387 protein-coding genes, 1 tRNA gene, 3 rRNA genes, 8 pseudogenes and 1 riboswitch (2 of these 400 cut by a window edge) are annotated in these 461,373 nt (G+C 46.3%); of the genes and pseudogenes, 233 read left to right on the top strand and 166 right to left on the bottom strand.

Features of this window, described 5'->3' with window-relative positions:
• The 3 genes from DYH48_RS18525 to uvrA form a co-directional block, all read right to left on the bottom strand.
• Positions 1 to 64, bottom strand: the start of a protein-coding gene (locus DYH48_RS18525) for a DEAD/DEAH box helicase (RefSeq protein ID WP_011847889.1). It extends 1,859 nt beyond the left edge of the window; 64 of the gene's 1,923 nt are visible here — the first part of the coding sequence; it begins with the start codon at positions 62 to 64; its stop codon lies off the left edge, out of view.
• Positions 65 to 258: 194 nt separating this feature from the next.
• Positions 259 to 1,455 (bottom strand): M28 family peptidase, encoded by a 1,197-nt coding sequence (locus DYH48_RS18520; protein WP_115335582.1) that lies wholly within the window; start codon positions 1,453 to 1,455, stop codon positions 259 to 261.
• A 423-nt stretch (positions 1,456 to 1,878) separates the two neighbouring features.
• Positions 1,879 to 4,761 (bottom strand): excinuclease ABC subunit UvrA, encoded by a 2,883-nt coding sequence (gene uvrA, locus DYH48_RS18515; RefSeq protein WP_115335581.1) that lies wholly within the window; start codon positions 4,759 to 4,761, stop codon positions 1,879 to 1,881.
• Positions 4,762 to 5,176: 415 nt separating this feature from the next.
• Here uvrA and DYH48_RS18510 point away from each other — a divergent pair, with 415 nt between their 5' ends.
• Together DYH48_RS18510 and ssb are read left to right on the top strand one after the other, a co-directional pair.
• Positions 5,177 to 6,544: an MFS transporter gene (locus tag DYH48_RS18510; protein ID WP_006083193.1), complete on the top strand. Its 1,368-nt coding sequence runs from the start codon at positions 5,177 to 5,179 to the stop codon at positions 6,542 to 6,544.
• 109 nt (positions 6,545 to 6,653) lie between these two features.
• The gene (ssb, locus tag DYH48_RS18505; RefSeq protein ID WP_006083192.1) at positions 6,654 to 7,358 is read left to right on the top strand and encodes a single-stranded DNA-binding protein; all 705 of its coding nucleotides are present in this window, start codon (positions 6,654 to 6,656) and stop codon (positions 7,356 to 7,358) included.
• 207 nt (positions 7,359 to 7,565) lie between these two features.
• On the opposite strand, the gene DYH48_RS18500 is transcribed toward ssb, so the two are convergent.
• Complete coding sequence (locus tag DYH48_RS18500) at positions 7,566 to 8,489, bottom strand: IS5 family transposase (RefSeq protein WP_012088175.1); 924 nt, start codon at positions 8,487 to 8,489, stop codon at positions 7,566 to 7,568.
• A gap of 182 nt (positions 8,490 to 8,671) precedes the next feature.
• On the opposite strand from DYH48_RS18500, the gene DYH48_RS18490 reads away from it, so the two are divergent.
• The 6 genes and pseudogenes from DYH48_RS18490 to DYH48_RS18465 all read left to right on the top strand — a co-directional run.
• A complete protein-coding gene (locus DYH48_RS18490; protein ID WP_012088176.1) occupies positions 8,672 to 9,355 on the top strand; it encodes a response regulator transcription factor in 684 nt (227 codons plus the stop codon).
• A 243-nt stretch (positions 9,356 to 9,598) separates the two neighbouring features.
• A complete protein-coding gene (locus DYH48_RS18485) occupies positions 9,599 to 10,801 on the top strand; it encodes an ATP-binding protein (RefSeq protein WP_227257029.1) in 1,203 nt (400 codons plus the stop codon).
• 86 nt (positions 10,802 to 10,887) lie between these two features.
• Positions 10,888 to 11,694 (top strand): YbhB/YbcL family Raf kinase inhibitor-like protein, encoded by an 807-nt coding sequence (locus DYH48_RS18480; protein WP_012088178.1) that lies wholly within the window; start codon positions 10,888 to 10,890, stop codon positions 11,692 to 11,694.
• Between the two features lie 67 nt (positions 11,695 to 11,761).
• The gene (locus DYH48_RS18475) at positions 11,762 to 12,982 is read left to right on the top strand and encodes an efflux RND transporter periplasmic adaptor subunit (RefSeq protein WP_012196628.1); all 1,221 of its coding nucleotides are present in this window, start codon (positions 11,762 to 11,764) and stop codon (positions 12,980 to 12,982) included.
• A gap of 6 nt (positions 12,983 to 12,988) precedes the next feature.
• Positions 12,989 to 14,935, top strand: a complete 1,947-nt coding sequence (locus DYH48_RS18470) for a MacB family efflux pump subunit (protein WP_115335580.1) — start codon at positions 12,989 to 12,991, stop codon at positions 14,933 to 14,935.
• A gap of 540 nt (positions 14,936 to 15,475) precedes the next feature.
• A pseudogene (locus DYH48_RS18465) lies at positions 15,476 to 16,540 on the top strand (IS4 family transposase); the annotation flags it as partial.
• 21 nt (positions 16,541 to 16,561) lie between these two features.
• On the opposite strand, the gene DYH48_RS18460 reads toward DYH48_RS18465, so the two are convergent.
• From DYH48_RS18460 to aspA, 9 genes are all read right to left on the bottom strand, one after another.
• Positions 16,562 to 18,106 carry an IS66-like element ISSba7 family transposase gene (locus tag DYH48_RS18460; RefSeq protein WP_115334129.1) on the bottom strand — a complete coding sequence of 515 codons (1,545 nt, stop codon included), beginning with the start codon at positions 18,104 to 18,106 and terminating at the stop codon, positions 16,562 to 16,564.
• A gap of 84 nt (positions 18,107 to 18,190) precedes the next feature.
• A complete protein-coding gene (gene tnpB, locus DYH48_RS18455) occupies positions 18,191 to 18,535 on the bottom strand; it encodes an IS66 family insertion sequence element accessory protein TnpB (protein WP_012088183.1) in 345 nt (114 codons plus the stop codon).
• Positions 18,535 to 18,834: an IS66 family insertion sequence element accessory protein TnpA gene (gene tnpA, locus DYH48_RS18450; protein ID WP_115334130.1), complete on the bottom strand. Its 300-nt coding sequence runs from the start codon at positions 18,832 to 18,834 to the stop codon at positions 18,535 to 18,537. The genes tnpB and tnpA overlap by 1 nt, the downstream gene beginning before the upstream one ends.
• Before the next feature lie 1,022 nt (positions 18,835 to 19,856).
• Positions 19,857 to 20,924, bottom strand: a complete 1,068-nt coding sequence (locus DYH48_RS18440) for a porin (RefSeq protein ID WP_115335578.1) — start codon at positions 20,922 to 20,924, stop codon at positions 19,857 to 19,859.
• Between the two features lie 230 nt (positions 20,925 to 21,154).
• On the bottom strand, positions 21,155 to 21,880 hold the full coding sequence (locus DYH48_RS18435; RefSeq protein ID WP_006083150.1) for a fumarate reductase iron-sulfur subunit: 726 nt from the start codon (positions 21,878 to 21,880) through the stop codon (positions 21,155 to 21,157).
• A complete protein-coding gene (locus tag DYH48_RS18430; protein WP_006083149.1) occupies positions 21,877 to 23,886 on the bottom strand; it encodes a fumarate reductase flavoprotein subunit in 2,010 nt (669 codons plus the stop codon). Before DYH48_RS18430 ends, DYH48_RS18435 begins: the two co-directional genes overlap by 4 nt.
• Positions 23,887 to 24,037: 151 nt before the next feature.
• A complete protein-coding gene (locus DYH48_RS18425; RefSeq protein WP_006086136.1) occupies positions 24,038 to 24,763 on the bottom strand; it encodes a fumarate reductase cytochrome b subunit in 726 nt (241 codons plus the stop codon).
• A gap of 139 nt (positions 24,764 to 24,902) precedes the next feature.
• Complete coding sequence (locus DYH48_RS18420) at positions 24,903 to 26,204, bottom strand: anaerobic C4-dicarboxylate transporter (RefSeq protein WP_006083147.1); 1,302 nt, start codon at positions 26,202 to 26,204, stop codon at positions 24,903 to 24,905.
• A gap of 114 nt (positions 26,205 to 26,318) precedes the next feature.
• A complete protein-coding gene (aspA, locus tag DYH48_RS18415; protein WP_012196633.1) occupies positions 26,319 to 27,758 on the bottom strand; it encodes an aspartate ammonia-lyase in 1,440 nt (479 codons plus the stop codon).
• A 555-nt stretch (positions 27,759 to 28,313) separates the two neighbouring features.
• Here aspA and ansB point away from each other — a divergent pair.
• The 3 genes from ansB (at position 28,314) to DYH48_RS18400 (ending at position 33,777) form a co-directional block, all read left to right on the top strand.
• Positions 28,314 to 29,372, top strand: coding sequence for an L-asparaginase 2 (ansB, locus tag DYH48_RS18410; protein ID WP_115335577.1), 1,059 nt, complete (start codon positions 28,314 to 28,316; stop codon positions 29,370 to 29,372).
• Between the two features lie 655 nt (positions 29,373 to 30,027).
• A complete protein-coding gene (locus tag DYH48_RS18405; RefSeq protein ID WP_115335576.1) occupies positions 30,028 to 30,612 on the top strand; it encodes a hypothetical protein in 585 nt (194 codons plus the stop codon).
• Positions 30,613 to 30,969: 357 nt separating this feature from the next.
• Complete coding sequence (locus tag DYH48_RS18400) at positions 30,970 to 33,777, top strand: M16 family metallopeptidase (RefSeq protein ID WP_115336168.1); 2,808 nt, start codon at positions 30,970 to 30,972, stop codon at positions 33,775 to 33,777.
• 150 nt (positions 33,778 to 33,927) lie between these two features.
• On the opposite strand, the gene DYH48_RS18395 is transcribed toward DYH48_RS18400, so the two are convergent.
• Complete coding sequence (locus DYH48_RS18395) at positions 33,928 to 36,645, bottom strand: DEAD/DEAH box helicase (RefSeq protein WP_115335575.1); 2,718 nt, start codon at positions 36,643 to 36,645, stop codon at positions 33,928 to 33,930.
• Between the two features lie 376 nt (positions 36,646 to 37,021).
• Between DYH48_RS18395 and DYH48_RS18390 the strand changes: the two genes are divergently transcribed.
• Positions 37,022 to 38,404: a DUF4397 domain-containing protein gene (locus DYH48_RS18390; RefSeq protein ID WP_115335574.1), complete on the top strand. Its 1,383-nt coding sequence runs from the start codon at positions 37,022 to 37,024 to the stop codon at positions 38,402 to 38,404.
• Between the two features lie 220 nt (positions 38,405 to 38,624).
• Entirely contained in the window at positions 38,625 to 39,746 is a 1,122-nt protein-coding gene (locus DYH48_RS18385; protein WP_115336167.1) for a sterol desaturase family protein, read from the top strand.
• A 173-nt stretch (positions 39,747 to 39,919) separates the two neighbouring features.
• Here the strand turns inward: DYH48_RS18385 and DYH48_RS18380 are convergent, their stop codons facing one another.
• Positions 39,920 to 41,365: a LysM peptidoglycan-binding domain-containing protein gene (locus DYH48_RS18380; RefSeq protein ID WP_115335573.1), complete on the bottom strand. Its 1,446-nt coding sequence runs from the start codon at positions 41,363 to 41,365 to the stop codon at positions 39,920 to 39,922.
• A 220-nt stretch (positions 41,366 to 41,585) separates the two neighbouring features.
• Between DYH48_RS18380 and DYH48_RS18375 the strand changes: the two genes are divergently transcribed.
• The 4 genes from DYH48_RS18375 (at position 41,586) to DYH48_RS18360 (ending at position 49,555) form a co-directional block, all read left to right on the top strand.
• On the top strand, positions 41,586 to 42,941 hold the full coding sequence (locus DYH48_RS18375; protein WP_115335572.1) for a leucine-rich repeat-containing protein kinase family protein: 1,356 nt from the start codon (positions 41,586 to 41,588) through the stop codon (positions 42,939 to 42,941).
• Positions 42,942 to 43,235: 294 nt separating this feature from the next.
• The gene (locus DYH48_RS18370) at positions 43,236 to 44,468 is read left to right on the top strand and encodes an efflux RND transporter periplasmic adaptor subunit (RefSeq protein ID WP_115335571.1); all 1,233 of its coding nucleotides are present in this window, start codon (positions 43,236 to 43,238) and stop codon (positions 44,466 to 44,468) included.
• Entirely contained in the window at positions 44,468 to 47,545 is a 3,078-nt protein-coding gene (locus DYH48_RS18365) for an efflux RND transporter permease subunit (RefSeq protein ID WP_115335570.1), read from the top strand. Before DYH48_RS18370 ends, DYH48_RS18365 begins: the two co-directional genes overlap by 1 nt.
• A gap of 192 nt (positions 47,546 to 47,737) precedes the next feature.
• Positions 47,738 to 49,555 (top strand): SEL1-like repeat protein, encoded by a 1,818-nt coding sequence (locus tag DYH48_RS18360; RefSeq protein ID WP_115335569.1) that lies wholly within the window; start codon positions 47,738 to 47,740, stop codon positions 49,553 to 49,555.
• Between the two features lie 166 nt (positions 49,556 to 49,721).
• Here DYH48_RS18360 and DYH48_RS18355 read toward each other — a convergent pair whose 3' ends face one another.
• Complete coding sequence (locus DYH48_RS18355) at positions 49,722 to 52,847, bottom strand: M9 family metallopeptidase (protein ID WP_115335568.1); 3,126 nt, start codon at positions 52,845 to 52,847, stop codon at positions 49,722 to 49,724.
• 475 nt (positions 52,848 to 53,322) lie between these two features.
• On the opposite strand from DYH48_RS18355, the gene DYH48_RS18350 reads away from it, so the two are divergent.
• The gene (locus tag DYH48_RS18350) at positions 53,323 to 54,324 is read left to right on the top strand and encodes an NAD(P)H-quinone oxidoreductase (protein WP_115335567.1); all 1,002 of its coding nucleotides are present in this window, start codon (positions 53,323 to 53,325) and stop codon (positions 54,322 to 54,324) included.
• Between the two features lie 485 nt (positions 54,325 to 54,809).
• Positions 54,810 to 55,214 (top strand): hypothetical protein, encoded by a 405-nt coding sequence (locus tag DYH48_RS18345; RefSeq protein WP_006083132.1) that lies wholly within the window; start codon positions 54,810 to 54,812, stop codon positions 55,212 to 55,214.
• 169 nt (positions 55,215 to 55,383) lie between these two features.
• On the opposite strand, the gene DYH48_RS18340 is transcribed toward DYH48_RS18345, so the two are convergent.
• The 5 genes from DYH48_RS18340 to cutA form a co-directional block, all read right to left on the bottom strand.
• Positions 55,384 to 56,418 (bottom strand): aldose epimerase family protein, encoded by a 1,035-nt coding sequence (locus tag DYH48_RS18340; RefSeq protein ID WP_071938654.1) that lies wholly within the window; start codon positions 56,416 to 56,418, stop codon positions 55,384 to 55,386.
• A 160-nt stretch (positions 56,419 to 56,578) separates the two neighbouring features.
• Complete coding sequence (gene galK / locus DYH48_RS18335; RefSeq protein WP_006086123.1) at positions 56,579 to 57,724, bottom strand: galactokinase; 1,146 nt, start codon at positions 57,722 to 57,724, stop codon at positions 56,579 to 56,581.
• Between the two features lie 295 nt (positions 57,725 to 58,019).
• Complete coding sequence (locus tag DYH48_RS18330) at positions 58,020 to 59,675, bottom strand: cation:proton antiporter domain-containing protein (RefSeq protein WP_063883603.1); 1,656 nt, start codon at positions 59,673 to 59,675, stop codon at positions 58,020 to 58,022.
• Positions 59,676 to 59,856: 181 nt separating this feature from the next.
• Positions 59,857 to 61,716: a protein-disulfide reductase DsbD gene (locus tag DYH48_RS18325; protein ID WP_115335566.1), complete on the bottom strand. Its 1,860-nt coding sequence runs from the start codon at positions 61,714 to 61,716 to the stop codon at positions 59,857 to 59,859.
• Positions 61,713 to 62,036 (bottom strand): divalent-cation tolerance protein CutA, encoded by a 324-nt coding sequence (cutA, locus tag DYH48_RS18320; RefSeq protein ID WP_012088202.1) that lies wholly within the window; start codon positions 62,034 to 62,036, stop codon positions 61,713 to 61,715. The genes DYH48_RS18325 and cutA overlap by 4 nt, the downstream gene beginning before the upstream one ends.
• 251 nt (positions 62,037 to 62,287) lie before the next feature.
• On the opposite strand from cutA, the gene DYH48_RS18315 reads away from it, so the two are divergent.
• Positions 62,288 to 62,896: an FxsA family protein gene (locus tag DYH48_RS18315; RefSeq protein WP_115335565.1), complete on the top strand. Its 609-nt coding sequence runs from the start codon at positions 62,288 to 62,290 to the stop codon at positions 62,894 to 62,896.
• A 127-nt stretch (positions 62,897 to 63,023) separates the two neighbouring features.
• Here DYH48_RS18315 and DYH48_RS18310 read toward each other — a convergent pair whose 3' ends face one another.
• From DYH48_RS18310 to DYH48_RS18300, 3 genes and pseudogenes are all read right to left on the bottom strand, one after another.
• Positions 63,024 to 63,560, bottom strand: a complete 537-nt coding sequence (locus DYH48_RS18310; protein ID WP_012088204.1) for a hypothetical protein — start codon at positions 63,558 to 63,560, stop codon at positions 63,024 to 63,026.
• Between the two features lie 196 nt (positions 63,561 to 63,756).
• On the bottom strand, positions 63,757 to 66,846 hold the full coding sequence (locus tag DYH48_RS18305) for an efflux RND transporter permease subunit (protein ID WP_115335564.1): 3,090 nt from the start codon (positions 66,844 to 66,846) through the stop codon (positions 63,757 to 63,759).
• A gap of 3 nt (positions 66,847 to 66,849) precedes the next feature.
• Positions 66,850 to 67,933: pseudogene (locus DYH48_RS18300) on the bottom strand (efflux RND transporter periplasmic adaptor subunit).
• Between the two features lie 128 nt (positions 67,934 to 68,061).
• Here DYH48_RS18300 and DYH48_RS18295 point away from each other — a divergent pair.
• The gene (locus tag DYH48_RS18295) at positions 68,062 to 69,063 is read left to right on the top strand and encodes a LysR family transcriptional regulator (protein WP_106649375.1); all 1,002 of its coding nucleotides are present in this window, start codon (positions 68,062 to 68,064) and stop codon (positions 69,061 to 69,063) included.
• Here the strand turns inward: DYH48_RS18295 and DYH48_RS18290 are convergent.
• A complete protein-coding gene (locus DYH48_RS18290) occupies positions 69,060 to 70,421 on the bottom strand; it encodes an MATE family efflux transporter (protein ID WP_115335563.1) in 1,362 nt (453 codons plus the stop codon). The two genes, DYH48_RS18295 and DYH48_RS18290, sit on opposite strands and share 4 nt — an antisense overlap.
• Before the next feature lie 224 nt (positions 70,422 to 70,645).
• Between DYH48_RS18290 and DYH48_RS18285 the strand changes: the two genes are divergently transcribed.
• Positions 70,646 to 70,936, top strand: a complete 291-nt coding sequence (locus DYH48_RS18285) for a co-chaperone GroES (protein WP_006086113.1) — start codon at positions 70,646 to 70,648, stop codon at positions 70,934 to 70,936.
• Between the two features lie 57 nt (positions 70,937 to 70,993).
• Positions 70,994 to 72,640, top strand: coding sequence for a chaperonin GroEL (groL, locus tag DYH48_RS18280; protein ID WP_115335562.1), 1,647 nt, complete (start codon positions 70,994 to 70,996; stop codon positions 72,638 to 72,640).
• Between the two features lie 602 nt (positions 72,641 to 73,242).
• On the opposite strand, the gene DYH48_RS18275 is transcribed toward groL, so the two are convergent.
• Positions 73,243 to 75,888, bottom strand: coding sequence for an AAA family ATPase (locus DYH48_RS18275; protein WP_115335561.1), 2,646 nt, complete (start codon positions 75,886 to 75,888; stop codon positions 73,243 to 73,245).
• 1,218 nt (positions 75,889 to 77,106) lie between these two features.
• Here DYH48_RS18275 and DYH48_RS18270 point away from each other — a divergent pair.
• Together DYH48_RS18270 and DYH48_RS18265 are read left to right on the top strand one after the other, a co-directional pair.
• Positions 77,107 to 77,511, top strand: coding sequence for a hypothetical protein (locus DYH48_RS18270; protein WP_115335560.1), 405 nt, complete (start codon positions 77,107 to 77,109; stop codon positions 77,509 to 77,511).
• A gap of 13 nt (positions 77,512 to 77,524) precedes the next feature.
• The gene (locus tag DYH48_RS18265; RefSeq protein WP_115335559.1) at positions 77,525 to 77,818 is read left to right on the top strand and encodes an excalibur calcium-binding domain-containing protein; all 294 of its coding nucleotides are present in this window, start codon (positions 77,525 to 77,527) and stop codon (positions 77,816 to 77,818) included.
• A 73-nt stretch (positions 77,819 to 77,891) separates the two neighbouring features.
• Here DYH48_RS18265 and DYH48_RS18260 read toward each other — a convergent pair whose 3' ends face one another.
• The 3 genes from DYH48_RS18260 to DYH48_RS18250 all read right to left on the bottom strand — a co-directional run bounded on the left by DYH48_RS18260 (position 77,892) and on the right by DYH48_RS18250 (position 80,473).
• A complete protein-coding gene (locus tag DYH48_RS18260; protein ID WP_115336166.1) occupies positions 77,892 to 79,274 on the bottom strand; it encodes a sensor domain-containing diguanylate cyclase in 1,383 nt (460 codons plus the stop codon).
• A gap of 239 nt (positions 79,275 to 79,513) precedes the next feature.
• Positions 79,514 to 79,960: a hypothetical protein gene (locus DYH48_RS18255; protein WP_115335558.1), complete on the bottom strand. Its 447-nt coding sequence runs from the start codon at positions 79,958 to 79,960 to the stop codon at positions 79,514 to 79,516.
• A 261-nt stretch (positions 79,961 to 80,221) separates the two neighbouring features.
• Complete coding sequence (locus DYH48_RS18250) at positions 80,222 to 80,473, bottom strand: DUF2999 family protein (protein ID WP_006083102.1); 252 nt, start codon at positions 80,471 to 80,473, stop codon at positions 80,222 to 80,224.
• Between the two features lie 340 nt (positions 80,474 to 80,813).
• Between DYH48_RS18250 and DYH48_RS18245 the strand changes: the two genes are divergently transcribed.
• From DYH48_RS18245 to DYH48_RS18230, 4 genes are all read left to right on the top strand, one after another.
• Positions 80,814 to 82,310, top strand: a complete 1,497-nt coding sequence (locus DYH48_RS18245; protein ID WP_115335557.1) for an ATP-binding cassette domain-containing protein — start codon at positions 80,814 to 80,816, stop codon at positions 82,308 to 82,310.
• A gap of 385 nt (positions 82,311 to 82,695) precedes the next feature.
• On the top strand, positions 82,696 to 84,663 hold the full coding sequence (locus DYH48_RS18240; RefSeq protein ID WP_115335556.1) for a M1 family metallopeptidase: 1,968 nt from the start codon (positions 82,696 to 82,698) through the stop codon (positions 84,661 to 84,663).
• Between the two features lie 457 nt (positions 84,664 to 85,120).
• Positions 85,121 to 85,417, top strand: a complete 297-nt coding sequence (locus DYH48_RS18235) for a DUF134 domain-containing protein (RefSeq protein ID WP_115335555.1) — start codon at positions 85,121 to 85,123, stop codon at positions 85,415 to 85,417.
• Positions 85,414 to 85,929, top strand: coding sequence for a NifB/NifX family molybdenum-iron cluster-binding protein (locus DYH48_RS18230; RefSeq protein ID WP_115335554.1), 516 nt, complete (start codon positions 85,414 to 85,416; stop codon positions 85,927 to 85,929). Before DYH48_RS18235 ends, DYH48_RS18230 begins: the two co-directional genes overlap by 4 nt.
• Before the next feature lie 19 nt (positions 85,930 to 85,948).
• Here the strand turns inward: DYH48_RS18230 and DYH48_RS18225 are convergent, their stop codons facing one another.
• On the bottom strand, positions 85,949 to 86,296 hold the full coding sequence (locus DYH48_RS18225) for a thioredoxin family protein (protein ID WP_115335553.1): 348 nt from the start codon (positions 86,294 to 86,296) through the stop codon (positions 85,949 to 85,951).
• 51 nt (positions 86,297 to 86,347) lie between these two features.
• Positions 86,348 to 87,001 (bottom strand): excalibur calcium-binding domain-containing protein, encoded by a 654-nt coding sequence (locus DYH48_RS18220; protein ID WP_115335552.1) that lies wholly within the window; start codon positions 86,999 to 87,001, stop codon positions 86,348 to 86,350.
• Positions 87,002 to 87,412: 411 nt separating this feature from the next.
• Here DYH48_RS18220 and DYH48_RS18215 point away from each other — a divergent pair, with 411 nt between their 5' ends.
• Both DYH48_RS18215 and DYH48_RS18210 read left to right on the top strand, forming a co-directional pair.
• Positions 87,413 to 87,799: a PadR family transcriptional regulator gene (locus DYH48_RS18215; protein ID WP_063882325.1), complete on the top strand. Its 387-nt coding sequence runs from the start codon at positions 87,413 to 87,415 to the stop codon at positions 87,797 to 87,799.
• Between the two features lies 1 nt (position 87,800).
• The gene (locus tag DYH48_RS18210; RefSeq protein ID WP_115335551.1) at positions 87,801 to 88,763 is read left to right on the top strand and encodes a hypothetical protein; all 963 of its coding nucleotides are present in this window, start codon (positions 87,801 to 87,803) and stop codon (positions 88,761 to 88,763) included.
• A 3-nt stretch (positions 88,764 to 88,766) separates the two neighbouring features.
• Here the strand turns inward: DYH48_RS18210 and DYH48_RS18205 are convergent, their stop codons facing one another.
• Positions 88,767 to 90,761 (bottom strand): diguanylate cyclase domain-containing protein, encoded by a 1,995-nt coding sequence (locus tag DYH48_RS18205; protein ID WP_115335550.1) that lies wholly within the window; start codon positions 90,759 to 90,761, stop codon positions 88,767 to 88,769.
• Positions 90,762 to 91,092: 331 nt separating this feature from the next.
• Entirely contained in the window at positions 91,093 to 91,908 is an 816-nt protein-coding gene (locus DYH48_RS18200) for a transporter substrate-binding domain-containing protein (protein ID WP_115335549.1), read from the bottom strand.
• A gap of 297 nt (positions 91,909 to 92,205) precedes the next feature.
• Here DYH48_RS18200 and DYH48_RS18195 point away from each other — a divergent pair, with 297 nt between their 5' ends.
• The 7 genes from DYH48_RS18195 (at position 92,206) to DYH48_RS18160 (ending at position 100,135) form a co-directional block, all read left to right on the top strand.
• Positions 92,206 to 93,702 (top strand): alkaline phosphatase family protein, encoded by a 1,497-nt coding sequence (locus tag DYH48_RS18195; protein ID WP_011847836.1) that lies wholly within the window; start codon positions 92,206 to 92,208, stop codon positions 93,700 to 93,702.
• A 40-nt stretch (positions 93,703 to 93,742) separates the two neighbouring features.
• Positions 93,743 to 95,380: an alkaline phosphatase family protein gene (locus tag DYH48_RS18190; RefSeq protein ID WP_115335548.1), complete on the top strand. Its 1,638-nt coding sequence runs from the start codon at positions 93,743 to 93,745 to the stop codon at positions 95,378 to 95,380.
• A 171-nt stretch (positions 95,381 to 95,551) separates the two neighbouring features.
• Complete coding sequence (locus DYH48_RS18185) at positions 95,552 to 96,280, top strand: hypothetical protein (protein WP_115335547.1); 729 nt, start codon at positions 95,552 to 95,554, stop codon at positions 96,278 to 96,280.
• A gap of 266 nt (positions 96,281 to 96,546) precedes the next feature.
• The gene (locus DYH48_RS18180) at positions 96,547 to 97,389 is read left to right on the top strand and encodes an AraC family transcriptional regulator (RefSeq protein WP_115335546.1); all 843 of its coding nucleotides are present in this window, start codon (positions 96,547 to 96,549) and stop codon (positions 97,387 to 97,389) included.
• A 137-nt stretch (positions 97,390 to 97,526) separates the two neighbouring features.
• A complete protein-coding gene (locus tag DYH48_RS18175) occupies positions 97,527 to 98,234 on the top strand; it encodes a LysE family transporter (RefSeq protein ID WP_115335545.1) in 708 nt (235 codons plus the stop codon).
• A gap of 98 nt (positions 98,235 to 98,332) precedes the next feature.
• Positions 98,333 to 99,163, top strand: coding sequence for a hypothetical protein (locus tag DYH48_RS18170; protein ID WP_115335544.1), 831 nt, complete (start codon positions 98,333 to 98,335; stop codon positions 99,161 to 99,163).
• A 639-nt stretch (positions 99,164 to 99,802) separates the two neighbouring features.
• On the top strand, positions 99,803 to 100,135 hold the full coding sequence (locus DYH48_RS18160; RefSeq protein ID WP_115335543.1) for a hypothetical protein: 333 nt from the start codon (positions 99,803 to 99,805) through the stop codon (positions 100,133 to 100,135).
• A gap of 397 nt (positions 100,136 to 100,532) precedes the next feature.
• Here the strand turns inward: DYH48_RS18160 and DYH48_RS18155 are convergent, their stop codons facing one another.
• Entirely contained in the window at positions 100,533 to 102,473 is a 1,941-nt protein-coding gene (locus DYH48_RS18155) for a bifunctional diguanylate cyclase/phosphodiesterase (protein ID WP_115335542.1), read from the bottom strand.
• A gap of 224 nt (positions 102,474 to 102,697) precedes the next feature.
• Here DYH48_RS18155 and DYH48_RS18150 point away from each other — a divergent pair, with 224 nt between their 5' ends.
• Complete coding sequence (locus DYH48_RS18150; protein ID WP_115336165.1) at positions 102,698 to 103,459, top strand: phosphatase PAP2 family protein; 762 nt, start codon at positions 102,698 to 102,700, stop codon at positions 103,457 to 103,459.
• Between the two features lie 76 nt (positions 103,460 to 103,535).
• Here DYH48_RS18150 and DYH48_RS18145 read toward each other — a convergent pair whose 3' ends face one another.
• Positions 103,536 to 104,084, bottom strand: a complete 549-nt coding sequence (locus tag DYH48_RS18145; protein WP_115335541.1) for a DUF2799 domain-containing protein — start codon at positions 104,082 to 104,084, stop codon at positions 103,536 to 103,538.
• Positions 104,085 to 104,263: 179 nt separating this feature from the next.
• On the opposite strand from DYH48_RS18145, the gene DYH48_RS18140 reads away from it, so the two are divergent.
• Positions 104,264 to 104,581: a hypothetical protein gene (locus tag DYH48_RS18140; protein ID WP_006086079.1), complete on the top strand. Its 318-nt coding sequence runs from the start codon at positions 104,264 to 104,266 to the stop codon at positions 104,579 to 104,581.
• A 335-nt stretch (positions 104,582 to 104,916) separates the two neighbouring features.
• Complete coding sequence (locus tag DYH48_RS18135) at positions 104,917 to 105,777, top strand: PA4780 family RIO1-like protein kinase (protein ID WP_115335540.1); 861 nt, start codon at positions 104,917 to 104,919, stop codon at positions 105,775 to 105,777.
• Positions 105,778 to 106,535: 758 nt separating this feature from the next.
• Here the strand turns inward: DYH48_RS18135 and DYH48_RS18130 are convergent.
• Positions 106,536 to 106,769, bottom strand: coding sequence for a transposase (locus DYH48_RS18130; RefSeq protein WP_006083078.1), 234 nt, complete (start codon positions 106,767 to 106,769; stop codon positions 106,536 to 106,538).
• A 672-nt stretch (positions 106,770 to 107,441) separates the two neighbouring features.
• Between DYH48_RS18130 and DYH48_RS18125 the strand changes: the two genes are divergently transcribed.
• Both DYH48_RS18125 and DYH48_RS18120 read left to right on the top strand, forming a co-directional pair.
• Positions 107,442 to 108,131, top strand: coding sequence for a YiaD family glycine zipper/OmpA-like lipoprotein (locus DYH48_RS18125; protein ID WP_172481250.1), 690 nt, complete (start codon positions 107,442 to 107,444; stop codon positions 108,129 to 108,131).
• A gap of 261 nt (positions 108,132 to 108,392) precedes the next feature.
• Complete coding sequence (locus DYH48_RS18120; protein ID WP_115335538.1) at positions 108,393 to 109,229, top strand: molybdate ABC transporter substrate-binding protein; 837 nt, start codon at positions 108,393 to 108,395, stop codon at positions 109,227 to 109,229.
• Positions 109,230 to 109,348: 119 nt separating this feature from the next.
• Here the strand turns inward: DYH48_RS18120 and mgtE are convergent, their stop codons facing one another.
• The 11 genes from mgtE to DYH48_RS18065 all read right to left on the bottom strand — a co-directional run bounded on the left by mgtE (position 109,349) and on the right by DYH48_RS18065 (position 117,869).
• The gene (gene mgtE / locus DYH48_RS18115) at positions 109,349 to 110,713 is read right to left on the bottom strand and encodes a magnesium transporter (RefSeq protein ID WP_115335537.1); all 1,365 of its coding nucleotides are present in this window, start codon (positions 110,711 to 110,713) and stop codon (positions 109,349 to 109,351) included.
• Positions 110,714 to 111,053: 340 nt separating this feature from the next.
• Positions 111,054 to 111,329: an HPr family phosphocarrier protein gene (locus DYH48_RS18110; protein ID WP_006083073.1), complete on the bottom strand. Its 276-nt coding sequence runs from the start codon at positions 111,327 to 111,329 to the stop codon at positions 111,054 to 111,056.
• Positions 111,316 to 112,170, bottom strand: coding sequence for an RNase adapter RapZ (gene rapZ / locus DYH48_RS18105; protein WP_006083072.1), 855 nt, complete (start codon positions 112,168 to 112,170; stop codon positions 111,316 to 111,318). The genes DYH48_RS18110 and rapZ overlap by 14 nt, the downstream gene beginning before the upstream one ends.
• Positions 112,167 to 112,610: a PTS IIA-like nitrogen regulatory protein PtsN gene (ptsN, locus tag DYH48_RS18100; RefSeq protein WP_006083071.1), complete on the bottom strand. Its 444-nt coding sequence runs from the start codon at positions 112,608 to 112,610 to the stop codon at positions 112,167 to 112,169. Before ptsN ends, rapZ begins: the two co-directional genes overlap by 4 nt.
• A 2-nt stretch (positions 112,611 to 112,612) precedes the next feature.
• Positions 112,613 to 112,900, bottom strand: a complete 288-nt coding sequence (gene hpf / locus DYH48_RS18095; protein ID WP_006083070.1) for a ribosome hibernation promoting factor — start codon at positions 112,898 to 112,900, stop codon at positions 112,613 to 112,615.
• Positions 112,901 to 112,928: 28 nt separating this feature from the next.
• The gene (locus tag DYH48_RS18090; RefSeq protein WP_115335536.1) at positions 112,929 to 114,407 is read right to left on the bottom strand and encodes an RNA polymerase factor sigma-54; all 1,479 of its coding nucleotides are present in this window, start codon (positions 114,405 to 114,407) and stop codon (positions 112,929 to 112,931) included.
• A 107-nt stretch (positions 114,408 to 114,514) separates the two neighbouring features.
• The gene (gene lptB / locus DYH48_RS18085) at positions 114,515 to 115,246 is read right to left on the bottom strand and encodes an LPS export ABC transporter ATP-binding protein (RefSeq protein ID WP_006086073.1); all 732 of its coding nucleotides are present in this window, start codon (positions 115,244 to 115,246) and stop codon (positions 114,515 to 114,517) included.
• Entirely contained in the window at positions 115,243 to 115,797 is a 555-nt protein-coding gene (gene lptA, locus DYH48_RS18080; protein WP_006086072.1) for a lipopolysaccharide transport periplasmic protein LptA, read from the bottom strand. The genes lptB and lptA overlap by 4 nt, the downstream gene beginning before the upstream one ends.
• Positions 115,784 to 116,344: an LPS export ABC transporter periplasmic protein LptC gene (gene lptC / locus DYH48_RS18075; protein ID WP_006083066.1), complete on the bottom strand. Its 561-nt coding sequence runs from the start codon at positions 116,342 to 116,344 to the stop codon at positions 115,784 to 115,786. Before lptC ends, lptA begins: the two co-directional genes overlap by 14 nt.
• Positions 116,341 to 116,892, bottom strand: a complete 552-nt coding sequence (gene kdsC, locus DYH48_RS18070; RefSeq protein ID WP_006083065.1) for a 3-deoxy-manno-octulosonate-8-phosphatase KdsC — start codon at positions 116,890 to 116,892, stop codon at positions 116,341 to 116,343. Before kdsC ends, lptC begins: the two co-directional genes overlap by 4 nt.
• Positions 116,892 to 117,869, bottom strand: a complete 978-nt coding sequence (locus DYH48_RS18065; protein WP_006086070.1) for a KpsF/GutQ family sugar-phosphate isomerase — start codon at positions 117,867 to 117,869, stop codon at positions 116,892 to 116,894. The genes kdsC and DYH48_RS18065 overlap by 1 nt, the downstream gene beginning before the upstream one ends.
• 279 nt (positions 117,870 to 118,148) lie before the next feature.
• Here DYH48_RS18065 and DYH48_RS23755 point away from each other — a divergent pair, with 279 nt between their 5' ends.
• The 8 genes from DYH48_RS23755 (at position 118,149) to murA (ending at position 123,145) form a co-directional block, all read left to right on the top strand.
• Positions 118,149 to 118,307, top strand: coding sequence for a hypothetical protein (locus DYH48_RS23755; RefSeq protein ID WP_157600313.1), 159 nt, complete (start codon positions 118,149 to 118,151; stop codon positions 118,305 to 118,307).
• Positions 118,308 to 118,513: 206 nt separating this feature from the next.
• Positions 118,514 to 119,332, top strand: a complete 819-nt coding sequence (gene mlaF, locus DYH48_RS18060) for a phospholipid ABC transporter ATP-binding protein MlaF (protein ID WP_063882287.1) — start codon at positions 118,514 to 118,516, stop codon at positions 119,330 to 119,332.
• Positions 119,329 to 120,114: a lipid asymmetry maintenance ABC transporter permease subunit MlaE gene (mlaE, locus tag DYH48_RS18055; RefSeq protein ID WP_006083062.1), complete on the top strand. Its 786-nt coding sequence runs from the start codon at positions 119,329 to 119,331 to the stop codon at positions 120,112 to 120,114. The genes mlaF and mlaE overlap by 4 nt, the downstream gene beginning before the upstream one ends.
• A 56-nt stretch (positions 120,115 to 120,170) precedes the next feature.
• Positions 120,171 to 120,644 carry an outer membrane lipid asymmetry maintenance protein MlaD gene (gene mlaD / locus DYH48_RS18050; RefSeq protein WP_006083061.1) on the top strand — a complete coding sequence of 158 codons (474 nt, stop codon included), beginning with the start codon at positions 120,171 to 120,173 and terminating at the stop codon, positions 120,642 to 120,644.
• An 11-nt stretch (positions 120,645 to 120,655) separates the two neighbouring features.
• Complete coding sequence (locus DYH48_RS18045) at positions 120,656 to 121,318, top strand: MlaC/ttg2D family ABC transporter substrate-binding protein (protein WP_011847818.1); 663 nt, start codon at positions 120,656 to 120,658, stop codon at positions 121,316 to 121,318.
• Positions 121,315 to 121,599, top strand: coding sequence for an STAS domain-containing protein (locus DYH48_RS18040; RefSeq protein WP_006083059.1), 285 nt, complete (start codon positions 121,315 to 121,317; stop codon positions 121,597 to 121,599). The genes DYH48_RS18045 and DYH48_RS18040 overlap by 4 nt, the downstream gene beginning before the upstream one ends.
• 19 nt (positions 121,600 to 121,618) lie before the next feature.
• A complete protein-coding gene (locus DYH48_RS18035; protein WP_006086065.1) occupies positions 121,619 to 121,876 on the top strand; it encodes a BolA family protein in 258 nt (85 codons plus the stop codon).
• Positions 121,877 to 121,885: 9 nt separating this feature from the next.
• A complete protein-coding gene (murA, locus tag DYH48_RS18030; protein ID WP_006083057.1) occupies positions 121,886 to 123,145 on the top strand; it encodes a UDP-N-acetylglucosamine 1-carboxyvinyltransferase in 1,260 nt (419 codons plus the stop codon).
• 102 nt (positions 123,146 to 123,247) lie between these two features.
• On the opposite strand, the gene degS is transcribed toward murA, so the two are convergent.
• Both degS and degQ read right to left on the bottom strand, forming a co-directional pair.
• Positions 123,248 to 124,330, bottom strand: a complete 1,083-nt coding sequence (degS, locus tag DYH48_RS18025) for an outer membrane-stress sensor serine endopeptidase DegS (protein ID WP_006083056.1) — start codon at positions 124,328 to 124,330, stop codon at positions 123,248 to 123,250.
• Positions 124,331 to 124,446: 116 nt separating this feature from the next.
• Positions 124,447 to 125,799 carry a Do family serine endopeptidase DegQ gene (degQ, locus tag DYH48_RS18020; RefSeq protein ID WP_011847817.1) on the bottom strand — a complete coding sequence of 451 codons (1,353 nt, stop codon included), beginning with the start codon at positions 125,797 to 125,799 and terminating at the stop codon, positions 124,447 to 124,449.
• Positions 125,800 to 126,212: 413 nt separating this feature from the next.
• Between degQ and zapE (DYH48_RS18015) the strand changes: the two genes are divergently transcribed.
• The 8 genes from zapE (DYH48_RS18015) (at position 126,213) to rlmB (ending at position 134,135) form a co-directional block, all read left to right on the top strand.
• Positions 126,213 to 127,325, top strand: coding sequence for a cell division protein ZapE (zapE, locus tag DYH48_RS18015; RefSeq protein WP_115335535.1), 1,113 nt, complete (start codon positions 126,213 to 126,215; stop codon positions 127,323 to 127,325).
• A gap of 290 nt (positions 127,326 to 127,615) precedes the next feature.
• Positions 127,616 to 128,044: a 50S ribosomal protein L13 gene (rplM, locus tag DYH48_RS18010; RefSeq protein WP_006083053.1), complete on the top strand. Its 429-nt coding sequence runs from the start codon at positions 127,616 to 127,618 to the stop codon at positions 128,042 to 128,044.
• Between the two features lie 14 nt (positions 128,045 to 128,058).
• Positions 128,059 to 128,451 carry a 30S ribosomal protein S9 gene (rpsI, locus tag DYH48_RS18005; RefSeq protein WP_006083052.1) on the top strand — a complete coding sequence of 131 codons (393 nt, stop codon included), beginning with the start codon at positions 128,059 to 128,061 and terminating at the stop codon, positions 128,449 to 128,451.
• Positions 128,452 to 128,605: 154 nt separating this feature from the next.
• On the top strand, positions 128,606 to 128,794 hold the full coding sequence (locus DYH48_RS18000; protein ID WP_006083051.1) for a DUF2065 domain-containing protein: 189 nt from the start codon (positions 128,606 to 128,608) through the stop codon (positions 128,792 to 128,794).
• Between the two features lie 72 nt (positions 128,795 to 128,866).
• A complete protein-coding gene (locus DYH48_RS17995; RefSeq protein ID WP_006083050.1) occupies positions 128,867 to 130,162 on the top strand; it encodes an adenylosuccinate synthase in 1,296 nt (431 codons plus the stop codon).
• 112 nt (positions 130,163 to 130,274) lie between these two features.
• Positions 130,275 to 130,931: a flagellar protein MotX gene (gene motX / locus DYH48_RS17990; protein ID WP_011847814.1), complete on the top strand. Its 657-nt coding sequence runs from the start codon at positions 130,275 to 130,277 to the stop codon at positions 130,929 to 130,931.
• Between the two features lie 39 nt (positions 130,932 to 130,970).
• The gene (gene rnr / locus DYH48_RS17985) at positions 130,971 to 133,394 is read left to right on the top strand and encodes a ribonuclease R (RefSeq protein WP_006083048.1); all 2,424 of its coding nucleotides are present in this window, start codon (positions 130,971 to 130,973) and stop codon (positions 133,392 to 133,394) included.
• Positions 133,395 to 134,135: a 23S rRNA (guanosine(2251)-2'-O)-methyltransferase RlmB gene (gene rlmB, locus DYH48_RS17980; RefSeq protein WP_006083047.1), complete on the top strand. Its 741-nt coding sequence runs from the start codon at positions 133,395 to 133,397 to the stop codon at positions 134,133 to 134,135.
• A 145-nt stretch (positions 134,136 to 134,280) separates the two neighbouring features.
• Here rlmB and DYH48_RS17975 read toward each other — a convergent pair whose 3' ends face one another.
• Positions 134,281 to 135,723: an MFS transporter gene (locus DYH48_RS17975; protein WP_115335534.1), complete on the bottom strand. Its 1,443-nt coding sequence runs from the start codon at positions 135,721 to 135,723 to the stop codon at positions 134,281 to 134,283.
• 237 nt (positions 135,724 to 135,960) lie between these two features.
• The gene (locus DYH48_RS17970; protein WP_107402640.1) at positions 135,961 to 136,704 is read right to left on the bottom strand and encodes a DUF481 domain-containing protein; all 744 of its coding nucleotides are present in this window, start codon (positions 136,702 to 136,704) and stop codon (positions 135,961 to 135,963) included.
• Between the two features lie 213 nt (positions 136,705 to 136,917).
• Here DYH48_RS17970 and rpsF point away from each other — a divergent pair, with 213 nt between their 5' ends.
• From rpsF to rplI, 4 genes are read left to right on the top strand one after another with little or no spacing between them, the layout of a single operon-like run.
• Complete coding sequence (gene rpsF, locus DYH48_RS17965; RefSeq protein ID WP_006083044.1) at positions 136,918 to 137,313, top strand: 30S ribosomal protein S6; 396 nt, start codon at positions 136,918 to 136,920, stop codon at positions 137,311 to 137,313.
• An 8-nt stretch (positions 137,314 to 137,321) separates the two neighbouring features.
• Entirely contained in the window at positions 137,322 to 137,627 is a 306-nt protein-coding gene (gene priB / locus DYH48_RS17960) for a primosomal replication protein N (protein WP_006083043.1), read from the top strand.
• Between the two features lie 12 nt (positions 137,628 to 137,639).
• Positions 137,640 to 137,867: a 30S ribosomal protein S18 gene (rpsR, locus tag DYH48_RS17955; RefSeq protein WP_006083042.1), complete on the top strand. Its 228-nt coding sequence runs from the start codon at positions 137,640 to 137,642 to the stop codon at positions 137,865 to 137,867.
• Positions 137,868 to 137,903: 36 nt separating this feature from the next.
• Entirely contained in the window at positions 137,904 to 138,356 is a 453-nt protein-coding gene (gene rplI, locus DYH48_RS17950; RefSeq protein WP_006086059.1) for a 50S ribosomal protein L9, read from the top strand.
• Positions 138,357 to 138,623: 267 nt separating this feature from the next.
• Here the strand turns inward: rplI and DYH48_RS17945 are convergent, their stop codons facing one another.
• Complete coding sequence (locus tag DYH48_RS17945) at positions 138,624 to 140,822, bottom strand: S46 family peptidase (protein WP_115335533.1); 2,199 nt, start codon at positions 140,820 to 140,822, stop codon at positions 138,624 to 138,626.
• A gap of 125 nt (positions 140,823 to 140,947) precedes the next feature.
• On the opposite strand from DYH48_RS17945, the gene dnaB reads away from it, so the two are divergent.
• Positions 140,948 to 142,354 carry a replicative DNA helicase gene (gene dnaB, locus DYH48_RS17940; RefSeq protein WP_006083039.1) on the top strand — a complete coding sequence of 469 codons (1,407 nt, stop codon included), beginning with the start codon at positions 140,948 to 140,950 and terminating at the stop codon, positions 142,352 to 142,354.
• 103 nt (positions 142,355 to 142,457) lie between these two features.
• Positions 142,458 to 143,534 (top strand): alanine racemase, encoded by a 1,077-nt coding sequence (gene alr / locus DYH48_RS17935; RefSeq protein WP_115335532.1) that lies wholly within the window; start codon positions 142,458 to 142,460, stop codon positions 143,532 to 143,534.
• Between the two features lie 558 nt (positions 143,535 to 144,092).
• Here the strand turns inward: alr and DYH48_RS17930 are convergent.
• Positions 144,093 to 144,557: a chemotaxis protein CheX gene (locus DYH48_RS17930; RefSeq protein WP_006083037.1), complete on the bottom strand. Its 465-nt coding sequence runs from the start codon at positions 144,555 to 144,557 to the stop codon at positions 144,093 to 144,095.
• An 844-nt stretch (positions 144,558 to 145,401) separates the two neighbouring features.
• On the opposite strand from DYH48_RS17930, the gene DYH48_RS17925 reads away from it, so the two are divergent.
• The 9 genes from DYH48_RS17925 to DYH48_RS23750 all read left to right on the top strand — a co-directional run bounded on the left by DYH48_RS17925 (position 145,402) and on the right by DYH48_RS23750 (position 152,579).
• Positions 145,402 to 147,594, top strand: coding sequence for a TonB-dependent receptor (locus DYH48_RS17925; protein WP_115335531.1), 2,193 nt, complete (start codon positions 145,402 to 145,404; stop codon positions 147,592 to 147,594).
• Between the two features lie 100 nt (positions 147,595 to 147,694).
• Positions 147,695 to 148,369, top strand: a complete 675-nt coding sequence (locus DYH48_RS17920) for a Fe2+-dependent dioxygenase (protein WP_115335530.1) — start codon at positions 147,695 to 147,697, stop codon at positions 148,367 to 148,369.
• Between the two features lie 437 nt (positions 148,370 to 148,806).
• Entirely contained in the window at positions 148,807 to 149,292 is a 486-nt protein-coding gene (locus DYH48_RS17915; protein ID WP_115335529.1) for a hypothetical protein, read from the top strand.
• Positions 149,293 to 149,457: 165 nt separating this feature from the next.
• The gene (locus DYH48_RS17910) at positions 149,458 to 149,826 is read left to right on the top strand and encodes a PM1101 family membrane protein (protein ID WP_115335528.1); all 369 of its coding nucleotides are present in this window, start codon (positions 149,458 to 149,460) and stop codon (positions 149,824 to 149,826) included.
• A gap of 188 nt (positions 149,827 to 150,014) precedes the next feature.
• Complete coding sequence (locus DYH48_RS17905) at positions 150,015 to 150,284, top strand: type II toxin-antitoxin system TacA family antitoxin (RefSeq protein WP_012586779.1); 270 nt, start codon at positions 150,015 to 150,017, stop codon at positions 150,282 to 150,284.
• Positions 150,281 to 150,811: a GNAT family N-acetyltransferase gene (locus DYH48_RS17900; RefSeq protein WP_011847801.1), complete on the top strand. Its 531-nt coding sequence runs from the start codon at positions 150,281 to 150,283 to the stop codon at positions 150,809 to 150,811. Before DYH48_RS17905 ends, DYH48_RS17900 begins: the two co-directional genes overlap by 4 nt.
• Positions 150,812 to 151,136: 325 nt before the next feature.
• A complete protein-coding gene (locus DYH48_RS17895; RefSeq protein WP_115335527.1) occupies positions 151,137 to 151,946 on the top strand; it encodes a hypothetical protein in 810 nt (269 codons plus the stop codon).
• The gene (locus DYH48_RS17890; RefSeq protein WP_115335526.1) at positions 151,936 to 152,325 is read left to right on the top strand and encodes a HEPN domain-containing protein; all 390 of its coding nucleotides are present in this window, start codon (positions 151,936 to 151,938) and stop codon (positions 152,323 to 152,325) included. The genes DYH48_RS17895 and DYH48_RS17890 overlap by 11 nt, the downstream gene beginning before the upstream one ends.
• An 80-nt stretch (positions 152,326 to 152,405) precedes the next feature.
• Positions 152,406 to 152,579: a hypothetical protein gene (locus DYH48_RS23750; RefSeq protein ID WP_172481212.1), complete on the top strand. Its 174-nt coding sequence runs from the start codon at positions 152,406 to 152,408 to the stop codon at positions 152,577 to 152,579.
• A 65-nt stretch (positions 152,580 to 152,644) separates the two neighbouring features.
• On the opposite strand, the gene DYH48_RS17885 is transcribed toward DYH48_RS23750, so the two are convergent.
• From DYH48_RS17885 to DYH48_RS17845, 9 genes are read right to left on the bottom strand one after another with little or no spacing between them, the layout of a single operon-like run.
• The gene (locus DYH48_RS17885; protein WP_012196656.1) at positions 152,645 to 152,938 is read right to left on the bottom strand and encodes a hypothetical protein; all 294 of its coding nucleotides are present in this window, start codon (positions 152,936 to 152,938) and stop codon (positions 152,645 to 152,647) included.
• The gene (locus DYH48_RS17880; RefSeq protein WP_115335525.1) at positions 152,935 to 153,255 is read right to left on the bottom strand and encodes a hypothetical protein; all 321 of its coding nucleotides are present in this window, start codon (positions 153,253 to 153,255) and stop codon (positions 152,935 to 152,937) included. Before DYH48_RS17880 ends, DYH48_RS17885 begins: the two co-directional genes overlap by 4 nt.
• 8 nt (positions 153,256 to 153,263) lie before the next feature.
• Positions 153,264 to 154,814, bottom strand: a complete 1,551-nt coding sequence (locus DYH48_RS17875) for a DNA cytosine methyltransferase (RefSeq protein WP_115335524.1) — start codon at positions 154,812 to 154,814, stop codon at positions 153,264 to 153,266.
• Positions 154,802 to 155,041, bottom strand: a complete 240-nt coding sequence (locus DYH48_RS17870; protein ID WP_115335523.1) for a hypothetical protein — start codon at positions 155,039 to 155,041, stop codon at positions 154,802 to 154,804. Before DYH48_RS17870 ends, DYH48_RS17875 begins: the two co-directional genes overlap by 13 nt.
• Positions 155,038 to 155,316: a hypothetical protein gene (locus DYH48_RS17865; RefSeq protein ID WP_115334406.1), complete on the bottom strand. Its 279-nt coding sequence runs from the start codon at positions 155,314 to 155,316 to the stop codon at positions 155,038 to 155,040. The genes DYH48_RS17870 and DYH48_RS17865 overlap by 4 nt, the downstream gene beginning before the upstream one ends.
• Positions 155,317 to 155,610 carry a hypothetical protein gene (locus DYH48_RS17860; RefSeq protein WP_012197511.1) on the bottom strand — a complete coding sequence of 98 codons (294 nt, stop codon included), beginning with the start codon at positions 155,608 to 155,610 and terminating at the stop codon, positions 155,317 to 155,319.
• 30 nt (positions 155,611 to 155,640) lie between these two features.
• A complete protein-coding gene (locus DYH48_RS17855) occupies positions 155,641 to 155,988 on the bottom strand; it encodes a hypothetical protein (RefSeq protein ID WP_006082041.1) in 348 nt (115 codons plus the stop codon).
• 25 nt (positions 155,989 to 156,013) lie between these two features.
• Positions 156,014 to 156,274 carry a pyocin activator PrtN family protein gene (locus DYH48_RS17850; protein WP_006082040.1) on the bottom strand — a complete coding sequence of 87 codons (261 nt, stop codon included), beginning with the start codon at positions 156,272 to 156,274 and terminating at the stop codon, positions 156,014 to 156,016.
• Positions 156,271 to 156,624, bottom strand: a complete 354-nt coding sequence (locus DYH48_RS17845; protein ID WP_115335522.1) for a hypothetical protein — start codon at positions 156,622 to 156,624, stop codon at positions 156,271 to 156,273. Before DYH48_RS17845 ends, DYH48_RS17850 begins: the two co-directional genes overlap by 4 nt.
• Before the next feature lie 376 nt (positions 156,625 to 157,000).
• Between DYH48_RS17845 and DYH48_RS17840 the strand changes: the two genes are divergently transcribed.
• The 3 genes from DYH48_RS17840 to DYH48_RS17830 are packed head-to-tail and all read left to right on the top strand — an operon-like array spanning position 157,001 to position 159,911.
• A complete protein-coding gene (locus DYH48_RS17840; RefSeq protein ID WP_115335521.1) occupies positions 157,001 to 158,122 on the top strand; it encodes a DNA cytosine methyltransferase in 1,122 nt (373 codons plus the stop codon).
• Positions 158,123 to 158,124: 2 nt separating this feature from the next.
• Entirely contained in the window at positions 158,125 to 159,204 is a 1,080-nt protein-coding gene (locus DYH48_RS17835) for a DUF262 domain-containing protein (RefSeq protein ID WP_115335520.1), read from the top strand.
• 2 nt (positions 159,205 to 159,206) lie between these two features.
• Positions 159,207 to 159,911 (top strand): MAE_28990/MAE_18760 family HEPN-like nuclease, encoded by a 705-nt coding sequence (locus DYH48_RS17830; RefSeq protein WP_115335519.1) that lies wholly within the window; start codon positions 159,207 to 159,209, stop codon positions 159,909 to 159,911.
• Positions 159,912 to 159,982: 71 nt separating this feature from the next.
• Here the strand turns inward: DYH48_RS17830 and DYH48_RS17825 are convergent, their stop codons facing one another.
• A complete protein-coding gene (locus DYH48_RS17825) occupies positions 159,983 to 160,678 on the bottom strand; it encodes a S24 family peptidase (RefSeq protein ID WP_115336164.1) in 696 nt (231 codons plus the stop codon).
• A gap of 86 nt (positions 160,679 to 160,764) precedes the next feature.
• Here DYH48_RS17825 and DYH48_RS17820 point away from each other — a divergent pair, with 86 nt between their 5' ends.
• From DYH48_RS17820 to DYH48_RS17715, 23 genes are all read left to right on the top strand, one after another.
• Entirely contained in the window at positions 160,765 to 160,968 is a 204-nt protein-coding gene (locus DYH48_RS17820; RefSeq protein ID WP_106649455.1) for a Cro/CI family transcriptional regulator, read from the top strand.
• A gap of 31 nt (positions 160,969 to 160,999) precedes the next feature.
• Positions 161,000 to 161,623: a toxin YdaT family protein gene (locus tag DYH48_RS17815; RefSeq protein ID WP_115335518.1), complete on the top strand. Its 624-nt coding sequence runs from the start codon at positions 161,000 to 161,002 to the stop codon at positions 161,621 to 161,623.
• Between the two features lie 159 nt (positions 161,624 to 161,782).
• On the top strand, positions 161,783 to 162,388 hold the full coding sequence (locus tag DYH48_RS17810) for a hypothetical protein (protein ID WP_115335517.1): 606 nt from the start codon (positions 161,783 to 161,785) through the stop codon (positions 162,386 to 162,388).
• Positions 162,389 to 162,556: 168 nt separating this feature from the next.
• Positions 162,557 to 163,306, top strand: a complete 750-nt coding sequence (locus DYH48_RS17805; protein ID WP_115335516.1) for a helix-turn-helix domain-containing protein — start codon at positions 162,557 to 162,559, stop codon at positions 163,304 to 163,306.
• Complete coding sequence (locus DYH48_RS17800; protein ID WP_115335515.1) at positions 163,303 to 163,986, top strand: replication protein P; 684 nt, start codon at positions 163,303 to 163,305, stop codon at positions 163,984 to 163,986. Before DYH48_RS17805 ends, DYH48_RS17800 begins: the two co-directional genes overlap by 4 nt.
• A complete protein-coding gene (locus tag DYH48_RS17795; protein WP_115335514.1) occupies positions 163,976 to 165,232 on the top strand; it encodes a tyrosine-type recombinase/integrase in 1,257 nt (418 codons plus the stop codon). Before DYH48_RS17800 ends, DYH48_RS17795 begins: the two co-directional genes overlap by 11 nt.
• A gap of 55 nt (positions 165,233 to 165,287) precedes the next feature.
• Complete coding sequence (locus tag DYH48_RS17790; protein WP_115335513.1) at positions 165,288 to 165,506, top strand: helix-turn-helix transcriptional regulator; 219 nt, start codon at positions 165,288 to 165,290, stop codon at positions 165,504 to 165,506.
• Positions 165,493 to 165,870, top strand: coding sequence for a hypothetical protein (locus DYH48_RS17785; RefSeq protein WP_106649461.1), 378 nt, complete (start codon positions 165,493 to 165,495; stop codon positions 165,868 to 165,870). Before DYH48_RS17790 ends, DYH48_RS17785 begins: the two co-directional genes overlap by 14 nt.
• 8 nt (positions 165,871 to 165,878) lie before the next feature.
• Positions 165,879 to 166,493 (top strand): oligoribonuclease, encoded by a 615-nt coding sequence (gene orn / locus DYH48_RS17780; protein WP_115335512.1) that lies wholly within the window; start codon positions 165,879 to 165,881, stop codon positions 166,491 to 166,493.
• A gap of 920 nt (positions 166,494 to 167,413) precedes the next feature.
• Positions 167,414 to 167,947, top strand: a complete 534-nt coding sequence (locus DYH48_RS17775; protein ID WP_115335511.1) for a lysozyme — start codon at positions 167,414 to 167,416, stop codon at positions 167,945 to 167,947.
• Positions 167,928 to 168,431: a hypothetical protein gene (locus DYH48_RS24015; protein ID WP_115335510.1), complete on the top strand. Its 504-nt coding sequence runs from the start codon at positions 167,928 to 167,930 to the stop codon at positions 168,429 to 168,431. The genes DYH48_RS17775 and DYH48_RS24015 overlap by 20 nt, the downstream gene beginning before the upstream one ends.
• Complete coding sequence (lysC, locus tag DYH48_RS24130; protein ID WP_370452679.1) at positions 168,313 to 168,561, top strand: Rz1-like lysis system protein LysC; 249 nt, start codon at positions 168,313 to 168,315, stop codon at positions 168,559 to 168,561. Before DYH48_RS24015 ends, lysC begins: the two co-directional genes overlap by 119 nt.
• Positions 168,542 to 168,877, top strand: a complete 336-nt coding sequence (locus tag DYH48_RS17765) for an HP1 family phage holin (RefSeq protein ID WP_012586805.1) — start codon at positions 168,542 to 168,544, stop codon at positions 168,875 to 168,877. The genes lysC and DYH48_RS17765 overlap by 20 nt, the downstream gene beginning before the upstream one ends.
• Positions 168,831 to 169,364, top strand: coding sequence for a terminase small subunit (locus tag DYH48_RS17760; protein WP_012088279.1), 534 nt, complete (start codon positions 168,831 to 168,833; stop codon positions 169,362 to 169,364). The genes DYH48_RS17765 and DYH48_RS17760 overlap by 47 nt, the downstream gene beginning before the upstream one ends.
• Positions 169,339 to 171,336 (top strand): phage terminase large subunit family protein, encoded by a 1,998-nt coding sequence (locus tag DYH48_RS17755; RefSeq protein ID WP_115335509.1) that lies wholly within the window; start codon positions 169,339 to 169,341, stop codon positions 171,334 to 171,336. The genes DYH48_RS17760 and DYH48_RS17755 overlap by 26 nt, the downstream gene beginning before the upstream one ends.
• Positions 171,337 to 171,378: 42 nt before the next feature.
• A complete protein-coding gene (locus DYH48_RS17750; RefSeq protein WP_012196681.1) occupies positions 171,379 to 171,585 on the top strand; it encodes a DUF6148 family protein in 207 nt (68 codons plus the stop codon).
• Positions 171,586 to 171,634: 49 nt separating this feature from the next.
• The gene (locus DYH48_RS17745) at positions 171,635 to 173,209 is read left to right on the top strand and encodes a phage portal protein (RefSeq protein ID WP_115335508.1); all 1,575 of its coding nucleotides are present in this window, start codon (positions 171,635 to 171,637) and stop codon (positions 173,207 to 173,209) included.
• Positions 173,118 to 175,184 carry a ClpP-like prohead protease/major capsid protein fusion protein gene (locus DYH48_RS17740; protein WP_256613092.1) on the top strand — a complete coding sequence of 689 codons (2,067 nt, stop codon included), beginning with the start codon at positions 173,118 to 173,120 and terminating at the stop codon, positions 175,182 to 175,184. The genes DYH48_RS17745 and DYH48_RS17740 overlap by 92 nt, the downstream gene beginning before the upstream one ends.
• 80 nt (positions 175,185 to 175,264) lie before the next feature.
• On the top strand, positions 175,265 to 175,588 hold the full coding sequence (locus tag DYH48_RS17735) for a DUF2190 family protein (RefSeq protein ID WP_106649470.1): 324 nt from the start codon (positions 175,265 to 175,267) through the stop codon (positions 175,586 to 175,588).
• A complete protein-coding gene (locus tag DYH48_RS17730; RefSeq protein ID WP_115335507.1) occupies positions 175,581 to 175,925 on the top strand; it encodes a hypothetical protein in 345 nt (114 codons plus the stop codon). Before DYH48_RS17735 ends, DYH48_RS17730 begins: the two co-directional genes overlap by 8 nt.
• 2 nt (positions 175,926 to 175,927) lie before the next feature.
• Positions 175,928 to 176,497: a hypothetical protein gene (locus tag DYH48_RS17725; protein WP_115335506.1), complete on the top strand. Its 570-nt coding sequence runs from the start codon at positions 175,928 to 175,930 to the stop codon at positions 176,495 to 176,497.
• A gap of 15 nt (positions 176,498 to 176,512) precedes the next feature.
• The gene (locus tag DYH48_RS17720) at positions 176,513 to 176,938 is read left to right on the top strand and encodes a hypothetical protein (protein WP_105251452.1); all 426 of its coding nucleotides are present in this window, start codon (positions 176,513 to 176,515) and stop codon (positions 176,936 to 176,938) included.
• A complete protein-coding gene (locus DYH48_RS17715; protein WP_106649474.1) occupies positions 176,935 to 177,654 on the top strand; it encodes a phage tail tube protein in 720 nt (239 codons plus the stop codon). Before DYH48_RS17720 ends, DYH48_RS17715 begins: the two co-directional genes overlap by 4 nt.
• Before the next feature lie 91 nt (positions 177,655 to 177,745).
• On the opposite strand, the gene DYH48_RS17710 is transcribed toward DYH48_RS17715, so the two are convergent.
• Complete coding sequence (locus tag DYH48_RS17710) at positions 177,746 to 178,330, bottom strand: Rha family transcriptional regulator (protein ID WP_115335505.1); 585 nt, start codon at positions 178,328 to 178,330, stop codon at positions 177,746 to 177,748.
• Between the two features lie 477 nt (positions 178,331 to 178,807).
• On the opposite strand from DYH48_RS17710, the gene DYH48_RS17700 reads away from it, so the two are divergent.
• From DYH48_RS17700 to DYH48_RS17665, 9 genes are all read left to right on the top strand, one after another.
• Positions 178,808 to 183,088, top strand: a complete 4,281-nt coding sequence (locus DYH48_RS17700; RefSeq protein ID WP_115335504.1) for a phage tail tape measure protein — start codon at positions 178,808 to 178,810, stop codon at positions 183,086 to 183,088.
• Between the two features lie 38 nt (positions 183,089 to 183,126).
• Entirely contained in the window at positions 183,127 to 183,498 is a 372-nt protein-coding gene (locus DYH48_RS17695) for a hypothetical protein (RefSeq protein WP_106649478.1), read from the top strand.
• Between the two features lie 7 nt (positions 183,499 to 183,505).
• Positions 183,506 to 185,980, top strand: a complete 2,475-nt coding sequence (locus tag DYH48_RS17690; protein WP_115335503.1) for a hypothetical protein — start codon at positions 183,506 to 183,508, stop codon at positions 185,978 to 185,980.
• Between the two features lie 11 nt (positions 185,981 to 185,991).
• Positions 185,992 to 186,945 (top strand): hypothetical protein, encoded by a 954-nt coding sequence (locus DYH48_RS17685; RefSeq protein WP_115335502.1) that lies wholly within the window; start codon positions 185,992 to 185,994, stop codon positions 186,943 to 186,945.
• Positions 186,938 to 187,240, top strand: coding sequence for a hypothetical protein (locus DYH48_RS17680; protein ID WP_115335501.1), 303 nt, complete (start codon positions 186,938 to 186,940; stop codon positions 187,238 to 187,240). Before DYH48_RS17685 ends, DYH48_RS17680 begins: the two co-directional genes overlap by 8 nt.
• Complete coding sequence (locus DYH48_RS17675; protein ID WP_115335500.1) at positions 187,237 to 189,021, top strand: hypothetical protein; 1,785 nt, start codon at positions 187,237 to 187,239, stop codon at positions 189,019 to 189,021. The genes DYH48_RS17680 and DYH48_RS17675 overlap by 4 nt, the downstream gene beginning before the upstream one ends.
• Positions 189,022 to 189,046: 25 nt before the next feature.
• Complete coding sequence (locus DYH48_RS17670) at positions 189,047 to 189,259, top strand: hypothetical protein (protein ID WP_115335499.1); 213 nt, start codon at positions 189,047 to 189,049, stop codon at positions 189,257 to 189,259.
• A gap of 170 nt (positions 189,260 to 189,429) precedes the next feature.
• Positions 189,430 to 189,591, top strand: coding sequence for a hypothetical protein (locus DYH48_RS23745; RefSeq protein ID WP_172481210.1), 162 nt, complete (start codon positions 189,430 to 189,432; stop codon positions 189,589 to 189,591).
• Between the two features lie 14 nt (positions 189,592 to 189,605).
• Complete coding sequence (locus tag DYH48_RS17665) at positions 189,606 to 190,436, top strand: hypothetical protein (protein WP_115335498.1); 831 nt, start codon at positions 189,606 to 189,608, stop codon at positions 190,434 to 190,436.
• Here the strand turns inward: DYH48_RS17665 and DYH48_RS17660 are convergent.
• Positions 190,433 to 191,497: a tyrosine-type recombinase/integrase gene (locus tag DYH48_RS17660; RefSeq protein WP_115335497.1), complete on the bottom strand. Its 1,065-nt coding sequence runs from the start codon at positions 191,495 to 191,497 to the stop codon at positions 190,433 to 190,435. The two genes, DYH48_RS17665 and DYH48_RS17660, sit on opposite strands and share 4 nt — an antisense overlap.
• A 121-nt stretch (positions 191,498 to 191,618) precedes the next feature.
• Between DYH48_RS17660 and dusA the strand changes: the two genes are divergently transcribed.
• The 3 genes from dusA to DYH48_RS17640 all read left to right on the top strand — a co-directional run bounded on the left by dusA (position 191,619) and on the right by DYH48_RS17640 (position 193,483).
• Positions 191,619 to 192,638, top strand: coding sequence for a tRNA dihydrouridine(20/20a) synthase DusA (gene dusA, locus DYH48_RS17655; protein ID WP_115335496.1), 1,020 nt, complete (start codon positions 191,619 to 191,621; stop codon positions 192,636 to 192,638).
• Positions 192,639 to 192,847: 209 nt separating this feature from the next.
• Entirely contained in the window at positions 192,848 to 193,138 is a 291-nt protein-coding gene (locus tag DYH48_RS17650; protein ID WP_107402634.1) for a hypothetical protein, read from the top strand.
• Between the two features lie 144 nt (positions 193,139 to 193,282).
• Complete coding sequence (locus tag DYH48_RS17640) at positions 193,283 to 193,483, top strand: PspC domain-containing protein (RefSeq protein ID WP_011847757.1); 201 nt, start codon at positions 193,283 to 193,285, stop codon at positions 193,481 to 193,483.
• A gap of 128 nt (positions 193,484 to 193,611) precedes the next feature.
• On the opposite strand, the gene DYH48_RS17635 is transcribed toward DYH48_RS17640, so the two are convergent.
• Positions 193,612 to 194,349 (bottom strand): enoyl-CoA hydratase, encoded by a 738-nt coding sequence (locus DYH48_RS17635; protein ID WP_006083031.1) that lies wholly within the window; start codon positions 194,347 to 194,349, stop codon positions 193,612 to 193,614.
• Between the two features lie 33 nt (positions 194,350 to 194,382).
• Between DYH48_RS17635 and DYH48_RS17630 the strand changes: the two genes are divergently transcribed.
• The 3 genes from DYH48_RS17630 to DYH48_RS17620 are packed head-to-tail and all read left to right on the top strand — an operon-like array spanning position 194,383 to position 196,585.
• Entirely contained in the window at positions 194,383 to 194,865 is a 483-nt protein-coding gene (locus tag DYH48_RS17630; RefSeq protein WP_115335495.1) for a copper chaperone PCu(A)C, read from the top strand.
• Between the two features lie 11 nt (positions 194,866 to 194,876).
• Complete coding sequence (locus DYH48_RS17625) at positions 194,877 to 195,845, top strand: DUF2333 family protein (RefSeq protein ID WP_115335494.1); 969 nt, start codon at positions 194,877 to 194,879, stop codon at positions 195,843 to 195,845.
• Between the two features lie 2 nt (positions 195,846 to 195,847).
• Positions 195,848 to 196,585, top strand: coding sequence for a TIGR04219 family outer membrane beta-barrel protein (locus tag DYH48_RS17620; RefSeq protein ID WP_006086048.1), 738 nt, complete (start codon positions 195,848 to 195,850; stop codon positions 196,583 to 196,585).
• Positions 196,586 to 196,675: 90 nt separating this feature from the next.
• Here DYH48_RS17620 and tolC read toward each other — a convergent pair whose 3' ends face one another.
• On the bottom strand, positions 196,676 to 197,983 hold the full coding sequence (tolC, locus tag DYH48_RS17615) for an outer membrane channel protein TolC (RefSeq protein WP_006086047.1): 1,308 nt from the start codon (positions 197,981 to 197,983) through the stop codon (positions 196,676 to 196,678).
• A 244-nt stretch (positions 197,984 to 198,227) separates the two neighbouring features.
• On the opposite strand from tolC, the gene nudF reads away from it, so the two are divergent.
• The 7 genes from nudF to parC are packed head-to-tail and all read left to right on the top strand — an operon-like array spanning position 198,228 to position 206,173.
• Positions 198,228 to 198,830, top strand: a complete 603-nt coding sequence (gene nudF / locus DYH48_RS17610) for an ADP-ribose diphosphatase (protein WP_115335493.1) — start codon at positions 198,228 to 198,230, stop codon at positions 198,828 to 198,830.
• A 6-nt stretch (positions 198,831 to 198,836) separates the two neighbouring features.
• Positions 198,837 to 199,277 carry a DUF1249 domain-containing protein gene (locus tag DYH48_RS17605; RefSeq protein WP_006083025.1) on the top strand — a complete coding sequence of 147 codons (441 nt, stop codon included), beginning with the start codon at positions 198,837 to 198,839 and terminating at the stop codon, positions 199,275 to 199,277.
• A 15-nt stretch (positions 199,278 to 199,292) separates the two neighbouring features.
• A complete protein-coding gene (gene cpdA, locus DYH48_RS17600) occupies positions 199,293 to 200,132 on the top strand; it encodes a 3',5'-cyclic-AMP phosphodiesterase (protein WP_006083024.1) in 840 nt (279 codons plus the stop codon).
• A gap of 26 nt (positions 200,133 to 200,158) precedes the next feature.
• A complete protein-coding gene (locus tag DYH48_RS17595; protein ID WP_115335492.1) occupies positions 200,159 to 200,734 on the top strand; it encodes a YqiA/YcfP family alpha/beta fold hydrolase in 576 nt (191 codons plus the stop codon).
• 56 nt (positions 200,735 to 200,790) lie between these two features.
• On the top strand, positions 200,791 to 202,677 hold the full coding sequence (gene parE, locus DYH48_RS17590) for a DNA topoisomerase IV subunit B (RefSeq protein ID WP_006083022.1): 1,887 nt from the start codon (positions 200,791 to 200,793) through the stop codon (positions 202,675 to 202,677).
• Positions 202,678 to 202,731: 54 nt separating this feature from the next.
• Positions 202,732 to 203,904, top strand: coding sequence for a PQQ-dependent sugar dehydrogenase (locus DYH48_RS17585; RefSeq protein WP_115335491.1), 1,173 nt, complete (start codon positions 202,732 to 202,734; stop codon positions 203,902 to 203,904).
• Positions 203,897 to 206,173 carry a DNA topoisomerase IV subunit A gene (gene parC / locus DYH48_RS17580; protein ID WP_115335490.1) on the top strand — a complete coding sequence of 759 codons (2,277 nt, stop codon included), beginning with the start codon at positions 203,897 to 203,899 and terminating at the stop codon, positions 206,171 to 206,173. Before DYH48_RS17585 ends, parC begins: the two co-directional genes overlap by 8 nt.
• A 179-nt stretch (positions 206,174 to 206,352) precedes the next feature.
• Here the strand turns inward: parC and DYH48_RS17575 are convergent, their stop codons facing one another.
• Positions 206,353 to 207,456 (bottom strand): porin, encoded by a 1,104-nt coding sequence (locus DYH48_RS17575; RefSeq protein WP_115335489.1) that lies wholly within the window; start codon positions 207,454 to 207,456, stop codon positions 206,353 to 206,355.
• A gap of 435 nt (positions 207,457 to 207,891) precedes the next feature.
• Entirely contained in the window at positions 207,892 to 208,956 is a 1,065-nt protein-coding gene (locus DYH48_RS17570; protein WP_115335488.1) for a porin, read from the bottom strand.
• Between the two features lie 426 nt (positions 208,957 to 209,382).
• On the opposite strand from DYH48_RS17570, the gene tcdA reads away from it, so the two are divergent.
• Positions 209,383 to 210,192, top strand: a complete 810-nt coding sequence (tcdA, locus tag DYH48_RS17565) for a tRNA cyclic N6-threonylcarbamoyladenosine(37) synthase TcdA (RefSeq protein ID WP_006083017.1) — start codon at positions 209,383 to 209,385, stop codon at positions 210,190 to 210,192.
• A gap of 87 nt (positions 210,193 to 210,279) precedes the next feature.
• On the opposite strand, the gene DYH48_RS17560 is transcribed toward tcdA, so the two are convergent.
• Positions 210,280 to 211,911, bottom strand: coding sequence for an ATP-binding protein (locus DYH48_RS17560; protein ID WP_071938616.1), 1,632 nt, complete (start codon positions 211,909 to 211,911; stop codon positions 210,280 to 210,282).
• Positions 211,912 to 212,079: 168 nt separating this feature from the next.
• On the opposite strand from DYH48_RS17560, the gene DYH48_RS17555 reads away from it, so the two are divergent.
• The gene (locus DYH48_RS17555; RefSeq protein WP_006083015.1) at positions 212,080 to 212,691 is read left to right on the top strand and encodes a superinfection exclusion B family protein; all 612 of its coding nucleotides are present in this window, start codon (positions 212,080 to 212,082) and stop codon (positions 212,689 to 212,691) included.
• Positions 212,692 to 212,833: 142 nt separating this feature from the next.
• Here the strand turns inward: DYH48_RS17555 and DYH48_RS17550 are convergent, their stop codons facing one another.
• A complete protein-coding gene (locus DYH48_RS17550) occupies positions 212,834 to 212,965 on the bottom strand; it encodes a DUF3149 domain-containing protein (protein ID WP_006083014.1) in 132 nt (43 codons plus the stop codon).
• A gap of 314 nt (positions 212,966 to 213,279) precedes the next feature.
• On the opposite strand from DYH48_RS17550, the gene DYH48_RS17545 reads away from it, so the two are divergent.
• Positions 213,280 to 214,869, top strand: a complete 1,590-nt coding sequence (locus tag DYH48_RS17545; protein ID WP_115335487.1) for a bacteriohemerythrin — start codon at positions 213,280 to 213,282, stop codon at positions 214,867 to 214,869.
• A 289-nt stretch (positions 214,870 to 215,158) separates the two neighbouring features.
• Positions 215,159 to 215,245 (top strand) — tRNA-Leu (locus DYH48_RS17540).
• 129 nt (positions 215,246 to 215,374) lie between these two features.
• On the opposite strand, the gene DYH48_RS17535 is transcribed toward DYH48_RS17540, so the two are convergent.
• From DYH48_RS17535 to DYH48_RS17505, 7 genes and pseudogenes are all read right to left on the bottom strand, one after another.
• The gene (locus DYH48_RS17535) at positions 215,375 to 215,707 is read right to left on the bottom strand and encodes a YegP family protein (RefSeq protein ID WP_011847750.1); all 333 of its coding nucleotides are present in this window, start codon (positions 215,705 to 215,707) and stop codon (positions 215,375 to 215,377) included.
• 119 nt (positions 215,708 to 215,826) lie between these two features.
• Positions 215,827 to 216,231: a DUF2787 family protein gene (locus tag DYH48_RS17530; protein ID WP_115335486.1), complete on the bottom strand. Its 405-nt coding sequence runs from the start codon at positions 216,229 to 216,231 to the stop codon at positions 215,827 to 215,829.
• A gap of 19 nt (positions 216,232 to 216,250) precedes the next feature.
• Positions 216,251 to 216,694 (bottom strand): JAB domain-containing protein, encoded by a 444-nt coding sequence (locus DYH48_RS17525; protein WP_115335485.1) that lies wholly within the window; start codon positions 216,692 to 216,694, stop codon positions 216,251 to 216,253.
• 69 nt (positions 216,695 to 216,763) lie between these two features.
• Positions 216,764 to 217,291: pseudogene (locus DYH48_RS17520) on the bottom strand (hypothetical protein); the annotation flags it as partial.
• Between the two features lie 21 nt (positions 217,292 to 217,312).
• On the bottom strand, positions 217,313 to 219,346 hold the full coding sequence (locus DYH48_RS17515; protein WP_115335483.1) for an AAA family ATPase: 2,034 nt from the start codon (positions 219,344 to 219,346) through the stop codon (positions 217,313 to 217,315).
• On the bottom strand, positions 219,343 to 220,278 hold the full coding sequence (locus DYH48_RS17510) for a tyrosine-type recombinase/integrase (RefSeq protein WP_115335482.1): 936 nt from the start codon (positions 220,276 to 220,278) through the stop codon (positions 219,343 to 219,345). The genes DYH48_RS17515 and DYH48_RS17510 overlap by 4 nt, the downstream gene beginning before the upstream one ends.
• Positions 220,279 to 220,441: 163 nt before the next feature.
• Positions 220,442 to 221,161 (bottom strand): hypothetical protein, encoded by a 720-nt coding sequence (locus DYH48_RS17505; RefSeq protein ID WP_115335481.1) that lies wholly within the window; start codon positions 221,159 to 221,161, stop codon positions 220,442 to 220,444.
• A gap of 445 nt (positions 221,162 to 221,606) precedes the next feature.
• Here DYH48_RS17505 and DYH48_RS17500 point away from each other — a divergent pair, with 445 nt between their 5' ends.
• From DYH48_RS17500 to DYH48_RS17405, 19 genes and pseudogenes are all read left to right on the top strand, one after another.
• On the top strand, positions 221,607 to 224,381 hold the full coding sequence (locus DYH48_RS17500) for a UvrD-helicase domain-containing protein (protein WP_115335480.1): 2,775 nt from the start codon (positions 221,607 to 221,609) through the stop codon (positions 224,379 to 224,381).
• A gap of 243 nt (positions 224,382 to 224,624) precedes the next feature.
• Complete coding sequence (locus tag DYH48_RS17495; protein WP_115335479.1) at positions 224,625 to 225,095, top strand: hypothetical protein; 471 nt, start codon at positions 224,625 to 224,627, stop codon at positions 225,093 to 225,095.
• A 461-nt stretch (positions 225,096 to 225,556) separates the two neighbouring features.
• Positions 225,557 to 226,126, top strand: a complete 570-nt coding sequence (locus DYH48_RS17490) for a hypothetical protein (RefSeq protein WP_014609910.1) — start codon at positions 225,557 to 225,559, stop codon at positions 226,124 to 226,126.
• 34 nt (positions 226,127 to 226,160) lie between these two features.
• On the top strand, positions 226,161 to 226,484 hold the full coding sequence (yecR, locus tag DYH48_RS17485) for a YecR family lipoprotein (RefSeq protein WP_014609909.1): 324 nt from the start codon (positions 226,161 to 226,163) through the stop codon (positions 226,482 to 226,484).
• Positions 226,485 to 226,590: 106 nt separating this feature from the next.
• Entirely contained in the window at positions 226,591 to 226,821 is a 231-nt protein-coding gene (locus tag DYH48_RS17480) for a hypothetical protein (protein WP_014609908.1), read from the top strand.
• Between the two features lie 61 nt (positions 226,822 to 226,882).
• Positions 226,883 to 227,290 carry a LexA family protein gene (locus DYH48_RS17475; protein ID WP_115335478.1) on the top strand — a complete coding sequence of 136 codons (408 nt, stop codon included), beginning with the start codon at positions 226,883 to 226,885 and terminating at the stop codon, positions 227,288 to 227,290.
• The gene (locus DYH48_RS17470; RefSeq protein WP_115335477.1) at positions 227,291 to 228,547 is read left to right on the top strand and encodes a Y-family DNA polymerase; all 1,257 of its coding nucleotides are present in this window, start codon (positions 227,291 to 227,293) and stop codon (positions 228,545 to 228,547) included.
• A gap of 597 nt (positions 228,548 to 229,144) precedes the next feature.
• Positions 229,145 to 229,389, top strand: a pseudogene (locus tag DYH48_RS24180) (HTH-like domain-containing protein).
• Between the two features lie 21 nt (positions 229,390 to 229,410).
• Positions 229,411 to 231,237: an AAA family ATPase gene (locus tag DYH48_RS17455; RefSeq protein WP_115335476.1), complete on the top strand. Its 1,827-nt coding sequence runs from the start codon at positions 229,411 to 229,413 to the stop codon at positions 231,235 to 231,237.
• A 3-nt stretch (positions 231,238 to 231,240) separates the two neighbouring features.
• Positions 231,241 to 232,128 carry a sensor histidine kinase gene (locus tag DYH48_RS17450; protein ID WP_115335475.1) on the top strand — a complete coding sequence of 296 codons (888 nt, stop codon included), beginning with the start codon at positions 231,241 to 231,243 and terminating at the stop codon, positions 232,126 to 232,128.
• Entirely contained in the window at positions 232,125 to 233,534 is a 1,410-nt protein-coding gene (locus DYH48_RS17445) for a response regulator (protein WP_172481209.1), read from the top strand. Before DYH48_RS17450 ends, DYH48_RS17445 begins: the two co-directional genes overlap by 4 nt.
• Positions 233,535 to 233,857: 323 nt before the next feature.
• Complete coding sequence (locus DYH48_RS17440) at positions 233,858 to 234,358, top strand: hypothetical protein (protein WP_115335473.1); 501 nt, start codon at positions 233,858 to 233,860, stop codon at positions 234,356 to 234,358.
• A 27-nt stretch (positions 234,359 to 234,385) separates the two neighbouring features.
• Complete coding sequence (locus DYH48_RS17435; protein ID WP_115335472.1) at positions 234,386 to 234,718, top strand: hypothetical protein; 333 nt, start codon at positions 234,386 to 234,388, stop codon at positions 234,716 to 234,718.
• 543 nt (positions 234,719 to 235,261) lie between these two features.
• A complete protein-coding gene (locus DYH48_RS17430) occupies positions 235,262 to 239,542 on the top strand; it encodes an RHS repeat domain-containing protein (RefSeq protein ID WP_115335471.1) in 4,281 nt (1,426 codons plus the stop codon).
• A gap of 2 nt (positions 239,543 to 239,544) precedes the next feature.
• Complete coding sequence (locus tag DYH48_RS17425) at positions 239,545 to 240,423, top strand: RHS repeat domain-containing protein (RefSeq protein ID WP_256613090.1); 879 nt, start codon at positions 239,545 to 239,547, stop codon at positions 240,421 to 240,423.
• A 2-nt stretch (positions 240,424 to 240,425) separates the two neighbouring features.
• Positions 240,426 to 240,908 (top strand): hypothetical protein, encoded by a 483-nt coding sequence (locus DYH48_RS17420; protein ID WP_115335470.1) that lies wholly within the window; start codon positions 240,426 to 240,428, stop codon positions 240,906 to 240,908.
• A 3-nt stretch (positions 240,909 to 240,911) separates the two neighbouring features.
• Positions 240,912 to 241,697, top strand: coding sequence for a hypothetical protein (locus tag DYH48_RS17415; RefSeq protein WP_115335469.1), 786 nt, complete (start codon positions 240,912 to 240,914; stop codon positions 241,695 to 241,697).
• Between the two features lie 2 nt (positions 241,698 to 241,699).
• Complete coding sequence (locus tag DYH48_RS17410) at positions 241,700 to 242,599, top strand: RHS repeat-associated core domain-containing protein (RefSeq protein WP_256613089.1); 900 nt, start codon at positions 241,700 to 241,702, stop codon at positions 242,597 to 242,599.
• A 16-nt stretch (positions 242,600 to 242,615) separates the two neighbouring features.
• On the top strand, positions 242,616 to 242,939 hold the full coding sequence (locus tag DYH48_RS17405) for a hypothetical protein (protein ID WP_115335468.1): 324 nt from the start codon (positions 242,616 to 242,618) through the stop codon (positions 242,937 to 242,939).
• Between the two features lie 255 nt (positions 242,940 to 243,194).
• Here DYH48_RS17405 and DYH48_RS17400 read toward each other — a convergent pair whose 3' ends face one another.
• Positions 243,195 to 244,091: a hypothetical protein gene (locus tag DYH48_RS17400; RefSeq protein WP_115335467.1), complete on the bottom strand. Its 897-nt coding sequence runs from the start codon at positions 244,089 to 244,091 to the stop codon at positions 243,195 to 243,197.
• A gap of 229 nt (positions 244,092 to 244,320) precedes the next feature.
• Between DYH48_RS17400 and DYH48_RS17395 the strand changes: the two genes are divergently transcribed.
• The 11 genes and pseudogenes from DYH48_RS17395 to DYH48_RS17355 all read left to right on the top strand — a co-directional run bounded on the left by DYH48_RS17395 (position 244,321) and on the right by DYH48_RS17355 (position 257,946).
• Positions 244,321 to 244,590 carry a hypothetical protein gene (locus tag DYH48_RS17395; protein ID WP_014610896.1) on the top strand — a complete coding sequence of 90 codons (270 nt, stop codon included), beginning with the start codon at positions 244,321 to 244,323 and terminating at the stop codon, positions 244,588 to 244,590.
• On the top strand, positions 244,587 to 244,997 hold the full coding sequence (locus DYH48_RS24005; RefSeq protein WP_256613088.1) for an ImmA/IrrE family metallo-endopeptidase: 411 nt from the start codon (positions 244,587 to 244,589) through the stop codon (positions 244,995 to 244,997). Before DYH48_RS17395 ends, DYH48_RS24005 begins: the two co-directional genes overlap by 4 nt.
• Positions 244,994 to 245,380, top strand: a complete 387-nt coding sequence (locus DYH48_RS24000; protein ID WP_256613087.1) for a hypothetical protein — start codon at positions 244,994 to 244,996, stop codon at positions 245,378 to 245,380. Before DYH48_RS24005 ends, DYH48_RS24000 begins: the two co-directional genes overlap by 4 nt.
• Positions 245,381 to 245,719: 339 nt before the next feature.
• Positions 245,720 to 245,878: a hypothetical protein gene (locus DYH48_RS23740; RefSeq protein WP_172481208.1), complete on the top strand. Its 159-nt coding sequence runs from the start codon at positions 245,720 to 245,722 to the stop codon at positions 245,876 to 245,878.
• Between the two features lie 162 nt (positions 245,879 to 246,040).
• Positions 246,041 to 250,261 (top strand): RHS repeat domain-containing protein, encoded by a 4,221-nt coding sequence (locus tag DYH48_RS17385; protein ID WP_115335466.1) that lies wholly within the window; start codon positions 246,041 to 246,043, stop codon positions 250,259 to 250,261.
• A 238-nt stretch (positions 250,262 to 250,499) separates the two neighbouring features.
• Positions 250,500 to 251,345 carry an RHS repeat domain-containing protein gene (locus tag DYH48_RS23995; protein ID WP_256613086.1) on the top strand — a complete coding sequence of 282 codons (846 nt, stop codon included), beginning with the start codon at positions 250,500 to 250,502 and terminating at the stop codon, positions 251,343 to 251,345.
• Position 251,346: 1 nt separating this feature from the next.
• Positions 251,347 to 251,859, top strand: a complete 513-nt coding sequence (locus tag DYH48_RS17375) for a hypothetical protein (protein ID WP_115335465.1) — start codon at positions 251,347 to 251,349, stop codon at positions 251,857 to 251,859.
• 31 nt (positions 251,860 to 251,890) lie between these two features.
• Positions 251,891 to 252,151 (top strand): annotated as a pseudogene (locus DYH48_RS17370) (IS3 family transposase); the annotation flags it as partial.
• 244 nt (positions 252,152 to 252,395) lie between these two features.
• Complete coding sequence (locus DYH48_RS23620; RefSeq protein ID WP_147287777.1) at positions 252,396 to 256,562, top strand: RHS repeat domain-containing protein; 4,167 nt, start codon at positions 252,396 to 252,398, stop codon at positions 256,560 to 256,562.
• Positions 256,562 to 257,458 (top strand): RHS repeat-associated core domain-containing protein, encoded by an 897-nt coding sequence (locus DYH48_RS23990; RefSeq protein WP_256613085.1) that lies wholly within the window; start codon positions 256,562 to 256,564, stop codon positions 257,456 to 257,458. The genes DYH48_RS23620 and DYH48_RS23990 overlap by 1 nt, the downstream gene beginning before the upstream one ends.
• Positions 257,455 to 257,946 carry a hypothetical protein gene (locus DYH48_RS17355; protein WP_115335463.1) on the top strand — a complete coding sequence of 164 codons (492 nt, stop codon included), beginning with the start codon at positions 257,455 to 257,457 and terminating at the stop codon, positions 257,944 to 257,946. Before DYH48_RS23990 ends, DYH48_RS17355 begins: the two co-directional genes overlap by 4 nt.
• A 235-nt stretch (positions 257,947 to 258,181) precedes the next feature.
• On the opposite strand, the gene DYH48_RS17350 is transcribed toward DYH48_RS17355, so the two are convergent.
• The 3 genes from DYH48_RS17350 to DYH48_RS23735 all read right to left on the bottom strand — a co-directional run bounded on the left by DYH48_RS17350 (position 258,182) and on the right by DYH48_RS23735 (position 261,189).
• Positions 258,182 to 258,532 carry a hypothetical protein gene (locus DYH48_RS17350; protein WP_115335462.1) on the bottom strand — a complete coding sequence of 117 codons (351 nt, stop codon included), beginning with the start codon at positions 258,530 to 258,532 and terminating at the stop codon, positions 258,182 to 258,184.
• A 226-nt stretch (positions 258,533 to 258,758) separates the two neighbouring features.
• Entirely contained in the window at positions 258,759 to 259,835 is a 1,077-nt protein-coding gene (locus tag DYH48_RS17345) for an Lcl C-terminal domain-containing protein (RefSeq protein ID WP_115335461.1), read from the bottom strand.
• 52 nt (positions 259,836 to 259,887) lie between these two features.
• Positions 259,888 to 261,189: a DUF2628 domain-containing protein gene (locus tag DYH48_RS23735; RefSeq protein WP_172481207.1), complete on the bottom strand. Its 1,302-nt coding sequence runs from the start codon at positions 261,187 to 261,189 to the stop codon at positions 259,888 to 259,890.
• Between the two features lie 167 nt (positions 261,190 to 261,356).
• Here DYH48_RS23735 and DYH48_RS17335 point away from each other — a divergent pair, with 167 nt between their 5' ends.
• Positions 261,357 to 261,584 (top strand): helix-turn-helix domain-containing protein, encoded by a 228-nt coding sequence (locus DYH48_RS17335; protein WP_115335460.1) that lies wholly within the window; start codon positions 261,357 to 261,359, stop codon positions 261,582 to 261,584.
• Positions 261,585 to 261,598: 14 nt separating this feature from the next.
• Here the strand turns inward: DYH48_RS17335 and DYH48_RS17330 are convergent, their stop codons facing one another.
• From DYH48_RS17330 to modA, 4 genes are all read right to left on the bottom strand, one after another.
• Positions 261,599 to 262,882 (bottom strand): tyrosine-type recombinase/integrase, encoded by a 1,284-nt coding sequence (locus tag DYH48_RS17330; protein WP_063883991.1) that lies wholly within the window; start codon positions 262,880 to 262,882, stop codon positions 261,599 to 261,601.
• Positions 262,883 to 263,138: 256 nt separating this feature from the next.
• Entirely contained in the window at positions 263,139 to 264,224 is a 1,086-nt protein-coding gene (gene modC / locus DYH48_RS17325; protein WP_115335459.1) for a molybdenum ABC transporter ATP-binding protein ModC, read from the bottom strand.
• The gene (gene modB / locus DYH48_RS17320; RefSeq protein WP_115335458.1) at positions 264,218 to 264,931 is read right to left on the bottom strand and encodes a molybdate ABC transporter permease subunit; all 714 of its coding nucleotides are present in this window, start codon (positions 264,929 to 264,931) and stop codon (positions 264,218 to 264,220) included. The genes modC and modB overlap by 7 nt, the downstream gene beginning before the upstream one ends.
• On the bottom strand, positions 264,927 to 265,718 hold the full coding sequence (modA, locus tag DYH48_RS17315) for a molybdate ABC transporter substrate-binding protein (RefSeq protein ID WP_115335457.1): 792 nt from the start codon (positions 265,716 to 265,718) through the stop codon (positions 264,927 to 264,929). The genes modB and modA overlap by 5 nt, the downstream gene beginning before the upstream one ends.
• A 205-nt stretch (positions 265,719 to 265,923) precedes the next feature.
• Between modA and DYH48_RS17310 the strand changes: the two genes are divergently transcribed.
• The 4 genes from DYH48_RS17310 (at position 265,924) to DYH48_RS17295 (ending at position 271,839) form a co-directional block, all read left to right on the top strand.
• Positions 265,924 to 266,703 carry a TOBE domain-containing protein gene (locus DYH48_RS17310; protein ID WP_115335456.1) on the top strand — a complete coding sequence of 260 codons (780 nt, stop codon included), beginning with the start codon at positions 265,924 to 265,926 and terminating at the stop codon, positions 266,701 to 266,703.
• Between the two features lie 438 nt (positions 266,704 to 267,141).
• Entirely contained in the window at positions 267,142 to 268,374 is a 1,233-nt protein-coding gene (locus DYH48_RS17305) for an efflux RND transporter periplasmic adaptor subunit (RefSeq protein WP_115335455.1), read from the top strand.
• A gap of 2 nt (positions 268,375 to 268,376) precedes the next feature.
• Positions 268,377 to 270,380, top strand: coding sequence for a MacB family efflux pump subunit (locus DYH48_RS17300; protein ID WP_115335454.1), 2,004 nt, complete (start codon positions 268,377 to 268,379; stop codon positions 270,378 to 270,380).
• Between the two features lie 7 nt (positions 270,381 to 270,387).
• Positions 270,388 to 271,839 carry an efflux transporter outer membrane subunit gene (locus DYH48_RS17295; RefSeq protein WP_115335453.1) on the top strand — a complete coding sequence of 484 codons (1,452 nt, stop codon included), beginning with the start codon at positions 270,388 to 270,390 and terminating at the stop codon, positions 271,837 to 271,839.
• Between the two features lie 141 nt (positions 271,840 to 271,980).
• Here DYH48_RS17295 and DYH48_RS17290 read toward each other — a convergent pair whose 3' ends face one another.
• The 10 genes from DYH48_RS17290 to DYH48_RS17240 form a co-directional block, all read right to left on the bottom strand.
• Positions 271,981 to 273,123, bottom strand: a complete 1,143-nt coding sequence (locus tag DYH48_RS17290; RefSeq protein ID WP_006083005.1) for a site-2 protease family protein — start codon at positions 273,121 to 273,123, stop codon at positions 271,981 to 271,983.
• A gap of 224 nt (positions 273,124 to 273,347) precedes the next feature.
• Entirely contained in the window at positions 273,348 to 273,725 is a 378-nt protein-coding gene (locus DYH48_RS17280; RefSeq protein ID WP_006083004.1) for a DUF4144 family protein, read from the bottom strand.
• 229 nt (positions 273,726 to 273,954) lie between these two features.
• On the bottom strand, positions 273,955 to 275,643 hold the full coding sequence (locus DYH48_RS17275) for a flagellar assembly protein A (RefSeq protein WP_006083003.1): 1,689 nt from the start codon (positions 275,641 to 275,643) through the stop codon (positions 273,955 to 273,957).
• A 482-nt stretch (positions 275,644 to 276,125) separates the two neighbouring features.
• Entirely contained in the window at positions 276,126 to 277,169 is a 1,044-nt protein-coding gene (locus tag DYH48_RS17270) for a methyltransferase (RefSeq protein WP_115335452.1), read from the bottom strand.
• A gap of 184 nt (positions 277,170 to 277,353) precedes the next feature.
• Positions 277,354 to 278,673: an alkaline phosphatase gene (locus DYH48_RS17265; RefSeq protein WP_115335451.1), complete on the bottom strand. Its 1,320-nt coding sequence runs from the start codon at positions 278,671 to 278,673 to the stop codon at positions 277,354 to 277,356.
• Between the two features lie 74 nt (positions 278,674 to 278,747).
• On the bottom strand, positions 278,748 to 279,701 hold the full coding sequence (gshB, locus tag DYH48_RS17260) for a glutathione synthase (protein ID WP_063884004.1): 954 nt from the start codon (positions 279,699 to 279,701) through the stop codon (positions 278,748 to 278,750).
• Positions 279,702 to 279,792: 91 nt separating this feature from the next.
• Entirely contained in the window at positions 279,793 to 280,524 is a 732-nt protein-coding gene (rsmE, locus tag DYH48_RS17255) for a 16S rRNA (uracil(1498)-N(3))-methyltransferase (protein ID WP_115335450.1), read from the bottom strand.
• 6 nt (positions 280,525 to 280,530) lie between these two features.
• Positions 280,531 to 281,307: an endonuclease EndA gene (endA, locus tag DYH48_RS17250; protein ID WP_370452678.1), complete on the bottom strand. Its 777-nt coding sequence runs from the start codon at positions 281,305 to 281,307 to the stop codon at positions 280,531 to 280,533.
• Positions 281,308 to 281,480: 173 nt separating this feature from the next.
• Positions 281,481 to 282,140, bottom strand: coding sequence for a SprT family zinc-dependent metalloprotease (locus DYH48_RS17245; protein ID WP_115335448.1), 660 nt, complete (start codon positions 282,138 to 282,140; stop codon positions 281,481 to 281,483).
• A gap of 275 nt (positions 282,141 to 282,415) precedes the next feature.
• Positions 282,416 to 283,582 (bottom strand): PA0049 C-terminal domain-containing protein, encoded by a 1,167-nt coding sequence (locus tag DYH48_RS17240; protein WP_115335447.1) that lies wholly within the window; start codon positions 283,580 to 283,582, stop codon positions 282,416 to 282,418.
• 330 nt (positions 283,583 to 283,912) lie between these two features.
• Between DYH48_RS17240 and blaOXA the strand changes: the two genes are divergently transcribed.
• Positions 283,913 to 284,785, top strand: coding sequence for an OXA-548 family class D beta-lactamase (gene blaOXA / locus DYH48_RS17235; RefSeq protein WP_115335446.1), 873 nt, complete (start codon positions 283,913 to 283,915; stop codon positions 284,783 to 284,785).
• Positions 284,786 to 284,949: 164 nt separating this feature from the next.
• Here blaOXA and DYH48_RS17230 read toward each other — a convergent pair whose 3' ends face one another.
• Positions 284,950 to 285,861, bottom strand: a complete 912-nt coding sequence (locus DYH48_RS17230; protein ID WP_006082994.1) for a LysR family transcriptional regulator — start codon at positions 285,859 to 285,861, stop codon at positions 284,950 to 284,952.
• Between the two features lie 121 nt (positions 285,862 to 285,982).
• Here DYH48_RS17230 and DYH48_RS17225 point away from each other — a divergent pair, with 121 nt between their 5' ends.
• From DYH48_RS17225 to DYH48_RS17205, 5 genes and pseudogenes are all read left to right on the top strand, one after another.
• Positions 285,983 to 290,536, top strand: a complete 4,554-nt coding sequence (locus DYH48_RS17225) for an ATP-binding protein (RefSeq protein WP_115335445.1) — start codon at positions 285,983 to 285,985, stop codon at positions 290,534 to 290,536.
• Between the two features lie 946 nt (positions 290,537 to 291,482).
• Positions 291,483 to 293,027, top strand: a 16S ribosomal RNA gene (locus DYH48_RS17220).
• Positions 293,028 to 293,444: 417 nt separating this feature from the next.
• Positions 293,445 to 296,349: ribosomal RNA gene (locus DYH48_RS17215) — 23S ribosomal RNA — on the top strand.
• Positions 296,350 to 296,487: 138 nt separating this feature from the next.
• A 5S ribosomal RNA gene (gene rrf / locus DYH48_RS17210) occupies positions 296,488 to 296,603 on the top strand.
• The 16S, 23S and 5S rRNA genes sit together here, the layout of an rRNA operon.
• 155 nt (positions 296,604 to 296,758) lie before the next feature.
• Positions 296,759 to 297,785, top strand: a pseudogene (locus DYH48_RS17205) (IS630 family transposase).
• Positions 297,786 to 298,165: 380 nt separating this feature from the next.
• Here DYH48_RS17205 and DYH48_RS17200 read toward each other — a convergent pair.
• Positions 298,166 to 299,182, bottom strand: coding sequence for an IS110-like element ISSba19 family transposase (locus DYH48_RS17200; RefSeq protein WP_115333859.1), 1,017 nt, complete (start codon positions 299,180 to 299,182; stop codon positions 298,166 to 298,168).
• Between the two features lie 546 nt (positions 299,183 to 299,728).
• Between DYH48_RS17200 and DYH48_RS17195 the strand changes: the two genes are divergently transcribed.
• Together DYH48_RS17195 and fusA are read left to right on the top strand one after the other, a co-directional pair.
• A complete protein-coding gene (locus tag DYH48_RS17195) occupies positions 299,729 to 301,183 on the top strand; it encodes a diguanylate cyclase (RefSeq protein WP_172481206.1) in 1,455 nt (484 codons plus the stop codon).
• A gap of 440 nt (positions 301,184 to 301,623) precedes the next feature.
• Positions 301,624 to 303,717 (top strand): elongation factor G, encoded by a 2,094-nt coding sequence (gene fusA, locus DYH48_RS17190; RefSeq protein WP_006086012.1) that lies wholly within the window; start codon positions 301,624 to 301,626, stop codon positions 303,715 to 303,717.
• Between the two features lie 176 nt (positions 303,718 to 303,893).
• On the opposite strand, the gene DYH48_RS17185 is transcribed toward fusA, so the two are convergent.
• Positions 303,894 to 304,781 carry a LysR family transcriptional regulator gene (locus DYH48_RS17185; protein ID WP_006086011.1) on the bottom strand — a complete coding sequence of 296 codons (888 nt, stop codon included), beginning with the start codon at positions 304,779 to 304,781 and terminating at the stop codon, positions 303,894 to 303,896.
• Between the two features lie 93 nt (positions 304,782 to 304,874).
• Here DYH48_RS17185 and DYH48_RS17180 point away from each other — a divergent pair, with 93 nt between their 5' ends.
• Positions 304,875 to 305,027: a hypothetical protein gene (locus tag DYH48_RS17180; protein ID WP_006086010.1), complete on the top strand. Its 153-nt coding sequence runs from the start codon at positions 304,875 to 304,877 to the stop codon at positions 305,025 to 305,027.
• Positions 305,028 to 305,298: 271 nt separating this feature from the next.
• Here the strand turns inward: DYH48_RS17180 and napB are convergent, their stop codons facing one another.
• From napB to DYH48_RS17125, 11 genes are all read right to left on the bottom strand, one after another.
• Positions 305,299 to 305,730 (bottom strand): nitrate reductase cytochrome c-type subunit NapB, encoded by a 432-nt coding sequence (gene napB, locus DYH48_RS17175; protein WP_006086009.1) that lies wholly within the window; start codon positions 305,728 to 305,730, stop codon positions 305,299 to 305,301.
• The gene (napA, locus tag DYH48_RS17170; protein ID WP_115335443.1) at positions 305,727 to 308,222 is read right to left on the bottom strand and encodes a nitrate reductase catalytic subunit NapA; all 2,496 of its coding nucleotides are present in this window, start codon (positions 308,220 to 308,222) and stop codon (positions 305,727 to 305,729) included. The genes napB and napA overlap by 4 nt, the downstream gene beginning before the upstream one ends.
• The gene (locus tag DYH48_RS17165) at positions 308,219 to 308,488 is read right to left on the bottom strand and encodes a chaperone NapD (RefSeq protein ID WP_115335442.1); all 270 of its coding nucleotides are present in this window, start codon (positions 308,486 to 308,488) and stop codon (positions 308,219 to 308,221) included. Before DYH48_RS17165 ends, napA begins: the two co-directional genes overlap by 4 nt.
• 253 nt (positions 308,489 to 308,741) lie before the next feature.
• Positions 308,742 to 310,385, bottom strand: coding sequence for a DUF7305 domain-containing protein (locus tag DYH48_RS17160; protein WP_115335441.1), 1,644 nt, complete (start codon positions 310,383 to 310,385; stop codon positions 308,742 to 308,744).
• Positions 310,386 to 310,403: 18 nt separating this feature from the next.
• Positions 310,404 to 310,973 (bottom strand): PilW family protein, encoded by a 570-nt coding sequence (locus tag DYH48_RS17155; RefSeq protein WP_115335440.1) that lies wholly within the window; start codon positions 310,971 to 310,973, stop codon positions 310,404 to 310,406.
• 2 nt (positions 310,974 to 310,975) lie between these two features.
• On the bottom strand, positions 310,976 to 311,386 hold the full coding sequence (locus DYH48_RS17150; RefSeq protein ID WP_006086004.1) for a type IV pilus modification PilV family protein: 411 nt from the start codon (positions 311,384 to 311,386) through the stop codon (positions 310,976 to 310,978).
• Positions 311,383 to 311,820, bottom strand: a complete 438-nt coding sequence (locus tag DYH48_RS17145) for a GspH/FimT family pseudopilin (RefSeq protein WP_107946583.1) — start codon at positions 311,818 to 311,820, stop codon at positions 311,383 to 311,385. Before DYH48_RS17145 ends, DYH48_RS17150 begins: the two co-directional genes overlap by 4 nt.
• Complete coding sequence (locus DYH48_RS17140; RefSeq protein ID WP_006086002.1) at positions 311,821 to 312,201, bottom strand: type IV pilin protein; 381 nt, start codon at positions 312,199 to 312,201, stop codon at positions 311,821 to 311,823.
• Between the two features lie 317 nt (positions 312,202 to 312,518).
• Positions 312,519 to 313,706: a lipocalin-like domain-containing protein gene (locus DYH48_RS17135; protein ID WP_107946584.1), complete on the bottom strand. Its 1,188-nt coding sequence runs from the start codon at positions 313,704 to 313,706 to the stop codon at positions 312,519 to 312,521.
• Positions 313,703 to 316,327: an ABC transporter permease gene (locus DYH48_RS17130; RefSeq protein WP_115335439.1), complete on the bottom strand. Its 2,625-nt coding sequence runs from the start codon at positions 316,325 to 316,327 to the stop codon at positions 313,703 to 313,705. Before DYH48_RS17130 ends, DYH48_RS17135 begins: the two co-directional genes overlap by 4 nt.
• Positions 316,317 to 317,027 carry an ABC transporter ATP-binding protein gene (locus tag DYH48_RS17125; RefSeq protein ID WP_115335438.1) on the bottom strand — a complete coding sequence of 237 codons (711 nt, stop codon included), beginning with the start codon at positions 317,025 to 317,027 and terminating at the stop codon, positions 316,317 to 316,319. The genes DYH48_RS17130 and DYH48_RS17125 overlap by 11 nt, the downstream gene beginning before the upstream one ends.
• 463 nt (positions 317,028 to 317,490) lie before the next feature.
• A riboswitch (glycine riboswitch) is annotated at positions 317,491 to 317,621 on the top strand.
• A gap of 249 nt (positions 317,622 to 317,870) precedes the next feature.
• On the opposite strand from DYH48_RS17125, the gene DYH48_RS17120 reads away from it, so the two are divergent.
• The 4 genes from DYH48_RS17120 to DYH48_RS17110 all read left to right on the top strand — a co-directional run bounded on the left by DYH48_RS17120 (position 317,871) and on the right by DYH48_RS17110 (position 325,778).
• Positions 317,871 to 319,229: an alanine/glycine:cation symporter family protein gene (locus tag DYH48_RS17120; RefSeq protein ID WP_071940066.1), complete on the top strand. Its 1,359-nt coding sequence runs from the start codon at positions 317,871 to 317,873 to the stop codon at positions 319,227 to 319,229.
• Positions 319,230 to 319,358: 129 nt separating this feature from the next.
• Positions 319,359 to 322,235, top strand: coding sequence for a PAS domain S-box protein (locus DYH48_RS24120; protein ID WP_370452677.1), 2,877 nt, complete (start codon positions 319,359 to 319,361; stop codon positions 322,233 to 322,235).
• Positions 322,236 to 322,268: 33 nt separating this feature from the next.
• The gene (locus DYH48_RS24115; protein ID WP_370452676.1) at positions 322,269 to 324,713 is read left to right on the top strand and encodes a response regulator; all 2,445 of its coding nucleotides are present in this window, start codon (positions 322,269 to 322,271) and stop codon (positions 324,711 to 324,713) included.
• A gap of 48 nt (positions 324,714 to 324,761) precedes the next feature.
• Entirely contained in the window at positions 324,762 to 325,778 is a 1,017-nt protein-coding gene (locus DYH48_RS17110) for a response regulator (protein WP_006082980.1), read from the top strand.
• Positions 325,779 to 325,877: 99 nt separating this feature from the next.
• Here the strand turns inward: DYH48_RS17110 and ygfZ are convergent, their stop codons facing one another.
• Positions 325,878 to 326,840: a tRNA-modifying protein YgfZ gene (gene ygfZ, locus DYH48_RS17105; RefSeq protein ID WP_115335437.1), complete on the bottom strand. Its 963-nt coding sequence runs from the start codon at positions 326,838 to 326,840 to the stop codon at positions 325,878 to 325,880.
• 153 nt (positions 326,841 to 326,993) lie between these two features.
• Positions 326,994 to 328,223, bottom strand: coding sequence for a phosphoglycerate dehydrogenase (gene serA / locus DYH48_RS17100; protein ID WP_011847705.1), 1,230 nt, complete (start codon positions 328,221 to 328,223; stop codon positions 326,994 to 326,996).
• A 154-nt stretch (positions 328,224 to 328,377) separates the two neighbouring features.
• On the opposite strand from serA, the gene DYH48_RS17095 reads away from it, so the two are divergent.
• Complete coding sequence (locus DYH48_RS17095) at positions 328,378 to 328,986, top strand: DUF2238 domain-containing protein (RefSeq protein ID WP_006085994.1); 609 nt, start codon at positions 328,378 to 328,380, stop codon at positions 328,984 to 328,986.
• 386 nt (positions 328,987 to 329,372) lie between these two features.
• A complete protein-coding gene (locus DYH48_RS17090) occupies positions 329,373 to 330,038 on the top strand; it encodes a helix-turn-helix transcriptional regulator (RefSeq protein ID WP_006082976.1) in 666 nt (221 codons plus the stop codon).
• Positions 330,039 to 330,226: 188 nt separating this feature from the next.
• On the opposite strand, the gene DYH48_RS17085 is transcribed toward DYH48_RS17090, so the two are convergent.
• The 3 genes from DYH48_RS17085 to DYH48_RS17075 all read right to left on the bottom strand — a co-directional run bounded on the left by DYH48_RS17085 (position 330,227) and on the right by DYH48_RS17075 (position 333,240).
• Entirely contained in the window at positions 330,227 to 331,717 is a 1,491-nt protein-coding gene (locus tag DYH48_RS17085) for a curlin (protein ID WP_115335436.1), read from the bottom strand.
• Between the two features lie 14 nt (positions 331,718 to 331,731).
• Entirely contained in the window at positions 331,732 to 332,151 is a 420-nt protein-coding gene (locus DYH48_RS17080; protein ID WP_006082974.1) for a curlin, read from the bottom strand.
• Positions 332,152 to 332,727: 576 nt separating this feature from the next.
• On the bottom strand, positions 332,728 to 333,240 hold the full coding sequence (locus DYH48_RS17075) for a hypothetical protein (protein WP_006085991.1): 513 nt from the start codon (positions 333,238 to 333,240) through the stop codon (positions 332,728 to 332,730).
• A 231-nt stretch (positions 333,241 to 333,471) separates the two neighbouring features.
• Here DYH48_RS17075 and DYH48_RS23985 point away from each other — a divergent pair, with 231 nt between their 5' ends.
• Positions 333,472 to 333,675, top strand: a complete 204-nt coding sequence (locus DYH48_RS23985) for a hypothetical protein (protein ID WP_115335435.1) — start codon at positions 333,472 to 333,474, stop codon at positions 333,673 to 333,675.
• Positions 333,676 to 333,932: 257 nt separating this feature from the next.
• Here the strand turns inward: DYH48_RS23985 and panC are convergent, their stop codons facing one another.
• The 7 genes from panC to sfsA form a co-directional block, all read right to left on the bottom strand.
• A complete protein-coding gene (gene panC, locus DYH48_RS17065; RefSeq protein ID WP_115335434.1) occupies positions 333,933 to 334,778 on the bottom strand; it encodes a pantoate--beta-alanine ligase in 846 nt (281 codons plus the stop codon).
• Between the two features lie 27 nt (positions 334,779 to 334,805).
• Positions 334,806 to 335,600: a 3-methyl-2-oxobutanoate hydroxymethyltransferase gene (panB, locus tag DYH48_RS17060; protein ID WP_006082971.1), complete on the bottom strand. Its 795-nt coding sequence runs from the start codon at positions 335,598 to 335,600 to the stop codon at positions 334,806 to 334,808.
• A gap of 56 nt (positions 335,601 to 335,656) precedes the next feature.
• Positions 335,657 to 336,145, bottom strand: coding sequence for a 2-amino-4-hydroxy-6-hydroxymethyldihydropteridine diphosphokinase (gene folK / locus DYH48_RS17055; RefSeq protein WP_115335433.1), 489 nt, complete (start codon positions 336,143 to 336,145; stop codon positions 335,657 to 335,659).
• Positions 336,145 to 337,686: a polynucleotide adenylyltransferase PcnB gene (locus tag DYH48_RS17050; protein ID WP_172481205.1), complete on the bottom strand. Its 1,542-nt coding sequence runs from the start codon at positions 337,684 to 337,686 to the stop codon at positions 336,145 to 336,147. The genes folK and DYH48_RS17050 overlap by 1 nt, the downstream gene beginning before the upstream one ends.
• Before the next feature lie 19 nt (positions 337,687 to 337,705).
• Positions 337,706 to 338,620 carry a tRNA glutamyl-Q(34) synthetase GluQRS gene (gene gluQRS / locus DYH48_RS17045; RefSeq protein ID WP_115335432.1) on the bottom strand — a complete coding sequence of 305 codons (915 nt, stop codon included), beginning with the start codon at positions 338,618 to 338,620 and terminating at the stop codon, positions 337,706 to 337,708.
• A 163-nt stretch (positions 338,621 to 338,783) separates the two neighbouring features.
• Positions 338,784 to 339,227, bottom strand: coding sequence for an RNA polymerase-binding protein DksA (dksA, locus tag DYH48_RS17040; RefSeq protein ID WP_006082967.1), 444 nt, complete (start codon positions 339,225 to 339,227; stop codon positions 338,784 to 338,786).
• A 163-nt stretch (positions 339,228 to 339,390) separates the two neighbouring features.
• A complete protein-coding gene (sfsA, locus tag DYH48_RS17035) occupies positions 339,391 to 340,095 on the bottom strand; it encodes a DNA/RNA nuclease SfsA (protein ID WP_006085987.1) in 705 nt (234 codons plus the stop codon).
• Positions 340,096 to 340,272: 177 nt separating this feature from the next.
• Here sfsA and pepB point away from each other — a divergent pair, with 177 nt between their 5' ends.
• On the top strand, positions 340,273 to 341,565 hold the full coding sequence (gene pepB, locus DYH48_RS17030) for an aminopeptidase PepB (protein WP_115335431.1): 1,293 nt from the start codon (positions 340,273 to 340,275) through the stop codon (positions 341,563 to 341,565).
• 189 nt (positions 341,566 to 341,754) lie between these two features.
• The gene (locus DYH48_RS17025; protein ID WP_071940078.1) at positions 341,755 to 342,264 is read left to right on the top strand and encodes a GNAT family N-acetyltransferase; all 510 of its coding nucleotides are present in this window, start codon (positions 341,755 to 341,757) and stop codon (positions 342,262 to 342,264) included.
• A 617-nt stretch (positions 342,265 to 342,881) separates the two neighbouring features.
• Here the strand turns inward: DYH48_RS17025 and DYH48_RS17020 are convergent.
• From DYH48_RS17020 to DYH48_RS17010, 3 genes are all read right to left on the bottom strand, one after another.
• On the bottom strand, positions 342,882 to 343,769 hold the full coding sequence (locus DYH48_RS17020) for a phosphoribulokinase (RefSeq protein ID WP_006082963.1): 888 nt from the start codon (positions 343,767 to 343,769) through the stop codon (positions 342,882 to 342,884).
• Positions 343,770 to 343,859: 90 nt separating this feature from the next.
• On the bottom strand, positions 343,860 to 344,105 hold the full coding sequence (locus DYH48_RS17015) for a YheU family protein (RefSeq protein ID WP_006085983.1): 246 nt from the start codon (positions 344,103 to 344,105) through the stop codon (positions 343,860 to 343,862).
• On the bottom strand, positions 344,089 to 345,132 hold the full coding sequence (locus tag DYH48_RS17010) for a hydrolase (RefSeq protein ID WP_115335430.1): 1,044 nt from the start codon (positions 345,130 to 345,132) through the stop codon (positions 344,089 to 344,091). Before DYH48_RS17010 ends, DYH48_RS17015 begins: the two co-directional genes overlap by 17 nt.
• Before the next feature lie 188 nt (positions 345,133 to 345,320).
• Here DYH48_RS17010 and DYH48_RS17005 point away from each other — a divergent pair, with 188 nt between their 5' ends.
• Entirely contained in the window at positions 345,321 to 345,827 is a 507-nt protein-coding gene (locus DYH48_RS17005; RefSeq protein WP_006082960.1) for a hypothetical protein, read from the top strand.
• A 69-nt stretch (positions 345,828 to 345,896) separates the two neighbouring features.
• Positions 345,897 to 347,492, top strand: a complete 1,596-nt coding sequence (locus tag DYH48_RS17000; RefSeq protein ID WP_115335429.1) for a GMC family oxidoreductase — start codon at positions 345,897 to 345,899, stop codon at positions 347,490 to 347,492.
• Positions 347,493 to 347,573: 81 nt separating this feature from the next.
• Here the strand turns inward: DYH48_RS17000 and DYH48_RS16995 are convergent, their stop codons facing one another.
• A complete protein-coding gene (locus tag DYH48_RS16995) occupies positions 347,574 to 348,239 on the bottom strand; it encodes a cupin domain-containing protein (RefSeq protein ID WP_115335428.1) in 666 nt (221 codons plus the stop codon).
• A 136-nt stretch (positions 348,240 to 348,375) separates the two neighbouring features.
• Positions 348,376 to 349,158 (bottom strand): SDR family NAD(P)-dependent oxidoreductase, encoded by a 783-nt coding sequence (locus DYH48_RS16990; RefSeq protein ID WP_115335427.1) that lies wholly within the window; start codon positions 349,156 to 349,158, stop codon positions 348,376 to 348,378.
• Positions 349,159 to 349,260: 102 nt separating this feature from the next.
• Between DYH48_RS16990 and DYH48_RS16985 the strand changes: the two genes are divergently transcribed.
• Positions 349,261 to 349,596 (top strand): winged helix-turn-helix transcriptional regulator, encoded by a 336-nt coding sequence (locus tag DYH48_RS16985; RefSeq protein WP_115335426.1) that lies wholly within the window; start codon positions 349,261 to 349,263, stop codon positions 349,594 to 349,596.
• A gap of 113 nt (positions 349,597 to 349,709) precedes the next feature.
• Positions 349,710 to 350,120 carry a GFA family protein gene (locus DYH48_RS16980; protein ID WP_115335425.1) on the top strand — a complete coding sequence of 137 codons (411 nt, stop codon included), beginning with the start codon at positions 349,710 to 349,712 and terminating at the stop codon, positions 350,118 to 350,120.
• A gap of 84 nt (positions 350,121 to 350,204) precedes the next feature.
• Here DYH48_RS16980 and DYH48_RS16975 read toward each other — a convergent pair whose 3' ends face one another.
• Together DYH48_RS16975 and DYH48_RS16970 are read right to left on the bottom strand one after the other, a co-directional pair.
• Positions 350,205 to 350,666 carry a TIGR02444 family protein gene (locus tag DYH48_RS16975; protein WP_115335424.1) on the bottom strand — a complete coding sequence of 154 codons (462 nt, stop codon included), beginning with the start codon at positions 350,664 to 350,666 and terminating at the stop codon, positions 350,205 to 350,207.
• 54 nt (positions 350,667 to 350,720) lie between these two features.
• The gene (locus DYH48_RS16970) at positions 350,721 to 352,634 is read right to left on the bottom strand and encodes an ABC transporter ATP-binding protein (RefSeq protein WP_006085975.1); all 1,914 of its coding nucleotides are present in this window, start codon (positions 352,632 to 352,634) and stop codon (positions 350,721 to 350,723) included.
• Between the two features lie 253 nt (positions 352,635 to 352,887).
• Between DYH48_RS16970 and DYH48_RS16965 the strand changes: the two genes are divergently transcribed.
• The 7 genes from DYH48_RS16965 (at position 352,888) to DYH48_RS16935 (ending at position 360,206) form a co-directional block, all read left to right on the top strand.
• Entirely contained in the window at positions 352,888 to 353,091 is a 204-nt protein-coding gene (locus tag DYH48_RS16965) for a YheV family putative zinc ribbon protein (protein ID WP_012088350.1), read from the top strand.
• Between the two features lie 686 nt (positions 353,092 to 353,777).
• A complete protein-coding gene (locus DYH48_RS16960) occupies positions 353,778 to 353,966 on the top strand; it encodes a hypothetical protein (RefSeq protein ID WP_006085974.1) in 189 nt (62 codons plus the stop codon).
• A gap of 184 nt (positions 353,967 to 354,150) precedes the next feature.
• Complete coding sequence (locus DYH48_RS16955) at positions 354,151 to 354,915, top strand: SDR family oxidoreductase (protein WP_115335423.1); 765 nt, start codon at positions 354,151 to 354,153, stop codon at positions 354,913 to 354,915.
• Between the two features lie 11 nt (positions 354,916 to 354,926).
• The gene (locus tag DYH48_RS16950) at positions 354,927 to 355,769 is read left to right on the top strand and encodes a bifunctional transcriptional activator/DNA repair enzyme AdaA (RefSeq protein ID WP_115335422.1); all 843 of its coding nucleotides are present in this window, start codon (positions 354,927 to 354,929) and stop codon (positions 355,767 to 355,769) included.
• A gap of 506 nt (positions 355,770 to 356,275) precedes the next feature.
• Positions 356,276 to 357,133 (top strand): pirin family protein, encoded by an 858-nt coding sequence (locus DYH48_RS16945; protein ID WP_115335421.1) that lies wholly within the window; start codon positions 356,276 to 356,278, stop codon positions 357,131 to 357,133.
• Between the two features lie 327 nt (positions 357,134 to 357,460).
• A complete protein-coding gene (gene dbpA / locus DYH48_RS16940; protein ID WP_011847678.1) occupies positions 357,461 to 358,837 on the top strand; it encodes an ATP-dependent RNA helicase DbpA in 1,377 nt (458 codons plus the stop codon).
• A 283-nt stretch (positions 358,838 to 359,120) separates the two neighbouring features.
• The gene (locus DYH48_RS16935; RefSeq protein ID WP_115335420.1) at positions 359,121 to 360,206 is read left to right on the top strand and encodes a hypothetical protein; all 1,086 of its coding nucleotides are present in this window, start codon (positions 359,121 to 359,123) and stop codon (positions 360,204 to 360,206) included.
• A gap of 209 nt (positions 360,207 to 360,415) precedes the next feature.
• On the opposite strand, the gene DYH48_RS16930 is transcribed toward DYH48_RS16935, so the two are convergent.
• Positions 360,416 to 361,963 (bottom strand): DEAD/DEAH box helicase, encoded by a 1,548-nt coding sequence (locus tag DYH48_RS16930; RefSeq protein ID WP_006082943.1) that lies wholly within the window; start codon positions 361,961 to 361,963, stop codon positions 360,416 to 360,418.
• A gap of 584 nt (positions 361,964 to 362,547) precedes the next feature.
• Between DYH48_RS16930 and DYH48_RS16925 the strand changes: the two genes are divergently transcribed.
• Positions 362,548 to 363,594: a DUF3626 domain-containing protein gene (locus DYH48_RS16925; RefSeq protein WP_063883831.1), complete on the top strand. Its 1,047-nt coding sequence runs from the start codon at positions 362,548 to 362,550 to the stop codon at positions 363,592 to 363,594.
• A 113-nt stretch (positions 363,595 to 363,707) separates the two neighbouring features.
• On the opposite strand, the gene DYH48_RS16920 is transcribed toward DYH48_RS16925, so the two are convergent.
• Complete coding sequence (locus tag DYH48_RS16920) at positions 363,708 to 364,226, bottom strand: type II secretion system protein (protein WP_115335419.1); 519 nt, start codon at positions 364,224 to 364,226, stop codon at positions 363,708 to 363,710.
• A 279-nt stretch (positions 364,227 to 364,505) separates the two neighbouring features.
• On the opposite strand from DYH48_RS16920, the gene cydD reads away from it, so the two are divergent.
• The 3 genes from cydD to cyaB all read left to right on the top strand — a co-directional run bounded on the left by cydD (position 364,506) and on the right by cyaB (position 368,887).
• Complete coding sequence (gene cydD / locus DYH48_RS16915) at positions 364,506 to 366,458, top strand: heme ABC transporter permease/ATP-binding protein CydD (RefSeq protein WP_115335418.1); 1,953 nt, start codon at positions 364,506 to 364,508, stop codon at positions 366,456 to 366,458.
• A complete protein-coding gene (gene cydC, locus DYH48_RS16910) occupies positions 366,455 to 368,206 on the top strand; it encodes a heme ABC transporter ATP-binding protein/permease CydC (protein WP_115335417.1) in 1,752 nt (583 codons plus the stop codon). Before cydD ends, cydC begins: the two co-directional genes overlap by 4 nt.
• A 93-nt stretch (positions 368,207 to 368,299) precedes the next feature.
• Complete coding sequence (gene cyaB / locus DYH48_RS16905; RefSeq protein ID WP_115335416.1) at positions 368,300 to 368,887, top strand: class IV adenylate cyclase; 588 nt, start codon at positions 368,300 to 368,302, stop codon at positions 368,885 to 368,887.
• A 342-nt stretch (positions 368,888 to 369,229) separates the two neighbouring features.
• Here cyaB and DYH48_RS16900 read toward each other — a convergent pair whose 3' ends face one another.
• The 6 genes from DYH48_RS16900 to DYH48_RS16875 all read right to left on the bottom strand — a co-directional run bounded on the left by DYH48_RS16900 (position 369,230) and on the right by DYH48_RS16875 (position 376,741).
• Positions 369,230 to 369,406, bottom strand: coding sequence for a helix-turn-helix domain-containing protein (locus DYH48_RS16900; RefSeq protein WP_006082937.1), 177 nt, complete (start codon positions 369,404 to 369,406; stop codon positions 369,230 to 369,232).
• A 93-nt stretch (positions 369,407 to 369,499) separates the two neighbouring features.
• Positions 369,500 to 370,243, bottom strand: coding sequence for a DUF599 domain-containing protein (locus tag DYH48_RS16895; protein WP_006082936.1), 744 nt, complete (start codon positions 370,241 to 370,243; stop codon positions 369,500 to 369,502).
• Positions 370,244 to 370,517: 274 nt separating this feature from the next.
• Complete coding sequence (gene putA, locus DYH48_RS16890; RefSeq protein WP_172481204.1) at positions 370,518 to 373,712, bottom strand: bifunctional proline dehydrogenase/L-glutamate gamma-semialdehyde dehydrogenase PutA; 3,195 nt, start codon at positions 373,710 to 373,712, stop codon at positions 370,518 to 370,520.
• 257 nt (positions 373,713 to 373,969) lie between these two features.
• Positions 373,970 to 374,518, bottom strand: a complete 549-nt coding sequence (locus DYH48_RS16885) for a TIGR04211 family SH3 domain-containing protein (RefSeq protein ID WP_063883822.1) — start codon at positions 374,516 to 374,518, stop codon at positions 373,970 to 373,972.
• Between the two features lie 227 nt (positions 374,519 to 374,745).
• Positions 374,746 to 376,035, bottom strand: a complete 1,290-nt coding sequence (locus tag DYH48_RS16880) for an inorganic phosphate transporter (protein WP_006082932.1) — start codon at positions 376,033 to 376,035, stop codon at positions 374,746 to 374,748.
• Positions 376,036 to 376,060: 25 nt separating this feature from the next.
• On the bottom strand, positions 376,061 to 376,741 hold the full coding sequence (locus tag DYH48_RS16875) for a TIGR00153 family protein (protein WP_006082931.1): 681 nt from the start codon (positions 376,739 to 376,741) through the stop codon (positions 376,061 to 376,063).
• A gap of 231 nt (positions 376,742 to 376,972) precedes the next feature.
• Between DYH48_RS16875 and DYH48_RS16870 the strand changes: the two genes are divergently transcribed.
• Complete coding sequence (locus DYH48_RS16870; protein WP_115336158.1) at positions 376,973 to 378,469, top strand: CYTH domain-containing protein; 1,497 nt, start codon at positions 376,973 to 376,975, stop codon at positions 378,467 to 378,469.
• Between the two features lie 146 nt (positions 378,470 to 378,615).
• Here DYH48_RS16870 and DYH48_RS16865 read toward each other — a convergent pair whose 3' ends face one another.
• The 8 genes from DYH48_RS16865 to DYH48_RS16830 form a co-directional block, all read right to left on the bottom strand.
• Positions 378,616 to 379,440, bottom strand: coding sequence for an ion transporter (locus DYH48_RS16865; RefSeq protein WP_006082929.1), 825 nt, complete (start codon positions 379,438 to 379,440; stop codon positions 378,616 to 378,618).
• Positions 379,441 to 379,595: 155 nt separating this feature from the next.
• Complete coding sequence (locus tag DYH48_RS16860; protein ID WP_006082928.1) at positions 379,596 to 379,925, bottom strand: hypothetical protein; 330 nt, start codon at positions 379,923 to 379,925, stop codon at positions 379,596 to 379,598.
• Positions 379,926 to 380,026: 101 nt separating this feature from the next.
• Positions 380,027 to 380,680 (bottom strand): hypothetical protein, encoded by a 654-nt coding sequence (locus DYH48_RS16855; protein WP_115335415.1) that lies wholly within the window; start codon positions 380,678 to 380,680, stop codon positions 380,027 to 380,029.
• 162 nt (positions 380,681 to 380,842) lie between these two features.
• Positions 380,843 to 381,532: a PspA/IM30 family protein gene (locus tag DYH48_RS16850; RefSeq protein ID WP_006082926.1), complete on the bottom strand. Its 690-nt coding sequence runs from the start codon at positions 381,530 to 381,532 to the stop codon at positions 380,843 to 380,845.
• Positions 381,533 to 381,543: 11 nt separating this feature from the next.
• On the bottom strand, positions 381,544 to 381,957 hold the full coding sequence (locus DYH48_RS16845) for a YjfI family protein (protein ID WP_006082925.1): 414 nt from the start codon (positions 381,955 to 381,957) through the stop codon (positions 381,544 to 381,546).
• A gap of 78 nt (positions 381,958 to 382,035) precedes the next feature.
• The gene (locus DYH48_RS16840; protein ID WP_115335414.1) at positions 382,036 to 383,760 is read right to left on the bottom strand and encodes a polyamine aminopropyltransferase; all 1,725 of its coding nucleotides are present in this window, start codon (positions 383,758 to 383,760) and stop codon (positions 382,036 to 382,038) included.
• 4 nt (positions 383,761 to 383,764) lie between these two features.
• Positions 383,765 to 384,664 (bottom strand): DUF350 domain-containing protein, encoded by a 900-nt coding sequence (locus DYH48_RS16835; RefSeq protein ID WP_006085958.1) that lies wholly within the window; start codon positions 384,662 to 384,664, stop codon positions 383,765 to 383,767.
• 13 nt (positions 384,665 to 384,677) lie between these two features.
• A complete protein-coding gene (locus tag DYH48_RS16830) occupies positions 384,678 to 385,652 on the bottom strand; it encodes a hypothetical protein (protein ID WP_012088366.1) in 975 nt (324 codons plus the stop codon).
• Between the two features lie 238 nt (positions 385,653 to 385,890).
• Between DYH48_RS16830 and glnE the strand changes: the two genes are divergently transcribed.
• Both glnE and DYH48_RS16820 read left to right on the top strand, forming a co-directional pair.
• Entirely contained in the window at positions 385,891 to 388,746 is a 2,856-nt protein-coding gene (gene glnE, locus DYH48_RS16825; protein WP_115335413.1) for a bifunctional [glutamate--ammonia ligase]-adenylyl-L-tyrosine phosphorylase/[glutamate--ammonia-ligase] adenylyltransferase, read from the top strand.
• A gap of 117 nt (positions 388,747 to 388,863) precedes the next feature.
• A pseudogene (locus DYH48_RS16820) lies at positions 388,864 to 389,835 on the top strand (GGDEF domain-containing protein).
• A gap of 90 nt (positions 389,836 to 389,925) precedes the next feature.
• Here the strand turns inward: DYH48_RS16820 and DYH48_RS16815 are convergent.
• Complete coding sequence (locus DYH48_RS16815; RefSeq protein WP_115335412.1) at positions 389,926 to 390,885, bottom strand: sodium-dependent bicarbonate transport family permease; 960 nt, start codon at positions 390,883 to 390,885, stop codon at positions 389,926 to 389,928.
• 138 nt (positions 390,886 to 391,023) lie between these two features.
• On the opposite strand from DYH48_RS16815, the gene DYH48_RS16810 reads away from it, so the two are divergent.
• Entirely contained in the window at positions 391,024 to 392,022 is a 999-nt protein-coding gene (locus tag DYH48_RS16810) for a LysR family transcriptional regulator (RefSeq protein ID WP_115335411.1), read from the top strand.
• Between the two features lie 169 nt (positions 392,023 to 392,191).
• On the opposite strand, the gene DYH48_RS16805 is transcribed toward DYH48_RS16810, so the two are convergent.
• Both DYH48_RS16805 and zapE (DYH48_RS16800) read right to left on the bottom strand, forming a co-directional pair.
• On the bottom strand, positions 392,192 to 393,817 hold the full coding sequence (locus DYH48_RS16805) for a methyl-accepting chemotaxis protein (RefSeq protein WP_115335410.1): 1,626 nt from the start codon (positions 393,815 to 393,817) through the stop codon (positions 392,192 to 392,194).
• A gap of 672 nt (positions 393,818 to 394,489) precedes the next feature.
• Positions 394,490 to 395,815 carry a cell division protein ZapE gene (gene zapE / locus DYH48_RS16800; RefSeq protein ID WP_115335409.1) on the bottom strand — a complete coding sequence of 442 codons (1,326 nt, stop codon included), beginning with the start codon at positions 395,813 to 395,815 and terminating at the stop codon, positions 394,490 to 394,492.
• A 281-nt stretch (positions 395,816 to 396,096) separates the two neighbouring features.
• On the opposite strand from zapE (DYH48_RS16800), the gene DYH48_RS16795 reads away from it, so the two are divergent.
• From DYH48_RS16795 to DYH48_RS16765, 7 genes are all read left to right on the top strand, one after another.
• Positions 396,097 to 396,900, top strand: a complete 804-nt coding sequence (locus DYH48_RS16795; RefSeq protein WP_115335408.1) for a bactofilin family protein — start codon at positions 396,097 to 396,099, stop codon at positions 396,898 to 396,900.
• 582 nt (positions 396,901 to 397,482) lie between these two features.
• Positions 397,483 to 398,763, top strand: a complete 1,281-nt coding sequence (locus DYH48_RS16790) for an OprO/OprP family phosphate-selective porin (protein ID WP_115335407.1) — start codon at positions 397,483 to 397,485, stop codon at positions 398,761 to 398,763.
• Positions 398,764 to 398,775: 12 nt separating this feature from the next.
• The gene (locus DYH48_RS16785; protein ID WP_115335406.1) at positions 398,776 to 399,729 is read left to right on the top strand and encodes a tripartite tricarboxylate transporter substrate binding protein; all 954 of its coding nucleotides are present in this window, start codon (positions 398,776 to 398,778) and stop codon (positions 399,727 to 399,729) included.
• Between the two features lie 10 nt (positions 399,730 to 399,739).
• Positions 399,740 to 400,207, top strand: a complete 468-nt coding sequence (locus DYH48_RS16780) for a tripartite tricarboxylate transporter TctB family protein (protein WP_006082912.1) — start codon at positions 399,740 to 399,742, stop codon at positions 400,205 to 400,207.
• Positions 400,208 to 400,209: 2 nt separating this feature from the next.
• A complete protein-coding gene (locus DYH48_RS16775; RefSeq protein WP_011623841.1) occupies positions 400,210 to 401,730 on the top strand; it encodes a tripartite tricarboxylate transporter permease in 1,521 nt (506 codons plus the stop codon).
• A gap of 15 nt (positions 401,731 to 401,745) precedes the next feature.
• Positions 401,746 to 403,359: an ATP-binding protein gene (locus DYH48_RS16770; RefSeq protein ID WP_012088375.1), complete on the top strand. Its 1,614-nt coding sequence runs from the start codon at positions 401,746 to 401,748 to the stop codon at positions 403,357 to 403,359.
• A 100-nt stretch (positions 403,360 to 403,459) separates the two neighbouring features.
• Positions 403,460 to 404,140: a response regulator gene (locus DYH48_RS16765; RefSeq protein ID WP_115335405.1), complete on the top strand. Its 681-nt coding sequence runs from the start codon at positions 403,460 to 403,462 to the stop codon at positions 404,138 to 404,140.
• Between the two features lie 37 nt (positions 404,141 to 404,177).
• On the opposite strand, the gene DYH48_RS16760 is transcribed toward DYH48_RS16765, so the two are convergent.
• Positions 404,178 to 405,797, bottom strand: a complete 1,620-nt coding sequence (locus DYH48_RS16760) for a M16 family metallopeptidase (RefSeq protein WP_115335404.1) — start codon at positions 405,795 to 405,797, stop codon at positions 404,178 to 404,180.
• The gene (locus DYH48_RS16755; RefSeq protein WP_115335403.1) at positions 405,794 to 407,212 is read right to left on the bottom strand and encodes a M16 family metallopeptidase; all 1,419 of its coding nucleotides are present in this window, start codon (positions 407,210 to 407,212) and stop codon (positions 405,794 to 405,796) included. The genes DYH48_RS16760 and DYH48_RS16755 overlap by 4 nt, the downstream gene beginning before the upstream one ends.
• A 217-nt stretch (positions 407,213 to 407,429) precedes the next feature.
• Between DYH48_RS16755 and DYH48_RS16750 the strand changes: the two genes are divergently transcribed.
• Positions 407,430 to 408,257, top strand: coding sequence for an N-acetyl-ornithine deacetylase (locus tag DYH48_RS16750; RefSeq protein ID WP_106649586.1), 828 nt, complete (start codon positions 407,430 to 407,432; stop codon positions 408,255 to 408,257).
• Between the two features lie 94 nt (positions 408,258 to 408,351).
• Here DYH48_RS16750 and DYH48_RS16745 read toward each other — a convergent pair whose 3' ends face one another.
• Positions 408,352 to 409,266: a L,D-transpeptidase family protein gene (locus DYH48_RS16745; protein WP_006082904.1), complete on the bottom strand. Its 915-nt coding sequence runs from the start codon at positions 409,264 to 409,266 to the stop codon at positions 408,352 to 408,354.
• Positions 409,267 to 409,642: 376 nt separating this feature from the next.
• On the opposite strand from DYH48_RS16745, the gene DYH48_RS23980 reads away from it, so the two are divergent.
• Entirely contained in the window at positions 409,643 to 409,825 is a 183-nt protein-coding gene (locus DYH48_RS23980; protein WP_115335402.1) for a hypothetical protein, read from the top strand.
• Between the two features lie 643 nt (positions 409,826 to 410,468).
• Entirely contained in the window at positions 410,469 to 412,199 is a 1,731-nt protein-coding gene (locus tag DYH48_RS16735; RefSeq protein WP_006082903.1) for a potassium/proton antiporter, read from the top strand.
• A gap of 91 nt (positions 412,200 to 412,290) precedes the next feature.
• Here the strand turns inward: DYH48_RS16735 and DYH48_RS16730 are convergent, their stop codons facing one another.
• Positions 412,291 to 413,217, bottom strand: a complete 927-nt coding sequence (locus DYH48_RS16730; RefSeq protein WP_006085939.1) for an LpxL/LpxP family Kdo(2)-lipid IV(A) lauroyl/palmitoleoyl acyltransferase — start codon at positions 413,215 to 413,217, stop codon at positions 412,291 to 412,293.
• A 103-nt stretch (positions 413,218 to 413,320) separates the two neighbouring features.
• Here DYH48_RS16730 and hldE point away from each other — a divergent pair, with 103 nt between their 5' ends.
• From hldE to DYH48_RS16710, 4 genes are all read left to right on the top strand, one after another.
• A complete protein-coding gene (gene hldE, locus DYH48_RS16725) occupies positions 413,321 to 414,751 on the top strand; it encodes a bifunctional D-glycero-beta-D-manno-heptose-7-phosphate kinase/D-glycero-beta-D-manno-heptose 1-phosphate adenylyltransferase HldE (protein WP_006085938.1) in 1,431 nt (476 codons plus the stop codon).
• The gene (locus tag DYH48_RS16720; protein ID WP_115335401.1) at positions 414,748 to 415,575 is read left to right on the top strand and encodes a hypothetical protein; all 828 of its coding nucleotides are present in this window, start codon (positions 414,748 to 414,750) and stop codon (positions 415,573 to 415,575) included. The genes hldE and DYH48_RS16720 overlap by 4 nt, the downstream gene beginning before the upstream one ends.
• Before the next feature lie 151 nt (positions 415,576 to 415,726).
• On the top strand, positions 415,727 to 416,206 hold the full coding sequence (locus DYH48_RS16715) for a TetR family transcriptional regulator (protein WP_006082899.1): 480 nt from the start codon (positions 415,727 to 415,729) through the stop codon (positions 416,204 to 416,206).
• A gap of 156 nt (positions 416,207 to 416,362) precedes the next feature.
• Entirely contained in the window at positions 416,363 to 416,947 is a 585-nt protein-coding gene (locus DYH48_RS16710; protein ID WP_115335400.1) for a hypothetical protein, read from the top strand.
• An 87-nt stretch (positions 416,948 to 417,034) separates the two neighbouring features.
• On the opposite strand, the gene DYH48_RS16705 is transcribed toward DYH48_RS16710, so the two are convergent.
• The 4 genes from DYH48_RS16705 to DYH48_RS16690 all read right to left on the bottom strand — a co-directional run bounded on the left by DYH48_RS16705 (position 417,035) and on the right by DYH48_RS16690 (position 422,209).
• On the bottom strand, positions 417,035 to 418,357 hold the full coding sequence (locus DYH48_RS16705) for an alpha/beta hydrolase (protein ID WP_115335399.1): 1,323 nt from the start codon (positions 418,355 to 418,357) through the stop codon (positions 417,035 to 417,037).
• Between the two features lie 230 nt (positions 418,358 to 418,587).
• The gene (locus DYH48_RS16700) at positions 418,588 to 418,968 is read right to left on the bottom strand and encodes a hypothetical protein (protein ID WP_115335398.1); all 381 of its coding nucleotides are present in this window, start codon (positions 418,966 to 418,968) and stop codon (positions 418,588 to 418,590) included.
• Between the two features lie 218 nt (positions 418,969 to 419,186).
• The gene (gene pntB, locus DYH48_RS16695) at positions 419,187 to 420,671 is read right to left on the bottom strand and encodes a Re/Si-specific NAD(P)(+) transhydrogenase subunit beta (RefSeq protein ID WP_115335397.1); all 1,485 of its coding nucleotides are present in this window, start codon (positions 420,669 to 420,671) and stop codon (positions 419,187 to 419,189) included.
• 11 nt (positions 420,672 to 420,682) lie between these two features.
• Positions 420,683 to 422,209, bottom strand: a complete 1,527-nt coding sequence (locus tag DYH48_RS16690) for a Re/Si-specific NAD(P)(+) transhydrogenase subunit alpha (RefSeq protein WP_115335396.1) — start codon at positions 422,207 to 422,209, stop codon at positions 420,683 to 420,685.
• Between the two features lie 419 nt (positions 422,210 to 422,628).
• Between DYH48_RS16690 and DYH48_RS16685 the strand changes: the two genes are divergently transcribed.
• From DYH48_RS16685 to DYH48_RS16655, 6 genes are all read left to right on the top strand, one after another.
• Positions 422,629 to 424,428, top strand: coding sequence for an assimilatory sulfite reductase (NADPH) flavoprotein subunit (locus DYH48_RS16685; RefSeq protein ID WP_006085932.1), 1,800 nt, complete (start codon positions 422,629 to 422,631; stop codon positions 424,426 to 424,428).
• A 99-nt stretch (positions 424,429 to 424,527) separates the two neighbouring features.
• Complete coding sequence (gene cysI, locus DYH48_RS16680; protein ID WP_006085931.1) at positions 424,528 to 426,225, top strand: assimilatory sulfite reductase (NADPH) hemoprotein subunit; 1,698 nt, start codon at positions 424,528 to 424,530, stop codon at positions 426,223 to 426,225.
• Entirely contained in the window at positions 426,218 to 427,000 is a 783-nt protein-coding gene (locus tag DYH48_RS16675) for a phosphoadenylyl-sulfate reductase (RefSeq protein WP_006085930.1), read from the top strand. Before cysI ends, DYH48_RS16675 begins: the two co-directional genes overlap by 8 nt.
• A 755-nt stretch (positions 427,001 to 427,755) precedes the next feature.
• Entirely contained in the window at positions 427,756 to 428,541 is a 786-nt protein-coding gene (mtgA, locus tag DYH48_RS16665; RefSeq protein WP_006082890.1) for a monofunctional biosynthetic peptidoglycan transglycosylase, read from the top strand.
• A 95-nt stretch (positions 428,542 to 428,636) separates the two neighbouring features.
• The gene (locus DYH48_RS16660; RefSeq protein WP_115335394.1) at positions 428,637 to 429,350 is read left to right on the top strand and encodes a 2OG-Fe(II) oxygenase family protein; all 714 of its coding nucleotides are present in this window, start codon (positions 428,637 to 428,639) and stop codon (positions 429,348 to 429,350) included.
• A gap of 265 nt (positions 429,351 to 429,615) precedes the next feature.
• Entirely contained in the window at positions 429,616 to 431,352 is a 1,737-nt protein-coding gene (locus tag DYH48_RS16655) for a hypothetical protein (protein WP_115335393.1), read from the top strand.
• An 88-nt stretch (positions 431,353 to 431,440) separates the two neighbouring features.
• On the opposite strand, the gene DYH48_RS16650 is transcribed toward DYH48_RS16655, so the two are convergent.
• Positions 431,441 to 432,997, bottom strand: a complete 1,557-nt coding sequence (locus DYH48_RS16650; protein WP_115335392.1) for a S41 family peptidase — start codon at positions 432,995 to 432,997, stop codon at positions 431,441 to 431,443.
• Positions 432,998 to 433,190: 193 nt separating this feature from the next.
• Positions 433,191 to 434,075, bottom strand: coding sequence for a phospholipase A (locus tag DYH48_RS16645; protein WP_006082886.1), 885 nt, complete (start codon positions 434,073 to 434,075; stop codon positions 433,191 to 433,193).
• A gap of 445 nt (positions 434,076 to 434,520) precedes the next feature.
• Between DYH48_RS16645 and cobA the strand changes: the two genes are divergently transcribed.
• The 5 genes from cobA to cysC all read left to right on the top strand — a co-directional run bounded on the left by cobA (position 434,521) and on the right by cysC (position 440,345).
• On the top strand, positions 434,521 to 435,366 hold the full coding sequence (gene cobA / locus DYH48_RS16640; RefSeq protein ID WP_115335391.1) for a uroporphyrinogen-III C-methyltransferase: 846 nt from the start codon (positions 434,521 to 434,523) through the stop codon (positions 435,364 to 435,366).
• A 134-nt stretch (positions 435,367 to 435,500) separates the two neighbouring features.
• Positions 435,501 to 436,409, top strand: a complete 909-nt coding sequence (gene cysD / locus DYH48_RS16635) for a sulfate adenylyltransferase subunit CysD (RefSeq protein WP_012586925.1) — start codon at positions 435,501 to 435,503, stop codon at positions 436,407 to 436,409.
• An 83-nt stretch (positions 436,410 to 436,492) separates the two neighbouring features.
• The gene (gene cysN / locus DYH48_RS16630) at positions 436,493 to 437,935 is read left to right on the top strand and encodes a sulfate adenylyltransferase subunit CysN (RefSeq protein WP_115335390.1); all 1,443 of its coding nucleotides are present in this window, start codon (positions 436,493 to 436,495) and stop codon (positions 437,933 to 437,935) included.
• Positions 437,936 to 437,938: 3 nt separating this feature from the next.
• Positions 437,939 to 439,663, top strand: a complete 1,725-nt coding sequence (locus tag DYH48_RS16625; protein WP_011847640.1) for an SLC13 family permease — start codon at positions 437,939 to 437,941, stop codon at positions 439,661 to 439,663.
• 64 nt (positions 439,664 to 439,727) lie between these two features.
• On the top strand, positions 439,728 to 440,345 hold the full coding sequence (gene cysC / locus DYH48_RS16620) for an adenylyl-sulfate kinase (protein WP_006082881.1): 618 nt from the start codon (positions 439,728 to 439,730) through the stop codon (positions 440,343 to 440,345).
• Between the two features lie 259 nt (positions 440,346 to 440,604).
• Here cysC and DYH48_RS16615 read toward each other — a convergent pair whose 3' ends face one another.
• From DYH48_RS16615 to DYH48_RS16600, 4 genes are all read right to left on the bottom strand, one after another.
• Entirely contained in the window at positions 440,605 to 442,503 is a 1,899-nt protein-coding gene (locus tag DYH48_RS16615; RefSeq protein WP_115335389.1) for a sensor histidine kinase, read from the bottom strand.
• Positions 442,500 to 444,734: an EAL domain-containing protein gene (locus DYH48_RS16610; protein WP_115335388.1), complete on the bottom strand. Its 2,235-nt coding sequence runs from the start codon at positions 444,732 to 444,734 to the stop codon at positions 442,500 to 442,502. Before DYH48_RS16610 ends, DYH48_RS16615 begins: the two co-directional genes overlap by 4 nt.
• Positions 444,735 to 444,876: 142 nt before the next feature.
• Positions 444,877 to 445,716, bottom strand: coding sequence for a TIGR03899 family protein (locus DYH48_RS16605; RefSeq protein ID WP_011847636.1), 840 nt, complete (start codon positions 445,714 to 445,716; stop codon positions 444,877 to 444,879).
• Positions 445,717 to 445,940: 224 nt separating this feature from the next.
• The gene (locus DYH48_RS16600; protein WP_071940123.1) at positions 445,941 to 447,149 is read right to left on the bottom strand and encodes an MFS transporter; all 1,209 of its coding nucleotides are present in this window, start codon (positions 447,147 to 447,149) and stop codon (positions 445,941 to 445,943) included.
• 266 nt (positions 447,150 to 447,415) lie between these two features.
• Here DYH48_RS16600 and DYH48_RS16595 point away from each other — a divergent pair, with 266 nt between their 5' ends.
• The 5 genes from DYH48_RS16595 (at position 447,416) to DYH48_RS16575 (ending at position 453,381) form a co-directional block, all read left to right on the top strand.
• A complete protein-coding gene (locus tag DYH48_RS16595; protein WP_115335387.1) occupies positions 447,416 to 448,822 on the top strand; it encodes a porin family protein in 1,407 nt (468 codons plus the stop codon).
• Positions 448,823 to 448,863: 41 nt separating this feature from the next.
• A complete protein-coding gene (locus tag DYH48_RS16590) occupies positions 448,864 to 450,024 on the top strand; it encodes an imelysin family protein (protein WP_006085915.1) in 1,161 nt (386 codons plus the stop codon).
• Positions 450,025 to 450,179: 155 nt separating this feature from the next.
• Positions 450,180 to 451,805, top strand: a complete 1,626-nt coding sequence (locus DYH48_RS16585) for a di-heme oxidoredictase family protein (RefSeq protein ID WP_006085914.1) — start codon at positions 450,180 to 450,182, stop codon at positions 451,803 to 451,805.
• Positions 451,806 to 452,195: 390 nt separating this feature from the next.
• Positions 452,196 to 452,717 (top strand): menaquinone-dependent protoporphyrinogen IX dehydrogenase, encoded by a 522-nt coding sequence (hemG, locus tag DYH48_RS16580; RefSeq protein ID WP_006085913.1) that lies wholly within the window; start codon positions 452,196 to 452,198, stop codon positions 452,715 to 452,717.
• A gap of 136 nt (positions 452,718 to 452,853) precedes the next feature.
• The gene (locus DYH48_RS16575) at positions 452,854 to 453,381 is read left to right on the top strand and encodes a cytochrome b/b6 domain-containing protein (protein ID WP_006085912.1); all 528 of its coding nucleotides are present in this window, start codon (positions 452,854 to 452,856) and stop codon (positions 453,379 to 453,381) included.
• A gap of 157 nt (positions 453,382 to 453,538) precedes the next feature.
• On the opposite strand, the gene DYH48_RS16570 is transcribed toward DYH48_RS16575, so the two are convergent.
• The 3 genes from DYH48_RS16570 to nfsB all read right to left on the bottom strand — a co-directional run bounded on the left by DYH48_RS16570 (position 453,539) and on the right by nfsB (position 456,289).
• Positions 453,539 to 454,294: a DsbA family protein gene (locus DYH48_RS16570; protein WP_006085911.1), complete on the bottom strand. Its 756-nt coding sequence runs from the start codon at positions 454,292 to 454,294 to the stop codon at positions 453,539 to 453,541.
• Between the two features lie 352 nt (positions 454,295 to 454,646).
• Entirely contained in the window at positions 454,647 to 455,291 is a 645-nt protein-coding gene (locus DYH48_RS16565; protein WP_006082872.1) for a DNA-J related domain-containing protein, read from the bottom strand.
• A 344-nt stretch (positions 455,292 to 455,635) separates the two neighbouring features.
• Positions 455,636 to 456,289: an oxygen-insensitive NAD(P)H nitroreductase gene (nfsB, locus tag DYH48_RS16560; protein ID WP_011847631.1), complete on the bottom strand. Its 654-nt coding sequence runs from the start codon at positions 456,287 to 456,289 to the stop codon at positions 455,636 to 455,638.
• A 128-nt stretch (positions 456,290 to 456,417) separates the two neighbouring features.
• Here nfsB and rimJ point away from each other — a divergent pair, with 128 nt between their 5' ends.
• From rimJ to DYH48_RS16520, 5 genes and pseudogenes are all read left to right on the top strand, one after another.
• The gene (rimJ, locus tag DYH48_RS16555) at positions 456,418 to 456,957 is read left to right on the top strand and encodes a ribosomal protein S5-alanine N-acetyltransferase (protein ID WP_115335386.1); all 540 of its coding nucleotides are present in this window, start codon (positions 456,418 to 456,420) and stop codon (positions 456,955 to 456,957) included.
• Between the two features lie 44 nt (positions 456,958 to 457,001).
• Positions 457,002 to 457,480 (top strand): annotated as a pseudogene (locus DYH48_RS16545) (transposase); the annotation flags it as partial.
• A 291-nt stretch (positions 457,481 to 457,771) separates the two neighbouring features.
• The gene (locus DYH48_RS16540) at positions 457,772 to 458,104 is read left to right on the top strand and encodes an immunity protein Imm33 domain-containing protein (RefSeq protein ID WP_115335385.1); all 333 of its coding nucleotides are present in this window, start codon (positions 457,772 to 457,774) and stop codon (positions 458,102 to 458,104) included.
• 128 nt (positions 458,105 to 458,232) lie between these two features.
• Positions 458,233 to 458,541, top strand: a complete 309-nt coding sequence (locus DYH48_RS16535) for a hypothetical protein (RefSeq protein ID WP_115335384.1) — start codon at positions 458,233 to 458,235, stop codon at positions 458,539 to 458,541.
• A gap of 812 nt (positions 458,542 to 459,353) precedes the next feature.
• A complete protein-coding gene (locus DYH48_RS16520; protein WP_011845662.1) occupies positions 459,354 to 460,556 on the top strand; it encodes an IS4-like element ISShes5 family transposase in 1,203 nt (400 codons plus the stop codon).
• A gap of 430 nt (positions 460,557 to 460,986) precedes the next feature.
• Here DYH48_RS16520 and DYH48_RS16515 read toward each other — a convergent pair whose 3' ends face one another.
• A protein-coding gene (locus DYH48_RS16515; RefSeq protein WP_115335382.1) for an amino acid ABC transporter ATP-binding protein crosses the window boundary here: on the bottom strand, positions 460,987 to 461,373 show its 3' portion. It continues 339 nt past the right edge of the window; 387 of the gene's 726 nt are visible here — the last part of the coding sequence; the start codon falls outside the window, past its right edge; the stop codon is at positions 460,987 to 460,989.

The raw sequence follows: 461,373 nt of genomic DNA, 5'->3' as shown, positions 1-461,373 counted from the left end.
CAAGAGCACGCAACAAATTCTCGGATAGGCCGAGTTCACGGAAAGTTCTTTCATCGGATGACATTGGGTTGTAGCCTTGTGGATGCGCGCGCGAAATGGCGCTAAAGTTTCACAGACAGAAAATCAACCCCGTGTCGATTTCCCGCGAACGACGGATTATAGCAGCATGGACGGCACTTTACCAATCAGAGTCACGCTATTTAACCTGTTTTCTGCATTTTTTTCGCTAAAACTGAGCAAGAAACGCGCCACTTCCCATTAATTCTTTAAATATTCGGCATTTAATTGAAGTAACTCAAATGCTGACTCAGTCACGGCCGCCAGAAAAGTGATGTCGATTGTCGCGACGGTATCCTCAGGGGTGTGATATTGGGGATGGGTCGGCACGCCAAAATACAGCCAAGGGATATTGGCTTTGTGGAAGGGATAATGATCCGATGCCCGCAGCCAGTCGGTACTTTGTATGCTACGGCCAACGGGTTTTGGGTGCGTGAGTTTAATGCACAGTCGGTTCTGTTGATTAAGTAGAGGTTTAAATTGATTGAACTGAGTGAAGTTTCGACTGCCTTCAAGGTAAATTCCATAGGGCCTACCGGGATGACTCACCATATCGAGGTTAATCATTAATTCAAATGTCGCCTCCGGCAGGCGGGTTTTGAGTTGTTCAACCAAGGCGATACTGCCATAGAGTCCCGGTTCTTCGGCATCGGTTGCCACAAACATTAGATTCACCTTAGGCAAGGTATGGGGTTGCAGGGCAAATTGCTGCTGCCAATGTTTGGCAATGGCGAACATAGCGGCGACGCCGGAGGCGTTATCATCGGCGCCGTGGTAAATCTTGCTGCCGCTCATGCCTAAGTGATCATAGTGGGCGACGATAATGCGCCATCGATTCGTCTGCTCTGTCGCCATCGCGGTGGCGACCACATTGGCGCCGGTTTCTTGGGTGAAGAAGGTTTGGTATTCAAAGGGCACGATAAAGTCCGCTCCCCAAGGCTGTAAATTGAGACTCTCAAATTGCTGCTTTATATAGTCACGACTTTTTGCTGCACCTTGAGTTTGGGTTTTGCGGCCTTCAAATTCATCCGAGCTTAATATTGTCACTGTCGCTTGTAATTCTGCGGGCTCGGCCCAAGTGAGTTTAAGCTCAGTGCGCGCACAGGTTTCCAGTGAGTTAGCACAGCCACTAAGAGTGACTGCCATAAAGCAGGCCAGTGCGAATATGCCAAATCGTTGGGATTGATGTTTTATAGGACGTGGGATATGGAACTTAGCGAGCCGCTGACTAAGCCGTGTATGGCGGAATAAGGTCGATGGGCCTAGGTTTATACTGCTTAGGTTTATACCGCTTAGATTTATGCCGCTGAGGTTTTGGCTGCTTAAGATTAGGCAGAGTGACTGATACAGGCTCGGTAACAAACGGCGGGTAACAGGGAGCTGAGTACGATCACGCATGGATGTTCCTTGTCCTTATTACTGATGCCTTCGCCTGAAGATAACTGTCATCTTTGCTTAAAGCCGATCCGAATTCAACCTAAGTCGAGTTTTACCAGCGCCGTATTCAACGAGGGATGAATATAAGCCAAGGCGATATGCTGCGTGAGTCGATTGATCTTATGTCTGTGGCTGATGTGGCTGATTTAGATTGTGCCATTACAGAGAGTGGCTAGATGTTGCAAACTTAGGCTTTATTCGCCAGCTTGTCTTATATCGCAGCTTATATAGAAGCTTAAACCTATTGGAATACAGAATCGTTAGCATTGGAGCTTAAAACGAGCACTAGAATTAGCACTATGCACTTAACATGCTGAACTAAAAAAAGAAGCGCAGTGCTTATGCGACTGCGCTTCTACTGTACTCAGACCAAGGGCTCGAAACTTATGCCTTGGCTTTATTGGCCTTCGCCATTTCAATATCCCGTTTTAGCAGTGGCTTTAAGAAGCGTGCTGTGTGGGAGATTGGATGCTCGGCGACTTCTTCCGGCGTGCCTGTGGCTAAAATCATACCGCCGCCACCGCCGCCTTCTGGACCTAAATCGATAATCCAGTCAGCCGTTTTTATCACGTCCAGATTATGCTCAATCACCACAATGGTGTTGCCGTGGGATTTAAGACGATGCAATACATCGAGCAGCAATTGGATATCGGCAAAGTGTAAGCCCGTGGTCGGTTCATCCAAGATATACAAGGTTTGGCCCGTGTCACGCTTAGACAGCTCTTTGGCAAGTTTCACCCTTTGGGCTTCGCCGCCCGAAAGTGTGGTCGCACTTTGGCCGAGGCGCACATAGGACAAACCTACATCCATCAAAGTTTGCAGCTTACGGGCAATGGCAGGTACGGCATCGAAGAAAGTGCGCGCATCTTCCACTGTCATCTGCAGTACTTCGTGAATATTCTTGCCTTTATAGCGTACTTCTAAGGTTTCGCGGTTGTAGCGCTTACCTTTACAGGAATCGCAGGGCACATACACATCGGGTAGGAAGTGCATTTCGACCTTGATCAAGCCGTCGCCTTGGCAAGCCTCACAGCGGCCACCTTTAACGTTAAAGGAGAAGCGGCCGACTTGATAACCGCGAGTACGTGACTCTTGGGTTCCAGCAAAAATCTCGCGAATTGGAGTGAAGATGCCAGTATAAGTGGCAGGGTTAGAGCGTGGCGTACGGCCAATCGGGCTTTGGTCGATATCGACTACTTTGTCGCACAGCTCCATCCCTTCGATACGATCATAGGGTGATGGCTCATCCACAGTCGCGCCGTTGAGCATTCTATGGGCGATCTTGAAGAAGGTATCGTTGATTAAGGTTGATTTACCTGAACCCGATACGCCCGTCACACAAGTGAAGAGGCCAATCGGTATGGTTAAATCCACATTGCGCAGGTTGTTGCCGCGCGCGCCAAATAACTCAATCACTTGAGTTTTGTCGAAGGGAATACGCGGCGTATCGATATGAATGCAGCGCTTACCGGAAATATATTGTCCGGTAACTGACTCTTCACAGGCGATGATTTTCTCAATCGGGCCGTCGCAAATCACTTCGCCGCCGTGTACGCCAGCGCCAGGGCCGATGTCGATCACGTGATCCGCCATGCGGATCGCATCTTCATCGTGCTCAACCACAATTACTGTGTTGCCCAAATCCCGCAGGTGGATCAGGGTTTGCAGTAGACGTTCGTTATCCCTTTGATGCAGGCCGATTGAAGGTTCGTCGAGCACATACATCACGCCGACAAGTCCGGCACCAATTTGGCTGGCGAGTCGAATCCGTTGGGCTTCACCGCCCGAGAGGGTTTCCGCCGAGCGTGATAGGCTCAAATAATTGAGGCCCACGTTCACGAGGAAACCTAAGCGATCGCGGATTTCTTTTAAAATCTTCTCGGCGATCTGCGCTTTTTGGCCGCTAAACTCGACTTTCTCGAAGTAATCTAAGGCTTCGCCAATCGACCAAGTGGTGAGTTGCGGCAGATTGATATCGCCTAAAAACACGTTACGGGCTTCTTCGCGTAGACGCGAACCACCACAGCTTTGGCAGGCTTGGGTATTGATAAACTTGGCTAATTCGTCACGTACCGAGTTGCTTTCGGTTTCGCGATAGCGCCTGTCCATGTTGTTGAGAATGCCTTCGAAGGGGTGATTACGCACCACCACATCGCCGCGATCGTTGATGTACTTAAAGGCAATGCTATCTTTGCCTGAACCGTACAGGACGATTTTGCGGACTTTTTCGCTGAGCTGCTCATAGGGCACTTCGACGTCGAACTTATAGTGTTCGGCGAGTGAGCTGAGCATTTGGAAATAGTAGAAGTTGCGTCTATCCCAGCCGCGAATCGCGCCGCCAGCCAGTGAAAGCTCAGTGTTGCTGATCACGCGCTCAGGATCGAAAAATTGTTGTACTCCTAAACCATCACAGGTTTGGCACGCGCCGGCTGGATTGTTAAAGGAGAAGATCCTTGGCTCTAATTCCGCCATCGAATATCCGCAGTGCGGGCAGGCGAAGTTGGCCGAGAAGATCAGCTCTTCGCCTTTTGCTTTACCAGTACCTGTGTCGTCATCCATGGTGGCAACGGTCGCGATGCCGCCGGAGAGTTCTAGTGCGGTTTCAAAGGATTCCGCTAAGCGTTGCTTGATATCGTCACGCACTTTAAAACGGTCGACGACCACTTCAATCGTGTGCTTAACGTGTAAGTCTAAGGTTGGCGGATCGGTTAAATCACACACTTCACCGTCGATACGCGCACGGATATAACCCTGCGCCGATAGACCTTCGAGCAATTTAACGTGTTCACCCTTACGGGCGTTGACCACAGGCGCGAGTAGCATCAAGCGGCTGTCTTGGGGCATTTCTAACACTTTATCTACCATTTGGCTGACGGTTTGCGCCGCCAAGGGTTGATTGTGTGTCGGACAACGCGGCTCACCCACGCGGGCAAACATCAAACGCAGGTAATCGTAAATTTCGGTAATTGTGCCCACAGTTGAACGTGGGTTATGGGAGGTGGATTTTTGCTCTATGGATATCGCTGGGCTTAAGCCTTCGATATGGTCCACATCGGGCTTTTCCATCAAACTCAAAAATTGGCGAGCATAGGCTGACAGGGACTCGACGTAACGTCGCTGGCCCTCGGCATATAAAGTATCGAAAGCAAGGGAGGATTTGCCAGATCCCGATAAGCCCGTGATGACAATCAGTTTATCCCTTGGGATAGTCAGGTTGATATTCTTGAGATTGTGGGTGCGTGCGCCGCGTATTTCAATCTTATCCATCTATCGCTCTAATGCCATATGCTTAAAAAAATGAGCATAAGTATCGCACAGTTCCGCGGCTGAGTTTAGTTGATTCTGTGATCGGCACCAATCCTAGGGCTGGCACTGGCTTTTAATCACCTTGCTGACAGTGGCAGTTATGTACCGAGTGGATTAACTAAGATTAATGCGGTTGTTGCGTACTGACTCACAGGACAAATGTGAACACTATGTTAGACTCGTTTCCCTGTGCCTGAGCGTTAAATAGGGCAGAAAAATAAACATGTTAACCCGAGCACGGTCAATATAGGTCCGTGATAATCGGGATAAAAGTTAACTGTACAGGCAGTGGTTTAGGCCACTATTTCCTTTTGAGCAAATCCTTTTGGGTGTGGTAACATGCGCCCCTTAAAAGACTTCAATCCAGGGCAAAATCATGGGTAACAACGGACTTTCGGGTACTGAGAAAAAAGTCGCGTTTTCTTTAGCCAGTGTATTTGGTTTACGCATGATGGGCTTGTTTATGATCATGCCCGTCTTTGCACTTTATGGTCAGCACCTCGAAGGCTTCTCGCCGCTGTGGGTCGGTATTGCTATCGGCGCCTACGGTCTGACTCAAGCTGTGCTGCAAATCCCCATGGGGATTTTATCTGACAAATATGGTCGCAAGCCGATTATTCTTATCGGTCTGGTGCTGTTTGCCATTGGTAGCTTGATTGCCGCCAACGCTGATTCGATTTACGGCGTGGTGTTTGGTCGCGCAGTGCAGGGCATGGGCGCGATTGCCGCAGCCGTGTTGGCGCTGGCAGCGGATTTAACCCGCGATGAACAGCGTACTAAGGTCATGGCGATTATCGGCATGTGTATCGGCGGCTCTTTTGCGCTGTCCTTACTGGTCGGCCCGATTGTGGCACAACATGTGGGCTTATCAGGCCTATTTTTCCTCACGGCGATTCTCGCTGTGACGGGCATGTTGATCGTGCAATTTTTAGTACCGAATCCGATTTCCCACGCGCCTAAGGGTGACACGTTAGCCACGCCTGCCAGACTCAAGCGTATGTTGACCGATCCCCAGTTGTTTAGACTCGATGCGGGGATTTTTATTCTGCATTTAGTGTTAACTGCAGTATTCGTGGCCTTGCCGCTGGATCTGGTGGATGCGGGGCTCGTGAAAGAAAAACACTGGATGCTGTATTTCCCCGCTTTTGTGGGCGCGTTTTTCCTGATGGTGCCGTTAATCATCATTGGGGTTAAACGTAAGAATACTAAAGCTATGTTCCAAATCGCCTTAGTGATCATGATAGTGGCGCTGCTGGCGATGGCTTTATTCTCTAACAACTTATGGGTGTTGAGCTTTGCCGTGGTGCTGTTTTTCACTGGCTTTAACTATTTAGAAGCCTCATTGCCCAGTTTGATTGCCAAATTTTGCCCCGTCGGTGAAAAAGGTTCGGCCATGGGCGTGTATTCCACTAGCCAGTTTTTAGGGGCCTTTTGTGGTGGTATGCTGGGCGGTGGCGCCTTCCAATTAGTGGGCGCGGTCGGGGTGTTTATTGTTGCTGTGATCTTAATGTCTATTTGGTTATTCCTGACATTGGGCATGGAAAATCCCGTGCTGTTAAAGAGTTACACCTTAGAAGCCGAAGTCAAAGACAAGGCACAAGCGCGGGATATGGCGGCTCAGTTATCACAGCTGATGGGCGTCGTCGAAGCGATCGTCGTGTTGGACGAGAAAGTGGCTTACTTAAAGGTTGATGAGCATTTCGATTTAAGAGAAGCACGAGCTGTGTTAGGCTCTGCTCAATAATATCTGGGTCCGCCGTGTGGTATTTGGGGAAGCTGATTTTCCTCTATGGCGACACAGATAAACAACATACTGAATTAATAGATTATTTAAAGAATCGCAGGAGATTTCAATGGCCAGTCGTGGTGTTAACAAGGTAATTTTGGTTGGCAATTTGGGACAAGATCCAGAAGTGCGTTATATGCCAAACGGTAATGCAGTCGCTAACATCACAGTTGCGACCAGCGAATCGTGGAAAGACCAACAAGGTCAACAGCAAGAGCGTACTGAATGGCACCGTGTGGTTCTGTTCGGCAAATTAGCTGAAATTACAGGTGAATACCTGCGTAAAGGTTCACAGGTTTACCTTGAAGGTAAACTGCAAACCCGTAAGTGGAAAGACCAAAGCGGTCAAGACCGTTACAGCACTGAAGTGGTTATCGACCAAAGCGGTAGCATGCAAATGCTAGGTAGCCGTGGTCAAGGTGGCCAAGCACAAGGCGCGCCAATGGGCGGCGGCATGCCACAAAACGCAGGTTACCAATCTGCACCACAACAAGCGGCACCAGCGCAAAATCAATATGCGCCAGCGCCTCAAGCTGCACCTGCTTACCAAGCGCCAGCTCAGCAACAATATGCTGCGCCAGCACCTGCTCAGCAGCAATATGGACAGCAACAAGCTCAACCACAACAAGGTGGTTATGCGCCTAAGCCACAAGCCGCTCCAGCGCCTGCTTACCAAGCGCCAGCAGCACCGGCACAACGTCCAGCACCACAACCACAGCAAAACTTCACTCCAGATTTGGATGATGGCTGGGATGACGATATTCCGTTCTGAGGAATACATAAATAGTAAATGTTGATTAAAGCTAGAAGAGGTCTGTTTATACAGGCCTTTTTTGTTTTTATCATTAAAATGTGTTGACAAAAAATTAGCCTAGGAATTATACATAAATATGTGTAGATAATAGGTGCATCATATGTCGAAAATGGCTTTGTTTCCTAAATCGAGTCAGCGAACAAAACTCTCATCATTGTTCAAATATCAAGCTACATAGTGGGTTTCAGGCATACCTAGCCCAGTAAGCTTGTTCAAAGCCCTAATCATCGCGTAAGTTTCTCCCACCTGAGCGTTATAATTCCGCATGCTCAACGTGCCTCCTAGCAGTTGTTTTACCCTGTACATGGCGGTTTCTGAGATTGAACGGCGATGATAACCATACCGTTTTTTCCACTGCTTATTTGAGCCATGAAGCTGTTGCCAACTGACGGCTAAGTTTCGTGGATGCCCTTGTTCCCATAGCGCAGCACCTTCCCTAGGTGGAATGAGCACTAAAGCGCGTTTTCGACGAACGGCTTCGTGACAGGCTTTCGTGTCGTAAGCACCATCACCCGAGATATTACGGATTTTTCGATGGGTTTGCTTAAGTAAATTGGGCATCACTTCAGCGTCTGTGACACCTGATAAACTGAGTTCTGCGGCAATAATTTCATGGCTATGTGTATCTACGGCAATATGCAGTTTACGCCACACTCGGCGCTTTCCATCTGTACCATGTTTCTTCACTTTCCACTCACCTTCGCCATAGACCTTCAAGCCTGTTGAGTCGATAGCTAAGTGCTTAATGGCGCCGCGAGTCTTGGTTTTAAAAGCAATATTGACCGTTTTCGCGCGTTTACTGATGCAGGTGTAATGCGGGCAAGATAATGGGATGTCACCCAGTTTAAACACTGAATTGATGAAGCCTTGTAAGGCTCGCAGTGGCATAGAGAAAATACGCTTGACCATCAACGCAGTGGTAATGGCCAAGTCGCTAAACACTCGAGGGCGACCTTTCTTGGGCTGCTCGACTTTGGCTTTCCACTTAGCAATTGCATCCTCATCAATCCAGAAGGTAAGTGAACCGCGGTTGATTAAGGCTTGGTTGTATTGCTTCCAGTTGGTTGTTTTATAGTGAGGTTTTGACACGGTTGATGGGTAAGTTGATAGGCGATGCCGATCAGATCTGCGGCTACGGTTTTAGTTCAACCTATTTAGGAAACAAGGCCTATGACAAGTCTTAATTTCTTAAATGACAATGTTGTCATATAGGTTGTGGGTACGGTGCGTCAGGTGAGATACTTTTAAGTGTTTCCCAAGGATAAAACTCAATGAACGTATTGCTTGTCGAAGATGAACAAAAAATTGCAGATTTTATCTGTGAAGGTTTGCGTGCCAAACATTTCAACGTCACTCATTGTGCCGATGGCAATCAAGGTTATCAGGCGGCAAGTAATAATACTCATGATGTGATTATTCTCGACATTATGCTACCGGGCAGAGATGGTTTGGATATTCTTCGTTCGCTGCGTCAACAAGGTGTCGATACGCCCATTATTCTGCTTACGGCACGTAATGAATTGGGTGATCGCGTTCAAGGGTTAGACATGGGCGCTGATGATTACTTAGCAAAACCGTTTTATGTTGAAGAGTTGCATGCTCGGATTCAAGCCTTGCTTCGACGGCATGGCGGCACACAACAGCATGTCGTTGAGGTAGGCGCGTTGCAACTTGATTGTATTAATCGAAGCATTAATTGTCAGGGTCAATCAGTCGAACTCACTAGCCGAGAATTTAGCTTGCTTGAACACTTAATGCGTTCACCTAACCAAGTATTAACCCGGGGGCAGTTGTTGGAGCATGTTTGGGGATACGACTTTGATCCTTGTACCAATGTTGTTGATGTGTGCATTAAACGCATCCGCAGTAAAATGGCTTCATTAGAGAAGGCCGGAAAAATGGTCGGCGCCATTGAGTCGATCCGCGGCACAGGTTATCGCCTGAGCATTCGATAAGGTTTTAATATGTATTTTCGAACTCGTATTTTTGCCATATCTATTTTAACCGTGACAGCTGTGCTTACGTTGGTTATTAGCTTAAGTTGGTCGCGTATTATGACCGTAGAATTGACTAACCTTGATTCTCGCCTTTGTATGGAAGCAAAACGCTTAATACCCAAACGTACATTGCTTGATGTAAATAACTCCGCTGACAATATAAGTAATTTACGCGATACTTCGCTTTCTGGTAGCCGGTTAATGACTGATTTAACGGACAAGTTGCGAGTTAGTTCACCTAACCAATTAATGATCTCAGTAGGCTCTGTGGAGCAAGGGTTCATAACCGCGCCAACGGGGGGAGACGTACAAGATGTTATAAGTCGCTTACATTGGGTGAGCGCTGAGCCACTAGCGTTAACCGATAACAATAAAGCCAACGCTGTTTGTCAATTTGCCTTTTTTGAACATCAGCAAAACCAATGGCGAGCCAGTTTATTTCAAGCATCAAACCAACAAAGCTTTATCGCTGTGGATGTTGCTGCTACCACTAGCCAGTTAACGAGCACCTTGCAGGCAGCGCTGATTGTGGTTATTCCTTTTTCTCTACTGCTCAGTATTCTAGGGGCATGGTTTATCGCGACCAATACGATTAGACCAATAAATAGATTACATAAAGCAATGGATAAGGTGACCCAAAAAGATCTTAGTCACCGTTTACCTGAGCATAAAGAAGACAAAGAGTTCAAAATGTTGATTGATGCATACAATACGATGCTCGATCGCTTAGAGGACAGTTTTCGACAAGTTTCTCGTTTTACTGCGGATGCAGCTCATGAGCTAAAAACACCACTCACAGTGCTAAGAGGCAAGCTTGAACAAGCTGTATTGTCTGAAAACCCATCGCAATTAGATCTCAATGCCATTCTTGATGAAGTGGGGCATTTGTCAGCCATGACCCGTAAATTGTTGCTGCTATCACAGGCGGATTCTGGCTCTATGGCGTTGCATTTTGAGCCGATAAACATTACTGAATTAGTCGATGAGTTGATTGCCGATATGACCTTGTTGTCGGATGAACTGGAGCTTGATTGTGAGATTGAGAAAGATTTAATCACTAAAGGCGATATTGTGTTGTTGAAGCAGCTGTTAAATAATCTGCTCGTAAACGTAATGCGTTATAGCCTTACTCACAAAGTTGTGACTATTCACACCCGCCAAAACGAGTCTGTTATAGAGGTGGTGATTAGCAATTTTTGCCTTCCGATATTAAACGACGTTAGGGTCAAACTGTTTAATCGTTTTTACCGCGGAGAACCCGCTTATACCCAAGGGATATCCGGCAGTGGTTTAGGGTTAAGTTTAGCCAGAGAAATTGCTCGCGCACACGGTGGCGATCTTTCACTTGAGCCCAGCGAGAGTGAGGTTGTGACTATGCGGCTGTTGTTACCCATCGTTAAATGACAACATTGTCATCCATCAGCGAAGCCTAATCGATACAATTAAGTTAACTCATTAATCGTTAACTTAATTGCTATGGAGGTTAGGCCATGAAAACCCACATTATTGGCTCCATTTTATCTTTGACGCTGCTAGCCGCAACGGCCGTTTATGCCAAGCCGTCGCTTGAACTCACCAGCCCTGCATTTACAGATAATGGTACATTGCCAACTGAATTTACCTGTGAGGGAGAGGGGATCTCACCGCCATTAAGCTGGCAAGGAGTACCCGACGGAACCCAATCATTGGTGATGATAATGGATCACATGCCTGATCATCACCCAACCAACAATGAACAGGGCACACCAAAGCCTTACTTGAATGATAATAAAAACGACACCCCACCTCAAGTTGACTCTCTGGCTCCTAAACCAAACCAGCCTGAAGAACTCAAGTGGTATTGGACTGTCTATAATATTCCTGCGCAAGCTTCTGGCATTGATTCAGGTAGTAAAGCAAATCAATCTGTAGGCTCGTTTGGCAGCAATACAGTGAATGACCGTAATGAGTATGCACCGCCCTGTTCCAAAGGGCCCGGCCCCAAAATTTACACCTTTCATCTTTATGCACTATCCAAATCTTTAGAAATAGATCCGTCAGCCCCAGTTTCAGCCCCTGTGTCTGCAATAATGCTTCGACAAAGCATGCAAGACTTTGTACTAGACTCGGACTCTTTGACGGTGAGTTTTGAACGACACTGTCAAACGCCGCAACGGGCTCATTCACCACAAGCTCATCCGCAAGAATTTCATCCGGAACAAGCACAGCCACATAATGACAACATGGATCCGCTGTCAACATTGCCATTGTGTAAATCAACGTTGAATACGACTTCTGCTGTTATTGATCGCAAGTAAATGCAAAACCGTTATTACTAGATAATTGGCGCAAATTCAGTCACCGAAAAGACATCAAGAGATCCGTATGAAAAAGAACATTAAAAACACCTTGCTGCTTCTTATCCTTGGCGCAACGGTTGCTGTTGTAGGATACAAGTACACTCAAGTACAACAGGATCAACCTATCTTTACCACCGATGTGGTCCAACGCGGCAATATTGAAAAAGTGGTACTCACAAACGGCGTGCTTTATCCGTCTAAATTAGTCAGTGTCGGCGCTCAAGTGTCGGGGTTAATCGAAACAATGGACGTGAATGTTGGCCAAAACATAAAACAGGGCGACTTGATTGCTCAAATCGATAACTTAACTCAACAAAATGCCCTTAAAGAAGCCCAAGCATCATTGCAAAGTATTGATGCGCAATATCGGGCAAAGCAGGCTCAAATAAAAGTCGCACAGTCTGAATATGCTCGTAATAAAAAGATGCTAGTTAATGGCGCTGCGTCGGTATCAGACTTTGACTCGGCAGAATCGATATTGGCGGTTTATCTGGCTGAGCTAGATGAACTCAGTGCTGAAAAAGACAAAGCAATCATCAGTGTCGATAGCGCCAAGCTCAATTTAGGTTACACAACTATTCGTTCCCCCATTGATGGCACAGTGATTTACGTGTCGGTAGAAGAAGGGCAAACCGTTAATAACAATCAAGGTACCCCCAGTATTATTGAGCTAGCGCAATTGGATTTAATGACGATTAAGGCGCAGGTTTCTGAAGCTGACATTATCAATGTGAGTGCAGGGCAAGCTGTTTATTTCAGTATTTTGGGGGCGACAGCGAAAAAGTACCGGGGTGTATTACGCACCATTGAACCAGGGCCAACATTGCTTAGCGGGGACGACAGTTCGTTGTTGATTGGCGATGATGAGGCGATTTATTACAACGCTCTGTTTGATGTTGAAAACCCAGGCAATCAGTTGCGTTTTGGCATGACGGCACAGGTATCGATTATTTTAGCCAGTGCGCAAGATGCGTTGCTTGTCCCATCACAGATATTGATAACAAAAACGGGGCCAAGTGTTTCGTATCAAGTGCCAGTGATAGTAGACAACCACATTGAATATCGCGATGTTGAAGTGGGCATTAACAATAAAGTCTACGCTCAAATCCTCTCAGGGCTTAACGAAGGTGATCAAATCATGCTTGGTCAAACTTCAGCTAATGACGATGCGATTTCTATGACCGGCTTATCTAAGGGCAATATGCTCGGACAAAGTGTACCAGGTCTTGGTAAAGGAACGAGGTAATAACCCATGGGAGAAGTTCTGTTAAATATTGTGGATGTCAGCCGCTCTTTTATTGCCGGAGAGCAGGAGTTGACGGTACTAAAAAACATTAATCTGCAAATCTGTCGTGGTGAATTGATTGCCATTATTGGCGCTTCTGGTTCGGGTAAATCAACATTAATGAACATCCTTGGCTGTCTGGATAAACCCAGTGCAGGTAGTTATTTCATTAATGGTCAGGACACATCCCGTATGGATGACAATGAACTAGCCGCACTGCGACGTGAATACTTTGGGTTTATCTTTCAGCGCTATCATCTTTTAGGTGATTTAACTGCGCAGGGTAATGTAGAAGTACCGGCATTATATGCCAATGAGGGGGCGCAAACCCGACACGAAAAGGCAAAAAAACTACTGACTCGTCTGGGATTAAGCGATCGTTTAGATCATAAGCCAAGCCAGCTAAGTGGTGGCCAACAACAGCGTGTCAGTGTCGCCAGAGCTTTAATCAATGGCGGTGATATTATTCTGGCCGATGAGCCAACCGGCGCGCTTGATAGCAGTAGCGGCGAAGAAATGATGAAGCTCATTCAAGAACTCAATCGCGACGGTCACACCATTATTTTGGTGACACACGATCCGCATATTGCCGAATTTGCAGATCGCGTCATTGAGCTAAAAGATGGAGAAATCATTGCCGATAAACAAAAGCGTATCCCCGTAAAAGCAAACCAGCTAAGCACAGACCAACAAGATTCTAAAACGAGTAAGAAAATAAACTGGTCGCGTTATCTTGAAGCGTTAAAAATGGCATTAATTGCAATGTCCAATCACCGTTTGCGTACGTTTCTGACGATGCTCGGCATTATTATTGGCATTGCTTCAGTGGTGTCTGTTGTCGCGCTAGGTGCAGGTTCGCAGCAATCGATTTTGGACAATATTGCTTCAATGGGCACTAATACTATTGAAATAAAACCAGGCACAGGGCGTGGCGATCGCCGGTCTGAACGGGTTAGGTCGCTCACGGCAGACGATGCAAATGCGCTTAAAATATTGCCCTATGTGGACAGCGTAACCCCAACCGTTAGGACCAATGTTGCCATACGTTATGCAAGTGAAACCGTCACAGGCTCAATTCAAGGCGTGGGTACTGAGTATTTTCGCGTTCGTGGTTATGCGTTGGCCAAAGGACAATATTTTGCCGATGATAGTATTGATACGTTAGAGCAGGTTGCCGTCATTGACGCCAATACCGATCAGACTCTTTTCCCTGACGGCAATGCGTTGGGTAGCGTCATTTTTCTCGGTCGTCTACCTGTTCGTATTATTGGCGTAACAAAGCCAATTCAAAGTGTGTCCGACAATAGTGATGAACTGAATGTTTGGTTGCCGTACACCACGGTGTCCGGGCGTATTTTTAGGCAAAATTATGTTAACGATATTACCGTAAGGATAGATGCGAATGTATCTAGCGATGCGGCAGAACAAGGCATTATCAGCTTATTGACTATGCGCCATGGTACGGTTGATTTTTTCACTATAAATACAGATACGATACGAAAAAGCATCGAAAAAACATCTGAAACCATGACACTACTGATATCAGCTATTGCGTTTATCTCTTTGTTAGTTGGTGGGATTGGGGTAATGAATATCATGCTGGTATCGGTAACAGAGCGAACGCGCGAAATAGGTATTCGTATGGCTGTTGGCGCTAGACAAACCGATATTATGCGTCAGTTTTTGATTGAAGCAGTATTGGTGTGTTTTTGTGGTGGTGCATTGGGGATCGGACTTGCTTATTTTATCGGCATGATATTTACCTACACAGGCAGCAGTTTTCAGATGATCTATTCGAGTACGTCAATTGTTGCAGCTTTTGCTTGTTCGACGTTAATCGGGATTGTGTTTGGTTATCTGCCAGCTCGAAATGCGGCTAAATTGAATCCGGTAGATGCACTCTCAAGAGACTGACGCTAAGTAAATATGTCCCCCTGTTACTGGGACCTCGAGGACTGGATCGCACAGTCTAAAATATTTACAAGATCAAATAGAGTTAATCGCAAAGTGTCATACTTGGGTGTTAAACCTTAACCCCGCTATCCCCTTATACTGTTTGTGATAAAAGCAATATCCTGACACAGGGGGATGTTGAAGAAATCGAAATATGCGCTGAAGAAGGTATTTACGAATGCATTGAGCATTATCAAGGGTTAGATAGTCAAGAGGTCATCTTAGACGATATTTTTGAGAATTATTTTCCAAGTGTACAAAGACGATCCGCCTTACTAACATTGGTAGCAACCTATGAACATGAATTAGAGCATTTCTGTGATCTCTATTCAGAACAACATAATACACCAATTAAGTTAAATGAATTAAAGGGCCAAGGACTAGAAAGAGTACATAGACAGGATCTTTAGCGATAACGCTATATTTTAGGTAGAAAAAAGGCCTTATTTATGATCTGATAATTGTCGCCAAACAAACTACCATGAGCAATAAATAAAGCCGATGACGATTATCTCCTTAAAAAAGCAGTTTATGCAATTCTTCAATGCAAACATCCTTCAAAAAACGGCTAAGCGCACGGGGTTTATTCAACGAAATCGGTCTATTCTGCCGGAAATACTGATCCCAAGCTTGATATCTGCGTTGAGTAAAGGTAACTGTCATGCCATTGCAGACTTGCATCGTCAGTTCAATGGTATGTGTTTGACTGAAAATGATAATGTGGCTTACAAGCCCTTCCACAACCAGCTCCGTAAGGAAGCCTTTCCTCATTTTATGCAGCAACTAGTACAGTTGGCTATCACTCAATTTGCCCGCCAGCAATGTGCTCTGCTTCCGAAGAAGCTGTCTTGCTTTGATGATATTCTGCTTCAAGATGGCAGTTCATTTCATGTTCACAAGGCGTTAGCCGATATCTACCCAAGCCGCTTTAAACGCAATCCTGCTGCGATAGAGTGCCATATGACCATGTCATTACGAACCTTTAACCCGACGGCGATGACGATAACTGCTGATACGGCTTCAGAAAGAGCCTATCTTCCCAAGCCATTTAAGATGAAAAACAAGCTACTTCTGGCTGATGCGGGATACCCTGATTTCGAGTTTTTTGCTGATGTGGAGCACCATAATGGTTTCTATATTGTTCGGGGTGCAAAGTCACTCAATCCAAGGGTTGTAGAAGCTAAAAATGGCAAGGGCCGCATTCTTCCTAAGCTTGCAGGAATGAAGCTCAAAGACATAACGCGCCGTACCAACCGCGCTGAAATCCTTGACCTCAAAGTCCACAGAGGCAAACAGGAGTTTCGAGTTGTAAGACGTTGGTTCGCAGAAGAAAAGCGGTTTTGTATCTGGTTAACAAACCTACCGACAGAGGCCTACACAGCCGATGATATTATGGCGATTTATCGCTGCCGCTGGCAGGTTGAACTGCTGTTCAAAGAGTTGAAATCACATACAAACTGGCAGAGATTTGCTACCGCGCAAAAAGCGATAGTTGACGGCCTAGTCTGGGCCAGTCTGCTGGCAGTTATCATCAGGCGCAGTACCGCACTTCAGATAATGGTAAGCGGTAAATGAAGCAGTGAAGCGTTAATCGATATTGCTTAGATCAACATTCCACGGCATTAAATCGGTCAAATCGTCGGTAGGTAGACGCTTGGGCAACTCGGTAAACAAGTGCCTGAAGTAATAATATGGACTGATATCGTTCGCGCGACAGGTCATCACTAAACTGTATAAGTTCGCACTGGCATGCGCGCCGTTGACTGACGTTGAGAACATCCAGTTTTTGCGCCCCGTTGTAAACGGGCGAATATCTCGTTCGGTGACATTATTGTCGATGCTAATATCGCCATCATCAAGATAAGTTAATAATTTCGGCCATTGGTTTAGGGCGTAAGTAATGGCTTTACCTAGATATCCTTTGGGAAGTACCTGTTGTTTCTCCAACCAAGTTTTAAACTCCGCTAATATTGGTACCGCTTCTTGTTTTCTTAATTGTTGTCGCTCAAGAGCACTGAGTTGTTTGGAGCGTTTTTCAATGGCGTAGAGTTTGGCAATATAGCTCAGTGCAACTTCGGGCTTACCTGCTTTTTTTGACGCACTCGCTTTTTGTGCATCGGTGAACTTTCGACGCACATGTGCCATGCAGCCAGCATGGGTGACATCTTTTAATGTGCCATAAGCACCGTACCCATCTGTCAGCAAATACCCAGAGAAACCTGATAAGAACGCTTGCGCGCAACGGCCAGCACGGCTTGGATGATAGTCATAAATCACGATAGGCGATTGGACAAACTCACCACTGCGATACACCCACATATACGATTTAGTTTCGGCTTTTCTATCTTCTTCACGAAGCACTTGCACGGTGGTTTCATCAGCACAAATCAGCTTTTCATTGAGCAGTTGTGACTGCATTGCATCAATAATGGGCTGTACTTTCATGCCTAATTGCACACACCAATTGGCTAAGGTCGCTCGGCTGATATCAATACCTGAGCGGGTTAATATATCCACCTGGCGATAAAGTGGAAGTGCATCAACGTATTTTGCCGTCACAACGGCGGCAAATGCCTCGGCACTACCAATACTTTTAGGGATTAAACTGGGTGGCTTAGGGGTGGTGATAATGCGTGAACTTGTTTGTGTTTTTTCACACTGGCGACAGGCATATTTTACCCGTTCATGGCGGATAACCGTCACTTTTTGTGGAATAATTTTAAGTTCTTCACTGGTTTCGACGCCGCATTGGTGTAATGGAGACTGACAGCATTCACAACAAGGCGAGTCAATCTCATGTGTGATAACTTCACGCTCTAGCGCTTCAGGTAACGGTTTACGGCCTGTTTTCTTTGTTGTTTGCGTTGATGGCTCAGCAATATCTTGTTGCTCGGCCTCGTTGAAGGTGCCTTTGGCGACTTTTTCACTCTTAGAAGAAAACCGCTTAGATTGACTTAAATTTAATTGCTCAATTAACAACTGGATTTGTGTTTTAAGCTCGGTGATTTCTTCTTGAGCAACAAGCACTTCTTCCTTGGCTAATGACGCTTGTGCCTGTGCAATGTCAGCAGCTTGTTGCAGCTGCAGTACCATGGCCTTAAGTTGCTCAATATCATCAGGAAGTGTTGTCATTATTAGCGAAGTTTGTATTCATTTCTCCTTATTGTGACAGCGAAAAAGGATCGTTCAAGCATAAAAATGTGATCGCCTTTTTGATCACACTGTTAGGTTAGTTATTGGTCGATGTGCTCTGTGATGCTCGATAGATAACCCCGATAACAGCCAATTCAGCTGGGCCTTGCTGATATGTAGTGCGCCATCGTGTGTTGGCTTTGGCCACTTAAAGGTGCCTTTTTCTAACCGCCGATAATAAAGCCAAAAGCCATTAGTGTCCCAAAACAAGATTTTGAGTTTATCTCGATGACGATTACAAAAAATAAACCAGGATTCGCTAAACGGGTCCATTTCAAGATGTTGTGCAACGATAAGCGATAGGCCATCGATAGACTTACGCATATCTGTGACACCCGTGACGAGATAAACTTGAGCAGATGGTGTCATTATTGTAGGGCAGCAACCCAATGCTGGATTTGGCTAGCGCTTAAATGAATTGGCAACTGAGCACGCAAACCATTTGCAAGGGTTAGCGTGACAACGTTTTCACTCACGACGGATGTATCGGTCACAATGAGGGGTTGCAATTGTTGTGGCTCCGGCTGTGTTCGGAGTTTTTTGGCCCATGTATAAAAGGTTTGATAGCTTATGTTCTGCTCAGCGCAAAACTGAGTGATGCTAATGCCACTTTGTTTTTGCTGCTCGATTAATGAAGACCAATACTGGTGTTTTTCTTGTGATGACATAGTGCCTCCTTAAATTGGTGAGGTACTATGACAACTATTTTTATGATTGAGTATGTGGGGTTTATTTACCGCTTACCATAAAGCAAAAAAAACCATAATTATCTGGGCATTTTTTATACCTTCCTTAGGATTAGATTTATAGCCATATTCTCATGCATAGTATTTATCAAAGTCTAAATTGAGAATTATGGGTACACCATAATACTCAATAACACTAGAAAAATGGGTGTGCCATAATACTCAGATTATAACTTAAAATGGCGAATCGAACGTAGATACAACCTTTTCTCTAAATCCCCCTAAAAGCTCAAAAGACTGTGAAACAAAATCTATAATATTATTGGATGCAATTGTATCCAGAGAATTGGATTTAATGGAGTTTTGTAGATAGTTGTAGTGGTTCAGCAAATCTGGCCTACCATTTGTAGGTAATTGGGACACTAGAAGTTATCTGGAAACCAAACTTTGTTCGCTCTTTGTAACGCAGAAATGTCCAAAAATGCGTTTACAAATGATCAATTTTTTTATGGTCGTACAGCTGTTGATGATATATTGGATCATTAGCTTGCTACTGATCTTGTGGTTGAGAAGTCTTTTGGCTATGAATTCTACCAGATTCAAACGTTAACTAAGACTTTTAGTATTGGTATACAATCTGGCAAACTAGATTGGAGTAAAACTTGGCTTTTAGTTGAGTTAGAAATGTTGATTAAAGTCAATTAAAAGCTCTTACAATGCCTTTAATTAACAAAACTTAGTAATTGTGTATATTTATTTTGGATTTTCTTTGTTTAACTCGTTGTATTAAAATGTTTTTATGTCCACTCACTCACCCTGGTTGTTATTTATGTGTGCATTACCGTTTTAATTTAGGATTTATCGAAGTGTAAAGACGGTATCGTCTTAAATGAACAAAGCCACGCGAGTCGTGGCTTTGTTGTTTCTGGTCTTTATGTTTTTAGTCTTTATGCCGTGAAGCCGTTAAACCCTTCATTTACATGACTATACGCTTGAGATAAAACCTAGAACGTGTAATCGAAGTTATAACGCATGCCCAGCATGATCTGGTCATTGGTTTCGCGGTATTCAAAATCTGTCTTTTGATATTCGATGAAGGTGCTGAATTGCGGTGTTTTATGCCACTCCAGCGTAGTGTTATAGGCGTTGTATTTAGCAGAGGTGATGTCATTGCCACCATCGTCGTATCTGGACACGCCCAGCTTGATTTTATAGCTGTCAGTGATGGGATAGCACGCGACCACATCGAGTGTTGAGCCATCCAATGTGGTTCCATCGATATCGTCTTTTTCAATGTTTTGATAGGCTGCCGCGAGGTACAAGGCATTGAAACTTTTTGCTAGGGTGACACCGACAGTGTTCTCATCTTTGCCGTCGTCTAACTCTTTGTTATAAAAAGCTGCGGCTATATAGATTAGGTCGGTTTTATAACGGATACCCGCGTTAACGAAGTCACTGCCGCCACTGCCTTTATTGCCGTCGAATTGCGCATCGGCCGAAAACAACAGGTCGCCAAATTCTTTACGATAGGTCACTAGGTTATTGAGTCTGAAGGGGCTCGCACTGTCATAGGCGAGTGGGGTTCCTGAGCGGTTAAAGATGTCGACGGGATCGGAAATGATCTCCTGGGTGACGGCTTGTTTACCTATGGCTACGCTACCAAAAAATCCCTTTAATCCAACATAAGCTTTGCGCGCATCGCCAAAGTCGCCGTCATCTTTGATATCGACCTTAAATTCCCCTTTCGCAAACCCGACTAAACCATTGCCAAGTTGGTGTTCTGCGGCAAAGCCAATTCGCGAGTTCGCATCGCCCACATCCCACACATCGTCTGAGTTAGTGTGGGTTAGGCCGAAAGTCGGGCGTAAAGAACCATAAAAATTAAACTGAGTATCCGATAAAACCGACGCCTCTTTTTCTTGGGCTTCGAGCATGGCGAGTCTTTGCTGAATTTGTTGTAATTCAGTGCGTAACTCGTCATTGGTTGCAGCGGTATCATTGGCTTGAACAGCAAAGATAGGTGTGGCAAAGCTCAGCACAAGCAAGGCTGATGTTAGTTTGAACTGCTTCATTTATGTTTCCTTACATAACAACTACTAGCGTGCCGTTAATGGATTTTGTTGCCGATGGAACAGTACTGCTAGTAGTAAGGATCTGCACTTGTGATAGTGCTCAAGGAGGCGTCTCGCTCAGAGGCAAGGCGTCGCATATCTGCAGCGGGCAGATATGATTTGCCCGCTGATTTGGGAAAGGTGTTGCCCTAAAACCCCGCTAACGCAACGGGACTTTAGGTTAAGGAAAACTAGAGTATGCTTGCGGCCATTTTGCGGCGCAGGTAAGCAATTTGCTGCATGTGCGGCAAATCTTTAGGGCAGTTATCTTGGCAGCCGAGTAGCGTCATACAACCGAAGACGCCGTCTTGATTGCCAATCACATGGTAGAAATCATCCGCACTGCGGCTGTCTCTGCTATCCATTTCGAAGCGGGCAATTTTCATCATGCCAACCGCGCCGACAAAGGTGTCACGCATTTGTTTGGTGGCGCAGGCAGACACACAAACGCCACATTCGACGCAGCGTTCCAGCTCATAGATCCGCGCGGCTTCTTCAGGTGCCATTGGATTTTCGAGGCGATGAATGTCCTGATCATCGGGTTTAGGGTGCAGCCACAGTTTTAAGCGTTCGGCTAATTCGCGCATAAATTTGCCTGTGTTCACCGACAAATCGCCAATCAGTTCGAAGCCGGGCAGCGGCATTAGGGTGATTTCGCCATTGGGATAATTCGCCGTTAACGTGCGACAGGCCAATGTGGGGAAACCATTGATCACCATGGCGCAACTGCCACAGATGCCTGCGCGGCAGACAAAGTCAAACTGCAGTGAGGGATCTTGTTGTTCTCGCAGTTGATTCAAGGCGATAAACACTGTCATGCCCGGTGTTTCAGTCAACTGATAACGTTCCATCTTTGGCTTGTCTTGGCCATCTTGCGGATCGTAGCGGAAGATATTAAAGCTGATTTGACGGCTCATAGTGGTTTATTCCCTACCGGTTGGGCTGGAGTGATCGCTAAGGTATCGCTGAGGCGTCCATTGGGAGCCTGCAGATGACTTGGCAGCTCGTATGGCATCAGGGCTCGCTGCAGTGTGTTTCTATCGGGATCGTCACCTAAGCGCGCGAGCACTTGATTGATTTCTTGTACGCGTTTTTCGGTATCAGGATGGGCAATAGTGTTATCGTTGCCGTAGCCTCGGTATCCCGGTGGTAGCTCCATTTTCATCACATCTAACGCTTCATAACGCAGCACAGGTTCCAGTGACTCGGCATCTGGCCAAGTTGCCAGCGTGCGGTTAAGCCAATCTTTATCGTTGCGTTGTGGGTAATCTTCCCGTGAATGGGCGCCGCGACTTTCAGTGCGAGCCTCTGCGCCACAGGCGACGGTGAGGGCCACTTTCAACATACGAGTGACGCGTAGCGCTTCGACTAACTCAGGATTAGCGTGACGTTTTTTACATTTAAGACCAAGATTTTTTGCCCGCAGCAGTAAGTCTTTCAAGCCTTTGATGGCTTTATCTAACTCGGGTCCATTACGGAAAATCCCGACGTAGTTCATCATGATGCGTTGCATTTCTTTCTTTATTTGGAAGGGGTTTTCTGTGCCATTGCCTTCGACCAGCCCATCGATTTCTTGCTGTAACTTATCGATGAATTTTTGAGTCAGCGCGGTATCAATTTCTAAATCGTTATTCTCACAAAAATCAGCCACATATTTGCCGATGATCATGCCGCCGACCACAGTTTCTGCCACCGAATTACCGCCTAAACGGTTAAAGCCGTGCATGTCCCAACAGGCCGCTTCTCCGACGCTGAACAGCCCCTTGAGTTGTGGACTTTCGCCGGTGGCATTGGTGCGCACGCCGCCCATAGAGTAATGTTGGGTAGGGCGGACGGGGATCCAATCTTTGCAAGGATCGATACCAAGGAAGTAATCACAAATCTCTTTCACTTCGCGCAGGTTAGTTTCGATATGTTCACGGCCCAGCTGCGTAATATCCAGCCATAGATGCGGGCCATAAGGGCTTTCAACGCCATTGCCTTTGCGCATGTGTTCTGTCATGCGGCGTGAAACCACATCACGAGAGGCGAGTTCTTTTTTCTCGGGTTCGTAATCTGGCATAAAGCGATGGCCGTCTTTATCACGCAGAATACCGCCATCACCACGACACCCTTCAGTGGTGAGGATCCCCGCAGGCACTATGGCGGTGGGGTGAAACTGCACCGCTTCCATATTGCCTAAGGTGGCGACACCTGTGTCGAGTGCTAACGCTTGGCCTATGCCTTCGCAGATGGTGGCATTGGTCGATATTTCATAAATCTTGCCATAACCGCCGGTGGCGATGGTGGTGGATTTGGCTACATAAGCGCGCAGTTCACCTGTGACTAAACAGCGGGCAATCACCCCATGGCAACGTTTACCGTCATGGATAAGCGACAGGGCTTCAATCCGTTCGTGTACTGGAATGCCCATAGAAATGGCTTGGTTATCCACTGCATACAGTAAAGAGTGGCCAGTGCCGTCGGCGGTGTAACAGGTACGCCATTTTTTAGTGCCACCAAAATCGCGGGCATTGATCAGGCCGTGAGCTTCTTCGGCCTCATTGAGCGTTACCCTTTGCGCATTCATGATGACTTCACGTGGGCCGGCGGAAATCCTCGACCAAGGCACGCCCCAGTTGGTGAGTTCGCGGATCGCTTTCGGTGCAACGTGGGCAAACATGCGGGCGACGTCTTGATCGCAACCCCAGTCAGAACCTTTGACTGTGTCTTGAAAGTGAATGTCTTCGTTATCGCCCATGCCTTTAACGGTATTGCCTAGGCTGGCTTGCATTCCGCCCTGTGCGGCGGCCGAATGTGAACGTTTTGCGGGAATTAACGATAGCACTAAGGTATCTAGGCCTCGCTCTTTGGTGGCAATCGCGACTCTGAGGCCTGCCAATCCTGCGCCAATGACTAATGAGTCTGTATAAATGATTTTCAAATCAGATCCTTATCTAATAATTTAGATAACATTTCATGGATTTATCATTGCACTCCTCGGGCATAGATGCGCGGCAACTATGTATCAGAGGAGGATCCGTATGTTGTTTGTCTTGCTATACAGGCTAAGTGCGCCGATAGCGTCATGCCCATTACTGAGGAATAAACGGTTGTACTGGCAGAACTAATTCGATACCAATATTGATATAGGTCACTAGGCTTAATGTGCCTAAACACAATAAATAGACGATCAATACTTGCGCTATAGTGCGGATAAGTGGGCGGTTACTACTCACACCCCACTTTAATATCACTCGGTATAAACCAACGATGCCGTGGAATAACACGATAGGTAAAAACACCACGTATAAGAGCCAAGCGTTATCGTGGTAAACCCGTTCTGCCGAAAGATGAGGGCCAATATCAGGGTTTAAAATCATAGTAGCAAGATGGGCTGACACTAAGAAAAACAGTAAGAACCCGGTGATCATCTGCCAGAACCATGCTTGGGTATCTCTATGCTTGATACTCGACATGAAGCCACGCATCGCTCGCCATTGGCCTAATTGCACTGGAAAACGACGAAGTGCGGTGGCGGCATGTACAGCAACAATCACCAGCATAATGACTGAAATGATCTTGGTCACTATGGGGAAGCCATGACCCGTTGAGCTAAACATACTGCCTTCTAAGAATTGCACCATGTGAAAGAAGGTTTCTTTACCAAATAAAATGCTCGCCTCGAAATGCATATGAAATAACAGGAAAATACCCAATATAAGCCCTGTCGCACTTTGTAAGCAGTCTGCTTTAGCCGACCAGGCTTGGCCAAATGGTCCGCCGTTAATGGCGGTAGGAACACGCGTTTTCGCTGACATTAATTCACCTCTTACTAGGTTTGTTGTGGCGTGAATGTACCTGCATCACGCCAACACAAAGTCTTTAGATCCAGATTAAAAGAAGAGGGTTAATCCAATTATTAGCATTAGCCCTTAGAACACTTTGGGTAAAGTTGCGCTACAGCATCATGCCGCCAAACAGGAAGGCCAATGCCACGCTGGTGGCAATCGTCACTACGCCAGGGACCAGGAACGGATGGTTAAATACCGCCTTACCAATCCGAGTCGAGCCGGTATCATCCATTTCAACCGCAGCCAGTAGCGTAGGATAAGTGGGCAATACAAACAGCGCGCTGACGGCGGCGAAAGAGGCAACGGCAGTTAAAGGACTCACGCCAATGGCTAAGGCCGCAGGCATCAGCGCCTTAGTGGTTGCGCCTTGGGAGTAGAGCAACATGGAGGCAAAGAACAGGGTGACCGACAATAACCAAGGCTGACTTTGCAGTAAGGTGCCTGCTAAATCTTTGATTTCCTCGATATGATTCGACACTAAGGTATCGCCTAACCAAGCCACACCTAACACACAGACACAGGCTGACATGCCCGATTTAAAGGTGGCCGCATTGGAGATTTCACTTGCGTCTAACTTACAGAAAATCGTGATAGCCGCAGCTGCCGTTAGCATCAGCACCATAATGGCAGCATCGCGTGGCAGTACAGGGTCAACAATCAAGCCGACTTTGTCAGATATCGCAGTGGCGTAGGCCATCACTGCCGCAATCGCCAGTAAGAAAATCATCACAGAGCGTTTCGCGCCGGCTTTAATTTTGATCTCAGTTTTACCGCGTGTTTTGACTAAGCCCTTAGCTAAACGGTCTTGATAAATAGGATCATCAGCCAGCTCTTTACCCATTAAGTTAGCAACAACGGCGCCGACCATACAGGCTAAGAAAGTTGAAGGAATACATACGGCTAACAGTACTAAATAGTCCACGCCAAAGGGTTCTAGAATGCCTGAGAAGAACACGACAGCCGCCGAAATCGGTGAAGCGGTAATGGCGACTTGGGACGCGACAACGGCGATAGAAAGAGGACGAGAGGGACGAATACCTTGCTCTTTTGCGACTTCGGCAATAACAGGTAAGGTTGAGAATGCGGTGTGGCCTGTTCCTGCAAAGAGTGTCATGAAATAAGTGACTACAGGTGCCAGAAAAGTGATTTGTTTTGGATGCTTACGTAATAATTTTTCTGCCAGTGAGACTAAATAATCCATCCCTCCTGATACTTGCATGGCCGCAATCGCGGTGATAACCGACATAATGATGAGGATCACATCAATCGGAATATTGCCCGGTTTGAGTCCCATCCCTGCGGTTAGTATCAGTACCCCGACACCGCCCGCAAAGCCGACTCCCATGCTACCCATCCTTGCACCTAGGTAAATGGCCCCGAGTACGATAATTATCTCTAATATAATCATAGTGTTAACTCTATTTTGTTTTTAATTTCAATAGCCTGCGCATATTCACTATGCGCTGGCTTATTCTTGAATCATCGAGTTTTGGGCTGGGGAAGGCTCCCCAGCCCCACTGAGTTACACTTTGGCTTTGCTGCTGCGTTTAGCTTGATACTTAGGATTCATCAGGTTTTCAATCGAGAGAATGTCATCGAGTTCTTCAACCGTTAACAAACCGCGTTCGAGTACCACTTCACGGACATTTTTACCCGTTTGGGCGCAAATCTTGCCGATGATGTCACCCTCATGGTGGCCGATGATGGGGTTAAGGTAGGTCACGATCCCGATGGAGTTCATCACATGGGCCATGCAGATCTCTGGGTTTGCAGTGATTCCTTCAACGCATTTCTCACGTAGGGAGATACAGGCATTACCCATTAAACTGAGTGACTCAAACATCGCCTGACCAATCACAGGTTCCATGACGTTAAGCTGTAACTGGCCCGCTTCGGCGGCCATAGTGATAGTGATATCGTTGCCGACAATCTTAAAGGCAACCTGATTGACGACCTCAGGGATCACAGGGTTAACCTTAGCTGGCATGATAGAAGAACCCGCTTGTAATTCAGGCAGATTGATCTCTTTAAGACCTGTGCGTGGACCCGATGACAGTAAGCGTAGGTCATTACAAATCTTGGACATTTTAATCGCCATGCGCTTAATTGCACTGTGCAGCATGACGTAGGCGCCACAATCGGAGGTCGCTTCGATTAAATCTTCCGCTGGCACATAAGCACGGCCAGTGATTTCAGCCAGATGTTTAATGGCGAGTGAGGAATAACCCACTGGCGTGTTAAGGCCGGTTCCAATAGCCGTTGCGCCTAAGTTCACTTCTAACAACAACTCTTGGCAACGCTTGATGGATTTAATTTCTTCTCGCAGTGTGACAGCAAAGGCATGAAACTCTTGGCCTAAGGTCATAGGCACGGCATCTTGCAACTGAGTGCGGCCCATTTTTAAGACGGTTTTAAACTCTGCGGCTTTAGTGTCGAAGGCACTAATAAGGTCAGTTAATGCATCTAACAGAATATCGGTACTGTTGATGACCGCAATACGGAAGCCTGTTGGATAGGCATCGTTGGTCGATTGGCACTTGTTGACATGGTCATTAGGATTGATGACATCGTAACGGCCTTTTTCAAGCCCCATGATCTCCAGTGCAACGTTGGCTAATACCTCATTGGTATTCATGTTGACTGAAGTGCCTGCGCCTCCTTGATACACGTCGACTGGGAATTGATCCACAAATCGGCCCGTTGTGAGTATCAGATCGCACGCTTCAATAATCTTGTCAGCGATTTCAGGACTTACAGCGCCTAATTCGCTATTGGCCATGGCAGCTGCTTTCTTTGTTAGCATCATGCCACGGACTAATTCAGGTACATCGGAAATTTTTTGATTACTCAGCTTAAAGTTTTCGATGGCACGTAATGTATGTATGCCGTAATAAAATTCATTGGACACTTCTTTCGTTCCCAATAAATCTTCTTCGATCCGTACGCTATTAGTATCTTTCATTTCGATCCTATTAAATCCGGTTAATAGTAAGATATATCTCCGAGTATTGAGTTGTGGTGCGTACATAAGTATGCGTAACACTTCAAAAATAACTCATCGAAAACATGAAGGAGAATCGTCTCCTTGACTATCGACACAGATCTTAACGCTTTGGCAATAACAGGATTTAGATGGGGATCACTTAACTGTTTGAAATGGTAGATTTGTTTTGTTTATTAGATAAGCATCTCAACTCGGTTAGCTAGTGTGAGCTATTACTTTTTGATGCAAATTAGCTATAGATTTGTTATTCGTTAACCAATTGGCGACATATTTACTCAAGTGTTTTTGAATTTAAATAAACCGTACGCTATTTAATTTTCACTTTATCAATCGCGAATAATCATTGATTAGTTAAATCTACTCAATAATAAATGCATGGTGTTTTATTTAAGTTTTAAATAATCAATTAGATAACGCTAAATTTGTTATTTCATTTTAGTGAGAATTATCACGGTTAGAGTTAAATAATAGTGCACACTGTGGAGCGTTTATTATTAATAAAAGGATGTAAGCATGAATTTTTCAATGCGTAAGCTCTTGCTCTCGGTCACCTTAGGGTTAGTTCTCTCCTCTGCGGCGCAGGCGCTTCCACAGGTACGGATCATTGCCACGGGTGGCACCATTGCCGGAGTAGGGCAATCGGCCACTGAGTCTAACTATCAGGCTGGTGAAGTGGGCATTAGTAGCTTAATTGCGGCTGTGCCTGAAATGAAACAGCTTGCCGATATTCAAGGTGAGCAACTGGTTAAAATCGGTTCGCAGGACATGAATGATAAAGTTTGGCTAGCGTTAGCCAAGCGCATCAATCTGTTACTGGCCGATAAAGAGGTCGACGGTATCGTCATCACCCACGGCACCGACACCTTAGAAGAAACCGCTTATTTTCTAAACCTCACCATCAAGAGCGATAAACCTGTGGTATTGGTTGGCGCTATGCGTCCATCAACCGCCATGAGCGCCGATGGTCCAATGAATCTGTATAACGCCGTCGCAACCGCCGCGAACCTTGAATCTAAAGGTCGAGGTGTATTAGTGGTAATGAACGATACCGTATTGAACGCCCGCGACGTTACTAAGACGAATACCACAGGTGTGCATACCTTTGCCGCGCCTAACTTTGGCCCGCTTGGCGTGATCCATAACAGCAAGATTGAGTACATGGGTAATACTGAGCGTCAACATACTACGCAAACGCCTTTTGATGTCAGCAAACTCGACAAGTTACCGCAGGTAGGCATAGTGTATAGCTACGCCAATGCCAGTGATTTACCAGCCAAAGCCATGGTTGAAGCGGGTTTTGATGGCATAGTCAGTGCCGGTGTGGGTAACGGTAATATCTACCACTCTATATTCGATGTTTTAGCTAAAGCGAGTCAAAAAGGCACCTTAGTCGTTCGCTCTAGCCGAGTGCCCACAGGTGCAACGACGCTCGATGCTGAGATAGATGATGCTAAATACGGTTTTATTGCAGCAGGTAATCTTAACCCGCAAAAAGCCCGTATTTTGTTGATGCTATCGTTAACGAAAAGCAAAGATCCACAGCAGATCCAACGTTGGTTTCAACAGTTTTAGGATTTCAGTTGAGTGATAAAAAAAAAGCCCTGCGCATATTCGTAGGGCTTTTGCATTTTGTCATTGAGGAGCTATCCATGACGTTGTTTTTCCTAGATGCCATGAGTAAAGATATCTCGACTTGGTTGTGATTTTGAAAGCTAAAAATAGTGAGGGTTCAATTCAGAGCTTCAATCAAGAGGCGACCAAGGCGGACTGCCGATTCTTCTATTCACTAAACAGAACGACTTCCATGTAGGGTATTCAAATATTCCGAGTGTATGTGCTGCAACAAACTATTCGCCTTATCGAAATGACATGCATGACTTATGTTTATCGCGCTGATTTCACGTGTATTCAAAAATAGTTAATGTTTTCGATAATATTTCCTTTTCTATGAAAGTGATACAGACGTTCTGTCGGAGTGACACGCTATCTAATTAACATTCTTCACTCTCATTCTGCAGGCGCCTATCTCGTTTAGCAGCAACTAGGCTGTCGTTGTTCTGAGCAGTATTTTAGTTACTCATAACGCCAAGTACCACCTAAATTATGTTAACAAATTTTACATTGTGGATTAGAATGTTACTCGCGTCAGTTTTAGATTATGTAATTGAAAGCAATAGAGCTATTTAACATTGAGATAATTGAGAAAAATAAAGGAATTTCCCCCACCATGGAAGAAGTGATTAGTCAGGAAAACAGTTCGCTAGAAAGTAATGCTAGGTTAACAAAGGAAGAGGTTAAAACCCATGGGGTACCGCTGTTTCATGTATCACTGACCAAGTTAATTATCATGTTTATTGCGACCTTTGGTCTCTATCAAGTTTATTGGTTTTATAAACAGTGGCAGGCTTTAAAAAATTACTATGACTTAGATGCATGGCCAATAGCGCGTAGCTTTTTTTCTATCTTTTATACACATTCTCTATTTGTTTATATTAGTGAATACATTAAAGAAGATAATCGAGAGTATCGCTGGAATAGCTCAGCTATGGCGACATTTTATGTTGTATTGTTAGTCGTTGGCGGAATTCTTAATCAAATTGATACGTTGCCAATATCATTAGTTGTGGCATCAATATTTGTTCCATTAGCTGTTTTATATCCGCTGTATCAAGCTCAAAAAGCAGTTAATTTTGCGCTTGAATCTGTGGAATATCCTGATAATTCACGCTTAACTTGGTTGAATTGGATATGGATTTTTCTGTTTTGTTTCTATTGGGCGATGATTATTTATGCTCTCACCTTGTTAGTTTAAATTTCTGAATATGATAGCGGGATATATTTCTAATCACTTATATTCTGCTTTTTTAAAGTCACTGCCAACATCTGGGAACTAATACGGTTGGTATAAGCTAATTTTGTTAGCTTACTGAATACTATCCTTTTCCCTATCCCCTCTCGCGCTTATTTTTCAAGATATTCCTACTAGATATCAAGGCTATAAACTATTTTTAGTACGGCATAAGGTATTGATTTTGTGACTTAAAGTGCTTTAGGTACTATAGTGAAAGCTTATTTTATCTGAAACTTAGGTGTGCGCTTCCTAGGTTTCTTATTTGATTTTGGGGGGAAAGTGCGAATTTTAATGAACAATTTCAAGGTGATTAGTTTGATGCGCCAGTGGTTACTGCTGGCATTATTAAGTGTGGCGTTACCGCTAAAGGCGAGCGAAGAGCCGCAGTGGATGGGGACGGCTGACTTGCCCATGAGTGGGCGAATCCATACCGGTGAACTTGCCAATGGCATGCGCTATTTATTAGTGAGCAATAAGACGCCAGAGCAGGCTGTCATAGTACGCATGCGGGTGGACGTAGGCTCAGTGGTGGAGTCCGATACCGAGCAGGGGTTAGTGCATTTTCTTGAGCACATGGCCTTTAATGGCTCGACGGGTTTGGCTGCGGGGGAGATGATCCCGACATTGCAGCGTCTTGGTCTGAGTTTTGGCGCCGATACCAATGCTGTGACTGAGTTTCAGCAGACGGTTTATCAATTCAACTTGCCAAGTAATAGCCAAGATAAAGTCGATACCGCTTTGTTTTTAATGCGCGAAATTGGCAGTAATTTATTACTCGACCCGGCGCTTATCGAGCGTGAAAAAGCGGTGGTATTGGCTGAACTGCGTGAGCGTAGCGGTGCGGATCTGGAGAATTACCGCAATCAATTACAGTTTTTAATGCCAGATACACTGTTGTCAAAGAGCTTACCTGTGGGAGAGGCGAACAGCATCAAGAATGCTACTCGCGAGACGCTGCTGTCTTTATACCAAGGTTTTTACACGCCCTCACGCACCACCTTAATTGTGGTGGGTGATATCGAGGTAGCCGCAGTTGAACAAAAGATAAAACAACAGTTTGCCAGTTGGCAGGCCGCGCCTTTGGCGGCGAAGGTTAAGCCGCAAGCGCTAGGCACTGTCGCAGAGCGTCAACGCGTCGATGCGGCGGCATTTTTCGATCCTAGCCTATCGACCTCGATTTCACTCGGTATGCTCAAGCCTATGGCATACCCTGCCGACAGCCCTGCCGTGCGAGAGCAGGAAATACTGCTTGAACTCGCCCACGGCATCTTGTATCGCAGAATGGAGTCGCAGTTACTGCATAGCCAAGGTTTATCTGGCGTTAGCCTGCAGGTTGGGGATCAATTTGATATCGCCTATGGCACTCAAATGAGCTTAGGTACGCAGGAGAATAACTGGCAAGAGGGCATAGCAATATTGGAGCAAACCCTGCGCCAAGCACAAGAGTTTGGTTTTAGTCAGCAGGAAATTGACCAACAAATCAAACGTATGCACAAAGGGTATCAGCTCAGCGCAGCGGGTAGCACTACTATCCACAGTGTGAATATTGCCGAGGGGTTAGTGTATTCGGTCGCGGAAAATCGCGTGCCTGTAGAGCCTGAGTGGCAGCTGGCATTTTTTGAAAAAATACTGCCGACAGTGACGCCGCAAAAGCTAAAGCAAGTGTTTAATCAGACATGGAATGCTACGCCGTATCTGTATCTGACGAGCAATAAGCCCATCGAAAATGTTGAAAAACAGCTTATCGCTAGCTATGAGAAAAGCCGCAAACAAGCTGTGAGTGCGCCAGCAACTAAGGCGATTGACGAGTTTGCATACACTCAATTTGGCGATCAAGGCAAGTTAGTGGCCGATAGTCGCGATGCCGAAACGGGCATTCGCCAGCTACAGTTTGCCAATGGCGTACGCCTTAATCTTAAGCCTACTGACTTTAATAAAGGCACTACTTTGGTCAGCCTCAACATAGGCTTTGGTGAAGTGCCATTCCCTGAGTTAGATGGCTTATCTTATCTGTTTAACAGTGCGTTTGTGCAGGGTGGACTCAAGGCCCATGATTATGAAAGCCTGCAGGAGATTTTTGCTGGGCAAGATATTTCCATTAACCTAGGCGTGCGTGAGCAGAGTTTTGGCGGTGAGATTAGTACCAATGCTGCAGAACTGCGCACGCAGCTCGGTTTAATGACGGCCTTTTTGATTGAACCCGGCATGAATAAGCAGGCCGAGCAATTGTTCAGCGAGCAAGTGATTGCCGAGCAGCAAAGTCTCCATAGCAACCCGCAAACTGAGTTTTCTAATCAGTTTGACCGTATCTCCCACAGTGGTGATAAACGTTATGGTTATGGTGAACCGGAAGACATTTTAAAACGTCAGTTTGCAGAGCTGGCGCCGAGTTTCCATTCAGCCGTCGAGCAAGGAGCAATTGAAATCGCCATAGTGGGGGATTTCGACGAAGCCAGCGCCATTACTGCTGTGGCTGAAACTCTCGGAGCAATCAAACGCAGCCCCACTGAAAATGGCCAATCGCTAGTGCCTGTGTTCCCGAAAGTGCCGGCTAAGATGACGTTAACACACTATGGTCATCCAGATTCAGCGGCGCTGGCCATGGTGTGGCCAACAACGGATATGACTCACCTAAGCCAACACGCTGGACTGGGATTGTTGGAGCAAGTGCTCAGCATCCTATTAACGGAAAATGTGAGAGAAAAAGCGGGCGCGAGTTATTCGCCATCGGCCTTTTCTTACAATGATCTCAATGCCAGCGGATATGGTTATCTCGGTCTATTTAGCGTGACGACTCAAGCCATGTTGCCAACGGTTTCCGAGTATTTCACCGCTGCAGTTAACCAAGTGAAGCAGCCGCAGGGGATTAGCGAAGACTTACTTAACCGAGCCCGCCAACCTGTGCTTGAATGGATGCAAGCCGCGCCGCAGAGCAATGGTTTTTGGTTAGATTTGGCATCAAATGCCCAGAGTTATCCTGGACGCTTTGCCACCTTTAAACAAAGACAAGCGTTGGCACAGAAGATGACACCGGCAGAGCTCAGTAAACTGGCACAGCAATATTTGCCAGCTGATGGCAGTTTAACCATCCAAGTCCTTCCTGCACCACTTGAACCCCAGCAATGAGTGTTGGTGCATAGAATAGAAGATTGATCATTCACCGCCATATCCCCTGTGCTAGCCAGTGCAGGGGATATTTTGTTCTAACTCCAACGTTCCGTCTTGGCCTATTTCATCGGTCGTCAACGGGGATGTCATCCGTGAGATGCTTATTGTTTAATTCGATTGTTCTAGCTTAAATTGATTGCAGATTTGTTGGATACACAGTTCCCGCTGCTGACACCAAAGCCCATAGCTCACGGGGATAAGTTTAATGCCTGCGCGCTGCAAGAGTTTATACAGTTCAATATCGAAAAAGTCCGCCCAAGGTCCTGGGTAACCGATTAAATCTATCGCTAAATATTGGTCACCATAACGGCACAGAATATCCAGTTCCAGCCCCGCCATATGGTAGGCGCGCCATACTGTAATCCCTTTTTCTTCAATCGCGTGTGCCACCGACTGGCCAAAGGTATCGAGGGCATCGACATAATGATGTGCCGCTTGAAATTGGCCCGCCGATGCTAAGTAAGTTGCCAGTAAATTATTGTTGGGGAGTTCATGCTCTTGTACCGATAAAAATAGCCATTGCGCCTGTTTGGCTCGGGTAATCGCGACGTTGAACATATCGGCTCGATTTAAATACACCGCAGCTCGGCTGTCGTTGGCAGTAATGCTAAACGACAGCAGCATAATATCGCGTTCTTCCCCTTGAAAACCAAAGGGGGTGGCAATCCGTAATTGGTGACGTTCTATTTGCTGCGTGCTAAAGCGCGCGAGGATTTGCTGGGATAAATACTCAGTTTGATTGCGAAAACAGGAAAGCACACCAATGCTGGAAGGCACTAATACATTTTCTTGTTCATCAATTAGTTGAGCTAACTTTTCAATTAATGCCTCCGCTTCTATTACGTTAATTCCCTTATTATCACGGCTGCCAGTAATGTGGACTCGGTGTAAGTGCCCTGAACTCGTGCAAGGTCTGTGCTGCATAATTTTCAGCATGCCTTGATAAAACTGCTGATTACTAAATTGGATCAGCTCAGGTTTGCTACGGAAATGCTCATTTAAAAATACCACTTGGGACTGGCTCGTGAGGGATTGTGATACTAAGTCGAGCATGCTCGCATCACGGTAGCTCATTAACCCGCGACAATCCTGCGCGAGTCCTAACTGAGTGTGGATTTGGGTTTGCTTCGCGCGGGATAAAAACGAGAAATGTCGTAATTGTTTGTTATCACCAACAACCAGTGCCGCCTTTGCCCGCTGCAATGCAGGTAAGCATTCGGCAATATTGGCTTGAGTGGCTTCATCAATAATCACTAAATCAAACATTTGCTGCTCCATAGGGAGCACTTTATGTAAGCTGGCAAGGCTAGATAACCAAATAGGAAAGGTTTGTTTTAGGGCATCAAAATCCGTTTTGTAGAAACCTTCGACTTGCTTAGCGGACTGCCGAGCGCGAAGTGCACTGGCAAAACTCACCAGCGTACTGCGCTTATGTTTGAGTAATTGGTTTAATCGATAGTGAGTGGCCAATTGTAAGTATTTGAGACTTAAGCTTTCTTTTTGCGCTATCAGTGTCGTTAATTTATCAAGCACATTCCATTGCTGGGCAAATTGTTTGATCCCCGCATGGTATGCCCAATTATAAAATCCTAAGCGCCAGCGCGATTGTCCTTGTTGTAAGGTCGCCAGTTTTTGGCCGCGACGTATGGCATGGCGGCAATGGTGTATAAAACTGGCTTCCATTTTGGCTTGCTGACGGGCCACAGTATTAAGTTGCTGTTTTGCATTGAGTAGTAGGATATCTGAAATGGTTTCATCAGTCGCTGGGTGCTGACCATGGAGCATTTCATCTATCTGGTTTTTAAGGACTTTAATAAACTGCGGCGAGCCGGCTCGGATAAGACTGCTACCTAGCTGGAATTGTTGCTCTAACTTATCGGCAATCACATCAACAGCAACATCTGTGTGGGCGACGATGAGGACAGATTTCCCCCTTAATACCTGCTCCGCCGCCACTGTGGCTATGGTGTAACTTTTACCTGTTCCGGGTGGGCCTGAGATCTGCCCCAAAGTTTGATTGGCCGCTATCTTTAACGCCTGAATTTGGGCGCGGCTTAACAGCCCTGGAAGATAAGCCTCTTGCGTGTCTGCATTGTCGCTTGCTGATATTTTTTGTTGGGTTTCTGCGAATAGCGCTTTAAGCGGCGCAGAGTGTGAGGGCGCTGTTATTAGCTTGTCGAGTTCGTGCAAAATGCCCCGACTAGCGAGCGAACGCTCTGCAAGAATAATTTGGCTCCGACTGACCATAAACTGCCCACGTTTACGGCATAAGCTAGTGAATTCAGCTTCATCGATCAGTTTGGGAAAATGAAATAAATGACTGGTATCAACATCGGCTTGGCCCGCCCGCAGCCAAGCTATCCAGCCACTGACATCTGTTGGATTATCGCGTAACTCTTGACTTAAGCTGTGTCCTTCAATGACTAATTTTTCTAACAGGGCTTCATTGATGGTGAATGGCCCTTGACCAGAAAATGTGTCATTGCCCTGCAGGTAAATGTTATCGCCATCTGCCTGTAATTGGCATTCGCGGTAAAGGAGTGGTGTCACGACTTTACGTTTTTCGCCATTAAGTTCGACTGTGCCGCAGAAAAATAAACAACAGTGCAATAGTACTTTTTCACGTAGATACAAGGTACTACGCGCCATTAATGCAGAGGCTTGGGCAAATGGCACGGGTAAACGGGGTAGGAAGCCACTGCTTAACTCGTCTTCATGTTGGAGTAATAGCTTTTCTTGCTCAGCAAGCTTGTGGCTAGACCAGAGGTTGATTTCGGCACTATCGTGTTGAAAACATTGTTTGTAGTAGTTGAGAATCCCTTGCAAATCCTATCCATCCCAAAGGCTTAATTGGCGATGCGAGAGTAACCCAATCGCATAAGTCGAACAAGGTTTGTACCGTCTGTGGATGGTTTATCCATAGTCGCAATAAGCCTAAAAGAGAGCTGTTCGATAGACCAGCCATTTTCCACCGCAGTAGAAGCGTTTTTGAGATGTGAGCAAAAGTATCGGCAAATGCATTTGTATCAATTAAGAGGCCAAAAAGTGTGGTTTGTATCACTATTTACAGTGTTATTGAAATGCTTGTTAAGTGTTTGAGTTTGTGAAATATTTGTTTTTGTTTTTAAGGTAAAAAGGCATTGTTGTCATTGGATATCTGGGTAGACTGAACTGAATTTTATGTCAGTCAATGAGGGAAACAATGATAAAAAGTAAGCTAAAGGGATTCGCTGCGGTGACTGTTGCCTGTTTAGCGGTAACGGCATGTGGCTCAGACAGCAATAATGAAGATGGCACAGATCAGAATGCCACCTATGTGCAATTCTATAACGCTTCGGCCGGAAGCACAGCAACGGCACTAAAAGTCGCCGATAAAACCTATGAAAGCGTGATCTATGGGGACACTATGCCGCGCTTTACGTCGACGGCGGGCGTGAGTGCGATTGAAGTGATGGCTAAGGACGCCTCTGACAAAGATATCTCCATCTATAAAGAAGATATCGATTTGAAAGTCGCTACAGATCATTTCTTTGTATTGCATGGTGATTTTGCCGAACCTAAATTACTCAATATCAACTATTCCCGCACTGAACTCGATAAGCTCAATGAAGTGGCAGAAAACAGTAAAATGCAGCTTTTGATTGCGAATACTGCTGTGCATGCCCAAGCCTTTGATGCCTATGTGTCTAAGTCGACACAAACCTTTGCCGATGCCGTGATGTTAGGCAGTGTGGCCTACGGTGAAGCGTCGCAGCCGCAAGTGATGGATACGGGGGAATATAAGGTTTACCTCGCTCCTGCGGGAACGACCAATGTGTCTTACACGACTGCGAACATTAAATTCAGTGCTAAGGTGCCTTATAAGTTGATCATCCGTGAAGGTTTTGGCGCTTCGGATTCAAAAATCACCTTAGACAGCGTCGATTCAACCACCAATGTTCGCAACCATGTGGCGCTAGAAGCGAGTGTCGATTATCGCGTCTTTAACGGTTTAGGCTCGCACATTATCGATGTGAAAGTGGCCAGCAGTAAGCAAGATACCCTGTTTAGCGAAGTGCCATCTTTTGGGGTGACTAGCTATCAAGGCGCCGAGTTTAATGACTTTGGTGTGAGCGTGTTCGATCACGGTACGCAAAATAAATTACTCGACAATGTGCTGATCACCCTTAATCAAGATGATATTAAAACCATCTTCATTTACGAGCAGGCGACAGAGCAGGGCAGCCAAGTGAAGGCGATGGAGATGAAGCAAACTCAGACTCCAAGTCCCTATAGCTTTAAGTTTGACATTGTGAGTTTTGCCGATAAAAGCAATCTCACTGTATATTTCTTAAAAGCAAATGACACGATTGAAACTGCGGTAAATAAGATCACTGCGGTCAATCCTGCGAGCCCTCAGTCAGTGACTGTACCTGCAGGCGAATATTCTATTAAAGTCATCGCAGTCGAAAACGGCACTAAAACCGTTGTCTATGCCTCCGATTTAATGGATTTCAGCAATGAAGACAATGTCACTATGGTGCTGAATAAAGATCCTGCGACTAGCTTTGGTTATAACTTGATTAAGATCAAACCGCTAAGGTGAGTAAACTTAGCTAATACAAGAGCGCTACTTAGGTAGCGCTTTTTTTGGGCTGTTTTTTAGGTGTTGGTTTTAGAGAGGCTTAATAGATTCAGCATTATTCTCTTAGCGTGCGCTTTTTATTGATTGTGGTTGTGGGGTTAATGTAGGCTAATCGGCAAAATTAAGCTGAGTGGTGGTTGTGTGGATAACGCGAGCAGCATAGGAAAAGGAGTTCACTGTGATTAGCAAAGGATTTAAAGATGGCCATTTCCAAATTGGTGAAGGCAGTATTAGCGGCACCATAGCGTGCATGTTAGCCATATTATCGTTTTTAGGTGTATTGGCGTTTCATTTCCCTGAATACCTGACTACCCCCGAATTACGCCAAAGTTATAACGTCGATATTATTCGCAGTTTGATATTTGTCGCCTTAGTGGTGTCGGGCAGCTTAGGTTTATTAAATTTTATTCGAAATAAAAATAAACGATTTGGCTTTGTGGCTTGGGTATTTGTGAGCTTGGCGATTGCCTTTGGTGGTCATCAAGTCGAGGTCGAGCCTTTTGCCAATCATAAGGTCTCACTGGGGTTAGATTGGTTTATTTTAGACTTATTAGGCTCAACGTTAATTTTCATTTTTATCGAGAAATGGTTACCCCATAAACCAGAACAGGCAATATTGAGACCCGAGTGGCAAGGGGATTTAAATCATTTTCTGGTGAATCATTTAGCGATTGGATTTGTATTATTGGTGGCAAACCAATTTGTGCAGTCGAGCTTTTCTTGGGCCATTTCCAGCACAGTGCAAAGCTTTATCGCGGGTCTGCCCTTTGTGTTGCAGCTGCTGTTGATCCTATTGGTCGCCGATTTAATGCAATATGCGGCGCATCGCGCTTACCATGAGATCCCTTTCCTGTGGCGCTTCCATTCGGTGCACCATAGCGCGAAACATTTAGATTGGTTGGCGGGATCTCGGCAACATATGTTTGAGTTGATTGCTACCCGTTGTTTGGTGCTCACGCCGATTTTTATCTTGGGATTCTCTAAAGACATCATCAGTATTTATGTGATTATCGTTGGCGTGCAGGCGGTCTTTAATCATGCCAATGTCCAAGTTAACTTCGGTTGGCTACGTTACTTAATCGTCAGCCCGCAGTTCCACCATTGGCATCATGCTTCCGATAAGGCGGCTATCGATCGTAACTATGCTGCCCACTTTTCATTTTTAGATTACTTCTTTGGAACCGCCGTTCGAGGTCAGAAGGAGTGGCCTGAGCAATATGGTGTTGTCGGTGATTACATGCCCGTTGGCATGTTTAAGCAGCAATTGTATCCCCTTGGGTTAGCGAAGAAAGACACAAAATAGCAGCGTTGTATTTGAAGTGACTTATTTTAAAAGATGGGTTTGAAGTGACTCTTCGCAAGTCACAAGTCACAAGCCACAAGCCACTCTTCCTGTAAGCGTGGGACACAAAAAAGCCCAACACAGCGTTTTTAATTTGCGCTTTGCTGGGCTTTTTGCTGTTAACGCCGTAAGCGTTATTCGCTGATTTTCAGCTCTTGGCCTGGCTTAATAATGCTCTTGCCATTGAGCTGGTTCCACTTCATTAAATCAGCCAGTTTGACCTTATTCTTACGGGCGATTTTATCCAGCGAATCGCCGGATTTTACCTTGTAGGTTTTGGCTTTTACCGTTGGCTTATCGGCCGATTTTGAGCCGTTGGGCTTAGTGCCGTTGGCATTTGTTTTGGTCGATGACTTGGCTTTGCTATCGGCCTTAGTGTTGGCTTTAGCGGGTTCTGGCTCATTATCATTGGCTGCCATTGGCGTTAAGAGTGTGAGCTCTTGGCCGATTTTGAGGCGATCAGAGGTCAGGTTATTAGCCTGTTTTAATGCCTTGACTGATGTATCAAACTTAGCCGCGATTGTGCCTAGGCTGTCGCCGGATTTAACGATATAGCTTTGGCTGTCATAGCGTTTTTGGGCGTAGAGTTTGTCGTGATTTTCCTGATATTGGCCTATGTTTTCCAGCGGTAAGGCGATCTGATATTTGCCTTTGCTCGGGATCACGCCTTGGCGAAAGCCCGGGTTATAGGTTTTAAATTCTGCCTTGCTCAGCCCTGCCGCATTGGCGATTTGGCCGATATCCACGCCATTGGGCGCAGGGACTCTATCTAAGAAAGGGCGGTTAGCAATCGGTCGCACTTTTAGATTGTAATGATTGGGTGCGCGAATAATTTGAATAAAGGCCAGCCACTTAGGCACAGTCTGTACGCGCTTGGCGGGAATGCCCAACGACCAAAAGTCCGTCGGTTTGCCCTTGGCTTTGTTCTTGTCGATGGCGGCTTTAATCACCAATTCACCGGTATTGTAGGCGGCGACGGCGTTGATCCAGTCGTGATCTAAGGTGTCGTATAAATGCTGTAGATAGTCGAGCACGGCATCGGTTGAGGCCAGCGCATCTTTGCGACCGTCGTAGGCAGAGTTAACCGTTAAGCCAAAATTACGCCCTGTGGCGGGGATCATCTGCCACAGTCCAGCCGGGCCGTTTGCCTGTGCCAGTGGATTGTAACCACTCTCGACTATGGGTAATAACGCCAATTCTAATGGCATGTTACGGGCTTCTAGCTGGCTGACGATGTAATACAAAAAGGGCTCGGCGCGTTCGCCGACTTGGTTCATAAATTTCTGTTTATCATCGAAAAAGTTACGCTGTTTGCGCACTTCGGCATCGTCATGTACGTCAATGGTATTGGCGTGTTGGATCTTTTCCCAAACGTCGCTGTACTGCTCAACCACTGCGGGTGGTGTGTGCTGCTGGTGTTGTGGCGAGTGGTCGCTACCGTTACTCACATCATTTGCTGGGGCACTGAATTCTGTGGTCGATGAGCTTGCCGACGTGGTCGCGCAACCGCTCAATTGGGCCACGAACATGGCCAGCATTAGCACTGTAAAAGAGTGCGTTTGGCGAAAATGTTTCCGCATGATTGTCCTGTGATGAGTTAACTGGGCATTCCATATTGGTGCACATGCTAATCTGTTTTCGCGTTTCTGGATAGCTCCCCACGGTTTCCCCCTATTTGCAATGCCCGCTTAACGTCCGTTTAGCGCCGATCGCGCCGCCCTTTGGCTGTATATCTTGCGTTTAGCTTTAATCATTAATGCGCTACCATAGCGGCGATTTTTCATTGACTTGGGTAGCAAAGTGCAGACGTTAGCGCAGTTAAGATCAGGGCAGTTACAAGGGATCACGCGTTTACAATTGGTCGAGGAGTTAACCGAGTTTCCGCGGGAGATTTTTGACTTAGCCGATAGCCTCGAAATCCTCGATTTGTCGAATAATCAACTGAGTACTCTGCCCGAGGACTTGCACCGTTTATCGCGCTTAAGGATCCTCTTTGCTTCTAATAACCGCTTCGAACACTTACCCGAGGTATTAGGGCGCTGTGCGAATTTAGAGATGATTGGCTTTAAGGCGAATAAAATCCGCACTGTGACTGCCGCCGCGTTACCGCTACAAACCCGCTGGCTCATTCTTACCGATAACCAAATCGAAACCTTACCTGCGGCTATGGGCGATTTACCTCGTCTGCAAAAATTAGCATTAGCGGGCAACCGGTTAACGGCTTTGCCCGAGTCTATGGTCAATTGCCGTAACTTAGAATTAGTGCGTCTATCGGCCAATCAACTGCAAGCGCTGCCAGCTTGGCTATTGGGTTTGCCTAAGCTGACTTGGCTCGCTTTTGCGGGTAATCCATTCAGCCATACCTTAGTTGATCCCCATGCCGATGTGGCCACAGTGGCAAACGTGACTCTGCATGATATCAAGTTGGCTGAGAAGCTGGGCGAAGGGGCTTCTGGGGTGATTTACCGTGGCGATTGGTTGAATCAGGCCATGATAGCCGCGACGGGTTCATCGCAGATTGCAGTAAAACTCTTTAAGGGTGAAGTGACCAGCGATGGTTATCCCGCCGACGAGTTAGATTGCTGCCTCACAACGGGAGATCACCCGAGCCTTATTAAGGTGGTGGCGCACATCAGCCAGAAGGATCAATTGGGCTTAGTGATGGAGCTCATCCCGCCCGGGTTTAGCAATTTAGGTTTACCGCCCAGTTTGGCAACTTGCACCCGCGATACCTTTCATGCTGATACCCAGTTTAGCCTTGATGACGTGACTAAGATTGCACTCCAATTGGCCGATGCGATGGCGCACATGCACGCTAAGCAAGTGAGCCACGGCGATGTCTATGCCCATAACATTATGGTTAATCAACAGATGAACTTGTTGTTTGGTGATTTTGGCGCGGCATCCAATTTACGTAATCTATCGACGGTAGAGCGCTTGGCAATGGAGGCGATTGAAGTGCGCGCGCTGGGCTGCTTGATTGAGGATTTGTTGGCCTATGTGGATACATCGGCCTATGTGAGTGCCTCGATTGGCCCTGAACACTATAGAAAGTTGAGTGCGATTAAGGACGAATGTATGCAGTTAGATGTGACTCAGCGCCCCTGTTTTGCAGAGGTGAAAAAGGCCATCGGAGCGCTGCTAAAAGGCAAATAGTGGCTTGCTAACAGGTCGGCTTTACATCTGTTTCTAGTTTGTTGTGTTTTATATGTCTTTGTGTGATTTAAGTTTGCTCTAATAAGTTTATCGTTAACTCATTGTTTTGTTTGGTTGTGTAGCCGAGTTTTTACTGGCACTGACTGGGATTATGCCTATAGGCTGTATACCCAAATAACCTCAAATTGCTGAAACAGGCATTTGGGGGACTTGGTATTAGTCTTGGGTTCAATCCGGTTTGCTGTTGTCGGATAGGATGTCCGTTGAATAGTAAGAACGATAGGTTTGCATACTATGTTTACACGAACGCTGTTTACACAAACGCTGTTTATACAAAGAGTGACTGAACGAGCACGCAGTGCATGCGATATTTCATTAAAAAGCCCCCATCATCTCCCAAAGGCGCCCTTATTTGCGCCTTTGACGTTTCTATTGGCGAGTCTTTTCACCTTAACCCCTATAGCCGTATCTGCGGCGGACAAGGTCGACGTTATCCCTGTGACGGTCGAGGCCATTAAAGAAACCTCCTTTGCCGATGTCGTCAATGAAGTCGGTAAAATTAACGCCATCGATTCGGCGATACTCAACTTCAACGCCAGCGAAAAAATCAGCGCCATCCATTTTAGTAACGGCGACAAAGTGACGAAAGGCCAAGTGATTGCCGAGCAAGATAACACTAAGGCCAAGGCCGATTTAGACAAGGCTAAGAGCACCTTAGTACTGGCGAAAACTAAGCTTGAGCGTATTGAAGACCTGCTGATCAAAGAGCCTTTCGCACTCGCCAAGCAAGATGTGGATGAGCTGCGGGAAAATGTGAATCTGGCCGATGCCGATTTTCGCCAGAAACAAGCGACCATGAACGACTACTTGATCAAGGCGCCCTTCGACGGTCAGCTAACAAGCTTTAGTCAGTCCATCGGTAGCCAAATTGGCGCAGGTACAGCCTTAGTCACTCTCTATAGTTTAAATCCCGTCGAAGTCCGTTATGCCATTAGCCAGAACGATTTTGGTAAGGCGCAACAAGGCCAGAAGGTGAATGTGACGGTCGAAGCCTATGGCAATAAGGTGTTCAAAGGATTAGTTAACTATGTCGCTCCAGCGGTGGATGAAAGCTCAGGGCGAGTTGAAGTGCACGCTGCCCTCGACAACCCAGAGTTCAAACTAGCGCCCGGCATGTTCGCCAATATTAAGCAGTTCTATAGCCGTGGGATAAAACGCTTATTAGTGCCGCAAAATTCGATTATCGCCAATAACGACGAACGCTTTGTCTGGTTAGTGCGGGGCGATAGCGCCGTAAAACAAGTGGTTAAACTCGCGCAAAACACCAACGACGGTTATGCGGTCGTGACCGAAGGTTTAGCCGAAGGCGATCTCGTGGTTAAGACGGGCATGCAAAACCTCAAGTCCGATAGCAAGATCAAAGTCATTCAGGATAAAAACACGGCCGATAAAGCGGCAGCCTCCAGTTCCAACTCAGGTGCGGGTGCTACTCCAAGTCCTGAACCTAGCACTGAGGGGGCCGAATAATGCGTTTACCCGAAGTTTGTATTCGTCATCCTATCTTCGCCTCCGTACTCAGCATTATGGCTGTGTTACTGGGCTTGATTGCCTTTCAAAAACTCGATATTCAATATTTTCCTGAGCACACCACCCACTCGGCATCTGTGAATGCATCGATTGCAGGGGCGAGCGCCGATTTTATGTCGAGCAATGTGGCCGATAAGTTGATTGCTGCGGCTTCGGGCATAGACAAGGTCGATACTATGTCGACCGACTGTAGCGAGGGGCGCTGCTCGTTAACTATTAAATTCAATGACGATACCAGCGATATCGAATACACCAACTTAATGAATAAGTTGCGCAGCAGCGTCGAAGGGATTAACGATTTTCCCCAGAGCATGATAGATAAGCCAACGGTTACCGACGATACCTCGGCCACCGATTCTGCCAGTAATATCATTACCTTTGTGAACGCGGGCGGCATGGAAAAGCAGGCCATGTACGACTACATTAGCCAGCAGCTAGTGCCGCAGCTCAAGCAAGTGCAAGGCGTTGGCGCTGTGTGGGGGCCCTATGGCGGCTCACAAAAAGCGGTTAGAGTCTGGCTCAACCCCGAGCAGATGAAGGCGCTGAACATTAAGGCCGCCGATGTGGTGGGCACGTTAGGCTCCTACAATGCCAGCTTCACCTCGGGCGCGATTAAAGGTAAATCGCGGGATTTCTCGATTAACCCATTGAATCAAGTTGAAACACTCGAAGATGTGAAGGACTTAGTGATCAAGGTCAGCGAAGGCAAGATCATCCGAGTCGCCGATGTCGCCGATGTGGTGATGGGCGAAGAAAGTCTGTCGCCGAGTATCTTGTCTATTGGCGGCCATAGCGCTATGTCGTTGCAAATTTTACCTTTGAGTAACGCGAATCCTGTGACTGTGGCCTCGAACATTAAGGCCGAAATTGCGCGTATGCAGCAGCATTTGCCCCAAGGGTTAGAAATGACCTTGGCCTACAATCAGGCCGACTTTATTGAGGCTTCCATCGACGAAGGCTTTTCCGCGCTGATTGAGGCGGTGATCTTAGTGTCGCTGATTGTGGTGTTATTTTTGGGTAGCCTGCGGGCGGCATCGATTCCGATTATTACCATTCCCGTATGTGTGATTGGGGTGTTTGCCGTGATGTCGGCCCTCGGTTTTAGCATCAATGTGTTGACCATTCTAGCGATTATTTTGGCCATCGGTCTGGTTGTTGATGATGCTATTGTGGTGGTGGAGAACTGTTATCGCCACATCGAAAACGGTGAAACGCCTTTTAATGCAGCGATTAAAGGCTGTCAGGAAATCATCTTCCCGATCATTGCCATGACCTTAACGCTCGCGGCCGTGTATCTGCCGATAGGATTAATGTCGGGGTTAACCGCCGATCTGTTTAGACAATTCTCCTTCACCTTGGCCGCCGCCGTGATGATCTCTGGGGTGGTGGCGTTGACTTTGTCGCCTATGATGAGCGCCTATCTTATCAATACCACTGAGCAGCAGCCGAAATGGTTTAGCCGAGTCGAGCATGCGCTGCAGCAGTTAAACGATATGTATATCAAAGAGCTGGATAAGTGGTTTACCCGTAAGCGCTTAATGCTAGGCGCGGCAGTGGTGCTTATCGGTCTTGCGGGTATCGCCTACTGGCAGTTGCCGAAAATACTCTTGCCTGCGGAAGATTCAGGTTTTATCGATGTGGCGTCGAATGGCCCAACCGGTGTGGGGCGCCAGTATCATCTGAACCATAATGCTGAGCTTAATGGCGTGATGGATGAGCATCCCGCTGTTGGGGCGAACCTGTCTTACATCGAGGGCGAGCCAGTAAACCATGTGCTGCTTAAACCTTGGGGTGAGCGCAGCGAGGGCATAGATGAGGTGATCAGCGACTTGATGAGCAAATCAAAGGAAAGCGTTTCTGCCTATAACATGTCCTTTAGTATTCGCTCGGCGAATAATCTCAGTATTGCCAATAACCTGCGATTAGAATTGACGACCTTAGATCGTAACAAGGACGAGCTCAATGACACTGCCGCCAAAGTGCAAAAGTTACTCGAGGATTATCCTGGGCTGAACAACGTGGGTAACTCAGTGCTGAGGGATCAGCTGCGCTACGATCTGTCTATCGATCGCAACGCCATCATCCTCTCGGGCGTCAGCTATGGTGATGTGACGAATGCGCTGTCGACCTTCCTTGGCTCAGTTAAGGCGGCGGATTTACATGCCACCGATGGCTTTACTTATCCGATTCAAGTGCAAGTGAACTTAGATAAGCTCAGTGATTTCAAAGTATTGAATAAGCTGTACGTCACTTCAGAATCTGGGCAAGCCCTGCCGTTATCGCAGTTTGTGTCGATTAAGCAGACCACGGCAGAATCGAACATTAAGACCTTTATGGGCCTTGATAGCGCCGAGCTAACGGCGGACGTTATGCCCGGCTATTCCACCGATGAAATCAAAGCTTACTTAGACGAGCAACTGCCAACACTGCTCAACGATGCCCAAGGCTTTAAATACAATGGGGTAGTGAAAGATTTAATGGATTCACAAGCGGGCACTCAGTCGCTATTTTTGCTGGCACTGGTGTTTATCTATTTGATTTTGGCCGCGCAGTTTGAAAGCTTCGTCGATCCTTTGATCATCTTACTGACTGTACCTTTGTGTATTGTTGGCGCGCTGTTGACCTTAACCTTGTTTGGCCAGAGCGTGAACATCTACTCGCAGATAGGGTTATTAACTTTGGTGGGGTTAGTGACCAAACACGGTATCTTGCTGGTGGAGTTTGCGAACAAGCAACAAGACCAAGGTTTGAGTGCGATTGAGGCGGCGCGAAGCAGTGCTAAATCTCGCTTAAGACCGATTCTAATGACGTCTTTAACCATGATTTTAAGTGCCATTCCTTTAGCGCTGGCTTCTGGGCCTGGCTCATTAGGGTTAGCCAACATAGGGTTAGTCTTAGTCGGTGGCCTGTTAGCGGGGACCTTCTTCTCGTTATTTGTAGTGCCTGTGGCCTATGTCGCTATGGCCGAACTCAAAGCTAAGGATGTACTTGCAAGACTGCGCAGCGCCAAAGCTTAGTCGCCTGTTCGTTAGGGTTTATCGAGACTAGATCGACAGCATGGGTTCAACTTGCCCGCAAATACGTTATGATCAAAGCCAATAGCTAAGCGCGTTGGCTTAATTTTTTCGATAACTTAATGATCTTTTTTGTATTTAAGCGAGTGTTTTAGTGGAGTGGATTTGCCTCATCAGCGACGGAGAGCTGGCATTATGAGTTTGTTACAGTGCTTTCACAGGACGCCCCTGTATTTGGCTTGTTCGGCTGGGCTGATGTTTGCCTCTCCGGTCATGGCCTCTTTTTGGGAGTCCTTGTTTCGCAGTGAGTTGCCAGTCGATCAAGTGACGGCGCCGGCGGACAGCCAGCGTTTCGAGTTTGTCGGTGTGTTGCCCGCCAATACGCAATTAGAACTCGTCGGTTATTACGCCTCATCGATTTGTACCCGCAAGGAAATCCGTTTTCCCAGTGGCGATCTTGCCAATCCCTATCGCGCCATACTCGAAGAAACCTCAGTGCTAAGACAAGTCATCAGTAGCGGCAGTGAAGCGAGTGAGTTTTCGCTGCCCTTAGCCTTAAATGGTGGCGGTGATTGCCAGTGGCATCTCGAGGATTTAATGCTCGATGTGACAATACTGCCGAATCATCCGTTGTGGCAGAGAGCTAAAACGCTGCAACGGGATTACCTCGCCAAGTTGCAGGGCACCTCGGTAGATGCGGCTCAGCTTGCCAGCCAAACGGCGTTGCCGACTCAAGTGTCATCCCACGATGATTTTTATTTAAGTCATGAGCTTAATATCGATCCTATTTATGCAGGCAGCGAGGCAGATAACTCACTGCTGGCGACCACGCCGTTATCGTTAGCCCCAGTTTACTATCCGGTTTTTATTCATTATCCAGAGGAAGACAAGCCCTTCGAGGCACGGCTGAAGAGTAGCCTGCAGCGCACTTATAGCCTGTGGGCCAGCCCGTATACTCAAGCGGTTCGGCGCGGTGAGGAGGCGGTAATGCGGGTGAACTTTAATCCACAGATTGCCGAGCATTACGAGGTCGATGTTTGGTATCAGCCCGATACGGTTGAAGTGAAGTATCCCGACGGCACACAATATGCTTATGCCAACAGTGAAGTAAAACTGTATGCCTATGGCAAACCTGAATCACAAATCAAGACCTTAGCTCAAAGTGCCAAGGCCGAAGATAAGCGTTTATTGGCGCGTATCTATGAGTTGGGCCACGCCTTACCTAAGGACGAGGCTAAGGCACAAGAGTATTACCGTGAAGCCGCAGAGGCGGGCGATATTGAAGCCTTGCACTGGATGCTGGATCAAGCCGGTTACGCGGGGCGAATTGATGAAAAAACCTATTGGCTCGGGCGCGCCGCGAGTTTTGGTGACAAAGAGGCAAAGCTTGAGTTAATCCATTTGCCTTTGTCTGGCATCGAACGTGGCCTCGTTAATACGGGTGAGGATAAGGTCAGAGAAACGCAAGCGTGGCAGCAGTTAAATCAATTAGTTGACCAAGGATTGCCAGAGGCAAGCAGCCTTATGGCTTTCTATCAACTGTTACCTTATTCGCCGTATTTTGATGCTAACGCCGCGCTGGAAAATTATCGTCTGAGTGTGAAGGCTAAGCCTGAACTGGCCCATGCGGCGGCCAGCGATTATTACTATTTGGCAGATAATTTTGCTGCGGGTGAGGAATTTTGGCAGATTGCCGCCGAGCGGGATCTTTATGCCGCAGCCGAATTTGCCAATATCTTGTTATCGGAAACCCGTCGGGATGCGGTTAACGCGCGCTACTGGTTAGCAAGAGTGACGACGCTGGGTGCCAAGCAAGGTTTGCAGGCGGATATTTTAGGCAATGCATACTTCCAACTCGCAACCTTATTAGATAAAGGCGAGGGCGGCGCGGTCGATGCGAAAACAGCGTTAACGCTTTATCAGCAGAGCCTTGAAATTGCAGAGCGATTTTCAAATGACTATGAAGCAAAGGCCAAGGACAGAGTGCAAGTGCTTGAAGAGATGCGCTTATAACTTCATGTTTATATAAAAGAGTATTCGTTAGCATTTAGCCAATAAAAATCCCTGCCATGGCAGGGATTTTGCTATTTATTCAGCTGCTTGATTTAAGCCTCTAGTGTTAAGTGGCTAGAGTTAAATAAGCAGATTTAAACGTTCTGGCTTAAACAACGACAGCCAACTAGCGTAAATCAACCTGCAGTGCGACTCCTGAACTCTGGGGTTCACTCTGCACTGTGATGTAATACCAACCCAGGCTTGGTGCATCGACTGTGATACTTTCTTGAGTGTTAGCGGGCGTGACAGACGCTGCATCGAAGTGTTGAGCATTGGCCCACGTTGTCCCCGAAAACAGGCTAACATCACCACTGCCGTGGGCTGAGTTGATACTTAACTGACTCGTACCTTCTGGCACCCAAAGATAGTAATCGCTGCGGCCATCGGTGGTGCAGATGGCTTTGCCTGAACTCAGTTCACCATGACTCAAGGGCGATTGCGTTGCGCAGGCATTAGCGATTAGAGCTGGCGTAGGCGTATTGCTCGCGCCTGTATTGAGGGTGAGTGTGACACCGCTAAACTCAGTGGCAGTGTCCACTGTGATATAACGCCAGCCGCGATTGGCACTAAAACTTAGCGACTCTTGATTACCCACTTGAGTGCTCTTGGCATCGGCATTATCAGCGTCGGCCCACTCGCTGGCATTGAAGTAGAGATTGGCATCCCCAGAGCCGCCCTTAGTGGTGACGGTGAACTGAGTATTATCTTCCTCAACCCAGAAGTAGAAGCTGTTGCGTCCACCACTGATACACTCGTTTTTGCCCAGTGTGAGCTGGCCATAGTCTAAGGTTATTGCACCGCAATTTGCTGGTGGCTCAGGATCCACGCCGCCATCTCTCAGATCGGGATCAACATCAGCGAACAACTCAGTGGTGCTGACTTGCATATCGACGCCGCCAAAATCCCCCGACAAGGTAATGTAATGCCAATATTCGTCAGGGTTTAACTGCACTTTAATGACTTGATAGTTACCGTTGCCGATCCCCGCGCCTTGGTTTTGTTCTGGGCTTGCCCAACTTTTAGAATTGAAATAAATGTCGGCATCACCCCAACCGCCGCCAATCTTGATCCACAGATCTTGGGCCGAGCGATCGGTATTAGTAAAACTGAAACTGGCGCGGCCGAGTTTAGAATCAATACATTCCATCGGCACATTGATTTTAAGGCTGGCCGATTCTGTGTAACGGTAGGCTTCGTTCGTCACTTGGCAAGGCGAGTAATCCTTACTGATAGTGCCCGCAGGACCAGCCCAGTTACCTTCACGGCCACTGGGCTCGGCATCGACATCACTTGGGCCTTTATCGACAATGCCATCGTTAGCCGTGCTCAAGCCGCTGGCGAGCCAACCTTGCCACTCGTTGTCGTAACGTGTGCCAATACCATCCATAAAGGTTTGATATTCCGCGTATTGGTCGTTACGTAGGTAGGCGAGAATCTGTCTTACATCGTCCCTGTGATGCTCAAACATAAAGCGCACCGCCAGATAACCCCAACGGTAGATACGGTCTTGGCCCGATTCATAGTTGTTTTTGAATATGGTCGACAACATAAACTCACCGGTTTCGCCCATGGCAATCGCCGCGGTATTGGCGTCACGGTAAGAAATGTATTCCGCTAGGCCTTCAATCCACCAAATGGTATTGGCCGACGTGCCGCGACTAAAGTCACCAAACAGGTTGTAGCGCCCGTCGAGGTAGTGCACATATTCGTGTTGCAGGTTCCAGACATGGAAATCCGGCGTGCGCCATTCGGCTTCATAGGCGATAAAACGCGCCTGATTTTTGAGTCCGGCGGGCGAGCCTTCAAGGTACATGCCGCCGTTGTCGGTATTGATGCCAAAGATACTGTTCGCTAAGGATTTGTATTCAGACGAGCTGCCAAATATCACTAGCTCTAAATCATCGTTGTTATCTTGCCCTACAGGTTGCATGCCTGTTTCGAGCTTACTGTGGAAATAGCTTTCTTGGCTGGTCAGCACATCACAGGCCCACTTGGCTTGATCTTGATAGAGATCTTGGGCGCGGATCTTAAGGCTGTCGGAGCATTTCCAGTTGAAAGGTAGGGTATCGGCCTCTAGCTGCGCCTTAAAGCCACAGATATTGTAATCGTTACAATGGCTACGATCGTAATAGTCGGCCATTTCTGCCGCCGCGTACCAAAGCACTTTGCTCGGTTCGGTTTTGCTGGTGCTGCTGAGGATGTTTTTAACTAGCTGAGTCACTCGCGGGCGCATGGCATCAATGTAATACAGTCTAGATAACTCTTTGACTGAGTTGACTAACAGATACTCTGCATTGGTGCCTAACAAGTCACGATGTTCGAGTTGGAAGTTATTCAGCGCATCTAAAATGCCTTGGTCACGAGCGAATAGTGCCTGCATGCCATCATTCCACTGGGCGCGGAATAAGGTGGTAAACACTGAGTTGGCTGCGGCGTTCATGGCGAAACTGGCTTGCCAGTTAGCGTCGTAGTCCGTTAGCACTTTTATGGTGACATGATTAAAATCGGCGCCGAGCTCGGCAGAGTCAATCAGGATTAAGGCTTCTTTCAACACGCCAGCATTGTCATCGGAAACAGTCCAAATCGCAGCGTTCGCAAATAAAGCGTTGAGGGCCGATTTTAAGCTGGCCTTAGCGGCGCTGCTGTAAGCGGGTACATCATTTGGGCTGTAAAACTGCACATAGAGGGCAGCGCGGACAAAATAGATATGCGATTCAAGATGCTGAACATCGACCCCAGTGTAGTCCTTGGCTTTAGTGGCAATGGCGTTGGCGACACTGATCACATTGGCCTCGCTAAACAGCGCGGTCGCAGCACTGCCTTTGAGGCTATAGAGCTTACCGACGCACTCGGGTGTCGATTGGCTCAATTGATCCACTAGGGCTTGGCCCGATTTACCGACAAAGTCACTGCAGTCATTGCTCTGCAGTGCGGCGCTGCGACTCTGTAACTTAAGTGGCGGTTGCTCAGATACTTCTCGCTTCTTGCGTGAATGCATCTTAGGCGGTTCTGTCATTGTCTGTTCTGTCATAGTTGGCTCATTCGGGGATGCCATCAATGGCGTCTCCCGCAGTAGCGGTCTATGGGATTCTATTTGGCTAATGGGCGCCGAGGGTGGTCGTGGTGCCGGTTGCGCTTGTGGATTGCTGGGTGTGTTGCTGCCTAATGGGTGACTCGTATGAGTGTCATGGGCGAGAGCGGGAGTCGCAAAAGCTAAGCTAATAGCTGCGAAGAGCAGTGTGTTTTTCATTGTGTATCCGTAGTTATCTAGTCTGCAAAGCAGATCTTCCTTGGGCGTTATTTGATGCGTGGAACCAAAGCTTGCATCAAACCTCATTGGATTATTTGCGTGATAACAATAGCGCGACAAACATCGCAGCTAGCAAATAATGCGTTCAAATGATGGCTGTAAGTTTTTAATATATCTAGTATTTACCTGTAAATTTGTTTGATACATCTTTTCTGTTCAGCTTAGGTTCAGCTTATTGCTCAAAGGACTCGTGCCAGAAGCTGAGTCTGTGGGACTCCACGGCTTAGAAAGGCCAGATTGAATGCCTTATGAAATACCTGATTGAATACCTTGTGGAATAAGAGTGGCTATTTGGCTTGAATTCGCGCTAGCTTAGCCGCATTAAGGTTAGATGCACTTTTCCGCAGTTAGCACTCGACCCCTGAGATGCTAAGCCATCTGTGATGAGGTCGATGCCATTCCCAAAGGAGCTTTTATGTCAGCTTTACCAAGCGAATACACCCATATCCATGTTGAGCAACCCGGGGCGCCCGAGGTGATGCAGCTATCGCGCTCGCCTTTGCCTGTGCCAGCGGCTGGCCAAGTGTTGATCCGCGTGCATGCAGCAGGAGTGAATGGCCCCGATGTCAAACAAAGGGTAGGCGCTTATCCACCACCACCGGGTGCATCACCGATTATTGGGCTTGAAGTCGCGGGTGATATTTGTGCCCTCGGTGAAGGCGTGAGCCAATGGCAAATCGGCGACAAGGTTTGCGCCTTAGTTCCGGGCGGGGGTTATGGCGAGTATGCGCTCACCTATGCTGCCCACTGTTTGCCTATCCCAACGGGCTTTAGTTATGTGCAGGCCGCTGCATTGCCAGAAACCTTCTTCACCGTATGGGGCAATCTGTTTATGCGTGCGGGACTGAAAGCGGGCGAGACTGTGCTGATCCACGGCGGCTCGGGTGGTATCGGCAGTACGGCCATTCAACTTGCCAGCGCCTTAGGTTCAAAAGTCATTGCCACGACGGGGCAAGATGAGAAGCGCGATTATTGCTTGAGCCTTGGCGCCGCTGAAGTCATCAATTATCGCACCCAAAACTTTGTTGAGCCTGTCATGGCACTCACCCAAGATAAGGGCGTGAACGTGGTCTTTGATATCGCTGGTGGCGATTTTATTAACCTCGATTTACAAGCCTTAGCGATGGACGGCCGTATGGTGTCGGTGGCGATGCAGCGTGGCCCTAAGGCCGAGGTCGAGATTTTCCGTCTGATGGCAAAACGTATTATGTGGACAGGGTCGACTTTAAGGCCGCAAAGCGTGGAGGCTAAAGCCGCTATTGCCGCCGAATTATTTGAGAAAGTCTGGCCGCTGTTAAACGCCCATAAAATTGTGCCCAATATTTTTGCGACCTTCCCATTAGGCGAAGCCGCGAAAGCCCATGCGTTGATGGAGTCGGGTGAGCACAGGGGCAAGGTGGTACTGACGGTCATTTAGACTCGGCTGCGATGCATCGTTTAGGTCGCGGCTATTTGAGGCAAGTCTGAGAGCGTTCAGGCAAAAGAGTGGCTGAGTAACGTAGGGGTAAATAGTCGTTTGCGCTACTGTCGTTAAATCGTCATGGTTAAACCTGATGCTTAACCTTGCGGTAACCTCGAACGGCAACTTCGAATCGTAAAGTTTATGCCCATCGAACATAGTCGATATGATTGCTTTTTATTGGGAATAAAACTTGCCGCGTCGATTTTTTAGACTAAAGTCGTTAATGATTAAACTTTTTGGGTACTTTGGCAGAAATTAATACGTAATTAGTGAAAATTTCATGGTATGAGGCATTGATTATCGGAAATATTCTGTAAAAATACCCAGTTGAAAACGTCAGAGACTTTCCGGCGCTATTCGTGGATCAAAGCAAGCGATGCTTCGCTTATTCAGGCTAAAAAACTCATAGTGTATGTGTTGATTTAAGGGTATTAGCATATATGTATAACACAGCAAAGAAACAGGTTTGGTATGGTGAGCTGAGAACATCGAAAGGCAACGCGATTGTCGTCCATGACAACCAGCTGCCCGATGCCTCCCCAGGACGTATCTACCTATACAATTCCGATCGCGATGCGATCATTGAGTATGTGGAAGATATCGTCAAAGTGAACCTATACGACTTAGATGAGGCTGCGTTAAAAGCTGCTGAGGCTAAGTTTAGTGGTGCATGGAAGGCGGCTAGAGCTCAATTCATGAGTAAGCATCAAGCTCGTATTGACCTAAACAACGTGAAGGAAACTGCGCCTGTTCGTAAGGCGAAGCCTGAAGTTGAACCAGAAGTGGAATCCGATGCCGTAGGCGTCGATTTTGACGATGATTGGGTCGATGATTTTGATGATTAACACAGTGTCGGCTTAAGGGCTAACACTGTGAGTGTAAGGAATAAAATAGTGCTTATTTTATTCCTTATCGCTTTATTTCCTTCCGCGAAACCGCGCGTTAACCTCAATTCATCGCTATTTTATCGCGACTCGATTTACCCGTTAATATACCGCTAGTTTATAGCTAATGTTACGCATCGGCATCGAACTGATATCGGCTGATGTGGTGATAAACCTTGCCTGGCACTAACCAAACATCATCACCAAAGCGCTCGCCTTGATTCGGTGAGTCTGGCAGCATCTGCGGTTCTAAACACACGCCATGATGTTGATTTAATACCTGTTGATTGCGGCCCACAGTGCCATCTAAAAAGTTAGCGCAGTAGAGCTGCACGCTCGGTTGATTGGTATAAACCGTCATAGCGCGGCCACTTACTGGACTGCTTAAACAGCCGAAGCGGGCGAGTGAACCGTCGGGGTCATTCATCATATAACAGTGATCATAACCGCGCGTGCTCGCCAATTCTGCGGCATGCAGTTTGTCGCCTAAGCGTATCGGCTGACTCAAGTCGAAAATTGATCCTGTAGTCTCGGCAATCCCAGTGGGAACACTGACATCATTCATGGTGAGATAACGCTTGGCATCGATTTGCATCAAATGTTCGTGATTGGTCTCTGAACCATCGAGGTTGAAATAACTGTGCTGGGTTAAGCTCACGGGACAGGCTTTATCCACCGAGGCTAAGATCTCCACATAGAGATTATTGCCTGCGAGGCGATAATCCAGCTGAACCGTGCAATTACCGGGGAAACCCATGTCGCCGTCTGGACTCATTAAGGTCAAGCGCACACCATCGGGCAGTTGGCCTAAGTGCCAGTTTTTACGGTTAAACCCTTCACGGCCGCCGTGCAAACAGTTAGTCGCTTGGTTGACATCAAGTTGATAATCTTGGCCTTGATAGTGCATTTTGCCGTTAGCGATACGATTCGCAAAGCGGCCAGCAATGGCGCCTAAGTGAGCCGATTGCGTCAGGTAGTCTTCGGCGCTGTCGCAACCAAGGACGATATTGGCACGTTCGCCGTGTTTATCTGGGGTCCACAGAGCGCGGATAATTCCGCCTAAGCTGATGACTTCTAATGCGAGTATGCCATTGTCGATCCTCACCCGTTCGATTTCGCCGCCGCGGGGATCGGTCCAAGGATCCAAAACACTGAAACGTACCATTTAGCTTCCCTCTGTGTTGAATATGCTCACTGCTTATTGTGTTAAATGAGTATGTTAACCCTATTGTTTGCCATCAACACCATAAAGTTCAGCGATGAATTCGTATGTTATCGACGGCCTTGTCACTGTATTGGTTTTCTTTGTTTTAAGCCTGTTCTGGCTAATTGTCTATGCGGCCCGCGCCAGCGCTGGCGGAACATAAATAGACAGTGGCATCAATTGCGGTTTTGTCGAAAAACTCATGTTCAACGGCGGCCACGACAGCATCGGTCAGTTCATGATCAACTAAGGCCACCACGCAGCCGTCGGTCATGCGGATGCCGCCACGCTCGCCAATCACTTGGCTGACAATCTCAACTAAGGTATCAAATTCGGGCAGTGTCACTTCAAAATCATCCCGCAGTGAAGCATGGGATTCCGCCATTAAGCGGCTGAATTTTTGAATGTTATTTTGTTCTAAAGCGCGGGCTGCACTCTGGGTTCTTTGATTTTCTGTGACGACGTGTTTTGCTCTGCGATATAACACTTCATCTAAATCGGCTTTTGCGCTTTCTAATCGACGTAAATCGAGGTGACGCAGCGCATCTAAGCCAAAGTATTCGGCAGCTTGGGCGCATTCGTTGCGACGTTGTTGATTGGTGGCGGCTAAACGTTGTTTCTCAATATGGGCATCTATGATGATAAGGCTTAGGTTTTCTGGGATAGGAATGGCTTCGCTATCGAGATCTAAGCAGTCAATCAGCAGTGCGTGGTCTTGCTCACCCATGGCGCTGCACATTTGATCCATGATGCCACAGGCCGATTCGACATATCTGTGCTCACCACGTTGGGCCAGTTGCGCTACCGCCATTGGCGATAAATGCAATTGGCTGGTATCACTGATGGCAGTGCCGAAGGCGACAACGAGGGCGCCCGATGAGGATAACCCCGCTGCAAGTGGTACATCGCCCACAATGGCTAAGTCTAAACCCTTGGCTAATAAGCCCGTTTGCGCCATAGCCGCAGTAAAACCTTTGAGGTAATTCACCCAGCCATCTTGCGGGTCCATGTCGTTTTCTTGACCGAAGGTCCACTCTTTAATTTGTCCGGGAAAGGCATCGGCAACGGCACGAAACTTAGTGTCGTCACGGCGTTTTACCGCAATAACTGTATGAAAATTAATGGCTGCCGGGAGTACAAAACCGTCGTTGTAATCCGTGTATTCACCGATCAGATTGACGCGCCCAGGGGCTTGATATAAATCGTCGGCTTTAGTGCCAAAGGTTTGGACAAATAACTTTGTGGCGCGCTGCGCAGGGTTTGACATGCTGTAAAAAATTCCAAAAAAGCTGAGCTAATTTCGTTACCGTCATCGATTTATATCACGACTGAGTCGGTGATGTAACTGAGATTTTTTGCTGAAATGGCGATGGGCGGCAATGAGAAAATCGAGACTGTGATAGGAAGTCAAAATAACGTATTCAGTGCGTTATCTAGTCGATTGATTTGTAAAGATTAGTCAGTAGTTAGTTGGATGCCGCACAAACTTGCAGAGGAGGTTACTGCTCGTTTGTGCGGCCTATTATGGCGTGATTTTAATTCAATGCAGCATTAGCAGGCACTTAACTATTGGACTCTGCATTAATTTTAGGATCAGCCACTTGCGCTGTTTCTTCCGCTTGCGCGGCGTTTTTTTCTGAGTCTTGCAACAGCTCGTAAATCACATGATCCACAAAACCGGCACCCGCAGCTTCGTACAGGTTGTAAACACTGTGTACGCCCGATTCGCGAAGTGCTGCAGCATCGTCACTGTACTGCACAATCGCACTGATCTTGCCTTGGTAATTCAGTTTCTTAAGTTGCTCAACCGCAAACATATTTCCCGCGTGGTGCGGCATGGCCAGCAGCACTAATTCAAGATTAGGTGCTCTGTCGAGTTTCTCCCAAAAGTCGGTATCCGCGGCGTCACCTTGCACTACGTTGCGGCCCTTGGCTTTATGTAAATCGACTAAGTCTTGCTTGTGCTCAATGCCGAGGATTTCGCCGTCAAATTGTTCCCTGAGTTCATCGTAGGCGCCGCTACCAATGCGGCCCATACCTAAGATTAAGAAGCGTGGGTTGCCAATGGCTATCGGTCTGTCTTCTGGATGCAATGGGCGTTTTTCAAGCTTGATTAAACGCTGCTGGAATCGTTGATAGATGTTACCTACGGTAGCGTTAAGCGGCGCGGCGAGTAAAAAACTAAAGCTTAATGCTACGGCGATGATCACTAGCCACTCGGGAGGTAACCAGCCTTTATAGGTGGCGACGGCGGCGACAATCAAACCGAATTCACTGAAGTTACCTAGGTTGAACGAGCCCAACATAGAGGTACGTGAACGCAGCTTAAAGCGGGTAAGAATGTAAACAAACAGCAGGATTTTAAGTGGTACTAGCAGCACTAACAGTGCTGCGAGAACGATATCCGATACTGTAGGTAAACCGTTGAGACCAATCGTTAAGAAGAAGGCCACGAGGAAGAGTTCTTTAAAATAGAATAGGGATTTTGCCAGCTCTGAGGACTTTTTGTGGCCCGCCAACAAGATCCCTATGATCAGTGCGCCGAGATCGGGTTTCAGGCCAACAGATTCAAATAACCAAGCGCCAACCACAAGTGCCATCACTAGACCAAACAGGACTAACAGTTCACCGTGGCCGACACGGTCGAAGGCTTTATAAATGAGCGGCTTAGCCAGTGGCAGTAAGAGTAATGCGAAGGCCCATACCGAAGGTACATCGCCCTTAGAAATTGTTAAAAACAGTACGGCGAAGATATCCTGCATAATCAAGATACCAATGGCGACCCGGCCGTAGAGGGATTGGACATCGCCCTTATCTTCTAACACTTTGACCGCAAATACGGTACTGGAGAAGCTTAACGCGAAGGCGATTAACGTCAGTTGCTCAAGGTTAAGGCTCGTGAGTTGGCTTAAACCCAGTAAGCCGAAGAGTTTCAGAATCGGCACAAAAACCACGATTGAGAGAACTAAGTGCACACTCGAACCCGCCCACACTTCGGCCTTGAACAGGCTGCGAATATCGAGTTTTAAACCAATAGCAAACAGCAGCAAAGTCACGCCTAGGCTGGCGAGTTCTTGCAGCAATGGCAGGCTTTCTTTATCTATCCCGAGGACGAATAGTACAAAGCCCGCCACTAAGTAGCCGATGAGCGGTGGCAGTCCTATACGGCTGACGAGCATGCCGCAGATGAGTGTGATAATGAGGATACCGGGTTCCATGATGCTCCAATCTAAAAAGTCCAAAATTATGAGTGATTGTATAAGAAATCTATGACACTGGAACAAAAAAGCGGACTTTTAATGAAAAAAGTCCGCTTTCTATTGGTGTTGCGGCAAATACACTTGCTGGTTAAAACCGGCGCGAGTTAAATCGCTTTAGTGGTCTAAGTCTAAATCGTGACTATTTCACCAGATGATCTAAATGGGCGGCAAAATCTTTAGGACCCATAAAACCAGTCACTCGTAAATCTTCCCTTTGCTCACCTTGTTCGTTAAACATCAACAACGTAGGCAAACCGAGCACATTGTATTTTTCGAGTAAGGCGACATCGACCTTGTCACTCTTAGTCACATCGGCTTGCAGCAGCACGATTTTATTCATGCGGGCTAACACGTCGGCATCCTTAAAGGTGATGGCTTCGAACTCTTTACAGGCAACACACCAATCGGCGTAGAGATCCAGCATCACAGGCTTACCTTGGGCGGCAGCGGCGGCGATTTCTTGCTCAAGATCTTCAATGGATTTAATCCGTTTAAAGCCATGGGCTTCTTCGGTCGTCGCCGCAGTGCCTACGGGATTGTGATTAAAACCCAAGTGGCCCATCACAGCTTGGAATCCGTAGGAGAAACTCGCCAGTAGCGTCAGAGTTAATAGCACTGAACGGACAGTTTGTTTCCAGTTGAAGGGACTGAGTTTGTTCTGATGCATCAAGTAGCCTGTGAAGCTCACGCCCCACAGTGACCAAAGCACATCGGATACCACACCCGTCCAAATGCGACCGAGCATTACGATAGACACAGCGATCAACAGGAAGCCGAAGACAGTCTTGATGATGTCCATCCAAGCGCCCGCTCTAGGTAATAATTTACCGCCTGAGGTGCCGATAATCAGCAGAGGTAAACCCATGCCCATACTCAGCACATACAGAGCTAGGAAGCCTTGGAGTAAGTCGCCGGTTTGCGCCACATAAACGAGCGCACCCGATAGCGGCGCGGTAGTACAAGGTGATGCGACAAGGCCAGAAATCACGCCCATCAAGAATACGCCAACTAAGTTGCCGCCTTTTTGGTTGTTCGATACTGAGTTCATCTTCTCCTGCCAGCTCGATGGCAGTTTTAAATCGTACAGGCCAAACATAGATAAGCTGAGCACAAAGAACAGAATCGCCAGAACCACTAACACGGCGGGATGTTGCAACGCCGCTTGGTATTTCAGTCCTGCCGATGCGACCACTAACCCTAAGATAGAGTAAGTGATTGCCATGCCTTGCACGTAGGCCATAGACAAGGTAAAGGCTTTCGCGGTTGAGAGTTTTTGCCCTTGGCCAACAATAATGCCAGACAAAATCGGGTACATAGGGAACACGCAAGGCGTTAATGCCAGACCGACACCTAGACCAAAGAAGATCACTAAGGTCCAAATCAGGCTGTCGTTTGACAGCATTTGGCTCAGGGTATCTTGCTGAGTAATAGGTTGGGTATTGGCTTTGTCGGCCGTGCTCGGCTCATTGCTGGCTGACTCAGTGCTGGCAGGCTTTGCTGCGGCGGTCGATTCGCTCGCTTCGGCACCTGCGATCAAGCCATCGTTGGCGGCAATCGCTTTTAGCACGACGTCACGTTTGGTCGGTGGATAACACAACTTGCCTTCGGCACAGCCCATAAAAGTGACGGTAAGCGTGGCATTTTCATCTGCCTGTTTTAACGCAACGGGAATATCCACATAGGTGTAATAGACTTCTTGCTCGCCAAAATACTCATCTTCATGGGGCTTGCCCTTGGGCAGCGCCACTGTGCCTAGCTCGGCGCCATTGACAGTAAATTTAAGCTTGTCGCGGTACATGTAGTAACCGTCGGCAATCACCCAATTGAGTTTGACCTGATTACCTTCTTGCTTGAAATCGAAGGCAAATGCTTGATCGACAGGCATCAATTCCGGTTCACTCTTCATGAAGTCGAATTTGTTACCGAAAACCCCTTCACTGTGCGCTAAGGGCGTGAGGAGCAATAAAGACGTGAAAATAAGGCTGAGTAGTTTTTTCATGGCTGAGTGTTGTCTTTTATCCAATCTAAGTAGGCTGGTAGCCCGTGAGTCACAGGCACGGCAATAATTTCGGGTACTTGATAAGGGTGGAGTCTAAGCACAAGTTGTTCTAACTCTGAATATCGACTTTGTAAACATTTAATCTGTAAGCTAAATTCTTGTTCTTCGCAGATTTTCCCTTCCCAAGCATAAATTGAACGTATCGGGGCGGAGATATGAACACAAGCGGCAATACGCGACTCAACTAAAGCCCGAGCCAAGGTATTGGCTTGTACTTCATCGGGGCAGGTAGTGCTAACCATTAAATACTGATGCTGCATGGTATTAGGTATCGTCTCTTAAGAATCTTAAAGTTCGCTTAAGCCAACTGAGTTAGGCTACTTTACGTGTTTTAATGGTCTCATACATTAGCGCGTTAACAAAAGGGTGAGCTAAATATCAGTTGTTAAATCCGTTGCTCAATCAGAGGTTATTAGCCCTTTAGTCTGTCGCAATGCTTAGCCTGACTTGAATTAAGACCGGATAGTCCCCATTTAGTTTACACAGATAGTCAGATAAACCTGAGGTCGGTATGTTTTTCATTATATTTTTACTCTTTGTGCTGATCCCAGTAATAGAGCTGTCGGTGCTGATCCGTGTGGGTGAAGTGCTTGGCACTTGGACTACCATAGGTTTAGTGCTGTTTACCGCCGTGCTCGGGGTCTCCTTGGTTCGCAGCCAAGGTTTAAGCACTTTAATGCAAGTACAGCAAAAACTCGCTCGCGGTGAAGCGCCGGGGCAAGAAATCGTCGAAGGCATGATGTTAGCCATGGCGGGTATTTTACTGGTGATCCCCGGTTTTGTGACCGATGCCATTGGCCTATTATTGCTGACGCCATTCACCCGTCGTCCCATTGCTGCCTTGCTGTTCAAGCGCATGCAGTTGCGGGTTGTGGCGGGGTTACAGGGCGGAATGCACGGTGGCTTTCAAGCGGGCCAAAGTCCCTTTGGGCCTAAACCGCAGGACCCATTTGGCCAAGCGCCGTTTGATGATAGCGTGAAGAAAGACGGTAATGTGTTTGAGGGCGACTTCGAACATAAAGTCGATCCGAGTGATATCAAGCCCGCGAGCCATCAGCTGCCTGATAAAGATCAGAATAAAGAACAAGATAACGCGCAGGATAAAGATCCTAAGCCTTAATCTGTTTTATGGTTTAGCTAATTTGGTTTGCGCGTTTATTCGTTTGAGCTTCTACCCAAACCTCGCTTCAATACCTGCGGCCTTCAGAATCCTCTGAGCTGCGCCGCTGGTGCATTTCATCCACTCGTTATAAAAATTCTACTGAGTTGAGAAAGGCTTCTGCGGTGCGGCGGTTTTGGCCGTTGTCATCATAGCTGGCGGTTAAAATCAGCAGGTGATTATTGTAGGCATAGGCATGCTGCACTAAAGTGCCAAGATCTTTACCCATATCCATACTGATCTCATAACCCCGCTGCCCGCCGTGTTCGATATATCCGCGCGTCAATTTCAGCTCATCTGTTCCCTGCATCTCTTTAAACTTTTTCGCTAGCGTGTTGGTGTCATCGAAGGAAAGCTCGGTAATGTCTTCTTCGTCTATGGTTTCAAACTGGGAGCTGTAGGCGATAACGCTCAATACCAGCGGTTCTTGAGCTTGCTTTTGAGTGGTGATGGTTTCAACGCTGACTTGTCCCGAGTTTTTATGTAGCGCCTTGGGATTAGGTAACATGTGCACTTTTACGGGGACAGAAGTTAATACATGGGATTCGAGGGGTTTGACCGCATACCATTTTTGATACGCCATAAAAACGAGGCCGAGCAGCACAGCTAGCTTGATGAGCTTCATATAACTTCCTTATTTAATAATCACTTCCTTGAGCTTGTCGCTCGCCATCAAGTGTAAATGGCAAGTCAGATAAGCGCAACAGATCGCAATAGCTAGGGGTGGGACATGTATTAGAAATGACCAGCCAGCCACGAGTGACTGACCGGCCGCGCCGGGAAGCGTTTTTGGAACAATTGCGGAGCTAAAAAGTTGAGTGTTATTTGTTAGGTGACTCACCTCCTATCGCTGTCGCTTTAATATTGAATACTAGGCTGTACATCACTGGCAGTACTATGAGTGTTAGCAGTGAAGCAAAACCAAGACCGAAGATAATCGTAATCGCCATTGAACCGAAAAAGGCGTCTGAGATCAGCGGGATCATCCCGAGCATAGTGGTAATCGCCGCCATCATGACGGGGCGTACGCGGCTGACACAGGAATCGACCAAGGCGAAATAAGCGGGTTTACCTTCACTGAGTTCGAGGTTAATTTGATCGACCAAGACGATACCGTTTTTAATCACCATGCCCGACAAACTCAGCAGGCCGAGTAGTGCCATAAAGCTGAAAGGTGCGTCGAATAACAAGAGTCCCGCAGACACACCAATCAAGGCCAAGGGCACAGTAAACCAGATCACTAAGGGCTGACGCACTGAGTTGAACAGGAATACTGTGATTAAAAACATCGCCAGATAACCCATGGGAATCGAGCTGAATACCGCGGTTTGCGCTTCGCCTGCGGTTTCAAATTCACCGCCCCATTCCAAGTGATAACCTGCGGGTAGGCCGATCGCTTCGACCTTGTCTTTTACTTTACGCAGTACAGAGTCGGCGGTTTCATCACTGCCAAGCTTAGGATCGGCCATTACAGCGAGCATACGCATACGATCTCGGCGCATCACCAGCGGGTTTTCCCACTCAGTGTTAAAGCTACTCACCACTTGGGTGGCTGGCACAAAGGTGTTGTGTTCGCTACTCCAAATTTGCAACTTCCATAGGCTGTCGGCCTGCAAACGCTCTTCGGCGGGCGCTCTGGCGACGATGGGTAACAAGTGGCTGGTTTCTCGGTATAAACCAATTTGCTTACCGCTAAAGTTAACCAATAGGGCATTGTCGAGATCTTGCTTACTGATCCCCGTTTCCCGCGCTTGGGCATTTTCCAGTTGCGGACGGATCAAGGGCACTTGGTTGCGCCAGTTGTGGCGTATGCCATCCATGCTCGGTTCGGCGTGGAAAATGGCCTCGGCTTGGGCGCCTAAAGCGCGCAGCACTTCAGGATTGTCGCCGTAGAAGCGTGCCTCAATTTTGGCGGCGGGCGAAGGGCCGTTTTCCATGTTTTTTAAGCGATATTGTGCCTGTGGGAAACGTTGATTTAACAAGGTTTCTAACTCTGGCATATAAGCTTTAACGGCTGCCAAATCTTGCATTTCAACAATCAACTGGGCAAAGGCGGGATAGCCTTTTTCCGGTTGATAAGGCAGGACGAAACGCTGCGAGCCTTGGCCAATAACGGTTGTTAAGTGTTTTAGCCCTACGTCTTTTTGCTCGTTCAGCGAGAGCATTAACTTTTCGATATCAGCGGTAAAGCGTTCGGTCGCTTTAATATCTGTCCCTTCTGGCATCCAGATATCCACAAAGAAAATCGGCGTGTTAGAGGCAGGGAAGAACACATTTTTAATATGACCAAAGCCCACCACAGCGCTGAACAGCATGGCGACAACCAGCAGAATACTCACCAATCTAAAGCGCAGCGCTAGGGTTAAACTTGCGCGATATAAGCTGAAGAACCAGCCCTTGTAGGGGTCTTGGGCTTCTTCATCGCTCGGCGCATCCTTAAATAACAGATGGCAGAAGAACGGCGTTAAGGTGATGGCGGTTATCCAGCTGATAAACAGCGAAATCATCAACACTTGAAATAAAGAACGGCAGAATTCACCGGCGGCATTTTGCGATAAGCCAATGGGCGCAAAGGCAATAATGGCAATGACAGTCGCGCCCAATAGCGGCCACTGGGTTTGAGCCACAATTTGCTTGGCGGCTTCGAGGCGCGTTTTACCACGGCGCAGGCCAATTAAAATACCTTCGGTGACCACAATCGCGTTATCGACCAACATGCCAAGGGCAATAATGAGTGCGCCGAGGGAGATGAGTTGCAGCTCAATCCCCAGCACTTTCATCACGATAAAGGTACCTAGAATCGTCAGCAGTAAGATCAGGCCCATCAACATACCCGAGCGCAGCCCCATAAACAGCAGGAGCACGGTGATCACGATAGCAATGGATTCTAATAAGTTGATTAAGAAGCCGTTAACTGTCTCATCGACCGCCTGACTCTGGTTGTAAACCGTCGCTAAATTCATGCCGATAGGGCGTTGGGATTCAAGCTCTGCTAAACGGTCACTGACCTTTTGTCCAACTTCGACCACGTTCACGCCACTAGAGAAAGAAATCCCCAGTGATAACGCCGCTTCGCCCTTGTTGTGGTAAAGCACATTCGGGGTTTCGTCGTAATCCTTTTCGATATTGGCAATGTCGCCAAGGTAAATCAGCTCAGTGCTACCCGGTGGGCTGACAATCAAGCGCGCCAGATCCTGCACATTGCTAAATTCGCCCGTGGGATGAATGCGGATACGGTTATCGCCAATCACTAAACTGCCCGCGTTGGAGACCACGTTTTGATTGTTCACTAAACCATAGATATAGCTTTGATCTAATCCCAGTGCCGACAGCTTTTGCTGGGAGATTTCAATCACGACTTGCTCGGTGACGCTGCCTGCAACTGAAACTTTTTTCACCCCGGGCACGAGCACGAGTTCACGGCGCAGATAGTCGGCGTAATTGCTTAACTCGCGGTTGCTGTAATCAGGCCCAGAGAGATTAAATAAAATGCCATACACATCGCCAAAGTCGTCCATCACCTGCGGCGCAGTGGTGCCCGGAGGCAAGTTGCCCGCCGTGTCGTTGACCTTACGACGCACTTCATCCCAGACCTGTGGCAGGGTGGTTTTGTCGTAGCTTTCTTTAATCTCGATTTGGATTTGTGACAGGCCCGCACTGTTAATCGAGGTCACATGCTTAATGGCATCGAGTTGCTGGAGGGCATCTTCGAGCGGCAGTGTGACTTCTTCTTCAACTTGTTCAGGTGATGCGCCGGGGTAAGCCGTGATCACTAAAGCTTCTTTAATGGTAAATTCGGGGAATTCTAATTGCCCCAAACCGGTAAAACTCACGCCGCCACCCACGAGTAGCAGCAACACAAACATCCAACTGATGACTTTGTGGCGTATCGAATACTCTGCAATGTTCATCAATTACACTCCACGCTGCCAGCGTAGTGGTTTGACTTTCATGCCTGCGGATAATTGAGACACCCCAGCGCTGACGATAAGATCGCCCTTGTTGATACCCGTTAAAATCTCAACACCTTGGTTACTTACGCGTCCTAGCGTCACCATAGTGGGTTTGACTTCACCCGATTGGGTTTGATAAACCCATACTTGCACTTGGCCATCTTGATTGCGTTTATCGATGGCAGTCACGGGCACTATGCTGGATGCAAGGGCGCTTGGATCTTTAACTAAGGCTAAGGTTAACTTGGCGCTCATCCCCGGAAGTAATTGAATATCTTGAGGTTGAGGCAATGAAAACACTACTTCATAGGCTTGAGTACCTGGGGTGACTTGGGTGGAGTATTCTTTAAATTTGGCGTCGAAACTCTGCTCGGGAAAGGCGCTAAAACGCACTTTAGCTGCAAAGTGAGCTTGATCGGTATATTGCTTCAGCCCCGCTGCCATCGCCTCGGGCACTTGAATGCTCACATCGAGCAAGTTGTTGTTTTGCAGTGTTAACACCCCCTTGATTAGCCTGCACTATTTGGTGGTTATCCACTAAACGTTTAGCAATCGTGCCGCTAAAGGGCGCGGTTAAGCGAGTGTAACTCAGCTGATCGCGTGCTGCCGCAAGGGCGGCCTTGGCCGATTTGAGCTGCGCTTGTGTGCTATCAAACTCAGATTGTGAAATCAGCTTACGATTGAGCAGCTCGGCCTTACGTTTAAAGTCGGCGGCTAACAGTTCGTGCTCTGCCTCACGGGTCATTAAGTTATTTTTGGCATCCCTATCGTCAAGCTGGGCGAGCAGACTACCTTGAGCGACTCTTTGGCCTTCGACTAATGTCAGTTCGGTGAGTTGCCCAGAAATACGGAACGACAATTCGGCGCGGCTATTGGCGGCAACGCGGGCGGGAAAGGTTCTGAAATCTCCAGCTTCTACGTTGAGCACTTCAAACAGTTTAACCGGACGGACAGTGTCCACTTGCACTGAACTTTCCGCTGGCGAACAACCACTGAGCAGGGCTGGAAGCAGCATAGCCAGTGGCAAGAGTCGATATGATTTCATGGTAGCGATTTCCTAGTTAACAAGTTGTCAGCATTTCTGAGCGCGAAGATAACAGCTAAAGTAGTTGCAATAAACGGGATACTTTGGGATTATCAGTCCCACATAATGAGATTGAACTTAAGGCCAAAATGAAGACAGAGGACTTAGCGTTATTCCACCGAATTGCTGAAACCGGTAGTTTGATTGAAGCGGCTGATTTACTTAACTTACCCAAATCGACCGTGAGTCGACGTTTGCAAGCCTTGGAAGATGAGCTGAATATTAAATTGTTCCACCGCCAGAGCCGCTCCATGACGCTCACCTCTGCGGGCAGCCATTTCTACCAGCGCTCGCAAAACATTCTGGCCCAGCTCGATGAAACCCTATTTGAAATGACCAATGATGATGCTGAGATCAGTGGCCATCTGCGCATTCAAATGTTCCCCATCCATAGCATGAAAATCTTGATGCAAGCCATTTTCCGCTTTATGGATATGCACCCAAAACTCACCTTAGAAGTCATCAGTAGCTCAGAATCCGTCGATATGGTGAAACATAATCTCGATGTGGCTTTTGTGGTCGAGCCCGCGTTGGATACCTTAGATTTAGTGGTGCGGCCGATTTTTACCACTGACTTACGTTTTTACGCCAGTCCTAAATATTTAGCGGCGCACGGCACACCTAAAACACCACAACAAATTGAATCGCATAATGTTTCCTTGTTCCGATTATCCAACGGAAAAATTTTCAATGAGTTATGGATAGGATCAGAGCAAGAGGTGAGAGTCAGAGGCAATTTCTGCTCCAACAGTGTCGAAGTGGCAGTTGAGTTTGCGTTGCAAGGGCGCGGTATCGTGTATGCGCCCGTTGAAGTGGTAGAGGAATATGTCCAAAGCGGTGAGTTGGTGACGCTGTTACCTGAAATCCAGCCCCACCAAGGCGAGTGCTTCTTAGCTTATCCATCAAGACGTTATGTGAGTTTAGCCAGCCGACGCTTTATCGACTACATAATGCAAGAGTTAGTGCCAAATGGCGTGCCGACTAACATGAGCGAGCAAGGTACACGTCGCTCCTGCAAAGCCTCTTCAGAAGCGTTTTCAGATGATGTTTTGCCACTTTCTAGGCAAAAAATCGAACTCGTTTCCCTTTAGCTCATGGCGTTAGCGGTTGTGACCTTTGTCGGTTCACAGATCCGCTGCGCCAGCCAGTAACAGGCAATCCCCATCAAAATATTGGTCACAGGCAGCGCCAGCAGCAGGCCTTTCACGTCACCTATGTACGATCCCAAGGCCGCCAACGGTAGCATAAGTAGCACTAAGCGGCACAGGTTGATCACCAGTGAACTCATAGGTCTGTGGTAAGCATTGAGCGACGTTGCGACAATAATCACTATACCTAAAGGTCCGTAGGCGCAGGGCAGCACTAAGATATAAAAACTCAACCACTCGATCACCAGCGGATCGGTACTGAATAAGTGCGCAATAGGCTCAGCTAAAAAGATCAGCGGGATATAGAGTAAGGTTTGGAAAACAAAAATAAATTTTATCGATAATAGCAGGGCTTCTTTCGCTCTTTGTGGCTGTCCTGCCCCTAAGTTCTGCGCGATAAAGGGCATTAAGCTCGACGATAGTGCCATCACTACTATTAACAGCACTGACTCTAAGCGAGTTCCAGCCCCAAAGGCTGCCACTGCGCTGTGGTCGATATGTGCCAACATCGCCATGATAACGGCATTGGCTAATGGATTGATTAAATTCATTAGCGCTGCCGGCTGGGCGATATGGGCTAATTTAGTCCAGTTGGCGCGCATTCTGTCGATGTCAAAGGCCGCCCATTCGAGCATCTTGCGCCTAACAATCAACAAATAGCCCGACAAAGATAAGGCAATCAACCAAGCGAACAGGGTCGCAATCGCGGCGCCTTGGATTTCTAGGCGTGGAAACGGCCCAATACCGAAGATCAATAATGGGTCGAGGATCAGATTGATGACCGCCGCCAATGCCATAATCATCGCGGGCGAGCGAGTATCGCCGGTGGAACGTAAGCCCTGATTACCCACCATCAACAACACCAGCAGCGGCGCACCGACATACCAGTAAATCATATAGTCGTGGATCAGCGGCAAGCTGTCATCGTTTGCTCCGAGTAAGCGAAACAGTGGCTCGATAAAAATGCTACCCAGGGCGGCTAAACTGGCAATCAAGCCAAAGGTCAGTAATAAGGCATCATGCAAGAATACTTTGGCCTTGTGGGCATTACCCGAACCGATAAGCCGACCTAAATTGGTCGAGACTCCAGCGCCAATACCAATGGCGATGCTCGAGATCACTAAGGTCACCGGAAAGGTAAAACTGATGGCGGCTAAGGCTTCGGTGCCCAATTGGCTGATAAAAAAAGTGTCAGCGAGGCTGAAACCTAGAATGGTCATAATGCCAATTAAGTTGGGGAGGCTCATGTTGAGCAGTACACGACCAATTGGCGCTGTTAGCAGCCCGTGTCTGTCTTTCATGGAAAAATAGTGCCTTGTTAGCGAGCGGAGGCGAGATTCTAGCAGGATTGTGCCGACTTGAAAAAACCGACATCAAAAAATTGAAGTTTTTTTTGTAAATGCCCTTGGATCTCGACACTATCAGCCCCATATCTCAGACAGCAAAAGAGCAGACCGACGTGTCTGTTTTTTTAATCACAAATAGGCTCGATTGTAGGGCATCAAATCATTAGGAGAGTTCATAGATGAATATTCGTCCATTACATGACCGCGTAATCGTTAAGCGTCTAGAAGTTGAATCAACATCAGCGGGTGGCATAGTACTGACCGGTAGCGCCGCTGAAAAATCAACTCGCGGTGAAATCCTTGCTGTGGGCAATGGCCGTATTTTAGAAAATGGCACAGTTAAGCCACTGGATGTCAAAGTGGGTGACGTGGTGATCTTCAACGAAGGTTACGGCGTTAAGAAAGAAAAAATCGACGGTCAAGAAGTCTTGATCCTGTCGGAAGCTGACCTGATGGCAGTAGTGGGTTAATCCTCAGCATCAATTCGACATTCCAATTAATCATTAAAAATTTAAAGGATAATCAAGATGGCAGCTAAAGAAGTTGTATTTGGTAATGACGCTCGCGTAAGAATGCTGGCTGGCGTAAACATTCTCGCAAACGCAGTTAAAGTGACCTTAGGCCCTAAAGGCCGTAATGTGGTATTAGACAAGAGCTTCGGCTCACCACTGATCACTAAAGACGGTGTGTCTGTTGCCAAAGAAATCGAGTTAGAAGACAAATTCGAAAACATGGGCGCGCAAATGGTGAAAGAAGTTGCTTCTAAAGCCAACGACGCCGCCGGTGATGGTACTACTACTGCAACTGTACTGGCTCAAGCTATTGTAGTTGAAGGCTTAAAAGCCGTTGCAGCCGGTATGAACCCAATGGATCTGAAGCGCGGTATCGACAAAGCCGTTATCGCTGCTGTTGCTGAATTAAAAGCCTTATCACAACCTTGTGCAGATTCAAAAGCGATTGCCCAAGTTGCGACTATCTCTGCAAACTCTGACGAATCTATCGGCGAAATCATCGCAACTGCGATGGAAAAAGTCGGCAAAGAAGGCGTAATCACAGTTGAAGAAGGCCAAGCGTTAGAAAACGAATTGGACGTAGTAGAAGGTATGCAGTTTGATCGTGGCTACCTATCTCCATACTTCATCAACAAGCCAGAAACCGGCAGTGTTGAGTTAGACCACCCATTCGTACTGTTAGTCGACAAGAAAATCTCTAACATTCGCGAGCTGTTACCTATCCTTGAAGGTCTGGCAAAAACCGGTAAGCCATTGCTTATCGTTGCTGAAGATGTTGAAGGCGAAGCATTAGCAACTTTAGTTGTGAACAATATGCGCGGTATCGTGAAAGTGGCTGCCGTTAAAGCACCTGGCTTTGGCGATCGTCGTAAGGCAATGCTGCAAGACGTAGCAATCCTGACTGGCGGTACTGTTATTGCTGAAGAAATCGGCCTAGAGCTTGAAAAAGCAACCCTGGAAGATTTAGGTACAGCTAAGCGTGTTGTGATCACTAAAGACAACACTACCATCATCGATGGTAACGGCGAGCAAACACAAATTGCTGCTCGTGTAAGCCAAATCAAACAACAAGTTGAAGAATCAACTTCTGACTACGACAAAGAAAAACTGCAAGAGCGTATGGCTAAACTAGCTGGCGGCGTAGCAGTGATTAAAGTTGGCGCAGCGACTGAAGTTGAAATGAAAGAGAAAAAAGCCCGCGTTGAAGATGCTCTGCATGCAACTCGCGCTGCGGTAGAAGAAGGCGTGGTTCCTGGCGGCGGTGTGGCTCTGGTTCGCGTAGCTTCTAAGATCGCTGAAGTTGAAGTATTAAACGAAGACCAAAAACACGGTGTGGTTATCGCACTGCGTGCAATGGAAGCGCCACTGCGTCAAATCGCCACTAACGCGGGTGAAGAAGCGTCAGTTGTTGCTAACACAGTGAAGAACGGCAGCGGTAACTTCGGTTACAACGCTGGTAACGACACTTACGGAGACATGTTAGAAATGGGTATCCTTGACCCAACTAAAGTGACCCGTTGTGCATTGCAATTCGCTGCGTCAATCGCAGGTCTGATGATCACTACAGAAGCTATGGTTGCTGAGATCCCACAAAATGCTAGCCAAGATATGGGCGGTATGGGTGGCATGGGCGGAATGGGCGGAATGGGCGGTATGATGTAATTTTTGCTTTTTTGCTGGTTTAAATCGGTGATTACGGCGTTGCTGCTCGCTCACATACACACAACGTATGCTACGCTCACAGCGCCTTGTACTGAACGTTTTATCCTGCACAAAAACATCTGCGGTCTTTAGCTTAATCGCTTAAACCTAAATTCTTGTAAGAGAAAAATGAAAACCCCGACTCGGGTAACTGAGTCGGGGTTTTGTTTTTGGTCTGGTAATAGTGGTTCAGGTTGTCTCATCATTCTTGATTGCTTCTAAAAGCAAATCAAAGTCGTGGGGCTTCACCCCACACCCGACCAAGGAGGACTGCTCGTCCTATCCTCCTTGGATTCTCCAAGACGCCCCTAGCGAAGTTATATGCATTGGTTAGTGGCTTCGTGCTTATTCGAAAATCGCTAACGCTTCCGATGGTACATCCTGTACCCCGAAAGCTACGCAGACGTCCTGTCTGCGCTACGCGATTTTCTTCAACACCCTTCAGCAACTTCGCAGGGGATGGTGAACTTCTGTGGTCTCGGTGTTGCAGGTTAATTTCTAAAGGACAGAGAGCCACTAGCTCCATCTTTTCAATCTGCTTGTTGCATTTTCTTGTGAGTTTTTTAGGGATTACGTAGCCTCAAACTATTTATTGTCTCCATTAAAGCAACCAACTGTTCAACCACACCTTCATCAAAATCTTCTCGATCCTGCTCCTCATGTGTCCCTTTATTTAAATACTGCCATAGCAATGTCTGCTCAGGTATTCCGAGAATTTGATTAATTGCATCAAGTAAAGGCTGTTTATCAACATGTTCGAATGTGCGTGCACCATTCAGTCTTGCGCGAAGACCGTCGCACAAATTTCGTAGCGAGGGTTGATCTCCGATGCCTGCCAACTTGACACTAATTACGCCTTGGTTACACTGCCCGAGCCATCGCCATATCTTGTTAGCGAGCATTTCTAACGCCTGTCTACATGGTTGAAGAGCCCCACGATGGTCACCTCGGTCAATAGCAGCCCTAGCGTTTATAAGATAGGCTTGTGCAGGCAAATCCCGCAGAACACGCGGATGATGATCCCCAGTGTGATGACGGAACGTGTAAGATAACCACTGGGCACGATCAATATGATTCTGGATGTCTTTGATGAATTCATTGCTGTGGCAGGTCACGATGATCTGCGTATTGGCAAAGCGCTCGCTCTGGAACAATGCCTCCCGAATACCCTGACGATGCTCATGGTCGATAGCATTTATTGCATCATCGAAGATCACTGTAGGTGCCTTGATGTGAGAAGCTTTTGCTAATAGGATGGCCAACCCAAGGCATCTGACATGCCCTTCACTCAGAACCTGAAGAGCATCAACACGAGCTTCTGGAGAGCCTTGGAAGCTCAACTCAATACGACCGTCCCCAGTAACAGGGAGGTGTAGAGCTGCCAGCTTATCTTCTGCTGCATCACGGACATTGAATTCGTTGTACAGCTCCATAGCCAAGTCGTTCAAACCCGCCATCAACGTTCCAGGTAACTCCGAGCGGTAATGCCGTAGCAGACTCAATAATTTATTGTAGGCAACTTGAATTCTTACCTCCGCTGCAATGCGGGTCTCCTCCTCCACAACTGCAGTGATCAGTGCCGTATTTTGTGCTTCAAAAACATCGACGCGTTGACGAGCCTTTGCAATTGCTACACTAGCTTGTTTGCGTCGTTCAGCATGCTCAGCCAATGCGATACGCGCTTCGAAAAGACGATCTCGCTCAGTAATAAGTTGGGCACGTTGCTTAAGATTTTGCTGGATAGCGGTATCAGCCGCCTCTAACTGAAGTGCGTAGTTGACCGCCTGTTGTGATAGCGATACGCCTCCGGCAGTAGGGTTGTACCCGATCTTCCACCATGCAGTATCAGGTTGAAAACCTGGATTTGCCAGATAGCGGAGTAGCTCATGCTCACTATTGACAGTGGCTCCAACACGCTGGGAAAAATTAGCGAAGTACCTGCGCAAGTTATCTGAGGCGACTCGCCTTTGATCAATAGCTGCTTGGTATCGTTGTTTGAGCAGAGTCAGCTCCCGCAGATGTACCAGACCTTGTTCAGCCTTTATAAAAGGATTGGCATGAACGTGTAGTTCCCCAACAATTGTAGTATCGCATGCTGGGCAATGGTCAGGAGAAAGTGCCTGTAGTTCAAGAACTGCGCAGTAGAGGTTTTGGTATGCTGCACCATCTTGCTGTAATGCCAACTTGCCAACAAGCTCCTCAACGAGCTTTTGAGCCTCATCTGCAACACTAAATGCAGCAAGGAGGTCCTGATGCCGTATGCCGTAAAGGGCTGGCGCAGGTTGATTTAATATTTCTATCAAAGTCTGTAATCGACAGGGAACCTCGGCAGAACCCACCGCCTGTTGCAACTGCGCATATGTCAATCCTGTCTGGAAAGCATCTGCGTACTCTCGCTCAACCCGCTCGAATGCTGCGATAGAGGCTGCTTCACCAACAAGTAGTTCGGTGTCATGAGCAATTGCTTGGCGTCTTTGTGTTAGCTCCTGACCTTGAACAGGCTGAATCGAGAGCTGTGTATCAATCGATTCATTAAATTGCCCTACAAACTCATTGAAGTCGTCCATACCGAACAACGCTGCTATTAGCTCGGTTTTCTGGCCTGTAGGTTTTGCAGCAATCCTAGAGAAGGAGTCAATACGGTTTTTCTCAATGAAGCAAAAACGATATGCATCGGCATCCGCTTGAACGACAACTCGCTGACCTTGTGCGTCCAATGCCGCTAACTGAGGAGGTACAAACCGACCTTCATGGATATTGCTTAGGTACTGAGTTGCATCGATCCGTTTTTGTGCCCCCTCATCAACTGCTCCGAGCAGGGCAAACTCGAGCGCCTCGCAAAGACTTGTCTTGCCGCTGCCATTGGGGCCATAAAACAATACTATGCGTCGTGAGAGATCAAAGTCTTCAACATTCCTAAAGCCCCTGAATGGTCCAAGAGAGATATGGCACAATGTCTGCCAGCTCCATCCAGCCCCTACCGCAATGGCGTCCATCTGAGGTTGATCTGGATCTGTCGTGGTGAACCGTTGACGTGCTAGGTCAACCAAATGTACTGACCGTTGACTGCGATGACGGGTAGTTGCACAGACGCTTTCAAAGTTGTCCAGTACGAGCCGAGCAAAGCGGCGAACGTCCTCTGGCGTCTCTCTGTCAGGTTGATGAAGCCATTGAATAAAAAGCTGATAATCGTGTTCTGCTGATGCCATCCGAATCTCCTTTGTAACTGACATTGCTGTGTTCAGGCATAGCCTTTTTGACTTTGAAAGAGTCAGACATCTTCAACTCTATCTCTGCCATTAGTGACGGCTACCGTCCATGGTTTTGACTTTCAGACTGCAAGCTAGGGCCACATTATTACTCGCCTCATGCCTGAGACCATTTGCCACTTTCTGCAAATAAACGGGGCAGGCTAAATTTAATCCCGACTGATTTGTGACATGGAATTCTTGCTTCTACAGAGCATGCCAATTCCAACAAATATTTGTTAAAAGTCTTCTCAGCGTAAAACCAAAGTTACCAGTTTGCGATTAACATAACCTTAGATAAGCTCACAAATGATACAGAACAGCTAAAGGCTATTAGACAGGTGTATAAATCATTTAGTTGAGTAGGATAAGCTTCTTTAGGGTTGGATGGCGATAAATTGTAGAAAGCGAGGACAGGCAAAATGCAGAAAGTGGGGTAGGCATATCGTTTTTTGGCATCTATGTTTCGTTCATACCATTTGATTTAATGTCTCTTTGCGGAACCAATGGTGGAAGATAAGGATCAGTCTTCGACCTTAGTGCTTTGGTCGCTCGCTTTTTCTGCTTTTATCGAAGACGGGATGTGCACATTTTTTAGCAAATAGCAGGCAACACCAAAGCGACAGGAGTTCACCTTCCCCTGCGAAGTTGTCGAAATACGCAGATAAAAATGCCGTGGCGACATCATGGATGATGGCGCAGGCTCGGGGGGACAGGGATGTCCCATCTGAGCCGTTAGGCAATTTTTATTGGAGTATGAGACCAGTAACTAATGCATGTAACTTCGCTAGGGGCGTCTTGCAGCATCCAAGGAGGATAGGACGAGCAGTCCTCCTTGGTCGGGTGTGGGGTGAAGCACCACGATCTTGATTTACTTCGGCTGTTAAGCTGCAAACGAGCAGCAAAATAGTCTGTCAACCTTTGATAAGATCGAAAGCGAGGACAGACACATTTCTTTCTGAGAAAGAAACCGAGGACAGGCATATCTTTTTGGGCAGCCATGTCTCGCTCATGCCATTTCATCTAGTGCCTCTTGGCCGAGACAAAGGGGGAAGATAAGGATCAATTTTCGACCTCTGTGGTATCGTCGCTCTCTTTTTCTGCATTTATTGTTAGTATGCCGCTTTGGCTTTTTAAACTGTTTGTTTGAACCATTAAATTAGATAACAAGGTTACTCGATGTTGAAATGCTTGCTTGTGATATTGCTGATATTTAGTTCGGTGTATGGTTGTAATGCCCCAGATCCAAAAATCGGAGAGGTGAAAATTAAGGATGGGATTTGGCAAGAACGCATTGAGCGGCAACTTAAGTTTGATGACAGCTACGACATTTTCTTGCAGTGGTTACGTAATGAATTTGGTATCGAACCTTTACTCCTTGAATATAAACCAAATAAGCTACCTACTTTTATACAGTTGGAATCCATCGACAGTGATGCAAACTGCCAGTATTTAATCCATACAACACTAAAACTCAATGATGAACGACGTATTAACTCCGCAGGCACGTCAATCACAAGGGTCTGTAGCTATAGCAGTATTGAGCTAACTGGCTTAAGCTCGCATACTGAAAAACAAAAATAATGGGGGATGTCAGGTGAAACGGATATTGTTATTAGCGCTCATTGGCTACGGTGTTTGGCATTATTACGGCAAGGCGGAGTATGAGTCCTACGAGGCTGCACAAGAGCCGATTATCGATAGTCAGGCTATTGATAAAGCGAAGGAGGCTGCGGCGATAATGTCTCATAATTTCAGGTGTGATGGTCGTCAGTATTGCAGCCAAATGACCTCACGTGCAGAGGCGGAGTTTTTCGTTAAATACTGCCCCAATACAAAGATGGATGGCGACCATGATGGTGAGCCATGTGAAAATGATACCCGCTGGTAGTCACCTGCCTTTTATGCCTGAGCAACCATTTAATTAAGCGCGGTTAATCGAATGGCTGAGCTGATGAGCATGGCTATGGGGGAGTTATGTCTGGTTCGTCGACCGCGACTTTTACGCAATTTCGGCCAGCGGCTTTAGCTTGATATAAGGCGCTATCGGCTGCAATCAGTAAGCTTTGGGCGGTCTCTTCACTGTGCCGCAATACTGCACAACCTATACTGATTGTGACGCTAAGTAACTGACCTTGATATTCAATCTTTTCTGCGCTGACGTTTAGCCGCAATCGTTCTGCTATCTGCATGCCGTCTTTTGCATCGGTATGCGGCAATACCACGACAAACTCTTCACCACCATAACGGGCGATGAAATCCGCGGGTCTATATAAACTCTGCTCCAGTTGTTTTGCGACGGCCACTAGGCAGTCGTCCCCAGCCAAATGGCCATGCTGGTCGTTAAAAGCTTTAAAGTGATCGACATCGAGCACTAACAAGCACAGTGGCTCTTTATGCCTTTTCGCATGGTCTATGTGTATTGCTAGCTGAGATTCTAGATAACGGCGGTTAAATAAGCCTGTTAAGGTGTCTTTGACACTCTGCTGGTACAGCGACTCATTCGCCCTTTGGGTTGCGACATACAGTCTGTTGACTTCCCATAGTAAGGCGCAGAGTAAGACCATAGAGGAGACCGAACTGCTAATCCTTGCGGCGTACCAACCTAGACTAAAGCGGGCGCCAGCGAATAAGGTTAACGTGACATCAATCAGGCTGGCCAGCAGCGCCACACTCAGCCATGTATAGAGCACATTGTTGCTGCGGGCGCGCCGTATCATACAGAGTAAAGCCACTGCGTTTAGTCCCCATACGAGTAAGGCATAAGGGCTGTGTAATAACTGTTTATAGCTATTTTTAGCGATCAGGATTGGTAACCAGTGGCTACCCCATGTTGCAAACAAAGCCAGTGCTAAACTGCACAACACTGGGATTAATACAAAACCCCACAGCCAATATTTCAGTTGCATCGGTGCAACTTGCTGTGTTGTTAACTTCTGTTGAGCCATCAAAGCCAGCAGGATTAAGGTTGGAAACGATGCATGCCAGAAGACCCAGATCCAAACTGCACTTTGTGCTCCGGCATTGAGTAACCCCTTGGGGGCAAAGACTCCTGGAAACACTAAAAGCTGAACTGTGACTAAGGGGATAAGAAACAAATACGCACTGGCGACAAAACCTGCGAAAACTTGCCTATTACTGGCAAACTGTGACAGCAATAAATACGCTGTGATACTTTCGAGTAGCACTACTGTGGTGCCGTACACAGGTAAAAATGGGGCAATATCAGGTAAAGGTATTGAAATAAAAGGAGAGATCACAAGAGCTGATGTTAGCAGTAAGAGGGCGACAATCACCGCCGCATGTTTATGGGGGCGCTGCGATAAAAAAGGATAAATGTCTGGCACAACCACTCACTGCTTTATAATATTTATTTCTTGTCACTATAGAAAGTTATCGGCGTTTTGACCAGAGTAAACGCAGTGAAGCTGGGTCTATAAGCCTGTTTTTTGATTCTTTAACAAGGTTGTAAAAATGACCATGGCCGTATCTTTTACTGATGAGGGCACGTTATTCGTCATTATAGGAAAGGGCCTGTTGATAATAACAGCCCTAAACTTTTCAATTAATGAGGGATGAGAACCTTTTAAATCCGAGGGTCGCTTGCTTTACTATCGACTTGGCCGATAACGGTAATATCGCTTAGGCTCGATAGTGTCCCCCATTGCTGAATTGTCATCATGCCCTTTATTTCTTTTGCGTTAAAACTAAGGCGCAGTCCATCTTTTTTATATTCACTGGGCAGATTTTGTGGCAAGAGTTTTTGGCTGCTATCGGTAATTATGCCCCAAAAACCGCCTTCTAAATTCATATACCTAACCGTTCCTTGATACATAACTATCCCTTTTTTTATTGAAATACTGGGTTGAGCATCTACGACATTAGTCTCTGTTGTCTGGCCCAAGGGCGCAACAGGCACACTGGAGTCTGTTACTGGCTGCTCCGAGGGGGGCTGCGGCTGGGATTTATCATTACACCCCACGACAAACAGCGTAATAAGTAAGGATAAAAAGATGGCTGTAAAGGTGCGCATGCATAATTCCTTTTTGTATCAATGCAGAGTCACTACACTGTATCAGAATATTTCTGGCTTGGGCGACTCAGATCTCATGTACTCGCCTTACAATGGAGTTGCGTACTCTAAATGTTATGCTGCGAGTAAAGATATTAGGTTGGTTTGAGGATGAGGGCTTGAAATAGTGACGGAGAGTATATGTGGTTGAGTGCGTGGGAAGGGGCTGGCGAGGCAGTCACCCTTTCCACTAAAATAGCTACAAACTTGAAAAGTCTGCGCTTATTTTTGTAGCTGGGCTTTTGCGGCTTCTACTTTTGAGAAATCCAAACCGAGTTCAAGCACGGCTTCTTTGATCAAGGCCGGTTTCTGCATCACTAGCCCCAGCAGTTGTTGTAATTTTTCGGCTGGGATGCCTAATTGACCGAGCGTACCCATCGCCATTAATGGATTTTCGGTTAATGTTTGAAACAGTTCTTGGATTTTAGCGTCACTGACGTTGTGTTCTTTTAAGATGGCAATAATGGGATTCATTGCATTACCTTGTTGATATGAAAGTTAAACAGGTGCCGATTTTATCACAATTCTGCCAGAGTGGTTGCCCCACACATGGGTACTCGTTGGATTTTGCCACGCCTTGCCTATGCCATTAAGCGCATTAGATTTTATCCCCAATAAGCTTTACTCTGGTGACGTATTCCCCCAAATCTGCCGATAAAAACCTGAGCGACTGTCGTGCATTGTGCATCTTGAGCCGTTGCATTGGATGTTGGGGCTCTAGATATTTTGGCCGTGGATATTTGTTGCATTAGATAGTGCGGAGCTGCGCCATGCCGCTTTTATCATCCCTTAAAAATAGAAAGGAACTGTGGTTATGCTTGATGTTGTCGCGAACCAAGACAAAAGTATTGTGGTTAAACAGTTGCGATATGGGCGTGATAATGAGGTGCTAGTCGTCGATGAGTGGCAACTGCATCCTGCTGAACACTGGGCGATTTTCGCGACCGACAGTTATTGTGGTTCCTTGCTCGGGCGAATATTAACCGGTGATATTCAGCCCGATGAAGGGACGATTGCTGGCCTGCCGCAACGTATCGGCTGGGTGTCACTTGGCTTGCAACAAGCATTGCTGGAGCGCGAGTTAGAAAAAGACGAGTTGGATTACGGTTCGAGTGTCGAATCCTTAGTGTTGGAATGCTGCCAAGATGCCGCACAACTCGCGCCACTATTACAAAAGGTTGGGCTTGAGCCGCTGCGCCTGCGTGGTTTTCGGCAGTTATCTACGGGCGAAACGCGCCGAGTCATGTTGGCGCGTGCGCTGGCAATATTACCGCAATTGCTGATCTTAGATGACCCTTATGCTGGGCTCGATGTTGAACATCAGGCGAGCTTATCTGAGCTGCTGAGTGAAGTGGCTGAGCATACTCAGTTGCTGATCATCACTTCGCGCCAAGAAGAATTGCCGCCGTGTATCAGCCATGTGGCGCTGTTTAATGGCGAGATGCTCAAATCGGGGCAGAGTGTGCACAAACTCAGCCCGTCGATGTCGATTGAGCAATGGCACAATCATCCTGTGATGGCGCAGTTGAATGCGTTATCGGCGCAGCGTAGTGATGAACTCTTGGCCTTGATGGAGCGGCAAAGACACAACGCAGAGGCGTTTGATCCTCTGGTCGAGATTAAAAATGGCAAAGTGGAATATGTCAGTGGGCTGATTTTCAGTGGCGTGAATTGGCGCATCGAGGCGGGGCAACATTGGCAAGTTCGCGGCCCAAATGGCTGCGGCAAAAGCACTTTGCTAGGGCTGATTTTAGGCGACCATCCCCAATGCTATAGCAATGACATCACGCTCTTTGGCCGACCTCGCGGAAGCGGCGAGAGTATTTGGCAGATTAAACAACGGATTGGCATAGTATCGTCGGCGCTGCACTTACAGTATCGCGTCAGTTGCTCGGCATTAGATGTGCTGCTTTCAGGCTTTTTTGACTCTATTGGTCTATACCAGAAACCCACTAAACCTCAGCTAGATTTGGCGAAGGAATGGTTGGCTATTTTGCACATGACGGGGCTGGCGAGCACGAGCTTTAAGAAGCTCGATTATGGTCAGCAGCGATTATTGCTAATAGGTCGCGCCCTGATTAAACAGCCACTGTTGCTGATTTTAGATGAGCCGTATCAGGGCTTAGATTTTATCAATCGCACCTTAGTGATGCGGGCGTTGGAGATGATAGCCGAGCATCATCTGAGCCAATTGCTTTACGTGTCGCACCATAGGGAAGATGCGCTGCCCGCTATCCATCATTTCGTGGATTTTATTAAGCAGGGCGACGGTTATTCGGTGCAGGTGAGTGATAGCGAGTCCAAGGATTGAGCCCGTCTTAGCAAGCAAGCATCAGCAACCGCTGGCGAGTCACGGCTACTTAGCTGTTTGCTGAGCTTGTAATGTATATCGGTGTTGGAAGTGTTGTTATGCAAAGCTGGGATGGAAAGCCTAAGGCTTGCCATCCCATTGAGCTTTTATTACAAGCTATCTATCACCAGCTATCTGCCACCAGATCTATCTATCACAAGCTTACTATTTCACTCGATGTAACCCGTACAGCACACCCTTTGTAACAATTCCTCGGTGTTCAAAGGCATTTTAAGGGCTGCCTCATTTGGCTTGAGTTGATATCGTATAGCCCATGTTTAGCGTCAGTCTAAAGCGCTACTGCTGTTGTGTGCATCTATCTAAAAATAATAAAGGAATCTCCACTATGCCTCATTGGCTCAGGGCAACTGCCATCCTGTGGGCTGGCTGCTCGGCGCTTGCCGTTGCTGCGCCCAGCACCTCCGAACCTTCACACTTTGATCCACAAACCTTATTTGCGCCGCTGTCGTTACCCTATCCCGCGACAGCGCTACGTAATGGCGCGGGTAAACCGAGCAGCATGTTTTGGCAGAATCGCGTTGATTACAGTTTGCACGCCACTATCGATACGCAAAACGATAAGTTAAGCAGCAAAGAAGTCATCACTTACACCAATAACAGTCCAGATGCCTTACCAACGCTGTGGGTGCAGTTAGATCAAAACATGTACCGCAAGGACTCCCGCAGTACTGTGGCGTCCGAATGGCGTCGTGGTCAATTTACCGATGGATATCAATTCGATAAGGTCACAGTGTTGATTGGCGGTAAACGCTATGATGCTAAATTCTTAATCGATGATACCCGTATGCGGGTGGACTTGGCCGAGCCTCTAGCGGCGAACGGCGGCAAGCTACAACTGCAAATCGATTATAGCTATCAAGTTCCCGGCACTTGGGGCGGCCGTACTTCAGTCACGCCGTCGACTAATGGCAAGATTTTTGAAATCGCCCAGTGGTTTCCACGCATGGCGGTATATGACGATCTCCATGGCTGGAACAACAATCCCTACATAGGCTCTGAGTTTTACTTGGAATACGGCACCATAGATTACACGGTCACAGTGCCGGGTAACTATTGGGTGGTGGGTTCTGGCGAGTTAGTGAATCCTAAAGATGTGCTAACCAAAACCGAGCAGCAGAGATTCGCCGCGGCCAAGCAAAGCGATAAAACTGTGTATATCCGCACCTTAGAAGATCTTACCAAAACCGACAGTCGACCTAGCGCGAGCAAAACCTTAGATTGGCATTTCCGTATGGAGCACACCCGCGATGTGGCCTTTGCGGCATCGCCCGCGTTTGTAATTGATGCGGCGCGGATTAATCTACCCAATGGCAAAACGTCGCTGGCGATGTCCGCCTATCCCGCCGAAGGTGTGGGCTCGAATAAGTGGGATCGCGCCACTGAGTATGTGAAAGCCAATATCGAGCATTTTTCCCAATGGTATCCCTATCCTTGGCCTGCAGCGGTCAACCTCGGCGGTCAGGGCGCTGGCATGGAATATCCCGGCATAGTGTTTGATGGCATGGACGATAAGGACGATCTGCTGTTTTGGATCACCGCCCATGAACTCGGCCACAACTGGTTCCCTATGATTGTGGGCTCAGACGAGCGTCGCCACGCCTTTATGGACGAAGGGTTTAATACCTTTATCGATGTGTATGCCTCGGATGCTTTCAATCAAGGCGAGTTTGCACCTAAACGCGACAGCGAATATGCGCCTAAGGGCGGCAATCCTGTGGATGAAATCTTGTCTGTGTTGGCCGATGCAGAAGCGCCAACTCTGATGGCACCCTCGGAAGCGGTTGCTGAAACCTATCGCCATTCAGTTAGTTACTTTAAAGGTGCCTTAGGACTGGTCTTGCTGCGTGAGCAGATTTTAGGGCCTGATAGATTCGATCCCGCCTTTAAAGAATACATTGCTACTTGGGCGTTTAAGCATCCTACGCCATCGGACTTTTTCCGCTTTATGGAAAGCGCCGCTGGTGAAGATCTCGCATGGTGGTGGCGTGGCTGGTATCTCAATAATTGGCAGTTGGATATGGCGGTTACTGGCGTAAAAGCTGTGGATGATAAACATGGAAAAGGCACTGCTATCAGTTTGACCAGTAAACAAAAGTTGGTCATGCCTGCCACGCTGAGTTTGCAATATGTTGATGGAACGAGTGAAGATTTTCGTATTCCGGTTGAAACCTGGATGCACCGTGTTTCGCCAACGATTGTCTTACCCGTGACTAAACCTGTGAAGATGGCGACACTGGATCCCGAGCATAAATTACCCGACGCCGACCGCAGCAATAATAGCCTGATCTTGTAATCGGCTTTAGTGTTGAAAATACCGAAAGCGCCCTAGTGGCGCTTTTTTTATAGGCTTTTTGTGACGGGTTTTATGGCTGGGTTTTTATAACGGAATTTTTATTTGAATAATAGCTATAACAATGACTTAATCCATTTAATGCACAAGCAGTTGCTTGGGTTTGCACTCCGCTTAAGGCGTTGAATTAGCCATGCTTGATATAACTAACTGTGAGCTGTGTTGCAGTTTGTTATGCCACTGGCGTGAATAATAGTTTCTGGCCTAGGCCAGAAACTCGATGATTATTGTGGTTCATCAACTGAACTTAGCCATCAAGCTTGCGAATCGTTTATATCCATTTACTGCGTTGGCTAAGTGAGCCCGAGTTTCACTATGTGTGCATAAACGTGCACTAAGATCTAAAACACTATTTCAATAGATAAAGACTATTTAAAAATTAGTTAAAGATATAAACATTATGCCAAGACCCAAAAAATGCCGTCAATTATCGAGCTGTGTGCCCTGTAGCCTATTTAAGCCTAATGGGATCCCTGCGGTTGAATTAACCCATATTCAATTAGAAGCCGATGAGTTTGAGGCCCTCGAACTGGGTGATGTGAAAAGATTAAGCCAGATCGAAGCCGCAGCCTTGATGGGGATCTCTCGGCAAACCTTTGGTTACCTTCTCGCCAATGCCCGTAAAAAGGTGGCGACGGCCATTACTCAAGGTCAAGCCTTGAGACTGCCAACCCAAACAGACAAGGATTTATCATGATTATTGCCATGCCGATGAGCCGCGAACGCCTCGCCAGTCACTTTACTAAAGCCCTACAGATTGGTTTTTATAACGAACAGCTTCAGCTGATCAAGCTGGTCGATAACCCGGCAATTGAAGGTGACTGTAGTGCTAAAAAAGCCTTACTAGAGCTGATTATTCAACAGGGTACCAATATTGTACTTGTACAGAATATCGGTGAGCGCATGTTGGGAAAGTTGCTCGATGCGGGGATTAGCGTGAGTAAAGGCAGTGCCAGTCAAACAGTGGCGACTTTACTTGCACAAACAGCGGATTTGAATCTTAGGTTGACTGATGCATCCCAAGGTCGCGCTTCACTCAAACATGCCGCCAAGGGCGGATGTTGTCATTCTACAGGTGACGGCTGTGGTTGCAGCGGTAAAGCTAAAGCAGCACCTGGCTCAACACGTCTTATAAGCACGCCAGTAGTACAGGTTAAGCTCGATAAGTCAGTGCATTACGCTGGGTTTAGGCCGCTGGTAAACAAATAATATCATCGTTTAATTTGGATTATTCCGTCACGATTAAACCATAGGGGCGGGCAAGCGCCCCTCGAATATCCGCTAACGAAAACACCTTGGAAAAACGTCCAAAGGTTTTGCCATAAAACACACATTCCACCACAGGCAAGGCAAATACATTGCGGCTCGCCGCTATCTCACCTTGGGCTTGGCAATCAATATAGGCCATCCGCATCTGCGGGAACGCTTGCGCTAACATCTCAGCAATTCTTGGTTTGAGCGTTTGACACACACCGCAGTCCGGCGCGCCAAATAACAACAGCACCGCCGCATGCTCAGTTAACATGGACTCCAGTATCTCAGGTGAATCAATTTGCGTAATGATATCGGTGTACATGCGTTGCCATTTAGAAGTTGTTATGGGTATGAATTAATGGGTGTCGTATCGCTAACTGCACCACTGGCGCTCGCAGGGAATGCCATCATCGTCACCATCCATTTGAGTATTGGGGCAATGTTGGATATAGAAAGTCGCTTCAGTACAGGAACTCATGTGGCTGCAATGGGTTTTACCCGCTTCACATTGGAATCTTGGCGTTGCAGGTGTTTGAGTTATCACTTTAGTTTCATACATGGGCATTCTCTGAATGTCCTCATTAGTGAGGACTGGTACTTCATCGATTGCAGGAGCTTCATTGAACTCTTGGTATTGTTTAAAGCCAAAGATAACTATGGTCACGATTATTAGCAGCGGGATTATTGTATTAAATGAAGATTTTCGTGGGCTATGGTAATGGGCTTTGTTTTTGTTATTGAAGTTGAAGTTTTCATTGCGTGATTGGACATGAGAGTGGGAGCGCGGTGTAGCACTCGCTGCAATAACAGCGACGCCTTCAATCGAGGCGATAACCGCTTTTCTTTTGCCGTCATTTTGCACTTCAGTTTGAAACAGAATGCTGTCGCCCACTATGGGTTTTCTCGCCATCTTTTTCAGCACTGAAATGTGAATAAACACATCTTGGGCGGCGTTTTTTTCAGGCTGAATAAAGCCAAATCCCTTTTCATCGTTCCAGCGTACCAGCACGCCTCTATCCATGAGCATTTTCTATGTCCTTAATTTAACGGTTTAATATTTTAGTTATTGAATATCAACACTTACTTGAGTCGATCCGATTTATCCCCTTTGAGGAGTAAACCGTCCTTAGGTTGACTGGTCGATTATCCAGTGTTGGCTGCTAAGTTACTCAAGCATAGGAAGTTTTGCAATTTTTTATCCTGAATTTGCTTATGTGTGAGTCATTCGCTTTGAGCGTATGGAGTAGGGGATATGTGAGCATATAGCAGAAACGGTTGGCATTTTTCTAAATTCAATACAAACAATTGCTTGTGTTTATTTTGAACATAAAGAGCAAAAAGTGTGCAATGAGAACTTGCAATCTTACTGTGTGCTGCATAGTATTTGCTGTGTGGTGCACAGTGTGTGTGACACAGTGTTCAGGATAGGAATTCGACTATGACAAGTTCACAGCTAGTCAAAATGCGACTCGAGTTGCGCCGTGGGGTATTAGTGTTGGCGGTACTGGGATTATTAAAACAACCCCACTACGGTTATTCGCTCCGCAAACAGTTGCAGGAAGGCGGTATCGATATTGACGAGGGGACTCTGTATCCCTTAGTGCGCCGCCTAGCCGATCAAGGATTGTTGGATAGTGAGTGGCGACAGGCCGAAGGGCGTGAGCGTCGTTATTACCAATTGTCGTCATTGGGGGCTGAGTTACTCAGTCAACTTACCGATGAATGGCAGCAACTTAATGGCGCCTTGGCTTTTTTGCTGGAGCAAAGCGCTGACACTAATGGCTCTGATATTAACTGCTCAGACGAGAGCGCAGAGGAGATTTGATATGGAATTAGTCGATCGCTATATCGCCGCGGTGCAGCGTGAATTGCCCGAGAACAAACGTCAGGAAATTGGTCGTGAATTAAAAGCCAATATCTGCGACCAATTGGATGCCTTATCTGAACAAGGTGAATTGACCGAATCGCAAATTGCCGATGTATTAAAGCAAATGGGTCATCCCTGTAAGGTCGCGCAGCAATTTGTACCGGCAGTGCCTATTATTGCCTCTGAGGATATTCCGCTTTTTAAACATACACTTTTCATGGTGCTTGGTGTTTTATTTGTGCTGCAGGTGGTAGGCGGCACGACGCAATGGCTGGGCTCGGCAGAGGGAAATCTATTCGGATTTATCCATCATATTGCCAAAGGTTTTATCGGCGATGCTTGTCTTGCGTTTACTGCAATTGGCTTGTCTTTTTGGAGCTTTTCGGCTCAAGGAAAACCGCTATCTGGCAGTAATTGTCAAAAATGGCAGCCGCAGAATTTGCCAAAGGTCGGCCCCGGTTGGCAGCATATTAGTTTAAGCGATGTGTTTGCCGATCTGGCGACGTATCTCTTCCTCTTGCTCGTGATCTGGTGTTCTGTGTGGATGAGTAGCGAGCAATTAGCTACACGTACCGTGATTTTTAGCGCCAATACTCAGCAATTACTGCAATGGTTTAGCCCTATTATTTTGCTGTCTATGGGCAATAGTCTCTGGCAACTACGCCGCAGAGTGTGGACCAATGAATTGTTACTGGTGAATATGGGGATCAATCTTGCTTATGCCTCGTTCTTAGTCTTTCTGGCATTTAGTTCGCCACTATTACAAACCCAAGTACAGAACCAAGGACCTGAATTGCAGGGGATATTTACGTTACTGCAGCTAGATAAATGGCTCAGTTATAGTCTAGTGATTGCCGCTATGTTCCCTGGGTATGAGGTGATTCGTGATGGATTACGTTGGCGTAAACTCGCCAGCCAGTAAGGCTTAACCTAGGCTTTGCAGGTGAGTCTTATTGGTTTTTTTCATCGAATACATGGCCTGATCAGCATGATTGATCAGGCTTTTTGCATCTGTGCCGTTTTCTGGATAAATCGCCAAACCGACGCTGACACCGATATGGATTTGATGACCATTGATAGTGTAAGGCGCGCAAATAGCTTGGCTTATCTGAGGGATCAGTTGGCCGATTCTGTGTGTATTGGCAAGGTGTTCTAGCAGGATCACAAACTCATCGCCTCCGAGGCGAGTGATGGTATCCATTTGGCGAATCCCAGATGAAAGCCGTTTCGCGACTTCCTGTAATAGTTTATCTCCCACATCGTGACCAAACTGGTCATTCACTGGCTTAAAGTTATCTAAGTCTAAGAAAAGGATTGCAAAAATATCATCAGACCTTTGAGCGTGCACTATGGCTTGTTCAAGTTTAGTGTGGAATAACACACGATTAGGCAGGTTAGTCAGGGCGTCGTGATGGGCGATATGACGCAGATATTCCTCCTCTGCCTTACGTTCGGCAATGTCGGTAATCACAATGACAAAATGAGTCAGGCGGTCATGCTCATTGCGCACTGTATTGATGCGCACACTGAGCGGCAGTAAGTCGCCCGATTTAACTTGTTTGAGTAATTCCCCCTGCCATTGCTCGCCCTGTTGAAGCAGATTTAGCATGGCTTGGCGGGCGTCATCACTATTGTGCCCGTCATTGAGGAAGTGGTTGGCATCGCCGTGCAAATCCTGCTGGGTAAAGCCAGTAATATGAGTAAAGGCTTGATTGATAGAAATAATACTCAGCAGGGGATCGGTGATCATTATGCCGTCGGTGCTGGCATTAAACACGGTTGCCGCGAGCCTGAGTTTATCTTCGGCCTGTTTACTGGCGGTGAGATCCATAAAGTAGGCCACGCCTTCACATTTGCTGCCATTTAAAAAACTGGCCGCTAGCATCACAGGCACTAAGGCACCACTCTTGCTAATAAGTTGTTTTTCATATTGTTGGCAGTGACCAAACTGTTCTAACTCTGCAATCGCAATGGCATCTCGTGTTTCATATTCTGGTGGGGTAATTGAGCGCCAGTTGATTAAGCCTGAGGTCAAATCCGCGCGGTCAAAATTGAGCATATTGAGGAAATGATCATTGGCATCATGGAGGGTGCCATCGAGCTGCCAAGAAATAATCCCTATGGTGTCGGAGTTTTTCAGGCTAGTGAAGCGAGATTCACTGATCAGTAACTGCCGTTCAGACTTGGCGATGTTACGAATGATCTGCCGACTGGCGAAGATCCCAATACTGATAAACAGCAGTAGGGCGCCAAGGCTAATCAACCAGGTCATTTGCTTGACCCAGCGCGCGCCTTCACTGAGCACAGCGGAAAATTCAATTTCTAGGCTGAGTAATTCTTCATTTACATCAATCAATTGCTGGCGGTATTGCGCGAGGACTTCGGGTCTCCCACCCAGTTGATTGATTTCAATACGCATATTCTCGGCGAGTTGCATTACAAACTCGAAGCGTTGATCGGCTAAGCCCCACAGCTGAATCGCTTGCCGCATATAGGAATTGGATTGAAAGTGACGGAAGAACCAGATCAGTGAGTCGGTATCGCGTTCGTCATTGAGGCCCTGAATAAAACCCAGTTTGGCGGCTTGTTCATCAATGGGTGTGGCGAGTAGGGCTTGTCTAGCTCGATGATCGCCTTCCATGACGCTCGTCGCTGCACGATAACGCTGAAAGTCCACATCATTTTGGGTGTGTGAATAGTGGGTGAGATAAAGTACCGCATCTTTTTGCGCCTTGGCCCACAAGCCTTCACCGCGGACATAGGTGCGTACACCATCAAATATATTGCCTTGAATATACACAAGTGCGACGAGGGCGATGCAGATCCCGATAAACATGCTGATGATCAACAGAACCTTAGCAACGGTTGAGCGAGTTCGTTGCCGTAAAATAGCTAATGTGCGCGCGAACTGAGTCCCCATCCTTACGCTCCACAACCAATACAGTGGCGCCACTCTAGAGTGGGCAGCTTAGGGAGAAGGAGTGAATCAATTTGCCTGCTATTTTTGAAGGTTATTTTGTTGTTCATCTGTTCCTTAGATTGATTGTTCCACATGCTAAATCAAAGTACCGCTTGGTTGCGGGTCAGCCTCTTCGTTGGGCAATGCACTGTCAGTTAATTAATGTATTGCCAATTAAGTAATGTACTGTCAGTTAAGCCATATATGTCAGCGACATACTTTAGATAACACTAAAACGCTTTGAAATTAAGTCAATGAAATAATTTAAAAAAGATTGGCGATACTGATTGCGTTATTGTGGGGTATCGCCATTATTTATTACATCATTAAGCGATTTTCGCGCCTGCTGTTTATAGGTTTCAAATATGCCTTCTTGTTTCATCTGTTTTAGCTCCCGAGCAAGATTTACGGCGAGTGCCGCGTGACGTTTATTCAGGTAACCATAGCTAGTGAGTTCTTCTAGGGTGGCAATCGCGATGATCTCGCTACCTTGAAATTCTGGGGTTTGTAATAGATCCAATGAGCTTGCCTCTGTATCAATATAGATATCGATTCGGTCGCGGAGCATTTTACGAAAAGAGCTCACAGGGGATGAGGATTCCGTCAGGCGCTCCTCTGGAATGAGTCCCTTTAGCTTTTGTTCTGCGAGGAACACGCCTCGATAGTATTCGATCTTATATCGACTCTTTTGCAGTGCTTGCCAGTTGGTAATCTTGATTTTGGGATTGTGTGCGAAGGCAATTAAATGGGTATCGACAACCGGTTCCTCGATGCGAATGAGGTTGGTAAACTTCTCGCCATAACGAAATACGCGCCCCGGCTCACAATCCACTTTTCCTGAGTCCGCCATCTTACTGGCGCGGGCAGCGGGAACCACTTGATAGGAGAAGCCATACCCTAAGCGTTCAAAAGCTTGGGTGTAAATCAGTTCAGCCCATTTAAAGTAGAAGTTGTGTTTGGGGTCCTCATAAAACGCCATGGTAATGATAGGTTTATCAGCAAGTACCGCTGTAGTTTCTGCTGTGGATTTACTGGTCGCATGAACAGAGATACAAAAAAATAAGCCTATCAACACACTCCAAATGCGCATATTGCTCCGTCGCTGCATAACCTGTTCCTAGCCGTGTTGAGTTAACTAGAGTATAGCTAGCCTGATAAATGGGTTCATTTTTATTCAAGTTTAATCATCCGTTTCCATGAACTCGCATCACTAGGACATTAAAACGTGATCTGCTGGTGGTCAAACTTAACGTCTTGCATATTGTTAGTTGAAATAAATCTGACACTTAGCTGCAATAAAACCGCCATCCAAATCACGCCTATTCGTCACATAAATGCCTGAAAATCGGGTCGCCTCTACAGGGAATACCCTCATACACTCAATAATAAATCGGTGATGAACGTGATGAATATTAAACGGATCGCTGCAGCTATCTCCTGCAGCTTAATGACGGTTGTAGCTCATGCTGCAGTCCTGCCCGCAACACAAACAGACAGCCAGTGGTTTAAAGACAGTGCGGCAAACGTGGTGGCTAAAGCCCAAGTCGACACTAAAAAAACCGCTAAAAATGTGATTTTATTTGTCGGTGACGGCATGAGTATTTCGACGCTAACGGCAGCCCGTATTCTGCAAGGGCAGGATAAAGCTGACAATCAAGGCGGCGAAGAAAACTTCTTAAGTTTCGAACAGTTCCCCCACACGGCGTTAGTGAAAACCTATAACACTAACCAACAAACGCCAGATTCTGCGGGCACTATGACAGCCATGGCGACAGGCGTTAAAACCAAGGCGGGTATTATCTCTATTTCAGATACCAGCTTACGTGGTAACTGTTTGTCTTCAAAAGGCAATGAACTTGTTTCACTGGTCGACCTTGCTAATGCCAAAGGATTATCAACAGGCATAGTCACTACGGCGCGTTTAACCCACGCCACGCCAGCGGCAACCTATGCCAAAACCCCTGAGCGCGATTGGGAAGGCGATTTCAACTTACCTGCCGAAGCGGTTGCGAACGGTTGTACCGACATCGCAAGCCAATTAGTGATGCGTGATGAAGCCAATTCGTTAACTGTGGCATTAGGTGGCGGACGTAGCTACTTCCTACCCACAACAGTGAAAGATGGCGAGAACAAAGCCGGTAAACGTAAAGACGGTAAAGACTTAACTAAAGCTTGGGTCGATAATTTCAGCAAATCTGCTTACGTGTGGGACAAAAAAGGCTTCGACGCCATTGATGCTGCCAACACAGATCATTTACTCGGCCTATTCAATCCATCACACATGGAATACGAAGCAGACCGCGCTGATGACGTCGGTGGTGAGCCATCACTAACTGAAATGACCGCTAAATCCCTCGATATTTTGAAGAAGAACGACAAAGGCTACTTGCTGATCGTTGAATCTGGCCGTATCGACCATGGTCACCATGCGGGCAATGCGAGCCGCGCGTTGACCGATGCGGTTGAATTATCTAACGCAGTGAAAGCGGCAATGGATGCGACGAGCAGCGATGATACCTTGATCATGGTAACAGCGGATCACAGCCATGTGTTCACTATCGCAGGCTACCCAAAACGCGGTAACCCTATCTTAGGTTTAGTGCATAACGTCGATGGCACATTAGCGACGGCGAATGACAACAAGCCTTACACCACGCTGGCTTATACCAACGGCCCTGGTGCTGTGGTGGGTGTGCGTGACGACTTAACCTCAGTCGATACGCAAGATAAAGATTTTATGCAACAAGCGCTTATCCCAATGGAAAGTGAGACTCACGCCGGTGAAGACATCAGCTTACATGCCAGAGGTCCAGGTTCGAATCTGGTTCAGGGCGTGATTGAGCAGAACGTGATCTTCCACATTATCAACCAAGCGCAGCAGCTTGGCGGCACTAAGTACTAATCACGTATTAGTTACTGAGTCCTCACTTTTGGAGCAAAAAATGAATAAGAAATTACTAGTAGTCGCGATTTCAGCCATGCTGGGTTTAGCCGCATGCGGTAGCGATGGTGATAACGGTACCGCGGGAACACCGGGTAGCAATGGATCAAATGGGTCTAACGGTAGCAATGGCAAAGATTGGACTGCTGTGAATCAGTGGTATGTCGATGCACAAGCTCGCGTGACCAAAGCCGAAGGCTTAACTGTTAACAATGATGTTGGCGCCGCGAAAAACGTGATCCTGTTTGTGGGTGACGGTATGGGTGTATCGACCATTACTGCCGCACGTATTTTAGAAGGCCAGCTAAAAGGCAAAACGGGTGAAGAAAACTCGTTATCTTTCGAAACTCTGCCTTATGTGGGTCTTTCTAAAACCTATAACGTCGACGGCCAAACGCCGGATTCTGCAGGCACTATGTCAGCGATGATGACAGGTGTAAAAACCGACGTGGGCGTGATTTCACAAGCTGAAGGCGTAGTTCGTGCTAACTGTGCTTCGACTAAAGATCAAAATCTCGTGACATCATTAGAGCTTGCTGCAATGGCGGGAATGGCAACGGGTGTGGTAACGACTGCGCGTTTAACCCACGCAACCCCTGCGGCAACTTACGCCCATGTGCCAGAACGTGATTGGGAAGCCGATTCAAACCTGCCAGCAGAAGCTGTGACTAACGGCTGTAAAGATATCGCCGCGCAAATGCTCGACTTTAACTATGGCAGCGGTCTTAACGTGATGATGGGTGGCGGTCGCCGCGCCTTTATTCCTAAGACGACCGTTGATCCAGAAGGTAAAGCGGGTAAGCGTAACGATGGTCGCGACCTCACTGCTGAGTGGATGACCAAATACACTAACGCCGCTTACGTGCAAGACAGGGACGGTTTCCTCAGTGTGGATGCGGCAAGCACAGATCATTTGCTTGGCCTATTCAACTCATCGCACATGGAATACGACTACGATCGTAAAGAAGCCGGCGTGACTGGCGAGCCATCACTGGCGGAAATGACGGCTAAGTCGATTGATATTCTGAAGAAAAACTCAAAAGGCTTCGTGCTGATTGTTGAAGCTGGCCGTATCGACCACGCTCACCATGCAGGTAATGCGGCGCGTGCGCTTTATGACACAATGGCATTGTCTGAAGCGGTGCGTGTGGCGATGGAAAAAACCTCGGCAAACGATACCTTGTTAATGGTTACAGCGGATCACAGCCATGTGTTCACCATCGCAGGTTATCCAACTCGCGGTAACCCTATCCTAGGTTTAGTGAAGTCGAACGACGCCAACGGCGTTGCTGAAGTGACTAACTCTACCGATGCTAACGGTTTGCCATATACCACAGTCGGTTACGCTAACGGCATGGGCTATGCGTCATTAGCTACAGGTGGCGATGAGCGTTACAACTTCCCAGTGGACGCAGGCCGTAAGGACTTGAACTTTGTTGATACCCAAAGTGCAGGATTCCATCAAGAAGCCCTAGTGCCATTAAGCGATGAGACCCATGCAGGGGAAGACGTGGCGATTTTCGCCCGCGGCCCAAGTTCGGATCTTATCCAAGGTACGGTTGAGCAGAACCACATTTTCCACGTGATGAACCGCGCGGCAAATTTAGTGGCTAAAGCTGAAGCGGCTGCCGTTAAGTAAGACCCGCTTAGTCTCTGCATAGTGAAGTAAGACATAGTGCAGAAATAGTTAAGTAAAAGCAGTGCCGATGGATGGCATACGTCATCCATCGGCCTTTAGCCTAACGATTTAACATACCAAAGCGTTTACAAAAGCTTAAGTGTTTACCCTGTTCAGCAAGTGAGAAGTCTAATGAAAAACCGTCTATTGGCTCTAATGTTATCCAGCTTAGTTCTGCCCAATGTTGCTATGGCAGCGCAAGAGGCTCAGTGTCCAACGCTACAAGCCGAGCATTTAAAGGCTCAATATCAAGTGACCAATGGCAAGGGCCAGCAATGGCAAATGACCCTCATCCGTAATGGACAAGACTTTATTATTCAGCGTGATGGTTCAACATTTGAAGAATGGTCGAGCAATGGCGAGTACGTGCGTTATTTCCCCGCTGAAAAACGTTCTGTGACTTACCGCAAAGGTGATTTGCGCGCACTCAACATTCAGCACGATCGCGACCAGTTGTACCATGTAGTATCGCCAGCATTGCCGATCCACATGACCAAGACACAAGCTAAGCAAGAGGCGTGTTTTGCGACTCAAGGCTTTAAAGGCAAGGTTAACGGTTTAGAGAGTGAGCTGGTATGGATTGATGCTATCGGACTGCCCGCTGAGTTTATCTTAGGTCAATCTCAGCCGAATCTAGCTTACAAGCTTGTGGACGTAGAGCCATTTGATAGCGATGCTTTTGTGGTATTAACCCAAGATTATCAAGATATTGATTTTGCCGATGTTGGCGACAGTGAGTCCGATCCTTTTATCGCTAAGATGATCAACCAAGGCTTTATTGAACATGGCGGTAGCGGTTTTTACAATAGCGAAGGCCAATCGATTGAAGCTCAAGGCGGACACGGCAGCCATTCGCATTAATCGATTTAATTGATATTAAGTTTAAGTGATACTGACGAGCTTAGCGCTGAGTAAAACTTATAACGTAAGCCAGTCTGCATTTATAAGCGCCCACAGAGTTGGGCGTTTTTGTTTTTCTTCAGCGCGAATCTATGCGCACATTCCAGCAAACGATATGACTGCAATAATTTACTATTGCCGCGCTGACAATGAAGGCTAGAATGAACCTTAGTGGATTTGAGTTTTCCCAGTGTTAAAACTGATGTTATAGGTAATAGCCGCGAGCGATGAGTACAGCAACACCCATTGAAAACATTAACTATTGGCGCCATCCCAGCTTATCAGGCATAGAACTGAGTCAGGCGGAATTCACGCATTTTAGCTTCGATAAACATGTGCATCTGGATTACCACTTAGGTGTGGTCACCCAAGGTGCGCAGCAGTTTGTGAATAAGGGCAGCAGTTATCAACTCGGTCAGCACAGTCTATCGACCTTAAATCCCGACGAAACCCACGATGGCCAGAGCCGCGATGCCGACGGTTATCGGGTGAAAGTCATGTCGATCCCCGTGGAATACATGAATGAAGTCAGCCAAGAACTGGGGTTGAAGGAGCACTTTTTCAGCGCGCCCATGGTGGATGACCCAACGCTTTATCAATACTTTATTCAGCTACACGAGCTATTGATCCAAGGCCAATGCAGTGCGCTCGTGGGCGAGTCCCATTTACTGAACTTTATTCATCTGCTGCTGGATCGTTACCCCAGCGGCGTTTCATCTAGCATCACTAAGCCGAATCAACCGCAGGGGTTATCTAAGTTGCAGGTGAGCTTAGTCAAGCAGCGAATTCACGATGAGCCTTGGCATAATACTCAGCTTGAAACCTTAGCCAATGAAGTGAGCTTAAGTAAGTTTCAGTTTTTGCGGCAATTTAAACAGGCAACAGGGATGACACCCCATGCTTATCTCAAGCGGGTGCGTTTAGAGTTGGCGAAAAAATCCTTAAGTCATGGCGCTCTAGTGGCGGATGTGGCGCAGCAATTCGGATTTTTTGACCAGAGCCATTTAAATAAAGCCTTTAAGCAGGCATTCCTATTATCGCCGGTGCAATTTCAGCGACGTATGCTCTAGTTTTCCCCCGTCTTTCGACGATTGCTGATTCGAATAAAACAGAATCATGCAATTTATTACAATTCAGCCCGGCGACAAATGGCCATACTGGCAGCCTCAGTTATCGTTTATCACCTTTTTTGCGGAGCCGCATTTCTATGGATTTATCTTTATTACTCACCTTGGCCGTGATCCACTCGGTTGCCTTGATCAGCCCCGGACCCGATTTCGCTATTATGGTGAAGATTGCGACTCAGCAGTCGCGAAGCACGGCGATTGCCGCAGCCGTGGGGATTTCAATCGCCATTTTAGCCCACACGATTTTAAGTCTGACTGGCGTGAGTCTGCTTATTAAAAGTTCGCATACCCTGTATCTATTAGTGCAAATTGTGGGCGCTTCTTACTTAGCTTGGATGGGGTTTGGTGCCCTGCGTGCAGGCCTTGCGATACTGGCTAAACGTAAAGCGAGTGCCAGTACAAATGCTGGGACACATGTTGATGCTCTTTCTGCTGACGTTGAAGGCACTGCGTCTATTGCTGGTGGCTTAGGTGGCGCTATGTCGCGCAGGCAAGGTTTTTTGACTGGGCTTTATACCAATCTATTGAATCCCAAAGCATTGGTGTTTTTCTTAACGCTGTTTTCGGCCTTGATTACCCCAAGCGTCACCACTAGCACTAAAATTGCCTCCGCTGTCTTGTTGTTATCGCTGTCGCTGGCATGGTTTGGCTTTTTGGCTGTGATGTTATCTAAGGCGCAGGTGCAACTTAAATTGCAGCGACTGACACCGATTATCGATGCAATTATTGGTGTCATCTTTATGTCAGTCGCGCTGGCGATTTACGCTAACCTGTTGCTGACGGCTTAGTCAGGCATTGCGTCAATCAGCTTAGGTTTTAGTCCTGTGCATTTATGTTATTCTTTGCCTTTGGTCTCAGTAGAGACGTTTGGATGTAAGGGATAAAGATGTCACTCGCCTCACCACTAAAGGCAATAAAATTAGCAGTTTTCGGCCAAGCTAAACTAATGCAAATCGCGTGTTATGCCGCCTTGATATTTGGTGCTATGGGTTTGAGTAGCACAGTGAATGCCGCCGATGAGGCTTTGCCAAAGGAATATATTCCTCTGGTGCAAGGGCTTATCGATGCGGCTAAGGCGAACGATCCAGAAGCCATTGTTAAGCGATTGGCTTACCCACTTAAACGTGAATATCCGATCCCAGCGATTCAAAATACCCAGGAAATGGTCGCACGATTCGATCAAGTATTCGATTCGCAACTAATTGAACTGATTGCGAATTCTAAGATTGATGCTGATTGGCAGATTATGGGCTGGCGCGGCATTATGCTCGGCAGCGGTGTCGTATGGCTGGATTTTGATGGCAAGATCATAGCCATTAACTACCAAACACCCGCAGAGGCAAAATTGAAAGCTGAGCTGATCGCTAAGCAAAAAACGGGATTACATGCGAGCGTGAGTGAGTTTGTGAGCCCAGAATTAACTTGGGAAACCGCTAAGTTTACGATTCGTGTCGATAATATGGGGAATGATCAATACCGTTATGCCGCTTGGGCAAAGGGTAAGCCATTGAGCGAAAAGCCAGATCTAGTGCTGAATAAAGGCAAGCTCGTATTCGATGGTAGCGGTGGGAATCATTCATTCCAATTTCGCAGCGGCCCATACCAGTATCATTGTTATGTCACCGTCTTAGGCACCAGCGATAGCCCTCCAGGCGAGCTAGTGGTGTTTAAAAATGACCAAGAAATACTAAAACAAGCAGTCATCAAAGCAGACTAGTCTCGTTTCCATATCCCTATGAGTGAGATGTAAAGCAGCGACTATCCGTTGATGGTTGTTGCTTTAATAATCCTAACGACTCCTTTAGCTAGAAGCTGTTGCCCCAAAGTGTGTTTCGTAGTTTGAATGCTTTAATCAAAATCAAAGTCGTGGGGCTTCACCCCACACCCGACCAAGGAGGACAGCTCGTCCTATCCTCCTTGGATGCTCCAAGACGCCCCTAGCGGAGTTGAAAGCCCCTTGTGCTCATGGCCAAATTTGCTATCGCTTCCGAAGGATGCGTCCCTGCACCTGCGAAAGCTAGTCGGTCATCCATGACCGAACTCACGCAATTTGTCTATTCGCCCTGCGGCAACTCCGAGGGGAGGTGTATTCCTTGGAGTTTTGAGTCGTTAGATAGCGATTCATCAGCAAAAAATAAGCGCTAAAAATGAGAAAGCTAAAACGATATCAAGTGATTACCCATCAAACTGGATAAAAAACCGCTACCGCAAAAAAGTAAATTCCTATAGCATCATTTATACCAATTGACATGGATGTGGCAGCGGCCATATTTGAGATTTAGTGAACAAGCGATTTATGCCCTGCAAACAGCGCAGCGCATAAATACTAAGACGTTATGTTACCAAATGGAATTGCATGAAGTATCTAAAATTAATCATAATTAAGCCACTTGAGGGCTACCTACATTTAACAGCTTGGCTTATATTCGCTTGGTTGTATTTCCAAATAATTCTTTCGGCAACAGCATTATTTTGTATGCCCAGTTTATTTAGCTTTTATTTTTTCGAATTCAATACGGCATTGAACATTGTGTACGGAGCATCAGGTCTCGGTTTTATTGTGGGTATTTGGTGGGCTGAAACTATTAGAAAAACACATGGTATTATCACTTTTCACGCATATTTGCTCTCAACGCCTGAAATTGAAGGTTGGAGAGATAGATACGGTAACGTAATCAAGAAGCGGTAACATACAAGCTGTTCAACAGGGACAAATACTGTTTGGCTTTTATCTCTATGTTCCAAAATTATAGCCAAACACCATTTCCCTGTTAAAAGTTTGTTATACATAGATATTTAAATTCGAAACTCACTAATTCGAGCTAAAAGTCTAACTCGGAATTGTCCCAAAAGTGTGCTGCGTAAGGCTTTTAAATCTACAGGTTACGCTAATACCGTGGTAAACCTGTATGAGTTGACATCAGCAAACGCTAAACTGCTAACGACTAAAATTACTGGTCCCAAACATTAGTCTTCAACACATATCTATCCCAATGTAATTTATAACTGTCTGTGGAAATAACAATTCACGCAGCATTGTGCAGTCGATTTTTATTCGTAAGATAAAAAGAGCATTAAGGATGAACTTAATGCTCTTTTTTATGGATAAATTCCTGCTCAAACTCTTGTGCGGTGATGGGTTTACCGTAGAGGTAGCCTTGGCCTAAGTCGCATTCCTCGTGACGAATAAAGGCATCTTGTTCTAGGGTTTCCACGCCTTCGGCGATCACGACTAAGTTCAGTTTCTTGCCTATGGCAATAATCGCTTTAGTGAGCTCCCTATCTTGTTCGTTTTCTTCGAGTTTATTGATAAAACAGCGATCGATTTTTAAAGTATCGAAAGAGTATTTTTGTAGATAACTTAGGGATGAATAGCCAGTACCAAAGTCATCTAAGGAGATGCGGATCCCGAGTTCCTGCAGTTTTTGGATGGCGTTGTGGGCAATGTGCTCGTCCTGCATCAACATGCCTTCGGTGATTTCAAGCTCTAGGGCGGTCGGTGGCAATTGATAGAGGGTGAGTAAGTCAGCTATGTGCTCGCTAAAACGGGGATTGCGCATTTGCAAAGGGGAGATATTGATGGCGATTTTAAACTCCTGATCTAGCTCACGACACCATTTTGCCGCCTGAGCTAGGGCGGTATGCAATACAAAATTGCCAATATCTATAATCTGCCCATTACGTTCTGCTAAGGCGATAAATCTGTCTGGGGCGACATTGCCTAGAATCGGGTTGTGCCAGCGCAGCAGGGCTTCGGCGCCTATCACTTTTTGAGTTTTTAAGTTAATAAAGGGTTGGTAATGAAGGCTTAACTCGTTTTTGTTCAATGCATCGACTAAGTGAGATTCCAGTTGATAGCGTAGATTCAAAGCCGCTTGAGTATCTTGATTAAAGAAGCTGTGAGTTGAGCCATCGGCTTTGCTGATCGTCATCGCAGCCCCTGCTTTTTGCAGCAGAATGGCGGCATCTATGCCATCGATGGGCGCTTGAGCTATACCCATGCTCGACGGAATCGTGATCACAAAATCCGCCACGCCAAATGGGGTATTACAGCAGCTAAGCACTTTATTGATGAGTCTGTTGGTTTCGTTGTTCGAAGGTTTATGGGCTTGAATAATCACAAACTCGGCGCCGGCAATACGGGCGATGAAGGTATTTTCATCGGCATAGTGTTGTAAACGTTGGCTGAGAATGGTGAGGATTTTATCGCCAATCAGATAGCCATAACTGTCGTTGATGGACTTGAAATTACGCAGCCCCAGATAGAGTACTGAAATCTTTTCCTTGCGATTCACTTCTTCGAGCATAGTCGAAAGGCTATTAATCAAATTGATGCGATTCGGTAATCCCGTCAGTGGATCATAGCTTTTATGGTATTCCAGTGAGGTTTCGGTGGAGGTCCGATTTTCGATTTCTTTGATGAGTTTGCCACTGAGTTCGGCGAGTTCATGGGTGCGTTGTTGCACTTTTTGCTCTAACTCTTGGTTGTGCAGTTGCAGCTTTGCCTGTTGATAGAGGGTGACGAGGTTGGCTTCGATACCATTTTGAAAACGAGCGAGTAAGCTGCGAAACGATTGGCTGTAATTATGCTCTTTGTTATCGAGCATGCAGATAGTGCCAAAGGCGCTGTTATCGGGCCAGCGTAAAGGTAAGCCACAGTAGGCAATCATGCCGAGTTTTATATCAGGATTTTTATCCCAGTTTTTATCTTTTAGGGCATTCGGAATGTGGAGTTCCTTGCCTCCTTTTATCACTGTCTCGCAGTAAAGTCCGTGGCCTAAACTGTCTTTGTCGTGTTTTTTATAGGGATTCCCCTGAGTGCGGCTCGAGGTAAACACTTCTATATCGGTTTGATGAACACGCATGATTAAAGCCGCGGGAGTGTCGACCAATTCAGAGAGCAAATCTAAGGTTTGTTGCCAGTTATCAACCATTATTTGGGGAACCACGATTTTGTCTGTGTCGATAGCAATGTCGGCGAATAAACGATCTTTTTGAGACTGATTAATGGCGAGATTGTATGGCATGAATGCTCAGTCCTAGAGGCGCAATATTATTTATAAACTATAGTCTTTTTACTCATGTTGTGAGTTTTTTGAATAAATTTAGTTGTATTACGATGTAAATTTTGTGTTAGCGATGGCGCAATTGAATCTCTTAAGTTTTAGATAAGAATTCAGCGCTACGCTATCACCAAATGTTCTTGTCATTGGATTCATAAGTGAGTAACTATTTGAAAAATAATGTTAGGATGACATTTATCGATTTTGCCAAAGGGCATTTAATCGCGCCACTTTTAGTGTTTGCGGTGATCATCTTTGGGCTTGAATGGACTCACGCCGATATGAAAGTGGCGACCTTGTTATTTCATTGGCAGGGTGGCGTCGACTCTTGGCCATTAAGAGGCCATTGGCTGACCGAAAATGTATTGCACGTTGCTGGGCGTAACTTTGTTATCTTGCTGGCGGTGAGCGTTGTAGTCGGCATTGCCTTTAGTTTTCGAAGTGACAGGATTAAGCCGTACCGCAAAGGGTTGATTTATCTATTTTGTAGCGTATTGGCCAGTGTGTTGCTGGTACGCATTGGCAAGAGTTTTACCCATATGACTTGCCCGTGGGATGTGATTGAGTTTGGCGGCCGTATGCTGCATTCCTCCCTGTTTGCCCGTTTACCTGAAGGCGCTGAATTTGGCCAATGTTTCCCTGGCGGCCATGCCAGCGGAGGGTTTGCTTGGGTTGCCTTGTATTACGTTTTGCGTGAGTATCGTCCGCATTTAGCTAAGTTTGGTTTGATTTTCGGGGTGAGTTTAGGCCTAGTGTTCGGTATCGGCCAAGAGTTACGCGGTGCCCATTTCTTGAGCCATGATTTATGGAGTTTAGCTATTGCATGGACGTCGGCGAGTCTACTTTACTATGGTTTTTTCCTTCGCCCATCAGGGTTAAAAAAAGCTAAATTGGCCGATGTTAGCCAAAGAGTCAATGTTAAATCCACTGCTGGATTAACACAAAAATAGCGGACTGTGAAACTGACATAACCTATGTGATTAACCTAAACACTGAGTCCAATTGGGCTCAGTGTTTTTTTATGGCTTAGAATCTGAATTCGAAGCGCATATCGGGTCTGCGTAGGCGAGATCTTTCATCTAACAGTTGGTTCTTCTCATTGAGTAGGCTGTTTTTCTGTTTCAATAAGTCGGCCTTATCGGTGAGATTATTGATCTTGCCATCAAGACTGCTTATCTCTCTATCGATGGCATTTAAGCGATCGGCTATTTCAGATAAGCGTTTGTTAGTCAGATATTGTTGATGGCCTTGATTATAACGTTCAACGAAGGCGTTATTGCTGCAAACCCCATAATAGCTTTCTCCCGCTAAGCCCACGCGGTAGCCATTTTCGGGAAGACAGTAACTGGCTAACCCTTGCTGGTATCCTTGTTTCCATTGTCCGGTATCGACGCTGAGATTAAATTCTCGGCAATCTTTTTGATATTGATTCAATTGCCCTGCGCTAGTCCCACGGTTGCCATCGGCCATTCCTAGGGCAAACCAATCACTATTGGCGCATTCTTCAATCGATAAGCTGCTGCATTGAGTGAGTGATAGGACCGAAAGGGCGAGGAAAAGGCTAGGATAATGCATGGACAAGTTCTCTATATGCTGTGGCGTTTAGGATAAAGGCTCTTATGGGGGAGATCTAGTTTTATATACCGCCGTTTATACTGTCATAGATGCATTTTGTTGGGCAGAATCCATCACAGTTTAGTGGATGAATGCATGATAACAGGCTGATATTGTGTTAGTTTGCGATTAACACTTTAATGTCTGCTTTGGGGTTAGCTATGATTTCACCCGTTTCATCGGCGCATTCTGCTTCATTACCGACGGCCAAATCGGTTCATCAATCTAGTGATACGGCGGAGCCAAGTGGACTGAAATCCTTTACCTATGGCGCATTGGGCTTGGCGGCTCCCAAAGCTGAGCCCAGTTCCGATGTTGCTGCGATGAGCAAAACTGAGGCGCCTACTCCCGATACAGCCCCTAATGACGCGAATGATTCGAACGACACGTATTACAGCGCTGGCCAAATATTGAAAGCGGCGGCGACCGTGGGAAGTGTGATTGCCTTATTTGTGTGAGTTAAGTTTTTGCTAAATGTTAGCTAGGATACCTATTTGAGCGATCTTGAATTTGAATGTTCGCTGTAGGAGAGTGGCAGTGGTTTTACCTCTTGCTTTATACAGGTTGGCGGAAAAGAATATTCTTTTAGTTTAAGCTTCATTTTCAGTCTCTTTCTTTGCCAAAGTCCTCAGTAAATCTGGTATTGTGTTTAACACGCAAGTGCATTAGTTTTTACTTAAAATTCGTTTAACAATCCTGAACTATATTCATCAAACTTCCGCTGGAGACCGCTTTTGTATGAAGATTTGCCCGCAGTATTCCATATCATGCCTAAGTAAGGTATAAGGGCGCTATGAAAACTCCGAAACGAATCCAACCCCTGGTTGATGAAGGACTGGTCGATGAGGTCATTAGCCAGTTAATGAGCGGTAAAGAAGCCACTGTGTACGTTGTACGCAGTGGTGATGATATCCGCTGTGCCAAAGTCTATAAAGAAGCGGACAAGCGCAGTTTTAAGCAAGCTGTGTTGTATCAAGAAGGCCGAAAAGTCCGCAACAGCCGTCGTGCACGTGCGATGGAGAAAGGCTCTAAATTTGGTCGCGATCAGCAGGAAGAAGCTTGGCAAAATGCCGAGGTTGAAGCGCTTTATCGTTTAGCGAATGCGGGTGTGCGCGTGCCAACGCCCTATGGTTGTTTTGATGGCGTGTTGCTGATGGAGTTAGTGACGGATGCCGAGGGCAATGTCGCACCGAGATTGAACGATGTGAGTATGTCGGCAGAAAAAGCCCTGAACGATCATGCGTTGGTGATGACCTATGTCAAACGTATGCTCTGTGCAGGTTTAGTGCACGGTGACTTGTCTGAGTTTAACGTGTTAGTCGATAGTGAAGGGCCAGTGATTATCGACTTGCCTCAGGCCGTCGATGCCGCGGCGAATAACCATGCCAAATGGATGTTAGCGCGTGATGTGAATAACATGACCCAATACTATGGCTTGTATGCTCCTGAGCTGTTGAAAACACAATATGCCAAAGAGATTTGGGCCCTGTTTGAAGCGGGTGAATTGAAGCCTGAAACGCCATTAACCGGTGAGTTTACCGAAGTGTTGGTCGAAGCCGATGTCAGTGCCGTGTTCGAGGAAATTCAAGCGGCCTTTGAAGAGGCGCAAGAGCGTAAACAAAGGATCCAAGAGGCAAACGAAGAAGACTATTAATTGTCAGTCGTTTTTCGCCCATAAAAAAGACGCTCAAAGTAGCGTCTTTTTTATGCTAAAAATTAAGTGTCACTATTATTTTTATTGTTGATTTTATTACTGATTTTATTATTGTTATTTAATTTTTGGCGTTAGCCAACCCTTGGCTTAATCTCCGATTGGAGCTGGGTCCATCCTTGTTGCTATAAACAAGCTAGCAATCATCGAACAGTGTAATAAAAGGACAAGAGCTGAGAGAGAAATATGTTCATGACTTGGGGGAGCACAATTCACATATTTAATCTTTGGGGAAGACAACTCCCTCAATCCTTGCCGAAACCTTGGTAACTCTTCAGTCAATCTATAAAACAGCACACTAAATCACAGCCTTCCTTGGCGCGCCACACTCGTTATAGCGCTGGATCATCATTGATCCTGTGAATAAAATGACAAGACTAGAGAGAGAAATATGTTCATGACTTGGGGGAGCACAATTCACATATTTGATCTTGGGGGAGATAACTCCCTCCCCAGTCTTGCCGAAACTTTTGCATTGTCTTTGTTCGTTTGGTTTGTCGGTTTTAATACTATTTCCCAATCTTCGCTGGGTTCATCAATTTGGACGACAAGGCCGGACTAAAAAGGGCGCTGTTATTATTGTTGTTAGCACATCTTTTACATCGTTAGCGTTATCAGCAGGGCGATATGCAATCTCGTCCGGCCTTGTCTATTCGGGCACGTTTAACTTGTTGTACTGGCACTCAATTGCCATGCAGCGCTTAACCTATGGTGCGTAGCTCGTTATTGAGCTGTTTAATCCTTTTCTGCAGTTGGGCAATCTCGCTCATTAATGCGCATTCTCTTTGCTGGGGTTGCAGATCGCTTTCCCGCACCCATTGATAGACTGCCTTGGCAGATAAACCGTATTGACGTGCAACATCCGACAGTAAGCGACCTTGCACTTTAACCTCGGTGATAACATGTAGCTTGAGACTATTTTCTGCGATTCCCATGAGCGTTCCCTCTTTTACTGCTTTCTAACTAAAATATGACCGTTTGCGTTGCCTTTTATTGATGATATTGACGCTGTTCTAAATCCCACTGGCTCAGACCTAGGTGGCGCAGACAAATCCATTCGTGGCGACATAGTGCGATAAAGTTCATGACTGTTTTCATACTTCCTCCTTCATGGCCTTAAATTCTCGAGTTCATTTTCTGTCTCGATAGGTCCATTTAATTTGGATTAATCCTGTTGAAGTCGACTTGAGTTTTCGGCGATTTCTACCGCGTCTAACTGTCTACTCACTTAGTAGTATGTAAAATTCGTGCCAATATTCTAATTTTAATTTTAATGTTTAAAATCATTAGTTTGTATATTGAATTAAAACGGCGTGATTTTTTAGTGCTGACAAAAAAGGTGCAAGACGCACTATTTCGGTGCCATCGGCTTGATATGGAGCTGGGCGGTCTAAGCCAAGATTGAAGCCCGAAATCTGTATCTTTGCTGACTAAAATCTGGATTAGCAGAATTGAATATGGATAAAGGATTGTCTCGAGCGTAATTGCTTATATACTGCCTGCCTTGTGGCAATCCCTAGGTCATTCGTATTACTTAGTGTGAAGTGATATTTCTTGCCCTTTGAGCGGTATTCACAGTCATCAATCATATAAAGAGGTCATAAATGATGAAGTGTTTTCAGGCAGTGCAATCTAAACCATCCCTGTTAGCCATAGTGGTATTGACGACCGCGCTAGTTGCATCGGGTTGTACAACAATCAATCCCTATTCAAACGAACAACAAACCGCTAAAGCGACCAGTGGTGCATTGATTGGTGCCGTCGCAGGGGCTGCCATTGGCGTAGTCTCTTCGAGCAAAAGCGACCGCGGTAAAGGTGCTTTAATTGGTGCTGCATCAGGCGCGGCAGTCGGTGGTGGTATTGGTTATTACATGGATGTGCAAGAGACCAAATTACGCCAACAACTCGCCTCAACGGGCGTGAGTGTGACCCGTAGCGGCGATAACATCATTTTGAACATGCCTAATGAAGTCACCTTCGGCGTAGATCAAACCGAGTTAAGCGACGGCGCTAAACGCGTGCTGAACTCAATGGCGGTTGTGGCCAAGGAATACAGCAAAACGCAGCTTAACGTATTAGGTTATACCGACAGCAGTGGCTCAGACTCTTACAACTTACGTCTGTCACAAGTACGTGCGGGTGAAGTGGGTAATTACTTGATGAGCAAAGACGTCGCCTCTGCTCGTGTAAAATCAAAAGGCATGGGTGAAGCGAGTCCTATCGCATCAAATGCTAATGCCAATGGCCGCGCCCAAAACCGCCGCGTTGAGATTGTATTAACGCCGACGGGTCAATAGACATTAAGCATTCTAGTTTTACAAAAGTCGCCAGAGGGCGACTTTTTTGTTTCTGTAATAGGTATATTTAGCGATAAGTGCCCCGCAGATTTTAGCTAGACAATTTGTCCTCTCTAACCTGTGTTTTGGGTGATCTGCACCACAATCACATCACAGCAGTTTGCTTCGGGATGAGTTCAGCTTGATCCCTTTATCGATTTCACGTTCTGTATGGGGATAAGTCACAAGAATGACTTTTAGCGCCCAGAGGAGAATATGACTATGATAAGAAAACACGTGTTAGTTGCCTTGAGTTTAAGCCCTGTCATCATGGTGGCTGCTGTACAAGGAATGCCGATGAAAGCCGAAGTGACCACAGGAGCTGCGCCGATAGAGCTGCGCGCCGCAGGCAGTTTAAAGACTGCTATGAAAGATATTATTGCCGCTTATCAAGCCGAGTCGCAAACGAGTGTTGCGGCACAATATGCTCCATCTGGTTTACTGTTAAAACGCATTCAAGAGGGGGAAAAAGTCGATATTTTTGCCTCGGCGAATATGAAACATCCGCAGGCATTAGTGGATGCGGGTCAGGGGAAAGCGGTGCAAATGTTTGCCCGTAATCAACTCTGCGCAGTTGCTCAGGATAATGTTCAGGTGACGAGCGCAACGCTACTCGATACCTTATTAGATCCTAAGGTCAAAGTTGGCACCTCAACCCCGAAAGCCGATCCGGCGGGTGATTATGCCTGGGCCGTTTTTGCTAAGGCCGAAGCGGTAAAACCCAATGCGAAAGCCGCGTTAGAGACCAAGGCATTGCAACTGACGGGCGGCCCTGAAAGTGCTAAACCACCTAAAGATCGCAATCCTTATGGCTGGGTGATGGAAAACAAGCAAGCAGATATCTTTTTAACCTATTGCACCAATGCTGTGCTGGCTAAAAAAGAAGTGCCGAGTCTACAAATCATCGACTTACCGCAGGAACTCGCCGTGGGGGCCGACTATGGTTTGCTGGTTTTGCAGGGCGCTAATGCTGCCGCAACGCCGTTAGCTGAGTTTATTCTATCGGCAAAAGGCCAAGCTATACTGAGCAGTTATGGCTTTCAACCTCCGGCAAAATAGCCTTATTTAGTTTTTCAGCGAGATAAAAAACGGCACCCTTTCGGTGCCGTTTTTGTTATAAACTCAAATTGTTAAAGCGTTAAAGCGTTAAAGCGTTAAAGCGTTAAAACATTAGTGCGTTAGTGCATCAGATAGAGCGTCGCTAACCCGAGGAAGGCGAACAGGCCAACCACGTCAGTGACTGTGGTGAGCACCATGCCGCCAGCGAGGGCGGGATCGATTTTAAGGCGTTTTAAAATCAATGGAATACTCGCACCTGCAAGCCCAGCCACTGTCATGTTGATCAGCATGGCACTGCCAATTAATCCCGCCAGTGCCATATCATCCTTCCACAGCAACACGGCAACAAAGACTAAAATCGACCACATTAAGCCATTGAGAAAGCCAATCGATAATTCTTTACCGATAAGCCAACGGGCGTTGCTTTGGCCGATATGGCCTAAGGCAATACCGCGGATCACGAGCGCTAAGGTTTGATTACCAGCCACACCGCCCATGCTAGGGACAATTGTCATCAAGATAGCGATAGTGGCAAATTGCTCGATAGTGCCTTCAAACATATTGCTGACAGAGGAGGCGAGCAGTGCCGCGAACAAGTTAATCGTGAGCCAGAGTGAGCGACGTAGGGTACTTTTTAGCACAGGGCCAAAAGTATCCTCGTCATCGTCCATCCCCGCCATCCCCATCATGGAATGTTCGGCATCTTCGCGGATAACATCGACCACGTCATCGATTGTTATTCGTCCTAGCAGCTTGCCATCGCTATCAACAACGGGAGCTGATACCCAGTCATTGCGTTCGAATTTCTGCGCCACTTCACTGTCGGACATGCTCACAGGAATACTTTGGATATCGGGGTCCATGATGTTGCGAATTGTGGTGCTTGGCGCGCAAGTCAGTAGATCTGCCAGCCTGACACCGCCGAGCACTTTGTCCTGTTTATCGACGACATATAAGGTATCTGTGGTGTCTGGCAGGTTGCCCCTTTGGCGAAGATAGCGCAGCACCACATCGATATTTACATCGGGTCTTAAGGTGACGGTATCTGTGTTCATCAAGCTGCCGGCGGTTTCATCGGGATAGGATAAGGCCTGTTCTACCCGCTGGCGGTTTTGTTCCGTCATCGACTGCAGCACTTGCTTGTAAACGGCATCGGGAAGACTACGCAGAATATAGGCCAGATCATCGGTGTCCATGCTCGCCGTCGCTTTCGCAACTCGCTCAGGACTCATGCTGCGGATCAGCGGATCTTTGAGTTCCTCGCTTAACTCGTCGAGTATGTCGCCTATTTGTTCTTGATCGATAAGCTGCCACAGCACTTGTCTGGCGCTGGGTGGTGAGGATTCTAAGATCAGCGCGATATCTGAGGCGGCCATTTTTTGCAGCATGTTACGCACGTGCACAAACATGCCACTGCTAAGCGCTTGGTTTAACTGGTCGAGACTATGTCCGGTGTGATCGTTTTCTGAATTATCTACGGGCATTTGTCCTCCATAGTTGTCCGCCACTGTGCGGCAAATTGGTTCGAGAGTGCGCTGCTTGGCGCAGGGCTGAGACTTAGCGGTGACTTCGCGATAACTATGCTTCAGTCACAGATAGAGCGCTCTGGCATAGGTCATGCGTTTTACGCATAGATTAAGGCGGCTAAAACTAAGGTGAGTCAGCGGTAATGCTCGCTAGTGTAATCGCCTATGGTTCGTGCCGTCGAGCGACAAATATGTCGCCAAGCTTTTGAAACGAGATGTGAACTGCACAAATAAGCAGTGCTAAGTGTGATGTGTACTGATCTGAGTGCCTGTGTGGAACACTGAGTATGAAATCAAACTAACAGGCTTCGTCAAACTTAGCGTCGATTAAGGCACAAATGGCATCCAGAGCGGGCTCAGCATCTGGGCCTTCGGCGATAAGTTTAATGGTTTTACCCATGCCAGTCTCAAGCATCAATAAGCCGAGCACGCTGGCGGCAGATGCCTGTTTATCGCCTTGTATTAAGGTGATGGTCGCATCAAACTCGGATGCCAGTACCACCAACTTAGTGGCGGCACGGGCATGTAATCCCAGTTTGTTACAGATGGTGATCTGACGTTCAAGCTTTGGCATTATTCAGCTCTCGATGGCGGGCATAAACTTTATGTTTACCGTTACTAAAGCGTTTAGCCAATTGCTCTGCGACGTAAACCGATCTGTGTTGCCCACCCGTGCAGCCAATCGCCACAGTTAAATAACTGCGATTGTTGCGCTCGAGATGTGGCAGCCAAGTTTCCAGCAAATTTTCGATTTGCCAGATGAACTTATTCACAAGTGGTTGACGATTTAAGAACTCAGCCACGGGCTCATCTAAGCCTGTCAATGGACGCAGCGCCAGTTCCCAGTGTGGGTTAGGCAGAAAGCGTACATCAAACATAAAGTCGGCTTCAGTTGGCATTCCGTGCTTAAAGCCAAAGGACTCGAAGTTAATCACTAACTCTTTATCGACGCTGCCGAGCAGAATTTGTCTCACTTGATCGCTTAAATCATAGATATTCAAATTCGACGTATCTATGTAGTGATCGACCAGTTTTGACATAGGCTCGAGCAGTTTCCCTTCCAGCTTTATCGCTTCTTGCAAAGAGACTTGGCTCTTCGACAAAGGATGCAAACGGCGGGTTTCGCTGTAACGCTTGAGCAGAATTTTATCGCTGGAATTGAGGAAGAAGCTGGTTAACTCAGTATCAGGAGGCAGGCTCGCCAGTTGCTTCACTAAGACCTTGTCCTGCTCAGGCATGTTACGCACGTCGACACTGATGGCGACGAGATCGTTACTGCCTTTGAGTTGCTCAAGCAAAGTGCCGATTAAGGGCAAGGGAAGGTTATCGACACAATAATAGCCGAGATCTTCGAGTACCCTTAGGGCGACAGATTTGCCTGAGCCTGAGCGGCCCGACACTATGACCAGTTTCATCCAGTGATTACCTGATAGAGTTCCGTTTCATCATGCGTCTTGCGTAATTGCTTTAATATTTGCTTGTCGCTCAGCTTTTCGGCCATGCAAGACAAGGTACTTAAGTGTTGCTGACATTGGTCAGCAGGCACCAGTAGTGCAAATAAAATATCAACAGGTTGCTTATCGATAGCATCGAATGCTATCGGCTCTTCACACTTAATGAGTATGGCAATGGGCTGATCTATATCGGCTAGTCGACCATGTGGAATGGCGATGCCGTTACCTATACCTGTGCTCCCCATCTTTTCGCGCGCCACTAGGCTTTCGAATATCTCTTGAGATGAGAGGGTCGGGTACTGGGCAGCGACTAAGTCGCTGATGAGTTCCAGTACCTTTTTCTTGCTGCCCGGAGTGGCGCAGGTAGTGCACTCCGGCCGCAGTATGGTACAAAGTTCCATTATTAGTGTTTTGTTAACTTCTCTTTGTGTTTAATAACCTGACGATCAAGCTTGTCAATCAGGGCGTCTATAGCGGCATACATGTCAGCATGCTCTGAAGTAGCAAAAACTTCACCACCGATAAGATTTATTCTCGCTTCGGCAATCTGTTGCATTTTCTCGACATTGAGCACAACGTGCACATTATTGATCTGTTCGAAATGGCGTTCAAGTTTTGAAAACTTTTCTTCTACATATGCGCGTAACGATTCGGTAATTTCGACATGGTGTCCACTCAGGTTTATTTGCATAGAAACGTCCTCCGATATCCACTGTAGGTTATAAACTTTTACGCTGATTAGAAGGCGGAATGAGCATAGCCTCTCGGTACTTCGCAATGGTTCTGCGGGCTACGTTGATCCCTTGTTCTGCCAGAAGTTGCGCCATCTTACTGTCGCTCAATGGTTTTTTCTGGTTTTCCGCTGCAACCAGTTTCTTAATGAAGGCTCTGATTGCTGTGGATGAGCACTCCCCACCATCGTCAGTACCGACGTGGCTAGAGAAGAAGTATTTTAGTTCAAAAAGTCCCTTAGGGGTATGCATGTATTTCTGTGTCGTCACTCGTGAGATGGTCGACTCATGCATTTCTACCGCTTCGGCAATATCGTTAAGCACCATAGGTTTCATGGCTTCTTCACCGTATTCAAAGAAACCTTGCTGATATTGGACGATACAGTTCGCCACCTTCAACAGGGTATCATTACGGCTCTCTAAACTCTTGATAAACCATTTAGCCTCTTGCAGATGACCACGAATAAATTGGCTATCGGCTTGGCTTTTAGTGCTGCGCGCCATCGAGGCATAATGTTGGTTTACATTGATTTTTGGCATGCAGTCAGGATTCAGCTCAACCACCCAGCGGCCATTTTTCTTCGACACTGACACATCTGGGATGACGTATTCGTCATCGTTGGGCGTAATCAATAAACCTGGGCGGGGATTGAGGGTTTGGATAAGCGCGATGCCGTCTCTTAACTCATCCTCTTTTAATTTAGTCTTACGCATCAACAATCTAAAATCGCGGGTGGCGATCAGATCTAAATGATCTTTGATCAGCATGCGGGCGTTTTCTAGGTTGGGCGTGTCAGCGGCGAAATGCGACAGTTGGATCAACAGGCACTCGCTTAAATCGCGGGCGGCAACACCAATGGGATCAAAATGTTGAATGCGCTTGAGTACGGCTTCGACTTCGTCGAGCTCGACCTCCGAATTGCCCATGGCTTCGAGGATTTCGTCAGTGCTTTGGGTGAGATAGCCTTGATCGTCGATGGCATCAATAATGGCGGTGGCAATGGCTAAATCGGTTTCAGAAAACGGCGTGAGGTTTTTTTGCCATTCTAAGTGTTCATACAAGCCTTCACTGGTCTCACCTTGGAAGGGCATATCGTCTTCACGACTGCCGCCGGGGCCAGAATTGGGTGAGGCGGTGAACACTTCATCCCATGTGGTGTCCATGGGGAGTTCGTCGGGCATGGACTCTTTCGTGAGCGACTCTGCCGTGTCTATGGTGGAGCTGTCTTTTTCTGGCGGCAGGGTGCTAGATTCACTGAAATCCGTATCGGATAGCGTTTGGTTTACAGGGTCTTTAGTGGCGTCGAATTGATCCTCTTCCAGCTCGAGAAGGGGATTAGAATCTAAGGCTTGCTGGATCTCTTGCTGCAGTTCTAATGACGACAGTTGCAACAGACGTATGGCCTGTTGTAATTGTGGCGTCATGGTTAACTGTTGACCCAGTTTGAGCTGGAGTGACGCTTTCATGTTACCGCTGATCCCTACGTTATTATTGTTGGATGAGGTCGCTTGTTATCATCTTGAGTGGAGTCCAATGTTGGCATAAATTGCCTGCATTGGCTCCGCTTGATTAACTATAGCCTGAATTGTTCACCTAAGTACACAGCCCTAACTTGCTGATTGTCTAAGATCTCTGCGGGTGTTCCTTCGGCAATCAAGTTTCCGTGACTCACGATATAGGCATGTTCACACACATCTAATGTCTCACGGACATTGTGGTCTGTGATCAACACGCCAAGGCCACGACTTTTGAGCTGTTCGATAATCTTTTTAATGTCGATAACCGAAATCGGATCGACACCAGCAAAGGGTTCATCGAGCAAAATGAACTTAGGATTTGCTGCTAACGCCCGCGCAATTTCGACACGGCGACGTTCACCGCCCGACAATGACATGCCTTGGCTGTCACGGATATGGGTGATGTGGAACTCTTCAAGCAGATGTTCTAGCTCTTCTTCCCTTTGCTCTTTTTTCAGTTCTTTACGCGTTTGCAGCACGGCCATGATGTTGTCATGGACGGTCAGTTTACGGAAGATACTGGCTTCCTGCGGCAAGTAACCTATGCCTTTGCGGGCACGCAGGTGCATAGGATCTGCGGTTAAATCATCATCGTCGATAAAGATATGGCCTTTATCGCTTTTAACCAGACCAACGACCATGTAAAAGGTTGTGGTTTTACCCGCGCCGTTCGGGCCGAGTAGGCCAACGACTTGACCGGTTTTTACCGTCAGACTAACGTCTTTAACCACTTGGCGACTCTTGTAACTCTTCGCCAGATTTTGTGCTCTTAGGGTGATTTGGGTCATTTAGAGTCCTGCTTTTTCACAGGTTTATCTGCTGGCGCGTCTGGTTTGGCATCATCTTGATAGCTTTCTGGCTGAATAATCGTTATCACGCGATCGTCACCACTGCCGGTGCTCTCAGCAATCAATTTTTGCTGGATGATGTTGTAGCGGATCAAATTACCCGTCACTTGGCTGCCCGCTTGATCTAACGAGGCTTTGCCTTTAAGTGTCAGGGTGCGGCTCGCCATATCGTAACGAATTTCTTTCGCGCTCGCCGAGGCTGGACGGCCATCGTCTAATACTTGGCTGTACGTCGCAGGGTTGCCAGTGGCCACTAAAATTTTGCTATTTTCACCTTCGGCAGAAAATGCACGCAGTTGATCTGCATGGATTTTAATCGAACCTTGGGTGACTTCAACCGGACCAAAGAAGATGATCTGGTTGTTCTTGATATCTGCCGTTTGGCTCACAGCCTTGATTTTGACTTCCTGTTTCAGGTCGTCAACTTTAGCAAAGGCGCTCATGCTCATTATTAGCATTAGGCTGGCAAGTAATACGTTATTTTGCTTCATATGTTCCTACTACCTGACTGGTCAATTGCACTTCTTGCGCGTTGAGGTCGGCATAAAGGCCTTGGCCTTGAATATTAAAATCTTTCCCTGTGACGTAAATGGTGCGGTCAGAGGTCATTATCATCGTATTGAGATCGAGTTCCAGATAACTGGTGGACAAGGTCTGGATCGGTTCTTCTGGGCTAATGGCATCAATAATAACATTGTTTTCTAATACAACCTTGCCCGTTTCCTTGTTTAGCTTGCCCTGATCTGCTCTGAGTTGCCATTGTGCTTTACCTTGGTCTGGATAAACAAGATAAACAGGTTGAGTAAAGTAAGTTTGATTCGTTGAATCATAATGTTCCATGTGTTTCGCCGTCACACGGCTATTGACTAGCCCTTGTTCATTGAACTCAACACTGCGCAGATCTTCAACGATGAAATCTGGGGTATTTTGATCTTTTACTCTGTTATCGGTATCACCGCTGTGTTTGTTCTGCACTTGCCAATAAAGCACTAATGCAGTTCCAAAAAAAGCGATAATCGCGAGTGTCACACGACTCATATACTCATTCCATGGGCCGAAGTGAATTTATTTTGACTGAGTAGCAATAGATCTGTGAGTTCACGCAAGGCACCGTGGCCGCCATTGAGCGTAGTCACAAAGTGGGCGTGCTGACGAACATAGGGATGACCATCGGCTACGCTGACTGCTAAACCGACGACATTCATCACTGGCAGATCGACAATATCATCACCGATATACGCCACTTCTTCTGGGGTAACACCATAGAGTGCGAGCAATGCTTCATAGGGCTCGAACTTATTGTCTACGCCTTGGTAAATATGGGTTACGCCAAGCGCCGTCATACGGTTTTCAACGATTTTGGATTGACGTCCAGTGATAACGGCAAGATTAAAGCCGCTGGTGAGTATCGAGCGCACGCCATAGCCGTCGCGAGTGTGGAAGGCTTTTAGCTCTTCGCCGCTATTGCTTAGGTAAATACGACCATCTGAAAACACCCCGTCGACGTCACAGATCAACAGTTTAATCTTTTGCGCGCGTTGCCACACATCATCACTGATTGGGCCGTAAAATCCTTGCTGTGGCATTAAATGACTCCTGCTTTAACCATGTCTAGCATGTTAAGAGCGCCGATTGGATGGCGGTCTTTATCGATAACAATTAATCCGTTGATGTTTTTTGAGTCCATCACTTGCAGCGCTTGGGCGGCCAACACACCGTCTGTGATGGTCACGCAGTTACGGGTCATCACATCGGCGATGGGCGTAGTGCGTAGATTCACTTCGGCATCGATAACGCGGCGTAAATCACCATCGGTGAAGATACCAACCAGCTTGCGCTGATCATCGATAATCGCCGTCATGCCTAAGCCTTTTTTGGAGATTTCGTACAGGGCTTCTGTGATGCAAATATCGTGGTTAACGAGCGGTAAGTCATCACCGCTATGCATGACATCGCAGACTTTTAACAATAACTTACGCCCTAAAGCGCCGCCAGGATGGGACATAGCAAAGTCATCACGGGTAAAGCCTTTCGCTTGTAGTAGCGCAATGGCAATCGCATCGCCCATTACTAAGGTCGCGGTAGTACTTGACGTTGGCGCGAGTCCCAGTGGGCAAGCCTCTTCGGGTACTTCAATACATAAATGTACTTTAGATAAGCGCGCCATGTTCGATTCGGGTTTACCTGTTACCGCGATAACGGGCACGCCCATACGTTGGATGACGGGCATTAAGGTGAGTATTTCGCTCGACTCACCGGAATTTGAAATCGCTAAAATCACATCGTTATCGGCTAATACACCGAGATCGCCGTGGCTGGCCTCACCCGGATGCACAAAAAATGCGGGCGTTCCTGTGCTGGCGAGGGTGGCAGAAATCTTATTGCCGATATGGCCCGACTTGCCCATTCCCATGACAATCACTTTGCCTGTGCAGTTAAGGATCAACTCGCAAGCTTCTGCAAATTCGGCCGAATCAACATATTGATAAAGATTGTCTAGGGCTGACTTTTCAATGTCGATAACTTTACAGCCCCATTGGCGCAGTTGTGATTTGTCTACCATGTCTATCTCTCTTTTTGCATTGTCTTTGTCGCCCCATTGATGGGATTGGAATAGCACAATTTGGTACGCGATAAAGATGATATGTAATAGGCTTTCTGCCAAGTTTTAGTTTGTTTTCAGACGATTTAGCTTATGTCTTGTTGTGGTGAATTCCCTAAAGCAACAAAACAATTGCGGCAGGCTAGAGCGATTGATCCGACTCGTCAAGTTCAGCTGCGGCAGCTATTCATGCACAATAACCTGTTTAGCGGTCGAAGGTCTTGAGCAATATCATCGTCTTTGTCGTTTATTTCAATGGATTTATCCCGTATCGCGGCGGGTATTACCGCACGGGATGCCTCTATTTCACACTCGTATATCGACTCATCGCACCTAAAAGTGGACGAAGAGCGAGCTAAGTGCGAACGAATTAGCCAATATCGCCAATTCTGCAACTAGGTTGAAAACATTAAGTAACATTTTACCTGTGCAGAGTGAAAACTTAGGGCGCATTTTCGCTGTAAATGAGGCAAATTGAAAGTATCGCAGGGCGATAGTGTCGATTCGGTTGTAGGTTAAAGCGCAATTACGTACAATTTGCGGCTCTTCGATTGGTCAGTCTAGGAAGACTAGGATCACCTCTTTTGCAAATGTCGGAATCAAGCATGACTCAAGAACAAACGCCGTTGGTTGAGATCCGTAATTTGGGGTTTAGCCGCGGTCAGCGTGTGATATATGAAGATATTAGCCTGTCCATTCCAAGGGGCAAGGTGACGGCGATCATGGGGCCGAGCGGCATAGGCAAAACGACCCTGTTAAAGTTGATCGGCGGCCAGTTAACGCCTGACCACGGACAAGTGCTATTTGATGGCCACGATATCCATGGCGTGAGTCGCAATGAATTATTTAGTCTGCGTAAGCGGATGAGCATGCTGTTTCAAAGCGGCGCGCTGTTTACCGACATTAATGTGTTCGATAACGTGGCCTTTGCGCTGCGCGAACATTCAGGTCTGCCAGAAGACATTATTCGCACTATCGTGCTGATGAAGCTTGAAGCCGTAGGTTTACGTGGTGCCGCCCAGATGATGCCAAGTGAATTATCCGGTGGTATGCAGCGCCGCGCGGCATTGGCCAGAGCCATCGCGCTTGAGCCTGAAATGGTGATGTACGATGAACCTTTTGCCGGCCAAGATCCTATCTCTATGGGCGTGTTAGTGAAGCTGATCCGTGAGTTATCCGATGCGCTGAATCTGACTTCAATTGTAGTGTCCCACGATGTAGATGAAGTCCTCGGTATTGCCGATTATGTATATGTGGTGGCTGACAAAAAAGTCATCGCCCACGGTACCCCTGAAGAATTAAAGTACGCTGATAATCCACAGCTAAAACAGTTTATTCAAGGTGCTCCGGACGGCCCCGTGCCGTTCCATTATCCGGCAAATGATTACCAGCAAGAATTAATGGCAAAAGGAGTTGGCAAGTGAAGTTAATCGACAGTATTGCCGACTTAGGCCGCAGCGCGATTGAGCTAGTGCTCGGTTTTGGCCGTGCAGGCCTTATGCTGTGGGGCGCGATTTTTCGCTGGCCACGCGTGCGCAAAGGCTTTCCATTATTAGTACGCCAGATTTATGTGGTCGGCGTGCAATCTATGGTGATTATTTTAGTCTCAGGGCTTTTTATCGGCATGGTGTTGGCGCTGCAAGGCTACAACATCTTAGTTGGTTTTGGCACCGAAGAAAGCTTAGGCCCTATGGTGGCGCTCAGTTTACTGCGTGAGTTAGGGCCAGTGGTTACCGCACTTTTGTTTGCGGGACGTGCGGGTTCAGCCTTAACCGCTGAAATTGGTTTAATGAAAAGTACTGAGCAGCTATCGAGTTTAGAGATGATGGCTATCGACCCATTAAGGCAGATTATTGCACCGCGCTTTTGGGCTGGGGTGATCAGTATGCCATTGCTGGCGTTAATGTTTACCGCTGTGGGTATTTACGGTGGTCACATAGTCGGCGTGGAATGGAAGGGAATCGACAGCGGGGCGTTTTGGTCGATTCTGCAGGCGTCGGTCGAATGGCGTCAGGACATAGTTAACTGCTTGATCAAGAGTGGTGTGTTTGCCGTAGTGGTGACTTGGATTGCGTTATATCGCGGTTATCAAGTGATCCCAAATCCGGAAGGCATCAGCCGTGCAACGACTCAGACTGTGGTTCAGTCGAGCCTTGCTGTATTGGCATTAGATTTTTTACTGACAGCCCTGATGTTTGGCCGCTAACGGAACACTGCGGATTTCGACACAGGTAAGATGGATTAACAGAGTGGTAGCCGAACATGTTGACACGAAAAATTGAATTATTAGTGGGTGTGTTTCTTTTAACGGGATTGGCCGCTTTTTTGGTCTTAGTCTTTAACGTCGCCAATATTGAAGTTAAAAGCAGCGATAGCACTTATACCATAAAAGCCAATTTCACCAATATTGGTGGCTTGAAGGTACGTTCGCCCGTTAAGGTTGGCGGTGTTGTGGTTGGCCGCGTCAGTGGCATTGATTTAGATCCCGTTAAGTTAGTGGCTGTGGTCACCTTAGTGATGGATAAGCGTTACGATAAATTCCCAGAAACCAGTAGTTTAGCTATTTTGACTTCGGGTTTATTGGGCGAGCAATTCTTAGGGTTAACACCGGGTTTTGTCGACGATGATGTCAGTATGCTCAAAGATGGCGACAAGATTGATGACACGCGCTCGGCATTAGTGTTGGAGGAACTGATTGGTCAGTTCTTATATAGTATGGGTTCGAAGGATAAATAGGGGTTACCGCTATGTTTAAAAACTTATCTCGTTTTTTACTGCCGTTAGTGATGGTTTTAGGGACAACGAGCGCTGTTGCCGCCGATGTGGTGGTCGACACTAATGATCCGTATGCCATGGTGAAAGCCGTTGCCAATAAAACCTTTGATCGTTTTCATAAAGATAAAGCGTTAATCGATGCTGACTCAGATCATTTAAAGGTGATCGTTCGTGAAGAACTAATGCCTTATGTCGATTATAAATACGCATCTTACAAAGTCTTAGGCCAGTATCTTAAGGATTCAACCGAAGATCAGCGTAATCGTTTCGTCGATGCCTTTGAAGGTTATTTAGTGTCGACTTATGCCCAAGCTTTTACTGAATATACCAATCAAAAAGTGGAATTTTCACCTGGGGTTGATTTCAGCAAAGAGAAAATGGTGGATGTGAACGTGCAGATCATCGAAGCCGGCCGTCCGCCAATCAAACTGCTGTTTAAGGCACGCCGTTTGAAAGATGACTCATGGAAGGCATTCGACTTAGTCGCCGAAGGTGTGAGCTTATTGTCTTCTAAGCAGTCTGAAATCTCGAATCTGATTCGCCAGCAGGGTATCGATCCTGTGATTAAGATGCTCGAAGATCGCACCAAAGAAAAAGTGACCATCAAGGCTAAATCAGGGAAGTCGCAGTCGTGATTGAATTTGTGCAACAAGGCACAGTTTGTCATCTCAAAGGGCGCATAACCCAAGCCGATGTCATTACACTTTGGCCACGGCGGCAACAACTGCTGGGCGAGTCTACTCAGATATTGTCTTTATCTGGGCTTGAATACAGTGATAGCGCTGGCATGGCATTTTTGCTGGCGTTAGTGCGTGAACATGGCAGCCAACTTGAATTGAGTTCTGCCTCGCCACAACTTAAAAAACTCATCGATTTATATGATTTACATGCCTTCTTTACCGAAGAAGCGCATTGAGAATAGGGTAATAGATTTCATGGAATGCAGCTTAATCGAACAGATTTTACGTGATGCGTTAGGGCTTGAAGAAGTTCACGCTAGCTCGGATGGTAGCCATTATAAAGTGATCGCCGTAGGCGAATGCTTCGATGGTATGAGCCGAGTCAAACAGCAACAAGCCATTTATGCACCGTTGACGGCACACATTGCCAGCGGTGAATTACATGCATTAACGATCAAAACTTTCACGCCGACTCAATGGAAACGCGAAAAAGTTTTCAACATGCCTAGCTAGTGAGGAAAAGTGGATAAACTAACAATTCAGGCAAGCCCCCCGCTTGCCGGTGATGTGATCATTTCAGGTGCTAAAAATGCGGCTCTGCCTATTCTGATGGCAGGCGTATTGGCCGAAACCGATTTTGTGGTTTCTAACGTGCCGAATCTTCGCGATGTGACTACTAGCTGTAAATTATTACGCTGCCTCGGTGCTGAAGTGACTGAGCTTGGCGACGGACAGATCCGCATTTCAACCACTAATCTGAATGAGTTTTGCGCTCCCTACGATCTCGTGAAAACCATGCGCGCGTCTATCTTGATCTTAGGGCCGTTATTGGCGCGTTATGGTACCGCAGACGTGTCATTGCCAGGCGGCTGCGCCATTGGCGCAAGACCGGTGAACTTACACTTACATGGCCTCGAAATGATGGGGGCCAAGATTGAAGTGAAAGAAGGCTATATTAAAGCCCGTGTTGATGGTCGTCTTAAGGGCGCACACATTTTCATGGACATGGTGAGTGTCGGCGCAACTGAAAACTTACTGATGGCTGCGGCGTTAGCCGATGGCGAAACCGTTATTGAAAACGCGGCGCGCGAACCTGAAGTGATCGATTTGGCGAATTGCTTAATTGCCATGGGCGCAAAAATCACCGGCGTAGGCAGTGCAACCTTGCGTATTCAAGGGGTTGAGCGTTTACAGGGGTGTAATTACCGCGTGATGCCAGACCGTATCGAAACCGGTTCATTCTTGGTTGCTGCTGCGGTAACCCGTGGCCGTATTCGTTGCCTAAAAGCCGATCCTGCATCACTTGAGTCAGTTATCGCTAAGCTTGAAGATGCGGGCGCTAAGATTACGACCGGCGAAGATTGGATTGAACTCGATATGCAAGGTAAGCGTCCAAAGGCGGTCAATATCAAGACGGCACCTTATCCCGGTTTTCCAACGGATATGCAGGCGCAGTTCTGTGTGCTTAATGCCTTAGCGCAAGGTACGGCAACCATTACCGAGACCATCTTCGAAAACCGCTTTATGCACGTGCCAGAGCTTATTCGTATGGGCGCAACCATGGAGCTTGAAGGTAATACCTGCATCATCCAAGGGATTGAATCCTTAAGTGGTGCGCAGGTGATGGCGACGGATTTACGCGCATCAGCGAGTCTAGTGATTGCGGGTTTAGTGGCCGATGGCAAGACGATTGTCGATCGTATCTATCACTTAGACCGTGGTTACGAGCATATTGAGAATAAGTTCCAAGGTTTAGGCGCGCAGGTTGTGCGTACTCAGTAACGAGTTATTGAGTTAAGACAGAGGGATTAAATCTCGACCCAATAAAAAACCAGCTTAAAAGCTGGTTTTTTATTATCTGCGTTCGCAATGACGGGCATCGTTCTAGTTATCGACCACAACCTTCTCATCGATAATCACAGGTAACTCCTGTTGTTTACCTTGGCGTATCACAGTCATCATCACTTTCTTACCCGGTGTGGTTTCAGCGATGCGGTCCATCAGCATTTCAACACCTGGCACATCTTCACCATCGTATTTAATAATCACATCCCTTGGCATTAAGAGGGCTCGCGCCGCAGGGCCATTAGGATCGACACCTGTAACGAGCACACCTTTTAGGTCGGGTAGATTAAGGATCTGCGCCACCACAGGGTTAATTGGCTCGCCAGAAATCCCTAAGGCACCACGGATCACGCGGCCATTCTTAATCAACTTACCCATAATGCTGTGGGCCAATTTAATCGGGATAGCGAAGTTAATCCCATGGCCGCCGCCTTCTTCACCCACTTGGAATGCTGCGGTATTAATACCGATAAGGCTGCCGTTAGTGTCAATGAGGGCGCCGCCAGAGTTACCGGCATTAATCGCCGCATCGGTTTGCAAAAAGTCTAAGTATCCAGAACTTAAGCCGTTACGACCCGTGGCACTTATGATGCCTTGGGTAATGGTTTGGCCTAAATTGTAGGGATTACCAATGGCGAGTACGACATCACCAACTTGAGGCGGACTGTCGAGGTTAACGGGGACAATCGGTAAATTATCGCCTTCAATCTTGAGTACCGATAAATCGGTTTCAGGATCAAAACCTACCACTTCAGAGGTAAATTTGCGTCCATCTTGCAGGGCGACAACAATCTCGTCGGCCTTTTTAATGACATGATAATTCGTAAGAATATAGCCTTCTTTGCTCATTATCACCCCAGAACCTAGGCCCTGTAGCGAGCCCGAGTTAAGAGGGCGGTTCTGATCTATGCTGAGACTATAAATGTTTACAACGGCAGGGGCTGCGCGGCGGACCGCCTTGGCAAAGGAGAGCTCGACTGTGTTGTTGGCTCGGGTTTGTAGCAGGCTATTACCGAGGGATTGGTTATCGAAATAACGGGTTACCAATAAAAACATGGCCGCCATGATAAGACCGAAAAGGGTGGCTTTACCGAGATATAATAGTGTGTCTTTTATCGTCATGGCAGGATGGATCTTGAAAAAGGTGAGTTAGATTAACATGTTTAATCTATGTAAGCATAGGGAACCTAAGCTCCCTATGCTTATGTGTGGTAGAAAAAATGGCCTATATTAGTCGATTAACGTAGGACTAAATACAACATGCTCTTATCACGCATGATCTTCAGTGCCACCGCACCTTCTTGATCTTTTAGCTGTGCTTTAAGTGCCTTAAGATCTTTAATTGCAGTACGGTTAATACCGACAATCACATCTCCTTTTTGTAAGCCACTCATTGCCGCAGGTGAACCTTGGGCGACATCGGTAATTTCAATGCCCTTAGATGTGTTTTCTAAGGATGCACCTTGCAACATAGGATGCACGGCGCCAGCCGCAGATTCACTGGTTTGGCTTGCTTCACCTAAGGTCACCTTAACGGTTTTCTTATCTCCGTCACGGATGAGTCCTAACTCAACCTTAGCACCCGCACCCATAGTGGCGACTTTGGCTCGCAGTTCTTGGAAGGACTTAATACCACGGCCATCGACGCTGATAATGATATCACCCGCTTTAATACCGGCTTTTTCGGCGGCACTGTCTTTGGCTACTTCATTCACGAAGCCGCCGTGCTGGGTGTCTAAACCAAAGCCTTGGGCGAGTTGGCTATCAAGATCGCGTCCCGAAATCCCCAGTACTCCGCGGCGTACTTCACCGTGTTCGGCAATTTGCGCGACCAAGTTTTTCACCATATTGGCTGGGATCGCAAAGCCGATACCAACGTTACCACCCCCCGGCGCTACGATTGCGGTGTTAATCCCAATCAATTCCCCGTTTAAGTTAACGAGTGCACCACCCGAGTTACCACTGTTAATCGCGGCATCGGTTTGAATAAAGTTTTCCAGCATTTCTATGCCTAAACCGCTACGGCCTAAAGCACTGACAATACCTGAAGTCACGGTTTGCCCTAAACCGAAGGGGTTACCAATGGCAACGGCAAAGTCACCAACACGTAAGTCGTCAGAGTTTGATGACTTGATTGCGACAAGATTTTTTGCCTCAATTTGCAGCAATGCAATATCCGATTCTGAGTCAGTACCAATGAGTTTGGCCTTTACTTCACGACCGTCATGTAGACCAACTTGAATATCATCAGCACCATCAATCACGTGGTTATTGGTAACGATATAGCCCTTTTCGGCATCAATAATAACGCCTGAGCCTAAGCCTCTAAAAGGACGTTCCTGCACTTGCTCCTGTGGCGCATTGGGGCCAAAGAAGTAACGGAAAACATCAGGCACTCTTTGTTTTGAAACATGAGTCCCCGTAACGGCTACGGACACAACAGCAGGTGTCGTACGCTCAAGCATGGGCGCAAGACTTGGAATGGATTGTCCCTCAACCGTCTGTGGAATGGCGGCCTGTGAGACGACAGGCATCATAGTCAGGGTCGCGGCTAACATTGCGGCTGAAAGTACAGATAATTTTGTTTTCATCTATTCATAACTCCAAATAAGGGTTGAACGATCTGGATGTAATGCATCAGCTATTGTGCGAGTGCCAGATCAAATCTGTATCGGTACCGGCTATTTGCCTAGGTAACCATTCGGACACGCACCTAATTGAAAAAGTTCATCATATTAACAAATGTTAATTTTTTTGAGCCTATTTTATCGGCTGTTTCATACTCGTTACTGAGTGGGAAACTGTGGGCAAGATACTCATTTTTCAAGCCCTGATATCAGCAAGTTTTGCCGATTAAAATGACCTACAGCATAGAGGTTTATTCGCCGTTTGTATGCTGTTTAGCGTTGAGGCAAAAGTCGTATTCAGCATTAATATATCCTGCGTCACATTGGCCGTGCTAATATCATCGCAGTTTTAATAAAGGACATAAGAGAATTTAAAAGTGCCTCAGTTAAGCCCTTGGCAGCATTATCAAAAAGATCTTACCCGTGACGGTTTCTCCCATGATCCGGCCCAAGAAATTGCGGTCAAAGCATTACAACGTGTCTATGAAGACTTAACGGCGGCGGAAGAGCCGAGTTCTATCGTAGGGAAATTGTTTAGTGCATTAGGCTTAAAATCGGCGCCTGCTTCACCTAAAGGCCTGTATCTTTGGGGCGGTGTGGGGCGCGGTAAAACCTATCTGATGGATACTTTTTTTGATGCCTTGCCTGGCGATCAAAAGCTGCGGGCTCACTTCCATCGTTTCATGCATCAGTTACATTTAGATTTAGATGAGCTGAAAGGCGTGCGCGATCCCTTGCTGGTGATTGCGAAAAAGATGGCCGCGAAATATCGCGTTATCTGTTTCGATGAATTCTTTGTCTCCGATATTACCGATGCCATGTTGTTAGGTACGCTGTTTCAAGCGCTATTTAAAGAAGGCGTTGTGCTAGTCGCTACGTCTAACATCATCCCCGACGACTTATATAAAAATGGCTTACAGCGGGCACGTTTCTTACCCGCGATAGCCTTAATTAATCAACATTGTGAAGTACTCAATGTGGATTCTGGCATCGATTATCGACTACGCACCCTTGAGCAAGCGGAGATTTATCATCATCCGTTAGACGCACAAGCCGATGCCAATCTTATGCGTTATTTTAGCCAGTTAGCGCCTGAGTCAGAGGTGCTTACCGCCGACATCGAAATCGAAGGTCGTAGTATCAGTATTCGTCAGCAGGCGCAGGGCGTATTGTTGGCCGATTTTAGAGCGCTCTGTGATGGTCCGCGAAGTCAGCGTGACTACATGGAATTGGCGCGGATTTATCATACTGTACTGGTCAGCGGCATTGAGCAAATGGGTGCATTTCTGACCGGTGATGATATCGCCAGACGATTTTTAGCTATGGTCGATGAGTTTTACGAGCGCAATGTAAAGCTTATCGTATCGGCCCAAGTGCCACTCGAAGATATCTACGCCGATGGCTTGCTTAACTTCGAATTTAGACGTTGTCGCTCGCGTCTTATTGAGATGCAATCACACGATTATTTGAAAACAGAGCACCTGCCTTAACCCTGCGGCGCAAGAGTTTCGCTTTAACTCCCGTGTTAAATCACCACTGGCTTGTTAATCCTTCGGATGACAAGCCAGATTGGTCGATATTTTATAATTTTTATCAAAATATCAGGTGATTTTTAACTCAGCTTTGTCTATACTCCGCCACCTGCCCACGTTACTCCGCCAATTGGGCGGAAGTTGTAAGCCGAAGTCAGTGCTCGAAGGGGTGCTAAAAGGCAATTTTGTGTTGTTTGCAAATGCAGACAGCATGTGAGACAGAAAATTAACTTTGGGTTTTTGTAATAATGAAGACTTTTACTGCTACACCAGAAACCGTAACTCGTGACTGGTTCGTCGTTGATGCAGACGGCAAAACTTTAGGTCGTATCGCTACTGAAATTGCTACCCGTTTACGCGGTAAGCATAAGCCAGAATACACTCCACACGTTGATACCGGTGATTACATCATCGTTGTTAATGCTGAAAAAGTGACTGTTACTGGTAACAAAGCGAAAGGCAAAACGTACTACTCGCATTCAGGCTTCCCTGGTGGCATTAAGCAAATCAGCTTTGAAAAGCTGCAAGCGCAAAAGCCAGAAATGATCATCGAGAAAGCAGTTAAGGGTATGTTACCAAAAGGTCCTCTGGGCCGTGCCATGTTCCGTAAACTGAAAGTTTACGCTGGCGCAGAACATAACCACACTGCACAACAACCTCAAGTTCTTGATATCTAAACGGGATTAAGCAAATGGCTGCAACTCAGTACTACGGCACTGGCCGTCGCAAAACCTCTACAGCTCGCGTTTTCGCTAAAGCAGGTAGTGGCAACATCGTTGTAAATCAACGTCCTTTGGATCAGTATTTTGGTCGTGAAACTGCTCGTATGGTTGTTCGTCAACCTTTAGAGTTAGTTGAAATGACTGACAAGCTGGACATCTATGTAACTGTTAAAGGCGGTGGTATCACTGGCCAAGCAGGCGCAATCCGTCACGGTATTACCCGTGCTCTGATGCAATTAGATGAAGCACTGCGTCCATCACTACGTTCTGCTGGTTTCGTTACCCGTGACGCTCGTAAAGTTGAGCGTAAGAAAGTGGGTCTACGTAAAGCACGTCGTAAGCCACAATTCTCTAAGCGTTAATTCGTTTTTGGAATATCAAAAAACCCAGCCTATGCTGGGTTTTTTATTGGCTAAAATTTACGGTACTGGCGAATTCATTTAAATAAGAGACTCTGTTGTTGGGGTGTGCTGATATACAATCAATTTGTATTGAACGACTGAGTTTGAGGTGCGCATGACTTTTCAAGTTTTTATGCTGGCAGTAGCACTTGTGTTACTTTTAGAGGGAGTCGGCCCCTTACTCTTTCCGAACAAGTGGCGTCGTTATTTAAATGAACTCTCCCATCAAAATCAGCAGGTTATCCAGCGACTTGGTGGCGCGTTAGTCACGGCAGGAGTGGTGATCTTGGTGATTTTTGCGTAAAAAACAGCCTGCTTGCCCTTGCTTACTAAGATCTGTTAAAATTCTTTTTTAACCGCAACCTTGCAGCAAATAATGGGCAAAAACGTAGTTGTTCTCGGCACCCAATGGGGTGACGAAGGAAAAGGTAAGATTGTCGACCTTCTAACAGAACAGGCAAAATATGTAGTTCGCTATCAAGGCGGCCACAATGCTGGTCATACCTTGGTTATCGATGGTGATAAAACCGTTCTTCATCTGATCCCATCGGGTATCCTGCGCGATAATGTGAAATGCATTATTGGCAACGGTGTGGTGCTTGCACCTGACGCCCTGATGAAAGAGATCAACATGCTGAAAGATCGTGGTGTTCCTGTTGAGGAACGTCTGTTGATCTCTGAAGCGTGTCCGCTGATCCTACCATTCCATTGCGCCTTAGATATCGCCCGTGAAAAAGCACGTGGCAATAAAGCTATTGGTACAACTGGCCGCGGTATCGGACCTGCGTATGAAGACAAGATCTCCCGTCGCGGTCTGCGAGTAGGCGACTTGTTCAATGCTGAACTGTTTGCTGAAAAGCTGAAAGAAGTTATGAAATACCATAACTTTATGCTGACAGAGTACTATCAAGTCGAAGCTGTTGATTACGAGCAAACGCTAGCAGATGCTTTGGCTATGGCCGATTATCTGAAGAGCATGTGTGTTGACGTGACTGAACTGTTGGATACTGCGCGTAAAGCCGGTGAGCCAATCCTGTTCGAAGGCGCTCAAGGTACATTACTCGACATCGACCACGGAACTTATCCTTTTGTAACCTCTTCAAATACCACTGCCGGTGGTGTTGCGACGGGTAGCGGTTTTGGTCCACGTCACTTAGACTATGTCTTAGGTATCATGAAGGCCTACACCACTCGGGTGGGTGCAGGTCCATTCCCAACTGAACTGTTATGTGAAGTTGGTGATCATTTAGGTACTAAAGGTCATGAGTTTGGTGCGACAACGGGTCGTAAGCGTCGTCCAGGTTGGTTGGATGCTGTGGCAATGCGCCGCGCAGTTCAAATCAACAGTGTGAGTGGCTTCTGCTTGACTAAGTTAGATGTACTTGATGGTCTGAAAGAAGTGAAGATTTGTGTGGGTTATCAGAATCCTGATGGCACTATCTCTAAAGTGACCCCGCTTGCGGCTGAAGGTTATGAACTGGTTACGCCTGTTTATGAAACTATGCCAGGTTGGAGCGAGTCGACTTTTGGCGCGACATCCATTGAGCAACTGCCACCGGCAGCGATCAATTATATCAAGCGTCTTGAAGAGCTATTAGAAACACCAATCGACATTATCTCTACTGGTCCTGACCGTAACGAAACCATGATTTTGGTTAATCCGTTCAATTAAGACCTGTTAAGGCCGTGTTTCACGGCCTTTTTCTCTGCTTCTTTATGCCTTTCTCTGTTTAATTCTGCGGTTAGAAATTCAGCTCAAGCTCAAGAAATAGGTTATACTGCCGATGCAAGTATTCACCCTATTGTCATTGAGAGTCGTTATGCTACGTACAGCACTAGTTGCGCTACTGCCCTTAGTATCTTCAATGTGCTTTGCTGAAACGCAGGCGGTGGATATTTATAGCCAAGATCAATTGCTTGATTTGATCCGAAGCGATCAATATTTAGCGAAAGTGAAGCGTGATGATTGCCAGTTAGTCCAAGACATTGAGGCGCGAGCCCAAGTCTTAAAACAGCCTTTATATCAATTCCTGTGGGGCGAAATGCTCAATTATGGAACCTGTGTAAAGGCAAACCCTGTGAAGGGTATTGCTTTGTTACGTGACTCGGCCGAACAAGGTAGCTCAGAAGCGATGTTAAAGCTTGCCGAGTATTATCAGAGTGGGAAATTTGTCATCCGCAATAAAGACAGAGCAGTGCATTATTTACTGCCTGCGGCTGCAAGTGGTGATTTACCCGCTCGTATGATGTTAGTGCGTTTATTCGGTGAAGGTTATGGTAGTCCTAGGGATTACGAGATGGCCTATCACTGGTTATATAACGATGTATTTGCGGACGAGGCGACAAAGAAAAAAGCCTTGTCTTTACTGCAGGTGTTAGCAGCTAAAATGCCCCCCAGTGCAGTGGCGCGGGCCCAGCAAGAACAGTTGCGAACCCGTTAAGTGGTCTCTTAATCTAGAGACACATTATTTGGATATTGAATGATCAAAGACCCTCATTTTGAGCGTGAACAGGATAAGTACGAAAACCCTATCCCAAGCCGTGAGTATATTATCGATTACTTACGTTCTCAGAAATCACCTATCACTCGTGACAGTATTGCCGCGGCGTTAAACATCCAAGAGGAAGAACAACTTGAGGCCCTGCGCCGTCGCCTACGTGCGATGGAACGCGATGGCGAACTCGTGTTCACCCGTGGGCAGAGCTATGGCTTGCCCGAGAAAATGGATCTTATCCCCGGCACTGTACTCGGACACAGAGAAGGCTTCGGCTTTTTCAAACCCGATGAAGGCGGTGATGACTTATTTATTTCGAACCGCGATATGCTGATGTATTTCCACGGTGATAAAGTGCTGGCGCAAAAAGCGGGCACAGATCGTCGTGGTCGCCGCGAAGCGCGTTTGGTGCGTTTGATCCAGCCGCGCAGTGCCGCGATTGTTGGCCGTTATCATGTTGATAGCGGTATGGCATTTGTCATTGCCGATGATAAGCGTATTACCCAAGAAATCTTAGTCGCGAATGAAGATCGCAACGGCGCCCGTCAAGGCGATGTGGTTGTGGTTGAATTAACGCGTCGCCCAGGTCGTTTTGTTAAGGCTGCGGGTAAAGTGACTGAAGTGCTTGGTAAGCAAATGGCGCCGGGGATGGAAATCGAAATCGCCCTGCGTAACTACGACTTACCCCATACTTGGTCACCTGTGATCGAGAAGAAACTGCGCCGAATTCCCGATGAAGTGACCGACGCCGATAAAGTCGGCCGTGTAGATTTACGTCATCTGCCATTAGTGACTATCGACGGCGAAGACGCCCGCGATTTTGACGATGCCGTGTATGCGGAGAAAAAAGCCGGTGGCGGCTGGCGTTTATGGGTTGCGATTGCTGATGTTAGTTATTATGTTCGCACCGATTCAGCCTTAGATACTGAAGCGCGTGCCCGTGGTAACTCAGTGTATTTCCCATCGCAAGTGATCCCTATGCTGCCGGAGAAAATCTCCAACGGCCTATGTTCGCTTAATCCTCACGTCGACCGTTTATGTATGGTCGCCGAGATGACAGTGTCTGCCAAAGGCAAGTTGTCGGGTTATAAGTTTTATCCGGCGGTGATGTATTCCCATGCCCGTTTCACTTATACCCAAGTGGCGGAGATGTTAGAAGGCGGCCCGATTGCGCCTGAGCATGAAGCCTTGTTCCCGCATCTGCAGTGTTTACAGTCATTGTATTTAGCGCTAGATGAGCAAAGAGCCGAGCGTGGTGCGATTGCGTTTGAAACCATGGAAACGCAGTTCATTTTCAATGAGCAGCGCAAGATTGATAAAATCGTGCCGCGTGGCCGTAATCAAGCCCATAAAATCATTGAAGAATGCATGATTTTAGCCAACGTTTCTGCAGCTAAATTTGTGAAGAAACACAAAGGCGACGTGCTGTACCGAGTGCATGAAGCGCCATCTGAGCAAAAGTTGGCGAACTTTAAAGAGTTCCTTGCTGAGCGTGGTTTGACTATGCCTGGCGGACTTGAGCCAACGCCGTCAGATTACCAGAACGTGATGCTGCAAATTGCCGACCGTCCCGATGCTGAACTTATCCAAGTGATGTTACTGCGTTCTATGCGTCAGGCAATTTACACCCCAGATAATGAAGGTCACTTCGGTCTAGCCTTAGAAGAATATGCGCATTTTACCTCGCCCATTCGCCGTTATCCGGATTTAGTCTTACATCGTGTGATCCGTTATTTACTGGCGAAAGAAAGAGGCGAAGCCACAGAGAAGTGGACGCAGGATGGTGGCTACCACTATCAACTCGATGAACTCGACCAATTGGGCGAAGAGTGTTCGACTACAGAGCGTCGTGCCGATGAAGCGACTCGTGATGTTAGCGATTGGCTCAAGTGCGAGTTTATGCAAGATCACGTCGGCGATACCTTCGAAGCTGTGATTGCCTCAGTGACGAGCTTTGGTTTGTTCGTGCGCTTAAATGAGCTGTTTATCGATGGCTTAGTGCATATCTCAAGCCTAGGTAGCGATTACTACCAATTCGATCCTATGCGTCAACGCCTTATCGGTGAGCATACAGGCCAAGTCTATCAAGTGGGCGATCCTGTGACGGTTAAGGTCGCTGCTGTTAACTTAGATGACAGACAGATTGATTTAGTCATGCTGGGCGATGACGGCAAAGGTGGCAAGCGTAAAGCCTCTGCCAGCCGTGATAAGCCGATGACTGCCCGTGAGCGTGTTAATCGCGAAGGTGCTAAGCAAGGCAAAGCGGGTAAAACCGCAACCCCTAGCACTAAGGCTGAAGCTGGCAAAGCCAAACCTAAGGCTAAAGCGGGCACTAAAGCGAAAAAGACAGCAGTAAAAGATCCGGCTAAAAAGCCAAAAGCCGCTAAGCGGAGCACGAGAAAGAAATAAATGAAAAAACAAGATATTATTTTTGGGATCCACGCAGTTGAAGCCCTGTTAAAACACAGCCCTGAGCGCATTATCGAGTTATGGCTGTTACAAGGCCGTGACGATGAGCGCTTAACTGTGCTTGCCAATCAGGCCAAAGCCTTTGGCACTACGATTCAAGTCGCTTCTCGTAAAGCCTTGGATGACAAAGCGGAAAGTAGCCAGCATCAAGGTATAGTCGCGCGCGTTAAAGCGGCGAAAGTGTTGAATGAGCAAGATCTAGATGTGCTGCTTGCTAACACTGAGCAACCATTTCTGCTGATTTTGGATGGCGTGACGGATCCCCATAACTTAGGCGCTTGCCTACGTAATGCCGATGCGGCAGGCGTGCAAGGTATTATCGTGCCTAAAGACAACTCAGTCGGCTTAACTGCGACAGTGAGTAAAGTGGCATGTGGCGCGGCGGAAACAGTGCCTTTATTCCAAGTGACTAATCTTGCGCGCACTATGCGTCACCTGCAGGATAAAGGTGTATGGATTGTGGGTACGGCGGGCGAGGCAGATTGCGAGCTTTATCAAGCCGATCTTAAAGGGCCACTGGCGATTGCCATGGGGGCGGAAGATAAAGGTTTACGCCGTTTAAGCCGTGAGTCTTGCGATTCACTGATCTCTATCCCTATGGCCGGTAGTGTGTCTAGCTTGAACGTATCGGTTGCGACCGGTATTTGCTTATTTGAAGCTGTGCGTCAGCGCCGCAGCTAGTACGCTCATGCTTGCCTGATATCGCACATGCGGTCAGGCTTGCAGTAACGACTTGTTGCAGTAACTATTTGTTGTAGTTAGCACTTGCAGTAATAAAAAGACCGATTAACTTTAAACAGTTAATCGGTCTTTTTTGTTGGCCTTTTTATGTCAGTGCTTTGTCTAGGTTAACCTGATGGCTATCGGCTTCATCCGTTTGAACGGCTTCTGGCTCTGCTTGTTCGATATCGAAACTGAAGGCGAGTTGCTCCTCATCACTGTCATTTTCGTCGATAATATCGTCATCGACGCCATCAGCCCCTAAATCATGCTCAGATTCATCTAAGTTGGCGCTCGGCGTCATATGTTCTTGAATCGATTCAACATCAACCCTAGGGTCAAGCGCCGCCGCCAGTGGTGAAGAGACTAGGTCGCCCGTCGCCATTATGTAGTCTTGGGTGACATTGGTTTCGACTTTTTGCTGTGAATGCACGTAACGTAGCCGCACAAACAGGATGAAGGTACAGGCAGACATAAAGCCATATAACATGCTGTTGCCAAGCCATTGCATCAACGTTGAGGCGATAAGTGGGCCGATACTGGCCCCTAAGCCGAAGGTTAATAAGATGGTGGCAGATAAACCGACCCGCTCATTCTGTTCGACTCGTGAGTTAGCCAGTGCCGTAGCAAGTGGATAGAAGGTGAAACCTAAAATACCAAACAGGAAGGTCATCACCAGCGAAATCACTGGATGATAGGGCGTTAAGGCGATGGCTAAGGCTAAGATGCCAAGCAATATACAGTTGATACGAATAAGGCGACTGCGGGACATAATGTCGGACAGTTTCCCCATCGGCCATTGTGCCAGTAATCCTGCTAAAATTGTTGCAGTCATATAAGTGGCGACTTTTTCAGGCGGCAAACCTAAGTTACTAGCATAGGCGGGCGCGAGACCATAAAACGAACCCACTATCATGCTACCAATTGCGATGGTTGTGAGTGCCTGCGGCGCTTTTTTCCAGTAATGGGCAATTTTAAGTGGAGCTGGGACCAAAGGCGCAGGGTGAAGACGACGCGTGAGTGAAATCGGTACGATACAGAGTGAGAAACAAATCGCGATCAGCAGTAACGGCTCAAGGCCTAATTCGGGGAAGATACTGATCGCGCCTTGGCCCAAGATCAAGCCGAAGTAAGATACGATCATATAACTCGCAAACACTGTGCCCCTTTGGTTACTTTCGGCTTGTTCGTTAAGCCAACTTTCGAGCACCATGTATTGGCACATCATGCCCATGCCGACAACGAGCCTGAGGAGCAGCCAAACTGCTAGCTCATCCACGAGTGCATGACCCAATGCAGATGCGGCGACTATGCCTGCACTGGCAACGAAGGCGCGGATATGGCCCACTTGGGCGATAAGTCTATGACCAATCTTAGAGCCCGCCACAAGGCCAACATAATAGGCTGACATCATGCCACCTATCCATATTTGTGGCACGTTCATCACCGAGAGCCTGAGCCCAAGGTAAGTTGTGAGCAAACCGCCGGCCAGTACCATTAACAAGGTGGTGCTATATAAAGAGGCGAAAGTGCGCAGCGGATTAGTCATATACAACTCCGAAAACACAAACAAGATTGATAATAAACCGTGAGTATATCAGGGGTTGGTGTTTATGTTGTGTTGCAAATTGTTGGTAAATCTTGATTAATTGCGCATTTCTGCTCAAAAAATCCTTAGATTATGTCGAAGTGACTTGAGAGGGGGCGGAGGAACTTTAACATTGACGCCAGCCGAAGATGACATTGGCGTCGTGTTCTTGTATTGCTTCGGACTATCTAAAAGTGGTTATCTAAAGGTATAAAGCAGGTTAAAGGTGGTGATGGTATCTGTCTGTTGGCTACCCTCTGGTACCACTTCAGTGTATTTGATGTTCATGCCGATTTTAAAAGCCCAATCTTGGAACACCAGATTTTTGTAGTTCATGTCTAAGGTAAGGGTGTTGTTGTTCTCGCCCATTTCCGCAGTTAAATCGGCATTGAGACTGCTGTATTCCTGCAGTTTTTGAGAAAACTTTGCAGCGGTACGCAAAATGATATCTTTCTCAGCATCAGGATTGGGAATATCGACAGATTCGGCCGGTAAGTTATATCGATAACCGGGGCCGACTTCGAGACTGAGTTTGGTCTTGTAGCTACTGATGGCATTAAAACCGTAACCACTCGAAATAGTTGATATTTGCGTGTAACTACCGAATTGATCCCAAGTGAAATCACCGCGTCCGAAGATATAACCCTTAGTGAGTTTATAGTTCGACTGGAGTTGTAGTTCGTATTTTTCGGAAGTCGTTTTGCTTTTTTCTGAGGCAAAGTAGGCTTTGAGCGTGGCTTCTTGCTTGGTTTGCTTAGTGTCGTAAATCAGTTGGGTTCGACCGTTAAAACTGCTGGATTCGGTATTGCCTGTATTCAGTTGCAAACCCGCTTCGATTTCTGCGGTAAAATCGCTGGGCGGTTCCTGATAATCAGGTGGAACAAGCGCAAGCGCAGGAAATGAAAGGGAAAATAAAAAGATTGGCGCAATAACTTTTAGCATTATGTTTTATTCTTGGTTAGCTGATGTCAGACGTCCGAATATAGATGAAGCGCCATCATACCTGTATTGATTGGCGAGGCAAAGTTATTGCTTGAGTTTCTGGCTTGCTTTCTGTACTATCTCGCGCTCAAATCAGTCACTATTTTTCGTTCCTTGCCTCCATTTGGTTTGACTGAGCCAATACCGAGGCTACATAACCGTAAGGAGCAATAAATGCGTCATTACGAAATCGTATTTATGGTTCACCCAGATCAAAGTGAACAAGTACCAGGTATGATTGAGCGTTACACAGGTGTTATCACCGAAGCTAACGGCACAATCCACCGTTTAGAAGATTGGGGCCGTCGTCAACTGGCTTACCCAATCCTTGATCTGCATAAAGCTCACTACGTTCTGATGAACGTTGAAGCTAAAGCAGAGACGATTGAAGAGCTAGAAACAGCTTTCCGTTTCAACGACGCAGTTCTGCGTAACATGGTAATGCGTACTAAAGTTGCCGTTACTGAAGCATCTCCAATGGCTAAAGCTAGAGATGAGCGCGATTCACGTCGTGGCCCAGCTGGCGAACGCTCATACGATGAAGCTCACGCTGAAGAAATCGCTGAGTAAGGTAATCTGTGACCACCAATAACTTGGTGTTGTCAGGAACGATAACTCGTTCAAGACGCTTTAAAAGCCCAGCAGGTATTGCACACAGTGTGATAATGTTGGAACACAAATCGCAGCGTTATGAAGCAGATATGCTCCGCAACGTCTACGTACAAATTCAAGTCATTTTGAGTGGCCCACGCTTTGAAAGCGTCGCAGAAGATCTGAAAGCAGGTGTGGAAGTACAAGTGCAAGGCTTTATGACGCTTCAACAGGGGCGCAATGGTCAAAACCGCTTAGTTATCCATGCCGAAAATGTCGAATTGAAAACTTAGGAGACTGTCAACATGGCACGTTATTTCCGTCGTCGCAAGTTCTGCCGTTTCACCGCTGAAGGTGTTGCAGAAATTGATTACAAAGATATCGTTACTTTAAAGAACTACATCACTGAAAGCGGCAAGATTGTTCCTAGCCGTATCACTGGTACTAGTGCTAAATATCAGCGCCAACTAGCTCGCGCTATCAAGCGTGCTCGTTATCTTTCTCTACTGCCATATACTGATTTACATCAGTAATTGCAGTATTCCTAATCGAATATAGAGGATTTGATAATGAACGTTATTCTGCTTGATAAAATCGCTAACCTAGGCAACTTGGGTGACCAAGTATCAGTTAAGGCTGGTTACGCACGTAACTTCCTTTTGCCACAAGGTAAAGCTGTTGTTGCTAACGAAAGCAACGTTAAAGTATTTGAAGCTCGTCGCGCTGAATTAGAAGCTAAATTAGCTGCTGAATTAGCTGCTGCTAACCTACGTGCTGAGAAAATCACTGCACTGGAAGCTGTTGTAATCGCTTCTAAAGCTGGTGATGAAGGCAAACTGTTTGGTTCAGTTGGCAACCGTGACATCGCTGATGCAGTGACTGCTGCTGGTGTTGAGCTGGCTAAATCAGAAGTTCGTTTACCATTAGGCGCTCTGCGTACTACTGGCGACTTCGAAGTTGAAGTTCAGTTACACACTGAAGTTAAAGCTGTTGTTAAAGTATCTGTGGTTGCAGAAGCTTAATTACGACTCGCTTTAAATATAAAAAGACACCGCCTCGGCGGTGTTTTTTTATGGCTGAAATTTAGGATTTGAGTGTATTTAGGTTTGGATATCGGCTCTGCGATGGATTTAATACGATTGGTATAATTGCTAGGTGATATACGCCTACTCATTCAATCTCATCATCCCAAAGTGTATTCGCTGCTAAAATACGAGCCCAAATAAAAGCCGCTTACTGCATAACAGTGAGCGGCTTTTGGTTTAGAGCAACGGATTTAGCTCAAGGTATTAATTTCTGACTAAATCCAGTTCTTGGATTAGGTTATCTGCATGGTCGACTTCGTCCATCATCCACAGGATATAGCGGATATCCACGTGTACTGCGCGGGTGATGGTTGGGTTGAAGAACCAATCTTTAGTGATGGCTTCATAGGTGGAGTCGAAGTTAAGACCCACTAACTCACCTTTACCGTTGAAGACTGGTGAGCCGGAGTTGCCGCCTGTGGTGTCAACGCTCGATAAGAAGTTAACCGGTACTGAGTTAAATTCTTCGGGTTTGTCTAAGCAAGAGAAGAGTCTGCAGATCCAGCCGCGGGGATCTTGATAAACTGACTTCACTAAATGATTGCCGAAACGCTGCTCGGCAATCGCATCGAGGAGCTTTTTCGGTGCATTGTAGGGCTCTACGCCTGTGTGTTTCGCGACTATGCCATCTAGACGAGTAAACGGCTGTTTGTAGAGTGCATCACGTGATTGATAACCATCGACCATACCGTAGCTGATACGCAGCGTACCGTTGGCGTCAGGGTAGACTGGCCAGTTGTTGGCTTTATAGTATTCGATCACTGCGGCCATATAGTCTGGGCGAGCAGTGGATAACTTACCGTCTAAGATTTTTTCCGTTTTTTCCTGCGCCATATTAGTGTCGTAAAGTGCTACGGCTAAACGAATAAAGGGATCGGCACTGGTTTCGAAGGCGTTAATATCGGCATTCATCCACGCCAGACGTTGGGCTTGATCTGTGAGCGTAGTGAGTGAATACAAACCATCGAGTTTAGCTGCGAGATCTACGTCTTTACTGGTTACACTTAACATTTGATCGAGCGCCGCCACGCGATTCGATTGGCCTAGGTAAGCATTTAAATCCTGTAGCCACAATGTCTTATCGACTTTGACATCGAAACTTGAATCGATGCGTTTAAGGCGTGAACTCAGCATAGCCATATCACGCTCTTGATAGCCTTGTTCACGTTCGGCATCAGGCTTTTGTTTTTCTTTCGCAAGACGATACAAGCTGTTTGCTGCGGTTAGCAGGGTGCTCGATTGGGCATTGGTAAAGTAGTAATTACTTTGAAACGCCTGTTGTTGCTCTGCAAGTAGCACTTCTAACTCAGCGATGAGGTTTTGATTTAGCTTAGGATTTTTTTTAAGCCAAGCTAAAAAATTATCCTCACGGTTTTGTTTAATGCCCACGATATCCGTGGCTTTAAAACCCGCTAGCAGGCCATTGAGTTTCTTCATTCGGTTGGCCATTGAAGCCATATTGCCAGCGTACTTAATGGCGATATCGGCATCTTTTTGCCCCATAGCTTCGATAGTATCAATCTGTAATTGATAGCGTTTTGCTTGGGTGGGATACAGCCAGTCACTGGCAAACTTAAGTTCACTAGTAAGGTTATAGCGACTGGTTGAGCCCGGATAACCTGCGACAAACACGCCGTCACCGGCCTTTACGCCATCGGCGTTAATTTTAAGGTAACTCTTTGGCTTGTAAGGGATGTTATCGTCGCTATATGCAGCGGGTTGACCATCTTTACCTACATAAGCCCGTAAAAAGGCAAAATCACCCGAGTGGCGTGGATATTCATAGTTATCGATGTCGCCGCCGTAGGCACCGACACTTTCCGGTGGTGCATACACTAAGCGTACATCGCGGATCATCAATTGCTTGATTAAGTAATATTCTAGGCCGTTATGGAAACTGCGGACATTACAGCGATAGTTAGCATCTGCTTCACAGCTTTTGATCAATTCTTTGCTGTGATTTTGAATGTCTTCGTAACGGCTCAGCGGATCTTGGCTTAGGCCTTGATTGATTTGGGCGGTGACATCGGTTACTGCCTCTGTGATGTATAAACGTTCGTTAGGACCGGCAGAGGGTTCCTTGTCCATTGATGTCGCTAAAAAGCCTTGTTCGAGATAGTTATGTTCTTTCTTAGTGTTATATTGTATCGCCTTGAAGGCACAATGGTGGTTTGTCACAACTAGCCCTTGGGGGGAGACAAAACTGGCGGTACAATAGCCCAGCCCTACAACGGCGTTCATTGGATAACTTGTAAGATCGGCCAGTTTTTCTGCAGGAATATCGATTCCGCGTTCACTGAGTTTGTCTGCAATAGAAGGCATTTGATAAGGTTGCCATTGTCCTTCGTCGGCAGTTGCTATGCCGGATGTCATTACTAAGGCCGCAACCAATGCAATACGCATGTTCTTTCCTTATTGATTATTAGAGTGTCCGTTGGAATGAGATAACAGGCGAGTGTAAACATCCTGTTTGCTTGACGCGGGTTTTATATCATATTTTGTTAAGTTGTTGGAAATCGGGAGCGTTAATGTCACAACAAGGTGCTTTTAAGCCTAAAAGTAAGCCAAGAGATTTGCAGCTTGATGGACTCAAGCTGCCACCACATTCAATTGAGGCTGAACAATCGGTATTAGGCGGCTTGATGTTAGATGCCGAAGCGTGGGACAGGGTCGCTGAGGCCGTCGTAAAAGATGACTTTTACTCCCGCTCACACAAGATGATCTTCTCTGCCATGCACAGATTGGTCGATCTGGGGCAACCGATCGATTTGATCACGGTTTCTGAACAGCTCGAAGTTGAAAATCAATTAGAAGATGCCGGCGGTTTTGCCTATTTAGGTGAGATTGCGAAAAATACCCCAAGTGCGGGTAACATTTTATCATACGCCGAAATCGTCCGTGAACGCGCTGTAGTGCGTGACATGATCCGCGTAGCACATGAAATTGCCGATGCGGGTTATAACCCAGAAGGTCGCGATTCGAGTGAATTACTCGACCTTGCTGAGAGTAAAGTCTTTAAGATCGCTGAGATGCGCACCAATTCCAATGAAGGTCCTGAAGGCATTAAAACCATTCTGGAAAAGACCGTTGATAAGATTGAGCAGCTTTATAATAACCCCCATAACGGTGTGACTGGGGTTTCGAGCGGCTTTAACGATCTGGATAAAATGACAGCTGGCTTCCAGTCCGGTGACTTGATTATCGTTGCTGCGCGTCCTTCTATGGGTAAAACCACCTTCGCGATGAACTTGTGCGAACAAGCCGCGATGAATGAAGACAAGCCGGTGCTTATCTTTAGTCTCGAGATGCCGTCAGAACAGATTATGATGCGTATGTTGGCCTCCTTGGGCCGCGTCGATCAAACCAAAATTCGTACCGGTCAGCTCGATGACGAGGATTGGGCGCGGGTTTCATCGACCATGGGCATCATGCTCGAGCAAGGCAAAATGTATATCGATGATGGTTCGGGATTAACGCCGACCGAAGTTCGTAGCCGCGCGCGTCGTATCGCCCGTGAGTACGGTGGTTTATCTATGATCATGATAGATTACCTGCAGTTAATGCAGGTGCCCGCTTTGAAAGATAACCGTACCTTAGAGATTTCTGAGATTTCACGCTCCCTAAAGGCGTTAGCCAAAGAGCTAGAAATCCCGATTATTGCCCTGTCGCAGCTTAACCGCTCGCTTGAGCAAAGGGCCGATAAACGCCCGGTAAACTCGGATTTGCGTGAATCGGGCGCTATCGAGCAGGATGCGGATCTCATCATGTTTATTTATCGCGATGAAGTGTATAACAACGATTCTCAAGATAAAGGTACGGCCGAAATCATTATTGGTAAGCAACGTAACGGCCCGATTGGTCGGGTGCGACTCACCTTCCAAGGGCAGTTTTCGCGCTTCGATAATTATGCCGGACCTCAGTTTGAAGAAGACTAAATTCATGTTTGAAAATAGTAAATTTGCGTATGCAGAAGACGTGCTGTGCTGATGTATTTTTTATATCCGTGACTTTTTATTTCCTGAGTGAGCAAGGTAAATTTTGAACCCTTTTCCCCGTGCAGAAATTAGCAGTAGTGCACTGCAAACCAATCTCGCTGCGTTGCGTCAACAAGCACCAGCGAGTCGCGTAATGGCCGTCGTTAAAGCGAACGGTTATGGTCATGGATTATTAAATGTCGCCCATTGTTTAGTCAGTGCCGATGGTTTTGGCTTAGCGCGATTGGATGAAGCCTTAGAATTACGAGCGGGCGGCGTGACAGCGCGGTTGTTATTGCTGGAAGGTTTTTTCCGCGCCACCGATCTCCCATTACTCGTCGGGCATGATATCGACACTGTGGTGCATCATAGCTCTCAGCTTGAGATGTTAGAGCAAACTGTGTTGTCTAAACCTGTCACTGTATGGCTGAAAGTGGATTCAGGCATGCATCGCTTAGGCTTTACGCCCGAGCAATTCTCAGCGGTTTACGATCGATTAATGGCCTGTCCCAATGTGGCAAAACCGATTCATTTGATGACGCATTTTGCCTGTGCAGATGAGCCAGATAACACTTATACCTCAGTGCAGATGGCGGCTTTTAATAGCTTAACAGCTGGCTTGCCCGGATTTAGAACCTTAGCCAATTCCGCCGGTGCTTTGTATTGGCCGCAAAGCCAAGGCGATTGGATCCGTCCGGGAATCGCCCTCTATGGTGTGTCACCTGTCACGGGAGATTGCGGTGCGAATCACGGACTAGTACCTGCGATGGAACTGGTATCACAGTTGATTGCGGTGCGGGATCATAAAGCCAATCAGCCAGTGGGTTATGGTTGTTTCTGGACCGCGAAGCAAGATACCCGTTTGGGTGTTGTCGCAATTGGTTATGGTGATGGTTATCCCCGTAATGCACCGGAAGGTACACCTGTGTGGGTCAATGGTCGTCGCGTGCCCATAGTAGGTCGTGTCTCTATGGACATGTTGACTGTCGACTTAGGCCAAGATGCACAGGATAAGGTGGGCGACAGTGCTTTGCTGTGGGGTAAGGCATTACCCGTAGAAGAAGTCGCTGAACATATCGGTACTATCGCTTACGAATTAGTGACTAAGCTCACTCCAAGGGTTGCGGTTTGTCTAGCTTAACCTCATGAACTTCATCTCATGAACTTCATCTCGTGAGTTTACTCTCATGGGCTTAATCTCGTGGGCATAGTCTCATGAGACTAGCCTGATGAAATGAACCTCGTTAGCTTGAGCGAGTTAAGATGCAGAATCATAAAACGGTGTGTTAAACACCGTTTTTTATTTGTAGAAAGTATAAGATGAAGTCTCGTGGTGAATCATCAGCACTATATTTGCATCGTCTCATTGCTCCGAATAAAAGCGTTAAAGTTTGCTAATTTTTGCAGTGTGATGTGTGCTGAGCGAGTAGGGCTTAGATAAGCGCATTGCAGTTAAGTACTGATTTGATGTGCAGGCTGGGTGACTCGATATGTTTACGGGTAGAGCCGCGCGAATTGAAGTGGTAATTAGACACTAATGAGGCAGTAAAAAGAACGGTCAAAACATGTTCAGGTGCTGGTAATCCAGCCGTTCTGATCTTTGTTATATAGCTTTAAATAAGCAAATGAAACATAAGATCCAGAGCGACAGGAGCGTTAATGTAATTTGAGCAATGTTGGCTTGGTACATTTTAAGCTTTTAGTTTTCAAAGCATATTTCGATATAAGCTGTCCCATGTGGGCTGGTAAAAGGCATGATAATCTTAGTGCCATTGGCTTTATGGGAAATGGTATGGCCTTTTCCTGACACGACCATAGGGGTGGCCATTTCAAACTCATAGCCTTTCTGACCCAATAGATTTTTTGCGCCTCCAGTCACCATGTTGGTGATTTCACCCACTAGGTCAGTCACTTCCTCGTTAATTTTACCCGGGTTTTCGCCCAGCATATTCTGCATTATCTGCAAAACCAGCTTTTGTTCGAAGGTAATCGATAGTGATCCTTTTGTTTGGGGGCCAACGAGCCCAATGAGTCCAGACACATCCCCCTTCGCTAAGTTATCTGATTTGATTTGAGGTTTGCCCGGCGTCAAATCCATGCTCGCCATAGTCGAAATGACATTGAGCAGAGATTGGAGGAAAGGATTAATAAAATTAACGTTCATGCCTAAGTTTGTCCTCTTTTGAGCCTAAACCATGAAGTAATGGCATTGCTTAAGGCTATTAGAAAAGTTGCTTATCGACAGCAATCTTGATCACACTCTATCAGCTTAGATGAGACAGCTATAAATGTGAGGCTAATTTAAAGATATTCTTATCATTTATCCGAGATATATGCGGCTAAGGCCCAATATCACTGTGCCATTTATGGTTGCGATCGCTTTGCATCATAGTTTACAAGTGTTACTCAGGAAGACGTTGAACGTCAAATGGCGCTGTTTTACGCTACATAAATACAAAACATGATGCAATATCGACACTATTAGCCCCATTCATAGTGGCCCATGTGTGCCGATGCTGCAAAGTTTTTTAGCCTTTTTATGGAGTAACTCGACTTTTATCTATTCAACAACTGAGGGGAGAGCGGTTATTGCCCGGCTCTGTGGCATCTCGGTTAGTGCGATTCTGCGATACCATTCCATTCGCTATCGTCTGGTAGCTAACGAGATTTCTCAACAGCAACATTAAAATATCCCCCGTAGATAATTTCATTACAGTCGTCATTGCACAAACTGACTCGGCTCGCGTAATAACGTAATATTTTTATGTAGTTAGCTCGTCGCCGGTTTTTTTTAAACATCAAGACATTCTCATTTTTCCCACTACTCTCAATTTCAGCTGCAAGCAGTAAACCTGCATTGCTGGGTGAACAATCCTGCAATCAATGTTAATTAATAATGCAAATGATAATAGTTATTGATCAGTTTGTGTGATTTCCTTATATTAGCGGGCGATTAACAGGTGGGGGACATCTGTTACAGGGTTTAGTCCGCAACAGGAATGCTTTTAATGAAATTTGCAAAACGCCGCAATGGCCGAGTCGCACTCGGCGCCCATGTTTTAGGTTCATTAACTATAGGTATGGCTATATCAGCTACCCCTGCGATAGCAGCGGAGCAGGCACAAGTCGCTGGTAAGAAAGTCGAACATATTGAGGTTAACGGCGAATATTTGGGCTACAACACGCGCAAAGTACAATCCGGTAAATTTACTGATGATCTGCTCAATAGCGCTAAAACTGTCACTGTGATTAATCAAGATCTGATCAAAGACATGGGGGCACAAAGTTTTACTGATGCTCTGCGTGCAACACCTGGTATTACGCTTGGTACGGGTGAAGGTGGTAATCCCTATGGTGACAGGCCGTTTATTCGTGGTTATGACGCTCAATCTTCAACGTTTATTAACGGTATGCGGGATGTGGGCTCCCAGAGCCGTGAGACTTTTAACATCGAACAAATTGAGGTGCTAAAGGGGCCGAGTTCTGTTTACAACGGCCGTGGTGCTGTTGGCGGTAGTATCAATATCGTGACTAAAAAAGCGCAAGCCGAAGATTTTATTAATGCGGATGTGGCAATTGGTACTGATGCTTTAAAACGCGCCAGCCTTGACGTTAACCATGTGATTGCAGATGAAGCTGCCGTGCGGGTGAATCTAATGGCGCACGATGCCAATACGCCGGGTCGTGATGAAGTCTCTGGTAATCGCTGGGGCATTGCACCCTCAGTGACCTTTGGCTTGACGACACCCACTAAGGTGACGTTGGAATACTATCATTTTGAAAACCATGACATACCTGACTATGGGATCCCCTATGATCAAGCGACAGGTAGGCCTGCCGATGTTGATTCCAATAACTTCTATGGCTTATTGTCGCGGGATTTTCGCGATAATAATGACGACACAGCTTCAGTGCTGATAAGCCATGACTTTAACAATGACATGCAATTTACGTCGACCTCAGTGTATAGCCGTAATACCAATTATTACATTGTGACTAACCCCGATGACACGACAGGCAATGTCGCCAATGGTTATGTATGGCGTAACACTAAATCGCGTCACTCTGTCACTAAAACGCTCGCGACCCAATTACAATTGGCGGGTGAGGCTAAACTGGCTGGATTCACCAACCGCTTTGCGATTGGCACTGAATTTAGCAACGAGCGCACCAGTAACTTAAGTTATACGGTCGATACGGGTAATGGTCGTAATGCGGGTTGTAATGATGCACTACTGGCTAATTACAATTGTACTTTGTTATCGAAGCCTAATCCTCACGACCCTTGGGTCGGCAGCGTGACGCTAGGGACTGATGCCACTGTGACTGAAACGGACACTCGCTCAGTTTATGCCTTTAATACCATAGAGTTGAATGAGTCTTGGATGATTAACGGCGGCGTGCGCTGGGATGATTACCGCACTGCTGCACAGAACTCGACTTCGTCACTATCCAATGACGATGACTTTTTAAACTACCAATTATCAGTGCTGTATAAACCTGCGGTAAACGGCAGTATCTATGCGGCGTGGGGCACATCTTCGAATCCGCCAGGAACATCTAATGGCGATGGTTCAGATCGTCTTGGTAGTAACAATGAAGATTTAAAGCCTGAAGATACTGAAAGTTACGAGCTAGGTACTAAGTGGGATTTCTTCAGTGGCCGCTTATCGCTTAATGGTTCAGTATTCCAAATCGAGAAGAACAACGCTCGCGTTGCGACTTATGCCGATCGCAATTCACCGCAAGAAAACGTTGGTGAGCAGAAAGTGAAAGGCTTCGAAATTGGTTTTTCAGGTGATATCACTGAGCATTGGCATGGATTTGGTGGATACACCTATCTTGATGCTAGCCTAGAAAGTAACGGATTTAATGCCGCTTACGATGGTAATCGTTTCCCTAATACGGCCAAAAACAGCATCAGCCTGTTTACCACTTACGACATTACGGAACAGTTAAATGTCGGAACTGGCGCCTACTATATGGGGCAGGTTTATGGTAATACCGGCAATACGTTATCGATTCCTTCATACTGGCGTTTTGATGTGGTTTCATCTTACAAGATGAATGACTTTCTGACGCTGCGCTTGAATGTGCAAAACCTCACTGACGAGCGTTATTACGATAAAGCCTACACTGCGCATTTTGCTAACATGGCGCCCGGACGTTTGGTCATGCTCAGTGCCGATATGCATTTTTAATGTCAGTCATTAGCTAATGTTACGGCAGCCCTCGGGCTGCCTTTTATGTTTTATAAACGGTATACGTCATGCCGTGTTTTTTGCCCTATGGAACCCTGAGATGCTGATTGAAATTCCTAATGTTTTCTCAAAAAAAGAAATGAGTCAACTGCGCGACCAGTTAGATGCGCGTTGCTGGATAGACGGTAATCAAACCTCCGGCGCGATGGCGACAACTCGTAAGCGCAATCAGCAATTAGATAAGGACGACCCAGTAGCCGTCGCGCTAGGTCAGCAGATTATGGACAGGCTGTTGGCACACCCGCAATTTGTATCTGCCGCATTACCATTACAGTTTTATCCGCCTTTGTTTAATCGATATCAAGGCGGTGAAACCTTTGGGTATCACATAGATAATGCTATCCGCTCGACTCCTGATGGGATGATCCGTACCGATTTGTCAGCGACTTTATTTCTCAGTGAACCAGAAAACTATCAGGGCGGAGAATTAGTTATCCAAGATACCTACGGCCAACAAAGCATAAAATTATCAGCGGGTTCATTAGTGCTGTATCCATCGAGCAGCTTGCATCAGGTCACGCCAGTCCTGTCGGGCGAGCGTACCGCCGCCTTTATGTGGCTGCAAAGTATGGTTCGTGATGAAGGTCAGCGCCGCTTACTATTTCAACTTGATCAATCGATTCAAACACTCACAGCTCAGCAGGCTGCAGAACAAGAGTTATTTAATCTGACGGGGATTTACCATAACTTGCTCAGGCGTTGGAGCGAGCTATAGTTTTGGCTCAGAGACAGGCTTCAATACCAGCTTAATCTCCCCAAAGCGGGCTGTTTAGGATATAATCGCGCTAGCTCTGAGGGGCAATAAAACAGTAAACGTTAACTCGTTTACTGTTTTTCCATTTTTAAGCTTAAGGTTTATTGGTAATCTGCGGCTTAAATTAAGGTTCTTTATCCTTCTAAGCGATAACTTACTGGCAAATTTTAATTACTTGAGTCGATAGTAACGTGTTGAAAAATAATCTTAATGATGGCCTACCGCTCGACCGCACCTTTTCCATTGCGCCCATGCTGGATAGGTAAGATTTTAATTTAACCATTTGATTTATATAAGGTGGTTTAAAGTGTGGTTCACTATAGGATCACCGATTTTAAAAAGTTGTTTCATGGTTCCCCGCTGGTGATATGATTGCTCAATAAACATTGAGGTGATCTATGGATAGAAAATCTTTAATAATACTCGCGCTGGTGTTAACGGTCGGTCCTACTTTTTCGGCTAATGCTGAAGTCTATAAATGTGCTGATGGAAAGTATCAAGCCGATCCCTGTGATGAAAACAGTCAGCCAGTTGATTTAAGTGGCGTCGGTAGCTTTATTAAAAGCAGTGACAGCATTTCTCAATCAAGCGTGGGTTCAAACGCTACCTCTGATAAGAAAAAAGAAATCAGTACTTATATCGAGAAACAACGTATTGCCCGAGAGATCACTCGGCTTGAGGGTGATCGTAAGCGGGTGATTGCGGCGCGTGACCAGCGCTTACGTAATCTGCGTGAAAGTCGGCGGTATGCGAATAACAACCTAGCCGGTGCAACCTGGCAACAAAGCTTAGCGCAAGAACAGGTGGCCGCAGCTCAAGAGGCCGACACACTGGTTTCATCTATCGATCGGCAAATAGAACAGCTTAAAGACGAGTTAAAATAGTGCTGGCTCGTTTTAATGTCGTATGTCAGCCATATGACTTTGGTTGTCCTAAATCAAACTGTTATACATCTACAGCTTGATATAATATATTTGGAATTATTTAGCCAACAATTTATTGCCGTTTAGCAAGGCGTTAGCCAAATTAACATGGATAAGGAGTAAGACTTGGTTACAGTAAAGTCAAAACAATCATTCAAGGGCGCTATTCTCTCTGGTGAAGATGAAATAAAAGTTGATGATCCAGAACTAGCTAAGTGGATTATCGCCATACATGCGATCAAACAGTTGGCATGGTGTGCAGCTATAGTTGTAGTCGCAGCTGGGCTATACACTTTGATTGGAACTGGTGGTGTGGGAGCCCCGATTACAGCGGGGTTAACAGCATCTGCGGCTGGTATTGTTGGTCTTAGCGGTGCAACAGCAATGGTTAGTTTAGGTGTTACCATGGGAGGTATCACTGGCTTAAAAATGCTTCGTAATGACTATAAGATAACGGACAAAACTTCAAGTACAGTAACTCTGAAAAAAAAGTGACTTTTGGCTAACATATTGTTTAAGTTGGTATTCGGTCGCGTCGGTACTGTATTGTTCATACCTTAACAAACATTACCCCCACAAATCTAAAAATCGCATCCGTACTGTGTCCGTACAAGTTGCGCTGTGGTTGTTTAAACTTTATACTCCAATCCATTACGGATTAACTCCGTACGATAGGAGGTTTTATGGCGACTGCAAGACTTGATATCCGTTTGGATGAAGAGATCAAAGCTAAGGCTGAGAAAGCATCAGCTTTGCTTGGTTTAAAAAGCTTAACTGAATACGTTGTTCGCTTAATGGACGAAGATTCAACTCAGGTGATTGCTGAGCATGAAAGCATTACTGTTAAAGCTGATGTATTCGACCAATTCATAATGGCTTGTGATGAGGCTAAGGCCCCGAACAAGGCATTACGTGAAGCGGCTGCATTTACTAAACGTGGTGAGTTTAAGTGAGTTATTCCAAGACTTTCAAAGAATTGGATAAATCACAACACGATAGAGCATCATTTGACTGTGGCGAAGCAGAGTTAAACGATTTTATCCAAACTCAAGCAGCGAAACACATGCAAGCAGGTATTAGCCGTACAATGGTTTTACCTGCTGTTACGCCATTACCCAATCAAAAATATCCAATTTGCTCTTTCTATACTATCGCACCAAGTTCAATTTGCCGTGATACCTTGCCGCAAGCCATGGGTAAAAAGTTACCACGCTACCCCATTCCGGTCTTTCTGCTTGCTCAACTTGCTGTCCATAAAGAGTTTCATGGCAGTGGGTTAGGTAAAGCTAGTTTAATCAAAGCGCTAGAATACCTTTGGGAAATAAACGCTCACATGCGAGCTTATGCCATTGTGGTTGATTGTTTAACTGGCCAAGCTGAATCATTTTACGCTAAGTATGGTTTCGAGGTTCTTTGTGAAATCAACGGTCGTGTAAGAATGTTTATTCCAATGAAAACAGTCGGTCAGTTGTTTACTTAGATGCTTCATGCAGTCTTCTTGCTCTTCGGTGCGAGGAGCAGCACTTACGTAATCGGCGTGAAAGTCGCCGGTAAGCAAATAACAACTTAGCTGATGCAACTTGCCAGGGGACTTAAGAGTAGATGCAAGTTCTAGTGTGAACAAAACTTAGCATTTGCCAAGTTATTAATTTTGAACTATAAAAACTTATAAATGTTAGTATTCACTTTTCAAACTTGCAGTTTAATTGCACAAATTATGTAGATAAGTAATAATTCAACGCCCAGAGCAAATGCTGAAAATCTTCTGAACAGCTTAAATTTTAACGTGAGTAGGGAGTTTTTGATTGACTCAACCAGTTTCTAAAGCGTCAGGTTACTTTGACTTATTATGTAACTACATAACAAATAAACAAAAATTTAATGACCTCGAGTTCAGACGTTTTCTATTTGATGTTGAGAAGGTAGATTCTTTCGTCTCAAAAAATGAGTTAACAGGTTTTGCACACGCTATTCAAGGTAACAAAGAAGAAGCTCTTTCATGCTATAAGAATGCATTAGCTAGTAGTTTTGCTGGATTTAGTACGAAGAAAAATTATTACTCATTACTTCAGTTCTTTGGGTTATATAGAGAAGCAAATGAGTATGGAAACACCATTTCTGTTAACTGTGGTGATTATGAGTTTCTCAATATTATTTTCTTGGAAAATATCCTTACTCTCGATGTAGAAGTTGCTGAGAGAACTTTTGATCAACTATCTCGAATGAAGAAGTTAGATCAAAAAGCTGTCACCGTAGAGGCTACGAAAGAAATGGATTTGATGAAGACTGTTTGCGAGCATTTTATTGATAAAGCTCAGCTTTTGATGCTTAGTGAAGCCGCTTTAGAGGCTGCGGAAGAGCATGGTTGTAAACTTATTGGGAATAAAATTAGCCATAATAAGGAGAGCAATCACTTATCAGTTAGCTATATTCTTGATTGTGAAGAATATTCATCTGATGAGGCTTTTGATGTCAATATGTCGTTAATTGACAATTTAATCAGTAAGAATTTGGATAGGTTACCAGCTGTAGTCCAATTTGTTAGGCTAAGTAAGTCTCAAATATTTGGAAAGGACTTAGTTTTGAAAGCAGAGGAGGAAACTGATGCCAGTTAGTCGTGAGTGTTTTTTAACATCTGCACAAGATTCCATGGCAACAGGCTCTGAAATTGGTTATAGGAATTGCATTAGTAGATCCTATTATTCAATGTATCACTCTGTTTTAGCTATTCTGGAAAACGAAATTCCACATTATTCTGATGGCGGAGTCCACGCGAGTCTTTTAAAATATTTAGAATTTTCTGGTAGTTGCGAACCACACTGTTCACGGCAACTAAGGGCTCTCTCGTATATTTTAAAATCTGCCAGAGACATGCGATGTAAAGCCGATTATGACATCGAATCGGACCAAATATCTAAGCCTAGTGCTGAAGATGCGATTACACGAGCTAATCGTGTAATTGCAATGTGTGATACTTTAAAAGCTGCAGCTTAAAGACATGCTTCACGCATCATGATATTTCTTACATTTGCATTAGTATTTTTTTTCGTAATGTCGTTGTGAGGAGTATGGCTATGAAACAAAGCGAAGCCTTTGCTTTGAAAGCAACATTATCTGTCGATAAAGTCTATGGCCGTTTAGGTTTAGCTTTAAAAGGCTTATCGAAAGCTGCGCCTAAGTATTTAGATGATGCGAACAGATTCAAAGGTCCTGAGATACATGGACGTCGCAAAGCAAAAGCTGCGTAATCGCAGTAGTTAAAATTAAGGCACCGTTTAGGTGCCTTTTGTATTTATGGGGTTCAGAGATTCTCTCACATCACTAGATAATGGGGGTTATTGATATCCGACTCGGTGACCGCCCACTGAAGCCATTTCTCTTGGACCTCCTTGATTACTTTCCTACCTTTTAAATTGACCTCTACTACATTGCACTCAAACATATCAAAACCGTTAATCTGATATTTATTCATCAATTCAGCATTGATCGATGGTTTTGAGTAAGGCCCTTTGGTGCTTCGAACAATAAGGAAAAATCCCATTTTAATTGGTAGTAACACTGTCAGTTTATGAGTCGCGGCCATAGATAGCGCTTGTGGTAACTTCATGCCGCTTCCTTGCCCTTAGGTGCGAAGAACAGCGCGACGGGGCCATCTTCGGTGTCGTGGATACTCAGCAAGAATGAGCCGGCCTTGTCGCAAACGGGGTTCCAATCGCTGATATCGTTATCGCCCTCGTCAAAGTAGCGCTCGATCTGATCTTCAGGCGCATCGAGTTCAAACCAAATCGCCACAAACTCGCCGCCTTGGCGTGCCGCCCATGCTTCACACTCTGCGCGGGTCACACCTTCATCCCACTCGGGCAAATCGGGATGGGTCCAATAACCTTCTTCACGTTCTACAGTTGCTGCTTGTATCGGGTTCATAAAAACTCCTATGCCGCTTCGGCGGTGTGTATGCAAAGCTCTGGGAGATTTGCGCGGGTAAGTGCTTCGGCAAACGGGGGCGGAACGCTGTTGCCCACTCGGGCGACTTGCTGCTTTTTAGTCGATTTGCCGTTGTAGTTACTGATAATGTATTCAGGGTTAAAACCTTGGCAGGCGAACAGCTCATGGGGTTCGAGCATACGCATACCGATATCGATGATTTGATAGGGCTCACCCTTGATCATCACTAGGCCAAAGCGGTCATTGGTGGTGATGGTGTGCAATGGTTCGTTACATGCCACGCCGTCTTGCTCGTTGCCGTAGTATTTGATGAAGAACGCGCGCACTTCGCCGAGGTGTAAGCCGCCAGCGGTGATCGTGTGTGCGGGCTCGTCCATTGCAAAGCCGAGGTTAGTACCACGCAATTTAATCATGTGGCTGGTGATCAGCGCGTTGTGATCAACCGTTGTCACAGTCGGTAAGGGATTTTTTAGATCGTCACCTGGTCCCGAGTAATTGCCGCCGTAATGCTTGCAGATATTGGCTGCCGCTAGTACCGGTTGCACCACCGCAAAGTGACCGCCTTTTACCTCGGCGCATATCGTGCGCAAGGGTTCATCAACGGGCATATTGCGCTGATTACTGGCATTCGCGTGCTCAGTAATAAAAGGGGCTAACGTGACATTTTGCGGAACGATAAACGGCTCCTTGGCATCAAACACAAACTTTTGAATCCCTTTAGCAATGCGCTTCATGGTGTTTTCTGCCAACGGCTTTTTACGGCCGAAGATGGATTTGCAGGGCAGTGACCAGTCGATGCATTCAGCAGCCGTTCGCCAAGGTTGCAGCTTGCCCGATTTAACCGCTTCGCTATTGGGTGCGCCGTGGGTCGGCTCAGGCCAAACGATGGGCTGGCCATCACAACGGGCGATCATAAATAGGCGTTTGCGAATGGTCGGGGCGCCGAAGTCACAGGCACGTAGTTCGCGCCACTCCACCTTATAACCCAGCCCTTTCATCAGTTTAGCTGTATCGAGTAAGCCTAATGTTTCGACGCACTCAGCAAGTGCGGGGTGATCTGCATCTATGCCAGTGCTCAACATACTGACAAAGGCGTTAAAGGTTTCGCCTTTGCGCTCAGGGCAGGGGCGCATCGCCTCCGTGACTGGGCATTCGATAACTGGCCCCCACGTTTTAAATTCTTCAACATTCTCAAGCATCAACACGCGCGGCCGAACCATCATCGCCCAGCGAACCGTCACCCAAGCTAAGCCGCGGATCTCTTTACTCACGGGCTTGCTGCCTTTGGCTTTGCTGAAATGTTTACAGTCGGGTGAGAACCAAGCTAAATCAACCGGCTTACCTGCCGTCGCTTGCACGGGATCGATATCAAATACCGACTCGCAATAGTGCAACGTCTCTGGGTGATTTGCTGAATGCATCGCAATGGCGTCAGGGTCGTGGTTAATAGCGATATCCACACTGCGACCAATCGCCCACGCTATGCCCGTACTTGCACCGCCACCACCTGCAAAATTATCAACGATTAAGCCTCGCATGCTGCTTCTCCTTTTATCCTGAGTTTTGATTCTGCGTTGAGTGCGAATACTTCGGCGTCGGCTTGGCCGAAGTCGCTGCACTCGATGGCGTTAAAAGACTTACAAATGCCCCAGCCTTGATAGTTGTTTGGCGTGTACTTCACTTCGATTTGTTGCTGATCGCACATCAAGGTGGAGTAGGGCTTAGATAACGTGACCACGCCCGCTTTAGTGCTGAACTTATTCATGCCGCCTCCTTATTTTGGTTGTCGCTTGCTTGGCTGACAGGTTGGTGGCAGGGCAGACGCATTGGGTGATATCGGTACGAATACACTATGGTGCGGCTAATGCCCTTGGCTAAGTTGGTTAAACCGTTGCCCAATGCTTGCCAGTACAGACAATCTAACGCGCCGAGTGCTAGCGCGATTTTGATGCTGTCGCCCGTTTTGGCCTTGAGTAACAGGCTTAACTTATGGCTGCGGTAATGATTTAACAGATGGCGAAACGCCGCTGATTGAGTCATTTAGGCTACCTGCTTCGGTTGCAAAGGGTTTGATTGCAAAGGTTTTGATTGCAGCTTGGCCCAGTCGATGGCTTTAATGGCCTCGACCGTGGCGGCGATTTGTTCTAACTTCTTTTGCCCGCGCATAAAGTTTGATAGCTCAATACCGTGGCGAGCCGCCGCGCGTTCGGCGGGCAGGGCGCTGGTGTAATGCAGCGTTAACGCGGCAATCACCTCGGGCGAACTAATGCGGGTGAGCGATAGCAATAACGCAACACGCTCTTGTGATTCAAAGCCTGGGAGTAAATGGTTCATACGCTATTCCTTCCTTTTGAATCAGCAGGGCTAAGCTGCGGCTTCGCCGTTAAACACCACCAGATTGATGATGGGTTTCTTGGTTTTTGGGTTCACCTTGTCCGACAGCTTGTGATAGCGAATATGCACATCGCGGTGGGCTTCTTGGGTCATGGCTAAAACGATATATTGCTGGCACAGCGCGGGCGTCGATAACGAATGCGACAGGCGTTGTGGCTTCATGGTTTCAAACAAGTGCTGCGCCATATCATCCAACTTAGCTTGGTACTCATCGGGGCTCAGTTGACGGCGGTTAGGGTGCGCGCCTACTGAGGTGCTGCACTTTTTGGCCGCTTGATTTTTCGCTAAGGTCATGGACACGCCGTAAACAAAAAACATAGATACCTCCCCACTGAGCCGCTGATTACGCTAAGTTGATTTGATCTTGTTTGGCGGCGTCGCGTTGCTTGTCGAGGTATTCGGCAAGGTCGGTGACATTGACCATCCAAGGCGCTTTGTTGCTGTTACTGGTGCGAAAGGCGGCTAAGGGCAAGCGGCCGGCTTTGGCATAGTTGGCCGCGGTACGCGGTTCGAGGCCAAAATACTCTTTGCTGATTTGATCCAGTGGCACTATCACTTTGTTGAACTGGGCCATAAGCAAAAACGCGGTGTTGATGCCTTTCATGTTGGTTGCTCCGCTTGGGTGAGTTGCAGCGGATGCACGTTAGTGGCCGCCTGCTCGTTACGCCACACCATCACCTTGCCGTACAAGCCTTGTTGGGGCTCAGTGAAGCGCAGGCAGAAATTGAGCCCGAGTTCGCCCGTGTGGCGGATGAACTGGCGGTAAAACGCAGGGCTTGGGTGGTGATAGGCAAAATGCTTGACCAGTTCGGCGCAACGGGCTTGCGCCCGTGGGCAATCCATCGGGTCTGTGTGGCCCTTGGCCAGCGCCATCAAGCAGGCAAAACGTATTGCAACCAGTAGACGAAACTCATCGCGTTGCTTAGGTGTGGTGTGAACTTTCGCTAGAATCATTTCCTTGTCCTCGGTAGTGGGTACAAGGTAAAAGATAAGATAACTTATCTTTGTCGTCAATTGGAAAGTTAACTTATTTTTGAGTGTTTTTGTTTTGGTGATTTTTTGAACGAGTACTGAAGTGGGCTAAAATATTGAAATCAGATGAATTCATAATGGCTTAAACCATAATTAGCTCACTATTAGTTATGAATTGAGGTTCAAAGACCTGCACTTTTATCAGTTCACTTTAATTTTAATAAAAACTAAAACTTACATTGTTAGTGTTACTTATTTTCTTCCTTAATGTAGAGTAAAATACGCCAAATACAGAGTTAAATTAGTAAGTGTTGGATAATACTATCCGCAATATTTGTACATGTAGAGAAAGAGTGAAATGAATAGTAATGTCTGTGACAATCAATGGCTTAGGTGTTTTGAGCCTCCGAATTATAATCAATTCGTACATTCAATCAACATCGTAGATCTATTCGCGGGTTGTGGTGGGTTAACCCTTGGTGCTTTGGAAGCAGCGAAAAAACACGGATTGTCAAGCAACATCAAACTTGCAGTAGAGTTGAATACGCAAGCTGCAAATACCTATGAAAGCAATTTTTATAAAAGTTTGTCAGCTATTCATAAAGGTGACATTTCAGAGCTGATTTCGAATTATCCAGGTGATATTGTTTCTGCTACAGAGAGAGAGATTCAGCTAAATAATAGTAATATTGACGTACTTTTAGCTGGTCCTCCATGTCAAGGGCATTCTAGATTGAATAATCATACTAGATCTAAAGACCCTCGAAATAAATTATACTTAAAAGTAATTCGTTTTGTTGAATTGTGCAGACCGAAGTTTGTTGTTATTGAGAATGTATTAAATATTAAATACGATTCAGATAACATTTTGCAAGAAAGTGCTAACTTTCTGACGAAGTTAGGTTACACAGTTGAAAACTTAATAATTAAAACTGTTAGCTTTGGTATTGCACAAAATAGAGTTAGACATATTCAAGTCGCTTCAATAGAAAAAATTGATTTTAATCTAGATGCCTATCGTTCCAGCTCCGTCTTGTCTGATGTTATTGAAGACATTATTGATAATGGAGAAAATTCTGACTCTATATTTGATACTCCTTCCGTAACTGCGCATTCAGAACGCATTGATTACCTTTTTGATCATGAATTATATGATCTTCCAAATGAAATGCGACCTGATTGTCATAAGAATAAAAAGCATACTTATAAAACTTCCTACGGTCGCTTGAAATGGGATCAACCGTCATCAACAATCACAAGAGGTTTTAGCACCATGGGCCAAGGTCGATTTGTCCATCCATTGAGAAGACGAACTTTAACTCCTCATGAGGCCGCTCGTATCCAAGGTTTTCCTGACTTCTTTAGTTTTAAAGATTACAAAACTCGTGGCAATTTGCACTTGATGATAGCAAATGCAGTTCCTCCGAAAATTAGTGCAATGCTTGTTGATTTATATTTGTCTCAAAGTAAAAGGAATTAAATATGTTAGCTCAGTCTGATGAAAAAGTTGCAATTGAAAATCAAATAAAATTATGTATGCAGTCGTATGATTATGATACTACGGAATATCCCGTTGGTGTTATTATTGAAATGTACCAAAGAAGTTTAGATTTTCTTTTTCTAGAAGAGGAACAAAATACTGGTGATATTATTTATATACCAGATTATCAACGAGAATTTGTTTGGACCGATGAGCGTCAGTCTAAATTCATAGAATCAATGATAATAGGTGTTCCAATCCCTTATCTATTTCTAGCTGATATATCAGGTAATATGGAGGTTGTGGATGGTTCTCAACGGTTAAGAACACTGTATAGTTTCATAGTTGGAGACTTGAAACTTAAAGGACTTAAACAATTAACATTATTGAACGGTAAAAAGTTTAATGATCTACCTTTAGTTCGACAGAAAAGATTCCGTTCTAAATCAATTCGAGCAATATTATTAGGAGAGAAAACAACCTCTGAAGCAAGATATGATCTTTTTGAAAGGCTTAATACTGGTAGTGATGAGCTCAAACCAGCTGAAATTAGAAAGGGGGCTTTTGCAGGACCTTTTGCTGATTTTCTTTCTGAATGTGCAGAGGAAGAACTCTTCAAAAAACTTTGTCCAGTAAGTGTTAAAGTAGGTTTACGTCAAGAGAATACAGAAAGAGTCTTAAGATTTTTTGCTTATTCGGCAAGCGATCCAATAGTTGGCTATAGGGGAACAGTCAGTCCTTTCCTAGATACCTATATGAAGGGTATAACAAAAACTTGGAATGCTGATATCGAACGTGAGATGAAAGCTAAGTTTCTTGCTATGCTTAATTTTGTTGACCAAAACTTTCCTTATGGTTTTAGAAAATTTGAAGGAGCTAACTCAACTCCAAGAGTTAGATTCGAGGCAATATCGGTAGGTGTTGCAAATGCTATAGCTTTAAATCCAGATCTTAGCGTGAATAATGTTGAATGGATCGATTCAGATGAGTTCCATATTCAAACTCGTTCTGATGCTGCGAACAATAAATCAAAATTAGTTGGACGAATTGATTTTGTAAAAAATAAGTTGTTGGGGATTTAGAAATGGATTTAGAAATGGAGGATTTTGAGAGTAGAGTTAATGAAATTGAGCTTTATTTTCAATTTATGGAACAAATAACCGCAACTAATGCTTGTATTGGCGATCTTTACGATGTTGAATTTGAAAAAATTAAAATTGATTCAGAAGTTAAAAAGATTTTTAAGGCAAATTTATTTTTACTATTATATAACTTGATTGAATCTTCTTTTAAGAGTGCTTTGGTAAAGCTGATTCAAGATATTAATGGTTCTAATAGTAAATATGGAATGTTAATTCCTGAGATAAGGAAAATTTGGTTTCAAGATAAAACAAAGTTTTTTTCTGAAAAAACACCAAGAATTTCTGGTAAAACTGTAAATAAATTAGAGTATTATTTCCCTATTGTTGATGATATCTTCGAATTTGTTTTAAGTATTCCAGAGAAACCTGAGATATCTGGAAATTTAGATGGACAGAGTATTCGAAAGTTATTAGAAAAATATGGTATTTTGTCTGAAGAAATAAAAAGTCTAAAATCGGAAAAGTTAGTTAAAGTCAAATCCAATAGAAATGATTTAGCGCATGGTGATATTTCTTTTTCAAAATGTGGGCGAGATTTAAGTGTTCCAGAATTAAAAGAAATAAAAGATCAAGTGATTAATTATATGCGAGTAATATTAAATGAATTCAATAGAAAAATTGAGAATAAATATTATTTAATTAGTTAGTAGTAATTTAGAATTTGTTATAAGTTTTTATTTTTTCTATTGAAGTCAGCATTAGCTGAATTCAATAGATTTTAAATTAATACTGAATACCAAAACACTTTACCAATCACTTTAATGTTTTTAAGTTGTTCGTTATTGATGTGCTCGTCTGGCCACTCATCGGTGTTGTAGCTACGTAGGCGCAGGCCACCACCGGGGAGTTTGTAGAGCATTTTGACACGCATCATGCCATCGTGGTTAATGGCGTACATTTTACCGTCCACTATTTCGGTGGCTGAGGTATCTACACCGACAGTTGAACCGTGGGGTAATACTGGCTCCATGCTGTTGCCATTCACTTTGACACAGGCCGCATGATCTGTGTTTACACCTTGACGCTTAAGGCTACTTTTGGCAAAACGGAGCTTAGGGCCTTTATATTCAACACCTTCTGCAATGCCTTCACCCGCCGAGAGTTCGATATCCACGTAAAAGGGAATTTCGACTTCATCCTCACCCAGTGGACTATCGTTGTCCCATAGATCAAAGCCGCCAGCCCATTCAGCATTGGATTCAGGTTTCGCAGCGACTTGTCCATTTAGAAGCCAGCTGAGATCACATTTCAATGATTTCGCTAAAGCAAATAAATTTGCGCCCTTTGGGGCTGTCTCATCTTTTTCCCACTGAGTTACTGCAACAGCAGAAACCCCAACTAAAGCACCAAGTGCTTTTTGGGTGATACCTAATTCTTTACGCTTTTCGCGTATGCGCTGACCGAGTGTTTTCATGTAAGTGATCTTATCTTTTGTTGACATAAGTTTCCTTTCTTTCTATTGTGTAAGAAAACTTATTTATTCGGTGTGGAGATCAACCCATGACAAAAGATGATGCTGTCAAATTTTATGGTTCTCAAACCAAGCTAGCTCAGGTTTTGAACATCAAACCTTCTGCAATTAGCCAGTGGGGTGAAGACGTTCCCGAACTCCGTGCTTATCAAATTGAGCGCCTAAGCCATGGTGCACTCAAAGTTAACCCCGTCGTTGTTTTAGATAATCCTAAGCCCGCGAGTGTGGCTTAGGTTCACTTTAGGTTGAAGGAGGACAGTACACATGAAAACCCATTCACGTAAAAAAGATAGCCGTTTGAATTTGTTGATGAAAACGATTCATCGGGTGTTGGAGTTACCCAAGATGACGCGCTTTGCGTTGGCGATAGATTTTGTTGCGGCGGTTGAACGCCTTGGGCTGAGCGAGGTGTTAGCGGCGGAGGGCATTAGCTTTGCGAGCACTCAAGACGTACACAACGATGCGCGGATTAATGCCCAAAAGCTGTTCCGTTGGCTCGGCCAGTACGAGGGCCAGCATCCGCAGGTGGATCGCTTGTTTCATGTTGAGCAAGCATTGGTGGCGGCACTGCCCGAGCATTTGCGGGTGCAGTATCTCAACGATGTGTTTGGTTGCACTGGGGTGACGGTCATTGCAGACCGTATGAATGACGGCCATGTGTTGCATGTGGCCGATATGGCGGCATCGCTCACCAAAGAGAACGCCGAGGCGCAAGTGGCGGTGATCCATTTGGGTCCGGCGCCGAAGCGCGAGCAATTAGTGGCGGCGCACCGTGAGTTAAAAGAGTCGGCGGCAACCACGCAAGCGAGCATGGCGGCGTTAGAGCTGGCGTATCCGTATTTAGCGAGTCATGGCGGTAAGGCGGCGCAATACGTGGCCGAGAAGTGATTGGCATGTTGATTAGCGGTAAAGATAAGAAAGCCCGCTAGAGCTGTGGAGGCAGCGGGCTTAATACCTAAGTGAGGCAACAGCATGTTACGTAAGCATGGGCTTTGGGTCAATTGTCGGCCTTGATACCACGGCTTTAAGGCATGCAAGGGGGGCGATATGTTTGATCCTGAATGTTTAATCTGTTGTTTGGAGGGCGGCGCCGCGTGTTCGGTGCATGGCGATGTTGCGAATCGTGATGATGAACCTGTTACGCCAGCGTTTGCAGATTATATGCGGCGAGAGGATGAAGCGGTCGATTCAAAGGTCGCGTTATTGGTTGCTCAGGCTAACGTGCTGATGATGCAGGCGGCAGCCTTGAGTAAAAACACGTTACCCATGTGCCAAGTTGATTTACGGCGTGAGTTATCGACTTTTTACGGTTTTAGCACCTTGGATATTTTTAGCCGCTTGCAGGTTGGGCGCATTGTTGAGCTGTTGCGAACGCAACCCGAGTTAGAGGCGTTAGATAACGTCAGCTTAGTGGAGATCGCCAACAAAGTGGTGAGTCGGGTGATTTTAGGTGATGAAGGCACCTTGATGTTGCCGCGGGTGTGTGTGGATTGGTTTTTGGGTTACTTGCAGATGGAAGAAATGCGCGCCGAGCGTTCGATTGAGGTGACGCGTATTGACCCCGTTAATCAGGCCAAGCATATCAAGCGGCGCGATATTTATAGCCAGTTACGCACTAATTTGGCGCGGGATATTTATCACTTGGATGGCTGAGTATTGATGATGTGACAAAACATAAAGGGTTGAAGTTGAAATAAGAAAGCCCGCTGAAGTTTGGCGACTGAGCGCGGGCTTAATACCTATGTGAGGCGATTACATGTTACGTATACATGATGATTTCGTCAATTTTGTGCTGGCTGTCGCGCAGTTAGGCGGTGGTTTATGAGCATGGAATTGATGGTAAAAGCGATGAAGGCCAAGGTGGGTAATCCACTGCGTAAGCTGGTGTTGATTAAGCTGGCCGACAACGCGAACGATAATGGCGAGTGTTGGCCGAGCCATCAGCATATTGCTGACCAGTGCGAGATTGGTCATAGCACTGTGAGAAAGCATATTGCGGCCTTGGTTGATATGGGTTTTGTGACGATTAAAAATCGTAAGGGACCTAAGGGAAATTTAACCAATATTTACACGATTTCAATCTGCTACGAGGTAGCACCCCCTGTGCTAGCAGATAGCACCGAAGGGGTGCCACCAGATAGCATAGGTATGCCACCAGATAGCACACCCCCTGTGCCACCAGATAGCACCGGAATCTATCACTCTTTAGAACCTATCAATGAATCTTTAAAAGATAGTTGTCCAGCAACGAGTGCTAAGTCGGTTTTCAATGCGTTTTTTAAAGCCTATCCCGCCCATCGCAAAGGCGGGTCGGATTCGGCTGCGTGGAAAGCGTGGAAGGCCGAAAAGCTGACCGATGCCGATTGTGTGTTGGCGGTGACCTGGTTGAAGGACGCTGCGGCGCTGGATACCAGTTGGGGCTTTAGCGCGAACGGCCAGTTTGTGTTGGGTATTACCAAGTTTATCCGCGAACGCCATTGGCTAACGCCGTTGCCAAGACCGATGGCCACCGCTGTTGGGCAAGTGGATTGGCGCCATGCGGTGTATGACCCTGAGGATCCTTTGATATGACTGCCAACCAAAATGCGAGCATGAAATCACTGCAGACCTTAATCCGCCAGCCGCTGGTTGGGCAGGGGCGTGTGAGTCAACCTGAACCCACGGCAATGGACATGGCGATTGTGGACAGTGTGTTTAGCAAGTTGCGGGTGTTGTTTCCTGTGAGTGCGCCGCGGCCTGAGGACGAAGCGACCCACAAAGCCGAGTGGCTTAAAACCTTGGCGGCGCAGGGGATTGCAAGCCGCGAGCAAGTGCAAGCGGGATTAAATCGCGCCAGACGCGAGCAGGGTGATAGGCAGTTTTGGCCGACACCACGCCAGTTTGCTTTGTGGTGTCAACCTACGGCCTGTGATTTAGGGCTGCCTAAGTTAGAGGCGGCGTTTAAGGAGGCAACCCGCCATTACCATCATCCTGACAAGCATACGTGGAGCCATGATGTGGTGCGCTTAGCGGTGCGCGAGACAGGCAGTTGGATGTTTGCCACTGGGCTTGAAAAGGACGTGTTGATGACGTTTGAGCGCAATTACAAAGTGTTATGCAGACGCTTTAGCCGTGGCGAGTTGACCGATGTTGAGTTGCCAAAGGCATTACCTGAAACGGTGACGCGGCCCACTGAGGCGGCAAAGGCAAAATCGATTATTGCCAATTTACGAGCAAACCTAGGGCTTAAGGGGGCAAACGATGGCTGCTAGCGGGGTTGAGGTGGGTAAGTTGAACGATGCTGCGCTGCGCCGTTGGTTACGTAGCGGTTTGACGCGGGATTTTAGGGACCCGCAGTTTCCTGAGGTGCGTTTACGGGCAACGGCGGATAGGGCGAAGGCGAGTGTGCATTTGGTGATTAATGAGGGGGATAAGACGGTTTGGAAGAAGCAAGGCGTGTGGCCAAGTATGTGTATTAAGACGTTTTTAGCGGATTTACCTGTGATGCTGGCTAAGCGCAGTGCGGGCGCGGATGTGTTGCGCGGTGAGTTTGCGACTGTGACTGATTTGCTGTTGTGGTATGGGGATTATTTGGATGGTAATACGACGTTAAGCCCGAGCTGGCGCGATAACTGTAGGTCGATTATGCGTAAGCAGTTGTTGCCTAAGTTGGGGAATGTGGCCTTGGCTGAGTTGTCGTTTTTGGTGGTGGATAGTGCGTTGGTGAAGCTGATGCTGAATGAGGGTTATGCGCCGCATTATATTCGTTTGAGTGTGAATGTGCTTAAGCGGGCGTTGAGTTTGGCGGCGGATTTTAGGTTGTTATTGCTTAATCCTCTGATGGGGTATCGAGTGACGATGAGTTTAACCTTATCACCTAAGCCTGATACGCGGTTGATGGAGTCGGACTTAGGGCCGTTGTTTGTGGCGTTGCGGGATGCATTTATGCCGGTGGCGATGTTGTTTATGTTGATGCTGATGTTTGGGACGCGCATTGGTGAAACCCGATTGGCACGATGGGAGCATTTTGCGGGTGAGTATTGGTTTATCCCTGCGGCGAATGCGAAGAACCGCCAAGAGCACCGGCTACCGTTAACGCCTACGGCTAAGGCGTTGATCCAGCATTATTTACAGTGGCAGCTTAAAAATGTGGGTAAGCGGGCGTTTTTGTTTGCGGGTGATGTTGGCGCTATTAGCCAGCGCACTGCGCATTATTGGAGTGAGACGATTCGGTTTAAGGAGTTTACTTCGCATGATTTGCGTAAGCTTTGCCGCACGATTATCCAAGACATGGGCGTGGATACTATGGTGGGTGAGCGGTTGCTTAATCATGCCTTGCCTGTGCTTTTGCGTACCTATGTTCATTCGACTTTGGATAAGGGCATGTTGAGTGCGCTTGATGCGTATCATGCGCATTTAATTTCGCTCGGTTTTAGTGAGGTTGCGCCCGAGATAATCCCTAGATCGTCTGAGAATGTTGGGAGTACTCAAACCCTTGGTGCGAGTGGGTGGCTGTGATGATCGTTGCATCAGCCTTACAAGAGTATGCAATGGCACAAATTAAGGTGGTTTTATGAGCAATCGGTCAGCAATCATTCTAAAAACTGGGCGTGGTATTAGGGGCTTTAGTCAGCATGAAGTGGCTGAGATTTACGGAGTTGATCGCCGTACTTATCAGCGATGGGAGAGCGGCAAAAGCAATGTTCCTTCTAACCATTTTCTTGCCATCTTGGATGATGTATTTCATTTATCGATTGAGCAGATCACGGAGGTAGCGAATGAGGCCATCTAATTTAAGAGTGACATTGGTTGCTGATGGGCGTGATGACTTGGTCAACATGAAAGCCCTTCGTGCTGGGCTCAATGCCTGGGGGCGTTATTGGGCGTTCCAAGAACTCGGTAAAGGTTTCACTAATCGTAGTGCTTGCGATAAGTTAGGCGAGGTGCAGGTTTATGGATGTGCGTTGGTTAGGGAGTTGAGCGTTCCTAAGCATGTGGTCCAGTTCGATAGGATGATTGAGTGTTTATCGCCAAATTGTATTCGGGCGATTCGCACCTGTTACGTGTGCAAAGGCCAGTGGGCATTGATGGGGTTCGATAGCAAGAAGTCGTATGTGTATTGGTTGAGAAGGGCAGAGATTCAATTAGCAAAGTGAGGTGGGTGATGGAGCAATTCTTTTTGTTTGGAGATTTAGAAACGGGTGGACTGAACGGCCGCTTAGACAATGGGATGCTGGGTATGGAGTATTACCCTATCTTTGAGCTGGCCTTTATCGTGACTGATAGTGAGTTAAACCAAGTGGGTGAAGCGCTGCACGTTGTTGTGCATCAAGACGATGAACACATTGCAAGGTCACATGAGTGGGCGATAGATGTGCATACCAAGAGTGGGTTGTTAGCTGCTGTTCGTGCCTCATCAGTATCGTTAGCACATGCTGAGCAGATGGTTATCGAACACCTGAAAGCACTGGGAATACCTAAGCATGACCGTAAAGCTAAGACTGGTGTGGTGTTTGCTGGTAACTCAATCATGTTTGATCGTTCGTTTATCATGTGCCAAATGCCTGAGCTTCATGAGTACATGCATTACAGGCAGCTAGACATATCAGCAATAGGGCTCGCAGCTAGAGCTTGGGCGCCAGAGGTTGAGCGTAATGCGATTAAGGCTAAGCAGTATCAGCATGAAGCCTTAGCCGATATTCGGGAGTCGATAGCGGAACTCAAGTACTATCGCGACGAGTTGTTTGGTTGTGAAATATCATCTTTGTCAATAGGTTAGGCGCGGTCTGTTCAAATGAGAATGGCTATCATCAGAGCTAGATGCGACCTATTATCATCACGGGTCCTTCCGGCTCGATTCACTGCGGGGGCAGTGACGCGCAATGCTTCACTACATATGAGAATTTTGGGGAGGTTGGTTGTTGTTTTATGAGCCCCCTAAAATCTAAAGAAATTCAAGTAACAAAATGTTAACCTATCATTTTGATTTATCTTAATTTTATTAAGTGTGTGCCTAGTGATGTTTGATGGTCATTTTTGCCGCCGAATATAACAACTTTGTCAGATCGTTTTTTGATCCTTCGATCATCCAGTTTCCCCTTATCTGAATTTTTTACGTGATGACCATTTTCTTGGCGTTGGGAATATGGTTCTCATGGTTCGTGTTGCCTACCGCTGAAAATAGCTAAATCAGTTAAGTGATAAGTAAAATGTAAATTCAGCTAAATGCTTTTATCACTCAAATCACTTAAGCGATAAGTAAAACGATAAATCCTCTGTGATTAAGTTTTCACGTATCACATATTTACAAATTCCGAAACGGCACTTTTGTCGCTTTATGCGGCACATTTGCCGCTTTCAAGGCCCTTAAAATCGAGTACATTTGTATACGCTTGCTAAGGTTACATTTATTCAGTCGCACGTTATTTCTCTGCCAAGGGCTCCTTTTAGGGGCCCTTTTTATTTGGCGCTATTTCTTGTTCGCAAACATCCAAATAGCTGTTCGTTAGCTAACCCCCGCTGAAAAAAAGCGGTCGCTGCAATGGTGGTCGTGGTGGGTATGTGTTGCCGTGGTGTTTGACATTGCCGCTACGGACGTTGAAAGACACTAAAAACATCAGCTGTTAGAGGCGGCTACCTCACCGTTGATCTAACCGTTGGCCGCGCTAAGGCTAACCTAATTTTAAAGGAGACTGACCTATGTCATTAAAGCAAAAGCTCATGGCACTGGGGCTTTCTTCTGCTGTCGCACTGGCGGGGGCTAATTTGATTGCCCCCGCTGAAGCGCCGAACGGCGAGCCCATTCTGCACACCTATCTTGATCCGGTGGAAGTTATCACCGCTTGCTTTGGGCACACTGGCACCGAGCTTGAGCTAAACCAGTTTTTTAGCGAGCAGCAATGCATTGAAATGTTCGCCAAGGATTTAGGCAAAGCCGATCGGCAGCTGCGGCGGCTAACGTATCCGGTGCAACTTACCGAAGGTGAGCACGCTGCTTATCTCAGTCTGATTTACAACTTTGGTGCGGGTAACTTTCAAACCTCCACCTTGCGCAAGCTGTTACTGCGCGGAGAAAGGGTGGCCGCTTGTCACCAGCTCACCGAGGCATGCGGTAAACACGGCTGTAATGGTTTTGTCTATGCCGCTGATATCAAGTTGCCTGGCTTAGTCGAACGCCGCAAAAAAGAACGTAAAATCTGCTTAAAGGATTTATATGTGGAACAAAATCATTAATGCCACTGGCTCGCTGCACCTGTATTTAATCGCAGCGCTCATCATAGTGATAACGCTACTTGGCCTTAGCCTTACCGCTGTTAAAGCTGATCTCGCGTTAAAAAACTCGCAGATTGAAACGGCCGCCGTTAACCAGCGAATGCTGCAAGATGATCTCACGGTTGTTACCGATGAACTGCAAGCGCAGGCCAAAGAACGTGACAGGCTCGCTAAGGATTACGCCTTTGCCTTAGCGCTCAATGAACAAACCGCTAAAGCCAAGGCCGAGATTGATCGCCAGCTTGCTGATCAGCGAGAAGCCATTAAAAAACTAAGGACCTCAGCCAATGAACAAACCCGAAGTTGGGCTAATACTGCTGTGCCTGATGATGTTAAGCGGCTGCTCAAACACGCCGCCTATTGCGCGCACCGTAGTCACCAAGCAGACCCAATATGTGTTACCGCCGCAATCATTAATGAGCCAGTGCCTGCCAGCCGAATGTAGTTCAGATGCTAATGCCGATCTGCCCGATTGCATCATTCAACTCTTAGCCGTGATCGCCAAGTGTGATACCGATTGGCAGAAACTCGAAACATGGCGAATGGAAAAACAGCATGAACAATCCATACATTAATGATGTGACCACTCAAAAATCGCTGACTTTTAGCGCTTATGTATCGTCGCTCATGAGCACAATTGGAGGTGCGTTTACGTTGAATGAAATCGCCATTTTGCTCGGGATATTCTTCGCGCTCGTCACCCTATTAGCCAACGTTTTTTATCAGGAGTTGCGCCGCCGCCGTGAGCAACGTCAAACAGATAAGGACGAACTACGCGCCCAAGAGTTACACCGAGCGGAGATGCAGCTGAAAGCAGCACTGTTAAAACAGGTAGATGAACACCATGGCACGCATTCAACCATCACCACCCGAGCCTGTTCTACTGAGTAAAACCGACCTATGCAAAAGCCTTGAGATCAGCACCCAAGCGTTTGATAAGTGGGACGTGCCAGTGCACAGCAAGCTCGGTCGCGTGTGTTTATACAAAATGGCCGATGTGGTGGGTAACAGACTTGCCAACGAGCGTAAAAAAACCATCACTAAACCCGATGAAGATGATCCCGATAAGCCAGATATGGACTACGAACGCTGGCGCTTAATCCGAGCCCAAGCAGTTGGGCAGGAGATTAAAAACGAAAAAGACCTCAAAGAAGTGGTCGAAGTTAATTTTGCTACCTTTGTGCTAAATCGCATTGCTGCGCAAATTGCCCCAGTGCTCGATCAAATACACATACGGGTAAAACGCAAATTCCCCGACATTCCAGAACGCACAATCGACGCTATCAAAGCGGAGGTGATTAAAAGCCAAAACACCGCCGCCGATCTTGCGGAGGGCATTGAGGGTTTATTAGATGAGTATATCGGCCGCGCAGATTAAAAATCTGAAAGCTGCCGTTGCTGCTGGGCTGCGTTCGTTCTATCGCCCACCGATGCTCACCTGTTCTGAATATGCCGACGAGCACTTTTACATGTCGTCGGAGTCCTCTTACACCGAGGGTAAGTGGGAAAGTTTACCGTTTCAAATTGGCATTCTTAATGCCATGGGTAATGACCAAATCAGCACGCTTAACTTAATGAAGTCAGCGCGTGTCGGTTACACCAAAATGCTGATGGCTAACGCTGCTTACAAGATTGAACACAAAAAGCGCAACGTGTTGATCTATCAGCCTCGTGATGGTCAAGCCAAAACCTTCATGAAAAAGCACGTTGAAACGGCGATTCGTGATATCCCTGTGTGGCGATCGCTTGCGCCTTGGATGGGGCGCAAGCATAAAGACAGCACGCTAGAAGATAAGATTTTCACCAACGGCAAAACGCTGATGGTGCGCGGTGGTACCGCTGCAGCTAACTATCGCGAAATCTCCACCGATGATGTGATCTACGATGAGCTAGCGGGTTTTGATGAATCCATCGAGCACGAAGGTAACGCCACATCGCTTGGTGATACTCGTATCGAACTGTCGATGTTTCCTAAGTCGATCCGCGGTTCAACGCCTAAAGTGCTCGGTACCTGCCAGATTGAAAAAGCCTGCAGCGAATCACCGCACTATTTTAGGTTCAACTTACCTTGCCCACACTGCGACGAACTGCAGGATTTAAAGTGGGGCGGCCCCGAAGAAGCCTTTGGGATTAAGTGGCATAAAAATGCCAAGGGTGAGCACGATCCAAGCACAGCCTATTATCTGTGTGAGCACTGTGGTTGCTGTATCGAAAACAATCAGCTCGATGATATGGAGCTGCACCCAAGCGCAGTTTGGATATGCGAAAACACCGGCATCCACACTAAAGACTTTTTAGACTTTTATGATGCCGACGGAAACGACATCACCACGCCGCCCAATATCTCGATTCATATCTGGTCGGCCTATAACTCGCTCAACAGCTGGGCGAAACTGGTTACTGAGTTCTTTAAAGCCAAAGGCGATAAAGAAAAGCTGCAGACTTTCGTCAACACTAAGTTAGGCCAGCCATGGGATAACGACAACGGCGAGCGCTTAGAGTGGGAAGAATTAGCGAAGCGCCGCGAAATGTACCCGAGTGGCAAAGTGCCTAATTGGGTGGTGTATTTAACTTGCGGTATCGACACCCAAGATAACCGTTACGAAGGCCGTGTTTGGGGCTGGGGTGCGGGTAAAGAGGCGGCGCTAATTGACCGCTTTATTCTCCATGGTGATCCCGCTGATCAAGTTCTTAAAGACAAAGTGGCTGAGCGTATTGCGCAAAGCTATGCCCGTGCCGATGGTGTTGTGCTCAATATTGGCGTAGTGGGTTGGGACTCAGGCGGCCACTATACCGATGACGTTTACGCCATGAGTAAAAAGCTTGGACTAATGCGGGTTATACCCATTAGAGGTGCCAACGTTTACGGCAAGCCGATCGCCAACTTCCCCCGTAAGCGAACCGCCAAAGGCGTGTACTTAACGGAGGTCGGTACCGACAACGCCAAAGAGTTGTTGATGTCGATGTTGCGGATTGCCCCTGATGTGGATGTGCGCAAACCTGGTGCGATTCACTTTCCGCTCAACGAAGCGGTATGTGATGACGTTGAGCTGCAACAGCTCACCAGCGAACGCAAGGTGCCGGTGCGCCAAAACGGGCGGATCATCTATAAATGGGACAACCAAAAGCGCCGCAACGAGGCGTTAGATTGTTTCGTTTACGCCTTGGCCGCGTTGTATATCGCGATAGAGAAATTCGGCATTAACCTCGACAAACTTTCACAAGTTACCCCGATCGCCATATCAAGCGACCAACCCAAAGAACCAAAACCCAAAGCCGTAAAACAGGCCAATGCAAATGCTGCTTACCTAAACGGTGGCGGTGGTGGCAGTTCTGGCGGTTGGCTGTAGTTAATCGGCTGTCGTAAATAGCATAAAGCCAAGGATAACAGCATGACCCAAACCCAATGCCAACAGATGATCGATGCGTACTTTCAGGCCGAGCTTGATGTGTTAGCAGGCAAGCAAACCACGATCAACGGCAAAACAATGACCACCGAGGACCTAGGCGAAATTCGCAAAGGTCGGCTTGAGTGGGAGCGCCGATTAAGTGCCTTTAGCCGCCCACAGGGTGGCGTCAAGTTAGCCAGCTTTAACTAATCAAGCCGCATTAATAAGGCACTTCTAAAAATATAAGTCGGAGCAACACATGAGCATTATCAATGATGCGCTGGCGATATTTGCCCCGCGTTTAGCATTACAGCGTGAAGCGGCCGCAATGAGCTACCGCAACCTGAAAGGGTATGAAGCCGCCAGCCCAAGCCGCACGCATCGCGCTAAAAAGGAAAGTCGCGGGGCTAACCAAGCGGTATTTGCCGCAGGTAAAAGCCTGCGTGAGCAAGCGCGCTGGTTAGACGAAAATCATGATCTCAGTATCGGCATTCTCGACCGGATGGAAGAACGGGTGATCGGTGCCCAAGGGATTGTGGTTGAACCGCAGCCGCGCAGTATTAGCGGTGAAATCCTTGATGACTTAGCTAACGATATTCAACGCCGTTTCGGTGCATGGTCGCTTAAGTGTGATGTGACGGGCCGCTTTAGTCGCCCTGAATTAGAACGCTTGGTGTTACGTAGCGCCCTGCGTGATGGTGATGTGTTCGGCCAGCATGTGATGGGTAAAGTGTCGAAGTTCGGCCACCCAAATGAGCAAGGCACTCAATACAGTATTGAAGCGTTAGAAGCCGACTTTATCCCCTACGAGTTAAACGAACCAGCAAAGCGGGTACGCCAAGGGCTTGAGGTTAACGGCTGGGGCCAAGTGGTTAACTATCACGTATTGCTCGATCACCCTGCGGATCAAGTCGGCTTTCGCTACAAAACCAAAGTGATACCAGCATCGAGCATGATGCACTTAGGCTTATTTAAACGCCTGCACCAACTGCGCGGCGCTTCGTTATTCCACGGCATTTTAACCCGCCTTGGCGATATTAAAGACTATGAGGAATCTGAGCGAGTAGCGGCTCGGATTGCGGCCGCGCTGGCGTTTTACATCAAGCGCGGTGATGCCGCCATGTTTGTTCCTGACTCAAGTGGTGAATCGTCAAGCCGCGAAATCCCCATTGCACCTGGCATGACCTTCGATGATCTCAAGCCCGGTGAAGATGTGGGCATGATTGAATCAAACCGCCCTAATGTGCACTTAGTTGATTTTCGTAACGGTCAATTAAAAGCCGCCGCAGCTGGTACCCGTGGCAGCTATTCCAGCATTGCCCGTGACTACAAAGGCAGTTATTCAAGCCAGCGCCAAGAGCTAGTTGAGCAAGACGAATCCAACCGAATTATGCAGCAGTGGTTTTGTGCTGGCTGGTCGCGGCCTGTGTTCCGCAATTTTCTCAAAATGGAAATGCACAACAAGCAGGACCCATTAGTGCTACCGCCTGATCTCGACATGCGCACTTTATTTGATGCCGTGTACTACGGGCCCACCATGCCATGGATTGACCCACGCAAAGAGGCCGAAGGCTGGGAAATGATGATCGCTGCCAACGTCGCAACCGAGGCCGATTGGACTCGCGCCCGTGGCCGTAATCCTGCAGAAGTAAAACGCCAGCGTAAGCGTGAGGTGGATTACAACCGCGAAAACAACATGGTCACGGCCAATGACCCCGACCCCTCGCTAGGAGATCCTAACAGTGAAAAAGACCCCAATAGCATCAGCAATGCTAAGCGCAATGCTGCCAAGCGGAGCGCTGAGCGTGCCCGTCGCAACGCTGAACCAGAGTAATAAACCCGCCAATAGCTGGTATAGCCTCAAAGCCCAAAACGGTAATGCCGAGTTAATGATCTATGACGAGATTGGCGGCTGGGGCATTAGTGCGCAACAGTTCGCCCGTGATCTAAAGGCCCTAGGCAAAGTGGGCACCATTACCGCCCGTATTCATTCGCCAGGCGGCGATGTATTCGAAGGTATGGCGATTTACAACATGATCAAAGGCCATCCAGCGCACAAAGTTTGCTACATCGATGGCCTTGCTGCTTCGATGGCCAGTGTGATTGCCATGGCTTTTGATGAAGTCATCATGCCTGAAAACGCCATGATGATGGTGCATAAGCCTTGGGGTGGAACTCTCGGTGATGCTGAAGATATGCGCAAATACGCCGACTTGCTCGATAAGGTTGAAGGCAATTTAGTGGGCGCCTACCAACACAAAACAGGCTTGTCAGAAGATGAACTTCACGCCTTATTAGCCGCTGAAACTTGGTTAACAGGCCGCGAAGCAGTGGAAAAAGGTTTTGCCAACACCCTCACCGATCCGCTGCAAATGGCGGCATCACTTAATTCAAAACGTCTTAAGGATTTTACTAATATGCCTGAAGCTCTCAAAAACCTGTTTGCACCGCAGGGTAACAGTGCTCCCAACCCACTCGTGCCAGCACCAGCAGCACCTAATGCTCAGTTGCCTGCGCCTGCAGCAACACAACCTGATACCACAGCTATTCAAGCGGCTGCGATTGCGTTTAATACTGAGCGTATGAACGGTATCAATGCGGCATTTACTTTCTTTCCTGAGTTAGCAGAGTTACGTAATCAGTGTATTGCCGATGCCAACATCAATGCTGATAAAGCCAAAGACATGATCTTGGCAAAGTTGGGTGAGAACACTACACCGTGCGCTACGTTACCTCGCACGACTATTTATGCGGGTAACGGCAATATCGTTGGTGACTCGATTCGCGCTCAGTTAATGGCGCGTTCCGGCCATGCAAAAGCTGAAGCTAGCAACAACTATTCGAGCTACACCATGCTTGAGTTGGCGCGCGCCTCACTGTTAGATCGCGGTATCGGCTGCGCTGGATTCAACAAAATGGATATGGTCGGCTTAGCCTTTACACACAGCTCAAGCGACTTTGGCAATATCCTGTTAGATGTAGCTAATAAATCAGTGTTAATGGGCTGGGAAACCGCCGAAGAAACCTTCGAGCGTTGGACCAAAAAAGGTCAACTAGGCAACTTTAATATAGCCAAACGTATCGGCCTTGGTGACTTTAATAGCCTGCGCCAAGTACGTGAAGGTGCGGAATACAAGTACGTCACCGTTGGCGACCATGCACAACAAATCGCGCTGGCTACCTATGGCGAGTTGTTCAGCATTACTCGTCAGGCCATTATCAACGACGATATGAGTATGTTGACTGATATTCCAATGAAAATGGGCTTTGCCGCCAAAGGTACCATTGGCGATTTGGTATATGCGGTATTAACCAAAAACCCCGCAATGGCTGATGGCAAAACGCTGTTCCATAATGAACACGGCAACTTAGGTTCCGGTGCGCCAAGTGTGGCGGCTCTCGATGCCAATCGCATGTTAATGCGTAAGCAAAAATCGGGTAATCGCCACCTGAATATTCGCCCTGAGTTTGTACTGTGCCCTGTAGCGCTTGAAACCACGTTTAATCAGATCATTAAGTCCAGTTCTGTTAAAGGTGCCGATGTGAATTCAGGTATTGCTAACCCAATCCAAAACTTTGCCGAAGTGATTGCTGAGCCTCGTTTAGATGATAACAGCGCGGTTCAGTGGTTCCTTTCTGCGGGTCAAGGCCGCGACACCATTGAGGTGGCTTACCTTGATGGCATCGACACACCTTACATTGAGCAGCAACAGGGCTTCACTATCGACGGCGTCGCCACCAAAGTGCGTATCGACGCGGGTGTTGCACCGCTTGATTACCGTGGCTTGGTGAAATCAACAGGCGTGTAAACAGCGCTAAACCGACATAAATGGGCTATCAAACGATAGCCCTTTTTTATTCAGTTTTGTTTTTAAGCAGGAACACTCTCATGAAAAATTATGTGCAAGATGGCAAGACCATTAGCTTTACGCCCACCGCCGCAGTTGCCAGTGGTGAAGCGGTATTACTGGCCACATTGTTAGTTGTGGCGATTGGCGCCATTGCCGCAGATACCGAAGGTACAGGTGTAACTGAAGGCGTGTTTGAACTCCCTAAAAAATCCACAGATGTGGTCGCTTTAGGTGTTGATCTGTATTGGGACGACACCGAAAAAGAACTGACCACCACCGCCACCGACAATACCAAAGTCGGTAAGGCGTGGTTGGCAGCTGGCAATGGCGCCGAAACCGTCTGGGTGAAGATCAATGCCTAACGTTGGCAACCACTTTGCCGATCGCGTGCGGGGTAAAATGGTGCGGCTGTTTCAGCGTTTGGCTGACCCGTGCCTTTTTACCCCAAGCGATGGCTCCGCGCCATTTACTCGCCTGGTGAGTTTGGATGATAACGGTGCAGAAATTGCGGCCTCTTCTAATGAATATATTCCCGAGCTAATCAGTCGTGCTGAGTTTTTACAATCCGAAGGGGCGGTAAATTCTGGTGATGAGTTTGCGATAGGTGAGGGCACTAGCGTCCAGCAAGGACGGCTCACTCAAAGGGTAAGCATGGATTCGGTCAGCGTGGCCTTTATCTATATTCAGATTGAGGCCTAGCTATGGCACGCATAAAGATTGAAGGCATGGAGGCGGTAACAAAGGAACTTAACCGCATTCGTGATGCACAAGCGCCAGCGATTAATCGGGCGATTGAGGACTCGGTAAAGTTTGGTGAAAAAGCGGCGGTCGATGCGATCTTCAACAAGTATGGTTTCAATTCAAAAAGCTATGTAGAAAACTTGATTAGCTACAGTGTAGACCCTCGAAATTTAAAGGGTTTCGTTACAGCCCGTTACCGCTCGAGTTCCTTAACCCGCTTTGCTTCAGGCAAAAAACGGATAGGTAAAAATGGGAGGTCAAGAGCTGATGGTCACATCATCCGTTCGTTGCGCAATGAACCACACTGGTTTAAAGGCACTTTTACCTTTATAGGTAGAAATGGCAATTTTGTAATGTACGAGCGTCATCGAGGCGAAAAGTGGCGCACCTTTAAACAAGCAAAAGATAAAGGGATTAAGGCTAAATATGGCCCTTCTGTCTTACAAGCTTTCAGAGGCGTGGAAGAAGATATTGAGCCACCAATTATTAAGCATCTACGCGAACGCTACGGCCACCACGCTAGCCGTTAACTAAGAGACAAACTCATGATCCAAGCAATCTTAGACCGCCTCGGGCTGGTTGACGGCGCCACTGTACGTGAAGGTTTTTATGTGCAGTCCATTGCCAAAGAAAGCAAGTTCATCTTTTTGCAGCCTTATACCGATGCCTTTGACGCTAAAAATGGCATTGATAAATATAAGGATGATCTGGTGCTGCAAGTGGTTGCTGGCGTAAAACTCGCTAAAAATCCGCAACCAACCAGTGAGCTAATCAACCTCGTGCGCGCTATCCGAAGTGCATTCTATAAAGATGAACGCTTCCCTGAAAAACCTAGCTGGTTGCCCTCGGTGATCAGCTTTAAAGAGACAGAGCCCTGCAAGTACATCATGCCCGAAGCCCATGAAGAACACGGCCTAGCGGTGTTCACCTTATCCCTTGTTAATACCGTTAAATTTGGAGACTCACTATGAGTGAAATAGTAACCGAAAGTTACATCGGCTCAGCGATCGTCTATATCGATGGCCGTGACTGTGGCAACGTGAGCGGCGTAAAGCTCGCTATCGAACAAGAAACCAAATCCTTGCCCAACTACCGTGGTGGCGGAGGTTATGCCGATGAAGTCACGTTGATTAAATCTGTAAAATTAAGTGCGACCTTTTACGATTTTAACAACGAAAACTTAGCACTAGCTATGCGCGGTAAGATTGATGTATTAACTGCAACACCCGTCGCAGATGAAGAAATTATTGCTGTGCTCGATGGCTTAGCACAAACCGCAAAAATGATTGATACCAGTATCGCCCCAGTTGTTAAAAATGAAGCGGGTGATGTGACTTATGTACTTGATGAAGATTATGTTGTCAGTGCCGCAGGTATCCGCGCGTTATCGACTGGCGCCATTACAGCAGGCCAAACATTAACCATTGGCTACACCAGCCAAGCGGGTAATGCGTTGCAGGCATTAACGGAATCAGGCAAAACGGTCAGTGTGGTTGTTGACGGTATTAACGACTCAACCGGTAAACCGTGGATGCTGAAGTTTTATAAGTGGAAGCCCACACCCACATCAGGCTTAGACTTGATCGGTACTGATTACGGTAGCTTCGATATTGAAGGTGCTGTACTCGCTGACAGCTCAATCGTTGCCACGGGTAAGTCTAAGTTCTTCGTCCGTAGCGCAGCATAACCTGTCTCAAACAAAAGGCTCACAGCATTTATTCAATACTGTGGGCCTTTTTGCTAGGTTAAAAACCAAAGCAATAACAACGCTTTGCTTTTTAACTTAACCGTGCTTGCTCGCGGCCAATACGCGCGATACAGGCGATTTGTTGGTTAGCGGCTTCGCTAATTTCGATTAACTGCTCAAGGGATAAAAAGCGTGGTTCGCGGATATAGTTGACCAGCTTATCGCGCCGAGTGACAAACTGATCATCATCGATGGGCTGCGAGCTGACAATTTTACCGCCTTCCCATGTAAATAACATGCGTTGACGTTCAAACGGGCTTTGGGTGCGGGAGAGGCGGGCTTGGGCTTCGTTAAAGGCATTAATGAAGTTGATCTTCAGTTCGGCGGCTTTGGCCCCCGTAAAACCCATGACTAAAAACATAAACCCGTCTTTGGTCATTTGGTAACACTTTAAATCGCGCTGACTGGTTCCAACCTGTTGATTTTGCACGTTAGCCCAAAAATGGGCTGACGTAAATTCACTGGGAGCTTCGACAAGTATTTCGTCAATTTTGCGCAAAACATGGCTGTGCCGTTTGCCAAAATAATCGGCAACGATCAGCGAGCTAGTAATGGTTTGCAGGCCGTTAATAAATACCAGTTGTGCGGGGGTGTTTTTAGACTGTTGTAGGTTCATGGGTGACACTCCTGTGATCGAGATAAATCATCACCAGTCGGTCTCAATCTAGTGGTGATGAGCTGAACGGGGTTGAGACTACCGCATCACAGGAAGCGGCCAACCCGAAGGTTGCCCCGCCCAGCTCACCATAGAAGTGGTGCGCCGAGTCACGCAATAAAAAACCAGCACTAGGCTGGCGACATGATTGCGCCTGTGATATTGCGGGGTCTCAATCCCGGCACTGGATTTTGCCAATGCCGAAATAGTATCGCCCCGCTAAGGCGCGTTTGTCAATTTTACTTATCAGTTAACTGATTTAAAGCGGTGGGCTGAACAAGGTTGACCTTACCGCGTCACAGGAAGCGGCCACCATTATGTGCCTTATCCAACCCACCTAGTCCCTGAGTTTACAAACTAATTGGTTGTGGTCGAGACATTTCGATCACAGGCGTTTTCGTGCGCGTGTGTTTTATTTCTACGATATGAGGATAATAAATGAGCTTTAAAGACCAAGAAGTGAATTTAATTATTCAAGGCAAAGATCTGTTTTCTGCTGAGGCCAAAAAGTCTGAGCAAGCGTTGCAGGAGTTGGGGCGCGAAAGCGAAAAGCTCAATGAGCAACTTGATGATTTAAAACGCCAGCAAGAGGCTATTAAGGCGATTGATTCGCTTACTGAGTCTATCAATAAGGGCGAACGCGCCTATGTTGATAACGCCCAAGCGCTCGATAAGTTAAAGCAAGAGCAGAAGCAGGCTAATACTGAGGCAAAAAACCTTGAGAAATCGCAGCAAGATGCGGCTGCCTCAACGGCTAAGCTTGAAACTGAATACAGCCAAACTGCGGCGCAGTTGGCTAGCTATGATAGCCAACTTGCTTCCGCTCGCGCCGAAGTTGAGCGTTTAACCACGACTCAAAATAAAGGTGCACAGGCCAGCCAAGCACAAGCAAAGGCATTATCCGCGGCTAAAACCGATTTGCAGCAGCTTGAAGCGGCGCAAAAAAATACCGCCACCAGTGCGACCACGTTGGCAAACGAGCTTGAGCAAGAACGTAGCGAATTAACGCGCTTAGGTACCGAAGTTGAAAAGGCTGGCCGTAATAAAGCCGAATATGCACTTAAAGTTAAAACGGCCAGCAATGAACTAACTAACCTTGGCAGAAGCCTTGGCAGCAATAAAGCGCAATTAGATAAACAGCAAGCTGTGCTGAATAAAGCCGGCATTGATATGGGTAAGCTGGGCGATGCCAGCCAAGAATTAAAAACCAAACAAGCTGGCGCAGAAGCCGCGCTTAAAGGGGTTAACGATAAATTAGCGCAGCACGATAGGTTATTGGTTGAGTCTAAAAACTCGGCCAAGGTCGCCAACGCGCAAACTGACCTCACCACCAAGGCGGTGAGCACGCTGGCTAAGGCTTATGCGGTATTGCTGTCGGCACAGCAGGCGGTGCAAACGGTAAAAAGTGGCGTTGAAAACTACGGTGAGTTAGAAGCCGCGATTACTAAGGTTGAAAAAACCACCAACCTTGCCCGTGATACTGTGGTGAAAATGGCCGATGAGCTTAAAAACCTCAGCGAAAACGTCACCCCTACCAGCACGAATGAGCTGCTGCGCATGGCGGAAGTGGCGGGCCAGTTAGGCACTAAATCGACTGAAGATATTCTCAGCTTGGTGGCTGCGGCTGATGCGTTGGGGTTATCAACCAATTTAGCCGGCGATGAAGCGGCAACCATGCTGGCCAGAATTTTAGGGATGACTCAAGAAGGTATCCCTGAGATCCATAATTTATCCTCGGCTGTGGTAGCGCTTGGTAACGACTTTGCGATTACCGAAGCTGATATTGTGCAGATGACCAAGGAGATAGTTTCTGGTACCCGTGAAATTAACTTGGGTTCTGCTGCGGCTGCGGCGTTTGGTACTACGCTGGCAGAGTTAGGCCAACCAGCTGAACGTTCGCGAACGGCTATGCAACGCCTTGGCGCTGAGATTAACGAAGCGAGCAAAAAAGGCGGCGATTCACTTGAGCGATTAACTAAGATTACCGGGCTAACTGCTAAGCAGATTGAGCAAGATCTCGGTGATGCGCCTGAAAAGGTATTGGTTAAATTCCTTGAGGGCTTACAAAAGGTTAAGGCCGAAGGCGGATTAGTCTCTGATGCCCTTAAATCGATGGGCATTGATGGCACTGAGGCGACAGGCGTTCTCAGTGTATTAGCGGATGGTACAGATCGTCTAAAAGTTGCATTAGAGCTAAGTAATAAAGCCTATGCTGCTGGCGATTACCATATGAAGGAAGCGATTAAAGCTTATGCTGATCAAGAGTCTGCAATCGGTCGCTTACAAAACAAATTCCACGGTTTAACGAGTGAAATCGGCCAAGCATTCTCAGATGAAACTGATGCTGCTATTCGTGCCGCTGGCGCTGCTTTGGATGCAGTTGATCAGGAAGTGATAAAGCTTTTAGAACACTTACCAGAAATTGGGAAAGGCTTTGTTGAATTACTGGGTGACGTCAATAACTTTATTGCAGGCACCAGTAATAGCTTTGAAACGCTAGACTTAACAATGGGAATCTTTGCAAATGGTTTAAATGCTATTGGCGTAAGCGTTAATAGTATGACCCTAGAGTTAAGCAAACTAGATACTACCCAGAAAACTATCTTGGCTATTGCCAGTAAAATAATGGGTATTGAATATGTCACTGCAAAACAGGTCGAAGATAGCAAGCTACGTAGCAAAGAGATTCAAGAATCAATTACCCGTGATTTAGATGATATTACTAATCAAACTAAGCGGATGAAAGGGGAGTCATCCATTGCTTACGAGGGGTTAATTAAAACAGCTGTTAAATATCGTGGCTCAATTGACCAACTATCAATCGCCCAGCGCAATCAGTTAAACGATATCTTATTGTCGGGGAAATATAATGGTGACCTTGAAAAAACCTATCGTGAATTAACGGCTACATTAGTTCGTGCGAACCGCGAAACTGAAATCGAGGCTGAATTTAAAAATAAAGCTGCAGATGCAAGTAAGAAAAAAGCAGAAGAAGATAAGAAGGCTGCCGAAGCCGCCGATGCGCTTGCTGCTAGTCAGGGGGCGATAAATGATTCAACTAAGGCTTATGCACAAGCACTTAAAGATATTGAAGCTAAGCAAGCTACCCTAAACAGTTTATATGAACAGGGTAAATTGAGTGCTGATGATTTAGTTACAGCTTCAGCTAATCTGCATCAAACTATCAAAGCTTACAACGTCGAGGTGGATAACAGTAATGTTAAAGCCGTCACTCAAACGGAATTAACGTCGGCATTTATCACTAAGCGTAAAGAGCTCCAAGCGCAGTACGAAAAGGGTTTGCTGACCGAAAAAGAACTCAATATTTCACTGCAAGAGTTAGCTGCATCACACACTAAAGCCGTTGAGCAGTCGAACAAATCCATTGCTGCGACAGGGTTGTTGTCTGATGCCCAGCTAGACTTGCAAGAAAAAATATTAAGGACCGAGAAAGAGGTTCGTGATCTTGAAGCGGCTTTAAAAGATGACAGTAAGGCCTCGGCTGAACTGACTATCATCAAGGCTAAGTTGGCTAAGGAAGAAGCCAACTTAGCTGATCTGAAGCGCGAGTCTGTTGAGCTATCCAAGATAGAGAACGCGACCTATGTTGAACTGCTGATATTGCAGCGTGACTATGAAGCGCAGCTTGAAGCATTGGATCGAAATTTCAGGGCGGGTTTATTAACTAAGCAAGAGTACGATGCTCAATCACAAATACTCAAAGGGACGTTGAGTGAAGTCAATAAAGTGGTGGGTGAAAGCAGTAAAAAGACAGATGAAAATACCGAGGCAACGAAGGAAAACACTAAGGCCACTAAGGATAATACTGCCGCTGGTATTGAAAATGCTAAAGTTATCGCGGAACAATTAAGTACGATTGATGACTTTAGGGGAAGTGCTGCCGCTACTCGTGATGTGATTGTTTCGCTGAATACCGAATATGATTACTCAAATGCCACTATCCAAGCAATGACCGAAAGGTTAGCGCAATTGGATAATCAAATTGCGGGTGCTGACCAAAAACGCGAAAGGCGAGAAATCAATAATGCTATTCGGATGCGTGATTGGGTCACTCAAATCGAGAGTGGCTCACTCAGCTTGCAAGAGCTAGGTGAACTTGCTGATCTCGCTAATAACTCTGTTGTAAGGCTTTCTGACAATCAGCTTGTTCCGCTCAACAAAGCGATCGATGAAGCCCGTTCACGTTTTAGAGAATTGGCCGATGAAATTAATAAAACCACAATGGATATTCAAGACCGGCTCGATACCGCTTTGGGTAACCAGAAGGATATTGCTGAGCGTAAGTTTGCTAGTGAGCTAAAGGAAGTGAACGATTTAATCACCACAGCTCAAGCATACGGTGATAGTCAGCTCATCAATAAACTGCAAAAAAGTCTTAGTGATCTTAAGCAGGCACAAGACTTAGAACGTAAGGCCCTGCAGGCCCAGCAAGCCGCCGATAAGCAAAGTGCTGCCGAGGCGAAGAAGCAAGCCGACGCTAGTGCTGCGACCGCTAAGGCCGCGGCTCAAACTCAAGCAACCGCTACCGTTAACACGAAAGCCAACACCCAAACCAGCACGCAATCTGTGGCTAACACTTCAGATATGCAAGTGCTGCAACTGCAGGTGGGTAACAGCACGTTTAATGCCCAAATGAAGCGCAGCCTCGTCACTGAATTGATGAACGAGATCAAACGTCTGCAATCTGTTGGCGGTTAGCCAATCCTGTTATTCGCTCCAATTAATCAAAGGTCCCTATGACAACCATCGATAGCATCGATATCGCGGTGGATTTGCTGTGGCTAAACCGCGACAACACACCCCGCGTGGCGGCCAATATGAAGCGCGCCTTAAACGGTGCGCCATTGGTGCAGCAAACCATTATCCCAGCCGGTATTGCCATGGAGTTAGGCACCAAATCGGGATGGATGCTGCGCACTGAGTTTGAACAACTAAAAGCCCATGCCGCCATCACGTTAACCGCCTTCACGTTGGCCTATGAAGGCACCAGTTACAACGTGGTTTGGGATAACACTGCAGGCTCGCCCATAACGGGTGAGGATTTATTCGACGAAGTTGGCGGGTTTGAAAAGCTCACTAACGTGGTTCTTAAGTTTCTGACCTTATAGGCCATTTATGACTATTTCCCGTTTAGATTTAAAAGTATTTAAACCCGAGTTACTGGGTTCAAGTAATGAGGCTGGCGGCCAACGGACTAAGAACGCTGTGCAGTCAGGCTTGCTTAACGAGCTATTTTCAGCGATATCCGATATCGACCATGCCCAATCCAGTATCGACATTGTAAAAGCGTTCCCTGCGCTCGATACGCCAGACACCAGCACTTTGATTGATGCGCATGTGTTTATCAGTGAGCCACCCATAGACCCATTAGTTAACGTATTCATGATCGAGTCTGCCGCGCTGGATGATGAATCTCGCATGACGGATATGAAAGAGATCATTGAGTCGTCAGTCACTGCAGGGGAATTGATCCGTGAAGGTGGTCCCGGATTCCTTGTGAACCAAAACTCATTTTCCTCAGATTACCTGCAGTCGTCTTATCGCTTTAATGACCGCGACTATTGGAAAACGACTTATCTGCAGGTCGGCCAAGTGATCTGCATCACCGTGGAATATCCTGGTATTGAAAACGTGGCATGGCCACGCAAAACCCATTTTTGCAAAGTCACGCGCACTAGCATAGTGAACGGTGCTGTGGGTACCGTAGTATTCGACCCGCCGATCACCTTTGCAACACCGGAAGCAGGTTTGCAAATCAATGGCCAGAGTAAATGCACTCGCTTGCGATTATCTAACACTGCATCCCCATTGAAATTCCACGGGGTAACTAAGCTGACTGCAGCCGCCAGCGGGGTAAGTTTAGCTGTGGGCGCGACTCAATTGTCACTACTGCCTGCGATCACCACTTTAGCGCCAAAGCCAGGTAATACCATCACGGGTGGCAGTGATAACGGCGATGCCACTGTTAGCCAAGTGATCCGCAAAGTGATTAGCCAGCCAAGCGCAGAAGGGACGTACAGCTATACCTTCACCACAGCGGATTTACTGATAGATACTGATGTTGTCACTGCAGTTTCTACCGATCCTTATGGCGTTTTCTCCGCGAGTAATTCATTAGTTCAGTCGATTACTGTCGGAACGGGTAACGTGACCGTTACGCTGCGGCCTGATGTGCGCTTTGTCAATAATCCCACTGTCTCGCTCTATTATGTTTCTGCGTATAAATACAGCATTTACTCAAGTGCTAATGCATTCCCTGCCAATAAGCAGTTAACGGTCGGGAGTATCAAAGGCCGCGCTGTGTTTGCCGATAGTAACTATGTGCCTCAGGACGTATTTGAAAATGTGAATAGCGGTATCGGTAAGCTCTATGACGCCACTGAGTTGCTGGCGACCATTGATTATTTTACTGGGGTAGTGACTAAGCAAACTGTCAGCCGTGGTGATTTTGAATTGAGCTATTCAGGTTTAGTTGAATCAACCACTGCAGCGGCTGCCGGCGATACTACGGCTAAATTTGCCTTGAGTGTGGCTAATCCATTGTTAGAGAGCTTTTACGTGCAGGTTGAGCGGATATCCGATCACGCCATTATCAGCGCCTCATCTGACAATCAAGGCGTGATAACTGGCAGTGGCATTAGCGGCACTATCGTAGATGGTTTAGTTGAACTGTTATTTACCAATCCGGTGGATTTAACCACGCTGCGCTATGACATTACCGACCAATTGCGCCAGCTACCACCCGCTGAGATTTACGGGTTAAACCCACTGCGTATTCCCAATGATGGCATTGTCGATATGTTCAGACGCTGGGGCACTGTCGCGCTTTCTCATACTCAAGTGCAGCAAGTCACAGGCTCTGTCGGCACTGTGTTTACTATTCGTGACAATGCCCAGTTTGTTGATATTACCGATGCCAATGGCGCAAGCCTATGGACCCATAATAATGACCATTTCACCGTAAACAAGGTGGCAGGAACGGTCACGATTAACAGTGATTTTACTGGGTTTGCTGCGCCGTTTGTGCTGAGCGATACCATTATGGAACTCGGTCTAGTGTCATCGTTTTCAGGCAATAGCGTTGTGTTGGCCAAGCCCTTAGCCCGTGAATATCCTGCAGGTACTACTTTAGCCAGTGTGCAAATCCTTGGCGACCTGCAGGCGCGTGTTGGCAGAGTGCGGGATATGACCGCTTGGGCCAACAATTGGGACATCGATGGCGATCCAGCAACGGGCAACGTGAATGCGGTTGACTATCCGTTTGAAGTCAAAAACACCACTGCAGTGAATGAAGATTGGGTATTGATTATGATCTCAGCCACCGCCTTTCGCTGTGTTGGCCGCCGTCTTGGCCAAATCGCCTCAGGAGACATACTCAATGATTTTGCGCCTATCAACCCATTGACGAATGCCCCTTATTTCATTATTCGCTTAGGTGCATTTGGCGGTGGTTGGCAACCAGGCGAAGCGATTCGTTTCGCCACGTTCGCGGCCTCAAATCCGATAATGCTACTGCGCAATGTGCAGGTTGGTCACAGTCAAATCACTACAGATAAAGCCGTGTTGTCATTTTTCGGCAACGAGTCATAGGAGTAAATGCAATGGGCTTACCAGTTACTGTTTATCGTTATACCGATGCGGGCGCGCCGCAGTTAGTCAACAGCACACCCTCTGAGTGGATCAATATTCTCAAAAAGGTTTTAGTCGAAGGTTATGGGGATAAAGCCCCTTTAGGTTGGACAATCGAATTTGAAAACATCGGTGCATATAAAATTGTATTCCGTAATTCGTTATCAGCGGGTGGTACAGGGGGCTATTTCCAGTTTTCATCGGGTACGGGGGCAAATACTACTGCAGCCAACTGTCGTATAAAGACGGCATTAAGCATGACCGATATTGATGTATTTATTAAGGCGGCTGGTGCAAGAATGCTGCAATTAAACTCAAGCGCAAAAGGCTGGGAAATAATCGGTACATCAAGAGGTTTTTATTTAATACAACATCGTACCAATATTACAGTGATGCAGACGGGTTCAGTGACATATCAAAGCTGTTTTTTTATTGGCGACTTAGCGAGTTTTTATAGCAATGACCAGAGCATATTTACAACTGCATCTGGAGATAGCAGCAGTGGTGATACCTCTAGTATGCCCGCATCATCCACCATTGGTTGGTCAACGACGAATCATGCTGATATTTACGCATTAGATGGCAGCAACTCTAAGAGATTACATACGATGACGATGGGGTTTACCATGACAGTATCGAGTGCATTTACACTCGATGCTGAGGCTGCCAATATCCAGCATGTCATGGTAACGCCTACTTTTGACCTTGCGTATAACGCCACGGATGCAAACGGAACGTTAAGCAATGACAGTACCATTATGCCAGCTTGCCGAGCATACATGCCCGGTTATGTCATTTCATCATTCATGGGTTATATCAATAATAATTGGCCTGTAGATAGGGACATGAACGGTGTGGGGCATACTCTGTTACGAGGTGCATTGGCAAACAGAATGTGGATAAATACAGAGGTGTGGTATGACTAACTTTCTACACCCAAAGGCAATTCGACTTGCTTTTAATTACCAAGCTATGGTTGAAGTTACCGGAGATGATGCTGCTGAAAGAGTCGTTATTATGGATAGATCCTCTCTCGAAGTTTTTCACAATTTTGTCTTTCAAGGCTCAAGAACATTTAAGGCGATAGTCCCACTGAGATATGCCACATCACATGAATTATTGGTAGGGGTACTTGACGATAATCGCATGTTTAATACAGAGTTTGTTGATGGATTGGAAGCCGATTTAATTGATAGCAATCTTGTGAATGTCAGCGTATGACCGCCATTGTCATTAATTTTAAATCGCCTTGGCTAAATGCTAAATCCCCGATAACCATTCGCTTTAATGATGACCCCATACCCGAGTTACCCGATCCGCCTATTCGCATCGGCAGTATTGGTATGGCCTGTGGGCTTGCAATACTGACAGGCCAAAGTGTTGAGCAGCAACTCACTCTCAGCCATCGCAGTCAATCACATGCTGCCAATGCGGTGTTTGCATGGGATAGCTTTTTTAGCTTAAAGCAGCAAATTGTAATGGTATGGGATACGCCGCCATTAGCTGGCGAAATATTTGCTGTTGATTGGCAATGGAATACGTTGGTACCTTTTCAACTCGATATGAATTGGTTGGTACCAGAGGCTCATAGTCAGCAAGCCATGAGCAATTGGATAGTGCCAGAACTGCAGCAGATAATGATTGAAATGCAGTGGTCACAGGCCGCCGCCAAGAGTCAGCAAATTACCGTTAAATTGCATGTCGGCGAGCAACTAGCGACTGAGATAGCGCTTAGCTATACCAACATTCAAAGCCAAGGTGATAACAAGGTTGTGGCATGGGCTCCCCATGCGGCGCGTTGGGTATGTTCCAGTAAATACGTACCGCCAGTGGGTAAGGTCACGCTGCGCTTTAGTGAGCCTTGGATTAACTCAAGCAGCCCAACACGGCTTAGATTTACGGCCTCACCGAACGTGTGCTACTGGGACGATGGCGGCGGCCTTATTGATGCCAATCCACCATTACCCAATATCGATTTTAAAATCCCGATTGAACCACAAATCCGCAGGTACTACTTAATGCAGCCAACGATCACATGCGTGCGAGTATCAGACAGTTTACCGATTGTGATCACTAGTGTGAGCATTAGCCAAAGCCGTGGGCAGTGGGCGAGGTCGGTTAGCCTTGAGTTCTCAAGCCGTATCGATGCGCAGCGTGCCCACAATGAGCTATTGCTGATCACCATCAACGGTTATGAGTTTTATGCCATTGCCGAGCAGCCAAGCGCCAGTAAAGCCTTTGGGATTGAAACCCACAGCAGCACAGGCCGTTCGCGTGCCGCAGAGCTGTCATCGCCTTACCTTTTGCCAATCAGCTACACCAACACTGTTTTGCGTAGTCTTGGCGGTATTATCAGTGATCTGTTGCAAAACACAGGCTGGACTGCAGAGCTAAGTGGGATACCAGATTTTAGCGTCCCTGCAGGCGCGTTCAGTGTGGGTAACAAGTCACCGATCGACGCTATTAACGAAGCAGCAAGCCAATTGGGCTGCATGATCTTAGCGGATGATGCCACCCGTAAACTTACTATCATTCCCCGCTGGCCAACCGTGCCATGGGAAATGGCAACAGCGGTACCGGACCTGACAGTGCACGATGCCGTGATCACCAACTACAGCGAGTCAGTCTCCCGCAATCCGTTGTGTGATGTAGTGTGGCTGCGTGGTGAACAACAAGGGATTAGCGCTAAGGTGAAACGCACCGGCAGCGCTGGCAATATTCCTGCTGCGGATATTAGCGCTCAGCTGATCGTAGATAACCAAGCGGCGCGCATCGCTGGCACCAATGCGCTGGCAGATACAGGCGACAAGCTGAACGTCACGCTATCCTTGCCCGTTATGGTTGATTTGCCACCCGCAACGCCTGGCATGCTGATTGGTATTCGTGAAGGTGCCGAAGTCTTTAAAGGAACGTGTGACAGTTGGAGCATCCGCGCCAGCGTCAGTGATCGCGGTGATATCGATATCGAACAATCCATTACAGTGATCCGCTCAATCGCGTAACTCTGCTAACAGCCAGCGAGGCACCATGCTTAAACAACTTCAAACAGCGTTAGTATTGCCACGGATGATCATGACTGTAGCTGCAGTAAACGCCGATGGCACTGTGACAGCCAGCAGCGCCAGCGGCCACACTATCCGCGCCATTGGCTCAGGAACGGTTGGCGATCACATCTATGTACAAGACGGCAGGGTGCTAGGGACGGCACCCGACTTGCCATTTGTGGAGATAGAGATTTGAAATGATACTTCTTGCGCATATATTGCTATTTCTGTATAAAGAGCCCCACAAAATTATTGGTGTAAATAGCTGTGAGTATTTTTAATACCCATCAATATTTGTTGATAGTTGTCTATGCTTAGGTGTAAGTTGGGCCAAGCGGATGTAGTTTAATTTAAGGAGGGAATGACATGAGCACAAGAAAATCTACCCCTAAAAATGCACCATCCACAGACAAAGTCTATCGCTTAAGCGGTAATGGTGAATTCAGCTTAAACTTAAAAGATAAGCAAATTCGTCAGAAGGTCATGAATAAAATCAATCGTTTTAAAGACTTTCCAGTCACTGCTTAGCTAGCGAGGGTTGCATGGGAGCCTTCGCGGTAGCTTTTATCTTAATCTCCGGATACATCTACGTCTCAATTTCTACTTTTCAAAAGCATGTTACACGTCGCGAAGATGGGCATCGTTACTATTTTCGGTGCGGGGCCTATGGGATTCTTTTTTGTACAATTGGATGTATCATTGCCATCGTTTTAGATGGTTTTGATCTACCTTCTTTTCTCTTAAATTACTTTTTCGGCACCTCTTTAGAACAACTTCTAGGCATCACCAAATACACAAAAACCTTCCAAGAGTATTTAACGTTTAAATTGATGCTAGGTTCTGGTTTTGCAGTTTTATTAGCCCCTATAGGGGCTAAACTGGAAAATTGTTTACGTGATGAAGAAAATACACGTAAGTATATTCATCAAGTAAAAAGTCCTGCATTAGAAAAGTTTTTGTTTGAGTGTGGCGAGAATCTACAGACAGTGTTAATAACTCTTAAAAGCCGCAAAGTTTATGTTGGAATTGTGAATGATATACCTATTGAATCAGGTGAAGTAGAGCACTTTACTATTTTACCAATACTCAGTGGTTATAGAGAAAAAGACAAACTGACAGTCATATTTACGACCAATTATTATCAACATTATCAACATCATTTAGATGATCATGGGGAGCCGATCAATGGTAGTGGAGCATGTCTCGATGACTTTGTTGAGATGATCCCTGTTTCAGAAATTGCTCATATTGGTAGTTTTGATATTGATACCTACAAACAACTTATCAAGCCAATAGGTGATATACCTTGGATGGAGCCGCAGTCATATTCCATCAATAATGAAAACATAGTTTATCCTCAAGCCGATCTTTAAAAATCCTTATCATGCAACCGTTTAGGGAATAATTCGGTATACACTTGCCACAGTGTATTGATATTCCTATGGCCAGTCACCTGTGCCACTTCATCAATGCTATAGCCCTTCTCAAACAACCGGCTGGCACCTTCACGCCTTAGGTCATGATAGCGTAAATCTTCAATTCCCAATTCGTTGCGCACTCGCTGAAACCCTGCAGTAACGCTACGCTCGTTGTAGGGGAAAACCCGCGCATCATTCCTCGGCTGCTTTTGCAGTATCTCCCACGCCCCACCCAACAGTGGTACCAACATGTGGTTGCCTGCTTTTTTGCGAGGGTCCTTACGGTCACGAACGATCACGGCCTTTTGTGCCTCATCTACATCGTCCCATGTTATCCGGCATACCTCACCAATACGCATGCAACTCAGTATCGAGAAATCCAGCAAATCAATATAAGGGATGTGTGCAGCCCGTTGATCTGCTCTTGCAGCTAATCCAACTTTTAACCTCTCAATCTCATCCGTAGTCGGCCTGCGCGAACGCTTGCCCGATTTAGCGATCAAGTCTTGGCTATACAGTGCATCGTAAGCCTCAATAACCGAAATTTGTGAAACCTCATGCCCAAAATTTGATTTAGCGATTCGTAGCAGCCATCGGATCACGCTTACATCAACTGCAATAGTAGATGGCCCTGTGCCTGCGCTGCGTCGCAATTTACAGTGATCGATGATGTGGTGCGGCTTAATATCAGTCAGATTCAATTTAGCAATATCGCAATCCGATAACAGCCGTAAACAAAAGCGCTTCGAACGACCAATGCTGCTGTCGATGTTTTCATCTGTCAGGGCTTTGCTGATGATGCTGCCCAATGTAATAGGAGCCGTATCCTCAGTAGCAAACCCGTTTGACTCAATATCAATCACCCGATCTTTACCCCATGCCTCCGCAGCGGCATATTTGGTAAAGGTACGTTGCTCCGTGTATAATATTTTGCCGTTTTTCTTTACACGAACTAGGCAGCGATGCCGCACAGTACCGTCGGCTTTTTCGCGTTTTTGAATGCTATAAGATGCCATGTTTTTTGGTTCCCCGAACCCCTCAGTCCAATCCATTGTGGATCACTATAGGTTCCCCGAGCAATGCAAAACATGCGAAAACGTACAAAAATTAGCAAAAATATTAACTTTTCGGATTGTAATGAATTTAGATAAAACCCAGCAACACCAAGGTTTAGCGCCTAAAACCCTCGATAGAACCTTTTCCATTGCGCCCATGCTGGATTGGACTGATCGCCATTACCGTTATTTTGCGCGTTTGATGTCGGCTAATGCATTGTTGTATACGGAAATGGTGACGACTGGGGCGATATTGCATGGTCGTGGTGACTACTTGGCATATAACCAAGAAGAACATCCTTTGGCGTTGCAGTTAGGTGGCTCTAATCCTGTCGATTTAGCGCGTTGCGCTAAACTCGCGGCTGAGCGTGGCTACGATGAGGTGAACCTCAATGTGGGTTGTCCTTCCGATCGAGTGCAGAATGGTCGCTTTGGCGCGTGTTTGATGGCTGAACCTGAATTAGTGGCTGAGTGCGTTGATGCCATGAAGCAAGTGGTTGATATTCCTGTGACTGTTAAGACACGTATCGGGATTGATGAACAAGACAGTTATGCGTTTTTAACCCAGTTTATCGATGTGGTCAGTGCAAAAGGCTGTACGGATTTTACTATTCATGCCCGTAAGGCTTGGCTTCAAGGCTTGAGTCCGAAGGAGAATCGCGAGATCCCGCCGCTCGATTATGAGCGTGTATATCAACTCAAGCGCGATTATCCCACGCTCAATATTGGTATTAATGGCGGCGTCACCACACTTGGGCAAGCGCAACTCCATTTGGCGCAGCTTGATGGCGTGATGATGGGGCGTGAGGCCTATCAGAATCCTTATATTCTGGCGCAGGTAGATCAAATTCTATGTGGCAGCCAAAAGGCGGTGATCAGCCGTGAGGATGTGATTGAGGCTATGTTGCCTTATATCGAAGCACATTTGCTGTCGGGTGGGCGACTCAATCATATTACTCGCCATATGATAGGGTTATTCCAAGGCTTACCGGGTGCCCGTGCGTGGCGTCGTTATTTGAGCGAAAATGCCCATAAAAACGGCGCTGGGATAGAAGTGGTAAAGCAGGCCTTTCAGAATATTCAGGCTGAAGTTACAGAGTAATTCCACTCGACTTAAAAGATGGTGAAATTTACTAATTTGAGTAGTATTTTTCACCACTTGTTATTTTCCAATCCATCCCTATATCTCATCTTGTCCACATAAAATTTTTTAAAATGATTAAAATCATAATCTTAAAAATATTTTTATAAGTTGGCACGCAGTTTGTAATACTCCTTTCGTCAAGTTAATTAATCGAAAGGGATGCCATCATGTTTACGTTAACCATTAAAAAATCAGTACAAATGAGTGTGTTATTAGGTGCGTTAGTCGGTAGCGTTGCAGTACACGCAGAAGCCGCGCCAATATCGGATGTTGTCGGAACCATTGAGCAAACGCTAACTACCCAAACACAAGAAATGTTAGTCAGTGCTAAGCGTGAGTTTGTGATGTCATTGCAAGCACAACTTGCTGAAAGTATTTATGACTTCAACAGTCAACTTGGCTTAAGCGCTGAGAATGAAGGTGAGTCGGCAAGCGCCGATGAATATAGCGCTAAGTAGGGGATCTGCTTATGTGGTTTGTAGCACCTTTAATGACTTTGCTACTGTTACCTGTAATTAGTCTTGCGTTGTTTTCAGGCATTATTTGCTGGTTTCAGTGGCATAGTGATAAATAAATTACAATCAATTGAGTCGAGGTTTTAGATGAAACGAGTAAAAGCACGTATGGAGAGCCCAGAGCGATTAGTGTGTGGTGTTGCCGCTGGTATGGCATGGAAATTTGGTTGGTCTTGCTTTTGGACTCGAGTGTTGTGGGCTGGCGCGACGGTATTTATGCCTGGCGTGAGTTTGTTGATTTACTTTGTTTTAGCACTGTTAGTTGATCAATGGAAAAGACCCGTTTAAGTCCGCAGTGATGACTCATATTTGAGGCTTGTCTTGATTGAAAAATTGAAAGAATCATTAAAAAAAATAGGGTGTTAAACCTATCAACAAGAGGGCACTTTGACCCTCATGCGACATGTATGTGCAGACTACTTCTTCAAAAAAGCCTGAAATCTGCTCTTGGCTTCATCACTTTTTAGCCTAGCGCTAAATTGTTCTAATTCTTGATGCATTTGGTGTTGTACACGATTTTTATGCGGACGCATTAATTGACGTGTGATTTGTAGGGCTTGTGGCGGTTGATTTGCCAACTTTTTAGCCTGAGACAATGCATAACTGAGTAGGTCTTCATGGGCCACAATTTCGTTGATCATATTGAGTCTGTGGGCCGTCTCGGCATTAAAACTTTCGCCGAGTAGCAATAGCTCTGCCGCTTTTTGATAACCCACGAGTTCGGGTAACAGTAGGCTAGCCCCCGCTTCTGGCACCAGTGCCAAGTTGACGAAGGGCAGTTGAAACTTCGCCGTGTTATCGGCATATACCAGATCGCAGTGCAGTAGTACGGTTGTGCCAATGCCGACGGCGGCGCCAGAAACCGCGGCAACTAGCGGTTTTTTGAGTTCCAGCAGGCAAAATAAGAAACGTACAGCGGGGTGATTTGGCCCTAAGTCACTATTTTTCAAAAAGTCTGCAACATCATTGCCTGAGGTGAAGCAATTATCTTGGCCATGGAGCATAAAGGCACGAATGTCGTTGTCTGCTTCACCTTCGATCAGGTATTCTGTCAGTTGTTTATACATATTAAGATCAAGTGCATTGCGTTTATCGGGGCGATTAAAGCTGATAATACGCACGCCCTGATCATCCTGAACCTGTATATGACTCATGGGTTGTTTCCTTTACGACGACATTGGGTAGACATGGAGTTTAAGACATTGAAACCAATATTCAAACAGCTGTTTAATTGTCTAGTTTTATCTTGTGCATCATTTTCAGCGTTGGCGAGCGTGATAGTGACCGAAGGTCATGTACGCGCCATGCCTGAGACAGTACCAAATACTGCCGCCTACTTTACGCTTGAAAACCACACAGATAAAGCGGTTCGTCTTATCGGCGTCAGTACTACTGTGGCAAAGGATGCCCAATTACACACTATTATCGAAGACCAAGGCATGGTGAAGATGCGCCATGTTGAAGGTTTTGATATCCCATCCCATGGCACATTAACGTTAACGCCGTCAGGGGATCACGTCATGTTGCTAGGCTTAAAAGCGCCATTGGTGTTAGAGCAGCAAGTTGAACTGCAATTAGAGTTTGACGATGGCGAGAAAATGGCGATTACACTGCCTGTTAGTAAAGAAGCAGAAAACGCCGCAGAGCAAGAGCATCATCACCATCATTAAGGAGTCGCTTGATGCAAATTACATGGAAAAAAGTTACCGTTGTCGGTTTATTTTTAGTATTAATCGGTTATGGCCTGAGTGTGTGGTGGAGTATCGAGCCTGATCCTATCAATCCTCAACAATTGACGGCTACCGATAAAAATGTGGTCGGATACGCAACCACCACTTCGCTGATCCTCACGGTCGAAACATTACTGGATAAGCAAGGCGGTTGGTTATCAAACGATGTGATGCCACCTTCCATCTTTATGGATAACATGCCCGCATTTGAATACGGCGCATTAGAACAAGCCCGCGATTTAGCCTTGATTATGCGTAAAGAGTTTAGTCGCTCGCAGTCACAATCGGCAGCGGATAAAGATTTAGGCGAAGCCCAATCTAAGCTCAATATCGATCACACTAGCTGGTTAGTGCCAAGTGCCGAAAGCGAATACCGCGATGCCATTAAATTGCTGAAGCTGTATCGTGCTCGCATGATGGACCCTAACAATCAAGATGCACAGTTTTATGCCCGCGCCGACAACCTCAATGAATGGTTGAAAGAAGTGCAGAAGCGTCTGGGCAGCATGTCACAACGTTTATCGGCCAGTGTTGGCCAAGAGCGTTTAAATACCGATTTAGCCGGCGATAATGCGGCGCGTCAATCCACACCTAACTTGGCAAGCCATCAGGTGAAAACCAGCTGGTGGAAAATTGATGATGTTTTCTATGAGAGTCGTGGTGCTTCATGGGCCTTGCTGAACTTTATGCGCGCCGTTGAAGTTGATTTTGCCGACGTCTTAAAGAAGAAAAATGCTGAAGTGAGCCTAAGACAGATCATACGTGAACTGGAGGCGACTCAGCAAACTGTCTGGAGCCCTGTTGTGCTTAATGGCAGCGGTTTTGGCTTAGTCGCTAATCATTCATTGGTTATGGCTAACTATGTGTCGCGTGCGAATGCCGCGGTGATTGATTTAACGAACTTGCTATCTCAAGGTTAATTATGAAAAAAACTCTCCTCGCCAGTGCGGTATTAGGATTATGCATGGCCACATCAGCCCAAGCGGCCACTGTGGTCGGTTTCACAATTGGCGGTGACTACTGGCGCGCCGATACTAGCGGTACTTTTGCCGATAGAGGTCAACCACAGCAAACATTTGATTACAGTTCATCGGCTCAAGGTAGCTACTGGATTGCGGTTGAGCATCCATTGCCATTTGTCCCTAATATTAAAATCCGTGAAAATAGCTTAGATCAGAAAGGCAGCATGTCTGGTGCTGATTTCAACTTCAATGGTCATGATTTTAAAGGTAATGTGACTGCTTATACCGATCTGAGCAACACAGATTTCGTGCTGTATTACGAAATATTGGATAACGATATAGTGTCATTGGATCTCGGTGCTGCTTACAAGTTAATGAATGGCTCACTGCGCGTGCAAGACCCTGGTCACCCTGAAGAGAAAGATGTCGATAGCGGCATTGTGATGGGTTATGCCAGTACGCATGTGGGTATGCCTGGCTTAGGTTTATACGGTTTTGCTGATTTGATGCAGGGCGTAAATGAATCAAGCGTTCACGACTATGCGATTGGTTTAGGCTGGCAATTCGATGGTTTGGCCGTCGATACCCGTGTACGTGTAGGCTACCGTGAGTTTTTATTCGACGTGAGTAACTTCTCGGGTGTGAGTGCCGATACTAAATTTAAAGGTTACTTCGCAGGTGTTGAAATCAACTTCTAATCTGTTGATTTAGCGTTTGAGTATAAAAAAACCGCCTATCGGCGGTTTTTTTATCTGACAACTTTATATAGCTGAGAACCGAGAGTGAGATTACTCTGCAATTAAGCCATTGTTGATGGCAATCACGTCATCTTCATTCAATGTGCCCGCTGCTTGCTTCAAGGCAATGACCGAGTTGATGTAGCTATAACGTGCATCTGATAGCTTACGTTTTGAGTCGTACAAGTCACGAGTACGGTTCAATACGTCAACGATAGTACGCGTACCGACTTCGAAACCCGCTTGAGTGGCTTTCAGTGCACTTTCTGATGAAATAACCGATTGCTCATAGGCTTTGATTGAGCTGATAGATGCGCCTACGTTGTTGTAGTTATTACGGACGTTTTTCACTACACCGCGGTAAACTTGTTCAAGTTTTTCACTCGCTTCAACATATTGAAATTGCGCTTGATTAACTTGTGAGCTCACTTTAAAGCCTTCGAAAATCGGAATGCTTAAGTTGACACCGACACTGACGTTATCAAAGTCAGGCTCATTGATATTACCGGTTTTTTGCTCAAGACCTTTGTTGTAACCTGCATTCAAGCTTAAAGAAGGCATGTGGCCTGCTTGATAAAGCTTAATGGTTTCTTGAGCGATATCTTTACCGATACGTTGAGTCATCAAATCGACGCTATTGGTTTCTGCAATCTTTAACCATTCGTTTGACGACGTTGGCGCTGGCGTAACGGCCGAGAAACGGTTGGTATCTAACACGTTAATTGTCTTGTGATCGATGCCAGTGATTTCACGTAAGGCTTCATAGCTATTAGCGAGTGTGTTTTCAGCTAAAATTTCAGTGGCTGAGGCTAAGTCATATTGAGCTTGGGCTTCATGCACATCGGTAATTGCGGTTAAACCCACAGCAAAACGTTGTTTAGTTTGTTCAAGTTGACGTTCGATCGCGCGTTTTTCTGCACCTTGGAACTCGTAGTTGTCTTTCGCCGTTAATACGTTGAAATAGGCTGTAGTGATACGAGTAATCAGGTTTTGTAATGCTGAAGCATAGGCAGAATCAGCTTGAGAAGCGGCTTTCTCAGCAAGGCTTAAACCGACCCAAGCACTGTGATCATAGATAACTTGATTTAATTTCAGGCTACCTACTAGACCGCTTGAATCATCCTTCGGATCATTCCAAGCTTTGTCGTAACCGACGTTTGCACTAATGGTTGGCAACAGCGGAGCACGGTTTTGTTCGATTTGTTCAAACAAACCATTACGCTGGGCTTGGGCTTGCAATACGAGCGGGTCGCTGGTCAGTGCTTGTTGATAAATTTGCAACAAATCATCTGCTTGCACCGCTGAAGCGGAAGCCGCAAGTGTTAATGCTGCGCATAAATTATGGATCTTAAATTTCATTTGCTGTCCTTATTAGACAAAATCCCCCCACGGAGGAATATTTTAACTTCGTTTAGACTAAGTAATGCCTTTACCAAGGCGGTTTGCGCTTCCCGACGCTTCCCGATACAGCTAAAACTTAATGACCTAGAGTCTAAGAACTCTGACACTTTCAAGTCAAATTCGAAGTGTAACAGATTTTATTTTAAAAATGTGCTCAAATTGCCTTGATTATAAGCGCAAATTCAACTTTTAAGGATAGAGTATGAAACCCCCTGTTTTTTCGCAAACGGATATTGAGATCTTAGAAAAAAAATCCCTGTACCAAGGATTTTTCTCAATGGAGGAATACACTTTCAAACATAAATTATTCGCTGGCGGCTGGAGCAAACCTGTCACCCGAGAAGTGTTTGAACGGGGTCATGCCGTGGTCGTTCTGCCCTATGATGCCAGACAAGATAAAGTGGTACTCATCGAACAGGTACGTTTTCCTGCATTAGCAACCACTAAATCTCCTTGGCTTCTCGAGTTGGTCGCGGGTATGATTGCGCCCGAAGAAACGCCTATGGACGTTGCGCACCGCGAATTAATGGAAGAAACCGGCTTAGTTGCTAAGCAAATGCACAGCGTGAATAGTTATCTTGCCAGCCCGGGTGGCAGCACAGAACGCTTCTATTTCTATTGGGCCGATGTCGATTCGAACGACGCCCGTGGATTGCATGGATTAGCTGAAGAGCACGAAGATATTCGATTGCATGTCATGAGCCGCGAGCAAGCTTATAATAGTGTGGTTGCGGGCGAGATCGATAATGCGTCGACCGTCATTGGATTACAATGGTTACAATTAAACTATCAACAACTGGTTTAAGTTGGGATGAATTTGGCTACTTCGAGTCTAAAACAGCGCTATAAACCTAACGTCAGTGACTTTTTAGCACTGTGCGGGCGAAATTATGGTTACATGTTGAAATGGTTACCGTTAGAGATAGCTATCGGTGAGTCATGGCGACTCGAAGGTGAGTTTGGTATATTAGTAGTACGAATTTTAGAAAATACCAAATATACTCAATTAGTTGAGATATCTCGTCCCATCGCAATCAAGGAGTTTGTCAATACTCCCAAGGTGTTAGTGAGAATTTATCACGATGCTAAATTAGCAGAAGTGTTAACTGGTCAACAGATTTACCAATTACGCCCAGTGTATGATTATCCCAATGTCCGTATGTATCAAAGTGATGAAAAGTACCAGGTGAATGCATTCCTGGAAGAGTTATTAAAGATTGGTTACCACCATAGTGTCGTGTGCCAGTCTTAGAATTGGGTATTCAATGTGCTGAAAGAGGCTGTCTCTTACTCCATAGCTGAAGGGGAAAGCGTGCGTATCGTGCAAGTCACAGATCCGCATCTTTTTGCTGATCCTGAAGCTCAGCTATTAGGAGTCAATACTGGCAAGAGTTTTGATGCCGTATTAAATACAATTAGAGCTGTGGACTATCCCGCTCATTTGATGCTTGCCACGGGTGACTTAAGTCAAGACTACTCGGCTGAGTCCTATCAGCAATTCGTGAAAGCCGTCACGCCTGTTGGTTTACCTTGTCATTATCTTCCTGGAAATCATGATGATCCGCGGATCATGTATCTGCATATGCAGGGTGAACAGATTTTTGGACAGCAGCGTATTCTGGCGGGAAACTGGCAAATCCTCATGTTGGATTCAACCGTGCGGGGAAAGCCCGGCGGCAATATGGCCGAGACTCAGTTTGAATTAATTGATGAAGCCATTGCCGCACATCCCGAATGCCACACTTTATTGGTGATGCACCACAATCCCATCGTCGTGAATTGCACTTGGCTGGATCAGCATTGCATGGACAATGGCGCCGAGTTTATCGCGCGAGTGGCAAAGTATCCGCAGGTCAAAGGATTGCTCTGGGGCCATGTGCACCAATGTATCGATACCCACCACAACGGCCCCCATGGCAGCATGCAGCTGATGGCGACGCCTTCCACGTGTATTCAATTTAAGCCGTTATCGCCTTATTTTGCCTTGGATAGCGTCCAACCGGGTTATCGTTTGCTGGAGTTGAAAGCCGATGGTAGCATCAACACTAAAGTGTATCGCGTACCGGGTAACCATTTTTCCCCCGACAACAACTCTAGCGGTTATTAACGCGAATAACCGCAGCCTGAGGAAATATGCTGCTTTATATTCACGGATTTAATAGCTCACCCTTTTCAGATAAAGCTGTGATGACGGCTAAGTACATGGCGCAGCATCACCCGAGTGTGACCTTTCATCAGCCGCAATTGTCTAATACACCCAAGGCTGCCATGACGCTGTTAACCACTTATGTTGAGGCGGCTCTCGATGCCAAAGAGCCATTAGCTTACATAGGCTCATCGTTAGGCGGATATTTTGCCAGCTATTTAGCCGAAACTTATGGCGGCAAAGCTGTGTTAGTCAATCCAGCGGTAAAACCCTTTGAATTGTTTGATGAGTTTATGGGGCCGCAATTTAATCCCTATACTGAACAGCATTATCTTGTCATGCCCGAGCATAAGCGGGAAGTTGCTGAATTTAATACAGCTGTTATCCGCAATCCGGATCGTTTTTTGGTATTATTGCAGACGGGTGATGAAGTGCTTGATTATCGCGAAGCGGTCAATAAGTACCATCACTGCCAATTGCGAATTGAAGCGGGAGGCGATCACAGTTTTGTTGGCTACGAATCGCATCTGCAAACTGTAAGCCAATTTTTACACTTACCTTGACAAACAGACATGCCGAGCCGCAACATGGCCGGATATAACAACCTATAGCGTGCCCTATGACGAATCAATACACCTCTGACGCCATTGAAGTTCTCAACGGACTCGATCCTGTTAAACGCCGTCCAGGTATGTATACCGACACCTCCAGACCGAACCATTTGGGCCAAGAGGTCATAGACAACAGTGTCGATGAAGCATTAGCGGGCCACGCGACCAAAATTGAAGTTGTTCTACATACAGATAACTCCCTTGAAGTCACCGACGATGGCCGTGGTATGCCGGTGGATATCCACCCTGAAGAAGGCATTCCTGGGGTCGAGTTAATTCTGACCAAATTGCATGCCGGCGGTAAATTTTCGAATAAAAACTACCAGTTCTCTGGCGGTTTGCATGGTGTGGGGATTTCAGTCGTTAACGCTCTGTCGCGCCGTGTTGAAGTGACAGTTCGCCGTGATGGCCAAGTGTATGATATCGCATTTGAAAATGGCTTTAAGGTTGAAGAGTTACGCCCAACGGGAACTTGTGGTCGTCGCAATACTGGGACCCGAGTGCATTTTTGGCCCGACGCCAGCTATTTTGATTCTGCTAACTTTTCTAATTCAAAACTGATTTATCTGCTGCGGGCTAAAGCGGTACTGTGCCCTGGTTTACGGATCAAATTCACCAACAAACAGACAAATGAAGTCCATGAATGGTTCTATGAAAGCGGCCTAACTGATTATTTGAAGGCGGCGATTGGCGACAATTTAAGGTTGCCAGATGAGCCGTTTGTCGGCTGTTTTAAGGGCCAGCTAGAAGCCGCTGATTGGGCGATTACTTGGCTGCCAGAAGGCGGTGAATCCATTGGCGAGAGTTATGTTAACTTAATTCCGACTCCGCTCGGTGGTACCCATGTGAATGGTTTCCGCCAAGGCTTATTGGAGTCAATGCGCGAATTTTGTGAGTTCAGAAACTTAATTCCCCGCGGCATTAAACTTTCACCCGAAGACATTTGGGATCGCGCCGCATTTATTTTGTCGGTGAAGATGCAAGAACCGCAGTTTGCTGGCCAAACCAAGGAAAAGCTTTCGAGCCGTCAATGCGCCGCGTTTGTGTCTGGCGTAGTGCGTGATGCTTTTTCACTCTGGTTGAACTCAAATACTGAACTCGCTGAATCATTAGCCGAAATGTGCATTAATAATGCCCAGAGTCGGTTAAAGGCCGCTAAAAAAGTTGCTCGAAAAAAGGTGACTTCAGGGCCTGCACTGCCGGGTAAGCTAACGGACTGTAGTGGCCAAGATCCAATGCGCGGAGAGTTATTCCTCGTGGAAGGGGATTCTGCTGGCGGTAGCGCTAAACAGGCTCGCGATCGTGAGTTTCAAGCCATCATGCCGCTGCGTGGGAAAATCTTAAACACTTGGGAAGTTGATGCTTCCCAAGTATTAGCTTCGCAGGAAGTCCATGATATTTCGGTCGCAATTGGTTGCGATCCCGATAGTAGTGATATTTCAGAACTACGTTATGGCAAGATTTGTATCCTTGCGGATGCCGACTCGGACGGACTGCACATTGCTACCTTGTTATGCGCGCTATTTTTGAAGCATTACCGTATCCTGGTTGAACAGGGTCATGTGTATATTGCCATGCCGCCGTTGTTCCGTATCGATATCGGCAAAGAGGTGTATTACGCCTTAGATGAGGCCGAAAGAGCGGGGATTTTAGATCGCATTGCCGCTGAGAATAAAAAGGGCAAGGTACAAGTCACCCGCTTTAAAGGCTTGGGTGAGATGAACCCTTTACAACTTCGTGAAACAACGATGGATCCGAACACCCGTCGTTTAGTACAGTTGACCATAGATGATATCGAAGAGACTGATGCTTTGATGGATATGTTGCTCGCTAAGAAGCGTTCGCCGGACCGTAAAAACTGGCTTGAAGATAAGGGTGACATGGCTTTACTTTAATGTTGTGCACTATATTGCCGATAACAATAAAACATAGGCATAAAGAAAATTACAATGTTGTGTATTAAAACTAATAATTATAATTGCTTAAAGGTGTTTTCTGCCGGTTTTACGCTCCTAGCGAGTGTAACGTTATTGTTCTGCAATAGCGCCTTTGCGGGGTCCCAATCGATCATGATTACCGTTGCTAAGGGGTTTGGCTTATCGCTATATGCCTCGGATATTGGCGATGCTAAGCAAATGGCGATGGGTGCGAATGGCACTTTATTTGTCGGCTCCCATAAGAGCGGCACTATTCATGCCTTGGTCGATAGCAATCAAGATGGTCGTGTCGATAAGCGTTACGTGATAGCCAAAGGGCTTGAATTACCCGATGCGATTGCATTTCACAATGGCGACTTATATGTCGCCACTGAAAATCAGATCGTGCGCTTTGTTGATATTGAGCAAAGATTGCGCCGCCCGAGTCGACCCAAAGAAATCTACAGTGACTTGCCTTACTCTGAGAAGAAGAGTTCTCGGTCAATTAATTTTGGTCCAGATGGTCGCTTATACGTGTCTATTGGTGCGCCCTGTAACGTCTGTGAAGCGCCAGTGCCTTACAGCAGTATCATAGCGATCAATATCGATACTGGCGCGAGTGAGCAGATAGCGGCTGGTGTGCGTGATGCGAGTGGGTTTGATTGGTCGCCGCTTGACGAAAAATTATGGTTTGCCGATCAAGGCCGTGATTGGATGGGGGATAACTTGCCACCCGATGAGATTAACCGCGTCGATGTGATAGGGAGTCATTATGGCTTCCCTTACTTACATGCCAGTACTGTGGTTGAGCCTGCCTATGAAAAGCCAAAAAATCTAAAAATTACGCTGCCAGTATATGAACTGCCAGCCCATGTTGCACCCACGGGGCTCGCGTTTTATCGCGGCAGTCAATTTCCAAATATTTACCATAATCAGTTGTTTGTCGCCGAAAATGGCTCGTGGAATCGCTCGAGCAAAGTCGGTTATCAAGTGGTTATGCTTAAGATCGAAGATCAAAAAGTGGTGAGTCGTGAAACGGTTGTCAGTTTCCTTGACGGTGAATTTCCCGTCGCTCGTCCCTTTGCGCTGTTATCGGCAGCCGACGGTGCTATGTACATCTCAGATGATTTAAAAGGTAACGTGTATCGCTTGTTCTACAAGGGCGATAGTACTGAAGAACCACAGGAACTAGAAGAAAATGAGTGACGCTATCAAGTTAAGTCTCGATGGGGTAGAGCAAATGCCATTACGGCGCTTTACCGAAGAGGCTTATCTGAACTATTCCATGTACGTCATTATGGACCGAGCCCTGCCACACATTGGTGATGGGCTTAAACCGGTACAGCGTCGAATTATCTATGCGATGAGTGAGTTAGGTTTATCGGCTCAATCTAAGCATAAAAAGTCGGCACGTACGGTCGGTGACGTATTAGGTAAATACCATCCCCACGGCGATAGCGCCTGTTATGAGGCTATGGTATTGATGGCGCAGCCATTCTCCTATCGCTATCCGTTAGTCGATGGTCAAGGTAACTGGGGGGCGCCCGATGACCCTAAGTCATTTGCGGCCATGCGTTACACCGAAGCGCGTTTATCTAAATTCTCAGAAGTGTTGCTCAGCGAGCTGGGACAAGGCACGGTCGAGTGGGGCGCTAACTTTGATGGCACGTTAAAAGAGCCAAAAGTACTGCCGGCACGTTTACCGCATATTTTACTCAATGGCATTACCGGTATTGCCGTGGGCATGGCGACGGATATTCCGCCGCATAACGTCAGGGAATTAGTCTCGGCCTGCGTGGCATTGCTTGATGATCCTAAGCTTGAACTCGAGCAATTGATGGCCTTTGTACCTGGGCCTGATTATCCGACCGAAGCCGAGATCATTACCCCGTCTGCCGATATTGCAAAGATTTATGAATCGGGCCGTGGGTCATTAAGAGCGCGCGCGGTTTACACCGTCGATGGTGGTGAAATAATCATTACTGCGCTGCCGCATCAAGCCAGTAGCGGGAAAATTTTAGAGCAAATCGCCGGTCAAATGCAGGCGAAGAAATTGCCTATGGTGGCCGATTTACGCGATGAGTCGGATCATGAAAACCCTGTGCGGCTGGTGGTCGTGCCGCGCTCAAATCGTGTCGATTGCGATCAGTTAATGGCGCATTTGTTTGCTACCACGGATTTAGAAAAGAGCTTTAGAGTTAACTTAAACGTGTTGGGTCTTGATGGCCGTCCACGGGTTAAAGGGCTAAAAACCTTATTAACTGAGTGGTTAGAGTTCCGCGTTGATACGGTTAAACGTCGTTTGGAATACCGTTTAGATAAAGTCGTGTCGCGGTTACACATACTCGAAGCTTTGATGATCGCTTTCCTCAACATTGATGAAGTGATTGAGATTATTCGTTTTCACGATGAGCCTAAAGCCGAGTTAATGGCCCGTTTCTCACTCAGTGATAAACAAGCTGAATCGATCCTCGAGTTAAAGTTACGTCATTTAGCGAAGTTAGAAGAATTTAAGATCACGGCTGAGCAGAATGAGCTTGAAGCCGAGCGCGAGAAACTCGAGCAGTTATTGGGCTCAGAGCGTCGCTTGAAGACCTTGATCAAGAAAGAATTAATTCAAGATGCCGAAACCTACGGTGATGATCGTCGCTCTCCAATAGTGCTGCGCAACGAGTCTCGCGCCTTAACGGAACAAGAGTTAACGCCGACTGAGGCTGTGACAGTGGTCTTGTCTGAGAAAGGTTGGGTGCGTTGTGCTAAGGGCCATGATATCGATCCATTATCGCTCTCCTATAAGTCTGGCGACCAATATCTGTGTAGCGCCATCGGGCGTAGTAATCAGGCGGCGGTGTTTATTGATTCGTCTGGGCGGGCATTTGCGACCGACAGTCATACTTTACCATCGGCACGCAGCCAAGGTGAGCCTATCACGACTCGCTTCAATATGGCGCCTGGCGAAACCATGCAGCATGTATTGATGGGTGAGGAAGACCAATGTTACCTGTTGGCAACTGACGCGGGTTACGGTTTTATTTGCTCGTACAATGATATGGTGTCGCGCAATAAGGCGGGTAAGGCCTTGCTGAGTTTGCCGACAAACGCTAAGTCATTAACGCCTAAGTTGATTGATCGCACGAAGGAAATGTCGCTCTTAGCGATCACGAACGAAGGTCGGATGTTGCTGTTCTCCCTTGAAGCCTTGCCACAATTATCTAAAGGCAAAGGTAATAAGATTATCGGCATCCCAACTGAAAGAGCTAAGAGTCGAGAAGAGCTAATGACGCACTTACAGTTAGTGCCAAGTGACACGCCTGTCACCTTGTGGGCGGGTAAGCGCAAGCTTACACTTAAGCCTAGCGATCTTGAGCATTATCGTGGTGAACGTGGCCGTCGGGGTGCTAAGTTGCCTAGAGGTTTACAACGTGTCGATAGCGTCGAATTAGGTGACGGTAGCGAGTCATTAGCGATTATCTAATGTTTTGATGGATTAGTTATATACCGAAAGAATTTAATACTTTAACGAAAGTCATCTGAGTTTTTACTAAGGTGACTTTTTAGGACTCGAGCCTCAAGCACTTACTAGATTTAAGACATAAAAAAAACCTACTGTATCGCTACAGTAGGTTTTTTATTATCTCTTAGTTAATTAAGAGATTAGAAGTCGTAGCGTACGCCTACAGAGAATACATTGTCATCTTGTAGATCAATTTTAGTACCGCCATTTAGCTTATAATCACCTGTATACACGGCATATTGACCGTATACCATAGTTGATTTAGCTAAGCGATAATCTGCACCAATGTTCATGTTTTGTATGTTGATATCGGTATCAGTAACACCTGCAACTCCAGCAGCTGTTTTAAAGTTGATACCAGCAATGTTTCTAAAGTAGTTACCAAAACCTGCATTATCAACAACGTATTCGGCTTTCAGATTTACGCCGTTTAGGTCATACGATATGTTAAGTAAGTAAGTGTTACCTTCAACATCACTGTTTATGACGCTTTCAGCGTTTTGGAATAAACCGCCTACTTTGAACTGACCTAGTTTGACTTGTGCTACGCCACGGTATGCATCAACTGCATCAATTCCTTTGTTGTATGCAGCAGCAACATAGTAGTTTTGTTCTTTAAACGCTTTATCACCTAACGTTGCACTGAATGCGTATAAGCTTTCGGTAGTTTTAGCAGTAGTATCATTATCATCGAACAAATAAGTGGCGTTTAATGTTACTAGCTTAGCGATTTTTGGTGAGTAGTAAGAAACACCGTCAGCGCTACGAGTCTGCGCGTTTAGCAAGCGGTCCATATCGGCGTTAGTATTACCGAAAATATCTACACCGCCTTCAGATTGTTTGAATACAGTGTCATTACGACCAACTAACACAGTACCTGCGTTAGTTTTTAAACCTAAATAGGTGTTACGTGCTTTAAATACTTCATTGTTACTTGATACAGTATTTGAAGTGTTTTCTACTTGGAATTCCATTTGGTAGATAACTTCAAAGCCATTCGCGATTTTTTCTGAACCTTTGACACCTAATAGAGAAAAGTTGTTTTCTAAATAAGTACCTGCATTATTTTCATCGGCATAGTTTGATTCAACGCCGCTAGTTCCTGATTGTAGAGTGGCACCTGTATCAGTATGGGTTACAGCAAGCTCTAAACGACCATAGAAGTCTGGGCCTTCGGCTAGCGCACCGAATGAAGCTAATGCCAATACTGATGCAACTGATGCAGAGATGAATGTCTTTTTCATGTTTTGTGCTCCCTCGAACCTAAGTTCTTTTCCATTTTTCATGGTTTTTGTGTGATTTAACGCATTTATTACTGAGTTCAGTAATAAAGTTGCAGCCGATTTTTACAGTTTTACGACTCGTAGGCTGTGGTGCAGATCATGTTTTTGGCTCTCCTTGTCCGTATTCGGGCTATTTCTAGGATATTTCCTTATACCTTGACTGCAAATTTACCTGAAAGGTGCAAAACTGTATTTTTCACTTACTACTTAAGTGGTAGGTAAGGCGGATTGCCTTAGACAGTGGGTCGGCGAGGGTAACTGTAGCATATACTAATACTGTAGCAAGTCTGTCATATCGGCTATGGATATGTGTTTGGGGACGATATCTAAGCAGAAAAAGCGGCCGAAGCCGCTTTTTTATCAAGAAATAACCTTGTGGTTAGTTTATTAATCTATTTAAAAATCAACGCGTAAACCAACAGTAAAGATGTTGTCATTAAGGTCTTGCTTCATATCGGCCAACATAAGATCACCATCGAAGCGCGTGTAGTGACCATAGACCATAGTCTTAGTGCTCAGACGGTAATCCGCACCCACACTGAACTGTTGCAGGTCGACATCGCGAACCTGTTCCAAACCGCTGTTGTTTTGGTCACCGACATAACGGCTCACGTATTTACCTAAACCTGAGTCATCTTTGCCGTACATCATCTTCAATTTTAAGTCGCCAATTAAGTAAGCCGCGTTGACGAAGTAGGTATCACCTGAGAGATTGGCAAACTTATCATCCACATGTTCACTGTGTTGATATAAGGCACCTAAGATCACGTCACCGAATTTAGCTTGGGCAACACCACGGTAGGCTTCGACATTATCAATACCATCACTATAGGCGGCAGCGACGTAGTAGTTTTGTGCTTTAAAGGCTTTATCCCCTAAGGTGGCGCTCAGAGCATACATGTGATCTTTGCTGTACACCTCGTCGCCATTGCTATCCACTTGATCATAGTTATCGCTCATCAGATAGGTGGCATTAAGCGTCACCAGATCGGCAATTTTAGGTGAATAGTAAGAAATGCCATCGGCGGAGCGAGTTTGGCCTGCAACCAGCAAGTCGATATCGGCGTTGGTGTTGCCGAAGAGATCGAAGCTACCTTCAGCTGATTTAAATACTGTGTCGTTACGGCCCACTAAAGCAGTACCAGCCGCACTTCTGATACCAAGGAAAGTATTACGGGCATTGAACGTCTTGTTTGAGTTATCAAAGTTTTCGACGCCAAATTCCATTTGATAAATGATGTCAAAATAGGGGCTTACAGCTTCAGAACCTTTTACGCCTAACCATGAGAAGTTGTTTTCAAGAACAGTGCCGTCCTTTTGGTTCTGAGTTGCGTAACCTGTGTCTGAGTTGGTAATAGCAAGATCAGCATGACCATAGAATTCAGGGCCATCGGCGAGTGCTGTGAATGAATAGAGTGTGAGGCTAGAAATAATAGCCGTAGTCAGCAGAGTCTTTTTCATCTTCATTTTCCTGTGCTTATCGCTGTTATATGCATGGATAACTTAAGTATCTATGCATGCTGTTGAGCTTTTGTGTGGCAAAGTCTGCACAGACTGTCAGCAATAAAGTGTGATCTGGATCAAGTTCTATATAAAGAGTGGTTTATTCAACATATTGTTTTACAAGTGAAATACAGGTTTTCATTATGTTGATTACCGAGTTGTTCGGTCATGCATTATGAGTCTTTGCATTTATTACGCTTGCTTGGCAATCGTATCTCTTTGCATCTGGCGTTATGTGTCTGCGGATCTGATTTCGATTTATGTCCAGATCGTTTAGAATCCACCGCACATTTCTGGTGTTGCTACTAAGCTGCCCCTGTTGGCATCCATTCGATGCTAGGGCAAGCGCTCCTGCTGTTATTGGGTAATATAAGGTAAGTATTTATGACTGAGGCCTATCTAAATCGATTTGGCGGAATTGGCCGTTTGTATGGACAAAAGGCTCTGGCTAAATTTGCCACATCCCACGTGGTGGTGATTGGTATTGGTGGCGTAGGTACTTGGGCGGCAGAGGCCTTAGCGCGAAGCGGCATCGGACAGATAAGCTTGATGGATTTAGACGATATCTGTGTCACTAACACTAACCGTCAAATTCACGCGCTCAGTTCCACTATCGGCAGCTCTAAAGTCGCTGTGATGGCGCAGCGGATCCGTGAAATTAATCCTGATTGCCAAGTGAATGAAATTGAAGATTTTATTACATTGGATAATCTAGGCGAGTATTTGCTCGGGGCGAAAGAGGGTGGCAATATTGATTATGTTATTGACTGTATTGATGCCGTTAAGCAAAAGGCTGCGTTAATTGCCTGGTGTAAACGTCAGAAAATCAAAATTGTTACTGTCGGCGGTGCGGGTGGGCAGACAGATCCGACTCAAATTCAGTTAACTGATCTCGCTAAAACCTACCAAGATCCTTTGTTAGCCAAAGTGCGCAATATTTTGCGCCGCGAATATAACTTCTCTAAAAATGTGCAACGCCGATTTGCGATAGATGCGGTTTTTTCCAGTGAGCAGTTAGTTTATCCGCAAGCCGATGGCTCTGTTTGTGGTACTAAAGCGGCAGCTGATGGCAGCATGAGAATGGATTGTGCGTCAGGTTTTGGCGCTGTCACTATGGTCACTGGGACATTTGGCTTCGTGGCGGCAAGTCGAGTATTAGCGCGCTTAGCGCTGCAAGCTCAAGAAACGCTTTAAAGGGTTAACGTTTTTCTACTGATGATTTCACCGCTCGTATGAGCGGTGAGTATCACTGCAATATTGTGTCATTCCACTGCGTTATATCTAGATATAGAAATCTTGTTGGCCATTTAGGACCGTAGGCTCGCATTGAGTGTACGGAAATTTGATATCAAATTGCGGGCCGCCAAGTTTTGAGTCTGCGCGATAACTCATAGTGCCTTTCAACAGCGTCGCGGCATTAAAGGCCGCTGATAATCCTAAGCCCGTGCCGCCTTTATTCCGATTCGTAGTGAAAAATGGCTCGAACATGTGTTCTGCGACATCGGCTGGAATTTCTAAGCCATTATTTTGAATGCTAATTAAAATCGACTCTTCGTCCACAGTGGCGCTGATGTGGATGAGATTATCTTCACGTCCTTGGAAAGCATGGGTAAAGGCGTTCGACAGAATATTGCTGACGATTTGATTTAATAAACTGATATTGGTTTGAATATTGAGTGTGGGTTCTACGCTGATTTCAGTGACGGCGTTGACATGCGGATGCATAATTAATGTCGACTCTAAAATCTCGTGGAGTTGCTGACTTAAGTTACAAGGTTGGTGTTCTTCATGACTGCGATCGATGGCGATCGTTTTGAATTTTTGGATCAAACTACTAGCTTTGGTGATATTGCGGACAATGAGTTCACAGCTTTCTTGATACTCATTAAGGATCTCATTGATTTCATCTAAGGTGGCTTGGTCGCTGTGGATCAGGTCGATCAGTTCTTCAATATGGCTGAGCTGCGCACTCGCCGCCGTCAAACAAATGCCAATCGGGGTGTTTATCTCGTGGGCAACCCCTGACACCAGTCCACCCAAGGCCGCCATTTTTTCTTGCTCAACTAACACCTGCTGCGCCCGTTTTAGCGCACTAAGGGATTGCTCTAACTCTATGGTTCTTTCTTTAACTTGTCTGGCGAGTTCTTCTTTATAGCTACGTTCGAGCTTGAGTAGCCGCTCTCTGTCTTCCAGGGCCGTTTGCAGTTCAGTCTTAGATTTCTTTAAGGCGCCAAAGGAGCTTCTCAGTTGCACTTGCATGCTGTTGATGGAGTCGGCGACTTGTTTAAACTCATCAATTTTTTCTTGGCGGGCAAATTGCAGTGGCTCGTATTCTTGATCGAGGTCGATATTTTTACAGTATTGGCTGAGTTTATCTAAGTGTTTGGTGATATTGAACCATACTAAAAATAGAATAAATCCAGCAACTAAGAAGGTTTTTATTCCGTTAGAGAGCAAAATGATAATGGCTTTATCATACAAGCGCTGATAGATAGCATCGACATCGACTTGTATTTCGAGTGTGCCGACATTAATACTCTCGGTTGGGGATTTGTAGACTAAAGGAAAGGTTTTATCTAAGGAGTGTTCTTGCTTTTGCACGCCCGCATTCCACGCTTGGCCGCTGTCATCTTTAATCGAAATGTAGTTAATATCGGGCAGCTGAATTAAGCCATTGAGCTGAGTGTTAATGAGCCGCTCGTCAATCACCCAAATACTGGCGGCGAGCACATCTAAGTTCACCTTTTCCATATTGGAAAACACTCTGTCGATACGCACAACGTCATTGCGATAATCACTGATCAACTGATAGGCAGTGGTGATTAAGGTGATAACAGAGCTAAAAAGTACAATAGACAAGGTAAGGTGCCTGCCTATGGGACTTTTGATAAGTTGGCTAAAGAATGTCAGCATCTTAAATTTTCTTTATGCAATAGCGGCTTGAGATGCTTATAAGCATAGACCTACAGATCCAGAAAGTGCATTTTCTTGCGAATAAAATCAACGAAATATCTCTTCATTTATGGCATTAAATTTGCTTATTAGCCGATAAGTTCAATTTTTTGTCACTGGGATAGCACTATGTTTAAACTCAAGCTGGATTCAGTTAAGTTTGTTAGTCCAAAGAAAATGATGTTCAGAGTCATGCTGTGGCTAATGGTGAGTTGTACTGTCTTACTCCTTATTCCCCCGAACGTGTTGGCAGTGCTGGCGCTCGATAAATTTGTGCCGGAACATGCGCAGTTTGTTGGATTAGGCCTGATCATATCTATCGCCTATTTTTTGAGCCAGTTGATTAACTTAGGCTTAGATGAATCAATTCGTCATTTAAGTGATAAGCGCGTTATTGAGACGATTGAAGCTAAAGTGAACCTGCTTGATCCCGCAGAGCGAGCGTTAGTCAGAGAGTTCTTTCTTCAGGGCGCCACAATTTTGACTCTGCCGCAAAATGAAACCGCAGTGAAAAGTTTATTGAATGCCTGCATCTTAGAAAAGCTAGGTAACGAGCGCCATTATGCGATTCAGGGACCGACAGCCGATTATAAGATTGCCATGAAAGCCCGCATGTATCTCAACCGCGATGTGCTGCGTTTGCCTGCGGGTGAGCCGAGCCAAGAAGAGATGCAGTCGTTGATTAAAGCGCGTCCGCAATTTTTAAATGGTCTAGTACAAAACAGAAAACACGCTGCATAGGCGTGTTTTGTCTCGCTCGGATGAGTGCTGGCTTTAGATGAGTTGCAGTATTCTGAAAAGCGAGACAACAAAAAATGGGGGTGATAAAAACCCCCTAGATTTTGCATTTATACAAGAACATGAAGAACAACTGGAGCAAAAACTATTGTTTCGGTGCCGACTTCACAATGAACATCCAAGTGATATAAGACACTATCCCTATTGTGCTAAAGATAACGATCATTGAAAGTAAGCCTATGGGGTTACCAAACATTAGATCTAACCAAAATGCCATGACTGAAATCCTCTTTCCTGTGAAGTCCTCTCTAAATTAGCGGTATTCGATAGCTAAAATACTGATCTTGATCAATAAAGAATCGACATAGGAATACAAAGTCATAACCCTTAGTTAACTCTGTGATCTTGGTCATATTCCTGTGGGTCTTTAACTGGGATGAGTTCAAATAATTTAGCTTTGTTTGTTCTTCAGTTAGCGTCTAGGATTAATCTACTTAACCAGATCGATATTTTGTTATCGCACCATGCTATTTATTTGTTCTTGTTTTTTTAGATGAATGTTGTGATATCAGTTTTTTAAAGGAGTAAAAGATGGATTCTAATAAAAGTCGCAAGGATTCAATGGGATATAATTCTATCTTTGCGCCACTGCTGTTGCTGATTTATCCACTCTATTGTTTAGTGATCACAGGGCACTTTGTCGCCATCCTGTGTTTAAGCGCGCTCGCCGGCATTTTAATGTTCAACATCAATAAATTAATTCGCAATTTAAGACAGCTTGAACGTGCCGCCCATCATTTAGGCGAGGGAGATTTAAGCTATCAATTAGAAGAGAAAGATGCGGGCGTGTTCATTAAGGTCGTGCATAGTATCAACCGCATGGGCGAGGATGTCAGCCGCACGATTTTATCTTTGTCTGATACCTGCGAAGGGATGAAAAAAGTGGCCTCGGATATCAAGGTCATCAGTGAGCAGGCAAAACAAGGCGTGTTAGAGCAAGAACATCAAACGGAACTGGCCGCCAGTGCGATGACGCAAATGGTTTCAAGCGTGCAAGCAGTATCGCAAAATGCCGTGAGTGCGGCCAAGGCTGCCGATATTGCCCAAAGTTCTGCCAAGCATGGCGACCAAATCATGAATGGCATAGTGACTAAAATTGGCGCTATGTCAGCACAGATCCATGACACTCGAACTGTAATTGAACACTTGGCCGCCGACAGCAACAATATCAGTAGCATTATCGAAACGATTTCACAGGTGGCTGAGCAAACCAACTTGCTTGCCTTAAACGCCGCCATTGAAAGTGCGAGAGCCGGTGAACATGGCCGCGGCTTTGCCGTTGTCGCCGATGAAGTGCGTAATCTTGCGAAACGGACATCTGAAGCCACGGTTGAAATCCAACAACAAATCGCAGCATTACAAAAAGGTGCACAACATGGCGTTGAAGTCATGTTGAAAAACGTGGTCATTGCCGACGAAACCGCTGAGATGGTCAATCAAGCCCACAGCGCGCTCGGACAAATCGTCACGCAGGTAGAGACCATTACCGATATGTCCCATCAAATCGCCACGGCATCGGGGCAACAACACACTGTTGCTGAAGAAATTAATAAAAATATCACTGTGATGGCAGAGCTCGCCCTAAGTAATGCGTCCCACACCAACAACACTAACTTATCGAGTTTGAAAGTGTATAACATGTCGCAGGAAATCGGCTCCTTGCAGCACCGATTCCATGTGAATGCGGCATTCTTTAACTCGAGTCAGGCACAAAATAAACTGTTTGTGAAATGGGGGCCTGAGTTAGACATAGGAATGCCAGAGATCAATCGTCAACATCAACGATTAGTGTCGCTGATCAATGAACTGCATCGCACATTAAACGAAGAGTATGGACTCGAAGCCATCAAACGTATCGTGCAAGGGCTGGTGGATTACACCGCCAATCACTTTGCCTATGAAGAAGAGCTCTTTGCCCGTTTTGGCTACCCACAAACCGACAGTCATAAGGAAAAGCACGGCAAGTTAGTCGGGCAAGTACTTGATTTTCAAAAGCGGGTTGTAAAAGGGGAAGATGTTGCCGACGAATTAATGACTTTCTTGAAGGCTTGGTTGGTTAACCATATCCAAAAAAGTGATAAAGAATATACCGCCTTTTTGTTATCCCATGGCGCAGAATAACCCCAAGAGCATGATTTTTGAGCGGTTAAATGCAATTTGTATTAAAGTCGCGGCAAAAGACTTGCCATTGTCATGGGCAAAGGTATAATTCCCAGCACTTAGAGACAGCCAGTAGTTTTGATTGCTTCTAAGTGCATATTTGATATGCCAGTGTGGTGAAATCGGTAGACACACGGGATTCAAAAGTCACAGTGTCTACGGTTTAGTGTCACTAAGCTGATGATATAAATAGTTATTTTTAAAAAGTTCACTTGCAAAGATTTGCAAAGTTTTATAGATTGAAGATTATGCCAGTGTGGTGAAATCGGTAGACACACGGGATTCAAAATCCCGCGCCCTTAAAAGCGTGCCAGTTCGAGTCTGGCCACTGGTACCACTTCAAAGCCGACCTTAGTGTCGGTTTTTTTGTATCTAAAATTCAGTCATGTTAGATACTTACCAACTCGCTACTTTGCTAGAGTTCATCATTCACCTTCCAGCAAAGCACCACACTGGGCATGCTTGCCTAGGTCAAATCTTTAATGGTGGTTGTTTTTCCATTTTCCATCACCGACTTAATCCCGTTATCTCTCGCAGCAGTGCTCGAATACATTTGGCTAGTGCCAATGATTTGATGGTTGGCTGCTTTGAGGTTGAAATACGGCTTCTCGTTTTTTGCTACTTCTTTGGCATATCGGGCTTCGATTGGGGAGTTGGTTTGCACGGATTCAATACCGTTCAACGCACCACTCTTACCTGTGTAAAGTTCGCTGGTGAGAATGACTTCTCCATTTCCCGCCTTTAATACAAACTTAAATTGCTCATTACTGCTTTTACTTAATTCATACCATCCTGACATGGGGTTGCTCCTTATTCTTTAGCGCAAGCAAGGAAGACATTTCCTGCTTGAGCATCAGTGTAGTCGATTTCATTTTATTTGAGATGTGACTTTTGCGGTGGTTTTGAGTGTTTTGAGGGTTAATCTGCCGACACACTGACATTAAAAACGCCTAACTCTTGCCAGTAGCACAGGAAGTTTTGCTCCCATATCGGGTAAAACTCTATTGCTGCTTCAATGACTAATAGGCCGCTAATGCTTTGAAATACGCCGCTGCTAAAGTCAAAGTCCAGTTCTTTAACCAACTCCCATTGTCCCATTTGGCCGACATAGCAAAAGTCGGTGATGTAGCATAACTGCCATTGCTCGGCGTGTTTCTCTAGCCTTATCTCCACAGGATGAAAGCCACCCCGTTGGGGGCTGTAATCTGGATCACGAAAGTTAATCGTCACGGCATTGTCGGCTTGGTTAGTGATAAACGGGATTAATGCCAATAGCAGTCTGTCAGAGACAGGCAATGCCAACTCTTTGTTGATGGTATTCATTGTGTGTCCTTAGTCGGTGTTAGAACAAATCGCTGTGGGTTTCGCGAAGGCTGGTAAAGCGGTTAAGGCCAATAATCACATGGTCGAGGACATTGATATCCAGCACTTTGGCGCACTCAATGACTTTACGGGTGAATTGGATATCGCTAGTGCTTGGTGTTGGATCGCCTGAAGGATGGTTATGAACAAGGATAACGCTGGGCATATTGAGAATAACTGCCGTGCGTAACACTTCGACGGGTCGCATACTGATACCGTTCACTGAACCTGTCGCCACGACTTCTACGCAATTAATGGTGTGCTGGGTTGTCAGGTTTGCCACGATAAACATTTCTTTGGTTTCATGCTTTAGGTAGTCAAATACCTGCGCGGTATCTTCAGGCCGTGTGATGGCTTGCTCGGCTAAGGCGCACTGGGTTTCTTTGAACTGATATTTGACATTGATTTCACGGATAATCGCCATGGTCTATCCCTATTGGTGCTAAAGACTTAGGAGCGAAAGGGCTTCCTTCTGCTCCTGATAGTGTGTGCATTACTTGGTGGTTTTGGCTGGGGTATCGCTCTTAGCCTCACTCTTTGGTTCTGTGCTGGCCTCAGCACTAGCCTTAGCTTTCTTGGTCGGGAACTTGGCGGCCTTGAGGATGAACTCATCTAGTTCACCTTTCTCCACAGCATCGATAATCAGCTTGATGGTGTCAGGTAGCAGGGTTTTATCACCGACATCAATGGCGGGTTTATCCTTTACCAGTTCGATAGGCTTAATCCCGATACGGACTTCGAAGTAATAGTGACCTTCACTGTCGTAGTACCATGGGCGCACTGTGATACGGCGGCGCACCTTCTTACGCTCTCCCGTCTCTGGGTCTTTGACACTTTTCTCGCGGTAGGCTTCAAACTCGCTGCCTTGGATAAAGCATTCGGCCATATCCAATTGCTGCTTCAGCTTGTCAACCAAGCGGGTTCTTTTGCCGATGATAGGTGGCTTAACGGCGATTTCAGGGCGAGCGATAACCTTGAGCGAACTCAATAATGTTGTCATGGGGTGTTCCTTTTCGTGGTTTAGTGGGTTGTGTTGCTGGGGTTAGTTGATAAAGCCAATGCGGCGCGTGGCTTGTTTACGGTTGTTTTCTTGGGTTAACAGGGTAATAGCGGTGGCTCTGTGGTTGTGGTTAGGTTGAAATAACATGCGCCTTGCTACGATAGCGAAGTCACCGGGCGTTAATTGTTGTAGTGCGTGAAGTTGGTCTGCTTCGGTTTGGTTTAACTTAGTGATACCCAATACTTGCTTATACAAGGTCTGGCGCTGTTGCTCCGTTAGATAGTCACAGGTCAGTTTGAAGTCAAAGCGGCGCATCACTGCGCTATCGATTGCGCTGAGTGCGTTAGTCGCTGCAAAGACGGGCATGGTGTTGCATTCAAGCTGTGACAGCAGTTCGTTGATGAGCTGCACTTCATACTGCGCTTGAGCGCTCTCACGCTGACTGAGCAAGCTATCGACTTCATCAAAGAGCATTAGCTTCTTTGTTCTGTGCGCTTCTCTAAACAGCGCTGCAATGTTCTGCTCGCTCTCACCGACATACTTACTGAGTACATCAGAGCACTTGATGTGCATGATATCCATACCGTGGGTTTCAGCTAAGTGATGTACCCAGCCTGTTTTACCTGTACCTGGGGGGCCATTGAGTAACACTCTGACAGGGAGGCTGTTGGCTATCGCGGTGTCGATATCACTGATAATCGTATGTGCATCTTGTCCGTCGATGGCGTTAAGGTTCAAGCAACTCGGGTCAAAGCTGAGCTGGCCTTGATATTTAGCCGCTGGCGGCTCTTCACCACAGGCTTCAAGAGTGGCATCAATAACATCCAATACCACAACTTCAGCCTCATCCCCCGTTAAGGCTAAGGTACTTGCCACATGGGCGGCGTTCGCAATATAAGCCGGAGCAGCATTAGATTTACTGGCTAACACCAACCGAAACGCATCCGACACCTTAAGCGATTTGAGCATGGTTTTACTCATGGCAAAGCTAAAGGCTTCATCGGGCACAGGGATTTCCATCACTAACTTAAAGCGCCGTATGTAGCTTGGTTCCAGTTGCGATACATGGTTGGTAATCCAAATAGCAGGTACAGGATTGGTTTCCAGTAAGCGCATTAAGCCTTCTTTAGAGTAATGCTCATCGGCATGCTTAAACACGCTTTCGCATTCATCAACCAATAACAGGCTTTCATCTGAGCCATCGAGCAAGCTTTGCAGTAGATTAAGGTAGGTTAAGCGTTGGCTAGTCGGCTCTTTACTTAAGAACTCCTCAGTCACTTTACCATCCTCAAACTGCACACTTTGTACTTCCACTAAGCTGCGCCGCAGTGCCTTTGCCAAGGTGCGAGATAGCTCGGTCTTGCCTGTTCCCGCTGCCCCATAGAGTAAAATGTTAACGCCTTTAAGCCGCTGAGTCATGGCAGCCCTTAGATAGCGATACACTAAATCGGCATTCACATGCTCAAATTGTTTAAGCTTGAACTGTGCAGTAGGGCTGTGTTTGATAATCGGCGCGAGCAAGGATTCACGGCGAGTGAGCTTTTCAGTCACCAGCAATACCCTAAACGGCTCCGGTATTCTCAACAAATGCGGTAGGAGTAATGCTGCTCCCTCAATAAAGCGATTACGGGCTAAAGGTTCTAGCTGCTCATGGATATCATCACTGTTGAGTCCCGTTTCTTGCTCTAACCAATGAATGAGAATATCCGTATCATGGTCAGCTAGCAGGTTAAGCAACTCTTTGAGTCCCGCATTGGCATTGAGCACGATGATGAGCACCATCATGGGTTTCATCGCGGCATCTAGCTTAAACAGTTCACACAGAAACCGCGCATTGTGCTGCACCGTTTCTGCCATTACAGGGTAATTATCCTTTAGCGGAAACAGCGCTAGGGTGCTGTCGATATCATGGTTAATGCCATGTTGCAGCTTGATACCTACTAACGAGTTAATCGCATAGGACGGCATATATTCAAAGCCATAATTGACGGCTGACAGCAATAAGTCTTCGGCGATTTGAGTCGCAAGGCAATAACAATGCTTAGCGTGTTTAGCGATGGGTTTGACGTTTATCATCGACTGCCGCGCCCCCGTTTAATAGGCTTTTCAGGCGGAATGTAATCCAGCATCGCAGCGGCTTGCTTCATAAACGCATGGTCACGTTTATCGTAAATGGTAGTGGTACTGATATCGGCGTGTCCTGCCATTTGGCGCACGGTATTGATATCCACATTTTGCTCAAGCAAGCGAGTAATAAAGGTACGGCGTAAATCATGGGGTGATACGTTATCCACTCCTAGCTCATACAAGGTATCTTTAACTAACCGATATAAAGCCGTTGGGGTGGTTGGCTCGGTTAGCTTAAGCTTGCCTGTCAGTGTCGACTTACACACTAAATAACCCTGCTGGCGCTGACGTAACTTAAGCCATGCCAACAGATTTTTCTCTACCCATTCAGGTAAGAACAAGGTGCGACTCTTGTTACCTTTACCCACTGCTACCGTCAGGGTATGCAAGTTGGCATCATAGTCACTCAGCATCAACGCCGATAACTCACTGCGGCGCAATCCAGTACCCAAGAACAGGCTGAATATCACCAGATTACGGGTAGCAAAGGTGCCTTTTTGCGTTTTGCAGTAATCCAATACCGCGGTCACTTGCTCGGTGCTTAACGGCGTACCTTGATGCTCACCGTGCTTCACTTGATTTATGGTCTGCAAGTTAGCGACCTGCGATAAATCGGCTTTGTTCATCAAGGCTGCCACTTTGACGATATTCTTAATCGCTATCATGGCGCGGTTAATAGAACGCGCTGACCACTGCGCATGGGTCATCATTGCGCGTATTTGCAGCGCTTGTTGATAGTCAATCTGACACAGCTTGTCATCGAGACAGTCTTCTTGCCACTGCATGAGTCGCGCAATACTGCGCATTTGTGAGCTGATTGAACGCTGACTATTAATAGACAGGCGGCTCAAATACAGCGCATAAGGGGTCGCTGTAGTCATAGAGAACTCCAGTAAGTGTATTAAATTGAATTGTGTTTAGAGGGTTGAACTAGAAGGGAAAAGTGATACTAGAAACACGTTCATAATATCACTTTGAGGACTAAATTTCAGCCACTGTTTTTGACACGGTTGGGATATATAAAAGGGGCCGTTAAGTTTGTATCTATTTATCAAACTCAAGATCAAGTTCGATTTCATCATATCCTAGCTTGCTTTCAAGTTTTTTAATCTTATTCTTTAGTGATTCTATTTCAGATTTAAGTTCATCAATCTTTTCATTTCTGACATTTTTCTTTATTGACTGCAACTTTCCGAAGCTTGAGATTTTACGGTCGTCTAGCTCTTTCAATATAGCGTGTATGATTTTGCTGGTTTGACCTTGGTAACCATCATCTTTGTTAGTTAGTTTATCTTTTGAATTACGTTCTGATGTGGAAGAGTTGAACTTATCAAGCTGATTTAATATTGACTTCATCTCCGATTCATTATGAACCCCAAAAGAATATAAAAGTTTAAATATTCTATTGAAAACCTCGTTGTCACTTATGTTTCTTTGTTTTTTTGTTTCCTTGGTTAATTCAATGAATCTAAGTATTTTATTATATGTGTTATTTTCTATGTAAAATTTAGACCTATTTTCATCTTTAGATTTTTGCTTTATTTTTTTAGTCCACGCCAACCAGTGCTTGCCTAAGTTGTCTTTGTGTAAATTAAGGGTGTTTGTTAATTCTTGTTTAGTGGTATTTTTGGGTTCGCTTATTAACTTTGAAATTGTTGTTTCAATATTTTTATATGATTTGTGTTTCTTTCCAATTATATTTAATAGGTTTTCACCATAAAATGTCCATTCTTCTATTGTTCGATCTTGGCGTTTTCTACCCACAATGCAGCATCCTTATTTACTATTATGCTGAACCAGTATGGTAGTTATTTTAACCTAAAAGTATCATCTGTCCACCTGTAAATATTTTTCATGTCCACGCTTAAAAATATAGTCTGTCCACGCTAAATTATTGTCGTGCAAATGTTGCTGCTACTCGATTTTATAGCAAAAAAACGTGCAGTTTATCTAAAAGGCGAAGATATCATCTGTAAAACTAAAGGATTAATCAATCCTTAGTGTAGAACGATACTTAGGTAACATGGATGAGCTATCTTGCTCTAATCGTGTATGGCTCTCTTTCGTCATTATACATTTCTAATGTGCAGTGATAACCGCTTTGTAGTGAGATAAAAAGCAGTGGTTATCATGCTTAGATAGAGGTAGTATCGGTTAGATAAATGCTCTTAAATGTCAGATCAATATTCAATTATATAGGTATTAGAGAATGAGTAGTTCTAAGCTATCTAAGAGTAATTCTAAGTCACCTATTATCAAGTCCAAGGGTACTGCATTCTTTCGTAATATCGTTCCGAGTAAAATTTTTAATGTATCACGTAATGCTAAATACCCATTGGTTCAGCCAGAACTTAATCGTAAAATAGCTGAAAAAACTAATCCTAAAACTTTAAACTATACAACTAATATCGCTAAGATCATGAGTGTGCTGCGAGATAGAGAAATAGTTGAGTACCAACACAGTCTCATTAAAGCAGCAATCAATAACATCAGCGAAGATACAGTTGATGTTGACTATATACGCATAGGGTTATCTCTGACATCAACAGATATAGATAAACTTCTAGATAAAGATAGTGGTATAACTTGTGTTAAAACTATTGATAGAAACGCTAGATTAATAGTAAAAAATCATAAGGTTGGTAATGCGAATAAAGGCTTCAAACGAGGCGATAAACGCCCGTTTTTTACATCTAGATTTGAATTGTTTGCTGATAATGATGACTATAGATTTATTAATGTGTTTCTAGCTAATCCTGACCATGATCGTAATAATGAACGGGCTTTAGTTTATAACTGTGAAATAGAGTTTATTCCAACTCGTGTTAGTCTACCTTTAATATCATTCATGCTTTACCAATTTCAATCGGTATTAGGGCCCCGCCGTTATAAGCAATTACTTGATAATGCCTTGTTATTAGAACTTCATACAGGATATATCATGTATGGAGTATCTCAGTTATTCGCTTTTATGAAAACGAGTAATAATAGGGTATCTAAAGGTGAATGTTTCCCTAAGTATAAAAGTTGGGCTACAGAAACTACTTATATAGGTGACAGATATAGCCACCATCTGATTGGCTATGACAAGACACTTAAAGAAAACAAGAAGTTTATAGAGCTTGCAATTAAGGGGCTCGCAGGGTCATTTGAGCGCGCCGCAGGTGAGCTAGATGGCGTTGCTGAGTGGTTCCCTTCTCAGGCGTGTAGCTACCGTCTAGAGTCCCGTGAAAGGCTTGATACTAATCCTATTAGTAAACTAGGTACGTATTCCGTTAAGTCCTTACTCGGTAATGTTCGATTGTTAAATCCTCGGTATCTTGAAGAGTTAACGGATACAGAATTAAAGAGATTAGTTAAAGATAAATCGATAGATCCGTTATCGGCTAAATGGAGCGCTATATTTCGTAGGACAAAAGGTAAAAAACTTTATTATTCTTTTGATACCTCCCTACTCAATACAGCATTCAATGGACGCTGGCAGGCACTGTTAAAGGCTATTCAGAGCCCCACCAAGAAGCTTGAAGTTAAGCCTAAGAGGAACTATCAAAAATCGGTAACAAAAGCCCGTGAGAGACTTAAAAAAATTATTAAAAAGCAGCTATTGAACTGTGATTCTGTTAATAAAATAGTTAAGTCTAAGAAACCTGCTATCTACGTTGAGGGTTGCCCCGGAGCGGGCAAAACACGTCTGATTATTGAGCGCGTTAGACATTTGTTAGAAAAAGGAATCAAGCCTAGTGCTATTTGTGTACTTGCCTTTACTAATAAGGCAGCTGATGAGTTTAGATCCCGCCTAAATGCTCAAAAGCTGTATTCAGATGATATGGTTGTCAGCACGTTTAGCAGTTGGTGTAACAGTTCTCTAGACAAAGACAAAAAGCTCAAGGTTCTGAGTTCGGGTGAGGTGTTGAATGCGATAAAGTCACTTATTGACGAAAACAGTGAAATAGTCAAAAAATATGATGAGTACGAAATAGCTAGACGTTGTGTTTCAATCTTTAGCCACATGGCCGATTTCGATAACCCAGATATTGTACTTACTATTCAAAAGATAGCGTCAGATTTAATCGATTTCAGTGATGATCTTGCCAAAATCTATAAGGCATACAACAAGTATAAAGAAGGAAAGTATCGCGATTTTAATGACATGCTTTTACAAATGAAAAGCGCTTTAAACGATGCTAACTTTCTAGAGAAGATGACAAATCGATATGAGCATTTGATCGTCGATGAGATCCAAGACACTAACGCCGTTCAATGGCATATCATCAAAACTTTATATAACAACAATATTAAGTTCTTTTGTGTGGGAGATCCCGCTCAATCAATTTATGGTTTTCGTGGCGCGAACAGCCAGATAACTACTAAATTTAAGAAGAAGTTTGAGGGCGGGGGCAGGTACCAACTTACACGTAATTATAGAACGACTGAGCCTCTCGTTGAGCTAACAAATATTCTAAGATTTGATATAAATACCGATTATCTCGGCTCAATAAGCATGTTAAGGACAGATAAGCAAGATACTGGATTTGCTAGAGTTAAATACTGCGATAAGTTTAATGAAGCCGTTTCTTGGTTAATTAATGATTTAGAGGAAGATGATAGCTGTTATGAAAATAAACTCATTTTGTGTCGTTACAATAAACAAGTTGAGAGCATCAAAAATACACTACTAAAAGCGGGATTTGATACATCAGAAGGAAAACCCCTGCAAGTGTTGACTTTCCATAAATCGAAGGGATTAGAGGCTGAGCATTGCTATGTATTCGATCCTTTATTTAGTCAAAGCTTACTTTCAACATACAAAGAAGAGCTATGTAATACCTATGTCGCTTTTACTCGGGCTAAGAAAGCACTGACGATATTTGTTAACGAAACTGGTACTACGGTTTATGGATTGGGTCCTAAGCAAGTTAAACGTACAAAGGCTAAGAGCATCTTCCTTGATTTACCAGAGGAATGGTTAGAAGTTGTCGACTGACACAACCTATAGGCAAAGGAGCAACTATATGTGGGTGACCATATAGATGCGGGAGTCATTCTCATCAGATTACCTAATTTAATTATGAACAGCTTCAAGTTTGCTTTAGTCAGGACTTTGTTGCTCGTTCTACCTTGCTAACATATTGACGTTTGTGTGGAAAACGTGCTTTATACCAAGTTTAAAGTATCGTACTTTAATTACTATTAATGGAATTGTGGGCTTGTAGCAGAGGGAAAGTAAATGAGTAAATTGCTAGAATGGAAGTTTGACGTCATCAATGATTCTCTTGATAAACTATTTGTTTTGGTTAAGAAAAATGAACATCCGCGGATGCTGGATGACTTGAATGCTTTTGTTAAAAAGACGGGCAAGCTTGAACTAGAAGACAGTTCATTCATGTCTATAAATGATTGGTTTGATTATTTAAGCCCTGAAACCCTCAAAAGCTTTAAAAGGACAATGTACGAAAAACGTAGGAAGAAAATCCGCCTTAAACATGAGACTCAGGTGGCGCTTCAGACATTGAAGGAAGTACATAAACTCAAAAGTGTTAACGATGTGATTTTATATTTGTTGGATATATATAACGAAGGTTCAGAAATAGGTGGCCCAAGACCCTATGTGCATACTATGTCTGAATCATTGTACGATAAGTTTGATGAGCCAATTTTACCATTGTATCCCAGAGCTAGAGTGGCAATGTGCTCGTGATCGTTAAGGTGCTAGAGAAGCTTAACTAAAGGAATTTATGTCATGGGAAGACGCTACAGACGCAGAAGCCACGCCAACCAAATAATATCAGACTCGGTGTTTATCGTTAGTCGGTTGTCTTGGTATGGTGCTTTCCTATATGGCCTAATCACGTTCCTACTCTTCTACTATGCCGTTCCCTATTGGTTAAGCTCTGTGCATGCCACTCAGGTGGGAACTAGTATTAACCAAGGCCTAGAAGTCATTAATCACCGTTGGATACGCGTATTTCATTATGTGGGTATTGCTTGTGGCGTGGCAGGGTTGCTTTTCACTGTTCGCAATTATTTTGTATTGCCAACAGCCCAACGTAATGAGAGGAGCTTTGCAGGGCTTTTAGCGCGATTTTTAGGACATCATTGGGATTAGACTTACTAAGAAGATCCTATCACCCAATTTACTAACAAAACAAGGAGGTCCTAATGTTAGATCCACTTTCTATTGCAACAAGTTTCTCAACGATAGTTGGGTTACTCAGTAACTTTAAAAGTGAGCGTTCAGGTGGGCAACTATCCGAATTTATTACATGGTTAAAGGAAAAGCACCACGAAGATGTTGTTTCTGGCATTGAGCAGAATCAGATGTTGTCTCGTCAGCTTCAATCTCTTTTAGTCTTGAATCATCACGATTTAGTGACGCGACTAGATTCACTGGATATGATTTTGGCCTCAATTGCTACGAATATCGACACCTTTTCTAGCCTTGCTACAACCATTCGGCCTGATAGTATTTTTTCAGAACAAGCCATTTCAATTGTTAAGCAATTTGTAGTCTCAGGAGCTAGTGAGATTTGGGAATCTAGTGAATTAGGAACTAGAGAGCCTGCATTTATATTTCTAGGTGGCTCTGGCCGAGTAAATATTAATGAGCCGAGATTTGTAGAAGACGATCTCAAGACTCTAGTTGAGTTTGGAATTCTTCGGTTGGATTATGGGAGTAAAGGGACGAGAAAATTCATCATTACTCGCAAAGCGGTTCAGTTGGTTGCATAGTGCTCATAAAACTGTACAAAAGAGAAGGTGTATAATGCAATATCGTATGCGCTCAGTTTCACTCGCGTTATTGACACTAGTTATTGTCAGTGGCTGTTCTAGCGTGCCTATTGATTGGAATGCAATGGATGGCAGTAAATCAAATGGTACTGTAGAACTTGCATACGAATATCGCCCTATTTTAGATACTCCGCCAAGTGATGATCATGATGCAAATTTAATAGCAAATCAAAAATGTCAGGGGTGGGGGTATTTGAGCGCTGAAGCTTTCGGTGGTGCCACTAAATCCTGTGCTAAAACATATAATGGCGATTGTGTGAGGGTTAAAGTTACAAAGGTGTTTCAATGCCTCAAGTAGTTAAGTGAATAGCCCTTATCATCAACCTTACTTGCACTGAGAGGAATCTTTACTATCGTCATATTGATAAAGGTATTTCAATTCTCTGGCTAAGGATGGCTAATTCATGATTTTCCGACCTATACGGGTTCTAGTCACTTCAATCCTGTTAACCTTGTTCGGTTTTATAGCCATGTTTGTATACACGTTAATGCAGCCACAGTGTATTGATGACTTAGCAGAGATAAGCGAGATTGCATCCCTCCGAGCTGAACAAGGCTATACCGACCCAATGAACATTAACGTGACCTTCGATAAAGAGAAGAACCAATGGTGTTACATTGAGGTCGTTGAATAATTCTTGCTAGCTGCTATTCTACGACTATAATTACTGTATGTAATCACAGTGGTTTATTGCTATGCGTGTTATCCCTATTCCTGCCCGTGCAGGCATTACAGGTTTTGAGTCACCAGCTGCTGAATACACGCAGCTAGGTCTAAGCTTGGATGAGTTATTGATTGACCATCCAAGCTCGACTTTTCTCGCCTTTGCAGAAGGGGATTCGATGCAAGGTAAAGGTATATTTGATGGAGATATACTCATTATTGACCGCCATGAAACAGTGCGTAATGGCGATGTGATTGTTGCCAGTTTAAATAGGGAGTTTGTTTGCAAAATCATTGATATTCCCCGCCGTTTACTGCTTTCCTCCAATCCACAACACCAGCCTGTCATCATTCACGAATACGATGAATTTAGTATTGAAGGGGTTATTACTCGTTCTATCCGTTGCCACCGTAAAAGTCCCATATTGAGTGAAAAGTAGATGTTTGCGCTAGTCGATGCCAATAGCTTCTACTGTAGCGCGGAACAGGTGTTCCGGCCTGATTGGCGTGGTAAGCCTGTTGTTGTACTCAGTAATAACGATGGGATGATTGTTGCTGCCAATAGACAGGCCAAAGAAGCGGGTATTCAGAAGTTTGTGCCTTACTTTCAAGTCAAAGCACTCTGTGCTAAGCGTGGTGTTATTGTGTGTTCGTCTAACTATGAACTGTATGCTGACTTGTCGAGCAAGATGATGAATATCATCGGCCGATTTGCGCCTGAGCAGCATGTCTACAGTATCGATGAAACCTTCCTGTCATTTAAGAACTGCTACCCTGCAATAAAGTGCCTCCGTACCCAAGGGCAATTGATAAGACGCGCTGTATGGAAAGAAGCCCGTTTACCTGTTTGTGTGGGGATTGCTAAGACCCTGACGCTGGCGAAACTAGCTAACCATGCAGCTAAGAAAATAGAGGGCTATAAAGGTGTCTGTGTCATCGACAATGACCAAGACAGAACAGCTATTTTAAAGCAGCTTGCAGTGGGTGATGTTTGGGGGATAGGACGTAGGATTAGCACGAAGCTCGAACTGATGAATATCCGTACTGCGTTTGACCTCGCTAACATGCCTGCAGGATTAGCCCGTAAACAGTTCAGTATCGAAGTCGAGCGCACCGTACGAGAGCTTAACAGCCAAGTATGCAAGGTATGGGATGAAGCAAGGGCTGATAAAAAGCAGATATTCTCGACAAGGAGCATGGGTGAGCGCATCACTGATTTTGAGTCATTACTGCAAGCATTGAGTAAGCATGTTGGTATTGCCGCAGCAAAAGCACGTAAGCAAGGCTCAGTCTGCAAGACTATGCTGTTATTTGCTACTAACTCGCCCCATGATGAGCGCCCTGTTAGCTATAAAACAATGGTGCATTTTCCTTGTCCAACTAACTGTACGGTCGAGCTGACTAAGGCCATATGTGAAGCCGCACCCAAGCTATTTCGTGAAGGTGTACGCTATTACAAGATAGGCGTAGGTTTGATTGACTTAGCGAGCGAAAGACACAGCCAATTAGACTTGTTCAATCCGCCAACAGCAAAGCCAGCGCTAATGCTTACACTCGATCACATTAACCAACGCTATGGCAGTGATACTCTGTTTGTCGCTGCTCAAGGCATAGAGCAAAAATGGGCAATGCGGAGGGATTTGCTGACACCTCAATACACAACTAAATGGCGAAGTGTCCCCCGTATTAAGTGCTAACGAGGATATGCCCCGAAGTGCGTTTCGCAGTTCAAAAGGGAAATAGGCCAAGTAAAGCTTTGCCTATAGAAAAGTTAATGTGAAAGGGGCTCATACGACTTAGAAGTTATGCATGTCTCATCTTTTTTTGGGGGGCTTAACATAACTCACCATTTCGGGCAGTTATTTAAAGGCCCCATGGGCACTTTGCCAGAACTAACCTGTTACTGTGAACCTTGAAAAGCGACAACGGCACTATCACCATAGATGCCAGCACTTCATGGCAAGTTGAGCTATTTATAGATAGCCCACATTCAAAAACAGTCCAACGCCAAACTTCCCTCATCCACCGCAGTAGCAGGTCTGGCTTGAACTAAATCGCCCCCATTCCTTACTAATTATACGCTAATCAACAAATAACCAGCAAGAATCCCCTATCAACCTCAGCCACAATCCATTTGGTTAATGCAACTTAGGTGTTGTAGGTTATGTTCTGTATCATGGGTGGCTAAGAAAAATGGTACCAAAATAACCTTCATAAAAAAAATTAATATAAACCTTTGATTATTTACATAATTTAGATAGATTATATAAAATCAACCTATCCAGAGATCTGTAATGCAGCTTGAAGATATATTCGAAAACATTCGTATAGCGTTAAATGTTGCACCAAGAAATCAATTCACAGCAGAGTTACACCTACAGATGTTAAAGTATGCTGATGACCTTAAGAGTAAACAGTCAAGGAGTTCTGTGACGGTGTTGGTATTAAAAAAAGCATTGGAACTGAGTTTGGCAAGATGAGAAACTTGAAGTCTCGTCTTAAATCAGCTGGCTTAGATACTAATCTACTTGAAACCTAGTTTGCGTGGGGGCGAAACACATTGATTATAAAAAATTTAAAAGTAGAGGAAGGCTTCTTTAGCAATCTAGACTTATCATTCACTTCAGGACTCAATGTACTGATTGGAGGAAGAGGTGTTGGTAAAACCTCTATTATAGAGTTGCTGCGGTTCGGGCTCGCTTCAGGCAACCTATCAGTAAATTCCAATGACTCAAGTGGACATGCTATTTCTATTTTACAGTCTTCTGGTCGAGTTTCTATTGAACTTGAACACGAAGGTCGAGTTATCAACGTATCTCGTTCAGCGATGGATAAACAGCCAATCTTCTCGGAGCCGTTTATGTCTCCGATTGTATTTTCACAGACAGAAATTGAAACCATAGGACTGAATATAGAAGGAAAACTGAATTTAATAGATAGCTTTATCCCAGATATTCAAGATGAAATTGGACTAATAAATAATTTAAACAGAGAGTTAGCAAGTGGCAGTGCACAGTTAATACAATTACGAAGAGAACTTGCTGAACTAAAAGAAAAAACAGCTTTACTCGTCCCCCTAAGGCAAAGAGAGCAGCTTTTACAAGCTCAGCAAGCTAATTTCGAAAAACAAAACCAAGCAGTTGCAAACAGCCAAAGGAATTTGAATGAGGTACAAGGCCGCTTAGCAACCTTAATGGTCGATATTCAAAATTTAGACGCCATAAAAAGCATTTTGAAAACTAGAATTCATAAACTTTCAGGATTGATTACTGAGCCTGCTTTACCTGAACTTTATACTGTAGAAGCCTCTAATCTAAATACACTTCTGAAAGGTGTTTACGAGGGAGATAGGCAGGCTATCAACCAAGTTATCCATAACAACGTATCGACCTTAAGCGACATTGAATTCGTTTATCAACAGCTCATGAATCTTAGACTATCCCTTGATGTAACAGCACGAGAAAAGAGAACTGAAGTCGAAAGCTTCACTGAAGGTGCTGGTGCAGTGCTTAGCGAGCTAGGTCGAGTAAAGCAAGAGATCGCTCAACTAGAAAACTTAAATCAATCGGTGCTTAGCAAGGAGAATCAACAAGCGACAACCTACCAACAATGCCAGAGCTTGCTTGAAAAAATATACAGTGTCAAAAATGTAATATTTGAGAAGCGCAATGCTGTCGTGCAAAAACTTAATCTCAATCTATATCCAACAATTAAAACTTCGATATTACCTCAGGCAAACTTGGTTTTGTATGCCGAGGCTCTTGAAAACACTTTGCGAGGGTCAGGTTTAAAATATAAAGAACTTATTCCTGTAATTGTTAATAAAATTTCTCCAGCATGGTTACTTTATTATTCGCATGCTCTCAAATACGAGGATTTTGCCGCAGCAATAGGTGTTCCCGCAGATAGAGCAACACGTATCCTCGCGTACCTCAATGAGAAAGATATTGCAAATGTACTTGTCGCTAAAGTTGAGGATATTATTGAATTTACTCTTTTAGATAATGGTATTTATAAAAATATTTCAGAATTGTCAATCGGCCAGCGCTGCACTGTTGCTCTCTCTGTCATTCTTGAAAATCCTAATAGGGTACTTATCATAGATCAGCCTGAGGATCATTTAGACAATGAGTTTATTGCTCAAACTTTGATAAAAGCCATTCAACAAAGAGCTACTTTGTCTCAAACTATATTATCTAGCCACAACGCAAATATCCCTGTATTAGGTAACGCGAGTAATGTGGTGAACCTTGATTCGAATGGACGGCGTGGATTTATCAAGTGTATGGGGTCTACTGGAGATAAACATGTTAAAGATGTTATTGAGGCGATTATGGAAGGCGGAAGGGAAGCATTTAAAAAACGTTCAGAATTTTATAGCGTTTAAATTATGGATCTAAAACAGCTGTTAAGTGATTTACAAAGCCTAAGCCCTGAGAAGCAAATTGAGAGGCTAAGAGCATTTAAAGAATCAGCAACTCCTGAGCAAAAGAAGTGCTTGGAGCATGCAGCCGTTGAAACTGGGCAGCCGTGGATTCGAAGTGCGCTACTAGATATCGCTAACTCTGACAAAGTTGCGGTGGCTATAGAATCCCAGTCTCACGTATTGGAACAAGTTTTTGATATCGAAGCCGTAAAAAGTGAAGCGGTGTCTGATAGCATAGGTCAGGTACTCCATGAACTCGACCCGATAATAGGCTCCATTGCCGTTTTCGCTGCAAAGGAGATACCGGATTTTTTACATTCGGAAACCAGATATGAATTAGATAAATTAAATGAAGTACTTGAAATTTTTGAGGATTGGAGAAAAGTTGAACAGCCTCCGACGTATAAAGAGGTAAACGTTTTTAACGTTATCCAAACAGAAGTAGCTAGATTATCCCCGAAGTCTAAAGTTGAGATCCAAATAGACGTTCCTAGAGACCTCGCATATGTATTGTCTCCTGCTTTACTGAGAATAATCATATCTAATGCATTAAGAAATGCTGTCGAATCGAGCAATCAATCTACAATTCGAGAAAAACACCCAATTATTGTCCGAGGGAGTGCAACTGATGGCTTTATCTGGTTTTCCGTAATAGATGACGGATTGGGACTTCAATTTAAAACCGAAGTGCTGCTTAAAAGTCGACATACCACAAAACCAGGAAATAGAGGTTTAGGTTTAGCTATCGTTAACAAAGCAGTGAATTCTATGGGTGGACAATGGGATCTAAAAAACTCGACTCCATATGGAGCCGAATTTTATTTTGAAATACCGGAAAGGAAATTAAGTTGAACATATTGCAGGTCGAGGATGACAAAGATTGGTTTGAGCGAACAGTCAAACCCCTACTTATTGGAATTGGCGCGAATAATATATATCACGAACAGTACTATGACAGTGCTATACAGCTCCTAAACACTCATGACATTGATTACATTGTTCTTGATCTGGCAATTCCATTGAACCTCGAGAATCCTGTACCTGATGTTTCTATCGGGCTACGGCTAGCTTCTCACGTTCGAGAAAATTATTCCGGAACACCTTTGTTAATACTTACAGGGCAGCAAACAGAAGAAGCTGTAGATCAGTTCGTTGATGATCAAGAGCTTACAACTTTTTGGGATGGTACACGAAAGAGTCTTATCAAAGTGAAACCCAAAAGGTTAGTCAGTGCAGCGATAGCTCTGCTTTCTGAAGCAGCTAGAGAGTTAAACGCCATAGAAGCAATTGAAATATCAGAAACTGGTTGTGAATTAAGTGCGTTTGACAAAAGAGTTATTCGTATATTTTGTAAGGCTCATGCCGCAATTGCCGCGAAGGTAAAATCATTAAATGGTGGCCTTTCATCCGCAAAAGTTCTACAAGTAGAGTTAGTAAATACTCAAGGAGCACCCTTCCCTTGGTCATCACTACTTAAAATAGACGAAAAGCATAAAATTGATATTGAAAGCAATAACTTCCAGAGCCATGTGAATAAACTTCCGGTTGGTAGTTTCCCTAATGTAATTAGTGAATACGTTGCAGGTTGCGCTGGTAGAAAAGGCATTTGTTATTCATTTGCTAAAAATTATGAGAAAAACTACTTTAACTATTTATTATCTTGTGAAGAGAGCACGCTAATTATTCTGGAAAGGCTAAAAGACATTCTCAGTCACTGGAGCCAAACCAAGATTACTCAACAAATCTCTATTAGAGATATCAGACAAAATATATGCCCAGACCATAAATTTGAAAGTCTTATTGAAATTAGAAAACAGCTAGGTTTAGATGAGTTCGAGAGGAAAAATCTGAGTGCAAACTTCTGCATTCAACACGCAGATCTTCATGGCCTAAATATTCTAGTATCGAAAGATCTTCAGCCAATTTTGATAGATTATGGAGACATAAAATTGGCCCCATCTGTGTTAGACGTGGTTACACTCGAGTTAAGTCAATATTTTCATCCATCACTTAAAGATATTCAGACACCAAATATAGAACTGTTTGAAAATTGGTTTAATAACGACAAATTTTTTACACTGAGCAAGTTACCGCGTGTTGCCCAGTTTCTTCGGCAATGGAAATCTGAAAATGGCTTCCTAGAACGAGAATACATAGCAACAGTTTATTCATACGCCTTGCGACAATTAACGTACAAGGGAACGAATGTACAGATCGCAACTAAACTTATTGAAACGGCTATATCCTCTTATAAGTGAATACATTGGGAAGCTCATTCACTAAGCGTCCCAGACTTTCACAGTTTTAGAGCTAACTTCTCTGCATTTAGATGCGAGTAGCGTTTCAACATAGCTTAGTTTTTGTGACCAGTAATAGCTGAAACCTCCATAATTTGAAGTCCTTTTTCAACTCACGGAAAGCAGGGACTGAATCGCCACCGATTTCCTAGACACCTTTTAGTTAGATAAACTAACCCCCCCTGTAATATCGCAAATTAGCTCTGCACTGATTGACTAAACAAAAACAAGGAACAATAATCGGTAACGATATGTTTTACATTGATTTACAAGAGGGTTAACCATTGATAAAAGAACAAGATCCAATGACAGGATTCAAAACACTTGAGCAAGCTTTTGCCACAGGTTGGAGAATGAGGAGGGTATCATTTACTACAGATATTTTTGTAGAAAAAGATAAAGCACTTGGGGCAGATAGGTACACTTACGCAAAATTATTAAAGTTAAAAGTACAACAAACGGTTGTACTTAACGAAGTAGAGCCCCTAAACGATTTACCTTGCTTTCAGTTATTCTACGGAACACTAGAAAGTCTACGAGGACAAGGGTTAACTGTTCCTTTCATTACAAAAATACTAGCGCAGTTCAACAAAGATCTACCGAACAGATACAAGAAGTACTACCTTGAAGTATCAATTGATAAAACGAACTTAGCGTCTATTGCTGTAGCGAAAAGCTTATTTGGTGAACATACAACTGAGAGTGTAGACCGATTATCAGGAAATACCCCTATATTCGTTTGGCAAAAGTTAGTAGATAAAAAAACAAATACAATAATGAATTAACTCAATAATCGAAATGGAATTAATCGTATGGGAAAAGCGAAACCATTAACAATTTCAGGGCTACATTTTTTAAAGCAAGGTGAAGCACTAGAATATTTTATGTCAAAACGTCCAGAGTTGATGAATCAAAGTCAGATCACTCAAGGTGAGCTGTTTGAAGCTTTAAAAGATTTATATATTCGCTACTGTGAAAAATCACCAGGTTGGGAGCTAAATGGACGGTTAATCACAGCTTTTCTTGTCGATTTCGAGCCACGTAAAAATAATGGGGTTTGGGCCTCTTACCCATGCTATAAAGTCCACTTTTCAAACAATGAAACTCGGCCATTTTCAATAAAGAAAGCACTACAATCGCTATAAAAACACTGCGAGTAAACATAAACCTGCTTTCTTAAGATAGTCATTAGTAATAATAATGACTATCTTATAGTTTAGAGCTTAAGCACTAAGTTTATTTCTGTCCAAAAGTGAGCCCGTGAATCTGTCTCTCACAGACAGACTCACACATAAAGCTCAGCTATCTCGTGTTCGTTATATGCTGACGTGTTTCTGCACGCCTAAGCTAGTTAGAAGTAAGGTATGAGTCAAAATCTGAATGTTTATGCAATTTTGTGTGCATAAGTGAAGACTATCGACATAATCTAGCAATCTGCTTCGAAAACAGCTGAAATCTGCTCGAAAACACACGATTTTTGCATGTTAACAGTTATTAAAGTGCAAATGCTTCCAGGAATCACATACTTGTGTCGTTGATTACTTCTGTGACATTGTAAGTCAGTGCTTTATGAGGCTAACTGCTATCTAGTATATTAGTGGCGATTAAGTACGTTTTATCGCTATATACATTTGTGACGTTCTGGTATATAAAAATCATACTGCGCAATTGGCTATAAAGGGATAAGGATGTCGAAAATCGCAAGGCAAGCTTTCATTTGTAAATGTTTACTTTTATCCAGCTTTTTTCTCTCTCAAACGGTTCTGGCTGACATAGATGGCCTACCCAATGAATTTTATCTGGAACGAGCGGTTCCAACTCGCGATTTAGATGTGCTGTCTTCTAATTTTGCCGGCGATAAAATTTCATTAGCGACTGGAGCCATAGAGTTCAGTGTAAATGATATCAACATCCCGCTTTCGAGTGATTTGAGTGTCAACTTGTCTCGCTATTATGACAAGTTGACAGGGGTTAACGTCAAAAAGTCATTAGCTTTCGGAGATTGGGGCATTGATTTACCAAGGATCGAAAGTAATTACTTGTCGGGCGATACTCGTTATAGCAATAACTACACTTCGGCCACCGCATGTAGCATGTTGCTGGCACCCGGGGGGGTAATGGGTGCCCTAGGACAAAGCTTTGAACCGTGGGAATTCTATAATGGCGCTAATTTGATTATCCCTGGCGTAACCAAAGGACAAGTTACTCGCTACAACAATTCAAGAGCGAACTACATTGTCAATGAAAGCTATCTTGTTAGCTGTAAAACTGATATTTCGGGCAATGAATATTTTTATGTCGAAGCCCCTAGTGGATTGAAATATGAGCTAAAGGATAAGTCAAATATTGCTGGGTTTTCTGCTGTGAAGAACTTTAAGGCCGCGGGACGTGGTAAAGTCGTCTATTCAGTCAGTTCCGTTACCGATTTAGCTGGGAACAAAGTCACTTACACATATGATAATCAGAAACTCGTCAACGTGAATTTTAAGCCAGTTGGCGGCGCATCAGAATCTATTATGACTTTTCAGTACGACTCATCTAAGCGTGTCATTTCAGTGAGTACTACGAATAAGACGTGGACATACACCTATTCAAGCAATAATTTAAACAGAGTAACACTGCCAGACAACACATACTGGCAGTATTCTTTTCCCGAGTTTTCAGAATACACTCCTCGGGTTTTAATTCCAACAAGTAATTATGTGAACTATAATCGCGATTGTTACTACATTACAACGCTCCCCACTAATTCTCAGTTAACAGTCAAACATCCGAATGGTGCAAATTTAACCCTCGACGTCGGGCTTGTTATCCATGGCGCTACCGATATGCCTGCGGCAATCAATGGCACTAGTACTGTTTATAATGTCAATGCGTGTCGAGGCAGTATTGCTGTTACAGCTAAATCCATCTCAGGGCCAGGGCTTGAAAACAGTACATGGCATTATCAGTATAGTAACGATGGAATGCATTGGGTAAGTACCGGATTCACTGGTAGTACTTCTGCTGCGCGAATGAATACAGGTGCGCTTTTAGATAATGAGAAAGTCACACTATGTTCGTCAATTGCTGAATGTGCCGCTGTCCCATCTGACTTAGGATTTGAGCGCTTCGATTTACGCGTATTAAAGCTAATTTCACCTGATGGTTCTTTCACTAAGTATTATATCAGCAAGCGTTTTGATTATACGGAAGGGCAAATTGTCGGCGAGGAGGTTTACTCAAAAGAATTGTCTCTGTTAAGTAGGAAAATCAATAAGTTTTCTAAAGGTACAGCCCGAGGTGATAACGGCGTTTATACGGACATTACCATGTCAAACGTGGATGCGCAGATTTATCCATTAAGACAAATACAATCAAAAATTATCGAGAATTCGGACTGGTACATTACTGATTATAGTGATTTTAATGCATACGAGGTGCCTCAAAAAGAGCATTTCTACAATAGCGTTAATAGTTACCAATTATACCGAAAAACCACCTTCCTCCACGATACCACTAAATGGGCGATAAATTTGCCAACTGCAAAATATCTCTCGAATACGGATGCGTATGGCAGCGCTTACCAAGAGTTGAGCTATCATTCAACACTTGGTAAGCCATATCAACAAAAAGTGTTTGGCAGTCTACTCGTTACCTATTCTTATGACACTAAAGGTGAGCTATGGCAATCGACATATAATGGCTCTAGCCGTTATGAGAAATTTGAGAATTACTATCGAGGTAAACCTCAGAAAATAACTTTACCTTGCGCGCAAACAGATGGTTGTAATACAGCCAATGGCAGTACTTCGAACACCATTATTGCACTTCAAATAATGAACAGTGATGGTACTGTTCAAAGTATTACGGACTTTAATGGTAATAAAACATCATATAATTATAACCCTGTAGGTTGGTTAACTAAAATTGATTATGCTGATCCTAAATGGGTGGATAAGATTATAAGTTATTCGGCAGTAAGTACGAACGATGATGGTATTGCTGGTAGTGGTATTTCTGTTGGAAGTTTGCGGAAAACAATTTCGCAAGGTAATTACGAAAAACGTATTTATCATGATGGTTTATTGCGACCTATCTTTACCCGTGAACGTGATTCAGCTAACGCATCGACAGTTCGATATCAAACCATGGCATATGACCATGAAAACCGTCAGTCGCTATCGAGTTTTCCAAGTTCTGATGCAAGTAATCGTATAGGTATGGAGACCGAATATGATGTGCTGGGTCGTATTGTTAATCAGACTCGAACTAGTGATGGTAGTGTCAGCAGTTATGAATACCTAGCAGGTAACAAAGTTGCTGTAACTGATGGTGAGAATAATACAACAACTACAACTTATCTCGCTTATGGGGAACCTTCCTTTGATAAGCCGACGTTAATCGAAGCACCTGATAGTGATGACATTACGATTGAGTATAACCTTTTTGACCAAGTTACCAGTATTCGTCAAGGTAATGTCACTGAAACGCGTCTCTATGATGCTTATCAACAATTGTGTAAACAGGTACGCCCTGAAACAGGAATTGCCGCATTTGGCTATAATGGTCAACGTCAACAGATATGGCGAGCTCAAGGTACCATTGGTTCTACTACAAGCTGTGATGCGGGCGCAGTACCTGCCATTCATAAAACCTTGTTAGCTTATGACAATCTGGGGCAGCTGCGCAGCGAGAACTTCCCCGACAGCACCCCTGATAAAACCTACAGTTATGACGCCAATGGCAATTTAATATCTTTGCTTGCAGGGCCAGTGAGTTGGAGCTACCTGTACAACAGCCAAAATGTCATAGACAAGGAAACTCTGTCGCTGGATGGGCGTAATTTTGTCTTAGATTGGGAGTACAACAGTCTTGGTGACTTAAGTTCACTGAAATATCCTTCAGGCGCAGTGATTGATTTTGCACCGAATGCTTTAGGGCAGCCCACTAAAGTTGGCAGTTATGCAACAGGCGTGAGTTATCATCCTAACGGTCAAATTAAGCAGTTTACCTATGGCAATGGCATAGTGCGCAAGGTCGCACTGGATACTACGGGTCGAATAGATGCAATCACCGACAGCAAGAGTGGCGTACTCAGGAACAAGCTGGATCCCGGCTATGATGCCAATGACAATCTGGAAAGCCTGATCGACTGGGTGGACCGCAGCAACGACATCGACAACCTCAGCTATGATGGCGTCGACCGCTTGCTCAGCGCCGATGGCCGCTGGGGCACGGGTGACTACAGCTATGATGGTCTGGGTAATATCATGAGTCGCAACCTTAACGGCTCCAACATAGGTTACCACTACAACGGCCTCAACCGTCTCAACAACCTCAGCGGCGCCTACGCCTATGGTTATCAGTACGATGCCCGCGGCAATGTGACCCATAACGGTCGTTACAGCCTTGCCTATAACCTCGGTCAGCAGCTGACCGCGGCCAAGGGCATAGCCTATGTCTACGATGGCCACAATCGCCGGGTGCGCAAGACGGAGAATGGCACCAACAGTTACAGTGTCTACAGCCAAGGCGGTCAGCTGTTGCACCGCCGGGACGCCGATGGCAGCCAAACCGACAGCATCTACCTGGGCAAGACCCTGGTGGCTGAAGTCTACGGTGGCACGCCCCCGCCTCTGCCTCCGCCGACAAGCGATCCTCTGCCTCAGGTCAACCTGAGCCTGAAGACCCTGTCAAGCGGTGACGAGTGTCCGCCCAAGACGACCTGTGCCCAAGTGACCAATGGCAGCAGCCGGCACGTCTTGTCCTGGAGCAGCAGCTATGCCGACAGCTGCAGTGGGCTGGTGAACAAGAGCCTGAATGGCGTCAATAAAGGCACGATTCTCCTGACGGGCACCAGCAATTTTGGTATCAGCCTGGCGGCTGACGGCACCCTGTATTCAGTGTCTCTGACCTGCACGGGTGCAGGCGGGCAAACGACCAAACAGGCCAGTGCCAGTGGCACCGGCACCGGGATGGAGATGTAATCATGGATATCAGAACAATCAGCATGAAGTTTATGATGCGGCTAATACTGCTGGCAACGGCACTCATCGCCTTGTCGTCCTCTGCGGCCACGGTACGCTACCAGCACACAGACATGCTGGGTTCAGTAATTGCCGAGTCGGATAGTGCAGGCAATATCATCAGCCGCAGCCACTACGAGCCCTTCGGCAAGCGCATGGGCGGCGACAAACCCGGCATAGGCTACACGGGTCACCTGCAGGATGAAGATCTGGGGCTGACCTATATGCAGCAGCGCTACTATGATCCGCTGATAGGTCGGTTTTATTCGAATGATCCTTTAGCATTTAGGGATGTGCATAGTTTTAACCGGTATGCGTATGCCAACAATAATCCCTATAAGTATGTAGATCCGGATGGGAAGGCTGCGGAAAGTTATCTGAATCGACCCCAAGGTGTGTCAATATCTCAGCACCAAGCTGCTACGGGTAAGGCTGGAGGAGCAATAGTCAGAGGGCCCCTTGGGGCTGCTGTTCAAATTGCTGTTATAGTTGCCCAAGCGGCAAGTGATCTGCCATCTGGTGTTCCAGAGATACCAAAAGGCTTAGTTGGCGATCAAAGTGATCACAGGGCTGGCCCTAATAAAAGTGGCAACAAACACACATCAGGTGTTCTCACTCCAGAAAATGGTGGGACAGGGGATTATGAACAAGATCTTGGAACTTTGACCGGTGGGACTCGTCCTGCTGGACCGGGAGATTCAGCACCTCCAGGAAGTCAGATAGGTGAAAATGGGATCTTTGGAAGACCGGAAAATACTAGTGGAGGCTCGAGTATTGACATACCCGCTAATGGTGACAAGCCACATGAAACACTGCACTACCCACCAAAAGAGCAGGACTAGTCATGAAATACTTAAAATTTAGTACTGGTGATGTTTCACTGGACGTTATAAAGCATACACTTTTGAATAATAGAGTTATTGGGTATAGCGTCCCAACATCACAGAACTTGTCTTGTACTTGGATGTTTAACATTTATTTTGAAGGTCTTGATAAAACCCTCAGCTTCTCATCAGAAGTTGCGAGCTCTACAGGATGGAAGGAATATGGGTATTTAAGGGTGGATTTTAAACCAATTGAATACAATAAAGATGTACTTACATATACAGCTATTGAGCCAATAGATATTTCATCTTTAGATGTTCTAGTAAATGAAGAGGATGATGTAGTTGCTGAGTGCGGGCTTATCTTACTTGGTAAGAATAAAAGAGAGATCATTATATCAACTGCCCCAGCTCCTGGTGCAGTTTCTATTAGGTCAGACTTTAGCAGTTTAGGATATACGCCAGAAATATTATTTGAGCAGTGTAGCAAAAAGAGAATTTGACCAATGGGGTCGGAGTCATTGATTGGCCGCTGGGGCACGGGTGACTACAGCTATGATGGTCTGGGTAATATCATGAGTCGCAACCTTAACGGCTCCAACATAGGTTACCACTACAACGGCCTCAACCGTCTCAACAACCTCAGCGGCGCCTACGCCTATGGTTATCAGTACGATAGCCGCGGCAATGTGACCCATAACGGCCGTTATAGTCTTGCCTATAACCTCGGTCAGCAGCTGACTGCTGCCAAGGGCATAGCCTATGTCTATGACGGCCACAACCGCAGGGTGCGCAAGACGGAGAATGGCACCAACAGTTACAGTGTCTACAGCCAGGGCGGTCAACTGTTGCACCGCCGGGACGCCGATGGCAGCCAAACCGACAGCATCTACCTGGGCAAGACCCTGGTGGCTGAAGTCTACGGTGGCACGCCCCCGCCTATGCCTCCGCCGACAACCGCTCCTCTGCCTCAGGTCAACTTGAGCCTGACGACCCTGTCAAGCGGTGGCGAGTGTCCGCCCAAGATGATCTGCACCCAAGTGACCAATGGCAGCAGCCGGCACGTCTTGTCCTGGAGCAGCAGCTATGCCAGCAGCTGCAGTGGGCTGGTGAACAAGAGCCTGAATGGCGCCAATAAAGGCACGATTCTCCTGACGGGTACCAGCAACCCAGGCATCAGCCTGGCGGCGGACGGTACCCTGTATTCAGTGTCACTGACCTGCACGGGTGCAGGCGGGCAAACGACCAAAGAGGCCAGTTGCAGTGGCACCGGCGCCGGGATGGAGATGTAATCATGGATATCAGAACAATCAGCATGAAGTTTATGATGCGGCTAATACTGCTGGCAACGGCACTCATCGCCTTGTCGTCCTCTGCGGCCACGGTACGCTACCAGCACACAGACATGCTGGGTTCAGTAATTGCCGAGTCGGATAGTGCAGGCAATATCATCAGCCGCAGCCACTACGAGCCCTTCGGCAAGCGCATGGGCGGTGATAAGGAAGGAATTGGCTACACGGGCCATCTGCAAGATAAAGACTTAGGTCTGACTTATATGCAGGCACGATACTATGATCCACTCATAGGTCGTTTTTATTCGAATGACCCTATTGGATTCAGGGATGTGCATTCGTTTAATCGGTATGCTTATGGGAATAATAATCCCTATAAATATACTGATCCTGATGGTCAAAATCCCATAGATGCATTTGTGAAAGAGGGTGAGACAATTGCTAATATGTTTGGTTTTGATAGTGCAAGTCAGGCCACAGAACAAGGTCAAAGCGCAATTGATTCTACTGGAAATGTTGCAGAGGCTGTTTCTAATGAAATAGGCAGTCGTATGTCAGTTTCTGCCAGCGGTTCAGCTGGTTTGGGGCTAGGCGCTACAATATCAGCAGAAGTAGACTCCCAGACTCTACAAGGGGAAGGTGTTAAGTTAGACGGTGGATTGACAGGACCCGCTTATGGCGCTTCAGCTGGCGTTACTGGTAATCTGACAATAGTAAAGCCTGATTCAAATGCTAAAGGTCTTATCACTAGTACCACAGCCATGGCTGGGAATGGTTTAGGAGGCGGTGTGACTATTCAATGGACGCCCTCTATTGGAGTAACAATCCATGCAGGTCCTGTAGCAGGCGTAAGTGTTGAGTCAAAAGTCGCGGGTGTGGAAACACGCATTTTAGAAAACTAATTTGGAGCATCATTTAATGAAATTTCTTTGGACAATTAGTATCCTAAGCCTCTTTCCTATAACCTTTTGGTATTTTATTTCCTTAAAAGAAATGTCGTCACTGTTAGAAAGCAAGTATCCAGATACGTGGGAAACATTAGGCAAAATTGGTTTTGTTCGCAATAACAGTCTAACTAATTCAAACAAATTGATTATGTTCTTGCTAAAAAGAGAGTATCAAGAACTTAATGATGCAAATTTAGATAAAACGGCCTCTTTATGTCGAGCACTGCTGATTGTTGGAACTATACTCGCTGCACTCGCATTCATTATGCCAATATTAATTGGTAAGTACGGCTAAATTGAAAGAGGCTGGACATCCAAACCTTTCTGAAGTACTGATAAGTCGTAGGTAGGTTCGCGAAGTGTGGCCAGTTTTCAGCGGAACACTGGCCAACTTTTTTCGGAATGGTGGCCAACCTGTTTCGGAATCGTGGTGGCGTTAGGGCGGAATATACATGTGTATATTCCGTCTTTTTTGACCAGTTTTCCGATTTTGTTTGGCCACCATTCCGAAAAAAGTTGGCCACCATTCCGTTAATGATTGGCCACTTGCTTAGTGCCTTATGCTCACTTGTTGATGTTTGGCTAGGTGCTTGTTCATCGTTGCGATGAGCCAATTCAGCCCCGACTTAGACTCTGGTAGCACGTAATGGGGGTCATTGAAGGCCTGCGCTAACTCTTGGTTTATCAGTTGAGTATTCCCTTGTAATTTCCAATACAAAAAGAGCTGTTGGCTTTTAAAACTGCCGACAATACCTAAATCTTCTGCGGCTAGTAGAAAACTCAGCATGGCTTGCGCATAGCAAAAGGTCTGCTCAAACCCTCCTTGCCATAGATCCAAATCGCATTTTGATAAGCGTGAGTCTTCGACAATCACTTGCTCAAAGTACGTCCACAACAACATGGGGATATGGCTGAAATCACTGATAAGCAGATATTGAACGTATTTGTGCACGGCGAATGACAGACTTTGCTGTGCTTGAAAATCAACGGTAATGCTCTTATCCCGACAAAGTGCGATAAGGCAGGCAAAGGCGTCATGGTTCCATATTCTTAATAGCCCCTGCACGGTACTGTCTCTGATGATCTTCAATGATTTTGGCTGAGAACCACTGGTATTGCGTTTAAATATCAGTTGTTGAATGGAAAGCGGAAGCGATTGGTAAAAGCGTTGCCAATAGTCTGCATCGAGTGGGCCTTCTGCCAGCGCGACCCACATGGGATGCTCATAAAACACTTGCAAGGCTTTTGCCTGTGATGGACTCATGTGGCCATAAATCTTTCTCAAGGTTTGCGGTGATGGAGAGTGTGTACCGAGAAGATAACGATCCCATTTACAGGAACGCATGCGTGTGCCGTCGTCTTTGCGCGTGATGGTTCCGGGTTCAAATAAACGCTCACACTGGTAGCCTTTGACGGCAATTCCTGCATACGCACATACCTTCTCCATTAATACCCGAGTACGTAAGATCTCAACTCTATTTCTGGGCGGGCGTCCTCGACGTCCCGAATTTTCAATGGCCATTGCAAAAACGCATTAACAGCGCTTAGTAACGCATAATGACGTAATTTTAGCCCAAATGTGAGGATCGAAATGGTTTTAACCTTACTCATGTACGTTTTACTAGGTTAGTCCTATGGTTAAAACAGTTGTCACTAACCGTTAGCGCAAAACTCTGATGATCACTGAAACCACATTACCGAATGTCGTCCAGCTTGCTGAAAAACTGGAAGCATCACTGATGGTGCAATATGGGCCTGTCATTGGTGGCAGCAACTTACACAAAGCATTGGGGTATGTGTCATCGGGCGCTTTTCGGCAAGCGGTTTATAAGAAAACGCTCCCTATTGCGGTGTTTAGTATTGAAAATCGGCGCGGTAAGTTTGCGTTGACCAAAGACGTTGCTCTCTGGCTCGCCACGCAGCGTATGCAGTTACAGGTAGGATGACGAGTCTAAAAATTCAAAATGAAGTTTTTGAGCTTTATTATGAACTTGGTATTTCAGACCCGAGAGATATTGATCTAGAAGGGATAGCTTTTTACAAAAACGCTATCGTTAAAAGAAAACCACTATGTGGATGCGAGGCGAGAATCATAGGTGTTGATAGTAAAGCGATTATTACTGTCAATGAAACATCGTCAATAGAAAGACAGAATTTTTCTATTGGGCATGAGCTAGGCCACTGGTTCAAGGACAGAGGAAAAATTGGGAATTTATGTTCCAAAAGCGATTTAGGTGAAAACTGCCTACATAAGGTTAAACCGAGTGAAAAAATTGCCAACGATTTCGCCTCTGAACTCATAATTCCGCATTTTATGATCAAGCCTGTTATTACGGGTACGGATATGCTGTGAGATATGTAAAAAGCTTGTTCGCAGGAAGTTTCATGGCAACGCTGAGGCGGATTATCGCAATGAATCACCATATGGCGTTCTTCGCCTCTTACAACAAAGAAGGGATTAGAAATTATTTTAATCATTCACCTCAACTTCCTGGTGAGTTTTTTCCTCCTCAAAGGGTTCCAATAGGTTCCGCAATATACACTTTGATCAAAACAGGAAACGATTTAGGGCCTACAGTTGTAGATGGTGATATTTGGTGCAGAGAAGACCTTGCAAGTGGTGCTGTAGTGCATGAACACGCATTCCATTACCATAATGATGAGTTTCTAACATTAGTATGGTGGAAGGACGAAGAACCTATCTGGAGCTTATCTGAAATGAAAAACGGGTTCTAAAGGCTTTAGTAAAAAATCTTAGTTACATTATTCCCCACTTTTTTTAAATCGAGCCATGCATTACCTTTGATGTTCAGCCTTAGAGCTTTGAGTATAAGAATGAAGATAAATGACTATTTATGCCTAATCTGCTGCATAAACTGAGTTCGCACTAGTTTGTCACGATATCTTTCAAAGCTCATCGATTGAGCGTTAAAACTCGCTAAAACTGCACTTTAATGATAATTAAAGTGCAAATCCTAGAATTCAAATAATTACTGACACTGAAATTCGTATAGCTTCATTCAAGCTGGCCAATTGTCGTAGGCCACTATAAATACAGCAAGGTGGCAACTGTCATTGGGAGAAGGTAAAGAGTACACCCCGTATATCACCGCCAACAATGCCCTAGATGACATCTACAGCAACTCACTCAACAAGGCTATCGGCGAAATATTCACACCAGAAAACATCCTCCTCAATCAAGTAACCATCGCGGTCAACTTATCTTCTTTTTAGGAGAGCGTCTGATCATCACAACCAGAGATTACTTTATGCATTGACTAAACATAATTGTTTGTATTATGTTGTAAATCGTCTCTTAAGTAATATTTTTGTTTTTTTATTTCTATAAAACGATTTTATTTATTGCCGACATTACGGTATAAAAGGAATTTTAAAATGGATTTTGGAAAATCGAAACGCACTCAATTGTTAGTATTGATGCTTTTTTTCAATTCACAACATGCTTATTCATTCTCTGAGTCGTTTGATTTAAGTGAGAGTATCGCATTTTATGACATGCAAAGTGTACTTAAGTCTCAATCAACAACTATGTCAATCGCCCCTCCTGATGACGGTGGTATAGGGGATGTAGGTGGTGGTGAAATCTATCCTATAGGTACTAATTTCCAAGAACAATTTACCCTTGATTATACTCCTACACCTTTTACGCATGAACTATTCGGCGAAAATATTAGTTTAGAAAGTGGGGCAATTACTTTTATCCAGAATGATATTAACATTCCTGGAAACTCCTCGTTACCGATTAGCGTTATGAGAAAATTCATAGGATTGGAAGGTATAGAGAGTAACACTCGAGACTTTGGAACTTGGGGACTTGATATACCCCATATTCGGACTAATTTATTGGCTGATGCGAATAGTCCCACCCCTCTTTTTAAAGGTATTTGGGCTTCAGGAGCTCCTTGTAGTGGAGCATTGTTTGATCGAGGCAATTATTCTCCAGCAGTAGATAATACAAAGCTAAGTCCAGAAAAAGGGCAGAGCTTTTGGAATGGTGACAACATTTACATTCCGGGCTATGGAAGCGGTAAAATAATTCAAACTGAAACGAATGGTGTTCGAATAAAAAAGACGGCGGATAACTGGAGGATAACATGTACATTTGTAAATAATAAAGAAGCATTTTTGGTTACTACTCCAGATGGGACTAAATACACTTTTTCACAATTAAAGCTCATTAAAGGGAAAAAAATTAAACTTAAATTAGCAACAACCATAGGCTCTACTAATCGGACTAAAAACTATTTTATTTACAACACTTTTATGTTGCCTTCGAAGGTTGAAGATCGACATGGTAACTATATAGCATTTACATATGGTGCAGGTTCTAGAGTAGAGAATATAACTTCTAATGATGGGAGAAAACTTACTTTTAAATATAATATTCAAAACTTGATCTCCACCATCTACTCTCACTCTACATCAACTACGGCAGAAAGTGGAACTAAGTGGGAGTATACTTATAATGATTTAGGTACACACATTGATTATGGAAAAATTTGGGGCCTATCTCGGGTTACTAGACCAGATGGTAAAGCTTGGGTCTTTAGCCAGTATGCATTAAATGGAATATATGGGTCACATGCTAGAAGTTTTGATCCTCAGTTTGATGCCTGTGATATGATTGGGTTGGGGAATGGTGAGATTATAGCAATGACGCATCCAGAAGGTACTGTCGGTCATTTCTACTATTCCGAGATGCAACACAAGCGCTCATCGGTACCTAATCAACGAATTGGCCCAGAACCATGGGTACAACCGCCAACAAATAGTAGTCAATTAGAAGGTATGCAATGGGATGCTTATTCAACTTGTCCTTCTACATTTTCCATATCCAAAAAAGTAATAACTGCTCCAGGTAAAAAACCTAAAACATGGAACTATAAATATTATGGTAGAGTAGGCTATCTTGCTGGAGAATCAAGTTTGCATGATATCGATATTGATAAATATTTTAGCAAACTCGGGTTAACAGATATACCTTACTCGCTTGGTATCGGAGATTTAAAATCTACTGAAGTTTCATCTCCAGATGGTAGCAAAAAATCATATCTCTTTAGTTCGCGTTTTGGCTGGACGGAAAATAAGCTGCTATATATTTACCATTATAACAGTAGCGCTGGTGAATTATTGATGAGAGAGTCAAAATATTATTTGCCAAGCGAAAGAAGAGGCGCTAGTTTCGTTAGTGACGATACATTTAGTGGCTATGCCACTCGTACTTCAGAAGTTACCAATGAACTATACCACTCAGGAAATGTTACCCTACATTCAATTAAAAACATAACATTCAACGAATTTGATAAGCCTACTCTAGTCGAAAGTCGTAATGATAATATTGTTAAATATGTAAAAAATGAATATCAAAACGATACTAATAACTGGGTGCTAAACACGCCCACTAAAACTTACACTTCAATAAACCAAACATTTGCCACTCCATATAAGGAAGTGGTTTATGATAATAATCAACTACCTTACCAAGAAAAACTATTTGGGAATGTAATCAAAACATTTAGCTATCATCCGGATGGGAGTATATATCAGACGATTTATAACGATTCTAATCGGTACGAAAAATTCGAGAATTATTATCGTGGTAAAGCTCGTAAGATAACCCTTCCTTGTGCAACGACTAATGGCTGCAATACCGCGAATGGTAGCACGTCAAATACTATCGTTGCTTTACTGGAAATAAATTCAGATGGCACAACTAAAAGTGTCACGGATTTTAATGGCAATAAAACGTCGTACTCTTATAACCCCATCGGTTGGTTAACAAAGATTGATTATGCAGACCCTAAATGGGCAGATAAGGTCATTAGCTATGCTACTGTCAGCACGAACGATGACGGTATTAGTGGCAGTGGCATTGCAGTTGGGAGTTTACGCCAAACTATTTCGCAGGGAAATTACGAAAAGCGTGTCTATCATGATGCCCTGTTGCGACCTATCTTCAGCCGTGAGCGTGATGCGGCTAATACATCGACAATTCGATATCAAACCATGGCCTATGACCATGAAAATCGTCCGACGTTATCAAGCTTTCCGAGTGCTGATGCCAGTAATCGTATTGGTATGGAGACAGAGTATGATGCGCTGGGGCGCGTTGTTACGCAGACTCGAACCAGCGACAATGCCATCACTCACAACGCTTATCTTGCCGGTAACAAGATTGCAGTGACTGATCCGATGAACAATATCACCACTACAACTTATCTTGCTTATGGGGAGCCTTCCTTTGACAAGCCGACGTTAATTGAAGCACCTGATAGTGATGACATTGCGATTGAGTATAACCTTTTTGACCAAGTCACCAGTATTCGTCAAGGTAATGTCACTGAAACGCGTCTCTATGATGCCTATCAACAATTGTGTAAACAGGTACGCCCTGAAACGGGGATTACTGCATTTGGCTATAATGGTCAACGTCAACCAATATGGCGTGCTCAGGGCACCAGTGGTTCCACTACAAGCTGTGATGTAGGCGCAGTACCTGCCAGTCACAAAATATTGTTAGGATATGACAATCTAGGGCAGCTTCGTACCGAGAACTTCCCTGATAGCACGCCAGATAAAGCATACAGTTATGACGCTAATGGCAATTTGTTGTCTCTGCTTGCAGGACCCGCGAATTGGAGTTATCTGTACAATAGTCAGAGCGGCTTAGAGAAGGAAACCTTATCACTTGATGGGCGTAATTTTGTATTAGATTGGGAATACAATAATCTTGGCGCATTAAGTACTCTTAAGTACCCTTCTGGCGCTGTTGTTGACTTCGCGCCAAATGCGTTAGGTCAGCCCACTAAGGCAGGTCGTTATGCAACTAACGTAAGTTATCACCCTAACGGTCAAATTAAGCAATTCACGTATGGTAATGGGATTATCAGAAATGTTGCGTTAGACACGACAGGCCGTATTGATGCACTTACAGATATCAAAGCAGGCTCAGTCAAAAATAGTCTCGACCCAAGTTATGACTATAACGACAATCTAGCCCGTCTAATCGATTGGGTGGACCGCAACAATGATGTAGATAATCTCACTTATGACGGAGTCGATAGGCTGAAATCTGCTGATGGCAAGTGGGGGAGCGGTCGATATAACTATGATGGTCTGGGTAATGTGCTTAGCCGCAGTCTGAATAACTCAACCATTACCTACAATTACAATTCACTTAACCGCTTAAACAATCTAACGGGTGCCTATGCCTATGGTTACCAATACGATACTCGCGGTAATGTGACCAATAACGGACGCTATAGCCTTGCCTATAACTTAGGCCAACAAATGACCTCAGCTAAAGGGATTAGCTATGTCTATGACGGTCATAATCGAAGAGTTAAACAAACTAAAGCAGATGGTTCTCACTATTCTGTTTACAGCCAGGCAGGTCAGTTGTTGTATCGTGAGGCTGCAAATGGGACGAAAACAGATAGTGTATATCTTGGGAAACAGTTAGTTGCTGAGGTTGATAATGCCCTTGCAGGAAACCCACCTGGCGTCGGTGGTATCCCACCTACAGTCACACTAACAGTGGAACCAACTTTGATAGGGGGGGTTGTCCTCCAAAAATGGATTGTATTCACGTTGTGAATTCGCCAGCCCACTTAGTATCGTGGCGCAGCACAAATGCAACTTCTTGCACGGGTGTAGTTAATAAAAGTTTAAATGGGATATCTCAAAGCAGTAATTTAATTTCGGGAATTGGAGGTCGTAAAACTTATACAGCCAATGGTATTGTCTATCAAATCACATTGACATGCACTGGAGATGGAGGTCAAACGACGGTACAAACAACGGCAAGTGGAGCTGGTGGTGGGAGTGAGATGTGATGAATAGAAATAAAGGATTACTCATGAGAATATGGGCGCTTATAAGCTTTTTATCATTACTTTTTATCAGTGGTTCAATTCAAGCTGCTACAGTACGTTACCAGCACACGGATATGCTGGGTTCTGTGGTCGCAGAATCCGATGCCTCGGGCAATATTATCAGTCGCAGCCACTATGAACCTTTTGGTAAGCGTCTGGGCGGTGATAAAGAAGGCATTGGGTATACTGGACATCTGCAAGATAAAGACTTGGGCCTGACCTATATGCAGGCACGCTACTATGATCCACTTATAGGGCGGTTCTACTCGAATGATCCGGTTGGGTTTCGTGATCTACATAGTTTTAATCGGTATGCTTATGCCAATAATAATCCGTATAAGTATGTGGATCCCGATGGTAAATGGGCAATACCACTTATATTTGGTCTTGAAGAGCTAGGGAAAGCAGCTCTTGTCACTGCTGGAGTTATCGGAACGGGAGCGGGCATTGAGCAGACTATTATTGCGGTAAGTGAGAGTGGTAATAAGTCAGTGGATGATAGAATTAATGGTGTAAAAGAGGGTAAAGAACCAGCAGCTGGTGAAGCTGGAAAGAAAGGGCAATTAGAAGGTGCCGGTGGTAAAGAAGGCTCAAAAGCAGATCTCGACTCATTAGGTGTAGTAGAAGGCACTGAATGGTCGTCTAAAAATGGTAGCTCACAGGGTGGAACATTGGAGGATGGCTCGAAGGTTAATATTCATCCAAGTAGTGGTGGAGACTCTTATCCTAAAGGTACTCCCACATTGCAAATTGATAGGCCATCGGGTAAAGCTGATGTAAAAATACGTTACCCCGAGGATAAATAGTATGAATTTAGCTCAAATGAACAATTACACTGAAAGGTTGTATAGCGAGCTTTTTAATCCTGATAATTTCCCCATTGTCATTTCAAAAGAAAATGTCAATGGTTTGATAAATAAGCGGATAGATGAGCATTGGTTGACATATGATGATTTTTTAAAAACTATCCTTAGAGTTGCTTCTGCTAATGGCGACAATGAATTGATTGTGATGGAGGATTTTGAAAGGGTTTTTAAGTCGACTGGTAAAACGATTCGTCTTCATAAAACATTGCCTTTTGACTGGGACTTGCTTTCAAACCTTTTAGAAGTTAATGATATGATTTCATTCTTGATTTTTGATAAATCGTGTAGTTGGTGTGCATGGTTTAATGAAAACTATTGGTGCCTTTTTTGCGGGGATGAACAATATGAACTCATTGATGATGAATATAAAAGTCTTCAATCAGCTAAAGATGCCTTCCCCGAGTCAGATAGAGAATTTTTTGATTTCATTGAAAATTTATATGTTCGAAGATGAAGCTGTCACACTTCTGAAGCAATGACAATTCTTGAGTAGCCTTGTTCGACAGCTATTTAAGCAAAATCGAGGCAGCTTAGGAAATCGTGCAATGGTGAAAAAATTGCGCAAGGAAGGCTACCAGGTTGGTCGCTATCTCGTTCATAAAATTATGCACCGCCTTCGACTCAAAGCAACCCAACGACGCGCTTACAAGGTGACTACGCAGCGAAAACACTCAGATGCAGTGGCTGATAACCTGTTAAATATGAACTTTAATCCAGTATCGGCTAATGAGGTCTGGGCGGGTGACAAAGCCCTTTGAAAGTAAAAATATTATGAGCTTTCGATTTATGCACTGGCAAGGTTCCTGTTTTGGATAAACCTTATTGATATCAGTTTTTTATTGTTTTTCAGTTGAAAGCTCAGCAAACATTTTTAATTTTGTTTTTAACTTATGGGGTATCATACCGTATAAGATGATTGACAGTCTTATCATTTCTTAACGAGTATGTGGCATCATTGATTAAAGTATAAATTTTGTGTTGGAGTAGTTTATGAAATGGACTTGTTCTTTAATAATCCTCTTTACATCATTTTCTGCACTATCCTCTCAGTATGATGCCCTATCTTATGGTTCCCCTCCTGACTTTTTTAAGTTATACAGTACTAGTGAAAGTATAAGCTCAAGTCAAACATTAAGGGAAAGTTATGATTATTACTCTGGTAGTATTAATCTAGAGCTAGATCAGATTTCATTTCCGGGTAATATTGACATTAACCTTCCCGTAAAAGTTAGAAGTGTCGCATCTCCTCCATTGTTTAATCATTCATATGTTTATCTTGATTTGCCCTACATTGTTACAAGCACTGCTAGAATAGATCGTTCTAAATTTGACGGTATAGCTGCGTGGTACGATAATAGGGGATGTTCTCAAACGTCCGGGGACTCTTTTTACGATCCAGCATCTACCATGCACATCCCTGGTGGGAAATACTATTCAGGAAAGCATGTCTATTTCCCGAGTTCTGGAAAGGATTTGATCTATTTAGCTAGCCAAGATGTAAAGTCCATCACAGACTCATCTTTAAAGTTTATAAGCCGGAGTGGTGATAGGGTTTCATGTACAACTTCAAACTCTACATATCAACAAGGATTCATTGTTGATAGGAAAGATGGTTTAAAATATCATTTTAAGCAACCTATATATTCCAATCCTAATGATGAAAAGTATTTTACTGATAACATTGACTCACCATTGGAAGTTGTTGATGTTTATATGCTTCTAACTAAAGTAGAAGATCGCTTCGGAAACTATGTTACGTACAATTATCAGAACGGCAATCTCACGAATATATCTGCAAGTGATGGTCGTGTAATTAGTTTTTCATATAAACAAGATGGGTACAATATTATAGGAGCAGGTAAAACTTGGAGTGTTGACACCACAAAGCATAATGGATTGTATGATAAAGTAATATCTTACAAGAAACCAGGAGGCCTGAATTATGTAGTTACAACGGAGGCCCTTTGGTGGGATGCTAATGGATTCTATGTGGGTTATGATAAAAATTCACCGCTTTCAAGTGATAAGAATCTTTGTGATAATGCTATTTCAGAATTGAATTCAATAAGACGCAACGGCTATATAACTATTGAAACTCCATTCGGAGCTAATTATAGATATGACTTCAGCTCAACAATTCATGGTCGGAAAAATATCAAGCACATAATAGATCTGGATGGGCTACACTCGGCAAGGCTGCGATTTCTCACATGCTTTATTTCTAATTCATTAGTAAAGAAAACAATATCGTATAACAGTAAATCTGAAGTTTGGAATTATTCTTATTCTGAGGATCGTGGTGCATTTGAAGGTACCCCTCATCGAGACTTTAAAGAGTTAGTCATTACTAATCCTGATGGTTCTCGAGAAAAATCTAGATTTGGAATAAATGTTCAGTTGTTGTCAGAAGGAAATATCTTACAGAAAGAGATTTTCTCTAGTGAAAATACGCTGCTAGCAAGATATAACTATGACTATAACTCCTCAATCGTTTTAGGCAATTCCGGTGTCTACAATCCTAACTCATTAATATTGGAACGTGCTATTACGTCCAATAAGTTCGTTAGTAATTACCAAGGCGACACTTACATCGAAGAAAATACTGATATCAGTATTTTTGGTGATATCGCTTTTAGTAAAAAATCTAATGGAGTTAGTAGTTCCGTTTGCTACAAGAGGGAGTATTTGTTTAATTCGGCACACTGGATTTCTAGTATGCCATCCAAGATTTATTCATCTGACTGCTCTTCAAACTACAACATTGTCAATGAGTACATTTATAACTCAGCTTCGCAGTTGTCTCAAGATAAGTTATTTAATCGACTATTTAGAAGTTATACTTATCATGTAGATGGGAATTTAGCAAAAACAACTTACAACGGCTCTAATCGTTATGAGCAGTTTGAAGACTATTACCGCGGCAAGGCGCGCAAAATCACGCTGGCCTGCCCAACCACTAACGGTTGTAACACCGCTAACGGCAGTACCACCAATACCGTAGTCGCATTACTCGAAGTCAACGCCGATGGCACCACCAAGAGCGTGACTGATTTCAACGGTAATAAAACCAGTTACAGTTACAACCCCGTTGGCTGGCTGACCAAAATCGACTATGCCGACCCCAAGTGGGTTGATAAGGTCATCAGTTATGCCACTGTCGCAACTGCCGATGATGGTATTAGTGGCAGTGGCATTGCTGTTGGGAGTTTACGGCAAACTATTTCGCAGGGGAATTTCGAGAACATGGTTTACCATGATGGCTTGCTGCGCCCCGTGTTTACCCGCACTCGAGATAAGGCCGATACAGGTACCATCAGCTATCAGCGTAACGAATACGACCATGAAAACCGCGTCACCCTGGCCAGTTTCCCAAGCAGTGACCCAGCCAATCGCTTAGGAATGGCAACTGAGTACGATGCCCTTGGCAGAGTCGTGACTCAAACCCGGACCAGCGACAATGCCATCACTCACAACGCTTATCTTGCCGGTAACAAGATTGCAGTGACTGATCCGATGAACAATATCACCACTACAACTTATCTTGCTTATGGGGAGCCTTCCTTTGACAAGCCGACGTTAATTGAAGCACCTGATAGTGATGACATTGCGATTGAGTATAACCTTTTTGACCAAGTCACCAGTATTCGTCAAGGTAATGTCACTGAAACGCGTCTCTATGATGCCTATCAACAATTGTGTAAACAGGTACGCCCTGAAACGGGGATTACTGCATTTGGCTATAATGGTCAACGTCAACAGATATGGCGAGCTCAGGGGGCCAATGGTTCCACAACAAGCTGTGATGCGGGCGCTGTGCCTGCCAGTCACAAAATATTGTTAGGTTACGACAATTTAGGGCAGTTACGAACTGAGAACTTCCCCGATAGCACCCCTGATAAAACCTACAGTTATGACGCCAATGGCAATTTAATATCTTTGCTTGCAGGGCCAGTGAGTTGGAGCTACCTGTACAACAGCCAAAATGTCATAGACAAGGAAACTCTGTCGCTGGATGGGCGTAATTTTGTCTTAGATTGGGAGTACAACAGTCTTGGTGACTTAAGTTCACTGAAATATCCTTCAGGCGCAGTGATTGATTTTGCACCGAATGCTTTAGGGCAGCCCACTAAAGTTGGCAGTTATGCAACAGGCGTGAGTTATCATCCTAACGGTCAAATTAAGCAGTTTACCTATGGCAATGGCATAGTGCGCAAGGTCGCACTGGATACTACGGGTCGAATAGATGCAATCACGGATGTCAAGGCTAGCTCAGTTAAGAATAGTCTCGATCCAAGTTATGACTATAACGACAATTTAGCTCGTTTGATTGATTGGGTAGACCGCAATAACGATGTCGATAATCTGGTTTATGACGGTGCAGACCGCTTACTGTCTGCCGATGGTAAGTGGGGGAGCGGTCGGTATAACTATGATGGTCTGGGTAATGTTCTCAGCCGCAGTCTGAATAACTCCACGATTAACTACAAGTACAATGCGCTTAATCGGTTAAATAACCTCACTGGTGCCTATGCCTACGCTTACCAATATGACGCCAGAGGCAATGTGATTAATAACGGACGCTATAGCCTTGCCTATAACTTAGGTCAGCAAATGACAGCGGCTAAGGGCATCAACTATGTTTATGATGGTCATAATAGACGAGTAAAACAAACTAAAACAGATGGTAGTCATTACACTGTTTACAGCAATGGCGGCCAGTTATTACATCGTGAAGCTGCGAATGGCACTAAGACAGACAGTGTTTACTTAGGTAAGCAATTAGTGGCCGAAGTTGATAATGCTCTCGCCGGAAATCCCCCAAACACTGGCGGTACCCCACCAACTGTAGTGCTAAAAGTAGAAGCGACTTTAGTTGGAAGCGATTGCCCCCCTAAAATGGAATGTCCTGCAGTTGTGAGTTCACCCGCTCATTTAGTGACATGGAGCAGTACCAATGCCTCCTCTTGCTCTGGAATGGTCAACAAAAGTTTCAATGGTGCAACACAAGGAATTGATATTTTATCCGGCACGAATGGTCGTAAAACTTATACAGCCAATGGTATTGTCTATCAAATCACATTGACATGTACTGGTGACGGAGGTCAAACGACGAGGCAAGAAACGGCCAGTGGAGTTGGTGGCGGGAGTGACATGTAATGACTAACAATAAAGGATTAATGATGAAGTTATGGCAACAATTCACTTTGCTGTTAGTGGTACTAATGAGTATGCCCACCTATGCAGCAACAGTGCGCTACCAACACACAGATATGCTAGGCTCAGTGGTGTCCGAATCAGATGCATCAGGCAACATTATCAGCCGCAGCCACTATGAACCCTTCGGTAAACGCATCGGCGGTGACAAGGAAGGTATAGGCTACACAGGCCATCTGCAAGATAAAGACCTAGGTCTGACTTATATGCAGGCACGCTACTATGATCCACTGATAGGTCGGTTTTACTCTAATGATCCTGTTGATGCGCTAGGGCATATTGGTCGTGATAATCCAGTTCATGGTTTTAATCGATATGCGTACGCAAACAACAACCCTTATAAATACACCGATCCAGATGGGGAGTTTGCGTTTCTAATACCTTTAATCGGAGCAGTTATTGGAGGCTATTCAGGCTTCAAAATGGCAACTGACATGGGAGCTAGCAATCCCGAGGCGTTCATCGCCGGTGCTGCAGGTGCTCTCGCTGGTGCTCTTTCCGGCGGTATTGCTGGGACGACAGCTGGTTTTGGTGTTAAAGTTGCTGCTCAACAAGCCCTCACTCAGGGGGCCGCCAAAACTACTGCGCAAATAGTTGGTGCTGGAGTTTCTGGTTTCACTTCAGGGGCAACAACTCAGGCCGCAGGCGATGCTATTGGTGATATTTCTCGCGGACAAGTTCCAAGTGTTGATACAGACAAAGCTATTATCAAAGGAATAGAAGGAGCTGCAACTGGAATAGCTGCAAGTGTTCCTGCGATTGCGGCTGGTGCGTCGATAGCTACTGATATCGCTGGAGCTGCGATTGCAGTTACGATAGAGGAGGTAAAAACACAATGATGGAAACTTCAATTGCTAAAAACACCTATCGTATACTGGGCATGCTTTTGATAACTGTCACGGTATGTATTAGCGCTAATTTTATGTTTATAGTTAAATCTCCTGACTTTACTACGTTGGATAAGTATAGCGGTGTTATAGAACGTGTAGAAATTAATGGTAATCAGTTGGACATATCTATCGATAATTTAGATTTTACGTATAGCAGATGGAATGGGCGTGTTCCGGATGTTTTTTCAGACATAAAATCTCATCAAAATGGTGTGGCAGAACTATTAGTCTACAATGGGCCTAGTGGGAATGCCCAGATCTATGCGATATCGATTGATTCCGAAGTATTAGTGTCATTTGATTCAATAATTGAGCATCGTAACTCATTGATAAAATGGGTTTTGATAATCTCAATTATTTTTTGTTCTCTTGGATTTGTTGGTGTTTTTTGGGGAGGGCAGCTTGTTGAAATGAATAGAAAAATAACACAGAACTAGCTGCATAAAGATGGGATATCCAAACCTTTCTGATGCATTGACAAGTTTTGAGTAGGTATGCGAATGAGTGGCCAGTTTTCATCGGAACACTGGCCAATCTGTTTCGGAATCGTGGTGGCGTTAGGTCGGAATATACAGGTGTATATTCCGTCTTTTTTGACCAGCTTTCCGATTTTGTTTGGCCAGCAGTGTCAAAACAATCTGGCCAGCTTTCCGTGTATGATTGGCCACTTGGTTAGTGCCTTATGCTCACTTGTTGATGTTTGGCTAGGTGCTTGTTCATCGTTGCGATGAGCCAATTCAGCCCCAACTTAGTTTCTGGTAGCACGCAATGGGGATCATTGAAGGCCTGCGCTAACTCTTGGTTTATCAGTTGAGTATCCCCTTGTAATTTCCAATACAAAAAGAGCTGTTGGCTTTTAAGACTGCCGACAATACCTAAATCTTCTGAGGCTAGTAGAAAATTCAGCATGGCTTGCGCATAGCGAAAGGTCTGCTCAAACCCTCCTAACCATAGATCCAAATGGCATTGTGATAAGCGTGAGTCTTCGACAATCACTTGCTCAATGTACGTCCACAACAACATGTGTAGAGTGGCACACTAAATTTCGCTATTTAGTAAGAAATTTATATTTACTCATGACAATTTAAGAGCTCTACAAATTCAAAGCTGTTAAGTGATACTTTGTTCTGAGTTCAGTTTGAGATGACAGGATTAGGCAAAGGTATTCATTTCAACGGTAATCTTTAGACTAGAAGCGGTAGGCATTCGCTCTTTATCTGCAATGCCTACCTCATTTGCTTCTGTTTTTTTACTTGGTTCTTACCATCCTGACATGTAGATAAAGGACTGGTCCATTCCAGCGGCCATGACCATCATAGAATTGGATAAGCCACTTGCCGCCAAACTGGCTATTATCGCTGGCAGTTGAAGTCCAATAGCCAGCATAGTCAGGTGTCTGCGGAAATGCTGCTCGCGCTAATGTCGGGCTTTTATAGTTACCTTCACACACATTATCGTTTGGTTTCCAATAACTTGGTTTACCTGATGAACAATAAATCAGTGAACTTAATTCCTCTTTTGTGGGTAAGCGCCAGTCGGTGTGGTTACCATCAGAGATAGACATTCCCATTGCATATGGCCAGATAAAAGTAGTAGGACTGCCTTTACAGCTACCGTCTTGCCAAGTCTGTCCTACGCTACAGCGCATCCACATCAGCTTGGTTTGCGTGTCGGTGATGGTGCCATTGCCGTTATCAATATACCGCTCTGCAAGTGTACCATCGCCAATTTTGGTAAACGTGGCATTGATTTGGCAATCTGATGTCACTGTTCCTGTGGTGTACTCATTGTTATTGAGCGTGCCATTACAGCCTGTGACGGATTCAATTTGATAGCCGATGTCCGTTGAGACGTTAAAGCTGGCGTGGGTGTTGTAACTGACATCAATACTCTCGGGACTGATTTTGCCTCCGGTTGTTGCTTGCGTGGTGATTTTGTACGTGCTGAGTTTGAAAGATACGGTGACTGCACACTGGGCATTTATGACCGCTGTTGTATAGCTGTTTTGGGTTAATGCGCCACTGCAACCACTGATATCATCGATTTGATAGCCGGTATCGGGTGTTACTGTGAAGGTAGTTGCATGACCGGATTCAACCATGTTGATTGCTGGGCTGATTTTTCCGCCAAGGCTTGCCGTTGCTGGAATGCTGTAGACCGTTGGGGTGACTTGTCCGTTGTCATCGCTGCTGTCACCTTCCGAGCCGCCACAGCCAGCGAGTAATGTTGCTGCGACTATGCTCAAAAGCAGTGTATTTGCCTTTGATGGCGGTGTCTTTATTGACGTTATGGCGAGTTTGATGCTTGCGTGAATGCACTTATTCATAGGTGTTCCCTGTTATGTTGTCCTGATTAAAGCAGGCTGTTGGTCGTGATGATTACTTCGTTACTTGATTGAGGAGGATGTTTTCTGGTGTGAATATTTCGCCGATAGCCTTGTTGAGTGAGTTACTGTAGATGTCATCTAGGGCATTGTTGGCGGTGATATACGGGGTGTGCTCTTTACCTTCTCCCAATGACAGTTGCCACTTTGCAGTATTCACTTCAAAGGTATCGTCGAGATTGATGAGAAACTGAATCGTCAATGATGCGCGTGTGACCTGAGAGATAAAGGCTTCATCGACTTTTCCAGTTACCGCTTCAGAGGCTTGTTGACCCACTTGCTTAAAGTGTTTCAGCTTCATATTGCAGGTATACATAACCGTGGTAATGCCATTGCTGGCTTCTTGCTCTACCCAAGCCGTGCTGGCGCAAGGCGACCATTTATCAAACGCCTGACCTATGTTGGTTTGCTTGTAGTCTTCGAGGACACCCTCTTTTACATAGATAATATTTAATGGTTCACCGAAACGAATGCCGAGAATGATTAAGACGATAAGGAACGCGACAAACGTAACAACCGCGGAGGCTATGATACCTAACCAGCCCGTCATCCACTTTGGCATCCAAGGCCATATAGTTTCACCGAGCTTGTAATAGCGGTAATAGTCATAATTAGCCGTAAGACCAAAGACAATAGAATTGATGATAAAAGGAAGCTTGCTCAGGTTCTTGTCAGTAATGAGTGATGCAACTGCTATGATTATCAGGTTCAGCAGCATTAGCATGAGAAACAGATAAATGCCTTTCTTCCACATGCCCTTAGCGAAGTAGTACCCCGAGCCAAACACAAATGCGAGTGCATTCATGTTAACCACATTCTGCCCCTTTAATTGCTCCTTTTTAGGCCTTGAGGTATGTGCAGGACTTTTTGCTGAAGCAAAATAGCCCAACTTGTCAGCTTGTCTTAGGTCAAATTCAGCAAACACCTTTTGCCAGCCTTGGCTTAAATCATCATAGGATTTCACTGTAGGCTTGGTGGCCGTAGACGGCTTAGCTTCAATCGATGGCTTCGCTACTTGTTTTGGTGTAACAGGTGCGGTGGCTACAGGGGCTGACGTTACGGCTTGAGTTGCTACGGGCTTGATGTGGGTAATGATACCCACACCGTTCAACTTGGCTTTTAGTGCGTTAGCTTCACTTTCGCTCAGAGCTTTCTTAATGCATATCGGATTACCTGAGAACAACAGATGTGCTTTTTCCTCGGGGACTTTTAGAAACTTTGCCAGTGCCTGACTCAACTTATGGCGGTCTTTTCCTTCTGCTATCTCACCTTTAAAAATGACGTTGTAGGAGTTCATTACCTTTCCTTGTAATACGGGTTGAGCTATAGGCTTTACTAGGTCAAGTAGACCTATGTTTGCTCAAGGGTTTAAATGAGGATTATACGCACTAAATGCGGATTATAATCCGTGGTTAGTTGGTAAGCAAATTCCCATAGTGGTTGCCTTGTGACGAAGGAGACACTATGAAAACATTAGCGACTGAATTTGGTCATGCGATGCGCAAAATGAGAAAGCTCAGAGGCTTATCTCAAGATGAATTGGCGTTACGTGCAGAGATTGACCGCAGTTATATCGGCCGTATAGAACGAGCGGAGGCGAACATTACGCTCGATATGTTGTACAAGATTGCAGAGGTGCTCGACTGTGAGCCACATGAGTTGCTACCGAGTCGAACATCACTAAAAGGTTAGGCATTGTCTAAGGCTTAAATACAGCCACGCTGTTTGTAGCTGACTTGCCACTCTTTAAACAGCTCAGTCAATCTCGCTTCATTTTGCTTAACGCCAGACGTTCTTTTGGTTTTTACTTTGGACTTGGCTTTGCCTAGGTCAACACCCGACAGTTCTTTACTGTACATTTTCGGCGTCACGTGGCTGTAGTGCTGTTCAATCATGGCAATGCTAGTGCCACATTGTTTAGCCAACACTTCCATGCTGACGTTGCCTGACATCAGTTGCCACGTAATGTAGGTATGGCGTAATGAGTAAAGTGTTCTAACGCCATGGGGGGATGACTTTAAACCTGCTTCGGATATGGCTTTTTCAAAGGCTTTACCGAGTTCGTTGGTGATTGAACCATCTGCCAAGCGAAACAGTTTGTCTGAGGGCTTTCTGTTTGGGAAGCGCTCTCGTAACTCTTGAACGCTGGAGAAGATTTCATCTCGGCAAACCACTTCTCTGGTGCCAGTGTGCTTGACTGTTTTCCCCTTGGTCACAGTGATATAGAAGATAATGTTGTGCTCATTGGTATCGATGTGGATGTCACCCCAAGTCAGGCTTTCCATTTCCGTTCCTGGTCGAATACCCGTATTCACCGCAAACTCGATATAGTCCATCAGTAACTCACGAATTTGGCGGGTTTTCTCCTTACGGCTGTTTTGCTTAAGCTGGTATACGGTATCGAATGCTTTGTTGTATTCCTCGGGTGAAAAATGTGCTCGACGCTGTGACTCTGCCCCTTTGGTCGATAAAGAGGGCACTTGAGCCGCTAACATCCATTTATGGTCAACCGCTTCTTTAAACACTAGTTGCATAGCGGCATTGTGGTTTAACAGTGTCGATTTGGCTGGGACTCTATCAAATTGTTCAATACGCCATTTATCAAATTCACGCAGCTTCTCACTATCAATCGAGGTAATGTAAGTGCGGTCGAAAAAGGGGATATGGTACTTACGCAATACCTGAATATAGGTCTTGTAGTTAAGTGGGGCTGTCTCGTTATCGAGCGCTTCTTCCATAGCGCTAATGGCTTTTTCAGCCACATCACGAAAGCGTTTGGAACTCACCAGCAGATTACGGTCGGCCATGAACTGGAATTCCATTTGAATCCGATAGGCCATGCCAATGGCTTTCTCTTTTTCTTTCTGCTTGGTGGCTCTGGCGTGCCACTTACCCGCGACTTTAGTGCGAGCATACCAACGTTCGCTATTGTCTTGCAGGTAGATGTATAATTCGTCGGAAATATCGTGTCGTTCGACCTGTTTGCTCATAGTCAGTTTCTAATGTTGGTTTGCAAAGAATTTGCAAAGTGGTGCATTAGTTAAATCTAATGCAGATAGGTGCATGAAAAATAATAACAAAAAAAGTCAGATTTAGTAATAAATTTGACGCGCTTTATTCAAAATCCCGCGCCCTTAAAAGCGTGCCAGTTCGAGTCTGGCCACTGGTACCAAATCCTTCTTAATGAAGGAACTAAACCGACCTAGCGTCGGTTTTTTTGTACCTGAAATTTGGCAGTAGGTCGATTTAGTGGGATTCGGCGATATCCATTTGCGTCATAGTCACACCTTTGATTTGTGCATAAATCGCTTTGCCATGGGTGAGTTGCAGTTCATCGCAGGCCCAAGGGGTGATGTTGGCCCAAAGTTCATCGCGGCCTAGGGCGATTTTTAATTGGATTTGCTCACCATTATCGCTGGGGTATAAGTCTTTAATTTCTCCCTTCAATAGATTACGGATACTCGACCCTTTGGGGATTTCGGTGCAAACCGAGACATGGTTTGCCTGAATACGCACTTTGAGTTTCTTTGTCGTTTCAGCTAGATAACCGCTTACCCATAGATGGTTACCATCAGCCATCACGAGTCGCGTCATGGGGTAGTCGGGATGTCTGTCGGCAACCTTAGCACTGAGGAGTGAGCTGAGTTCCTGCAATGGCACCCAAGGGCGCATTTGCTCGCTATTCCACACTTCACTTAAGGCGCCTTGGGCGATCAATTTCCCCTGATGCAGCACCAGCATATAATCCGCCAGTTGTAAGATCTCATCTAGGCTGTGGCTCACATACACAATCGGCAGTTTTAGTTCCTGCGATAAGGTTTGCAGGTAGGGCAGTAACTCGCGTTTACGGGGTAAATCGAGTGACGCCAGCGGTTCATCCATCAACAGCATGTCGGGCGATGTCAGCAGAGCACGGCCAATGGCAACCCGTTGTTTTTCACCGCCCGATAGTGTGCAGGGATAACGACTGAGCAGTTTATCAATTCCCAGTAACCGCACAATTTTATCGAATAATACTGGGTTGGCTTTACGCACACCATAGTTGAGATTGCCCTTCACGCTATAGTGTGGAAACAGCCGTGCCTCTTGAAATACATAGCCAATATGGCGCTTTTCTGGGGGAAGGTTCACTTTGCCTTGCTGGTAAAGCAGTTTGTCACCGAGGCGGATTTCACCGCTATCTGGGGTCGAAAGCCCGCCGAGCAGGTTCACGAGCGAGGTTTTACCCGCACCCGAGCGGCCAAAAACGGCGGTCACGCCTTGCAATGGCAATTGGGTATCGACTTTTAGTTGCAGTTGTCCGAGCCGTTTTTCAATATTAATCCTTAGCATACGCTTGCTGTCCTCTGCAGGGCTTTTTTACTCAGCCATTGGGAAGCGAGTAAAGACGCGAGCGCGATCACTATCGAGATAATGCACAGGCGCATGGCCTGATATTCGGCCCCTGGGGTTTCAATAAAAGAGTACATGGCGAGCGGAATTGTACGAGTTTCACCGGGAATATTAGAAACGAAGGTAATGGTCGAGCCAAATTCTCCTAGGCTGCGGGCAAAGGCGATAATCATGCCCGACACTATCCCTGGAGAGGTAAGCGGCAGTGTGATGGTGAGAAATACCCGCCATCGACTGCTACCTAACGTGCGTGCGGCCTGCTCGAGTCGAATATCAACGGTTTCAAAGGATTGGCGTATGGCTCTGACCATCAGCGGGAAAGATACTATCGCCGCCGCGAGGGCCGCACCGCGCCAACTAAAGCTAAAACTGATGCCAAACCAATTATATAACCACTGGCCGATAAAACCTTGGCGGCCCATGCTGATCAGCAGGAGGTAACCCACTACCACGGGCGGTAACACCAGTGGTAGATGGAGCACACTGTCGAATATAGCCTTGCCAGGAAACTCGACTCTTGCCAGCACCCAAGCACATAAAATGCCCAAGGGTAAACTGGCGATAACGGCAACGGATGACACCTTTAAGCTGAGCAGCAGTGCGGCAATTTCATAGTCGCTTAGTAGAGAACCACTCAGCACCTTAATTCACTCCAAAGCCATATTTCTCAAACACATTTTTTGCGCTTGGGCCTTGCAGATACTCATTGAACGCTTTGGCGCTTGCCGTCGATTCTTGTTTAACTAAGGCGATAGGGTATTCAATTGGGCTGTAGCTCGTCTCTGGGAAGGTGGCCACGATTTTGATCTTCTGGGCGACTTTCGCATCGGTTGAATACACTATGCCTAGCGGCGCTTCGCCCTGTTCAACTAAGGCGAGGGCGGCGCGGACATTGTTAGCGCGGGCGAGTAATGGTTCAGCAACTTGCCACAGCTTGAGATTTTCGAGGGCTTGCTTGGCATATTGTCCTGCGGGCACATGATCAGGATCGCCAACGGCCATACGGCTGCCTTTTAATGCGGTTTTGATATCCCAATCGCCATTGAGCACCACCTCTGTGATGGGGCTATTTTTCTCGGCAATCAAGACTAAGGTGTTTTTTAGCAAGGTTTTACGGCTGTTAACATCGACCGCTTTGGCCTCGACCAGATAATCCATCCACTTTTGATTGGCCGAGACAAACAGATCGGCGGGCGCACCATTGGCCACTTGTTTTGCCAGTGTTGAAGAAGAGGCGAAGGAAAAGACCACCTTAGTATTGTGCTCTTTTTCATATTGCTGGCCGATTTCGTTAAGTGCATTGGTGAGTGATGCCGCAGCAAAAACAGTCACTTGCTCATTGTCTGCCGCAAAACTTGGGCTAGATGTCAGTGCCATTGTGAATAATGAAGCCGTGGTAAAAAGTAGCAATTGCTTAAGGTGAGTGAATTTCATTCTGTTCCTCCGTGATAAAAAGTGATCGTTATATACCAATCTATACATCGATCATTCAAGCCCTAAGCAATCAATTAGTGATCTGTGTGCGGTTTCTTGCGGATTAATGGCATTAATCCGCTGAAATATCTCGGCAATCTTATTGGTATCCTCAAGGTGATGAAGGACAATAGGGCTCAAGTCAGAGTTGGGTGCGGGATAAACGATGGATTTACATGCATTACTTACGCTTTCCCTCGGGGATAAGCCCTTCGCCAATCCTAGGCGGATAAGCCTGCTCGAGCAAGTCGCCAACACAGGCTCGATAAGCCAAGGCGCCAAGCTTGCGGGGATCAGTTATAAAGCGGCGTGGGACGCAATCAATGAGATGAACACCGCCATGCCAGAACCCGTAGTGTGCAGCGAAAAGGGCGGCAAAGGTGGTGGTGGCGCTAAACTCACCGAATTTGGCGAGCGGTTGCTCAAGGTGTATTCCATCACCTCCCAAGTACAAGAAATGGCCTTGGCCGCCTTGCTCGATGAGTCCGTCGACATGCACAGTTTATTAGATGTGATGGCGCATTTCTCCCTCAATACTAGCGCCCGCAATCAGTTAACGGGTCGTATCAATTGCATTGATTCATTTGGATTAAATGACGAAATCAGCGTGACCTTAGCGGGCGGGCAACAGATTCAGATTTCAGTGACCCATTCGAGCCGCGAACGCTTGCAGTTAGCCATGGATAAATCCGTATTGTTACTGTTTAAAGCCCCCGCGGTACTGGCGACGACTCATGCCTGCGAAGTGGATGGGCAAAATTGCCTCAGCGGCCGTTTGCTGAGCGTGACTGAACTTGGCGACAAGGCCGAATTAGCCATAGATATTGATGGTAAAGACATCATCTATTCAGTGATACCACTCACCCAAATGCAGAGTTTGGCTGTCGGCGAATCATGTTTCGCCTGTTTTGATGCCACGCAGGTGATCCTCGCCAGCATGAATTAGTCGAATTGAATGATTAATTCGATTAATCATTGGGTTATTCACTGGGGATGGCCTGTGACTTGGTGTTATTGTTTTCGCAATGGGTTGGTGGGGAATCTAATGGTTTCTTTCGTTTGCAAACACGACGTTGATTTTTATTGAAAAATAATTAAGCGAAGAATATCGAGTATTGCTTAAATTATACGACTGTAAAATATAGACCCCGACAATTTACCACCTAACGATTTGGTCTCGCACTAAATCGGCATCGCTGCCTAAGCACTACTCAGCCGTACTTGGCATGCAAATTTCTACACAGATATTTGCAAATCTTTACCTGTTAACGACACTTCCTTCGTCTACTGTCTTTGGCTAACTCTATATACTGTTGGAACAATTTCAGTTCCTTAGCAAGATGAATGCTTGCTGTCTTTAGCATTGATGGACACGACAATACCGATGAAAAAATCCTCAAAGCGTAAATTGCTGCTCGCGTTAAGCGGCTTAATACTCCTGGGTGGTGGTGCTTATTTTATGTGGCATAAGCCTGAAACGGCACCTACCTATGTGACTGAAGCGGTGCGCCGTGGCGATATCGAAAACTCAGTGCTGGCCAATGGCATGTTGCAGGCATCCAAACTGGTGAGTGTAGGTGCGCAGGTATCGGGGCAAATCTTAAGTTTGCCGCTGGCACTGGGTGATGAAGTAAAGAAAGGCGATTTGATTGCTCAAATTGATAGCCTAGCGCAGCAGAATAATTTGAAGGATGCCCTCGCATCACTCAAAAGTATCAATGCTCAGTTCCGTGCTAAACAGGCGCAGATCCGCCAAGCTAAATTGGAATTTAGCCGCCAGCAGCAAATGCTTGCCGATAAGGCCAGTTCTCGCGCCGATTATGAAGTGGCCGATGCTAATCTAACGGTTTATCAAGCCGAGCTTGAGCAATTAGAAGCGCAAAAACAACAGGCTGAGATTAACGTCGACAGTGCCAGAATCGATTTAGGTTATACCAAAATTATTGCGCCTATGGATGGCACTGTGGTGTATTCCGCGGTGGAAGTGGGACAAACCGTTAACGCTAATCAAACGACGCCGACAATCGTGGAAATGGCGCAGCTCGATACCATGACAGTTAAAGCGCAGATTTCAGAAGCCGATGTCGTCAATGTCCATCCGGGTCAAGCCGTATATTTCACGGTTCTTGGCAAACCAAATCATCCCTACCGTGGCATCTTAAGGGCGATTGAACCTGGACCGATTTCGATGGATGGCGACGATAGTAATATGAGCTCTAGCGACTCAGACGCCATTTATTACCATGGGTTATTTGATGTTGAAAATCCAGACCGCACCTTGCGTATCGGGATGACGGCGCAGGTGTCCATAGTGTTAGCTAAGGCCGATGATGCGCTATTAGTGCCTGCGCAGATATTGCGTATAAAGCCGAGGGAGAAATCCGCGGCGCCAGAGGCGAAGTCTGGCGAGCGTAAAGCCCGCAGTGGCCCGCAATATCAAGTGCCTGTGTTAGTTGATAACCAAGTGCAATATGTGGATGTCGCGGTTGGGATCAACAACAAAATCAATGCTGAAATCACCACTGGTTTGAAGGAGGGCGATCAGGTCGTGCTTGGCATGCCGTCCGCCGATGATGGCAGCAGCAAATTCCGTCGTCCACCTAGCGTGAGGTTTTAACAGTGACAACGGCATTACTTGAAATTTCAGGTTGTTATCGCACTTTTCAGGCGGGTGAGCAGCAACTTACTGTGCTGAAAGATGTGAACCTGTCGATTGGCCGTGGCGAGATGGTGGCGATAGTGGGCGCCTCTGGCTCGGGTAAATCGACCCTAATGAACATTCTTGGTTGTTTAGATAAACCGTCAAAGGGCGCGTATTTTATCAATGGCCAAGATACCTCAACGATGGACGTGGATGAGTTAGCCCAGCTGCGCCGCGAGCACTTTGGTTTTATCTTTCAGCGTTATCATTTACTGGGCGATTTGACCGCCATAGGCAACGTCGAAGTGCCCGCCGTGTATGCGGGTAAAGAACGCACGGTGCGTAAAGACAGAGCCGAGCATTTGTTGACGCGTTTAGGCCTTGGCGACAGGCTTGACCATAAACCCAATCAGCTCAGTGGTGGTCAACAGCAGCGGGTCAGTGTGGCGCGCGCCTTGATGAATGGCGGCGATGTGATCCTTGCCGATGAGCCGACTGGTGCGCTGGATAGTCACAGTGGTGAAGAAATGATGCAGTTGTTGCAGGAGCTGCACAGCGACGGTCATACCATCATTATCGTGACCCACGATATGCACGTGGCCCAATATGCCGACCGCATTATCGAAATCAAAGACGGCGTGATCATCAGCGATGAGCGCAGTCAGGATAAACAGACTGCTAAGCCGCAAAGCTCAACGTTACAAAATACGGCGTCACAAAAGCCTAACGGCGCAGTACTAGCGAAAGACTGCTCGCGTGCGCGGGTGGCTTCTTGGGACAGATATGTCGAGGCGCTTAAAATGGCGCTGGTGGCGATGTCGACCCACAGGTTACGTACTTTCTTGACTATGCTCGGGATTATTATAGGTATCGCCTCTGTGGTTTCTGTGGTGGCCTTAGGTGAAGGCTCACAGCAGGCCATTCTCAAAAGTATCAGTTCGATGGGAACCAATACGATTGATATTCGCCCAGGTTCAGGTTTTGGCGATCGACGCTCGGCACGGGTGCGTACCTTAACGGCGACCGATGCCAATGCCCTTAAAAATCTGCCCTATGTCGATAGCGTGACCCCAAGTATTGGCTCTAGCGCGACGGTACGTTTTGGCAATAAAGCGGTATCGGCCTCGGTGAATGGGGTGGGGCCAGAGTTCTTTCGCGTGAGAGGTTACGAGTTAGCACAGGGGCAGTTTTGGGATGATGCCAGCGTTGCAACACTCGCCCAAGATGCGGTGATTGATGACAACACCCGTAAGGAGCTCTTTCCTAGCAGTGCTGGCGATAATAACTCGGCCATCGGCCAAGTGATTTTCCTCGGGGATTTACCCGTGCGCATCATAGGTGTGACGCAGCCAAAAGAAAGTGCCTTTGGTAACAGCGATGCGCTCAATGTGTGGGTGCCTTACACCACAGTTTCTGGCCGTATGATAGGTAAAAACTATTTGGATGGCATCACAGTGCGACTCGATGAAACTGTGCCGAGTAACGCGGCGGAGCAGGGCATTATCGCGCTACTTAAAATGCGCCACGGCACTCAAGATTTCTTCACCATCAATACCGATACCATTAGGCAGAACATCGAAAAAACCACAGCAACCATGACCTTATTGATCTCGGCGATCGCGGTGATTTCCCTTGTCGTTGGCGGAATTGGGGTGATGAACATTATGTTAGTGTCTGTGACTGAGCGGACCCGTGAAATCGGGGTGCGTATGGCAGTGGGCGCGCGTCAGAGTGACATTTTGCGCCAGTTCCTTATCGAAGCCATCTTAGTGTGTTTGTGTGGCGGTACCTTAGGCATCGCCTTGTCCTACTTAATTGGCGTGGTGTTTGCGCAAACGGGAGGCAGTTTCCAAATGATTTATTCCACCACCTCCATCGTTGCCGCCTTTGCCTGTTCGACCTTAATTGGTGTGCTATTTGGTTTCTTACCCGCCCGCAATGCGGCGCAGTTAGATCCCGTTGACGCATTAGCCAGAGAGTAATAACACCATGAATACAAAAATATTTAATCGACACTTTTCGCCTCGTAGCTGCGCGATTGCTGTGGGCATGGCTTTGGGAATCACCTTGCTGAGTGGCTGTGGCAGTTTTATGCGTTCAGACTTTGAACCGCCCGCATTGGCGATTCCTGAACAGTGGCAAAACACCACAGTGAACGAGCAAGTAAAGGTCGATCCTTGGTGGCAGCAGTTTCATCAGCCCGAGCTCGATAAGCTGGTTAGCCAAGTATTGAGTACCAACAATGACTTAACGCTGGCGACCTTAACCCTGCGTAAAGCGCGCTTGCAGGCAGGGCTAACGCGGGACGATCTGTATCCGCAATTATCGGCCAATCTTGGCGCTTCCCGTAATCAGCCACTCGATGGTGGCGATGCGACTAAGAGTTATCAAGCCAACTTGTCTGTCAGTTATGAGGTGGACTTGTGGGGCAAAGTGTCAGCCAATATCGACCAAGCCCAATGGGCGGCGCTGGCGAGCGCCGAAGATAGGGAAAGCACCACCCAAAGTCTAGTGGCGACCACAGCATCCTTGTACTGGCAGATAGGTTATTTAAATCAACGGGTTGATTTGAGCCAAAAGAGCATAGCGTACAGCAAGCAAACGTTGGCTTTAACCCAAAGGCAGTATGATTCTGGCGCCGTTACGCAAGTGAATGTGCTCGAAGCGCAGCGCAGCATGGCGGGACAAGAGGCGGCCCATAGTCAGCTTATCCAGCAATTAACTGTGGCTAAAAATGCCCTCGCGATATTACTCAATCAGGCACCAGCTGCTGATCCTGCGCAGAGTTTAGCCTCAGGGGAGACTTGGGTTGAGATTAAGCAACTCCCCGATGTGGCAGTGCCGGACGTTAGCGTGGGTGTACCCGCAGATTTGTTAGTCAGACGCCCTGATGTGAAGGCTTCCTTGTATCAACTGCGCTCCGCCTTGGCGAGTAAAGACGCCACCTATGCGAGTTATTTTCCCAGCCTGAGTTTAACCGGCGGTATTGGAGAGTCGACCTCAGAGTTAAAAGAGTTGTTACGTAATCCCGTTGGCAGTTTAGGCGCAGGGCTTGTCTTGCCCTTTTTGCAGTGGAATCAAATGCAAATCAATAACGACATTGCCGATATCGATTATCAAACTGCGGTGGTTAATTATCGCAAGACGCTCTATTCCGCCTTTGAAGATGTCGATAATGCGATTTCGGCAAAGCAGCAATATCGCTATCAAGGGGAGAAGTTGGCGCAGCAATTCAGTGCGGCGGCAGCCGTTGAAGCCATTTATGAGAGTCAGTACCGCAATGGCGCTATCGGTATTCAGAATTGGATTGATGCCCAAGAGAATCGTCGCAGCGCCGAGGCGGCTTTGCTCGAGAATCGTTACAACCAACTCACCGCCCAAGCGACGCTTTATCAAGCCCTTGGCGGCAGCGATATCGCCCCGCCTTTGGCAAAGGAATAACGCATTGTTGTAAAAGCATCGCAGCACTATAGAAAAACAAAAACCGCTATTAATAGCGGTTTTTCGTTTTTATATAACTCAGGCAAGCGCAAGCCTCTAAGTTGCTAGTGCCTTTGCGCTGTGTTTAGCCGTTAAGCAGAATTAGCTGCGCAATATTTGCAGCGGCAGACTGAGCATATCATCGCCGGTTCCGGCTAAGTGCCAGATGATGCCGACTAAAGCGCCAACTGTGAGCAAGTACCAAATCACCGAGAAGATTTGTCCGTATCTGTCTAACGGCAGCAGGTGGCTTTGATGGCGTGTGCGCCACTCGAAAATGATTTCTAAGCTACCGATCAACAGCAAGAATCCCAATAAGGCTAAGCCTAAGGTGTAGCTGATATACACACCGAAAGCGGCACCGGCGGCGCAGGCGACCAAGCCCATGATGCTGTTCATCGAAAAGCTGATGCTCTTTAAAATATGGCCGCCATCGAGTGGTAAAATTGGCAATAAATTAAATAGGTTAAGCAGCGCATTAAAGGCGGCAAGGCCAGCAAAAAACACATTGCCCGTGGCGTGGTAAGCAATCAAGGACGCGATGGACATCAGGAGTCCAAAGGTTGGCCCCATGATGGAAATCACCACATCTTGCCAACGCGTATTAATTTTTTCATCGGAGAGCGCGAGCCCACCCATAAAGGGAATAAGGTAAATTCCTTTGGTTTTCATCCCAAAATATTTCATCGCGCGGATATGGCCGTATTCGTGGAATACCAAGCAGGCGATGAGCGCGAGGGCGAATTGGAAGGAGAATAGCCAAGAATAAGCCGCAACGCTGGCGCCCGCTAATACCACTTTTATGACTTTGGCGCTTTTTAACAGTTTAAAACCAAGGGAGGCGAGTCCAACCATGCTCAGTTTTTGCTGCTTAACGATGGGCGTTTCAGGAGTTTGGCGTTCGATATCTTTTTCGGTGCGTCGGCCTTGGTCGATAATTTTGTCATCCTGCAGCAAGCAGTAATCGAGGCGGAAAGGCTGCCAAACGAGATCGGTTTCGAGGCGAACTTGAATTTTATTTTCTGTCATGGCGATGGCTTGCTCGCCACTTTCTGTCGCCAATGGACTGCTGTGGTGGGTGAGCTCAAAGACATGAACCTTGAGGCCGCCATTGTCGACGGAAGCTTCTTTTTGTGAGACTAAGGTGTTGTCCCAGAAGAGTTGTTGCCAGCCCGCGAGTGAGCCTTCTAAGCGCAGTTGTTTGCCTAAGCAGTCAATCTTAAGTAGTTCCAATTTCGGTTCCATCTGTTTGTATATTTAGTGCCAACTTAAACGTCATCCCTTGAGTCGACGCAGAAAATGGTCATTTTGAAGTGTATTTTAGCCGCGCTTTGCCAGTGGACTCGGCGCTGCTACACAGCGGCAAATTATGCCTGTGAATTTACTATGAGGATATTAGCTTTTAAGGTCATAGTGTTTTTTATTGAGCAACTGAGTTATTGGCAGATGGTATCTCAGCTGCTTGCCGTTTATTCATCGAGGGTGCGTACAATTTCAATCCCTTGGGAAATCGTTGTGAAAGCCAGCTTAGCGACGCAGCATTGCCCCAGTGCTTGGGCATGGTTTTGAACCCACTTGATAAATTCATTGAGCGGCAAATCTTGTTTCTGGCGCAGTAATTGCGGCAGTTCGCCGACGGGGTCTTCATGGATTTTCTGCGGACAGGCACTGATTAGATAACGCTGGCCTTTTGAGTCGAGTAATTGATCGGTATCGATAAAATGATGCTGATAGAGACAGGCGAGTTCGAGCCAATCCCTTTGGTGTTCTAGGTAAAGTAATTCGTCACTTTGAGTCAGTTTTACAATGGCTGGCCATTCAATACTCGACATCTTAACGCTAGTCATTTCAGATCCTTAGGAAGTTTAAAATGGGCTCTGAGACAGTCTCTGAGAACAATCGGCGGCAGTAGACAAGGATTAGGATTATACAAGAAGATACTTGGCATGCTGCTGCGTGAGTTTATCTGACAGCAGTATGCCACGCTGAGGGAAGATTGATAGAGGCCAGAACAAGTTCACTGACTCTGGCTGAATGAGGAAGGCGTGACGGCTGAGTCATCACTCCTAGCCAAGATTATGCGGTCGGTGCGGCTTTAGCTTTGGCGTTATAGTCAAAGTTAATCTCTTGACTGACATTGGCAATGCAGCAAGTGCCGTGTTCACGGGCGGTGCGATGATTCGCTGGACCTATATGTAACTCAACGTTAAGGAATACGTGTTTAAGCACTTCGATACGGTATTTCTCGTAATAGCCTTCGACCTCTTGTTTGAAGGTATCGAACTCGAGTTCTTCGCGGGTGCGTTCATCCATAATGCGATTCTTCTCATCGAGCATCATTTTGATTTGCTCGATCATCGCCGCGTCGCCTTGCCATTCTGATTTAGGCGGTAGCTTATTGAGGCGAGCCTCGATATCTAAACTGGCGACGACCATAGCTTTAACGCTTTCATCGAGCAGCTTGAGATCTTGCTTGAGTTCGGCATGTTCCATCGCGCAATAAACGTCGGTTTTGGTTCCCGCCGTTGCCCCTATGACAACCGCCGTGATGCCTTTCTCAGCACGCGCGACACCGCCCACCAGATCGCCACGACGACCACTCGGATCGCTGACCGTTAAACTGCCGGCGGTTTTGGTATGGCTGTGTAGCAACTGTTTAGTGACTAAGATATTGCCCTTGGCTACCAAATTGGAATATTGCACAAACTGGGCGCTGATCTGCCCTTGAGAATGGATATTGGTAGAGTATTCATTGGCTTTGATTTGTCTGCCAATGATGCCTTTACTTACTGTGACATCACCCTCCGCCTCTAGGGTAGCGGAGTCCACAAAGCCTATCACGGTAATATCGCCCGAGCTTTTAACTACCATGCCCTCGTGGACATCGCCGGTGATTAAAATACTGCCCTTAAAGCTGATATGACCTGTGCCGATGTCGACATCTTTAAGCTGCAAAATATCATCGACATTCATACCAGTACGGGTTTCGACGGGTTGCCCTGGTACTGTGGCGATGAGTTTATTGGGATCTTTGGGATGAAAATCTGTACCTGTACCTGCTTGAAGCACGGCATCTTTACCCGGTTTTTGTTTAAGCACTTCGCCCTTGATGTTGTAACCCGGCGTGCCTTCGGTGGCGGGGTGCTTAACCATTAAGAGATCATTGGCTTTGACGACGATAAGCGAGCCGAGATTACGCATATCGACACTGCCATCTTCCCGCTCTTGTGGCTGGAGTAAGCGTTCGCGTGCGAGGAACACTTTGCGTTCTAATACCGCATTGAGTCCATTGACTGGCGCTTTACCTTGGGCGATGTCACTTTGGCAGACTTCGCCCGCCTTGAGGGTACCGAGTTGTTTCAGTAGCGCTTGAATTTTGAGTTTGCTCAACCCCATGCAGACGTTGTTCTTTTTGAGATGGGTAAGGATCTCTGGCAAATCTATCTGTTTACCGCCCCATGCTGCGGTCAGTTTGAGGCTGGCTTGCATTTTATCGGGACTAATTTCGATTGCTATGGTGCCATCGCGGCGTTCAGCTAAAACAGCAAACAGCTCAAATTTTCCATCATCCTGATTATAAAGAGAGTTGATTTTAGCGACGGTTTTAGCAATGGCAGGCTCTAGCGGAAACAGGGAGGAAAATTCAGGTAAAGATAGCAGGCGCATGATGTCATCTTGGCTCACAGGTCCATGGACATTAGGAATTAGGCGTAACTCAGCTTTGGTTTTATCGCTGCTTAGCTCAAGGAGTTCAGGGTCCAGCATAGGGGCATTCCTAGTAATTGCGTTTTATTATTGTTTAAGAAGCTGATTTGAGTATAACAGTAGAAACTTAGGGTAAAGAAGCCTTTTTGGCTGCAAAAACAGCAAATGTTGGCATTTTGTTGTTAATGGTCTATGGGGTGGTTTTTAAATAGTTTTTTATAAGAAATTGAATGGGATAAGCAGTGTTATCTCTGGTTTATTCGTACTAATAGCAGTGTAAGCCGCAACTTAATGCTAACTTTCGATTTACCCATTATTTTGATGTTTTAAATCAAATCCCTATGCTAGGAACGGCAGTTTGATGTAAATGAAAGCCTGTTTACCGGAATCGCTGACATGCGGCAGATCACAATATTGAGTTTTGTAACGCGAGGAAAGATAAGCTTTATCTGAAAAAAACAGGGATAGTGATACGAGTGAGTATGAGGCGTAGTCAATAACGCGCCTATAGCTGAAGCCTAAGCGCGTTCTCGATAGCGGTTTTACTTGTGCTGGAAGTAATACAACTTGTACTTGTTGTTATCGGCAACCACTTTTAATTGGCCAAATTCGGCGGCAATGATATCTGAATAGGGCAAGTGGCGGTTGGCGACGATTTGCCAAATACCATTATGTTGTAATTGCTTGGCACTATCAGTGACAAAGTTCTGCGCTATGCTGGTGGTGCTTGCAAGACCATCGTGGAACGGCGGATTAGAGATAATGCCGTTAAATTTCCCTGTGGTTTGCGCGAGTCCATCGGAAGGATAGACTTTGGCCGTCATGCCATTGGCGGCTAAGGTTAGTTCGCAGGAAGCCAAGGCCATCGCATTAATATCGACACACTCTAAGGATAAGCTCGGCTGGGCCTTGAGCAGGGCTGCGGCAATCACGCCGGCGCCGCAACCAAAATCGAGCACTCTGCCCGAGAGTGTCGGCAGGTGTGACAGTAACAATTCAGTGCCCAGATCTAAGCGTTTTTCGCTAAACACCCCAACTAAGTTACAGATACTGATCTCGCCCTGTGGCGTAGTCAGTTGATACTGACTGACCCAGTCGCTGAGTTTCATCGCCGGCGCGCTGCCTTCTAAGCTGCTGCCAAATAACAGGCAGTGGCGAGCGTTATCGAGCTTCATCCCTGTCGCAAAATACTCAGGCAACAGCTTCACTAAAGACTTAATCCCGCCTTTGTTTTCTCCAACGACTAACAGTTGGCCGTTAGGCACAAGATGATTGGCGGCGAGGTTAAACAAATAAGGTGCTAAGGGTTTGGCTTTGGGGAAATAAACAATAACCGTATCGTACTTTTCTCGTTCAAGCGGATCTTGGTGCGGCAGGTCATGGCCGAAATAGCAACGCAACTTTGAGTTGGCGTGCGGCGCTAAGTGCAAGTAATGGTGGTAATCCAAGGCGAGTGCATCGACCGATGCCGCGACATCGAGCAGGACTTTTGGCAGTAGATCGGCTTCATGATTGAGCACTAACACCTTATGTTGGCTTAGGCTGTCTTGATTACGAATAATGACTTGCGATGGATTGGTTAACACAGTTACAGGCACCTATAAACTTAAGTGTGGGCATTATACCCGTTATTCACGCTTGAGCCAGTTTGCATCGAATCCCTACTCAAAGACCTAATAAAATCCCTAATAAAAAGACCCAATAAAAAAGGCAACTGCATTATGCAGTTGCCTTATGTGCTTGCCTTTAATGAACGGAATCGATTAACGCTTAGCTTTTAGGTTTCTTCGGTTTAGGTAATAAGCTGAAAATCTTATTGGCGATATCGGTATTATCTTGATGGCCGTTAAACAGCTCAGATGCCGGACCTGCGGCAAAAACTTGTACGTCTGTGCCTGTGTGACCGTCGGTTGTCCAACCTGTATCAGTACGTTTATCAATAAGATGGCGAATCGCCACCGCCATGGTTTCTAATCCCTGCATTCTGGCGACGTTTAGTTTGGCGACTTCTTCTTCGCTAAGTTCAAAGCCTAAACCGCGGGCGAGATCGGCTTGCCATTGCTCACCAGTGATGGCGGCTAAGGCCAAAGTGTCTGTGCTGACCGAGATATTACGCAGGATTTCAGGGTTCCAGCTGTAATTGCCATCGACGCCAATCGATAGACCACCGGTATTGTGGTCGGCGGTGATCACCATTAGGGTATCTGGATGTTCACGCACAAATTGCTCAACCACTTCAATGGCATTGGAGAACTCATCCATCTCACCCATGGCAGTGGCGATATCGTTATTGTGGCCCGCCCAGTCGATGAGACTCCCTTCGACTAACAGCACAAAACCTTGGTCATTTTGCGACAGTAAGCTGAGTGCCTTTTGAGTTAAGGTGCTGAGTTTTCTTGCATCTTTCTCATCAATCGCCCAAGGCAATTGTACTTCGGCAAACAGGCCCAACACTTTTGGTTGGGTGATGCTGGCGAGATCCTCAAAACGGCTAATGTGTTGATAGCCCTTGGCTTTGAACTGCTCTAACAGCGCTGGGGGGAAATACTTTTGACCACCGCCTAAAAATACATCGGCGTTGGTTTCTAAATAGCTGAGTGCCAGAGCGTCGTAGTTTTTACGGCTCTCGTTGTGGGCCAAAAAGGCGGCTGGCGTGGCGTGGTTGATTTGCGACGTTACCGCGACACCTGTGCTAAGGCCAAGGGATTTGGCTTTTTCGAGTATGGTCGGCAGTGGTTGCTTTTGGGTATCGACCGAAATCGCCCCATTATAGGATTTTACCCCAGTGGCGAGTGCGGTTGCCGCGGCGGCTGAGTCAGTCACATAACCACTGACGCTCGCGGGATATGTGCTCGCCATGCCCACCAGTAAACGGTCGAATACGGTTTGTTCGACTTCTTCAGTGTCAGGATTATCTTTGTAATAGCGGTAGGCGCTAGTGTAAGACGGCCCCATACCATCACCTATCATGATGACGATATTTTTCGGTCGCGATGGCGCTTTCGTTGGACCCGTTTCATCTGCCCAAACTGGCGTAGATAACAGCAAACTGATGCCGAGTAACAAGAGTGGCGCTTTGGTGAAACTCATATCACATCCCTAGAAGTGGTTCGGCGCTCGCGATGTGCTCGCGCCTTACAATCAACAAACTCGTTGGTAAATTCTTATGCTTTGGCGTTAATGCGTGCTTCGATAGCATCCATTAACATGCCCGTGATGTCGACATCGAATGCCGCTTGGATTTCACGGATACAGGTTGGGCTCGTCACATTGATCTCAGTCAGCTTGTCACCAATCACGTCCAGCCCGACAAAAATCAGTCCACGTTTTTTAAGCTCAGGGCCAATAGCGCGGGCAATCGCCCAATCGCTGTCGGATAAAGGCTGCGCCACACCGCTACCGCCAGCGGCTAAGTTGCCACGGGTTTCGCCTTTCATTGGGATACGTGCCAACGCGTAAGGTACAGGCTCGCCATCGACCACTAAAATGCGTTTATCGCCTTTAGTAATTTCAGGGATAAAGGCTTGCGCCATCGCATATTGTTGGCCATAGCTGGTCAAGGTCTCGATGATCACCCCAAGGTTAGGGTCATCCTGCTTCACGCGGAAAATCGAGGTGCCGCCCATGCCATCTAAAGGCTTGAGAATGATATCGCCCTTAGCTTGGTGGAAAGCGCGGATACGTTTGGCATCACGGGTCACGATAGTTTCTGGGGTGAATTCGCTAAACCATGCGGTGAACAGCTTTTCGTTAGCATCGCGTAGGCTTTGCGGCTTGTTGACGATCAACACGCCTTGTTCTTCGGCGCGCTCAAGCATGTAAGTGGCGTAGATGAACTCAGTATCGAATGGCGGGTCTTTACGCATTAAGATCACGTCGAGTTCGCTCATTGGCGTGTCTTGAGATTCACCTAGCTCATACCATTTACTCGCATCATTGATGACAGTTAACGGACGCATATTGGCCATCGCCACGCCGTTGACCATGGCAAGATCGGCCATTTCCATATAAAACAGCTGATAACCTCTGTCCTGCGCGGCCATTAACATGGCAAAACTGGAGTCTTTCTTAATGTTGATCTCACTGATGGGGTCCATCACTATGCCGAGTTTTATCATTAATCTGTTCCTTATTTGTCGCCGTTTGCAGGCAAAAAAGCATTTATTGGATAATGGGGTCTGTTATGCCAGCGCAGCTTGCGGCTGCGGTTTAGCCTAAATCACCAAATCTGAGTTGCAGCGCTGTAATGGCCGTGAGCGAGGCGGTTTCAGTGCGAAGCACTCTAGGGCCAAGCAACACATCGGTAAATTGATAGGTTTCTGTCATGGCGATTTCTTCCGCTGACAAACCGCCTTCTGGGCCTATTAACAGGCGCACGCGTGTGTGCGCTAAATCTAAGCCATTGATACCGTGTGCGGCACGTGGATGTAAATTGAGTTTCAGCGCCGAGGTTGGCTCACTGCACCAATCGTGTAAGTCCATCGCTGGGCGAACCACAGGTACTTGGCTGCGGCCCGATTGTTCACAGGCGCTTACAACGATTTTCTGCCATTGTTGAATTTTTTTCTCTAGGCGTTCGCCATTAAGCTTTACACCGCAGCGATCGGAAAACAGCGGCGTAATGGTATTCACACCCAGCTCGACCGATTTTTGAATGGTGAATTCCATTCTATCGCCACGGGAAATCACTTGGCCTAAGTGCAAGTTGAGTGGCGACTCAGATAAATTGGCCTCACAGGAAAGCAGTTTTACTGTGACATGCTTTTTACCCGCATCGACAATTTCAGCAAGATAATCATGGCCATCGCCATTGAATAGGCTGATATGTTCGCCGTTACCCATGCGCAGCACTTTGCCGATATGGGCCGCGCCATCTTCGTCTAAGTTCAACTGTTGATTGATGACTAATGGCTGAGGTTGATAAATTCTTGGGACTCTCATTCGACCTTACTCGGCTAGTTGTTGACGCAGTGGTGGCGCTTTACAGGCATTTTGCACAAAGGGGTTATGGTTGCCTTGAGTTTGCGCTATGGCGTTATCGCGTTTGCACTCAATAGTATCAACTGGATAGGTTTTATCCCATGCCTTAAACAATTTTAATTGGCTCGACGCGATTTTAAGCCCATAGGTCTGCTGCATATAGAGGTAGGTTCTGGCTATCTTGCCGCGGGCGTTTACGGGCGGCTGCGCCTGACGATTCTTAAAATCGACCACCATAGTGCATTGACCATACTGGTCGGCTTTACCGTTCCATTGGCTAAAACGGAAGTTACTGCGATCGCCGTTCACTTCACCGATGGCGGGCACTAAGTTGTGCATGTCCGCTTCCATCTTATTAAATTCGTTACTGTTATCGGCGCAGTTTTTACGCCCGCCCTTTTGCCAGCATTGGAGCTGATGGCCGAATTCCCAGGCGGGCACTATGTGTTCCCACTCGATACGGTTGGCGCGGGTTTCCTGTTTACGGACTTGATAACCGCAGCTGGCGAGATCGGGTTTCCACGATTTGCCTTTGATCTGAATATCGCAGCCACAGTAAAAACTGGTGGCGGGTAGAGTGCCTTGGCGACTTCCGGCGTAGAGCGCCTGCGACTTGGTTTTCGCTTGGCTGAAACTGCTGGGGTGTGACACTGAGGCGCTAGCGGGCACAGATGAGGTTGCGGCCCAAGTGATTAGGCACAACAAAAGTCGCCGCGAATTAACGGTTAAAGAAGTTTTGTTCAAAATTTATCCCAAAATAACAAACACTACGCGAGCCTTTGGCTCGTCTTTTATGGCGTGATGGTAAGGGAAATGCCGCTGCTTATGCAAATTGCGTCGTACTTTTTACTCACGCAATTCCCAAATGCTGAAATTCGAATTGTGGAGTGGGTGTGAGGATTGTGCGCGAAGAGGGCTTAGTTCGCCGTTAAATGGGCCTTACAACGTTTACAGATGTAACGGCTTTCACCGCGTAGCACCTTGTTATGGCGGCGAATACTCAACCGAATCGGTCCACAGGCGCAGCGATACTCCACGTCGCGACCTGCCACAGAAGTGGTATTGAAGCTGTGGGTGGTACTCGGGTTAACCTTAAATACCGTTAACATCAAAGATTGCCATTCTTTACCGTGGGGCTTGGTTTTACCAAAAAGCTGAAAACACAGTAAATGACAAATTTCGTGCGGTACAACTTCAGTTAGAAAAGCTTCGCTGTTTTCGCGTAGTAACACAGGATTGAATCGCAAACGATTCTGCTGCAGATGAGCCGTACCCGCGCTCTTTCCCCTGAGACTAAATTGAGTTACTGGGCGTGGGAAAGCGCGCTTAAGCGATATCTCCGCTTCTTGATAACAAGCTTCAATTCGCTCTAGTACTTGTATTTGCAGTGACGAGAGTGGGCGTGATGAACCGGTGAAAATATGTGCCTGAGCCAGATCTTGTACTGCTGGACTCGTTATCAGCTGCGACTTATCTTGGCTTTGGCCCAAGGCTGCGTATGTCGATTTTGTCAGAGGGGCGAGTGCTTCACTGCTGCGACGACGTAAAGTATTGAGTAAGTCTGCAGGTTTCAACATAGGGTTAGCGTTGGATCTCGTCGGTTAAAGGTAAACATTGAGTGCTTAACACTCATTTGGTTATAAAAGCATCAGTTATGAAGCGTCAGTTTTGAAGCTAATCCTATGTATGGCGCTTGGCTTCTGCGTTCGAACGCTTGTTCTTGCAATCCGCTCTTATACTCAGCCTTCCAAATCAGCGATTGAAATTAGCGCTTGAAATAAGAGTCAGGCCAAGCGTTCGCATCATAGCGAACGCTATCTGACAATGCCAGTTTCAGCCAGTGTGACTTGGCTTATAAACTCGCCGCCGCTTGCATCACCATAGTGCGCACTTGTTCGACTATGGCTTGCTCTGTATCGGCATCATAGCCTTTGACTCTTGGGGTGTGAATGTGGCCGACTTTCGCACGGCTATTAAACTTTTGCTGCAACACTATGGCGCGATAGGAAATTTCATTAGAAAGATAACCGCCGCCAGAGCCTTCGACTGACGTTTCGTTTTGCAGCTCATTCAATGATGTTGCACTAAACTCACCGCGGGCAAGGGTCGTGACAGTGTGGTTATCGTTGACTTTCCATTGGCCATCTTTTACTTGCATGGCGGCAACAGGCAGCGAGAATTCGACAAATTGCGGGCCGATAAAATCTTTGCCATTGAGCTTGGGGGCAACCGGTGCGGTTTTAGTGCCGCCAGTGAGGACATTTTGGTTATCGGGCGCCGCTGCACTGCGATTGCGGGCAGGGAAGCGTTCAATATCAAAGTCAGTTCGGCCCATGCTGACGGTAAATACAAATTGGGTTTTAGGATCGCGGTATATCGGGCTCAGTAGTGATTCGATAAGTCCTTGGTCAAAATCTTCAAAACGCACTGGCACCATAGCGGTTTCGATTTGCGCCGTTTTGCCATTTACATCAAAGCGGAAACCATCCAAGGCGAGGGCAACTAAGCCAGAAGGATTACTCTGGGTGATATCTTTGTCGAGAAAGAAAGGATCGAAACCCGTGAGGAAGATTTTGATTTGAACATCATCTGCATATTGAATATCGCTAAATCCCCGTGAGGCCTTTTCAACCGCACTCATTAATATATCATTTTGCCAATCGGCCATTTTAAAGTTGGCGCTGGTGCTCTTAAGACTATTAAGCATGGCAAGGCGAGCCCAATATAAAGGTCGGTCGTCAACATGACCTGACTGCACATCGCGTACCGCCTGTTGCCATAATCTATGGCCTTGGCGCGCCGCTAATTGGGTGGCGTCAACTTCGTTTTTCTTTGAGCTTAGTTGAGCCAGACCATCCTCAAGTGCTTGATAGCGAGTCACGACTTCGCCCATGGTTTTTTCGGCTGTGGGTAGGCGGGAAACTTCAACATCACCCAATAGCTGCACAGCACTGGCCGTATTGATCAAGCTACTGGTGAGGACTAGCGTTAACACTGGCTTCAATACTGGCTTCAACATTTTTGATTTCCCTGTAGTGATTAGACCTTATTGATTGGAAATGATGTTCATCTCGTCCACTGGAAGGCTCTTATGCCAAAAAGTATGCACTACAAGCTGAGGGTAATAAAGTTATGCTCAGTGATCTTCGTCATCTTATGCCAATATCTTCTATCTCATCATCTTCTCTTTCAAAGGCGCTGAGCTGACATCAGTCCTTCTATGGCAGAACTTACTTGCCTCTTTTTTGCCACAATTTGTCAGCAGTTTGCTAGGGCATGCAAAAACGCTAAGTGATAGCCTTAATCACTTTTTAGTTCTTTGGATTTTTTGTTTCTACAAGGAGACTTTATGCGTTCGTTCGCCATATCGACTGTGTTGGTGATGTCCTCACTGTTAGCGTCGTCAATCATTGCCGCCCCGACTTTTGCCTCAACAGCGGTGAAGAAGGAGTGGCAAGAAACCCGCAGTTGGGATGCCATTTTTACTCAGCATCAAGCTGAACCGCAACAAGCTAAACTGCAAAAAACTAAGTCCCAACAAGCCTCGGGCGTGGTAGCACTATGGAACGAAAACAAGCAACAGGGATATACCAACAATCTTAAACGTGCCAATCAAGGTTTTTTACCTGCATCGACCTTTAAAATCCCTAACAGTTTGATTGCGCTAGATCTCGGTGTGGTGAAGGATGAACATCAAGTGTTTAAGTGGGATGGTAAAAGCCGTGATATTGCCACTTGGAATCGTGACCACAACTTGATTACCGGGATGAAGTATTCGGTGGTGCCAGTCTATCAAGAGTTTGCCCGCCAAATTGGTGAGGCGCGAATGTCGAAGATGATCGCCTCCTTCGATTATGGCAATGAGGATATCTCGGGTAACTTAGATAGCTTTTGGCTCGATGGCGGTATTCGGATTTCTGCCACTGAGCAAATCGATTTCCTGCGCCGACTTTATCACAACAAAATACACGCTTCAGAGCGCAGTCAACGAATCGTTAAGCTGGCCATGCTCACCGAGGCGAATTCTGACTATATTATCCGCGCAAAAACCGGCTATGCGGTCAGAGCTGAGCCAAGTATTGGCTGGTGGGTGGGTTGGGTTGAACTCGATGATAATGCGTGGTTTTTTGCAATGAACATGGATATTCCCGACGCCGCAGGTTTGCCATTGCGCCAAGCTATCACGAAGGAAGTCTTAAAACTGGAACACGTTATTCCTTAGGTCATGCTAGGTTGCGTAAGCATCGCGTATCTAAACCTTGCGAGAATTGCGTATGAAGCTGCCTACTTGGCTGACATGAATCGTGATACTAAAAGCCTAGACTCAGATCTAGGCTTTTTTATTAGTTTTTTTTGAAACAGGTTTCCTTGATGCGACGGGAAACTCTAACCCATGAGGGATTGCAGGCTTTCTTGGCTGCTGAAGCGCTTTACGAAGAAGTCTAAGAAGACGCTGATGTTGGTGGCCAGTTGACGTCGACTCGAATAAACCCCGTAAACCTTAAAGGGTTCAATCGGCCATTCCTGTAAAATCGGTACTAGCTGTCCATTGGCGAGTTCGGTCTTACAGGCCGAATTGGATAACATGGCGATGCCAAAATCATCCATGGCTAACTGTTTTACCATGATAGGGCTGTTGACCCGCACTTTACGCTGGAAGTTTGCCATGGTTTTACGCGAACCTTTACCCAGTGGCCAAATCGGCGCCGAGCGGGAAGTCCCCAATAAAATGCCACTGTGCAGGCTGAGTTCTTTTGGCGTTGCGGGCGTGCCTTTGAGTTTTAAGTAACCTGGGCTCGCGACTAAAATCGGTTGGCGTTCAAACAGTAATCGTGCGACTAAGTCCGATGATTGAAGTGGGCCATATTTGATGGCTATATCATATCCTTCGCCGACCAAACCAATATCGTTGTCGGTAAACTGGACATCCAATTCAACATTGGGATATAAACGCATAAATCCGCTACAGAGGTTAGCGATTAGTTCTTGGCTAAATGACACCGGGATCGCAATCCGTAATGATCCTGACACATCATCGTGAGTATTCTCGATAACAGCCTTGGCCGCTTCCACCTCATTGCGAATGGAATCACAGTGTTGGTAAAAGAGTGCCCCGACTTGGGTCAGACTCAAGTTACGGGTGTCGCGCTGTAATAATCGCACGCCAAGTTGTTCTTCAAGCTGCGCGATTTTGCGACTTATGGTGGATTTTGGGTGGCCGGTTTCACGTGCAGCTTGGGAGAATCCCTTAGCTCTAACTACGGCTGCAAATAGCATCATACCGTTTAAATCTGGCATGTTTTTCCCACTGTCTCATATTTGGAACATAGCGTCTTATGCAGTTTAATGGCATTTGACGGGATAACAAAGTTATATTTATTGGCTAAAAATTTTCAGAGGCTAAGCAGAGGATCTTTTGATGACCAGCAATAATCAGCCCACACACATGACTCAAGCCCAAACGCCCGATCCGCTTTTTTTACAAGCCGAGCATTTGGCAAAGGATTTTTCTCTGTTTCCTAAGCACAGCAAACAGAGTTTATCGGAAGAAATTAAAGGTCTTTTAAATGAGGATGCCATTCAGGCAAACTTGAAAGACTTGGCATCGTTAGATGTCGACGGTTACGTTACTAAAGTGATCCAGCCGACCCAAGATAAAGGTCGTCCTGGTGCAAAACGTATCATTGCCGATCTTAAAGGTCGCTTGATTACTGAAACTCACTTGGGCTCTTTTTACAGTGCTGAGGTCGAGCTGAACTTCGGTTCACGCACTCGTCGTATTGGCTTTATCGCCCAAGAACGCACTACCGCAAACGGTGCTTGGATGCCTGAGCATCATTACGCCGCCTGTAAAGCAATTCGTCACTTTGCCGAATTGTCTATGCCAATTATCTATTTAATTGATACTCCTGGGGCGGATGCTGGCGAAATCGCTAACAGCCAAAACCAAGCGCATTCAATTTCTAAAGCTATCGCAGAAAGCGCCAACGTTGACGTACCGACAGTCGGTATTGTGATCGGTGCCGGTTATTCTGGCGGTGCGATTCCATTAGCGGCGGCGAACATTCTGTTGTCGTTGCGTGACGGTATTTTCAACACGATCCAGCCACAAGGTCTGCAAAGTATTGCCCGTAAGTACAACTTATCTTGGCAAGAATGTGCGAAATCTGTGGGGGTATCACCAGAAGAGCTTTATACCTCAGGTTGTATCGACGGTATTATCGACTTTTCACCGGGCGACCGTGATGAGCGTCAGCATAATCTGCGCCGCGCTATTATTAGCAGCGTAGAAGCGGTTGAGCGTGCAGCGATGAATTTTGTGCGTGAATCTAAAGATTTACGTGAACATTATGATCGCAGCTTAACCCGTTTCCTTAATCCATCTAAAAACTTGATGGCTTTGGAACTGAACGCAGAATTGGCTGTGGCAACGAGCCCGACCAGTCACCACAACCTGTTCGGTAGCGCCTATCGTTATCTGCGTTATTTAACGCTGCGTAGCCGTATCCATTCGATTTCTCAAGAACAATATGGTCGTCTGTCACGTGCTAGCGTGCCAGAAGGTGATCTGTTGGCGCGTATCCAACAAGAACAAGACCGTGTGTTCCAAGCTTGGTTATCTAACCCAGATAAACTGGTTTATGACGAAGAATTGAACAAATTGTGGACCACCTTTGTCGCTAAGCGTGATGAAGTGTCAACCGAGCGTAACATGCTGACACGTTTGATTTTGGGTGAACCAAAAGAGAACTATAAGAAAGCACGTAAGGCGCTGTTATTTAACATCAGCTGGTCTTTGTATCACCGCTGGAAGAGCAATGCGGCTAACAACTTTAAAGGGCTTATTCAGCACTTAGAAAGTTTGCCAAAGTCTGTGACTCAAGCTAAATGGCCTGAGCTGAATCAGCTGACCGTACTCGATGTGGTTGTGAATGAAGAGCTGCGTGAAGACTTTATTTGGCAATGCCATAACATTCTGATCTTCAATGCCTTGTACGACAACGTTGTCGGCAGCTTAGCGTCAATCGCGAAAGAAGCCATGATGTCGAAGAGTTTGTCACGTAATTCAGTGAACAACCTGCTGCACAAGTCAATTGACCATGCAATGTCGACACAAGATACCTCGAACGACAAAGCTAAGTTCTACAAGTGGCTTAAATACTTCATGGGTCAATCGAACCGTGCAGATTTATTAGTCCGCGTAGAACAGTGGAAGAGTGTGGGTTTCCCGCAGCTTAACGACAGTCTATTCGTGGTACTGACTTACTTCTTCGAACGTTTACTGCCTGAGTATTTCGATAGCGAAAGCGATACCAGTAAGTACACTGGCGCGATCAACCCTGTGCGTATCGGTCGTCGTAAGGACTTCTGGAACCGCTTGACCATGGGTTATCAGGATCTATTGATCCAAAAAGTGCTGCGTGACGAAAAACGTAAAGGCAACATGACTTGGGAAAATGTGGTTAAGCAGTTCTTTACCCATTTCGAAGAGATCAATGGCGACAAAATGTCGGCTAACTTGCTCAACTTCCCTGGCTTCCGTTTATCGATTGAAGACGCGTTAGATAAAGGCATTCGCCCATGTGGTTTGATCACAGGTATTGCTGACTTCAAAGAGAAAGGTCAAAAAGTGCGTGTGGGTGTGGCTGTGTCTAACACGGCATTCCAAGCCGGTGCATTCGATATGGCCAGTGCCGAGAAATTCTCAGCGCTGTTGATCGAGTGTGCTAAGCGTAAATTACCTGTCGTGTGCTTTATCAGTTCTGGCGGTATGCAGACTAAAGAAGGTGCCGCGGCGCTATTCTCTATGGCTGTGGTGAACGACCGTATCACGCGCTTTGTTCGTGATAACGAATTGCCAGTATTGATGTTTGGTTTTGGTGACTGTACCGGTGGTGCGCAGGCGAGTTTTGTGACTCACCCATTAGTGCAAACTTACTACCTGTCTGGTACTAACATGCCGTTCGCGGGTCAAATGGTGGTGCCAGCTTACTTACCATCAACGGCAACGCTGTCTAACTACTTGTCAAAAGTACCTGGCGCAATGGCGGGCTTAGTCCATAACCCATTCAGCGACAATTTAGACACTCAGTTAGCGGGTATCGATCCTCTGATGCCAATGCCTTCGGCAAAAATTAACGACGTGATCATCAATGCACTATCGACCTTAGTGGTTGAAGCTGCTGTTGAAGAAGATGTGATCGTACAGAACGATCCACGTAAGTTAATGAAGCCAATTAACAAAGTATTGGTACATGCCCGTGGCTGTACTGCGGTGAAACTGATCCGTAAGGCTCACGACAATAATATCAATGTGGTATTAGTGGCGTCTGATCCTGATATGACTTCAGTACCAGCCGACATGTTGAAAGACACCGACAAGTTAGTTTGTTTAGGGGGTAATACCTCGGACGAAAGTTACTTGAACGCTTACTCAGTGCTGAAAGTAGCCGAGTATGAGCAAGTGGATGCATTGCACCCAGGTATCGGTTTCTTATCTGAAAGCCCGCAGTTTGCTGCCTTATGTGTGAATAACGGTGTTAACTTTGTTGGCCCTAGCGTGCATTCAATGACGACTATGGGTAACAAGTCGAATGCCATTAAGACATCACAAGCGCAAAATGTACCTGTAGTGCCTGGTTCTCATGGCATTCTGACCAATGCTGAGCAAGCCATAAACGTGGCGAGCGAAATCGGCTATCCAGTACTGCTTAAAGCGGTACAAGGTGGTGGCGGTAAAGGTATTCAGGTAGTGAAACGCCCTGAAGACATGATTGGTCTATTCCAAAAAACTGCGACTGAAGCGGCTGCAGCCTTTGGTAATGGTGACTTGTACCTAGAGAAATATGTGACATCGCTGCGTCACATCGAAGTGCAGTTACTGCGTGACAAGTTCGGCAACGCCAAAGTATTAGGTTTGCGTGACTGTTCGGTTCAACGTAACAACCAAAAAGTAGTCGAAGAGTCTGGTTCAACTATGTTGCCAGATGAGCTGAAGAAACAAGTACTGGCTTATACCCGTGCTTTAGGTGACGCGACCGATTACATGGGCGCTGGTACCGTTGAGTTCATCTATAACTTAGATGCGAACGAAGTCTACTTCATGGAAATGAACACGCGTCTGCAGGTTGAGCATCCAGTAACGGAAGCCACTTCAGGTATTGATATCGTTAGCGCGCAGTTTGATATTGCCGCTGGCCGTTCAATTGAAGCGTTAGAGCCGAAAGAAATTGGTTATGCGATGGAAGTACGTGTGACGGCTGAGAAAGCGGCGCTCGATAGCCATGGCATACTGCAGTTGATCCCAAATCCAGGCAAGATCACTGAATGTGTGTTCCCAGAACATCCAGATGTGGAAATCATTTCGATTGCTGCGCCAGGTAAAGAAGTATCGCCATACTACGATAGCTTGATTGCGCAAATCATCATGCGCGGTGAAAACCGTGAAGATGTGATTGCCAAACTGTACGAATACTTAGACAGCGTAGTGCTGAAAGGCATCGCGACTAACATTCCGTTACTCAAGCTGATCCTCAAAGACGGTACCTTCAACGAAGGTGTTTACGATACTAACTATCTGCCACGTTTAATGGCTGAGCTGGATATTCCTGCGTTGATCGCTGAAATGGAAGCCGCTGCTGAAACTGTGGAAGTGGACACTGAGTCACTGCGTGTTGGTGAAAGTAACGAACTGAAAGTGTTAGCCCAAGGCGCAGGTATCTTCTATACCTCTTCTGCGCCAGGTGAAGCGGATTTCGTGAAAGAAGGTGACATAGTCACAGTCGATCAAACGCTAGCACTCACAGAAGCGATGAAGATGTTCTCGCAAGTGACCTTAGCCGGCTTTAACCGTCAGAGTGCAATTCTGTACCCTGAGGATAAGAAGTATCGCATCGAGCGCATCCTGAACAGCAATGGTCAGCAAGTGTCTCAAGGTGACTTACTCTTCGTGGTCTCGCCAGTTGAAGAATAAGCTCAGCGTTTAACGCAATAGCTGAATGAGAAAATACCCGCTACTGGCGGGTATTTTTTTAGCATTGTTATTTGGCGCTACTAGCTACTATATGAAAGAAGGTTACCACTCTTAATATATGACGGTTTTAATGAACCAACTTAGAGCCAAGAGCTAAGTTGATAATATACAAGTTACCAGTATCAGCTTTGTGTAAGACCAGTATCTCTAATTAATTCGGCAAAGAGTCTCTTTAATCAGCCGTTTGCCTATTAAAACTGAACAGGCAGCACCAAGAACCTAGCTTTGACCTCGATAATCAACGAAAACCCCATGCCTTATCCTTAGTAATACAGGCTAATCCAACCTCATATTAAGCTGAAACTGACTCAAAATTGAGCCGGGTGTGGATAAGTTTGGGGGTAAGTGGTGAGTATCTTGTGGCTAGCTTGAAGAATATGAATTAACTGCAAATTTCCTTAAAATAGGGGTTGCACACTTTCTCAATCTCCCTATAATGCGCATCCACTGACACGGCAGACAGCGAAAGCAAGCTGACGAGTTAGCTTGAATTGAATGGCTTACTCTCTGTTGAGAATGGCACTTAATTCAATCGCAGCAAGAAGTTGAAAAAAACTCCTTGACGCGAAACGGGAAATGCGTAGAATACGCAGCCCTAGCCAGCTGGAAGCGTTCGGCGCTCAGTGTGGTACTCAAGTTCTCTTACGAATATTGAGTTGCTCTTTAACAAGATAAAACAAGAAATCTGTGTGGACACTCACAGGTGTTGAGTTAATCGAAACTGCTTAACCTTCGGGTTGGCAGTCAAAAATTTAAATCAATGTAACAATGAGTGTTCATAGCAATATGTACAGTTTGTTTCAGCCCTTCTTTTATAAGGAGTGCGAGAAACAAAAAATCAGAATTCATTGAGCCGCTGAAGTCGTAAGACGGAAGCAAAAAACTTTAATTGAAGAGTTTGATCATGGCTCAGATTGAACGCTGGCGGCAGGCCTAACACATGCAAGTCGAGCGGCAGCGGGAAGATAGTTTACTATCTTTGCCGGCGAGCGGCGGACGGGTGAGTAATGCCTAGGGATCTGCCCAGTCGAGGGGGATAACAGTTGGAAACGACTGCTAATACCGCATACGCCCTACGGGGGAAAGGAGGGGACCTTCGGGCCTTCGGCGATTGGATGAACCTAGGTGGGATTAGCTAGTTGGTGAGGTAATGGCTCACCAAGGCGACGATCCCTAGCTGTTCTGAGAGGATGATCAGCCACACTGGGACTGAGACACGGCCCAGACTCCTACGGGAGGCAGCAGTGGGGAATATTGCACAATGGGGGAAACCCTGATGCAGCCATGCCGCGTGTGTGAAGAAGGCCTTCGGGTTGTAAAGCACTTTCAGTAGGGAGGAAAGGTAATAGTTTAATACGCTATTACTGTGACGTTACCTACAGAAGAAGGACCGGCTAACTCCGTGCCAGCAGCCGCGGTAATACGGAGGGTCCGAGCGTTAATCGGAATTACTGGGCGTAAAGCGTGCGCAGGCGGTTTGTTAAGCGAGATGTGAAAGCCCCGGGCTCAACCTGGGAATTGCATTTCGAACTGGCGAACTAGAGTCTTGTAGAGGGGGGTAGAATTCCAGGTGTAGCGGTGAAATGCGTAGAGATCTGGAGGAATACCGGTGGCGAAGGCGGCCCCCTGGACAAAGACTGACGCTCAGGCACGAAAGCGTGGGGAGCAAACAGGATTAGATACCCTGGTAGTCCACGCCGTAAACGATGTCTACTCGGAGTTTGGTGTCTTGAACACTGGGCTCTCAAGCTAACGCATTAAGTAGACCGCCTGGGGAGTACGGCCGCAAGGTTAAAACTCAAATGAATTGACGGGGGCCCGCACAAGCGGTGGAGCATGTGGTTTAATTCGATGCAACGCGAAGAACCTTACCTACTCTTGACATCCACAGAAGCCAGTAGAGATACAGGTGTGCCTTCGGGAACTGTGAGACAGGTGCTGCATGGCTGTCGTCAGCTCGTGTTGTGAAATGTTGGGTTAAGTCCCGCAACGAGCGCAACCCCTATCCTTATTTGCCAGCACGTAATGGTGGGAACTCTAGGGAGACTGCCGGTGATAAACCGGAGGAAGGTGGGGACGACGTCAAGTCATCATGGCCCTTACGAGTAGGGCTACACACGTGCTACAATGGCGAGTACAGAGGGTTGCAAAGCCGCGAGGTGGAGCTAATCTCACAAAGCTCGTCGTAGTCCGGATTGGAGTCTGCAACTCGACTCCATGAAGTCGGAATCGCTAGTAATCGTGGATCAGAATGCCACGGTGAATACGTTCCCGGGCCTTGTACACACCGCCCGTCACACCATGGGAGTGGGCTGCAAAAGAAGTGGGTAGCTTAACCTTCGGGGGGGCGCTCACCACTTTGTGGTTCATGACTGGGGTGAAGTCGTAACAAGGTAGCCCTAGGGGAACCTGGGGCTGGATCACCTCCTTACCTATACGACTAACTTAATTCTTGGTCGAAAAATGCTCCTGCATTTTCGACATTCGGTACATCCGTGTACCTTTTGAGTGTTCACACAGATTGCTTGTTTATCTTCTCTTAGGAGAAGTCAGAGCTGAATGCGCCGCTAGCCGGTACGCATTGTTCTTTAACAATTTGGAAAGCTGATAGTATGTAACGTGATGATGTCTGTCGTCATGTTACTTACAAACCGATGTAAACGTGGAAACGTTTGCATCATGAGTTCTCAAACACTTTATTAAGTGTCTTGAATATTCAAAAAGTAAATTATTCTTAGTTGAATAGTTTACGTCTAAGGCGCGTCCACTTCTTTGGTCAGAAGTGAGACAAGTAAAACCAAGCTGGTCGCAATGCGACTCAGGTGAGTGAAACTCATTTGGGTTGTATGGTTAAGCGACTAAGCGTATACGGTGGATGCCTTGGCAGTCAGAGGCGATGAAGGACGTAGTAACTTGCGAAAAGCGTTGGCGAGCTAGTAACAAGCATTTGAGCTAACGATGTCCGAATGGGGGAACCCAGCAGCATAAGCTGTTATCGCAACATGAATACATAGTGTTGCGAGGCGAACCCGGGGAACTGAAACATCTAAGTACCCGGAGGAAAAGAAATCAACCGAGATTCCCCTAGTAGCGGCGAGCGAACGGGGATTAGCCCTTAAGTCAGTGGGGTGTTAGTGGAATGTGTTGGAAAGCACAGCGGCACAGGGTGATAGCCCCGTACATGAAAACTAACCATTGATGAAAACGAGTAAGGCGGGACACGTGACATCCTGTTTGAATATGGGGGGACCATCCTCCAAGGCTAAATACTCCTGACTGACCGATAGTGAACCAGTACCGTGAGGGAAAGGCGAAAAGAACCCCTGTGAGGGGAGTGAAATAGAACCTGAAACCGTATACGTACAAGCAGTGGGAGCGGTTCTTGAGACCGTGACTGCGTACCTTTTGTATAATGGGTCAGCGACTTACATTTTGTAGCGAGGTTAAGCGAATAGCGGAGCCGTAGGGAAACCGAGTGTTAACTGCGCGTTTAGTTGCAAGGTGTAGACCCGAAACCCGGTGATCTAGCCATGGGCAGGTTGAAGGTTGAGTAACATCAACTGGAGGACCGAACCGACTAATGTTGAAAAATTAGCGGATGACTTGTGGCTGGGGGTGAAAGGCCAATCAAACCGGGAGATATCTGGTTCTCCTCGAAAGCTATTTAGGTAGCGCCTCGAGCGAATACCATTGGGGGTAGAGCACTGTTAAGGCTAGGGGGTCATCCCGACTTACCAACCCTTTGCAAACTCCGAATACCAATGAGTACTACTCGGGAGACAGACGGCGGGTGCTAACGTCCGTCGTCAAAAGGGAAACAACCCAGACCGTCAGCTAAGGTCCCAAAGTACTAGCTAAGTGGGAAACGATGTGGGAAGGCTTAGACAGCTAGGATGTTGGCTTAGAAGCAGCCATCATTTAAAGAAAGCGTAATAGCTCACTAGTCGAGTCGGCCTGCGCGGAAGATGTAACGGGGCTAAGCTAGTCACCGAAGCTACGGGTGCATTTCATTAGAGATGCGCGGTAGAGGAGCGTTCTGTAAGCCGTTGAAGGTGAAGGGGTAACCCACGCTGGAGGTATCAGAAGTGCGAATGCTGACATGAGTAACGATAAAGGGGGTGAAAAACCCCCTCGCCGAAAGACCAAGGGTTCCTGTCCAACGTTAATCGGGGCAGGGTGAGTCGACCCCTAAGGTGAGGCCGAAAGGCGTAATCGATGGGAAACAGATTAATATTTCTGTACTTCCGCTAACTGCGATGGAGAGACGGAGAAGGCTAGGCTAGCGCGGCGTTGGTAGTCCGCGTTTAAGGTGGTAGGTTGATTTCTTAGGCAAATCCGGGGAATCGCACTTTAGTGTGCAGACTGAGAGCTGATGACGAGGTCCTAAGGGACTGAAGTAGTTGATGCCATGCTTCCAGGAAAATCTTCTAAGCTTCAGGTTAGTGGGAATCGTACCCCAAACCGACACAGGTGGTCGGGTAGAGAATACCAAGGCGCTTGAGAGAACTCGGCTGAAGGAACTAGGCAAAATGGTACCGTAACTTCGGGAGAAGGTACGCTCCTGTTGGTGATGAGACTTGCTCTCTAAGCTGACGGGAGTCGCAGATACCAGGTGGCTGCAACTGTTTATCAAAAACACAGCACTGTGCAAACTCGCAAGAGGAAGTATACGGTGTGACGCCTGCCCGGTGCCGGAAGGTTAATTGATTGGGTTATCGCAAGAGAAGCTCATGATCGAAGCCCCGGTAAACGGCGGCCGTAACTATAACGGTCCTAAGGTAGCGAAATTCCTTGTCGGGTAAGTTCCGACCTGCACGAATGGCGTAATGATGGCCACGCTGTCTCCAGCCGAGACTCAGTGAAGTTGAAATTGCGGTGAAGATGCCGTATACCCGCGGCTAGACGGAAAGACCCCGTGAACCTTTACTATAGCTTGGCACTGAACATTGAACCTACATGTGTAGGATAGGTGGGAGACTTTGAAGTTGTGACGCTAGTCATGATGGAGTCGTCCTTGAAATACCACCCTTGTAGTTTTGATGTTCTAACCTAGGTCCCTTATCGGGATTAGGGACAGTGCCTGGTGGGTAGTTTGACTGGGGCGGTCTCCTCCCAAAGAGTAACGGAGGAGCACGAAGGTTGGCTAAGTACGGTCGGACATCGTACGGTTAGTGCAATGGCATAAGCCAGCTTAACTGCGAGACATACACGTCGAGCAGGTACGAAAGTAGGTCATAGTGATCCGGTGGTTCTGAATGGAAGGGCCATCGCTCAACGGATAAAAGGTACTCCGGGGATAACAGGCTGATACCGCCCAAGAGTTCATATCGACGGCGGTGTTTGGCACCTCGATGTCGGCTCATCACATCCTGGGGCTGAAGTCGGTCCCAAGGGTATGGCTGTTCGCCATTTAAAGTGGTACGCGAGCTGGGTTCAGAACGTCGTGAGACAGTTCGGTCCCTATCTGCCGTGGGCGTTGGATGATTGAAGGGAGCTGCTCCTAGTACGAGAGGACCGGAGTGGACGAACCGCTGGTGTTCGGGTTGTCATGCCAATGGCATTGCCCGGTAGCTACGTTCGGAATCGATAACCGCTGAAAGCATCTAAGCGGGAAGCGAGCCCTAAGATGAGTCATCCCTAGGAATTTAATTCCTCTAAAGAGCCGTTCGAGACTAGGACGTTGATAGGCATGGTGTGTAAGCGTTGTGAGGCGTTGAGCTAACATGTACTAATGACTCGAGAGGCTTAACCATACAACCCAGATGGGTTTTACTGAAAGCCTTAGACAGAATATCGACACTTGATGAAGTGCGAACTCAAACAAAGCAAATCAGCTTTCCGAATTATTATTAACGTGGTCCAGAGATGGACACGGTAATAAACAGAATTTGCTTGGTGACAATAGCCTTGTGGAACCACCTGATCCCATCCCGAACTCAGAAGTGAAACGCAAACGCGCCGATGGTAGTGTGGGGTCTCCCCATGTGAGAGTAGGTCATCGCCAAGCGCCTAATTATCTCATTGAGATGTAACGAAGCCAGCTGAATAAGCTGGCTTTTTTGCGTCTGCAATTTGTCAATTTCAGCCTAGTTTGTCCTCAATTTATATCATATATATTAATTATGTGATCTAATTAGTTGTCACTTTTTAATCATACGAAATATGAATAATCCCAACATTGCAGCCTTAGTGAAATCAGAGAAAAGCGCACGCAAACGTATGCGCTATCTTGCCTTACTTAATTTCAGCGAAGGTCATTCTCGTACCGCTATCACAAGCATGCTCAGGGTCAGTAGAACCAGTGTGAATCGATGGATATCCACCTATTTAGCTCAAGGTTTAAGTGGTCTAGACGATACGCCTAATCCGGGCCGTCCTTCGATATTGTCCACCGCACAACAAGCTAAGCTCAAAATGTTCGTACAGCACCAAAGCTTACCAGAATAGGGTGGCAGGTTGATGGCCAAGGACGTCGGCCATTATATCCAGACTGAATTTGGCGTGACGTTCAAGCAAGCGAATATCTATCGTTTGCTACATCAACTCGGCTTTTCATGGATGACCACTCGCTCTCGCCACCCCAAACAATCCGAAGCGGCACAAGAGGCTTTTAAAAAACTTCCGGATGGCAACGATCCTTAACACGCCTGGGCATGTTGCGCTCGATCGCATTGACGTTTGGTTTCAAGATTAAGCCCGATTTGGCCAACAGAATACAACCACCTGTATTTGGGCTAAGAAAGGCACTCGTCCAAGGGCTGTCAGGCAGCAACAATTTAATCTGCTTATTTATATGGCGCTGTGTGCCCAACAACCGGCGCGACACAAGCCATTATTGCCCCACATGCCAATCGCGAATATATGTACGAACATTTAAAGCTGATCTCAACCGCAACACCATTCGGACGCCACGTGCTGGTTATTATGGGCGGAGCAGGCTGGCATCAACAGGATTTGACCGATGACTTTGATAATCTCACCCTCCTCAAGTTGCCTCCTTATTCACCGGAGTTGAATCCAATAGAGCAGGTATAGCAATGGCTGCGTCAGAATGTGTTAGCCAATCGTTGTTTTAGTGGCTATGACGACATTGTCGAGCAGTGTTCTAGCCGCATGGAATACCTTCATTGAGAAGAAAATAAGAGTGATAGAATTGTGTACTAGACAGTGGGCAACGCTGACCAGTTAATTAATGTAATTGGTATAGCAGCAATGTTAGGGCTTTCGTATCTGGAATTTATCTATTTCAATCGTCGCGGCCGTCCCGTCCAGCAGCATCCCTGCTTAACAGCCCAGCTCGGCATATATGGACCCATCCGGTTTGCAAGACATTCGATAGCGATTTTGAGAAGAGTTCATTGCACCCATATATTCGGCCTGTTATTGAGGTATGCCTCTGGCCCTGATGGATATCTGCTTCTACTGTCCTTATCATCCTTGCGGCTTCATTATGAGCCTATACCGAGCTAAGGTTTTCAGTAGATCAGTCTGACTGTCTCATCATCAATTCAAGTGTCTTAGCAACTTGCTGGTTGGTTAATTATTAACGTTTATTGAATCTATTCAGCACTATACTGGAAGTCGATATTCTTCGTCATGCGCCGCGATAACCCATGCCATTCTCGCGAGTTTATTGGCGACGGCTACACAGGCTCGGTTAAAACCTCGGCGTTCTGCTAACTGGATTGCCCAGCAACTAAATTTATCCTGTTTATGACAACTGTGCTGTAACACAGCTCTGGCGCCGTGGATGAACAGGGTACGTAAGTAAGCATTTCCCCGCTTGCTTATTCCAAGGAGGTTATCTTTACCTCCACTGCTGTGTTGCTTGGGAACCAAGCCACACCAAGCTGAAAAGTGTCTACCATTACTGAAATCTTTACCATCACCTGCGGCGGCATAAAAGGCGGTAGCGGTGACTGGACCAATACCTGGGATAGTTTCTAAACGCTGGCAAATCACATTGTTCTTAGTTTCAGTGAGCACTTGAACGTCACAACCCTTAAGCCGTTTTTCTATATCACTAAACTCTTCATATAACTGATAAAAAATGGCCCGACCTTTGGTAGTCAGCGCATTGGTTTCATCCGCTAAAATATCTGGAAACTGTACTTTAAAAGCCGATTTACTTTTGGTTATCACAATGCCGTATTCCGCTAACATCCCTCTGACTTGATTGATTAAGGCGGTTGATTGTTTAGTTAATCGTTCGCGCATGCGGTGGAGCAGTTGCACATCTTGCTGCTCAACGCTTTTGGGTTTTACAAACCGCATGTTGGGTCGCTGCGCAGCTTCAGCGATGGCTAGCGCATCGTTGTAGTCATTTTTATTACCTTGCCGAAAAGGCACCACAAATTGAGGTGCGATTAGCTTGACGTTATGGCCCAACAGCTCAAATTCTCTGGCCCAGTAATTTGCTCCACCACAGGCTTCCATCACAATCAGACACGGCTCAATTTGAGCAAGAAAGGAAAGTAAGTCCTTGCGTCTAAGCATTTTCTTTTTGATTAACTTGCCTGCTTTATCGACACCAACAGCATGAAAAACAGACTTTGCGATATCTAAACCAATTGTAGTAATCTTCATAAGTGGACCCGTCCTCTTTCTGATGAGTTTTAGCGACTACATCGTGGCCCACTGTGAGGCCGATTAAAAGTGGATGGGTCCATTCCATTATCCATGCCTCTCGTTCATGGGCTTATCGCTGCGCGATATTTCACCCGCCAACATAAAGATGAAGGCCTCTACAGCAATGTAGAGGCTTTTTTCGTTTCGGCATATTAGACAATATCACTTTTGCCAAAACGATTGCGGGTTTGCTTTATCTTTATAGACAGGTACATCCTCGATATCACTATCAATTCATTGCGTCCTGTTAGGCTCATTAAAGCTGAAAGCCCAAATCTGAAATCTGAAAAAAAGTGATACTAAGCTTCCTCACTCAAGAGGTTTTCTTTCCAGTCTATACACCCCTTATTGCGTCGCGCAGGCACATATTTCAGCGTTTTGAGCCGACTATTGATAAATAACCGCTACACACTCGTAATGATGGGAATTGGTATTATGCGGTTTTCACGTATACACTTTTTTTACATTCCCCATCGAGCGTCTGCTTTTAGGTTGAAACTATCAATGGAATTGCGTGGCTTATTGAGGTTATTGCCGCTATTGATTTGTACGCCATTACTGGCTCATGCCGACCGTTTAGCGATGGCGAATGCTAAGCTTGCTAGCCAAGACGTTAGCGTTAGCATAACTCAGATAGTCCGTTATTGTGTTGATCCTGACTGGTTACCCTATGAAGGAATCCGAGAGGGTAAACATCTGGGGATTTCATCAGATTATATTGATTATATCGAATCGCATTCCTCCCTTAAGTTTCAGCTGGTGTCGACTTCCTCTTGGACCGAGACCTTATCTTTTTTGCAAAGCGGGCAGTGTGATTTAACCCCTATGCTGAATAAAACCCTGATACGAGAGACTTATCTGCACTTCAGTGATGTCTATTTCCGCTCTCCTAATGTATTAGTGTCACTTAAAGATCAGCCTTTCTTGCAAGGATTTGAGAATATTGGCGCGCGTACTTTAGCCGTGCCAAAAGGTTATCGTTTAGCCGAATATATTCAGCATTATTATCCTCAAATTGAGACGCTTACTGTGGCCAGTGAGCCAGCAGGATTGCAGTCGGTGCTGGATAAACGTGCCGATCTGTTTGTGGGATCGATGTTTTCGGTTAACTCCTACATCCAACAAACTGGATTTAATCATTTGAAAATAGCTGGTTGGGGCGGACCAGAAGATGAGTTGCGGATGGGGGTTGCCTATGGTCAAGAGTCCTTGTTACCTGTGATAAATAAGGCCTTAAATGCTGTGAGTGAGCAGGAGCGGATCTTGATTTATCAGAAGTGGAATAATGTGACTGTAATAGATGAGACTAACTATTCGCTTGTTTATCAAGTTATCTGCGCGACGTGTTTGTTATTGCTAATGTTGGGGGCAAGAACTTACTTTATCAGCCAGTATAACCGTAGACTCACCGATAAGAATCAGCAGCTCGAAACCTTACGAAAGCAGCTCGAGGCTTCAAATGCCGAACTCGAGTTTTTATCTACCCATGATCCCCTGACCAAGTTGTATAACCGACATTACTTTAATCGCCTGTTTATTAATAATGAGCAGCATGATAAATCTGCTAAAGCAGGCATGTGCTTGGTGATGATTGATATCGATTACTTTAAAGAGATTAATGACACGCTAGGGCATAACGTCGGTGATCGGATCCTTGAGCAAGTGTCGCAGGTGCTACAGCACTGTGTGCGTGAATCTGATGTGGTTGCACGTTGGGGCGGCGAAGAGTTTGTGATCCTCTGTCAGCATTCATCTTTACCCTTAGTTGAAAGCTTGTGTGTGCGGATAGCTGAGAGGATCAAACATTATCAATTTACTGACAATGTGCAGTTAACTTGCAGTTTTGGCGTCGCTAAGCTTGCCGATAACGAACCTATGATGTTGTGCTTTGAACGTGCCGATCGCGCGCTTTATCGTGCTAAAGCGCAAGGGCGTAATCAAATGTGCACCGACAAATAAGCATTTCCGCAAGCGTGATTTGCCGTTATCTGAGCAAATGGCTTCCACTCAGTTGAATCAATGATGTCATCTTTATTTTAAAGAAAGGATCAGCATTATTGCGCCAGCAGTAATGCATGTCGGTTAATGTTCGATGTTTGTACTGACGATATGTTAGAAATCCCTTGAAAATCGCCTTATCCCATTAGAATGCGGTTTATTTAACGATTTTTATCGATTGGGCGAAAAATAAGCTAAAGTGTTTTACTCATTTGTTTTAGTTAGTATTTATGACAATTTCCTTAAATTATTACGCGACTTTATCGTGAAAAAGTAGTCTAGCCATTTGCGCCGAGAAGGGTTCCAATTTACAATATGCGCCTAAAATAATCTGATGTGCGGTGTGTCGGTGTTTGTCGCATACTCCGTCTACTTCTTAAACTACTCATTAAAGTTGAATCATGACCGAATTATCCAAATACAGAAACATTGGTATCTTCGCTCACGTTGACGCGGGTAAAACCACGACCACCGAGCGTATCCTTAAGCTAACCGGTAAAATCCATAAAATCGGTGAAGTTCACGATGGTGAATCTACCACTGACTTCATGGTACAGGAAGCTGAGCGCGGTATTACTATTCAGTCTGCTGCTGTAAGTTGCTTCTGGAAAGATCACCGTTTCAACGTTATCGACACCCCAGGACACGTTGACTTCACAGTTGAAGTTTATCGTTCTCTGAAAGTGCTTGATGGCGGTATCGGTGTATTCTGTGGTTCAGGCGGTGTTGAGCCTCAATCAGAAACTAACTGGCGCTATGCGAACGAATCTGAAGTTGCTCGTATCATCTTCGTAAACAAGTTAGACCGTATGGGTGCTGACTTCTTACGTGTTGTTAAGCAAACTAAAGACGTATTAGCTGCAACTCCACTGGTTATGGTTTTACCAATCGGTGTTGAAGATGAATTCACCGGTGTTGTTGACCTGTTAACTCGTAAAGCATACGTGTGGGATGATTCTGGTCTGCCAGAAAACTTCGAAGTATTAGACGTGCCTGCTGACATGGTTGACATGGTTGAAGAATACCGTGAAATGCTGATCGAAACAGCTGTTGAGCAAGACGATGCAGTGATGGAAGCGTACATGGAAGGCGAAGAGCCATCTATGGAAGACATCAAGCGTTGTATCCGTACTGGTACTCGTAAACTTGCATTCTTCCCAACATACTGTGGTTCTGCGTTCAAGAACAAAGGTATGCAACTGGTTCTCGATGCTGTTGTTGATTATTTACCAGCACCAGATGAAGTTGATCCACAACCACTGACTGACGAAGAAGGCAACGAAACTGGCGAATTCGCTATCGTTTCTGCTGATGAGCCATTGAAAGCGTTAGCGTTCAAAATCATGGATGACCGTTTCGGTGCCCTGACTTTCGTACGTATCTACTCTGGCCGTCTGAAGAAGGGTGATACCATCCTGAACAGCGCGACTGGCAAGACTGAACGTATCGGCCGTATGTGCGAAATGTACGCTGACGACCGTATCGAAATTGAATCAGCTCAAGCTGGCGACATTATCGCTATCGTGGGTATGAAGAACGTTCAAACTGGTCACACTCTGTGTGATGTTAAACACCCAGTTACGTTAGAAGCTATGGTGTTCCCAGAGCCAGTTATCTCTATCGCAGTAGCGCCAAAAGATAAAGGCGGTTCTGAGAAAATGGGTATCGCTATCGGTAAGATGATCGCTGAAGATCCATCATTCCGCGTAGAAACTGACGAAGATTCAGGTGAAACCATCCTTAAAGGTATGGGCGAGCTTCACTTAGATATCAAAGTAGACATTCTGAAGCGTACTTATGGCGTTGAATTGATCGTAGGTGAGCCACAAGTTGCTTACCGTGAAACCATTACTCAAATGGTTGAAGATCAATACACTCACAAGAAACAATCTGGTGGTTCTGGTCAATTCGGTAAGATCGAATATATCATTCGCCCAGGTGAGCCAAACACTGGTTTCGTGTTCAAATCTTCAGTAGTTGGTGGTAGCGTTCCGAAGGAATTCTGGCCAGCAGTTGAGAAAGGTTTCGCGAGCATGATGAACACAGGTACTATCGCTGGCTTCCCAGTGTTAGACGTTGAGTTCGAATTAACTGACGGTGCATTCCACGCAGTTGACTCATCAGCAATCGCGTTCGAAATCGCTGCTAAAGGCGCTTTCCGTCAGTCTATCGCTAAAGCTAAACCACAACTTCTTGAGCCAATCATGAAAGTTGACGTGTTCAGCCCAGATGACAACGTGGGTGACGTGATCGGTGACTTAAACCGTCGTCGCGGCATGATCAAAGACCAAGTTGCTGGTGTAACAGGTGTTCGCGTTAAAGCTGACGTACCGTTATCAGAAATGTTCGGTTATATCGGTACTTTACGTACAATGACTTCTGGTCGTGGTCAGTTCTCTATGGAGTTCTCACACTACAGCCAATGTCCAGCTAGCGTAGCTGAGAAAGTTGTTGCTCAAGTTAAAGAACGTAAAGCTGCTGAAGCTAAGAAGTAATTTTTAACTTAACTAAGCTAATATTTTATTAGCTTAGTTAGCTAATAAAAACCGCTGTCGGCCTCTAGGCTAGCAGCGGTTTTTTTATGGGTGAGATCCAACGGTCATTATCAGCTTCGGCTGACGAAGCTCCGTACCCCTTTGTTTAATAGAATGTCAGTTCTTGCTTTATCTTCTCAGCGTTCAGTCTTTTGTTTACTTAATTCGAGCAAGGCCTTGGCCGCGGGCGTTAAAGGTAAACTTTGTCGCCAAATAAGCGCCAGATCCCATGTCATTGCGGGTTGCATAGGTTTAAAGACCAGTTTGCTGGTGCTTAGTCTATTGCAAATCGGCTCAGGTAAAATGGCGACACCCATATCGGCTTCGACCATGGCGGCGAGAAAATCCCACTGGCCGCTGCGAAAGGCAATGTTGAGCTGAACACCTGCTTTGCGGCTGAGCCGATTGATCAACTTAGCGAGAGAGAAATCTTCGTTATAGAGGATAAAAGGATAGGGTTGGAAGTCCTGCCAGTTCAAGTGGTCTTTTTCTGCTAAGGGATGCCCCTCAGGCAGGCATGCAAGCAAAGGGTACTTAGTTAGGGGTTGATTGACGAGTTCTGTCTCATGGGTTGTGGGTAGCGCGGTAAAGGCGATATCGAGACTGTTATTGAGCAGGGCTTGCTCGCAGCCGAATCCGCCGTACTCATACATGTGTAGTTCAACCCCCGGATAACGTTTACGGTAGCTAGTGAGCAAGCCTATGATAAGGCTGCTCATCATAGGGCATACACCCAGTCGTAACCGCCCTGATTTGAGACCGCTGAGGTTACTCATGTCCTCCTGCAATCTATGCCATTGGCCGAGGATTTCTCGTGCACTGTGCTCAAATAGCTGCCCCGCCTGAGTGAGCTCAACTTTTTGGTTATTTCGGATCAGCAAGGTTTCCCCTAGGCTCTCCTCGAGTCTTTGGATGATTTTGCTCAGTGTCGGCTGAGTGATAAAACATTTCTGCGCGGCGCGGGTAAAGTTTTCAGTTTCCACTAGGGTCAGAAAACACTGTAAGGTCTTGATTGGGATGTTCATGCTCAAATGGAATCCATATTATGGAATTTATTCATTTTACTAATGATGGCCTAAGTATTACTTTGACCTTGTTAACAAAACAGGGGAATACCGATGAAATCAAGTTCAAGTCTGTGGGTAGGTGCTTTGTGGCAGGCGGCTATGCCTGTGGCAAAAGATGTGCAAAAAGCAAAAGCGGCGCAAGTAACTAAAACGGCTCCAGCGGGTGATTTGCATAAAGCAAAACAACAAGTAAACCCAGCCTAGGCTGGGTTTTTCTTTTCTGCGTTTTAGATTCTGCTCTTATCTTCATGTCCCTCGATTCTCATACAGCCTTTCTAAATTTTCCTCAATCTCTCCCTTAGTGAAAGTACCGTTCAGCAACGGACGCTTAGCCAGCGATAGACGTTTAGTCTTAGATTTTATTCACTTGAATGCTCACTATTGACTGCATGCTAACTCATTAGGATGGGATGCTTAAATAGCAAAAAGCCACCCTCATAAATTCGGGTGGCTTTGCTTTGCAGGGGAAGGTGATTTACTTGTCTGAGAACTGATTCTCCACGAGTGGTTGTTTGTTTTCGGCTTGAGCGACGTGGCATTGAGTACAGAAATAGTTATGCCCGTTAACTGTGCCTTTATCATCAATCACATGGGACTTAGCAACAGGCGTGGCTTTCATGCGTTTTGCTTTGTCCCAACTATGGCAGCTTAGACAGCCATTTTTATCTAAGGTGATCTTGTAATCGTCCTTATGTGGGATGAGCGGTGGTTGCTCGCTAAAGCTGCGCTCAATGGCGGTGCCGCGATTGGGATAAATCGCCATGGCATCGGCTGGGCGAATGTCGGTGATCGCCATGTTTCCTGCGAGGGATTGAATATTAACTGGCGCTGCATTGGTGTCGGTTTGCTGACCGGAACAGCCGGTAATGGCGACGAGTAACGCAGTTAAGGTGAGTATTTTTCTCATTGGTTATTCTCCGCCTTGAAGACTTTCACTGGGCATTTTTTAAAGTCAGTTTCTTTTGACAGGGGATCGGTCGCATCCAATATCAGTTTGTTGACTAACTGGCGTGCATCGAAGAAAGGCATAAATACCACGCCGCGTGGCGGTTTGTTACGGCCTTTGGTCTCGACACGAGTTTTTACTTCACCCCGTGGTGATGCCACTATGACTTCATCACCGCGTTGTACACCGCGGGCTTTGGCATCTTCTGGGTGCATAAAAATCTGCGCGTCGGGAAAGGCGCGGTAAAGCTCAGGTACGCGGGCTGTCATCGAGCCTGTGTGCCAATGTTCCAGCACGCGGCCAGTCGACATCCACAGATCGTATTCTTCATTCGGCTCTTCGGCGGCGGGCTCGTAAGGTAGGGCGAAGATCACCGCTTTACCATCGGGTTTGCCATAGAATTTAAAGCCTTCACCCGCTTTGACATAAGGGTCGCTACCTTCAACGAAACGGCGCAGGGTTTCTTTGCCATCAACGACTGGCCAGCGCAGGCCACGGGTTTCGTGGTAACGGTCAAAGTCGGCTAGATCATGGCCGTGGCCACGACCGAATGTGGCGTATTCTTCAAAAATGCCTTTTTGCAGATAGAAACCAAAGTGTTCGCTCTCATCGTTTAATTCGGCTTTGCAATCGGAAGTTGGGAACTTGTCGATCACGCCGTTGGCGAATAGCACTTCATATAAGGTTTTATCCGCATATTCTGGTTGCTTAGCGATCAACTCAGCTGGCCAGACTTCAGACACTTTAAAGCGTTTTGAAAACTCGACTAATTGCCACAGATCTGAGGTCGCGCCTTCGGGGGCTTTAACCTGTTGGTGCCACATGTGGGTGCGGCGCTCGGCGTTGCCGTAAGCCCCTTCTTTCTCAACCCACATAGCCGTTGGCAAAATTAAATCTGCCGCCATAGCTGTGATGGTTGGGTAAGGATCTGAAACCACGATAAAGTTTTCTGGGTTACGAAAGCCAGGGTAAATCTCATCGTTGATGTTGGGGCCTGCCTGCATATTATTGGTACACATGGTCCAGTAGCAGTTGAGCTTGCCATCTTTGAGCATGCGGCTCTGGAGTACGGCATGGTAGCCAGGTTTGGCTGGAATAGTCCCAGCAGGCACTTGCCACAGTTTTTCGGCAATAGCGCGGTGCTTGTCGTTGGTCACTTCCATATCGGCAGGTAAACGATGGGCGAAAGTCCCCACTTCACGGGCAGTCCCGCAAGCCGAAGGTTGACCGGTTAACGAGAATGGACTGTTACCCGGTGTAGCAATTTTGCCCGTGAGTAAGTGGATGTTGTAGAGCATGTTGTTTGCCCATACACCGCGAACATGTTGGTTAATGCCCATGGTCCACAGACTCATCACTTTAACGTTAGGATCGGCATAGGCCTTGGCTAAAGTTTCTAATTTCTCGGGCTCAACACCACTCATCTTAGCCGCGTATTCCAGCGTATATGTGCTGACAAACTTGGCATACTCGTTAAAGCTAATCGGTGTCGATTTACCATTGCCTGGATTTTTGGCTTTTTTCTCTAATGGATGATCTGGACGCAGGCCATAGCCGATATCGTCAACGCCTAAGGCAAACTTAGTGTGTTTAGTTACAAAGTCATTATTAACCGCGTTATTTTGAATAATGTAATTGGCAATAAAGTTGAGGATCACTAAGTCCGATTGCGGGCGGAACACCATAGGATTATCGGCTAAATCGAAGCTGCGATTTTCAAAGGTCGACAGCACATGCACGCGGCACGTTGGACTGCTTAAACGTCTATCGGATAAACGTGCCCACAGAATTGGGTGCATCTCGGCCATGTTCGCGCCCCAAAGCACAAACTGATCGGCGGCTTCTAAATCGTCATAACACCCCATGGGCTCATCGATACCGAAGGTGCGCATAAAGCCGCCAACGGCAGAGGCCATGCAGTGGCGCGCATTAGGGTCGATATTGTTCGTTAGAAAACCTGCTTTATGGAGTTTAGAGGCGGCGTAGCCTTCCCAAATGGTCCATTGGCCAGAGCCAAACATACCCACTGATGTCGGGCCCTTGGTGGCGAGACTGTGTTTCCATTTAGCCGCCATAGTATCAAAGGCCATATCCCAGCTGATTGGGGTGAACTCGCCTTCTTTATGGTATTTGCCGTCTTTCATCCGCAGTAATGGCGTGGTTAATCTGTCCTTGCCGTACATGATTTTCGATAAAAAATAGCCCTTGATACAGTTAAGGCCACGGTTGACTGGACTTTCAGGATCGCCCTTAGTAGCAACGACTTTACCCGCTTTGGTGCCGACTAATACGCTACAACCCACACCGCAAAAGCGGCAAGGGGCTTTATCCCATTTGATATTGTCTGGCTGTTCGGCGGCTTCAACCATTTTAATGGGAAGCGTGACACCAACGGCTGTTGCGGCGGCAACCGCTGCGTTGGCCTTGAGAAACTCGCGGCGGCTTATGCTCATAATCTTTCCTTACTCTCTTGTTCTAAAGGTGCGACTTGGTGGTAAATCAAACTGGCAGATAACACGCCGGACAGGGCATTAATGGCTTCAATATTGTCGAGTATCGCCCTTTGGCTACTCCCTTCGAGGGTGACAACCAATTTCCCTTCGGGCGTAACAGCATGAATATCGGCGCCCATTAATGAGCGGATATTGTCTTCAACCTGCTGTAAGACTTTAGGTGCGGCATGCACCACAAGGCTGGTGACGTGGTATTCCTGACTCATAAGGGCTGACCTGTAGTGGCGTTAACTCGGTTGCTTAATATTAAAAAGGAGAGCAACCGAGTACTGATACTGGTGAGTCTAGACCTGATGAAAAATGTGGGTATACCTCACAAGAGGTATTGCAAGCGATAGTCGATCCGGATCAAAGTTTTGCGAGTGATCTAACTCTCAGTTTGAAATTTAAGCGGTGAGTTTATTGCTGATGAGGTGTGTTGTACTTGGCCGTATATGGGATACGGCCAATAATTCAAGATTATAAATATTGCCAACCTTTAAGCACTATCGCAGGCGGAATGGCATTGTCACTGCCCAAATCGGCTTCGCCTAGGGCATTGTCATAATGGATCTTGCCATTGCCCGTGGCGGTAATGGATTTTCCTCTTACTGAACCGAAGATTTCGGGACCTCCGGGCAGATTGACTTTGGATTTAGGCGCATAAAGCGCGGCGTAAATCGGCACGCTTCCACTGACAGTCACATCTTTATTTGAACCCGAATAAATCGCTAACGGCGGTTTATTGCTGCTGGTTAGGGTTTGGCTTTTAATGTTATTACCGTTGTTGGTACCCGCCGTAAAGGAAATCTCACCATTCACAAATAGCGTTAGGCTTGAGCCCGGGGCGATATTGAGTTGGTTTGCGCCACTCATTTTAAAGTCACCATTGATAATCAGTGTGACATCCCCACCGCTGATGTTTAATACACCATCGCTACTCATGACTAAACTGTCGAGATTAAATACTGGGGTTTCAGAACCGAAGATGTTTTCGGAGCTTGAGGACAGTGCTGGAAATGCATTACTGTTGCCTGAACTCGCAGTCGAACCCGTTGGGGAAAGGGTAACATTCTGGGTTGATGCAATTGTTCTTGCGCCATTGTTGGGCATTTTAAACCCTCCCATTACGGCACCAATATCTAATGGATCACAGGACTTAGTGGGAACGGGAGGGACATTGGGTGCTAGATTCACCGTTTGGCCAATGCTGCTATTTTGATGAAAGGTCCCATCGCCGCCATATTGAAGTGTCCCATTCACTTTGGCACCGGGAGCCGTTGATGCGTTGTTATTGGCTTGCACTGAGCCTTCAACTGTCCCACTATTCTTTAGCTCGAAATTCTGACCCGCAGCGATATTTCCCCCGACAGTACCTGTGCCTAAGATGACATCTTTATTGCCTTGAATATTGCCAATTAGGGACGATGAGCCTGTTAGGGTGACATTTCCCGTTGCACTGACATCGCCGTAAATCGGCGAATTGCCCGACAAGGTTACATCGGCATTCGGTTCAACCGTCGTTACATTGCCTTTGCCATGCTTATTGAGTTGGTTGTTGCCTTGAGCATTGTTGAAGCTATCGCCGTAGGCGCCTTTACGTGAGTCGTAACCATCGATTGTGCTACTGCCGGTGAGATTGAGGCTCTCGCAGGAAACGATAGCATCGTTAAAAATGTTATTGCCCTTTGCGCCTTTTAGGGCGAAGAGTGCATTGAGTTTGGCCTGACCTTCTAAGTGTTGCCCTGTGCTGTTGACGCTGAGTTCGGCGCTCGGGGTCACGGTTTTTGTCAACGTATAAGCGCTGCTGTCGATACTGCCTGAGGCACTTTTTGGCAGGCTGTCATTTAAAGAGGCTGCCGTGCTTTGGGGCACTTTAATTAAAGTCGCTTTGAGGGTGTTATAGCTTTCATACATGCCTTGTTCGGCGGTGAGTTGTGCATTGACTTGTTTCTGGAAGTTCCCGCTCAGTCGCTCTTGTACTAAGTTATCTCGCAGTGATGTCACGACTAATAAACTGGCTAATAGGCTGAAGACTAAGACGATAAGTAACACTGCACCCTTTTGCTTATTGATACTGCCGCGAGGTGGCGAAGCGTGAGCAAATGAACGTTCCGTGTGCATGTCTGTGCTTCCTCGTGCCTATGGCACTTGTTGTGAATTAATGGCTTGTTGCCAAAGGGGTTTACGCAGTGCGACCTGCAAGCTAATACCCTGACCATATTGCGTCGGCGAAGCTAAGGGCTTCAGATTGATACTGACGAGTTCACCAGCTTGCGAGAAGTGAACCGCTTCTAGCCCGGTGAGGAGTGTTTGCGCTCCATCACCATCGTTGCAGGATAAGTTAGGTGCCATAAAGCTAAATGTTTCAATGTAATCAGCGGTTTTACTTTGGCCTAAGCAGCTAATACTCGGTTGGCTTGCAGAGGCGAGCGTGCTTAAGACGAGTTCGTTAGCCGATACATTTGCGACGTTATCAGCCTGTTTGATGCTTTTACTGAGCGTTAGCGTGGCGTATCTTAAGGCGTCAGCGGCATTTTCTAGACGTTTACTTTCCTCAACGGTGGCCTTAAGTGGCGCAAAGAAATTGATCACAGCGATCATGATGATCAGCCCTAATACCATGGCAATCATCAGTTCGGATAAGCTAAACCCCGATTGTCTTAAGGCGGGTTTAATGTGTCTCCATTGAGTGTGATGAGCTGAAATCACAGTTAGGCCTTACACAGATGGGGAAAACTGGCGTTAAGACTGACGCTATTATCGGTATCGACTCGACCATCTTGCCAAGTCACAGTAATTGCCATGTTGTCTTGATAAGTGGCGGGTAACACTAAGTCAAAGCCTACGGGGAAATCTTGGCTTAAACTGGCTCTAAAATTGATATCTTCGAAGCGGGCGGGTTGCTTTTGCACTTCGCATAACCTTGGCCAAATCTGTTCAATGACATTTTGCGCTTGCACTGTGGCAACTGTGTATTGAAAGCTATTGGTGGCATGTTGTAGCGATGATAGCTGCGCTTTTGCCAGTGCAAGCAATGAAGTGACTGATACCACGAGTGAGACTAAAACTTCTGTCATGGTAAAGCCAAGGTGTTTTTTACCTATGTGATTAAAGGCTTTCATGCACAATCCCCGCTCTGAAGCTGACTTTGGCCGCTCGGTAAAATGCATAAATTCATGTTTTCACCTTGACTGTTCGCCAATGAAATACTGGTTTTGGCTGTATTGCCCGTGGCACTGATACTGATACTAGCCAGTCCTGTTACAGCAACCCCACGTGTCGGGGGCGTAAAAACCTTCAATTCGTTATCGTCGCTATCTTTAATGACCCAAAGTCCCGCTTCTGTTGCCGTGAGGGTAATTGAAGTGCTGCGTTTTATCGCTTCGCTGCGGGCAAATTTATAGCTAGAGACCAATTCATTCGCGGCAGCGGTTAGCTGTTCACGTGCCATAACATCGCGGTACGAAGGGAGTGCTAAGCTGCCTAAAATACCGATAATCGCGACGGTAACCATAAGCTCAACTAAGGTAAATCCTTGATTCCACGTGTTCGACATTTAATTTGTCCAACAATTGGCAGCAGGAGTTCGCACGCCTTTCTGATTAATGCTTAAGGTGCCACAGCTATCCGATTGGCGGCTGGTTGGGACTGCCGAGAGGGAGAAACTTAACTTGTCGTCCGCCGGTGTGTAGCTAAAAGTGTAGTAAGGACTGTTGGTTAAGGTTTGCGCAGCAGGATACTTACCTTGACGGGAATAATTGCGTTCTAATGCTTGCACGCTCGTCATCAAATATTGCTGGGCATCGAAACGACGACCTTGCTTTAGGTATTCGGAAAAAGAAGGGATAGCGATAGCGGCGAGAATGCCGATGATGGCTACGACGATCATGAGTTCAATTAAGGTAAAACCTTTCTCTATGCGGATGATAGAACTCATTCACAACTCCATTTGTGCTGGTTGATGCGTATTGCAGTTACTCATTAACGTGAGAGTTAAACTGTTATCTGTACGTTATGACAACGTTGTCATTTCAATTTATGATAATGTATTTGGGTTGACATTAAAATGCAACAATTGGTTGATTATTAGTCTTGAACTCGATCGCAAATAGGGTGTTATTGTGGGCTTGGTCACGTATTGCGTGTTGCGATGTCTTTATACAACAGCAGCTTAAGATCATTCTCTGAATAACGATCTTGTTATGTTACTTCGCGCTGACTTAGCATTTCTGGTTATAAGAACTATGTTTGGGCTCAATAGCCCGTCAGTTCCATATAACCTGTACCAGTATGGCTGCCAGAGAGTTGCACTGGTCCTTCCCAGTAGGGCGTCGATAATGGCATAGCGCTATTAGGATTGAGCGGGGTGATGGTGAGATCGATATTCTCGCTGGGGATTTTTACCCGCCAGCTGACGGGATAGTCGCCATTGACTGTGTGTTGCCATTTCAGTGGCGTCATCTGTATGTCATTAGGATTGTCGGTGGAATTAATACTGCGCCCAGTGCCATCGGCAAACATTCTTCTGGCGCTATAAAATGCCGAGATAGGCGCATTCTTTGTATTCTCTGCTGGAGACTGATCCCGTAACTGAAACAACATCAGCGTCGAGCCATCGTTTAATCTGAGCGCGAACCAATCCCAGCCCTGTTGCGTTTTAGTGAGAAATTGCGAGCTCCATTCCCTGTCGAGCCAACCTTGGCCTGTGACTCGCTCCACTTTGCCATTGCGGTTGATTTCACCTGAAATTTCAATAAAGGGCTGGCTGTAGTAGTAAGAGGCCACTTGGCCATCGCGGCTTTTAAGGCTATAGCCGTTAACGCCTTGGTATTGCAGTGGCGCTTGGCTATTAAGCTGAAGTCGATAGCTAAAATCAGGATTCTCCACCGTTAAGGTCGCGGGAAAGAGTGCATTGGTTTCGCTCTGCCAGCGCCAGTTATCAAGGCGGATTTGATAGGGTTCCAATTTAACCTCGGCAAACTCGCTATGACGGCGTGACCATTTTTCATGGGCGAGGTGAGCATTACTCGAGGTTAATGCGCTATGGGCTAAGTAAAGCTGCTGAGTCACCCAAGTGGATTCACTTTGAGGAACCACATCTGTTGCTTGCGGTACTGTTGCTTGCAAATCTGTGGGTTTTAGGGCGACTCTAAACTGCGTCCACTGGGCGCCGAGTTGCTCACCTGTTTCTGTAGTTAAATTGGCGGTCAGATACCACCATTCCTGGCGAAAGTTATTGTGCGCCAAGTGATCTCGCGGAAATTCAAATCTATAGCCGGGAACGACAGGGGTAAAGGCCAAATCATCTTGATTAGTAGAGGTTTTCCCCACCACATTGGCAATGGATTTGGACTGAGTGTTTTGCGTCGATGGCGTTTTATCACAGCCGCCGATAAGCATTAACCCAACCACTGCCCATACAATACTGAGTGTTTTCATCATAGGGTCTCCTGCTGCAGACTGGCGACCAGTGGCTTGCGGGTTTGCCAATACAGCGGCAAGAGCACGGCTAAGGTGCAGGTGGTTAAGGCAATCAGTATTGCTTTGCCATAGGCTTGCCAATCCCAAATCATTTTTATCGTCCAGCCAAAGGCTTGCAAGGTGATCTTGTTGATGAGCAGGTAACCTAGCAGTGCACCCGTTGGCATAGCGAGCAGACAAGTGATCAGCACTACAATCAGCATCTGCATAAACACCATACCGCGCAGCGCATTACGACTCACGCCTAGGGAATACAGTCGTGCCAGTGGCGCTTGCCGTGCCTGAGTTAACATTAAACAGGCACTAAAGAGCCCAATCGCGGCGACAATCAGCGTCAAACTATTCAGCACTAAGGTAATTGAAAAAGTCCGCTTAAACATGGCGATAGCTTGGGTTTTAATCTTAGTTTGACTGTAGATTTGCGCTTGCGATAAGCCTAACTCGGCAGCCAGTTGGATTTGCAGTTCATCGAGATCCGTTTCACTGATCTTGCTGCCTCGCTCTTTACCGTAAAAATTCGCCGCCAAACTGATTGGCAGCACAGGTAATTGTGCCTTTTGCCATAATGGCTGGCTGATAATTACCTCGTTGCGGGTATTGCCGTGGTCATAATAAATGCCGCCGATAATGGCTTGGCTGTTACCGGTTTGCTTAAGCGCATCCAATGACACGCTATCGCCAAGCTGCAATTGGTATTTGATGGCTAAGGGCTCGCTCACTAAGATCACGGGGGCATTAAAGTAGGATTGCCACAGAGTCGGTAGGCTTTCTTTCAGGGCGCTGGTGTGGCGAATCGAATATTCATCACGGCTAAGTAGGCTAATTGGAATCGTCAACTCGCTCGAATTATCCGTCGATACTGGGAGTGAAAGCTGGGCTTCAATTTGCCATTGTTGATAAAGACCGCTGACTCTTGGATCGTGCATTAGTTGGGTTTGAATCGTGTCGATGCGCTGGCTCGGTGGACGGATATAGAGATCGGCATGCAAGCGGGTTTCTAGCCAAGTCCGCAGGGTTTGCTCGAAGCTACCCACTAGGGTGTTCATCGACACATTGGCACTGAGCGCCAGCAAGATTGCCATCATAGCCAAGGAAAGCGGTGCGATAAGCTCGCGGGTTTCGGCGAGCAAATATTGCCATAATCCGGGGCGCGCCAAGGGCATTAACGCACTGACGCCCCAATGTAATAATTGCGGCAACAACAAGGGGATCGCGATAGCGACGATACCGAGCAACACTAAGCTGATGTTATAGCTTTGACTGAAGGGAAATAGCAGCGCCGCTACGGTCAGTAAACCACAGGCTAAGGCAAATTGAATGCTATGGGTTTTGCGGTGTGCCTGCATTTGCTGATAACGATTCGCCCCTTGTGCCAATGCTTGGCGCGTAAGATCTAAATACAAGGGCAAGCAAGCGGCGAACGCAGCGCCTAAGGTGAGGGCAATTGCCTCGATAAGCCAAGTCCATTGCCAAATACCGGGGAGTAAGTGGGCGCCATACATTTGCTCTAAGGTCATGGCGACCATAGGTTGCAGCCAGTGGCTGAGTTGCAAGCCACTGATAAAGCCCAAACTTGAGCCTATGACAACCAACAAAATTAATTCTAACATCAGCGCCGTCATCAAGGCGCGGCGCTCGATTCCCTGTTGTAATAACTGCACTAACAGTTTTTGCCGTTTCATTAGGCTGTAGCGCACACCGTTGTAGGCGATAAAAAGGCCGACAACGAAGGCTAACATGCTCATGGCATTGAGATTAAGATGAAAACTGCGGGTCAGCGCTATCAGTGCTTGGCCTTGATCTTGCTGGCTAAAACTGGCCTTTTGCGGCGTAATCCCTAAAGCGTCGAGTTGGGATTTTAGTTGAGGTAAGTTTTCTCGCTCGCTGAACATGGCGATATAGCTTAATCGGCCTTGCATGTTCAGTAATTGCTGGGCGAGGGAAATATCGGCCAAGATGGCGCTGCCGAGGCCAAAATTATCATCAATTGCAATGACATCTAAGGTGTTATTTTCTAAAACAAGTTTACCGTCGGGCGCAACTTTGGCGGCTAGACTGCGGCTCATTATTACTGTGGGGGCGCCGTTGAGGAGATCGGCAAGCGGTAACTCATTCATCTGCGGCGAGGTCGTTGACTGCGTTTCAGTCGAGGCGTGACTTCTCGATTTTTGTAGCGTTAATGCGGCAATCAAATCGCTGCCTTCCAGTTGCCAAAACTGACCATTCTTACCGGAAATTTTGCCATTCACCACGGCGAGACCCTGACTTAATCCGGCTCGTCTTAAGGCGAAATAAACAGATTCATCTAAGGTGTTTTGTCCAAGGGGCGGAGTAAGTAGTACATCGGCACGCTGGCTCAAAAGCTCAGTCGCATCGCTATAACTGCGCACCGCATTGTCGTTGGTCGCTTTAACCCCAATCAGCAGAGTCACGGCCAAGGCGATACCGAGTAGAATCGCGCACGCCTGCAAGGGCGCATGACGATAATGGGCGATAAACACCTTTAGGCTGAGCCACGTCAGCCTCAGCCCAGTCTGCTGAAGTCCAGCAGATGTTGCTTTCGTGAGCGGTTTATTGTTCATAGATAGCGACTGCACCTTGGGATAAGTGCCAACGTTTTTGCATAAAGGCGGCGCACTCTTCGCTGTGGGTCACCATCAAGATACTGGTTTGGCTTTCCCGTGCCAGTTCACACAGTAATGCCATGACTTGCTTACCCGATACATCATCTAAGTTGCCTGTGGGTTCGTCGGCCAGCAGTAACGTCGGTTTGTGGGCTAAGGCGCGGGCGATGGCGACCCGCTGTTGTTGACCGCCGGACAGGGCTTCAACTTGGCGGTGAAGTAATGGCATCAGTCCAAGTTTTTCAACCAGATAGTCACACCAGGCTGACCACGGCTGCGCGGTTAAACTTAAGGAGAAGGCGATATTATCTTTCACGTTGAGTGGCGTAAGTAAGTTAAATTGCTGAAATACAACACCTAAGGAATTGCGCCTGAAACGGCTCCAATCTTTGTCTTGCCAATTTGAGGTGGACGCTTGTTCTAGCAAGATCTCGCCCGAGTCAGGCATTTCAAAACCGGCGATAAGGTTAAGTAAGGTGCTTTTGCCGCTGCCGCTGGGACCGGTGAGCGCTACGGTTTCGCCTCTATGGATCTGTAGATCTACTGCTTGCAGCACTTGATGATATTGCTCGCCATCGCGAAAGCACTTGCTGATTTGGTTAAGCTTGGCGACTGGGTGGAGCTTGTCGACAGGATTTGGTTTAGCGACGTCGGCCATTGAGCAACTCCTTTATATCCATTGGCGGCTTATGTGGTAAGCAGTGTTTCAAGCTGTGGCTCCAACATATCCTGGCTGCAATTTAGCATTGCAATCCCGTGTTCAAGATAAAGCATTTTCTATTCAGATAGATACTGATTTTTCCTGTAATGGGATCATAAACGGGATCACAAAACATAAATCGTCACTTGCCGTAAAAATAGTCAATTGAATTAAATCCTCGACGAACTGTGAGCAAACGGCTTGAGCTGAAGCCGCGTTTGTTGCATTCTGTGCGTCCTGTTAGCTTGGGAGTCAATCTCAATCTAACAATCCGTTCGGATGAAGGTAGCAGGAGAGTGGGGAATTGACCCCACACCGACGAGGCAACTTTGGTTTTATTTGAAGCGACGGTTTTATTGAATCGAATCTTCCCATAAAAACAAAGCACTCTTTCAGGTGCCGATAGGCGTGGACTGTTACTGGACGAGCCTCTGGAGAGACTGCCAATTGCACTTAATTTAAAGTGTGATCAGGTGGCGCCGAAGGCGAAAGTGTCGTGGTGTTATTGAACCGCGACGCGAAACGCTCAGGCAAAAGGACAGAGGAGAGGATGACTGCACAGTCCCTGTCGTTTGTCGTCGTGGGCTATTTTTACCCTTTGCTTGAGATAGCGCACTTTTGCATCTATTAAAAGCACTCGTTTGAGTCATCGCTTACTGCGCATTTCGCGTTCAGCTGGGGTGAATCTCAGTCGAGCACAGGCTAGAAATAGTTTGCAATAGCGTCCGACTGCGGCGCGTCACAGCCATTTCTTTTCCTCCTCCGTTTATTAATTTTGTTGTTTAATATTCGAGGAATATCATGAGTTTTCAAGCTTTTCTTGCCAGCATTAATGGCATCGTCTGGGGCCCAATCACCCTTTGTTTGCTGGTGGGCACGGGGATTTATCTCACTGCACGCCTCAAGCTTATCCAAGTTATCCGTCTGCCTATGGCGCTGGGATTATTATTCAAACCGGCAAAAGGTCATGGGGATTTATCTTCCTTCGCAGCGCTCTGTACTGCGCTGTCCGCCACTATCGGTACCGGTAATATTGTCGGTGTAGCGACAGCCATCAAAATGGGTGGACCAGGCGCATTATTTTGGATGTGGCTGGCGGCATTTTTTGGCATGGCGACTAAATATGCCGAGTGTATGTTGGCGGTAAAATATCGCACGACCGATGCGCGCGGGCAGATTGCGGGTGGCCCAATGTACTATATCGAGCGCGGACTTGGTCTGCCTTGGATGGCGAAATTGTTCGCTATCTTCGGGGTTGGTGTGGCCTTTTTCGGCATAGGTACTTTTGCACAAGTTAACGCTATCAGCGATGCGCTGACGATTGCCTTTGAGGTGCCGACTTGGTTGACCGCGACTGTGTTGACTGTGCTAGTTGCCGCCGTCACTTTAGGTGGGGTTAAGCGCATTTCGAATGTGGCGCAAAAGCTCGTGCCTGCCATGTCGATTGGTTATGTGCTGGCCTGCGTGTGGATTTTAGTGGGATTTTCTGAGCAAATTTTACCCGCCTTAGGTTTAGTGATTGAATCGGCCTTTACGCCACTCTCGGCAGCGGGAGGATTTTTAGGGGCGACAGTTGCGCAGGCGATTCAAATCGGTATTGCTCGCGGCGTGTTCTCCAATGAATCAGGCCTTGGTAGTGCGCCGATTGCAGCGGCTGCCGCTAAGACCAATGAACCCGTTGAGCAAGGTTTAGTCAGCATGACGGGCACCTTTTTCGATACCATCATTATTTGTACTATGACGGGCTTAGTGCTGATCATCACAGGAGTATGGAGTGGTGAAACTGCGGGCGCGGCGATGACGAGCGCGGCGTTCGCCCTCGGTGGCTCTGCGGTTGTGGGTCAGTATCTGGTGACCATTGCGCTGGTGTGTTTTGCATTTACGACGATTCTAGGCTGGCATTATTACGGTGAACGCTGTTGGTATTACTTGGTCGGCGAGCGCGGTTTACGCTTGTATCAAGTGGTGTTTTTAGTACTGATCGCCGGTGGCGCTTTTATCAAGCTCGATGTGATTTGGTTGTTGGCCGATACGGTTAATGGCTTGATGGCGATTCCAAACTTGATCGCGATTGTAGGCTTGAGGCATATCATTATCGCCGAAACCCAAAGCTATTTTGCCCGTATCTTGCCAAATCAAACCTTAGATACCGCTTATTAGTGTTTTTAAAACAATAAATTACTTCACATTATTTTAACTTTGACATTGTCGCCACTGGATTCTTCGTTTACTTTATATGCACTATTTAAAAAATAGTGCATATAAAATCGAGGACTTTAGGGCGACGCCATGGACAAAAGTAAACTTCGTACTTTTCGCAGCAGAATCTTATCCCACATAGCCTTGCCTCTCATTTTAATCATGGCGAGTGTTTATGCTGTTAATGCTTGGTTTAGTTATCTCTCCTCGGAGAAACGGCTCTACCATAGCCTTACGCAGGAGGCGAGTCACTCGGCTTCTCGTCTGCAATTGTTACTCGAGCACGCACAAGCCAATACCCAAGGCCTTGCTGATTTTATTGGTTTTTTGTCAAGCAAAGAAGATATGAATGACGCTGAGAGCGTTAAAAGTGTCTTGATGAATCGACTCAAACGTAATCCTGATTTCTTTGGCTCCGCAGTCGCGTTTAAACCCAACACCTTCCCCAATCGCAAACTCTTTTCTCCCTATGTTTACCGCGACACCAGTGGTAGCGACGATCTCCATTATCTCGATATTGGCGCCGAGGGTTACGATTATACCGATGGCACTTGGGATTGGTGGAACAATGCCATCAATCAAGCGGCGGGCTACTGGTCAAAGGCGTACTTTGATGAGGGGGCGGGCAATATTCTGATGGTGACTTATTCGGCTCCTTTTGGTGAGGCGGAGCATTATTTTGGTGTCGCGACGGTTGACTTAGCGCTAGATGGCTTGCCAAAGCAATTAGGAATTGCGCCTAATCGGCTGGTGGTTTTAGACGATCAAGGGCGACTTATTTATCATGTCGATAGGGAAAAAGTGTTGGCCACCACTTCAACACAGTGGCTCGATAAAAATAAATACAGGAATGCTGACTTTTGGGCCTTACAAGCGAAAGGACTTGATGGTCAGGCAAGGTTTGTTGACGATAAGGATGTGGTTTACCTCGCGAGTATTGCAACCGTTCCGCAGCTAAAATGGCGCGTCATAGTGCTAGCACCAGAGCAAGAATTATTCAGCTCACTGCTCGATGATGTGGCATCCATAATACTCAATTTGAGTTTGCTAACCCTCTTATTATTGTTGACTTGCTATCTGGCCGCTAAGCGGCTGACTCGGCCATTAGAGCTACTCGAGTCGGGTATCTTGTCTTTTGGACAGGGTAAAACCCAGCAGCTCATTGTACCTAAAGGTGCTGTGAGTGAGATTGTGACGCTGAGCAATACCTTCAATCAAATGGCGGAATTACTCGCCGAACGTGAGCAAGCCATTCTTGATTCCCGTGGCAACCGCTTTGCTCGTTTGATTGATGGTATGAGCGATAAGTCTTTCTATTGTTCCCTCGATCCCGACGGCCAACTAGCACAAGTGAGCGAGGGCGTGACTAAGGTGCTGGGGATCTCCCCTGATCTGCTCAAGCGCAAATATCAAAGACTGTTTTCGGCCAATCCCCTCAATGAGAAAAACTGGCAATACACTGATTTGGCTTTGAAAGGCCAAAATGTTCCTTCGCATCAAGTGGAAATGCTGGATGATCAAGGGCATTTAAGAAGGCTCGATGTGTTTATGCAGCCATTAATGTCTGACACAGGTGAGTTAATGTCGGTCGAGATGTTATTTACCGATGTGACAGAGCAGTTCTCAGCGGCGGTCTGGTCAAATGCGGTACTGGAAGCCGCGCCCGAGGCCATGTTGATTGTCGATGAGCTAGGGCAAATCGTGTTCACTAACAGTCGCTGTCTACAGCTCTTTGGATACGAAACGGGCGCTATGCTGGGGTTGCAGGTTGAGGCGTTATTGCCGCAAGAATTGGGAGAAAGGCATGTACTTGAACGGCAAACATTCCTGCGAGAAGGCCGTGATAGAAGCATGGCAAATGCCCGTCATGTGCGGGCGTTAAAAGCCGATGGTAATGAATTTATTGCGGAAATAGCGCTGAGTATTCTTCCCACCGCCTTTGATGGACAGAGGCAAGTGGCGGCTTCAATACGCGATATGACACAAAAACTGGCCGTTGAGCAGAAAATCCGTGATAGCGAACAGCGTTTTCGTGGGCTAGTGACGAATATTCCCGGCGCTGTTTATCGGACTCGCATCGGGGATGTATGGTTCATGGAATATATCAGTGACAATATTGCCGAGATTACGGGTTATGCAGCGAGTCAGTTTATTGAAAATCGCCAACGTACCTTTGCTTCGCTGATTTTAGAGGAGGATAGGCCTACATGTCATTTGCATATTGATAGAGCACTCGCGCAGCAAGAAACCTTTGAAGTGGAATATCGTATTCGCCACCGCGATGGCAGTATTCGCTGGGTACATGAGAAAGGTAAGGCGAGTTATACCGAAGAGGGCATTCCACTCTGGTTTGACGGCAGTATCGACGATATTACCGAGAGTAAACTCGCGCTGGTACAGTTAGAGCAATCGCGTCAACAGATGACCAATATTACTGAGTCTATTCCTTGCACTGTGTATCAATTGCAGTGGCACTCGCCTATAGACCGAAGATTTACCTTCCTCTCTGGTGCGGCAATGAAGATGCTTGGGCTGCATCGCGATGATCTGATGAGTAATTTTGACATCATAGCCGAGCGGATTTTTGATGAAGAAAGGCCCGATGTTGTGCGGGCCTTGTCGGGTCAGAGTGAAGACAGACTGCAATGGATACGCGAGTTTCGCTATCGCCACCCTAATGGCAGCATACGTTGGATGGAAGCGGGCGCGAGCGGTCATTTGGGTGAAGAGGGTGCCATCACGTGGAATGGTTATGTGATGGACATTACCCAACGCAAAACCATAGAGCAAGAGTTAGCCCTCAGTGAGGCGCACTTTAAGGCGCTGTTCGATGGGGCGACCATTGGCATAGTCAATGTTGATATTAAAGGCGTTATTTTAGATTGTAATGACCAATTCTGTGCCGATATGGCGCTGTCACGTAACCATTTACGTAATACTGCTATTTTTGAGGTTCTCAGTGAGTAAGATCAACCCATAGCTAAGGCGCAATTTCAGGAGTTGGTTGAAGGTAAGATTGACCATTATCGCGGCGAGCGCAGTTTTATTCGTCCTTCCGGTGCGCCTTTGTGGATGACAGTCAATGTGTCGGCACTGCTTGATGCCCAAGGACAATTTGAATCGGCCGTGATCAGCATGGTCGATATGACAGAGCTTAAATTGCTCTCAGATGAGCTGTTACTCGCCAAAGAGCAAGCCGATGCGGCCAGTAAAGCCAAGGGTGACTTCTTGGCGAATATGTCCCACGAAATCCGTACTCCAATGAATGCCATTATCGGCATGTCCCAGCTGTGCTTGCAGACCGAATTAGATAAAAAACAGAAGAATTATGTAGAGAAGATTGAGCGGGCATCGCAGTCTTTGCTGTCGATTATCAATGACATTCTGGATTTCTCTAAGATTGAAGCGGGTAAGCTAGACATAGATTCAGTACCCTTTCAGCTCGATACTATGTTGGAAGATCTCAGCGATATGTTTTCTGAGAAAGCTGCCCACAAACAGATTGAATTATTGTTCGCCGTTGCGCCCAATGTGCCTCGTTATCTGTTAGGGGATTCGCTGCGATTAGGCCAAGTGTTGATTAACCTGATGAATAACGCCATTAAGTTCACTGAACGCGGTGAGGTGCTACTGTCGCTCAGTTTAGTTGAGCAGCAAGATGATGATGTCGTGCTGCGTTTTAGCGTGCGTGACAGCGGCATCGGGTTAACTGAGCAGCAGCAAGCAAAATTGTTTAAATCTTTTACCCAAGCGGATACTTCAACCACCCGTAAATACGGTGGCACAGGTTTAGGTTTAGCTATCTGTAAGCAGCTAGTTGAACTCATGGGCGGGAAGATAGGGGTAGAAAGTCAGTTCGGTCATGGCAGCACTTTCTATTTCACGGTCAAGTTGCACATTTCCGATGGTCAGAAATTAGTACTCGAACAAGAGCTTGAAGGCATGTCTGTGCTGGTGGTCGATGATAACGCGACCGCCAGAGATATTATGCGTACTACGCTTGAAAGTATGGGCTTTAGGGTCGATACGGTTCGCTCGGGTGAAGAAGCGATAAGCCGCTGCTTATTGCAAGCCTATGAAGTGGCGTTAATTGATTGGAAAATGCCTAACATGGATGGGCTGGAAACCGCGCGTCAAATCCAATTGCAGGCTCAGTCGCAATCTCAATCACAATCACAACCTCAGTCTCAGCCCAAAATTTTAATGGTATCTGCCCATGCGGATCATGAGTTCCTCACTCAAATTGAGCAACTGGCTTTAGCGGGATACATCAGTAAACCCATCAGTGCCTCACGCTTACTCGACGGCATAATGAATGCGATTGGCCGCGAAGGCATTTTGCCAGTAAGGCGCCGTACCGAAGAGCTGGCACCACAGTTGTTATTGCCACTGCAAGGGAAGCGTATCCTGTTAGTGGAAGATAACGAGATGAATCTCGAAGTCGCCAGCGAGTTTTTAGAGCAAGTGGGGATTATTCTATCCATAGCGACCAATGGTCAAATCGCCTTAGACAAACTGTCGCAGCAGCATTTCGATCTAGTATTAATGGACTGCCAAATGCCGGTGATGGATGGCTATCAAGCCACTCAGGCGATAAGAAAAAGGCCTGAGTTGGCAAATTTACCTGTCGTCGCCATGACGGCTAATGCGATGGCGGGCGATAGGGACATGTGCATCAGGGCGGGCATGAACGACCATATCGCCAAACCGATAGAAGTGAATGTTCTTTATCAAACCCTGTTGAAATATCTCGCTCCCGCATCTGACACGGCTGCAGTAGATACCTTTACTCAATCGATATTGAGTAACACCAAGGGTGAGGCAGGCAATAGTGCAGAACAAACCGTATTGCTTAAGTGGCCAGAGCACCCAGAGCTGGATATCGATAGAGGTTTGCAACTGGTGCAACACTCGACGCGGCTTTATCAACGCATATTTGATCGTTTTGTGAGCAGTCAGCGTAATGTGGTGGAACAGGTTCGCAAAGCCATCGCGGCGAATCAAATCGAAGATTCGGTGCGTATTGCCCATACCCTTAAAGGCTTAGCGGGCAATTTAAGCTCGGCTAAATTGGTGGAGTTAGCGCGTTTACTTGAGTTGCATTTAACTGAAAATGCGCCTTGTGAAGATGAGTTAGTTCAAATTCAACCGCTAGTGGCTTCTATTTGCGATGCGATTGAATACGCCAAACCCGCAGCGGTGAATCAAGCCGAACCCCAAGCCGCTGATTTATTATCTGCTGAAGATTTAAGGGCGGCATTACAGGCCTTGCGGCAGAACTTAGATGATGCCGATGCCAGCGCAGTGGCAAAAATTGATGCCTTAAAGCCGCAGGTGAGCAGTGCAATGTGGCAAGCGTTAAGCCCTGCCTTGTCTATGATTAATCAGTACCAGTTTGATGAGGCGATCGACTTGATTGATGATGTCATTGCTCAGTTAGGTTAAAAAAGTAGCACACTGAATTCAAACGCATGACATGAAGTGGAGCTGTTAATGGAAAAGGCAACAATATTAGTCGTCGATGACACACCGGAGAATATCGATATTTTGATCGGTATTTTGGGTGATGACTATAAAGTCAAAGTGGCGATCGACGGGCCAAGGGCATTAGCCTTAGTGGCAAAGTCGCGGCCCGACTTAATTCTGCTTGATGTGATGATGCCGGGAATGAATGGCTATGAGGTATGCAAGCTGCTAAAGCAAGATCCGCTGACCAGTCATATTCCAATCATTTTTGTGACTGCTTTATCTGAATCCTCCGATGAAGCCCAAGGTTTTGCTTTGGGCGCAGTGGATTACATCACTAAGCCCGTGAGTGCGCCTGTGGTTAAGGCGCGAGTTAAAACCCATCTTGCGCTCTATGATCAAAAACGCCTACTCGAACAACAAGTTAAAATACGTACCCACGAATTAGAAGAAACCCGCTTCGAAATCATCCGCCGTCTTGGCCGCGCCGCCGAATATAAGGACAACGAGACAGGTTTACATGTGGTACGCATGAGCCACTACGCCCGAATATTGGCGATAAAGCTTGGGTTACCTAGTACTTTCTGCGACTTAATTTTTAATGCGGCGCCGATGCACGATATCGGTAAAATCGGCACCCCCGATGCTGTGCTGAAAAAACCGGGTAAGCTTGATGCCGAGGAGTGGCGCATCATGCAGCAACATGCCGCTATCGGCGCCGAAATTATCGGGGAACATAGCGATCCGTTATTGCAGATGGCCCGTCGCATCGCCTTAACTCACCATGAGAAGTGGGATGGTTCAGGTTACCCTAATGGCTTGGTGGGAGAGGATATTCCCCTTGAAGGGCGTATCACTGCGATTGCCGATGTGTTCGATGCCTTGACTTCGCAAAGGCCCTATAAACAGGCTTGGACGATCGAAGCGACGATGGAGTTATTTGACAATCAAGCGGGAAAACATTTTGATCCTAAGCTGGTGGAAATGTTTAAAGAAATCCTGCCTGAGGCGATCGCTATTCGAGATACTTATTTGGAAAACTGATGCTCGAATGCTCGAGGGCTTGAGTATAAGATAAGCTAAAGGCGCCATTGGCGCCTTTATTCTGTTTCAATCTCTATACCGTGTTATTAAATCAAAGCCTTATGCTTCGTCTAATGAGTAGGGCAGGGCTTGAATGGTTAAGCTTGATTGCTTATCGTCAGCAAAACGCAGTTTAGTATCGTTGCTGGTATCGTTGGCAAGCACCGCAGTTAACAACACTTGGTTGCCACGTTGTACAAACTCAATAATATGGCCGCCACGGCGGAAGCCATCTTCCATCGCGATTTCAAGGCCTGACTCTGGGCTGATTTGCAGGTTAGTATGACCATGCAAAATATACAGGGCGCGTTTATTGCCGCCACGATATTTCATCCGCGCTATGGTTTCTTGTCCCATGTAACAGCCCTTGTTGAAGCTGATACCGTTAACCGCTTGTAGATTGCACATCTGCGGTACGTATTGGCTGGCATGGCTGGCGGCAAGGTTGGGATAACCCGCGGTAATTTCTAACGCTTGCCAAGCACTGGCATCAAATACGCTCAGCTTTGATTTGGCCACTAAAGCTGCAGCAGCTTCTGGGGTTAACATTAAAATGAAACGGTCAGCGTCTTTTAAAATCGCGCCATGTTCAATTGGCGTGAATTTTTGATGAATGTCGCCAAAATGTTCGCTCACGAACTGGCTTGCTTGTTCACCGGCGACCCCGAGCAAAGTCCATTCAGCGGATGCATTGCTTAAGGTGGCTTTGCTAAACACGGCATATTTTTGTAACTGGGGTAAATCGACTTCGATGGCATCCTTTGGCATCAGCATAAAGAGCGCATCTTGGATGGCAAAGGTCCTGAAACTGGCCAGCATTTTACCTTTTGGATCGCAATGTGCACCCCAGCGCCATTGGTTATCGGCTAATGAGCTGATGTCAGTGGTCACTTGGCCATGGATGAAACTGCGGCCTTGTTCTCCAACCACTTTAATAAGGCCCATATGAGATAAGTTGGCAAGCATGAGTGGAGGCAAAGAAGCGTCCAGATCCCAATGGGGCGTAGAAACTGAAATAGTCATAGCGAGATCCTGAAAATGAAGGCGATGTGAGAGGCTAGATTGTAACGGAATTCCTGTTGGCTCAAAAGCATAAGGCGCACATATCTGTGAATGATATGTGCGCCTCAGTCTGTGTACTTTAGCCGAAACGCTTAATGCGATTCGGCTTAACTCTTAAAACAGCACGCGGGTACGCAGTGTGCCTTCAATTGCCTTTAACTCAACTAAGGCTTCTTCGGCTTGGTGAGTGTCGACTTCCATGACCACATAACCAATCTCAGCGGTAGTTTGCAGATATTGCGCGGCAATGTTGATGCCTTTTTCCGAGAAGGCTTGGTTGATCTTGATCAGCACGCCAGGACGGTTTTGGTGAATATGCAGTAAGCGTGAGGTGCCTTTATGCATAGGTAGCGATACTTCAGGGAAGTTAACTGCAGATACGGTCGAGCCGTTGTCTGAGTATTTAGCGAGCTTGCCCGCGACTTCGATACCAATGTTTTCTTGGGCTTCTGCAGTACTCCCACCCACATGCGGTGTCAGTAATACGTTATCAAGACCTCGAAGTGGGCTGATAAATTCATCGTCATTAGATTGCGGCTCAACTGGGAACACATCAATCGCCGCGCCAGCGAGGTGACGTTCTTTCAAGGCGACCGTTAAGGCCTCGATATCAACCACAGTACCGCGTGAGGCGTTGATAAAGATGCTGCCCTTTTTCATCGCCGCAAATTCAGCTGCGCCTATCATGTCTTTGGTTTGTGGGGTTTCTGGTACGTGTAAGCTCACTACGTCAGCTTGCGCCAGTAACTGTTCCATTGAATGAATTTGCTGTGCATTACCCAGTGGCAATTTGTCTTCGATATCGAAGAACACCACGCGCATGCCCAGCGTCTCAGCCAGAATGCCAAGCTGAGTACCGATATGACCGTAACCGATTACGCCTAAGGTTTTACCGCGCACTTCGTAGCTGCCTGCGGCGGTTTTCATCCAGCCACCACGGTGGGCGATGGCGTTACGCTCAGGGATACCGCGCATCAGCATAATGATTTCGCCAATCACGAGTTCGGCAACACTGCGAGTGTTGGAGAATGGCGCGTTAAATACTGGGATACCAAGGGATTCGGCGGTGGCAAGATCAACTTGATTGGTTCCGATACAGAAGCAACCGACCGCGATCAACTTCTCGGCGCGTTTTAGCACCTCGGCAGTTAATTGGGTACGTGAACGAAGTCCCACGAAATGTGCATCTTTGATGGATTCAATTAATGCTTCATTGCCTAATGAGGCTTTGTGGTATTCGATGTTGGTGTATCCCGCACGCTCAAGTACATCGACCGCAGATTGGTGGACGCCTTCCAACAGCAGGATCTTGATCTTATCCTTGTCCAGCGAATGTTTCGCCATGATATGGGTACCCTCTAATTAATAGAAATGTTTCTTATGATATGCTGACAACCTTCACCCACCAAAATAGCACTTTTTTTACTCAGTGTGGAGGGCTAGATGGCTAAAGTTAATATTCTAAATTAAGAACAATATCGCATAAGAGGAAGAAACATTGAATAACAAAATCGCGTGGTGTGCTATTTACCTCTTAGTGCTCGTGTGGTCGGTGATAAATCCCGCAGATCCTTTCACTTGGTGGCTCGAAGCGGTTCCCGCATTAGTGGCTGTGCCACTGCTATTTTTTACCCGCAAACGCTTCCCATTAACGCCGCTGGTGTATGTTTTAGTGTTAGCCCATTGCTGTGTGTTGTTTGTCGGCGCGCATTACACCTACGCCGAAGTGCCATTATTCGACACTATTGCCCATTGGATGGGCTCAGAACGTAATAATTACGACAAGTTAGGTCATTTTGCTCAAGGCTTTATCCCTGCCATGTTAGCGCGTGAAATTATGCTGCGTAATCAAGCGGTCAAACCCGGTGCTTGGTGTGCTTTTTTAGTCACGTGTTTTGTGCTCGCGTTTTCGGCGTTTTATGAACTCATCGAATGGTGGGTTGCCGTGGCAACAGGTGAAGGTGCCGAAGCCTTTTTGGGTACCCAAGGCTATGTATGGGACACTCAATCAGACATGTTGATGGCATTAATTGGCGCGGTTGTCGCACTCGTTTTATTGTCTCGTTTTCAAGATAAACAAATAGCGGCACTTAAACTCAGGAGCTAGTGGCAGTGAGCTGCTGATTGTTTCTACTCGAATCATTAGTTCATCCTTCCATAAAACATTTGGCGTGAGTGTGATGGCATTTAGCTGTCACACTATGGTGTTAGTTTTTTGTTGCAACTTTGGGGGTGATGTCTTCATAGTTTGAAAGTACTAGGTTTCGTGAGTCGGTTAAGCTCAATAGTATTTTCTACTGTTATTCCAATTGTCTTCGGTCAGTTAGTCGAACTTACTAGGATTAAAGAGGGAATAGTACATTTGGGTGATGTTTTTCAGTCTTTAACTAGTCAGAATCAACTAGGTTAATGGAATGTTTAAAAATCAAACTAAAGAGGCTGGTCAAACATACCATTTTGCTAATAGATAATACTTTTCAGGGAGGAGAGTCATTGAGCACAATTAATGAGTTAGTTTTTTTACACCAAATGGCGGCGCCATGTCATTTAGCGTTACTCGCTGAATCCATAGGTTTGAAAACTCGCGTCGTTAAACATGCGGCGGAATTGGATTTAGATAAAAGTCGTCGAAGTTTCTATTTGATCACCCAAAAAGGCTCTGCACTCGATAACAAGGGAATACCTTTACTGGCTTCGCGCTTAGTATCACATTTCCCCGTGGCGCTGTACCAAGTCGAGCGAGACTCTTTAGATCAAGAGTCGGCTATGTTACTCGGTATTCGTGGCCTGTTGTTTGCCGATCAACGTTTGGATTTGATGTTGACGGGTTTACGTAAAATGGTGGCAGAGGAGCTGTGGTACGATAGAACACTACTGAGTAAGGTGTTCCGTCGGGTAGTACAAAAGCTCGATGGCAATAATGAGATGCCCTCCGATTCAGTGGCTATGCTGCAGATGCTGACATCCCGTGAGCGCACTATTATTCAATTTGTGTCGAGTGGCGCAAGGAATAAAGAAATCGCCCACCGATTGTGCATCAGCGAACATACGGTGAAGGCACACATTTCCTCTATCTTCCGTAAAACCCAGTCCCGTAATCGTGTTGAATTGTTGCGTTGGGCGCAAACCTATCAGACCCACTTTGAGTTATGCAGCTAGTCAGTAAAAGGTTTTTGTAATGAGTCTTTTGTCGTTACTGTTGATTTTTTTTATGATTATTAGCTCATTTGGTGATTCATCAATATAAATAAAGCGGGAATGTTTAAATAAACATTCCCGCTTTATTTTTGATTGCCGTTTAAATGTCACAGCTAAAGAATTTAACTGTGACGACTTAACTGCACTCGTTAGTATTGTACTACAGTAGCAACGTTCATATTGCCTGATTGATTAACGCTGATGCTGTTGTTATTGCCAGCTTGAGAACCTAATACTAAGTTGTCATTACCCGTTTGAGTGATCAACAGGCTGTTATTATCACCGCTAACTGCGAATGAGCTACTTGCGTCACCACCGACCCAGTTACCGTTACCTGATTGAGCAATTTGTGCAGTGTTTTCATCACCTTCGATAATCAAATCGATAAGGTTAAGATCACCATCTTGCAGTGCCGTGACATCGGCATTATTGTTGCCAGCAATGGAAATGACGGCTTCGTTTTGAGCGCCATCTTGCTCAACATCAACTTCGTTATCGCTACCCACTGCATCGACATAGGCAAAGTTGATATCGCCTTCTTGGCTCACTTCAATGCTGTTGTCTTCACCTGATGCGAAGGCAACGATTTCGTTGTTATCGCCTTTAGAAGATAAATCGAAGTCGTTATCTGTGCCGTATGCGCCAAAGGTCGCGAAGTTAGCATCGCCTTTTTGTTTCAAGTCAACATCGTTGCTATCGCCCCATACTTGGAACTCTGCACCGTTGACATCGCCTTTTTGGGTGATAGTAATATCGTTATCATTACCTTGGATATCGGCCACTAAAGTATCACCGATAGTGTTGCCGCTGCCATTTTGGGTAATATCGACAGTGTTGTCATTACCCGTAGTCATAGCAAGATAAGCCGTGTTGCCGTTACCTTTTTGATCCATTGAAATATCGTTGTCGCTGCCTGCAAGTGCGTAAACGAAACCAACATGGTTATCACCCTTTTGGACCATGTCTACTGTGTTGTTGTCGCCTGCAATACCTTTAGCCGCGCCAAAGTTATTGTTACCCGCTTGATTAACAGAAACGTCGTTGTTGTTCCCTACGTTAGCGGTTAAGTCGAGAGCGATTAAACCCGCTTGGTTGTTGTCACCCACTTGGGTTATTTTCCCATCGTTGTTGCTGCCTTCAACGCGGAATACTGCAAAGTTAGCATCGCCTTCTTGCTCAACAAATACGCTGTTTTCAGCGCCAGTGATTTCAACTTGGCTTTCGTTGACTTCGCCTAATTGGTTAATGATTACCGTGTTATCGTTGCCAGTAACATCATTGCTGCTTTGGTTAAAGAAACCGTCTTGCGACACATTGACATTGTTGTTGTCACCTACAACATTTGCGCTTGCCACATGCCAGTCAACTTGTTGCGTTATTTGGACTTTGTTATCAACACCCGTCGAATTAATCGCGGCTTCATGCCACACACCGTCTTGGATAACGGTTGCGGTTTGATCTGTGCCCGTTTGCACAACCGCTGCAGCGTTAATGACACCCGTTTGTGAGACTAACGTGTCTTGGGCTTGACCCGCTTGCAATACGCTAATCTCGCTTACAGTACTGGCGGCAAAAGCTTGACCGCTTAAACCCGTTGCAATGGCTAAAGCAATAAGTGATTTTTTAGCTTGTGATTTCATGTGACGCTCCCTGTTTAATATTGAGTTATTGAGATTGCAGCACCGTCTGCAATCTGTTGAATCGAAAAATTGCCGCTTCCTAGTTGGTTCAGTTGCACTAGATTGTTGTTGCCAATTTGTGTCACTGAAGCCGTATTGCGACTGCCGACCTGCAGTAGTTGCACCTCATTGTTTGAACCAATCTGCGTGATTAGCGCATCGTTATCATTGCCCACTTGTGTCACATCGGCCTTGTTATCGTTGCCTGATTGGAACAGTAATCCTTGGTTAGCATTGCCTTGTTGCACCAGTTCGATAAGGTTATCGCGACCGGAACGTTCCATTAATGCCTGCAGGGTTACGGGTAACTCATTGACATTCAGCTCTTGTGCTGAGGTCATACAACTACAGAGCAAGATCAGCGGTACCAAAAAGCGTATAGAGGTATTTGGCACGGGTGACTCCTTGCATCAAATATCTTGGGGTGTCTAAAACAACAGACACTCCAAATTCAGCCCTGAAGATACGAGTCCCGTTAATATGCCGCAATTGGCCAAAAGGGTATTTATTACACAAAGGATTCACAGTAGATAAATGATGGATTTATTGTCATCCAATTGATTCAGTTATGTTTATCTGTTTTTTAGAGAGTATTTTTTTAGGTAGAGTAGTCTAGTTGGTCTAGTAGTTAAGTCGTACTCGTTGCTAAGTTATTCTTCAGTTTTTAAACAATGCTGCAACAAAATCAAGCAATGCATCGACTGTCACGTGATATTTTTCGGGGAAACAAATTATAGAAAATATGGTGGGAATACTGGTGTGTGGATTGACTCAATTCAAGGGCTATTTAGCGGTATTACAGCGTGTTCAAAGGCGAACTAGGAGGTTTTATCTACAGCAGTCCTTAAAGAGGATGAAGAGTCAATGAGCGGTTTGATGAGTAGAAAAATTCGACCATAGTGGTCGAATTCCTTGGTGAATGAGTGGCAAGCTGAGCATTAACCTTTTATATGAGATCAGTGTTTTTCTGGTTATTTTGATTCTTCAGGGGATACCTCAGTACTGATTTGGCTTTTACGATCTTTCAGTTGCTGCATCGCACTGTTATTGCTCACGGTTAACGCATTGAAGCGAGTATTGATATCGTCCATTTCGTTAATGTATTCAGGATCGCTTTTCTCTTTATTCTGCCAGTAACGCTTACGTTCTAGTTTTTGTAATTCACTGGCGCGCAGGATTTCAAAATAGCTGTTCTCCTGTTTAAGTCGATAGATCTCGCCATCGAGTAATTGCAATAATTTCTCTTTAGAAATGGTTTGGCGATTCAGTAGCGCTTGCAGGGGATCGACTGGAATGTCCCTTTTATCTGAGTCGACTTCTGTGGTGATCCCCAGCTGATATTCGATTTTATGTTGGCTAAATTCCTGCGGGCAAGCGGTTTGGCTAAAGACAATTTTGTCATCTTTACGGCATTTATAAATGGTATTTGCCTGTACTGCACTAGGCAACATAACACAAATTAGGGTGAGTATCAGTCTTGCCATTAGGCCACAAATCCTTTGTACACTAGCATAGCGATTATGATTTAGTTATTTGATTACAATTGATAAAAAGTCAGCTTATACCAATCACATTAAATATCTAATCAGTTCAGAGCCTCACAGGCATCTCAATCCAAGGCGCATTGACGCAGAAATGGTTATTCCCTTTTAAGTCAATGCAACACCGGAGTGGGGTGCCTGTGTGGCTCCCGAAGGGCGGCTGATGTTCACTACATGGCAACGCGCTTAATACTGCGTTTAAGGCTTTCGACAGAGCACCACTATGCCTTCAAGCCTTCGCCTTGTCTAAAGCGCGTTGAACTCCCGCTGAATGAACAGATATTTAATACGATTGGTATTAATGCTCGCGTTATTAAGTCTGTTCAACCAGTGATTTATGTCTCGTCCTGGTGGGACGCTGGGTTCTTGAGCCATTAAACCTAAGGCATTAAAGTATTAGCCATATATCAGTAAAGGGGCAAATTTACTGCGTTTATTGTTGCGGTCAGCTTTTTACTTAGCGTTAACATCTGCATCATACTATGGCGTAAGTTTAGGGATAAAACCAGTTTTTTGACGATTCAATTTTTTGGCGCTAGGGTTGATTCTAAACAAGAAAATTGAGGATGCTAGGGAGATTGAAAACATAAAAAAAGGAGCGAGCGCTCCTTTTTATTGATTGATAACGCTAAGTGTTAGCGATCGAACCTTAAGTTATCGATAAGCCGCGCTTTGCCTATATAGGCCGCGGCTAAAATCACTAAGGTTTGATCTTGATTTTGGGCTTGTTCAAGCGTGTGAGCGTGGCGAATTTCGAGGTAATCCGGCGTAAAACCTGCTGCGACTAAACTGGCTTTTGCTTGCTCAGTTACTTGCTCAAAGCTCTCACCCTGCTTGATCCCTGCGGCCATGGCATCTATGGCTTGTTTTAGTGCAGGCGCTGCGGCTTTTTCTGCGGCAGTGAGGTAACCATTGCGTGAACTCATGGCTAAACCTGAGTCCTCACGTATGGTATCTACACCGATAATTTCAATCGGTAATGACAAGTCTTCAACCATAGTTTTGATCGCGAATAGCTGTTGATAGTCTTTATTACCGAATAGCGCCACATCGGGCTGTACTATGTTAAACAGTTTACAAACGATAGTCGCAACGCCACGGAAATGCCCCGGACGGCTAGCACCACAAAGCACGTCGGAAATCCCTGGGACTTCGACATAGGTTTGTTGCTCTAGACCCTTGGGATACATCACGGCTGGCGTTGGGGTGAATAATAGCTCAGCGCCAGCGGCCGTGAGGGCTTCGCTGTCGGCAGCGAGTGTGCGTGGGTAAGCATCCAGATCTTCGTTCTGACCAAATTGCATTGGATTAACGAAAATAGAGGCCACCACATGGTCGCACTTGCTCGCGGCTTCTTTGACTAAAGTAATGTGTCCCTGATGGAGATTACCCATGGTAGGCACAAAGGCGACAGTTTCGCCCTTGGCACGCCATGCACGCACTTGGGTGCGAATATCATCAATATGGGCGCTAGTGATCATTGAGCCTTACCTTGCATAAATCGGTTATTAGTTAAAAGTGTGTTCTTCGCCAGGGAATGTTCCTTGGGCAACTTCGTCGATATAAGCACGCACGGCAGAACGAATTTCACCGGTTTGTTTTAGGTAGTTTTTCGAGAAACGTGGAATATAACCACTTGAAATACCTAACACATCATGCATAACCAAAATTTGGCCATCGGTCGATGCGCCCGCGCCAATCCCAATAACCGGAATCGTTAAGGCTTGAGTGATCGCCGCTGCGAGTGGCGCAGGAATGCATTCCACAACCAATAGTTGAGCACCGGCTGCTTCTAATGCTTTTGCTTCGTCGAGGATGCGTTGGGCATTTTCGGCGTCGCGGCCTTGCACTTTAAAACCACCAAACACATGGACTGACTGAGGCGTTAAGCCTAAATGAGCACACACGGGAATACCGCGTTCGGTTAGCTTAGTGACCGTTTCGAGTAACCAGTGGCCACCTTCGACTTTGACCATGTTCGCGCCAGCCTGCATCAACTCAGTGGCGTTAACCATAGCTTGTTCTGGTGTGGCGTAACTCATAAAGGGCATATCGGCGATCAGCAGGGCACGTTCGATACCGCGACGGACACAGCGAGTATGGTAAGCGATATCCGCCGTAGAGACGGGTAGGGTATCGTCATGGCCTTGGAGAACCATTCCTAGAGAATCGCCGACGAGCAGCACATCTACACCTTCGCTATCGAACGCGCTGGCAAAACTGGCATCATAGGCTGTCAGTGCCGTGAATTTTCTACCTTCCTGTTTGTATTTCAACAGGGTTGAGCTAGTAATTTTAGACATATGGATGATCTTCAAACCAAATAGAAGTGGTGTTATAAGCTAACTGGGGACGGACTTCAATGATCAATGCCCAGTTGTTGTAACTCGGCCAACATTTTTGTATCGATAAGACTGCCGATTGCAGTGTTGCACGGCAGAATAAGATTCGGTGCGATTGCGGCTAAAGGCACGAGCACAAAGCTGCGCTCTTTCATGCCGTAGTGGGGCACTTGGAGTCTGGGAATGTCAATGTTCTCATTGCCATACAAGAGTAAATCGAGATCTAAGGTTCTGGGTCCCCAACGCTCAAGGCGCACTCGACCTTGGGTGTTTTCGATATGCTGCAATGCATCGAGTAAGGCTAATGGCTCAAGATCAGTATCGAAACTGACCACCGCATTAACATAATCGGGTTGCACGACATCGCCCATAGGCGTCGAATGATAATAAGGAGAAACCAGTAGACTATTGCCTAAGGCTAATGCGGACAATGCCGTGACGGCATTGTCCAATTGCGCCTTGGGATCGTCGAGATTCGCGCCTAATGCGACGTAGACGCGAGGCATTATTCCGCCGCTTTCGCTTTTGGCGTGCCACTTGTTTTAGGTGCGCTCGTCGCAGCTGAACCATCGGCATTCGGCGCGCGAGGACGGCGACGACGTTGAGTGGCATTACGGTTGCGATTTGGCGATTTACTGCCGCTACGCGCAATGGCTAAGCGTTCCGTTTCATCGGCTTCAACAAACTGTTGCCACCAAGCGGCACTCTTAGCGACATTACCTGCTTCGACTTCGCCCCTGAGCAATAGCAAATCGTATGCGGCTCTAAACTTAGGGTGTTCCATTAGTTTAAAGGCACGAGTACCTTGGCTACGGTCAAAGCGTAACTGTAACTGCCAAATGTCTTTTGCTGGCGTACTAAAACGGCGTGGAATGCTAATGGTTTGACATTGCTGCTCCATCACATCGCCCATAGCAGCAAAGAAGGCATCGTATAACGTCAGGCCACTTTCAACGGCAATATCTTCGGCGCGTTGACGCAGTGGATACCAGAGAAGCGAAGCATAGAAGAATGAAGGCGTCACCGGCTTATCTTCGTTAACTCTTTGATCTGTGCTCTTCATGATGGCTTGCACCATTTTCATGGTCGTGCCTTTAGGATCATCTTTTAGCAGAGCGGCCACTTGCGGAAACAGCGGCGCAAATAGCTTGTATTCTTGCATCAGTTCGAAGTTGGCTAAGGCTTTGCCTGCAAAGAAGAGTTTCAGCACTTCTTCGTACATACGCGCAGCAGGAATATCTTTTAGCAGTGGCGCTAATTGTTTAATCGGCGCCGCAGTGACGGTTTCGATACCCATGTTGAGTTTAGTGGCGAAACGCACCGCCCTTAACATACGTACGGGATCTTCACGGTAACGGGTTTCTGGATCGCCAATGAGTCTCAGCGTGCCCGCTTTAAGATCTGTCATACCGCCGCCGTAGCTGCGGATCGAGTAATCGCTGATATCGTAATAGAGGGCATTGACGGTAAAGTCGCGGCGCTCAGCATCTTCGTCGATTTCGCCATAGACGTTATCACGTAGCAAACGCCCTTCGGCATTGGCTTTGGAAACTTTCTCATTGCTTTCGCCATGGTGACCACGAAAGGTCGCCACTTCGATAACATCGCGGCCGAAAACGATATGCGCCAGACGGAAACGACGACCGACGACTCGGCAGTTGCGGAATAGTTTTTTGATTTCTTCCGGTGTCGCATTGGTCACTACGTCGAAATCTTTCGGTTCAATCCCTAAGAGTAAATCGCGTACACCGCCGCCGACTAAATAGGCCTTAAAACCTGATTTATTCAGTCTGTATAATACCTTAAGGGCATTTTCGCTGATTTGTTTGCGCGAGATGGTATGGGCATCTCTCGGCACTAACTCTAAGCTTAACGCACCGGAACTTTGTTCAGGTGTTGTTGGTTCAATCTGAGCTTGAGTCGGAGCGGTCGTTTTAGGCGCGTCTTCAAATAGCTGTTTGCAGAATTGGCTGATACGGCGAAAAATGGGACACCTCGAAATATGATCTGTTATTTGATTAAAAATCTGGCGGCTATCATATACCAAATGCAGCCTAATGAGTATATCAGGGCTCGATCAGTATCTCAGATTGTTGCGGTATAGTGGATAATTGAAACTGATCCACGGCTTGAACGAGCATTTGTGCCACAGAACCTTGGATCTCAACAGGTTGTTGGCCTAAAAATGCCAGCGCCGCATTGAGGCTTGCCTGTGGATTAAGCGTATCAATCGCCTGCGCATGATTCTGTTTGGAAAGTTTAAATCCCTGACTTAAACAGGCGAGTGGCAAGTGCAACCATTGCGGTGCCGCCAAGCCAAAGTTTTGATACAAACTCAGTTGGCGACAACTGGCTTCGATTAAGTCACAACCTCGAACCACTTCAGTGATGCCTTGATAAGCATCGTCGAGCACCACGGCCAGTTGATAGGCGTACAGGCCATCGCTGCGTTTGATGATGAAATCCTCGGCGGCAAAATGGCTATCGACGCAAATATGCCCCATGAGGTTATCGTTAAATTGCTGCACTTGCGCGGTATTAACTATCCGCACCGCCCCAGACTTAACCACATTTGCAGCTTGGGTTTGTGGCAAGCTGTGACAGCGGCCATCGTAGACGCCGCCCATGGCTTGAATTTGCTTGCGACTACATTGGCAGAAATAGGCTTTATTTTCGGCGAGAAGCGAATCAATTTGTGCTTGATAGGCAGCAGTGCGCTGGCTCTGATACAGAGGCACATCATCCCACTCAAATCCATAGGCTTCTAAGGTGCGCAAGATATCATCGGCGGCGCCTTTGACTTCCCGTGGAGGATCGATGTCTTCAATGCGAATTAACCATTTACCCTGTTGCGAACGCGCACGCAGATAACTGCCAAGGGCGGCGATAAGCGAGCCAAAGTGCAAGGCACCCGAAGGCGAAGGCGCAAAACGTCCGACATAGGGGCGATAAATTGAAGTTGGGGAGGATAAAGTCGCCATATTACTGAGTTAGCAGCTAGTGTCAGTCAAAGTGGGCGTATTTTAGAGGGATACAAAGATAAAAGCGAATCGGGGTAAATTGGAGTGAGCTTGGCTTCAACTCTAAGAGTCAAGGTGTTGTTAGAAACAAATAGGCGGGGAAATCCCCGCCCAGTATGCTTGATTAACCAGCCATTTGTTTCTCTTTGATCTCTGCAAGCGTTTTACAGTCGATACATTGATCGGCTGTTGGACGCGCTTCGAGACGGCGGATGCCGATTTCGATACCGCAAGAATCACAGAAGCCGAAATCGTCTTCTTCAATTTTTTGCAGTGTTTTTTCGATTTTTTTGATCAGCTTACGTTCTCTATCGCGAGCACGAAGTTCGAGGCTGAACTCTTCTTCTTGTGCTGCACGGTCAACAGGATCGGGAAAGTTTGCGGCTTCGTCCTGCATGTGGCTAAGAGTACGGTCGACCTCTTCACGCAACTGATTGCGCCAAGCTTCAAGAATTGTCTTGAAGTGACCCAGTTGCTTAGCGTTCATATACTCCTCACCCGGTTTTTCCTGGTAAGGATTTACACCTGCGATAGCGAGTACGCCAAGTTTTTTGGTGCCTTCAGGCATAACGCATCTCCTGTAATCATTTGCGTTTGTAGGGCGTCCTTAAGAACGGCCGCTATCTATAGCAGAATCTTCACATCGAGGCAAACTTTTCATTCTGCTTTGATTGAATTTTTTGACTATGTTCGCTAATTCAAATGAAATCAAATTTAACTCAGCCTTAACATCATACTCGGACAACACAGGCTTGGGCTAGGTGAATCTCAGTCGGGGACATTTCGCAGCGATAGGCAAGGACTTCAACTCCAGCTAACACTGCTTTTTTCAGTAACTTAGCATATTCAGGGTCGATATGTGCTGCGGGGGCAACACTGAATATGTCACTGTGCTGCACCACAAACAGCAATACGGCTCTGTGGCCTTGACTGACCATGTGCATCAATTCACGTAAATGTTTTTGACCTCGTAGGCTCACCGCATCAGGAAAATAACCTTGGCCATCCTCAAGCAAAGTACAACTTTTGACTTCTATATAACAGGCGGGTTTTTGAGCACCCTGTAGCAGGATGTCGATGCGGCTATTTTCATCACCATATTTAACTTCACGGCTTAGGCTGTCATAACCTGTGAGCTCCTTGATGATACCTTTATTGATGGCTTCTTCGGCTAAGGTGTTCGCTTGACCCGAGTGGATACCGATTAGGCCAGCATCTGGCGTGGTCATCAGTTCCCATGTATGGGCGTACTTACGTTTAGGGTTATCAGAGGTAGAAAACCATACGGTTTCACCGGGATACAAGCAATTACGCATAGAACCTGTATTGGGGCAATGCAGAGTGATCTCACTGCCGTCGCTTAGCTGCACATCGGCCAGAAAACGTTTATAGCGGCGCAGTAAAATGCCCTGTTGTAGTGGCGGAGTAAATTCCATCGGTAGACCTATATCGGCTGTTCTAGGCCGCAAAGCCTAGCAAATTTCGCAAATGTTTACAGATTTTACCTGAGTAACTTTAGCCAATCGCTTTGCGTCATCGCCTGCTAGCAGTAAACTGCCGCCATAAAGTTTGTTCTGATTGTTCTAAAACGAATCGAAAAATAAGGATCCCTAATGAGTGAACTAAAAGTAACTGAATTAATGAAAGTGCAATTAACCAAAGAAGCGCCGGCCGCCCACTGGGGCAAAGCCGATGTGACTTATACCGCCGACGGTGCGCAAATTCATTTAGCGGGTGGCGATGAGCTGCGTCAAATTCAAATGGCGGCCCGTAAACTGCGCAGCCAAGGTATTAGCAGTGTGATGTTAGCTGGGCAGCTTTGGGATCTCAATAGTCAGTGGGTGTTTGCCCAAGGTTTCGCGACGGCAAAACCAGGTTATCAAATCCATTGGTGTGGTGATGAAGCTGTACAAGCTGAATTGCAACGTCGACTCGATGTGGCAACCTTTGCCCGTCAACTGATCAACGATACGCCTGAAAACCTATCGCCAGTGAAGCTTGCCCAACAAGCGGCGAAATGGTTGGCTGAAATCGGTGGCGATAAGGTGAGCTATCGGATTATCGAAGGCGAAGCGCTGCTCGAAGAACAGTGGATTGGTATCCATGCAGTGGGCCGCGGCAGTGAGCGTCCACCGGCAATGTTAGCGTTAGACTTCAACCCATTAGCCGCCGATGCACCCGTGTCTGTGGCGCTTGTGGGTAAAGGGATTACCTTTGATTCTGGCGGTTACAGCATCAAAGCCTCTGAAGGCATGTTAGGCATGAAATGCGACATGGGCGGCGCGGCGACTGTGACTGCAGCGCTTGGTTTAGCAATTAAATCTGGCCTAAACAAACGGGTTAAACTCTTCTTATGTTGCGCTGAAAACTTGATCAGCGGCCGCGCCTATAAGTTAGGTGATATTCTGACCTACAAAAATGGTATAACAGTTGAAGTGGTGAACACAGATGCGGAAGGGCGCTTAGTGTTGGCAGATGGTCTGCAAGCCGCTTCTGCGACAGGCGCTCCTTTTATTATCGATGCAGCGACCCTTACAGGCGCCGCTGTGATGGCAGTGGGTTCTAACTACAACGCGATTTTCTCGCCACAGACTGATGTGTTGCAACTGGCCCAGCAAAAAGCCACGAGTGTTGCCGAGCGTGTATGGCCGTTGCCATTGGATCCTTGGCACAAAGAAATGTGTCCATCTGCCTATGCTGACACAGCCAACAGCCGCGCAATGAAAGGCGGCGGTGCAGGTGGTGCTTCTAATGCGGCTGGTTTCCTATGGCGCTTTGTTTCACCAGAAGCTAAATGGTTGCACGTTGATTTAGCGGGCGCCTTTGAAGATTCAGCTTCTGCCATGTGGGGCGCGGGTGCAACGACCCACGGCGTATTGACCATTAGTGAATTGATCAAAGGCTAAGCCTAGATTTAAGTCTAGCGCTAAGACTCAGTTAGATAAGTCTGCGCAGATCCATTAAGGTTCTGCTGACTGGATTAAAACCGCCTACGGGCGGTTTTTTATTGGGTGAAATACTAGGCCGATAGTTTACTTGGTGTTTCAGCGGCTTCATGGCATGTTATGGCTGAGCGTTTTTAATCGGGAAACATTATGATAACTATACGAAAAGCAACGAAAGCAGATGCTCAGGCCTGCTGGGATATCCGCAATGCTGCTATCAATAAAGGCTGCGCCGGATTTTATGATGCGGGCGATCTGATTATTTGGACCGAAGGCGAACTGACTGAGCAATTTAGTCGTATCGTCGATGCGCATTTTTATGTGGCAGAACAATCCAATGACGAGCCGCCGCTTAAGAGAGTGGTCGGTATGGTTATGTTGGATGAACCCTACGCACAGTTAGAAGCGCTGTTTGTCTCCCCCGATACTATGGGGCTTGGGGTCGGTAAAGTGCTACTGCAATTTATTGAAACCATGGCTTTTAATCAAGGTATTGCCCAGCTGAGGTTAGAATCGACTTTGAATGCGGTGGATTTCTATCGCCACTGCGGTTTTGGTGGTGAAGGTTTAGAAGAGGAATCCATCTACTGCTCGCCCAGAGGCATAGCCTTAGAGTGCATGGTGATGTACAAGAATCTCGTACGTAGAAAATCAGTTTAAAATTCAGGCTGGATCAAGCACAGGTATGGAGTTAACTGTTTGTTAAGTGGTTGTTGGTAAACTTAAGGTGATCAATAGATCAAGTATTGGTGTGGAATTAACTCTGAAGACTTAAAGCTTAAGATGAGGTTGCTGACATACTCAAAGAAATCAACAGATCAAGCATGAATGCGGAAGTAACGCTGAAGACTTAAAGGTTGCTGACATATTCAAGGAAATCAACAGATCAAGTATGGATGTGGAATTAACTCTGAAAACTTAGAATTTAAGATAAGGTTGCGGACATACTTAAGGTAATCAACAGATCAAGCACGGATATGGAATTAACTTTGAAGACTTAACGTTACGTTAAAAGGTTGCTGACATACTCAAGGAAATCAACAGATCAAGCATGGATGTGGAATTAACTGTTCATAAGAGGTTGCTGACATACTCAAGGAAATCAACAGATCAAGATGGGGGAATTAACTCCCAAGAGTATGCCAACTATCGTTCTTTCGCCTGAAATCCCGATGCCGACAAGATTAGCGCTAATGGCTTAAATCAAACTTAATCTATTGCAAAAAAAGACTTTATTTCCTTAGCCTTTAGTCAAACCCGCCCCAATCCGCTAGGGTTTAGTTCGCTTCTGGAGTATTGAGTTGCTGGCGTTTTTCCATCAAATCTTTAATCAAAGGCGTGAGGATAAGCTCCATGGCTAGCGACATTTTACCGCCGGGCACCACTAAGGTGTTAACCCGTGACATAAATGATCCTTGGATCATATTAAGGTAATAGGGAAAATCGACATTATTGATGCCGCGAAAGCGGATCACCACAAAGCTCTCGTCTAGGCTCGGAATATCTTTGGCGCTAAAGGGGTTAGAGGTATCGACCGTTGGCACCCGCTGAAAGTTAATGTGAGTGCGGGAGAACTGTGGCGTCATGTGCTTAATATAGTCATCCATACTGCGCACAATCGAGCCCATGACTTTTTCACGGCTGTGGCCGCGCTCCGAAGTGTCACGGATAATTTTTTGGATCCACTCTAAGTTGACTATGGGCACCATGCCGATCAATAGATCGACATGCTGGGCGACATTGGCATCACCGGTAACCACGCCGCCATGCAGGCCTTCGTAGTAAAGCATGTCGGTATTTTCTGGCAAGGGTCGCCATTGGGTAAAAGTGCCGGGCATCTGGTTAAAAGGCACGGCCTCATCGAAGGTGTGTAAATAGCTGCGGGTTTCGCCTTGGCCTGTGGCGCTGTAATCTCGAAAGCATTGTTCCAAGCGGGCAAAGTTATTGGCCTCTGGACCAAAATAACTGAGGTTGCGGTTTTCAGCTTGGGATTTACGGATCATCACTTCCATTTCAGCGCGGGTAAAATGATGAAAGCTGTCGCCTTCGACAAAGGCGGCGTTAATCCCTAGTTGGCGAAAAATATGGCTAAAGGCGGTGGTCGTCGTAGTGGTTCCCGCGCCTGATGAGCCTGTAACTGCAATAATGGGATGTTTTGCTGACATTTTTTCTACCTAGCTAGGAACCAAAAGAGCCGCTTATGGGGAAGCGATAAAAACGCGAGTACTATTTATACGGTACAGAGGTAGGACTGGTCAATCTTGCTGCTGTGCTATTTGATCTGCCGAGCGTATCGCGAAGGACTCATCGTCCTCACTGTACTCTAATTTCAGCTTACCTTGTTTAAGTGCTTGTTGACATTGGACTATCGCCTGAGCCAGTTCCTGTTCATCGAGACTGGCAAAGCTGCCATCCTCCACTTGACCGAAGAGATATTCGCGGATCAAATTGGCGAGCGTTTCCTTCGGGAGTTGTAATAGGGTTTCATATGGAATGAGCATCGGTGCTTCCTTGGAGAATATTGCCGCTGGTGATGGGGTCTACGCTAAGTGGGTCAACACTTTGATCGCCGAGTAAAAAGTGTAAAATCCGTCGCTCAAGATAGAAGCGCGGTTTCCAAGGTGTACCGCCTTCGATAAAGCCAACATGACCGCCATAGGGATGCAGTTCGTATTCTACATAACCCGATAATTGGTTTGGCTGGGGGATCACTTCATCGGTCATAAAGGGATCGTCCTTGGCATGGATGATAAGCGTCGGTTTAGTAATGCGGCTGACAAAGGGTAAACCACTGGCACGCGTATAGTAATCGTCGACGCCGTCAAAGCCGTGCAATGGCGCTGTGACTTTATCGTCAAAATCATAGAAGGTATTTAAACGGTCGACCTGCAACTGGCTCAGCGGCATAGAGATGGCTAAGTCGGGATCGTTCAGCTTATGGCTGATTTTTTGCTGCAACTGTTTGATTAAATAGCTTTGATATACCTTCGAAAAACCATTTTCTAAACGTTTTGCGCAGGCGGACAATTGCAGCGGCGCCGAGACAACCACTGCGCGGGCTAATAAACTGTCATCCTGATATTCGCCCTGATACTTAGTCAGCACATTGCCGCCTAAGCTGTAACCTACGGCGAATAATGGCGATTGCGGATACGCGCTTTTCAGTGTCGATAGACTAAACTGTAAATCGTCCGTGTCACCACTGTGATAACTGCGCGCGAGGCGATTGGCCTCACCCGAGCAACTTCTGTGATGGTGCACGACGGCTGCGAGTTGCTGTTCTTTACAGGCTTGCAGTATCCGCCGCGCATAATGGGACTGAGCACTTCCTTCTAAGCCGTGGATGATCACCACTATCGGTTTGCCAGACTGCGGAAAATCCTGCCAATCTAAATCGACAAAATCGCCATCGGGCAACTCTAAGCGCTGCCGCTGTAATGCTGGTTTGGCCACCTTAGTGAATACGGGTAAAATCGTTTGTACATGGGGACTCTTGGCCCACCAAGGCGGCATAAAGGAATTTGGCATGGGTGTTTATCTTGGTATCGGCTATTGCTGAAAATTAAAACGTGTGTTTAATTTATATCCAAGCGACTTCAAAATGCTGAAATTCTTATTTTGAGGTCGCTTGGATATAAACGCGTGGGCAGTGTAGCACAATTGTTTTTTATGCTGATATTTAGGCCGACATTTAGATTGATATTTAGGAGATAGAGATGAAGCGACGAACCTTTTTGATGGGCGCGTTTGCCGGTACGGCGGCGTTAGCCTTAGGAGTCAATCTTTATTCTCCTGAGTTTAGTTTGCCCGAGGACAGCGAAGGCAAAGATTATCGTTTGTTGTTTAGCGTGCTTTTACCTGTGATGCTCGACGGCGCTTTGCCCGATGTGGCAACTCACAAGCTCGCGGCGCAAAATCGCACTTTAGATGCCATCAAACAGTCAATTTCTGTGCTACCCGAGGAGCAGCAAACCGAGTTATTTGAACTGCTCGATATGCTCGAAAATCGCCTCGGCTTACTCGTACTGACCTCAAGCATGACACCGTTATTGATGCGCTCTCCCGCCGAGTTAACTGAAATGCTAGAAACCTGGCGCCACAGTTATTTTGCGCTGTTACAAACCGCTTATCTCGGGTTGCGGGAATTAGTGATGGCCAGTTATTACGCTTGCCCTGAACATTGGAGCCGCCTGCATTATGCCAAACCTGAACTGTTCAAATAGCTCGCCCGTTTGTAACCGAATAAAACGTCCAATAATAAGCATCTTACCCGCGACAGTGGAGCACTCAAGTTGGCAGTCATAGATCCCATAGTGAATGGTTTAAACTCAGGTTGGTTACATACCGACGCGAGCCAATTGCAAGAAAACCAACAGTTTGAAGCCGATGTGATTATTGTCGGCACGGGTGCTGGTGGCGGTGTGGCGGCCGAAATCCTCACCCAAGCAGGGCTAAGCGTGATCATGATTGAGGCGGGGCCGCTAAAATCCTCCAGCGATTTTAATATGGAAGAGCGGGTCGCTTATCCCAACTTGTATCAACAAGCCGCTGCGATGAAAACCGCCGACAAGGCGATTGGGATTTTTCAAGGCCGCGCAGTCGGTGGCTCAACCACAGTTAACTGGACCACTTCTATTCGCACGCCGACCGAGGCGTTAGCTTTTTGGGCGCAACATAAGTCGGTTGCAGGGCTTAATCGCGAGAGCTTAGACCCTTGGTTTGAGCAAATGGAGCAGCGGCTCAATATCCATGAATGGAACTATGAGCCTAACCGTAATAATGCCGCCCTGAAGCAAGGTTGTATCAATCTTGGCTGGGAATACACAGTCATTAAACGCAATGTGGCGGGTTGCTGGAATACCGGCTATTGCGGCATGGGTTGTCCGGTTAATGCGAAGCAATCTATGTTAGTCACCACGATTCCCTCGGCACTTGAGAAAGGCGCGCAACTGATCAGCCGCGCTAAAGTGACTAAGATTGAGCACCATAATGGCCAAGTGTTTGCGTTAAAAGCGCAGGCGTTGGATGTGAATTTACGACCCACTGACGTTGAGCTGTTATTTAAGGCTAAACATTATATTTTGAGTGCGGGCGCTATCCATACGCCGACGATTTTGATGCGCTCGCAGGTGCCAGATCCCCACAAACTTTTGGGTAAACGCACTTTTTTACATCCGACTTTGTTATCCGGCGGCGTGTTTGCCGATTCGATAAACGGCCATAGTGGCGCGCCGCAATCTATCTATTCCGATGAGTTTGTGTGGAAGAATGACGCCGATGGGGAGCTCGGTTATAAACTCGAAGTGCCACCAGTGCATCCGATTTTAATCGCCTCTAAAACCTTAGGTTATGGCGCGAGTCATGCCGAGTTAATGGCGCAGTTCAATCAGTTGCAAGTGACGATTGCCTTAATCCGCGATGGTTATCATCCCGACAGTCAGGGCGGTGAAGTACACTTAACCCCTAAGGGATTTACCCTAGATTATCCGCTGACCGATGCCTTTTGGCGGGCCGCGAGACGCGCTTTTGCTAGTATGGCGGAGTTACAATTCTCGGCGGGCGCATTAAAAGTGTTGCCGATCAGCGATGGTATGCCTTACTTATCTTCGTGGAAGGACGCCAAAGAGAGCATTGCGCAGATGTCACTCGCGCCACTGCGTACTATCGTCGCATCGGCCCATGTGATGGGCGGTTGTCCCTTCGGCGAAGATGAAAAGCTTTCTATGGTCAACAGTTATGGCCAGTCGCACTATTTAGAAAATCTGTCTGTAATGGATGGGTCTATCTTCCCTACCAGCCTTGGCGCTAACCCGCAGCTGTCGATTTATGGCATCACAGCGCGTAATGCCACCGCACTTGCGCAAAAGCTCACCGAGGGCAAAGGGTGATTTTTTATTCTAGCCAATGATTCTGTTGCAGAGGGCTCAGCTGCAGAAATGTATGTAGCTTAAGACAATGCTCGCCGTGGCTTAGGGCTGAATGGTGCTAATGGGTAAATGTCCTGTTTTCACTAAGATAATGGTTTCCTCTTCGACAAAAGGAAAATGACCGCTCATGTGCGGACTGCGTATCCAAGTGTGGCGCGGATATTCCCCTTGATCATCTTGAAACTTGCCCGATAACACCAATATTTCTTCGCCGCCAAAATGCCGATGGGGTTGAAAGGTTTCACCCTTAGGCCATTTCACTAACGCGGTATGTTCATGCTCGAATTCATGTAGCGGCATCACTTGCAAGCCGCCTATGCCTTGTAACCAAGGAGTCTGCTGAGTATTAATCTTGACCACATCAAGATCTCGCGGATTGAATTGATTGAGTTTGACTAAGATAACGCAGCCTTCTTGGCTAAACGGCGCGTGTTGGCTCCCTGGCGGATGGCGAAGATAACTGCCCGCGGGGTAATCGCCGTTTTCATCGGAAAATACCCCTTCGAGTACAAAAATTTCCTCGCCTAGCGGATGCTTGTGAGTCGCAAACTGCGAACCCGCGTCGTATTTCACTATGCTGCTGGTGTGTCCAGACTCTTTAGCCTCCCGCTCGAGTGGTTTGCGCCAAACGCCTTGAGCAGGACTTGGCAGCCAGGGTTGCTGCTGTGTATCAATAACGACACGTTCGCTAAAGTTCATATTGAGCATAGTGTTAGACCTTATTTAACCTTAACTTAGAATAGTGATTGTTTACTGTGTTCGTTGCGTCTTGCTGCGCTAACAGTGTGCGAGCTGCGCTCTGCGATGTTAGCTGTGTATTAGCATACTTGCTGTGTCTGCAATATTAGTTGCGTCCAGCCATCACGCCGCCATCAACATCCCAAATCGCGCCGGTCACCCAGCTGGTGTCATTGGATAAAAGAAAACAAATGCTGTTCGCCACATCGCTCGGCGTGCCGACTCGACCAATCGGGTGAAAAGCGTTGAAGCTTTCAATCACTTGGTCTAGCTCTGCCTCTGGGATAAAAGCGTTATAGATGGGCGTATTAACCACGGCGGGTGAAACCGCGTTGACGCGAATATGCTTGTCCGCCAGTTCCATCGCTAAGTGCTGGGTTAATGCGTGTAATCCTGCTTTGGCCATGGAATACGCTGACGAAGGTGTGGCTTTAACCGCTTGTTTTGCCCACATAGAACCTATGTTCACTATACTACCACCGCCCGCATCAATCATCTTGTGGGTTACGGCTTGGGTGATTTTGAATAGGGCTTTATTTAACGCCATATAGAGATCGTAATCAGCCTCTGAGTGGTCGATAAAGGATTTGGGATTGAAATACCCCGCCGCATTGACGAGGTAGCCAACCTTTTGCTCAAGCTGGGTGATGTGTGCAATCAACCGATTAAGATCGGCAGCTTGGTAAAGGTTGGCTTGAAAACCGTCGACGCGTAACTCGGCTGCTGGATGGGCATGTTTGATCGCAGCAACGGCTGCGGTGAGTTTATCTTGCTGATTACTGACGATGAGTACTGATACGCCTTGTTCGGCCAGTTGTTTCGCCGTTTCGAAACCTATGCCGCTGCTACCACCGACAATAATGGCGAGATTTGAGGTATTAAATTGCATTTTCTACTCCTAAGTATTATCAAGGTGGTAATCTTAAGAACTCAATAACTGTCTGAACAGTAAGTACAAATAGGTAAGGCAGGTACTTTTTGGTACATCTTTATGAATAACAATGAAAAATTTATTTCACGCAAATCGCCCCCTGAGCGTTCAGCGCGTATGGTCGAGACGATTTATGGCTGTAAATGGTCATTAACGGTTTATCAGCTGTTGGCCAGTGGGGTACAAAGACCGGGGGAAATGGTGCGCTCCGTTGAGGGGCTCTCAACTAAGGTATTGAATCAATGTTTAAAAAAGAACATAGAATTTGGCATCTTAGATAAGGTCATTTATAACGAGCTGCCGCCGCGTGTCGAGTATCAAGTGACTGAGTTTGGCCAAAAATTTCTGCATATTTTGGATGAGCTGGAAAAGTTACAGCAAGAAATCGATGCTTAATTAACTTTCCTTTGTAGCGGTTCAATGTCGGTAAGGTAAATCGCAGCGGTTTATTTTATCGAGATGAAGCGCTACTCAAGGGAGCATGCGGGTAGTCGGAAATGGGAGTGTGTATGCCTAAAAATAGAGTACGTGAAGGTGGCTGCTTATGCGGCGCGATTCGTTATCAGATTGAAGGTGAACCCTTCGATGCGGATTATTGCCACTGCCGTTCGTGCCAAAAAAGCACGGGCTCTGCATTTGGGGCTTGGATGGATTTTAAAACAGGCCAAGTTAGATGGTTGAAAGGTCTGGTGACTGAGTTTGCATCGTCTGAGTTTATTCGCCGTGGATTTTGTGACCAATGCGGTACATCGTTAACCTACCGACATACTCAATATCCCGATTACTCGACCTTGAGCATAGCGAGTCTGGACGACGCTAACCAAGTTCAGCCTAGGTACCATATTTATACTGAGAGTCAGCTGAATTGGTTGGTGATCAAGGATGACTGTCAACGCTATCCACAAGGCCGCAGCTGTTAGCGGTTCAGATGATCATAGTGTTAATTTGATTCAGCTTGTTATTACTTGTATGTGATTGATTTGAATTTGTTTTTTTAGATTAGGTCAGGGCGCGGTGAGGCCGATTTCGTTGGCGTCCATGTCACTGAGTCCAAACAAGCTTAAGTAGCTCACCAGATTCGTTGCTTGGCCGCATGGGCTGAGTTCATTGAGTTTATTTGAGATGGTTCGCTGCGCTTTACGTTCCATCATCAGCTCAACGGCGAGCATCTGCTGATACTCTTGCTCATTCAAGCTGGACTTAGCGAGTTTACGTAATTTGCGGTAGGGCATGAGAAATCTTTCATCCCATTCACCCACGGCGCTCATCAGCGTTTGCCATTGGTCTGTACTGTATTGCTGCGGCCCAGACACATCCATAGTGATATCTAAATATTGTGCCAGTAGCAGTAGATTGACGTTCACCTGACAGCTATTTTGCAATTCGAGACAGAGCGCTTTGTTTTGCGCATAGCTCATATCACACCATTGCCAGAGTTGACTGTCGAACTGGGTTAAAACCGCCATACTATTTCCTTGTATTGCCGCTGCTACTGACTTTTATTTAAAAGAATGCTGGAGTTATTGTTGCTCCATGACCTCAAGTTCCATTGCATCTATCTCTTCTTGCAACTCGAGCCATTGCATTTCACTGTCTTCTAAGGTTTGCGTCAAGCTCGTTCGTTCGGTTAGTACCGAGGTTAGCTTGGCTTTGTTATCTTGATCATACAATTCGCTATCGGCCAGCAAGTGTTCAAGCTCGGCGAGGCGTTCGCTCAGCTTTTGCTGTTCGGTTTCTAACTTAGTTTGTTTGCGCTTGAGCGGCGATACCTTTTGGCGGATTTCGGCCTCGAGGCGTTTTTGCTGCTTTTTATCGGCGGCAGGTTTGATCTCGTCGCTGGTGCTGTTTTGATTCGAGTTGGCTTTCGCCGCATCGAGCAACCATTGGTGATAATCGTCTAAGTCACCGTCGAAGGCGCGCACTTCACCTTGATCGACCAGGTAGTAATCACTACAGGTTAAACGCAGTAAATGCCTATCATGCGAGACGACAACCATAGCGCCTTCAAAGGTTTGCAATGCCATCGTTAGAGCGTGGCGCATCTCTAAGTCTAAATGGTTGGTGGGTTCATCGAGCAGCAATAGGTTAGGGCGTTGCCAAACTAATAGCGCCAACACTAAACGGGCTTTCTCGCCGCCAGAAAAGGGGCGTACAGGTGAGAGAGCCATATCGCCGTTAAAACCAAAACCGCCTAAGAAGTTGCGTAGCTCTTGCTCTCTGGCATTGGGCGCCAGACGCACTAAATGCTGCATCGGCGTATCGTCGAGGCGCAAAAATTCGATTTGATGCTGGGCAAAGTAACCGATATTGACGCCAGGATTAGGTTCATACAAACCTGTCATTGGCGATAACTGACCCGATAACAGCTTGATTAATGTCGATTTACCTGCGCCGTTACGGCCAAGCAAACCAATACGCGCACCCGGTACTAAGTTTAAATGCACCTTGCTCAGGATTGGCTTATCGCTATAACCGATCGCGACTTGCTCCATCTTAATCAGCGGATTGGGCAGGGCTTCTGGAGCACGAAACTCCATATAAAAGGGGCTATCGGCTTGAGACGGCAACAACTCAGTCATGCGTTCTAGCGCTTTTAAGCGGCTCTGCGCTTGTTTGGCTTTACTCGCCTTATAACGGAAACGGTCAACGAAAGACTGCATGTGCGCACGTTCTTTTTGTTGGCGTTCGAAGGCAACCTGTTGCTGCGACATACGTTCGGCACGAATGCGCTCAAAGGCACTGTAATTGCCTTTGTAGAAATTGAGTTTTTGATTTTCAACGTGGACGATTTCATCAACGATTTCATCGATAAAGTCCCTATCATGGCTGATTAAAATCAGCGTGCCTTGATAGGACTTAATCCAACCTTCGAGCCAGTACATGGTATCTAAGTCTAAGTGGTTGGTGGGTTCGTCGAGGAGCAATAAGTCAGAGCGGCACAGTAACGCTTGGGCTAAGTTGAGGCGCATACGCCAGCCGCCCGAAAAGCTTTTCACTGGATTGCTTTGATCGGCTTCACTAAAGCCCAGACCCGCTAACAATGAACCCGCGCGCGAATGAATCGCATAACCACCGATAGCGTCGATTTTACCGTGTAAGAGTGCGATGGCATTGCCGTCGTTATCTTCTTGGGCCTTGTGTAATAGCGCTTCTAATTGACGATATTCGCTATCGCCATCGATCACATATTCCAGTGCCGAGACGTCGAGCGCAGGGGTTTCTTGGGCCACAGTGGCAATTTGCCAGCCAGAAGGCAGACTAAATTCACCTTTATCTAGGCTTAAGTGACCTAAAATTAATGCGAGCAGTGAAGATTTGCCTGTGCCGTTGGCACCGACTAAACCGACCTTATGGCCGGGATAAATCGTGAGAGAGGTCTCATCTAGCAGGGTTTTGCTGCCACGGATTAATTGCGCTTGGTTGATGCTGATCATTGACTACAACTTGGTTAGAACGTGAATTCGTCAGGGCACAGATAATAGCGTACAACCCAGTTTCAAACCACAGCCTGACCCGATAACTCGGACAATTATTCGACTTTTCAGGACGATCTTCAGCGAATTGCATCACATCGACCTAAGGCCTCATACTTTCAGGTAACGCTGGTATTCAATCATCAGTGTGGCAAAATAGCGGCAATTTCTTCGGCCGAGTCCCTTGGCCCTGCTATCTGGTCCTCTATCTATTATGACAAACACTAAAATCAAAAAGCGTTTCGTAGCCGGTGCTAAGTGCCCAAAATGCAGCGCCAAAGACAGCATTTTACTCTACAAGGAAAACGGCATCGAAACCGTTGAATGTACTGAGTGTGATTACCGTGAACAGCAAACCGATGAAAAGGTCACAGAAAAAGCCACCGGCGCTGTAATCGGCGTATTTAAACCGGATTAGGTTGAAGATTCAATTCAAGTGAGAATCTGAATGTGACCACTTTTAAGGTCACATTCTAAAGCTTGGCTAACCATTCAAGATAACGGTCTCGTCAGTTGTGCAGCATGAATTGTTATTGTTTCCCAGTGACTCGCCGCCTATTTCTTTTAAAAGAAGTATCCCTGAGGACTCAACTAGAGCATTCCTGTTTTAGAAGGTCACTGGTGCAACAATACCAATCTACACTAACCCTTTGGCTGTTCGTTCAGCTAAAAAGTTATTGCCCCAAAACGAGTTAACAAGTTGTCAGTAGAGCTATAACGAACGTACTTTCTGTCTTAGACATTTTCATCGTTACGCCTGTGTGATGTAATTCACTACTGCCCATCAAAAAACTGGATAATTATACAGTCGTATTCAAATCATAAGGATTTTGAACGATTTTTATCCTGCACTTGTGCGCGTCTTCTCATTTTTTCTCAAGTTAATTCTATCAAAATCAATGTCTTGCATATTTAATTAAGTGGGTGTTAGGTTTGAAAAACGCGCATGAGCGTTTTTCTAGGTGCGTATTTAAAGTAAAGCTGATAACTTCTTTGCAATACAATCAGTTAACTGTGCGCGTTTTCACCGGCCTAATGAGGTAAACAGCGCAGCGCATAAATACTAAGACGTTATATACCAATGAGATTAGGAGTACTTTTTAAATGGAAGTTAGTTTTGCAGAAAATGCCTACGCAACGGTTAGCTTGGTTCAATTCCTATTTGGTATTTTTTGCGCTCATTGGGCACAAAATACTAAACGAAGTGCTTGGTTATGGTTTTTTATGGGATGGTTTTTTGCGCCAATAACTGGCTTATTTTTATTGGCAAAAAATGGCAAATCAAAAGCCTGATAAGTTTTTACGCAAGGTATATAACAAACAAAGGCAACTGACGTGTACCGCGCAGCGGCTTTGGGCGTTATAGCGCAATTGAAATACAGCAAGATTCGGGTCGGCAGTAATTATTTCGCCTCCTAATATAGCTTCTGTTCGGGCAGATGCCCTTTTATAGCAAGCAGACCCTAGAGGAATAACGATGAACATACTTGCCAACAAAGTCGCTATTGTTACCGGTGCCAGTACCGGCATTGGTTACGCAGCCGCGAAGCTTTTTGCCAGAGAAGGTGCTGCCGTAGTGGTGGCTGCAAGGCGACAGAAGGAGCTTGATGACCTGGTGGACTTAATCATCACGGAAGGTGGGCAGGCACTGGCGCTTGCCGGTGATGTTAGCGAAGAAGCTTTTGCCAAGGCTTTGGTAGATAAGGCAGTAAGCCACTTTGGAGGCCTGGATATCGCTTTTAACAATGCTGCCATTCTGGGTGCTATGGGCCCTGTCCCGGAGATGTCGCTCACGGACTGGAATCAAGTTATTGCGATCAACTTAACCAGCGCATTTTTGGGCGCAAAGTACCAGTTGCCTGCCATGGCTGCCCGAAAAGGAGGTTCGTTAATTTTCACCTCTACCTTCGTTGGTTACACCGCAGGTATGCCAGGCATGGCAGCCTACGCAGCCAGTAAGGCGGGATTGATTGGACTTACTCAGGTGCTGGCATCCGAGCACGGCCCCCAGAATATCCGGGTCAATGCCCTTTTGCCCGGTGGTACTGATACGCCGGCAGGACGTGAGTTTGCCAATACGCCAGAAGCATTGGCATTTGTGCATAATCTGCATGCTCTTAAGCGTATGGCGACACCAGATGAAATTGCCCAATCTGCCTTGTACCTTGCCTCCGATGCCTCCAGCTTCACCACGGGATCTGCAATGCTGGTCGATGGCGGTGTATCTATAAATCGTGTTTGAGAGGCCGGCCCATGTCAGACTATGACCGAATCGCAAGCGCTATGGCCTATTTGGTTGAGCGGGCAATTGATCAGCCTAGCCTTGAAGAGATAGCCGCCCATGTGCATCTGAGTCCTTATCACTTTCAAAGGCTGTTTTGTCGTTGGGCAGGTACTACGCCGAAGCGCTTTTTACAGGTCCTGACATTGGAGCGGGGCAAAGGATTGCTGGATAATTCCCGCTCCTTGCTTGATGTCTCACATGAGCTTGGATTAAGCGGCAGTTCAAGGTTGCATGATCACTTTGTGCAGCTGGAAGCCGTCACACCTGGCGAGTATAAAAATCGAGGTAAGGACGTACAGATCGAGTATGGAGTCCATCCGACCCCACTGGGGCCCATGTTTGTGGCTGTAACCCTGCGTGGTGTTTGCCGGGCAGCGTTTATGGACTTCAATAGCATGGAAGAGTTACTGGATGACTTGCATAACGATTGGCCTCTTAGTTCGATCAGAGAAAATTTGGCATCTACGCGACACGCTATTGATGCCTTTTTTAGCAGTGACACAGCTTCCGGGCAAGGTCCGCTGTCGCTCCATGTGACAGGGACAAATTTCCAGATCGCCGTGTGGCGTGCTTTGTTGAAAATACCACCGGGCGCTGTGGCCAGCTATGCCGAAGTCGCCAGATCACTCGGCGCACCTAGGTCTGCAAGGGCTGTTGGTAACGCTATTGGAGCAAATCCAGTTGCTTTGCTGATCCCCTGTCACCGGGTTATCCAGCAAAGTGGCGCGCTGGGGGGGTATCGCTGGGGACCAACCAAGAAGCTGATGGTTCAAACATGGGAAAAAATGCGTGATGAACCGGTTGCGCTATAACAATGCCATGCAACCGACGCTCGTACATCGCTCGGCTGATGGCGAGCGTTACCCATAGAAATCTTAATCCGAAAGTTACATATTAGAGTATTCGCACTAAGAAGCTTTCGTCCAAAAAGTGTGTTGCGTATGTCTTTTAAATCTACAGGTTACGCTAAAGCCAAAACGGTGAGCCATGGTGATTAGCGAGGCGACCGCCCGATGGCCGCTCTTTGGCGTCCATGCCATCGCGGCATTTGTGAATCCTTTCACATCAGACAGGGCGGTCGAGCATCCAAGAACGGACAGTCTGTGAGTCGACGAGTCAATGCTATGGCCAACCTGTGTGAGTGGATATCAACTGCCTACCGTTCTATTTTATCGAATGTTTAGGCCGTGATTTCGCGTTATTCTTTTGTAAACTTCCTTGTTATTCTGCCTCCATCAGCAAAGCGTTTGCGTCTTGTCTTAGCCGTATGATCTTGGCTTTTCATGCACCGCTTTGCTCAACCGATAGGAGAGCAGCAATGAAAGTATTAAGTCAGTTTTCCGCTAAAGCCGCGATGGATGGTGATGGGGTCAATATTCGCCGTGTCGCCGATTTTGTGACGACTAAATTTGATCCTTTCTTGATGATCGACGAAATAAAATCCGATGATGAACAAGACTTTATTGGCGGTTTCCCTGCACATCCCCATCGCGGAATGGAGACGTTCACTTATATTCGTAAGGGCGGTTTTGAGCACCGTGACCAAATGGGCAATGTGAAGGCGATTCGTGCCGGCGATGTGCAGTGGATGAGTACGGGGTTCGGAGTAGTGCACTCTGAAATGCCGCTGGCCGATGCTGTCGATGGTCTGCATGGATTCCAAATTTGGGTCAACATGCCCGCCAAAGACAAGCTGCGTCCAGCGAAGTATCAAGATACTGCGGGTAGCGCGAGCGTTGAAGCGACCAATAACACTGGCGCTAGCTTAAAAGCCTTAGCGGGTGATTGGGGCTTTAAAGATCAACCACTGATTAGTGCGGCTATCCAAGGATTAGCGGGTGAGGCTGCCATTGCTGATTTGAGCCTAGCGCCAAACGCTGAGGCCACGCTTGATTTGTCTCAACATGAGTTTGTCGCCTTGTACTTGTACCAAGGTGACTTAAGCAAGGGTGAAGATTCACAGTGGTCATACCATGAGGGCGAGTTTTTAGTGGTCGATAGTCAAAGTGTGCTTAAGCTTAAAGCCGATGAGCGCGGCGCTGGGATGCTACTGTTTGCCGGTAAACCTATCCGTGAAAAAATCGTCCAGATGGGTCCATTTGTAATGAACACCCAAGCGGAAATTCAGCAGGCGATTCGCGATTATCAAGAAGGGCGTTTCGGCCAAATCGCGTAATTTGTTAAATCAGCCGCGCTGAGCTAATTCTAAACCCAAACCTAAATTAGCCCTAAGCCCTGTATTCCTACAGGGCTTTTTTGTTGCTGTTCACGCCCGCTATTTCTATTGCTTAAGGACTTGAGGCAAAAGCCGCGCTTTGTTGCTACAATAGCCATGCTTTTGGGTTGAGCGAGCCTAGCGCTTTATTCTTAACTCAAGCTAGCCTGAATCTTGATAGACCAGTTAAATCGATAAGTAACGCAATTTCAGTAACCTAGCAGCCGCTTCGTTACCCACCACAGGATATTCACCTTGAGCAACTCTGATACTAAGCCTAATCCATCAATGGCTTTTTCGACTCTTAAGCTAAAACCCGAACTGCTTGAGAACCTTTCTTCTATGGGCTACAACGAGATGACGCCAATTCAGGCGCAAAGTTTGCCACCCATTTTAGCGGGGCAGGATGTGATAGGTCAGGGTAAAACTGGCTCGGGTAAAACGGCCGCCTTCGGCTTAGGATTACTGAACAAGTTAGACGTTAAACGCTTTCGTATTCAAACTTTAGTATTATGCCCAACCCGCGAGTTGGCCGACCAAGTGGCGCAGGAAATCCGTACCCTTGCCCGTGGTATTCATAACGTTAAAGTACTGACACTTTGCGGCGGCGTGCCTATGGGGCCACAGGTTGGCTCTCTGGAACACGGCGCACACATTATTGTGGGTACGCCTGGTCGTATCGTCGATCACTTAGATCGCAATCGCTTAGATTTAAGCAATCTCAACATGTTAGTACTCGATGAAGCCGATCGCATGTTAGAAATGGGTTTCCAACCCGCCCTCGATGCGATCATCGAACAAGCGCCACGTGAGCGTCAGACGTTGCTATTCAGCGCGACGTTCCCGGAGCAAATTCAATCGATTGCTAAGCAAATCATGTATGACCCAAGCATGGTTAAAGTTGAAGGTAATCACGACAGCTTAAGCATCGCCCAACATTTTTATCACTTAGACGATGACAAGGCGCGCATGCAAGCGCTGCAATTATTGTTGTTAGAACATAAGCCTGAAAGCGCTGTGGTGTTCTGTAACACTAAACGCGAAACCCAAAAAGTGGCCGATGAGCTTGAAGGCTTAGGCTTCAGCGTATTGGCTTTGCACGGTGATTTAGAGCAAAGAGACAGGGACGAAACCCTGCTGCAATTTGCTAATAAGAGTGCCTGTGTATTAGTGGCGACCGACGTTGCCGCCCGTGGTTTAGATATCGATGCACTGGATGCCGTGTTTAACTATCACGTCGCCTACGACACCGAAGTGCACATTCACCGTATCGGTCGTACTGGCCGCGCGGGCAGTAAAGGCGCCGCTTATACCTTCTATAACGACCAAGACGGTTACAAAATTGCCTTGTTAGAAGAGTATTTAGAGCGCGAAATCACCAGCGAATCACTACCATCAGAAAGCCTGCTCGGCAACACGCCTGCAGCGCCAACCATGATCACTCTGCAGATCGATGGCGGTAAGAAGGAAAAACTGCGTCCAGGGGATATCTTAGGCGCGCTGACGGGCGAAAACGGTATCGAAGGCTCGCAGGTGGGTAAAATCCAAGTGACCGATTACCGCGCCTATGTGGCCGTTAATCGTAAGGTTGCCAAGAAAGCACTGAACAAAATTACTGGCGGCCGCATTAAAGGTAAATCTTACCGCGCTTGGCCAATGAAGTAAGCTTAGCTTGAGTTGAATCGTACCTCGATTTAATTCACTTCACCTTTAAAGGGAATGAACTCAGGTTTATTCCCTTTTTTATTGGGTGTGATTAATGCAATGACTGAGTCTTTTTGTTTTTTAAATGCTAATTAAGGTGGGCAGTTAAGTAACACTTTGTATTCGCCTGCTTAATTAATATGCCCCTCAGCTTGCCTGTGGTAGAAGTGATTCTGAGTAAAAAATAAATGAGCAGATTAACAGCTTTGTCAGGTGATAAGGCGTGCATCGGTTTGGAGTATTTATGTTTCGAAGGACTATTTTACTAAGTATCTTCTTGAGCGCAGCGAGCGGTGCATCAATTCAACCAGAGTTGCAACCAGAGCGGCAATTAGAGTCTCAGCCAGCGTCGCAACCGTTACAGCACTTCATCTACATTAACCATCGTGAGGCCAACGGAGAAAATATTCGTGCCGACAAGGCGCTGCGCGATCCCCGTTTTGGCGGTGCGCAGATTGTTTATACTTGGCGCAGTTTAGAGCCTAAGCAGGGCGAATATGATTTCAGCGCGATTAAGGCCGATATTGCGTATCTCGATTCGATAGGCAAAAAATTGTGGATCCAGCTGCAAGATAAATCTTTTACGCCGAGGTTTAACGTGCCTCAGTATTTACTCGATGATCCGATTTATCAAGGCGGTGTGTTGAAGCAAAGCATGCTGAGCGCGCCAGAGCGTGATCCCAATAAACCTGTGACGGATGACGAATATGGTTGGTCTGCCAAAATGTGGGAGCCTGCAGTACGTGCGCGTTATCAGCAATTGGTGCGCCAGCTAGGCCAAGAGTTTGATGGGAAAATCACTGGTATTAACTTTAGTGAAAGCTCAATTGAAGTGGGGACTGAAAACGCCGACGGAACAACCACGTTCCCCAGTGATTTTAATCCTAAAGACTATATCGATGCGATTGGCGAAAACATGCAGGTATTAGCTGAGTCATTTCAGCATTCAACCGCTATGGTGTATTTGAACTTTTTACCAGACGAATGGCTACCATGGAATGACAAAGGCTATATGCGAGGCTTATTTGCGCAAGCCAAAGCGCTCAATATGGGCGTAGGTGGCCCAGATTTAATGCCATATCGTAAAGGCCATATGGGACAGAGTTACGCCTTTATTAAAGAATATCCAGCGGCATTGGTGAAAGGTATGGCGGTGCAAGACGGTAATTTGCGGCAGATTAATCCCAAGACAGGTAAAAAGAATACTGTGCCTGATCTGCTGGATTTTGCACAAAACTACCTAGGGCTAGACTACATTTTTTGGGTTGAAGATGAACCCTATTTTACGGATGAAGTCCTGCAGCAGTTGCCAGATATTAAGGCGAATTAACTTAGCTTATTGTTTAGGCTGTTGTTTAAAGTGGTGATTGTTCAAGCGAGTTATTGGTCAAAGTGTGGATAACGCGCTAAACGTATTGTGCAGCTTGTTGAATATATAAACAAAGACAAACAAAAACGCCCAATTCCATGCGGAGTTGGGCGTTTCTTTTTAGGGCTTAATGCGGCTAAATCGCCAAGCGAGTTCGCTCAGCGTGTGCATTAATCCTGTGAATTTCTTGGACGACTCGCACCGTTATTTGGGCGACGGGTGTTTTTCTTTGGGCCATTGGCGTAAGGGTTCTCACCCGCTTGGCCACGATTTTCGCCAGCGCCTGAACGGCTTTCACTTGGACGACTAGCGCCTGCGCTATTCGCACGGCCATCGTTTGAACGTGCTGGACGTGGTTTGGCTGAATCAGCACGAGGTGCGCTACTGGCTTCACCGCTGTGTCTTGGATTCTTGTCGTTCGGCTTGTGGCCGCGCGCGACGTCACCGCTGCGTTGACCGTCTTTATGCTCGGCGCTTCTTGGGGCACCATCGCGTGAGCTAGGTTGGTTTGAGCTGCGGGTATTTCTACGGCTTGGTACTGATTTACCGCTGCTTTTTCCGCCGCCACCTAAACGTGACTCAGGCAATACATGGTTAAAGCCTTCAACCATTTCTCGGTCTAATACGCGATTGATCAAACGCTCGATATCGTTCAGCAGTTTGATTTCTTCGTTACTCACCAGTGACACGGCTTGACCCGATGCGCCAGCGCGGCCAGTACGGCCGATACGATGCACATAATCTTCTGGCACGTTCGGTAAGTCGAAGTTAACTACTTGTGGTAATTGGTCAATGTCCAAACCACGGGCAGCGATATCGGTTGCAACCAGTACGCGAGCTTGACCATTTTTAAAGTCGGCCAAGGCTTTAGTACGCGCTGTTTGGCTCTTGTTACCGTGGATAGCGGCGGCTTTAATACCCGCATCTTCAAGGCTTTTCGCCAGACGATTAGCGCCATGTTTAGTGCGCGAGAATACCAGCACTTGTTGCCAATCGTTTTGCTTGATGAGCTGGATCAACAGTGCCGATTTCTGGCTCTTATCGACTGGGCAAACCCATTGTTTTACTGTGGTCGCCGCCGCGTTACGTGGCGTAACCGAAATTTCGACCGGATTATTCACTAAGCCTTTTGCCAGTTCACGAATTTCATCGGAGAAGGTGGCTGAGAACATCAGGTTTTGGCGTTGCTTAGGTAAAATGGCCAGGATCTTACGGATGTCGCGGATAAAGCCCATGTCGAGCATGCGATCGGCTTCATCTAATACTAAGATTTCAAGCTGGCTGAATTTCACCGCTTTTTGATTGTACAGATCCATCAATCGACCTGGTGTGGCGACTAATACATCGACACCGTGGCGCAATTTCGCGATTTGTGGATTGATAGGCACGCCACCAAATATTACCGCTGAGCGCAGTGGTAAATTCTTACCATAGGTTTCAACACTTTCTGCAACCTGAGCCGCCAATTCGCGTGTCGGAGTTAACACTAATGCGCGCACTTGGCCTGCTTGGGCACGGTTACCTTTACTCAGGAGTTCGAGCATAGGTAGGGTGAAACCTGCTGTTTTACCTGTTCCTGTTTGGGCGGCCGCCATCACATCTTTGCCTTGAAGCACAGCGGGAATTGCTTGAGCTTGGATTGGCGAAGGTGTGTCGTAGCCTTGTTCGGCAACGGCTTTAAGTATCGGGGCCGATAAGCCCAGGGAGGTAAAACTCATAGATTGGTCTCTTGTGGCAACGCTTTGCTGCATTTATGGTCAATAGCCAGGTCTGCTGGCGGGCGTGCAGCTTACAGGATCAGGGCTTTAAGTGCCATCTAATAAAGACTTTTACATAGGGTTTCATTCATATTGGCACATAAATCGCTTGTCAGCGGCTTTCACTCGGTCTCGCTTATCTTTTAGGCGCAAGTTTCCTCAGCCGAATTTGAGCTTATTGAGGGCGAATCTGCGTCCTACGAAGTGCCCGTTTTGTATTGGTAGAGGCTTTGTGGGCGCACTTTTACTGTTATTTTGGGGTGCGGTTGAGCCTAATGGACTCACCAAATGTACAGTATGGCTATCAGGCTGATTCAATCAACTAAACAGGCCGGTTTAAAGTTAACTCGTCTGCTCTTTTTATCTAAAAATTAGAGTGAGTTAGCGGTAGATCACGCTAGATTAATTTGAGTGGTATAAACTCAAGGAGATAGGAGTAGAATTCATCAATATCTATTCTCTGCAAGCTTGCGATTACTCTCGTGTTTATTTTAGGATGAGCTAACGCGGGAAACGGTTAAACGCCTCTCATTTATAGGTGGATTATGACAGCGATACAGCATATTGAACGCCTTGCTCGAGGTCGCAGTGAACAGGCCGTCGCTGTGATTAAAAATGTGCAGCAGATGTCGAACATCCCCATGCATGAGATGCAACTCGCCCTCAAACAATTACTTAACTGCGGCCGAATTGCGCTGCATTTTCACCCCGATAGAATCGACAGCCGTGGTATGACAGTGGCCGAAGGTTTGCTGCGCGATGGTCAATACCGCAGTCAGTTTGAGACCCATATTTCCAACGGTCAGTTATCCCCTGAATTAGGCGGTCCACGGGATCACTGGGAAAATCAGCTATTTGGTGATGTATACAAGGGCACTAAATCTCGGCCTAAATATGGCGCACTCGATCTGGGCATGTGGCAGGACGGCCCCGCGCCGCGTTTTGGTAGCTGTTATTTGCTGACCCACGCCAGTGTGATGGCACGTTCAACCTTTTGTTATCTCGACTCGTACCGCAATCCGAAAGAGAAGGGCACGCTATCATGCTTCGATGATGTGTTAGCGGCGCTGCTGACCGAGAGTTTTGAGCGTCACTATGCCTTAGGCAAATCCGACTTTAAGCCACTGAATGTGATTCATTATTTGGGGCATCAGCTCAATGCTTCCTTGCTGTCACGTTTCGAGCGGCCGTTATCGAATAATCTCGATCATTATATCGAGGCGCAGATCCACGGTGATGTTTCCCTCGATGAAGATATCGCCATGCTGGTGGCCGATCCAAGTTTTAAAGGCACTGATATTGGCGCCAGCTTAAGCAATATTTGCGACAGATATGATATCGAGCTGCAATATCATGATGGCTTTAGCCTACATACGGCGCAGATCCCCAGCGATTTTCGCGGGCCGACTATGCCATCGCTGGCAAATCGAATTGCCATAGAAGACAGAGTCGATGCCTATGCCATAGGTGTGGCCGCGCGGGATTTATATCATTCACCCCAGCATTGGCGCGAACGCGGTAACCGTGCTCAAGTAGCCCACGAACTTAAGTTACTCTGGCATGTGTTAGTGAAATACGGCGCAGTGCAGTAAGGGTTACGTTTTTAAAAAAACGTTTGATTGTAAGATGTGGCGCTAACAAAAACAGCGAGATAACCTCAGGTTAGCTCGCTGTTTTTCTATTATATTTCAGCTTTAAGGTCGTTCTAGCAACCTGTGTCGACCTTGTTATAGGTGGGGATTCCCGTCGTTTCCCACTTGTAGTCGATATAGCAATTTGTCGCTTCGACTTGCGCCTGAGTCGGCGTGTCAAGGTTCAGTTTTTGCTTCGGTGTGGCAATGACTTGGTAGGTACCACCAGTAGTATGGATTCGATAGGACCATTCATCGACATTGAGCCCAGCAGCCTTAAAGATCTCTGGCGGCGTAGTATAAGCGGCGCTTGGTGCTGTACCGCTGGCACTGGCTGCCCAAGGTTGGTAGTTTTCGCCACGGATCCCATCGTAAACGACTCGATTGGTGGTGCCGCTGTTAGCAATTTCCGACTTAGCTTTGAATAGGGTGACGGCGGATTTCATCGAAGCCAGTGCACCAGATAGCTGACTCTTATAGGCATCTGATTGTATATTAATGAATTTAGGTGCAGCAACTACAGCTAATACTCCTAGAATAATAATGACCACAACGAGTTCAATCAGGGTAAAACCGGCATTTTTATTTGGCATAGGTAGGGGATAATTAATACAAAGATGTTCATGCTACCTAAGTTTCCCCAAACAGGCTAGTGCTAGGGAAAGTTCCGTTAACTCAGGGATTTGTTTATCTTTAGCTCGTTTTTGTGAGTCTGCTAGCAAAAGTCTGTAATAGGGTTTCATCTGCTTTAGATGCCTGCGATACTGCGTCCCTATCGGAACTTTTTAGCCGTTGCAAGCCCCCTTAAACTGAGTGTTATCGATAGCCGATCCCCGCTACGAGTCGCTTAATTGTTTTCTTGTTGGAGCACCATGGATAAGTCGTTAGAAAAATCCCTTCTTGTTTGGCTTAAAGCCCAGAAAAAAGCTTGTGGCTTGTTCCTTAAATTGTCGTTATGGCTTGGGATGATAAGTGCCGTCGCTATGGTGGCGCAGGCTTATATTATCGCGACGATTCTGGATGGCGTGATCATGGGGCAGCAAGTCGTACCGCTAACTGACAATGCCCAAATGGTCAGCTCCAGCGTGAGTATTGATACTTATATTCCTCATTTTATTGCGTTAATCGCCTTGATGTTACTGCGCGCCTTGCTGGCTTATGGACGTGAACGCGCCAGTTTTGAGGCGGGTAAGCGCCTTCGTGGTCATATCCGCGCGGCAGTGATGGACAAGTTGACTAAGCTAGGTCCGGCATTTATTAAAGGTAAACCCGCAGGCAGTTGGGCCAGCATAGTGTTAGAGCAAGTCGAAGATTTACAAGACTTTTATGCCAGATACCTCCCACAAATCAGCCTTGCTGGTTTTATTCCCATCCTCATCTTAGCGGCGGTTTTCCCAATTAACTGGGCGGCAGGCTTAATTCTGTTACTCACAGCGCCGTTAATCCCTATGTTTATGATCTTAGTTGGCATGGGCGCTGCCGATGCCAATCGCAAGAATTTCAGTGCGCTTGTAAGATTGAGCGGCCACTTTATGGATAGATTAAAAGGCTTAAGCACGTTGAAACTCTTCCACCGTGGTGATGCTGAGCTAAAGGTAATCGCCACTGCTTCGGAAGAGTTCCGTAGTCGCACTATGTCGGTACTGCGCATGGCTTTTTTAAGCTCGGCGGTATTAGAGTTTTTTGCGGCGGTTTCGATTGCTGTGCTGGCGGTTTATTTTGGTTTCAGTTACTTAGGTCACTTAGATTTTGGCCACTATGGCGCCCATGCCAATATCAGCTCAAGTACAGATCCTCAAATAGTCGGTATTCCATTTAGCCTGTTTACTGGGCTGTTTATTCTGATTTTAGCCCCTGAGTTTTATCAACCGCTGCGGGATATGGGCACTCATTACCACGCTAAGGCGCAGGCCATCGGCGCCGCGGAAGCCTTGATTACCTTGCTCGAACATCCTGAACCTGAGTTTGTCGGCCAAGTGCGTATCAATAGCATAGAAACCCTGAGTGCTGATCATCTTGAAGTGTTTAGTGTTAATGGCACGCGTTTACTCGGCCCGCTGAGTTTTGAATTAAAAGACAATCAACGTTTAGCCTTAGTTGGCCCAAGCGGTGCGGGGAAAACCAGTTTACTTAATGCCTTACTGGGATTTTTGCCCTATAAGGGTAATTTGCTGATTAATGGTCATGAGCTATCGGCATTAGATTTATCCCAGTGGCGACAACATTTAGCTTGGCTTGGACAAGAGCCGCAGTTATTCCACGGCACAGTACGGGATAACGTTGCCTTGGCAGATCCGACTATGTCTGACGATAAGATTTGGCACTTGCTGACCGCGGCGAATATTGCCGAGTTCTTTAAGTCGCAGCCTTTGGGCTTAGACTCGCCAGTCGGTGAGCAATCTTCCGGTCTATCCGTCGGTCAAGCCCAGCGTATTGCCTTGGCAAGGGCGCTTGGGCAAAAGGCGAGTTTGTTTGTCCTTGATGAACCTACGGCCAGCTTAGATAGCCAGAGTGAGCAGGCGGTGAGTTCTGCGTTAAATCGGGCCATGACGGGTAAGATGTGCATTATGGTAACCCACAGATTAGATCAGTTAGATCAAATGGATACTATTCTTGTGCTCGATAAAGGCTTGATAGTACAGCGGGGCGACTTTATCACTTTGTCTAACACGCACGGCTTATTCCAAACCTTGCTGCGTGAGAATATTGAGTCCGTGGCGGATATTGAACTTGTGCCTTTACCGACCAGCGCCAGTGATACGCCGCTTAACAGTGATGCTCCACTCGACAGTGCCGCAGAGCTTACTAAAGGAGAGGCCCAATGAAAGTGCTAATCCCCTTTATTCGATTGTTCTCGCGCCAATGGCTGATGATGTCCGTGGGCTTGCTGCTGACCATCATCACCTTGATGGCTGGTATAGGTTTACTGTCACTGTCGGGCTGGTTTCTTTCTGCTACCGCGGTCGCGGGTTTGACGATAGTCACGGCGCAGTCCTTTAACTTTTTCACTCCTGCGGGCGGCGTGCGTTTCTTATCAATTGCCCGTACTGCCAGTCGTTATGGCGAGCGTTTAGCGACCCATGAGGCAACCTTTAAGTTGCTGACTGAGCTTCGTGTTTGGGCGTGGCGTAAACTCTTGCCGCTCAGTGCTAAAAATCTGCAGGGGCTACGCCGTGGCGACATGCTTAATCGCTTAGTTGCCGATATCGATACCCTCGATCATCTATATCTGCGACTGCTCACGCCTATGGCGGCATCACTGCTGATGACTGGGCTCTTGTATCTATTTCTCGCTTGGTTCGATGCCAAACTTGCCCTCAGTCTTTGCCTATTTTTAGTCGCCGTTTGGCTGGTGATACCACTGCTATTTTATCGCCTTGGACACGCGCCGAGCCGGACTATGCTCGAAACCAAGCGCCATTATCGGGTGCAATTATTGGATATGTTGCAAGGCCAAGCCGAGCTCAGCCTATTTGGCGCCAACGACAGATTCAGGCAAAAACTGAATGATGCGCAGACAGAGCTGTTTCGCAGTCAAAGTGCGATGGCCAATATCACAGCGCTCAGCCAAGCCATGTTGATCCTCTCCACTGGCTCAGCCTTGATCATGATGCTGTATTTAGCCGCTCAAGGTGTGGGTGATGCGGTGCCGCCGGGCCCCATGTTTGCGCTTATGGTGTTTGCCACTATGGCCTGCGTTGAGATGATGATGCCGATTGCGGGCGCGTTTCAGCATTTGTCTGGCTGCGTATTGGCGGCGACACGGATTAATGAAATCACTGAACAAGAGGCCGATATTCAATTTGTTGCCGATACTGGCCTGAGGGCAAAATCTGGCGCATTGCAGATTGAAGATATCCACTTTGGTTATCGAGACGATCAACACGTGCTGCAAGGTTTGTCCCTTGAGATAAAAGCGGGGCAAAAAGTCGCGCTACTTGGGCCAACGGGTTGCGGTAAGTCGAGCTTACTGGCGCTGATTACCCGCGAATGGCAAGCCCAGCAAGGGCACATCAAGCTCGATGGTCTTCCTCTTTCAGATTACAGCGAGCGCGGCCTTAGGGATGCGATAACTGTGATTAGCCAACGCATCTATCTGTTTGCGGGCACCTTGCGGGAAAATTTAGTATTAGCGCTACCTGTTATCGAAGACGAGAAACGCACGGCCCACGACGCGCGCTTGATTGATGTGTTACAGCGGGTTGGACTTGGCGCTTTACTCACGGGTGATAAACCGCTGGATATGTGGATTGGTGAAGGTGGACGTCAGCTTTCGGGTGGCGAGCAGCGCCGAATTGGTGTTGCAAGAGCGCTGCTGCGTGATGCGCCGCTGCTATTGCTCGATGAGCCGACTGAAGGGCTAGATAAACGTACCGAGCGGGAAATTTTAAGTTTACTATTTGAATTTGCTCAGGATAAAACCTTGCTGATGATTAGCCATCGTTTAACTGCTATGGCGAAGATGGATCACATTCATCTACTCGGTCAGGGTAAGATTATTGCGTCTGGCACTCACCAGAGCTTAATTGAAGACAGTGCAGAGTATCAGGCCTTATACCAAAGACTCGCTTAAGCCTCCTGTATTCAAGCCTTTAACGCTCAAACCTTTGACGTTCAATATGATGAATAGCGATATATTTTACCCATTAAAAGCGGATATAAATCGATGAACCCTGCGATGCCAGAAGCATTAGCCCCACAAATCAATGCCCATTTTAATGGTAAATTTGAGGTCGAGCTTAAATATCGCTTATTGGATCGCCACGCTTTTCTCTCTGCCTTACAGATGAGAAATCCTGAGATCATGCTCGAAGATAATCTTGAGCATGACTGTTACTTTGATCTGCCATCACAATCACTTAAAGGCGAACACAAGAGCTTGTGTATCCGTGAGATGCAGCCATCGGGGATTATGCTGTGGATAGTGAAAGGGCCGGAAAAAGACCGCTGTGAAGCCGTTAATATCACTGAAGCGCCCAAGGCAAAAAGTATGCTGCATACCTTAGGTTATGAGTGCGTACTGGAAATTAAAAAGCGCCGCAGTATCTATTTTCTCGGTGAATTTCATCTAACAATCGATCATCTCGAAGGCTTAGGAGATTTTGCCGAGCTTGCGATTATGACTAACGATGAAACCTTGTTGCCTAAGTATGAAGCGCAATTACAACAACTCGCCGCCGATTTGGGTTTAAGTGAAACGCAGCGGGAGTTGTTATCCTATCGGCAGTTGCAGCAGGCTTTAAATGATCAGTGATGGTTCAATCTTGTTGGATTAAAAGCTTAAAGTTCATGGCTTAACGTTTAATAGCTTAAAGTTTAGCGGTGTAAGTTTAATGGCCGGATGCTAAATCCGGCTAAGCAATCTCTCGCAACAAACCGCTATGGCTAAGTTCAAATCCCTTTGAGCGTCACTGTCCATATCGCATTCAAGGTTTGTTTTAACTCGCTATCGACGACTTAAACTTAAGCCTTGTATTTAAACTTAAGCATCGCATTTACATTCAAGCCACTTTCACAAACTCAAACTCAAACTCAAAATCAAACGATTTAAGCAGCGGTTACCCCGCTTTATTTGCCGTTAATTGCCAAATGCGTTTTAGCCTAAGCGTTGTGAAAAGGCGAGATAGCGTTTCACTTCCGCTTCAGGAAATTTCAATTCGTCACCATCTTGAACACTCGAGAGTAAATTCTCCCGAGCGAAACGTTTGATGGTCGCAGGTGTTTTATCTAACATTTTGCACACTTCATCTAAGGTTAATAAGTTATCGCTCATAGCACTCTCCCAGTATTTCAATAGAAACATAACCCAAAGAGTATAGAACAATAATTTCAACCAAGATGATACCTGCGACCTAAACCGCTAAGGTTATGATTCTATTTTATGGTTGCGTGCCGTTTCCCGCACTTGACTCTCTATTTGCAGATGCCCTTTTGCCGCTGTGATCGCTAGTACTGCGCGGGACTTAAACTCGCGGCGATATAAGGTTGCGACCACAAATAAGCTCGCCGAGATAAAGAGTATCGGGTGTACAAACCAGCACAATACTGCCATCGAAAAGTAATAGGCGCGTAAGCCATAGTTATAGGAGTGCGCCGCTTGATCTTGTACCGTCGCCATCTGCCTTGCGTAGGCTTTGAGATTGTCGTTTGAGCCATCGCTGTCTAAAGGACCGGCGCCTATCATCACGTTCACAAAACCGTATTGGCGCATCGACCAAGTAAACTGGAAGAAGGCCATCACAAAAATACTGACTAGCAAAGCAAGTTTGACTTGCACCAGCGCATGATTCGGTGGTGTGGCGAAGGGAATCGTCGCAATAACACTTTCTAGTCGCTCAACTTGTGCAAATAAGGTCAGCACACCCGCGAGTACAAACAGCGTGGTCGAGGCAAAAAAGGCAATATTGCGCTCAAGGTTGGCCAGCAGCGCCGCATCACCCACACGCACGCCGCGGGTCATCACCTCAAGCATCCAGTAAATTCTATGCTTATGCAGACCTCGGGCAATACAGTCGGTATCTTTCGCCTTACGACGGGCAAAGGCGGTATAGCCAGCCCAAGAAACGATAAACCACACCAATGCAGAAATATCTAACAGCGAAAATGTCATAGCCACCTTATTTTAAAGTCAAAAGTAGAAGTCAAAACCATCAAGCTCAATTACTGTGTGATTATGAGGGCTTTTATCAGCCGTACGCAATCCCCCGCAAGTGCTTTGAAATCACAAGGATTAAAAATTTGAGCTAGCTCGCACTCGTTCGATATTAAAGGCTAGATATTTCATCCTGAGGTTTAGGAATACATCTTTGTAAGAGATAAACCGCAGCCAATAAAAAAGCCAGACTCAGTCTGGCTTTTTAGCAGGCATTATTAGGTGCGCGAGTTTATTCTTCGCCATCACCCAGTGATAACAACGTCGCGTTACCACCGATGGCGGTGATATTGTTAGTGCGAGTCTTTTCAGTCACAAAACGGGTTAAGTAGTGTGGGCCACCGGCTTTAGGGCCAGTACCAGACAGGCCTTGACCGCCGAAAGGCTGTACACCCACCACAGCGCCGATTTGGTTACGGTTGATGTAGACGTTACCCACATTCACTTTATCTGCAACTTCAAGGGCATGGCCTTCGTTACGGCTGTGGATGCCTAAGGTTAAGCCAAAGCCTGTGCTATTGATCTCGTTGATCACTTGGCTTAGCTCTGCAGCCTTGTAGCGAATAATGTGCAGGATTGGGCCAAAGTGTTCTTTCTCAAGCACTTTAATCGAATCGATTTCAACCGCAGTGGGCGAAACGAAGTGACCGTTCTCAGTGCCAGCAGGCAGCGGCATTTGCTTGATAAGCTTACCGACTTGCTTTATGTGGTCGATGTGCGCATCTAAGTTGGCTTTGGCGGTGGCGTCAATCACTGGGCCTACGTCAGTTTTCACTGAGCTTGGGTTGCCAATCACTAATTCATCCATCGCGCCTTGCAGCACTTCGATCACGCGATCGGCGATGTCTTCTTGTAGGAAGAGTACGCGCAATGCTGAACAGCGTTGACCCGCGCTGGTGAATGACGATGAAACCACATCGTTAACCACTTGCTCAGGTTGTGAGGTTGAGTCCACTACCATGGCATTTTGACCACCAGTTTCGGCGATTAAAGGAATAATCGCGCCATCACGGTTGGCCAGTGTACGGTTAATCAGTTTTGCAGTGCCAGTTGAACCGGTAAAGCATACGCCGCCGATACGTTCATCGGCTGTAATTGCGCTACCCACAGTCGCACCCGTACCTGGTAGGAATTGCAGAACCTCAACAGGAATACCTGCTTGGTGAGCAAGTTGTACTGCACGGTAACCAATAATCGAGGTTTGCTCCGCAGGTTTCGCGATCACTGTGTTACCTGCCGCTAATGCCGCAGACACTTGGCCGAGGAAGATGGCCAATGGGAAGTTCCACGGGCTAATACACACGAATACGCCGCGGCCTTGGAGGAACAGTTCGTTCAGCTCTCCTGTTGGGCCAGGAAGCAGTTCAGGCTTCGCCATCATTTTCTTGGCTTGTACTGCGTAGTAACGACAGAAATCAACGGCTTCACGTACTTCGTCGATACCGTCTTGAATGCTCTTGCCCGCTTCACGGGTACACAAGGCGATCAATTCTTCGCGGTTTTCTTCTAATAAGTCAGCGAGTTTTTGCAGCGCAGAGGCACGGGTTTCAACCGGCGTACGTGCCCATGAGGCAAACGCCGCTTCAGCAGACGCGAGTGCTTGTTCTATGGCCGCATCATCGGCAAAGGCTACTTGACCCACTGTTTGGGTGGTGTCGTATGGGCTGACTATGGTTTTGTGCTCACCGGTTAAGGTTTTGCCGTTAACCAGAGGGCCTGCTTGCCATTGGGTATTTTTAAACTGTTCTATTGCCGCGAAAAATGGCTCAGATTCGGAAATGATGTTCATATTGAGTCCCTTGGAATTTTTGCGATCACTACCGAAAATATCGGCAGGTAAAACGATTCTATTGTTAGCCAGGGTTTTATAGCCCGTCAGCGTTTTTAGCGGATGCACCACTAATGAGTCGATTGGGGTTTTAGGATCAACGAGCTTGTGGACGAACGAAGTGTTGGCCCCGTTTTCCAGCAGACGACGCACTAAGTAGGGCAGTAGATCCTTATGGGCACCGATGGGCGCATAAATACGTACCGATTTGGCGCCAGCTTCCGACAAAATCGTGTCGTACAGCTCTTGTCCCATGCCGTGTAAGCGTTGGAACTCATGGTGACGATCGCCCGCCATATCTGAAATCGCCGCAACGGTTTGCGCATTGTGGCTAGCAAATTGTGGGTAGATAGCGCCGCGAGTCGCATCCGATAACAAGTAGCGGGCGCAGGCGAGGTAAGAAACGTCAGTACCGGCTTTACGAGTGTAAAGTGGGTAAGCGGCTTCGCCAGCTTGTTGGGCCCATTTCAGTTCGCTATCCCAATAGGCGCCTTTTACCAGACGTAAGGGGATTTCATCTCCTTGCTCTTTCGCAAGGCGAGTTAACCAAACCAGTACGGGCAGGGCACGCTTAGAGTAAGCTTGAACCACAATACCGAGTAATCCCCAGCCTTTTGCCGCTTCTGAATTAAACAGTTTTTGGAACAGTTTCAGTGACAACTCGAGGCGATCGACTTCTTCAGCATCGATAGAAATACCGATATTTAAGCCGCGAGCCAGTGTAATCAGGCGGATAACTGTGTCGTACAGTTCAGTTAAAACGCGGTCTTCATTGGCCACTTCGTAACGTGGGTGCAATGCCGATAGCTTGATTGAAATCGTTGGGCGCGGTGATTCATTTTCGTTATAGCTTTGAGCACCGAGCTCAGTGATCGCATTGGCGTAATCGGTATAGTATTTCTCTGCATCTTTGCGAGTTAACGCCGCTTCGCCCAGCATATCGTATGAATGGGTATAGCCTAACTTACGCTTGTCTTCGCTGTTTTTCAGGGCTTCTTTCATGTTGCGGCCCAGCACGAACTGCTTACCCATGATCTTCATCGCGGCCATCATGGCTTGGCGGATCACTGGCTCGCCGAGACGATTAACTAAGCGGCTCAGTAAGTTGCTTGGGGTGCCATCGATTTTTTTATCGAGCTTAACAATTTTACCCGTGAGCATAAGGCCCCAGGTCGATGCGTTAACGAGTACAGAGTCACTCTTACTCATGTGCTCATCCCACTTAGCGCCTGAAAGCTTATCTTCAATCAGTGCATCGGCAGTGGCCGCATCGGGAATACGCAGCAGCGCTTCGGCTAAACACATCAGGATAATGCCTTCCTGTGTTTCTAAGCTGTACTGTTGCAGGAAGGCATCTATGCCAACCATCAAACCTTTTTTATCGAATTGACGAACCTTGTTAACCAGTTCGTGGGCACGACGAGTGACGCGCTCTATGGCTTCATCACTTGAGGGAACTAGTTGGATCAACTCTGACAAGTATTGTTCTTCATCGACAATGTAGTTGTCGCTGATCGCTTTGAACAGTTCGTCGAGATTGGCAGAATCGTAGCGGCCTGCCAGCACTTCACTCGCTTTGAACATAGTTATCGCTTCCATCTTGGCCGTTATTGGGGCGCTATTGTTGAAACAAATTGGGAGGCGCCAAACGCATTTGATATTTTGTATACAATATGAAGGTTTGCGCGCGCCGATTATACAACCAAAATGTGACGGACAACACTATAGCGTGAAAGATTGTGAAGCTTGTTTGATTGGCTTGTTAATAAGTAGATGTAACGCTTGATTGACAAAAAAGCCAGTGTTTGAAAACACTGGCTTTTGGAAGGTAAATGAAGACTTTTTGTGTGTCAGACTCACATCCAACGTTTTTTACTGCGACGTTGTGGTCTGGGTAAATACACTAAAATAATGCCTAGGATTAAACCCAAACCTGCGATTAACCCGCCTTGACGCCAAAGTTCAAAACGCTCGTCTTGGGCGGTGCGATCTACAGCATTCTTCAGTTGATCACGCTCTTGAGTGGTTTTGGCTAGGTTTGTTTCTAACTCGCTTAGCTTAGCCTTCAGTTCGGCAACTTCGTCGGCGTGGTTATCTGTCGAACTTAATACTTCCGCTAGCTTAGCTTTAGCTTGTGTAAGCTCAGTGGTTAACGCTGGCACTTGTTCGCGGAAACTCTGAGTCGAGCTGATTAAGTTAGTTTGTACCCAACCTTCACGGCCTTTATGGTCGATGATTTTAGAGTAATCACCTTGGGTTTCGTTGAGCAGTGTCACAGGTTGACCGGCTTCAATCGAGCCAAGAATTCGAAACTCAGTACCAGGGCCACCTAAAAGATAAAGAAACACGTTATCCGAGATGTAACGGGATTGGCCTTCGGCCAGCAGGTTGGAAGACAGTAACATCATTCCTACCAGAGTCAGGAGTCTAAACACTTTTGTATTCTCATCAACGAAATAGTCTGCACATGCTAGGGATTTGAGGCCTGTAATGCAAGAGGGAAGTCATAGACTTCCCTCAACTTTACTGCATCCATGCTATGACCATTCCCTTTTCACTCAATCTTTCCTATGACCTTCTAGTCCTAGGTGCTAATGCTACTTAACTTCAGCAACTTATTTAGCGAAACTTCTTAATTAAAGATACCTTTAATCATGTAGAAGAAGATGATTGATAGGCCTGCGCCGGCAGGTAGGGTCACAACCCAAGACACAACGATATTACGCACTACACCGATGTTAATCGCTGCGATACCACGGGCCATACCCACACCTAATACCGCACCGACTAAGGTTTGTGTGGTAGAGATAGGTAAGCCTGTGCCCGATGCGATAACCACTGTCGAAGCCGCTGCTAATTCAGCCGCAAAACCACGACTTGGCGTCAGGTGAGTGATGTTTTTACCGATGGTTTGCATAACGCGCTGACCAAAAATCGCCAGACCCATCACAATACCTACGGCACCTAAAGGTAAAATCCACCAGACTAATGGTGATTTTGATGCAATTTCACCGCCGCTGTTAACGACAGAAACAACCGCCGCTAAAGGACCAATCGCGTTGGCAACGTCGTTTGAACCATGGGCGAAAGCCATACAACAGGCTGTCAGTACCATCAGGATCGCAAACACTTTTTCAACGTTTTTGAACTGAGTTTGACGGTCAGTTTTGTCGCTCATTTTTAAACGTGAAATCGCCACTTTACCCACTAGACCAACCACAACCGCGATTGCGCCCGCTAACATATAAGCTTCAGCGCCGCTTAAGTGAATACCCACGTGGGATAAGCCCTTAAGGATGGTCACTAAAGACATCATAAAGCCAGCAAATGCCATGTAGAAAGGCACATAACGCTTAGCATTGCTTAATGGATCATCAGTGTTGAAGATAAGCTTCTGTACGCTTTGGAATATGATAAATGCCATAAAGCCTGAGATTGCAGGGGTAATCACCCATGAACCTACGATACCGCCCACTTTACCCCATTCAACCGAATCAGTGCCTACACCGACTGCAGCGAAACCAATAATGGCGCCGACAATAGAGTGTGTAGTCGATACTGGCCAACCTAAAGCAGACGCGACGACTAACCAAATACCTGCCGCTAATAGCGAACCTATCATGCCGTAAACCAGCAATTCAGGTGTATTAGTGAAGTAACTGGGGTCAATAATCCCATTACGGATTGTACTGGTGACTTCGCCACCCGCTAAAAACGCGCCCGCAAACTCAAAGATCATCGCGATAATAATCGCTTGTTTGATCGTAATTGCGTTTGAACCTACAGAGGTTCCCATCGCATTGGCAACGTCATTCGCGCCAATACCCCATGCCATGAGAAAACCAAATGCAGCCGCAACGGCAATAAGCCACGGGCCATTGGTGACTAAGACGTTAGCCACCTCAATACCTGCATCAACCATATTGATACCTTGATAACCTTATTTGTTAAACGCGAGCCAGCATAAGCTCAAGACGTGAACCGACGCGTTCGGCGAGATCTGCAAGACCACCGACCCACTCAATCGTTTTGTATAGGAACATCACATCGACAGGATTCAATTCAGATTCCATGGCGAATAACTGACGGCGTAACTGAATTTGTAGATCGTCAGTATCTTCTTCGATGATATCGAGTTCGTTGATCATTTTTGCCACTAAGTCGACTTCACGACCACGGAAACCTGTTTCTAACAGATCTTCGAGTTCATTAATGACTTGTTTTGCTAGTGCTACCGCATCAATACAGCGTTGTAGATAAGCAATAAAAGGGACTTGCATAACCTGAGGGATTAACAGCTGACGGCCGATAACACGACCAGAAATATCTTTTGCTTTGTTGGCAATCTTGTCTTGTTGAGTTAAAAGTTCCAATAAATCTGTACGTTCTACTGGCATAAACAAACCGCTTGGCAGAGTAAGGCGAATTTCACGCTTTAGTGAATCTGCTTGCTTCTCGGCTAAACTAATTTGCTTACGTAATTGAACCGCACTGTCCCAGTTACCTGTGATAGTGGCTTCGAAAAAGGCGACGAGTAACGATGCACAATCGTGTACTTTGTCCATGTGCTCTTGAAGAGGCTTAATTGGCGATTTTGCAAACACGCCCAAAATAGAGTTTACTGGCATTGCCGTTTACCTATTTAGATTGTTCCATTATTGGAAAAAGCGGGCGCATGTTAACCTATGCGTCCGCGTATTGAAACTGTGTTTTTTCAGAAAAAACGACAGGTTTATTCTAACGGGTTATATACCAACTGCAAAACCAAATCCTACGGGATTTTTATGACACATTTGTGACATTATGAACTAAAGATGACGCATTAATGAATGTTTGATGACAAAATGAGCGGTAACGCAATGAATGCTGAGATTGAATTAAAACTGTTTTTCCTGCCGATATATCAAGAATCCCTGATAAATAAGTTAGATAGTCTCGATAATGCCGTACCTCAAGGTAAACGTCGTTTGGCGAATGGTTATTTCGACACCCCTGACTTACAACTGCGTCAGTGGGACATGGGGTTGCGGGTGCGCGGTTACGATGGGCACAGGGAGCAGACCATAAAAACCGCAGGACAAGTCGTGGGCGGGATTCATTCGCGGCCTGAATATAACGTGACTATCCAAGCCGATAGCCCAGATTTAAGTCTATTCCCAGCCAGTATCTGGCCAGTCGATGCCGATTTAGCGGCCACTCAAGCCCAGTTGACTTGTATATTTCATACCGATTTTTATCGCCGCGCTTGGCATGTTCAGATTGATAATAGCGTGGTCGAAGTGGCGTTGGATATAGGTGAAATCACCGCCAATGGTCAGCAAGAAGCTTTATGTGAACTAGAGTTTGAACTCCTCAGTGGCGATACCGAAGCGCTACTTAAACTGGCAACGCAAGTGGCGAGTGTGGTGCCCGTGCGTTTAGGCAAAGCCAGTAAGGCGCAGCGCGGCTATCGATTGGCGGGTAAAGCTAAGCCGCTCGATTTAAACGCATTGGAATTTTTGCCACTGACAGAGTCACATGATTCTTCTTCACAGGATTTAAGTGCAAACTGCCAAATCCTGCTTGAAACCGCGCTTGAGCGTTGGCAATTATTAGAAAGCATGATTGCAGAGGAAAGCAAACCCGAAGCCTGTGTGGCACTGTGGTGGCGGATGCGCGCCTGTATTCGTCTACTGCGGATGACCTTAAGTCAGTTCGAATTATTGAATGTGACACTGTCGAGTCAATTCATGTCGATTGAAAAACAGCTCGATTTTATCGAGCAAGCACAGGCGCTAACCGCCTTGCTTGGGAGCCAAAGGGGCTTATTCGCAAAACTTGGCCAACATGCCCAAGTTAAAGCGCGACTCATGGCGCAGCTGAGTGAAATACATCTAACAGAACGTTTACTCTCCTTGTGGCAGCAAACTGAATATGGTCAATTACAGCTGGCGATTGTCGAGATTTTACTTAAGGTCAGTGCCGGTGAAGTGGATATCAGCAATCAGCCTAGCTTACGCCAGCATGCTGACCGCGCCCAGCAAGCTTCTTGGATGGCGATCGTTGAGGTAATGCCACTCAATACTGTCATGACTAGCGCAAATTACCTACAAGTGGCTGCAGTGCTTGATGAGAGCATCTTAGTCGGTCACGCCTATGGCAGTTTATATGAGGCGAAATCACGGGATGCATTTCGCGCACCTTGGCAAGATTTAGTGCTTGGGATTAAAACCTTAGCCTGTTACCGCGCGGTGCAGGATGCGAGCCGAGAGTTGGATATTGATTTAAATGAATGGCTGGAAGATAAACAGCAGAGTTTGTTATTTGCCATGGAGTCGACGCGTCGTAATGCGATGCAGCAACAGGCCTATTGGTAGGGTTATGTTTATAACGTTAAACTAATTCTAAGTCTATTGACTGGCGCAGCACTTATTTCTAGCTCGGTACTGAAAAATACTAAGGGCTCAATCCATATTGGATTGAGCCCTTTCTTTTGCAGATTGTTAGCCAATTCTTCGCTAAATCAGTTATTTCTGGTTTCGATAACCTGTTTAAGCTCTGCAATTTTTGCGAGCATTTGCGCTTGGTTTTGTTCCATTTTCTGCTGGTTTTCTTCCATTCTCGCTAAGGCTAATTCAAGCTCTGACTTTATTTCGGCTTTATGGGCCTCTTGGCGTTCTTGACGCTCAGTTTCATCGGGTGCGACAAATACCGACGCCATATAACCTGAGATCACCCCAAAAAAGCTCACGCCGCTGACAATCACAATACCGCCTATGATATGGCCAGCTGTCGTCACCGGATAATAATCGCCGTAACCGACAGTCGAGATAGTGACTAACGCCCACCAAATGGCTTGTTCTGCGGTTTGGATATTAGCGCCTTCGGTGCCGCTTTCGACGATCAAAATGATCACTGAGGCCAAGGTCAGAATCGTCACCATGGCGACGAGCAAACTGGCTAAGGTGGCTTGTTTACGTTGTTTGATCAGCGGAAGCAGCAGTGAACGACTCATACGGATCAGGCGTATTACCCGCAGTATTTGAAACAGCCGCGCCATGCGCAGGGCTTCAATTGCCGGAATACTGGCAATAAAATCAATCCAATGATGCCGAATGAAAAAACGCTTATCGCGAGCACGGACCAACCCAATAAAGAAGTTGATCATGAAGATCATACAAATGCTGGTATCGACGAAAAAGAGTAAGCGGTAGGTTTCGCTATCGAGGCGACCGAAGGTCATGACGAGCACTATGATCACCGACAGCAAGGATAACAGCATCATCGCCATTTCGAATGGAGAAGGGGTGCCAAGGGTGCGAAGTGACCATGGGGTTTTATCTGTCATGCCAAACATGATCCCTGTTAAGTGCGGCGAATATCTCAACTAAAGTAAAAGACTTTAGGCTATGAGTAAATTGTCTTAGTCAATAAAAGGGCTATTTGTCGATTAATCACGCCAGCCATTTACATAAAGGGCTGACGCGTGAAGTGATTGCGGCGTTAGGTTTCATCCACAAAGTGAACTAAATCGTCGAGTACACGGCGTTTAATTTCTAGCTGCGAATCGGCGCTTAACCCATATTTTTCTGCCAGTTGCACATAATCATCGGCATTGAGTGACACGGTAAGGCGCGGACGCGATGGCCGCTTCGATACGCTCAAGCCCAAAATAGTGCGAATTTGATCCGAAGGGCTCACGCCTGCATCTAACGCGGCTTTACGAATTGAGTATTGAAATTTTTCATCGAGATCGAAAGCCACTTGCGTTGCTTTTGCGGCCTGTTGGTTCTTCAACCATTGCTCGGGGAGAGGGTGTTTGGTTTTACTCATGGCGTATTACCTATTGCTATCAACCGTTTCTAGCGCTTATCTGTGAGATTGTATTGGGATTATCGATAAAGTGCGAGCACGCACTTTATCTTATTTTTGGGTTATTTCGCTGGCCAGTAATCTCGAATATCCGTCAGTGGACGATACAGGGTCAAGACAACATCTGTGTCGCCACCTTCGTAGACTTCCACTTCGACGGCGCAGTTTTCGTCGTCATCGAGCAGTAAATAGTACTCGAAGGGCTCACCCGTGGCGCCATTGGCGTCTTGTGGTGGTTTTTGACCGCGGTAATCCTGACGATGGAAATAGCCAAAAGCGGCAAACGTCACTTGGTGATATTGCTTTCCAAGCCATTGTTCCAGTTGTTCCGCTAAGTCGGCCGGTAATATTTGAGTGGTTAACTCGGTATGACCCGGCTCATCGAACAGGGCGCTGAACTGCTCAAGATCGAATAACTGTTCCACTTGGGCGCGGGAAATCTTAATCGAAAAGGCGAGATAGGTTTCGTCGTCTTCTTCGATACTTAAAAAGAGTGTGTCGCTGCCATGACCTTTGAGTAACCATTCGGTTTGCTGTTTACGTTCAGACTCGTAGGTATGTACGGCTTCGACCCTCAATTGTTGACCACGAAGTTGTGGCGGCAGGGCAAAACTGTCATCAATTGAGATCATATCGCCCACTTTGAGCTGGGATGGGTGATTGAGCTCGCGCTGTGGCGCTGCTTTCTTACCAAAAATACTATTGAAAAATCCCATAGTGACTCCTGCTGACTATGCTCGCGTGCGGCTTCAAATCGATTGGCTGCGGATCGTAACGGGCAATAGTGGTCAATTATTTTATGCGGATGAAACAAAAAAATGCCGAGGTCAGTAGGGGGTGATGATCCCACTGAGACTCGGCATTCGGTCAATCATTGCTTAGCTTTTACGTGCTTTGATTCGGTCTAGCACAGCATTTGCATTCGACTTCTGCTCACCAATACCGGCTTCGGCTAGCTTAGATTGCAGTGACTTGTCACTGTTTTCATCGGCTAAGGTTTCTGCCGCTTTCAGGCGGTCGTCAAACTGTTGCTGACGAGCCTTGATGCGCTCGAGTGAATCTTTAGCGTTCAGCAGCTTAGAGTTGCTAGACGCAAACGAGTCAGTAATGGTAGCCGTGGCTTTTTGCACGCTTTCAGTGGTTTTAACCATGCTCAGCTGACGTTGATAATCAGACAGTTGGCGCTCGGTTTTCTTCACTAAGTCTTTCAAACGTGCAGCATGGGCGCTAAAGCTATCGTTGGCGCTTTGTTGCTCAGACAGCTCTTGATCTAACTCGGCAATCTTCTCTGCAATTTCAATTGCTAAGGCTTCATTACCTTTGTCCAATGCTTGAGTCGCATAACCTTCGTGTTCGGCAATCGAACGTTTCAGGCGGTCGATTTCACGGCTGGCTTGCATTTCTTTCGCCATAACATCGGTCAGTTCACGTTTAGCATTGGTTAAATGCTTTTCTGCGTCACGGATTTCCTGTTCGAAAATACGGGTTGAGTTTGCGTCAACGATGCCTTGACCCACTTCGGTAGCACCACCACGAAACGCTGTTAAAATTTTATTCAGAATGCCCATTTTGTGGCTCCTTATTTCAGATAATCGACCATTTCATCGATAACTTCTAAACAGTTATCGGATAAAACTGATAATTCTTGCTCGATTTCGAGCATGCTAGATTGTAGTGATAGCGCACCATAAACTACGTATTTGTCATCAATTTTTGCAAAGGATGACAGAGGCATTGGAATGTTGAGCTCTAGCATGGTTTCAAACATTTCACTGCGACGATCTTGGTTTACTTCGTTCTCGCCCCACAGGTAGCTGATGCAGAGCACTTGGTTGTCCGTCACCGATACAAATACCGGGATTTCTTCACGGCCAACCACATTCACTTGCAACACTTCGACTTCACCATCGATTGGATAACAATCAAATTGAAAGCCAGTTTGGCTGGTGTTGCCAAGACTGTTGAGGTGATTGGCAATGGTATGGATATTCATATTTGTCCTTATTGACATATTATGTCTGTGTTCAAAGATAGCACTGAGACATAATATGTCAAGCACTATCTCATCCTATTAAAAAAGATTCAGTCCCTGATTCTCGGACCAATCTTGCAAATGGTAGTGATACAGCTGCAACGAACCCAATTCATTGGGTTTTATTTTGGCGGCATCTTTATAAAAATTTGCTGGAAACTCAAAGGCGCCATCCACTAAACCTAAGGTGAGCCAGTCATCTTTGATGGGCAGCTCAGTTAACTTAGCTAATCTGTGTTGTGCATCGAGTCCGCCTGCGGTGGCGATACTCCAGCCCCATTCGCCAAAACTGGGCACATTATGGTGGTACTGTTTGACGTCAAATCCTGCCAATGCCAAGGTTTTTGCTACCGAAATAAAGGCCTTAGGGGCATGGTAAGGCGATGTTGACTGTACAGTCAGAGCGCCATCACTGCTCATAAGTTCCTTTAATTTACGGTAGAAATAATCCGAATACAGCTTATTAAGATCGGGATGGCTCGGATCGGGCAAGTCCACGATAATCGCATCGTATTTCACGCCTGTGGCAATCAGCTTATCGACGCCATTAAATGCATCGTCGTTGATCACAGTGACACGGGGATCGTTTAGCGCATTACCGTTGAGCGTCAACATAGCGCGGCTCAAACGCTCGGGCATATCCGTATCGGGCGACTTAAACAATTGCACTAGGCCGACATCGAGATCGAGCAGCGTCACTTGCTCAGGCTCCCAGCGCAGCACTTGCTTAAGACCGAGTCCATCGCCACCGCCAATGATCAACACCTTGTTATGACGGGCACTGGCTGCGAGTGTGGGATGCACGAGAAACGCATGGTAGATGTGTTCGTCTATGCTAGAAAACTGTAAGCGACCATTGATGTATAACGCATAAACGGGCGGCAGACCGTTACCGCGCAGGCGCTCGGTGAAGGTCAGCTGTTGGAAACGTGTCGCTTTGGCGTAAACCACTTTGTCTTTATAGAGCAAATTATTAAATTCTTGTTCCCAGCGTGGGCCGTGGATGGCTAACACGAGTAAAATGCCTGTCACGATAAAGTGCCCAGTCAAAAGCAGTTTAGGGCGGCGGATTTTAGGCCAGAAGCGCCAGATAAACACAAAACCCGCCAACAGGTTAAAGCTGGCAGTTAAGGCGGCGGCAAGTTGGATATCAATGGCAAGCATAAAGCCCACCCAAATGGCGGCACCTATGCCAGCACCTATGTAATCGGCACCGTAAATTGTCCCCGCATTGTGCAGTAAATGCTCGTCAGAAAGAGACTGGCGCACCCTGGCGATCAGTGGGATTTCCATACCTATCATCAGGCCCAGTAACACGCCCCACACATAGGGTAAGTATTCGCTGAGTTTTTGAAGCGAGCCTATCATGCCGCCTTCGGGTAGTTGATCTGGTGGTAAACCTAAGGTGTTGGCAATCATTAAGGGCAGTTGTTGGCCAAAACCAATCACCGCCGCTGTGATTAAAATGGCGAGTGAGCCACAGAGTGCGACTGTGAGTTCTAAGATCACAAAACCGGTAAAGGCATCACGGATCTTACGAGCGGCGAAGGCACCTAGCCCCATGGAGACTATCATCAAGCCAATCATGGTGTAGATGGCGGCTTCTAATGCGCCTAAAATGCGCCCCGCATAGTGGGATAAAAGATATTCGTAAATCAGGCCGCAGCCTGCTAATACGGCCATGATGCCCAATAATAGGACATCGTCGAACCAACCTAGGCGGCTAGGTTTAGCCGCCGAGGGGGTTAAGCTGGTTTCTTGCATTCGATTAGGCCATCAGTGCCGTGAGGATAAGTGCGATAGCGATACTGATCGCCATTTCAACGGCGGCGATGCCGATATTGTGTTGTCTTTCTACTTCATCGGCTAAATCGATACGGGCTAATACCAGTTTCTTCACGACGAACAGCAGTAAGGAAAGCGCGATCAGCATGATGACTGAGAACACTAACCAACCGATCACGTTAGTCACATAAGCCGTTGGATTGAATATAATAAAGTGGCTGGCAGCGTTAAAGCTCAGCGCCATTGCGATCATATAACCCGCATGACGCAGTGCTAATGCCGTATGACCTTGTACTAAGGCTTGCTGCATTGACGAGTCTTGATTGCGGCTCGCAAAACGGTTTTCACGCCAGCGCGTCAGTAGCACTAACATCAACTGCGAAATCGCAAAGGCGCTGAAGATAGCGATAAAGGTATCTAGGGTTAAGTCTTCTGCCCATAACAACACGGCGCGGATGATAATCGCAGTGGCGATGGCGGCACTGGCATCGACAATCGCGACAGACACATTGCCTTTGATGATTTGCTCGTTCTTATCGAACTCGTTTAACGCAATCTTATCGTGGAGGAAACGACCCAGTTTAATCAGCACTAAGCCGAATAAACCGTAGGCGCTCATGCCAATGGCTTCATTAAGATAAGAGTGCGCGGCAGCACCAGTGATAGCGCCCGTTAGCACTATACCCAATGCGGCAACGGCGCCCGCGGTACTGATACCGAAGGCAAAGTTATCACGCTCCGCCAGTTCTTTACTGCTGTTAACCTTTACGCTCCAACCTTGCAAATAACGCATCAGCGTTAGCAAAATCACGGCTATGGTGAGATCGATAGCCAGAATGATGGCTAGCTCTGGTGTGATACCGAAATCCTGAAATAGTGTCATTGGAAATCCTTAGTTACTTGCCCCGGCGCACACTGCGGGTCGTGCGATTACTGGAATTACGGAAACTGCTGTCTTTAGCATAGTTAGAGCGGAACTTACTACTCGAACTCTTGCTTGCGCTCGTGGTGTTGCTGGCCTTGGGCGTGCTGGTGCTTTCACGGGATAACGCCGTGCCACCGGTACGCGGTTTGGCATAAGGGCTGTCGAAGCGCTTACCTTGAGAATCGAAACGTTTTTTCGTTTGTTCGAAGGTCTTATTTTGCGCATCCGCTTGTTTGGGTGAGGTATAGCGATAACGACCTACGTCATTGTAATAGCTATAACCTCGGTTACCCGACCAACGATCGTAGGAAACAGGGCGATTGAAGACATTCGAAAACATCGAATACATGCCATACCAAGCCCAAAACGAAGTGCCGCTCGAGTCGGTTTGCCAGTTACCGTAAGACGGATTACCAACTAGCTGACTGCCTGGACCAAAATCTTCGCCGCCATTGGCTAATGTTGCTGCCTCACGGCTAATCGCATTCACGCGGGCAAGTTTGCCGTCGGACATATCGGCAACCACGTTGACAGGGTCGGACAACATATCGTTAAACAAACTGGGATCAGCGGCTTGATAAAGATTTTCCGCTTCGGCCAGCTGTTGATCGAGATCGGCAAAGTTACTCGCCACTTTCGACTCATCTAATCGACGTTTCAGCGAGGTATACATGGGACCTTGGGTGCCAGAATCCTTTGCTAATTCATCAAGTAATGGGGCTAAATCAGGTTTCTGCTGCTTTAACAGTGTGGTGTATTGTTTTAAGAGGTTAGCGTTACGCAACTGCCCGTCATCGATCATCGTCGTGAGCGTTGCGAGGCGTTGCTGCGTGAGTTGTTGATACTTCGCGATTTTATCCGGTCTCTCATCGCCACAACCCGTCAGCGACAGCATAACGGCTAAAAAGAGGATCGATGTGAGAACACGGGTTAGCATTCCTGCCATGTTTTCTCCAAATGGTAATGAAATAAAACTCAAATACTTGCAGGCAATAATAATCTGCTTGCCCAATATGCCTGCTGCGCAGGTTATAGTACCCTTAAATGCCACAGATAAAAGGGGATACCTTTATTTGTGTGCTACATCAGGTAGCTGCAAGTCTCGTCGAACATAACATGATGTGGCGTCAATCTATATCATTTACGACATAATATGTCGATAGCTAAATTTGTTAGGGATTATTATGACCATGCAAAAAGACAGTAATAAGTCATTGTCTATTCTCGTTAATCAAACCGCTGAGCACAACTGGCTGCGGTTAGAGGAAGTATGGTCCGAAGGACTCGCGCAATTAACACCTGCCCAGCAGCAAGAACTCAAAAAGGTTCTAGGGCTCAGTGATTACGTGGCGGCCCAGTTATGCCGACATCCCGAGTGGATTAATAGGCTGTTTGCCGGCGAGTTAAGCCTGATTGAGCGTAAAAACTTCGATCTTGAGTTACACGAAGTGCTGAGTAGCGCCACAACTGAAGAGATGGCAAAAGCTAGCCTGCGACGGTTTCGTAACTACCAAATGGTGCGCTTAGCCTGGCGTGACTTTTTAGACTACGCCAGTTTAGAGGAATCTCTGCTGGATCTGTCGGCGCTTGCCGAAGCGTTAGTGATTTGCGCCCGCGACTGGCTCTATAAAGATATGTGCGCCCAATACGGCACGCCGATGGACAAAGAAGGTAATGCACAGCCATTGCTGATTTTAGGCATGGGCAAGTTAGGCGGCCGCGAGCTCAATTTCTCCTCCGATATCGACTTGATTTTCACTTTCCCTGAACATGGTGAAACCGTCGGTGGTCGTCGCAGTTTAGACAATCAACAATTTTTTATCCGCATGGGACAAAGGTTAGTGAACTTGCTAGACCAAGTTACCGTCGATGGTTTCGTGTTCCGCGTGGATATGCGTTTGCGCCCCTACGGTGAAAGTGGGCCGCTGGTGGTGAGTTTTAGTGGTCTTGAGGATTATTACCAAGAACAGGGCCGAGATTGGGAACGCTATGCCATGGTCAAGGCGCGTGCGCTCGGACCTTGGAGCCATTTCTCCGATGAATTACACAGCCTGCTCAGACCCTTTGTGTATCGCCGCTATATCGACTTCTCAGCGATTGAATCCCTGCGAAAAATGAAGCAACTCATCGCCCAAGAAGTGCGTCGCCGTCATTTGACCGACAATATTAAACTCGGCGCGGGCGGTATTCGTGAGGTCGAGTTCGTGGTGCAGAGTTTCCAATTAATTCGTGGTGGCCGCGAGCCTGCGCTGCGTCAGCAGAGTTTATTCGGCGCTATCGATACGCTCTACAGCTTAGGGCAGTTTGAATATTTGGCGGTCGATGAGCTTAAACACAGCTATTTACTGCTGCGCCGAGTCGAGAATTTACTGCAAGCCATAGACGATAAACAAACCCAAACCTTGCCGAATAATCCACTCGATTGGGCGCGATTGTGTCATGTGCTCGATATGGCCAACGAGGTCGATTTACGTACCCATATTGAAGCGGCGATGAGCAAAATTCATCGTCATTTTAAAGCGACTGTGGGCGGTGAAGAAGGCGAAGAAAAGGCTGAGCATTGGACAACGCAGCTGTGGCATGTGCAAGATATTGATGATGCCGTCGCGTTATTGGCCGAACAGCAAATCGACGATGACAAGCTGTGCCCTATGCTCAGTAGCTGGCGTGAGACTGTCACTAAGCGTTCCATTGGTCCACGCGGGCGGGAAACCTTAGATAAATTAATGCCAAGATTATTGGAAGAGTTGATTAATCAACAGAGTCCATCGGCTGCCTTTGAGCCCGTGTCTAAGGTGCTGGAGCAGATTTTAACTCGCACCACTTACCTTGAGCTTTTATGTGAAAACCCTGGCGCACGGCAACAGTTAGTGAGCCTTTGCTGCGCCAGCCCTTGGATTGCCGCGCAGTTGGCTAAGTTTCCCATGCTGCTCGATGAGCTTATCGATCCATCGCAGCTTTATGACACAACCTCCATCGATGATTATCCTAGCGAGCTGCGCCAGTACATGTTGCGGGTGCCCGAGGATGATATGGAGCAGCAGATGGAAGCGCTGCGACAATTTAAGCTGTCACAACAACTTAAAATCGCCGCCGCCGATGTCACTGGGGTTTTACCTGTGATGCAAGTGAGCGATCACTTAACCTTTTTAGCCGAAGCCATCATAGAACAAGTGGTGATGCAGGCGTGGCAACAGGTTTCAGTGCGCCATGGCGTGCCCGCTCACCTTGAGGGCAATGACACAGGTTTTGCCGTTGTTGGTTATGGCAAGCTCGGCGGGATAGAGTTGGGTTACGGCTCCGATCTCGATTTAGTCTTCCTGTGTGAAAACAAAGCAGATAACAGCCAGACCAATGGTGAACGCCCGATTGAAGTCGGCCATTTCTACCTCAAACTCGCCCAGCGTATTCTGCATTTGTTCTCGACTCGTACCACTTCGGGTGAGTTGTATGAAGTGGATATGCGTTTGCGTCCTTCTGGCGCCTCGGGTTTGATGGTCAGTGAGATTGAACGCTTTGGCGAATACCAAGCTAACGAGGCGTGGACGTGGGAACATCAAGCCTTAGTGCGCTCGCGTTTTGTTTTCGGCGACAATAGTTTAGCGGTCAAATTTAGCCGAATTCGTGCTGCGATATTGGAAAAGCCACGGGATAAAGCTGAGCTGCAAAAAGCAGTACGTGAGATGCGTCAGAAGATGCGTGATCACTTGCTCAAAGCCAGCGATGGCATGTTTGATCTAAAACAGAGTCCCGGCGGTATTGCAGATATCGAGTTTATCGCCCAGTACTTAGTGCTGGCTAATGCCCATGAGTATCCTGAGCTGACGATTTGGTCTGACAATGTGCGGATTTTTGGGGTGTTGGCTGAGCTTGAACTCTTACCTATGATGAGTGCCCAGCATTTAACCCAAACCTATTGCTTACTCAGGGATGAAAATCATCGCCTGACTCTGCAACAAAAGGCGGGGCAGTTACCTGTGTTAGAGGTTGAGGAACATGCCGAGCGAGTGCTCAATATCTACCGCGCTGTGCTGGAATAGTACAGTCATCTCTACAGTCATTTAAAGGGAGTAAGGCTGAAACGAATATCAGCCTTAACACCGCAAGAATGCACAATTTAGGCTAGAGTTTAATGAGAGCAGTTAGCAGAGAGCACCATGCAATTACCTACTATCCCTGAAAACGAGCTGCAACGTTTGGCCACGTTACGCGCACTCAATGTGCTCGACACCGATGCCGAAGAACGTTTCGATCGTATCACTCGGCTCACGCGCAGAATTTTCTCTTTGCCGATTTGTGTTGTGACCTTAGTGGATGCCGAGCGGCAGTGGTTTAAATCTCGCCAAGGATTGGAGGTGACTGAAACACCACGGGAAATCTCATTTTGTGGCCATGCGATCAATCAAGACGATATTTTTATCGTAAACGACGCCCTCAAAGATCCGCGCTTTAGTGACAATCCACTGGTGACCGAGCAGCCGCATATTCGCTTTTACGCTGGCTATCCCTTAACCATTCACAGGTAATATCGAGTAGGGACCTTGTGTTTAATCGGCACTGAACCGCGAGAGTTTACAGCTGAAGATATTGAAACCTTGACGGATTTAGGTGAAATGGTAGAGGCGGAATTACTCTCTATCGCGCAAAACACCTTAGATCCTTTGACTACGATTTCGAATCGGCGTGGATTTGAGTTACTGGCCCATCAGGCGCTAGCGAGTTGTCGACGTACCGAATCTGAGGCGGCCTTACTCTTCTTCGATCTCGATTTCTTTAAGGAAGTGAATGACAACTTTGGTCACCTCAAGGGCGACCAAGTGTTATACGATTTTGCCCATATCTTGATGACCGCTTTTAGGGAGTCTGATGTAATCGCAAGGCTTGGCGGTGATGAGTTTGTGGTGCTACTAAGTTTTGTGCATAGAGATACAGTCGATCTAGTGATTGAGCGTTTTAAGCAATTACTTGAGCAATATAATCAACAGCATCCTAAGCAACATAGCTTAGCGATCAGTATTGGTATCGCCCATTGGACGCCAGATTCTGATGTGAGCTTAGAGGATCTGTTAGATTCCGCCGATAAAGCCATGTATCAGGATAAAGCCGCGCACCACAGTGATGCGCCTTAAATGATGTGTGCTTAAGCAAGATGAAAAGGGAGACAATTATGTCTCCCTTTTCATTGATTTTATTCGGCGAAGAAGTACTAAGCTACGCCATTAAGCCGTAATGAGTATCACCCAGTGTTGGTATAAAGGTAAGCCAATTAACACATTAACCGGAAACGTAATGCCGAGTGAGGCCAGCATAGCCAGTCCAATATTGGCTTCGGGTATTGCGGCTCGAATGGCCGCAGGCGCTGCGATATAAGATGCACTGGCACTTAATGCCGCTAGCACTAAAATACTGCCAGAAGGTAAGTCCAGCCATAATCCTACGGCAATACCGCACCAAGCCAATACAAAGGGCGTTACGGCGGCGAACACCAATAAGCGCCATTGTTTTAGTGGTAGCGGCAAACACACTTTGGCTGTCACTAAGCCCATTTCCAGTAAAAATAATGCCAGTAAAGTTTTGAATCCGCCTAGTAGCACAGGTGTGAGCGGCGCAAGCCCCGTTGGGCCGTAAAGCCAACCAATCACTACGCCGCCAACGAGTAAGACAACGCCGCGGCTGGTTAACGCTTCGTGCAATACGCTCGATTGAGTTTCATTCTTGGGTGATGTTTCAATTGCTTTTTTGGCGCTTAAGTATCTATGTAGCCAGAGCATCACTACGATCGCCGGCAGTTCTAGCAGCACGAGATACAGGGTGGTTTCGGGTCTTAATATCAACCCTGATTTTTCCACCATAGCCATCACCACCGCAAAGGTTCCCGCGCTAACGGAGCCGTAATGTGCGGCAATGCTAATAGCATCTGTGTGACCAATGCGAACCAGCCGAGTTAACACTGGGTATAGGGCCAAGGGGATAATAAAGCCTAAAGCAACAACCGCTAACAGCTCAGTGATCACTAAGTTTTGGGTGTGACCGTGGAGCGCCATTCCGCCCTTTAAGCCCAAAGTGAGCATTAACAGTATGGATAGGGTTTCGTAGATCGCGGGGGGGACTTTAAGATCTGACTTCACTAGGCCAGCTAACAAGCCTAAGGCGAAAAAGGCAATGACAATATCGGGCATAAGTATCTCATTAAGTTTGATTTTTAAGCCGTGCAGAACAGGCTTAAATGTCGGATGGTCCTGATGGCTGGTGATTTTGGACCTAATTGGTTATATTGAAAAATAAATTGTTTACCACTTAGGTATAGATAATCGTCTATGGATAAGCGTTCGTCATCGACTCAGCTTAAATTGCGGCACTTGAGTTTCCGTTTGCTGCAGGTGTATGTACAAGTGGTGCGGTTAGGCAATATTTCCGCAGCGGCGAGGGCCTTGCATTTAACCCAGCCCACAGTGTCATTACAGCTTAAAAAGCTAGCCGATGTGTTAGGTGAGCCGTTACTCGAGAGTCGTGATGGCCGTATGTTACCGACCTTGATTGGCAATGAACTCTACCGCGCCGCCTGCGATACCTTGAGTCGTTTTGAGGATTTCGATGCCTTTATGCAGCAGGCCAAAGGTGGCAGCGTTGGGCATATTAATATCGGTATCGTCACTACCGCCAAATACGTGTTACCACGGATTTTAGGGGCTTTTTATCGGCAGTTTCCACAGGTTAAAGTGACCTTAAACATAGGTAACCGTGCCCATGTATTAGGCCGATTTGAGCGCCAAGAAGATGATTTATATTTGTTTAGTCATCCACCTAGTGGCGATAACGTGCTATCTGCGCGGATCATTAAAAACCCGCTGCAATTGATTGCGCCAAAGGATCATTGGGCGGTGGGCCGTGAACAAGTAAATTTTAACGATCTTAAAAATGAGCGTTTTATCGTGCGCGAGCCCGGTTCTGCCACCCGCTTGATGTTTGAGTCTTGGTGCAGCGGTCAAGGCATCACGCTTAGTGACACTATGCAAATTGAGAGCAATGAGGCGATACGCTTAAGCGTCGCGTCTGGCTTAGGCTTGTCTGTGATTTCGGCGCACACGCTGCAAGAAGGGCGCGAAAAACCGGCTATTTTGCCGGTAACGGGTTTTCCGCTCGAAAGTAACTGGTATCTAGTGGGCCGCAAAGATCGCCGCTTGCCCTATGCCGCCATGCAGCTGGTGGACTTTATGGCGGCGCATTTGGCCGAGTGTATCGAGCCAGAATGGGTTGCCGCCGATATCAGTGAACTGGCTATGCACTTTAATCAGGCGCCGCAAACTCGGTCTTAGCTGAGTTCATGTTTTGATACTGAATGATTTTATTAAGTTAAAGATGTGATTATACATTGAGGGTAGCGTTTTTTCGCACACCTTGTGCAGTTACCCTCTGGTTCCCTTGTAAAACGAGATTTGACCTCAAATCGAAAAGCGAGGCTTTTGACCTTAAATCGAGACGACTTTACACCTTAAAGCGCGTCAGTAGGTTGTTCAGTTCAACTGCTAACCTTGATAGTTCATGTGCCGATGCACTGGTTTGCTGGGCTCCCGCGGCGCTTTGGCTGGCGAGATCGCTAATGTTAACAATGTTTTTATCGACTTCACGGGCGACTTTCGCTTGTTCTTCGGCTGCGCTTGCGATGACCATATTGCTGTTATTCATCGTACTGATTTGAGCGTTAATCGTGTTTAATGCATCCCCAGCGAGCCTTGCGACAGCGAGTGCTTGCTCCGCTTTTTGACCACTGTGCTGCATCGATAGCACAGCGGTTTCGGTGCCGTGCTGGATCTTGTTGATCATGTCTTCAATTTCGCGGGTCGAAGACTGAGTGCGATGGGCTAGCGCGCGCACTTCATCGGCCACGACCGCAAAACCACGGCCAGTATCGCCCGCTCGCGCCGCTTCAATGGCTGCGTTGAGGGCCAGTAGATTCGTTTGCTCGGCAATTGCGCGGATTACATCTAAAACTTTACCAATATCGACAGCTTGCATGGCTAAGGTTTGGACAATTTGCGAACTTTGCGTCACATCCTGATTCATGTCGATAATGGCGGCGACGGTTTGATCTACCTGTTTTTTACCTAGTTCAGTATTGCGGGCGGTTTCTTCTGAGGCCTCCGAAGCGAGGACTGCGGTATTAGCGACTTCATCCACCGCCGAACTCATCTCGGTAATTGCGGTTGCAGCCTGTTGTATTTCATCATTTTGTTGCTGTATACCGCGGGAAGCATCTTCAGTCACAGAATTGAGCTCTTCTGCGGCGGAGGCGAGCTGGTTAGAGGAGTTTGCGATGTGGGATAAGGTATCGCGCAGGTTCTGCTGCATCCCTGCTAATGACTGCATCAGCTGACTGGTTTCATCATTGCCATCTGTACGGATTTTCTGCGTTAAATCACCGCTTGCGACCGTCACTGAAATATCTACCGCTTCTTTCATCGGCTGCACAATACTGCGGGTTAAGAGTGTGGCCACAACAAATGCGGCAATCAAGGAGGCTATTATCACCACGCTGTTGAGTAGCTTACTTTCCTCGTAGGCTTGTGCGGTGATTTCGCCTTGTTTGCTTGCATATTTGGTATTTAAATCGCCGATGCTAATGAGCATTTTTGTCATTTTATCGGCTTGGACTGTCATGACTTCATCCATGATCCGTTTGGCTTCAGTAGCATCATTGGCCTGTAGTTTACGGATCATTTCATCTTGATCTTTTAGATAGGATTCAAGGCTATGGCTGAATTCCTGATAGAGGGCTTGCTCACCAGGCAAACTAATTAAAGGCTCGTAGGCCTTTTGATCCGTTTTAATGTTCTCGCGAATTTGCCTTAAGGTTTCGAGCCCTTTGTCGCGCTCAGCCGCCGAATCGGCGAGTAATAGACGAAATGTAAATACCCTAGCGCGCATCACGTTAAGATTGATGCTCGACAGCGTGACGAGCGTTGGTAGGGTATTTTTTTCAATTTCTTCTGAGGAGACTCGCATGGATGACATCGTTTGTAATGACATCAGTCCCTGAAGTAACAATACTAGACCGAGTAAGCCAAACGCAGTAATGAGTCGTGAGCCAATCTTAATTTGTCGTAACCACATAAGCGAATCGTCCCTGTATTTAAATTAGTTCCGTCTAAGGTCGTTCTTACTGCTTTTTAGTTAATACTTTCGAGCTACTGCTGTCGAGCCATAAAGTTCGAGTAAATAAAGTTAAACTTATGCTTCCTAACTTTAAAACTAAGCGTTATTGCGCAGAGTCGGAACTATGAGTCTTTGGTTTAATACACTATAGATTATATTTTTAAAATTTCTTGCCGTAGAGTGTAAATTTAATTGATTTAAACCTATAGGGCGTAAATTAGCATAATTGAAACTAAGTTATACCGTACCTTAAATATCTAGGTTAGCAAACCGTATTGCTGAATTGAGTGGAGTAATGCTTCCGTTTTTATTCAGATTATCTTTGGGGATAAAGGAGCTAACTGTGATTATTATTTTGATTTTAAATGGTTAAAGTGAAATTTTGTGCTGATTTGATAAGGTTTTAGATTGGCAATCTAGGTCTTTAGGCTCATGTGTCATGTCTGTCGTTTTAAAGGTGTTATTCAAGCTTTTACTATTCTGATTGTATAAGTTACTTCGTAATCTACTGTTCCTTTGGACGTTTTTATTTTTTTGCTAATGATTGTCCAATAATAGTTTGAGCAAAATTTTGGAACTTATTTTTTGTCTCTTTCTTTGTCTCTGCAAAACGATAAATAATCAATTGTTTTACGCTAATTCATGTCGGCTCATTTCTATTAATCGGCTGTAGGTGCGGCGGAATTCAAAACTGAGTGCGCCACCTTGGTAGAGTTCGCTCAGTGGCACGTCGCAGCTGAGATAAAGGCTGACATTTTGATCGTACAACTCATCAATTAAGCTGATAAAACGGCGCGCTGGGTCATCGTTGGCGGCGTAGGAGAGTTTGCGCTCGCCCGTGGTTGCGGCTTGGTTTTCACCTGTACCGTCCTCCGTGCCGCGGGCACGGATCCAGCCTTTCACTTCGCCGCCTAATTTAGGAACGCCACTCACCATTAAGATCTTAAATCGACTGGCGATTTCGATGTAATCGAGTTGGGATCTCGGGCCGTCACACAGGGCATAAAAGTCGAACCAAGCAACAGCTTTGTCTATGGGCTCTAAAGCTGCGCGGATCACTGGGATTTCACGGTTGCAGATGGTGAGGCTAGCATTACTCATTTTGCTATCACTCATGCTAGAACCGCTAATGCCAGTATCAATAATACCAGAATCGCTAATGCCAATAGCACTCATACTGAGCGCATTTGGCGTTAACCCATTCACTAGCTTGTCAAAAATCTGCTCAAAATCGAGTGTTCCGGTAATGCCGATATTGCGGGAAATCGAGGCACTCATTTCAGCGCTATCAATGCCAATCTCGTTGTTTAATAAAGTATTGATGGCGTGCATCCTGTGGTCTTGGTTGCCATCGAGATGCAGCATTTGCGTGTGCGCTTGCAGCAGTTGGATACAAGGTAAAAATCTGTGTCTGGCTAAGCCGTTTTCATATAAGCGCTCAATAGGAATATTAGAGGTCGCGACCAGCACCACACCTTGTTCGAATAGGCACTCAAATAGCCCTGCGAGTATCATGGCATCGCCAATGTCTGAGACAAAAAACTCATCGAAACACAGCACCTTGCATTCTTTCGCGAGATTTTTTGCTATAAGCGTTAACGGATCGCGTTTACCCGAATGCTCGCGTAATGCTTGGTGTATCCGCGCCATAAAACGGTGGAAATGCAGTCTTAATTTGCCTTCACTTGGCAAACAATCGAAAAACAAATCCATCAGAAAGGTTTTACCCCGACCTACATCGCCCCACAGATACAAGCCTTTGATGGATTGTGAATGGGAGTGGCGTGCTGAATAGGGTTGTGGCATCAAGTGTTTAAATAACATATCGAGCGCCAACACCGCCTGTTGTTGCGCCGGATCGTCAACTAGATTTTCGCTCACTTTGGCGCGATACACTTCCAGTGGCGTCATCATTGGCGTTATCGATTGCGAGCTAGCGGAGTTTGAATAAGCCATGTCGGGGTCTCGTTGGCGGTTGTTTTAGGTGTTTACTGCAGTCAGTGTGTGCTTTAGCTTTGATTAAGTGCGATATCAGCGCTCGCCTTTTGAGGCATCATGCTACTCATACTTAGGTACTCGGGAGCCATATTGCACTAGCGCAGGGTAACATAGTCGCTGGCGTGACTTAAATCCCGCTCTGAGGTTTAGGTCAAATACTAAACGAAACCAGTGCTTTATTCTCGGGGACTTTTACCTTAACATCTTTGTCACAAAAATAATGATATGGAATGAATCCTATGGCTAGCAAAGGCAATGGCATTACTTTTATCAGTGCACAAACCTCGATTGAGGGTGACATCCAGTTAGAGAGCACGGCATTAATTGCGGGTAAATTGCAGGGCAAGATTGGTTCAGCGGGACAAATTAAGATCGAACTTGGCGGCGAGATCTCCGGTGAAGTCAGCTGTGATGAGTTGCGGGTGTGCGGCGTATTTAGTGGTCGAGTCTGTTGTAATAAGTTGATTATTACCAGTTCTGGTGTGGTTGACGGCGAAGTTGCAAGCCATCAGATGGAGATCTACGAAGGCGGCCAGTTTATTGGTCAGCGGATTAAAGGCCCTGAGCTTGATGCCTTGCCTGATATGCTAAAAGCGATCGCCCCAGCGGCTCAACGCTCGGATGCGCACCTATATGCCAGTGAGAGCGGTTCATTAAGAGGCGATAATCGGGCGATTCGCCCTTGGTTGTATGTTGCTGCTGCAACTGTCGTCATCGCCTTGGGCTTTAGTTTTGGACCCGAGCCATTGCGTGAGTGGTTACCGAATGTGAGTGATAGTCCGCTCAATACTGAAGTGTCCCCTGTGACTCAGGAGCTAGATGCTGCAAAGGCCGCCAATCCATTACTGACTGAACAAATGACTGCGCCAGATACCGCGAATGCCGACAATACGGTGGCGGTATCCGCAGATCCCGATCCGCTGGCTTTATCGCAGGATTCTGCGATGGAAGATTTACAGCAAATGGAACAAGGTCATGCACAGATGGCGCAGGGTGATAATGGCACCGCGCCCACCAGCGAGAATGCAGGCAATAAGCTCTGATTGCTAAGCGAAAGCTCGAATTTATTAGCTTGAATCAATTAGCTCGAACAAATAAGTGCTCGCATCCTTGGGTCGAGCATTTGGTGTTTTTTGTTCGACCACAGTTATTTGCTCATCGTTGCTAATGCTTATCGCCCAATATCCTACTCAATCTCTCTTCAAGTATTGTTGCTAGTTCCCTCAGAAGCGCTTAACGGCGCTTTGCTTTTATGGATGGCTTCTAGCTTAATTTAACGTTTTAAGGGTAGAACCGTCGTATTTTTATGCTATTCCACTCATCTGTTAACATTCAGCGCCAGCTAATATTCCTGTCATATTTTCATTGAGTTATCTCTCATTCTTACCCGTTTTGTGCACTTCAAGCCGTTTCCCTTGAGTTAAGTTCATTTTGTTCATGAACTTTATGATTTTTAGTCACCTTAAGTCCCTTAATGAAGATTAAGTGCGTTAAATATCTTTAACGAAATGTTAACGATACATTTCATCCTCTGGGCGAGGAAGTAGTCCGTCACAGACCTGACACAATTCTAATAACACAGGCATTCCCACAGGGAATGGCAGACTGCAATACAGGAGGCATTGATGCCTAGATTGACCTTACTTGCTGCGGCAACCGCTGTGGCTTTTACTGGTTTTGCGAATGCGCAAGACTTAACGCCACAAGAGCTTCAAGCACAACTCACCCAATTGACTCAAGAAGTTAACCAGCTAAAACAACAGCAGGCAGCGAATGCCATTGCGACTCCATCTAAGCCTAGCGCGCCAGCTTTTGAGATAGGTGGTCGCATTCAACTCGATTACAACCTCTTCAATGGTGCCTATAACGCCGAACATAACGGCAGTAGCGCGCAGGATATTTTCCCTCGCCGAGTCCGTACCTTTGTTGAAGGCGAATTACAGGATTGGGATTACAAGCTGTTGCTTGAATTTGCTGAAAATACCGCTGAAATCGTCATGGCTCGGATGCGTTATTCGGGTTTTGAGAATGGCCCTAAACTGCAATTTGGTAAGTTGCGTGAGGATATCAGCCTCGATGCGCTTACCAGCAGTAATCACATTGCGCTGATTGAACGTTCTAGCCTCGCCGATACTATGTCGCCGTACTTCCGCTGGGGTGTTTCTGCCTATCAATATTTCCCAAGCACAGGTTTACGTTACGCCTTGGGTGTTTATAAAAACGATGCCTTTGGTAGCGATGGCAAAGATGAAACTGATGATTTGAACTATGCCCTGAGCTCGCGAGTGACTTGGTCACAGGCCAAAGAACCGGGCCAAGTGTTACATGCGGGCTTGTGGTACTCAGCGCGTCAAATGGGCGGCGATGACTTGTCTGCCAGCTTTGCTCGCGGCGAACTGCGCGAGACTAATACTCGCCTGATTAACTATGTCGCCGGTGGTGAAACCGCAGCGATTGATAATCTAAACCAAGCGGGTTTAGAGCTGGCATTTCAACATAATGCCTTGTTGTTGCAGGGCGAATACGCCCAGCGCAGTTTAAACACCCAAGATCCTCAGTCAGTGCTCGATGGTGAGCGTTATCAGGCGTATTACCTGCAGGCGAGTTATTTCTTAACGGGCGAACAGCGTAGCTATTCCAAGGGCAGCGCGGTGTTTTCTCAGCCTAAGGGCGTAACCGATGCATGGGAATTGGCGGCACGTTTTTCTAGCGTGGATGCGAGCTCCGACTTCCAAGGTACTAAAGCTCAGATCTATACCTTAGGCGTGTCTTACTACTTCAATCCAAAAATCAAAGTGATGGCTAACTACATCCATTCTTCCGTCGATGGCGCAGGCACGATTGCCTTAGTCGGCAATGAAGATGTGGGTGATGCCTTTGCTGCCCGTTTGCAATACGTGTTTTAGGAGTAATGAATCATGTTGAAAATGAAATCTTTAGTCATGAGTGCGCTGTTACTCGGTGCCTCTGGCATGGCGAGTGCTGATATCCACTTTATCATTCCTGGCGGTCCAGGCGGTGGTTGGGATACTACTGCGCGTGGCGTCGGTGAAGCCTTAGTGAAGTCGAAAATTGATGGTAATGCCTCTTTTGAGAACCTCTCGGGCGGCGGTGGCGGCCGTGCAATAGCCTCTATGATCAAATCGAAAAACAAACAGGGCGATATTTTACTGGTTAACTCGACTCCGATTGTGCTCCGTGCACTTTCTGGGCAAATCCCGTTTAGTTATCGTGATTTAACGCCGGTTGCAGGCATAGTCGCCGATTACGGTGCCTTTGTGGTACGTAACGATTCACCGTTGAAAAACTGGGACGATGTGTTGGCGGCCTTTAAGGCGGATCCACAAAGATTCAATATCGCTGGCGGCTCGGCGCGCGGCAGTATGGATCACTTAGTTGCGGCGCAAGCGATTGCGGCGGCGGGTTTAGATGGCGGTCGTTTACGTTATGTTCCCTACGATGCGGGTGGTCAAGCTAAGGCTGGCTTACTCTCGGGCGAAGTCGATTTACTGTCGACGGGATTCAGTGAAGCGTTAGAAATTGCAGGCAGTGGTCAAGGTCGGATCCTTGCGATGACGGCGCCAGAAATCGTTGCCGAGCATCCAGAGGTTCCGACGATTAAATCACTCGGTTATGACATGACGTTTACTAACTGGCGCGGCTTTTTCGCGGCACCGGATACGCCTAAAGCCAAAGTTGATGAGTATGTGGCCAAGTTTGCGGCACTGATTAAAACGCCAGAATGGGAACAAGTGCGTGCCCGTAATGGTTGGATCAATCTGTTTGAACCCCAAGCCGATTTTGTTAAGTCATTGGAAGCACAGGAGCAACAGCTTAAAGCCACTATGTTGCAACTGGGCTTTATTAAGTAAGGAGTGACAGATGTTGAATCGTGATCTGATTGGTTCCTTGCTATTTGTCGCCGTGTTTACTGGATATGGCGTGCTGGCATGGCAAATTCCCTTATTGCCGTTTGAAGAATTTGAAGTCGTGACATCTTCCACTATGCCGAAGATTTATGCTGCCATGGGATTGATGTTTAGTCTGTTCTCTCTGGTTGCCGTCTTGCTAAAAGGAAACACGGTTCAACAGCGGGGGGCGCTGCTGACTAAAGCCGCCTTACAACAAACCGCGGCGCTGATTGTGCTGATGGTCTTGTATGCCGCCGGACTCGAACCGTTGGGGTTTGTTGTCGCTACCTTATTGTTTTTGGTCGCTGGATTTTGGTTGATGGGAGAGCGCCGCTTTAAGATTTTGCTGCTCGCCTCTGTGCCCGTGGTGTTGGTGTTCTGGGTGTTGATGACGCAAGTCTTAGGTATCTACTTGGCCTCAGGTTCTCTTTGGAGTTAACTATGTTCGATGCAATGTTTATTGGTCTATCGACCGCGTTTGAATTGCAAAACCTCATGTATGTGGTCTTAGGCTGCTTGGTCGGCACAGTGATCGGTATGCTGCCGGGATTAGGGCCGATCACAGCGATCGCTCTGATGATCCCTGTGACTTACAGCATTGGCCCCAGTTCAGGGATGATCTTAATGGCGGGCGTTTACTACGGCGCTATTTTTGGTGGGTCGACATCATCAATTCTGATCAACGCCCCGGGCGTGGCAGGAACGGTTGCGACGTCATTCGATGGTTATCCGATGGCGCAAAAAGGCATGGCGGGCAAAGCATTAGCGATTGCGGCCTATGCTTCGTTTACCGGCGGCACTATCGGCGCCATTATGTTGATGGTCGCGGCGCCATTATTAGCGCAAGTATCTCTGAGCTTTCAATCGGGCGATTATGTGGTCTTGATGTTCCTCGGTTTGACGGCCATTGCGGCGTTTTCGAATCGTGGCGATTTCCTCAAGGCCATGATGATGACTCACTTAGGTTTGTTGCTCTCGTCAGTGGGGATCGATCCTTTCTCGGGGATGGAACGCTTCACCTTCGGTCAGCCAGATTTACTCGATGGCATCAGTTTTCTGTTAATCGCCATGGCGACTTTTGCCCTGTCGGAAGCGTTAATGAATGTGATTAAGCCGCCTAAGTCGACCGAAAACATCAACTTTTCAGCGCAGCCGATTGGTAGCACTCGCTTAACCAAAGAGGAAGTGAAAGAGATAGCACCTGTGATTGGTCGCTCGTCGATTTTCGGTTTTTTGATTGGGGTATTACCGGGCGCAGGTGCAACGATTGCCAGCTTTATGGCCTACGGCACTGAGCGTAATTTATCCCGCGGCGCGAAACGCGATGAGTTTGGTAAGGGCTCGATTCGCGGTGTTGCGGCGCCTGAGTCGGCTAACAATGCGGCCTGTACTGGCTCATTTGTCCCGTTATTGACCTTAGGTATTCCGGGGTCGGGTACCACGGCCATCATGCTCGGTGCATTGATCGCTTATGGTATTCAACCTGGCCCTATGTTGATGCAAGAGCGTCCAGACGTGTTTTGGTCTGTGATTATCTCTATGTATTTCGGCAATATTATTCTGCTGGTGCTGAATTTACCGCTGATCCCTTATTTTGCCAAAGTGCTGGCTTTACCTAAGTCGATTCTGACTGTGATGATCCTGTTCTTCAGTTTGATTGGGGTGTATTTAGTCTCGTTTAATACTTTCGATCTGTTCTTGATGATAGGTTTTGCGATTGTCGCTGTGGTGTTGCGTTTGCTGGCATTTCCGATGGCGCCGCTGCTACTGGGCTTCATCCTCGGTGATATGATTGAGCGTAACTTCCGCCGTGCTATGATCGCTTCCGATGGTTCTTTGAGCTTCCTGTGGGAACGCCCGCTGACGCTGACTATCTTGATTGTGGCAATTGCGATGCTGGCTGTGCCATTGATCGGTTTTATTCGTAGTCATCGTAGTGATAAATTGGCGAAAGCCTCTTAATGTAAAGGTACGCTAATGAGACGCCCTAAGCGCTTAGAAACGTGGTTAATCAGTGGGGTGACTTGCCTGAGTTTGTTGCTGTGCGCCTTATTTGGCGGCATCAGCTATCAAATTTTGAGTCGCAGTATTACTGAGCAATCGGGCGCTAAGGCATTAGGGCTGGCCCATGCGGTCGCGACACGGGCCGATGTGATTACCGCTTTGCAGACTGGGCATTCGAGCCCACAATTGCTGGCTGCGATAGAGGGAATACGTCTAGCGTCTAAGGCCGATTTTATCGTGGTGGGCGATACCCATAAATACCGTATCGTGCACCCAGATTCAGATAAAATTGGCAAGAAGATGGAGGGCGGTGACAGCCAAGCGGCATTAGAAGGGGAGTCTTATATCTCCGAGGCGCAGGGCAGTTTAGGTCGCTCTATTCGCGGCAAAGTGCCAGTGCTTGACGAGCAAGGTCAAATTATCGGCTTGGTTTCCGTGGGCTTTTTGAGCCAGTCCGTGGGCGCGTTAATCGATAAGCGTATTCCTGAAATCATCATGACAGTCCTAGGGGTGTTATTGATGGGCGTGCTGGTGGCTTTTTGGATGGGACGGCAAGTACGGGAAATGTTGTTCGGCTTGCAACCTGCGGAAATAGGCCGTTTATTCGTCGAGCAGGACGCGATTCTTAACACAGTGCGAATGGGCGTGGTGGCATTGGATGCCGATGGCCGTATCCGCAAGTTGAATCAAAGGGCGCGGGAGATCTTAGCCTTATCTCCGACCTGCCAACCTAATACTCTGATGTTGAGTGATTTATTGCCGCAGCACGCCGATTTTCTACTGACGAACCAAAACAAAACCATCAGGGGATTCGAGTTATTTGCCAATGAGCAATGGCTGGTGATGTCGCGGGTGCCGTTTCAGGTACGGGATCAAAATGATGGCTTACTACTGACGATGCGCCCCGCCGATGAAATTGAGCGCTTGAGCCAACAACTGGCAAAAGTACAAGAGTTTGCCGAAATGCTCAGAGTGCAAACCCATGATTACTCGAATAAACTCCATACCCTAGGCGCATTATTACAGCTCAAAGCCTACGACAAAGCGGTCGAATTTATCGGTCAAGAAAGCCAAGGTTGGCAGGCTCAAATCCATTTATTACTGTCGCAAATCCATGAGCCGACGATCGCGGGATTACTCTTGGGTAAGTATCACAAGGCGAAAGAGCTCAATATTGAGTTTCAAATCAGCCCAGATAGTCAACTCAGCGATGTTCAAGACGCCATTATGCTAGAGCGGATGGTGTCGATTATGGGCAATCTTATCGATAATGCCATTGAGGCCGTGCACAGGGCGAACAATCATAAGCCCCGCCGCGTGGTCGTGACCTTAGATGAAACCGCCTCTAACCTGATTTTTGATGTGGAAGACAGTGGCGATGGGATTTCTAAAACCGAGTACAGCACGATATTCGATCCAGATTACAGCTCTAAGCAAGGGGCGCAGCACGGTGTGGGCATGTATATCGTCAATACCTACCTGTGTGCCTGCCATGGCAGCTTAGAGTTTGCCGACTCAGATTTAGGTGGCGCGCGTTTTTCTGTGTATATTCCCACTAAACCTTTACCTGAAGTAGGTACCGTTTAATGCATACCGTCATGATTGTTGCGGACCAAGTTGCGCGTGTTGCTGAGTTAACCGCACCGTATTTGTTTCCTGAACTTCTGCCTGAAATAGGTATTGTTTAATGCATACAGTGATCATCGTCGAGGATGAAGTCGAAGTCGCCCATTTGGTTGCGCAATATTTGTTCTCGACCAATCGTTATAAAGTGATTGGCATGGCGAGCGATATCTGCACGGCGCGGTCTTTACTGGGTGCTATCACGCCGGACCTCTTACTGTTAGACGTGTATTTACCCGACGGTAATGGTTTGAATTTACTGGCAGAATTACGCAGCCAAGGGATCCGTAGCGAAGTGGTATTGCTCACTGCAGCCAAAGAAGTGCAGATTTTAGAAAAAGCCATGCAGCTCGGCGTGTTCGATTTTCTGGTAAAACCTGTACTCTTGAGTCGGTTAGACCAAGCCTTGAGTCGATTCGAGAGCCGCCAGCTCAAACTTTCTGCCACCGAAGAGCTGACTCAATCCGTGGTCGATGCCTTTATGGAAGTGCCGACAGGGACGACCAAGGCTGCTGCTCGTTTGCCAAAGGGGGTCGATCAATTGACACTACAGAAAATCCGTGAAGTGTTTGATGCTAAGCCGCAGGATAAACTCACAGCGCAAATGGTGGGTGAAAAGCTAGGTGTTAGCCGTTCTACCGCGCGGCGTTATTTAGAGTTTTTGTTGGAATGCAATGAGCTGGCGGCGGATCAGAGTTATGGTTCTATCGGCCGCCCCGAACGTTGCTACCACAGAGTGCGCTAGTCTTACTATTCAGCTTTTACTTGTTTGCATTCAGTATTTAGTCCACCTTGACCCTTTCAAGCTGCCACTCTGGCAGCTTAGAGGTTAAGTCTGGGATTATTCGATCGACATCACCCCGCAAGATAATCAATGGCTCACCGCTAAACGCCCCGTTGGCTAACTGCAGCAGCCTTTTTGGCGTTAGCGCCTGCAACTCTGCATTCAGCTTTTGCACATCAACTTGTGTTAATCCTGTCGCAATTTGTTGGAGATATTGGTTTTCACGCTGAATGCTGTTGTCTTGGCTGAGTAAATCCTCACCTATCAAATAGGTTTTAAGTGCATTTATTTCGCCTTGGCTGGCACTTTGGGTTTTAACGAGCACGAGGTGATCGAGTATGCCCACCACAAACGCGCCCGTATGTTCTATGGCTGTACTGCCGTAAAACTTGATGCTACTGGACAGCGGCGCATTGGCGCACTGGCCGTAAATGCCATAGGTGAGACCGCGTTTTTCTCGCAAATCATAATAGAGTCTGCCCGAAAAACTTCGTCCCATCAGCGCGGATAAACTGCGACAGCTTAAGGCGACTTCCTGTGAACTGAGTTGACTCTTTTCTGACATATCGCCTAACTCACTATCAACGGTATGACCTATGGCATGATTTATGGAATGATCTATGCGATAGCCTAGGCGGACTTGGGTCTGCACGCTGCCAGGCGCATCGATAAGGAAAATCTTTTGGGTTTGCTTAGATGTGGTTGTTTCTAGCTTATCCGCGTGCGATGACGATTTAGACAAGGATTTAGGCAAGGATGTCGTCAACAGAGGCCACAGTTTGATGCTGGCTTGAAGATTAAATTCGGCGTTTTTAGCCTGCGAGTTGGGTAGAAACAGATGCCACTGTGCTTGCATTGCCGCCTGCTGTTGGATCTGTTGCAGTTGATTCAGGTTAAGTGAATCGAACAGCTCATCATTATTGAGTACTTTATTGTAGGGATGTTCAGGTCCGAGTAGCTTTTCGCGCCACACTTTATCTATCTCTGCGCCACTAAAGGCATTCAAGTGCTTATTGAGCTTGAGTTGGCGGCGAATATTGTCAATATCGACGGGGGCGGTTGTCGCATCAACAAAGGTATTTGGCTGCCAAAATTGCACTAGCAAACCGTAGATATGGTTAACATCGTCGGGGCAGGTGAGGCTTAGATTTATGCTATGCAAGCTGACGCGAATACTGAAGGTCTCAAGGCAGGGATCTGCGAGGCTAATCGCCAGTGCGCGGGCTTTCTCTTGCAAGGCAATCTGTAAAATATCGGGATTATTGAAGGGAGCCTGCGGACTCACCGCGGCTAAACTGACCCTGTTGCTTAGACTGTTACTGCTTAGATCATAAGTGCTTTGCACTGAAGCAAGTCTATGTAACTGATAGGGTAAATCCAACTCGGTATGAACTTCATCGCTAAACATTGGATCCGTTGCGGGGATGATGACACCGCTTTCGGGTAAATGATTGTCTAGTGGATAGGGTATTTCAAAGCTGGCTAAGCTTGGCGGTTCAGTCGGCGTAAAGACGATTTGTGTTTGCTGGCAGGCGCTCAGTAATAACGCCATAACGCAGCACATTAAGCTTTGTAGTTGCTTAGGTCGTCCGTGAGTTACAGGAGTTAGATTCATCATAATACCGCATCCTCTAGGCTGTCGCTCATATCACCAGGCAGCCATTCCAGCAGTGTTTTTCCCCAGCGAATATACCAAGGTGGCAGTAGGTCGACCCGCACATAGTCTTGAGTAAAATACTGTTTTGCGACTCTTTGGATATCGCCTGCCGTGACAGCATTGATCCGCTGCCACTGCGCGCTAAAGGGATGGTCTTTATCTTGAACTGAGGTCGCCGAAAGCTGCGTGGCTAATGTTTGAGTATCACTGAGTTGTTGTAATCGATTGTTTAACCACACTTGTTTAAGTGCGCACAGGCTGGTTTCATCCAGAGTCTCTTGCTGTGTTTGTGCGACAAGTCCGAGTATTTTTTCCACTAAAGCATCGAGTGAAGTGCGAGCGCGTGGAACTAAGACAATATTGGCAATCCCATGATTTTCTAGCTCAAAGGGCAGGGAATAGCTGAGCATCTGCGCGGGATTATGCTGGCTGAGTTTCGCGATTGCACTGGCGGTATTTTGAAATAAATAGCCTTCTAGCAGTTGAATCGCTGCCGCATCGGGATGATTTTTACCTACGGTATGCCAAGCGAGCAGTAATCCAGGCCAAGGTCCGCGCTCATCGACTAACTCAGCATGCACTTGTTTAGGCTGGATGTTCAGCTCAGTGAATCTAGGCTTAGTCGTCGCTGGTTTAGGCCAAGTCGCCAAATCTTGCTCAATCCATTGCAGGGTTTGTGGGCTTAACTTGCCGACAAGGGAAAGCTGCATCGCGTCGGGGCGATAATAAGCACGGTGAAAGGCGGTGAGACTTTCAGGTGTGGCTTGCAAGATATCTTCGCGACTACCAATAATACCGTGGCCATAGGGCGTGCCTTGCACTTGATCTAGTAAGAACGCCATCGCGCTGCGGACATAGGGCTGATTATCTATGGTTTGCGCCATTTCCTGCAGTACGGTTTCCTGCTGATTTTTAACGGTAGTGGCATTAAGGCTTGGACGGATAAAGCGGTCGGCTTCGAGATACAACCCCAGTTCTAATGCTGGGCTTGGCAGCGTCACATAGTAATTGGTGTAGTCAAAATGTGTGCTGGCATTAAAACGTGCACCTAAGGCACTGAGCTGCTGGGCATAGGTATCGCCGGGGGCATTTTCGCTGCCCTTAAATAACATGTGCTCAAACAGATGGGCATAACCGCTTTGGCCCTCAGCTTCGTTGCGGGCGCCTAAATTAAATTGGCTGGCGATTGTGACTGTCTGTTTATCAGCCATGGGCAGTAACCGCACCGTCAAGCCATTTTCGAGTGTGTAGGTTTTTAGGTTCGCTTCGAGCGCGTATAAGGCTTGTGCATCATACTCGGCGTTGCATTGTGCCAGCAGCGTATTGCTAAAAGCACTGGTCGCAAGGGCGATAAAAAAGGCGATGTGAGTTTTCATAAGTGCATCCTGCCGAGCATATTTTTTGAATTCGTTAAATAACTCATCGAAGCTGAATGCCGTTACCAAGTTGCGATTAACCCATCAACAGGTATCGATACCGATTGCGATGTGGTTAGCGACTGCTCGGATTTCATCGAAATCAGTTGAATAGCATTCAGTTTTTAAAAAGAACTGCTATGATGGCACAGTTCTTTTTCTGGCATAAGTACAAGATATGGTAAGCAGATCCCCGTTCGAATCCTTTCAGTGGAAAAGCGATATTTTTAACTGTGAAAGCACTGATATTGATAATTTTTATCTGCTGCTTGAGCAGGAAATGACCCGTTTGGGCATGGTTGAGAAGAATTTGGGTGAAGTTGGTAAATACAAGGTTAGCTTGTATCAGTCTCCCGCCGCTAAGTCAGGCTTACCTTCTTTATTGATCAGCGCAGGATTTCATGGCGAAGAATCTGCTGGCCCTTGGGGTTTGCTGCATTTTTTGAGTGAAGCTTCAGCAGACCTATTTGAACGGGTGAACTTGAGTTTATTGCCCCTCGTTAATCCAACCGGATTCAGCCGCGGCCATAGATTTAACAAATACGGCGAAAATCCAAATCGCGGTTTTGTATTTGAGAACGGTAAACCTAAAGCCAACGAACATACGTCGGTGGAAGGTAAGTTGTTGTTAGATCATGCACAGTTACTGCTTGCTGCGAGTCGTGACGGTATTTTAACTTGCCACGAAGATGTCTTGAGCCGTGAAGCCTATGTGTATTCTTTTGAGCCAAGCCAAGTGCCAGGACGCTTTAGCCTCGATTTGCGCGATACCTTAGGCGGTTATTTCCCGATTGCTGTGGATGGCGAGATTGATGCGTGTCCTGTGAAGGATGGCTTGATCTTCAATCACTTCGATACGTCGTTTGAAGCGTGTTTAGTGCGAAGCGGTGCCCGTGTCGGGGCTTGTACCGAAACACCTGCGCTGCAAAACTTCGATCAACGCGTATTGGCAAACAGTGCTGCTATGACTCACTTCTTGGCCCTATGTGCACCTTTATGTGATTGATCTTGTTATTCTATTAGGTGTTTAATCATCTAAGAAATGACAAAAAAATACCCGCTGATAGCGGGTATTTTTTTAGGTGATATTTGCCAGTGAATTATTGATTAATTCGCATCGGCACACCAGTACGTTCATCGAGCAGCTTTTTGATCACAGAAGAATTAGTGTCAGCTTTAGCGATAAACTTGGCGATATCTCTTGGTAATGAAATCGCGACTGGCTCATTGGATTCAAACTCAGCCACAGTGCGAGACAGAGGTTGATGCACTGCTAAGTAGCGCTTACCGTCTGGCTCTTCGGTTGCTTTAATCGGCTGGTTCACGAATTGTACGCGGGTGCCCACTGGGACATTCTTGAACAAGTGCTCGATATCTTCATGGCGTAAACGCACACAACCTTGACTCACACGTAAACCGATACCGAAACTCGCGTTAGTACCGTGAATCGCATACAAGTTGCCTATATACAGTGCATACAGTCCCATAGGGTTGTCTGGACCCGCTGGCCATACTGCTGGCAGGATTTCACCCTTAGCAGCATATTCTTTACGAATGCGTGGCGTCGGTGTCCAAGTTGGATTGGCACGCTTACGTTGTACTGAGGTCACCCAGTTTTCTGGCGTGTCTTTACCAATCTGGCCAATACCAATAGGCAGGACTTCAACTGTCTTTTTGCCTTTTGGATAGTAGTACAAACGCATTTCGGCCACGTTGATCACTATGCCTTCACGGGGAGCGTTAGGCAGGATCAGTTGTAATGGAATTAACAGTTGGCTACCTGGCTTTGGCAGAAATGGATCTACACCTGGGTTAGCTTCGAGTAAGTTACTGAGACCGAGCTGGTATTTGGCAGCAATATCTTCGAGAGTGTGTTTACCCTCTGGAACCGTATAATACTGGTTCTCGCCAATTAGCCTGCTTTGGGCGGCTGGTAAAGGATATTCCGTTGCTAAAGCGGACAGACTAGGGAAAACCAAAGTCAATAATAAAGCTGTGGTGCGAAGCATACTCATAAGCGGATACTACGATTCCTGTTAATAAAAAAGCGTGTTTAACGCAGCTTTCTCTCTTAAAACGAGAGCGGCAATTTGACGAGCAAAATGCACTGGCGCGCGAAGCTCGCATCCTTCCTTATTTTGGACATTATTTCAACTGAAATATGATCCGTACAGCGTATTTATCGCTTAATTTTTGTTTTAACGGTTTTCCTCGGCGACTGAGATTGTCAGTATTTCGGCTTATCATTATACCAATCACATTAAATATCTAATCAGTTCAGAGCCTCACAGGCATCTCAATCCAAGGCGCATTGACGCAGAAATGGTCATTCCCTTTTAAGTCAATGCAACACGGGAGTGGGATGCCTGTGTGGCTCCCGAAGGGCGGCTGATGTTAACGGCATGGCAACGCAGCTTTATACTGCGTTTAAGGCTTTCGACAGAGCACCACTATGCCTTCAAGCCTTCGCCTTGTCTAAAGCGCGTTGAACTCCCGCTGAATGAACAGATATTTAATACGATTGGTATTAAACCCTGTGCCTGCTTTATTGTTCTATGTGCTGCAAATCCCTGATCTAAGCTGCTGTGTTGCAACGCTTCTATGGTGATCGCTCAGTCTAAAATATTGGCGTTATGCATAGTGTCTTCTTTGATGGCGAATTAAGGGGGTCTGAATTGATTGGTTTTGCGAAAACAGCGTTTGCGAGACTTTTTTAAAGTACTTTTCTAACGGGGTGATGCTCAACCTGACAAAGTCCGCCTAGCTGAGCCGATTGTCGGATAAATGGAGTGAAAACAATTGGCTTGAGGGTGATGTTCGAATATTCGCCGTTTCAGTCGACATTGTTTTGTCTGGTGCTGAATTCACTATGATAACCCTAGTTTATACAGGTTTATGAGCTTAATTTTGCTTGAATGATTTAAGTTTACGTTTAGTTTGTTATTTTTAACTGCCTGATATTTATTTATTTTAATTTTTATAAGTCGTGTGAAAATGTTCTGCGGTTCTTTAGGTTTTACGTTAGCCTTTATCTCAAGGTTAATGCAAAGTTACATTTATGGCATTTTCTATGTAGATGATTGAAATTTAATATTTAACGCTCCAATAATTCGCTATTTTTGTGCTAATATAAAATCATAAAATTGTAAGTTGAGTCATTTTTAACCTCGGTGATTTGTCTATCGTTTAACTAAACAACCTGTATAAGGAGGCGTTTGTGGATGCAAATTCCATCAATAGTTTTTTTCTGATTGGCGCCTTGCTAACTGCAGTGAGTGTTTTACTCAGTCCCATGTCTTCCCGTTTGGGTATCCCGATTCTTTTGATCTTCCTCGCCGTGGGTATTTTGGCCGGTGAAGATGGCCCTGGCGGAATATTGTTTGATGATTATTCCACCGCTTATTTAGTCAGTAACTTAGCGCTAGCTATCATCTTACTCGATGGTGGTATGCGTACCCGTGTCGCCAGTTTTAGGGTGGCACTGTGGCCTGCATTATCGCTAGCGACCTTTGGCGTCGCTATCACAACCAGTATTACTGGTATGATGGCCGCATGGCTGTTTGACTTGCATTGGTTGCAAGGTTTGCTGGTGGGCGCGATTGTGGGCTCGACCGATGCCGCCGCGGTATTCTCCTTATTGAAAGGGCGCAGTCTTAACGAGCGGGTTGGGGCAACCTTAGAAATCGAGTCCGGTAGTAACGACCCTATGGCGGTGTTTTTAACCGTGACGTTGATTGCGATTCTCGCCAATGTGGACACTGAGATGTCCTTCAGCTTTATGTTTATCAGCTTTATTAAGCAATTTGGTCTGGGTATTTGCTTAGGTTTAGGCGGCGGCTGGATGCTGTGGAAGCTGGTTAATTTGAGCAAATTAGCCGACGGCCTGTACTCTATTTTAGTCTTAAGCGGTGGTCTGATTATTTATGCTGCGTCTAACAAACTCGGCGGCAGTGGCATTTTATCGATTTACTTAGTCGGGCTTTTCCTCGGCAATAAACCGACCCGTGGCCGTCATGCAATTTTGAACGTACTTGATGGCATGACTTGGGTCAGCCAAATCGGCATGTTCTTGGTATTAGGGTTATTGCTTACTCCTTCTGATTTAGTCGATATCCTGATCCCAGGTTTTGCACTGGCATTTGGGATGATTCTATTCGCTCGTCCTGTCGCTGTGTGGATCAGTCTATTGCCCTTTAAGAGCTTCAGCAGTCGCGACCGCTGGTTTATTTCGTGGGTAGGACTACGCGGTGCTGTACCTATCATCTTAGCGGTATTCCCCATGATGGCCGGCTTGCCGGGTGCTCAGTTGTACTTCAACTTAGCCTTCTTCGTCGTATTAGTATCGTTACTGGTTCAAGGTGCGTCTTTGACCACTGCGGCGCGTTTAGCTAAGGTGGAACTGCCCCCAAAGCCGTTGCCCGTTTCGCGTTCGGGAGTTGAAATTTACCCGAGCAGCGAATGGGAAGTGTTTGTCTATCGTTTGAGTGAAAGTAAGTGGTGTATTGGTGAGCCGCTAAAACGCTTAGCTATGCCTGATGGAACACGGATTGCGGCGGTATTTAGGAATGACACTTTACTGCATCCGTCGGGCAGTACTCGCCTCGAAGCGGGAGATATACTCTGTGTGCTGGGTCAGGAGAAAAGTTTAGAAGCCTTGAGTAACCTCTTTAGCCAAGCGCCTGAAAATAAAGAAGTGCAACGCTTCTTCGGTGATTTCTTTATTGAAACAGACGTTAAGCTTGCGGATCTCGCACCAATTTATGGCTTGAGCTTAGATAATCTCGCCGATGATATGACAGTCGCCGATCTGGTAGTGTCACAGCTTGGCGCTAATCCTGTGCTGGGCGATCAGTTCCAATGGCAATCGCTGCATTGGGTGGTGGCGGGGCTGTATGAAGGCAAAGTCACTAACGTGGGTATTCGTTTACCGACCGAGCATTCGCTGTAATCTCATGCGCTAGATGCTTCTTGCCATCGAAAGTCACCATAAAAAATGCCAGCTTATTTGCTGGCATTTTTGTACTCAAAGCTAATTGAGTTTATTGATATAACGACTTGTCCGTTGGATCTGGACGGGTTTTAAAGCGGCGATGCAACCACATATATTGGGCGCGGTTTTTATCTATGATGGATTCGATAATCTTGTTACCGCGAATGGCATCGGCTAATTCATCTTCGCCGGGGAAATTATCCAGCGGTGGCATCACTTCAATTCGATAGCCCTCATCACCTTCGGTACGTTCTACAAAAAAGGGTAAGACTTTGGCTTTGCCGAGTTTGGCTAACGTGGTGGCACCCGTAATCGTTGCCGCATCTGGCATGGCATAAAATGGGATAAATACCGCGCTGGAGCGGCCAAAGTCTTGATCTGCCGTGTACCAAATGACATCGGGATTACGTAGGCAGCGCACCATTTGGCGCAAGTCGCGTTTAGAAACGAGACCTTTATTCGAGCGTAAACGGCCTTTAACTTGGAGGTATTCCATCACAGGATTGTTGTGTGGGCGATAAACCCCCACGCCGGGTTGGAATTGGCCGAAGATACGTGCGCCCATTTCCAGCGGTAAACAATGCACGGCAAAGAGGATAACGCCGTGGCCAGCATCGAGGGTGTCTTGCACGTGTTCTTTGCCTGTGATGCTCATGTGCTGCTGCACTTTTTCATCGGACCACCACCATGCATTGATGGTATCGAAAATGGCTTTGCCCGTTTCTTCAAAGTTACGCGTGAGTAGTGCTTCTCGCTGTGCTTCTGACATTTCAGGGAAACAGAGGCTCAAGTTACGGCGCGCCGTATGAGTGCGACTGCCAGCAAATTTCATCACTAAGCGACCTAAACCTTTACCCAGTTTCATCTGCCAAGAGAGCGGTAGAAGCTGAGTTAAGCGCATTAAAAATACGCCAAACCACATGGGCCAATGCTTAGGATGATATAAAGAAGATGAAAACTCGGCTTTCTCGACCACAAAAATACTCACTACTTTTGAAAATTACTGCTTATTCTAACTCAATTTTTACTGAAAATTAGGTACAATCACGGTTTAATTTCTGCATAAAGATAAGAGCACTATGAAGGTTTCTCTGCCAGCATTTGAAAAAGCCAGAGTGTTAGTCGTCGGCGATGTGATGTTAGACCGCTATTGGGTTGGCCCAACGGGACGTATTTCCCCTGAAGCCCCCGTACCTGTGGTGAAGATTAATCAAGTCGAAGACAGACCCGGCGGCGCGGCCAACGTGGCGCTCAATATCGCGACCTTAGGTGGTCAAGTCCAACTTGCTGGGCTCGTCGGTCAAGACGATACCGCCCATGCCTTAACGCTTGGCGTGCAAACCTTAGGGGTTGAACCCCAATGGTTAACCATTGCAGACAAGCCAACCATCACTAAGTTGCGGGTGTTATCACGCAACCAGCAATTGATCCGACTCGATTTCGAAGAAGCCTTCGACAAGGCCGATAGTGTGCGTTTGCTCAAGCAATCAGAGGCCTTACTCGATTCCGTCGATGTGGTGGTGTTGTCAGACTATGCAAAGGGCGCTATCGATCAGCCGCGTGATTTCATTGCGCTTGCCCGCGCAAAAGGTGTGATGGTGTTAGTCGATCCTAAGGGCAGTGACTTTGGCCGTTATCAGGGCGCGTCGTTGATCACCCCGAATATGAGCGAGTTTGAAGCCGTTGTTGGCACTGTGACCTCAGAAGCTGATCTGCTGGAAAAAGCCCGTGGCTTACTCAAGCAACATCATTTTGATGCCATCTTAGTCACCCGCTCAGAAAAGGGCATGACCTTAGTGACCGCCAATGCGCCCGAGCTGCATATTCCTACCGTTGCCCGTGAAGTCTATGACGTGACGGGTGCTGGCGATACTGTGATTTCTGCCTTAGCAACCTCATTAGCCGCGGGCGCCGATTTACCGCAGGCTTGCGCAATTGCGAACACCGCCGCTGGCGTGGTGGTCGGTAAACTTGGCACTTCTACCGTGAGCCGCATTGAACTTATCGAAGCTCTAGCTTTGCATCATGGAGAATCGGGTTTTGGGGTGGTGAGTGAAGATCAACTCGCCTATGCCTTAGAGCAGGCCAAACTGCGCGGTGAGCGTGTGGTAATGACCAATGGTTGCTTTGATATTTTGCATGCGGGCCACGTGAGTTACCTCAAACAAGCCAAAGCCTTAGGCGATCGTTTGATTGTTGCAGTAAACGATGATGCCTCGGTTAAACGCCTCAAGGGTGATGGTCGTCCGGTCAATCAGGTTGATCGCCGTATGGCCGTGCTTGCTGGCTTAGCCTCTGTCGATTGGGTGGTGCCTTTTAGTGAAGATACGCCGCAGCGCATTATCACTCGACTGCTGCCAAATCTACTGGTTAAAGGCGGCGACTATAAGCTTGAAGATATCGCAGGCGGCGCTGAAGTGATTGCCGCCGGAGGTCAAGTACAAGTGCTGGGCTTTGAGGATGGTATTTCAACCACGGCGATTATTCAAAATATCATGGCGAATCAGTGAGCTTAGTTGCTCTGGTATTCGCATCTAGCTTGTCTTGGACGCCCATTGCCGATAAGCAGGCTTTGATTTGCCCTTTACCAGAGCTTGGCACTTGCTTGGCATTATTGCCTAAGCAAGTGTTGGCGCAGCTGCCCGCCACGTTAGATCAATTTAAGCGCGATTTAGGCCAGCGAGGCGCCATGGTCATGCCCGTCGATGACAATAAGATTGCAGGCCTAGTCTTAGTCAATGAGTTGCAGACGCCGCAAGTGCAGTTAGCCAGTGTCGATCTCGTGACCTATCAATTACCTTTGCTCGAACAGCCGCAATTAACCCTATGGCATGAGCTCGGTCATTTGGAGAACCTTGCCCTGCAAGGCACAGTGTTACCGATTCAATTGAGTGCATATCAGCATGAATGGCTAGCCGATATCTATCTGGTTTGGCGTATTGCGCGGGAGCGAGGGGATTTTGCCTTGGCGTGGCAGCAATACCATAGACGCAACCTTGATGCGTTAACAAGCCCGCAATACTTGTCGCATTGGAGCTCTCCCATGATGATACAAGTGTTGCGTCACTACGAGGTGGCTCAAGTGGCGAGATTCGCCGATTATCGGGATTTTCTGGCGGATTTTTATCCTAACGCTGAGCAATTAGAGCCGAGGTTATTAGGCGAGTATTCGAGCTTAATGCAACGGACTTTTGGCGCGAGTGTGTTGCAACCCCTTCCTGAATATCTATTTTGGCGAAAAGCCGATCTTGGACACTATCTACAACCTACCTTCGTTTTACTCATGGGTGAGGAAAAAGCGCATAACTGGTTGGTACAAAATTCAATGTTATGATGGTGTTAACGGAATCGGCGTCTAGGCCTGTTTTAAACTGAACCCTAGCTGAACAAAAGCGAAATACGCTGGTTGCAGCCGAGTGAACAGCAGTAATCCCTGAGCGGCTTTGGTAAGCTTTCCCCCTAAAAAAAAGAGGGGAGACTTTACTATGGCTAAGCGCTCGCGAGTACAAACTGAGCAAACCATAAATCAGATTATGGATGAAGCGTTAAGACAAATTTTGACTATCGGCTTTGAGACTATGTCTTATACCACGTTATCTGAAGCAACGGGTATTAGCCGCACAGGTATTAGTCACCATTTTCCACGCAAGAGCGATTTTCTCGTTCGTTTAGATAGCCGTATCGGCAATCTATTTGTTGCGGCTCTGGATTTTTCTAGCCAAGAGGCTTTAGAAACATCGTGGATGCAGGCAATGCAGGAAGAACATTACCGCGCAGTATTGAGACTGTTCTTTAGTCTTTGTGGTGGTGCCAACAATGAAATCACCCTCTTCAGAGCGGTGAGCACAGCACGTCAGCAAGCGATTGCTGAGTTAGGTTTAGCGGGCGATCGCACGATCAACCACTTATTAGGCCGTACTGCTGTGATGTTATTGTCCAATTTCGATGTGGCAAAAGCAGCATAATAGACTGACCAATTAATATAAAAATGGAGCCTGATGGCTCCTTTTTTATAGGTAAAAATCGTGATTTTTACTGAGGAAACTCATTCTTTAGTCGTGTAAGATATGCCCTTTATTGCGTTATACCGCCTTTTACTCTTGATTTAACAGGATAAACATATGGACATGACACCCAGCTCTAATGCCGCCGAGGCTCCCAAACGTAACATCAAGCTCGATAATACAGAGCTCATCAAAACCAGTTTTTGGGTGAGTCAGATCTTTATGATCATTGCGACGGTTGTCGGGGTGTATTTGGCCGCACAGGAAGGTTTATCGCAGGCGATTAAGTTCGATAACTTAAGTAATATGCAAAACAACTATCATCTGCGCCATGCGCTCTATGATGAAGTGAGTGACAACGTGGCGACTTTGAGCCGTTATGTCGACACGGTTGAAACAGTGAGCGGTAATAGTTTAGTGAAAATGCACCCGCAAATGGGACTGTTTGTTTGGGAGAATATGCGTTATTCAGCCAATGCCCTAGAGACGCCGAGCCACATCTTGTCCGATATTCGTCGTTTTTATTTAGAGTCTGAGCAGATCATTAGCGATATTGAAACTCGCCACTACAGTGTTTCCTACGGTAAGGGCCTGCTGCAAAATGTACTGAGTAAGATCCAAGAAGATACTTTGCCGAAGCTTAAAACGAATTATGAAACCCTGTCAAAAGAGCTTAACGATAACGACATTGCTGTAGATTAATCCATTTATAAAGTCGATGTTGGCCTTAGCTAAGCACTGTTAAAGGACACGTTTGCCCTTTAACAGTGCTTGAAGTATTTGCATGCGCTAAGGTGCCAGTTCCCACCATTCCCAACTTTCTAAACCTTGTGATTTCGCGAGGAAGAGTGCGCGTTGATGTGCTTTTAGAGCAGCATCTTTATTACCGAGTGCGGCATAGCTTAGGCTCATCTGTTGCTGCCAATCGGCGCTTAGCTCACCTTCTGTTTTTGCACTGAGTAATATTTGCTGCGCTTTATCAGCCTGTTGTTTATAAATAAAGACTTTCGCGAGCCCAATACATAATTCGGTATAAGATACTGGTAATTGCTGTTTGGCATCTTTTAGGAGTTGATCAATTTGCCCTTCTTGTTTTGAAATAAACACATATTTAGCGAAGGTATAAGCCTGTAACCATTCGAGTTGAAATCCTGCCCAAGTTTGTTGTTTAGCGGCAAATAAATCGAATACATCGGCGTACTTTGGCAATTTCACTAGCTCATCAAGGTCGATAAAATACTGAGGTGAAAGAAAAGCCAGAGCATCCAATAGTGCAGGCATCGCTGTAGTGTAGTGGTTTTCATCCGGAAACTGTTGGAACTGCCAACGCCACTGTTGATTTGCAACTAACTCGCTTGCTATGGGGTTAATCGCATCGACCATCTCCACCACGCCCATACCTTGTTCGTTGGCTACAGATAAAAACAAGGGCGGCAGCTTAGATTTGTCCTGCTGTTTTTGTTTGAGATATTGAGTGAATAGGGCGTTGCTGCTGTAGTTGTCGAACCAAACGCTTGGGCTCATGGCAAGATAGGCGTTAAAGGGCGTATTCTGCTGCATCATGCTATACAAGGTGAATAAGCCCCCAAGAGAATATCCTGCCAAGGCATTGTTACCTGAAGTGCGAAATTGCTGATTGATTAAAGGAATGAGCTCCTGAGCTAAATAACTCTGCAACAAAGCTGCACCACCATATTCTGGATTATCCTCTGCCGCCCACGTGGTGCTTTTTATATAATCCGCTTGGCCTTGTAATGCGATTCCGACCACTATCATTGGTGGGATTTTACCGACGCGGGCGAGATTGTTGACCGCTGCTGATACGTGACGAAATTGAAAATCTCCATCGATGATATAGAGCACCGGATACTGACGTTGGGTCGCATGATAGCGTTCAGGCAGCGCCACCATATAGCGACGTTCGGCGTTATATAGATTGGAGTTATGGGTAAAACTTTGACCGTAAACTAAGTTGCTTCTCTCGGATACTGGCATTGTGTGAGTCGGACTATTCTCAGCCTGAACTGGCGAGATAAGGAAAATGCACGCTAACAAGGCGATGCGATTAATCTGGTGTCTAAGGGCTAAATATAATCTCAGTTTGCAGTCCATTGAGGTGATCCTTGTGATTCTGAGGTGCCTATCGAGAATCTTCTACGTTATGGTTAGGGGATGTTTAGAGACTTGCAGGGAAATTATCGATTCCCTTGAATGGTTTTAACTGATCCAGCGTAAATAGAAAAGATAAGTCTGCGTGCACAGGCAGCATAAATTGTAAGTAAAAATAGAACAGAGTGAACGGGTTAACTGTGGCTTAAATGGCATTTAGGTCATTTAGCGCCTTACCTAAGTTGCTGCGGGTAAGGCGTTTTTATTTTTTGTTGCTGTAGATAAATACCAATAGCAATAAAAGTTAATACGGCAGCAATAGTGGCGCTGATGATGTGGTGAAACACTAAGTGACTTATCAGAAATGTGGGCAAGTCTTCTAAGCTGTCGATAAGGAAAAGCTTAGTGATTAAGCCGATATAGACCAGAAGATGCAGAGCCGCAGCTGTGATGAAAAGGCGTCTAAATTTCCCAATCAGTTTGATATCCAAATTGAAATGAAACCAGCGACAAAATAGATACCCACTGAGGCCGATGGCAATCGATATCCAGCCAAGCCCGAGTAATGAGGTTTTGATTAATACGCCAGACAGGATAAACAGTCCAAGTAGCATTCACTCTTTCCTTCAAATAGCGTTAGATTCTACTTCGTATTTTTGCCGGCGAAAACGATGGGGATTGTGGGAAAAAACCTCACATCCTATGGGTTCGGAGACTAGCTTAAAAGGCTTAAAAAAATGTGAAATGAAAAGGGAGCCAGCGGCTCCCTTTTTATCATTGAAACAGTGTGTTTCGCCTAAACGATTGCCACTCTGTAAAGGTTACATCAGACTCAAAGCGCTTTTAAAATCGCTTCGACACTGGCCTTCGCATCCCCAAATAGCATTTGGGTATTATCTTTGAAGAACAGTGGGTTTTGCACGCCGGCATAACCTGTGTTCATCGAGCGTTTAAAGCCGATAACGTTTTGCGCTTTCCACACTTCGAGCACTGGCATGCCTGCGATTGGGCTACCTGGATCTTCCATTGCCGCAGGGTTAACCGTGTCGTTCGCACCAATGACTAGTACTACGTCAGTGTCGTTAAAGTCGTCGTTGATTTCGTCCATTTCAAGCACGATATCGTAGGGGACTTTCGCTTCCGCTAGCAGTACGTTCATATGACCGGGTAAACGGCCTGCAACTGGGTGGATGCCGAAACGGACTTTCACGCCAAGATCGCGCAGTCTTTTGGTGATTTCAGCGACAGGATATTGCGCCTGTGCCACAGCCATGCCGTAACCTGGGGTGATGATGACAGAGGTGGCATTTTTCAGCATATCCGCCACATCTTCAGCGTTGGTTTCACGGTATTCGCCCATTTCTTCATCGGCAGTCGAGGCCACACCATCTGTGCCAAAGCCACCAGCTATTACAGAAATAAACGAGCGATTCATCGCCTTACACATTATGTAAGACAGAATTGCACCCGATGAACCCACTAATGCGCCAACGACAATCAAGAGGTCGTTTGACAACATAAAGCCCGCTGCCGCCGCTGCCCAACCTGAGTAGGAGTTAAGCATAGACACCACCACTGGCATATCCGCGCCGCCAATCGATGCGACTAAATGCCAGCCAAAGGCGAAGGCAATCAAGGTCATCAATAGCAGTGCTGGCATAGTGCCGCCAGTTTGGACGAAGTACACTAACAGGGCAAAAGACACGAGCACTGCCACTAGGTTTAACTTGTGGCGATGCGGCAGCATCAAAGGTTTAGATGAAATCATGCCGCGTAACTTGCAAAAGGCCACGATAGAACCTGTGAAGGTGACCGCACCGATGAAGATCCCGAGGAAAACTTCGACCAAGTGAATGTTAAGCATGGCGCCAGTGAGATGTTCTTTGCTGGCGGCTTTGGCCGCTTCACTTAGAGCATCGTGCACTGCGGCGAGGGTCGTATTAATATCGCCACCGACAGCTACGACAACTTGCGACACTTCTTGTGGGTGTAAGTCGATAAAGCTGTTAAAGCCAACCAATACCGCGGCCATACCAACAAAACTGTGCAAGATGGCAACCAGTTCAGGCATTTCAGTCATTTCGACTTTTAATGCTAAACGGATACCAATCGCGCCGCCAATCACCATGGCGATTAAGATCCACGCAATACCGTTAGTATCAGGGTTGAAAATGGTAGCCAGTAGGGCGATTGCCATACCTAAGATACCGAATAAATTGCCGTGTTTTGCCGTCTCTTGCTTCGACAGTCCCGCGAGACTGAAGATGAAGAGAATGGCGGCAATAATGTAAGCAGCTGTTACCAGTCCTTGAGACACGTTAAACCCCCTTAATCCTTACGGAACATCTTCAGCATGCGCTGAGTGACGGTAAAGCCACCGAAGATGTTAATACTGGCGATCAGCACGGCGATAAACGCCAGTACAGTGACCAACGTTGAACCCTGACCGATTTGCAGTAGCGCGCCGACCACGATAATGCCTGAAATCGCGTTAGTGACTGACATCAAAGGCGTATGCAGTGAGTGGGATACGTTCCACACCACATAATAACCCACGACGCAGGACAGCAAGAATACCGTGAAATGGGACAGGAACTCTGGCGGTGCAACCGATGCCACGGCTGCAAATCCAGCAACGCCTAAGGCGGCGAGCACGTATTTGAGCTTAGATGGCGCTTTCGGTGTAGTGTTTTTAGGTTCTATTTTCGCAGCAGGTTTTGCTGGCGCCGCAGAAACCGAAATCGGTGGTGGCGGGAAGGTCACTTCACCTTCTTTAATCACAGTCATGTTACGCATGACCACATCATCGAAGTTGATGCTGGCAGTGCCGTCTTTCTCTTTGCACATTAACTTCATCAGGTTGACTAAGTTAGTGCCGTAAAGCTGTGACGATTGCGCCGGCAGACGACCGGGTAGGTCGGTATAACCAATCACTTTTACGCCGTTCGGAGTGACAAACAGCTCGCCCGATTGCGTGTATTCGCAGTTACCGCCAGTTGCAGCGGCTAAATCGACGATCACTGAGCCGCTCTTCATGCTATCGACCATAGCTTTAGTGATGAGCTTAGGCGCAGGACGGCCGGGGATCAGCGCCGTAGTGATGATGATATCGACTTCTTTGGCTTGCTCAGCAAACAGCGCCATTTCGGCAGCAATAAATTCATCCGACATGGTTTTAGCATAACCATCGGATGAGCCACCTTCTTCGTTACCAAAATCCAGTTTAAGGAACTGGCCGCCCATGGATTCGATTTGCTCCGCCACTTCTAAGCGCGTATCGAAGGCGCGCACTATGGCGCCAAGCGAACCAGCAGTACCAATGGCAGCAAGACCTGCAACACCGGCACCAATCACTAGCACTTTAGCGGGCGGCACTTTACCGGCAGCGGTAATTTGACCGGTAAAGAAACGGCCAAATTGATGCGCGGCTTCAACAACGGCACGATAACCGCCAATGTTGGCCATAGAGGAAAGGGCATCGAGTGACTGGGCACGGGAGATGCGTGGCACCATGTCCATCGCCATCACGTTGATTTTGCGTTTAGCTAACTTCGCAACCAGCTCAGGGTTTTGTGCGGGCCAAATAAAGCTGACGACAGTTGCTCCGTCTTTGATTTGTTCGATTTCGGCGTCGCTTGGCGCATTGACCTTAAAAATCAGATCGGCTTGCCAAACGTCAGTTGTCACTTTCGCGCCTGCAGCTTCAAAGGCTGCATCATCGAAACTTGACAGTTGACCCGCATTGGCCTCAATAACAACTTCAAAGCCGAGTTTTTTAAGCTGCTCGACGGTGGCTGGAGTCGCGGCGACCCTAGTTTCACCGGCGAGACTTTCTCTCGGTATTCCAATCTGCATGACTACTCCCTGATGGTTTATATAATCGTTCCGCCTGCTGTGCTTCCTTCATCGTACTCAACTGCAAAATCTGTCATCGCCAGCGATTACTCGGCTGGTGATTCGAGTCAGTTCGGGCATTCAATCTAGGATGGACACTTTTTGTTTTAAAAACAAACTATTCTGTGGGCAACAGAAATTTCTGTTCGACAGGCTCATGACCATTGTGGCAATACTTTAGCTTGGCACAAGTGCATATTTCTCAAGCAGGCCGTTTCTGCACTGGTCGGATCAAAAACTTTTAACCAGTGCACACTTTTGTAGCTTAAATTTTGCACTTTGTATATTCCAAAATGGAATTAAAAATCCGATTTTATTCTTTTTTGCTTTTCTTAAACCGCGATAAGCTTGTGGACATTACACTGTCATAGGGCCGTCTCATGTTGTTAAAAGAACTTTCATCGCTGGCTTCGCCATTGTCTCAAGGACAAGTCGAGAAGCTAAAACAACTCACTTCTGAGTTAAGTGCTGTGCAACTGGCTTGGGTGAGTGGCTATCTTGCTGCCACCGCCAATGCTGGCCAACTAGCTCCCGCCACCGAAGCGCAAACTGCTCAAACAGTGACGATTCTTTATGGCAGTCAAACGGGTAATGGCCGTGGTGTCGCCAAAGCGCTCGCCGATAAAGCACAGGCGCAAGGTTATGCGGTCAATCTGGCTTCAATGGGCGAATACAATGTTCGCCAACTGAAACAAGAAACTGTGCTCTTGCTGGTTGTCAGCACCCATGGTGAAGGTGAAGCGCCGGATGACGCGATTGAATTACATAAGTTTTTAGCATCGAAACGTGCGCCTAAGTTAGACAATCTACATTACTCAGTACTTGCGCTGGGGGATTCAAGTTATGAATTCTTCTGCCAAACCGGTAAAGACTTTAGTACTCGTTTAGCGCTACTGGGTGCTAAGTCATTGTTACCTTTGGTTGAATGTGATGTGGACTATGAAGCTGCCGCCGGTCAGTGGCACGCCGATGTATTAGAGGCCGTTAAGCCGCTTATCGAAACCTCGTCCGCCAGTGTGGTATCTATCGGTACCGCTAAAACGATTGGCGAAAGCGAGTTTACTAAGCAAAACCCCTATAGCGCTGAAGTGCTAGCGAGCCAAAAAATTACCGGCCGCGGTTCAGACCGAGATGTGCGCCACGTTGAAATTGACCTTGGCGACTCAGGCTTAAGCTATCAAGCGGGCGATGCCCTCGGTGTGTGGTTTAGCAATAATGAAGTGTTAGTCGATGAAGTCCTCGTGGGTCTGTCGTTGGCCGCCGATGAGTTAGTGACCCTAGGCACAGAATCTTTGACCCTTAAGCAAGCTTTGCTTGAGAAGAAAGAGCTGACTCAGTTGTATCCTGGATTAGTCAAAGCGTGGGCCGAACTGAGCGGCAGCGCTAAACTGCTGGCATTGAGCGAAGATAAAGAACAAGTGCGTCACTTTATCCTTAAGCATCAATTTGCGGATTTAGTCGCCCAGTATCCGTTAACAAATAGCGCTGTCACGTTAAGCGCGGCAAGATTGCTTGAGTTACTGCGCCCATTAACCCCAAGACTTTACTCTATCGCCTCAAGCCAAAGTGAAGTGGAAACCGAAGTCCATTTAACCGTGGCGTTAGTGGAAGATGAGCGTCACGGCGCGGCCCGTTTTGGCGGAGCGTCACACTTCTTAGCCTCTGCGCAGGAAGGCACTCAGGTTAAGGTTTATGTTGAGTCGAATAAGCATTTCCGTTTACCTGATAATCCAGACACGCCAGTGATTATGGTTGGCCCAGGCACAGGTGTTGCGCCATTCCGTGCCTTTATGCAGGAGCGCGTGGCCCAAGGTATTCAAGGTGATAGCTGGTTATTCTTCGGCAATCCACACTTTGAGCAGGATTTCTTGTATCAAACTGAGTGGCAACAGTATTTGAAAAATGGCGATTTAAGCCGTATCGACGTGGCGTTCTCGCGCGATCAAGCCCATAAAGTTTATGTGCAGCACCGTATTAAAGAACAAGGCCAAGCCCTGTGGCAATGGTTGCAAAACGGCGCGCATCTGTACATTTGTGGTGATGCTGAACGTATGGCCAAAGATGTTCACCAAGCCTTGATTGAGGTGGCTGTCGAAGTCGGTGGTTTGAATAACGAAGCGGCTGAAGCCTACTTTGAAACACTGCGCAGCGATAAACGTTACCAAAAAGACGTGTATTAATCTCAACCGTTGCGCATATAAGAAACGCATAAAAATAGCCAAAGCTGCACACGTGATGACCTGTGCAGTCAGCGAACCGAATTTGAAGAGGCAGTTGCCATGAGTGAGCAAAAGTTAGCGTTAAACGAATACCTAAAGACCGACAGTGATTACCTGCGCGGTACGATTAAAGAAGGCTTAGATTCTGCGGTAACCGGCAGTTTCAGTGACGGCGATCAGCAGTTGATCAAATTCCACGGCTTCTATCAACAGGATGATCGCGATTTACGTAACGAACGTAAAGAGCAAAAACTTGAGCCTCTATATAGCTTTATGTTGCGTGCTCGTGTGCCTGGTGGTATCTGTTCTCCACAGCAATGGTTAGGTGTAGATAAAATTGCGTCGACCTTAACCAGCTCAAACAGCATACGTTTAACGACCCGTCAAACCTTCCAATACCACGGTATTCCTAAGCGTAACTTGAAGACCATTATTCAAGACTTAGATCGTGAAGCGCTGGATTCGATTGCCGCTTGTGGTGACGTTAACCGTAACGTGATGTGTAATCCTAATCCGGTGGAATCGAAACTGCACGAGCAAGCCTATGCGGTGGCGAAACAACTGTCTGATCATCTGCTGCCACATACGCGTGCTTATGCCGAAATTTGGTTAGATGAAGAAAAGTTACTCTCAACCGAAGATGAAACCGTTGAACCTGTATATGGCAAAACTTATCTGCCACGTAAGTTCAAAATGGCGGTTGCGGTTCCTCCCGATAACGATGTTGACGTTTACACTAACGATTTAGGCTTTATCGCGGTTGCTGAAAACGGCGAGTTGGTTGGCTTTAACTTAACGGCGGGCGGCGGCATGGGCTCGACCCATGGCGAGGTGGAGACTTTCCCACGTCTTGCAGATGACTTTGGTTTTATCAAAACTGAAGACGTGATGAAGTTTGCCGAAGCTGTCATGACAGTGCAACGCGACTGGGGTAATCGTGTTAACCGTAAACGTTCACGCCTTAAATACACTATCGTCGACCATGGCTATGAGAAATTTAAAGCCGAAGTCGAACTGCGCGCTGGGGTGAAGTTTGAGCCTAAGCGTGATGTAGTGATTGGCGATCGCGGCGATCGTTATGGCTGGGTCGAAGGCGTTGACGGTAAATGGCATTTAACCTTATTTATCGAAAGCGGCCGCATTAAAGATTTACCGGGTCAAACCCTGCAAACGGGACTGCGTGAAATAGCTAAGATCCACAAAGGCGATTTCCGCATGACCTCGAATCAAAACATGATCATCGCAGGTGTCGCGGCAGAAGATAAAGCCACGATTGAAGGCTTAGCCCGCAAACATGGTTTACTGGGCCAAGTGTTGACGCAAACCCGCGGTCATTCGATTGCCTGTGTGGCTTTGCCGACGTGTCCATTAGCGATGGCGGAAGCCGAGCGTTACTTCCCTGAGTTTATCGATCACATCGATGCGCTGCAGGCAAAACACGGCATCAGTGAGCAAGCGATTGTGGTGCGGATGACGGGTTGTCCAAACGGTTGTGCACGTCCATTTGCCGCTGAAATTGGGCTTGTGGGTAAAGCGCCAGGTCGTTACAACTTGTACTTAGGCGCAAGCTTTGAAGGGACTCGTCTGAACAAGATGCACAGAGAAAATATCCAAGAGGCGGAAATTCTCGCCGAATTGGATACCCTGTTTGGCCGCTACGCCGTCGAGCGTGATGCAGGCGAAACCTTTGGTAACTTCACCGTCCGCGTGGGCGTTGTGAAGGCGGTTATTGATGCCGCTAAGGATTTTCATGGTTGATCATCAACAAGAAAACAGTGATACAGTGCCGACTGTGGTCAGCACGGCCGAGTTAACGGCGCTATTGAGTGCGCCCAAGGCCGAGCAAACGATAGAGCTTGAGCGCATAAATCAGTTCTTAGCCGGATTGAGCGCACAAGAGCGAGTGTTATGGGGCTTAACTTATTTGCCCGGTAATCATGCGCTGTCGTCAAGTTTTGGTATTCAAGCCGCAGTGATGCTGTATATGGTGAGCCAGGCACAGGCGAATATTCCGGTTATCCTCACGGATACAGGGTATTTGTTCCCTGAAACCTATCAGTTTATCGATGAGCTGACACAGCGTTTATCACTGAATGTAAAAGTATATCAAGCGCCGATGACAGCCGCATGGCAAGAGGCACGCTTTGGTAAGTTGTGGGAACAAGGGTTAGACGGGTTAGAGCAATACAACCGTTTAAACAAAGTTGAGCCTATGCAACGCGCCTTAGCCGAGCTTGACGTTGGTACTTGGTTTGCAGGGCTGAGACGTAGCCAAGCCACCACCCGTGAGGCGCTGCCGATACTGGCGATTCATGGCACTCGCTTTAAGTTACTGCCGATTATCGAGTGGTCGAATAAAGATGTGCACCTATATTTGACTCAATTTGACTTGCCGTACCACCCACTTTGGGACCAAGGCTATGTTTCTGTTGGTGATACCCATTCGAGTAAACCACTTGAATTAGGCATGACAGAGGAAGAAACTCGCTTTAATGGGCTGAAACGTGAGTGTGGTCTGCATTACGATATCTAGTTATCTTATTGATTTAAAGTATTAAACGCCTCAATTGCCATTGGGCGTTTTTTATCTCGGTAAGAAAGGTCTTATCTTTGGTTGAATTTAATACTCTGGATTGACGAGAAAGCGAAGCTATGTCATTTAAGCGTCATTTCACTGAGATATATTGATATTCATAGGGTTAGGGTTAGTGGCTCTTTAAAGGATAAAAATATTGTACATTTTTACTCACAGAGTTATGCACATTGGTTGAGCCTGAACTATATTTTGAAGTTCCCGTAGATGGTTTTGAGGGATTTTACTGTGAAATTGACATGATTCATGTCTTTTCCGAGGTTAAGTGGTTGTATATCGGTATTTATGGGCTGGGTTTGCTGTGTATTGATATCATTCGACTGGATGCAGTGAAAGCGTTGAAAACCTGACTCGCAGCTGCGAGTATCAAGCAGTTTGATTGACTTGCTAGCCCTCGTTAATCAGCCATCATTACCTCGGTCAGCTGTCGTCAAAGCTGCCGAGGTCAAGTTAAGTCAAGTCCTCGCCATCTTCAATAGTGATTTGTTATTGTGGTTATTTCTCTGCCTATCTTTGATTCTCGAGTAAGATATCCTTGGTGTTTCCTCCAATGTCGTAGCATGATCGACCCGCAACTCCCTTAAGGCTTTAGGCGGTTTTCTAATAAGCCTTGGGTGTTGTAAAGAATGCCTAATGGATTGGCTTGACTGGATATCATAAATGAGAGATGAGAGTGCGCGGATGAGATGGTGTAAATGACGGCTCCTTTATATGCGATGCGAGATCATGTCAGGCGTCCTAGTGCCAATAAGTCGAGTAGTCCTGCTCCTCAGAGGCGTAAGCGTGGCTTTCGTCGTTTATTGTCTTGGCTATTCAAGGGATTAGTATGGGCATTAATTTGCTCAATCTTATTGGTTATTCTACTCAGATTCGTTAATCCACCCATGTGGACCTGGCGGATTGAGCGCGCCTTATTTCCACCTGCACCTATGGGGGAAGTCATGCATCAGTGGCGCGATTTAGCGCACATTTCTCCTGAGTTACAATTGGCGGTGATCGCCGCAGAAGATCAACGTTTTGCCGAGCATACGGGATTCGATTTAGCCGCGATAAGTTCGGCGCTGAAATACAATCAGAAAGGCACTAAAGTTCGCGGAGCCAGTACCTTAAGTCAGCAGGCGGCGAAAAACCTGTTTATGTGGTCTAGCCGCAGTTTCTTTCGTAAGGGACTAGAAGCTTGGTTTACCTTAATGATGGAACTGACTTGGGATAAGTCGCGCATCCTTGAAGTGTATTTAAATATCGTTGAATTTGGCCCAGGTATTTATGGCGCCGAAGCGGCATCAAAGCATTATTTTGGAAAGTCTGCGGCAAAACTAACCCAATATGAGGCTTCATTACTCGCAGCTATCTTACCCAATCCTTGGCGTTATAAAGTGTCACCTCCGTCGTCCTATGTGCAGCAGCGTTCCGCTTGGATCCGCAAACAAATGCGCCAGTTAGGTGACGTCACGCTTAAAAAAGTCCACGAAGCGGGATGAAATTACGATTGTGATTTTGTTGTTAAATTGTAATGATGGCATATTTGATTCGTAGCTTGAAAAGTAGAGTGTTTGAATAGTTCAAGGAATAAATGATGTTTGAGTTTAATTTTGAGCGGGATATGGCTTTATTACGTGAAGAATATGCCAGAGACGCAAAAATCAACATTCAACAAGTTTGGAAGAATGATACTGCTGCAATAATTGCCAAAACACTCGCGAGTGAAGTGATGTTTGATAACGCAATGTTTGTTGAAAATAAGCCGATGAGAGTTTCAGATCAACAAATACGCCAATTGCCTGTCTCCACCCAAAAGGATTTACAGCAAAAAATATTACAAAATGCTTCAAATGGTATTGGGTTTCTATATGGTAGTCATCTAGTCGGTGGCCTTGACGGAAAAGCATCGCCTGAGTTACTTACTTCGTTACATCGTTTTATTAACCGCCCTGAAATGTTTAACTTTATCCAAGCGATTACTGGTATTGAAGGTATTTGCTATGCCTCACTACATGCCAGTCGCTATATACAGGGAAATTTCTTAACGAGACATAATGATGTAGTGGAAAGCGAAGGACGTAAAGTCGCTTTTGTTTTTGGTTTTACACCAGAGTGGCATCCTGATTGGGGAGGTTTACTGCAATTTTTTACACCTCAAGGAGTTCTTACTGACACTTGGGTTCCCACTTTTAATAATTTGGCATTATTTGACGTGCACCATCCACATTCAGTTTCTTATGTTGCGCCTTTTGCGAGGCATTCAAGATTTTCAGTCACGGGATGGTTTCGTACTATAGGGCCTCAATAAGGTTAGTGAAGATTAGATTTCGATACTGTCGTAATTAGCATCAGAGGCGTTTTAATGCTAAATTATCGCCAAATTTTCTGGGCGATTAGCCCTTGTTAGCCTTGGTCGTTACTTCGTCTTCATGACCAAACTAAAAGTAATAAGGTTCTGATTTTGCATTATCTGCGTAAGGGATATGTAAGAGCGGATAAATATTCAAATACCTAGGGATTACTTTAGGTATTGATTTCATAAAATTGAATTGTCATTAAATGGAGTTTCTTAAATGAAAAAGATTGTGATTGCCGCGGCAATTATTGCAGCTGGTGCGGGTGGTTATTGGTATACGCAGAATGGTACTGGCTCTAGTGCCTCTGCAAATCCTTTGCTCGACTATGTGCCTGCCGATACGCCGATATTTTCGGGTCAGCTAAAACCCTTCCCGTTAAAAGCGTATTTACAGTCTATTTCTGGAAATTACCAGCAATATCCAAGTAACGCGCTTGCCGAATTTGGTGAGCTGGATAGCCCTATGGGTAAGTTCTTCGTCAGCATTTATCAGCAGTATATGGATGGCATTAAAGAGCCTGCCTTACTGTTGAAAACCTTTGGTTTTCCAGATGAAGTTAAGCCTTATATCTACACGTTAGGCGCTTTGCCTGTATTAAAGATTGACGTTAATCAAGTCGATGCTTTTTGGGCTGTATTAGATAAAGCCGAAAAAGACAGTGGTGTGACCCACGAAATGCGTAAAGTGGGTGATGTTGATTATCGCGCTTATGCATTATCGGATGAGACTTCAACTGAGAAAGCTGAACTGTTATTTGCCCAGAAAGATGGCATATTAACGATTACTTTCAGCACCTCAATTACCGAGCCTGAGTTATTAGAAATGGCATTCGGTATTAAGAAGGCACCGCACTCATTGGCCGCTTCTGGCATATTAGACGATATTATTAAGACCCATGGTTTTAAAGATGACAGCATCAGCTTTATCAACCATGTGGAAATTGTAAAGGCGTTGACTTCAGCCGATAGCAATATGTTATCCAAGCAATTGACAAAGTTTTTTGCTAATGAAAGCGTTGGCGAAGATCCATTAGCTCAAATTAGAACACCAGAATGTCGCACCGAATTAACCGCTATTGCGGCTAATTGGCCGCGCACGGTTGCGGGTTTAACCGCGTTTTCTGTGACAGAAAAAGAAAGCCATATGGCGGCCTCATTTGTGGTTGAAACTAAGAATCAACCAATTCTTGCGGCAATGCAAAAGATGCGTGGCTTTATTCCTGCACATCTGGCGGATATCGACAGCACTATTTTCTCTATGGGCATAGGCTTAGATGTCAACGAAGTTGCACCTTCATTAACGGCTATTTGGGATGATCTGCAAAAGCCGCAATTGACCTGTGCGCCACTGGCCGAGTTGCAAGCTGAGTTGAGCCAACAGAGCCCAGCTATGCTAGGCATGTTCACTGGTATGGCGAACGGTGTGAAAGGCATGAGCGTTTCATTGCTCGACTTTAAAATGAGCACACAAGATCAAGAGCCTAAGTTAGAAAGCTTAGATGCGTTAGTGAGCCTCAGCGCCGAAAACCCGTCTATGTTGTTCAATATGGTGAAACCTTTCGCCCCTATGTTGGCCGAAGTGCAATTAGCCGATAACGGCGATGCCACTGACTTATCACCCATATTGATGTTGCCTCCTGAGTTAGGTGTTAAGCCTATGCTCGCGATTAAAGGTCAGCATTTAGTGGTGTATAGCGGTGATAAAGGTCTGGCGTTGGCAAACAAATTAGCGGGCGAGAAACTGTCTGCGAATGGCATGTATAGCTTATCTGCCGATTACGGCAAGATGTTCACTCCAATGCTGACGTTGTTAGAAATGAGCGGCGAGCCAATCCCTGAAGAAATGAAAATGCTTAAAGATTACAACATGCGAGTTCAAATGAGCTTCGATGTGAATAAGCAAGGTTTGGTTATAGGTTCAGTTGCCAATTCTAAAGCGACTGAAAAGAAATAATTCTAGAATCCATTTTTTAGCTAACTGATATCAGTTAACGAATCAATGTTTGAAATGAGCCAGCAGATTGCTGGCTCTTTTTTTAGCTTTAATTCAGCTTAGCTTGAGCCAACTTAGTGGGTTGTGATGTTTGAATGAGCTGAGTTTTTGGCTTAGCGGAACGTACTAAACTCACCAGTCCTTGCCATTGAATATCACTGTTTTGGGGGAGCCAAATATCGGGCTCAGTCCCAGCACCTGACAAGAGTTTTCCCTGGGCGTCATAGGTTAACGAACTACTGAATCTTATGTCTAACCCACTGTTTGGCAGTTTGAAATGGTACTGACGTGCAAAATCGCCCGAGGTTTTTTCACCAATTAAATTCGCCCTAGACCAAGATTTAGTGCGATAGGCAATCCACTCACATTCTTGGCGGCATTTGGGACTCACGAGCAGCGCTAAGCGATTTCGCCCTTCAGGAGTCACCGCAGGTTTAGTGCGAATATACCAAGGGCTGAATTTATCTTCATCGACTGAGGGTAAGTTGCGGGTGAGGGATTTTAGTCGAGGCACACTGTATTCGAGCGCAGCTAAAGGCTTAAAGTTGAGTGGCTGCAGATAGTCATTTCTCAGTTCCGGTGAGCGGCGATAGTGTGCAAATCCCATCACGTTCGGCGCTAAAGTGTTATTTAAATCAGCATCTTGATATCGCGATAATAGGGTCAATAACTTTGGGCTAAAACCACTAGCATCACGTAAGTCAATGATCAGTAGGGGATGCGTCATGCCCTTGAGCAGTTCTTGCTGTAGATCTCTATTTAATTCAAAGGCGTACAGATCACTGATTTTCAGTTTGACCGTAGTATTGTTAACCGTCTCTAATTGATATGGAACGTCTTGAAATTCGGAGCGCTCAAACTGAGACAACTGATTAATGAATTCTAAAACACTCATATCTTGTGTCTTATCTTCTTGATTACTTGCCGCTAATTGCGCCTGCGGTTCGTGGCTTGGCAGGGCGAGAGTCACCTGCTGGTTTTGCAGATCATCATTAATCAGCGTAACGAGCACATAGGGCTTGATGCTGAGCCCTAAGTCTTCACGCAGCAGGTTCAGTTTTTTCAGCCAAGGTAACTGCATTTCTTGGCTCTGTTTTGCAGGTTCAGATAAATAGGCTTGGCTGGCTGCTACCCATTTACTCATAGGTAAACCGTCGATATGAGTCACAAAGGGAAAGTCGTTGTTGATTGGACTATTACTGCTATCCAAAGCTAACCACTGGTCGTTAAGTGGTCGTAAGGTTAACGGGAGATCGCCACTTTGATCATCGAAGTCATGCACTTGAGCGCCGGGATCTTTGAGGCTATTGAGCAGTTTAGTGATTTCAGCGGCAAAGCGGTCATTGGGAGTCATATCTTGATACTGCTCGACAATCAGGCTCGCCATATATTTGAGTTGCGGACTGGCTTTATCGGGCGTTAACGCATAAAACGCTGAGTGTTGCTCGATTTGATCTAATAAGGCATAGAGATCTTGGCGTACCTCTTGCGCATTAAGCATAGGTGCAGTGTTATCTTTTGGCACAGCGAAAAACGCGAGCTTAAGTAAGCTCGCGAAAATAATGACACTGAGTAGCATGACTATGCTGCGGTAGCTAAAACTCATATTCCTCCATGATGTTAAGGCGTGGCTTCAGGGCACAAAAAGGTGTGCGACTATCGGCTTAAACGCCATTCGGATCAATGTAAATCGTCCCGCTGAGCCATAAACTCAGGTCCATCTGAGCAATTTAGCAGCAGGTTTTGTAGATTAGCAGCAAATTATGGCTGATTTTTGTACTCTGTCACTTTTATATTTGCTACAGAATATCGTTGAGCGAAATCCCGATACCAATACGTTGGTTGTGATAGTTGTAATCGATTAGGCTCTCGCCATAGCCATTAAAGTATTGAGTGTAAAGGCGTAAGTTACCGACGATAGGATAACTCCACGTCAGTTCTGCTGAGCCTCTGTCGATATCTTCTAGGTTTGTTTTAAGGGTTAAGGTGAATCTATGTTCATCGATACCATAGACACCAATAAACTCAGCTCTTCCTATGTAGTCATCAATATTGGGATTATCGTCACCGCGGGCTTGATGTGGATCTGTTTTTTCATCCTCAGGAATACGCCACCAGACTTTAGTTGAGAAGGCGAGTGGACCGGCATCAAAAATCATAGTGGCATAGAGTCGATTCCAGCTGCGAGAAAGCGGTCCTGATTTACCATTCGATTGATGCACAGCACCAACGCCCCAAAAGGAATTGGTCACACTGCCGATTTTCCAATCGTTATTAAACAGCATAAAGACTTCAGGCTCGTGATTGGTCTCACGGAACGGAGATGAGGTGTCTTTGTTATAAACCTGCCAATAGGATTGATTGGTATAGGCAAAGAATAAATGACCATTATCACCAAAGACATTGTACCAAATAGGGAATTTAAAACTGATTTGAAACTTAGCCTCGAACTCATCCAAAGTGTAGGGATTGATGAGGGCATCTTCAGCGAACGGTGCCATGTTGGGATCTGGGCTATAGGTCGCAGGTAAAATGTAATTCACTTTATGGGGTGTAATCACAAAAGGCAGTTCTGCCGTGGCAAGTTCATCTTTGACTCTTCCTTCTACTAATGATTCTTCGGCATTTATACTCGTACAAGCTAATAGCCCAGCCATTGCAATACCTGAATAAAGTCGTTTCATCGGCCCTCCTTGATGTGCTTATTTGTGTATTTGTCAGTCGTACTCAACAAAGATAGTTATGCCCAGCTTACCATTAGAAAGTGAATTTATGGTTATGTAAAAATTCTGCGTCATTTGGTGACAATTTATCTTGTTAGTGAGGTTTTCACCCTGTTGGGGCAGGTTTGGGTAGAATTTTTGGCAATAACATAGTGCCAGAATCACACACTTAGCTGAGCGGTGTTCGTTTTATACAACAGATGAATCCATATTAAGTTATTTAAATTCAACTGGTTATTGGTGTTTTGTGGCGTTTTTGATTTTGAAACTCAATATTTTTCCACTTTAAATCGACGTCAGTGATTTCTTTTATATCTAAATGATATAAAAACTAATAATTATCTATTTATTATGGAATATAAGACGCGCTATATTTCTACAGACTAAAGTGATCTTGGGGATGCTGATGGAAATTTTATCTTTACCGGGCCAAGCGGCCAAAGGCAAAGTCTGGCTGGTGGGTGCAGGTCCTGGTGACGTTGAGTTATTGACGTTAAAGGCATGGCGCATCCTTAAAACCGCAGATGCTGTGCTATACGACGCTTTAGTCAGTCAAGATATCCTCGATCTTATTCCAAAAGACGCTGAAAAGATTGCCGTAGGTAAACGTGCGGGTAAGCATAGCGCCGCACAGGACGAGATTAATCAGTTACTCGTTACTAAAGCCTACACCCGTAAAAATGTGGTGCGTCTTAAGGGCGGCGATCCTTTTATTTTCGGTCGCGGTGGCGAAGAGTTACAAACCTTAGTCGAAGCGGGGGTTGAGTTTGAAGTCGTCCCCGGCATCACCGCCGCCAGCGGCACATCGGCCTATGCGGGAATTCCCCTGACCCACAGAGACCATGCCCAAGGTGTCACTTTTATCACTGGCCATTGTCAGTTAGAGAGTCGCCCTATGGACTGGCAAGGTTATGCAAATCCTAACAATACCTTAGTCGTGTATATGGGGATTCTTAACGCCGGCATTATTCGCCAAGGTTTAGTCGATGCGGGCCGAAGCCCTGACACTCCCGTTGCGATAGTGTCAAAGGCGACCACTAAAGAACAACGTCGTTTTATCGGCCGTTTAGGTGAGCTCGAACAGCTTGCCGCCGATCCTGAATTACAAATGCCAGCCTTGATGATCATAGGTGAAGTGGTTGCGCTGAGTGACACTTTGCATTGGTTCAACCCTGAAGCGGTTGAATCGAGTCATGCCAGTGATGAGCAGACTCAATCGGTTAGAGTCTCGGCCGCCGCGTCGATAAGCTAAGCCACAAACAGTTAAAGATACTTAGCAGTTAAAGATGCTAAGCGTTAAAGATGTTAAGTAGTTAAAGATATTAAGAAAATTAAGCTAACCCATGCTGTGGCAACACGGCGAATTTAAGGTAAACGGAGAATAGTATGGCCGGGCGTGAATTAAGCCACTTACAACAACTGGAAGCCGAGAGCATCCAGATCATTCGTGAAGTTGCAGCCGAATTCGATAATCCTGTGATGTTGTATTCCATCGGGAAAGATTCTTCCGTTATGTTGCACTTAGCGCGTAAAGCCTTTTATCCGGGCAAGATCCCATTCCCGTTGCTGCATGTCGACACGGGTTGGAAATTCAAAGAGATGATCGCGTTTCGTGATGCGCAGGCAAAGAAATTTGGCTTCGAGTTACTGACGCACATCAACCCAGAAGGGTTGGCGCAGGGGATTAACCCTTTCGACCATGGCAGTGCGAAACACACTGACATCATGAAAACCCAAGGTTTAAAGCAAGCACTTAACCAATACGGTTTTGATGCCGCTTTCGGTGGGGCTCGCCGCGATGAAGAAAAATCTCGCGCCAAAGAACGTGTGTATTCGTTCCGCGACCGTCACCACCGATGGGATCCTAAAAACCAACGTCCAGAATTATGGCGCACCTATAACGGCGCGGTGAACAAGGGCGAAAGTATTCGCGTGTTCCCGTTATCTAACTGGACTGAGCTGGATATTTGGCAATATATTTATCAAGAAAACATTGAGTTAGTGCCTTTGTATTTTGCGGCTAAACGTCAAGTGGTTGAGCGCGGCGGTCAGTTAATCATGGCCGATGACGAGCGGATGAAGTTAGCCGAAGGCGAGCAGTTTAAAGAAGAATTGGTGCGTTTTAGAACCTTAGGTTGCTACCCACTTACGGCCGCCATGCATTCTGAGGCCGACAGCCTAGAGAAGATTATTGAAGAAATGCTGTTAACCCGTTCAAGCGAGCGTCAGGGACGATTGATTGACTCAGATCAAAGTGCCTCGATGGAGCAGAAGAAGCGTCAAGGCTACTTCTAATCTCGGCAAGGTTAACCCTATTTCGCGAAGGTGGCGCAAGTAAAGCGCAACCTTCAGCCAAGCAGATCAAGAGTGAGAATAAGATGGACAAAGCGGTCAATAAAACCAATCTCATGGCGGCAGAAATTACCCTCCATGGTGTGAAAGAATATCTAGCCCTGCAGCAGCACAAAGGCTTACTGCGCTTTTTAACCTGTGGCAGTGTGGATGACGGCAAGAGTACCTTAATCGGCCGCCTGTTACACGACAGCGCCCAGATCTATGAAGATCAATTGGCGAGCCTAAAGAGCGACAGCGCTAAGATGGGCACCACAGGTGAAGCTATCGACTTAGCCTTGCTGGTGGATGGTCTGCAAGCCGAGCGCGAGCAGGGCATCACTATCGATGTGGCTTACCGTTACTTTTCAAGTGATAAGCGTAAGTTCATCATCGCCGATACGCCAGGGCATGAGCAGTACACGCGCAACATGGCAACGGGTGCATCGACCTGTGATTTGGCGGTGATCTTAGTCGATGCCCGCTACGGCGTGCAGACTCAGACTAAACGCCATGCGTTTATCGCGTCATTACTGGGGATTCGTCACTTCGTTGTTGCCGTGAACAAGATGGATTTGCTTGGGTTTGACGAGCAAGTATTCAATCGTATTCGTGCTGACTTTACCGATTTCGTTAAAGATTTCGGTAACCTCGATATCCACTTTGTGCCGTTATCGGCACTTAATGGTGACAACGTGGTTGAGCGCAGTACTCAAAGCGACTGGTATCAAGGTGGTACTCTGCTGGAACTGCTAGAAACCATTGATACTCAACGTGAACTCAGCTCATTGCCAGTGCGTTTCCCTGTGCAATATGTGTCGCGTCCTAACTTAGATTTTCGCGGTTTTGCAGGCACTTTAGCCTCTGGCATTATCAATGTCGGCGACGAGTTAGTCGCTTTGCCATCGGGCAAACGCAGCAAGGTTGAACGCATTGTTACCTTCGATGGTGACATACAAGAAGCGGTTGCTGGCCAAGCTGTGACCATCACGCTGGAAGATGAAATTGATATTTCCCGTGGCGATTTACTGGCAAGACCGGATTCTGCACCTGCCGTCGCTAACGTGATCAGCGCTGACATAGTGTGGATGGATGAAAAGCCATTGCAACTCGGCCAGTTATACGACATCAAAGTGGCCGGTAAGAAGACGCAAGCCTCTGTGACTGGCATCGATTATGTGGTTGATGTTAATACTTTAGCGCGCAGCGCGACGGACACGCTTGGGTTAAACGCGATTGCTCGCGTGACCTTAGAGCTGACCGAAGACATAGTGTTCGATGCGTATTCGTTAGTACGCGATACCGGCGGAATGATCCTAATCGATCGCCTGAGCAATGCGACGGTTGCCGCAGTGATGGTGGTGTCGGGTCAGCATGTTAACAAACAAATAGCATCACAATTTAGTGCCTTTGAAGTTGAGTTTAATGCCTTAGTGCGTAAACACTACCCACATTGGCAAGCGATAGATATCTCTAAGCTTGGAGCTTAATTTGTGAGTGACTTGTGGCTGTTAGCGATTATTTTGTTAGGTCTTGTGGCTGGCTTAATTAGCGGCCGTATCAATCCAGCGGTATTGTTTTTATTTGCATTTTTGCTCTGTTATTTGCTTGGCATGGTTGCGCTCGATACCGCATTAACAAGCTTTACAAATATTGGCTTAGTCACACTCGTCCTATTGGTGTTGGCCGCGACGGCGTTAGAAAAAACCTCCCTGCTGGGAAAGTTGAGTCAAGTCATAGGCAATAGTTCTTTGCCTATGACAATGGCAAAGCTTGGGCTATCGACCGCCTTGCTGTCGTCCTTTACCAATAACACTGCGGTCGTGGCGTCGCTTATCGGGGTTGTGCGTCGCAATCAAGCACACGCACCCGCTAAGTTATTATTGCCGTTAAATTATGCGGCAATTTTAGGTGGCACACTGACCCTGATTGGTACCTCGACCAACTTGATTGTGAACTCCTTTGTGGAAAACGCCGGCTTACCCGCCTTAGGTTTCTTCGAGTTCACGCCGGTCGCTGTTGTGATCGTCGTCGCTGGCATCTTGTTATTGATCTTACTAGCGAACATTCTGCCCGACAGACGGGAAGAGTCGGGTGAAGAGGCGCTGCCTTACTTGCTCGAAGCCCATGTGGCAAAAGGCTCATCCTTAGTGGGTCGCAGTGTGGTGGATAACAAACTCAGGGCGCTGAAGAAGTTATATCTGGTTGAACTAGAACGCAGCGGCATTTGTATTTGCCCTGTGCCGCCCCAGTTAGTGCTGCAAGCGGACGACGTGCTGCGCTTCAGTGGTGCAGTCGAATCGGTTGAGTTATTGCATCAATTCGATGGTTTAGATTGGTTTGGTAAGCATCAAGCTAAGGGACAAAATTTAGTTGAAGCAGTGCTCGCGCCATCATCCAGTTTAGTCGGCAGTTCGTTGAAAGAATCGCGTTTTCGTGAGCAGTTCGATGCGGCCGTGATGGCGATCCGCCGCGGAAATCATCCGCTGAAGGGCGGGCTTGGCGACATTATTCTGCAACCCGGTGATGTGTTGTTATTGACGCCAGGCGATGGTTTCAGCAATAGCGCAAAATTGAGTTCAGAATTTGCGGCGATCAGCGGCTTAGATTTGAATGTGCGCTTAGACAGTCGCCGTGGTCGTTGGGTATTGCTAGGCTTTGCGGTCACGATCGTTTTGAGTGTCACCGGTGTATTGCCATTGGCTAAAGGTTTAGTGCTCCTGCTGCTGAGTTATTTTGTTATTGGCGCTGTTACTTTGGCAGAGCTTAAACGCCGTTTTCCATTGGAACTAGTGGTGATAGTGGGGAGTGCGTTAGGGCTCGCTAACTTGATGATGAGCACTGGCCTTGCGGACAGTTTAGCCCAAGGATTACTCTCGGTTATCAATGGTTATGGGGTGTTTGGCGCTTTTGTCGGTGTGTATTTTATGACCTTGTTGTTGACTGAATTAGTTACCAATAATGCTGCCGCAGCGCTGGCTTTCCCTATCGCCTACGCGATTGCGCTTAATTACGGTGTCGATGCAAGACCCTTTATTATGGCCGTGGTTTTTGGTGCCAGCGCGAGCTTTATTTCACCCTACGGCTATCAAACCAATTTGATGGTGTTTAATGCGGGTAATTATCGCTTCAGTGACTTCGTCCGCCTAGGATTGCCGTTATCTGTGCTGTATTCCCTGATAGTGATATTTATGGTGCCGATCATCTTTCCTTTTTAGTGATTAGCTTGAGTTTATTGCCCTTATGTTAGCCGTTTAACAACATGGGGATTGAGGAGTTTTTATGACAAATATCGTGTGGCATCAACATCCTGTAGATCAAGCCGCCAGAGCCGAACAGAAAGGCCAAAATCCAGTATTACTCTGGTTTACCGGACTGTCTGGCGCGGGCAAGTCGACACTGGCTGGTGCATTAGAGCGGGCGTTATTTGAGGCGGGATTCCACACTTATTTGCTCGATGGCGACAATGTACGCCATGGACTGTGTAAAGACTTAGGGTTTACGGTTGAAGACCGTGACGAAAACCTGCGCCGTGTCGGCGAAGTGGCTAAATTGATGGTGGATGCGGGGCTTGTGGTGTTATCGGCCTTTATCTCCCCGACCCGTGAGGAGCGCGATAGCATTCGTGCCCGTTTCCCTGCCAGTCAGTTCATTGAAGTGCATGTGTCGACGCCATTAAGTGTGTGCGAGCAGCGTGATCCTAAGGGGTTATATGTGAAAGCACGCAGTGGTGAAATCAGTAATTTCACTGGTATTTCATCACCCTATGAAGCGCCATTAGCGGCAGAATTGACCATAGATACCAGCAAAGGCGATTTAGCGACTCAAGTCCGCGCCTTAATCGATTATCTAACGGCAATCAATGTTATCAATGCCGATAAGGCTAAAGCGCTCGCCTAGTGTTATGACTAGTTATACCTAGCCATATCAAGCCAAGTTATGCCTTAGCAAGTGATTGAATGGTCATAAAAAACAGGAGCCTTGGACTCCTGTTTTGTTTTGGGCGCAATGCGTCCGCTATGTTCAATGCTGATATTCAAGCAACATGGTTTAAGCGCCGTGTTCAAACACCATAGTTCAAGCATCATGTTTAGACATCAAGTTTTAGCATCATATTCGGCCAGCATATTGGCCATCTATCGCCGTTGCGTATAACCGGTTAATTCAGATTCAGCTCGGCGGCTTCTGGGGCTGTTACTGGGATTGTTAGACTAAAAACGCTGCCTTTACCTAACGTACTGCTGACCGTAATTTTCCCGCCAAGAAGTTGGCTGACAAGTTGATAGGTTAAGTGTAAACCCAGCCCAGTTCCGCCATTTCCCCTACGAGTGGTAAAGAAGGGATCGAAGATTTGTTTCATTGTTTCCTCGCTCATTCCTATGCCATTGTCTGAGACTGTGATTTCGACTATTTGCTCTTCTATCATCTTTGCCGAGATTTTGATTTGACCATTAACTCGCCCTTCAAAAGCGTGAGTTATCGCATTGGTGACGATGTTTTCAAGGGATTGTCCGAGTGCGCCTGGGTAGCTGTTCAGTTCGATATTGGCATCAACGTCGATTTCGAGCTCATGGGATTGCTTCTTCATCCGCAGCCATGAGGTATGTAGCATGTCCTGAACGAGGCTCGTGAGCTTAAAACTACGGCGCTCTTCCCTTGTTCTATCGACGGCTAAGCGTTTGAAACTACTGACTAAGGTTGCGGCTCTGCTTAAGTTGGCTTGCACTATCTCCGCGCCTTCATGGAAGTGAATAAAGTAAGTATCAACATCAGATCGCTTAAGACCCGTTTCGAAGGCGGTTTGCAACTTAGTGCATTCATTTTTCATGCTCGATAACGTGACCTGTGCTGCGCCGACTGGGGTATTGAGTTCATGGGCGACGCCAGCCACCATCATGCCTAAGGATGAGAGTTTTCCCGTCTCGATTAGTTGTTGCTGAGTGTCGTGTAAGTGCTGTAACGATTCGGCTAACGCGGCATTGGATTGGGTGAGTTTTTGCTGTTGCTCGGTTAACTCTTGATTCAATTTGTCCCGTTCTCGCATGGACTTTGCAGCGCGCCAACAGATCCCACCGCCGAGTAACAGTAATAAAATCCCTAGACTGAGCGCTTCCAGCAGGCTGCGTTGATTAATCTTTGAGAGTTGATCATTGGGAACCCGTATCACGAGTTTCCAATCTTGGTCAGAAGTGTTGGTCGCATCTTGTACATTTTCATAATCCCAGAGCCCTTCGGGGGTGATAAAGGCGCCTTCGCTATCTTGGATAATCTGTTGCCAAGCATCGGGATTGAGCTTAGCTAAGGTTAATTCGGGGCGATTAAACATAAATGCCCAGGTGAGTTCGGGATTGGATGAGAGTAGCCAGTAACCCTCTTTATTCAGCAGTGAAAGCTCAACATTGCTGTTAGCTGTAATTTTGGCAATGGCGTCTAACATGGATTGGGCGAGAAAATTGAGGGCAATAAAGCCTTGGCGCTCGCCTGAAGGTAAAAACACGGGAGTGGTGACTCTTAATACGGGCTTGATTGGGTTTTCTATTTCTCCCTTTTCGACATTCAAATCTAAGGGCGAAAAGTAAAAGCTATTAGGGGCTAAGCTTAAACTCTGGATGGCGTAATATCGCTTAGCCTTCAATTGCAATAATGGTTTAGCAACTATGTGTGGGAGATTCTGGACAAGATTGACTCTGACTTTTTCTAAGGCGTTATTATCGAGCCAACGTACTTGATCGTAGTTTTGTGATGCGGCACTAAAGCTTTCGAAGAAATGTTCGACCTGAGTGAGATCTTGCTCATTTCCCGCCGCCGCATCGAGGAGTGTTTGATATTTAGCAAGAAATAGGGCGTCGCGCTTAATATTACCAATATGGTAGGCAATGGTTTTAGCTGCATCACCTAAAAGGGTGTTCGCCTCTTGGTATAAGGGCACCATGGCATCTTCATGGCGCTTTTGATAAAGCAAAGTGGTGAGTATCGGCACCAACAATAACCACGGCAGCATGAATCTGAGCCAGTAGCCCCAGAAGGTAGGCTGAGTCAATTGCGATGGCGCTGTCATAGTGGTGTTTTTTGGTAGTTTTTAAGCCAAGTTAATAACTCCGGTAGTGGCATGGGCTTAGCATAAAAGTAGCCTTGGGCATCGTGGCAGCCGCGGTCGCTTAGCCATTTTGCTTGCTCTTTAGTCTCAACGCCTTCGGCAATCACATTCATGTGGAAGCGTTGTCCTAACAAGATAATGCTATCGACTATCGCAGCGGCGCCATCATCTGAGGTGACATTGTCGATGAAGGATTTATCAATCTTAATGCGGTCGAAGGTCAGTTTACTGAGATAAGCTAACGAGGAAAATCCGGTACCAAAATCGTCAATTGCGATTCTAATGCCTTTTGAGCGTAACTCATTTAATTGCTTGCGGATGATCTCAAAATTTTGCATCGCAATCGATTCGGTGACTTCGATTTCTATCTGCTTGGGCGGGACTTTAGCGTCGGCAATGTGCTGCTTTAAAATATCAACGATGTTTTCCTGCTCAAATTGCATGGCCGATAAATTCACTCCCATACACAAATTGGTATAACCCGCTTCATTGAGTGCGCAGAGTGCTTGGCAAGATTGCACGAATAGTTGCTCACCGAGTTGGGTGATCAAACCTGTCGCTTCGGCAATGGGGATAAAATCCAACGGCGGCACATTTTGACCATTAGGTAAGGTCCAGCGAGCCAGCGCTTCAACCCCGACGACTTCACCTGTTTTAATACAGACTTGCGGCTGCAGTGCAATATGGATGTCATTACAGGTAATACTGTGTTGCAGCGATTGTAAGAGTTCGAAGTGATAGGCCACATTATCGTCATTGGCTTGTTGGTAAGTCACGTGCTGCCGAATACCCAGTTTTTTTACGGTTTTGAGGGCGGTATTCACCTGAGTGATGGCATCAACCGCAGTGCCATCGGCTAATTCTAGCGGCAGTGTGACTGTGCTGATATTGACCGTGATCTTCGATTTCCCCTGTTGATAGGGTTGAATAAAGAGTCGGCTAATAATGTCGGCGGTGACTAAGGTTTTAGGGCCGAGCACGGCAAATTTATCATCCTTGAGGCGGGCGACTAATACACAAGCATCAAAGTGTTCACGTAAACAACAGGCGACATGTTTGAGCATCTCGTTGCCTTGGGACGAGCCAAATACGCGATTAAAATCGGAAAACTTATCGATATCTATGAGCAATAAGTTGAATTTTTCGCGAATGTCTTCCGCCAGCACGCCTTCTAAGGTGCGGAGTAATACGTTGAGATTAGGGATTTTGACGAGCGGATCTTCAAAAGCAATCTTGTCTAGTTGGCTCATGAGCGACACGCTATGCAGGCCACCACAAATGTTCATGCTAAACACACGGATCAGTTCAGTTTCCGTGATATCCAGTGGTCTACCCGTCGCTAAATAGACAGCATAGTCGGCGCCAGCGAGTTCGTCGGGGAAGAAGAGGCAAGTAAAGTCATTTTCAATACGAGACTGCCTGCGGCTCAGGCAAAGTTCAAGTTGTGCTCGTATGTGTTGCTGCTCAAGCTGTTGTAACGAATGGCCAAAATACGGTTCAAACTCACACGATGCGGCAATGATTTGGTGGGAAATACCCTGTTCGGTTAATTCATTTGTCGATTTCACGCACACAATGCCGCCATGGGGCAGGTTCAATAAGGTCGATAACTGGCGCAACATCTTGCCGGAAAGCTCTTTGATATTGCGTGAGGTGTAGAGTGCGCCGCTGGACTCGGCAATCAGTTGCAAGCCACGCTTAGCATTGGCAATACTGCTAATTTGTTGATATGAACGCAGACTCGTAGTGAGGATAGTTTGCAGCCTATCGGCCGATAACTCAGATTTAGTCCAATAGTCGTTGATGTCGTAATCACGCATCACGTCGAAAATAGGGGCCATGCCGGGCTGACCTGTAAGCAGAATAATGCGGATTTTTTCGTTGCCGAGCACTTCCCTAATACCACGCACCAAACGTAGCCCTGCATCTTCGGTTTCCATCACCACATCGACTAAGGCGATCGCAAAATCATTTTCCTTCGCTAATACTTGGCAAGCTTCTGCATAACTAAATGCTTGGGTGAGCTCAATTTTGCAGCCGAGAACGGTGAGGGTAGATAACGCAAAGGCGGTTGAACGTTGGAAGTTTGAGTCATCGTCCACCGCGAGTATTTTGACTGTTTTTTGATTTTCGAGGTGTTGTGGTGAAGACTGTTCGTCTAAAAAAAAGACATCTTGTTCTTGGCTAATCATTCTCTCCATCCTTGAGATGCCATTCGCATCCTTATTCACTCAGCAAATAAAACGAGCATTTTTTATACATAGAGTATTTGCGACAGATGGGGTTTATTCAAGCAAATATTTTTATTAGTCAATAATATAAGCGATTATGTCGCTACTCGATCTTAAAATCCTTAGCGAACAAGAGTTGCAGGGCCTTGAGGTATTCTTGATCCGGCTTAGGTTGCACGAGTTGGGCGAGTTCATCACCAATCGGCGTGAAGCGATAATAGCTAAAAAGCAGATTGCCACTCTTAGGCGTGAGCTTCATTTGTATGCCTTGCAGGGCAAATTGAATCGGCGTTTTGTTGTTAAGCAAGCCGGTTTCGAACTCGCTGCTGTGCAGTATCCCCGCATCGACTAAGGTCAGAATGCTGGAGTAGGGTAGGCCAAACTGGGATAAGCCTAAATTGACTGAGGTCGTTTTACGAAAATACTGGCCAATACCACCGGATAAGCGATAGCCGCTGATGAGTTTTAGGCGCTGTTCGCTATTGACCTTAGCCGCCATTCCGAGGGCTTTTTCAAGGATTTGCGCTTCCCTGTGGGTCAGCTGCTTAAGTAGCGCTAAGGTGCGCAGACTGAAGTTGCCGGGATTAACTATCTCGCTCGATAATATCCGTGCCCACAAGTCTTGCATCCTACGGTTATGGATTTGCTCCGCCATCAAAAAGAATTGATGACTCCAATCGGGATCGAGATCGACTCCAGTCACATCCGATGGCGTATAACTGAGGGCTAAGGCAAAAATGGTTTCTACATTGGCTTGATACTGGCTCGATAACTTGCGGGCTCTATGTTGGGCGCGTTCGGCGATGGAAGCATTCGCAGGGCGATATTCTTGCTCACTGGCTAAGCCTAATTGACGGCCGAGTAGCAGGGCTTTTTTGCGAGCAGATGCCTCGGATGTTGACTCGCCTTCTTCTGCCAACATTAAAATATCTGAATCCTTCATCGCGTTAATCCTTGAGCCTGCATTGGTGGGGAGGTGAGAGCAAAGCGCTCACCTTTATCTGTCTAACTTGTTTGCCTAGCTTTAGCATTTAACTTGAATATCTTGTTTGAATAGCTCGCTTGAGTGCCTAGCTTAGATGGCGATCGCTTTAGCGTTCGTTCTAGACTCAACATTGAGCTTAGCTTATTCCTGAGACCGTTATTATGCCGCTTTATTCGATCGCTTTATTCGATCGCTTTAGCGATGGATTTCGCTTTTTTGCTCGTCCAAGACCATAAGGTTTCATTACCCGGTTCAGGATGGCGCGGTACATTGAGCGCCAGAATTAACGAACATACGGCAAAGCCTGCGCCTATGTAAAATACCAAGGCGGGATCGGTTAACCATAATAAGCCCAAAAGCACAGGAATAATCACTGCGGCAATGTGATTAATGGTGAAACTGACCGACATAGTGGCGGCAATATCTTTGCTGTCGGCAATTTTTTGAAAATAGGTTTTCATCGCGATAGCCATCGCAAACAGTAAATGGTCGATCACATACAGCGCTGCCGCCATGTGTGCTTGCTCGACTAAGGCGTAACTGATGAAGACTATGATGAGTCCAACGTATTCCACTGTCAGCGCATTACGCTCACCAATTCGGCCAATAAACCGCCCAATTGCAGGCGCAAACAACAGATTAACGACATAGTTTATTAAGAACAGCGCAGTAATTTCACTCACGCTATAACCAAACTTTTCGACCATCATAAAGCCCGCAAACACCATAAAAATTTGCCGTCTCGCACCCGAGAAAAAGGTCAGCAGGTAATAGAGCCAATAGCGCTTACGCAGAATGATTTTCTTATGTTGGACTTCCGTAGTCTCAAATTTGGGGTAATACCAAGTCATGGTTAGCACCATGACCAGACCTAACGCGCCAATAATCAGATACATGTGTTGATAGTCTAACTTCAACCAGGTCATCACTAACCAAATACTGGCATAACCCACTAAGGCTGCGGCCGAGCGCCACGCCAGTGCTTTACCCATAAAACCCGCCGCATCTTTTTTATCGACCCACTGCAGCGTCAGTGATTGGTTGATGGTTTCAAAATAGTGAAACCCGACGGACATCAATACCGTCGTCAGATACAAGCCGATGACTTGAGGAAAGAAACCTGTCACCGCCACGCCGATACAAAGCAAGGCCAGCGAGAGCAGGGCGAAGGCTTGTTCTCGAATGAGTAAAAGCACAAAAATGGCGGTGAAAGCCAAGAAACCTGGGATCTCGCGCAGGCTTTGTAACATGCCGATTTCAGCACCGGTGAACTGGGCTTTTTCAATCACGAAGTTATTGAGCAGTGCCTGCCAAACGGCAAACACAAGCGACATCACAAAGGTCATCCACAGCAAGAGTGCTTTAGGATCTTTGGTTTGAATGGATTTCATGGATATGGACTCAGGCGATAAGTGTGCAAATGCTAATGCTTTTTTGGCTAATAGGCTAGATCACTTAACGCTTAAAGAGTGTGTGGTTTATGAATCAATATAGCGATTTCTTTGAATAAAAATACGGGCATCAGATCCGGTATACAATCAGATACTAATGTAATTTGTTTGTAAATTTAATTGTAAATTCTAATGCAAATCATTCTCAATTGATCTATTTTGTTCGCGCATTTACGGGGAAGCTGTTACACAGCGCGGAGAAAGAAATGAGAGCAGAGTTAAAGTTGAGTTCACTGGCCATCTTGGTCACTGCGTTCATAGGTGGGGTTAATTGCACTGCACAGGCAGCGACGGACCCTGCGATTTTAGAGCAGGCTATCGCAAGGCAAGAGGCTCAATTACAAGAATTAAAGCAGCAGTTATCAGAATTAGCTGCGCAACAGAAACAGCAGCAAGTTCAGCAGACAGACTATCAAACTAAGACCAGTGTCGCGGTAGATCGTGTTGAAACCGCCGCCGATAAACTTAGCAAGTTTTCATTTGAATCCTACGGTACCGCCGTTTATACCAGTGATGAGTACTTTGATAACGTCCAAGACACCACACCAGAGCGCCGTAATCGTTTCGATTTAGAACGTGTTGTAACTGAGTTCGGCTATCAATTTACCGATGCTTGGAGCATGGAAGTCGAAATAGAGTATGAGCATGGCGGCACAGGCGTCGCTTTAGAATACGATGGTTTTGATGAGTTCGGTGAATTTGAAACAGAAGTCGAAGCTGGCGGAGAGGTGATGATCGAAAAGGCTGAGCTGCGTTATCGTCCGTCTAAAGCCTTTGGTATTAAATTTGGTAATATCCATGTTCCTATTGGCTTGACCAGTATGCTGCACAAACCAAATCAATATCTTACCGTGATGCGTCATCGAAGCGAAGCCGCCATGATCCCCGCCGTTTGGAATGAAAACGGTATCGGTATATATGGTGAAATGGCTGATTTCCACTATCAGGCCCAAATTATCAGTGGTCTCAATTCAGAATATTTTAGAACCTATGATTGGGCAGCGTCGGGTCATCAAAAACGATTCGAGCATGTTAATGGCGACGATTTAGCATTTGCAGGACGTTTAGATTACGGCAACTTTAAGAAAGGTTCCGCCGTTGGTGTCGCTTACTACTATGGCAATACCAGTGGTAATCGTCACAAGAGTAATAAAATCAATGTGGATGGCACAGTTAGCATAGTGTCCGTCGCAGCGGCTTATGTTGAAGGTCCTTGGATCTTACGCGGTCAGTATCTCTACGGTACCTTGAGCGACAGCGATGCCATTACTCAAGCAAATAAAACAACGCCAGGCTTAAGGCCCGGTAACTTCGCACAGTTAGGATCGCAGTCACAGGCTTTCTTTGTTGAAGCTGGCATCGATTTGAATCATTTCACCTCTCTTCCGTTAACCGTATTTGCCAACATAGATTATTCCAATCCTTTGATGGAAGTCGAAACTGGCACAGCGACTCAGCGTTTTGAAAATACTTGGACCAGTGTCGGTATTAACTATTTCCCTATCCCACAGATAGTGATTAAAGCGGAAGCAGGCTTACAACAAGTGGCTGTCGCGAGCATTCCAGATACTAATTTCTTCGCCCTTGGCGTGGGTTATCAATTTTCGCTCTAGTCACATTCACTTTTGATGGAACAAATAGGACATTAAGCACTATGACATTACGTAAAACGGCAATAGCCATCGCCCTTATGAGTACCTTAGCTGCCTGTGGTGGTTCTGGATCGGATGATTCAACGCCCACAACACCAACTACACCGGATAATCGCTTTAGTTACGCCGCCACTGAGATGATCATTAACTTGACCGATGACGTTATCGTGGCTGGTTATGCGGACTTAGCCGCGAAAGCGGAAGCACTTTTACTGGCGACTCAGAAGCTAACTAACTCAACAGCACAAGCGGATTTAGACGCAGCTCAAGCTGCGTGGAAAGCGGCACGTTTACCTTGGGAACAAGGTGAATCACATATTTTTGGCCCAGTTGACTCACTTAGCATCGATCCACATCTTGATAGCTGGCCACTCAATACGACCGATCTACAAACACAGCTAAATACTAACTCAGGTTTTGATGCTGAGACGATTAAGGGCTGGAACGATGATGTACAAGGTTTTCATACCATTGAATTTTTATTATTCGGCGATGGTGTGAATGGTAATACTAAACCTATCAGTCAGTTAACAGCAAAAGAACGTGAGTATCTCATTGCACTGGCCGAAGTGTTCCGTGATTACACTAAGCAGCTCGACGATGCTTGGCAGATAAACCACAATCCGCAAGATGCTGCCGCTAAACCCTACGCTGAGTTGCTGAAGAATCCCGGTGTAGCAGGCAATACTATTTACTCATCGCAATTGGCTGTAGTTGAAGAGTTGATCAATGGCATGATTGCGATTGTCGATGAGGTCGGTAACGGTAAGATTGCTGATCCCTTTGGTGATTCCCTTGCCACCGCCGATACTTCAAAGGTGGAGTCGCAATATTCTTGGAACTCATTAGATGACTTTGCCAATAACATCATTGGTGTACGAAATGTATATCAAGGAGAGTTTACCGGTAACAGTGATCGTCAGGGCATCATTAACTTCGTGGCCGCTGCCGATGCGAACTTAGCGACACGTGTTAGCAGTGAAATCGATGATGCCATTATCAAGATCCGCGCTATTGCCGGCAGCAATCAACAGCCTTTCCGCCAAGCGATTAAAGATGATGCGGGAAGAGCGCGAATTCAAGTGGCTGTGGATGCCTTGACTAAGCTGAAAACCACACTTGAGTCTGATGTCATACCATTACTTTCTCGTTGGAAATCTTAATTTCATATTCAGAGCAATGCTAAGGCAATAGAGGTTCTTGGCATTGTCATGAAATGACGCTAAACGACGGAACCCGTTTGGTGAGTTATGTCTTAAGCAGCAAGGATGCAATTGCATAGTTGCTGCTTTGTCATTTTATTTGTGTGAGATTTTTGATGAATAACAGACACGTTTTATTACCTGCATTTTTCATTGGCTGTTTACAGCTGAGCGCCTGTGGTGGCAGTGGCGATGCACAAGATGTTGATACACCCATACCTGAACCTATTGTTTATCCTGAATATACGGATATCACTGCCAGCGGCGGCGCAACGACAACCTTTGATGCAGGCAATTCAGGACATGGTTTCTCTACACCATCGGTAAATCTAACAGCGACAGAACTTGCGCTGCACATGGCGGGCGATAAGTTTTTTGAGACTTCTTTTACCACGGCGCCAAACGCTGAACACCCTGAGTTAGATGGTTTAGGCCCCGTATTTAATAACGCTAACTGCAATGCATGCCATCAACGTGATGGACGCAACTCGACTCCACAAGTCAGCGCAGGTCAGGCACGAGTCAAACTGGGATCAGATGCGGGCATCTTTTTGCGGATAAGTAAGGCTGCCAATGACGTCTGTATTAAAGGCGATGTGAGTAATGATTATTGTGCACCCATTCCAGTACCTGATTTCGGCGGACAACTGTTTCATCGAGGCGTACTGCAAGCACGTGGTGATTGGCAACAGAATCAGTTTATTGGGCAAGCGGATGTTTACTTATCTTATGAGACAAAATCAGTGACTTACCCAGACAGTACTGAAGTCTTATTGAAGAAGCCGCTATTTGAAGTGGAAAACCCCTATGATGCGCCAGGAGAAACTAAGCAAAGCCCCAATTTGACCTCAAATCTTTTGCAAGACGATGTGTTAATGGGATGGCGTAATGGAATGCCAGTATTTGGCTTAGGTTTGCTCGAAGCGATTGCGCAGGAGGATATTTTGCAACATGTCGATGAAAATGATGCAAATCATGATGGGATTTCTGCAAGGGCAAACTATGTTTTTGATGCTGTGAAGGCACAAGCGGGTGATCAGGAACCTGTGTCTTTAGGCCGTTTTGGTTGGAAGGCGAATACCCCAAGTGTGCGTGTACAATCCCTAGGTGCACTGCGTGGCGATATTGGCATAACCAATCCTTTATTCCCCAATGAAAGTATCAAAGGTACGGCGCTACATGATGCTTATCTCACTCGAACAGGTTTTATTGATACAGGGGAAGATGAAAATGGTGCGCCTGAAGTCGGAGCTGAGTTCAGTGATGCTGTTGTTTTTTATGCTGAAACCTTGGCCGTTCCTGCAAGGCGGAATGTCGCTCAACCGAATGTAAGAGAGGGGGCGAGATTATTCACTCAACTTAATTGTACTGCTTGTCATGTGCCCTCTTATACCACTAAAACGAGTGGCGACATTGGTGGACGAGCCATGAGTGATAGCTTAAAAGGACAGAAGATATATCCCTTCACTGATTTATTATTACACGATATGGGCGAAGGGCTCGCCGATGGCCGACCAGACTTTTTAGCCTCGGGAAGCGAATGGCGTACAAGGCCACTATGGGGTATAGGTTTAACTCAGACGGTTAATCCTCAAGCCGGTTTCTTACATGATGGACGAGCCGCAACCCTAGAAGAAGCGATATTGTGGCATGGTGGTGAAGCTGAAAAGAGTCAAATTGCCTTTATGAATTTATCTAAAAATGAACGTGAGCAAGTCATTGCATTTTTAATGTCTTTGTAAAGCGTGACAGGATGATTTGTCGATTCATCCTGTTTACTGTATTTCAGTATGGGCAAACCTCAGGGTTTGCCTTTTTTTGTGAGCTTGCTAAAACTACCGCATATACCTGAGTGGTTTGGGGCTAAGCCCGTGATCTATTTCATGTAAATTGCAGGGTAAATCACCTAATATGAAATATCTTAATGGTTATTTTACGTTTGCATATCCAGTTAAACCCCACTGGAATGCCAATGACTCTGAGTGTCTATCGCTGCTTTTTGTGTATTTAGTCTGTGCGTGGTGATGTCACTTGATGTGCAAAACGGGCATAGAGAGTCGAAATTAAGCCGCCAGTAACAGTATTTTTTAGGCCGCTTATGGTTATTTTACTTGGGATTAATCGAGGCTAAATTGAAAAGAATTCTCATCATTTATTCTAGTGTTCACGGCCAGACCCAAAAAATTGCAACTAAGCTCGCGCAGCAGTTAACGGCCTTGGACAATGAGGTGGTTACCGCCGATATCAAGGCTGTTCCTGCACTCGCTGAGTTCGATAAAATCATCATTGGCGCCAGTATTCGCCATGGTAAACATAATCCTAGCTTGTACGAATTTATTGAAAAACATCAAGCTGTGTTGACGGGTAAGGTCAGCGGTTTTTTCTCCGTTAGTTTAGTCGCGCGTAAACCTGAGAAAAATACCCCAGAAACCAATCCTTATATGCAGGCATTCTTAAGTAAAACCACTTGGCGGCCACAGTTGTTGCGCGTTTTTGGGGGTAACCTGAATTACCAAGGTTATAACGCCTTAGATAGAAATATCATCCGTTTCATCATGTGGTTAACGAAAGGACCAACGGATCCAGTTACCAATGTGGAATACACGGATTGGCAGAAAGTGGCTGAATTTGGTGAGCAGATCCACCGTGCCTAATTTGGGCATTAAATCGTGGCGCCGCGTTTTGCCCCTAGCCCACTTTATTCGCGCTCACTAAGCCGCCGCGAATGCATTTAATCTTCAAACTTCAATCATGCAAAGGGCAAAGGAAGCATTAAGTAGGATGAAAAATATGATGAGTAAACTCAGCTCCTTGTTCCGAGTCATGATGGCGCATCTACATGTGTGGGTTGTGCTATCAAGCAGTTTACTCGTCTGTGCCAGCCCGTGGATTTTTATGGGCCGACGGATACCCGATAACGCCGGTTTTTGGGACTATTTGCATGTGTATTTAGGTTTAGCGTGCGCAGTGCTGGGGATATTGTTCTTACTCAGCAATACCTTGCATGGTAAATGGCGCCAATACTTTGGTTGGCTAGCTGGCGATTGGACGCAATTAAAACAGGATATGCTTGGACTCACAAAAGGCAAATTCCCCGTCGCAGGTGGTAAAGGGCTGTTTAGTGCAATAGAAGGTATCGGTATGCTGTTGCTGGTGGCGACAGGGGTTACGGGCCTCGTTTGGTTTGTTGTTCAAGGGACGCCAACGGCGCTGGCGTGGCGCGGTTATCATCAAATTTTTGCGCAGGCTTTTATCGGTTTCTTGATCGTACATTTAATCTTAGCGGCGAGTCATATTCTCGATTTCATTCGCCAATAACAGATTGGAAAATAACACTAAATGACTGTGTTTATATAGACGATTGAATTAAGTTCTTATATTGCAAGCGTGTTTCGAATGCGAATAAAAATGGCCTCCTAATTTGGAGGCCATTTTTTATGCTGACGGTGCCTTACTTTAACGCTTGTGTCTGGATTTAGCTAAGACGCTGCTGACGTGTCACACCAATTGCGGCGGCAAAGACTAAAAATAACCAGCCTATGCTGCCACCCGATGAGGTTTTAGCGGCTGCGGCATCTTTCTCAATGGCAAGATAGTTAATTAATCCAATTAACTCATCTAAGGTTTTGATGCTGTTTAAGTTTACTGCATATTTATCGTTCACGATAAAGGCGGGTACGCTGTCGATTTTGAATTCATTTTGCTGAGTTCGCCACAGGGCCAGTTTTTCACCGGTGCTTTTGCTGTCGGCTAACGCGTCGTACTTAGTGGCATCGACACCAAATTGGGCGAAGACTTTTTTGATGTCGTCGCGGTTGTTAATTTGCGGCTCGTGTTGATGGCCTGGTGCACTGTGATCGTGACCGTTTGCGCCCTCTGTGCCTTGGATTGCGGTAAACATGGCATGGGTTAAGGCGTCTTTGTTATCAAGGCTTTGGATCACGGCCAAAGAGCGCATCACTTCGGTACCAATATCGCTATTCATAAAGTCGACATGCTTATTGTCGAAACTTATCTGTTTGTTGAGGTTTGCCTTGATATCTGGCAAATAGTTGGTTTCCATATTGAAGCAGTTATGGCAATAAAATGAATAGAATTCAGTGAGTTTAGGTTCACTGCTAGGTGCTTTTGCCGAGATTTGAGTGTAGTGTGTGCCTTCAACAAAATTGGCGGCAAAGCTGCTCAAGGGCGCAATTGCTAAGGTTACAGCCAAGGCTAATTGTTTAATCATAGTTTCCTCAAATTCGGTGGGATTGAATTCACTGTGTCAGTTGTGGGTATCGTCGATATTTAACGGCCAACAGAAGCCATAAAGTGAGCTTCAATCTAGAAGTTTAGCTAGCCAAAATGCCAGCGTAACGCATAGGTTCAGGTTAAATGGAAAGGCTTAATTATGACTGAATTGGCTCGTTGTGACTGGGCTAAATCTGTGACCCCAATGGAAGTTTTACCTAAGATTTGCTTTAGCATTGCCTTGGCGTCGCAATAGTGCAGACAGGATCACACCGCTAAAGCGATAGGTGTCGATAGGTAACGATTCGATAGGTGTTGATTAATGGCAAGTACTATCGCTGGTGAAATGCTTAGGCAATGTCCCTTAGTGACTGCCACGCCTCGCACACTTCGCGAAAACGCGCCGCATCACCATCGGGTCGGTCTGGGTGCCACTTGAGCGCTAAACGGCGCCATTGCTTGCGGATATCGCGGGCGGTGGCGCTCTCGTCTAATTCGAAAACTCGCAGTGCATTGCCCTTGTTCATCAGATTGATATTTAAGCCAATATAGCTCTTATAATTGCTCCAGAAAGCCTCAAGTAATTCACGCACTACGTTTTCGCTGGTGTCGTAGTTATTCCAATCGAGATAATACTCACGTAGGGAAGTATCTTGCATAATCAGAAGGTTAACGTTTGATGGGACTAAGCGGAAGATTTGGATTTCCATGGCTTTGACTTGCAGCCATTGCTTGGGCAGTAATATTTCCTGCAGTTCAAACAAGGCGTTCATCAGCAGGAAGTTACGTTTGAATAAATCGTTACCCGGATTTTCATCAAGCTGGTGGATCAGCCCTTGAGTTTGTAATTCTGTGGCTAAGTGATGGATTTTCCAACTTTGGTTCGAGGCTTGTAAAACCGTGAGTAACGGCCAAATCAGTGGGTTATCGCCCTTAGTGTTTGCAACTCGAATCGATTGAGGTTCTTCAGTGAGCGAGGGTTTGGCAAATAACATACTGACTGTCCCATCCTAAATAGTGAGTGTGACCAATGCGCCGATAAAACCACTGGCTGCAAAAAAATGACTCGAAACTACGATAAACGATGATCCACTAAGCTATGCCGTTCTGGACTGTGCAGTAAATCATGCCATAGAGGCAAAGTGTAGGCAAAGATGAATTTTAGAGCAATACCGTGGTGGTTTACTCCTACTTTAGATGGCTTCTTGTGCAAATAAGCCGTTAATAGCAGGCAAGTTTTAGGATATTGTCGGCGAAGAGCGCTAGGGTGCAAAAAATTATGCCCTTGTTTATATCACATTAAATCAAGGGCATGTTTATTATTCACTTAAGATGAGGGCTAGATTTCAGTAAAAATCACCTCTTGATCTAAGCGAGATTTAGGCAATTTAGCGTTGAAATCATCCTCTGCGTGATAACCCATGGCGACAACTACGCAGGCGCATAGACCTTGCTCTCTTAAGCCTAAGACTTGATTCATTTTAGTGGCATCAAAACCTTCAATCGGACAAGTATCGATATCTAACACGCTTGCGCCGAGCATTAAAGTGCCGAGCGCTAAATAGACCTGTTTCTCCATCCAATGTTGTGCATCTTTCATCTCAAATTTATGCATGTTGGCGAAGAAAGAACGGCCATTATGCTGGGCTTGTTTTGCTTCCTCATTAGCTAAGCGGCCATCTTTTTCCTCTTGTTCAAGGATTTGCAGCAAATACGCTTCATCTAATTGAGTGCGAGTGCAGAGCACCACCACATGGGAAGCATTGAGGATTTTTTGGGTATTAAAGGCATAATTCTCGGTTGCTTGGGCGATTAAAGCTTTTCCTTCGGCCGTGCTTGCTAGTACAAAATGCCAAGGCTGTGAGTTAACTGACGAAGGGCTGAATTGTAGCAGGGTTTTGATATCTGCAATTTTTTCCGCTGGAATCGTCTTTGTTGGATCAAAGGCTTTAGTGGTGTAACGTTTTTTGGCGAAGAAACTTAAATCACTCATGTAACAGCTCCAAATCATCAGGAATACAAATTCAATGGCAGCATTTTAAGCAGGTTCAAGTAAAAAACAATGTGATCAAGACAGGTATTAGTTTCAAAAAAAATTTGAAACTGGATTTAGGATAAGTGATGAAAATAATTGAAACACAAAGAAGCTTAATTGAAGTGCTAGATAGGGATTCTGCGCATTTGTTGTTGAACTACTATCAAGATAATCAACAACATTTAGCGCCTTGGGAACCTATTCGTGGAAGTCAGTATTTAACACTTGAATATTGGCAAGAGTCGTTAACTGCGTCGGAGCAAGCTTTTAGCAATGGTAGTGAGTTTAAGTTTGTCGCACTGACAAAAAACAGGCAGGAAGTCATAGGCATCTGTAATTTTACAGGCGTTACCCGCGGAGCTTTTCAAGCCTGTTTCCTTGGCTATTCTATTTCGCAAAGATTTGAGGGGCAGGGGTTGATGACTGAGATCTTATCTGCAGGAATAGATTACATGTTCAAGGAAGTTGGGCTTCATCGGATCATGGCAAATTATATGCCTGAAAATAAGCGCAGTGCTGCGGTTTTGGCGCAACAAGGATTTGAAAAGGAAGGTTTTGCCCGAGATTACTTGATGATTGCAGGGCAATGGCGGGATCACGTATTGACAGCAAAGATCAATGGATGAGCTTAGTGCTAAGTTATGATCTGGCTTTAGATATAGGGCTTAGGTTGATTAAGGCAAAGCTTTTAGCCTGTATGGCCTATGCTGATTACTCTTTATTAAAAGAAGTCCCATCAGAGTCCAACTGGCTGATACGCCAGAACAATTCGACTATACCAGTATCCAGCTGCGCATTCGGGCCGCATTAAAAGGTGAGCAGCCCAAAAATCTACTGCCTTTTATCGGTAATGAATGTGATAACCAGCCCAATGGCATTGCGTTTTCCTTAACGGACTACCTCGAATTGGTGGAAGATACTGGCCGAATTATTCGAAGCGACAAACGAGGTGCTATCAGTGAAAATAGCGCCAAGTTACTGACAAGATTAAATATCCCCTATGACAATTGGCTCAAGCTCACTACTGAGTTTGGCAAGCTATTTCATGGCCCAGTGGGTACGCTGCAAGAACTGACCGATTACTGCGAACATTTAGAAAAACGACGACGGCACTTTGCGGCAAGCTGTCAGTACTTTCACAGCAACTAACTGTAATCCTGCTTAACCAGACCAATCACTACCCATTTGTTCTATAGGGTGGATTAGCATGTCTTAAATACACCATTTTTTAATGAGTTAGCTCATTTTTATGCCTCAGCTTTAGCCCTTCAACTTTTGATGACTCTACTTTAAGCAATTTTAGATCGTACAAGTTGTAGACAAACCAAAAGTGCATTATGTTGTTGATCTAAAATGGATGGCCAGATTTTTCTGCCCAGCGGTCGCTGGACCTTGTTTCACTCGGCCGCTGCTGGCGGCGTTACATGCCTAAGGAAAGTTATGGTTAGCCAGCAAGTTATCTGCGCTAAATTTGAAGCGGAATTTGCGCCTTGTAACAGCGGCGATAAGCTAGGTATTGCGATTGAAACTATCGGTAAATTCCCTATCAATGGTCTGCGCCACATAGCTGAAAATGAAACTTGTGGTTGGTATATTTGGTGTGGTGAAGAACTTAGTGATGATGCAGATTTCTTTAAACCTCTGCACGTGAGTCACATCAATAAGTACTTACAGGAAATTGAAAAGTATCTTGGCTTGCCTTCTGGATATAGGTTTTTGGTTGCTGCTGGTGTTGAGGATGTATGGCATGATCCTTCGCTTATCGGCATATAACAAGTTACTTAATTTCGTTCCGGCCACAAAAAGCGTGGCCTCCACGGGACTGCCTACGCTGCGCTGCGGCAGCCCATTAGTAATGCGTTAGCAGGTAAGTGGAAGACTCATCAGAAAAAGGATTGTCTATGTTTAAAGAACCGATAAAGTCATCATTTGCAACAGTACAAATAGGTGTGGCTAGGGCGGACGGTAAGCTGTCATTGACGGATACAGAGGTTGTTTTTGTCCCATTTAACGAGCAGCTTGGCCTCGGTCCCTACCATATCAAGCGTGATGAAATAAAGTTAGTGATTCAAGATGTGGGTAAGGGTGGTGGAATCATTCCGATCACAACTGATGCAATTCGAATCACTTTATCAAATGAGTCAACGTTTGTTTTTATCACGGCTAATCCGAAACAGTGGGTCGAAATTTTCAGTGAAATTAACAGCTAACAGGCGTTAAAGTGGGACTTGGTACGCGTGGTTTGGTTTAGTGTTTAGGGCGTTGTGCGGTCACTTCTGTAGTGCCGGCGCCCCTGAATGCGGCGTTGAACTAAGCCGCTGCGCGGAGCTTAACTGCGATTTAGTGGAATGATTAAGCCTGCTCGAATCAGCTAGACTTAAAAAAGATGCGATGGAACACAACCATGACAAAGGATTATCAATGAAATACGCAGAAACCATGCAATATTATTTGCTCAAAACAGCTCTGCAGCTCAGACCTTACCTCAAAAAAATAAATTCCTATAGCATCATTTATACCAATTGACATGGATGTGGTAGTGGCCATATTTGAGATTTAGTAAACAAGCGATTTATGCCCTGCAAACAGCGCAGCGCATAAATACTAAGACGTTATGTTACCAAATGGAATTGCATGAAGTATCTAAAATTAATCATAATAAAGCCACTTGAGGGCTACCTACATTTAACAGCTTGGCTTATATTCGCTTGGTTGTATTTCCAAATAATTCTTTCGGCAACAGCATTATTTTGCATTCCCAGTTTATTTAGCTTTTATTTTTTCGAATTCAATACGGCATGGAACATTGTGTACGGAGCATCAGGTCTCGGTTTTATTGTGGGTATTTGGTGGGCTGAAAATATTCGAAAAACACATGGTATTATCACTTTTCACGCATATTTACTCTCAACGCCTGAAACTAGCGAATCCCCAGATAAATTCGATGGGATTCAAATAAGTAGACACGCATGATGCTGTTTGATCTAATCAATTTCGCCAAAAACCTACTAGATCCAACATCATGCGTGATATCGACATATTACACGATTTACTCAAAAAACAATGCCCTCAAATACACCAAAAACGCCTTAATTCTCTGATGGTTGCTACTGAGTCTTTACTCGATGGCAATCAACTCTCGTTAACCCAGTTAGGACGGAACATAACGGGTAACGTTGCACCAAAACACAATATCAAGCGTATTGACCGACTGCTCGGAAATCTACATGTTGTCAAAGATAAGTTCGCTATTTATCAATGGCATGCACAGTATCTCTGCGGCTCAAATCCGATGCCCATTATTCTTGTGGATTGGTCTGATGTACGCGAGCAACTGCGAATGATGACCTTACGCGCATCAATCAGTGTTAAAGGTCGCTCCATTACTTTGTACGAACGCACTTTTCTATTTGAAGATTACAATGCCCCGCGCAGTCATAACACTTTCTTAGCTGAGCTTGCTAACGTATTGCCGCCAAGATGCTGCCCGCTCATCGTCACCGATGCAGGTTATCGCAATACTTGGTTTAGGGAAGTCGAGCGCCATGGCTGGTTTTGGCTAGGTCGAGTTCGCGGTGATGTCAGTTTTATGCTCAACGGCCAAACATCATGGCAGTCAAATAAATCCCTCTACCCTAAGGCGAATTCAACCGCGAAATACATAGGTAGCGTCAAGTTAGCGCGCAAGTCTCCGCTACAATGTTGCCTGCACTTGTTTAAAGCTAAACCTAAGCTGCGTAAGGATAAACGTTCTTCTAAAGCTGGGCGAAATCACACCGCACAAAAGAGTTACAGCTTAGGGAGTAAAGAGCCTTGGCTACTCGCAACAAATCTACCGCCGGACTACTTTGGCCCTTCAAAGGTCGTCGATTTATATGCTAAGCGAATGCAAATTGAAGAAACCTTCCGCGATTTAAAAAGTCCGCAATATGGCATGGGCCTTAGACAAAGCCGCAGCCGTTGTCCAAAGCGATATGATGTATTGCTGCTCATCGCTATGCTGGCTGAAATCGTGTTGTGGTGTATTGGGTTAGCGGCACAACACCTCGGATGGCAAAGATATTTTCAAGCCAATACAGTGAGAAAGCGGGCAGTGCTATCAATTGTCAGACTTGGAAAGGAAGTACGCAAAAGAGACAAATATCCGGTAAAGGAGACAATTTTTCGCTGGGCATTAATCGAATATATAAACTTAGTTCATGACGCTGGAAGACCTCAATTATGAGGGGATCCCCCAGCGCCTGAAATTGAAGGTTGGAGAGATAGATACGGTAACGTAATCAAGAAGCGGTAATATACAAGCTGTTCGACAGGGAGAAATACTGTTTGGCTTTTTATCTCTACGTTTCAAAATTATAGTCAAACATCATTTACCTGTTAGCAGGGTGTTAGTCCATAGAAATATTTATCCGAAGCCCACTGATTCGAGTAAAAAACTAACTCACTTTTGTCCAAAAGTATGTTGCGTATGTCCGGTGTCTTTTAAATCTACAGGTTATGCGAAAGCCAAAAAGGTGAGTAATGGTGATTGGCGAGACGACCGTCCGCCCCATGGCCGCTTTTTGGCATTCATGCCATCGTGGCATTTGTTAATCCTTTCACATCAGATGGGGCATACCTGCATCCAATGATGAATTTAACTGAATCCGCATTAGCTAGCGCAATACTTTGCTTAAAAACGCTTGGGTACGGGCTTCTTTGGGATGGCTAAATAGCTCATCGGGTGGACTAGATTCGACTACATAACCGCCATCCATAAAGATCACTCGATCGGATACATCGCGCGCAAAGCCCATTTCGTGGGTAACAATCACCATGGTCATGCCCTTTAGCGCTAAGTCTTTCATCACGTCTAGCACATCGCCGACCATTTCTGGGTCGAGTGCCGATGTTGGCTCATCAAACAGCATCAAATCAGGTTCCATTGCTAATGCACGGGCAATGGCGACTCTTTGTTTTTGGCCGCCCGATAAACTGGCGGGATAGGCATTGGCTTTGTCACTTAAACCAACCTGTGCCAATAGGTCTAGGGCTTTCGTTTC

The sequence above is a fragment of the Shewanella baltica genome (assembly GCF_900456975.1).
Lineage (GTDB): Bacteria > Pseudomonadota > Gammaproteobacteria > Enterobacterales > Shewanellaceae > Shewanella > Shewanella baltica.
This window is presented reverse-complemented; position numbering and strand designations above follow the sequence as displayed.

Coding starts and splice junctions, on each gene's coding strand:
- DYH48_RS18180 (WP_115335546.1), top strand. CDS start 96,547: ATGAGTACAGCAACACCCATTGAAAACATTAACTATTGGCGCCATCCC.
- DYH48_RS17765 (WP_012586805.1), top strand. CDS start 168,542: ATGAACAATCCATACATTAATGATGTGACCACTCAAAAATCGCTGACT.
- DYH48_RS17350 (WP_115335462.1), bottom strand. CDS start 258,532: ATGTTGTTGTGGACGTACATTGAGCAAGTGATTGTCGAAGACTCACGC.
- DYH48_RS17625 (WP_115335494.1), top strand. CDS start 194,877: ATGCAAATTACATGGAAAAAAGTTACCGTTGTCGGTTTATTTTTAGTA.
- DYH48_RS16535 (WP_115335384.1), top strand. CDS start 458,233: ATGTTTAAAGAACCGATAAAGTCATCATTTGCAACAGTACAAATAGGT.
- DYH48_RS18315 (WP_115335565.1), top strand. CDS start 62,288: ATGTTTTTCATTATATTTTTACTCTTTGTGCTGATCCCAGTAATAGAG.
- rsmE (WP_115335450.1), bottom strand. CDS start 280,524: ATGAGAGTCCCAAGAATTTATCAACCTCAGCCATTAGTCATCAATCAA.
- DYH48_RS17515 (WP_115335483.1), bottom strand. CDS start 219,346: ATGATAAACGTCAAACCCATCGCTAAACACGCTAAGCATTGTTATTGC.
- DYH48_RS16810 (WP_115335411.1), top strand. CDS start 391,024: ATGGATAAGCGTTCGTCATCGACTCAGCTTAAATTGCGGCACTTGAGT.
- DYH48_RS16815 (WP_115335412.1), bottom strand. CDS start 390,885: ATGCCCGATATTGTCATTGCCTTTTTCGCCTTAGGCTTGTTAGCTGGC.
- DYH48_RS17345 (WP_115335461.1), bottom strand. CDS start 259,835: ATGAATAAGTGCATTCACGCAAGCATCAAACTCGCCATAACGTCAATA.
- DYH48_RS16860 (WP_006082928.1), bottom strand. CDS start 379,925: ATGAGTAAAACCAAACACCCTCTCCCCGAGCAATGGTTGAAGAACCAA.
- DYH48_RS17075 (WP_006085991.1), bottom strand. CDS start 333,240: ATGGCAAGACTGATACTCACCCTAATTTGTGTTATGTTGCCTAGTGCA.
- DYH48_RS17735 (WP_106649470.1), top strand. CDS start 175,265: ATGAAAAATTATGTGCAAGATGGCAAGACCATTAGCTTTACGCCCACC.
- DYH48_RS16795 (WP_115335408.1), top strand. CDS start 396,097: ATGGCTAGCAAAGGCAATGGCATTACTTTTATCAGTGCACAAACCTCG.
- DYH48_RS17620 (WP_006086048.1), top strand. CDS start 195,848: ATGAAAAAAACTCTCCTCGCCAGTGCGGTATTAGGATTATGCATGGCC.
- DYH48_RS16540 (WP_115335385.1), top strand. CDS start 457,772: ATGGTTAGCCAGCAAGTTATCTGCGCTAAATTTGAAGCGGAATTTGCG.
- cutA (WP_012088202.1), bottom strand. CDS start 62,036: ATGCAGCATCAGTATTTAATGGTTAGCACTACCTGCCCCGATGAAGTA.
- DYH48_RS17755 (WP_115335509.1), top strand. CDS start 169,339: ATGAGTATATCGGCCGCGCAGATTAAAAATCTGAAAGCTGCCGTTGCT.
- DYH48_RS17855 (WP_006082041.1), bottom strand. CDS start 155,988: ATGTTTTTTGTTTACGGCGTGTCCATGACCTTAGCGAAAAATCAAGCG.
- DYH48_RS16965 (WP_012088350.1), top strand. CDS start 352,888: ATGACAAACACTAAAATCAAAAAGCGTTTCGTAGCCGGTGCTAAGTGC.
- DYH48_RS17180 (WP_006086010.1), top strand. CDS start 304,875: ATGAAATCAAGTTCAAGTCTGTGGGTAGGTGCTTTGTGGCAGGCGGCT.
- DYH48_RS24005 (WP_256613088.1), top strand. CDS start 244,587: ATGACGAGTCTAAAAATTCAAAATGAAGTTTTTGAGCTTTATTATGAA.
- dnaB (WP_006083039.1), top strand. CDS start 140,948: ATGTCACAACAAGGTGCTTTTAAGCCTAAAAGTAAGCCAAGAGATTTG.
- DYH48_RS16970 (WP_006085975.1), bottom strand. CDS start 352,634: ATGATCAGCATCAACCAAGCGCAATTAATCCGTGGCAGCAAAACCCTG.
- DYH48_RS17650 (WP_107402634.1), top strand. CDS start 192,848: ATGTTTACGTTAACCATTAAAAAATCAGTACAAATGAGTGTGTTATTA.
- zapE (WP_115335409.1), bottom strand. CDS start 395,815: ATGGCTTATTCAAACTCCGCTAGCTCGCAATCGATAACGCCAATGATG.
- DYH48_RS17450 (WP_115335475.1), top strand. CDS start 231,241: ATGGATCTAAAACAGCTGTTAAGTGATTTACAAAGCCTAAGCCCTGAG.
- hldE (WP_006085938.1), top strand. CDS start 413,321: ATGAAGGTTTCTCTGCCAGCATTTGAAAAAGCCAGAGTGTTAGTCGTC.
- panB (WP_006082971.1), bottom strand. CDS start 335,600: ATGTCTAAAATTACTAGCTCAACCCTGTTGAAATACAAACAGGAAGGT.
- DYH48_RS18380 (WP_115335573.1), bottom strand. CDS start 41,365: ATGCGGAAACATTTTCGCCAAACGCACTCTTTTACAGTGCTAATGCTG.
- DYH48_RS16870 (WP_115336158.1), top strand. CDS start 376,973: ATGAATGCTGAGATTGAATTAAAACTGTTTTTCCTGCCGATATATCAA.
- DYH48_RS17925 (WP_115335531.1), top strand. CDS start 145,402: ATGAAATTTGCAAAACGCCGCAATGGCCGAGTCGCACTCGGCGCCCAT.
- DYH48_RS18275 (WP_115335561.1), bottom strand. CDS start 75,888: ATGGCATCAGCAGAACACGATTATCAGCTTTTTATTCAATGGCTTCAT.
- DYH48_RS17750 (WP_012196681.1), top strand. CDS start 171,379: ATGACCCAAACCCAATGCCAACAGATGATCGATGCGTACTTTCAGGCC.
- DYH48_RS17145 (WP_107946583.1), bottom strand. CDS start 311,820: ATGTCGAACACGTGGAATCAAGGATTTACCTTAGTTGAGCTTATGGTT.
- DYH48_RS18235 (WP_115335555.1), top strand. CDS start 85,121: ATGCCAAGACCCAAAAAATGCCGTCAATTATCGAGCTGTGTGCCCTGT.
- DYH48_RS16520 (WP_011845662.1), top strand. CDS start 459,354: ATGCGTGATATCGACATATTACACGATTTACTCAAAAAACAATGCCCT.
- DYH48_RS18090 (WP_115335536.1), bottom strand. CDS start 114,407: ATGAAAGCGTCACTCCAGCTCAAACTGGGTCAACAGTTAACCATGACG.
- DYH48_RS17685 (WP_115335502.1), top strand. CDS start 185,992: ATGGGCTTACCAGTTACTGTTTATCGTTATACCGATGCGGGCGCGCCG.
- DYH48_RS17745 (WP_115335508.1), top strand. CDS start 171,635: ATGAGCATTATCAATGATGCGCTGGCGATATTTGCCCCGCGTTTAGCA.
- DYH48_RS18190 (WP_115335548.1), top strand. CDS start 93,743: ATGAATAAGAAATTACTAGTAGTCGCGATTTCAGCCATGCTGGGTTTA.
- DYH48_RS18175 (WP_115335545.1), top strand. CDS start 97,527: ATGGATTTATCTTTATTACTCACCTTGGCCGTGATCCACTCGGTTGCC.
- DYH48_RS18295 (WP_106649375.1), top strand. CDS start 68,062: ATGAAGACAGAGGACTTAGCGTTATTCCACCGAATTGCTGAAACCGGT.
- DYH48_RS17415 (WP_115335469.1), top strand. CDS start 240,912: ATGGGGTCGGAGTCATTGATTGGCCGCTGGGGCACGGGTGACTACAGC.
- cysN (WP_115335390.1), top strand. CDS start 436,493: ATGGACAAAGCGGTCAATAAAACCAATCTCATGGCGGCAGAAATTACC.
- kdsC (WP_006083065.1), bottom strand. CDS start 116,892: ATGCCACAGCAAGGATTTTACGGCCCAATCAGTGATGATGTGTGGCAA.
- DYH48_RS17670 (WP_115335499.1), top strand. CDS start 189,047: ATGCTTAAACAACTTCAAACAGCGTTAGTATTGCCACGGATGATCATG.
- DYH48_RS16785 (WP_115335406.1), top strand. CDS start 398,776: ATGTTGAAAATGAAATCTTTAGTCATGAGTGCGCTGTTACTCGGTGCC.
- DYH48_RS16980 (WP_115335425.1), top strand. CDS start 349,710: ATGCCTAAAAATAGAGTACGTGAAGGTGGCTGCTTATGCGGCGCGATT.
- DYH48_RS18425 (WP_006086136.1), bottom strand. CDS start 24,763: ATGTCAGCGAAAACGCGTGTTCCTACCGCCATTAACGGCGGACCATTT.
- DYH48_RS18195 (WP_011847836.1), top strand. CDS start 92,206: ATGAATATTAAACGGATCGCTGCAGCTATCTCCTGCAGCTTAATGACG.
- DYH48_RS16775 (WP_011623841.1), top strand. CDS start 400,210: ATGTTCGATGCAATGTTTATTGGTCTATCGACCGCGTTTGAATTGCAA.
- DYH48_RS16950 (WP_115335422.1), top strand. CDS start 354,927: ATGTCAGACTATGACCGAATCGCAAGCGCTATGGCCTATTTGGTTGAG.
- cyaB (WP_115335416.1), top strand. CDS start 368,300: ATGAACCCTGCGATGCCAGAAGCATTAGCCCCACAAATCAATGCCCAT.
- DYH48_RS18065 (WP_006086070.1), bottom strand. CDS start 117,869: ATGGTAGACAAATCACAACTGCGCCAATGGGGCTGTAAAGTTATCGAC.
- DYH48_RS23745 (WP_172481210.1), top strand. CDS start 189,430: ATGAGCACAAGAAAATCTACCCCTAAAAATGCACCATCCACAGACAAA.
- DYH48_RS23620 (WP_147287777.1), top strand. CDS start 252,396: ATGAAATGGACTTGTTCTTTAATAATCCTCTTTACATCATTTTCTGCA.
- DYH48_RS17150 (WP_006086004.1), bottom strand. CDS start 311,386: ATGAAAGCCTTTAATCACATAGGTAAAAAACACCTTGGCTTTACCATG.
- DYH48_RS18045 (WP_011847818.1), top strand. CDS start 120,656: ATGTTTAAAAACTTATCTCGTTTTTTACTGCCGTTAGTGATGGTTTTA.
- DYH48_RS18420 (WP_006083147.1), bottom strand. CDS start 26,204: ATGATTATATTAGAGATAATTATCGTACTCGGGGCCATTTACCTAGGT.
- dusA (WP_115335496.1), top strand. CDS start 191,619: ATGAATTTAGATAAAACCCAGCAACACCAAGGTTTAGCGCCTAAAACC.
- DYH48_RS17860 (WP_012197511.1), bottom strand. CDS start 155,610: ATGAACCATTTACTCCCAGGCTTTGAATCACAAGAGCGTGTTGCGTTA.
- DYH48_RS23995 (WP_256613086.1), top strand. CDS start 250,500: ATGAATAGAAATAAAGGATTACTCATGAGAATATGGGCGCTTATAAGC.
- DYH48_RS18245 (WP_115335557.1), top strand. CDS start 80,814: ATGCTTGATGTTGTCGCGAACCAAGACAAAAGTATTGTGGTTAAACAG.
- DYH48_RS16885 (WP_063883822.1), bottom strand. CDS start 374,518: ATGTTACTGTCTTCCAACCTGCTGGCCGAAGGCCAATCCCGTTACATC.
- DYH48_RS17815 (WP_115335518.1), top strand. CDS start 161,000: ATGAAAACCCATTCACGTAAAAAAGATAGCCGTTTGAATTTGTTGATG.
- rlmB (WP_006083047.1), top strand. CDS start 133,395: ATGAAAAAACAAGATATTATTTTTGGGATCCACGCAGTTGAAGCCCTG.
- DYH48_RS18255 (WP_115335558.1), bottom strand. CDS start 79,960: ATGCGCACCTTTACAGCCATCTTTTTATCCTTACTTATTACGCTGTTT.
- lysC (WP_370452679.1), top strand. CDS start 168,313: ATGATGTTAAGCGGCTGCTCAAACACGCCGCCTATTGCGCGCACCGTA.
- DYH48_RS18285 (WP_006086113.1), top strand. CDS start 70,646: ATGAATATTCGTCCATTACATGACCGCGTAATCGTTAAGCGTCTAGAA.
- DYH48_RS16930 (WP_006082943.1), bottom strand. CDS start 361,963: ATGAGTTTTACCTCCCTGGGCTTATCGGCCCCGATACTTAAAGCCGTT.
- cydC (WP_115335417.1), top strand. CDS start 366,455: ATGAAAGTGCTAATCCCCTTTATTCGATTGTTCTCGCGCCAATGGCTG.
- DYH48_RS16600 (WP_071940123.1), bottom strand. CDS start 447,149: ATGAAATCCATTCAAACCAAAGATCCTAAAGCACTCTTGCTGTGGATG.
- DYH48_RS18470 (WP_115335580.1), top strand. CDS start 12,989: ATGGGAGAAGTTCTGTTAAATATTGTGGATGTCAGCCGCTCTTTTATT.
- DYH48_RS17790 (WP_115335513.1), top strand. CDS start 165,288: ATGAGCAATCGGTCAGCAATCATTCTAAAAACTGGGCGTGGTATTAGG.
- DYH48_RS16760 (WP_115335404.1), bottom strand. CDS start 405,797: ATGATGAATCTAACTCCTGTAACTCACGGACGACCTAAGCAACTACAA.
- DYH48_RS16990 (WP_115335427.1), bottom strand. CDS start 349,158: ATGCAATTTAATACCTCAAATCTCGCCATTATTGTCGGTGGTAGCAGC.
- lptB (WP_006086073.1), bottom strand. CDS start 115,246: ATGACCCAAATCACCCTAAGAGCACAAAATCTGGCGAAGAGTTACAAG.
- DYH48_RS17635 (WP_006083031.1), bottom strand. CDS start 194,349: ATGAGTCATATACAGGTTCAGGATGATCAGGGCGTGCGTATTATCAGC.
- DYH48_RS17835 (WP_115335520.1), top strand. CDS start 158,125: ATGTTAGCTCAGTCTGATGAAAAAGTTGCAATTGAAAATCAAATAAAA.
- DYH48_RS17660 (WP_115335497.1), bottom strand. CDS start 191,497: ATGGCATCTTATAGCATTCAAAAACGCGAAAAAGCCGACGGTACTGTG.
- DYH48_RS17120 (WP_071940066.1), top strand. CDS start 317,871: ATGAGTTTTCAAGCTTTTCTTGCCAGCATTAATGGCATCGTCTGGGGC.
- modA (WP_115335457.1), bottom strand. CDS start 265,718: ATGAAATTCACTCACCTTAAGCAATTGCTACTTTTTACCACGGCTTCA.
- mtgA (WP_006082890.1), top strand. CDS start 427,756: ATGACGGCTCCTTTATATGCGATGCGAGATCATGTCAGGCGTCCTAGT.
- DYH48_RS18240 (WP_115335556.1), top strand. CDS start 82,696: ATGCCTCATTGGCTCAGGGCAACTGCCATCCTGTGGGCTGGCTGCTCG.
- DYH48_RS16955 (WP_115335423.1), top strand. CDS start 354,151: ATGAACATACTTGCCAACAAAGTCGCTATTGTTACCGGTGCCAGTACC.
- DYH48_RS16935 (WP_115335420.1), top strand. CDS start 359,121: ATGTTTCGAAGGACTATTTTACTAAGTATCTTCTTGAGCGCAGCGAGC.
- DYH48_RS16790 (WP_115335407.1), top strand. CDS start 397,483: ATGCCTAGATTGACCTTACTTGCTGCGGCAACCGCTGTGGCTTTTACT.
- DYH48_RS16710 (WP_115335400.1), top strand. CDS start 416,363: ATGGACATGACACCCAGCTCTAATGCCGCCGAGGCTCCCAAACGTAAC.
- dksA (WP_006082967.1), bottom strand. CDS start 339,227: ATGCCTGAAGGCACCAAAAAACTTGGCGTACTCGCTATCGCAGGTGTA.
- DYH48_RS17225 (WP_115335445.1), top strand. CDS start 285,983: ATGACCAGCAATAATCAGCCCACACACATGACTCAAGCCCAAACGCCC.
- DYH48_RS18110 (WP_006083073.1), bottom strand. CDS start 111,329: ATGCCAAAGCTTGAACGTCAGATCACCATCTGTAACAAACTGGGATTA.
- DYH48_RS16960 (WP_006085974.1), top strand. CDS start 353,778: ATGGAAGTTAGTTTTGCAGAAAATGCCTACGCAACGGTTAGCTTGGTT.
- DYH48_RS17715 (WP_106649474.1), top strand. CDS start 176,935: ATGAGTGAAATAGTAACCGAAAGTTACATCGGCTCAGCGATCGTCTAT.
- DYH48_RS17905 (WP_012586779.1), top strand. CDS start 150,015: ATGGCGACTGCAAGACTTGATATCCGTTTGGATGAAGAGATCAAAGCT.
- DYH48_RS17470 (WP_115335477.1), top strand. CDS start 227,291: ATGTTTGCGCTAGTCGATGCCAATAGCTTCTACTGTAGCGCGGAACAG.
- DYH48_RS18435 (WP_006083150.1), bottom strand. CDS start 21,880: ATGAGCCGTCAAATCAGCTTTAATATCTTCCGCTACGATCCGCAAGAT.
- DYH48_RS17555 (WP_006083015.1), top strand. CDS start 212,080: ATGTTTAAACTCAAGCTGGATTCAGTTAAGTTTGTTAGTCCAAAGAAA.
- DYH48_RS17395 (WP_014610896.1), top strand. CDS start 244,321: ATGATCACTGAAACCACATTACCGAATGTCGTCCAGCTTGCTGAAAAA.
- DYH48_RS16615 (WP_115335389.1), bottom strand. CDS start 442,503: ATGACAGCGCCATCGCAATTGACTCAGCCTACCTTCTGGGGCTACTGG.
- napB (WP_006086009.1), bottom strand. CDS start 305,730: ATGAGAAAAATACTCACCTTAACTGCGTTACTCGTCGCCATTACCGGC.
- degQ (WP_011847817.1), bottom strand. CDS start 125,799: ATGAAAACAAAATTATCTGTACTTTCAGCCGCAATGTTAGCCGCGACC.
- DYH48_RS17265 (WP_115335451.1), bottom strand. CDS start 278,673: ATGAGTTTCACCAAAGCGCCACTCTTGTTACTCGGCATCAGTTTGCTG.
- DYH48_RS16750 (WP_106649586.1), top strand. CDS start 407,430: ATGGTAAGCAGATCCCCGTTCGAATCCTTTCAGTGGAAAAGCGATATT.
- DYH48_RS17845 (WP_115335522.1), bottom strand. CDS start 156,624: ATGATTCTAGCGAAAGTTCACACCACACCTAAGCAACGCGATGAGTTT.
- DYH48_RS17375 (WP_115335465.1), top strand. CDS start 251,347: ATGAATTTAGCTCAAATGAACAATTACACTGAAAGGTTGTATAGCGAG.
- blaOXA (WP_115335446.1), top strand. CDS start 283,913: ATGCGTTCGTTCGCCATATCGACTGTGTTGGTGATGTCCTCACTGTTA.
- DYH48_RS17945 (WP_115335533.1), bottom strand. CDS start 140,822: ATGCGTATTGCATTGGTTGCGGCCTTAGTAATGACATCCGGCATAGCA.
- DYH48_RS16805 (WP_115335410.1), bottom strand. CDS start 393,817: ATGTGGTTACGACAAATTAAGATTGGCTCACGACTCATTACTGCGTTT.
- ssb (WP_006083192.1), top strand. CDS start 6,654: ATGGCCAGTCGTGGTGTTAACAAGGTAATTTTGGTTGGCAATTTGGGA.
- DYH48_RS17010 (WP_115335430.1), bottom strand. CDS start 345,132: ATGCCAAATTCCTTTATGCCGCCTTGGTGGGCCAAGAGTCCCCATGTA.
- DYH48_RS18000 (WP_006083051.1), top strand. CDS start 128,606: ATGACTTTTCAAGTTTTTATGCTGGCAGTAGCACTTGTGTTACTTTTA.
- DYH48_RS17480 (WP_014609908.1), top strand. CDS start 226,591: ATGATTTTCCGACCTATACGGGTTCTAGTCACTTCAATCCTGTTAACC.
- DYH48_RS17435 (WP_115335472.1), top strand. CDS start 234,386: ATGGGAAAAGCGAAACCATTAACAATTTCAGGGCTACATTTTTTAAAG.
- DYH48_RS16875 (WP_006082931.1), bottom strand. CDS start 376,741: ATGCCAGTAAACTCTATTTTGGGCGTGTTTGCAAAATCGCCAATTAAG.
- DYH48_RS16830 (WP_012088366.1), bottom strand. CDS start 385,652: ATGGCAGGAATGCTAACCCGTGTTCTCACATCGATCCTCTTTTTAGCC.
- orn (WP_115335512.1), top strand. CDS start 165,879: ATGGAGCAATTCTTTTTGTTTGGAGATTTAGAAACGGGTGGACTGAAC.
- DYH48_RS17915 (WP_115335529.1), top strand. CDS start 148,807: ATGGATAGAAAATCTTTAATAATACTCGCGCTGGTGTTAACGGTCGGT.
- DYH48_RS18225 (WP_115335553.1), bottom strand. CDS start 86,296: ATGTACACCGATATCATTACGCAAATTGATTCACCTGAGATACTGGAG.
- DYH48_RS17110 (WP_006082980.1), top strand. CDS start 324,762: ATGGAAAAGGCAACAATATTAGTCGTCGATGACACACCGGAGAATATC.
- DYH48_RS17850 (WP_006082040.1), bottom strand. CDS start 156,274: ATGAAAGGCATCAACACCGCGTTTTTGCTTATGGCCCAGTTCAACAAA.
- rplI (WP_006086059.1), top strand. CDS start 137,904: ATGAACGTTATTCTGCTTGATAAAATCGCTAACCTAGGCAACTTGGGT.
- DYH48_RS23750 (WP_172481212.1), top strand. CDS start 152,406: ATGAAACAAAGCGAAGCCTTTGCTTTGAAAGCAACATTATCTGTCGAT.
- DYH48_RS17550 (WP_006083014.1), bottom strand. CDS start 212,965: ATGGCATTTTGGTTAGATCTAATGTTTGGTAACCCCATAGGCTTACTT.
- DYH48_RS16595 (WP_115335387.1), top strand. CDS start 447,416: ATGAGAGCAGAGTTAAAGTTGAGTTCACTGGCCATCTTGGTCACTGCG.
- DYH48_RS18440 (WP_115335578.1), bottom strand. CDS start 20,924: ATGAAGCAGTTCAAACTAACATCAGCCTTGCTTGTGCTGAGCTTTGCC.
- DYH48_RS17760 (WP_012088279.1), top strand. CDS start 168,831: ATGGCACGCATTCAACCATCACCACCCGAGCCTGTTCTACTGAGTAAA.
- putA (WP_172481204.1), bottom strand. CDS start 373,712: ATGGAAGCGATAACTATGTTCAAAGCGAGTGAAGTGCTGGCAGGCCGC.
- DYH48_RS17890 (WP_115335526.1), top strand. CDS start 151,936: ATGCCAGTTAGTCGTGAGTGTTTTTTAACATCTGCACAAGATTCCATG.
- DYH48_RS17785 (WP_106649461.1), top strand. CDS start 165,493: ATGAGGCCATCTAATTTAAGAGTGACATTGGTTGCTGATGGGCGTGAT.
- DYH48_RS17805 (WP_115335516.1), top strand. CDS start 162,557: ATGAGCATGGAATTGATGGTAAAAGCGATGAAGGCCAAGGTGGGTAAT.
- DYH48_RS17015 (WP_006085983.1), bottom strand. CDS start 344,105: ATGCTCATTCCATATGAAACCCTATTACAACTCCCGAAGGAAACGCTC.
- DYH48_RS16655 (WP_115335393.1), top strand. CDS start 429,616: ATGAAAAAGATTGTGATTGCCGCGGCAATTATTGCAGCTGGTGCGGGT.
- DYH48_RS17800 (WP_115335515.1), top strand. CDS start 163,303: ATGACTGCCAACCAAAATGCGAGCATGAAATCACTGCAGACCTTAATC.
- DYH48_RS17185 (WP_006086011.1), bottom strand. CDS start 304,781: ATGAACATCCCAATCAAGACCTTACAGTGTTTTCTGACCCTAGTGGAA.
- DYH48_RS17875 (WP_115335524.1), bottom strand. CDS start 154,814: ATGCGAGGCTTAATCGTTGATAATTTTGCAGGTGGTGGCGGTGCAAGT.
- DYH48_RS23990 (WP_256613085.1), top strand. CDS start 256,562: ATGACTAACAATAAAGGATTAATGATGAAGTTATGGCAACAATTCACT.
- DYH48_RS16985 (WP_115335426.1), top strand. CDS start 349,261: ATGAATAACAATGAAAAATTTATTTCACGCAAATCGCCCCCTGAGCGT.
- DYH48_RS17245 (WP_115335448.1), bottom strand. CDS start 282,140: ATGTTGAAACCTGCAGACTTACTCAATACTTTACGTCGTCGCAGCAGT.
- DYH48_RS17130 (WP_115335439.1), bottom strand. CDS start 316,327: ATGAACAATAAACCGCTCACGAAAGCAACATCTGCTGGACTTCAGCAG.
- DYH48_RS17475 (WP_115335478.1), top strand. CDS start 226,883: ATGCGTGTTATCCCTATTCCTGCCCGTGCAGGCATTACAGGTTTTGAG.
- DYH48_RS16650 (WP_115335392.1), bottom strand. CDS start 432,997: ATGAGTTTTAGCTACCGCAGCATAGTCATGCTACTCAGTGTCATTATT.
- degS (WP_006083056.1), bottom strand. CDS start 124,330: ATGACGATAAAAGACACACTATTATATCTCGGTAAAGCCACCCTTTTC.
- DYH48_RS18160 (WP_115335543.1), top strand. CDS start 99,803: ATGAAGTATCTAAAATTAATCATAATTAAGCCACTTGAGGGCTACCTA.
- rpsF (WP_006083044.1), top strand. CDS start 136,918: ATGCGTCATTACGAAATCGTATTTATGGTTCACCCAGATCAAAGTGAA.
- dbpA (WP_011847678.1), top strand. CDS start 357,461: ATGGCTTTTTCGACTCTTAAGCTAAAACCCGAACTGCTTGAGAACCTT.
- DYH48_RS16570 (WP_006085911.1), bottom strand. CDS start 454,294: ATGATTAAACAATTAGCCTTGGCTGTAACCTTAGCAATTGCGCCCTTG.
- lptA (WP_006086072.1), bottom strand. CDS start 115,797: ATGAAGCAAAATAACGTATTACTTGCCAGCCTAATGCTAATAATGAGC.
- DYH48_RS17675 (WP_115335500.1), top strand. CDS start 187,237: ATGACCGCCATTGTCATTAATTTTAAATCGCCTTGGCTAAATGCTAAA.
- nfsB (WP_011847631.1), bottom strand. CDS start 456,289: ATGAGTGATTTAAGTTTCTTCGCCAAAAAACGTTACACCACTAAAGCC.
- DYH48_RS17930 (WP_006083037.1), bottom strand. CDS start 144,557: ATGAACGTTAATTTTATTAATCCTTTCCTCCAATCTCTGCTCAATGTC.
- nudF (WP_115335493.1), top strand. CDS start 198,228: ATGAAACCCCCTGTTTTTTCGCAAACGGATATTGAGATCTTAGAAAAA.
- DYH48_RS18250 (WP_006083102.1), bottom strand. CDS start 80,473: ATGAATCCCATTATTGCCATCTTAAAAGAACACAACGTCAGTGACGCT.
- rnr (WP_006083048.1), top strand. CDS start 130,971: ATGATCAAAGACCCTCATTTTGAGCGTGAACAGGATAAGTACGAAAAC.
- tnpA (WP_115334130.1), bottom strand. CDS start 18,834: ATGTCATCACAAGAAAAACACCAGTATTGGTCTTCATTAATCGAGCAG.
- fusA (WP_006086012.1), top strand. CDS start 301,624: ATGACCGAATTATCCAAATACAGAAACATTGGTATCTTCGCTCACGTT.
- DYH48_RS17720 (WP_105251452.1), top strand. CDS start 176,513: ATGATCCAAGCAATCTTAGACCGCCTCGGGCTGGTTGACGGCGCCACT.
- ygfZ (WP_115335437.1), bottom strand. CDS start 326,840: ATGACTATTTCAGTTTCTACGCCCCATTGGGATCTGGACGCTTCTTTG.
- DYH48_RS17500 (WP_115335480.1), top strand. CDS start 221,607: ATGAGTAGTTCTAAGCTATCTAAGAGTAATTCTAAGTCACCTATTATC.
- DYH48_RS17880 (WP_115335525.1), bottom strand. CDS start 153,255: ATGAACCCGATACAAGCAGCAACTGTAGAACGTGAAGAAGGTTATTGG.
- DYH48_RS17195 (WP_172481206.1), top strand. CDS start 299,729: ATGGAATTGCGTGGCTTATTGAGGTTATTGCCGCTATTGATTTGTACG.
- DYH48_RS18475 (WP_012196628.1), top strand. CDS start 11,762: ATGAAAAAGAACATTAAAAACACCTTGCTGCTTCTTATCCTTGGCGCA.
- DYH48_RS17510 (WP_115335482.1), bottom strand. CDS start 220,278: ATGACTACAGCGACCCCTTATGCGCTGTATTTGAGCCGCCTGTCTATT.
- DYH48_RS16715 (WP_006082899.1), top strand. CDS start 415,727: ATGGCTAAGCGCTCGCGAGTACAAACTGAGCAAACCATAAATCAGATT.
- DYH48_RS18035 (WP_006086065.1), top strand. CDS start 121,619: ATGGAATGCAGCTTAATCGAACAGATTTTACGTGATGCGTTAGGGCTT.
- ptsN (WP_006083071.1), bottom strand. CDS start 112,610: ATGGAACTTTGTACCATACTGCGGCCGGAGTGCACTACCTGCGCCACT.
- DYH48_RS16700 (WP_115335398.1), bottom strand. CDS start 418,968: ATGCTACTTGGACTGTTTATCCTGTCTGGCGTATTAATCAAAACCTCA.
- DYH48_RS16845 (WP_006082925.1), bottom strand. CDS start 381,957: ATGAATATCCATACCATTGCCAATCACCTCAACAGTCTTGGCAACACC.
- uvrA (WP_115335581.1), bottom strand. CDS start 4,761: ATGGATAAGATTGAAATACGCGGCGCACGCACCCACAATCTCAAGAAT.
- DYH48_RS16770 (WP_012088375.1), top strand. CDS start 401,746: ATGAGACGCCCTAAGCGCTTAGAAACGTGGTTAATCAGTGGGGTGACT.
- gluQRS (WP_115335432.1), bottom strand. CDS start 338,620: ATGGCGACTTTATCCTCCCCAACTTCAATTTATCGCCCCTATGTCGGA.
- DYH48_RS17495 (WP_115335479.1), top strand. CDS start 224,625: ATGAGTAAATTGCTAGAATGGAAGTTTGACGTCATCAATGATTCTCTT.
- DYH48_RS18365 (WP_115335570.1), top strand. CDS start 44,468: ATGCGTTTACCCGAAGTTTGTATTCGTCATCCTATCTTCGCCTCCGTA.
- DYH48_RS17430 (WP_115335471.1), top strand. CDS start 235,262: ATGTCGAAAATCGCAAGGCAAGCTTTCATTTGTAAATGTTTACTTTTA.
- DYH48_RS17690 (WP_115335503.1), top strand. CDS start 183,506: ATGACTATTTCCCGTTTAGATTTAAAAGTATTTAAACCCGAGTTACTG.
- DYH48_RS17335 (WP_115335460.1), top strand. CDS start 261,357: ATGAAAACATTAGCGACTGAATTTGGTCATGCGATGCGCAAAATGAGA.
- DYH48_RS17275 (WP_006083003.1), bottom strand. CDS start 275,643: ATGCTGGACCCTGAACTCCTTGAGCTAAGCAGCGATAAAACCAAAGCT.
- DYH48_RS17140 (WP_006086002.1), bottom strand. CDS start 312,201: ATGAGTTCTATCATCCGCATAGAGAAAGGTTTTACCTTAATTGAACTC.
- DYH48_RS17290 (WP_006083005.1), bottom strand. CDS start 273,123: ATGGAACCGAAATTGGAACTACTTAAGATTGACTGCTTAGGCAAACAA.
- DYH48_RS17970 (WP_107402640.1), bottom strand. CDS start 136,704: ATGCTAAAAGTTATTGCGCCAATCTTTTTATTTTCCCTTTCATTTCCT.
- DYH48_RS16575 (WP_006085912.1), top strand. CDS start 452,854: ATGATGAGTAAACTCAGCTCCTTGTTCCGAGTCATGATGGCGCATCTA.
- DYH48_RS17920 (WP_115335530.1), top strand. CDS start 147,695: ATGCTGATTGAAATTCCTAATGTTTTCTCAAAAAAAGAAATGAGTCAA.
- DYH48_RS16780 (WP_006082912.1), top strand. CDS start 399,740: ATGTTGAATCGTGATCTGATTGGTTCCTTGCTATTTGTCGCCGTGTTT.
- DYH48_RS16685 (WP_006085932.1), top strand. CDS start 422,629: ATGTTGTTAAAAGAACTTTCATCGCTGGCTTCGCCATTGTCTCAAGGA.
- serA (WP_011847705.1), bottom strand. CDS start 328,223: ATGGCGAAACATTCGCTGGACAAGGATAAGATCAAGATCCTGCTGTTG.
- DYH48_RS17630 (WP_115335495.1), top strand. CDS start 194,383: ATGGAGTTTAAGACATTGAAACCAATATTCAAACAGCTGTTTAATTGT.
- DYH48_RS18120 (WP_115335538.1), top strand. CDS start 108,393: ATGATAAGAAAACACGTGTTAGTTGCCTTGAGTTTAAGCCCTGTCATC.
- DYH48_RS18400 (WP_115336168.1), top strand. CDS start 30,970: ATGCGCCAGTGGTTACTGCTGGCATTATTAAGTGTGGCGTTACCGCTA.
- DYH48_RS17695 (WP_106649478.1), top strand. CDS start 183,127: ATGACAACCATCGATAGCATCGATATCGCGGTGGATTTGCTGTGGCTA.
- DYH48_RS18405 (WP_115335576.1), top strand. CDS start 30,028: ATGGAAGAAGTGATTAGTCAGGAAAACAGTTCGCTAGAAAGTAATGCT.
- napA (WP_115335443.1), bottom strand. CDS start 308,222: ATGAGCATAAGCCGCCGCGAGTTTCTCAAGGCCAACGCAGCGGTTGCC.
- DYH48_RS18340 (WP_071938654.1), bottom strand. CDS start 56,418: ATGGTACGTTTCAGTGTTTTGGATCCTTGGACCGATCCCCGCGGCGGC.
- DYH48_RS17405 (WP_115335468.1), top strand. CDS start 242,616: ATGAAATTTCTTTGGACAATTAGTATCCTAAGCCTCTTTCCTATAACC.
- DYH48_RS18200 (WP_115335549.1), bottom strand. CDS start 91,908: ATGCAGCGACGGAGCAATATGCGCATTTGGAGTGTGTTGATAGGCTTA.
- parE (WP_006083022.1), top strand. CDS start 200,791: ATGACGAATCAATACACCTCTGACGCCATTGAAGTTCTCAACGGACTC.
- DYH48_RS16855 (WP_115335415.1), bottom strand. CDS start 380,680: ATGGGATTTTTCAATAGTATTTTTGGTAAGAAAGCAGCGCCACAGCGC.
- rplM (WP_006083053.1), top strand. CDS start 127,616: ATGAAGACTTTTACTGCTACACCAGAAACCGTAACTCGTGACTGGTTC.
- DYH48_RS16690 (WP_115335396.1), bottom strand. CDS start 422,209: ATGCAGATTGGAATACCGAGAGAAAGTCTCGCCGGTGAAACTAGGGTC.
- DYH48_RS18485 (WP_227257029.1), top strand. CDS start 9,599: ATGACTGATTTAACGGACAAGTTGCGAGTTAGTTCACCTAACCAATTA.
- DYH48_RS17840 (WP_115335521.1), top strand. CDS start 157,001: ATGAATAGTAATGTCTGTGACAATCAATGGCTTAGGTGTTTTGAGCCT.
- DYH48_RS17310 (WP_115335456.1), top strand. CDS start 265,924: ATGGATTTACATGCATTACTTACGCTTTCCCTCGGGGATAAGCCCTTC.
- DYH48_RS16900 (WP_006082937.1), bottom strand. CDS start 369,406: ATGAGCGATAACTTATTAACCTTAGATGAAGTGTGCAAAATGTTAGAT.
- DYH48_RS16675 (WP_006085930.1), top strand. CDS start 426,218: ATGGTTGATCATCAACAAGAAAACAGTGATACAGTGCCGACTGTGGTC.
- DYH48_RS16745 (WP_006082904.1), bottom strand. CDS start 409,266: ATGAGTATGCTTCGCACCACAGCTTTATTATTGACTTTGGTTTTCCCT.
- DYH48_RS18210 (WP_115335551.1), top strand. CDS start 87,801: ATGGAATTAGTCGATCGCTATATCGCCGCGGTGCAGCGTGAATTGCCC.
- DYH48_RS17385 (WP_115335466.1), top strand. CDS start 246,041: ATGGATTTTGGAAAATCGAAACGCACTCAATTGTTAGTATTGATGCTT.
- DYH48_RS17595 (WP_115335492.1), top strand. CDS start 200,159: ATGCTGCTTTATATTCACGGATTTAATAGCTCACCCTTTTCAGATAAA.
- DYH48_RS18330 (WP_063883603.1), bottom strand. CDS start 59,675: ATGGAACCCGGTATCCTCATTATCACACTCATCTGCGGCATGCTCGTC.
- DYH48_RS16590 (WP_006085915.1), top strand. CDS start 448,864: ATGACATTACGTAAAACGGCAATAGCCATCGCCCTTATGAGTACCTTA.
- DYH48_RS18370 (WP_115335571.1), top strand. CDS start 43,236: ATGTTTACACGAACGCTGTTTACACAAACGCTGTTTATACAAAGAGTG.
- DYH48_RS18355 (WP_115335568.1), bottom strand. CDS start 52,847: ATGAAAAACACACTGCTCTTCGCAGCTATTAGCTTAGCTTTTGCGACT.
- DYH48_RS16840 (WP_115335414.1), bottom strand. CDS start 383,760: ATGCAAGAAACCAGCTTAACCCCCTCGGCGGCTAAACCTAGCCGCCTA.
- sfsA (WP_006085987.1), bottom strand. CDS start 340,095: ATGGAATTTACTCCGCCACTACAACAGGGCATTTTACTGCGCCGCTAT.
- DYH48_RS17355 (WP_115335463.1), top strand. CDS start 257,455: ATGATGGAAACTTCAATTGCTAAAAACACCTATCGTATACTGGGCATG.
- DYH48_RS16945 (WP_115335421.1), top strand. CDS start 356,276: ATGAAAGTATTAAGTCAGTTTTCCGCTAAAGCCGCGATGGATGGTGAT.
- modC (WP_115335459.1), bottom strand. CDS start 264,224: ATGCTAAGGATTAATATTGAAAAACGGCTCGGACAACTGCAACTAAAA.
- pepB (WP_115335431.1), top strand. CDS start 340,273: ATGAGTGAACTAAAAGTAACTGAATTAATGAAAGTGCAATTAACCAAA.
- DYH48_RS23985 (WP_115335435.1), top strand. CDS start 333,472: ATGGCAACGCGCTTAATACTGCGTTTAAGGCTTTCGACAGAGCACCAC.
- DYH48_RS18520 (WP_115335582.1), bottom strand. CDS start 1,455: ATGCGTGATCGTACTCAGCTCCCTGTTACCCGCCGTTTGTTACCGAGC.
- mlaF (WP_063882287.1), top strand. CDS start 118,514: ATGACTCAAGAACAAACGCCGTTGGTTGAGATCCGTAATTTGGGGTTT.
- panC (WP_115335434.1), bottom strand. CDS start 334,778: ATGATCACTAGCGCCCATATTGATGATATTCGCACCCAAGTGCGTGCA.
- DYH48_RS17135 (WP_107946584.1), bottom strand. CDS start 313,706: ATGATGAAAACACTCAGTATTGTATGGGCAGTGGTTGGGTTAATGCTT.
- DYH48_RS18130 (WP_006083078.1), bottom strand. CDS start 106,769: ATGGGAATCGCAGAAAATAGTCTCAAGCTACATGTTATCACCGAGGTT.
- DYH48_RS16920 (WP_115335419.1), bottom strand. CDS start 364,226: ATGCCAAATAAAAATGCCGGTTTTACCCTGATTGAACTCGTTGTGGTC.
- DYH48_RS23735 (WP_172481207.1), bottom strand. CDS start 261,189: ATGAACTCCTACAACGTCATTTTTAAAGGTGAGATAGCAGAAGGAAAA.
- DYH48_RS17305 (WP_115335455.1), top strand. CDS start 267,142: ATGAAAAAATCCTCAAAGCGTAAATTGCTGCTCGCGTTAAGCGGCTTA.
- cydD (WP_115335418.1), top strand. CDS start 364,506: ATGGATAAGTCGTTAGAAAAATCCCTTCTTGTTTGGCTTAAAGCCCAG.
- motX (WP_011847814.1), top strand. CDS start 130,275: ATGCAAGTATTCACCCTATTGTCATTGAGAGTCGTTATGCTACGTACA.
- DYH48_RS16565 (WP_006082872.1), bottom strand. CDS start 455,291: ATGTTATTTGCCAAACCCTCGCTCACTGAAGAACCTCAATCGATTCGA.
- DYH48_RS18185 (WP_115335547.1), top strand. CDS start 95,552: ATGAAAAACCGTCTATTGGCTCTAATGTTATCCAGCTTAGTTCTGCCC.
- cobA (WP_115335391.1), top strand. CDS start 434,521: ATGGAAATTTTATCTTTACCGGGCCAAGCGGCCAAAGGCAAAGTCTGG.
- DYH48_RS18350 (WP_115335567.1), top strand. CDS start 53,323: ATGTCAGCTTTACCAAGCGAATACACCCATATCCATGTTGAGCAACCC.
- rpsI (WP_006083052.1), top strand. CDS start 128,059: ATGGCTGCAACTCAGTACTACGGCACTGGCCGTCGCAAAACCTCTACA.
- DYH48_RS24015 (WP_115335510.1), top strand. CDS start 167,928: ATGTGGAACAAAATCATTAATGCCACTGGCTCGCTGCACCTGTATTTA.
- DYH48_RS17125 (WP_115335438.1), bottom strand. CDS start 317,027: ATGGCCGACGTCGCTAAACCAAATCCTGTCGACAAGCTCCACCCAGTC.
- DYH48_RS24120 (WP_370452677.1), top strand. CDS start 319,359: ATGGACAAAAGTAAACTTCGTACTTTTCGCAGCAGAATCTTATCCCAC.
- DYH48_RS16880 (WP_006082932.1), bottom strand. CDS start 376,035: ATGGTTGATGCAGGTATTGAGGTGGCTAACGTCTTAGTCACCAATGGC.
- tolC (WP_006086047.1), bottom strand. CDS start 197,983: ATGAAATTTAAGATCCATAATTTATGCGCAGCATTAACACTTGCGGCT.
- DYH48_RS17680 (WP_115335501.1), top strand. CDS start 186,938: ATGACTAACTTTCTACACCCAAAGGCAATTCGACTTGCTTTTAATTAC.
- DYH48_RS18480 (WP_012088178.1), top strand. CDS start 10,888: ATGAAAACCCACATTATTGGCTCCATTTTATCTTTGACGCTGCTAGCC.
- DYH48_RS18140 (WP_006086079.1), top strand. CDS start 104,264: ATGTCTGCTTTGGGGTTAGCTATGATTTCACCCGTTTCATCGGCGCAT.
- DYH48_RS17975 (WP_115335534.1), bottom strand. CDS start 135,723: ATGACTAATCCGCTGCGCACTTTCGCCTCTTTATATAGCACCACCTTG.
- DYH48_RS16645 (WP_006082886.1), bottom strand. CDS start 434,075: ATGAAACGACTTTATTCAGGTATTGCAATGGCTGGGCTATTAGCTTGT.
- tcdA (WP_006083017.1), top strand. CDS start 209,383: ATGACTGAGGCCTATCTAAATCGATTTGGCGGAATTGGCCGTTTGTAT.
- DYH48_RS17025 (WP_071940078.1), top strand. CDS start 341,755: ATGATAACTATACGAAAAGCAACGAAAGCAGATGCTCAGGCCTGCTGG.
- yecR (WP_014609909.1), top strand. CDS start 226,161: ATGCAATATCGTATGCGCTCAGTTTCACTCGCGTTATTGACACTAGTT.
- DYH48_RS17775 (WP_115335511.1), top strand. CDS start 167,414: ATGTCATTAAAGCAAAAGCTCATGGCACTGGGGCTTTCTTCTGCTGTC.
- DYH48_RS16895 (WP_006082936.1), bottom strand. CDS start 370,243: ATGACATTTTCGCTGTTAGATATTTCTGCATTGGTGTGGTTTATCGTT.
- DYH48_RS16765 (WP_115335405.1), top strand. CDS start 403,460: ATGCATACAGTGATCATCGTCGAGGATGAAGTCGAAGTCGCCCATTTG.
- rpsR (WP_006083042.1), top strand. CDS start 137,640: ATGGCACGTTATTTCCGTCGTCGCAAGTTCTGCCGTTTCACCGCTGAA.
- DYH48_RS16865 (WP_006082929.1), bottom strand. CDS start 379,440: ATGACAGATAAAACCCCATGGTCACTTCGCACCCTTGGCACCCCTTCT.
- gshB (WP_063884004.1), bottom strand. CDS start 279,701: ATGATAAAACTCGGCATAGTGATGGACCCCATCAGTGAGATCAACATT.
- DYH48_RS16850 (WP_006082926.1), bottom strand. CDS start 381,532: ATGGGCATTCTGAATAAAATTTTAACAGCGTTTCGTGGTGGTGCTACC.
- DYH48_RS17535 (WP_011847750.1), bottom strand. CDS start 215,707: ATGTCAGGATGGTATGAATTAAGTAAAAGCAGTAATGAGCAATTTAAG.
- DYH48_RS17525 (WP_115335485.1), bottom strand. CDS start 216,694: ATGGCGATTATCCGTGAAATCAATGTCAAATATCAGTTCAAAGAAACC.
- DYH48_RS18510 (WP_006083193.1), top strand. CDS start 5,177: ATGGGTAACAACGGACTTTCGGGTACTGAGAAAAAAGTCGCGTTTTCT.
- lptC (WP_006083066.1), bottom strand. CDS start 116,344: ATGAGTCGTGTGACACTCGCGATTATCGCTTTTTTTGGAACTGCATTA.
- ansB (WP_115335577.1), top strand. CDS start 28,314: ATGAATTTTTCAATGCGTAAGCTCTTGCTCTCGGTCACCTTAGGGTTA.
- DYH48_RS18155 (WP_115335542.1), bottom strand. CDS start 102,473: ATGCCATACAATCTCGCCATTAATCAGTCTCAAAAAGATCGTTTATTC.
- DYH48_RS16585 (WP_006085914.1), top strand. CDS start 450,180: ATGAATAACAGACACGTTTTATTACCTGCATTTTTCATTGGCTGTTTA.
- DYH48_RS17665 (WP_115335498.1), top strand. CDS start 189,606: ATGGGAGCCTTCGCGGTAGCTTTTATCTTAATCTCCGGATACATCTAC.
- DYH48_RS16975 (WP_115335424.1), bottom strand. CDS start 350,666: ATGGCGGTTTTAACCCAGTTCGACAGTCAACTCTGGCAATGGTGTGAT.
- DYH48_RS17160 (WP_115335441.1), bottom strand. CDS start 310,385: ATGCACACGGAACGTTCATTTGCTCACGCTTCGCCACCTCGCGGCAGT.
- DYH48_RS18135 (WP_115335540.1), top strand. CDS start 104,917: ATGAAAACTCCGAAACGAATCCAACCCCTGGTTGATGAAGGACTGGTC.
- DYH48_RS18460 (WP_115334129.1), bottom strand. CDS start 18,106: ATGACAACACTTCCTGATGATATTGAGCAACTTAAGGCCATGGTACTG.
- DYH48_RS18150 (WP_115336165.1), top strand. CDS start 102,698: ATGACATTTATCGATTTTGCCAAAGGGCATTTAATCGCGCCACTTTTA.
- DYH48_RS18325 (WP_115335566.1), bottom strand. CDS start 61,716: ATGAAAAAACTACTCAGCCTTATTTTCACGTCTTTATTGCTCCTCACG.
- DYH48_RS17545 (WP_115335487.1), top strand. CDS start 213,280: ATGGATTCTAATAAAAGTCGCAAGGATTCAATGGGATATAATTCTATC.
- DYH48_RS17865 (WP_115334406.1), bottom strand. CDS start 155,316: ATGACTCAATCAGCGGCGTTTCGCCATCTGTTAAATCATTACCGCAGC.
- DYH48_RS18125 (WP_172481250.1), top strand. CDS start 107,442: ATGAAGTGTTTTCAGGCAGTGCAATCTAAACCATCCCTGTTAGCCATA.
- DYH48_RS17795 (WP_115335514.1), top strand. CDS start 163,976: ATGGCTGCTAGCGGGGTTGAGGTGGGTAAGTTGAACGATGCTGCGCTG.
- DYH48_RS18490 (WP_012088176.1), top strand. CDS start 8,672: ATGAACGTATTGCTTGTCGAAGATGAACAAAAAATTGCAGATTTTATC.
- DYH48_RS17700 (WP_115335504.1), top strand. CDS start 178,808: ATGAGCTTTAAAGACCAAGAAGTGAATTTAATTATTCAAGGCAAAGAT.
- DYH48_RS17490 (WP_014609910.1), top strand. CDS start 225,557: ATGTTAGATCCACTTTCTATTGCAACAAGTTTCTCAACGATAGTTGGG.
- DYH48_RS17870 (WP_115335523.1), bottom strand. CDS start 155,041: ATGAATAAGTTCAGCACTAAAGCGGGCGTGGTCACGTTATCTAAGCCC.
- DYH48_RS17585 (WP_115335491.1), top strand. CDS start 202,732: ATGTTGTGTATTAAAACTAATAATTATAATTGCTTAAAGGTGTTTTCT.
- parC (WP_115335490.1), top strand. CDS start 203,897: ATGAGTGACGCTATCAAGTTAAGTCTCGATGGGGTAGAGCAAATGCCA.
- rapZ (WP_006083072.1), bottom strand. CDS start 112,170: ATGAAACTGGTCATAGTGTCGGGCCGCTCAGGCTCAGGCAAATCTGTC.
- DYH48_RS17165 (WP_115335442.1), bottom strand. CDS start 308,488: ATGAGTCAGGAATACCACGTCACCAGCCTTGTGGTGCATGCCGCACCT.
- DYH48_RS18215 (WP_063882325.1), top strand. CDS start 87,413: ATGACAAGTTCACAGCTAGTCAAAATGCGACTCGAGTTGCGCCGTGGG.
- cysC (WP_006082881.1), top strand. CDS start 439,728: ATGACAAATATCGTGTGGCATCAACATCCTGTAGATCAAGCCGCCAGA.
- DYH48_RS18360 (WP_115335569.1), top strand. CDS start 47,738: ATGAGTTTGTTACAGTGCTTTCACAGGACGCCCCTGTATTTGGCTTGT.
- DYH48_RS17005 (WP_006082960.1), top strand. CDS start 345,321: ATGAAGCGACGAACCTTTTTGATGGGCGCGTTTGCCGGTACGGCGGCG.
- groL (WP_115335562.1), top strand. CDS start 70,994: ATGGCAGCTAAAGAAGTTGTATTTGGTAATGACGCTCGCGTAAGAATG.
- DYH48_RS17820 (WP_106649455.1), top strand. CDS start 160,765: ATGACAAAAGATGATGCTGTCAAATTTTATGGTTCTCAAACCAAGCTA.
- DYH48_RS17240 (WP_115335447.1), bottom strand. CDS start 283,582: ATGTTGAAGCCAGTATTGAAGCCAGTGTTAACGCTAGTCCTCACCAGT.
- DYH48_RS17280 (WP_006083004.1), bottom strand. CDS start 273,725: ATGACTAGCGTTAAGATGTCGAGTATTGAATGGCCAGCCATTGTAAAA.
- cysD (WP_012586925.1), top strand. CDS start 435,501: ATGGCCGGGCGTGAATTAAGCCACTTACAACAACTGGAAGCCGAGAGC.
- DYH48_RS17830 (WP_115335519.1), top strand. CDS start 159,207: ATGGATTTAGAAATGGAGGATTTTGAGAGTAGAGTTAATGAAATTGAG.
- DYH48_RS18170 (WP_115335544.1), top strand. CDS start 98,333: ATGTCACTCGCCTCACCACTAAAGGCAATAAAATTAGCAGTTTTCGGC.
- DYH48_RS18390 (WP_115335574.1), top strand. CDS start 37,022: ATGATAAAAAGTAAGCTAAAGGGATTCGCTGCGGTGACTGTTGCCTGT.
- DYH48_RS23980 (WP_115335402.1), top strand. CDS start 409,643: ATGTTAACGGCATGGCAACGCAGCTTTATACTGCGTTTAAGGCTTTCG.
- DYH48_RS17425 (WP_256613090.1), top strand. CDS start 239,545: ATGGATATCAGAACAATCAGCATGAAGTTTATGATGCGGCTAATACTG.
- hpf (WP_006083070.1), bottom strand. CDS start 112,900: ATGCAAATAAACCTGAGTGGACACCATGTCGAAATTACCGAATCGTTA.
- DYH48_RS17710 (WP_115335505.1), bottom strand. CDS start 178,330: ATGAACCTACAACAGTCTAAAAACACCCCCGCACAACTGGTATTTATT.
- DYH48_RS17730 (WP_115335507.1), top strand. CDS start 175,581: ATGCCTAACGTTGGCAACCACTTTGCCGATCGCGTGCGGGGTAAAATG.
- DYH48_RS18345 (WP_006083132.1), top strand. CDS start 54,810: ATGTATAACACAGCAAAGAAACAGGTTTGGTATGGTGAGCTGAGAACA.
- DYH48_RS17400 (WP_115335467.1), bottom strand. CDS start 244,091: ATGGAGAAGGTATGTGCGTATGCAGGAATTGCCGTCAAAGGCTACCAG.
- aspA (WP_012196633.1), bottom strand. CDS start 27,758: ATGAAAGATACTAATAGCGTACGGATCGAAGAAGATTTATTGGGAACG.
- DYH48_RS16705 (WP_115335399.1), bottom strand. CDS start 418,357: ATGGACTGCAAACTGAGATTATATTTAGCCCTTAGACACCAGATTAAT.
- DYH48_RS17810 (WP_115335517.1), top strand. CDS start 161,783: ATGTTTGATCCTGAATGTTTAATCTGTTGTTTGGAGGGCGGCGCCGCG.
- DYH48_RS17825 (WP_115336164.1), bottom strand. CDS start 160,678: ATGAAAACACTCGGTCAGCGCATACGCGAAAAGCGTAAAGAATTAGGT.
- rimJ (WP_115335386.1), top strand. CDS start 456,418: ATGAAAATAATTGAAACACAAAGAAGCTTAATTGAAGTGCTAGATAGG.
- DYH48_RS17420 (WP_115335470.1), top strand. CDS start 240,426: ATGAAATACTTAAAATTTAGTACTGGTGATGTTTCACTGGACGTTATA.
- DYH48_RS18290 (WP_115335563.1), bottom strand. CDS start 70,421: ATGAAAGACAGACACGGGCTGCTAACAGCGCCAATTGGTCGTGTACTG.
- DYH48_RS17200 (WP_115333859.1), bottom strand. CDS start 299,182: ATGAAGATTACTACAATTGGTTTAGATATCGCAAAGTCTGTTTTTCAT.
- DYH48_RS17640 (WP_011847757.1), top strand. CDS start 193,283: ATGAAACGAGTAAAAGCACGTATGGAGAGCCCAGAGCGATTAGTGTGT.
- glnE (WP_115335413.1), top strand. CDS start 385,891: ATGACCATGCAAAAAGACAGTAATAAGTCATTGTCTATTCTCGTTAAT.
- tnpB (WP_012088183.1), bottom strand. CDS start 18,535: ATGACACCATCTGCTCAAGTTTATCTCGTCACGGGTGTCACAGATATG.
- DYH48_RS17295 (WP_115335453.1), top strand. CDS start 270,388: ATGAATACAAAAATATTTAATCGACACTTTTCGCCTCGTAGCTGCGCG.
- DYH48_RS17995 (WP_006083050.1), top strand. CDS start 128,867: ATGGGCAAAAACGTAGTTGTTCTCGGCACCCAATGGGGTGACGAAGGA.
- DYH48_RS18230 (WP_115335554.1), top strand. CDS start 85,414: ATGATTATTGCCATGCCGATGAGCCGCGAACGCCTCGCCAGTCACTTT.
- DYH48_RS17575 (WP_115335489.1), bottom strand. CDS start 207,456: ATGAAAAAGACATTCATCTCTGCATCAGTTGCATCAGTATTGGCATTA.
- DYH48_RS18270 (WP_115335560.1), top strand. CDS start 77,107: ATGTTGAAATGCTTGCTTGTGATATTGCTGATATTTAGTTCGGTGTAT.
- DYH48_RS16755 (WP_115335403.1), bottom strand. CDS start 407,212: ATGAAAACTCACATCGCCTTTTTTATCGCCCTTGCGACCAGTGCTTTT.
- DYH48_RS16995 (WP_115335428.1), bottom strand. CDS start 348,239: ATGCTCAATATGAACTTTAGCGAACGTGTCGTTATTGATACACAGCAG.
- DYH48_RS17570 (WP_115335488.1), bottom strand. CDS start 208,956: ATGAAAAAGACTCTGCTGACTACGGCTATTATTTCTAGCCTCACACTC.
- galK (WP_006086123.1), bottom strand. CDS start 57,724: ATGTCAAACCCTGCGCAGCGCGCCACAAAGTTATTTGTCCAAACCTTT.
- DYH48_RS18305 (WP_115335564.1), bottom strand. CDS start 66,846: ATGAACATTGCAGAGTATTCGATACGCCACAAAGTCATCAGTTGGATG.
- DYH48_RS18220 (WP_115335552.1), bottom strand. CDS start 87,001: ATGCTCATGGATAGAGGCGTGCTGGTACGCTGGAACGATGAAAAGGGA.
- DYH48_RS17885 (WP_012196656.1), bottom strand. CDS start 152,938: ATGAAGTTACCACAAGCGCTATCTATGGCCGCGACTCATAAACTGACA.
- DYH48_RS16605 (WP_011847636.1), bottom strand. CDS start 445,716: ATGAAGGATTCAGATATTTTAATGTTGGCAGAAGAAGGCGAGTCAACA.
- mgtE (WP_115335537.1), bottom strand. CDS start 110,713: ATGCCCGTAGATAATTCAGAAAACGATCACACCGGACATAGTCTCGAC.
- DYH48_RS17230 (WP_006082994.1), bottom strand. CDS start 285,861: ATGCCAGATTTAAACGGTATGATGCTATTTGCAGCCGTAGTTAGAGCT.
- DYH48_RS17330 (WP_063883991.1), bottom strand. CDS start 262,882: ATGAGCAAACAGGTCGAACGACACGATATTTCCGACGAATTATACATC.
- DYH48_RS17605 (WP_006083025.1), top strand. CDS start 198,837: ATGAATTTGGCTACTTCGAGTCTAAAACAGCGCTATAAACCTAACGTC.
- mlaD (WP_006083061.1), top strand. CDS start 120,171: ATGTTGACACGAAAAATTGAATTATTAGTGGGTGTGTTTCTTTTAACG.
- DYH48_RS17560 (WP_071938616.1), bottom strand. CDS start 211,911: ATGCTGACATTCTTTAGCCAACTTATCAAAAGTCCCATAGGCAGGCAC.
- DYH48_RS18310 (WP_012088204.1), bottom strand. CDS start 63,560: ATGAAGCTCATCAAGCTAGCTGTGCTGCTCGGCCTCGTTTTTATGGCG.
- DYH48_RS17020 (WP_006082963.1), bottom strand. CDS start 343,769: ATGTCAGCAAAACATCCCATTATTGCAGTTACAGGCTCATCAGGCGCG.
- DYH48_RS17530 (WP_115335486.1), bottom strand. CDS start 216,231: ATGAATACCATCAACAAAGAGTTGGCATTGCCTGTCTCTGACAGACTG.
- DYH48_RS17085 (WP_115335436.1), bottom strand. CDS start 331,717: ATGAAATCACAAGCTAAAAAATCACTTATTGCTTTAGCCATTGCAACG.
- DYH48_RS17725 (WP_115335506.1), top strand. CDS start 175,928: ATGGCACGCATAAAGATTGAAGGCATGGAGGCGGTAACAAAGGAACTT.
- DYH48_RS16925 (WP_063883831.1), top strand. CDS start 362,548: ATGACAGCGATACAGCATATTGAACGCCTTGCTCGAGGTCGCAGTGAA.
- DYH48_RS16660 (WP_115335394.1), top strand. CDS start 428,637: ATGTTTGAGTTTAATTTTGAGCGGGATATGGCTTTATTACGTGAAGAA.
- DYH48_RS18145 (WP_115335541.1), bottom strand. CDS start 104,084: ATGCATTATCCTAGCCTTTTCCTCGCCCTTTCGGTCCTATCACTCACT.
- DYH48_RS17410 (WP_256613089.1), top strand. CDS start 241,700: ATGGATATCAGAACAATCAGCATGAAGTTTATGATGCGGCTAATACTG.
- DYH48_RS18205 (WP_115335550.1), bottom strand. CDS start 90,761: ATGGGGACTCAGTTCGCGCGCACATTAGCTATTTTACGGCAACGAACT.
- folK (WP_115335433.1), bottom strand. CDS start 336,145: ATGCCTCGCGTCTACGTCGCATTAGGCGCGAATCTCGACGATCCCAAG.
- cysI (WP_006085931.1), top strand. CDS start 424,528: ATGAGTGAGCAAAAGTTAGCGTTAAACGAATACCTAAAGACCGACAGT.
- DYH48_RS16835 (WP_006085958.1), bottom strand. CDS start 384,664: ATGACACTATTTCAGGATTTCGGTATCACACCAGAGCTAGCCATCATT.
- DYH48_RS16610 (WP_115335388.1), bottom strand. CDS start 444,734: ATGATTAGCCAAGAACAAGATGTCTTTTTTTTAGACGAACAGTCTTCA.